This is a genomic window from Micromonospora sp. WMMA1949, assembly GCF_027460145.1.
In the GTDB taxonomy this organism is placed as follows: domain Bacteria; phylum Actinomycetota; class Actinomycetes; order Mycobacteriales; family Micromonosporaceae; genus Micromonospora.
In genome coordinates, this window is record NZ_JAPZBG010000001.1 from 1,483,940 (window position 1) to 1,942,388 (window position 458,449).

Annotated in this window: 424 protein-coding genes, 2 tRNA genes, 1 other RNA gene and 4 pseudogenes (2 of these 431 cut by a window edge); 171 read left to right on the forward strand and 260 right to left on the reverse strand. The window is 72.7% G+C overall.

Annotated features, from left to right (window positions below; genetic code table 11):
• The 5 genes in view from O7607_RS06700 to O7607_RS06720 are tightly spaced (at most 54 nt apart) and all read left to right on the forward strand, a layout consistent with a single transcriptional unit that may run on beyond the window.
• A protein-coding gene (locus O7607_RS06700; RefSeq protein ID WP_269701775.1) for a glycosyltransferase family 4 protein crosses the window boundary here: on the forward strand, window positions 1-490 show its 3' end. It extends 605 nt beyond the left edge of the window; 490 of the gene's 1,095 nt are visible here — the last part of the coding sequence; the start codon falls outside the window, past its left edge; its stop codon occupies window positions 488-490.
• Window positions 477-1,811: a hypothetical protein gene (locus tag O7607_RS06705; protein WP_269701776.1), complete on the forward strand. Its 1,335-nt coding sequence runs from the start codon at window positions 477-479 to the stop codon at window positions 1,809-1,811. The genes O7607_RS06700 and O7607_RS06705 overlap by 14 nt, the downstream gene beginning before the upstream one ends.
• Entirely contained in the window at window positions 1,808-2,725 is a 918-nt protein-coding gene (locus tag O7607_RS06710) for a glycosyltransferase family 2 protein (protein ID WP_269701777.1), read from the forward strand. The genes O7607_RS06705 and O7607_RS06710 overlap by 4 nt, the downstream gene beginning before the upstream one ends.
• Entirely contained in the window at window positions 2,725-3,564 is an 840-nt protein-coding gene (locus tag O7607_RS06715; RefSeq protein WP_269701778.1) for a glycosyltransferase, read from the forward strand. The genes O7607_RS06710 and O7607_RS06715 overlap by 1 nt, the downstream gene beginning before the upstream one ends.
• A 54-nt stretch (window positions 3,565-3,618) precedes the next feature.
• Entirely contained in the window at window positions 3,619-5,304 is a 1,686-nt protein-coding gene (locus tag O7607_RS06720; protein WP_269701780.1) for a glycosyltransferase family 39 protein, read from the forward strand.
• On the opposite strand, the gene O7607_RS06725 is transcribed toward O7607_RS06720, so the two are convergent.
• The gene (locus tag O7607_RS06725) at window positions 5,301-6,521 is read right to left on the reverse strand and encodes a hypothetical protein (protein WP_269701782.1); all 1,221 of its coding nucleotides are present in this window, start codon (window positions 6,519-6,521) and stop codon (window positions 5,301-5,303) included. The two genes, O7607_RS06720 and O7607_RS06725, sit on opposite strands and share 4 nt — an antisense overlap.
• A 114-nt stretch (window positions 6,522-6,635) precedes the next feature.
• Here O7607_RS06725 and O7607_RS06730 point away from each other — a divergent pair, with 114 nt between their 5' ends.
• The 6 genes from O7607_RS06730 to hutH are packed head-to-tail and all read left to right on the forward strand — an operon-like array spanning window position 6,636 to window position 14,470.
• Window positions 6,636-7,481: a MurR/RpiR family transcriptional regulator gene (locus tag O7607_RS06730; protein ID WP_269701783.1), complete on the forward strand. Its 846-nt coding sequence runs from the start codon at window positions 6,636-6,638 to the stop codon at window positions 7,479-7,481.
• A gap of 12 nt (window positions 7,482-7,493) precedes the next feature.
• Window positions 7,494-9,140 (forward strand): urocanate hydratase, encoded by a 1,647-nt coding sequence (hutU, locus tag O7607_RS06735; RefSeq protein ID WP_269701784.1) that lies wholly within the window; start codon window positions 7,494-7,496, stop codon window positions 9,138-9,140.
• Between the two features lie 11 nt (window positions 9,141-9,151).
• A complete protein-coding gene (locus O7607_RS06740) occupies window positions 9,152-10,372 on the forward strand; it encodes an allantoate amidohydrolase (RefSeq protein WP_269701786.1) in 1,221 nt (406 codons plus the stop codon).
• Window positions 10,369-11,733 carry a formimidoylglutamate deiminase gene (locus O7607_RS06745; RefSeq protein ID WP_269706905.1) on the forward strand — a complete coding sequence of 455 codons (1,365 nt, stop codon included), beginning with the start codon at window positions 10,369-10,371 and terminating at the stop codon, window positions 11,731-11,733. The genes O7607_RS06740 and O7607_RS06745 overlap by 4 nt, the downstream gene beginning before the upstream one ends.
• Complete coding sequence (gene hutI / locus O7607_RS06750) at window positions 11,730-12,935, forward strand: imidazolonepropionase (protein ID WP_269701788.1); 1,206 nt, start codon at window positions 11,730-11,732, stop codon at window positions 12,933-12,935. Before O7607_RS06745 ends, hutI begins: the two co-directional genes overlap by 4 nt.
• Complete coding sequence (gene hutH / locus O7607_RS06755) at window positions 12,932-14,470, forward strand: histidine ammonia-lyase (RefSeq protein ID WP_269701790.1); 1,539 nt, start codon at window positions 12,932-12,934, stop codon at window positions 14,468-14,470. Before hutI ends, hutH begins: the two co-directional genes overlap by 4 nt.
• A 71-nt stretch (window positions 14,471-14,541) precedes the next feature.
• Here hutH and rdgB read toward each other — a convergent pair whose 3' ends face one another.
• The 9 genes from rdgB to O7607_RS06800 all read right to left on the reverse strand — a co-directional run bounded on the left by rdgB (window position 14,542) and on the right by O7607_RS06800 (window position 21,299).
• Complete coding sequence (gene rdgB / locus O7607_RS06760; protein WP_269701792.1) at window positions 14,542-15,156, reverse strand: RdgB/HAM1 family non-canonical purine NTP pyrophosphatase; 615 nt, start codon at window positions 15,154-15,156, stop codon at window positions 14,542-14,544.
• Window positions 15,153-15,881, reverse strand: a complete 729-nt coding sequence (gene rph, locus O7607_RS06765; RefSeq protein WP_269701793.1) for a ribonuclease PH — start codon at window positions 15,879-15,881, stop codon at window positions 15,153-15,155. Before rph ends, rdgB begins: the two co-directional genes overlap by 4 nt.
• Window positions 15,882-15,954: 73 nt before the next feature.
• Window positions 15,955-16,701: an MBL fold metallo-hydrolase gene (locus O7607_RS06770; RefSeq protein WP_269701795.1), complete on the reverse strand. Its 747-nt coding sequence runs from the start codon at window positions 16,699-16,701 to the stop codon at window positions 15,955-15,957.
• A 225-nt stretch (window positions 16,702-16,926) separates the two neighbouring features.
• A complete protein-coding gene (locus tag O7607_RS06775; RefSeq protein WP_269701797.1) occupies window positions 16,927-17,892 on the reverse strand; it encodes a PLP-dependent cysteine synthase family protein in 966 nt (321 codons plus the stop codon).
• Between the two features lie 12 nt (window positions 17,893-17,904).
• On the reverse strand, window positions 17,905-18,243 hold the full coding sequence (locus O7607_RS06780) for a MoaD family protein (RefSeq protein WP_091329859.1): 339 nt from the start codon (window positions 18,241-18,243) through the stop codon (window positions 17,905-17,907).
• A gap of 67 nt (window positions 18,244-18,310) precedes the next feature.
• The gene (locus O7607_RS06785) at window positions 18,311-18,799 is read right to left on the reverse strand and encodes a M67 family metallopeptidase (RefSeq protein ID WP_269701798.1); all 489 of its coding nucleotides are present in this window, start codon (window positions 18,797-18,799) and stop codon (window positions 18,311-18,313) included.
• Window positions 18,800-18,854: 55 nt separating this feature from the next.
• Complete coding sequence (locus O7607_RS06790; protein ID WP_269701800.1) at window positions 18,855-19,358, reverse strand: DUF2017 domain-containing protein; 504 nt, start codon at window positions 19,356-19,358, stop codon at window positions 18,855-18,857.
• On the reverse strand, window positions 19,355-19,645 hold the full coding sequence (gene clpS / locus O7607_RS06795) for an ATP-dependent Clp protease adapter ClpS (RefSeq protein ID WP_018786685.1): 291 nt from the start codon (window positions 19,643-19,645) through the stop codon (window positions 19,355-19,357). The genes O7607_RS06790 and clpS overlap by 4 nt, the downstream gene beginning before the upstream one ends.
• A gap of 115 nt (window positions 19,646-19,760) precedes the next feature.
• Window positions 19,761-21,299, reverse strand: coding sequence for a hypothetical protein (locus O7607_RS06800; protein WP_269701802.1), 1,539 nt, complete (start codon window positions 21,297-21,299; stop codon window positions 19,761-19,763).
• Window positions 21,300-21,492: 193 nt separating this feature from the next.
• Between O7607_RS06800 and O7607_RS06805 the strand changes: the two genes are divergently transcribed.
• The 4 genes from O7607_RS06805 to O7607_RS06820 are packed head-to-tail and all read left to right on the forward strand — an operon-like array spanning window position 21,493 to window position 27,352.
• Entirely contained in the window at window positions 21,493-24,165 is a 2,673-nt protein-coding gene (locus O7607_RS06805; RefSeq protein WP_269701804.1) for a helix-turn-helix transcriptional regulator, read from the forward strand.
• Between the two features lie 16 nt (window positions 24,166-24,181).
• The gene (locus O7607_RS06810; RefSeq protein ID WP_269701805.1) at window positions 24,182-25,468 is read left to right on the forward strand and encodes a nicotinate phosphoribosyltransferase; all 1,287 of its coding nucleotides are present in this window, start codon (window positions 24,182-24,184) and stop codon (window positions 25,466-25,468) included.
• A gap of 15 nt (window positions 25,469-25,483) precedes the next feature.
• Window positions 25,484-26,065, forward strand: coding sequence for an isochorismatase family protein (locus tag O7607_RS06815; protein WP_269701806.1), 582 nt, complete (start codon window positions 25,484-25,486; stop codon window positions 26,063-26,065).
• A gap of 39 nt (window positions 26,066-26,104) precedes the next feature.
• On the forward strand, window positions 26,105-27,352 hold the full coding sequence (locus tag O7607_RS06820; protein ID WP_269706906.1) for an MFS transporter: 1,248 nt from the start codon (window positions 26,105-26,107) through the stop codon (window positions 27,350-27,352).
• Window positions 27,353-27,938: 586 nt separating this feature from the next.
• Here the strand turns inward: O7607_RS06820 and ctaD are convergent.
• A complete protein-coding gene (ctaD, locus tag O7607_RS06825) occupies window positions 27,939-29,696 on the reverse strand; it encodes an aa3-type cytochrome oxidase subunit I (protein ID WP_269706907.1) in 1,758 nt (585 codons plus the stop codon).
• A 128-nt stretch (window positions 29,697-29,824) separates the two neighbouring features.
• Window positions 29,825-30,931 (reverse strand): FAD-dependent monooxygenase, encoded by a 1,107-nt coding sequence (locus O7607_RS06830; protein WP_269701807.1) that lies wholly within the window; start codon window positions 30,929-30,931, stop codon window positions 29,825-29,827.
• Between the two features lie 330 nt (window positions 30,932-31,261).
• Between O7607_RS06830 and O7607_RS06835 the strand changes: the two genes are divergently transcribed.
• Window positions 31,262-32,395: a GH12 family glycosyl hydrolase domain-containing protein gene (locus O7607_RS06835; RefSeq protein ID WP_269701808.1), complete on the forward strand. Its 1,134-nt coding sequence runs from the start codon at window positions 31,262-31,264 to the stop codon at window positions 32,393-32,395.
• A gap of 62 nt (window positions 32,396-32,457) precedes the next feature.
• Here O7607_RS06835 and O7607_RS06840 read toward each other — a convergent pair whose 3' ends face one another.
• On the reverse strand, window positions 32,458-33,240 hold the full coding sequence (locus O7607_RS06840; RefSeq protein ID WP_269701809.1) for an aldo/keto reductase: 783 nt from the start codon (window positions 33,238-33,240) through the stop codon (window positions 32,458-32,460).
• Between the two features lie 78 nt (window positions 33,241-33,318).
• On the opposite strand from O7607_RS06840, the gene O7607_RS06845 reads away from it, so the two are divergent.
• Window positions 33,319-34,353, forward strand: a complete 1,035-nt coding sequence (locus O7607_RS06845) for a DNA polymerase ligase N-terminal domain-containing protein (protein WP_269701810.1) — start codon at window positions 33,319-33,321, stop codon at window positions 34,351-34,353.
• Between the two features lie 8 nt (window positions 34,354-34,361).
• Window positions 34,362-35,543, forward strand: a complete 1,182-nt coding sequence (locus tag O7607_RS06850; RefSeq protein ID WP_269701811.1) for a threonine synthase — start codon at window positions 34,362-34,364, stop codon at window positions 35,541-35,543.
• A 48-nt stretch (window positions 35,544-35,591) separates the two neighbouring features.
• On the opposite strand, the gene O7607_RS06855 is transcribed toward O7607_RS06850, so the two are convergent.
• Window positions 35,592-35,984: a cupin domain-containing protein gene (locus tag O7607_RS06855; RefSeq protein ID WP_013284343.1), complete on the reverse strand. Its 393-nt coding sequence runs from the start codon at window positions 35,982-35,984 to the stop codon at window positions 35,592-35,594.
• Between the two features lie 248 nt (window positions 35,985-36,232).
• Complete coding sequence (locus O7607_RS06860; protein WP_269701812.1) at window positions 36,233-36,637, reverse strand: hypothetical protein; 405 nt, start codon at window positions 36,635-36,637, stop codon at window positions 36,233-36,235.
• Window positions 36,638-36,916: 279 nt separating this feature from the next.
• Here O7607_RS06860 and O7607_RS06865 point away from each other — a divergent pair, with 279 nt between their 5' ends.
• Window positions 36,917-37,933 (forward strand): beta family protein, encoded by a 1,017-nt coding sequence (locus O7607_RS06865; RefSeq protein ID WP_269701813.1) that lies wholly within the window; start codon window positions 36,917-36,919, stop codon window positions 37,931-37,933.
• Window positions 37,934-37,935: 2 nt separating this feature from the next.
• On the opposite strand, the gene O7607_RS06870 is transcribed toward O7607_RS06865, so the two are convergent.
• Window positions 37,936-38,217, reverse strand: coding sequence for an iron-sulfur cluster biosynthesis family protein (locus O7607_RS06870; RefSeq protein WP_269701814.1), 282 nt, complete (start codon window positions 38,215-38,217; stop codon window positions 37,936-37,938).
• A gap of 316 nt (window positions 38,218-38,533) precedes the next feature.
• Here O7607_RS06870 and dacB point away from each other — a divergent pair, with 316 nt between their 5' ends.
• The gene (dacB, locus tag O7607_RS06875) at window positions 38,534-40,117 is read left to right on the forward strand and encodes a D-alanyl-D-alanine carboxypeptidase/D-alanyl-D-alanine endopeptidase (protein WP_269701815.1); all 1,584 of its coding nucleotides are present in this window, start codon (window positions 38,534-38,536) and stop codon (window positions 40,115-40,117) included.
• A gap of 21 nt (window positions 40,118-40,138) precedes the next feature.
• Here dacB and O7607_RS06880 read toward each other — a convergent pair whose 3' ends face one another.
• From O7607_RS06880 to O7607_RS06900, 5 genes are all read right to left on the reverse strand, one after another.
• Window positions 40,139-40,450 (reverse strand): hypothetical protein, encoded by a 312-nt coding sequence (locus tag O7607_RS06880; RefSeq protein WP_269701816.1) that lies wholly within the window; start codon window positions 40,448-40,450, stop codon window positions 40,139-40,141.
• 87 nt (window positions 40,451-40,537) lie between these two features.
• Entirely contained in the window at window positions 40,538-41,443 is a 906-nt protein-coding gene (locus O7607_RS06885; protein WP_269701817.1) for a hypothetical protein, read from the reverse strand.
• A 126-nt stretch (window positions 41,444-41,569) separates the two neighbouring features.
• The gene (locus tag O7607_RS06890) at window positions 41,570-43,321 is read right to left on the reverse strand and encodes a hypothetical protein (RefSeq protein WP_269701818.1); all 1,752 of its coding nucleotides are present in this window, start codon (window positions 43,319-43,321) and stop codon (window positions 41,570-41,572) included.
• Window positions 43,322-43,720: 399 nt separating this feature from the next.
• Window positions 43,721-44,173 carry a pyridoxamine 5'-phosphate oxidase family protein gene (locus O7607_RS06895; RefSeq protein WP_269701819.1) on the reverse strand — a complete coding sequence of 151 codons (453 nt, stop codon included), beginning with the start codon at window positions 44,171-44,173 and terminating at the stop codon, window positions 43,721-43,723.
• 54 nt (window positions 44,174-44,227) lie between these two features.
• Window positions 44,228-44,821: a pentapeptide repeat-containing protein gene (locus tag O7607_RS06900; RefSeq protein ID WP_269701820.1), complete on the reverse strand. Its 594-nt coding sequence runs from the start codon at window positions 44,819-44,821 to the stop codon at window positions 44,228-44,230.
• Window positions 44,822-44,876: 55 nt separating this feature from the next.
• Here O7607_RS06900 and O7607_RS06905 point away from each other — a divergent pair, with 55 nt between their 5' ends.
• Together O7607_RS06905 and O7607_RS06910 are read left to right on the forward strand one after the other, a co-directional pair.
• On the forward strand, window positions 44,877-46,109 hold the full coding sequence (locus tag O7607_RS06905; protein WP_269701822.1) for a serine hydrolase domain-containing protein: 1,233 nt from the start codon (window positions 44,877-44,879) through the stop codon (window positions 46,107-46,109).
• A 54-nt stretch (window positions 46,110-46,163) separates the two neighbouring features.
• Window positions 46,164-46,805: an NAD(P)-dependent oxidoreductase gene (locus O7607_RS06910; RefSeq protein WP_269701824.1), complete on the forward strand. Its 642-nt coding sequence runs from the start codon at window positions 46,164-46,166 to the stop codon at window positions 46,803-46,805.
• Between the two features lie 6 nt (window positions 46,806-46,811).
• Here the strand turns inward: O7607_RS06910 and O7607_RS06915 are convergent, their stop codons facing one another.
• Window positions 46,812-47,276 (reverse strand): PPOX class F420-dependent oxidoreductase, encoded by a 465-nt coding sequence (locus O7607_RS06915; protein WP_269701826.1) that lies wholly within the window; start codon window positions 47,274-47,276, stop codon window positions 46,812-46,814.
• Window positions 47,277-47,308: 32 nt separating this feature from the next.
• Window positions 47,309-47,950 (reverse strand): DUF6642 family protein, encoded by a 642-nt coding sequence (locus O7607_RS06920; RefSeq protein ID WP_269701828.1) that lies wholly within the window; start codon window positions 47,948-47,950, stop codon window positions 47,309-47,311.
• A gap of 257 nt (window positions 47,951-48,207) precedes the next feature.
• Between O7607_RS06920 and O7607_RS06925 the strand changes: the two genes are divergently transcribed.
• Window positions 48,208-48,987, forward strand: a complete 780-nt coding sequence (locus O7607_RS06925; protein WP_269701830.1) for a D-Ala-D-Ala carboxypeptidase family metallohydrolase — start codon at window positions 48,208-48,210, stop codon at window positions 48,985-48,987.
• A 249-nt stretch (window positions 48,988-49,236) separates the two neighbouring features.
• Here the strand turns inward: O7607_RS06925 and O7607_RS06930 are convergent, their stop codons facing one another.
• From O7607_RS06930 to O7607_RS06940, 3 genes are all read right to left on the reverse strand, one after another.
• Window positions 49,237-49,827: a hypothetical protein gene (locus tag O7607_RS06930; protein WP_269701831.1), complete on the reverse strand. Its 591-nt coding sequence runs from the start codon at window positions 49,825-49,827 to the stop codon at window positions 49,237-49,239.
• A gap of 108 nt (window positions 49,828-49,935) precedes the next feature.
• Window positions 49,936-50,607, reverse strand: a complete 672-nt coding sequence (locus O7607_RS06935; RefSeq protein ID WP_442929470.1) for a response regulator — start codon at window positions 50,605-50,607, stop codon at window positions 49,936-49,938.
• Entirely contained in the window at window positions 50,604-51,842 is a 1,239-nt protein-coding gene (locus tag O7607_RS06940; RefSeq protein WP_269701835.1) for a sensor histidine kinase, read from the reverse strand. Before O7607_RS06940 ends, O7607_RS06935 begins: the two co-directional genes overlap by 4 nt.
• Window positions 51,843-51,974: 132 nt before the next feature.
• Here O7607_RS06940 and O7607_RS06945 point away from each other — a divergent pair, with 132 nt between their 5' ends.
• The 4 genes from O7607_RS06945 (at window position 51,975) to O7607_RS06960 (ending at window position 55,906) form a co-directional block, all read left to right on the forward strand.
• The gene (locus tag O7607_RS06945; protein WP_269701837.1) at window positions 51,975-52,874 is read left to right on the forward strand and encodes an ABC transporter ATP-binding protein; all 900 of its coding nucleotides are present in this window, start codon (window positions 51,975-51,977) and stop codon (window positions 52,872-52,874) included.
• Complete coding sequence (locus tag O7607_RS06950) at window positions 52,871-53,656, forward strand: ABC transporter permease (protein ID WP_269701838.1); 786 nt, start codon at window positions 52,871-52,873, stop codon at window positions 53,654-53,656. Before O7607_RS06945 ends, O7607_RS06950 begins: the two co-directional genes overlap by 4 nt.
• On the forward strand, window positions 53,653-54,363 hold the full coding sequence (locus tag O7607_RS06955) for a YqeB family protein (protein WP_269701839.1): 711 nt from the start codon (window positions 53,653-53,655) through the stop codon (window positions 54,361-54,363). The genes O7607_RS06950 and O7607_RS06955 overlap by 4 nt, the downstream gene beginning before the upstream one ends.
• A gap of 121 nt (window positions 54,364-54,484) precedes the next feature.
• Entirely contained in the window at window positions 54,485-55,906 is a 1,422-nt protein-coding gene (locus O7607_RS06960) for an amino acid permease (RefSeq protein WP_269701840.1), read from the forward strand.
• Window positions 55,907-55,931: 25 nt separating this feature from the next.
• On the opposite strand, the gene O7607_RS06965 is transcribed toward O7607_RS06960, so the two are convergent.
• Together O7607_RS06965 and O7607_RS06970 are read right to left on the reverse strand one after the other, a co-directional pair.
• Window positions 55,932-57,392 (reverse strand): serine hydrolase domain-containing protein, encoded by a 1,461-nt coding sequence (locus tag O7607_RS06965; protein WP_269701841.1) that lies wholly within the window; start codon window positions 57,390-57,392, stop codon window positions 55,932-55,934.
• Between the two features lie 32 nt (window positions 57,393-57,424).
• Window positions 57,425-57,919, reverse strand: a complete 495-nt coding sequence (locus tag O7607_RS06970; RefSeq protein ID WP_269701842.1) for an ArsR/SmtB family transcription factor — start codon at window positions 57,917-57,919, stop codon at window positions 57,425-57,427.
• Between the two features lie 158 nt (window positions 57,920-58,077).
• Here O7607_RS06970 and O7607_RS06975 point away from each other — a divergent pair, with 158 nt between their 5' ends.
• The 6 genes from O7607_RS06975 to O7607_RS07000 all read left to right on the forward strand — a co-directional run bounded on the left by O7607_RS06975 (window position 58,078) and on the right by O7607_RS07000 (window position 64,698).
• On the forward strand, window positions 58,078-58,893 hold the full coding sequence (locus O7607_RS06975) for a CDP-alcohol phosphatidyltransferase family protein (protein WP_269701844.1): 816 nt from the start codon (window positions 58,078-58,080) through the stop codon (window positions 58,891-58,893).
• Window positions 58,890-60,632, forward strand: a complete 1,743-nt coding sequence (locus O7607_RS06980) for a sulfatase (RefSeq protein WP_269701846.1) — start codon at window positions 58,890-58,892, stop codon at window positions 60,630-60,632. Before O7607_RS06975 ends, O7607_RS06980 begins: the two co-directional genes overlap by 4 nt.
• A gap of 13 nt (window positions 60,633-60,645) precedes the next feature.
• Entirely contained in the window at window positions 60,646-61,401 is a 756-nt protein-coding gene (locus O7607_RS06985; protein WP_269706908.1) for an FkbM family methyltransferase, read from the forward strand.
• 58 nt (window positions 61,402-61,459) lie between these two features.
• A complete protein-coding gene (locus O7607_RS06990) occupies window positions 61,460-62,635 on the forward strand; it encodes an endonuclease (RefSeq protein WP_269701848.1) in 1,176 nt (391 codons plus the stop codon).
• Window positions 62,636-62,752: 117 nt separating this feature from the next.
• The gene (locus O7607_RS06995) at window positions 62,753-63,607 is read left to right on the forward strand and encodes an aldo/keto reductase (protein WP_269701849.1); all 855 of its coding nucleotides are present in this window, start codon (window positions 62,753-62,755) and stop codon (window positions 63,605-63,607) included.
• Window positions 63,608-63,714: 107 nt separating this feature from the next.
• Window positions 63,715-64,698, forward strand: a complete 984-nt coding sequence (locus O7607_RS07000) for an aldo/keto reductase (protein WP_269701850.1) — start codon at window positions 63,715-63,717, stop codon at window positions 64,696-64,698.
• A 63-nt stretch (window positions 64,699-64,761) separates the two neighbouring features.
• On the opposite strand, the gene O7607_RS07005 is transcribed toward O7607_RS07000, so the two are convergent.
• Complete coding sequence (locus tag O7607_RS07005) at window positions 64,762-66,345, reverse strand: hypothetical protein (RefSeq protein ID WP_269701852.1); 1,584 nt, start codon at window positions 66,343-66,345, stop codon at window positions 64,762-64,764.
• 373 nt (window positions 66,346-66,718) lie between these two features.
• On the opposite strand from O7607_RS07005, the gene O7607_RS07010 reads away from it, so the two are divergent.
• On the forward strand, window positions 66,719-67,732 hold the full coding sequence (locus O7607_RS07010; protein WP_269701854.1) for an ATP-binding cassette domain-containing protein: 1,014 nt from the start codon (window positions 66,719-66,721) through the stop codon (window positions 67,730-67,732).
• Complete coding sequence (locus O7607_RS07015) at window positions 67,729-68,583, forward strand: ABC transporter permease (protein ID WP_269701856.1); 855 nt, start codon at window positions 67,729-67,731, stop codon at window positions 68,581-68,583. The genes O7607_RS07010 and O7607_RS07015 overlap by 4 nt, the downstream gene beginning before the upstream one ends.
• A gap of 44 nt (window positions 68,584-68,627) precedes the next feature.
• Here the strand turns inward: O7607_RS07015 and O7607_RS07020 are convergent, their stop codons facing one another.
• The 4 genes from O7607_RS07020 to O7607_RS07035 are packed head-to-tail and all read right to left on the reverse strand — an operon-like array spanning window position 68,628 to window position 73,480.
• Window positions 68,628-72,044, reverse strand: a complete 3,417-nt coding sequence (locus tag O7607_RS07020; protein WP_269701858.1) for an AAA family ATPase — start codon at window positions 72,042-72,044, stop codon at window positions 68,628-68,630.
• Between the two features lie 44 nt (window positions 72,045-72,088).
• The gene (locus tag O7607_RS07025) at window positions 72,089-72,496 is read right to left on the reverse strand and encodes a hypothetical protein (protein ID WP_269701859.1); all 408 of its coding nucleotides are present in this window, start codon (window positions 72,494-72,496) and stop codon (window positions 72,089-72,091) included.
• Entirely contained in the window at window positions 72,493-72,753 is a 261-nt protein-coding gene (locus O7607_RS07030; protein WP_269701860.1) for a hypothetical protein, read from the reverse strand. Before O7607_RS07030 ends, O7607_RS07025 begins: the two co-directional genes overlap by 4 nt.
• A gap of 13 nt (window positions 72,754-72,766) precedes the next feature.
• A complete protein-coding gene (locus O7607_RS07035) occupies window positions 72,767-73,480 on the reverse strand; it encodes a hypothetical protein (protein ID WP_269701862.1) in 714 nt (237 codons plus the stop codon).
• 343 nt (window positions 73,481-73,823) lie between these two features.
• Here O7607_RS07035 and O7607_RS07040 point away from each other — a divergent pair, with 343 nt between their 5' ends.
• Window positions 73,824-74,390: a snapalysin family zinc-dependent metalloprotease gene (locus O7607_RS07040; protein ID WP_269701864.1), complete on the forward strand. Its 567-nt coding sequence runs from the start codon at window positions 73,824-73,826 to the stop codon at window positions 74,388-74,390.
• Between the two features lie 27 nt (window positions 74,391-74,417).
• Here the strand turns inward: O7607_RS07040 and O7607_RS07045 are convergent, their stop codons facing one another.
• From O7607_RS07045 to O7607_RS07065, 5 genes are all read right to left on the reverse strand, one after another.
• The gene (locus tag O7607_RS07045) at window positions 74,418-75,398 is read right to left on the reverse strand and encodes a hypothetical protein (RefSeq protein WP_269701866.1); all 981 of its coding nucleotides are present in this window, start codon (window positions 75,396-75,398) and stop codon (window positions 74,418-74,420) included.
• On the reverse strand, window positions 75,395-76,744 hold the full coding sequence (locus O7607_RS07050) for a hypothetical protein (RefSeq protein WP_269701868.1): 1,350 nt from the start codon (window positions 76,742-76,744) through the stop codon (window positions 75,395-75,397). Before O7607_RS07050 ends, O7607_RS07045 begins: the two co-directional genes overlap by 4 nt.
• Window positions 76,741-77,046, reverse strand: coding sequence for a DUF6403 family protein (locus O7607_RS07055; protein WP_269701870.1), 306 nt, complete (start codon window positions 77,044-77,046; stop codon window positions 76,741-76,743). The genes O7607_RS07050 and O7607_RS07055 overlap by 4 nt, the downstream gene beginning before the upstream one ends.
• 56 nt (window positions 77,047-77,102) lie before the next feature.
• Complete coding sequence (locus O7607_RS07060) at window positions 77,103-77,339, reverse strand: hypothetical protein (protein ID WP_269701872.1); 237 nt, start codon at window positions 77,337-77,339, stop codon at window positions 77,103-77,105.
• Between the two features lie 75 nt (window positions 77,340-77,414).
• Window positions 77,415-78,707, reverse strand: a complete 1,293-nt coding sequence (locus O7607_RS07065; RefSeq protein WP_269701874.1) for an AAA family ATPase — start codon at window positions 78,705-78,707, stop codon at window positions 77,415-77,417.
• A 165-nt stretch (window positions 78,708-78,872) separates the two neighbouring features.
• Between O7607_RS07065 and O7607_RS07070 the strand changes: the two genes are divergently transcribed.
• Window positions 78,873-80,894: a DEAD/DEAH box helicase gene (locus tag O7607_RS07070; protein ID WP_269701876.1), complete on the forward strand. Its 2,022-nt coding sequence runs from the start codon at window positions 78,873-78,875 to the stop codon at window positions 80,892-80,894.
• 175 nt (window positions 80,895-81,069) lie between these two features.
• Entirely contained in the window at window positions 81,070-81,765 is a 696-nt protein-coding gene (locus tag O7607_RS07075; protein WP_269701878.1) for a hypothetical protein, read from the forward strand.
• Window positions 81,766-81,782: 17 nt separating this feature from the next.
• Here O7607_RS07075 and O7607_RS07080 read toward each other — a convergent pair whose 3' ends face one another.
• Complete coding sequence (locus tag O7607_RS07080; RefSeq protein ID WP_269701880.1) at window positions 81,783-82,610, reverse strand: SAM-dependent methyltransferase; 828 nt, start codon at window positions 82,608-82,610, stop codon at window positions 81,783-81,785.
• A gap of 243 nt (window positions 82,611-82,853) precedes the next feature.
• On the opposite strand from O7607_RS07080, the gene O7607_RS07085 reads away from it, so the two are divergent.
• The gene (locus tag O7607_RS07085; protein ID WP_269701882.1) at window positions 82,854-83,381 is read left to right on the forward strand and encodes a flavoprotein; all 528 of its coding nucleotides are present in this window, start codon (window positions 82,854-82,856) and stop codon (window positions 83,379-83,381) included.
• Window positions 83,382-83,579: 198 nt separating this feature from the next.
• Here O7607_RS07085 and O7607_RS07090 read toward each other — a convergent pair whose 3' ends face one another.
• Genes O7607_RS07090 through O7607_RS07100 form a run of 3 tightly spaced genes read right to left on the reverse strand, consistent with a single transcriptional unit; the run spans window position 83,580 to window position 84,281 of the window.
• Complete coding sequence (locus O7607_RS07090) at window positions 83,580-83,819, reverse strand: hypothetical protein (RefSeq protein WP_269701884.1); 240 nt, start codon at window positions 83,817-83,819, stop codon at window positions 83,580-83,582.
• A complete protein-coding gene (locus O7607_RS07095) occupies window positions 83,812-84,054 on the reverse strand; it encodes a DivIVA domain-containing protein (RefSeq protein ID WP_269701885.1) in 243 nt (80 codons plus the stop codon). Before O7607_RS07095 ends, O7607_RS07090 begins: the two co-directional genes overlap by 8 nt.
• A complete protein-coding gene (locus O7607_RS07100; RefSeq protein WP_269701887.1) occupies window positions 84,051-84,281 on the reverse strand; it encodes a hypothetical protein in 231 nt (76 codons plus the stop codon). Before O7607_RS07100 ends, O7607_RS07095 begins: the two co-directional genes overlap by 4 nt.
• 251 nt (window positions 84,282-84,532) lie before the next feature.
• Between O7607_RS07100 and O7607_RS07105 the strand changes: the two genes are divergently transcribed.
• Together O7607_RS07105 and O7607_RS07110 are read left to right on the forward strand one after the other, a co-directional pair.
• Entirely contained in the window at window positions 84,533-85,789 is a 1,257-nt protein-coding gene (locus O7607_RS07105) for a helix-turn-helix transcriptional regulator (protein WP_269701890.1), read from the forward strand.
• Window positions 85,790-86,118: 329 nt separating this feature from the next.
• Complete coding sequence (locus O7607_RS07110) at window positions 86,119-87,213, forward strand: DNA cytosine methyltransferase (RefSeq protein ID WP_269701891.1); 1,095 nt, start codon at window positions 86,119-86,121, stop codon at window positions 87,211-87,213.
• Here O7607_RS07110 and O7607_RS07115 read toward each other — a convergent pair.
• From O7607_RS07115 to O7607_RS07135, 5 genes are read right to left on the reverse strand one after another with little or no spacing between them, the layout of a single operon-like run.
• Complete coding sequence (locus O7607_RS07115; protein ID WP_269701893.1) at window positions 87,183-87,941, reverse strand: hypothetical protein; 759 nt, start codon at window positions 87,939-87,941, stop codon at window positions 87,183-87,185. The genes O7607_RS07110 and O7607_RS07115 overlap by 31 nt on opposite strands.
• Entirely contained in the window at window positions 87,938-88,825 is an 888-nt protein-coding gene (locus tag O7607_RS07120) for a hypothetical protein (protein ID WP_269701895.1), read from the reverse strand. The genes O7607_RS07115 and O7607_RS07120 overlap by 4 nt, the downstream gene beginning before the upstream one ends.
• On the reverse strand, window positions 88,815-90,683 hold the full coding sequence (locus tag O7607_RS07125) for a hypothetical protein (protein ID WP_269701896.1): 1,869 nt from the start codon (window positions 90,681-90,683) through the stop codon (window positions 88,815-88,817). The genes O7607_RS07120 and O7607_RS07125 overlap by 11 nt, the downstream gene beginning before the upstream one ends.
• The gene (locus tag O7607_RS07130) at window positions 90,680-91,666 is read right to left on the reverse strand and encodes a PD-(D/E)XK motif protein (RefSeq protein WP_269701898.1); all 987 of its coding nucleotides are present in this window, start codon (window positions 91,664-91,666) and stop codon (window positions 90,680-90,682) included. The genes O7607_RS07125 and O7607_RS07130 overlap by 4 nt, the downstream gene beginning before the upstream one ends.
• Window positions 91,663-94,224 (reverse strand): Z1 domain-containing protein, encoded by a 2,562-nt coding sequence (locus tag O7607_RS07135; protein WP_269701900.1) that lies wholly within the window; start codon window positions 94,222-94,224, stop codon window positions 91,663-91,665. Before O7607_RS07135 ends, O7607_RS07130 begins: the two co-directional genes overlap by 4 nt.
• An 89-nt stretch (window positions 94,225-94,313) precedes the next feature.
• Between O7607_RS07135 and O7607_RS07140 the strand changes: the two genes are divergently transcribed.
• Complete coding sequence (locus O7607_RS07140) at window positions 94,314-94,805, forward strand: very short patch repair endonuclease (RefSeq protein ID WP_269701902.1); 492 nt, start codon at window positions 94,314-94,316, stop codon at window positions 94,803-94,805.
• Window positions 94,806-95,073: 268 nt separating this feature from the next.
• On the opposite strand, the gene O7607_RS07145 is transcribed toward O7607_RS07140, so the two are convergent.
• Window positions 95,074-95,541, reverse strand: coding sequence for a hypothetical protein (locus O7607_RS07145; RefSeq protein WP_269701904.1), 468 nt, complete (start codon window positions 95,539-95,541; stop codon window positions 95,074-95,076).
• Window positions 95,538-96,092 (reverse strand): DUF1772 domain-containing protein, encoded by a 555-nt coding sequence (locus tag O7607_RS07150; RefSeq protein WP_269701906.1) that lies wholly within the window; start codon window positions 96,090-96,092, stop codon window positions 95,538-95,540. Before O7607_RS07150 ends, O7607_RS07145 begins: the two co-directional genes overlap by 4 nt.
• Before the next feature lie 171 nt (window positions 96,093-96,263).
• On the opposite strand from O7607_RS07150, the gene O7607_RS07155 reads away from it, so the two are divergent.
• The gene (locus O7607_RS07155) at window positions 96,264-97,403 is read left to right on the forward strand and encodes a sensor histidine kinase (protein ID WP_269701908.1); all 1,140 of its coding nucleotides are present in this window, start codon (window positions 96,264-96,266) and stop codon (window positions 97,401-97,403) included.
• Complete coding sequence (locus O7607_RS07160; RefSeq protein WP_269701910.1) at window positions 97,400-98,062, forward strand: response regulator; 663 nt, start codon at window positions 97,400-97,402, stop codon at window positions 98,060-98,062. The genes O7607_RS07155 and O7607_RS07160 overlap by 4 nt, the downstream gene beginning before the upstream one ends.
• Window positions 98,063-98,084: 22 nt before the next feature.
• Here O7607_RS07160 and O7607_RS07165 read toward each other — a convergent pair whose 3' ends face one another.
• A complete protein-coding gene (locus O7607_RS07165) occupies window positions 98,085-100,250 on the reverse strand; it encodes an MMPL family transporter (RefSeq protein ID WP_269701911.1) in 2,166 nt (721 codons plus the stop codon).
• Between the two features lie 111 nt (window positions 100,251-100,361).
• Between O7607_RS07165 and O7607_RS07170 the strand changes: the two genes are divergently transcribed.
• Window positions 100,362-101,294: a hypothetical protein gene (locus tag O7607_RS07170; RefSeq protein WP_269701913.1), complete on the forward strand. Its 933-nt coding sequence runs from the start codon at window positions 100,362-100,364 to the stop codon at window positions 101,292-101,294.
• On the opposite strand, the gene O7607_RS07175 is transcribed toward O7607_RS07170, so the two are convergent.
• Together O7607_RS07175 and O7607_RS07180 are read right to left on the reverse strand one after the other, a co-directional pair.
• The gene (locus tag O7607_RS07175; protein WP_194799485.1) at window positions 101,272-101,523 is read right to left on the reverse strand and encodes a hypothetical protein; all 252 of its coding nucleotides are present in this window, start codon (window positions 101,521-101,523) and stop codon (window positions 101,272-101,274) included. The two genes, O7607_RS07170 and O7607_RS07175, sit on opposite strands and share 23 nt — an antisense overlap.
• Before the next feature lie 12 nt (window positions 101,524-101,535).
• Window positions 101,536-103,389, reverse strand: coding sequence for a hypothetical protein (locus O7607_RS07180; protein WP_269701914.1), 1,854 nt, complete (start codon window positions 103,387-103,389; stop codon window positions 101,536-101,538).
• A gap of 384 nt (window positions 103,390-103,773) precedes the next feature.
• Between O7607_RS07180 and O7607_RS07185 the strand changes: the two genes are divergently transcribed.
• Both O7607_RS07185 and O7607_RS07190 read left to right on the forward strand, forming a co-directional pair.
• Window positions 103,774-104,139: a VOC family protein gene (locus O7607_RS07185; protein ID WP_269701916.1), complete on the forward strand. Its 366-nt coding sequence runs from the start codon at window positions 103,774-103,776 to the stop codon at window positions 104,137-104,139.
• Window positions 104,140-104,171: 32 nt separating this feature from the next.
• Window positions 104,172-104,906: a YqjF family protein gene (locus tag O7607_RS07190; RefSeq protein ID WP_269701918.1), complete on the forward strand. Its 735-nt coding sequence runs from the start codon at window positions 104,172-104,174 to the stop codon at window positions 104,904-104,906.
• Between the two features lie 111 nt (window positions 104,907-105,017).
• Here O7607_RS07190 and yidD read toward each other — a convergent pair whose 3' ends face one another.
• The gene (gene yidD / locus O7607_RS07195) at window positions 105,018-105,389 is read right to left on the reverse strand and encodes a membrane protein insertion efficiency factor YidD (RefSeq protein ID WP_269701919.1); all 372 of its coding nucleotides are present in this window, start codon (window positions 105,387-105,389) and stop codon (window positions 105,018-105,020) included.
• Between the two features lie 122 nt (window positions 105,390-105,511).
• On the opposite strand from yidD, the gene O7607_RS07200 reads away from it, so the two are divergent.
• The gene (locus O7607_RS07200; protein WP_269701920.1) at window positions 105,512-106,372 is read left to right on the forward strand and encodes an AraC family transcriptional regulator; all 861 of its coding nucleotides are present in this window, start codon (window positions 105,512-105,514) and stop codon (window positions 106,370-106,372) included.
• Here the strand turns inward: O7607_RS07200 and O7607_RS07205 are convergent.
• A complete protein-coding gene (locus tag O7607_RS07205; protein WP_269701921.1) occupies window positions 106,369-107,592 on the reverse strand; it encodes an aminoglycoside phosphotransferase family protein in 1,224 nt (407 codons plus the stop codon). The two genes, O7607_RS07200 and O7607_RS07205, sit on opposite strands and share 4 nt — an antisense overlap.
• A gap of 108 nt (window positions 107,593-107,700) precedes the next feature.
• Here O7607_RS07205 and O7607_RS07210 point away from each other — a divergent pair, with 108 nt between their 5' ends.
• On the forward strand, window positions 107,701-108,273 hold the full coding sequence (locus O7607_RS07210) for a hypothetical protein (protein WP_269701923.1): 573 nt from the start codon (window positions 107,701-107,703) through the stop codon (window positions 108,271-108,273).
• A 6-nt stretch (window positions 108,274-108,279) separates the two neighbouring features.
• Here the strand turns inward: O7607_RS07210 and O7607_RS07215 are convergent, their stop codons facing one another.
• Window positions 108,280-109,434 (reverse strand): hypothetical protein, encoded by a 1,155-nt coding sequence (locus O7607_RS07215; protein WP_269701925.1) that lies wholly within the window; start codon window positions 109,432-109,434, stop codon window positions 108,280-108,282.
• Window positions 109,435-109,700: 266 nt separating this feature from the next.
• Between O7607_RS07215 and O7607_RS07220 the strand changes: the two genes are divergently transcribed.
• Both O7607_RS07220 and O7607_RS07225 read left to right on the forward strand, forming a co-directional pair.
• Entirely contained in the window at window positions 109,701-111,242 is a 1,542-nt protein-coding gene (locus O7607_RS07220; RefSeq protein ID WP_269701927.1) for a gluconokinase, read from the forward strand.
• A gap of 22 nt (window positions 111,243-111,264) precedes the next feature.
• Complete coding sequence (locus O7607_RS07225) at window positions 111,265-112,773, forward strand: GntT/GntP/DsdX family permease (protein ID WP_269701929.1); 1,509 nt, start codon at window positions 111,265-111,267, stop codon at window positions 112,771-112,773.
• Between the two features lie 4 nt (window positions 112,774-112,777).
• Here O7607_RS07225 and O7607_RS07230 read toward each other — a convergent pair whose 3' ends face one another.
• The 6 genes from O7607_RS07230 to O7607_RS07255 form a co-directional block, all read right to left on the reverse strand.
• Entirely contained in the window at window positions 112,778-113,062 is a 285-nt protein-coding gene (locus O7607_RS07230; RefSeq protein WP_091418876.1) for a putative quinol monooxygenase, read from the reverse strand.
• A gap of 26 nt (window positions 113,063-113,088) precedes the next feature.
• Window positions 113,089-113,847, reverse strand: coding sequence for a MerR family transcriptional regulator (locus O7607_RS07235; RefSeq protein ID WP_269701930.1), 759 nt, complete (start codon window positions 113,845-113,847; stop codon window positions 113,089-113,091).
• A 49-nt stretch (window positions 113,848-113,896) separates the two neighbouring features.
• On the reverse strand, window positions 113,897-114,532 hold the full coding sequence (locus O7607_RS07240; protein ID WP_269701932.1) for a hypothetical protein: 636 nt from the start codon (window positions 114,530-114,532) through the stop codon (window positions 113,897-113,899).
• A 76-nt stretch (window positions 114,533-114,608) separates the two neighbouring features.
• Complete coding sequence (locus tag O7607_RS07245; protein ID WP_269701933.1) at window positions 114,609-115,241, reverse strand: hypothetical protein; 633 nt, start codon at window positions 115,239-115,241, stop codon at window positions 114,609-114,611.
• 131 nt (window positions 115,242-115,372) lie between these two features.
• The gene (locus O7607_RS07250) at window positions 115,373-117,652 is read right to left on the reverse strand and encodes a putative bifunctional diguanylate cyclase/phosphodiesterase (protein WP_269701934.1); all 2,280 of its coding nucleotides are present in this window, start codon (window positions 117,650-117,652) and stop codon (window positions 115,373-115,375) included.
• Window positions 117,653-117,781: 129 nt separating this feature from the next.
• On the reverse strand, window positions 117,782-118,279 hold the full coding sequence (locus O7607_RS07255; RefSeq protein WP_269701936.1) for an ArsR/SmtB family transcription factor: 498 nt from the start codon (window positions 118,277-118,279) through the stop codon (window positions 117,782-117,784).
• A 77-nt stretch (window positions 118,280-118,356) separates the two neighbouring features.
• Between O7607_RS07255 and O7607_RS07260 the strand changes: the two genes are divergently transcribed.
• Window positions 118,357-119,310, forward strand: a complete 954-nt coding sequence (locus O7607_RS07260) for a S41 family peptidase (protein WP_269701937.1) — start codon at window positions 118,357-118,359, stop codon at window positions 119,308-119,310.
• A gap of 10 nt (window positions 119,311-119,320) precedes the next feature.
• On the opposite strand, the gene O7607_RS07265 is transcribed toward O7607_RS07260, so the two are convergent.
• The 8 genes from O7607_RS07265 to O7607_RS07300 form a co-directional block, all read right to left on the reverse strand.
• Window positions 119,321-120,826 (reverse strand): hypothetical protein, encoded by a 1,506-nt coding sequence (locus O7607_RS07265; protein ID WP_269701939.1) that lies wholly within the window; start codon window positions 120,824-120,826, stop codon window positions 119,321-119,323.
• A 37-nt stretch (window positions 120,827-120,863) separates the two neighbouring features.
• Window positions 120,864-121,934 carry a hypothetical protein gene (locus O7607_RS07270; RefSeq protein ID WP_269701941.1) on the reverse strand — a complete coding sequence of 357 codons (1,071 nt, stop codon included), beginning with the start codon at window positions 121,932-121,934 and terminating at the stop codon, window positions 120,864-120,866.
• Between the two features lie 72 nt (window positions 121,935-122,006).
• A complete protein-coding gene (locus tag O7607_RS07275) occupies window positions 122,007-122,183 on the reverse strand; it encodes a hypothetical protein (RefSeq protein WP_269701943.1) in 177 nt (58 codons plus the stop codon).
• 2 nt (window positions 122,184-122,185) lie between these two features.
• The gene (locus O7607_RS07280; RefSeq protein WP_269701945.1) at window positions 122,186-122,419 is read right to left on the reverse strand and encodes a zinc-ribbon domain-containing protein; all 234 of its coding nucleotides are present in this window, start codon (window positions 122,417-122,419) and stop codon (window positions 122,186-122,188) included.
• A gap of 78 nt (window positions 122,420-122,497) precedes the next feature.
• Window positions 122,498-123,325, reverse strand: a complete 828-nt coding sequence (locus tag O7607_RS07285; protein ID WP_269701947.1) for an SRPBCC family protein — start codon at window positions 123,323-123,325, stop codon at window positions 122,498-122,500.
• Complete coding sequence (locus O7607_RS07290) at window positions 123,318-123,878, reverse strand: winged helix-turn-helix domain-containing protein (protein WP_269701949.1); 561 nt, start codon at window positions 123,876-123,878, stop codon at window positions 123,318-123,320. The genes O7607_RS07285 and O7607_RS07290 overlap by 8 nt, the downstream gene beginning before the upstream one ends.
• 91 nt (window positions 123,879-123,969) lie before the next feature.
• Complete coding sequence (locus tag O7607_RS07295; RefSeq protein ID WP_269701950.1) at window positions 123,970-125,313, reverse strand: class I SAM-dependent methyltransferase; 1,344 nt, start codon at window positions 125,311-125,313, stop codon at window positions 123,970-123,972.
• Entirely contained in the window at window positions 125,310-126,695 is a 1,386-nt protein-coding gene (locus O7607_RS07300) for an FAD-binding oxidoreductase (protein ID WP_269701951.1), read from the reverse strand. Before O7607_RS07300 ends, O7607_RS07295 begins: the two co-directional genes overlap by 4 nt.
• Window positions 126,696-126,786: 91 nt before the next feature.
• Between O7607_RS07300 and O7607_RS07305 the strand changes: the two genes are divergently transcribed.
• From O7607_RS07305 to O7607_RS07315, 3 genes are read left to right on the forward strand one after another with little or no spacing between them, the layout of a single operon-like run.
• Window positions 126,787-127,257 carry an aminoacyl-tRNA deacylase gene (locus O7607_RS07305; protein WP_269701953.1) on the forward strand — a complete coding sequence of 157 codons (471 nt, stop codon included), beginning with the start codon at window positions 126,787-126,789 and terminating at the stop codon, window positions 127,255-127,257.
• Window positions 127,258-127,297: 40 nt separating this feature from the next.
• On the forward strand, window positions 127,298-127,582 hold the full coding sequence (locus tag O7607_RS07310) for a DUF427 domain-containing protein (RefSeq protein ID WP_269701955.1): 285 nt from the start codon (window positions 127,298-127,300) through the stop codon (window positions 127,580-127,582).
• A 58-nt stretch (window positions 127,583-127,640) separates the two neighbouring features.
• Window positions 127,641-128,366: an RICIN domain-containing protein gene (locus O7607_RS07315; protein WP_269701957.1), complete on the forward strand. Its 726-nt coding sequence runs from the start codon at window positions 127,641-127,643 to the stop codon at window positions 128,364-128,366.
• 50 nt (window positions 128,367-128,416) lie between these two features.
• Here O7607_RS07315 and O7607_RS07320 read toward each other — a convergent pair whose 3' ends face one another.
• Window positions 128,417-129,715, reverse strand: a complete 1,299-nt coding sequence (locus tag O7607_RS07320; protein ID WP_269701958.1) for an MFS transporter — start codon at window positions 129,713-129,715, stop codon at window positions 128,417-128,419.
• Window positions 129,716-129,785: 70 nt separating this feature from the next.
• On the opposite strand from O7607_RS07320, the gene O7607_RS07325 reads away from it, so the two are divergent.
• Complete coding sequence (locus O7607_RS07325) at window positions 129,786-130,856, forward strand: GlxA family transcriptional regulator (protein ID WP_269701959.1); 1,071 nt, start codon at window positions 129,786-129,788, stop codon at window positions 130,854-130,856.
• A gap of 39 nt (window positions 130,857-130,895) precedes the next feature.
• Here O7607_RS07325 and O7607_RS07330 read toward each other — a convergent pair whose 3' ends face one another.
• The 5 genes from O7607_RS07330 to O7607_RS07350 form a co-directional block, all read right to left on the reverse strand.
• On the reverse strand, window positions 130,896-131,390 hold the full coding sequence (locus tag O7607_RS07330) for a hypothetical protein (protein ID WP_442929471.1): 495 nt from the start codon (window positions 131,388-131,390) through the stop codon (window positions 130,896-130,898).
• A 122-nt stretch (window positions 131,391-131,512) separates the two neighbouring features.
• Window positions 131,513-132,088, reverse strand: coding sequence for a hypothetical protein (locus O7607_RS07335; RefSeq protein WP_269701961.1), 576 nt, complete (start codon window positions 132,086-132,088; stop codon window positions 131,513-131,515).
• A gap of 927 nt (window positions 132,089-133,015) precedes the next feature.
• Window positions 133,016-134,974: a vWA domain-containing protein gene (locus tag O7607_RS07340; RefSeq protein ID WP_269701962.1), complete on the reverse strand. Its 1,959-nt coding sequence runs from the start codon at window positions 134,972-134,974 to the stop codon at window positions 133,016-133,018.
• Between the two features lie 2 nt (window positions 134,975-134,976).
• Window positions 134,977-136,497 carry a magnesium chelatase gene (locus O7607_RS07345; protein WP_269701963.1) on the reverse strand — a complete coding sequence of 507 codons (1,521 nt, stop codon included), beginning with the start codon at window positions 136,495-136,497 and terminating at the stop codon, window positions 134,977-134,979.
• Window positions 136,498-136,567: 70 nt separating this feature from the next.
• Entirely contained in the window at window positions 136,568-137,536 is a 969-nt protein-coding gene (locus O7607_RS07350) for an aldo/keto reductase (protein WP_269701965.1), read from the reverse strand.
• Window positions 137,537-137,593: 57 nt separating this feature from the next.
• On the opposite strand from O7607_RS07350, the gene mgrA reads away from it, so the two are divergent.
• A complete protein-coding gene (gene mgrA / locus O7607_RS07355; protein ID WP_269701967.1) occupies window positions 137,594-138,583 on the forward strand; it encodes an L-glyceraldehyde 3-phosphate reductase in 990 nt (329 codons plus the stop codon).
• A 1-nt stretch (window position 138,584) separates the two neighbouring features.
• Here mgrA and O7607_RS07360 read toward each other — a convergent pair whose 3' ends face one another.
• Window positions 138,585-139,490, reverse strand: coding sequence for a lytic polysaccharide monooxygenase auxiliary activity family 9 protein (locus O7607_RS07360; RefSeq protein WP_269701969.1), 906 nt, complete (start codon window positions 139,488-139,490; stop codon window positions 138,585-138,587).
• Window positions 139,491-139,644: 154 nt separating this feature from the next.
• Between O7607_RS07360 and O7607_RS07365 the strand changes: the two genes are divergently transcribed.
• Window positions 139,645-141,999 carry a DUF4153 domain-containing protein gene (locus O7607_RS07365; protein WP_269701970.1) on the forward strand — a complete coding sequence of 785 codons (2,355 nt, stop codon included), beginning with the start codon at window positions 139,645-139,647 and terminating at the stop codon, window positions 141,997-141,999.
• A gap of 44 nt (window positions 142,000-142,043) precedes the next feature.
• On the opposite strand, the gene O7607_RS07370 is transcribed toward O7607_RS07365, so the two are convergent.
• Window positions 142,044-142,385, reverse strand: a complete 342-nt coding sequence (locus tag O7607_RS07370; RefSeq protein ID WP_269701971.1) for a VOC family protein — start codon at window positions 142,383-142,385, stop codon at window positions 142,044-142,046.
• Window positions 142,382-143,326 (reverse strand): AraC family transcriptional regulator, encoded by a 945-nt coding sequence (locus O7607_RS07375; RefSeq protein ID WP_269701972.1) that lies wholly within the window; start codon window positions 143,324-143,326, stop codon window positions 142,382-142,384. Before O7607_RS07375 ends, O7607_RS07370 begins: the two co-directional genes overlap by 4 nt.
• Before the next feature lie 70 nt (window positions 143,327-143,396).
• Here O7607_RS07375 and O7607_RS07380 point away from each other — a divergent pair, with 70 nt between their 5' ends.
• Entirely contained in the window at window positions 143,397-143,885 is a 489-nt protein-coding gene (locus tag O7607_RS07380) for an anthrone oxygenase family protein (RefSeq protein WP_269701973.1), read from the forward strand.
• Window positions 143,886-143,922: 37 nt separating this feature from the next.
• On the opposite strand, the gene O7607_RS07385 is transcribed toward O7607_RS07380, so the two are convergent.
• From O7607_RS07385 to O7607_RS07410, 6 genes are all read right to left on the reverse strand, one after another.
• Window positions 143,923-144,402 (reverse strand): GNAT family N-acetyltransferase, encoded by a 480-nt coding sequence (locus O7607_RS07385; protein ID WP_269701975.1) that lies wholly within the window; start codon window positions 144,400-144,402, stop codon window positions 143,923-143,925.
• 358 nt (window positions 144,403-144,760) lie between these two features.
• Window positions 144,761-145,240: a hypothetical protein gene (locus O7607_RS07390; protein ID WP_269701977.1), complete on the reverse strand. Its 480-nt coding sequence runs from the start codon at window positions 145,238-145,240 to the stop codon at window positions 144,761-144,763.
• Between the two features lie 162 nt (window positions 145,241-145,402).
• The gene (locus O7607_RS07395; protein ID WP_269701979.1) at window positions 145,403-146,257 is read right to left on the reverse strand and encodes a hypothetical protein; all 855 of its coding nucleotides are present in this window, start codon (window positions 146,255-146,257) and stop codon (window positions 145,403-145,405) included.
• 23 nt (window positions 146,258-146,280) lie between these two features.
• Entirely contained in the window at window positions 146,281-146,595 is a 315-nt protein-coding gene (locus O7607_RS07400) for a PadR family transcriptional regulator (RefSeq protein ID WP_269701981.1), read from the reverse strand.
• Between the two features lie 182 nt (window positions 146,596-146,777).
• Window positions 146,778-146,850: transfer RNA gene (locus tag O7607_RS07405), tRNA-Ala, on the reverse strand.
• Between the two features lie 89 nt (window positions 146,851-146,939).
• Window positions 146,940-147,530, reverse strand: coding sequence for a YqgE/AlgH family protein (locus O7607_RS07410; RefSeq protein ID WP_018787607.1), 591 nt, complete (start codon window positions 147,528-147,530; stop codon window positions 146,940-146,942).
• Window positions 147,531-147,678: 148 nt separating this feature from the next.
• On the opposite strand from O7607_RS07410, the gene O7607_RS07415 reads away from it, so the two are divergent.
• The 3 genes from O7607_RS07415 to O7607_RS07425 all read left to right on the forward strand — a co-directional run bounded on the left by O7607_RS07415 (window position 147,679) and on the right by O7607_RS07425 (window position 151,675).
• Complete coding sequence (locus O7607_RS07415; RefSeq protein ID WP_269701983.1) at window positions 147,679-148,479, forward strand: S-methyl-5'-thioadenosine phosphorylase; 801 nt, start codon at window positions 147,679-147,681, stop codon at window positions 148,477-148,479.
• Between the two features lie 109 nt (window positions 148,480-148,588).
• Window positions 148,589-150,181: a benzoylformate decarboxylase gene (gene mdlC / locus O7607_RS07420; protein WP_269701984.1), complete on the forward strand. Its 1,593-nt coding sequence runs from the start codon at window positions 148,589-148,591 to the stop codon at window positions 150,179-150,181.
• Between the two features lie 126 nt (window positions 150,182-150,307).
• Entirely contained in the window at window positions 150,308-151,675 is a 1,368-nt protein-coding gene (locus tag O7607_RS07425) for an IS1380 family transposase (RefSeq protein ID WP_269706888.1), read from the forward strand.
• Window positions 151,676-151,822: 147 nt separating this feature from the next.
• Here the strand turns inward: O7607_RS07425 and O7607_RS07430 are convergent, their stop codons facing one another.
• The 9 genes from O7607_RS07430 to pruA form a co-directional block, all read right to left on the reverse strand.
• Window positions 151,823-152,767, reverse strand: a complete 945-nt coding sequence (locus O7607_RS07430) for a hypothetical protein (RefSeq protein ID WP_269701986.1) — start codon at window positions 152,765-152,767, stop codon at window positions 151,823-151,825.
• 38 nt (window positions 152,768-152,805) lie between these two features.
• Window positions 152,806-153,234 carry a hypothetical protein gene (locus O7607_RS07435; RefSeq protein ID WP_269701988.1) on the reverse strand — a complete coding sequence of 143 codons (429 nt, stop codon included), beginning with the start codon at window positions 153,232-153,234 and terminating at the stop codon, window positions 152,806-152,808.
• 176 nt (window positions 153,235-153,410) lie between these two features.
• Window positions 153,411-153,786, reverse strand: a transfer-messenger RNA (tmRNA) gene (gene ssrA, locus O7607_RS07440).
• Between the two features lie 103 nt (window positions 153,787-153,889).
• Window positions 153,890-154,369, reverse strand: a complete 480-nt coding sequence (gene smpB / locus O7607_RS07445) for an SsrA-binding protein SmpB (protein WP_030501421.1) — start codon at window positions 154,367-154,369, stop codon at window positions 153,890-153,892.
• Between the two features lie 133 nt (window positions 154,370-154,502).
• Window positions 154,503-155,378 (reverse strand): permease-like cell division protein FtsX, encoded by an 876-nt coding sequence (gene ftsX, locus O7607_RS07450; protein WP_091418746.1) that lies wholly within the window; start codon window positions 155,376-155,378, stop codon window positions 154,503-154,505.
• 64 nt (window positions 155,379-155,442) lie between these two features.
• Window positions 155,443-156,123 carry a cell division ATP-binding protein FtsE gene (ftsE, locus tag O7607_RS07455; protein ID WP_013284225.1) on the reverse strand — a complete coding sequence of 227 codons (681 nt, stop codon included), beginning with the start codon at window positions 156,121-156,123 and terminating at the stop codon, window positions 155,443-155,445.
• Between the two features lie 118 nt (window positions 156,124-156,241).
• Window positions 156,242-157,363 (reverse strand): peptide chain release factor 2, encoded by a 1,122-nt coding sequence (gene prfB, locus O7607_RS07460; protein WP_128137586.1) that lies wholly within the window; start codon window positions 157,361-157,363, stop codon window positions 156,242-156,244.
• Window positions 157,364-157,408: 45 nt separating this feature from the next.
• Window positions 157,409-157,924: a PadR family transcriptional regulator gene (locus O7607_RS07465; RefSeq protein ID WP_216932198.1), complete on the reverse strand. Its 516-nt coding sequence runs from the start codon at window positions 157,922-157,924 to the stop codon at window positions 157,409-157,411.
• 135 nt (window positions 157,925-158,059) lie between these two features.
• Window positions 158,060-159,688, reverse strand: coding sequence for an L-glutamate gamma-semialdehyde dehydrogenase (pruA, locus tag O7607_RS07470; RefSeq protein ID WP_269701995.1), 1,629 nt, complete (start codon window positions 159,686-159,688; stop codon window positions 158,060-158,062).
• Between the two features lie 375 nt (window positions 159,689-160,063).
• On the opposite strand from pruA, the gene O7607_RS07475 reads away from it, so the two are divergent.
• A complete protein-coding gene (locus O7607_RS07475) occupies window positions 160,064-161,071 on the forward strand; it encodes a hypothetical protein (protein ID WP_269706910.1) in 1,008 nt (335 codons plus the stop codon).
• Between the two features lie 2 nt (window positions 161,072-161,073).
• On the opposite strand, the gene O7607_RS07480 is transcribed toward O7607_RS07475, so the two are convergent.
• Window positions 161,074-161,583, reverse strand: a complete 510-nt coding sequence (locus O7607_RS07480; RefSeq protein WP_269701996.1) for a DUF6912 family protein — start codon at window positions 161,581-161,583, stop codon at window positions 161,074-161,076.
• Between the two features lie 195 nt (window positions 161,584-161,778).
• On the opposite strand from O7607_RS07480, the gene O7607_RS07485 reads away from it, so the two are divergent.
• Both O7607_RS07485 and O7607_RS07490 read left to right on the forward strand, forming a co-directional pair.
• Window positions 161,779-162,006: a helix-turn-helix domain-containing protein gene (locus O7607_RS07485; RefSeq protein ID WP_269701998.1), complete on the forward strand. Its 228-nt coding sequence runs from the start codon at window positions 161,779-161,781 to the stop codon at window positions 162,004-162,006.
• Between the two features lie 94 nt (window positions 162,007-162,100).
• Window positions 162,101-162,679, forward strand: coding sequence for an Rv3235 family protein (locus tag O7607_RS07490; protein WP_269702000.1), 579 nt, complete (start codon window positions 162,101-162,103; stop codon window positions 162,677-162,679).
• A 382-nt stretch (window positions 162,680-163,061) separates the two neighbouring features.
• Here O7607_RS07490 and O7607_RS07495 read toward each other — a convergent pair whose 3' ends face one another.
• From O7607_RS07495 to secA, 3 genes and pseudogenes are all read right to left on the reverse strand, one after another.
• Entirely contained in the window at window positions 163,062-164,141 is a 1,080-nt protein-coding gene (locus O7607_RS07495; RefSeq protein WP_269702002.1) for an IS110 family transposase, read from the reverse strand.
• Between the two features lie 448 nt (window positions 164,142-164,589).
• Window positions 164,590-164,739: pseudogene (locus O7607_RS30560) on the reverse strand (SEC-C metal-binding domain-containing protein); the annotation flags it as partial.
• A 107-nt stretch (window positions 164,740-164,846) separates the two neighbouring features.
• Window positions 164,847-167,499: pseudogene (gene secA, locus O7607_RS07500) on the reverse strand (preprotein translocase subunit SecA); the annotation flags it as partial.
• A 169-nt stretch (window positions 167,500-167,668) separates the two neighbouring features.
• Between secA and O7607_RS07505 the strand changes: the two are divergent.
• Window positions 167,669-168,826: a GNAT family N-acetyltransferase gene (locus O7607_RS07505; RefSeq protein WP_269702005.1), complete on the forward strand. Its 1,158-nt coding sequence runs from the start codon at window positions 167,669-167,671 to the stop codon at window positions 168,824-168,826.
• Window positions 168,823-169,929 (forward strand): GNAT family N-acetyltransferase, encoded by a 1,107-nt coding sequence (locus tag O7607_RS07510; protein ID WP_269702007.1) that lies wholly within the window; start codon window positions 168,823-168,825, stop codon window positions 169,927-169,929. Before O7607_RS07505 ends, O7607_RS07510 begins: the two co-directional genes overlap by 4 nt.
• A 41-nt stretch (window positions 169,930-169,970) precedes the next feature.
• On the opposite strand, the gene hpf is transcribed toward O7607_RS07510, so the two are convergent.
• From hpf to mtrA, 5 genes are all read right to left on the reverse strand, one after another.
• Window positions 169,971-170,615 (reverse strand): ribosome hibernation-promoting factor, HPF/YfiA family, encoded by a 645-nt coding sequence (hpf, locus tag O7607_RS07515; RefSeq protein WP_269702009.1) that lies wholly within the window; start codon window positions 170,613-170,615, stop codon window positions 169,971-169,973.
• A gap of 251 nt (window positions 170,616-170,866) precedes the next feature.
• Window positions 170,867-171,571 (reverse strand): ComF family protein, encoded by a 705-nt coding sequence (locus O7607_RS07520; RefSeq protein WP_269702011.1) that lies wholly within the window; start codon window positions 171,569-171,571, stop codon window positions 170,867-170,869.
• A 6-nt stretch (window positions 171,572-171,577) separates the two neighbouring features.
• Window positions 171,578-173,377 (reverse strand): LpqB family beta-propeller domain-containing protein, encoded by a 1,800-nt coding sequence (locus tag O7607_RS07525; protein WP_269702013.1) that lies wholly within the window; start codon window positions 173,375-173,377, stop codon window positions 171,578-171,580.
• Window positions 173,374-175,125 (reverse strand): MtrAB system histidine kinase MtrB, encoded by a 1,752-nt coding sequence (gene mtrB / locus O7607_RS07530; protein ID WP_269702014.1) that lies wholly within the window; start codon window positions 175,123-175,125, stop codon window positions 173,374-173,376. The genes O7607_RS07525 and mtrB overlap by 4 nt, the downstream gene beginning before the upstream one ends.
• A 13-nt stretch (window positions 175,126-175,138) precedes the next feature.
• Entirely contained in the window at window positions 175,139-175,828 is a 690-nt protein-coding gene (gene mtrA / locus O7607_RS07535; RefSeq protein ID WP_088969953.1) for an MtrAB system response regulator MtrA, read from the reverse strand.
• A gap of 215 nt (window positions 175,829-176,043) precedes the next feature.
• Between mtrA and O7607_RS07540 the strand changes: the two genes are divergently transcribed.
• Genes O7607_RS07540 through O7607_RS07560 form a run of 5 tightly spaced genes read left to right on the forward strand, consistent with a single transcriptional unit; the run spans window position 176,044 to window position 181,079 of the window.
• Complete coding sequence (locus O7607_RS07540; protein ID WP_269702015.1) at window positions 176,044-176,889, forward strand: hypothetical protein; 846 nt, start codon at window positions 176,044-176,046, stop codon at window positions 176,887-176,889.
• On the forward strand, window positions 176,886-177,497 hold the full coding sequence (locus O7607_RS07545) for a DUF4129 domain-containing protein (protein WP_269702016.1): 612 nt from the start codon (window positions 176,886-176,888) through the stop codon (window positions 177,495-177,497). The genes O7607_RS07540 and O7607_RS07545 overlap by 4 nt, the downstream gene beginning before the upstream one ends.
• A complete protein-coding gene (locus O7607_RS07550; protein ID WP_269702018.1) occupies window positions 177,494-178,798 on the forward strand; it encodes a DUF4350 domain-containing protein in 1,305 nt (434 codons plus the stop codon). Before O7607_RS07545 ends, O7607_RS07550 begins: the two co-directional genes overlap by 4 nt.
• The gene (locus tag O7607_RS07555; protein ID WP_269702019.1) at window positions 178,795-179,772 is read left to right on the forward strand and encodes an AAA family ATPase; all 978 of its coding nucleotides are present in this window, start codon (window positions 178,795-178,797) and stop codon (window positions 179,770-179,772) included. The genes O7607_RS07550 and O7607_RS07555 overlap by 4 nt, the downstream gene beginning before the upstream one ends.
• On the forward strand, window positions 179,769-181,079 hold the full coding sequence (locus O7607_RS07560) for a DUF58 domain-containing protein (protein WP_269702021.1): 1,311 nt from the start codon (window positions 179,769-179,771) through the stop codon (window positions 181,077-181,079). The genes O7607_RS07555 and O7607_RS07560 overlap by 4 nt, the downstream gene beginning before the upstream one ends.
• Here the strand turns inward: O7607_RS07560 and O7607_RS07565 are convergent.
• A complete protein-coding gene (locus O7607_RS07565; RefSeq protein ID WP_269702022.1) occupies window positions 181,057-182,010 on the reverse strand; it encodes a stage II sporulation protein M in 954 nt (317 codons plus the stop codon). The genes O7607_RS07560 and O7607_RS07565 overlap by 23 nt on opposite strands.
• 41 nt (window positions 182,011-182,051) lie before the next feature.
• Between O7607_RS07565 and O7607_RS07570 the strand changes: the two genes are divergently transcribed.
• Complete coding sequence (locus O7607_RS07570) at window positions 182,052-183,020, forward strand: RDD family protein (RefSeq protein WP_269702023.1); 969 nt, start codon at window positions 182,052-182,054, stop codon at window positions 183,018-183,020.
• A 7-nt stretch (window positions 183,021-183,027) separates the two neighbouring features.
• Here O7607_RS07570 and efeB read toward each other — a convergent pair whose 3' ends face one another.
• The 14 genes from efeB to O7607_RS07640 form a co-directional block, all read right to left on the reverse strand.
• The gene (gene efeB, locus O7607_RS07575; protein WP_269702025.1) at window positions 183,028-184,350 is read right to left on the reverse strand and encodes an iron uptake transporter deferrochelatase/peroxidase subunit; all 1,323 of its coding nucleotides are present in this window, start codon (window positions 184,348-184,350) and stop codon (window positions 183,028-183,030) included.
• Window positions 184,347-185,477, reverse strand: a complete 1,131-nt coding sequence (gene efeO / locus O7607_RS07580) for an iron uptake system protein EfeO (protein WP_269702026.1) — start codon at window positions 185,475-185,477, stop codon at window positions 184,347-184,349. Before efeO ends, efeB begins: the two co-directional genes overlap by 4 nt.
• Window positions 185,478-185,506: 29 nt before the next feature.
• On the reverse strand, window positions 185,507-186,433 hold the full coding sequence (efeU, locus tag O7607_RS07585) for an iron uptake transporter permease EfeU (protein WP_269702028.1): 927 nt from the start codon (window positions 186,431-186,433) through the stop codon (window positions 185,507-185,509).
• Window positions 186,434-186,608: 175 nt separating this feature from the next.
• A complete protein-coding gene (gene ahcY, locus O7607_RS07590) occupies window positions 186,609-188,108 on the reverse strand; it encodes an adenosylhomocysteinase (protein WP_269702030.1) in 1,500 nt (499 codons plus the stop codon).
• 288 nt (window positions 188,109-188,396) lie between these two features.
• Entirely contained in the window at window positions 188,397-189,557 is a 1,161-nt protein-coding gene (gene manA, locus O7607_RS07595) for a mannose-6-phosphate isomerase, class I (protein ID WP_269702031.1), read from the reverse strand.
• 3 nt (window positions 189,558-189,560) lie between these two features.
• Window positions 189,561-190,583, reverse strand: a complete 1,023-nt coding sequence (locus O7607_RS07600) for a cation diffusion facilitator family transporter (RefSeq protein ID WP_269702033.1) — start codon at window positions 190,581-190,583, stop codon at window positions 189,561-189,563.
• Window positions 190,584-190,611: 28 nt separating this feature from the next.
• The gene (locus O7607_RS07605; RefSeq protein WP_030271147.1) at window positions 190,612-191,808 is read right to left on the reverse strand and encodes an SIS domain-containing protein; all 1,197 of its coding nucleotides are present in this window, start codon (window positions 191,806-191,808) and stop codon (window positions 190,612-190,614) included.
• A complete protein-coding gene (locus O7607_RS07610; protein ID WP_091418686.1) occupies window positions 191,805-192,011 on the reverse strand; it encodes a Trm112 family protein in 207 nt (68 codons plus the stop codon). The genes O7607_RS07605 and O7607_RS07610 overlap by 4 nt, the downstream gene beginning before the upstream one ends.
• Before the next feature lie 199 nt (window positions 192,012-192,210).
• The gene (locus O7607_RS07615; protein WP_269702035.1) at window positions 192,211-193,236 is read right to left on the reverse strand and encodes a hypothetical protein; all 1,026 of its coding nucleotides are present in this window, start codon (window positions 193,234-193,236) and stop codon (window positions 192,211-192,213) included.
• A 105-nt stretch (window positions 193,237-193,341) separates the two neighbouring features.
• Window positions 193,342-194,061 (reverse strand): deoxyribonuclease V, encoded by a 720-nt coding sequence (gene nfi / locus O7607_RS07620; protein ID WP_269702037.1) that lies wholly within the window; start codon window positions 194,059-194,061, stop codon window positions 193,342-193,344.
• Window positions 194,062-194,078: 17 nt separating this feature from the next.
• Entirely contained in the window at window positions 194,079-194,522 is a 444-nt protein-coding gene (locus O7607_RS07625) for a hypothetical protein (RefSeq protein ID WP_269702039.1), read from the reverse strand.
• Window positions 194,522-198,742, reverse strand: coding sequence for a toxin glutamine deamidase domain-containing protein (locus tag O7607_RS07630; RefSeq protein ID WP_269706911.1), 4,221 nt, complete (start codon window positions 198,740-198,742; stop codon window positions 194,522-194,524). The genes O7607_RS07625 and O7607_RS07630 overlap by 1 nt, the downstream gene beginning before the upstream one ends.
• A 24-nt stretch (window positions 198,743-198,766) precedes the next feature.
• Complete coding sequence (locus O7607_RS07635) at window positions 198,767-199,123, reverse strand: hypothetical protein (RefSeq protein WP_269702040.1); 357 nt, start codon at window positions 199,121-199,123, stop codon at window positions 198,767-198,769.
• Window positions 199,124-199,126: 3 nt separating this feature from the next.
• Window positions 199,127-199,540, reverse strand: coding sequence for a YbaB/EbfC family nucleoid-associated protein (locus tag O7607_RS07640; RefSeq protein ID WP_269702042.1), 414 nt, complete (start codon window positions 199,538-199,540; stop codon window positions 199,127-199,129).
• 78 nt (window positions 199,541-199,618) lie between these two features.
• Here O7607_RS07640 and O7607_RS07645 point away from each other — a divergent pair, with 78 nt between their 5' ends.
• Entirely contained in the window at window positions 199,619-200,854 is a 1,236-nt protein-coding gene (locus O7607_RS07645) for an SUKH-3 domain-containing protein (protein ID WP_442929472.1), read from the forward strand.
• Window positions 200,855-200,866: 12 nt separating this feature from the next.
• Here the strand turns inward: O7607_RS07645 and O7607_RS07650 are convergent, their stop codons facing one another.
• Window positions 200,867-202,306: an aldehyde dehydrogenase family protein gene (locus tag O7607_RS07650; RefSeq protein WP_269702045.1), complete on the reverse strand. Its 1,440-nt coding sequence runs from the start codon at window positions 202,304-202,306 to the stop codon at window positions 200,867-200,869.
• A gap of 142 nt (window positions 202,307-202,448) precedes the next feature.
• Here O7607_RS07650 and O7607_RS07655 point away from each other — a divergent pair, with 142 nt between their 5' ends.
• Both O7607_RS07655 and gabT read left to right on the forward strand, forming a co-directional pair.
• Complete coding sequence (locus tag O7607_RS07655) at window positions 202,449-203,885, forward strand: gamma-aminobutyraldehyde dehydrogenase (protein ID WP_269702046.1); 1,437 nt, start codon at window positions 202,449-202,451, stop codon at window positions 203,883-203,885.
• Window positions 203,886-203,891: 6 nt separating this feature from the next.
• Window positions 203,892-205,163, forward strand: coding sequence for a 4-aminobutyrate--2-oxoglutarate transaminase (gene gabT / locus O7607_RS07660; RefSeq protein WP_269702047.1), 1,272 nt, complete (start codon window positions 203,892-203,894; stop codon window positions 205,161-205,163).
• Between the two features lie 67 nt (window positions 205,164-205,230).
• Here gabT and O7607_RS07665 read toward each other — a convergent pair whose 3' ends face one another.
• The 6 genes from O7607_RS07665 to O7607_RS07690 all read right to left on the reverse strand — a co-directional run bounded on the left by O7607_RS07665 (window position 205,231) and on the right by O7607_RS07690 (window position 211,657).
• On the reverse strand, window positions 205,231-205,890 hold the full coding sequence (locus tag O7607_RS07665; protein ID WP_269702048.1) for a hypothetical protein: 660 nt from the start codon (window positions 205,888-205,890) through the stop codon (window positions 205,231-205,233).
• Window positions 205,891-205,965: 75 nt separating this feature from the next.
• A complete protein-coding gene (locus tag O7607_RS07670) occupies window positions 205,966-206,601 on the reverse strand; it encodes a M15 family metallopeptidase (protein ID WP_269702050.1) in 636 nt (211 codons plus the stop codon).
• Complete coding sequence (locus O7607_RS07675) at window positions 206,598-207,731, reverse strand: D-alanine--D-alanine ligase family protein (protein ID WP_269702052.1); 1,134 nt, start codon at window positions 207,729-207,731, stop codon at window positions 206,598-206,600. Before O7607_RS07675 ends, O7607_RS07670 begins: the two co-directional genes overlap by 4 nt.
• Window positions 207,728-209,827, reverse strand: a complete 2,100-nt coding sequence (locus O7607_RS07680; RefSeq protein WP_269702053.1) for a pyridoxal-phosphate dependent enzyme — start codon at window positions 209,825-209,827, stop codon at window positions 207,728-207,730. The genes O7607_RS07675 and O7607_RS07680 overlap by 4 nt, the downstream gene beginning before the upstream one ends.
• A gap of 115 nt (window positions 209,828-209,942) precedes the next feature.
• Window positions 209,943-210,995: a sensor histidine kinase gene (locus tag O7607_RS07685; RefSeq protein WP_269702056.1), complete on the reverse strand. Its 1,053-nt coding sequence runs from the start codon at window positions 210,993-210,995 to the stop codon at window positions 209,943-209,945.
• On the reverse strand, window positions 210,992-211,657 hold the full coding sequence (locus O7607_RS07690) for a response regulator transcription factor (protein WP_091418650.1): 666 nt from the start codon (window positions 211,655-211,657) through the stop codon (window positions 210,992-210,994). Before O7607_RS07690 ends, O7607_RS07685 begins: the two co-directional genes overlap by 4 nt.
• A 236-nt stretch (window positions 211,658-211,893) precedes the next feature.
• On the opposite strand from O7607_RS07690, the gene O7607_RS07695 reads away from it, so the two are divergent.
• The 4 genes from O7607_RS07695 to O7607_RS07710 all read left to right on the forward strand — a co-directional run bounded on the left by O7607_RS07695 (window position 211,894) and on the right by O7607_RS07710 (window position 215,651).
• Entirely contained in the window at window positions 211,894-213,174 is a 1,281-nt protein-coding gene (locus O7607_RS07695) for a transcriptional regulator (RefSeq protein ID WP_269702057.1), read from the forward strand.
• Window positions 213,175-213,214: 40 nt separating this feature from the next.
• Window positions 213,215-214,720 (forward strand): aldehyde dehydrogenase, encoded by a 1,506-nt coding sequence (adh, locus tag O7607_RS07700; RefSeq protein WP_269702058.1) that lies wholly within the window; start codon window positions 213,215-213,217, stop codon window positions 214,718-214,720.
• Window positions 214,720-215,067, forward strand: coding sequence for a DUF779 domain-containing protein (locus O7607_RS07705; RefSeq protein WP_262012457.1), 348 nt, complete (start codon window positions 214,720-214,722; stop codon window positions 215,065-215,067). The genes adh and O7607_RS07705 overlap by 1 nt, the downstream gene beginning before the upstream one ends.
• Window positions 215,068-215,201: 134 nt before the next feature.
• The gene (locus O7607_RS07710; protein ID WP_269702059.1) at window positions 215,202-215,651 is read left to right on the forward strand and encodes a hypothetical protein; all 450 of its coding nucleotides are present in this window, start codon (window positions 215,202-215,204) and stop codon (window positions 215,649-215,651) included.
• A gap of 146 nt (window positions 215,652-215,797) precedes the next feature.
• On the opposite strand, the gene O7607_RS07715 is transcribed toward O7607_RS07710, so the two are convergent.
• The 8 genes from O7607_RS07715 to O7607_RS07750 all read right to left on the reverse strand — a co-directional run bounded on the left by O7607_RS07715 (window position 215,798) and on the right by O7607_RS07750 (window position 224,601).
• Window positions 215,798-216,646, reverse strand: coding sequence for an endonuclease domain-containing protein (locus O7607_RS07715; RefSeq protein WP_269702060.1), 849 nt, complete (start codon window positions 216,644-216,646; stop codon window positions 215,798-215,800).
• 225 nt (window positions 216,647-216,871) lie between these two features.
• Window positions 216,872-217,885, reverse strand: a complete 1,014-nt coding sequence (speB, locus tag O7607_RS07720; protein WP_269702061.1) for an agmatinase — start codon at window positions 217,883-217,885, stop codon at window positions 216,872-216,874.
• Window positions 217,882-219,084: a saccharopine dehydrogenase family protein gene (locus O7607_RS07725; protein ID WP_269702062.1), complete on the reverse strand. Its 1,203-nt coding sequence runs from the start codon at window positions 219,082-219,084 to the stop codon at window positions 217,882-217,884. The genes speB and O7607_RS07725 overlap by 4 nt, the downstream gene beginning before the upstream one ends.
• Window positions 219,084-220,505: an NAD(P)/FAD-dependent oxidoreductase gene (locus O7607_RS07730; RefSeq protein WP_269702063.1), complete on the reverse strand. Its 1,422-nt coding sequence runs from the start codon at window positions 220,503-220,505 to the stop codon at window positions 219,084-219,086. The genes O7607_RS07725 and O7607_RS07730 overlap by 1 nt, the downstream gene beginning before the upstream one ends.
• Window positions 220,502-221,332, reverse strand: coding sequence for an ABC transporter permease (locus O7607_RS07735; RefSeq protein ID WP_269702064.1), 831 nt, complete (start codon window positions 221,330-221,332; stop codon window positions 220,502-220,504). The genes O7607_RS07730 and O7607_RS07735 overlap by 4 nt, the downstream gene beginning before the upstream one ends.
• Window positions 221,329-222,237 (reverse strand): ABC transporter permease, encoded by a 909-nt coding sequence (locus O7607_RS07740; RefSeq protein ID WP_269702065.1) that lies wholly within the window; start codon window positions 222,235-222,237, stop codon window positions 221,329-221,331. Before O7607_RS07740 ends, O7607_RS07735 begins: the two co-directional genes overlap by 4 nt.
• A 25-nt stretch (window positions 222,238-222,262) precedes the next feature.
• A complete protein-coding gene (locus O7607_RS07745; RefSeq protein WP_269702066.1) occupies window positions 222,263-223,420 on the reverse strand; it encodes an ABC transporter ATP-binding protein in 1,158 nt (385 codons plus the stop codon).
• Window positions 223,417-224,601: a polyamine ABC transporter substrate-binding protein gene (locus O7607_RS07750; RefSeq protein ID WP_269702067.1), complete on the reverse strand. Its 1,185-nt coding sequence runs from the start codon at window positions 224,599-224,601 to the stop codon at window positions 223,417-223,419. The genes O7607_RS07745 and O7607_RS07750 overlap by 4 nt, the downstream gene beginning before the upstream one ends.
• Window positions 224,602-224,808: 207 nt before the next feature.
• Here O7607_RS07750 and O7607_RS07755 point away from each other — a divergent pair, with 207 nt between their 5' ends.
• The 3 genes from O7607_RS07755 (at window position 224,809) to O7607_RS07765 (ending at window position 228,200) form a co-directional block, all read left to right on the forward strand.
• Window positions 224,809-225,321, forward strand: a complete 513-nt coding sequence (locus O7607_RS07755) for an Lrp/AsnC family transcriptional regulator (RefSeq protein ID WP_269702069.1) — start codon at window positions 224,809-224,811, stop codon at window positions 225,319-225,321.
• 148 nt (window positions 225,322-225,469) lie between these two features.
• On the forward strand, window positions 225,470-226,816 hold the full coding sequence (locus tag O7607_RS07760) for an aspartate aminotransferase family protein (protein ID WP_269702070.1): 1,347 nt from the start codon (window positions 225,470-225,472) through the stop codon (window positions 226,814-226,816).
• Between the two features lie 4 nt (window positions 226,817-226,820).
• Complete coding sequence (locus tag O7607_RS07765; RefSeq protein ID WP_269702072.1) at window positions 226,821-228,200, forward strand: NAD(P)/FAD-dependent oxidoreductase; 1,380 nt, start codon at window positions 226,821-226,823, stop codon at window positions 228,198-228,200.
• A gap of 113 nt (window positions 228,201-228,313) precedes the next feature.
• Here O7607_RS07765 and O7607_RS07770 read toward each other — a convergent pair whose 3' ends face one another.
• Complete coding sequence (locus O7607_RS07770) at window positions 228,314-228,688, reverse strand: DUF3499 domain-containing protein (RefSeq protein WP_269702073.1); 375 nt, start codon at window positions 228,686-228,688, stop codon at window positions 228,314-228,316.
• Window positions 228,689-228,841: 153 nt separating this feature from the next.
• Here O7607_RS07770 and O7607_RS07775 point away from each other — a divergent pair, with 153 nt between their 5' ends.
• Entirely contained in the window at window positions 228,842-229,291 is a 450-nt protein-coding gene (locus O7607_RS07775; protein ID WP_018787548.1) for a metallopeptidase family protein, read from the forward strand.
• A 108-nt stretch (window positions 229,292-229,399) separates the two neighbouring features.
• Here O7607_RS07775 and O7607_RS07780 read toward each other — a convergent pair whose 3' ends face one another.
• The 6 genes from O7607_RS07780 to O7607_RS07805 form a co-directional block, all read right to left on the reverse strand.
• Complete coding sequence (locus O7607_RS07780) at window positions 229,400-229,660, reverse strand: WhiB family transcriptional regulator (RefSeq protein WP_013284161.1); 261 nt, start codon at window positions 229,658-229,660, stop codon at window positions 229,400-229,402.
• 460 nt (window positions 229,661-230,120) lie between these two features.
• Complete coding sequence (locus tag O7607_RS07785; RefSeq protein WP_269702074.1) at window positions 230,121-230,459, reverse strand: phospholipase; 339 nt, start codon at window positions 230,457-230,459, stop codon at window positions 230,121-230,123.
• 13 nt (window positions 230,460-230,472) lie between these two features.
• Window positions 230,473-231,870 carry a DUF4331 domain-containing protein gene (locus tag O7607_RS07790; RefSeq protein WP_269702075.1) on the reverse strand — a complete coding sequence of 466 codons (1,398 nt, stop codon included), beginning with the start codon at window positions 231,868-231,870 and terminating at the stop codon, window positions 230,473-230,475.
• A 72-nt stretch (window positions 231,871-231,942) separates the two neighbouring features.
• The gene (locus O7607_RS07795) at window positions 231,943-232,239 is read right to left on the reverse strand and encodes a hypothetical protein (RefSeq protein ID WP_269702077.1); all 297 of its coding nucleotides are present in this window, start codon (window positions 232,237-232,239) and stop codon (window positions 231,943-231,945) included.
• A 151-nt stretch (window positions 232,240-232,390) separates the two neighbouring features.
• On the reverse strand, window positions 232,391-234,916 hold the full coding sequence (locus tag O7607_RS07800; protein ID WP_269702079.1) for a bifunctional FO biosynthesis protein CofGH: 2,526 nt from the start codon (window positions 234,914-234,916) through the stop codon (window positions 232,391-232,393).
• Between the two features lie 143 nt (window positions 234,917-235,059).
• Window positions 235,060-235,989, reverse strand: coding sequence for a hypothetical protein (locus O7607_RS07805; protein WP_269702081.1), 930 nt, complete (start codon window positions 235,987-235,989; stop codon window positions 235,060-235,062).
• 99 nt (window positions 235,990-236,088) lie between these two features.
• On the opposite strand from O7607_RS07805, the gene cofD reads away from it, so the two are divergent.
• Together cofD and O7607_RS07815 are read left to right on the forward strand one after the other, a co-directional pair.
• Window positions 236,089-237,036, forward strand: coding sequence for a 2-phospho-L-lactate transferase (gene cofD / locus O7607_RS07810; protein WP_269702082.1), 948 nt, complete (start codon window positions 236,089-236,091; stop codon window positions 237,034-237,036).
• Window positions 237,033-238,118 (forward strand): coenzyme F420-0:L-glutamate ligase, encoded by a 1,086-nt coding sequence (locus O7607_RS07815; protein ID WP_269702083.1) that lies wholly within the window; start codon window positions 237,033-237,035, stop codon window positions 238,116-238,118. Before cofD ends, O7607_RS07815 begins: the two co-directional genes overlap by 4 nt.
• Window positions 238,119-238,123: 5 nt before the next feature.
• Here O7607_RS07815 and O7607_RS07820 read toward each other — a convergent pair whose 3' ends face one another.
• Both O7607_RS07820 and O7607_RS07825 read right to left on the reverse strand, forming a co-directional pair.
• Complete coding sequence (locus O7607_RS07820) at window positions 238,124-239,113, reverse strand: ArsR/SmtB family transcription factor (RefSeq protein ID WP_269702084.1); 990 nt, start codon at window positions 239,111-239,113, stop codon at window positions 238,124-238,126.
• Between the two features lie 242 nt (window positions 239,114-239,355).
• Window positions 239,356-240,399, reverse strand: coding sequence for a hypothetical protein (locus tag O7607_RS07825; RefSeq protein ID WP_269702085.1), 1,044 nt, complete (start codon window positions 240,397-240,399; stop codon window positions 239,356-239,358).
• Window positions 240,400-240,438: 39 nt separating this feature from the next.
• On the opposite strand from O7607_RS07825, the gene O7607_RS07830 reads away from it, so the two are divergent.
• Entirely contained in the window at window positions 240,439-241,008 is a 570-nt protein-coding gene (locus tag O7607_RS07830) for an NUDIX hydrolase (protein WP_269702087.1), read from the forward strand.
• Between the two features lie 61 nt (window positions 241,009-241,069).
• On the opposite strand, the gene O7607_RS07835 is transcribed toward O7607_RS07830, so the two are convergent.
• Both O7607_RS07835 and O7607_RS07840 read right to left on the reverse strand, forming a co-directional pair.
• The gene (locus O7607_RS07835; protein WP_269702089.1) at window positions 241,070-242,161 is read right to left on the reverse strand and encodes a mannose-1-phosphate guanylyltransferase; all 1,092 of its coding nucleotides are present in this window, start codon (window positions 242,159-242,161) and stop codon (window positions 241,070-241,072) included.
• Window positions 242,162-242,225: 64 nt separating this feature from the next.
• Window positions 242,226-243,371: a glycosyltransferase family 4 protein gene (locus O7607_RS07840; RefSeq protein WP_269702091.1), complete on the reverse strand. Its 1,146-nt coding sequence runs from the start codon at window positions 243,369-243,371 to the stop codon at window positions 242,226-242,228.
• A 150-nt stretch (window positions 243,372-243,521) separates the two neighbouring features.
• Here O7607_RS07840 and O7607_RS07845 point away from each other — a divergent pair, with 150 nt between their 5' ends.
• On the forward strand, window positions 243,522-244,211 hold the full coding sequence (locus O7607_RS07845; protein ID WP_269702093.1) for a TIGR03089 family protein: 690 nt from the start codon (window positions 243,522-243,524) through the stop codon (window positions 244,209-244,211).
• An 89-nt stretch (window positions 244,212-244,300) separates the two neighbouring features.
• Here the strand turns inward: O7607_RS07845 and O7607_RS07850 are convergent, their stop codons facing one another.
• Together O7607_RS07850 and O7607_RS07855 are read right to left on the reverse strand one after the other, a co-directional pair.
• The gene (locus tag O7607_RS07850) at window positions 244,301-246,292 is read right to left on the reverse strand and encodes an acetoacetate--CoA ligase (RefSeq protein ID WP_269702095.1); all 1,992 of its coding nucleotides are present in this window, start codon (window positions 246,290-246,292) and stop codon (window positions 244,301-244,303) included.
• A 188-nt stretch (window positions 246,293-246,480) separates the two neighbouring features.
• Window positions 246,481-246,996, reverse strand: a complete 516-nt coding sequence (locus tag O7607_RS07855; RefSeq protein WP_269702096.1) for an acyl-CoA thioesterase — start codon at window positions 246,994-246,996, stop codon at window positions 246,481-246,483.
• A gap of 23 nt (window positions 246,997-247,019) precedes the next feature.
• On the opposite strand from O7607_RS07855, the gene O7607_RS07860 reads away from it, so the two are divergent.
• Window positions 247,020-247,673 (forward strand): hypothetical protein, encoded by a 654-nt coding sequence (locus O7607_RS07860; RefSeq protein ID WP_269702097.1) that lies wholly within the window; start codon window positions 247,020-247,022, stop codon window positions 247,671-247,673.
• Window positions 247,674-247,726: 53 nt separating this feature from the next.
• Here O7607_RS07860 and O7607_RS07865 read toward each other — a convergent pair whose 3' ends face one another.
• On the reverse strand, window positions 247,727-248,890 hold the full coding sequence (locus O7607_RS07865; RefSeq protein ID WP_269702099.1) for an acyl-CoA dehydrogenase family protein: 1,164 nt from the start codon (window positions 248,888-248,890) through the stop codon (window positions 247,727-247,729).
• Between the two features lie 247 nt (window positions 248,891-249,137).
• Here O7607_RS07865 and O7607_RS07870 point away from each other — a divergent pair, with 247 nt between their 5' ends.
• The gene (locus O7607_RS07870; protein ID WP_269702101.1) at window positions 249,138-250,565 is read left to right on the forward strand and encodes a UDP-glucose dehydrogenase family protein; all 1,428 of its coding nucleotides are present in this window, start codon (window positions 249,138-249,140) and stop codon (window positions 250,563-250,565) included.
• Window positions 250,566-250,726: 161 nt separating this feature from the next.
• Window positions 250,727-255,631, forward strand: coding sequence for an SCO7613 C-terminal domain-containing membrane protein (locus tag O7607_RS07875; protein WP_269702102.1), 4,905 nt, complete (start codon window positions 250,727-250,729; stop codon window positions 255,629-255,631).
• A 353-nt stretch (window positions 255,632-255,984) separates the two neighbouring features.
• On the opposite strand, the gene purE is transcribed toward O7607_RS07875, so the two are convergent.
• The 7 genes from purE to mca all read right to left on the reverse strand — a co-directional run bounded on the left by purE (window position 255,985) and on the right by mca (window position 264,755).
• Window positions 255,985-256,476, reverse strand: a complete 492-nt coding sequence (gene purE / locus O7607_RS07880) for a 5-(carboxyamino)imidazole ribonucleotide mutase (RefSeq protein WP_269702104.1) — start codon at window positions 256,474-256,476, stop codon at window positions 255,985-255,987.
• A complete protein-coding gene (locus tag O7607_RS07885; RefSeq protein ID WP_269702106.1) occupies window positions 256,473-257,633 on the reverse strand; it encodes a 5-(carboxyamino)imidazole ribonucleotide synthase in 1,161 nt (386 codons plus the stop codon). Before O7607_RS07885 ends, purE begins: the two co-directional genes overlap by 4 nt.
• Window positions 257,634-257,697: 64 nt before the next feature.
• Window positions 257,698-259,734 (reverse strand): thioredoxin domain-containing protein, encoded by a 2,037-nt coding sequence (locus tag O7607_RS07890; RefSeq protein WP_269702117.1) that lies wholly within the window; start codon window positions 259,732-259,734, stop codon window positions 257,698-257,700.
• Between the two features lie 86 nt (window positions 259,735-259,820).
• Complete coding sequence (locus O7607_RS07895; protein WP_269702118.1) at window positions 259,821-260,717, reverse strand: hypothetical protein; 897 nt, start codon at window positions 260,715-260,717, stop codon at window positions 259,821-259,823.
• 111 nt (window positions 260,718-260,828) lie between these two features.
• Entirely contained in the window at window positions 260,829-263,324 is a 2,496-nt protein-coding gene (locus O7607_RS07900; RefSeq protein ID WP_269706912.1) for a putative bifunctional diguanylate cyclase/phosphodiesterase, read from the reverse strand.
• Between the two features lie 216 nt (window positions 263,325-263,540).
• Window positions 263,541-263,825: a hypothetical protein gene (locus tag O7607_RS07905; protein ID WP_269702119.1), complete on the reverse strand. Its 285-nt coding sequence runs from the start codon at window positions 263,823-263,825 to the stop codon at window positions 263,541-263,543.
• A 48-nt stretch (window positions 263,826-263,873) separates the two neighbouring features.
• Window positions 263,874-264,755: a mycothiol conjugate amidase Mca gene (gene mca / locus O7607_RS07910; RefSeq protein ID WP_269702120.1), complete on the reverse strand. Its 882-nt coding sequence runs from the start codon at window positions 264,753-264,755 to the stop codon at window positions 263,874-263,876.
• A gap of 245 nt (window positions 264,756-265,000) precedes the next feature.
• Here mca and O7607_RS07915 point away from each other — a divergent pair, with 245 nt between their 5' ends.
• Together O7607_RS07915 and greA are read left to right on the forward strand one after the other, a co-directional pair.
• On the forward strand, window positions 265,001-265,435 hold the full coding sequence (locus O7607_RS07915) for a DUF4307 domain-containing protein (protein ID WP_269702121.1): 435 nt from the start codon (window positions 265,001-265,003) through the stop codon (window positions 265,433-265,435).
• A gap of 145 nt (window positions 265,436-265,580) precedes the next feature.
• Window positions 265,581-266,081: a transcription elongation factor GreA gene (gene greA / locus O7607_RS07920; RefSeq protein WP_013284133.1), complete on the forward strand. Its 501-nt coding sequence runs from the start codon at window positions 265,581-265,583 to the stop codon at window positions 266,079-266,081.
• Between the two features lie 154 nt (window positions 266,082-266,235).
• Here the strand turns inward: greA and ilvA are convergent, their stop codons facing one another.
• The 4 genes from ilvA to O7607_RS07940 are packed head-to-tail and all read right to left on the reverse strand — an operon-like array spanning window position 266,236 to window position 270,979.
• Window positions 266,236-267,456, reverse strand: a complete 1,221-nt coding sequence (gene ilvA / locus O7607_RS07925) for a threonine ammonia-lyase (protein ID WP_269702122.1) — start codon at window positions 267,454-267,456, stop codon at window positions 266,236-266,238.
• The gene (locus tag O7607_RS07930) at window positions 267,453-268,355 is read right to left on the reverse strand and encodes a DUF4328 domain-containing protein (RefSeq protein ID WP_269702123.1); all 903 of its coding nucleotides are present in this window, start codon (window positions 268,353-268,355) and stop codon (window positions 267,453-267,455) included. The genes ilvA and O7607_RS07930 overlap by 4 nt, the downstream gene beginning before the upstream one ends.
• Window positions 268,356-268,407: 52 nt before the next feature.
• A complete protein-coding gene (locus O7607_RS07935; RefSeq protein WP_269702124.1) occupies window positions 268,408-269,820 on the reverse strand; it encodes an amidase in 1,413 nt (470 codons plus the stop codon).
• A gap of 16 nt (window positions 269,821-269,836) precedes the next feature.
• Complete coding sequence (locus tag O7607_RS07940; protein WP_269702125.1) at window positions 269,837-270,979, reverse strand: cystathionine gamma-synthase; 1,143 nt, start codon at window positions 270,977-270,979, stop codon at window positions 269,837-269,839.
• A 95-nt stretch (window positions 270,980-271,074) separates the two neighbouring features.
• Between O7607_RS07940 and O7607_RS07945 the strand changes: the two genes are divergently transcribed.
• From O7607_RS07945 to msrA, 4 genes are all read left to right on the forward strand, one after another.
• On the forward strand, window positions 271,075-271,404 hold the full coding sequence (locus tag O7607_RS07945) for a hypothetical protein (RefSeq protein ID WP_269702126.1): 330 nt from the start codon (window positions 271,075-271,077) through the stop codon (window positions 271,402-271,404).
• Window positions 271,404-272,096 (forward strand): nucleotidyl transferase AbiEii/AbiGii toxin family protein, encoded by a 693-nt coding sequence (locus O7607_RS07950; protein WP_269706913.1) that lies wholly within the window; start codon window positions 271,404-271,406, stop codon window positions 272,094-272,096. Before O7607_RS07945 ends, O7607_RS07950 begins: the two co-directional genes overlap by 1 nt.
• Before the next feature lie 124 nt (window positions 272,097-272,220).
• On the forward strand, window positions 272,221-272,634 hold the full coding sequence (locus O7607_RS07955) for an HIT family protein (RefSeq protein ID WP_269702127.1): 414 nt from the start codon (window positions 272,221-272,223) through the stop codon (window positions 272,632-272,634).
• A 76-nt stretch (window positions 272,635-272,710) separates the two neighbouring features.
• On the forward strand, window positions 272,711-273,370 hold the full coding sequence (gene msrA, locus O7607_RS07960) for a peptide-methionine (S)-S-oxide reductase MsrA (RefSeq protein WP_269702128.1): 660 nt from the start codon (window positions 272,711-272,713) through the stop codon (window positions 273,368-273,370).
• Between the two features lie 65 nt (window positions 273,371-273,435).
• On the opposite strand, the gene O7607_RS07965 is transcribed toward msrA, so the two are convergent.
• On the reverse strand, window positions 273,436-273,789 hold the full coding sequence (locus O7607_RS07965; RefSeq protein WP_269702129.1) for a hypothetical protein: 354 nt from the start codon (window positions 273,787-273,789) through the stop codon (window positions 273,436-273,438).
• Window positions 273,786-274,253 (reverse strand): hypothetical protein, encoded by a 468-nt coding sequence (locus O7607_RS07970; RefSeq protein WP_269702130.1) that lies wholly within the window; start codon window positions 274,251-274,253, stop codon window positions 273,786-273,788. The genes O7607_RS07965 and O7607_RS07970 overlap by 4 nt, the downstream gene beginning before the upstream one ends.
• Window positions 274,254-274,458: 205 nt before the next feature.
• Here O7607_RS07970 and O7607_RS07975 point away from each other — a divergent pair, with 205 nt between their 5' ends.
• The 5 genes from O7607_RS07975 to O7607_RS07995 all read left to right on the forward strand — a co-directional run bounded on the left by O7607_RS07975 (window position 274,459) and on the right by O7607_RS07995 (window position 281,016).
• Entirely contained in the window at window positions 274,459-276,249 is a 1,791-nt protein-coding gene (locus O7607_RS07975) for an N-acetylglutaminylglutamine amidotransferase (RefSeq protein WP_269702131.1), read from the forward strand.
• Window positions 276,250-276,251: 2 nt separating this feature from the next.
• A complete protein-coding gene (gene ngg, locus O7607_RS07980) occupies window positions 276,252-278,090 on the forward strand; it encodes an N-acetylglutaminylglutamine synthetase (protein ID WP_269702132.1) in 1,839 nt (612 codons plus the stop codon).
• On the forward strand, window positions 278,087-279,271 hold the full coding sequence (locus O7607_RS07985) for an osmoprotectant NAGGN system M42 family peptidase (protein ID WP_269702134.1): 1,185 nt from the start codon (window positions 278,087-278,089) through the stop codon (window positions 279,269-279,271). Before ngg ends, O7607_RS07985 begins: the two co-directional genes overlap by 4 nt.
• A gap of 309 nt (window positions 279,272-279,580) precedes the next feature.
• The gene (locus O7607_RS07990; RefSeq protein ID WP_269702135.1) at window positions 279,581-280,510 is read left to right on the forward strand and encodes a ribonuclease Z; all 930 of its coding nucleotides are present in this window, start codon (window positions 279,581-279,583) and stop codon (window positions 280,508-280,510) included.
• Window positions 280,507-281,016 carry a GNAT family N-acetyltransferase gene (locus O7607_RS07995; protein ID WP_269702136.1) on the forward strand — a complete coding sequence of 170 codons (510 nt, stop codon included), beginning with the start codon at window positions 280,507-280,509 and terminating at the stop codon, window positions 281,014-281,016. Before O7607_RS07990 ends, O7607_RS07995 begins: the two co-directional genes overlap by 4 nt.
• Window positions 281,017-281,104: 88 nt before the next feature.
• Here the strand turns inward: O7607_RS07995 and O7607_RS08000 are convergent, their stop codons facing one another.
• Window positions 281,105-282,475, reverse strand: a complete 1,371-nt coding sequence (locus tag O7607_RS08000; RefSeq protein WP_269702137.1) for a cystathionine beta-synthase — start codon at window positions 282,473-282,475, stop codon at window positions 281,105-281,107.
• Between the two features lie 76 nt (window positions 282,476-282,551).
• Window positions 282,552-282,908 carry a YkvA family protein gene (locus O7607_RS08005; protein ID WP_013474058.1) on the reverse strand — a complete coding sequence of 119 codons (357 nt, stop codon included), beginning with the start codon at window positions 282,906-282,908 and terminating at the stop codon, window positions 282,552-282,554.
• A 141-nt stretch (window positions 282,909-283,049) separates the two neighbouring features.
• Here O7607_RS08005 and O7607_RS08010 point away from each other — a divergent pair, with 141 nt between their 5' ends.
• From O7607_RS08010 to O7607_RS08025, 4 genes are all read left to right on the forward strand, one after another.
• Window positions 283,050-284,096 (forward strand): SGNH/GDSL hydrolase family protein, encoded by a 1,047-nt coding sequence (locus O7607_RS08010; RefSeq protein ID WP_269702138.1) that lies wholly within the window; start codon window positions 283,050-283,052, stop codon window positions 284,094-284,096.
• Between the two features lie 76 nt (window positions 284,097-284,172).
• Window positions 284,173-284,985: an SGNH/GDSL hydrolase family protein gene (locus O7607_RS08015; RefSeq protein ID WP_269702139.1), complete on the forward strand. Its 813-nt coding sequence runs from the start codon at window positions 284,173-284,175 to the stop codon at window positions 284,983-284,985.
• A 58-nt stretch (window positions 284,986-285,043) separates the two neighbouring features.
• Window positions 285,044-286,306: an acetyl-CoA C-acetyltransferase gene (locus O7607_RS08020; protein ID WP_269702140.1), complete on the forward strand. Its 1,263-nt coding sequence runs from the start codon at window positions 285,044-285,046 to the stop codon at window positions 286,304-286,306.
• Window positions 286,307-286,346: 40 nt separating this feature from the next.
• Window positions 286,347-287,828, forward strand: coding sequence for a CYTH and CHAD domain-containing protein (locus O7607_RS08025; RefSeq protein WP_269702142.1), 1,482 nt, complete (start codon window positions 286,347-286,349; stop codon window positions 287,826-287,828).
• Window positions 287,829-287,929: 101 nt separating this feature from the next.
• On the opposite strand, the gene O7607_RS08030 is transcribed toward O7607_RS08025, so the two are convergent.
• From O7607_RS08030 to O7607_RS08045, 4 genes are all read right to left on the reverse strand, one after another.
• Window positions 287,930-288,250: a hypothetical protein gene (locus O7607_RS08030; RefSeq protein ID WP_269702143.1), complete on the reverse strand. Its 321-nt coding sequence runs from the start codon at window positions 288,248-288,250 to the stop codon at window positions 287,930-287,932.
• Between the two features lie 115 nt (window positions 288,251-288,365).
• Window positions 288,366-289,121 (reverse strand): Bax inhibitor-1/YccA family protein, encoded by a 756-nt coding sequence (locus tag O7607_RS08035; protein WP_269702144.1) that lies wholly within the window; start codon window positions 289,119-289,121, stop codon window positions 288,366-288,368.
• 126 nt (window positions 289,122-289,247) lie between these two features.
• Window positions 289,248-290,093, reverse strand: a complete 846-nt coding sequence (locus O7607_RS08040; protein WP_269702145.1) for a Bax inhibitor-1/YccA family protein — start codon at window positions 290,091-290,093, stop codon at window positions 289,248-289,250.
• Window positions 290,094-290,203: 110 nt separating this feature from the next.
• Window positions 290,204-290,284: transfer RNA gene (locus O7607_RS08045), tRNA-Leu, on the reverse strand.
• 90 nt (window positions 290,285-290,374) lie between these two features.
• Between O7607_RS08045 and O7607_RS08050 the strand changes: the two genes are divergently transcribed.
• On the forward strand, window positions 290,375-292,207 hold the full coding sequence (locus O7607_RS08050; protein WP_332367299.1) for a hypothetical protein: 1,833 nt from the start codon (window positions 290,375-290,377) through the stop codon (window positions 292,205-292,207).
• 67 nt (window positions 292,208-292,274) lie between these two features.
• On the opposite strand, the gene O7607_RS08055 is transcribed toward O7607_RS08050, so the two are convergent.
• From O7607_RS08055 to O7607_RS08090, 8 genes are all read right to left on the reverse strand, one after another.
• On the reverse strand, window positions 292,275-293,606 hold the full coding sequence (locus O7607_RS08055) for an NAD(P)/FAD-dependent oxidoreductase (protein WP_047891391.1): 1,332 nt from the start codon (window positions 293,604-293,606) through the stop codon (window positions 292,275-292,277).
• Between the two features lie 103 nt (window positions 293,607-293,709).
• Window positions 293,710-294,273 (reverse strand): hypothetical protein, encoded by a 564-nt coding sequence (locus O7607_RS08060; RefSeq protein WP_269702147.1) that lies wholly within the window; start codon window positions 294,271-294,273, stop codon window positions 293,710-293,712.
• Window positions 294,274-294,328: 55 nt separating this feature from the next.
• The gene (locus tag O7607_RS08065) at window positions 294,329-295,690 is read right to left on the reverse strand and encodes a DUF58 domain-containing protein (protein WP_269702149.1); all 1,362 of its coding nucleotides are present in this window, start codon (window positions 295,688-295,690) and stop codon (window positions 294,329-294,331) included.
• Entirely contained in the window at window positions 295,690-296,688 is a 999-nt protein-coding gene (locus O7607_RS08070; RefSeq protein WP_194798551.1) for an AAA family ATPase, read from the reverse strand. Before O7607_RS08070 ends, O7607_RS08065 begins: the two co-directional genes overlap by 1 nt.
• On the reverse strand, window positions 296,688-297,248 hold the full coding sequence (locus O7607_RS08075) for a hypothetical protein (protein ID WP_269706914.1): 561 nt from the start codon (window positions 297,246-297,248) through the stop codon (window positions 296,688-296,690). The genes O7607_RS08070 and O7607_RS08075 overlap by 1 nt, the downstream gene beginning before the upstream one ends.
• A 20-nt stretch (window positions 297,249-297,268) precedes the next feature.
• On the reverse strand, window positions 297,269-298,000 hold the full coding sequence (locus O7607_RS08080) for a DUF4129 domain-containing protein (protein WP_269702150.1): 732 nt from the start codon (window positions 297,998-298,000) through the stop codon (window positions 297,269-297,271).
• A 19-nt stretch (window positions 298,001-298,019) separates the two neighbouring features.
• A complete protein-coding gene (locus O7607_RS08085) occupies window positions 298,020-298,733 on the reverse strand; it encodes a uracil-DNA glycosylase (protein ID WP_269696142.1) in 714 nt (237 codons plus the stop codon).
• 19 nt (window positions 298,734-298,752) lie between these two features.
• On the reverse strand, window positions 298,753-299,439 hold the full coding sequence (locus O7607_RS08090; RefSeq protein ID WP_269696141.1) for a dienelactone hydrolase family protein: 687 nt from the start codon (window positions 299,437-299,439) through the stop codon (window positions 298,753-298,755).
• Between the two features lie 194 nt (window positions 299,440-299,633).
• On the opposite strand from O7607_RS08090, the gene O7607_RS08095 reads away from it, so the two are divergent.
• Complete coding sequence (locus O7607_RS08095; RefSeq protein WP_073824954.1) at window positions 299,634-299,951, forward strand: helix-turn-helix domain-containing protein; 318 nt, start codon at window positions 299,634-299,636, stop codon at window positions 299,949-299,951.
• Between the two features lie 82 nt (window positions 299,952-300,033).
• On the opposite strand, the gene O7607_RS08100 is transcribed toward O7607_RS08095, so the two are convergent.
• The 9 genes from O7607_RS08100 to eno form a co-directional block, all read right to left on the reverse strand.
• Window positions 300,034-300,981, reverse strand: a complete 948-nt coding sequence (locus O7607_RS08100) for an HAAS signaling domain-containing protein (protein WP_269702152.1) — start codon at window positions 300,979-300,981, stop codon at window positions 300,034-300,036.
• Window positions 300,978-301,310 carry a PadR family transcriptional regulator gene (locus O7607_RS08105; protein WP_030271259.1) on the reverse strand — a complete coding sequence of 111 codons (333 nt, stop codon included), beginning with the start codon at window positions 301,308-301,310 and terminating at the stop codon, window positions 300,978-300,980. Before O7607_RS08105 ends, O7607_RS08100 begins: the two co-directional genes overlap by 4 nt.
• A gap of 156 nt (window positions 301,311-301,466) precedes the next feature.
• Window positions 301,467-301,844 carry a type II toxin-antitoxin system death-on-curing family toxin gene (locus O7607_RS08110; RefSeq protein ID WP_116504050.1) on the reverse strand — a complete coding sequence of 126 codons (378 nt, stop codon included), beginning with the start codon at window positions 301,842-301,844 and terminating at the stop codon, window positions 301,467-301,469.
• Complete coding sequence (locus O7607_RS08115) at window positions 301,841-302,044, reverse strand: ribbon-helix-helix domain-containing protein (protein WP_073824963.1); 204 nt, start codon at window positions 302,042-302,044, stop codon at window positions 301,841-301,843. The genes O7607_RS08110 and O7607_RS08115 overlap by 4 nt, the downstream gene beginning before the upstream one ends.
• Window positions 302,045-302,079: 35 nt before the next feature.
• Entirely contained in the window at window positions 302,080-303,021 is a 942-nt protein-coding gene (locus O7607_RS08120; RefSeq protein WP_269706915.1) for a Ppx/GppA phosphatase family protein, read from the reverse strand.
• A 53-nt stretch (window positions 303,022-303,074) separates the two neighbouring features.
• On the reverse strand, window positions 303,075-303,584 hold the full coding sequence (locus tag O7607_RS08125; RefSeq protein WP_194798555.1) for an amino-acid N-acetyltransferase: 510 nt from the start codon (window positions 303,582-303,584) through the stop codon (window positions 303,075-303,077).
• A 1-nt stretch (window position 303,585) separates the two neighbouring features.
• Complete coding sequence (locus O7607_RS08130; protein WP_269702153.1) at window positions 303,586-304,143, reverse strand: DUF501 domain-containing protein; 558 nt, start codon at window positions 304,141-304,143, stop codon at window positions 303,586-303,588.
• An 83-nt stretch (window positions 304,144-304,226) separates the two neighbouring features.
• The gene (locus O7607_RS08135) at window positions 304,227-304,862 is read right to left on the reverse strand and encodes an FtsB family cell division protein (RefSeq protein WP_269702154.1); all 636 of its coding nucleotides are present in this window, start codon (window positions 304,860-304,862) and stop codon (window positions 304,227-304,229) included.
• A gap of 28 nt (window positions 304,863-304,890) precedes the next feature.
• Window positions 304,891-306,174: a phosphopyruvate hydratase gene (eno, locus tag O7607_RS08140; RefSeq protein ID WP_013284093.1), complete on the reverse strand. Its 1,284-nt coding sequence runs from the start codon at window positions 306,172-306,174 to the stop codon at window positions 304,891-304,893.
• A 212-nt stretch (window positions 306,175-306,386) separates the two neighbouring features.
• Between eno and O7607_RS08145 the strand changes: the two genes are divergently transcribed.
• Together O7607_RS08145 and O7607_RS08150 are read left to right on the forward strand one after the other, a co-directional pair.
• Window positions 306,387-307,079 (forward strand): hypothetical protein, encoded by a 693-nt coding sequence (locus O7607_RS08145; RefSeq protein WP_269702155.1) that lies wholly within the window; start codon window positions 306,387-306,389, stop codon window positions 307,077-307,079.
• Window positions 307,076-307,900, forward strand: a complete 825-nt coding sequence (locus O7607_RS08150; protein ID WP_269702157.1) for an NAD(+) diphosphatase — start codon at window positions 307,076-307,078, stop codon at window positions 307,898-307,900. Before O7607_RS08145 ends, O7607_RS08150 begins: the two co-directional genes overlap by 4 nt.
• A 33-nt stretch (window positions 307,901-307,933) precedes the next feature.
• On the opposite strand, the gene O7607_RS08155 is transcribed toward O7607_RS08150, so the two are convergent.
• From O7607_RS08155 to mfd, 4 genes are all read right to left on the reverse strand, one after another.
• Window positions 307,934-309,553 (reverse strand): DUF885 domain-containing protein, encoded by a 1,620-nt coding sequence (locus tag O7607_RS08155; RefSeq protein WP_269702158.1) that lies wholly within the window; start codon window positions 309,551-309,553, stop codon window positions 307,934-307,936.
• 262 nt (window positions 309,554-309,815) lie between these two features.
• Window positions 309,816-310,796, reverse strand: coding sequence for a nucleoside triphosphate pyrophosphohydrolase (locus tag O7607_RS08160; RefSeq protein ID WP_269702159.1), 981 nt, complete (start codon window positions 310,794-310,796; stop codon window positions 309,816-309,818).
• Window positions 310,793-311,563, reverse strand: a complete 771-nt coding sequence (locus tag O7607_RS08165; RefSeq protein ID WP_269702160.1) for a SurA N-terminal domain-containing protein — start codon at window positions 311,561-311,563, stop codon at window positions 310,793-310,795. The genes O7607_RS08160 and O7607_RS08165 overlap by 4 nt, the downstream gene beginning before the upstream one ends.
• 158 nt (window positions 311,564-311,721) lie before the next feature.
• Window positions 311,722-315,378, reverse strand: a complete 3,657-nt coding sequence (gene mfd, locus O7607_RS08170; RefSeq protein WP_269702161.1) for a transcription-repair coupling factor — start codon at window positions 315,376-315,378, stop codon at window positions 311,722-311,724.
• Window positions 315,379-315,533: 155 nt separating this feature from the next.
• On the opposite strand from mfd, the gene O7607_RS08175 reads away from it, so the two are divergent.
• A complete protein-coding gene (locus tag O7607_RS08175) occupies window positions 315,534-316,439 on the forward strand; it encodes a cyclase family protein (protein ID WP_269702162.1) in 906 nt (301 codons plus the stop codon).
• Window positions 316,440-316,636: 197 nt separating this feature from the next.
• Here the strand turns inward: O7607_RS08175 and O7607_RS08180 are convergent, their stop codons facing one another.
• Window positions 316,637-317,677, reverse strand: coding sequence for a S66 family peptidase (locus O7607_RS08180; RefSeq protein ID WP_269702163.1), 1,041 nt, complete (start codon window positions 317,675-317,677; stop codon window positions 316,637-316,639).
• 84 nt (window positions 317,678-317,761) lie between these two features.
• On the opposite strand from O7607_RS08180, the gene O7607_RS08185 reads away from it, so the two are divergent.
• Together O7607_RS08185 and ppc are read left to right on the forward strand one after the other, a co-directional pair.
• Complete coding sequence (locus O7607_RS08185; RefSeq protein ID WP_269702164.1) at window positions 317,762-318,790, forward strand: hypothetical protein; 1,029 nt, start codon at window positions 317,762-317,764, stop codon at window positions 318,788-318,790.
• Window positions 318,791-318,913: 123 nt separating this feature from the next.
• Window positions 318,914-321,700 (forward strand): phosphoenolpyruvate carboxylase, encoded by a 2,787-nt coding sequence (gene ppc / locus O7607_RS08190; RefSeq protein ID WP_269702165.1) that lies wholly within the window; start codon window positions 318,914-318,916, stop codon window positions 321,698-321,700.
• A gap of 118 nt (window positions 321,701-321,818) precedes the next feature.
• On the opposite strand, the gene O7607_RS08195 is transcribed toward ppc, so the two are convergent.
• The gene (locus tag O7607_RS08195) at window positions 321,819-322,610 is read right to left on the reverse strand and encodes a hypothetical protein (protein WP_269702166.1); all 792 of its coding nucleotides are present in this window, start codon (window positions 322,608-322,610) and stop codon (window positions 321,819-321,821) included.
• Between the two features lie 54 nt (window positions 322,611-322,664).
• Here O7607_RS08195 and O7607_RS08200 point away from each other — a divergent pair, with 54 nt between their 5' ends.
• Window positions 322,665-323,843 (forward strand): DNA recombination protein RmuC, encoded by a 1,179-nt coding sequence (locus tag O7607_RS08200; protein WP_269702167.1) that lies wholly within the window; start codon window positions 322,665-322,667, stop codon window positions 323,841-323,843.
• A 148-nt stretch (window positions 323,844-323,991) separates the two neighbouring features.
• A complete protein-coding gene (locus tag O7607_RS08205; RefSeq protein ID WP_269702168.1) occupies window positions 323,992-327,285 on the forward strand; it encodes a S8 family serine peptidase in 3,294 nt (1,097 codons plus the stop codon).
• A 61-nt stretch (window positions 327,286-327,346) separates the two neighbouring features.
• Here the strand turns inward: O7607_RS08205 and O7607_RS08210 are convergent, their stop codons facing one another.
• Window positions 327,347-327,757, reverse strand: a complete 411-nt coding sequence (locus O7607_RS08210) for a hypothetical protein (RefSeq protein ID WP_269702169.1) — start codon at window positions 327,755-327,757, stop codon at window positions 327,347-327,349.
• 38 nt (window positions 327,758-327,795) lie between these two features.
• Window positions 327,796-328,785: a 4-hydroxy-3-methylbut-2-enyl diphosphate reductase gene (locus O7607_RS08215; RefSeq protein WP_269702170.1), complete on the reverse strand. Its 990-nt coding sequence runs from the start codon at window positions 328,783-328,785 to the stop codon at window positions 327,796-327,798.
• Between the two features lie 87 nt (window positions 328,786-328,872).
• Between O7607_RS08215 and xseA the strand changes: the two genes are divergently transcribed.
• Both xseA and O7607_RS08225 read left to right on the forward strand, forming a co-directional pair.
• On the forward strand, window positions 328,873-330,129 hold the full coding sequence (xseA, locus tag O7607_RS08220; protein ID WP_269702171.1) for an exodeoxyribonuclease VII large subunit: 1,257 nt from the start codon (window positions 328,873-328,875) through the stop codon (window positions 330,127-330,129).
• Window positions 330,130-330,141: 12 nt separating this feature from the next.
• Window positions 330,142-330,354, forward strand: coding sequence for an exodeoxyribonuclease VII small subunit (locus O7607_RS08225; protein WP_135243344.1), 213 nt, complete (start codon window positions 330,142-330,144; stop codon window positions 330,352-330,354).
• A 40-nt stretch (window positions 330,355-330,394) separates the two neighbouring features.
• Here the strand turns inward: O7607_RS08225 and O7607_RS08230 are convergent, their stop codons facing one another.
• Together O7607_RS08230 and O7607_RS08235 are read right to left on the reverse strand one after the other, a co-directional pair.
• Complete coding sequence (locus O7607_RS08230) at window positions 330,395-331,234, reverse strand: hypothetical protein (RefSeq protein ID WP_269702172.1); 840 nt, start codon at window positions 331,232-331,234, stop codon at window positions 330,395-330,397.
• A 92-nt stretch (window positions 331,235-331,326) separates the two neighbouring features.
• Entirely contained in the window at window positions 331,327-332,016 is a 690-nt protein-coding gene (locus tag O7607_RS08235; RefSeq protein WP_269702173.1) for a DUF4245 domain-containing protein, read from the reverse strand.
• A 147-nt stretch (window positions 332,017-332,163) separates the two neighbouring features.
• Here O7607_RS08235 and glpX point away from each other — a divergent pair, with 147 nt between their 5' ends.
• Together glpX and O7607_RS08245 are read left to right on the forward strand one after the other, a co-directional pair.
• Entirely contained in the window at window positions 332,164-333,195 is a 1,032-nt protein-coding gene (glpX, locus tag O7607_RS08240; protein WP_120573972.1) for a class II fructose-bisphosphatase, read from the forward strand.
• Window positions 333,192-334,172 (forward strand): DMT family transporter, encoded by a 981-nt coding sequence (locus O7607_RS08245; RefSeq protein WP_442929473.1) that lies wholly within the window; start codon window positions 333,192-333,194, stop codon window positions 334,170-334,172. Before glpX ends, O7607_RS08245 begins: the two co-directional genes overlap by 4 nt.
• Here O7607_RS08245 and O7607_RS08250 read toward each other — a convergent pair.
• A complete protein-coding gene (locus O7607_RS08250) occupies window positions 334,169-335,107 on the reverse strand; it encodes an NAD-dependent epimerase/dehydratase family protein (RefSeq protein WP_269702174.1) in 939 nt (312 codons plus the stop codon). The genes O7607_RS08245 and O7607_RS08250 overlap by 4 nt on opposite strands.
• Before the next feature lie 140 nt (window positions 335,108-335,247).
• Between O7607_RS08250 and O7607_RS08255 the strand changes: the two genes are divergently transcribed.
• A complete protein-coding gene (locus tag O7607_RS08255; protein WP_269702175.1) occupies window positions 335,248-335,934 on the forward strand; it encodes a TetR/AcrR family transcriptional regulator in 687 nt (228 codons plus the stop codon).
• Window positions 335,935-335,946: 12 nt separating this feature from the next.
• Here O7607_RS08255 and O7607_RS08260 read toward each other — a convergent pair whose 3' ends face one another.
• The 6 genes from O7607_RS08260 to O7607_RS08285 form a co-directional block, all read right to left on the reverse strand.
• Window positions 335,947-336,915, reverse strand: coding sequence for an NAD(P)/FAD-dependent oxidoreductase (locus O7607_RS08260; protein ID WP_269702176.1), 969 nt, complete (start codon window positions 336,913-336,915; stop codon window positions 335,947-335,949).
• A 106-nt stretch (window positions 336,916-337,021) separates the two neighbouring features.
• The gene (locus O7607_RS08265; RefSeq protein ID WP_269702177.1) at window positions 337,022-337,681 is read right to left on the reverse strand and encodes a rhomboid family intramembrane serine protease; all 660 of its coding nucleotides are present in this window, start codon (window positions 337,679-337,681) and stop codon (window positions 337,022-337,024) included.
• 102 nt (window positions 337,682-337,783) lie between these two features.
• Window positions 337,784-338,473 carry a transglycosylase SLT domain-containing protein gene (locus O7607_RS08270; protein WP_269702178.1) on the reverse strand — a complete coding sequence of 230 codons (690 nt, stop codon included), beginning with the start codon at window positions 338,471-338,473 and terminating at the stop codon, window positions 337,784-337,786.
• Between the two features lie 234 nt (window positions 338,474-338,707).
• Complete coding sequence (locus tag O7607_RS08275) at window positions 338,708-340,114, reverse strand: PhoH family protein (RefSeq protein ID WP_269702179.1); 1,407 nt, start codon at window positions 340,112-340,114, stop codon at window positions 338,708-338,710.
• 316 nt (window positions 340,115-340,430) lie between these two features.
• Window positions 340,431-340,856: a hypothetical protein gene (locus O7607_RS08280; RefSeq protein WP_269702180.1), complete on the reverse strand. Its 426-nt coding sequence runs from the start codon at window positions 340,854-340,856 to the stop codon at window positions 340,431-340,433.
• Window positions 340,853-341,194, reverse strand: a complete 342-nt coding sequence (locus O7607_RS08285) for a hypothetical protein (protein ID WP_269702181.1) — start codon at window positions 341,192-341,194, stop codon at window positions 340,853-340,855. Before O7607_RS08285 ends, O7607_RS08280 begins: the two co-directional genes overlap by 4 nt.
• 264 nt (window positions 341,195-341,458) lie before the next feature.
• On the opposite strand from O7607_RS08285, the gene O7607_RS08290 reads away from it, so the two are divergent.
• From O7607_RS08290 to otsB, 3 genes are all read left to right on the forward strand, one after another.
• The gene (locus tag O7607_RS08290) at window positions 341,459-341,899 is read left to right on the forward strand and encodes an XRE family transcriptional regulator (RefSeq protein WP_269702182.1); all 441 of its coding nucleotides are present in this window, start codon (window positions 341,459-341,461) and stop codon (window positions 341,897-341,899) included.
• A gap of 163 nt (window positions 341,900-342,062) precedes the next feature.
• Complete coding sequence (locus tag O7607_RS08295) at window positions 342,063-342,416, forward strand: hypothetical protein (RefSeq protein WP_013284062.1); 354 nt, start codon at window positions 342,063-342,065, stop codon at window positions 342,414-342,416.
• Between the two features lie 67 nt (window positions 342,417-342,483).
• Window positions 342,484-343,308 (forward strand): trehalose-phosphatase, encoded by an 825-nt coding sequence (gene otsB / locus O7607_RS08300; RefSeq protein ID WP_269702183.1) that lies wholly within the window; start codon window positions 342,484-342,486, stop codon window positions 343,306-343,308.
• 148 nt (window positions 343,309-343,456) lie between these two features.
• On the opposite strand, the gene O7607_RS08305 is transcribed toward otsB, so the two are convergent.
• From O7607_RS08305 to O7607_RS08320, 4 genes are all read right to left on the reverse strand, one after another.
• Entirely contained in the window at window positions 343,457-344,227 is a 771-nt protein-coding gene (locus O7607_RS08305) for an isoprenyl transferase (protein WP_269702184.1), read from the reverse strand.
• Between the two features lie 31 nt (window positions 344,228-344,258).
• Entirely contained in the window at window positions 344,259-345,419 is a 1,161-nt protein-coding gene (locus tag O7607_RS08310) for a geranylgeranyl reductase family protein (protein ID WP_269702185.1), read from the reverse strand.
• 91 nt (window positions 345,420-345,510) lie between these two features.
• The gene (locus O7607_RS08315; RefSeq protein ID WP_269702186.1) at window positions 345,511-346,374 is read right to left on the reverse strand and encodes a hypothetical protein; all 864 of its coding nucleotides are present in this window, start codon (window positions 346,372-346,374) and stop codon (window positions 345,511-345,513) included.
• A 40-nt stretch (window positions 346,375-346,414) separates the two neighbouring features.
• A complete protein-coding gene (locus O7607_RS08320) occupies window positions 346,415-348,256 on the reverse strand; it encodes a phosphoenolpyruvate carboxykinase (GTP) (protein WP_269702188.1) in 1,842 nt (613 codons plus the stop codon).
• 135 nt (window positions 348,257-348,391) lie between these two features.
• Here O7607_RS08320 and O7607_RS30460 point away from each other — a divergent pair.
• The 3 genes and pseudogenes from O7607_RS30460 to O7607_RS08330 all read left to right on the forward strand — a co-directional run.
• Window positions 348,392-348,488 (forward strand): annotated as a pseudogene (locus O7607_RS30460) (GtrA family protein); the annotation flags it as partial.
• A gap of 258 nt (window positions 348,489-348,746) precedes the next feature.
• Entirely contained in the window at window positions 348,747-349,283 is a 537-nt protein-coding gene (locus O7607_RS08325; protein ID WP_332367328.1) for a GtrA family protein, read from the forward strand.
• Between the two features lie 62 nt (window positions 349,284-349,345).
• Entirely contained in the window at window positions 349,346-350,038 is a 693-nt protein-coding gene (locus O7607_RS08330) for a GtrA family protein (protein ID WP_269702190.1), read from the forward strand.
• A gap of 55 nt (window positions 350,039-350,093) precedes the next feature.
• On the opposite strand, the gene O7607_RS08335 is transcribed toward O7607_RS08330, so the two are convergent.
• Window positions 350,094-350,663: a PH domain-containing protein gene (locus O7607_RS08335; RefSeq protein ID WP_269702191.1), complete on the reverse strand. Its 570-nt coding sequence runs from the start codon at window positions 350,661-350,663 to the stop codon at window positions 350,094-350,096.
• A gap of 143 nt (window positions 350,664-350,806) precedes the next feature.
• Complete coding sequence (locus O7607_RS08340) at window positions 350,807-351,679, reverse strand: biotin--[acetyl-CoA-carboxylase] ligase (protein ID WP_269702193.1); 873 nt, start codon at window positions 351,677-351,679, stop codon at window positions 350,807-350,809.
• Between the two features lie 72 nt (window positions 351,680-351,751).
• Here O7607_RS08340 and O7607_RS08345 point away from each other — a divergent pair, with 72 nt between their 5' ends.
• Window positions 351,752-353,335: an acyl-CoA carboxylase subunit beta gene (locus O7607_RS08345; protein WP_269702195.1), complete on the forward strand. Its 1,584-nt coding sequence runs from the start codon at window positions 351,752-351,754 to the stop codon at window positions 353,333-353,335.
• Between the two features lie 43 nt (window positions 353,336-353,378).
• Here the strand turns inward: O7607_RS08345 and O7607_RS08350 are convergent, their stop codons facing one another.
• The 7 genes from O7607_RS08350 to O7607_RS08380 are packed head-to-tail and all read right to left on the reverse strand — an operon-like array spanning window position 353,379 to window position 359,459.
• A complete protein-coding gene (locus tag O7607_RS08350) occupies window positions 353,379-354,263 on the reverse strand; it encodes a hypothetical protein (protein ID WP_269702198.1) in 885 nt (294 codons plus the stop codon).
• Window positions 354,256-354,759, reverse strand: coding sequence for a SigE family RNA polymerase sigma factor (locus tag O7607_RS08355; protein WP_269702199.1), 504 nt, complete (start codon window positions 354,757-354,759; stop codon window positions 354,256-354,258). The genes O7607_RS08350 and O7607_RS08355 overlap by 8 nt, the downstream gene beginning before the upstream one ends.
• 59 nt (window positions 354,760-354,818) lie before the next feature.
• Complete coding sequence (locus O7607_RS08360) at window positions 354,819-355,802, reverse strand: ketopantoate reductase family protein (protein ID WP_269702201.1); 984 nt, start codon at window positions 355,800-355,802, stop codon at window positions 354,819-354,821.
• Window positions 355,803-355,859: 57 nt separating this feature from the next.
• The gene (locus O7607_RS08365; RefSeq protein ID WP_269702203.1) at window positions 355,860-357,053 is read right to left on the reverse strand and encodes an ABC transporter permease; all 1,194 of its coding nucleotides are present in this window, start codon (window positions 357,051-357,053) and stop codon (window positions 355,860-355,862) included.
• Window positions 357,050-357,727 (reverse strand): ABC transporter ATP-binding protein, encoded by a 678-nt coding sequence (locus O7607_RS08370; RefSeq protein ID WP_269706917.1) that lies wholly within the window; start codon window positions 357,725-357,727, stop codon window positions 357,050-357,052. The genes O7607_RS08365 and O7607_RS08370 overlap by 4 nt, the downstream gene beginning before the upstream one ends.
• Before the next feature lie 5 nt (window positions 357,728-357,732).
• Window positions 357,733-358,854, reverse strand: a complete 1,122-nt coding sequence (locus tag O7607_RS08375) for a peptidoglycan-binding protein (protein WP_269702205.1) — start codon at window positions 358,852-358,854, stop codon at window positions 357,733-357,735.
• A 38-nt stretch (window positions 358,855-358,892) separates the two neighbouring features.
• A complete protein-coding gene (locus O7607_RS08380) occupies window positions 358,893-359,459 on the reverse strand; it encodes a hypothetical protein (RefSeq protein ID WP_269702206.1) in 567 nt (188 codons plus the stop codon).
• Window positions 359,460-359,634: 175 nt separating this feature from the next.
• Between O7607_RS08380 and O7607_RS08385 the strand changes: the two genes are divergently transcribed.
• The gene (locus tag O7607_RS08385; protein WP_269702207.1) at window positions 359,635-360,324 is read left to right on the forward strand and encodes a response regulator transcription factor; all 690 of its coding nucleotides are present in this window, start codon (window positions 359,635-359,637) and stop codon (window positions 360,322-360,324) included.
• Complete coding sequence (locus O7607_RS08390) at window positions 360,321-361,961, forward strand: sensor histidine kinase (protein WP_269702208.1); 1,641 nt, start codon at window positions 360,321-360,323, stop codon at window positions 361,959-361,961. The genes O7607_RS08385 and O7607_RS08390 overlap by 4 nt, the downstream gene beginning before the upstream one ends.
• A 232-nt stretch (window positions 361,962-362,193) precedes the next feature.
• Here the strand turns inward: O7607_RS08390 and O7607_RS08395 are convergent, their stop codons facing one another.
• Window positions 362,194-362,556, reverse strand: coding sequence for a hypothetical protein (locus O7607_RS08395; RefSeq protein ID WP_269702209.1), 363 nt, complete (start codon window positions 362,554-362,556; stop codon window positions 362,194-362,196).
• Between the two features lie 219 nt (window positions 362,557-362,775).
• A complete protein-coding gene (locus O7607_RS08400; RefSeq protein WP_269702211.1) occupies window positions 362,776-363,519 on the reverse strand; it encodes a M50 family metallopeptidase in 744 nt (247 codons plus the stop codon).
• A gap of 99 nt (window positions 363,520-363,618) precedes the next feature.
• Between O7607_RS08400 and O7607_RS08405 the strand changes: the two genes are divergently transcribed.
• The gene (locus O7607_RS08405; RefSeq protein WP_269702213.1) at window positions 363,619-364,179 is read left to right on the forward strand and encodes a Uma2 family endonuclease; all 561 of its coding nucleotides are present in this window, start codon (window positions 363,619-363,621) and stop codon (window positions 364,177-364,179) included.
• Between the two features lie 128 nt (window positions 364,180-364,307).
• Window positions 364,308-365,060, forward strand: a complete 753-nt coding sequence (locus O7607_RS08410) for a GH25 family lysozyme (RefSeq protein WP_269702215.1) — start codon at window positions 364,308-364,310, stop codon at window positions 365,058-365,060.
• A 63-nt stretch (window positions 365,061-365,123) separates the two neighbouring features.
• Here the strand turns inward: O7607_RS08410 and O7607_RS08415 are convergent, their stop codons facing one another.
• Complete coding sequence (locus tag O7607_RS08415; RefSeq protein WP_194798598.1) at window positions 365,124-365,336, reverse strand: hypothetical protein; 213 nt, start codon at window positions 365,334-365,336, stop codon at window positions 365,124-365,126.
• A gap of 88 nt (window positions 365,337-365,424) precedes the next feature.
• Window positions 365,425-367,413, reverse strand: a complete 1,989-nt coding sequence (locus O7607_RS08420; RefSeq protein WP_269702217.1) for a serine/threonine-protein kinase — start codon at window positions 367,411-367,413, stop codon at window positions 365,425-365,427.
• 92 nt (window positions 367,414-367,505) lie between these two features.
• Here O7607_RS08420 and O7607_RS08425 point away from each other — a divergent pair, with 92 nt between their 5' ends.
• Complete coding sequence (locus tag O7607_RS08425) at window positions 367,506-367,718, forward strand: acyl-CoA carboxylase subunit epsilon (protein ID WP_013474005.1); 213 nt, start codon at window positions 367,506-367,508, stop codon at window positions 367,716-367,718.
• Window positions 367,719-367,819: 101 nt separating this feature from the next.
• On the forward strand, window positions 367,820-368,272 hold the full coding sequence (locus tag O7607_RS08430; RefSeq protein WP_269702219.1) for a hypothetical protein: 453 nt from the start codon (window positions 367,820-367,822) through the stop codon (window positions 368,270-368,272).
• Window positions 368,273-368,564: 292 nt separating this feature from the next.
• Here the strand turns inward: O7607_RS08430 and O7607_RS30465 are convergent, their stop codons facing one another.
• A complete protein-coding gene (locus O7607_RS30465) occupies window positions 368,565-368,819 on the reverse strand; it encodes a hypothetical protein (protein ID WP_332367300.1) in 255 nt (84 codons plus the stop codon).
• An 810-nt stretch (window positions 368,820-369,629) separates the two neighbouring features.
• On the opposite strand from O7607_RS30465, the gene O7607_RS08440 reads away from it, so the two are divergent.
• The 3 genes from O7607_RS08440 to O7607_RS08450 are packed head-to-tail and all read left to right on the forward strand — an operon-like array spanning window position 369,630 to window position 372,087.
• On the forward strand, window positions 369,630-370,757 hold the full coding sequence (locus tag O7607_RS08440) for a S8 family serine peptidase (RefSeq protein ID WP_442929520.1): 1,128 nt from the start codon (window positions 369,630-369,632) through the stop codon (window positions 370,755-370,757).
• Between the two features lie 10 nt (window positions 370,758-370,767).
• Window positions 370,768-371,424 carry a Maf family protein gene (locus O7607_RS08445; RefSeq protein WP_269702225.1) on the forward strand — a complete coding sequence of 219 codons (657 nt, stop codon included), beginning with the start codon at window positions 370,768-370,770 and terminating at the stop codon, window positions 371,422-371,424.
• A 9-nt stretch (window positions 371,425-371,433) separates the two neighbouring features.
• Window positions 371,434-372,087 carry an O-methyltransferase gene (locus O7607_RS08450; protein ID WP_269702226.1) on the forward strand — a complete coding sequence of 218 codons (654 nt, stop codon included), beginning with the start codon at window positions 371,434-371,436 and terminating at the stop codon, window positions 372,085-372,087.
• Window positions 372,088-372,153: 66 nt separating this feature from the next.
• Here the strand turns inward: O7607_RS08450 and O7607_RS08455 are convergent, their stop codons facing one another.
• The 4 genes from O7607_RS08455 to O7607_RS08470 form a co-directional block, all read right to left on the reverse strand.
• A complete protein-coding gene (locus O7607_RS08455) occupies window positions 372,154-373,437 on the reverse strand; it encodes an MFS transporter (protein WP_269702228.1) in 1,284 nt (427 codons plus the stop codon).
• A gap of 64 nt (window positions 373,438-373,501) precedes the next feature.
• Complete coding sequence (locus tag O7607_RS08460; protein WP_269702229.1) at window positions 373,502-374,257, reverse strand: ABC transporter permease; 756 nt, start codon at window positions 374,255-374,257, stop codon at window positions 373,502-373,504.
• A 17-nt stretch (window positions 374,258-374,274) separates the two neighbouring features.
• The gene (locus tag O7607_RS08465) at window positions 374,275-375,234 is read right to left on the reverse strand and encodes an ATP-binding cassette domain-containing protein (protein ID WP_071096823.1); all 960 of its coding nucleotides are present in this window, start codon (window positions 375,232-375,234) and stop codon (window positions 374,275-374,277) included.
• A gap of 117 nt (window positions 375,235-375,351) precedes the next feature.
• Window positions 375,352-375,951 (reverse strand): PadR family transcriptional regulator, encoded by a 600-nt coding sequence (locus tag O7607_RS08470; RefSeq protein WP_269706918.1) that lies wholly within the window; start codon window positions 375,949-375,951, stop codon window positions 375,352-375,354.
• Between the two features lie 132 nt (window positions 375,952-376,083).
• On the opposite strand from O7607_RS08470, the gene O7607_RS08475 reads away from it, so the two are divergent.
• Together O7607_RS08475 and O7607_RS08480 are read left to right on the forward strand one after the other, a co-directional pair.
• The gene (locus tag O7607_RS08475; RefSeq protein ID WP_269702231.1) at window positions 376,084-377,835 is read left to right on the forward strand and encodes an acetyl/propionyl/methylcrotonyl-CoA carboxylase subunit alpha; all 1,752 of its coding nucleotides are present in this window, start codon (window positions 376,084-376,086) and stop codon (window positions 377,833-377,835) included.
• A gap of 125 nt (window positions 377,836-377,960) precedes the next feature.
• Window positions 377,961-379,400, forward strand: coding sequence for a GuaB1 family IMP dehydrogenase-related protein (locus O7607_RS08480; protein WP_269702232.1), 1,440 nt, complete (start codon window positions 377,961-377,963; stop codon window positions 379,398-379,400).
• A 13-nt stretch (window positions 379,401-379,413) separates the two neighbouring features.
• Here O7607_RS08480 and O7607_RS08485 read toward each other — a convergent pair whose 3' ends face one another.
• Window positions 379,414-379,953, reverse strand: a complete 540-nt coding sequence (locus tag O7607_RS08485; protein WP_269702233.1) for a TetR/AcrR family transcriptional regulator — start codon at window positions 379,951-379,953, stop codon at window positions 379,414-379,416.
• Window positions 379,954-380,041: 88 nt separating this feature from the next.
• On the opposite strand from O7607_RS08485, the gene O7607_RS08490 reads away from it, so the two are divergent.
• Complete coding sequence (locus tag O7607_RS08490) at window positions 380,042-380,485, forward strand: DoxX family protein (RefSeq protein ID WP_269702235.1); 444 nt, start codon at window positions 380,042-380,044, stop codon at window positions 380,483-380,485.
• A 34-nt stretch (window positions 380,486-380,519) separates the two neighbouring features.
• On the opposite strand, the gene O7607_RS08495 is transcribed toward O7607_RS08490, so the two are convergent.
• A complete protein-coding gene (locus O7607_RS08495) occupies window positions 380,520-382,142 on the reverse strand; it encodes a DHA2 family efflux MFS transporter permease subunit (RefSeq protein ID WP_269702237.1) in 1,623 nt (540 codons plus the stop codon).
• Between the two features lie 53 nt (window positions 382,143-382,195).
• Here O7607_RS08495 and O7607_RS08500 point away from each other — a divergent pair, with 53 nt between their 5' ends.
• The 4 genes from O7607_RS08500 (at window position 382,196) to O7607_RS08515 (ending at window position 387,078) form a co-directional block, all read left to right on the forward strand.
• Window positions 382,196-382,711, forward strand: coding sequence for a MarR family winged helix-turn-helix transcriptional regulator (locus O7607_RS08500; RefSeq protein WP_269702238.1), 516 nt, complete (start codon window positions 382,196-382,198; stop codon window positions 382,709-382,711).
• A 61-nt stretch (window positions 382,712-382,772) separates the two neighbouring features.
• Window positions 382,773-383,294: a MarR family winged helix-turn-helix transcriptional regulator gene (locus O7607_RS08505; RefSeq protein WP_269702240.1), complete on the forward strand. Its 522-nt coding sequence runs from the start codon at window positions 382,773-382,775 to the stop codon at window positions 383,292-383,294.
• Window positions 383,288-385,021 (forward strand): ABC transporter ATP-binding protein, encoded by a 1,734-nt coding sequence (locus tag O7607_RS08510; RefSeq protein ID WP_269702242.1) that lies wholly within the window; start codon window positions 383,288-383,290, stop codon window positions 385,019-385,021. The genes O7607_RS08505 and O7607_RS08510 overlap by 7 nt, the downstream gene beginning before the upstream one ends.
• A gap of 101 nt (window positions 385,022-385,122) precedes the next feature.
• Window positions 385,123-387,078 (forward strand): ABC transporter ATP-binding protein, encoded by a 1,956-nt coding sequence (locus tag O7607_RS08515; RefSeq protein ID WP_442929521.1) that lies wholly within the window; start codon window positions 385,123-385,125, stop codon window positions 387,076-387,078.
• A 70-nt stretch (window positions 387,079-387,148) separates the two neighbouring features.
• Here the strand turns inward: O7607_RS08515 and thrS are convergent, their stop codons facing one another.
• A complete protein-coding gene (gene thrS / locus O7607_RS08520) occupies window positions 387,149-388,363 on the reverse strand; it encodes a threonine--tRNA ligase (RefSeq protein WP_269702244.1) in 1,215 nt (404 codons plus the stop codon).
• Window positions 388,364-388,859: 496 nt separating this feature from the next.
• Here thrS and O7607_RS08525 point away from each other — a divergent pair, with 496 nt between their 5' ends.
• The 3 genes from O7607_RS08525 (at window position 388,860) to O7607_RS08535 (ending at window position 390,584) form a co-directional block, all read left to right on the forward strand.
• Window positions 388,860-389,483: a DedA family protein gene (locus O7607_RS08525; RefSeq protein ID WP_269702246.1), complete on the forward strand. Its 624-nt coding sequence runs from the start codon at window positions 388,860-388,862 to the stop codon at window positions 389,481-389,483.
• 19 nt (window positions 389,484-389,502) lie between these two features.
• A complete protein-coding gene (locus O7607_RS08530; RefSeq protein ID WP_269702248.1) occupies window positions 389,503-389,835 on the forward strand; it encodes a helix-turn-helix domain-containing protein in 333 nt (110 codons plus the stop codon).
• Window positions 389,836-389,957: 122 nt separating this feature from the next.
• The gene (locus O7607_RS08535; RefSeq protein WP_269702250.1) at window positions 389,958-390,584 is read left to right on the forward strand and encodes a DUF998 domain-containing protein; all 627 of its coding nucleotides are present in this window, start codon (window positions 389,958-389,960) and stop codon (window positions 390,582-390,584) included.
• 22 nt (window positions 390,585-390,606) lie between these two features.
• Here O7607_RS08535 and O7607_RS08540 read toward each other — a convergent pair whose 3' ends face one another.
• Entirely contained in the window at window positions 390,607-392,010 is a 1,404-nt protein-coding gene (locus O7607_RS08540; RefSeq protein ID WP_269702251.1) for an NAD(P)H-quinone dehydrogenase, read from the reverse strand.
• 174 nt (window positions 392,011-392,184) lie between these two features.
• Here O7607_RS08540 and O7607_RS08545 point away from each other — a divergent pair, with 174 nt between their 5' ends.
• The gene (locus O7607_RS08545; RefSeq protein ID WP_194798618.1) at window positions 392,185-392,640 is read left to right on the forward strand and encodes a gamma-glutamylcyclotransferase; all 456 of its coding nucleotides are present in this window, start codon (window positions 392,185-392,187) and stop codon (window positions 392,638-392,640) included.
• A 75-nt stretch (window positions 392,641-392,715) separates the two neighbouring features.
• Here O7607_RS08545 and O7607_RS08550 read toward each other — a convergent pair whose 3' ends face one another.
• Genes O7607_RS08550 through O7607_RS08565 form a run of 4 tightly spaced genes read right to left on the reverse strand, consistent with a single transcriptional unit; the run spans window position 392,716 to window position 396,063 of the window.
• Window positions 392,716-393,678 (reverse strand): GNAT family N-acetyltransferase, encoded by a 963-nt coding sequence (locus O7607_RS08550; RefSeq protein ID WP_269702252.1) that lies wholly within the window; start codon window positions 393,676-393,678, stop codon window positions 392,716-392,718.
• 42 nt (window positions 393,679-393,720) lie between these two features.
• A complete protein-coding gene (locus O7607_RS08555) occupies window positions 393,721-394,461 on the reverse strand; it encodes an SCO6745 family protein (protein WP_194798620.1) in 741 nt (246 codons plus the stop codon).
• A gap of 43 nt (window positions 394,462-394,504) precedes the next feature.
• Entirely contained in the window at window positions 394,505-395,431 is a 927-nt protein-coding gene (locus tag O7607_RS08560) for a hypothetical protein (RefSeq protein WP_269702254.1), read from the reverse strand.
• Between the two features lie 2 nt (window positions 395,432-395,433).
• A complete protein-coding gene (locus O7607_RS08565) occupies window positions 395,434-396,063 on the reverse strand; it encodes an MBL fold metallo-hydrolase (RefSeq protein WP_269702256.1) in 630 nt (209 codons plus the stop codon).
• A 124-nt stretch (window positions 396,064-396,187) separates the two neighbouring features.
• On the opposite strand from O7607_RS08565, the gene O7607_RS08570 reads away from it, so the two are divergent.
• A complete protein-coding gene (locus O7607_RS08570; RefSeq protein ID WP_269702257.1) occupies window positions 396,188-397,168 on the forward strand; it encodes a DUF4349 domain-containing protein in 981 nt (326 codons plus the stop codon).
• Here O7607_RS08570 and O7607_RS08575 read toward each other — a convergent pair.
• A complete protein-coding gene (locus tag O7607_RS08575) occupies window positions 397,125-398,384 on the reverse strand; it encodes an amidohydrolase (protein WP_269702258.1) in 1,260 nt (419 codons plus the stop codon). The two genes, O7607_RS08570 and O7607_RS08575, sit on opposite strands and share 44 nt — an antisense overlap.
• Window positions 398,385-398,855: 471 nt before the next feature.
• Window positions 398,856-400,439, reverse strand: coding sequence for an acyl-CoA mutase large subunit family protein (locus O7607_RS08580; protein WP_269702259.1), 1,584 nt, complete (start codon window positions 400,437-400,439; stop codon window positions 398,856-398,858).
• Between the two features lie 203 nt (window positions 400,440-400,642).
• On the opposite strand from O7607_RS08580, the gene O7607_RS08585 reads away from it, so the two are divergent.
• Together O7607_RS08585 and O7607_RS08590 are read left to right on the forward strand one after the other, a co-directional pair.
• Window positions 400,643-402,658 carry a serine/threonine-protein kinase gene (locus O7607_RS08585; RefSeq protein WP_269702260.1) on the forward strand — a complete coding sequence of 672 codons (2,016 nt, stop codon included), beginning with the start codon at window positions 400,643-400,645 and terminating at the stop codon, window positions 402,656-402,658.
• Between the two features lie 49 nt (window positions 402,659-402,707).
• Entirely contained in the window at window positions 402,708-404,372 is a 1,665-nt protein-coding gene (locus O7607_RS08590; RefSeq protein WP_269702261.1) for a phospho-sugar mutase, read from the forward strand.
• A gap of 88 nt (window positions 404,373-404,460) precedes the next feature.
• Here O7607_RS08590 and O7607_RS08595 read toward each other — a convergent pair whose 3' ends face one another.
• Window positions 404,461-405,135 carry a GOLPH3/VPS74 family protein gene (locus O7607_RS08595; protein WP_269702262.1) on the reverse strand — a complete coding sequence of 225 codons (675 nt, stop codon included), beginning with the start codon at window positions 405,133-405,135 and terminating at the stop codon, window positions 404,461-404,463.
• A 98-nt stretch (window positions 405,136-405,233) separates the two neighbouring features.
• Window positions 405,234-405,866, reverse strand: coding sequence for a uracil phosphoribosyltransferase (gene upp, locus O7607_RS08600; RefSeq protein ID WP_120571672.1), 633 nt, complete (start codon window positions 405,864-405,866; stop codon window positions 405,234-405,236).
• Window positions 405,867-406,002: 136 nt separating this feature from the next.
• Here upp and deoC point away from each other — a divergent pair, with 136 nt between their 5' ends.
• The 10 genes and pseudogenes from deoC to O7607_RS08650 all read left to right on the forward strand — a co-directional run bounded on the left by deoC (window position 406,003) and on the right by O7607_RS08650 (window position 417,160).
• Window positions 406,003-406,962 (forward strand): deoxyribose-phosphate aldolase, encoded by a 960-nt coding sequence (gene deoC, locus O7607_RS08605; RefSeq protein WP_269702263.1) that lies wholly within the window; start codon window positions 406,003-406,005, stop codon window positions 406,960-406,962.
• A 5-nt stretch (window positions 406,963-406,967) separates the two neighbouring features.
• Window positions 406,968-408,398 (forward strand): aldehyde dehydrogenase family protein, encoded by a 1,431-nt coding sequence (locus O7607_RS08610; protein ID WP_269702264.1) that lies wholly within the window; start codon window positions 406,968-406,970, stop codon window positions 408,396-408,398.
• The gene (locus O7607_RS08615; protein ID WP_269702266.1) at window positions 408,391-409,215 is read left to right on the forward strand and encodes an aldehyde dehydrogenase family protein; all 825 of its coding nucleotides are present in this window, start codon (window positions 408,391-408,393) and stop codon (window positions 409,213-409,215) included. Before O7607_RS08610 ends, O7607_RS08615 begins: the two co-directional genes overlap by 8 nt.
• A gap of 55 nt (window positions 409,216-409,270) precedes the next feature.
• Window positions 409,271-409,717 (forward strand): BlaI/MecI/CopY family transcriptional regulator, encoded by a 447-nt coding sequence (locus O7607_RS08620; protein WP_269702267.1) that lies wholly within the window; start codon window positions 409,271-409,273, stop codon window positions 409,715-409,717.
• A gap of 10 nt (window positions 409,718-409,727) precedes the next feature.
• Entirely contained in the window at window positions 409,728-410,633 is a 906-nt protein-coding gene (locus tag O7607_RS08625; RefSeq protein ID WP_269702269.1) for a M56 family metallopeptidase, read from the forward strand.
• 103 nt (window positions 410,634-410,736) lie between these two features.
• On the forward strand, window positions 410,737-411,984 hold the full coding sequence (locus O7607_RS08630; protein ID WP_332367329.1) for a cytochrome ubiquinol oxidase subunit I: 1,248 nt from the start codon (window positions 410,737-410,739) through the stop codon (window positions 411,982-411,984).
• An 11-nt stretch (window positions 411,985-411,995) separates the two neighbouring features.
• Entirely contained in the window at window positions 411,996-413,003 is a 1,008-nt protein-coding gene (locus O7607_RS08635) for a cytochrome d ubiquinol oxidase subunit II (RefSeq protein ID WP_269702273.1), read from the forward strand.
• Window positions 413,000-414,679: a thiol reductant ABC exporter subunit CydD gene (gene cydD, locus O7607_RS08640; protein WP_269702274.1), complete on the forward strand. Its 1,680-nt coding sequence runs from the start codon at window positions 413,000-413,002 to the stop codon at window positions 414,677-414,679. Before O7607_RS08635 ends, cydD begins: the two co-directional genes overlap by 4 nt.
• Window positions 414,601-416,415, forward strand: a pseudogene (gene cydC, locus O7607_RS08645) (thiol reductant ABC exporter subunit CydC); the annotation flags it as partial. The gene cydD and the pseudogene cydC, both read left to right, overlap by 79 nt.
• A gap of 61 nt (window positions 416,416-416,476) precedes the next feature.
• Complete coding sequence (locus O7607_RS08650) at window positions 416,477-417,160, forward strand: permease prefix domain 1-containing protein (protein ID WP_269702276.1); 684 nt, start codon at window positions 416,477-416,479, stop codon at window positions 417,158-417,160.
• A gap of 14 nt (window positions 417,161-417,174) precedes the next feature.
• Here O7607_RS08650 and O7607_RS08655 read toward each other — a convergent pair whose 3' ends face one another.
• Complete coding sequence (locus O7607_RS08655) at window positions 417,175-417,516, reverse strand: PadR family transcriptional regulator (protein WP_013473973.1); 342 nt, start codon at window positions 417,514-417,516, stop codon at window positions 417,175-417,177.
• 145 nt (window positions 417,517-417,661) lie between these two features.
• Between O7607_RS08655 and O7607_RS08660 the strand changes: the two genes are divergently transcribed.
• The 3 genes from O7607_RS08660 to O7607_RS08670 all read left to right on the forward strand — a co-directional run bounded on the left by O7607_RS08660 (window position 417,662) and on the right by O7607_RS08670 (window position 422,407).
• Complete coding sequence (locus O7607_RS08660) at window positions 417,662-418,606, forward strand: DNA primase (protein ID WP_269702278.1); 945 nt, start codon at window positions 417,662-417,664, stop codon at window positions 418,604-418,606.
• Between the two features lie 40 nt (window positions 418,607-418,646).
• On the forward strand, window positions 418,647-421,064 hold the full coding sequence (locus O7607_RS08665) for a transposase (RefSeq protein WP_269702280.1): 2,418 nt from the start codon (window positions 418,647-418,649) through the stop codon (window positions 421,062-421,064).
• A 122-nt stretch (window positions 421,065-421,186) separates the two neighbouring features.
• Window positions 421,187-422,407 (forward strand): ABC transporter substrate-binding protein, encoded by a 1,221-nt coding sequence (locus O7607_RS08670; protein WP_269702282.1) that lies wholly within the window; start codon window positions 421,187-421,189, stop codon window positions 422,405-422,407.
• Between the two features lie 124 nt (window positions 422,408-422,531).
• Here O7607_RS08670 and O7607_RS08675 read toward each other — a convergent pair whose 3' ends face one another.
• The 4 genes from O7607_RS08675 to O7607_RS08690 all read right to left on the reverse strand — a co-directional run bounded on the left by O7607_RS08675 (window position 422,532) and on the right by O7607_RS08690 (window position 427,659).
• On the reverse strand, window positions 422,532-423,125 hold the full coding sequence (locus O7607_RS08675) for a GTP-binding protein (protein WP_269702284.1): 594 nt from the start codon (window positions 423,123-423,125) through the stop codon (window positions 422,532-422,534).
• Window position 423,126: 1 nt separating this feature from the next.
• Complete coding sequence (locus O7607_RS08680) at window positions 423,127-423,504, reverse strand: DUF742 domain-containing protein (protein ID WP_091416218.1); 378 nt, start codon at window positions 423,502-423,504, stop codon at window positions 423,127-423,129.
• A 100-nt stretch (window positions 423,505-423,604) separates the two neighbouring features.
• Window positions 423,605-424,009 (reverse strand): roadblock/LC7 domain-containing protein, encoded by a 405-nt coding sequence (locus tag O7607_RS08685; protein ID WP_013283992.1) that lies wholly within the window; start codon window positions 424,007-424,009, stop codon window positions 423,605-423,607.
• Window positions 424,006-427,659: a sensor histidine kinase gene (locus O7607_RS08690; RefSeq protein WP_269702286.1), complete on the reverse strand. Its 3,654-nt coding sequence runs from the start codon at window positions 427,657-427,659 to the stop codon at window positions 424,006-424,008. The genes O7607_RS08685 and O7607_RS08690 overlap by 4 nt, the downstream gene beginning before the upstream one ends.
• 502 nt (window positions 427,660-428,161) lie before the next feature.
• On the opposite strand from O7607_RS08690, the gene O7607_RS08695 reads away from it, so the two are divergent.
• Entirely contained in the window at window positions 428,162-428,458 is a 297-nt protein-coding gene (locus O7607_RS08695) for a hypothetical protein (protein ID WP_269702288.1), read from the forward strand.
• Here O7607_RS08695 and O7607_RS08700 read toward each other — a convergent pair whose 3' ends face one another.
• Genes O7607_RS08700 through yczE form a run of 4 tightly spaced genes read right to left on the reverse strand, consistent with a single transcriptional unit; the run spans window position 428,459 to window position 431,189 of the window.
• Complete coding sequence (locus O7607_RS08700; RefSeq protein ID WP_252453230.1) at window positions 428,459-429,535, reverse strand: adenosine deaminase; 1,077 nt, start codon at window positions 429,533-429,535, stop codon at window positions 428,459-428,461.
• A 51-nt stretch (window positions 429,536-429,586) separates the two neighbouring features.
• The gene (locus O7607_RS08705) at window positions 429,587-430,009 is read right to left on the reverse strand and encodes a PPOX class F420-dependent oxidoreductase (RefSeq protein ID WP_269702292.1); all 423 of its coding nucleotides are present in this window, start codon (window positions 430,007-430,009) and stop codon (window positions 429,587-429,589) included.
• Complete coding sequence (locus O7607_RS08710; protein ID WP_269702294.1) at window positions 430,006-430,581, reverse strand: NADPH-dependent FMN reductase; 576 nt, start codon at window positions 430,579-430,581, stop codon at window positions 430,006-430,008. The genes O7607_RS08705 and O7607_RS08710 overlap by 4 nt, the downstream gene beginning before the upstream one ends.
• On the reverse strand, window positions 430,569-431,189 hold the full coding sequence (gene yczE / locus O7607_RS08715) for a membrane protein YczE (protein WP_269702296.1): 621 nt from the start codon (window positions 431,187-431,189) through the stop codon (window positions 430,569-430,571). Before yczE ends, O7607_RS08710 begins: the two co-directional genes overlap by 13 nt.
• A gap of 57 nt (window positions 431,190-431,246) precedes the next feature.
• Between yczE and O7607_RS08720 the strand changes: the two genes are divergently transcribed.
• Together O7607_RS08720 and O7607_RS08725 are read left to right on the forward strand one after the other, a co-directional pair.
• Window positions 431,247-431,720: a MarR family winged helix-turn-helix transcriptional regulator gene (locus O7607_RS08720; RefSeq protein WP_269702299.1), complete on the forward strand. Its 474-nt coding sequence runs from the start codon at window positions 431,247-431,249 to the stop codon at window positions 431,718-431,720.
• Between the two features lie 3 nt (window positions 431,721-431,723).
• Entirely contained in the window at window positions 431,724-432,575 is an 852-nt protein-coding gene (locus tag O7607_RS08725; RefSeq protein ID WP_269702300.1) for a putative RNA methyltransferase, read from the forward strand.
• Window positions 432,576-432,581: 6 nt separating this feature from the next.
• Here the strand turns inward: O7607_RS08725 and O7607_RS08730 are convergent, their stop codons facing one another.
• The 12 genes from O7607_RS08730 to O7607_RS08785 all read right to left on the reverse strand — a co-directional run bounded on the left by O7607_RS08730 (window position 432,582) and on the right by O7607_RS08785 (window position 447,630).
• A complete protein-coding gene (locus O7607_RS08730; protein WP_269706920.1) occupies window positions 432,582-433,262 on the reverse strand; it encodes a DUF4272 domain-containing protein in 681 nt (226 codons plus the stop codon).
• Window positions 433,263-433,363: 101 nt separating this feature from the next.
• Window positions 433,364-434,644, reverse strand: a complete 1,281-nt coding sequence (locus tag O7607_RS08735) for a thymidine phosphorylase (protein ID WP_269702301.1) — start codon at window positions 434,642-434,644, stop codon at window positions 433,364-433,366.
• A gap of 153 nt (window positions 434,645-434,797) precedes the next feature.
• Window positions 434,798-435,499, reverse strand: coding sequence for a cytidine deaminase (locus O7607_RS08740; protein ID WP_013283981.1), 702 nt, complete (start codon window positions 435,497-435,499; stop codon window positions 434,798-434,800).
• Window positions 435,500-435,603: 104 nt separating this feature from the next.
• Entirely contained in the window at window positions 435,604-436,884 is a 1,281-nt protein-coding gene (locus O7607_RS08745; RefSeq protein ID WP_269702302.1) for an ABC transporter permease, read from the reverse strand.
• A 2-nt stretch (window positions 436,885-436,886) separates the two neighbouring features.
• Window positions 436,887-438,074, reverse strand: coding sequence for an ABC transporter permease (locus O7607_RS08750; RefSeq protein WP_433496081.1), 1,188 nt, complete (start codon window positions 438,072-438,074; stop codon window positions 436,887-436,889).
• A 173-nt stretch (window positions 438,075-438,247) separates the two neighbouring features.
• Window positions 438,248-439,816, reverse strand: a complete 1,569-nt coding sequence (locus O7607_RS08755) for an ABC transporter ATP-binding protein (protein WP_269706921.1) — start codon at window positions 439,814-439,816, stop codon at window positions 438,248-438,250.
• 207 nt (window positions 439,817-440,023) lie between these two features.
• Window positions 440,024-441,094, reverse strand: coding sequence for a BMP family lipoprotein (locus O7607_RS08760; RefSeq protein ID WP_269706923.1), 1,071 nt, complete (start codon window positions 441,092-441,094; stop codon window positions 440,024-440,026).
• Window positions 441,095-441,371: 277 nt separating this feature from the next.
• Window positions 441,372-441,713 carry a hypothetical protein gene (locus O7607_RS08765; RefSeq protein ID WP_269702305.1) on the reverse strand — a complete coding sequence of 114 codons (342 nt, stop codon included), beginning with the start codon at window positions 441,711-441,713 and terminating at the stop codon, window positions 441,372-441,374.
• A 167-nt stretch (window positions 441,714-441,880) separates the two neighbouring features.
• Entirely contained in the window at window positions 441,881-443,692 is a 1,812-nt protein-coding gene (locus O7607_RS08770) for a glycoside hydrolase family 13 protein (RefSeq protein ID WP_269702306.1), read from the reverse strand.
• Window positions 443,693-443,834: 142 nt separating this feature from the next.
• Window positions 443,835-444,740 carry a sugar ABC transporter permease gene (locus O7607_RS08775; protein WP_269702308.1) on the reverse strand — a complete coding sequence of 302 codons (906 nt, stop codon included), beginning with the start codon at window positions 444,738-444,740 and terminating at the stop codon, window positions 443,835-443,837.
• A complete protein-coding gene (locus tag O7607_RS08780) occupies window positions 444,737-446,380 on the reverse strand; it encodes an ABC transporter permease subunit (protein WP_269702310.1) in 1,644 nt (547 codons plus the stop codon). The genes O7607_RS08775 and O7607_RS08780 overlap by 4 nt, the downstream gene beginning before the upstream one ends.
• The gene (locus tag O7607_RS08785; protein WP_269702311.1) at window positions 446,380-447,630 is read right to left on the reverse strand and encodes a sugar ABC transporter substrate-binding protein; all 1,251 of its coding nucleotides are present in this window, start codon (window positions 447,628-447,630) and stop codon (window positions 446,380-446,382) included. The genes O7607_RS08780 and O7607_RS08785 overlap by 1 nt, the downstream gene beginning before the upstream one ends.
• Window positions 447,631-447,829: 199 nt before the next feature.
• Between O7607_RS08785 and O7607_RS08790 the strand changes: the two genes are divergently transcribed.
• The 3 genes from O7607_RS08790 to O7607_RS08800 all read left to right on the forward strand — a co-directional run bounded on the left by O7607_RS08790 (window position 447,830) and on the right by O7607_RS08800 (window position 451,661).
• A complete protein-coding gene (locus O7607_RS08790; protein ID WP_269702313.1) occupies window positions 447,830-448,906 on the forward strand; it encodes a LacI family DNA-binding transcriptional regulator in 1,077 nt (358 codons plus the stop codon).
• A gap of 597 nt (window positions 448,907-449,503) precedes the next feature.
• A complete protein-coding gene (locus tag O7607_RS08795) occupies window positions 449,504-451,138 on the forward strand; it encodes a glycoside hydrolase family 13 protein (protein ID WP_269702314.1) in 1,635 nt (544 codons plus the stop codon).
• Between the two features lie 160 nt (window positions 451,139-451,298).
• Window positions 451,299-451,661, forward strand: coding sequence for a VOC family protein (locus tag O7607_RS08800; RefSeq protein ID WP_269702315.1), 363 nt, complete (start codon window positions 451,299-451,301; stop codon window positions 451,659-451,661).
• Window positions 451,662-451,667: 6 nt separating this feature from the next.
• On the opposite strand, the gene O7607_RS08805 is transcribed toward O7607_RS08800, so the two are convergent.
• The 6 genes from O7607_RS08805 to O7607_RS08830 all read right to left on the reverse strand — a co-directional run bounded on the left by O7607_RS08805 (window position 451,668) and on the right by O7607_RS08830 (window position 456,239).
• A complete protein-coding gene (locus tag O7607_RS08805) occupies window positions 451,668-452,111 on the reverse strand; it encodes a hypothetical protein (RefSeq protein ID WP_269702317.1) in 444 nt (147 codons plus the stop codon).
• 73 nt (window positions 452,112-452,184) lie between these two features.
• Window positions 452,185-452,559, reverse strand: coding sequence for a GntR family transcriptional regulator (locus O7607_RS08810; RefSeq protein WP_269702319.1), 375 nt, complete (start codon window positions 452,557-452,559; stop codon window positions 452,185-452,187).
• Complete coding sequence (locus O7607_RS08815; protein WP_269702321.1) at window positions 452,556-453,497, reverse strand: YhjD/YihY/BrkB family envelope integrity protein; 942 nt, start codon at window positions 453,495-453,497, stop codon at window positions 452,556-452,558. Before O7607_RS08815 ends, O7607_RS08810 begins: the two co-directional genes overlap by 4 nt.
• Window positions 453,498-453,553: 56 nt before the next feature.
• Complete coding sequence (locus O7607_RS08820) at window positions 453,554-454,141, reverse strand: 2'-5' RNA ligase family protein (RefSeq protein ID WP_433494975.1); 588 nt, start codon at window positions 454,139-454,141, stop codon at window positions 453,554-453,556.
• 22 nt (window positions 454,142-454,163) lie between these two features.
• Window positions 454,164-455,189, reverse strand: coding sequence for a tryptophan--tRNA ligase (gene trpS, locus O7607_RS08825; protein ID WP_269702323.1), 1,026 nt, complete (start codon window positions 455,187-455,189; stop codon window positions 454,164-454,166).
• Between the two features lie 33 nt (window positions 455,190-455,222).
• On the reverse strand, window positions 455,223-456,239 hold the full coding sequence (locus O7607_RS08830; protein ID WP_269702325.1) for a hemolysin family protein: 1,017 nt from the start codon (window positions 456,237-456,239) through the stop codon (window positions 455,223-455,225).
• Between the two features lie 178 nt (window positions 456,240-456,417).
• Between O7607_RS08830 and galE the strand changes: the two genes are divergently transcribed.
• Together galE and galK are read left to right on the forward strand one after the other, a co-directional pair.
• A complete protein-coding gene (gene galE / locus O7607_RS08835) occupies window positions 456,418-457,404 on the forward strand; it encodes a UDP-glucose 4-epimerase GalE (RefSeq protein WP_269702326.1) in 987 nt (328 codons plus the stop codon).
• Window positions 457,401-458,449: the 5' portion of a galactokinase gene (galK, locus tag O7607_RS08840; protein WP_269702328.1), read on the forward strand. The gene runs 103 nt beyond the window's last position; the window shows 1,049 of its 1,152 coding nt (coding positions 1-1,049); the start codon lies at window positions 457,401-457,403; the stop codon falls past the right edge of the window. The genes galE and galK overlap by 4 nt, the downstream gene beginning before the upstream one ends.

Sequence of the window (458,449 nt, forward strand, 5' to 3'; positions counted from 1 at the left end):
CTTCCTCGGCCGGCTGGAACGGGAGAAGGGCGCCGACCTGCTCGCCGACGTCGCCGCGGCGCTGCCGGACGTGGAGTTCCTGGTCGCCGGCGCGGGCACCGTCGACATCGGGGAGCGGCCGAACCTGCACCTGGTCGGCCGGGTCGACGCCGCGCCGTTCCTGCAACGGCTGCACTGCCTGCTGGTGCCGTCCCGGGTGGAGGCGTTCGGGCGCAGCGCGCTGGAGGCGATGTCGCTGGGTGTGCCGGTGGTGCACTCGGGCGCGGGCGGGCTGACCGAGGTGACAGCCGCCGGTGACGGCGTGCTCGCGTACCGGGCGGAGCTGACGCCGCAGGCGCTCGCCGCCGCCGTGCGGACGGCCACCGACCCGGGCGCGTGGGACGAGCGGCGGCGCGAACTGGCCCGGCAGTACGCGGCCCGGCACTCGTTCGACGGATGCGTGGACAACTGGCACGACCTGTACCGGACGGTCGCCCGTGACAGCCGCTGAGCGACGCCTCTGGTCGGTCGGGATCCCGTTCGCGCTGGGCGCGGCGGCGCTGCTGGCCACGCTCGACACCGGGATCGCCGTCGCGCTCGCGCTGGCGGTCGGCACGCTGCTCGCCGCGCGGCTGCGGATGTGGGCGCTCGCCGCCTGCGCCGCCGTCTGGACCGCCGCGCTGCTCGCCGTGCGGGTGCTGCCCGGCCCGTACGACTCCTGGGCCGGTCGCGGCGTGCTGCCGGTGCTCGCCGGCTACGTGACCGTCTTCCTGCTGGCCTGGGCGGCGGGACGGCGGCTGATCGACAGGCGGGACGAGGACGGCGACCGGTCCCGTCCGGCGCTGTCCTGGCCGTCCGAGCGCCGCCTGCTGACGTACCTGTTCGTCCTGCTCGGCGTCGCCGTGGTGACAGCGGCGATCCGGTTCCGGGGGACGGTGCCGCCGCTGCTCGCCGACAACCCGGACGCCGCCCGGCAGGTGCTGCGCGAACAGTCCAACCTGATCATCGGGCTGCTGTCCGAGGCGTGGACGCTCGGCATGGCCGTCTCGCTGCTGCGCGCGCTGTCCGCGCGGGGCCGGGCGCTGCCCGTCTACTACGCGCTGACGGCGGTGTTCACCGTCGGGGCGGCGCTCGGCGCGAGCAAGAACTCGGTGCTGGTGGGCATCGCGCCGGCGCTGATCGCGGCGCTGTCGGTCCGCCGTACCCGGGGACGGGCCGCGTCGTTCCTGGCCGCGCGTACCCCTGTGGTCCTGCTGATCGGCGCGCTGACGCTCGGGGCGGCGGTGTTCCTCGGCGGGCAGCGCACCATGGCCGGCACCGGCGCGTTCGAGACCGAGTTCCGGGCCCGCTACGGCAGCAACGCGCTGACCAGCAGCGCCGGGTCGCTGGACCTGTCGCTGAGTTCGTCCACCGAGACGTTCGGGCGGGTGTGGTCGCAGCGCGAGCACCTGGAACCCCGGTACGGCACCTACTCGCTGACGTTCCTCGGCTCCCGGGTCGAGCCGATCGTCGGCAAGGCGGACCTGTACGGGCTGACGTCCCAGCTCAGCCAGCCGTACCTGATGAACACGGCGACGTTCGTGGCCATCCCGCTGCTCGACTACGGCCCGCTGGGGGCGGTGTTCTTCCTGGCCGCGCTGGGGCTGGCGGTGGGCGCGACCGAGCGGTGGTTCGAGTTCTCCCGCGCGCCGGCCGGGCAGCTGGCGCGCGCGTTCGTCGTCTACTTCGCGCTGTTCGGCGTCTACGAGCTGTATCCGCTGATCTATCCGACCTGGCTGAGCCTGGTGCCCGGCCTCTGGGTGCTGCACCGGCTGGGCAGGAGCACGGCATGACCTTCGACGGGCTCACCGTGGCCACCGTCCTCTACCGGTCCGCCGGCATGCTCGCCGAGACGTTGCCGACCTGGGTCCGCAGCGCCGGTGACCTGCCGGTCCGGTTCGTCTTCGCGGACAACTGGCCCACCGACGCCTGCGCCGAGGTGATCGCCGGGCACCTGCCCGCCGACCGGTACGCGTACCTGCCCGACGCCACCAACCCGGGTTTCGCGGCCGGGTGCAACCGGGCCGCCGCGACGGTCACCACGAGCCATCTGCTGCTGCTGAACCCGGACGTGTGGCTGCCGGACGACGCGCTCGCCCGGATCTGCGCCGCCGTCGCCGCCGACCCGGACGCCCCGCTCGCGGTCGGCCTGGCCATGCGCGGCGGCGAGTACGTGGGCATCGACCTGAACCCGGTGTCGCTGTTCATCGACAGGCGGGCCACCGCCGGCCGTGCACCGCTCGGCCCGTCCGGTGGCGCGGCGGTCTTCCCGACCGCGCTGTACCAGCGGTTCGGCGGCTTCGACGAGCACCTGTTCGCCTGGGGCGAGGACGCCGACCTGGCGTTCCGGCTCTACGCCTCCGGGCTGCGCACGCGCGGTCTGGACGTGGTGCTGCCGCACGCCGGCGGGCACAGCGTGGACGGCGACGACCGGTTGCAGGGATTCCGGGCGTTCCTGCTGGCCCGCAACCGGCTGCTGGTCGCGTCCCGCACGTTCACCTGGCCGCTGCTGCTCGTCGCGGTGCCGGTGCTGGCGCTCGCGCACCTCGCGCTGGCCGCCCGGCGGATCCGGCAGGGGCTGCTGCGGCCGTTCCTGCGCGGCATCGGACGCGGGCTGGCCGAGGGACCGGCAGCCCGCCGTCGCTGGACCGGGCCTCGCTTCGGGTTCGCGTCCCTGCTCGGCTACCTGACCGCTCGGAGGGCGTGATGACGGCGCAGCCGTGGACCGTGGTGACAGTCACCTACCACTCGGCGGAGACGCTGCGCCGCTGCTGGCGCGGCCCGAAGCCGTACGAGTGGCTGGTGGTCGACAACGCCTCCGCCGACGACTCCGCGGCGGTCGCCGAGGAGCTGGGCGCGCGGGTGATCCGGCTGCCGGAGAACGTCGGCTTCGCCCGCGCCAACAACGTCGCGTTGCGCCAGGCGACGGGCCGGTACGTGCTGTTCGCCAACCCGGATCTGGAGGTGCGCCCGGACGACCTGGACGCGCTGGCCCGGCACCTGGACACGCACGGCGGACTGGTCGCGCCGCAACTGCTGGGCACCGACGGCACGCCGCAGGCGAACGGGCGCGGCTTCCCGTACGCGACGGCGAAGGTCGGCAACCGGAGGGTGTGGCCGCTGTCCCGGCTGCACGCCTCGTACCGGCTGGTGGCCGCGCCCGGCGAGACGCGCCACGTCGCCTGGGTGATGGGCGCGGCGGTGGCCGGCCGGACCGCCGACGTCACCACGCTGGGCGGGTGGAACGAGCGGTTCTTCCTCTACTACGAGGACCACGAGCTGGGACTGCGCGCCTGGCGGCACGGGATGCCGGTGGCGGTGCTCGGTGACGTGCGGTGGACCCACCACTGGGCCCGTGCGACGAACTCGGTGCGCTGGTCCCGGGCGCACACGCTGGAACTGCGCAGTGCCCGCACGTTCTTCGGCATGTTCCCGGAGTTCCTGGTCGGCCTGCCGCGACCGGCGCGCCGGCACCGCCGGGCCGCCGGGCTGGTCGGCACGACGGTTCCGCCCGGGGCGTCCACTCCGGACCTGCACGGGCAGTGATCGGAGCCGGTCGCGGGGCCGCTGACGTGAATGACGCTTTGGTACCGTCTCGCCGTGTCCGTGACACGCCCGGCCTTCTCCCCCTCGATGGCACCCGCGTCGACGACGCCGGTGCCGGCACGGCCGGGCACCCCCGCGGCGGTCGTCGCGGTCGCGTGGGAGCGGCTGAGCCGGTCCCCGTACTGGTCCGTCGCGGGCCTGCTGGTCGCGATCGGCGCCGTGCTGCGGATCCGGCAGTGGGCGTACGCCCGCAGCTTCTGGAACGACGAACTCTCCATCGCGCACAACATCCGGGAGCGCGGCTACCTGGATCTGTTGCAGCCGCTGGCGTTCAGCCAGTCGGCACCGCCCGGCTGGCTGTGGCTGGAACGGTTCGCGCTGGAGCAGTTCGGCGACGGTGAGCGGGCGCTGCGGCTGGTGCCGCTGCTGTTCGGGCTGGCGCTGCTGCCGCTCGTCGCCTGGCTCGGCCGGCAACTCCTGCCGCCGCTCGCCGCGCTGGCGGCGCTGCTGCTGGTCACCGTCGCACCGTTCCTGATCGGCTACTCCAACGAACTGAAGCAGTACAGCGCCGAGGCGTTCGGCGTCACGCTCGTGGTCGGCCTGGCGCTGCTGCTCGTCCGGCGCGGCCTGACCTGGGCCGGGTCGGCGGTGTTCTGGTCGGCCGCCGCGGTCGTGGCGTTCGTCAGCACCCTGTCCATTCCGGTCACCGGCGTGCTGGGTGTGCTGCTGGCCGGGTACGCGCTGGCTCGCCCGGACCGTCCACGGGCGACCAGGTGGCGCGATCTGGGCCGGTTCCTCGCCCCGGCACCGGCCTGGGCCGTGGTGGCGCTCGTGGTGTACGTGCTGTTCCTGGCGCCGGGACTCGCCGATCCGCAGCTCGCCGCGTACTGGCGGGCGAAGTCGATCTATCCGGCGCACTCGCTGACCGACCTGGCCGCCACCGTGGAGTGGCTCGCGGCGACGTACCGGAGCCTCGCCACGGTGCCGTTCGTGGCCTGGTCGGCCTGGGTCGTCGTACCGCTGCTGGTGCTGGGTGCGGCCGCCGGGCTGCGCCGGCTGTCCACGGTGGGGGTGCTGGTCCTGCTCACCCCGCTGGCGGCGGGGCTGACCGGCGCGGCGGTGTCGGTCTACCCGTTCAACGGCCGGCTGGCGCTCTACGCGGTGCCGGCGTGCCTGCTGCTCGCCGCGCTCGCCGTCGCACCGCCACCGGTGCGGGCCGGGCTGCCCGCCCGGATCCGGTGGGCGGTCGCGGTGGTGCTCCTGCTCGCGCTCGCCGTTCCGCAACTGGCCACCGCCGTGGTGGCGACGGTGCATCCGGCGCGGGCCTTCGCCCAGGGCGGCGGCGCGAACGCTGTCGACTACCGGGGCGCGCTGCGCCACCTGGACGACAAGCGCCGCCCGGGTGACCTGGTGCTGGCCACCACCGTCTCGTGGAACGCCCAGGCGTGGTACGGCCCGGCCGCGGACGCCTACGTGGTCGCCGCCGGACCGGGCGGCTGCCCGGGGCGGAACGTCTCGACGCTGCTGCCCGGACGGTCCCGGGTCTGGCTGTTCCAGGCCACCGACTGGGCCGACGCGGCGAACCGGGACGTCATCGTCCGGCTCGGCGGCAGTGGTGTGGCGGTGAGCGAGCGGCAGTTCGGCGGGGCGCGCGTGGTCCGCTTCGACCTGGCCGCGGGCGTCACCAAGGGCACCGACGTCTGTCTGGTGCCACCGCCCAACGGAGCGGCTGTCCGTTAGCTGTGGCGCTGCCAGAGGTCGCGCAGGGCGTCCCAGTTGCCGCCGAGCCCGGCCCCGCAGGGCGTCTCCATGTAGATCGCGCTGGTGTTGTCGTCGCGGCCCCACCAGATGCCGCACACCGGGCGGCCGTCCTGGCCGTTGCCGGCGTACTCGACGTAGCTGCCCTGCGCCCCGCTGACACCGCCGGTGGCCGGGCCGGCCTCCCGCATGCCCGGCGCGAGCGCCCGGCCGATGATGCCCATCTGCTGGCGGAAGGCGCGCGCCGCCTCCTTCTTCTCGGCCGACTCGTACTCGGCGAAGTGCAGCGACACACCCAGGTAGCGGCAGAAGACGTGCTGCTTCTCCCCGGCGGCGAGCCCGGGGCCGCTCTTCTCGGTGTTGATCGCGCAGCCACCCACGCCGTCGAGCCACGGCTCGGCGATCGGCATGAGCGCGGCGTCGAACTTCGCCTTGTTCAGCGACTGCTGGGTGGCCTCGTACAGTGCCGGGGACGCGCTCGCGGTCGGAGTGGACGGTTCGCCGCCGTCGGCGAGCGACCGCCCGGCCAGCAGGCCCGCGCCACCGGCGAGCACCGCCGCCATGACCACGCCGCCGATCCACAGGCCGGTACGGCTCTTGGGCGGGCGGGCGACCGGAGCGATCCGGGGACCGCCGGTCGGCACGAGCGGGTCCGGGGCGGTGGCCTGGGCCGGGATCGCCGGCACCGGCATGCCCGGCGACACCGGCATGCCGGGTGACACGGGCGCGCCGGACGAGACCGGCGCACCGGCGGACACGGGTGCCCCGGAGACCGGCTGCTGCGGCGTCATCGCCCACGGCTGCGGGCTCCACGGCAACTGCGGCGGCGACGAGACCTGCTGCGGCGGCGCGGACACCGGCGGGGGCGGCGGGAGGATCTCGGCGGTGGCGATGCGCTGGTAGTCCATGCCCAGGCTGCGGAACAGCCGCTCGGCCGCGCCGTCCTCATCGGACGGGTACGCCACCCAGGGCTGGCCGGCGGCGAAGTCGGAGTTCACGTACCGGTGGCCGCCGGGCGTCTGGGCCAGCACGTTCGCCGCGTTGGTGAACGCCTCGCGCCAGCGCTGGTCACCGGCGGCGGCACCGTCCAGGACCGCCACGGTCAGCGCGCGGTCCTGCCCGTCGAGCGCGGCCCAGGCCCTGCCGACCTGGCACTCGCCCAGCACCTCGGTGAACCTGTACGGACCCTCCGGCTGCATGCCCCACTCCTCTGCTCACCCGCCGTGCGGATAGTACAGAGAGCACGCTCATCGGATCTCCCTGCGGTCGGGCCACCCTTGCGCGCTGAAAGTTTTCATGCATAGAGTCCTGGCGTGAATGAAAGCGGTGCGGCCTCCCCCGACCGCCTGCTCGACCTGTTCCACGGCGTACGGCTCACCCCGACCCAGCGCCGCATCGCCCACTGCCTGGTACGGCACGCGGGCGCGGCGGCGTACCTGTCCGCCGCCGAGGTGGCCGAGCTGGCCGGCGTCAGCCAGCCGTCGGTGACCCGGTTCGCCATGGCGCTCGGGCACGACGGCTACCCCGCGCTGCGCCGCCGCCTGCGGGAACTGACCGTCACCGGGTCGGCCGGACCGGCTGCCGGCAACGCCCTGCAACGGGCGGTGCACGCCGAGCGGGACAATCTCGACCGGCTCGCCGCGCAGCTCGCCGACGTCGGCCGGGTCGCTGAGGTCGGGAAGCTGCTGGCGGCCAGTCGTCCGCTGCCGGTGCTCGGGCTGCGCGCCGCCGCGCCGCTGGCCGCGTACTTCGCGTACTTCGCCGCCAAGGTGCACCCGGACGTGCGGGTCCTCGACGACGGCGGCAGCATGCTGGTCGACCGCCTGGACCAGGCGGCGGCGGCCGGCGCGACGGCGCTGCTGGCGTTCGTGCTGCCCCGCTACCCCCGGGAGACCCTGGACGCGCTGCGCGAGGCCCGGGACGCCGGACTGACCGTCGTGGCGATCACCGACTCGCCGGTGAGCCCGGCCACCGAGCACGCCCAGGTGGTGCTGCCCGCCGCCGTCGGCGCCGACCTGGTCTTCGACCTGCACACCGCCCCGATGACGCTGGCCATGGTGGTGCTCCAGGCGATCTGCGACGCCGCACCGGCCGAGACCCAGAACCGGCTCGAGGCGTTCGAGTCGTCCGCCGCCCGCCGCCAGTTGTTCCTCGGCTGAGAGGAGTACGAGATGTACCAGCCCGTCCGCGCCGCTCGCGGCACCGCACGCACCGCGAAGGGGTGGCCGCAGGAGGCCGCCCTGCGGATGCTGATGAACAATCTCGACCCGGAGGTGGCCGAGCGCCCCGAGGACCTGGTGGTCTACGGCGGCACCGGGAAGGCGGCCCGGGACTGGCCGTCGTACCACGCGCTGGTGCGCACGCTGACCGAGCTGCGCGACGACGAGACGATGCTCGTGCAGTCCGGCCGCCCGGTCGGCGTGATGCGCACCCACGAGTGGGCGCCCCGCGTGCTGCTGGCCAACTCCAACCTGGTCGGCGACTGGGCCACCTGGCCGGAGTTCCGCCGGCTGGAGTCGCTCGGCCTGACCATGTACGGGCAGATGACCGCCGGTTCCTGGATCTACATCGGCACCCAGGGCATCCTCCAGGGCACGTACGAGACGTTCGCCGCTGTCGCGGCCAAGCGCTTCGAGGGCACGCTCGCCGGCACGCTGACGCTCACCGCCGGCTGCGGCGGGATGGGCGGGGCGCAGCCGCTCGCGGTCACCATGAACGGCGGCGTCTGCCTGATCGTGGACGTGGACCGGTCCCGGCTGGAGCGGCGGGCACACGACCGCTACCTCGACGAGATCGCCGACTCGCTCGACGACGCGGTCGAGCGGGCGCTCGCGGCGAAGCGGGACCGGCGGGCGCTCAGCGTCGGCGTGGTCGGCAACGCCGCCACCGTCTTCCCGGAGCTGCTGCGCCGGGGCGTCGCCATCGACGTCGTGACCGACCAGACCAGCGCGCACGACCCGCTGTCGTACCTGCCGGAGGGCGTGGACCTGGGCGACGCGCGGGACTACGCGGCGGCCAAGCCGGCCGAGTTCACCGACCGGGCCCGGGCGTCGATGGCCAAGCACGTGGAGGCGATGGTCGGCTTCCTGGACGCGGGCGCCGAGGTCTTCGACTACGGCAACTCGATCCGGGGCGAGGCCAAGCTCGGCGGCTACGAGCGGGCGTTCGACTTCCCCGGTTTCGTGCCCGCGTACATCAGGCCGCTGTTCTGCGAGGGCAAGGGCCCGTTCCGCTGGGCCGCGCTCTCCGGCGACCCGAAGGACATCGCCGCCACCGACCGGGCCATCCTCGACCTGTTCCCGGAGAACGAGTCCCTCGCCCGGTGGATCCGGATGGCCGGCGAGCGGATCGCGTTCCAGGGCCTGCCGGCGCGGATCTGCTGGCTCGGCTACGGCGAGCGCGACCGGGCCGGGGTGCGGTTCAACGAGATGGTCGCCTCCGGCGAGCTGAGCGCCCCGGTGGTGATCGGCCGGGACCACCTGGACTGCGGCAGCGTGGCGAGCCCGTACCGGGAGACCGAGGCGATGGCCGACGGCTCCGACGCGATCGCCGACTGGCCGCTGCTGAACGCGCTCGTCAACACCGCCAGTGGCGCGTCCTGGGTGTCCATCCACCACGGCGGCGGCGTGGGGATCGGCCGGTCCATCCACGCCGGCCAGGTCTGCGTGGCCGACGGCAGTGAGCTGGCCGGGCAGAAGATCGAGCGGGTGCTCACGAACGATCCCGCGATGGGCGTCATCCGGCACGTCGACGCCGGCTACGACGACGCGCGCGAGGTCGCCGAGCGCACCGGCGTCCGCGTCCCGATGGCCGAGTAAGGAAGGGCCCCTTGTTAACGCATTCTGCATGTGAAGGGTCCCTTCCTAACGGGTTCCGGAAGCTGTGGGACGAGATCGCGCCGATCGGGCGCGACGAGGGCAGCAGCGGCTACCTGCGCTACGCGCTCACCGAACCGGAGCTGCGGCTGCGGGAGTGGTTCCACAACCAGGCCGACGCCCGCGGGATGCCGGTTCAGCAGGACGGCAACGGCAACCTGTTCGCCTGGTGGGGCGACCCGGGGGCCGGGGACGCGGTGCTCACCGGCAGCCACTTCGACTCGGTGCCGCACGGCGGCGGGTACGACGGGCCGCTCGGCATCGTCAGCGCGTTCCTCGCCGTGGACGAGCTGCGGGCCGCGGGCGTCACCCCGGACCGGCCGGTGGTGGTCGCCGCGTTCGTCGAGGAGGAGGGCGCGCGGTTCGGCGTACCCTGCCTGGGGTCTCGGCTGCTCACCGGCGAGATCGACGTCGACCGCGCGGCCGGGCTGCGCGACCAGGCCGGGACGACCTTCGCGCAGGCGCTGGGCGAGCGGCCGGCGGGCGCCGACCCGGCGCTGCTCGGCCGCTTCGCGGCCTTCGTGGAACTGCACGTCGAGCAGGGCCGCGCGCTGGTCGACCTGGACGCGCCGGTCGCTGTGGCGTCCGCGATCTGGCCGCACGGCCGGTGGCGGTTCGACTTCACCGGCGAGGGAAACCACGCGGGTACGACAAGGATGGCCGACCGCCGCGACCCGATGCTCACCTACGCGTTCACCGTGCTGGCGGCGAACAAGGAGGCCCGGCTGCGCGACGCGCACGCCACAGTGGGCCGGGTGTCGGTCGAGCCGAACGCCACGAACGCGATCCCGTCCCGGGTCACCGGCTGGCTGGACGCGCGGGCGGCCGAGGCGGAGACGCTGTACGGTCTGGTCGAGGCGGTACGCACCAAGGCCGCCGACCGGGCCGGCCGCGACGGCACCGCGCTGACCTGCACACAGGAGTCGGCGACCCCGCTCGTCGCGTTCGACCGCGGGCTGGCCGACCGGCTGGCCGCGCTGCTCGACGCGCCGGTGCTGCCCACCGGCGCCGGGCACGACGCGGGCGTGCTGGCGGCGCACCTGCCCACCGCGATGCTGTTCGTGCGCAACCCGACCGGGGTGTCGCACTCCCCCGCCGAGGCGGCCACCGACGCCGACTGCGCCGCCGGGGTGGCCGCCCTGGCCCGGGTGCTGGAGGAGCTGGCATGCCGCTGACCCGCTGGCTGGCCGAGTACGCCTGGCTGCCCGACCGCGCCGAGCCCACCCGGGACGTGCTGATCGAGGCGACCGACGGGCGGCTCACCGCTGTCACCCCGCTGACCGTGGACGGTCCGCCGACCGCCGGGGTGGAGGTGCTCGGCGACGCGGTCCGGCTGCCCGGCCTGACGCTGCCCGGCCTGGCGAACGCGCACTCACACGCGTTCCACCGGGCGCTGCGCGGGCGCACCCACGACGGGCGCGGCGACTTCTGGTCCTGGCGCAGCCTGATGTACGCCGTCGCGATCCGGCTCGACCCGGACACCTACCTGGCGCTGGCCCGCGCCGTGTACGCCGAGATGGCGCTGTCCGGAATCACCTGCGTGGGCGAGTTCCACTACCTGCACCACGGTCCCGGCGGCACCCCGTACGACGACCCGAACGCCATGTCGGCCGCGCTCGTGGAGGCCGCCGCGCACGCCGGGATCCGGCTCACGCTGCTGGACACCGCGTACCTGGCCGGGGGCGTGGACGGCGCGCCGCTGGCCGGGCCGCAACGCCGGTTCGGCGACGGTGACGCGCTGCGCTGGGCGGCGCGGGTGGACGCGTTCCGCCCGGCCGACGACCACGTCCGGCTCGGCGCGGCCATCCACTCGGTACGCGCGGTCCCGGCCGAGCAGCTCGCCACGGTGGCGGGCTGGGCCGACCGCAACGGGCTGCCGCTGCACGTGCACCTGTCCGAGCAGCCGGCCGAGAACGACGCCTGCCGCGCGGTGCACGGCTGCACCCCGACGCGGCTGCTGGCCGACCACGGCGTCCTCGGCCCGCACACCACAGCCGTGCACGCCACCCACCCGACCGCCGCCGACGTGGCGCTGCTCGGCGACAGCCGTACCCGGGTCTGCGTCTGCCCCACCACGGAACGCGACCTGGCCGACGGGGTCGGCCCGGTGCGGCGGATGGCCGACGCGGGCAGCCCGCTGAGCCTGGGCAGCGACAGTCACGCCGTGGTGGACCTGTTCGAGGAGGCCCGCGCGCTGGAGTTGGACGAGCGGCTGCGTACCCGGCGGCGGGGGCACTTCACGCCGGCCGAGCTGCTCGGCGCCGCCACCGTCGGCGGGCACGCCGCGCTGGGCTGGGGCGACGCCGGCCGGCTCGCCGTCGGGCAGCGCGCGGACCTGGTCACGGTACGGCTGGACGGCGCCCGCACCGCCGGGGTGCCGCCGGTCGGCGCGTTCTTCGCCGCCACCGCCGCCGACGTGACAAGCGTGGTGGTCGACGGCCGGCCCGTGGTGGACGGCGGCCGGCACCTCACCGTGGACGTGCCCACCGAGCTGCGGGACGCAATCGCAGCGGTGACCGCGAAGGAGGACTCGTGACGCGCGGGAGCCTGCTCGTCGACCACATCGGTGAGCTGGTCACGAACGACGGCCGCGACGGCGACCCGCTGGGTGTCCGCCGCGACGCCGCCCTGTTGATCGAGGACGGCGAGGTGGCCTGGACCGGCCCGGCGCGGCACGCGCCCGCCGCCGACCGGCGCATCGACGCCGGTGGTGCGGCGGTGCTGCCCGGCTTCGTGGACAGCCACGCCCACCTGGTCTTCGCCGGGGACCGGGCCGCCGAGTTCGCCGCCCGGATGGCCGGCGAGCGCTACACCGGCGGCGGCATCCGCACCACAGTCGGCGCCACCCGCGCCGCCTCCGACGACGACCTGCGCGCCACAGTGGGCCGGCTGCGCGCGGAGATGCTGCGGCAGGGCACCACCACGGTCGAGATCAAGAGCGGGTACGGCCTGAACGTCGCCGACGAGGCCCGCTCGCTGCGGATCGCCGCCGAGTTCACAGACGACACCACGTTCCTCGGCGCGCACGTCGTCCCCGCCGAGTACGCCGACCGCCCGGACGACTACGTGGGCCTGGTGTGCGGGCCGATGCTCGCCGCCGCCGCGCCGTACGCCCGCTGGATCGACGTGTTCTGCGAGCGGGGCGCGTTCGACGCCGACCACGCGCGGGCGATCCTCGCCTGCGGGCAGGCCGCCGGTCTGGGCGTCCGGCTGCACGCCAACCAGCTCGGTCCCGGGCCGGGCGTGCGGCTCGGCGTGGAGATGGGCGCGGCCAGCGTCGACCACTGCACCCACCTGACCGACGCCGACATCGACGCGCTGGCCTCACGACGGATCGACTGCATGTGCGCCGAGGGCAACCACACGGCCACCGTCGCCACGCTGCTGCCCGGGGCGGAGTTCTCCACCCGGTCGCCCTATCCGGACGCCCGGCGACTGCTCGACGCGGGCGTGACGGTGGCGCTGGCGACCGACTGCAACCCCGGCTCGTCGTACACGTCCTCGATGCCGTTCTGCGTCGCGCTCGCCGTACGCGAGATGGGGATGACCCCGGCGGAGGCGGTGTGGGCCGCGACCGCCGGCGGGGCGGCGGCGCTGCGCCGCACCGACGTGGGACGGCTGACCCCCGGGGCGCGGGCCGACCTGATCATCCTCGACGCCCCGTCCCACCTGCACCTGGCCTACCGGCCGGGGGTGCCACTGATCCGCCAGGTCCTGCACAACGGAGTACCGCGATGACCACAGTGACCATCCTGTCCACCGGCGTCACAGCCGCCGACGTGCTCGCGGTGGCCCGCGGCACCGCCAAGGTCGTGCTCGACCCGGCCGCCACCGAGGCGATGGCGACCAGCCGCTCCATCGTGGACCGCATCGAGGCGGCCGGGCGGCCGGTGTACGGCGTCTCCACCGGCTTCGGCGCGCTCGCCAACACGTTCGTGGCCCCGGAGCGGCGGGCCGAGCTCCAGCACGCGCTGATCCGCTCGCACGCCGCCGGGGTGGGCGCGCCGATGCCGCGCGAGGTGGTACGCGCCATGATGCTGCTGCGGATCCGCTCGCTGGCGCTCGGCCGCTCCGGGGTACGCCCGCTGGTCGCCGAGGCGCTCGTGGACCTGCTCAACCACGAGGTGACCCCGTGGGTGCCCGAGCACGGCTCGCTCGGCGCATCAGGCGATCTGGCGCCGCTGGCGCACTGCGCGCTGGTGCTGCTCGGCGAGGGCTGGGTGCTCGGCCCGGCCGGTGACCGCATTCCGGCCGCCGACGCGCTGCGCCGGGTCGGGCTCGAGCCGGTGTCGCTGGCCGCCAAGGAGGGGCTGGCGCTGATCAACGGCACCGACGGCATGCTCGGCATGCTGCTGCTCGCCGTCGCAGACGCCCGGCACCTGTTCGCCATGGCGGACGTGACCGCGGCGCTCGCCATCGAGGCGATGCTCGGCTCGGAGCGGCCGTTCCTGCCCGAGCTGCACGCGATCCGCCCGCACCCCGGCCAGGCCGCGTCGGCGGCGAACATCCACCGGCTGTTGCAGGGCTCGGCGGTGATGGACTCGCACCGCGACGACCTGGCGCACGCGGTGCAGGACGCGTACTCGATGCGGTGTGCGCCGCAGGTGGCCGGCGCGGCCCGGGACACGCTCGACTTCGTCGAGGTGATCGCGGGCCGGGAACTGCTGTCGGTGGTGGACAACCCGGTGGTGCTGCCGGACGGGCGGGTCGAGTCGACAGGCAACTTCCACGGCGCGCCGCTCGGCTTCGCCGCCGACTACCTGGCCATCGCCGCCGCCGAGGTGGGCGCGATCGCGGAACGCCGGGTGGACCGGCTGCTGGACGTCACCCGCTCCCGGGAGTTGCCCGCGTTCCTGTCCCCCGACGCCGGGGTGAACTCCGGGCTGATGATCGCCCAGTACACCGCCGCCGGGATCGTGGCGGAGAACCGCCGGCTGGCCGCGCCCGCCTCGGTCGACTCGCTGCCCACCAGCGGCATGCAGGAGGACCACGTCTCGATGGGCTGGGCGGCCACCAAGAAGCTGCGCACGGTGCTGGACAACCTGACCAGCCTGCTCGCGGTGGAGCTGCTGGCGGCCGTACGCGGGCTCCAGCTCCGCGCGCCGCTCACGCCGTCACCGGCCGGGCGGGCCGCGCTCGACGTGCTCGGCGGCACCATCGGCGAGCCGGGACCGGACGTGTTCCTCGCGCCGCTGATGGAGGCGGCGCGGGACGTGGTACGCGGTCCGGAGCTGCGCGCGGCGATCGAACGGGAGATCGGCCCGCTCGGCTGAGCGGGCCGGTCCGGGCGCTCCGGCCGCGCGCGCGTGCGGCGCTGCGGCCAGGCGGCCGGGCGGCCGGCGGATCAGGCGGGTGGGAGCACCTTCGCGACCAGCTTGGCCAGCTCCCGCAGCGCCTTGCCACGGTGACTGACCGCGTCCTTCTCCTCGGGCGTCAGCTCCGCGTTGGTCCGCTCCTGCCCGTCACCGAGAAAGATCGGGTCGTAGCCGAAGCCGCCGTCGCCGCGCGGCGCGCGCAGCAGCCGACCGGACTGGCGGCCGTCGACCAGGTGCTCCTTGCCGCCCGGCAGCACCAGCGCGACGGTGCAGACGAACGCGGCGCCCCGGTGCTCGTCCGGCACGTCGCCGATCTGGTCCAGCACGAGCTGGAGGTTGGCGTGGTCGTCGCCGTGCCGGCCGGACCAGCGGGCGCTGAACACACCCGGCATGCCGTTGAGCGCGTCCACCGCCAGCCCGGAGTCGTCGGCGATGGTCGGCAGGCCGGTGCGCCGGCAGCCCTCCCGCGCCTTGATCAGCGCGTTCTCACCGAAGGTGAGGCCGGTCTCCGGCAGCTCCGGGTACTCCTCGACGTCGTCGAGCCCGAGCAGGGCGATCCGGTGCGCGCCGAGCGCGCCGTCCAGGATCCGCTGGAGCTCGACCAGCTTCTTCCGGTTCCGGGTGGCGAGCAGGACCTTGTTCATGACGAGAGCGCCTTCCGCTGCGCGTCGGTCAGTTCCAGGCAGCCCGCCACGCCCAGGTCGAGCAGCGCGTCGAGCTGGTCGCGGGCGAAGACGCCCGCCTCGCCCGTACCCTGCACCTCGACGAAGTCGCCGGTGCCGGTGCAGACCACGTTCATGTCGACCTCGGCGGTGACGTCCTCGGCGTAGCAGAGGTCGAGCATCGCCTCGCCGCCGATCACCCCGACGCTCACCGCGGCCACCGAGCGGTGCATCACCTTCTCCACCTTGCCCGCCAGCGCCTTGCGCTCGGCCAGCCAGGTCACCGCGTCGTGCAGCGCGACGTACGCGCCGGTGATCGCGGCGGTACGGGTACCGCCGTCGGCCTGGAGCACGTCGCAGTCCAACACGATCGAGTTCTCGCCGAGCGCCTTGAGGTCGACGCAGGCGCGCAGGCTGCGGCCGATCAGCCGGGAGATCTCGTGGGTTCGCCCGCCGACCTTGCCGCGGACGCTCTCCCGGTCCGAGCGGGTGTTCGTGGCCCGGGGCAGCATCGCGTACTCGGCAGTCACCCAGCCCAGCCCGGAACCCTTGCGCCAGCGGGGCACGCCCTCGGTGACGCTCGCCGTGCAGAGGACCCGGGTCGCGCCGAACTCGACGAGCACCGAGCCCTCCGGGTGGGTGCTCCAGCCCCGGGTCAGGGTCACCGGTCGGAGTTGGTCGGGCCGCCGCCCGTCAGGTCGCGCCATGCCTGCACCCTATGCGGTGCGGTGATCGCACCGCCCGCGGGTGCCCGCCGAGGAGAACCGGCCGCCGCCGGGCTCAGATCTCGTAGCAGGCGCCGGGCCGCACCACGTCCAGCGGCCCGGCGTACGCCCCGGCCGCCGCCTCCACCGTCTGCGACTCGCTGCCCCAGGCCGGTACGAGATGGGTGAGCAGGAGCCGGCCCACGCCCGCCTTGGTGGCCGCCTCGCCGGCCTCCCGGCCGGTCAGGTGCAGGTCCGGCGGGTTCTCCACGCCGTCCATGTAGCTCGCCTCGCAGAGGAACACGTCGGCGTCCTGGGCCAGGCGCAGCAGCGCCTCACAGGGCGCGGTGTCGGCGGAGTAGCAGAACACCCGGCCGCCGTGCTCCAGCCGCACCCCGTACGTCTCGACCGGGTGGTTCATCCGGTCGACGGTGACGCTGAACGGGCCGATCGGAAACGTGCCCGGCTGGAGACCGTAGAACTGGTAGACGTCCTCCACCGAGCCTTCCTCCTGCCCGTACGCCATGGCGAGCCGGTCGGGCGCGCCGGAGGGGGCGTACATCGGCAGGGGCGGGTACGGACCGTCCGGCGCGTACCGGCGCACCACCACGTAGGACACGGCGTCGAACATGTGGTCGCAGTGCAGGTGGGTGAGGAGGACGGCGTCGGGGGCGTGCAGCCCGACGTAGCGCTGGAGCGTGGAGAGCGACCCCACCCCGAAGTCGATCAGAAGCCGGAAGCCCTCGGCTTCCATGAGATAGGCCGAGCAGGGGGATTCGGGCCCCGGGAAGCTGCCCGCGCAGCCGAGGACGGTCAGTCTCATCCGGTGGCCTCGATCTCACGATGAGTAGTCGATGCGCCGGCGGCGGCGCCGCCGATGATCTCTACCGACGCGCTCGCCACGCTGCGCAGCCTACGCGTCGCCCCGGTCGAGCAAGAATCATCTGCCGGAAGTTGTCATCAACGTGACACCCATACACGTCCGCTCCGGACGAGACCGGCGGTCCGGCCGGCGGGCACGCCACCGACCGGACCGGCCATCGGTCCGTCAGGCCCAGAGCTGACCGTCCAGGGCCTCCTCCGCGTCGGCGAGGGTGCCGCCGTACGCGCCGGTCGAAAGGTATTTCCAGCCGCCGTCACAGACCACGAACGCCACGTCCGCGCGGCGGCCGTCGCGGACCGCCTCGTGCGCCACCGCGAGTGCGGCGTGCAGGATGGCGCCGGTGGAGAACCCGGCGAAGATGCCCTCCACCTCGACGAGCTGACGGGTACGCAGCACCGCGTCCCGGGTGCCCACGGAGAAGCGGCGGGACAGCACCCCGGCGTCGTACAGCTCGGGCACGTAGCCCTCGTCGATGTTGCGCAGGCCGTAGACCAGCTCGCCGTAGCGCGGCTCGGCCGCCACGATCTGGATGCCTTCGACCTTCTCCCGCAGGAAGCGCCCGGTGCCCATGAGCGTGCCGGTGGTGCCCAGCCCGGCCACGAAGTGGGTGATGCCCGGCAGGTCCTGGAGCAGCTCCGGCCCGGTCGTCTCGTAGTGCGCCCGGGCGTTCGCCTCGTTGCCGTACTGGTAGAGCATCACCCAGTCCGGGTGCTCGGCGGAGATCTGCTTCGCGGTCGCGACCGCCTGGTTCGAGCCGCCGGCCGCCGGCGAGAAGATGATCTCCGCGCCGTACATCCGGAGCAGCTGCACCCGTTCGGTGGAGACGTTCTCCGGCATCACGCAGACCAGGCGATAGCCGCGCAGCTTCGCCACCATGGCCAGCGAGATGCCGGTGTTGCCGCTCGTCGGCTCCAGGATCGTGTCACCGGGACGCAGCCGGCCGGACTCCTCGGCCGCGCGGACCATGAACAGCGCCGCGCGGTCCTTGATGCTGCCGGTCGGGTTCCGGTCCTCCAGCTTGGCCCAGAGCCGCACCGGCGGCGCCCCGGCGGGAACCGTCGGCGAGAGCCGGGGCAGCCCGACCAGCGGGGTGCCGCCACACGCGTCGAGCAGGCTGTCGTACCGCGCCATCGCGGGCCCCCCTCAGCGGGCGGCGCGCGTGGAGACCGCGTGCGAGGCGATCGCCGCGGCGGCCGCGAAGCCGAACGCGCCACCGGCCACGGCCGGCAGGACGGTCACGCTGTCGCCGTCGTTGAGCTTGGCGTCGAGCGCGCCGAGGAAGCGGACGTCCTCGTCGTTGACGTAGACGTTGACGAACCGGTGCAGCGCGCCCGCGTCGGTGACCAGGCGCGCCTTCAGGCCGCCGTGCCGGGAGTCCAGGTCGGCGATCAGATCGGCGAGCGTGTCGCCGCTGCCCTCGACGACCTTCGCGCCGCCGGTGTAGCTGCGCAGGATGGTGGGAATGCGAACCTCGATAGCCATGATGTCTCGTGCTCCTCGTTCGAGATCGTGCCAGGTGACGGGAAAAGGAAGGTGCCGGCGCTGATGGTCAGCGGTCGGAACACTCGTAGTCGACCGTCGCCGGGCTCTGCCCGAACATGTAGGACTGGACGGCGTTCGGGTCCACGGCGGCATCCACGATCTGCACCGGTTCCTCGGTGATCACGCCGTCGATGATCCGGAAGGAGCGGATCTCCTCGGTGTCGGGCTCGCGGGTCGAGACGAGCAGGTAGTGCGCGCCCGGCTCGCCGGCGAAGGAGACGTCCGTACGCGACGGGTAGGCCTCCGTCGCGGTGTGCGAGTGGTAGATGACGACCGGTTCCTCGTCGCGGTCGTCCATCTCGCGCCACACCCGCAACTGCTCCATCGAGTCGAACTCGTAGAACGTCATGGAGCGGGCGGCGTTGTCCATCGGGATGTGCCGGGTCGGGGTGTCACTGCCGACGGGGCCGGCGACCACGCCGCACGCCTCGTCCGGGTGGTCCCGACGCGCGTGGGCGACGATCGCGTCGATGATCGACCGGTCGATGCTCAGCACGCCGCCAAGCCTAGCGCCTGGTCGTCCCGGACTGCGAGGTGGCAACCGTCACCACTCAGTCGATGAGCGCGTTGAGCAGGGATTCCTGGAGATATCCGAGATAGGCGTAGACCGACAGTTGGAACACCCGGGACGAACCCGGGTCCGCGGCCACCGCGTCGTCGAGTTCCTCACCCAGGTCGGTGCCGTCCTTGATCTCCAGGCGTACGCCCATCGCGAGCCGGGCGTCGTTGAGCGCGCGCAGCCACGCCTCGGCCGCCTCCGCGTCCAGCCGCACCTCGCCGCCGGCGTCCCCGTCGGGCAGCGCGGCGAGGACGGCGCCCGCCTGGTCGATCTTGCCGGTCTTGAGATCGCCCTCGGTGTAGCGGCGGAACTCGGCCGTGCCGGCGTCGTCGTCCGGATAGACGTCGGGGAAGAGCCGCCCGACCACCGGGTCGCTGTGGTCGAAGCCGTCGGTCAGCAGGCCGACCACCTCGTTGGCGACCTTGCGCAGCACCCGGACCTCGTCCACGGCGAACGTGGCCACGTAGTGGTCGCCGCGGCGGCGGAACATGCTCATGAGCGGTCCACCGTCGCCCACAGCCCGTACGCGTGCAGCTGCGCCGCGTCGTGCTCCATCCGCTCCCGGGCGCCGCTGGAGACCACGGCCTTGCCCTTGTGGTGCACGTCCAGCATGAGCCGCTCCGCCTTCTCCCGGCTGTACCCGAAGAGCTTCTGGAACACCCAGGTCACATACGTCATCAGGTTGACCGGATCGTCCCAGACGATGGTCACCCATGGCCGGTCGGAGACCGGCACCTCTTCGGTGTCCGGCGTCTCGACCGGCGCAACCTGTGGAGCCGCCATGCCCCCCATCGTGCCACCGGATCCGGGGAACCGATGAACCGGAACCGCGCGGCGGTCGTCGTCACCCGCCCGGGCCGCGTACGCGAGCCCGGGTCGCCGCGTGCCGGCGGCGTCGTCAGGCAAGCAGGATGCCGTGGTCGACAGCATCGGCGAGCACCGAGCCGAGCGAGAGACGGATCACCTCGAAGCGGCGGGCCACCTCGCGGGACAGTTCGAGTTCGACCTCGCGCAGCGCGCGCTGGGCCCAGGAGCGAGCGGCGTTCGGGTCGTTGTTGCCGGGTGCCCGCCAGTGCTGCCAGCAGCCGCCGTTGAGGGCGACGCCGACCGGCGGGAGCACCTCGTCGCGCTGCGCGCCGGGCAGCCCGGCCAGCGCGTCCAGGGCGCCGGCGCCGGTGAGCCCGGCGACCCCGGCCGTGCTGGTCACCAGGAGCACCCGGTCCAGTTCGGGGGCGTCCGGGTGGTCGGCCAGGCCCCAGCGCACCGCGTGGGTGATGCGCCGGCGTACGCCCTCGGCCAGCGGCGCGCCGAAGACCCGGGCGGCGGCCTCGTCGACCAGCCCTCGCACCGCCTCGTCGCACTGGGCCGTGGCGAGCAGCGACAGCGCCTCCAGCTCCCGGTCGAGCATCTGCGGCAGGCCGGCGCAGCCGACCCCGAAGACGATCTCCTGCACCACCCGCAGGTGGATGTTCGCCAGTTCCAGGGCGAGGTGCTGGCGGATCCGGCGGGCGCAGGCACGGGCCTGACGGTCGATCCGGTCGGCCAGTTCGCCCGGCTCGACGCCGGCGAGCACCGGCACCCGGCCGTGCGCGCCGGACGGCACCGGTGGGTGGGCGCTGCCGCGGCGCAGCACCTCGTCGGCGGCCCAGTTCACCAGCGCGCGGCGCAGGTGCGGCAGCTCGGCGCGGCGGGCCGGGAACCACCGGGCCGGGGTGAGCGCCGGCACCGCGGCCAGCAGGGCCGCGCGGTGCGCCTCGATGGAGACCGACACCGGGTCGAGCCGCCGGGTGGGCCCGGTCCGGCCGGACGGCGGCACGTCCGGCATCCGGGCGGCGTCGCCGGGCGCCGGGCCGGTCGCGCCCGGCGTGACGGCGAAGAACACCTCGACCCGGGTACGCGCCACCTCGGCGAGCAGATGCAGCTCGGCCGCGCTGAACGCCTGGTCGGCGGAGATCACGAAGAGCAGCGCGCCGGCCCGGCCGACGGCGTCGCGCAGCACCCGGCCGCCGGCCACACCGAGCGTGCCGGTGTCCGGCGTGTCGACCACCGCGAAGTGCCGCAGCAGCGGATCGGGCAGGCTCAGTTCGACCCGGCGCGGCGGCCGGGCCAGCGCCGGGCCGGCCGCGAGCGGGTCGGCGCCGTAGGCGTGCGGCTGGCGGTAGCCCGGGACGTACGCGGCGCGGGTGGCGGTGGCGGCGTGCTGGACCAGCAGGTTGCTGCCCGGCGGCACGGCGAGCGTCGCGGCCTCGATCCCGAGCAGGCCGACGATCAGCTCACGCCGGTTCGCGCCGGCCGGACCGGCGACGACCACCGCCATCGGCTCGTCCGGCCGGGGTTCGGTCACCCCGAGCCGGGTCGGCAGCGGGGCGCATCCGGAGGGCTCGGCCTGACTGTGCGGGTCGGGCACGTCGACCGAAGGGAGCGAACCTGGTGTCATCAGGTGGGCCTCCCGGTCGGGCGACCGGGGTATCGGTCGCGGGTCTCCCCTGGTTGCAGGGGCTGCCGGAAGAGTACGGGTGTCGGCCATCCGACAGCCAACATGTCCGGTACTCACGGGTAATGGACAGATTACTCAACTTCGCTGCGTGACGGTACGCACGCGGACGGAACATGGTCGATATGCTGCGTCGATGAGTAGGTGGGAGTTCGTCGGCCGTACGGATGAACTCAACCGTCTGTTGTCGGCGGTCGGCGGCCCGGAGGGGCGCGGGTTGCTCCTCAGCGGCGACGCCGGGGTCGGCAAGAGCCGGCTGCTGCGCGAGGGGGTGGCCGCGCTCTCCCCCGAGCGGTACGCGATCTGGTCCGTCGCGGCCAGTGCCACCACCGCCGCGCTGCCGTTCGGCGGGCTGGTCCAGGTGCTCCCCGCCTCGCAGCCGCAGGGCCTGTCCCCCGCCGGCATCCTGCGCTGGGCCATGGACGTGCTCCAGGAACAGGCCGCCGGCCGGCCCGTCGTGCTCGCCATCGACGACGCGCACCTGCTGGATCCGCCGTCGGCGGCGCTCGTGCACCTGGTCGCCCGGTCGGAGAACGCCTACGTGATCGGGACGCTGCGCAACGGCGAACAGGTCCCGCTGCCGATCCGCGCACTCTGGACGGACGACCTCGTCGACCTGGTCGAGCTGGGCCCGCTGTGCCGCAGCGAGACCACCGGGCTGCTCGCCGCCATCCTCGGTGGGCCGGTCGACGCCTGTTCCTCGGACCGGCTGTTCCAGCTCTCCGCCGGCAACCCGCTGCTGCTGCGGGAGCTGGTGCTGGCTGCCGACGACGCGCTGAACCGCAGGTACGGGATCTGGACCTGGACCGGCCGGCTGGGGCTGGCACCCAACCTCACCGAACTCATCGACACGCGGATCGGCCAGCTCACCCCCGGCGTCCGGGGAGTCGTCGAGCTGGTCGCCTTCGGCGAGCCGCTGGGCCTGCAACTGCTGGAACGGGCGGTCGACCCGGCGGACGTGGAGACGGCCGAGGAACGCGGGCTCATCACGCTGGTGCACGACGACCGGCGGCTCAACGTCCGCCTGGCGCACCCGCTCTACGGCGAGGTGATGCGGCGGCGCTGCCCGGTCAGCCGCACCCGCCGCCTCCAGGCCACCCTGGCCGGCCTGCTGGAGCAGGTGGGCAAGCGCCGCCGGGAGGACCTGCTGCGCGTCGCGGTGTGGCGGCTCGACTCGGGTACGGCGCAGGACGTGGGCCTGCTGCTCGAAGCGGCGGTGCAGGCGTTCGGCCGGTACGACGTGCCGCTGGCCACCCGGCTGGCCCGGGCCGCGCTGGAGGCGGGCGGCGGCACGGACGCGGCGGAACTGCTCGCCACCATCCTGATGTTCGGCGACCGGCCGGACGAGGCGATCGGCGTGCTCGACCAGGTCGCCGGCGAGATCCACGACGACCGGCGGCGCAGCCGGTGGCTGACCGTCCGGGGCATGGTCAGCTACTGGGGGCTCAACCGCGAGTCCACGGTGGAGGAGATCGCCGCGCGTGCCGAGGAGCTGGACGACCCGGCCGACCGGGCCCGGGTACGCGCGTTCGAGGCCATCATGCGGCTGCACCGGCTCGACGTCGACGTCGCGGTACGGCTGGCCCAGGAGGTGCTGGACCGGCCGGCCGCCCCGATGGCCGCCCGGGAGCTGGCCCGCTGCACGCTCGCCCACCTCCAGGCCGCCCAGGGGCAGTACCAGCTCAGCACCACCGCGATCGCCCGGGTGCAGGCCGAGGCGGCATGCTGGCGGGCCGACATGCCCTACCTCCAGCTCGCCATGGAACTGGCCCGGGGCACCCGGCTGACGCTCTCCGGCGACCTGCCCGGCATCGACGCGATCGTCGCCGACGAGTTCGCCGACCTGGCGGGCGCCGGCGACTTCCGGCTCGGCACCGGCTACCTGGCCATCCTGCAGGCGTACGCGGCGCGGCTGCGCGGGCGCGGCGACGACGCGCTGCGGACCAGCCTGGAGGCGTGCGCGGTGCTCGCCACCAGCCGGGTGTACGCGGGCCTCGCGCACGCCGAGCGAGCCCAGGCCGCCGCGCTGCGCGGAGACGCGACGCACGCGGCCGAGGCGATGGCCGAGGCGGACCGGACGCACGCGCCGGGCATGGCGGTGCTCTACCCGTGGCTGGAACAGGCCCGGGGCGCGGTCCAGGCCGCCACGGGCGACCTGCCGGGGGCCACCAAGCACCTGTGCGCGCTCGCCGACCGGCTGCGTGAGGACGGCCTGGCCGGGCACGAGCTGCTCGTCCTGCTCGACCTGGTCCGGCTGGACCAGGCCGCCGCGCCGGTCGGCCCGACCTGCACCGACGGTGGCCGGCGCACCGTGGCGCAACGCCTGGCCGAACTCTCCGAGCAGGTCGACGGCGTGCTGCCGCCGCTCGTCGCCCGGTTCGGCCGGGCCGCCGTCGACGGCTCCCCGGAGGCGCTGCTCGCCGTCGCCGACGGCTTCGCCGACCGGGAGCTGACCGTGTACGCGGCCGAGGCGACCGCGCTGGCGCTGCACCGGACGCGACACGTCCGCGCCGGCGCCACCGGGCCGATCCGGGACCGCCTGGCCGATCTGCTGCGCCGCTGCGACGAGATCTCCACCCCGGCGCTGCGGCTGCTGCGCCCCACGCTGAGCGAACGGGAGTGGGAGATCGCCCGGCTGGCCGCCGACGGTGTGACCAGCCGCGCCATCGCCGAACGGCTGTTCCTGTCCACGCGCACGGTGGAGAACCACCTCCAGCGCGTCTACAGCAAACTCGGCGTCGCCGGGCGCGGCGAGTTGCGGGCCGCACTGCGGTCCATGCCGGGGCACGACGGCGCGGACCCGGGCTGAACTCTAGGCTGGGGCGGTGAGCTCCCTTCGCCCCGCGCTGCTGACCGACCACTACGAGCTGACCATGGTCAGCGCGGCCCTGCGTGACGGCACGGCCGACCGACGCTGCGTCTTCGAGGTGTTCAGCCGGCGGCTGCCGGCCGGGCGTCGGTACGGCGTGGTCGCCGGAACCGGCCGGCTGATCGAGATGATCCGCGACTTCCGGTTCGACCCGGCGGAGATCGACTTCCTGCGCCGTACCGGTGTGGTGGACGAGCCGGCCGCGCAGTGGCTGGCCGACTACCGGTTCACCGGCGACATCGACGGCTACGCCGAGGGCGAGCTGTTCTTCCCCGGCTCCCCGATCCTCACCGTGTCCGGCACGTTCGCCGAGTGCGTGGTGCTGGAGACGCTCGTGCTGTCGGTGCTCAACCACGACTGCGCGGTCGCCGCCGCGGCGGCCCGGATGGTCACCGCGGCCCGGGGCCGGGCGCTGATCGAGATGGGCTCCCGCCGGGCACACGAGGAGGCCGCCGTCGCCGCCGCGCGGGCCGCCTACCTGGCCGGGTTCCGGTTCACCTCCAACCTGGCCGCCGGGCAGCGCTACGGCATCCCCACCGCGGGCACCGCCGCACACGCCTTCACGCTCCTGCACGACGACGAGCGGGCCGCGTTCGCCTCCCAGGTCGCCACGCTGGGCAAGGACACCACGCTGCTCGTCGACACGTACGACATCGCCCAGGGCATCCGCAACGCGATCGCGGTGGCCGGGCCGGAGCTGCGGGCGGTCCGGATCGACTCCGGCGACCTCGCCGTGATCGCCCAGCAGTCCCGGGAACTGCTCGACTCGCTCGGCGCCACCGAGACGAAGATCATCGTCTCGGGCGACCTCGACGAGTACGCCATCGCCGCGCTCGCCGCCGAACCGGTCGACATGTACGGCGCCGGCACCGCTGTGGTGACCGGCTCCGGAGCGCCCACCGCCGGCCTGGTCTACAAGCTGGTCGAGGTGGAGGGGCGACCGGTGGTCAAGCGCTCCGAGCACAAGGCCACCATCGGCGGCCGGAAGGTCGCGGTCCGCCGGCACAAGCCGACCGGCACCGCCACCGAGGAGGTCATCGTGCCGCAGGGCGTACCGGACCGGCAGCCGAACGACCGGCTGCTCCAGCACTCGTACGTGGTGTCGGGCGAGCCGGAGACGCTGCCCTCGCTGGAGGAGTCCCGGGACCACCTGCGCCAGTGCCTGATCTCGATCCCGTGGGAGGGGCTCAAGCTCTCCGCCGGGGATCCCGCCGTACCCGTGACCGTCGTACCCGCGAGCTGAGGAGGAACCCGTCAGATGGCGAACGCCCTGATCATCGTGGACGTGCAGAACGACTTCTGCGAGGGCGGCTCCCTCGCGGTCGGCGGCGGAGCCGGAGTGGCAGCGGGCATCTCCCGGCTGCTCGCCGCCGAGCCCGACCGGTGGGACCACGTGGTCGCGACGAAGGACTACCACATCGACCCGGGCGCGCACTTCGGCGACCCGCCGGACTACGTCGACTCCTGGCCCCGGCACTGCGTGGTCGGCACCGCCGGTTCCGAGTTCCACAGCGAGCTGGCGACCGACCGGGTGGAGGCGATCTTCCACAAGGGCGAGCACGCGGCCGCGTACTCCGGTTTCGAAGGCCACGCCACCGACGGCGAGTGCCTGGCCGACTGGCTGCGGCGGCACGACGTGGACCAGGTCGACGTGGTGGGCATCGCCACCGACCACTGCGTGCGCGCGACCGCCCTGGACGCCGCCCGGGAGGGCTTCCGGACCACTGTGCTGCTCGACCTGACCGCCGCTGTCGCGCCGGACACGCTCGACGTGGCGCTGCGGGCGCTCGACGGCGCCGGGGTGACCATGGTGGGCGAGCCTGTGATCACCGCCGCTTGACCGGATAATCGCTTGCGGGTGTCCTACCCCGGCCCCAGGATGGCGCCGGAGGTACGGACCGTCGTGAACCTGAAGCCTTACCGGGAGGCGCTCGCCCTACCCGGTCTCCGATCGTTGCTGCTGGTGTCGGTCCTGGCCCGCGTGCCGCTGACCGCCACCGGGGTGACGCTCACCTTCTACGTGGTGCTCGACCTGGGCCGCGGCTACGGCGCCGCCGGCCTGGTCGGCGCCGCGTCGACGATCGGCGCGGCGGTCGGCGCCCCACTGCTCGGGCGGCTCATCGACCGCCGAGGGCTCCGGCCGGTGCTGGTGCTCACCACAGTCGCCGAGGCGCTGTTCTGGTCCGCCGCGCCCACGCTGCCGTACCCGGTGCTGCTGCCCGCCGCGTTCCTCGCCGGGCTGCTCGCCCTGCCGATCTTCTCGATGATCCGCCAGTCGATCGCCGCGCTCGTGCCGGTGGAGAAGCGCCGACCCGCGTACGCGCTGGACTCGATCGCGATGGAGCTGTCGTTCATGGTCGGCCCGGCGCTCGCCGTCGCCCTGGCCACCGCCGTCACGCCGCGCCTGACGCTCTGGGCGGTCGGCGCCGGGATCGTCGGCTCCGGCATCTGTTTCTGGCTGCTCAACCCGCCGGTCCGCGCCGCCGACGAGCAGGCCGGGCCGCAGCGCCCGGTGCACCGCCGCGAGTGGCTCACCCCGCGTCTGCTCGCCGTGCTGGCCGTCAGCCTCGCCGGCACGCTGGTGCTCGGCGGCACCGACGTCGCAGTGGTCGCCGTGCTCCGCTCCGGCGGCGAGATCGGCTGGACCGGCGCCGTGCTGGCCGCCTGGGCGGTCGCCTCGCTGGCCGGCGGCTTCGCCTACGGCGCGGTACGCCGCTCGTTCTCCCCGCTGGCGCTGATGGCCGCGCTGAGCCTCGCCACCATCCCGGTCGGGCTGGGCGGGTCGCACTGGTGGCTGCTCTGTCTCGCGCTGATCCCGGCCGGAGCGCTCTGCGCCCCCACCCTCGCATCCACCTCCGACGCGGTCAGCCGGCTGGCCCCGCCCTCCGTACGGGGCCTGGCCATGGGCCTGCACGGCTCGGCCGTGACAGTGGGCATCGCGCTCGGCGCACCGCTGGCCGGTGCGGTCATCGACGCGACGGCACCCGTGTGGGGCTTCGTGGTCACCGGTGCGATCGGCGCGCTGGTGGCGCTGGCGGTGCTCCCGATCGAGCTGCGCCACCGCCGTACCGCAGCCGTCACCCCCACCCCTACCCTCGAGCCCGACTTGACCCCCGCGCCCTTGTAGCCCCCGGCCTCCGCGCCCGCCCTCGGCCTCCGCCCTCGCCCCGCCCTCCCGAAGTTGACCAAGGAGTTCACGTCCTCCCCAGCGGCGTAGACCGCCCCAAACCCCTTGATCACCGGACGCGGCAGGGGCGCCATCGGGCCTCCCCGGGCGTGATCAAGGAGTTTGTGTCCGCGCCGGCCCGCTGAATTGCCACAAACTCCTTGATCACGGGGCGCAGCGCGCGGCGCTGGCCCCACCCCAGCCTGACCCGCACGACTGCTCCAAGGCGGCCCGGGCTAGCCCAACCCGGGCTGGGCTGACCTGGTCGCTGGTCCGACCCGAACCCGGTCCGCCCCGGCACCTGGTCCGACCCGGTACCTGATCCGGTGATCATGAAGTTAGCGGGGACAAAACGGACGCCGATCGCCGCCAACTTCATGATCGACGCGAGGGGACGCACGCGGAGGGGGCGCGGGCGGAGGGAGCGCGGGCGGAGGGAGCGCGGGCGGAGGGGGCGCGGGCGGAGGGAGCGCGGGTGGGAAAAGGGCGGGCGCCGCGCCCCGGCAAAGGGGTGCGGCGCCCGTCTCGACGTGGCGGTGCGGTGGTGCTAGCGCTGGTCGAGGTTGCCTGCGGTGTCCTCCTGGTAGCTGGCGCCACCGTTGACCTCGCTGGTCAGCGGCTTGGCACCACCCTCGGGCGGACCGGCGAGGCTCTGCCCGGCGGCCAGCTCGGGGAACTTCGCGTCGAACGCCGGCCGCTCGGAGCGGATGCGCGGCATCCGGTCGAAGTTGCGCAGCGGCGGCGGGGAGCTGGTGGCCCACTCGAGCGAGTTGCCGTGACCCCACGGGTCGTCGACCTCGACCACCGGGCCGGTCTTGTACGACCTCCAGCAGTTCCAGATGAACGGCAGCGTCGAGATACCGGTGATGAACGCGCCGATCGTGGAGATCGTGTTCAGCGTGGTGAAGCCGTCGGCGGCCTGGTAGTCGGCGTACCGGCGCGGCATGCCCTCGTTGCCCAGCCAGTGCTGCACCAGGAACGTGGTGTGGAAGCCGATCATGGTCAGCCAGAAGTGGATCTTGCCGAGCCGCTCGTCGAGCATCCGGCCGAACATCTTCGGGAACCAGAAGTAGATGCCGGCGAACACGGCGAACACGATGGTGCCGAAGAGCACGTAGTGGAAGTGCGCCACCACGAAGTACGAGTCGTGCAGGTGGAAGTCGAGCGGCGGGCTGGCCAGCAGCACGCCGGTGAGGCCACCGAAGAGGAAGGTCACCAGGAAGCCGATCGAGAACAGCATCGGCGTCTCGAACGTGATCTGGCCCCGCCACATGGTGCCGATCCAGTTGAAGAACTTCATACCGGTGGGCACGGCGATCAGGTAGCTCAGGAAGCTGAAGAACGGCAGCAGCACCTGGCCGGTGGCGAACATGTGGTGCGCCCAGACGCTCATCGACAGGGCGGCGATGGCGATGGTGGCGGCCACGAGGCCCTTGTAGCCGAAGATCGGCTTCCGGGAGAACACCGGGATGATCTCGCTGATGATGCCGAAGAACGGCAGCGCGATGATGTACACCTCGGGGTGACCGAAGAACCAGAACAGGTGCTGCCAGAGCATCGGCCCGCCGGTCGCCGGGTCGTACACGTGGGCGCCCATCAGGCGGTCCGCGGCGAGCGCGAACAGCGCGGCGGCCAGCAGCGGGAAGACCAGGATCGCCAGCAGGCTGGTGACCAGCATGTTCCAGGTGAAGATCGGCATCCGGAACATGGTCATGCCGGGTGCGCGCAGCGTCAGGATCGTGGTGATCAGGTTGACCGCGCCGAGGATCGTGCCCAGACCGGAGATGGCCAGGCCGACGACCCACATGTTGGCGCCGACGCCCGGGGCGTGGTCGGCGGTGCTCAGCGGCGTGTACGCGGTCCAGCCGAAGTCGGCCGCGCCACCCGGGGCGATGAAGCCCGCGGTGGCGAGCGTGCCGCCGAACAGGTACAGCCAGTAGGCGAACGCGTTGAGCCGGGGGAACGACACGTCCGGCGCGCCGATCTGCAGCGGCACCACGTAGTTCGCGAAGGCGAACACGATCGGCGTCGCGAAGAACAGCAGCATGATCGTGCCGTGCATGGTGAAGAGCTGGTTGTACTGCTCGGGCGACAGGAACTGAAGGCCCGGTTGCGCGAGTTCGGCGCGCATGATCAGGGCCATCAGGCCACCGATCATGAAGAACACGAACGCGGTGACCATGTACATGATCCCGATCTGCTTCGCGTCCGTGGTGCGCAGCAGCCGCGCGATGGCCGACCCCTTGACCGGCTCGCGGACCGGCCAGGGCCGGGTCACGACCGGCTTGGGTGCGACGGTGGTCACGAGTGGCCTCCGGTTCTGGTTGTCCCGCATCGGCGCGCTGGTCATCGGCGCAGCCGTCATCCGCAAGGAGGATAGTCCCCGGTAGGTGGCCTCGCCGCGTGGGGTGGGCGGCTACGATCTCCCGCCCTTCAGAGCGGGCCGGTCAGGAGCCGGTAGTGCTCCCGGAAGATCCTTCCGCCGCGTCCGCGCAGCAACGGGTCGCGCAGCGCCGGCGGCACGTCGCGGGTGCGGTTGCGGTCCCGGGTCCGGTCCCGCACCCAGCGGGTACGCGGGCGGCGACGACTCTCGTACGCGAGCAGTGCGGCGTCGACGCTGCCGGCGGCCCGCAGCGACTCGGCGAGCACGACGGCGTCCTCCAGTGCCATGGCGGCACCCTGGGAGAGCGTCGGCGCGGTGGCGTGAGCGGCATCACCGACGAGCAGCACCCGGCCGTGGAACCAGCGTCCCAGCTCGACCTCCTCGGTGCGCTCGACGCACACGGTCTCCAGCGCGGCCAGCACCTCGGGCACCGGGCCGCCGTAGGAGCCGAACAGCTCGTGCAGGCGGGCCAGCGGATCGGCGGGCAGGTCGGTGCCGGCCTCGTCGGCGTAGCAGTAGAGCCGCCCGGCGCCGAGCGGCACCACCAGGAACCCGGCCCGCTGGCCGAGCAGGGCGGTCCAGTCCGCGATGCGGGGGCCGCCGCGCACCAGGGCGCGGTAGACCACCTGCCCGGCGGGGCGTGGCGGTCCGCCGAGCGCGGCGAGCGTGCGTACCGCCGAGCGGGGTCCGTCGGCGCCGACGACCAGGTCGTACTCCGCTGTGGTGCCGTCGGTGAAGCCGACGGCGACCCCGCCGGGCAGCGGGTCGACGGTGCTCACCTCGGCGCCGTGGCGCACCGCGCCGCCGGCGCCGGTGAGCAGCACCCGGTGCAGTTCGGCCCGGGGCAGCGCCCGGCACTCCCCCACGCCGGCCCAGAGCGCGTCGAGGTCGACCTCGCACAGCGGCGCTCCGGCGGCGTCGAGGAAGCGCTGCCGGTGGATCACCTGGCCGAGCGGGCGCAGCGGCCCGTCGAGGTCGAGCCGGCGCATCGCCCGGGCGGCGTTGCCGGGCAGGTAGAGGCCGCTCTCGGTCGACTCGGTGGGTGGCAGCCGCTCGGTGACGTCGGGCCGGAACCCCGCCAGGCGCAGCGCCCGGGCCACGGCAAGGCCGGCGATGCCCGCGCCGACGACGAGGATGCGCAGGGGGGAACCACCCATCACGGGGTACGCCTCCGGAGGGGGATCGGAACGCGTTGGAGGCAAGACATTACTCGCCGCAACCAGGCGGCGGAAGTGCCCGTGCGCCCTGGCGCGGGCCGCCGGTCGGCGGCGCACCCCGTCCCACCGGCAGGAATCCCGCATCCATCTGGGGGAAGGGGGCGGCTGCGGCACCCTCGCGCGCCACCGGCCGGACGCGGAGCGTTAACGAGCTCGGCGCATTTGCGCAATGATTCGAGACATGTAAATGTGTTCCTTGCATCGTGGGAGCGCTCCCGCCCGTACCACCGACCGAACCGGCGCCGTCCCCGCGCCGAGCCAAGGAGCATCATGAAGCGTCCACTCAGGGCCCTCGCGGCGGCCGGACTGCTCGCCGCCGGCACCATCGTCGCCGTCGCGCTCGGCGGCACCGCCTCCGCCGACACCCAGATCTGCGAGCAGTACGGCTCGACCACGATCGGCGGCAAGTACGTGGTGCAGAACAACCGCTGGGGCACCAGTGCCCAGCAGTGCATCAACGTCACCTCGACCGGCTTCTCCATCACCCGGGCGGACGGCTCCGCGCCGACCAACGGGGCGCCGGTCGCGTACCCGTCGATCTTCGTGGGCTGCCACTACACCAACTGCTCGCCCGGCACGAACCTGCCGGTGCAGGTGAAGAACATCAGCAGCGCGCCGTCCAGCATCAGCTACAACTACGTCAGCGGCGCGATCTTCAACGCGTCGTACGACATCTGGCTCGACCCGTCACCCAAGCGCGACGGCGTGAACCAGATGGAGATCATGATCTGGCTCAACCGGCAGGGCTCGATCCAGCCCATCGGCTCGCCGGTCGGCACCGCCACCATCGCCGGCCGCACCTGGGAGGTCTGGCGCGGCAGCAACGGCTCCAACAACGTCATCTCGTACCTGTCGCCGTCGGCCATCCCCAGCTTCAGCTTCGACGCGCTGGCGTTCATCAACGACACCCGTAACCGGGGCGCGATCACGAACGACTGGTACCTGACCAGCATCCAGGCCGGCTTCGAGCCGTGGCAGGGCGGCGTCGGGCTGGCGGTCAACTCGTTCTCGCAGAACGTCAACACCGGCTCCAACCCGCCGCCGACCTCGCCCGGACCGACCACGCCCCCGCCGTCGGGCGGCGCGTCCTGCACCGTCACCTACAAGGCGGCGAACGTCTGGAACAACGGCTTCACCGCCGACGTGACGGTCAAGAACACCGGCTCCGGCACGATCAACGGCTGGACGCTCAACTACAACCTGCCCTCCGGGCAGACCGTCACCAACGCGTGGAACGCCACTGTCAGCCAGAGCGGCTCCGCGGTGACCGCCCGCAACGCCGGCTACAACGGCACGCTGGCGCCCGGGGCGTCCACCAGCTTCGGCTACCAGGCGACGCTGAACGGCAGCTACTCCGCACCGAGCAGCTTCACGCTCAACGGCTCCACCTGCGCCCGCGGCTGATCACCGCACACGCGAAAGGGGCGCGGTCCGCTGCGGACCGCGCCCCTTTCCGTGCGTACGCCTCAGCCGGCGAGGGCGTCGATGTCGCGCATCTCCTCGGCGGTGAGCGAGAACCCGAACACGTCGGCGTTGGCGCGGATGCGTTCCGGCGTGACCGACTTCGGGATGACCACGATCTCGTGGTCGATGTGCCAGCGCAGCACCACCTGGGCCGGGGACACGTCGTGCGCCTGGGCGATGCGGACCAGCACCGGGTCGGACAGGTCACTTGTCTTGAACGGGCTGTACCCCTCCAGCGCCACCCCCCGGTCCCGGTGCGCGACGTGCGTCTGCCTGTCGTACAGCGACGGGCTCCAGCGGATCTGGTTGACCGCGGGCGTCTCCTCGGTGGCCTGGATCAGCTCGTCGATCTGCCCGATCGAATAGTTGCTCACCCCGACCGTGCGCGCCATGTTCTCGTCCCGCGCGGCGAGCATCTCCCGCCACACCGGGATGCTGTCGCCGGGCGCGGACGGCGGCCAGTGCACCAGCCACAGGTCGACGTAGTCGGTGTCCAGGGCGGCCAGGCTGGCCTCGATGGTCTCCCGCTCCCGGCCCACCCGGTCCGGCGGCAGCTTCGTGGTGATGAAGACGTCCTCCCGGCGCAGCCCGCTCTCCTTGACCGCCCGCCCGACCTCCTTCTCGTTGCCGTACATGGTGGCGGTGTCGATGTGGCGGTAGCCGGCGTCGAGCGCGGCGAGCACGGCCTGGTAGCCGGCCTCACCGGTGGCCTGCCACGTGCCGAAGCCGAGCAGCGGGATCCGGACGTCGCCGGTGAGCGGAAGGGTGGGCTGGTCGCTGTCCATGCCCCCCGTTCTACCCCGGTTCGTCGCACACACACCGGCATCCCGGCGCGCGCGGCGCGTCTGGGGGAGGATGCGGGGATGGCGGACCGGCTGGACGAGTACCGGCGCAAACGGGACGCCGCGCGTACCCCGGAACCGGTGCCCGAGCGGGCTTCCGGGCGGAAGCGGTCCGCGCGGCGCGCACCCCGCTTCGTCATCCAGCAGCACCACGCCCGGAGCCTGCACTGGGACCTGCGCCTGGAGCACGACGGCGTGCTCGCCTCCTGGGCGGTGCCGCGCGGCCTGCCCCGCGACCCGGGTCGCAACCACCTCGCCGTGCCCACCGAGGACCACCCGATGGAATACCTCACGTTCCACGGGGAGATCCCGGCCGGCGAGTACGGCGGCGGACGGATGATCGTGCACGACACCGGCACCTACCGCGCGGAGAAGTGGCGCGACGACGAGGTGATCGTGGTGCTCGACGGCGAGCGCACGAAGGGCCGGTACGTGCTGTTCGCCACCGGTGGCCGGGGCCGGGACTGGATGGTCAGGCGCACCGACCCGGCGCCGGAGGGCTGGACGCCGATGCCCGACCTGGTCCGCCCGATGCTGGCCACCGAGGGCGGACGGCTGCCGCGCGACACCGACGCCTGGGGGTACGAGCTGCGCTGGGCGGGCGTACGGGCGATGGCGTACGTCTCGGGCGGCCGGCTGCGGCTGCTCGACGGCGACGACACGGAGGTCACCGGGGACTACCCGTGGGCGCGGGCGATGGCCGAGACGCTGGCCCCGGCCGAGGCGGTGATCGACGGTGTGCTCGTGCGGATCGACCCGGCCGGGCGGGTCCGGCCGCCGACCCGGCGCGACGGGCAGTTCCTCGCCGTCGACCTGCTCTGGCTGGAGGGCGTGTCCAGCCTCGACGTGCCGTACGCGCAACGCCGTGACCTGCTCGACGGTCTGGCGCTCGCCGGTCCGCACTGGCAGACTCCGCCGTGGTTCCCGGGAGTCGGCGCGGACGCCCTACGGGCCGCCCGTGAGCAGGGGCTCCCGGGAGTGGTGGCGAAACGCCTCGACTCCCCGTACGAGCCGGGCCGGCGCAGCCGGCACTGGCTGAGCATCGACGCGAGCTGAGGACCACCGTGCACCTGACGCACCTGGAGTGCCCGCGCTGCGGCAGTGAACACCCGGCCGACGTGGTGCAGAACCTGTGCGCCTGCGGCTCGCCGCTGCTGGCCCGCTACGACCTCGCCGCAGTGGCCGCCACCGTCGCCCCGGAGCAGTTCGGGCTGCGCCCGGCGGACCTGTGGCGCTACCGGGAACTGCTGCCGGTGGCCGATCCCCGGTTCGTCACCACGCTCGGCGAGGGCTGGACGCCGATGTGGCGGGCGCCGGCGTACGGCCACGAGATCGGCATCGCGGACCTGATCGTCAAGGACGAAGGGCTGACCCCGACCGGATCGTTCAAGGCGCGCGGCGCGTCGGTGGGCGTGAGCCGGGCCCGGGAGCTGGGCGTGGAGCGGATCGCCATGCCGACGAACGGCAACGCCGGTGCGGCCTGGGCCACGTACGCGGCGCGGGCCGGGATGGGCGCGACGATCGCCATGCCGCTGGCCGCGCCGACGATCTGCCGCGAGGAGTGCCTCGCCGCCGGGGCCGACCTGCGGCTGATCGACGGCCTGATCAACGACGCGGGCCGCGAGATCGCCGCGCTGATCGCCGGGGCGGACGGACGGATCTTCGACGCCGGCACGCTGCGCGAGCCGTACCGCCTCGAGGGCAAGAAGACCATGGGGTACGAGATCGTCGAGCAGCTCGGCTGGCAGGTGCCCGACGTGATCGTCTATCCCACCGGCGGGGGCGTCGGGCTGATCGGCATCCACAAGGCGCTGCACGAGCTGCGCGAGCTGGGCTGGGTGGAGGACCGGCTGCCCCGGCTGGTCGCGGTGCAGTCCACCGGGTGCGCGCCGATCGTGCGGGCGTTCGCCGCGGGCGAGGAGCGCGCCACCCCGTGGCAGGACGCGCGTACCGTCGCGTTCGGCATCACCGTGCCCGCGCCGCTCGGCGACGAGCTGGTCCTGTCCGCGCTGCGGGACAGCGCCGGCACCGCGGTCGCCGTTGACGACGCGGAGATCCTCGCCGACCTGCGGGACTTCGCCGCCCGGGAAGGGCTGCTGCTCTGCCCGGAGGGCGCGGCCTGCCTGACCGCCGCGCGGCACCTGCGGGCGGGCGGCTGGATCAGGCCCGGTGAGCGCGTGGTGGTGCTCAACACGGGCGCCGGCGTCAAGTATCCGGGCCTGGTGCAAGGAGGGGCCCCTTATTAACGTCTCCGGTAGAGCAGGGGCCCCCGCTTAACACGTGCGCACCGGGCGTCAGGACGTCGGCGGCTCGTCCTCGCCCGCCTCCTCGGCGGCGTCCGCCTCCTCCTTCGTCTTGTGCACCGCGCCGTCGGCGTGCTCCGGCGGGCCGTAGACGGTGTAGAGCACCAGCGGGTTCGGTCCGGTGTTGACGAAGTTGTGCTTCGTGCCGGCCGGCACGACCACCAGGTCGCCGGAGACGACCTCCTTCTTCTCCCCGGCCACCCGCGCCTCGCCGGTGCCGCTGACGAACGTGAGGATCTGGTCGATGCCCTCGTGGACCTCCTCGCCGATCTCGCCGCCCGGCGGAATGGTCATGATGACCAGCTGGGTGTGCTCCCCGGTCCAGAGCACGCGGCGGAAGTCGGGACTCTTCTCGGCGACGGTCGCGATCGTGAAATGCTCCATGGCCCGCTCATACCCCGATCACGCGCCCGCCACGCCGGGAGTCGCAGATGGTGGAATTCCCCACGCCGATCCGGTTTGGATCCCCGGAGAAGGGGCATGTGCTGCCGACAAGACCGGTGCGAGCTGGCCGGTCGAGCCAGGTCCCCGCCGGCGTACCGCCGTACGGCTGCGGTGGTGGGAGACGGCCGGAGCGCGGCGACGTTACGACCGGAGGTCGTGCGGCGCCGTGCGCTCGTCTGCGGGTCCGGTCAGGCCAGCACGGCCAGGTGGAACGGCCGGTCCGCGTGCCCGCTCGCGCCGTGCGTCTCGACGAACACCGCGTTGGCGATGCCGGATCGCGGCGCCACCGTGATGACGCCCTGCGGGACCAGCCCGTTCGCCGTCGCGGGGCCGACCGTCCCGACGTACGCCGCTCCGGCGACGTCCTGGTCGAACGCGACCTGGTACATCCCGGCGGCGAGCCGGGTGGCCGAGGTGGCGCCGAGGCCGCGGACGAGCCGTCCGTTGGCGTCGACCACGGCGAACAACATGCGCGCGGTGGCCGGCAGCCCGACCGGCGAACACGAGTTGATCTCGGTGTCGACGCGCGCGGCCTCCCGCATGCTCGGGATCGGCTGGCCGGTGGTGTCCCTCCTTGCTCTGCGGCTGGGCATGGTGATCCTCTCTCCCGCCGGTACGCCGGCAGAAGGCGTTCGTACGCGTCCGGGCGATCGTCGGCGGTCCCCCTCGATGATTCCGACGCTATGTCGGGGCACCGCCCGGCAACCAGCCGGGGAACTGTCCGATCACTGACAATGGACGCCTCTGACCTGCGAAAACATCCATCCGATCGGCGATGCGCGGCCGGTTCCGCCGGCCGTTTCCGTCCCGGTTGTCGCATCGGAGCCGACCGGAAGCCATGACGCAGCGCAATCGTCTGGCTACATTGAAGTATGGTGCAGCCGCTCCGGGGTCGACCGACGGTCTACCGGCCGGTGCTGGCCGCGCGTCGCGGCGAACTGGAGGCACTGGCCCGCCTCGACGACGCCTCCGCCGCGTTGCTCGCACCGGTCCTCGACGTTCCGGCGCACGCCCCGTCCATCGTGGACGCTCTGACCCGGCTGCCCGCCGGGCTGCTGCCCGCCGTCGACGTGTCGGCGCTGCCCGACGCCACGGACCACGATCCGGTCCGCTGGGGCGTACCGCTGGTGCCGGTGATCGGCCTCGCGGACAGCGAACGGCGGCTCGCCGCGCACGGCGCGGCGGCGCGGGCCTGGGCGCATCGCGCGGTCGTGCGGTTGCGCGTCGGCCCGGACCGGGCCGGGCCGGACGCCGCGACGGCGGCCGCGGAACGGGCGTGGCGGGGGACGGGCCTGCTGCCCGAGCAGTGCGACCTGCTGCTGGACGCCGGGGACGTGTGCTGCCAGGCCGACATCCGGCTGGCCGAGCCGCGGATCCGGCGTGCGGAGCAGTGGGCCCGGCGGCACGCCTGGCGCTCCGTGACGGTGGCGGCGGGCGGGATGCCGCCGTCGCTGTCCCGGCTGCCGGTGGACGAGCCGGTCCGGGTGGACCGCTACGACTGGTCGCTCTGGCGGCGGCTGGCCGACCTGGGCCTCGGGTACGGCGACTACGGCGTCGGCTGCGCGGTACGCGACGCGGACGAACCGGGCGACCGGACCCCGACGCTGCGCTGGACCGCCGACGACGCGTGGTGGGTGTACCGCTGGTCGCGGCGGGGCGGGCGGGGCGACGAGCGCTTCGCCGACCTGTGCCGCACGCTCACCACCGCGCCGCACTGGTCGCCGGCCGGGGCCGGCTTCTCCTGGGGCGACCACGAGGTCGTCCGGCGGGCCCGGCGGGGCGCCGGGGCGGGCTCACCCGCCAACTGGATCGCGTGGAGCACGTCGCATCATCTGGCGCATGTGCTGGACGCGCTGGTCCGGCCGGAACCGGACCAGCGCGCCGGCTGAGCTCACTCCTTCTCGGTGAACCCGAACTGGACCACGCCCTCGTCGTCGACGACTGCGTCCACCGACGTGTCGTTCAGCAGTTCGGCCGCGTCCGAGTCGAGGAAGATGCGCGCCCCCTCGGTGTCCACCACCTGGTCGCCCTGCACCGGCTGCGGCACCAGCTCGATCGAGAGCGAACCGGCGTCGGTGTCGGCGGCGATGCGCAGCCCGCCGGCATCGGCGACGTCCTGCTGGGCGGCGAGGTCACGGATCACCAGGACGGCGTTGTCGGTCATGGTCAGCATGGCAGAACTCCTCATGGCTGGATGTCGGGTTTCGCGGGCGACACGGCCCACGCGGTCGGCTCGCGACCCGGAAGCGGGCGAGACACGGTCTCGCCGCGCTGGAGACAGAGCGGTTCCACCGCCCTCACCCCCACCGTGCCCGCTGCCGGGCCATCCGTCAAACGGAACGGGATCATCGGCCGCTCGCCGGTGAACTGGGGTTTTCCCCGATCCGGAGCGGGAACTCCCCTTCTTTGCGGCGCCTGCGCCGGGGCCCGCAAATAACCTTTCATGCCGGGGCCTTTCCCGCAGGAAATCTCCGTGGCAGCATCTGTCCATGCATCGACGCCTATTTCCCCGGGCGCTCGCGGCGCTGGTGCTGGTCGCCACCGCGGCCGCCGCCGGCACCACCACCGCCACCGCCGAAGCGCCCACCCCCGCGCAGACCCGGCTGAACGCCACCATCGACGCGGTCCTCGCCGACAGCCGCCTGAACGGGGCGCAGGCAGGCGTGGTCGTCGTCGACACCGCCACCGGTCGCACGCTCTACGACCGCAACGGCACCCGGCGGCTCATCCCCGCCTCCAACACCAAGCTGCTCACCTCGGCGGCGGCGATGGAGCTGCTCGGCCCCGGTCACCGCTTCACCACCGAGGTCGGCGCCGACGGCCCCCGGCGCGCCGGGATGCTCCGCGGCGACCTCTACCTGCGCGGCGGGGGCGACCCCACCATCCTCGCCGCCGACTACGACCGGCTCGCGCAGCAGGTCGCCGCGGCGGGCGTACGCGTCGTCGCGGGCGACCTGGTCGCCGACGACACCCGGTACGACAAGGGCCGGCTCGGTCCGGACTGGACCTGGGACGACGAGCCCTACTACTACGCCGCACAGGTCTCCGCGCTGACGGTGGCTCCGGACACCGACTACGACGCCGGAACGGTGATCGTCCACGCCGCACCGGCAACGCGGGCCGGCGCCCGGCCAAAGATCACCATGACGCCGGACAACGGCTGGCTGCGCATCGACAACCGGGCCGAGACGGTGACCGAGGGCGAGACCACCATCTCGTTCAAACGCGAACACGGCGGCAACACCGTGGTGGTCACCGGCCAGATCGCCGTCGGCCAGGCCGCCGAGAGCGACTGGGTCACCGTGTGGGAACCGACCGGGTACGCCGCTGACGTGTTCCGCTCCGCGCTGCGGCGGCACGGCGTACGGGTGCTCGGCCGCACCGTACTCGGCACCGCCACCCCGGACACGGCCGAGCCGCTCGCCCGGCACGACTCGATGCCGCTGGCCGACCTGATGGTCCCGTTCCTCAAGCTCTCCAACAACGGGCACGCCGAGGTGCTGACCAAGGAACTGGGCCGGCAGCTGTCCGGGTCCGGCACCTGGGCCGCCGGGCTGTCCGCGATCAGCGGGTACGTGGGCGACGCCGGAGTGGACACCGGAACGCTGCGCCAGCGCGACGGGTCCGGCCTGTCCCGGCGCAACCTCGTCCCGCCGGCCCAGTTCGTCACGCTGCTCTCGGCGGTCCGCGCCGAACCGTGGTTCGACACCTGGTACGCCGCCCTGCCGGTGGCCGGCAACCCGGACCGGTTCGTGGGCGGGACGCTACGCAGCCGGATGGCCGGCACCGCCGCCGCGAACAACGTGCACGCCAAGACCGGCAGCCTGACCGGCGCGTCGGCGCTCTCCGGCTACGTCACCGACGCCGACGGCCGGCTGCTCGCCTTCTCGATCGTGCTGAACAACTACCTCACCTCGTCGGTGAAGGGACTGGAGGACCAGATCGCGATCGCGCTCGCGTCGTACACCGAGAAGGAGACGGCGACCGCCCGGCGCACCGTGCCGGCCGCGCCGGAGTCGCCGCGCGTACCGGAGGGGCGGGAGTGCTCCTGGGTGAAGCCCGCGCTCTGCTGACCGGCCGTGCCGCCCCGGTGCTCAGGCGCCGGGGCGGTACGGACGCGGATCGGCAGCGGGGTCGCCGCGCTCGACGAGCGCGTCGATCTCGGCCGACGGCAGCCCGCGCAGGGTGAGCACCCGGCGGCCCCACACGTGCAGGCGGCACGGGTGCGGGCTGGCGTCGTTGCGGCAGATGGTCCCGCCCGACCAGACCCGCGGCGCGTGCACCACCACCGCCCGCACCGCGAACTGGACGTCCTCGACCGTCACGTACGGCGGCATCGGGATCTCGCGCAGCACGTCACCGTCGGTGCGCGGGCGGACGGGGGCGACGGGGGCAGGGCCGGTCATCGGTCGAGCCTCCACAGAGGATGGTCGGACGGGACAACCGAAACGTACGACGCCCGGCCCGGTACGCGACGGACAAACTGTCCCCGCTCAGCGCAGCGCCATCGCCTGGAGGCTGACGTTGCCGCAGTCGCCCAGCGACTCCTCGACCGTCCAGGTCAGGAGCAGCTTCGCGCCGCGCGGCGCGCGGAACTTCACGGTGAACTCGGCGGTCAGCGCGGTGTGCGGATCCTCCATCCGCAGCGTGGTCACCGGGCCGCCGCCGGAGACGCGCACGTCGAGGCGGCCACGGGCCATCCAGAGCCCGGCGTACAGACGGACGGTGCGCTGCTGCCCGTCGGCGGCCACCGCCAGGTTGAACCCGCTGCCCCGGTGGCAGGTGTAGACGCCGGACATGGTGCCGCTCGCCGACGCGACCGGGTTGCCGTCCCGCCAGGCGTACGCCTCGGGGTTGTTGCTGAAGCTCTCCCGCCGCCCGCGGCCGCCCTCGTCGCGGATCTCGCCGGAGCCACCCCGCTTGCGGACCGTCCGGTCGGCGCCGGTGAGCCCCCAGTGGACCCAGTCGGTGGGGCCTGCGGCGGTGAGGTCGACGGTGGCGGGCACCTCGGCGCGGGTCACGGTGACGGTCGGCGGCAGCGCGGTCGTCGGAGACGGCGACGGCGTGGACGGCGACGGGCTCGGCGACGGTGGCCGCTGGCGGGGACGCAGCCCCGGGTTGACGACGGCGTCGTCGGTCTCGTTCGGCAGCCCGACCCGGCCGGGCGGCGCCACCGGCAGGCCGGCGTGCTCCTCGCGCGGCGCGTCGTGCCGCTCGACGCCGAGGTAGACCGCCAGCGCCGCCAGGCAGAGCAACGCGGCCAGCCCTTCCAGCATCAGCCGTCGCCGGCGTCGCAGCCGGCGCAGCGCGGACCGGGTACGCGGAAGGCCGTGCCGATGCGAGCCGGGGCCGGTACGCGGACGGTCCTCCTGGCCCACCACACCCTCCACTTCGGTCACGACACCGCCGGATACGACTGGTGTGCGACGGGCTTCACGGTGTCACCCTTTGCGCCATATGTCGAGTGACGGGTTCTTCCAGTCCGTTACCTGGGGGCCGTGATCGGGGCCGGCGGCTCGGGCCGCTCAGCTTACCGTGATCGCCTGCAACGCCACCCCGTCGTTCTGCCCGCCGATGACGGTCAGGGCCCGCCACCTGATCAGCAGCTGCTCCCCCGGGGCGGCCCGGAAGCGGATGACGTACTGGTAGAAGCGGTCGCCCGCGGCGAGGGCCACCTCGCGGACGACGGGATCGCCGCCGCTGGACAGCGACAGGTCGAGCCGCGCGCCGGCCGAGAACGTGCCGACGAACAGCCGGACCGTCCGCAGATCCCCGCTCCCGGCCACGCCGAGCGTGAAGCTCTTCTCGGCGCCGCGCTGGAAGACACCCGCCCGGGTGCCCTCCTGGCGCGCGGTCGGCGTGCCGTCGGTCCAGTGGAGATCGCACGCACCCGCGTTGTGCTCCAGCCGCTCGCCGCCCCGGTCCTGGATCTCGCCGCTGCCGCTCGCCTTGCGATGGAAACTGTCGGCGCCGTTGCCACCCCAGTGCCGCCAGTCCCGCGTACCGAGCTCGGTCAGCGACAACGTCCCCGGCAGCGGCACCAGGTCCACGTCGAGCAGCGGTTCGCCGGGCGAGACCGGGTCGCCGGTGACCGGTACGACCGGCGCCTGATCGCCGGGTGCCTGCTCAGTCGGTGCCGCCACCGGCGCGGTCTCCCGCGGGGGTGACGCGGGCGACCGGACCGCGTACGCCAGCGCCGCCACCAGCCCGGTCACGGCCACCGCCGCCAGCACCGCGCGCCGGCGTCGACGCCGGGCCCGGGCCGCCGCGACCCGGGTGACCGGGGCATCGACCGGGGGCCGGGCCGGGTCGGGCGTCCGGCTCAGCCCGGTCCGCGCCGTCCGCGCCGCGTCGCGCAGCCGGACGCCGATCCCGCCGGTCAGGTCGGCGAGGCGCGCCGCCAGACTCTCCGGGGCGGAGTGCCGGCCCGGCCGCGCCTCCACCTGGGCCGGTGGGTCCGGCTCGGCCGGGCCGTGGGCGGCACCTGCCGGATCGTGGGTGATGCCTGCCGGATCGTGGTTGATGCCTGCCGGGTCGTCGGTGATGCCTGCCGGGCTCGCCGGGCCAGGGACGGCCGGTGCCGGGCTCGCCGGGCCGTGGGCGGCTCCTGCCGGGCCGGCCGGACCGTGGGTGGTGGTGCCCGGCCGGATCGGCGACGGAGCGGACAGGTGCAGTCCGATCGGTGCCGGCCCGACCAGCGGAACCCGGCCGCCGGCCGGATTCGGACGTGACTCGGGGCCGGCCGGCGCAGCCGCTCCGGAGACGAGTGGTCCCGGGCCGATCGAACCCGGGCCGATCGGTCCCGGAGCTTGCACACCCGGCGCGATCGGACCCGAAGCGAGCGTGCCCGAAGCGAGCGTGCCCGGGGCGAGCGTGCCCGGGGCGAGCGTGCCCGGGCTGGGCGGACTCGAAGCGAGCGGGCCCGGGGCGAGCGGGCCCGGGGCGAGCGGAGGCGGCGCGGGCAGGCTGGGTGCGGGCAAGTCGGTCGGGAGCGGGCCGGCGGCCGGAAGGTCGAGAGCCGACGGGCCGGCGGCGCGCGGAGGCGGCCAGACAGCGGTACCGGGCGGATCCAGGTCGAGCGGCGGCGCCGGCCCGTCCGCGTCGGAGGGTGAGCGTTCGGCGTCCGGGGACATCACCGGCCGGGATGCGCCGGGGTCAGGGTCCCCGGGCAGGCGGCGTGGACCGGTGGGGCGCTCCGGCGCGTCCGTCGATTCGTCCGGCGTGGGCAGCCAACCCCCGACCCGGATTCCGGTCCGCGCGATGTCGTCCTCAGCCACCGACCCTCCTCGGCCACCGGCGGCGAGCGGCCCGACCCCGTGGCTCGCCGTAGGGAGGATGACACAGAACGCGATCTTGGAGAAGGCCATCGGCCCCCGCAATTCCCACGCACCACGCCCCGCCAGCCCTTCCCGCGGACAAGATCTTGGAAGAATCAGGCCCCCATAGGGGCCATTTCCTACCAAGATCTCCCCCGGGCCCGGCTTGGCAGACGCGCCCGGCCTCGCCAACCCCGTTGATCATGAGGTTGGCGGGGACATTTCGGGCGCGGAGTGCCGTCAACTTCATGATCGACGGGAGCAGGCGCGGGCGGGCGCGGGCGCGGGCGGGCGGGCGCGGGCGCGGGCGGGCGACGGGAGCGGGCGCGGGCGGGCGGCGGGCGGCGGGCCCCGGGGGGGTCAGTGGCGGGTTCGGCGCTGGAGGCCCCGCGTAGGGTGCCAGCTCTCGATCAGCAGGTGGTCGGGTGGGTCGCCCACCCGGGTGAGGACCACCTCGGTCAGCTCGATCCGGAAGCGGTGCGAGCCGTCCTCGGCGGGCGGCTCCTCGTGCGCCCGGCCGGCGATCTTCGCGTCCCCGTCCCAGGCGGACGGGTCGTCCGGCGGGGTGTCCTCGGTCGGGCTGTGCAGCGCCACCCGGGGGTCACGCAGCAGGTCACGCGCCTTGAGCGCGCCGGCCATACTGCCCAGCCGCAGCTGCCCGTCGTCGCCGAAGTCGAACTCGGTGCCGCTGATCCGCGGCGAGCCGTCCCGCCGCAGCGTCGCCATCGTGCCGTGTTTGCGGACCGCGAAGCGGGCGCGTACGCGCGCCGCGAACTCGGGCTCGGCCGCCACCAGATCGGACCACCATGTCATGCGCCCGAGTGTGTCCGGAAAACCTGACAACCCGCGGCACATTTCCCGGCGGACTCAGCCGACCTGGAAACCGAGCGCCTGAGCCAGCATCACGGCCTGCTCGGCGTCGATCCGCGCGCCGGAACGCTGCACCGCCGTCGGGTCGAGCGCGGACAGGTCACTGCCGCGCAGGTCCGCCCGGATCAGCTTGGCGGCGTGCAGCTGGGCGCCGGAAAGGTCCACGCCGGTGAGCGTCGCGCCGGTGAGGTCGGCGCCGGTCAGGTCGACCTCCCGCATCCGTACGTCGGTGATCCGCGCCCCGCGCAGGTCGGCACCGGCGAGCGTGACGAAGGACCAGTCGCCCCGGTCGACCCGCAGGGGGCGCAGGTCGCAGCGGTCGAACGTGCTGCCGACCAGCTTGCAGCCGGTGAACTCGGCCTCGAAGAGGTTGCACTTGCTGAACGAGCACCTGGTGAACGCCGAGTCGGTGTGCCGGGAGGCGTTGAACGCCACGTTGCCGAACACGCAGTCGGTGAAGACCGCGCCCCGGCTGACCGCCTCGGTCAGGTCGACGTGGAAGAACTCGCACCGCACGAAGTGCCGGTCGCCCAGCTCCTCGGCGTACCAGTCCTCCTGGCGGTAGGTGACGTCCTCGACCGTCTCGGGCATGCCACCGACCCTAGTGACACTTCCCGGTCGCGATACCTGCGGGTAGGTTCGCGTCGTGAGTGTCGCAGTGAGCACCGACCCCGGCCGTGTCGGCTTCGATCCCGCCCGGCTGGCGCGGATCGACGAGCACTTCGCCCGGTACGTCGACGACGGCCGGCTCGCCGGCTGGCAGATCGTCGTCAGCCGCCGGGGCGAGATCGCCCACTCCTCGACGTACGGGCTGCGGGACCGGGAGGCCGGTACGCCGGTCGAGCCGGACACGCTCTGGCGCATCTACTCGATGACCAAGCCGATCACCTCGGTCGCCGCGATGATGCTCTGGGAGGAGGGCCGGTTCGAACTGAACGACCCGGTCAGCCGCTGGCTGCCGGAGTTCGCCGACGTCCGCGTCTACGACCGGGGTTCGGTGCTCAAGCCGTACACCGTGCCGGCGGTCGAGCCGATCCGGATCTGGCACCTGCTCACCCACACCGCCGGCCTCACGTACGGCTTCGCCCAGGTCTCGGTGGTCGACGGCCTGTACCGGGCGGCCGGCTTCGACCTGGGCGTGCCACCGGGCGCGGACCTGGCGGCGGCCTCGGCCGGGCTGGCCCGGCTGCCGCTGCTGTTCCAGCCCGGCACGAGCTGGAACTACGGCGTCTCCACCGACGTGCTGGGCCGCCTGGTCGAGGTGGTGTCCGGGCAGTCGCTCGACGCGTTCTTCGCCGAGCGGATCCTGCGTCCGCTGGGGATGACGGACACCCGCTGGTGGGTGGACGCGGCGGGCGCGAAGCGCCTGGCCGCGCTCTACGCCCCGCACCCGGCCACCGGGCAGGCGGTACGCGCCGACGGGGTGGGCCGGGCCGCGCTGGCGGAGCCGACGTGGCACTCCGGCGGCGGCGGGCTGGTCTCCACGGCGGCCGACTACCACCGGTTCACCCAGTTCCTGCTGCGCGGCGGCGAGCTGGACGGGGTGCGCCTGCTCGGCCCCCGCACGGTGCGCTTCATGACCCGCAACCACCTGCCCGGCAACCGGGATCTGGCCTCGTTCTCGCCGGAGGGCTTCGCCGAGACGATCCTCGACGGGATCGGCTTCGGGCTGGGCTTCGCCGTCGTGCTCGACCCGGTGCCGTCGCGGGTGCCCAGCAGCGTCGGCGAGTTCTACTGGGGCGGCCTGGCCAGCACCGCGTTCTGGGTCGACCCGGTCGAGGAGGTCACCGCCCTGCTGTTCACCCAGTTGATGCCGTCGAGCACGTACCCGCTGCGCGGCCAGTTGCGCCAGCTCGTCTACTCGTCGCTCGTCGACTGAGCCGGTTCGGCGGAACTCCCGCCGCCCGCCGGTGGGCTGCCTAGCCTGTGAGGCATGAGCGACATCGTCGTGTTCGGCGCCGGCGGCACGGCGGGCTCGCGGATCGCCGCCGAGGCGGTCGAGCGGGGCCACCGGGTGACAGCGGCGGTGCGGCGTCCGGAGGCAGTCGGCTACCTACCCCCCGGCGTACGCACGGTGACCGGCGACGCCACCTCGGCGCGGAGCGTACGCGAACTGGCCGAGGATGCGGACGTGCTGGTGGTGGCCATCGGCGGCGGCGAGCGGGACCTGTGGCGCGACGCCGCGCGGACACTGGTCGACACGCTGCGTGAGTTGCCGGACCCGCCCCGGGTGATCCACGTCGGCGGCGGCTCGACGCTGCTCACCCCGAAGGGCACCCGCTACCTGGACGAGCCGGACTTCCCGGAGGAGTACCGGGACTCGGCGCACGGCCAAGCCGACGCGCTGGAGTTCTACCGCACCAGCGCCGACGGGGTGACCTGGACGTACGTGTCCCCGCCGCCGCTGGAGTTCCACCCGGGTGAGCGGACCGGGCACTACCGCACCGGCACCGACCACCCGGTCACCGACGCGCAGGGCCGTTCGGTGCTCACCTACGAAGACCTGGCCGTGGCGATCGTCGACGAGATCGAGAATCAGCGGTTCGGCAACACCCGGTTCACGGTGGCGTACTGATCCGGCTCAGCCGGCCAGCCGGGCCGGGAAGCCGCCGGTGGCGATCGGGCCCCATGACTCGATCGTGACGCGGATCAGCGACTTGCCCTGCGCGACCATCGCCGACCGGTACTCGTCCCAGTCGGGGTGCTCGCCGGAGATGCTGCGGAAGTACTCGACGAGCGGCTCCAGCGCCTCGGGCAGGTCGAGCACCTCGGCCACGCCGTCGACCTGCACCCACGGGCCGTCCCAGTCGTCGGAGAGCACGCACGCGGAGACGCGCGGGTCGCGGCGGACGTTGGCGACCTTGGCACGCTCGGGATAGGTGGAGATCACCAGGCGGCCCTCGGCGTCCACGCCGCAGGCCACCGGGGAGGACTGCGGGCGGCCGTCGGAGCGGGTGGTCATGAGCACGACGTGGTGGCGGGGGCGGAGGAACTCGATCAGGGCGTCCCGGTCGACCCGGGTGTTCTTCGCGATGCTGCGTGCCATGCCCTCGGTTCTACCAGGCATGCCCGTCGTTCTCAGCGCGGACGCCCGGCCGCCCGCTGCGCGGTGACCTGCTCGGGCACGCGCGGGCGGGCCGAGGGCCGCCACGCGCGGCCGTTGGCGTAGATCACCCGGAAACCGAGGTACGCGGCGAGCGGTGCCCAGTGCGCCGAGCGCATCCGCACCTCGGCGGCGTTGTGGCGCTGACCGTTGGCGAGCACGTCGAGCAGCACGGTCTCGAAGGCGGCCGACTCGACCCAGTCGACCTCGCGCGTGAAGCCGCAGATCAGCGCCGCGCCGGTGACGTCGAGGAACTCGCGCAGCGTGGCGTCGGAGGCGCGCAGCACCGAGCAGCTGCCGAAGTAGAGGCGGCGGCCCTCGCACCGGCCGGCCATCCGCTCGGCCACGTCCGTCAGCTCGACCGAGTCCCAGTCGGTGAGGCAGAGCCGGCTCGGCTCGCCGTGCATGGCGAAGAAGCCGACCCGGTGGTCCGCGTACTGCTTGAGCAGCCACCTGTCGACGAAGTAGAACAGCTCGTCGCGGGTGGCCGCGTCCTTGTGGATGTAGCGGATGCGGCCGAGCCGTTCGAGCAGGTCGAGCGTGGGCAGGACGGATCCTCGCTCGTTGAGGTCGCGGTGCCACTGCCCCTCGACGCAGAACACGCCCCCACGCGCCAACGCCCACCTCCCCGCCCGTCGAGGTCGCCGCCCGGATCCGGGAGCAGACGTTACCGGTCCCCTCCGACAGGCGACACCCGGCGGCGCGTACGCAAACAGGCACTATTCACAGGCAATATCCAGCAAACGCCCGATGTGAGAACAATTTCGGCTAATCACCACGAAGAATCCTCGTACCTGTCACGGTGAGAGAGACGGGACGTACCGGTCGATGTGCCCGTCCAACCCCAGTTCCGCTCTGACATCGGGAGGACTCTGTGCGCGTCAACACCCTGAAGCGGGCGGCGGTCGCGTTCGCGCTGGCCCTGCCCGGGGCCGCCGTGGCGACAGTCGTGGCCGCGCCACCGGCGCACGCCGACGGCTGCTACACCTGGAACCGGACGCTGTCCCAGGGAAGCTCCGGCGCCGAGGTCCGGCAGCTCCAGATCCGGGTGGCCGGCTGGGCCGCGTACGGCGGCATCGTCCGGGTCGACGGCGTGTACGGCCCGGAGACGGCCGCCGCGGTCAAGCGCTTCCAGGCCGCGTACGGGCTGCGCGCCGACGGCGTGGCCGGACCGAAGACGTTCGCCAAGATCTACGAACTGCAGAAGGACAGCGACTGCACGCCGAAGCACTTCAGCTACGCCGAGCTGGACAACGGCTGCGGCAAGGGCGGCTGGGCCGGGGGGCCGCTCTCCTCGGCGGCCACCCGGGAGAACGCGCTGCGCACCATGTGGAAGCTGGAGGCGCTGCGGCGCAGCCTCGGCGACAAGCCGCTCTACGTGACCAGCGGGTTCCGCAGCATCGCCTGCAACCGGCAGGTCGGCGGCGCCTCGGACAGCCAGCACCTGTACGGCAACGCGGCCGACCTGATCGCCAAGCACCGCAGCCTCTGCGACATCGCCCGGTCCGCCCGGGACCAGGGCTTCAGCGGCATCTACGGCCCCGGCTACCCGGACCACGACGACCACACGCACGTGGACTCGCGGCGGGAGAACAACCGGGACAAGGTGCCGAACACCAGGGACTGGTCCGCCCCGGACTGCGGGGTCAAGTAACGCGGTGACGGCGGCCCGGCGCGGGGGTGGGGGCTCCCCGGCCGGGCCGCCGTCGGCATGCTCCGGCACGGCCGACGCCGCTCCGCGACGGGGCGTCGGCACGACCGGAACCAGGGCGCCGGGCGTCCGCCGACCCGGGCCGGGCGGGCCCGAGGGTCGGCTCGCCCCGGGCCGGGCGGGCCCGGGGTCGACGTGCCCGGAACCGGGCGAGGGCTCTGCGCCGGCTCGCCCGGGGACTGGTGGCGGGAGTCAGCTCGCCCGCGGCCAGCGGGGCCGGGCGGCGGGAGCCGACCGCCCGGCGACGGGCCGCAGGCCGGGCCGCACCGGCGGCGCGGTGACCCGCGGGACCGGGCCACGCGCCGCCTGCGCCGCGGCGGCGGGACGGGCGACCTGACCCGGAACCGCCCGCGCCGGCTGCCCCGGGACGGGACGTCCGGCCTGACCGGGTACGCCGGGCCGCGCGACCTGTCCGGGTACGCCCGGTCGCGCCGCCTGGCCGGCGGTACGGGCGACCTGACCGGCCGGACGGGCGCCGGACGGCCCGGTCAGCACGAACGGGAAGGGCACGTGCACGAACGGGTTGCCGTGCCGGATCAGCGCGTCGATCTGGCGGTCGTTGAGACCGTGTGTCTCCAGCACGCGCCGGCCCCAGCGATGCAACCGGCAGGGGAACGACGACCCGTCGTTGCGGCACTTCGGCCCCGCGGGCCACTCCTCGGCGGCGTGCACCACCACCGCCCGGACCGCGAGGCGGACGTCCTCGGGGGTCAACGGTGCCGGTACCGGCACCTCGCCCAGGATCTGGTCGATGGGATCCGTCGACTGCTCACCAACTCGCACGGCAGGCCTCCCGCAGCTCGGCAGCGGTGCGGCGGAACGGCCGCACCACATCCTCGATCACTGGTACGGCCGGATGACGGCAGCAGTTCAATCTCGCCACGCGGAGCGTCAGACGAGGCCGGCGTCCTGGACCAGCAGGGCCACCTGCACCCGGTTGTTCAGGTCGAGCTTCGTCAGCAGCCGCGACACGTACGCCTTCACCGTCGCCACGCTCATGAACAGCTCGGCGGAGATCTCGGCGTTGGTCCGGCCCCGCCCGAGCAGCAACGCGACCTCCCGCTCCCGCTCGGAAAGGTCGTCGAGCAGTCGTACCGCCCGCTCCCGCTTCGGGTCCGGGCCGGGCGCCGGCGCGGTGCCGGTCACGTGCGCGATGAGCTTGCGGGTCACCGCCGGGGACAGCGTCGCCTCCCCCGCCGCGACCCGGCGCACCGCGGCCACGATCTCGGCCGGCGGGGTGTCCTTGAGCAGGAATCCGCTCGCTCCGGCGCGCAGCGCCCGCAGCACCTGCTCGTCGGCGTCGAAGGTGGTGAGCACCAGCACCTCGGGCGGCTCGGCCGTGGCACGCAGCGTCTCGGTGGCGGCCAGCCCGTCGACCCGGGGCATGCGGATGTCCATCAGCACCACGTCCGGGGCGTGTGCGGCGACCGCCGCCGGCACCTCGGCGCCGTCGGTGGCCTCGCCGACCACGGTCAGATCGGGTACGCCGCCGAGGATCATCGACAGCGCGCCGCGGACCAGCGGGTCGTCGTCGACGATGAGCACCCGCACCGGGGCGCTCACCGGTCCGCCGCCCACGGCAGCCGGGCGGTCAGCCGGAACGTGCCGTCGGCGTCCCGCCCGTGTTCCAGGCTGCCACCGGCGAGCGTGACCCGTTCGGCGATGCCGACCAGGCCGGTACCGGTGCCGGGGATCGCGGTGGCCGGGCCGCCCACCGGCCAGGGGTTGCTGATCTCCACCACCAGCCCGTGCCCCGGGCCGCCGGCCAGCCGGACCGTCACCACCGCCCCGGGCGCGTGCTTGCGGGCGTTGGTCAGCCCTTCCTGCACGATCCGGTACGCGCTGCGCCCTATCGCCGCGGGCACCGCCTCCGGCTGGCTCACCTCGTCGACCACGCCGACCCGTACCCCGGCGTCGCGGCTCTCGGCGACGAGGGCGGGCACGTCGGCCAGCGTGGGCTGCGGCCGTTCCGGCGTCGCCTCGGAGCCGACCTCGGCCCGCAGCACGCCGATCACCTCGCGCAGGTCCTGCAGCGCGGCGTGCGCGCTGGCCCGGATCACCCCGGCGGCCCGCGCCACCTCCTCCGGCGGCGCGTCCGGCCGGAACTCCAGCGCGCCCGCGTGCAGGCTGAGCAGGGAGATCCGGTGCGCGAGTACGTCGTGCATCTCCCGGGCGATCCGGCCGCGTTCGAGCTGCCGGGCCTGATCGAGCCGGAGCTGCTGCTCGGCCTCGGCCCGCTCGGCGCGGTCGCGCAGGGACAGCACCAGCTGGCGGCGGGCCCGGACGAACAGCGCCCACGCCACCACCACGCAGATGAACAACGCGGTCCAGATCACCGAGCCCCAGAACGGCATCGTCGGGTCGGGCCGGACGGCGAGGTAGACCGGCAGGCTCAGCACGTTCCACGCCGCCAGGGCCAGGCCCACCGGCAGCGGCCGGTGCACGAGCACGGTGAACGTGATGACGAGCAGCGCGAGGCCGGAGGTGACCGAGAAGAACACCAGCGGCGCGGTGGCCAGCGCCAGCCCGACCGGCCAGCGGCGGCGCAGCCAGAGCGCGCCGCTGACGAGCAGGCCGACGAGCAGGTCGGCCTCCTCCAGCCAGGCCGGACCGGCGTTGAGGCCGAACTGCGGGGTGGCGCTGGTGACGTCGCCGTGCGTGATCAACACCCAGAGCAGCGAGGCCACGAACAGCACGCCGTCCACGAACCAGTCGCGCGGCGTCCGCCGGGCGGCCCGGGTGGGCACCAGGGACCCCGGCAGGAGCCAGGGATGATCGGGTACGGCGGCGCTGGTCACCCGTCCATGCTAGGAAGCCGCCCGGACCGGCTACCAGCTACCAAAGTCGACGCCTGCGGTGAACCGAGGTCGACATCGGCGCCGACCGTCGGCCGCAGCGCGCGACCGGGTGGCCCCGGCAGGCTCGACGGCATGATCGAAGTCGACCAGCTCACCAAGCGGTACGGCGCGCACACCGCCGTCGAGGACGTCACGTTCCGGTGCGAACCGGGCTCGGTGACCGGTTTCCTCGGGCCGAACGGCGCCGGGAAGTCCACCACCATGCGGATGATCTGCGGGATGACGCCGCCCACCTCGGGCGGCGCGACTGTCGGTGGCCGCCCGTACCGGCACCTGCCCAACCCGGGGCGGGAGATCGGCGTGCTGCTCGACGCGTCGGCGCAGCACGCCGGGCGCACCGGACGGGAGGCGCTCACGCTCGCCGCCCGCACCATGGGCGTGGACCGGGGACGGGTGGCGGCGGTGCTCGACCGGGTCGGGCTGAACGACACCGCGGCCCGGCGCCGCGTCGGCGCGTACTCCCTGGGCATGCGGCAGCGGCTCGGCCTGGCGCTGGCGCTGCTGGGCGACCCCCGGGTCCTGATCCTGGACGAGCCGGCCAACGGCCTCGACCCGGAGGGGATCTTCTGGATGCGCGGCCTGCTGCGCGACTTCGCCGACCGGGGCGGCACGGTGCTGCTCTCCTCGCACCTGCTGCGCGAGGTGGAGGCGGTGGCCGACCGGCTGGTGGTGATCGGCGGCGGCCGGGTGGTCGCCCAGGGCGGCAAGGACGAGCTGCTCGCCGGCGCCGGCACGCTGGTGCGCGCCCGCGACGCGCACGCGCTGCGCCTGACGTTGGAGCGGGCCGCGCTGCCCGCGTCCGCCGGCACCGACGGCGGCTTCGTCGTCCGGGCCGAGCCCGGCGAGGTCGGTCAGGCCGCGGCGGACGCCGGGCTGGTCCTCACCGAGCTGCGCCCGGCCGGCAGCGGCGGCCTGGAACAACTCTTCCTCACCCTCACCGCCGGCGCGTCGACCAAGGAGGCCGTCCGATGACCACCGCCACCCGCACCCCCGCACCGCCACGACCCGAGGCCACCGTCGCCGGCCCCTCGCTGGCCCGGCTCACCCCCGTGGAGCTGCGCAAGCTCGCCGACACCCGGGCCGGGCGGTGGTTGCTGATCACGATCGGGTTGATCGCCGCGGCGATCGTGGTGGTGCAACTGTTCGTCGTGGACGCGCCGGACCAGACGTTCACCGCCTTCTTCACCCCGTCGCTGCTGCCGGTCGGCCTGCTGCTGCCGGTGCTCGGCATCCTCTCCATCACCGGCGAGTGGTCGCAGCGCACCGCGCTCACCACGTTCGCACTGGTGCCCCGCCGGGAGCGGGTGATCGTCGCCAAGCTCGCCGCTGTGGTGCTCGCCGCCCTCGCCTCGGTGCTGGTCAGCCTGGGCGTCGCCGCCGCCGGCACGCTCGCCGCACGGGCCACCGGGGGCGCGGGCACCTGGACGTTCGACTGGCAACTGCTGCCGCACGCTGCCGTGTTCCAGGTGGCGAGCGTGCTGATGGGCGCCGCCTTCGGCCTGCTGCTGCTGAACACGCCGCTGGCGATCGTCACCTACCTGCTGCTGCCCACCGTGTGGAGCCTGCTCGCCGCGATGATCGAGGGCCTGCGCGCGCCGGCCCGCTGGCTGGACACGTCCTACACGATGGAGCCGCTGCTCGGTGCCGAGGTGACCGGCGGGCAGTGGGCCCGGCTCGGCGTCTCGCTGGCGGTCTGGGTGCTCCTGCCGCTGGCCGCCGGGCTGTTCCGGACCATGCGCCGGGAGGTGTCGTGACCGTGGCGGCCCGCGGACTCGGCGAGGATGTCGTGGTCGACGGCGGACGCGCCGAACTGGTGGTCATGTGGGCCGGTTTCCCGCTGCTCGGGGCCGGGCTCGGTGCCGGGCTGACCGCGCTGTCCGGCTGGATCGCCGGGCTGCCATGGTTTCCGTTCCAAGGCCTGTTCGAGCTGCTCGACGGGTGGCCGGACGAGCGGTCGTACCCGATCGGGGCCGGGGTGGGCGTGCTCGGCGGCCTGTTCCTGGCGTTGGTGGCCGTGCGGGACCGGTTGACCGTCACGGTCGGGCACCGCACGGTACGGCTGCACCGCGACGGGCACGGCCGGGACGTGGCCCGCGCCGACGTGGCCGGGGTGTTCGTCGACGGCGAGGCGCTGGTGCTGCTGGACACCGCCGGCGGCGAGCTGGCCCGGGAGAAGTCCGACCTGGACGCCGAGCGGCTGCGCGCGGCGTTCACCCGGCAGGGCTGGCCGTGGATCGGCGCGGATCCGCACCGGGACGCGTACCGGCGGTGGGTGGAGGGCCTGCCCGGCCTGCCGCCCGGCGCGGACGCCCTGCTGCGCGCCCGGCAGCGGGCGCTCGACGGCGGCCACGACGCCGAGACCCGGGAGCTGCACGGGGAGCTGGCCCGGCTCGGCGTCGTGGTCCGCGACGAGGGCAAACGGCAGTACTGGCGGCTGGTCGCCGGCCCGCCCCGGGGGTGAGAGCGGCCGTCGCGCTGCGATCTTCGCGCCGAGGATTTACGTTCGTCCATTGCGGGGTCACTGCTCGTCGGACGCGGTGGCCCCGGGGCGGTACGACGCGGGCGACGGGGAGGGGCCGGCAATGGCCGTGGCACAGGGCATCTTCCGGCGCAAGCCGGTCGAGCAGATCGCCGACGAGACCGACGAGGGCCTCTCCCGCGAACTGGGGTTGTGGCAGCTCACCGCGATCGGCGTCGGCGGCATCATCGGCGCGGGCATCTTCGCGCTGGCCGGGGCGGTGGCGAACGAGACCGCCGGCCCGGCCGTGCTGGTGTCGTTCCTGATCGCCGGCCTGGCCAGCGCCGCCGCCGCGCTGTCGTACGCGGAGTTCGCCGGCATGATCCCGAAGGCCGGGTCGGCCTACACCTACGGGTACGCGGTGCTCGGTGAGGCGGTCGGCTGGTTCATCGGCTGGGACCTGCTGCTGGAGTACACGGCCATCGTCGCGGTGGTGGCGATCGGCATCTCCGGCTACTTCGGCTTCCTGGTCAACGAGCTGGGCGCGGACCTGCCGGCCTGGATGCTCGGCGCGCCCGGCACCGGCGACGGGCACCGCGTCGACCTGTTCGCGGTGGTGCTCTGCCTGCTCATCGCGTTCCTGCTGACCCGGGGCATCAAGGCCGCCGCGCGGTTCGAGACGTTCGTGGTGGGCCTCAAGGTCGCTGTCGTCCTGCTGGTGATCGTGGTCGGCTTCTTCCACGTGAAGACCGCCAACTACTCGCCGTTCTTCCCGTTCGGCGTCGGCGGCGCGATCACCGGCGCGGCCACCGTCTTCTTCGCCGTCTTCGGGTACGACGCGATGAGCACCGCCGCCGAGGAGTCGCGCGACGCCCGCCGGCACATGCCCAAGGCGATCATCTGGTCACTTGTCATCTCGATGGTGCTGTACGTGCTGGCCACGCTGGTGCTCACCGGCATGCAGAACTACCGGGACATCGACCCGGAGAGCGGCTTCTCCTCCGCGTTCGCCTCGGTCGGGCTGTCCGGGCTCGCCAGCGTGATCGCGGTCGGGGCGATCATCGGCATCCTCACCGTGATGTTCACGTTCATGCTCGGCGTGACCCGGGTGTGGTTCTCGATGAGCCGGGACGGACTGCTGCCCGGCTGGTTCGCCAAGGTCCACCCGGTACGTCGGGTGCCGACCCGGGTCACCTGGATCGTCGGGGTCGGCTCGGCGCTGATCGCCGGTTTCCTGCCGATCCGGCAGGCCGCCGAGCTGACGAACATCGGCATCCTGCTCGCGTTCGTGGTGGTGTGCGTGGCAGTGATCGTGCTGCGCTACCGCCGCCCGGACGCGCCGCGGACGTTCCGGCTCCCCGGCATGCCCGTGGTGCCGGCGCTCGGCGTGATCTTCTCGATCTGGCTGATCACGTTCCTCGACCCGGTGACGTGGCTGCGGTTCGGCGCCTGGTTCCTGCTCGGCGCGGTCGTCTACGCCCTGTACGGCTACCGCCGTTCGGCGCTGGCCCGGCGCGACGGGGACACCGCCGGCACGCCCCGCTGACCGCGCGCCGCCCCCGGCACCCGGCTCAGGCGGCGATCACCACCACTGCCAGCGCGGCGAAGGCGGCGGACAGCGCCGCGCCCGTCCAGCGCCGCCACCGTGGCGTCCCGGCCACGAGCGGCAACCCGCGCCAGCGCTGCGCGGCGGGCACCACGGCGGCCCCGGCGAGCGCCACGCCGAGCGGCCAGACCCAGCCCGGCACCACCGACCAGTCGCCGAGCCGGTGGCCGAGGCCGAGCGAGACCACCGCCCAGACAGCGTCGGAGAGCACCGTCACCCGGTCCGTTCCGCGTCGCGCGGTGCTCCAGAGGGAGAGCCCGCCGAGGAACGTGAACGCCAGCGCGAGCGCGGCGCCGATCCACCCGTCCAGGCCCGTCGACTCCTCCGCCGCGTCACCGCGGACGCCCAGCAGCCGCAGGCCGATCGGATCCACGTCGCGGGTGGTGTTGCCGAGCACCACCACGCCCCGGTCGGCCGCCCGGTCGAAGCCCAGGTAGGCCCGGAATCCGCCGGTGCCCCCGTTGTGCCAGACGATCTCCCGGTCGCCGTGACGGCTGGTGAACCAGCCGTACCCGATCCGGCGATCGTCCCCGGCGTCGAAGCGGGGCGTGGCGGCGTCGGCGCCGGGGGCCGTGCCGGCGAGCATCGCGGCGGTGAGCCGGGCCAGGTCCTCGGCGGTGGACCAGATCCCGACACCGGCCGGGGCGTACCCCGCGCCCAGCCACGGGTCGGCGGGCCGGTCGGCGGCGGTGGCGCCCTCGGCCCGCCCGGCCGGGAGGTCGTCGGCGCCGGTGGCGGCGACGGTGGCGGTCATGCCCAGGGGATCCAGCACCTCGCGCCGGATCAGTTCCGGATAGTCGACTGCGGCCCGGGCCGCAAGCGCCTGGCCGAGCAGCGCCGCGCCGAAGTTCGAGTAGGACACGGTGCCACGGTCGTCGGGCTCGGTACCCCTGGCGGCGGTGACGATCCGCTGCACGTCGTAGCCGGCGTACGCGTTCCCGGCGGTGGACGTCGCCCACCACGTGCGGACCATGGCGCCCGCGGAGTCGAGTGCCAGCCGGGGTAGCCCGGCCCGGTGACTGGCCAGTTCGGCGAGGGTGACCGCACCGGCCGGGCCGGTCACGTCCGGCAGCACGTCGGCCAGCCGGTCGTCGGGACCGACCGCGCCGGACGCGACCTGCCGGGCTAGGAGCATGCCGGTGAGCGGCTTGGCGATCGAACCGATCTCGAACGGGGTGCCCGGTTCGACGGCCGGCCCGCCGGGAGCCCGGTTGCCGAGGCCCGCGACGCGGACCCGGTCGCCCTCGATCACCGCCACCGCGAGGCCGCGCAGGTTCTCGGGGTCGTCGACGGCGGCGCGGACGGTCGCGGCCAGTTCCGCGTCGCCTGTCCGCTCCGGGCCGAGGTGCGGGGGCCCGGGCATGAGGACCGCCGCCGCGGCCGCCGCGACGAGTCCGGCGGCGGCGAGAACGATCGGGGTACGCATGGTGCTGCCTTCCGTCGGGGTGGATGGCCGGGTCAGCGGCGGGCGGCGGTGAGGATGGCCAGGAGCGGCACCACCCGCTCGGGCGGGATGTCGTAGCGCCCGCGGGCACCGCTGCGCAGCCAGCCCGCGGCGGCGAGTTGCCGCAGGTGGTGGTGGAGCTGGCCGGTGGTGCCGATCCCGTCGAGCTCGGCCAGCTCGGCGGTGCCGTGCCGGCCGCCGAGAACCTCCCGCAGCAGCCGCAGTCGCACCGGGTGTGCCAGCGCCGTGAGCGTGCCGGCCAGCACCGCCCAGTCGTCGTCGAGCAGGTCGTCGACTGTGGCGCTGTACTGCCAGTCGTAGTTCCGGTCCCCGGTGCGGACGGCGCCGGTGTAGAGCACCGCGCCCGCACCGTCGGCGGGAATCCGCTGCTTCAGGCCGCCGAGTGCCCAGAAGACGTCCTCCGGTGTGACGTCGGTTTCCGGGTGGGCGCCGGCCATCCGGGCCACCTGCGCTTCCAGGGCCGCGAGCCGTTCCTCCACGCTTGCCACGGCACCCAGGGTACGGAAGTACGCACCTACGTACAAACGAACAAGATCGTGGAGCTGCCGGTGCCGCCACATCCGCTGGCGCGTTTCCGGCATCAGAACGAACTGTTCGGGCATGTTCTCCGTACACACGTGTGGTTCGTGACGTCTACCTCGGAGGCATGGTGTCCGCACTTCGAACTGATCCATTCGCGGGGGCGATTCTCCAGGTCGGCGTACTCGCGGCCCTGGCCGGCACGGTCGGCCTGAGCGCGTACGGCTGGCTGGCCGGTCTGCTCTTCGGGGTGGTGACGGTCGCGGCGCTCGGATACGGGCTGCGCCGCTCGGGCGCGGAGCGGCTCGGGCCGGCCGACTGGGTGACGCTCACCCGGGCGACGCTCGCCGGAGGCGTGGCCGCGCTGACCGTCGACTCGTTCCGCGAGCCGATCGTGGTACCGGTGCTGGTCGCTCTGAGCGCGGTGGCGCTCTCCCTCGACTGGGTCGACGGGCAGGTGGCCCGGCGTACCGGCACGACCAGCGCGCTGGGCGCCCGGTTCGACATGGAGGTCGACTCCTTCCTCGTCCTGGTCCTCTGCGGATACGTCGCCGACCAGGTGGGCGCCTGGGTGCTGGTGATCGGCGCGATGCGGTACGTCTTCGTCGCCGCCGGCTGGGTCCTGCCGTGGATGCGCGGCTCGCTGCCGCCGCGCTACTGGCGCAAGGTGGTGGCCGCCACGCAGGGCATCGCGCTGGCGGTGGTGGCGGCGGGCGTCCTGCCCCGGCTGCTCGCCGTCGCGGTGCTTCTCGGCGCGCTCGCGATGCTCGTCGAGTCGTTCGGCCGTGACGTCGCCTGGTTGTGGCGGCACCGCGTACGGCCGGTGCCGCGCGCACTCCCGGCCGCGCCGGTCTCCCCCGCACCGGCGGGCCACCGGCCCGAGTGGACGCCGGGCGTGCGGATCGCCCGCGAGCCCGCCGAGGTCGGCGGTCGGCACCGGTGACCGACCTGTCCCGCCGGGCGGACGGCGACGACGCCCCGGACGCCACCACGACCGACGACAGCGAGACCGCCACCACGACCGACCACAACGAGACCGGCACCACGACCGACGACGCGCCGGCGCCGGGGCGGCGGCGCTCCCGGCGGGTGCTCGCCGCCACGGTCACCGCGCTGGCCGCCGCACTCGTGCTTGTGGCACTCGTCGCGCCGAGCGACATCAACGAGTTCACCCCCCGCGCGTTCCTGCGCATCCCGGTGGAAGGGCTGATCGCCGTCGCCCTGCTGCTGGTCCTGCCGCCGCGTCCGCGCCGGGTGGCGGCCACGCTGCTCGGCGCGCTGCTCGGCCTGGTCCTCGTCCTCAAGGTCACCGACCTGGGGTTCTCGCTGGTCCTGGACCGCCCCTTCGACCTGATCGCCGACTGGACGTTCCTCGGCGCGGGCGCGGAGTTCCTGTCCGAGTCGTACGGCCGGGCCGCCGAGGTGGGCGCGGTGGCGCTGGCGGTGGTCGCCGTGCTCGCCGTACCGCTGCTGGTGACGCTGTCGGTGCGGCGGCTGACCCGGGTCGTGGCCGGTCACCGGCGGGTGACCGCGCGCGCGACCACCGCGTTCGCCGCCGCCTGGGTGGTCTGCGTCGTGCTCGGCGCGCAGATCGTGCCGGGCGTCCCGGTTGCCGCCGGCACGGTGGCGTCCGGTCTCTACGACCGGGCCCGGCAGGTACGGGCGGGCCTCAACGACCAGGAGACGCTGAACACCCAGCTCGCCGGCGACCCGTTCCAGACCATGCCGGGCGAGGAGATGCTCACCGCGCTGCGCGGCAAGGACGTGCTGTTCACGTTCGTGGAGAGCTACGGCCGGGTCGCGGTGGAGGATCCGGACCTCGCGCCGGAGGTGGACGCCGTCCTGGACGAGGGGACCCGGCAGCTACGCGCGGCCGGGTACGGCAGCCGCAGCGCGTTCCTCACCTCGTCCACCACCGGCGGTGGGAGCTGGCTCGCGCACGCCACCCTGATGAGCGGCATCCGGGCGGACAACCAGTTGCGCTACACCAACCTGGTCCGCAGCGACCGGATGACCCTCAACGGGGCGTTCAAGCGCGCAGGCTGGCGGACCACGCTCGTCATGCCGGCGCTCACCCGGGCCTGGCCGGAGGCCGAGTTCTTCTCCCCGGACAAGGTGTACGGCGTGAAGGAGCTCGGCTACCGGGGGCCGCTGTTCAGCTTCTCCTCACCGCCGGACCAGTACACGCTGGCGGCGTTACAGCGCAGCGAGCGCGGACCGGGACACGCCCCGGTGATGGCCGAGATCCCCCTGCTGTCCAGTCACATCCCGTGGACGCCGGTACCGCCGCTGGTCGACTGGGACGACGTCGGGGACGGCTCGGTCTACAAGGGGACGGCGCGCGCCGACCGCTCGGCGGAGGGCACCCGGGAGGCGTACCGGCAGGCGGTGGTCTACACGCTGCGCACGCTGATCTCCTACGTGCAGCGGTACGGTGACGAGAACCTGGTGCTCGTGTTCCTCGGCGACCACCAGCCGGCCCGGGCGGTCACCGGCGAGGGCGCCGGCAAGGACGTGCCGATCACCGTCGTCGCCAAGGACCCGGCCGTGCTCGACCGCATCGCCGGGTGGGGCTGGCAGGACGGCCTCAACCCCGGCCCGCAGGCCCCGGTCTGGCCGATGGAGTCGTTCCGCGACCGGTTCCTGCACGCGTTCGGACCGAAGTCCACCACTCACAGTTAGGGAAGTCGTGACGATGCTCGCACGGGCCTGGGGGATCACCCGTTCCCTGGCCGTCTACCACGGTCAGCCGGCCAAGCACCGGCGTGCCCGGCAGCTCTACGGGCAGTTCCTCTCCCCCGGTGACCTCGGCTTCGACATCGGCGCCCACGTCGGCGGCCGGGTCCGCACCTGGCGACGGCTGGGCGCACGCGTCGTCGCGGTGGAGCCGCAGCCGGACTGTCTGCGGGTGCTTCGCCTGGGCTTCGGCCGGGACGCCGACGTGACGATCGAACCGACGGCGGTCGGGGCGCGGTCCGGGAGCGCACGGCTGGAGCTGTCGTCGGCGACGCCGACGGTGTCCACCATGTCGTCGTCGTGGATCGAGTCGGTCACCGCCGATCCGAGCTTCGCCGGGGTCCGCTGGGACCGGTCGGTCGAGGTGCCGGTGGTGACGCTCGACGACCTGGTCGCGCGGCACGGCGTACCGGCGTTCTGCAAGGTCGACGTCGAGGGTTTCGAGGTCGACGTGCTGGCCGGGCTGAGTCACCCGGTGCGCGGACTGTCGTTCGAGTACCTGCCGCCCGCGCACGACTCCGCGCTGGCCGCGTTGGAGCTGGTGGAACGGCTGGGCGCGTCGGCGGGTGGCTACCGCTACAACTACTCGCCGGTGGAGACCATGCGGTTCGCGAGCGACAGGTGGCTGGACGCGGCCGAGCTGGTGCGCCTGCTGGAGACGTACCGCCCGGCCGGTCGTTCCGGCGACGTCTACGCGCGGCTGGCGGCCTCGTGACGTAGCGGCGCCACGTCCCTCTCCTCAAACCGGCCGACGGCGACTAGCATCGCTGATCATGGATATGAAGCGCGTCACCCGCTCGCGACCCGGGCGGCTGATCGCGACGGTCGTGCTCGCCGTCGCGGTCGCGGTCCCGCTCGGCGTGACCGGCGCCGCGTCGGCCGCGACGCCCCTGACCGTGGCGCAGGCGCTCGCCGTCCAGGACGGCCGGACGGCCACCGTGACCGGCTACGTCATCGGCCAGCCCACCGCCACCACCACGGTGCTCACCTCCGGCTTCACCGCGGACACCGCGATCGCCCTCGCCGACCAGGCCGGCGAGACCGGCACGAGCCGGATGCTGTACGTGCAGGTGACGGCCGCCTGGCGGGGCACCTTCGGGCTGCTCACCAACCCGTCGCTGCGCGGGCGGCAGGTGACCGCGACCGGCGCGCTCACCGCGTACTTCAGCCACGGCGGGCTGAAGAACCCGACCGCGATGAGTCTCGGCGGCGGCGCCACGCCGAGTCCCACGCCGACCCCGAGCCCGACCGGCACCGCCGTGCCGGACGCCTACTACGCGGCTGCGTCCGGCAAGACCGGGCCGGCGCTGCGCACCGCGCTGCACGGCATCATCAAGGTGCAGACGAAACTCAGCTACGACCAGGTGTGGGACGCGCTGAAGGACACCGATCAGGATCCGGCCAACCCGGCCAACGTGATCCTGCTCTACAGCGGACGGTCGCAGAGCAAGACGAGCAACGGCGGCGGCGCGAACGACTGGAACCGGGAGCACGTCTGGGCCAAGTCGCACGGCGACTTCGGCACCGCCACCGGTCCCGGCACCGACGTGCACCACCTTCGCCCGGAGGACGTGTCGGTCAACTCGTTGCGCGGTAACAAGGACTTCGACGCGGGCGGCGGCACGGTCGCCGAGGCGCCCGGCTGCTACACCGACGCCGACTCGTTCGAGCCGCGCGACGCGGTGAAGGGCGACGTGGCCCGCATGATCCTCTACATGGCGATCCGGTACGAGGGCGGCGACGGCTGGCCGGACCTGGAACCGAACGACTCGGTCTCCAACGGCTCCGCGCCCCGGCTCGGGCGGCTGTCGAAGCTGCTGGCCTGGAACGACCAGGATCCGCCGGACGCCTTCGAGAAGCGCCGCAACCAGCGCATCTACGAGCGCTGGCAGGGCAACCGCAACCCGTTCGTCGACCACCCCGAGTGGGCGCGGTCGATCTGGAGTTGACGCTCGTCCCCGATGTTCCGAAGCGTGGCGAGCGGGTAGAGACATCCGGTTGGCACGGCCGGGAGGCGGTCGGCACGGACGCGCCCCGGGCACCGCACGATCGGAGATGAGGCTCTCATGGCCCAGAACGGCATTCCGGACATCGCACTCAACGACGGCAACACCATCCCGCAGCTCGGCTTCGGCGTCTTCCAGATCGAGCCGAAGGACACCGTGCGGGCGGTCGGCACCGCGCTCGAGGTCGGCTACCGGCACATCGACACCGCCCAGATGTACGGCAATGAGGCCGAGGTGGGTCAGGCGCTGCGCGCCTCCGGCCTGGACCGCGGCGAGGTCTTCGTCACCAGCAAGCTGAACAACGGCTTCCACCGCCCGGACGACGCCCGCAAGGCGTTCGAGCAGTCGCTGCGGGAGCTGAAGTTCGACTACCTCGACCTGTTCCTGATCCACTGGCCGCTGCCCACCCGCTACGACGGCGACTTCGTCTCCACCTGGAAGGTGCTGGAGGAGCTGCGTGACGCGGGCACGGTCCGGTCGATCGGCGTGTCCAACTTCCAGGTCGCGCACCTGGAGCGGCTGGCCGCCGAGGCGGACGTGGTGCCGGCGGTCAACCAGATCGAGGCGCACCCCTACCTCGGCAACGAGGAGGTACGGGCGTACGACAAGGCGCACGGCATCGCCACCGAGGCGTGGTCGCCGATCGCGCAGGGCAAGGTGCTCGACGACCCGACGGTCGTGGACGTGGCCGAGCAGGTCGGCCGGACCCCGGCCCAGGTGGTACTGCGCTGGCACGTGCAGCGCGGCGACATCGTCTTCCCGAAGTCGACCACGCCGAAGCGGATCGAGGAGAACTTCGCGATCTTCGACTTCACGCTCGACGACACCGCGATGGAGCGGCTCACATCGCTGGACCGGGGCGAGGCCGGCCGGACCGGACCGAACCCGGACGAGTTCGACTACATCCCGAGCTGAACCGCCGCACACCGAAGGGCCCCGGGGAACCGGGGCCCTTCGACGTTTGACTTCGCGCGCACTCGAAGGGGCATGGTGACCGGCAACGCTTCGACGGGGAGGAAGACATGCGCTACCGCACCATCGGCACGGACCCGGCCACCCGCCGCGAGGTCAGTGTGCTCAGCCTCGGCGCGATGCTGTTCGGCACCGCCACCGACGAGGCCACCTCGTTCGCCATCCTCGACCGGTACGTCGAGGCGGGCGGCACCTTCATCGACACCTCGGACAACTATGCCTTCTGGCAGAACGGGGGCCAGGGTGGCGAGAGCGAGGAACTGCTCGGCCGCTGGCGGCGCAGCCGCGGGATCGGCGACGAGGTGGTCATCGCGACGAAGCTGGGCGCTCGTCCGCTCGCGCCGGGCACCAGCTACGTCGACAACCCGGAAGGGTTGTCGGCGAAGGTGATCCGCGAGTCCGCCGAGCGCAGCCGGGAGCGGCTCGGGCTCGACCGGATCGACCTGCTCTACGCCCACATCGAGGACCACACGGTGCCCCTGCAGGAGACCGTGGAGGGCTTCGCCGAGTTGGTCGCCGAGGGCACCGTCGGGCTGCTGGGCGCCAGCAACCACCGCGCCTGGCGGGTGGAGCGGGCGCGGGCGCTCGCCGCCGCGGCCGGGTTGCCCGGGTACGAGGTGCTGCAGTACCACCGCAGCTACCTGCCCCGGCGTCTCGACGTGCCGAGCGAGCTGGACCGGGACGGGGACGTCGGCTGGGTCGGCCCGGACCTGCTCAGCTACCTGCGCACCGAGCCGCAGCTCACGCTGGTGGCGTACTCGCCGCTGCTGAAGGGCGCGTACGTCCGGCCGGAGCGGCTCGGCGAGGAGTACGCGGTGCCCGCCACTCCGGCCCGGCTGGAGGCGTTGCGGGCGGTGGCCACCGAGACCGGTGCCACCGTCAACCAGGTGGTGCTGGCCTGGCTGATGGGCGGCGACATCCCGGCCGTCCCGCTCGTCGGTTTCTCCTCGGTGGCGCAGCTGGAGGAGAGCCTGGCCGCGGTCGACCTGGAGCTGACCGCCGAGCAGCGGACCCGGCTGGACTCGGCACGCTGACCGGCGCCGGGCCGGGTGGCTCACACGCCACCCGGCCCGCGCCGATCAACCGGCTCGTGTCACTCAACCGGCCCGCGCCGCTGAGCCGGCCGGTGCCGCTGAGCGCGCCCGCGCCGCTGAACCGGCCGGGAACCGGTCGACCTCGACGTCGAGCCGCAGGGTGCCGGTGCCCGGCAGGGCCACCTCGGTGGCGTCGGCCGGGCGGGCCGCGCCGTCGTACCAGCCGGCGTAGTTGACGTACGGCGGCGTCCACAGCCACGCCACGGTGACCGGCTGGGGGCCGAGCACGCGCAGCGCGTACTCGCCGTCGCGATTCAGATCCAATGTGTAGCCGATGACCTCACGGGTACGCGCGTTGCGCACCGTCAACTCGGCGACCACCGGGCGGCCCTCCGGGTCGACGAGCCGGCCGGTGACCAGGACGCCACGCCGTACCGCGAGGTTGTAGACGGTGGTGGCGCCGGCCCGGACCGTGACCGGCGCGGCCTTGCCCCGCAGGGCGAACCCGCCGGACCACTGGGTGGCGTTGTCGGTGGTGGTGAACAGCAACGGCCAGGCGTACGGGCCGAGCCAGTCGATCCGGTAGCGGCCCTGCGCGTCCAGTTCCACTCCCCAATGCAGGAAGGAACCCGACTCGGGCGCGAGCGTCACGGTGCCGGAGGTCGCCGGCCGGCCGGTGGCCGCGCTGGTCACGGTGCCGGTGACGACACCGGCGCGGTCGAGCCGGATCGGGGGCACGGTGACCGTCTGCCCGGCCCGGAGGGTGACCACCCGGGCCTGCTTCGCGTCACCGGTGCCGCCGGTCGCGCCGGCCCACTGCGCGCCGTACCCCGATCCCCCGGCGGGGCGGGCGAACAGGTTCCAGGAGCCGGCCGTGATCAGGCCGACGCGGACGTTCCCGGAGGCGTCGGAGCAGTACCGTCCCGGGTTGTGGGGGAGTTCGCCGGTGCCGGCGGGCGCCGGCGTCACACAGGCCCCGGCGACTGGTGCGCCGGTCGCCGCGTCGACCACCCGGGAGACCACGTTCGCGGCCGGGGTCAGGACGACCACGGCGGTGCCGCTGCCGTCGGCGAGGACGTTCACCGTGGCGTAGCGGGGCAGGTGGGTGTCGTCCCGGGTGTAGACCCACACCTCCTGCGGGCCGGGGATCAGCGGCGGGACGGTCACCTCGGTGTCGCCGCACGGATTGCGCCGGGGATCGAGGAACACGCACAGCCCGTCGACCGCGGCGCCGGTGACCGCGTCGCGCGCCCGCAGGGTCGACCGGCTGGGCGTGAGCAGGCGCTCGGAGACCTCCGTCGTGTCCCCCGCGGACACCCGGACCGTTCCGGCCTGCGCCCAGCTGGTCCGGCCCGGCACCCACTGACGCAGCACCTCGTCGTCCTGGCCGTCGCCGTACACCGGGGTGATGGCGATCTTGTAGTCGCCGGCCGGCACCTCCACGCTGAGCTGCCCGGACTCGTCGAGCGGCAGGAGGTCCTTGTCGTAGCTGCTGTCGGCGGCCGTCACGGCGACGTTGGCGCCGGCCGGGCTGCCGTCGGGCGTGGTGACGGTCAGGTGGAGCACGCCTGCCGGATCCGCCGCCGCACCGGCGGCGGTGGGTGCGGCGGTGACGGCCAGGGCCGCCACGGCGAGTGCGCCGAGCACTCTTCGAACGATGGACACGGTGGACCCCTCTCGGTTTCAATGCACTCAAGAGGCGTCCGCGTAGCCACAACCTGGACACGCCCCCCGTGCGTCGGATGCCGGCGCAGCATATGGCAGAGGATCGATCACGCACTGTCCTTGATCGGCCATCCGACGGACTGCTGCGGGAACGGTCATAACCTCCTTGACTCGCGTACCGGGCCACCGTCGGCCGGGAATCCCCACCGCCAGATCGGATCTGGCGGGCCGTCTGGCGCCATCGGGGTGAGGCCGGCACCACACCACAAGCTCTGCGGCCTCGTTGAAACAGGCGATCGGTCCGGCGGCACGCCCGTACGCCTGTCGAGAACACCGACGAGAGAGGTAGTGATTCATGAGCAACCGGAACTCCGGCCCGGCCGTGGAGGCCGAGGGCCTGGTCCGGTCCTTCGGTTCGACCCGGGCACTCGACGGGTTCGACCTGCGCGTTCCCGCCGGCACCGTCTACGGCGTGCTGGGCCCGAACGGCGCCGGGAAGACCACCGCCGTACGGGTGCTGGCGACGCTGTTGCGCCCGGACGGCGGCACGGCCCGGGTCTTCGGGCACGACGTGGTGCGCGAGGCCGACGCGGTGCGCTCCCGGGTGAGCCTGACCGGCCAGTACGCCTCGCTGGACGAGGACCTGACCGGGGCGGAGAACCTGGTCCTGCTGGGGCGGCTGCTCGGGCTCGGCCGGGCGGGCGCCCGTGACCGGGCCGACCAGTTGCTGGCCGCGTTCGGGCTGACCGAGGCGGCGGGACGGCAGGTCAAGAAGTACTCCGGCGGGATGCGGCGGCGCATCGACATCGCCGCGAGCATCCTCAACACGCCGGACCTGCTGTTCCTGGACGAACCGACCACCGGGCTGGACCCGCGCAGCCGCAACCAGGTGTGGGCGATCGTGCGGGCGGTGGTGGCGTACGGCACGACAGTGCTGCTGACCACGCAGTACCTGGACGAGGCGGACCAGCTCGCCGGCCGGATCGCCGTCGTCGACCACGGCCGGGTGATCGCGGAGGGCACCCCGGGCGAGTTGAAGGCGTCGATCGGCGCGGGCAGCGTCCACATCCGGCTGCGTGATCCGGAGCAGCGGCCACAGGCCGAGCAGCTGCTGCGGGCGTCGCTCGGCGTACCGGTGCAGCTCGCCGCGGACCCGGTCGCCCTGACCGCCCGCGTCGGCGAGCACGGCACCGACCTGGAGGCCGGTACGCAGGCGGCGCGGGCGCTCGGCGAGCTGGCCGCCGCCGGCATCGTGGTGGACGACTTCTCCCTCGGCCAGCCCAGCCTGGACGAGGTCTTCCTGGCCCTGACCGACCACCCGGCCGTCCCGGCGGACGAGCGGGACGACGAACTGGAGGCGGCGCGATGAGCGACACCGCGATCACCAGCGGGCGGGCGCCGTCCGTCTACATGCCGTCCGCCGATGCGCTGGCCACTGTGCTCGCCCCGGCCGAACGGCCGGCCCGGCCGAGCGCGCTGTCGGCGTCGCTGACGTTCGGCTGGCGCGCGCTGCTGAAGATCAAGCACGTGCCGGAGCAGCTGTTCGACGTGACCGCGTTCCCGATCATCATGGTGCTGATGTTCACGTACCTGTTCGGTGGCGCGCTCGCCGACAGCCCGCGTGCGTACCTCCAGTTCTTCCTGCCCGGCATCATGGTCACGAGCGTCGTCATGATCACCATGTACACCGGGGTCGGGCTGAACACCGACATCGAGAAGGGCGTCTTCGACCGGATCCGTACGCTGCCGGTCTGGCGACCGGCGGCGCTCGTCGGGATGATCTTCGGCGACGTGCTGCGCTACGTGCTGGCCGCCGTGGTCATCCTCACCGTGGGTGTGGTGCTCGGCTTCCGTCCCGACGGCGGGCTGCTCGGGGTGCTGGCCGGAATCGGGCTGCTGGTGGTCTTCTCGTTCGCGTTCTCCTGGGTGTGGACGTTCTTCGGTCTGGTGCTGCGCAGCGAGAAGTCGGTGATGGGGACCAGCATGATGGTGCTGTTCCCGCTGACGTTCCTGAGCAACGTGTTCGTCGACCCGTCGACCATGCCCGGTTGGCTGCAGGCGTTCGTCAAGGTCAACCCGATTACCCAACTCGTCACTTCGGTCCGCGCGGCGATGGCCGGCTCGATGGACGGCCCGAGCACCATGTGGATGCTGCTCTGGAGCGCCCTCTTCGTGGTCGTCTTCGGCACGCTGACGATGTACCGCTACAACCGCCGCTGACCTGACGAGGTGGCGGGGTCCACGCGGCCCCGCCACCTCGTCGCTCAGAGCCGCCAGCGCACCGGCTCGGCCGGCCGGTATCGGCACGCGCCGCCGGTGGTGACGGACTCGCGCAGGTGGGCGGCGAGCGCCGGATGCCGCTCGTCGATGCGGCGCAGGGTGTCCCGGATCCGCCCGGTCACCGCCTTGCGCGCTCGTTCCGCCTGGTCACCGAGACGCCGGCTGCGCCCGGCCAGCCCGGCGGCGGCACGCAACTCGTCCAGCAGCGCCGCCCGCTCGGCGTTCAACTCGGCCAACTGCCGCCCGTCGTCGCGGGCCGCCGCCCGGTCGATCTCGTCGTCGAGCCGCCGCAGGTGCCGGCGATAGCGGGCCTTCGCCTCGTCGTCGAGCACCGGATCGGCCCCGAGGCGGCGCGCGGCGACGAGTTCCGGCCCGGCGGCCGGATCGAGCAGTTCGACGGCGGGCACGTCCGCGCCGGGCCGGCTCAGCAGCAGGCGCAGGTCGTGCAGCCCTTTGGCGTCGGGCAGGTGCACCACGACGCCGTCGTACGCGAGACGCCACACCGGCCCGTCCGGACGGAACTCCGGCCGGATCACGTCCACCTCTCCCCCGCCGGGGTCGGGCGACCGCCCGTGGACCACACCCGCCCGGGACAGACCCGACACGGCGCGGCGACCGGGCTGCGGCGACGCGGCGACCAGGGCGGGAGCGACCGCGCCGAGCCGGGCCGCCACGGGCGCGGCCACCGCGGACGCCGCCGCCGGGGCGGGATCCGCCGCGCCCAGCCGGGCCATCACCTGGATCATGCCCAGCGCCCGCGCCTCGGCCATCGTCTCGGCCCGCAGCCGCCGCGCCTCGGCCGCGTCGCCGGGCCCGTCGCGCCCGGCGAGCGCGCCCACCAGCCCGGCCCGGGCCAGCACCGACCAGGGTCGGGCAGCCAGCCGGTCGGCGGCATCCCGGGCCGCCGCGTAACAGTCGATCGCCTCGTTCCACCGGCCCTGGGCCGCGTCCACACCGGCCAGCCACAGGTCGACGGGGCCGCCGATGTCGCACCCGAACAGCGCCGCCGCCCACTGCCCGCGGTGCGGGGCCAGGTCGGCCCGCACCGCCGCGCACCGCGCCGGGTCGCCGTCGACTGCCGCCGCCTGCGCCCGCAGGCGCAGCCACAGCGGCGACACCGACCGGGGGTACGTGGTGCCCGCGACCTCGATCGCAGCGGTGAGCCGCAGCACCGTGGCCCCGTCGCCGCGCTCGGCGGCGGTGATCCCCCGGAGCAGCTCGGCCTGCGGGTGCCCGGCACCCACCCGGTCGAGCACCGCCTCGGCCTCGGCGACGCGGCCGTACAGCAGCAGCACCGACCAGCGCATGTGGCCGGTCATGAACGCGTGCTCGGAGTGCGTCGCCTCGCGGTAGCTCTCCGCCTCGGCGAAGCCCGCCTCGGCGGCGGCGAGGTCACCCCGGAAGGCGGCGATGATGGCGGTGTCCGCGATCGCCGCCACCCGCTGCCGGGCGACGTCGTCGCGTCGCGCGCCGGTCACGAACGCGGTCAGCTCCTGTCGGTAGCCCGGGTCGCCCAGCTCCAGCAACGCGACCCAGCGCAGCGCGGTGGCCCACAGCTCGGTCTCCCGGTCGCCACTGCGCCGGGCCACCTCCCGGATCTCGGCGGTGACCACAGCCCTCTCCTGCGCGGTGCCGAGCCCCCAGGTGGTGTCGTGCCGGGCCCACAGGCTGAAGGTGAGCGCCTCGTCGTCGCGGCCGTGCCGGGCGAGCGTCTCGGTGGCCGTGATCAGGTCGGTGACCAGCGCGCGTACCGGCCGCTGCGGCTCCGGTTCCGCGATCAACCGCCGGTACGCCTCCCGGACCAGCTCGGCGGCGTCGAGCCGGCGACGGGCGGCGAAGTGCTGCCGGTTCGCGACCAGCGCCACCCGGGTCAGCTCAGCGGGATCAGGCAGTTCCCGGGCCAGCGCGGCGGCCTCGGCCAGCAGCCGCTCGCCCTCGGCCGGCGGGCCGGTGTGGTCCAGCAGCCCGGCCAGTTCCAGCAGCACCCGGACCCGCCGGCCGGGCTCGCCGGTCAGTTCGAGCGCACGCCGGTAGTGCCGTACCGACTCGTCCACGGCGAGCCGGCCCCCGGCGTCACGCGCGGCGGCCAGCAGCAGATCGCCGGCGCGTACCGGGTCCAGGTCGGCGCCGGCCAGCCAGGCGTGCCGGGCCAGGTGGGCCGGGCTGAGCGTGCCGGCGAGCGCGTCCGACCGGTCGACGGCCCGGACCACTGCCGCGTGCCGGGCCCGCCGGTCGTCGTCGGCCAGTCCGTCGTAGAGCGTCTCGCGGACCAGGTCGTGCACGAAGACGAACCGGCCGCCCTCGCGGGGCAGCACCAGCCGGGCCGCGGCGGCGCGGCCGAGCAGCCGGTCGACCTGCGCGACCGGAGCGGGTACGCAGGCGGCGAGCGTCCGTCTGTCGAACTCGCGGCCGAGCACGGCGGCCACCGTGAGGGCCTCGACCACTGCGGCGGGCAGTTGGTCGAGCCGGCGGCGCACCACCTCCCGTACGCCGGGGGCGATGGTGTCGGTGAGACCGTGGGTGTGCCAGAGCCGGGCGGTCTGCTCCACGAAGAACGGGTTGCCGCCGGTGCGCCGGTGCACCTCCGCGACCAGATCCGCGGCGGGCTCCCGGCCGGCGGTGCGGGCCATCAGCGCGGCCACCTCGGCGCGGTCCAGCCCGGCGAGCGTGACGGTGGTGGCCTTGGCGGTGAGCGGCAGCAGCCACGGGCGCAGCGGGTGCTCGCCGGACTCGACCTCGGCGTCCCGGTAGGTGCCGATCAGCAGCAGCCGTTCGAACCAGGCGTGCTGGGTGACGAACTGGAGCAGCCGCAGCGACGCCGGGTCGGCCCAGTGCAGGTCGTCGAAGACCAGCACGATCGGCCGGTGCTGGGCGACGGCGACCAGCGCGGCGGTCACCGCGTCGTGCCTGTTGAACTCGGCCCGGCCGGCCTCGCCCGGCGCGGACGTGTCGCCCTGGTCCGTCGCGTCGCCCTGGTCCGTCGCGCCGCCCTGGTCCGTCGCGCCGCCCGGCTCGGTGACGTCGCCGGGCTCGGTGGCGTCGCCCGGCTCGGTGGCGTCGCCTGCCGCGCGCTCGCCCAGCAGTGCCGCCAGGCCCGCGGCGGCGGCCTCCCGCACCCCGCTCGGGTCGCCGGCGGATCGGGCCAGCCGGCGCAGCACCTGCACCCAGGGCCAGTAGTCGGGGGCGGTGTCGGAGTCCCAGCAGGCGGCGCCGAGCACCAGCGCCCCGCTGCGGCGGGCCTCGTCGGCGGCGGCCGAGACCAGCGTGGTCTTGCCGATGCCCGGCTCGCCGGTGACCAGGACGAGACCGCCGTGGCTGTCGACCAGCCGGGCCACCTCGGCGCGCAGCAGGGCAGCGGGATGCTCCCGCCCGATCAGCTCCGGCCCGAACCGCGGCTCCATGACCTCACGACGCTAGTCGAAGGGTCCGACAAAAGCGGGAGCCTTCAGAGCCGCGCGTCGGTGACCACGTGGGCGCACGCCGGGCACGCCGCCGGTCCCTGCTCGGCGAACCACCGGCAGGTACGCCTGATGGCACACTTCGGCAACGCCTCCTCGGCGGGCGGGGCGACCTCGGCGTACGAGGCGGCCATTCGGGCGCCCAGTCCGCAGTGCGAGCCGGTCCAGAAGCCACAGGACGAGGTGACGCACGGGCCGGCGAGCCGGGCACGCGACTCGATCGGCTCGTCGGAGTCACCGAGCCCGGCGAGTGCCACCTCGGCCGGCACGGCCGGGGTCACGTAGGCCACCCGGCCCGCCGGAGTGATCATGCCGAGGAACACCGTGGCGTTCGACGCCGGGGTGCTCGGGCACATCCGCTCCGGCGTGCCGGCCGGCCGGGCGACATCAGTCACCGCTGGATCCAGAATCCGAAGTCGTTGATCCTCTGGCCGAGCTCCTGGGCGAGCGGGCCGTCGATGACCCAGAGCCCGTGCCACTCGGGACGCAGCTTGATGTTGCCGTGGCCGAGGGTCAGCGGGGTGGTCAGCTTGGCGTCGGCGGTACGCAGGGCGGCCAGGCCGGCCTTCTGGATCTCCGCGCCGATCAGGGACTGCTGCTCGGGGCTCAGGTCGACGCCGTCGACCACGAAGCGGAACTCGTTGCGGGCCATGTGTTTCCTCCGGTCACTCGTACGATTCGGTGCCCAGCCCGCGGCGCAGGCTGGTGCGGGTGAAGGCCGCCCAGCCGGCGTGCGAGGCGGCGTCGGTGCGGTGCCCGGCTCGGGCGAGCACCCGGGCGGCGTGCTCCGCCCAGCGGTCGGCGGTCGTCGCCACGTCGCCCCACAGCTCGCGGCAGGCGGCGACCGCGAAGGCGACCTGTTCCGGTGCGCCGCTGAACCCGGCGGGTCCGTCGGCGACCCGGATCGTGCCGTCCGGCCGGACCCGCACGCTCGGGAAGTGGTGGTGCAGGCTGGCCAGCGTGGCCAGGTGCGTGGCGTCCCGCCGGTCGGCGGCGAAGCCGGCCCGCAACTCGTCGTCGTGGCGGTGCCGGATCGCGTGCAGGACCAGCGCGTCGCCGGCCGCCTCGATCCGGGCGACCACGTGCACCGGCATGCTCCAGGCCGACGGCGAGTTCGCCGACCAGAACGCCAGCCAGGCGGTGAGCCGGGCGTGGAAGTCGGCCTGGACGGCGATCGGGAGCGCGGCCCCGCCGGGCGCGCGCAGTGCGGCGGTGGCGATGTGGTCCCGGATGACGAGCGGAGTCGCGGGGCGGCGCGGTGCGGCGGCCGCAACGCCGGTGGTGGAGGCGACGGCCAGGCCGGTCACGGTGACCGCCGAGGCCGCCGCCACGCCGGCGAGCAGTCGCCGACGGTCGAGCGGGTGTCCGTTGTGGTTCATCGTCGGCCCTTCGTCGACGGCATTGGCCCGACGTTATCGACCGGAAGCGATCAGGAAAACACCCTGCGTGACGGGAGGTCGACAGGAAAGCCGGGGATACCCGGCGGCGTGAACGACGGTTCCTGTGCCCGATTCACGCGCCACCCACCGGCGGACGGTCAGGCCCGGAGCAACCCGGCCACAGCCCGCTGCGCGTGCACGACGGCCGCCGCCGGCAGGTCGAGCGCCCGCCGACGTCCGCGGGCGCGCCGTCCGGTCAGTTCACCGCAACCCTTGATATCGATAGATGCCTATCTATAGGCTGGCGGCGTTCCGCTCACCCCCCATCCAAGGAGTGTGAACCATGCGTAAGCCCAAGCTGTCCCGGATCCTCGCCACCCTCGCGGCCGCGACGCTGGCAGCGCTCGGCGCGGTAGCCGTCAACCCGGCTCCGGCCTCCGCCGCCGTCCGCAACGTCTGCTACAACATCAGCCAGGCCGGCCCGTTCGCCAACACGGCGGTGCAGGCGGCGGCGATCTGGAACAACTACACGAACAACATCAACATGGCCCAGTGCGGGTCCAACCTGCGGATCACCTACACCTACGGCGGCGGCTCGTACGCCCAGCGCACCAGCCTCGGCAACGGCCGCGTGGTGATCGACTACTACCAGGCCCAGCAGTACTCGCCGCTGCGCATCATGACGCACGAGATCGGCCACATCCTCGGCCTGCCGGACAACTACAACGGCAACTGCGCCATCCTGATGTCCGGCGGCAGCGCCGGTACGAGCTGCACCAACCCGTACCCCAGCTCCGCCGAGGCCTCCCGGGTCGACTCGCTGTTCGGCTTCGCCGCCCGCAGCGCGACGCCCGCCCAGGTCTTCACCGGCAGCTGGCCGGCCGCCTCGACCGTGGGCGCCCAGCGCTGACGACGCCCTGACGACGGGGTCGGCGGGTCACCGCCGGCCCCGTCCGCGCGTCCCGCGCCGGCCGGGCGCGGCGTCGTCGGCGAGATCGGCCGCGCGGCGGCTCATCTCCTCGACCCGCTCCCGGAGCCGGCGCAGCGCCGCGGCGTCGTCGTCCACCCCGGACACCTCGTCGAGCAGGCCGACGTAGTCGGCGGCCAGCCGCCGGTACGCCGGGGCGACCGGCCCGGCGTGCCCGTCCAGGTCGATGATCTGCTGGGCGAGAACAGCGGTGGCGGCACCGAGCGCCGCCCGCTCGTCGGCCCGCGCATCCCGCCCGGCCCGCCGCGCGTCGGCCAGCCGCCCGGCCCGCCGGCCGCCGAACCAGAGCACCACCGCACCGGCGACCACCCCGGCCACCGCGCCACCGGCCAGCAGATACCGGGGCAACGAGGGGCTGATGGTACGGGCGCCGTCCGGCACCAGACCGGCCCGGACCAGCCGGTCGTAGTTGAGCACGATCACCTTCAGCGCCTCGACCGGCCGGTCCACGAACGCATCAGCGCCCCGGCCGATGGTGGTCTCGGCGACCATCGCCCGGCCGAGGTCCTTGGCGCCGTCGCCGCCGAGCCGGGAGCAGCCGTAGGTGTCCCAGTCCTCGCCGTCGCGGCTCATCGCCAGCACCAGCGTGCCCTGGGCGGCGCGCTCGGTGTCGGCGCACGCCTCCCGCAGGTCGGCACCGGGCTCCATGATCAGCACCACCAGCCGCCGGTTGCCGATCACCCGTTCGGCGGCCGCCCGGTCCAGGTCCACTCCCGGCGCCGCGTAGACCGACGAGACGCGCACCTGCCGCGCGATCGGCCCGTCCAGGATCCCGCCGGTCCACAGCGCCCAGCCGGCCAGCGCCAGGCAGGCGAGCACCGCGCGGCCGAACGCGGTGCCGACCAGGCGGCCGAGCAGCCGGCGCGGGCCGGTCGCCGTCCCGCCACGACGATCCGCCGCCCGTTCGGGCCGGTTCGCGACGCGGCTCACGACAGCCTCGCCCGCAGGTAGACGTCCGGCCGGTAGCCGGGCATCCGCACGTCCCGGGCCACGTCGTCCAGCTCGGCCGCCGCGTCGGCCAGCAGTTCGCGTACGTGCCGGTCGGGCAGCCCCTCGTCGAACGCGTCCCGGGCCGCCCGCAACCGGCCCACGCCCCGGACCAGTGCCGGGTCCGTGCGCGCGTCGGTGAGCAGCGACAACTCCACCGCCAGCGCGGAGAGCCCGGCCAGCCGGGCCGGCGTGCCACCGGGACCGATGTCGGCCGGACGGCGGCCGGATCCCCGCACGGTACGGATGGACAGCACCACGAAACCCGCCACGCAGGCGGCGAAGATCCAGGGCAGCGCCGGCAACGCCACCCGCAGCGGGTCGAACGGCCGGTACGGCAGCGGACGGTCGAACAGCCCCGCGTACCGCACGTCGGTGACCTGGGCCAGGTACGTGCCGAGCACGTTCTGCTGGGGGTAGGCGTATCGGCCGATCCGCGCGCCGAACTGGGCGTAGAAGCTCGCGGTGGCCACCTCGGCGAAGTCCGCCGCGCCCGGACCGTGGTACTCGATCCAGTCGCCGTACATCACCACCAGCGGCTGGTCCGGGGCGAGCCGGTGCAGCGCCGGCCCGTACGCGGGCAGCGGCTCCCCGTACGGCTGCGCGGGCAGCACCACGAACCAGGCGCCGTCCGGGAACGCGGTGCCCGCGGCCTTCTCTGGCAGCCGGGTCAGCGTGGCGCCGGAGCCCACGTACCGGCCGGTGGTGCGCAGCGCGGCGATCACCGGGGCCAGCTCCGGGCCGGCCGGTTCCCGCCAGCGCAGGTCGTCGCGGTCCGGCGGGAGGGGCTGCTCGTGCAGCGTGGCCAGCAGCGTGAGCAGCGGGCCGGTCACGTCGCGGGTGGCGAACCGGGCCCGCCAGCCCGGCACGTCGTCCGGCGACGCCACGTAGAACCCGCCGCTGACCTCGGTGCCGACGATCCGGATCTCGGCGTTCTCCACGTCCTTCACCCGCCGGCGTTCGGCCTCGTCCAGACCGGACGGGGCGACCAGGATCCGGGTGCCCCGGTCACCGATGGCGGCCCGGACCCGCTGCTCGTCCCAGCGCGCGACAGCCCCCGGCAGCCGGACCACCGGTTCGGCCGCGACGAGCGCCGTCATCTCCTCGACCGACGGCACGCTCGCGTCGCTCAACTCCCCCGCCGAGCCCTCGGGCAGCGCGGCGGTCGACGGGGAACGCCCGTAGCTGACCTCGACGCTCTGCCGCTGCGCCACCAGGAACACCACGAGCACGGCCGCCGCGGCGGCCAGCAGCGACCAGCGCAGCAGCTCCCGGCGTGCCCTCGTCATCGCCCGGCCCGCCACAGCTCGTCGGCGCGGCGGGCGTGCTCGGCCGCCGCGCGGGCCGCGTCCGCGCCGCCGCTCCCGGCGGCGAGCGACTCGGCCCGGGCCAGCAGACGCTCGGCCTCCGGCAGCGTCACCGGGGACGCGTCCCGGCTGACGGTGGCGTCGTGGATCGCCGCCCGCGCCGACGACCAGGCGACCCGCCGGCCCTCGGCCCGGGCGCGGCGCCGGGGCAGCAACGCGGCGAGGAAACCGGCGGCCACCGCCACCAGGCCCCCGCCCAGCCAGGGCAGCACGCTCACCGTCATGATCTCTGTCTAACGCACCGCCGCCAGCGCCGCGCGCCGAGGGCCGCCGGTGCGACCTACGACGACTCGTAGCCCTCGTTGAAACCCTCCATGAACCCGCCTGCGAACCCGGAGATGACACATCCGGCACAGCACAGGATCACCAGCAGCGCCGGCACCGTTACCCACAGCACGATCGCCCATCTGCTCATCCCCTCGCTCGGCTGCTCCACGTACGCCGGCGGGTGGTACGGCTGCTGGTGGTACGGCTGCTGCTGATACGGATCCTGCTGGTAGGGGTCGTGAGGATGCATCCGGACATCGTGCCCACCGGCAGTGGCCGCCGGAAGATCCGAACGGTCCGCCGATCCTGCCGCGACGGCCCCTCGTCACGCCCGATGCGCATCGAGATGGGTCAGCACCGTCTGGTTGGCCTCCCAGCCGTCCGGGAACTTCACCGGTACGTCCAGGTGCACCCGCTCGGTCGACGGGTACGCGTCGAGCAGCTCACCGATCCCCGCCCGCGCCACCACCACGCAGGCGTGCCGGTGCCGCGACGCCAGCACGCACAGCCGCCCCGACTCCAGGTGGAACGCGGTCGCGTCGCGCCGGCCGGAGAGCGGATGCAGCACGATCGTCACGTCGTACTCCCGGCCCTGGAGCCGGTTGGCGGTGTCCACGGTGATGCCCGCCCCGGCCGCGCCCAGCCGGGAGCGGATGGCCGCGACCTGGTCGCGGTGCGCGGCCCCGACGGCGATCCGCTCCGCGGTGACCGGCGCGCCGCCCGGGGCGGCCTCGCTGACCGCGACCGCGCCGCGCGCCAGCACCCGCAGCGCCAGTTCCGCGCAGGCCGCGGCGGCGTCGGCATCGGTACGCACGGTGTGCCGGGCCGGCAGCTCGTGCAACGCCCAGCCGGTGGCGGCGGCCAGCTCGACCGCGGCGTCGTAGGCGTCACCCGCGCCGGGCTCGGTGAACGTCAGCGCCCGATCGGCCGGGCCGGTCCCGGCGCGGAACCCGGTGAACGGGTAGAACGCGGCGGACACCACGGGCGCGGCCGAGTCCGGCAGCCGCCACGACACCGGAAGCCGGTGCACCGGCAGCTCCGGGTTGTGCCGCAGCAGCGTGGCCACCGCCGACTGCATCGGATCCCAGGTCAGACCGGTCCAGCGGAACGTCTCCACGGTGCTGAACGGATCGAGCTGACCGGGGTCGCCGACGAACAGGGCCCGCTCGAACCGCCCCGCCACGCGCAGCAGCGCGTCGGCGCGCATCTGGTACGCCTCGTCCACGATCGCCCACGGCCAGTTCCCCTCGGTGACGGTGGCCCACTTGGCCGCCGTACCCATGGTGACCGCCGGGCCGCCCAGATCGGCCACCTTTGCCGCGACCCGGACCGCCGGGTGGGCGGTGACCCGCTCGGTGGGCCGGTAGTCGGTCGCGGAGAGCCGCCCGACGCGCAGCTCCGGGGCCTTGCGGCCGAGCCGGTCGATGAGGTCGTCCACCTGCTCGTTCGTCTGCGCCACGATCATCAGCGGGTCGCCGGTGGCAGCGGTTTCGATCGCGGCGCGGACCACGAGGGTGGACTTCCCGGCGCCGGGAGGCGAGTCCACGACGACGCCGCGGTGCGTGCCGTCGCGCAGATCCCGCAGCACACGCTGGATCACCTGCTCCGCTTCGTGCAAGGAAGGGCCCCCTTTTAACGTCTCCGGTAGAGGCGGGGCCCCTTCTTAACACGCGCCGGGCGTGAGGGCCGAGAGCGGTAGCCGCCAGGAAGGCTCAGTGACGATCGTCGCCCTCGTTGTAGCGTCAGCGGCACCCGATCGACTCGCCAACGCAGGGGGACCCCGGTGATCAGGACTCGCGGCTTCGAACTCGCGGCATGGCAAGCCGATGCCGTCGAAGCCTGGGTCGGCGACGTCGGCGGCAGGTATCGGGGAACGCTGGAGATCGTCACGGGCGGCGGCAAGACCCTGATCGCGCTCGCCTGCGCCGCGCGCGCCGCCGAACGCGATCCTCGCCTACGACTGGTTGTGGTGGTTCCCACCGAGGCATTGGCCCGCCAGTGGCGGGCCATGCTCGAACGGTTCACGAGTTTGGAGGAGTCCGATATCGGGCTGCTCGGCGCCGGACACTCCGCTGAGCTCTCCCGCTGCAGAGCACTGGTGGCGGTGCTGAACACCGCCGCCAAGCAGCTACCGGCCGCGGCGCGCGTCGCACAGCCACTGATGCTGGTCATTGACGAATGTCACCGCGCGGGAGCGCCGACCTTTTCCCAGGTACTGCAAACCGAAGCCGCATATCGGCTCGGCCTCTCCGCCACCCCGGACCGCGAGGAACTGGACGACGCAGGCCAGCCGCTGCGCTACGACGAGCAGCTCGTCGGTCAGCGCCTCGGGCCCGTGGTGTACCGCTACACACTGCGCAATGCGCGCGTCGACGGCTGGCTGCCGGATTACGAGATTCATCACCACGGCATCCAGCTCACCGATGGGGAGCGACACGAGTACGAGAAAATTAGTCGCCAGGTGGACGACCTCGCTGACGAACTACGCTCGCTCGGCTTCGAGCCCGGACGGGTACAGCAGTTGCAGCGACGCGGGGGTGAGGTTGCATCGGTTGCCCGCACGTACATAGCCGTGACGTCGCGCCGGAAGGACCTGCTGTACCGGGCCGCTGAGCGCAGCCGGGTAGCTCACCGGATCATCGAGGACAGCCTCGCAGCGGGTAAGACCCGACGGGTACTGCTGTTTCACGAGCGGGTCGATGAGGCGAAGCATCTGTATGAGCGCCTGCAAAAAGATCTGAGAGATTCGTCGATCGCATTGGAGCATTCCCGGCTGGGAACGCGGACGCGGACCGCAGCACTCGACGCCTTCCGGGACGGTCGTGCTCAGATCCTGGTGTCCGTGAAGTCATTGGTAGAAGGCATCGACGTACCGGAAGCAGACCTCGGAATCTCGGTGGCCGCCACATCCAGCGTTCGTCAACGGATCCAGGCACTCGGCAGAGTGTTGCGGCGTCGCTTCGACAGCCCCGCTGAAACGAAGCACGCCGAGATGCACCTCATCTACGTGGCGGGCACGGTGGACGAGCAAATCTACGCCAAGGAGGATTGGGCCGACCTCACCGGCGATGGCTCGAATCACTACTGGCGTTGGCCACGCGAGCCCGCTCAGGCGAAGGAGCGTATGCCCGGGCCGCCGGCTACCCCTCGCCCGACCGAACAGCAGGAATGGGAGCGGCTGGGTCGGCGTGCACCGGGCACGCCGGTCGAGTGGCACGGCGTGTTCAGCGGCCAGGAGTACTCAGTCGACACCCTCGGTACCGTCACGAACGTCTCGGGTGCTCTGATCCGTAACCCACAGCACGTCGCCTCGCTTGTCGAACTGGTCCGGGGACGCCCCGGTGGGCGTTTCCGAATCACCTCCACCCACCGCCTCGTTCTCGTCTGGGGGGATGGACCGGCCGGAGCCGTCCCCTATGTCGCTGGGCAACTCGCCGACGGCTTCGAGGCCGAACCTCGGGATGCAGCCCCGACGGAGGCTGTCGCTGACCCGAGCAAGATGGTCCCGGGGATGCCGCTTCACGGACCCGTGGACAAGGAGGGCGGCGCTTTTCACTTCCGGCAAAAAAGAGGCGGCGTAATCGAGCGACGTCTGCCGGGCGGGGTAACGGAGTTCGCACGCACGGACGCCGCGGCGCCGGCCGATCTGGTGGAGAACGCCCAGCGAGCGCTGGACGGGTGGCGTCGGCTATTTGACAGAGGAATCAGCTTCTTCGTCAGTAGCGAGGGTCAGGCATGGTACGTCGCCGACAGCCGGCGGTACTTCCTGGCCTACGTTCCGGGTGGGTTTTCGTGGCCGTCTTGACGAAGACCGATCCGACCTACGGTTACCCGTAGCAGGAGGACGGCCAATATCGAGAGGGATTGAGCTCCGATGTGGACGCGGCCGGATCGTGAGTCATAGGCTCGCCCAGCGCTTGGCAGCACGGCAGCGATCCGTGCATCCCGCGCTGATCTGACCCGCCGTCCCAGGAGCGAACGTGTTCCAGCTGTACCCCGTCCTATCGCCGCCCAACAGCAACAAGGACGCCAAATACTCGATCGTTCGTGGATACAGCGGCGACTGGGAGGTTCGGCTGATCTACCGTGACAGCAACGGTGAGCACCTACGAACCAACAATCGGCACAAGAAGCTCATCGCCAAGGTCAACGAAATCAAGGAACGGCTGAATCCAGGTCAGCTCGGCGGCGTCTTCTACATCAATGAGTTCCGCCACGTCCTGGTGCCCAGCACGGGCGAGGGCTACATCTACGCCGGAACCCACCGGAAGATGCTCGATTTCGACTTCTACGGTCGGACGCTAAGCCCTGTCGCGCCTTCGAGCCTGGCTCCTGGGGACAAATGGCCGGGCCCGCACGTGGGGATTCGGCACGTACTCGCCTCCGGCGGAGACGACATCTACCGCGTTGTCGGAACCATGAAGCACGGCTCTCGCAAGGAGTTCCTCTCGGACGCGGTAGGGCCGGAGGCAGCCCGGAGACTCGCTCACCGGTTGAGAAGGGTGAAGGGGTACCAAGGCGGCCGGTTCTACATCAACGAGGCCAGGGAGTTCTTCACCCCGGTTGGTGAGGGCGCTCGAGGCGTCTCGTACATCTATCTCGGTGCACTCGACGATGAGCCGTGGTTCGCCGCGCCACTCAAGGGCGACCGCAGGTCGCGCGGCGTCACGCGCTGAGGCGTGACGCCGCGAGCCTACGGCTTGCGGGCGAGTAGCCCGACGAAGGTGTGGTAGGTGTCGGTCTGCTGCTGGGCGGGCGCGTCCGGGTCGGGACGCCACTCGGCCAGCGGCACCAGGCCCGGCTCCAGCACCGTCAGCCCGTCGGCGAAGGCGAGGATCTCCTCGTCGGTACGCCAGCGGCCGGTGCCCAGCGACTCGTTGAACACCCGCTCGACCTCACGGGCCTTGCGGGAGCCCTCCGGATCCCGCTCACCCGGGTCGCGGAAGTGCGAGATCGCGACGTAGCTGCCCGACGGCAGCGCGTCGATCAGTGCCGCCGCCACCGATCGCGGGTCCTCGTCGTCGCCGATGTGGTGCAGGATCGCGAACAGCAGGAGCCCGATCGGGCGATCGAAGTCGAGGAACCGGCGGACGTCCGGGTCGTTGAGGATCTCCTCCGGCTCCCGGATGTCGGCCTGGATCACCGTCGCGGTGCCCTCCGCGGCGAGCAGCGCCCGCCCGTGCGCCAGGACGATCGGGTCGTTGTCCACGTACACGACGCGGGCGGCCGGGTTGTGCTCGATGGCGACCTCGTGCACGTTGCCCTGGGTCGGCAGCCCCGACCCGATGTCGAGGAACTGGTCGATGCCCGCCTCGGTCACGAGGTAGCGGATCACCCGGCGCAGGAACGCCCGGTTCGCCTGACCGGCGGCCGGCCCGTCCGGCGTGATCCGCAGGGCGTGCTCGGCGACCTTCCGGTCGACCTCGAAGTTGTCCTTGCCGCCCAGGAAGTAGTCGTAGACCCGGGCCACGCTGGGAACGGTGACGTCAATTCCGGGCGGTGCGGCCTTGTCGCGGGTCACTGGCGTCTCCAGACTCCGTGGGCGGTTCGGGCGTTTCGGGGAGTGTAGCGACCGTACAGGGTGGACCGTCACCCCGTTTGGGACCGCTCCCAGCGGACGAGCCCGTCACCAGGGCGTTCATCTGCCGACACGCCGAAGCGCGCTGACCGCCGCCCGGACCAGGTTCAAGGCACGGACCCCCTTTGACCAATTCGCCAGTAGCGCAGGCCCTTCTCGACAACGCGCCGGGTAAGACTGTGGGGCATGAGTGAAGCGCCGGTGCTCTACCTTGTCGTCTGCGCCGCGCCACCGGTCCAGCGGATCGGCGAACTCGCCGACCTGCTGATGGCCGACGGCTGGAGGATCTGCGTGATCGCCACCCCAATCGCCGCGAGCTGGCTCGACTGCGACGCGCTCGCCGAACAAACCGGATATCCGGTACGCGCACAGTGGCGTCGACCCGGCGATCCCGAGCCGCACCCGCCGGCCGATGGTGCCGCAGTCGTGCCCGCCACGTTCAATACGCTGAACAAGTGGGCGACCGGGGCGAGCGACACGCTGGCACTGGGAGTCCTCAACGAGCTGCTGGGCACCGGCATGCCGATCCATGTCTTCCCCCGGGTGAAGGCAACGCTCGCCGCACACCCCGCCTACGGGCCGAACCTGCGGCGGTTGCGCGATGCGGGAGTAGTGGTACACGACGCCGATGTGCTGAGGACACCGGACGAGATGACGCCGAGCCACTGGGCGGCGGTGGTCGACGTGTTGCGCGCGGCCCGAACCGGCGCCTGACAGGAGCGGGGGCACCTGGCGATTGAAGCGGAACGCAGCGCCAGAGGAGCGCTTCTTTCGTCTCGGGTCGTTGCCTTCGCCCGGAGTGTCGAGGAGCCGGCAGACCTGGTGGTGCCGCACCGACGAGTATCGATTGGCGGTGAGGTCCCCAGGTGTCCAGCACTCCGCCCGACGTACACGGGCCTCAGCGCAGCTCCGTTACCCACACGCCCCGCCGTGACCATCTCGTAGTCCGCAGCGCCCACCGCCGGGCAGCCGCACGTCACACCAGACCCGGTACCGCAGGTGCTGCGCGTCCTCCTCGCTGAGCGTCGTCTCACCGAAGTCGACGACATCCAGGTGCCCGAGCGACCGGGCGAGCGCGGCGGCCAACTCGACGGCGGCGTCCCGGCCGGCCAGCGTGGTCGGCAGGTGGACGATCCAGCGCGGCTCAGTCATCGTGGCCGCGCCGCCGGCAGCCGTTGTGGCGGGACTGCCACTGCCGCAAGGCCTGGCGGATCCGCTCCGACTCGGTCCGCGCCGTGGTCAGCTCCCGGTGCAGGCGGTCCATCTCGTCGGCGACCCGGCACAGGTAGTCGTGCACCTGCGCCGGGTCCAGGCCACGCCAGCGGGTGTCGAAGACGGCGCTGCGCACCTGATACGCCTGCACCCGCTCGCCGGTCACGTAGATCACGACGCCACCGTCCCGGCCGCCACGGCCTCGTCGGGCAACCCGGCCGCGGCGAGCGTCGCCCTCCCCCACCGGGCCAGCCGGCAGGGGTACGGGACGCGCTCGCTGCGGCACAGCGGTCCCTGCGGCCAGTGCTCGGGCACGTGTACGCGCACGGCCAGCGCGGCGACGAGCAGTTCCTCGTCGGTGACCGGGGTGAGGACGGGAAAGTCGGCGAGTACGGCGGACATCGGCAGGCGCCTCCGGGTCGGGTCTCGTGGAGTGGCGCCGGGGCGGGCGGGGACGGCGGCAGCCGCGATCGGGGGACGCGGTGCCGCCGGAGCCCAGCACCCGCCCCGGGCCATGCGTAAAAGCCTCGAGCCGGGCAGGACGAGAGGCCACAGCACCGAAGAGGCCCGTATGGCGCAGAAATGAGGCATCGAGCAACCCCGGGATCGACGGATTGTGACTACATTGACGACGGAACGGAGGGAGGTCGGGCTTGGCCCTCAAGCGGCAGCGGCTATGTCAGCGACGAAAGGCTCTCGGGTACAGCCAGGAGCGCCTGGCCGACATCCTGGGTGTGGAGCGGTCCACCGTGGTGAGGTGGGAGAACGCGGAGACCGATCCGCACCCGTGGCATCGGACCCGCATCGCCTTCGCGTTGAGCGTTACGCTCGACCAGGTCGATGACATGCTCGCCGATGTGTCAGTGGTCAGGCGCCGAGGACAGGCTATGGGAGACGCGACACAGGACTACGACGCCAGCGGTACAGGTGCCACGCGATCAGACCTTCTGAGCGGCCTGCGGGGCTTTCTGACCGATTACCTCGCTCTGCCGGTACGACCGGCTCAGTCCGTCGTCCAGCTCCAGCGCTCCGTGAGCCGTGTCCACACCCTTTATCAACAAGCGAGCTACTCGACCGCCGCCCGCCTGCTGCCAGATGTGCTGCGTCAGGCGGTCGAGTTGTCTGGTCGACCGGCCGGCGCTCGTCAAAGGGACGTTTTCCGGCTTCTTGCCGTTGCGTACATCGCAGCCGCCAAGCTCGCGGCCAAGGTCGGCGACGGCGAGACAGCCCTCTTGAGTGCGGACCGAGCCGCCAACGCAGCGCGAATCGGCGACGACCAGGCTCTCATCGCGATTTCCGCGTATCAGGCAGCCTGCGGCCTGATACGAATGCCGGCCCGCGCCGCCGAGGCCGAGAGCATCACACAGGCCGGCATAGATCGTCTGGCTACATACGGCCACAGAGGCGTTCCCGACCTGATTTCCGCCCATGGTGCGCTGTTGCTCCTGGCCGCCCTGCTGGCCGCAGGGCGGGGAAACACCAAAGACTCTGCGCAGCACCTCTCGCAGGCGGAAGAGTTGGCCACAGCGCTGGGCGCAGAACAGAATCGGCTGTGGACCGCCTTCGGCCGAACCAACGTCGCCATCCACTCCGTCTCGGCCGCCGTCCGCGCCGGGAAAGCGGCTCATGCGCTGGAGATCGGAGAGCGCATCGACACGTCGCGCCTGCCCACCGCCGTTGTCGGACGACGCGCTCAGGTGCACGTCGATCTCGCGACGGCCGTCATCAGGGCCTCGGCGGACAGGTCCACAGCGGTGCTGCATCTCCTCGAAGCCGAGCGGGTTGCCGCAGAGGCGGTGCATGCGAATGTGCAAGCTCGAACACTCCTGCTCGACCTCATGGCCGAGGACAAGCGAGCGGCCACGCCGGGTCTGCGCCCGCTGGCGTCGCGGGCAGGACTCCTTCCCTGAGACAACCTGCCGGCCGAGGTACCCCCGAGCGAAGCTTTGCTTGCCGCCTCCCTCGGCCCGGCGCGTCGCCTTCGGTTACTCTGCTTGGCCACACGTGCTCCCTGCCTGAGGGACCGCAGCAGCCTGAGAGCCTCATGTCGGCGGCGGTCTGTACGGTGGGCGCGACGCGCAGGTCCTGTTCGACGAAGGAGGAGTGGATTGGAAGAGATCATCGCTCCCTCCACCAGGCAGCCCGCGCGCCCTCGAGACAGCGACATATCAGCTCAATATCATTGCTCCGCAGCCCTTGGCCACCTCTGCAGGGCAGATTCTTCCGGCAGGAGGAGCGAATGACGAACCATCTGCAGGGCGGGTCGGACAAGCTTCGAGTCGTTGACCTCTTTGCCGGCTGCGGCGGCCTGACGTCCGGCTTCCACAGCACCGACCGATACCGCACGGTAGGCGCAGTTGAGTTCGATCTCGCCGCGGCAGCAACTTACGCTGCGAATTTCGGCGAGAAGAACGTATATCGCGGAGACATTGCCGACTGGGTTAAGAAGGATTTACCAGATGCCGACGTCGTGATCGGCGGACCGCCCTGCCAGGGCTTCTCGAACCTGGGCAAACGCGACATCGGCGATCCGCGCAACTCGATGTGGCGTCACTACGTAGAAGCCCTGACCAAGATCCAACCCAAGGCGTTCCTGCTCGAGAACGTGCCGCAGTTCGGCAAGTCGGGCCAATTCCACAGCCTGCAAGAGATGACCGAACCTGGAGCTACACTCAGTAACTACTCGTTGAGATACAAGTCAGTTGTTGCCACCAATTTCGGCGCCGCGCAGCTCCGCAAGCGTTTTATTGTCATCGGCACATTGAAGGATTACCCTGTCATCGAAGTGCCGACGGGGGACGTTCCCCGGGAGAACTGGCGGACGGTGCGAGACGCGATCTGGGGTCTGCGCAATTCGGTAAACCCGGAGAACACGGAGCTCCCTGGCGACACGGACCGGTTCTTCGACGCCACGGTGCCAGGCATCTTCAAGGCGTCAGACCTGGACTTCGCACGCAAGTACACCGCGATCTCGCTCAAGCGGATGACACACATCCCGCCCGAGGGCGATCGGCGAAGCATCCCCCGGCATCTTCTTCCTCCTTGTTGGGTGGACCGGACAGCAGGCATGGATGTCTTCGGACGGCTGCGATGGGACAGCCCGTCGGTGACCATCAGGACCGAGTTCTTCAAGCCGGAGAAAGGACGCTACCTACACCCCGAAGAGCACCGCGCTCTGAGCCACCACGAAGCAGCCCTCCTGCAAGGCTTCAAGGACGACTTCAAGTGGTGTGGCTCCAAGGTCCAGATCGCACGGCAGATCGGCAACGCTGTGCCTGTCGAACTGGCAACGGCACTGGCGGATCACATTGCCGACACGTTGTCCCCTCGCTGATGAGGAAGCCCGTCATGCGGTAGCCGCTTGAGGGTTTCGGTCATCAACACGGAGCACAGGTCGCGGATCTGCTGGTCGGTCAATGCCCTGACATCGACAAATGCCAGGTATCGCATCAGCCTCAGCGTGACATCCCGAATTACTGCCCGGCGAGGGGCTTTTCCGGAGAACCCGGTCACGGCGCGAGCGATCTCGAGCACAAGGCGGGGATCGCCACCGATGCTGCGACGCTCGAGCAGCTGATTGAGATCGCTCTCGGTGAGGGCGGCAAGAACTTCCTCGTGGCCTGCGAAGACGACGGCCTGCCACCACAGCCTCGCCCAGGTGTGCCTGGTCAGGTCCGTGGCTACCCACCGCTCTCGGTTCTCCGTGCCGAACCGCCATCTGGTCAGATGCGGCAGAGCGACCAGCGAGGTGAACGACCAGAGATCCCGGTTGCCGGCTTCGGCCCATGACAAGTCCATGTGATCGCGCACGACCGGGGCCGCATCCCGGTCGAAGGCGATTCGCGCCTCAGGTGCCGCCTGCCCGGGGAAGCCGTACCTCGCCCCGAGGGAAGAAAGCACATCGGCAAGCTTGCGAATGCGGCGGGGGGATACGCGACCGCCCACAGGCGCCCAGATCTGATCCGGGTGGCTTGACTGAGGGGCAAGATCGATTCCCTCTTTGACCTGAACGTACATCGCCGCGCTGACGACCGCCGGCAAGTGTGGCCAGAGTTCGCTCAACGGAACACACGCCCCTTCCCGATGCGCCTGACCGCCCCGGAGATCTGCGTCCTGAACTCCGCCAGATCTACCGGCGAGGGTGGAGCTGCGATTGACAGTGGCGCGTCTGCGAGGATTCTGGAGAGTACGTCTCCGACGCTGTCGGGTGGCCATTCGTCACGATCAGCGAGATCGTCGCGTAGATGTAGGGCGAGTTCGACAAGCAGGCCAGCCACCCCCGCCTGGAGCTCGTCGAGCAACGCCTGTTGCCGCTTGTCCCTGGCGCCGCGGGCGACAGCGGCGCTCAGTTCCCCGTCGCGTCTGTTGATGAGCACACGGAACGTTCCGTAGAACGAGGCGGACAGATCGGTGCTGGTCTCGAGGTGCCAACTCGCGGTCGGCGAGAGGCGAGTCTGCGAAAAGTCGATCTCGCTGACCGGGAACATGGAGGAGACGTTCTCCAGGACGACCCGTTGGACGTGTTCGGCCAGTACGGATCCGGGAACGGCGGCAACCCCTACCGCTCGAGCGGCCGGTGGATGAACAACGCTGACTGTGGTCCGCATCGTGAGCACCCCCGACACGCGCTCCCCGACCAGGATCGCGTCCACGACCGCACGGCCAGCCGGGTCGAACTGTGCCGGAGGAGCGGCCTCCGTCATGTTCGTCGTCGAACTGGTCCAGGAGACGGTCAAGGCGACATTCCGGAGTTCGACTCCCGTCTCCTGGAAGAACCGTGCCGCATCGACCTGGACCCGCCGCGCCACCCGAAGGTCCGTGCCCGGATCCCAGCCTTCCAACTCGTCCGGCAGTGGACCCCACTCATGACCGTCGAGCAACATCCATGGTTGCCAGACCACGGTGCCGGACTCAGGGACGAGATAAGGGCGGACCTCAGCCGGCACTGGAGGCCACCTGACTCACACGGAAACGTACGACGGCGTCCGGCAGGTATGTGGAGTACACGTACCAGTCCGAATCCTCACCCGGTGGCACTTCAATACTCCTTCCCTGGATGACGACTCCGTTGGCGGACTGCCATTGCATGACCTGTGGGAGGGCGGCACCCAGTGGTGGCTCACTCTCCCGGCCGCCCCCCTCGACGACCACCTCGACGTCAGCCGTCACGATCCTCGTCTGTGAGTCCGCAGGAACCTTTACCTGTGCGACGAGGTACGGGTAGCCCTGATGGATGCGCAGAGACGGCGCGCCGGTCAACCGTGCCTTCCCACCGCGTTGCGCCCGGCCGGCCCCGGGAGAGCCGCCTTCCGATGCCGACCGCGGCCCCACGACTGGGCCGGAGCCTCCGCCTCCAGGTCCGCCGGCCCCGTGAGTGGCGTCGAGGCGGGCCGGCACGATGCCGGCGAGCATGGCCGAGAGTTCGCCGAGACCTTGACCGCCCGAGCCGCCTGCCTGCGGTACGAGCCCGAGCTTCTCGTCCAGTTGCTTGTTGACGAATGTGCGCGCCCCGAGCACGACACCTCGAGCCGAGCCACTGAGTCCTTTGGGTATCCAGTCGTCGTGTGTGGGCGGTTCGGACTGCGCGAACAGCTCATCGGCGTCCTCGGAAGCCTTGAACACCGCGCCGTACGAGAGGCGCGAGTCAGGGTGCGACGGACCTGGCATGTAGTCCACCACCAGTTCGGCGACCCGCATCCGGGCAACGTGGTGGGACGGCCCTTCGAACGGTCGCGCTGCTGTCACCGACAGTCGGCGACTTTCGCCGTCGGCGGCCCCTAATGCCATTGCAAAGGAGCCCGCATTCCTTGGCGGAACGGTGCGCGAGTAGCTCACTCCACAGCCCGCGCGGACGTCCCGCAGTGCCTCGACGAAGGGCGCCAGGTCGTCGACGGTGTCAGGGGCCGGAACCGGAACTGACGAGCCGTTGACGCCCACGGTGAAGCGCATCCGACTGTCGCGCTCACCCGGCACCATCTTCGGCCACAAGTTCCACAGGATCGACGAGGTGATGAACGTCGCGGCCTCGGCCGGCGTCCTCTCACGGGAGTCCGGCTCCGGCTCGGCAGGCCCCAGATTGGCGACGAGGATCACGATGTCGGTCCCGGTGCGCCCGTCGGCGAAGCCCGGCAGTCCCAGAGCATCCGCGACTGCCTCGGCATCCCCGTTCAGCAGGGGATCCGGCACGTCGTCGGCCGCCACCTGCCCCCACCAGTGGCGGCCTGTGAAACGCCGATCTCCGAGGTACCAGCTGTGGCCGAGGGCAGCGCCCATCAATCGGCGCCCGGTAGGGCCGCCTGCCGCCGTGTTGGTGTCCACGAGAATGGCTCCGACTCGGCTGAGTCGGTAGAAGATTCCCTTGCCGAAGCCGTACGTGCCACCACCGAACTGATGGTCGCTCGGTTCCCCGACGTTACGAAGAAACTGCACGAAGTCCGGCACCGTACCGTCGCTCGCCCGCTTCCCCGCACGAAGGGGGCCACCGAGGCCTCGCGTGTTTCGGTCCGAGACGACCAGCACCGCTGTGTCGGCCTTCAGAGCTGCGCCGACGTCGAGGGCCGACTCCGCGACTGGCCCCGGCCGCAGCAGGCTTCGCCATGCTCCTACGTCGTCTCCCAGCACACGGACATCGATACCGAATTCCACAGGGCCGTCCGACAGGCGGGCATCCCAGCTGTTCTGCGCGGCCTCTCTCACCAGCACGGTGAGCGGATCGAGTGCCGGCCTCCCCAACTGCTTGACAATCCCCTCCGCTGCCGCCGAACCCTCCGGGGCAAATGGCTGTGACCACCAACGGCCGCTCAACGAACCGCCTCCTCGGCGATCTCGGCCAGGGACGCCCCCGCGCTGAGCGGAAGCAACGTGGCGAGGTCGACCTGATAACTCAACTCTCCGACGCCGTACGGAAGGGCGCCGCCGACGAGCGATGACGGGACGATTCGAGGAATCCCGGGGCCTACCACGAGCCTGAGTACCTCCTCGACCGCGAACGTGTCGAGGTCGGGCCTGTCGGGCTGTTCGGACCAGCCTGCCGCCGACAGGCGCGCCCCGAGATCAGCCCGGGATGCCACGGCATCCCGGAGTTCCTCGACGAGGTCGCTCACACTCCGACCATCCGGATCTTCCACCACTCGGAGCAGGACGAGTTCCAGTGGCCGGTCTTCGTGGGTGTTCAGCTGCTCCAGCCCGTGGACGACAATGCCTTCGCTCGCGCTGCTCAGACCTTTCACCTCGATGCATCGGGAAGCCGCCTCGAAGTCGTGCGGCTCGTGGAGCGGTCCCCGCCACGCCTCCACAGGAAATCCGGGGTCCGCATGGACGAGCGAGGAGAGCATGCTCAGCTCCGCGAACAGCCCCAACTTGGCCTGGCGGGACAGGCCACGGAGGAGACGACTCCGGAAAAGCCGTCGCCATCGCGTCACGGTCCTCATCGCCGCCGATGCGGGCCGCTGGGCCACGGAGACAGCTTCCAGCACGTCCATGACAACCTCGTCGAACTCCGAGAAGAGGTCTGGTTCCCCGCACGAGATGTCGAGGTAAGTCACGGCAGGCCCGTCGAAGGTGAGCTTGCGGATCGCCGTCCCGAGCACCGCCGGCCGGGGATCAGCTGCGACCGCCTCACCGTCGGCCGGAACGAGAAGGTGACGGTGGCCCACGGTGTCCGTCGCCACCCGGCACGGTTGCACCCCGGCCAGGACGTCGAGCGGAAAGGATGCGAGTTCCTTCACGCGCGGCGGCACCAGTACCGCCCACGCTCTTTCGAGCACGGTCGGTTCGATCTCCGTCATGCCATCTCCTCGGTGTCGACGTCGAGCGCCTCGTCGACGTTTTCACTCTCGACGTCGGTGAGATCGACGGCGACATGGCTGGCCCGGATGCTTTTCGTCCGGACGTCTCCCGGGAAGGTGATGCCCATACCGACCACTGGTCCCACCGCGCCGAGCGCGGTACGCAGCGGCATCGTCTTCTGGGTGCCCTGGTGCGGGTTCACGGGCTCGCTCTGCGGCTCGATCAGATAGAGAACGATCAGCCCTCGGTCGCGACAGACAGGATCGCTGTTGCGCAGCTTGACCAGATCGCTCTCGCTCAGTGCTCGTGCCTCGGCGAGCGTCAGGCCGAGGTCGAGCGCTCGGTCCTGCTTGCTCATCAGCGTCTTGATGTCAGCTCGTTCGCCCTGGCCGTCGTTGAGTCGAGACCGGACCGAGTACCTGACGTCCAAGCCTCCCAGCTTCGCCGCCGACCCTTCACCTATGACCACGGCGACGGACCAAGTAGCCAGGCTAGGGCGTTCGCTCGTCAACTGCCGGTCGATGTACTTGATCATGAGAGCGGGATCGAGATCCGGTGAGTCCTCGTGCACCTGATACCGCGACAGGAAGGTCTTCACGAACGACACGGGTACGTCTCGGATCAGCCGGGCTCCGCGGACGTCCTCATCCAGCCGACCGTGCAGCATGGCCTCTTGGACGAAGCTCTCAGCGGCCTGGAGATTGCTGTCGAGCCAGTCGGCGTTCCGGTGCCGGAAGTACCGCGTCTGCAGGCGACGACCTGCGTACGAGATGAACGCCGCCTGGGCGGCACCCATCTTGGCCGTTATCCGGAGGGCCGGGTGCGTGCGAATCCTGACTGCCACCTGGGTCGGCGTCAGGTTTTCCCGCTGGTATCGGTCGATGTCGTCACGCATCTCGTGCTCGACGGTCGCCAGGTGTCGGAACGCGGCTGCCAGGCTCGGCGTCATCCAGATGCGCGGCAGATCCTCGAACCCGGTGCGGTATCCGAACCAGCGACCCATCTGAAGCAGCGTGTCGTACGCCGTCGCCCCCCGCACGAAGAAGCTGACGACCAGACCTTCCAGGGTCAGCCCTCGGGAGAGGGTGTTCCCTCCGACGGCGATCGCCACCACCGAGGGCTCGGAGTAGTCGAGCCGATCCTGGCTCCGATAGTTGTCCAGAACGACCCGGGTCGAGGCGATGACGTCGGCCAGATACGGCAGAACTTCGTCGAACGAGTTCTGCTTGCGGCCGAAGTCTTCTGCGGGCACACGCTGAGACTCCGCCTCCCACATGTCCCGCCAATGGTCGATCACCTCAGGCCGGCCGGAGACCAGTCCCGCCCTGGCTCTTCTCCGAAGCGCATCGAGGGGTGCTTGATAGCTCTCGTGAACGGCAATCTTGACGGACGTGTGGATGAGCATCGTGCTGTGGCCGTCGTCACCTCGGGCCCGGCGCGCGGCCGTGCTCAGCCAGAACCAGTGAACGGCCTTCACCAGTTCGTCGATCATCGTCGGGGTAAATCCGTCCGCAGGCTCCTTGCTGCCCGGGCGCAACAGGGGGACGTCGTCCTCGTCGACGAGACGCACCATGTCGTAACCGTCAGGTGGCCCTTGCTCGTCGCCCGCCTCCCATTCGACCGCATCCCGACCGAAGATCTTTTCCGGTCCGAAATAGCCGTCAGGACGCGGCAGGTTGAGAATGAACGACTTCGGATACAGGTCGTCCTGGGCAGGATCGACGAAGACGTTGGCGAAGGGTGTCGCGGTGTACCCGACGTACGTGCACCTCGGCATGAGGCTCAGCAGTCTCCGGATGAGCGGATTGATGCGGCCGGTGGCCACTGACGCCTGGTCGGCCTCGTCATCGACGATCAACACCGGCGCGGACTCGAGTGCCTTCCGCCCGTTGGGTGTGTCGAACCACCTGATGAGCTTGGTCAGGACAGCCGCGTTCTTCTTGACGACGGCCAGAACGGTCTTTTCCGGGCTGAGAGCCGCCGAGGCGTCGTGCGAAGGCTTCACGAAGTCCCGCGACGCCTCCGTCAGCGTCACCCAACGGTCCGGGTTGAGGTCCTTCAGATACTGATCCAGGCGCACCTGCGTCTGACGACGAAGCCCGTTGTGAATACCCGAGAGAACGATGACCAGGCGATACTGCACGTCGGCCATCTTGGCGACGACGGCCGTGAAGTTCGTCGTCTTCCCGCTCTGCACGTATCCGACCACGAGCCCTTTCGAGTCCCACTTCGCGCGGTCCGGACGCGGCGTGTGGGCCACGACCGTGCTGGACGAGTGATCCACGGAGGAGATGCGTCCAGCCGGCCATCCTTCGGCCTCGAAACGGTCCCTCAACGCGAGCCAGTAGCGGTCGGACTCTCCGGGACCGCTGTACCAGTCCTCCGACCCGGCCGTAATGATCGGCGGGCCACCGGCCTGCACCTTGGCCTTGTCGGCCTCGAACTGAACTCGAAACTCCTCGACAGAATTCTCGGACAGCGACTCCGAAAAGCTCAGGACCGCCGCCTCGATGCCGTGACGCCTGGCCCAGTCTGCGAAGACGGTGTAAAGGCCCAAGATGCACCACCCTTTCAGTGATCTGCGCGGGAATCAGCAGAGGTAGAGCTGGTAGCTGACGGAGTCGGTCACCCCTCTAGGGTGGGGTTGTGCCCGAGCGACCCGTGCCCAGTTCAACCGGCGTCAGTGGTCGGATGCAACGCCAACGCCGGAAGGACACCGAGCCCGAGCTGGCCCTCCGGGGCGAACTGCATCGCGCAGGGCTGCGATACCGGATCGGTCTCCCGGTTGTCGGTTCGCCTCGACGGACGATCGACATCGCCTTCACCCGTATCAAACTGGCCGTGTTCGTCGACGGCTGCTTCTGGCACGGTTGTCCCCAGCACGCGACATGGCCCAAGGCCAACGCCGCATGGTGGGAAGCGAAAATTCTGAAGAATCGTGAACGGGATCGTGAAACCACCCGACAACTCGAGCAGGCGGGTTGGACCGTGATACGGATCTGGGAGCACGAGCCGGCGGAGAGCGCCGCCGGCCGGCTCGTCGACGTCATCAAAGACATGAGGGCCCGCATCGCTCTGCCTCGCGGCCCGAGGCCGTCAGCCGCGCGCCGGAGCTCGCCACACCCGGACGCACAATGACTTTGCGCAGCAGGCATTCGAGCCCTTGAACGACGGTCTCCCGGGCCGATACGAACGATCGACGACGAATCCGCAACCGAGAAGTGAATCAGGACCTACTCCGCTTCGACACAGCCGACGCTGCAAGCTCAGCAGGCGTCGGCCTCACCTCCCCACAAGGTGTTTCCTGGACACTACCGGCATGCGTCCGGAGGACGGGACCCCTCGTGCTCGGCTGATCGTCCTACCTGAATGGGCCTTCTTGCGCTGTCAATGACCTCCCCGGGCATTACATCTGGCGAGAGTCGTGCCTGCGTGAGCGTCTGGTCGGCGCCGCCGGCACCCGGGCCAGCAGCACCGCCACCCCACCCGCGAGCACCCCGACCATCGTCCCGGTGACCAGGCTCGACATCACCGCCGCACCCCGCACCAACGCTTCCCGCGCCCCCGGCTCCAACCCGGCCAGCCCCGGCGCGTCCATCCCCAGCGACGAATCCCAGAACACCTGGTGACCGGCCGCCAGGAACACCCCGTACAGCGCCCCGATCACCACTGTCGTCAGGAACGGGCGCGGCGGCCGTCGCCACAGCACGGCGGCCACCCAGCACACCGGCGGTCCGACCGCCAGCAGAGCGGCCACGACAGTGCCCTCCGGCACCACGTCCAGGTCGTGCAGCGCCACGCGCGGGGCGGCCAGCGCGGCCAGCGCGACGAGCGCCGGCCAGGAGAACCCGAGGGTACGGCGACCCGCGCTCATCGGGTCACCTCCGCCGGCCCGGAGTCCGGTGCCGAAGCGGGTGCCGACTGCGGAACAGACGCGGTCGAACGCACGAACCTCAGCAACGCGACGAACGCCAGTACGGCCGTCACCGCGCCTCCGGCGAAACGTACCCAGTGGCCGGCGACGAACTCGGCCGCGACCTGACGCAGGTACTCCGGCGAGTGCGTCCCCACCGGGTCCACGAACATGATCTCGTTGCGCGGCCAGAAGAAGACAGCGGAGAACAGGAACTCGCAGACGACGAAGACGGCTGTGGCGCCGGCGACCCACCAGCGCAGCCGCCGGTCGCGCCAGGTGAGCAGCGTCGCGGCGACGCTGCTCAGGATCACCGACGCGCCGAGCGGCGGGAAGTAGTCGTGCGGGCCGCCGTGGACGAGGAACTCGCGGGCCCGGTCGAGCGAGGCGGGCGCGTCGTTGAAGACGTTCGGGTAGAGCATCACGGTTTCGGCGGCGACCCCGCCGAACGACATCATCGACGCCCATACCATCACAATAAGGGCGAACCAGGTCAGTCCTGTGCGTACCACGAGGGGTTCTCCTCACGTTTCGGGGACGCCATCGACGCTAGGTCGGCCGTCCTTGGCCGTCGTCCGCGTGGCCGCGCGACCGGATGTCGCTTCTCGGCGTACGCCTCGGGGTCGTCCCTGACGCCTGCGGACGACAGCGGTGAGGGTCCGCGCGGACCTAGGCTCGAAGGCGTGCCCGACACCTCACCCACCCGCGCCGACGCGCTGCTCGCGGCGGCCACGCTCGGCCTGGTCGTGGTGGCCGTGGCGGCCGACCGGCCCTCGCCCGGCAGCGCGGCGCTCGCGGTCGTGGTCGGCGCGGTGCTCGGCGGGCTGGTGCTGTGCGCCGGACGGTGGCCGCTGCCGGCTCTGCTGGCCACGGCGGTCGTGATCCTCGGGTACTACGCGCTGGACCTGCCGCCCGTAGGGGTGGCCGCCCCGGCCGCGGCCGTCCTATACCGGGCGTCCGAGCGCGGCCGTGTCGTCCCGGCCGCCGTCGTGGCCGGGAGCCTGCTGGCCGTCTCGGTGGCCGCCCGGCTGGCCGAGGGGGACGACATCGCGGTCGTGGTGGGTACGGAACTCGGCTCCGAGGCGGCGCTGCTGCTCGCCGTCCTCGCCCTCGGTGACGCGGTACGCAACCGCAGGTCGCTGCGGGCGGCGCTGGTACGGCAGGCGGTCGCGGCGGACGAGGAGCGGCACCGGGAGGCGGCCCGTCAGGTCGAGGCGGAACGGCTGCGCATCGCCCGGGAGGTGCACGACACGCTCGGGCACACCATGTCGGTGATCACGTTGCAGTCCGCAGTCGCCGGGGAGGCGCTCGCCGACAGCGATCCGGCGCAGGCGGAGAGCGCGCTCGCAGCGATCCGGTCGGTGAGCGGCAGCGCGATGGCGGAGTTGCGGGCGACGCTCGGCACGCTGCGCCGCGAGCCCGGGCCCCGGGAACCGGTCCCCGGCTTCGCCCAGCTCCCGGCGCTGGTGGACGGCGTTCGCCGGGGTGGGCTGGCGGTCGACCTGCGGGTCGAGGGTCCGGTGGACACGCTGCCCGCGGTGGTGGGCAGCACCGTCTACCGGGTCGTGCAGGAGGCGTTGACGAACGTCCTGCGCCACGCCGACGCCACCCGGGTCTCCGTGACGGTTCGCGCCACGCCCGGCCGGCTCGCGCTGGAGGTGGTGGACGACGGCCGCGGCGGCCCGCCCGCCGGGGACGGGACGGGCCAAGGCTTGCGCGGCATGGCCGAGCGGGTAGCCCTGCTCGGGGGCACCGTCGAAACCGGCACGAGCGGCGGCTTCCGCGTATCGGTCCGCCTGCCGCTGACGGGAGCCGCCGCGTGAACCCGATCCGTGTCGTCCTCGTCGACGACCAGCACCTGGTGCGCACCGGCCTGCGCGCGCTGCTCGACCGGGCGGCGGACATCGAGGTGGTGGGCGAGGCCGGTGACGGCGGCAGCGGCCTCTCGGTGGTACGGGAGCAGCGGCCCGACATCGTGCTGATGGACGTCCGGATGCCCGGCGGGGACGGGCTGGCGGCGACCCGGCGGATCCTCACCGACCCGACGCTGGACGGCGTCCAGGTCGTCATGCTCACCACGTTCGACGACGACGAGTACCTGTTCGAGGCGATCCGCGCCGGGGCGGCGGGTTTCCTGCTCAAGGACACCCCGCCGGACGCGCTGCGGGACGCGGTCCGGACCGTGGCCGGTGGCGACGCGCTGCTCTCCCCCGCGGTCACCCGGCGGGTGCTCGCCGCGGCGGCCCGCTCACCGGTGGCCGATCCGGCGCGGCTGGCCGGGCTGACCGCACGGGAACGGGACGTGCTCGCGCAGGTGGGCGCCGGCCGGTCCAACACCGAGATCGGGCAGGCGTTGTTCCTGAGCCCGGACACCGCTCGCACCTACGTGAGCCGCCTGTTGCAGAAGCTGAACGCCCGCGACCGGGCGCAACTCGTCGTCATCGCGTACGAGAGCGGGCTGATCCGCCCCGGCGAGGGCTGAGCCGCGCCGGGGCGGGCCGCAGTCAGACCGGCGTCGCGTCCGCCGACTCGGGCGCCGCGTGCCGGCCGCCACCACCGCCGTTGCGCCGCTCGTCGCCGTGCCCCGGCCACCACGCCTTGTGGCCGATCAGCCCGGTCAGCGCCGGTACGAAGAACATCGACATGACGAACGCGGACAGCACGATCCCGATCGCCACCGCGAAGCCCATCTGCTGGAGGAACGAGATCGGCGCGAGCATCAGCACGCCGAACGTGCCGGCCAGGATGAGCCCGGCGGCGGCGACCGTCGGGCCGGCGTGTTCCACGCCGATCGCGGCGGCTTCGTGCGGTTCGTGGCCCTCGCGGGCCTCCTCGCGTAGTCGGGCGATCATCAGAATGTTGTAGTCGGTGCCGATCGCCACCACGAACAGGTACAGGATGATCGGCAGCTGGAACGTCACGCCCGGGTTGCCCTGGAGCCCCTGGAACACGTAGACGGTGGCACCGAGCGTGGCGGCGAAGTTGAGCAGCACCGCGATCACCAGGTAGACCGGCGCGACGAGGCTGCGCAGCAGCAGCGCCAGGATGATCGCGATCAGGAGCGCGGCGGCCGGGAGGATCACCGACAGGTCCCTGTTGTTCGCCGAGTTGATGTCCGCGAAGATCGCGGTGGCGCCGCCGACGAGCGCCTTGGTGCCGGGCGGAGCCGCCTCGTGCACCGCGTCCCGCAGGTCGTCGCGGACCAGCGTGATCGCCTCGTTGGACATCGGGTTCTCGTCGAGCAGCAGGTTGATCCGGGCGACGCTCGGGTCGGTGGGGCTGCGCTCCGGCGGCTGCGCCTGCCCGACGCCGGGCGCGCGCGCCGCTGCGGCGGCGAAGTCGTTCACCTGCTGGTCGGTGAGCGCGCTGCCGTTGCCGGTGGTCAGGTAGACCTCGGTGGGCGCGAGCGCCCCGGCGGCGAACCCGCGCTGGAGGTCCTGGGCGGCCCGCGCCGACTCGGTGTCCTGCGGGAATCCGGCGCTGAAGTCGTAGTCGGCCTTGTAGCCGAGCACCCCGGCGGCGAGCGCCACGAGCAGCACACCGGAGGCGGCGGCCACGACGGCCGGACGGCGGCCGACGACGGCGCCGAGCCGCCGGGACAGCGTCGCCTTGGGCGGACGCTGCCACGCCTTCGACGGCCAGAACACCCACCGGCCGAGCAGCGACACGAGCGCCGGGATCAGCGTCAGCGAGGTGACGAGCATGACGCCGACGGCGATGGCGAGCGCCGGGCCGAGCGAGCCGAAGAAGCCGAGCGAGGCGAGCAGCAGCACCAGGAACGCCACGATCACCGCACCGGCTGCGGAGGTGATGACCTCGCCGACCCGCTGCACCGAGACGATCATCGCGGTGCGCTTGTCGTCGCCGGCACGCAGCCGTTCCCGGTAGCGGAACAGCAGAAACAGGATGTAGTCGGTGCCGATGCCGAACAGCACGATCAGCAGGATGGTCTGCAGGTCCTGGCTGACGTTGAGGTCGAACGCCTTGCCGGCGGCGGCGACCAGCCCGGTGGTGACGGACATGACGACGCTGATCACCACCACCGGCAGCAGCGCGGCGATCGGGCTGCGGAAGATGATCAGGATCAGTCCGATGATGAGGACGATGGTGGCGACACCGACGACCGCGAACGCCTCGTTGAACGTGTCCTCGTTGTCGACGAAGCTCGCCTCGTCGCCTGCCACCCCGGCGGTCAGGCCGCTGCCGGCCAGGTCCGGGCCGAGGGCGGCGCGCAGGTCGCGTACCGCGTCGAGCAGGCGTGGGTCGTCGGGGCTGTCGGCGTCGAGACCGACGGTGACCACCTGCACCGACTTGTCCGGCGCGACGGCCTGCGGGCCGGTCAGGTAGCCGGAGGTCTGCGGGATGTTCCGGGCCTTGAGCGCGGTGGCGAGCTGACCCACGCGCGCCTCGTCGGCCGCTGTGAGCGGCTTGCCGTCGCTGCGTTTGACCACGACGGTGGCGGTGGCGGTGGCCGCCTGCGGGAACGACTTCGCGGCCAGCTCGGTGGCCTGCACCGACTCGTAGGTGCGCGGCAGGAAGCTCTCCTGGTCCGCGGAGGTGATGTCGCTCAGCGAAGGACTGGCGGCGATGATCGCGATCGCGGCGACGACCCAGCCGCCGATCACCCACCAGGCCTTGCCCACGACGAATCTGCCCAGGCGCTCGAACATCGTTTCCCCCGTGTGTTCGGCTGTGTCGCACGCGATCCTACGCTGTGTGAGCAATCCCTTTCGGACGGCTCGCGGACTTCGTCGATGATCCGGGTGGTCAAGGATCGACAGATGAGCGTGCGGCTGCCCGGTCCCGGAGTGCTGACGGCCTGGTTGGCGGCGACCGTCCCGGCCCCACTCGTGGTCTACGACTGGACCCACAGGTGGGAGGAGGACCAGCCGGTCTCCACCGCGCTGTGGTGGCCCGTGCTCGCGGCGCCGGTGCTCGCCGCCGTGCTGGCGGCCCGGCAGCCTCGGCGGCCGGTGGCAGCCGTCGGCGTGTCCACGCTGGTCACGACGGCACTGTTCGCGGCGTCGCTGGCGTTCTTCCGGTGGGTCGTGCCGCTGACCGGCGAGGCCCGCTGGGGGCGGGCAATGCTCGGCGGCGCGGCGCTCGCGGTGGCCGGGGCGCTGATCGGGTACGCCGTCGGCGGGCGCCTGCCCCGCCGGGCCGGCCCGGCGTCGCGGCGCGGCTATCTGATCGGCGGGCTCGCCGTCGTGTTCGGCGCGCTGCTGGCGCAGTCCGCGGTACGGCTCGGCGCCGAGGACAGCACGATCGGAGAACCCCCTCGGGAGTACGGCGGCGTCGGCCCGTACGCGACGTCGGCGAGCCGGTTCACGGCGCCTGCGGCCGGGGCGTACGCGATCTTCGCGCTGGGTTTCTCCCCGGCGGACCCCGAATGCCGCGTCACCGGCGACGGCTCGGAGGTGCGGACGGCCGAGCCGGTCTCCGTCCCGCCGGGCGGCTACGGCAGCGACGCCGCCGTCTATTCCTGGGTGGCGACAGTGCGGGTGCCGACTCCCGGTGCGTGGACGCTCGACTGCCGCACGGACGACCCGGAGGCGTCCTACGTGGTGGGTGACGTGCCGCAGATCAGGGGCGCGGTAGGCGAGATGATCCACTGGCCGGCGGGCGTGATCTGGCTGCTCGGCACGGTGCCCGGCCTGCTGGTCGTCGCGGACACCGCCCGGCGGAGACGAGCTACTTGCCGCCTTCCGAGGTGAGGCCCTGCCAACCGTCGGCGCCGGTCACCGTCGGATTCGGCAGCGAATAATGGCTGATACTGGCCGCGTCCGCCTCTCTGATCCGGTCCACCAGTGCGTAGACGATCGCATTGAGCGCAAGGTGCTGCGCTCGGGTGGTCACCACGGTCATGTCCACGATGTCACTGTCTGGCACTTCTGCCCGTCGCACGACAAGACGCCCGTCGCCCCACTCCTCGTTCTGCTCCAAGCCGCACCTCCGTCAATCCGTGCCGTTAGTTGAATGGCCAGGCTCAACGTGCTTGTTGGCCACCGCTCGCTCCTGTGCCTTCAGGTAATACCTCGTGGCTTGCTGGCGCTGCCGAATCAGGAAGGTCGCGAGGACCAACGCCAGGAAGGACAGCCCCAACCAGAGGACGTCGCTATGGATCTTGTGTGGAAGCCCGGCCAGGCTCAGGGCAACCTCGGTCGGCAGGCGTTTCGCGGCGTCGAGCACGTACAGCAGCACGCCTGCGAACGAAAGTAACATCACCGACTGAAGGCCGAAGTACGCAATGAGCGAAGCGCGGCCGACCCGCTCCTGGTCGAGTCCTCGGCCCAAGGCGCCTGCAACAAACGCCGGCAGCGCCAGCACGAGCGCGGGCAGACCGACGGCAGCCGCTGCGTTGTCCAGACCAGCGCGGGACAGCGTGAAGAAGAGAAGAACGATAGCGGTCAGCGTGGCGAGAGTCGCTGCGTTGCCTAGTGCGCCCGGCGGAATCTCTCGCAGGTAGACGATCGATTTGAAGTCCCAGGACACGCGCTCGCCAGGGGCGATGGACCTCAGGTCACCCCAGCGCCCGTGTCGGCGGACGTACAGATGCGCCACGGGGCGAGCCTGCTCGTGGTGGAGCCGGACATACTGTTGAAACCCATTGATCTTGAAATGGCGTTGACGAAGTATGTCTCGCCCACCCAACACCTCGAGATGATGACTGAAGACATAGCAACCCGCCGGGGCAAGCAGTTCAAAATGGTAGCTGTCTGCTTGTAGCGCTCGCGTCATCGGTACGTCGAGCGTAAATGGCGCCAAGCCGAAACGAGCCCTCAGCTTCTCATACGGGCTGACATGCATCCTTTCGGGCGAATAGAGGGAGCTGTAGGTGACCAGGACGTTCATCGTCTCCGGAACCGGCACCTCGCCGACCACAACGTAACTCTTGGCGAGCACCTTACAGATGTCGAGAATTTTGTCTCGCCAGACCGGGGAGATCTCCTCGCTGAGGCCAGTGATCTGCTTCAGCGCATCCTGAACCTCTTCCCATGCTGATTTGGGGGCATCCGTCGGTCTCGTCCCGCCGACTCCGACCGGAGCCGCAGCAGGCCGGCAGATCGCCACGATGACCCGGGCCATGATGTCCCGGTCAGATTTCCTGAGTGCGGGGGAGCTGAGATGTTGACCCGTCTCCTGCCAAGCCAGCAGAAAGAGGGACTCGATCGCGAGCGCGGTGAGGCCGCGAACTTCCCGTTGGGAAAGAACAGGGATGGTCTCCCCTTTCGCGTCCGTGGCGCTCACTAGGTCGAATAGCAACCCCTTCCGCGCAGTCACCAGGGGGATCAGTACACCGGTCGAACCTCGTCCACTTCGTTCGCCGCCCTCCGCTGCCGTCGAACGGGGATCGGCGCCGACGTGCTCGGGCGAACCGGTTTCGTCGCTGTAGTTGGGTCGACGGGCCGGCTGCGGCAAGTCGATCCGATATTGCAGCGTCGTCCTGACACGGAGCATCCGCCCGCTCGGCTCGACCTCGTCGTGGACCCTCGCCAGCGAGCGTGGCGGATCGAGCAAGAGATTGATGAAGCAGGCGATCGCATATGGGTCGTAGTTGCGGGCGACATAACTCGCGGCCTCCTGTATCTCCTCCCGGCTCGGGGATTCAGCGACGGGCGCGCCGGGTGCCATTGCTTTGAGATTGGGATTTTCCCGCAGCAGCGCCAGCGCCAGGCCGGCGCCCGCCGCCAGGGCTCCGAAAATGATATGCACAGCCAGGTTCGCCCACGGAAACTCCACCAGCGCCATGAAGAGAAACAGCAGGAGGAGCGCTGTCACCGCCAAGAAGGCAAGTCGCTTAGGCAGCATGCCGAATCCCTCGGATCGGCTGACCTCCGGAAGATCTGATGCCATAGGCCACGCTCCCCGGTTTTCGGCACCTGGAGGCCCTGACCGGCCACCGAGTGCAGTTCACCTCTGCGGTCTTATGCACTTCCGTACGTCCATAGTGCCAACCACTACATAAATGTCAACGGACGCTTCGGTCCGTCCTGCAGGCACAGCGGGGAGGCGCGCCCGTTTCAACCCGCCTGGTCGGGATTGACAAGGGACATTGGCTCCTTCACGCCCGCCCGCGCGCTGTCGCGTATGCGACAGCACCGGAGCGGATGGATCTGCGGTTCCGGTGCCCGGGGGAAGTGTCGTAGAGAGCCCGTAGCCTGGGGCGGTCAACGACGATCGCAGGGAGGCGACGTGCTCGACCACTTCTCCGTAGCGGTGCGCGATCTGGCGGCCAGCGGCGCCTTCTACGACGCCGTGCTGGCTCCGCTGGGCGGGCGCCGGCTCATGGAGCCCGGCCCGATCGGCTACGGCGTCGACAAGCCCGACTTCTGGGTGGAGCCCGCCCCGGCCGGCGCCACGCCGGTGCCCGTGCACATCGCGTTCACCGCCGCCGACCGCCCCACGGTGCGGGCGTTCCACGACGCGGCGGTGGCGGCCGGCGCGGAGGTGCTGCACGCGCCGAAGGAGTGGCCGGAATACCACGCCGGCTACTACGGTGCGTTCGTCCGCGACCCGGACGGCAACAACGTCGAGGCGGTCTGCCACCGTCCGGAGTGAGTCCGGTTGCGTCGGCGATGCAGGATGGGCCGGTGGAGATCGAACCGGTCGAGCACGCTCCGGAACGCGCCATCCGCCTCGCCTGGCTGGGCCAGCGCTGGCACGACCTCACGTTCCTGCACTGGGCGGTCCCGCCGGAACGGGTGGCGCCGCTGCTGCCCGCGGGCACCCGGCCGGACACGTTCGACGGGCTCACCTACGTCGGGCTGATCGGGTTCCAGATGGTCGGGCTGGGGCTCGGGCGTGGTCCGGGCGTGCCCTACTTCGGCACCTTCTGGGAGACGAACGTCCGGCTCTACTCGGTCGACGGCTCGGGGCGGCGCGCTGTCGTGTTCCGCTCGCTCGACGCGTCCCGGCTGGTGCCGGTGCTGGTGGCGCAGCTGAGCCTGCGCCTGCCGTACAAGTGGTCGTCGATGCGGCTGGACCGCTCCGGTGACACGCTCACCTACCGGTGCCGCCGCCGCTGGCCCGGTCCGCCGGGCGCGACGAGCCGGATGACGGTCCGCGTCGGGGCGCCCGTTCCCGAGCCGACGCCGCTGGAGCACTTCCTCACCGCACGCTGGGGCCTGCACACCCGCGCGTACGGCCGCACCCTGCACGTGCCGAACTGGCATCCGCAGTGGCCGTTGCACCGTGCCGAACTGCTGCACCTGGACGACGAACTGGTCACCGCCGGGGGCCTGCCGGCACCGGAGGGGCCGCCGATGAGCGTGCTCTACTCCCCCGGCGTCCCTGTCGTCTTCGGCAACCCCACGTCGGCCCGATGACGCCACCCTGATCGACGCCAGATCGGCGGAGTGGCGGCATCCGGCGCACCGGACACCGCCACCTCCCCGATGTGGCGGCGGCACGTCCGCGCGGCGCCGAGGCGGGCGCGGTCAGCGCAACGGGTCGTGGGTGCCGTGCGGCACGTCGGGGCGGCATCGGCGTACCCGGTCGGCGGCCATCCGACCGCCCACCGCCAGCCCGTACCGCTCGACGGCGGCGAGTCCGTACGCGCTGCACGTCGGCGTGTAGCGGCAGGTCGCCGGCCAGCGGTGCGACAGCCAGCGCCGGTAGCCGAGGATGGCGGCCCGGCCGGCCCGGTCCACGGCGGGCCGGCGCACGAGGCCGGCGGTCACCGAGCCGAGGGTGAGCAGCATCGAGAAGAGGCCCAGGTCGCAGCAGCCCGGCCCGTCACAGGTGGGCACGTCGCAGTTGCACCAGTCCCGGCTCTTCTTCTTGTTGTGGTGCCGCTTCCGAAAGATCACCACGTCATGATGCGACACGCCTGCCAGTGTCGAATGAGGCGACCGGACCTGGTCCGGTGTGATCGGGTCGTCGTCGGGCCGGGAACCTAGCGTCGAAGGCGTCACCAAGGAGGGAACAACGGGTGCTGGATCGGCTCAACGCCGCGCTGGACCACCTCGAACAGCGGCTCGACCAGCCGCTCGACGTGGCCGCGCTGGCCCGGGTAGCGGGCGTGTCGGAACACCACTTCGGCCGGCTGTTCTCGGCGCTGGCCGGGCTGCCGCTGTCGGAGTACGTGCGCCGTCGCCGGATGACGCTGGCGGGCGCCGACGTGCTCGCCGGCCGGGAGTCGCTGCTCGACGTGGCGGTCCGCTGGGGGTACGGCTCGAACGAGGCGTTCGCCCGCGCGTTCCGGGCCGTACACGGTGTCGGGCCGACGCAGGCCCGGCAGGCCGGTGTGGTGCTGCGGTCCCAGCCCCGGATGTCCTTCCGGCTCGTCGTCGAAGGGAACACCAGCATGGACTACCGGATCGTGACCAAGGACGCCTTCCGGCTCGCCGGGTTGACGGCGCGGGTGCCGCTCGTGCACGAGGGGATGAACCCGCACATCGTGGCGTTCGTCAGGGGCATCGACCCGGCCACCGTACGCCGCATCGAGGCACTGTCCGACCAGGAGCCGCACGGCATCGTCAACGTCAGCGCCGAGCTGACCGGTTCCCGCGACGAGGGCACCGAGCTGGACTACTGGTACGCGGCGGTCACCGGCGCGGACGTGCCGGACGACCTGCGCAGCCTGCCGGTCGAGGCCGGTGACTGGGCGGTGTTCTCCAGTTCCGGCGCGTTCCCGGTGGCGGTGCAGCACCTGTGGCGGGCCGTGTTCACGTCCTGGTTCCCGTCCAACCCGTACGAGACCCGGCCGGGGCCGGAGATCTCGCGGGTGCGGGTCGCCGAGGACGGCGGCACCGCCGACGCGGAGCTGTGGATCCCGGTGCGCCGGGTCTAGGGTCCCGCCGCCGCTCGCACCACCGCCGCCGCTCGCGCCAGCGCGGCCGGCACGTCGTGTACGTGGTACGGATGCTCGCCCGGCTCGATGGCGGCGAGGAACATCGCGTACACGGCGGCCAGCCGCAGCGGCGCGACCGGTCGGAGCAGGTCGACCGCCCGGCGCGGGTCGCTGCCCGGCACGTCGACGCGCCAGCGCCGCGCCCACGCGTCGACCAGCCGGGCGGCGGCGTCCGCGTCGAGATCCTCGGTGAGGCGCAGGATGTCGAAGGCGGGGTGGCCGACGAACGAGTCCGCCCAGTCGATCACCACGCGCCGCCGCCCGTCGCCGCGGACGTTGCCGGGGTGCAGGTCGCCGTGCACGAGCGTGTCGGGCAGACCGCAGTCGCCGACCTGCCGCAACCGCCGGTCGAGCCCGTCGAGCAGATCCGCGGCGGCCGACACGTCGTGCCCGGCGAGCCGCTCGTGGATCCAGTCCGCCAGCCGCGCCCCGCGCAGGTCGGGCACCCCGGCCGCGACCAGCTCACCGACCACCCCGCACGCCCGCCACTGCACCGAATGATGCTCGGCCGCGATTGCGGCCCGTTCCCCTTCCCCGGCCCCGTACCGGTCCTCCCCCGGCACGTCCGCCAACAGCATCCGCCCCTCCCCGTCGGCGGCGAGCACGACCGGCCCGTTGATCAAGGAGTTCGTGCCAACAGAGAAGGCCAGGACCGTGGGCTCGTGGCGGGCGAACGGGGGGAGCTGCTTCAGCCACGCCGGGCCCCGGTCGGTGTCCAGGCGCCAGATGGCGGAGAGGTTCCAGGTGCGCTGCTGCGCCACCGCCGTCACCCGGCGGCCGAGCCGGCGCAGCTCGCCGGTCGCCCAGGCGACGCTGCGGGCCGGGCCGCCGGCCTCCGCCCACCGCTGGCGCAGCGGATGCGGCGCGAGGTCGACAGCCACCGGCTCCAGGGGTACGCCAAGCGCGTCGACGGTCGATTCCAGACAGGCGGCACAAGCGTCGACGACCTGCGCCAGGTAGCGGACGTGGCCGCCCGGCGGCGCGGGACGGTCGGCGCCGAGCAGCCGCAGCACGGCGACCTCCAGACCGTGGCGCCGCCGGACGGTGCCGACGATCGAGTGCACCTCCTGCCACCACGGCTCCGGCACGTCGAACGGCGGCAGCGCGCCGAGCGGGCGGCCGGCGGAGTCGAGCAGGACCAGCGACACGGTGCGGGACACGGCCGGACGGTATCCGGGCACCCCTACGGGAGGCGAGCGGATTGATCGGGGTCCGGTTCGGGACCGCTCCCCGATGTCAGGGGCGCGGGTGCCCGGAACGCTGAGGCGATGAGCCTTCTCGATTCCCGCACCCGTCCCGCGTACCAGTGGTTACGTCCGGTCGCCGCGACGTCGGCGGCGCTGCTGCTCGGCTACGGCCTGCTGCGCCTGCTCGACCGCCTAGACGGGCACAGCGACAAGGGCGCCTGGGCGTGGAACACCGGCCACACCCTGTTCCTGCTCGGCGTCCTCGGCTTCGCCGCGCTGATCGTCGGGCTGCACGGTCTGCTGCGTACCCGGTCGTCGCGGTTGCGGACGCTCGACGACGTGGCCGCGCCGGCCGGCCTGGTCGGCGCCGCCGCGTTCGTCTGGGTGATCCTCGGTGACCTGTTCCCGAGCTTCGCCGACGCGGTGCGCACCCCCGGCCTGGTGTTGTTCGGCGGGCCGCTGCTGTTCGAGGTGGGCCTGCTGGTGCTGCTGTACCGGGCGGCGGCGGCCCGGCTGCTGCCGGTGTGGGCGCCGGTGCTGGTGCTGGCCGGGTTCCTGGCGATCGCGGTGAACCTCGACCTGCTGCCGGTGGGCGCCGCGCTGGTGCTGGCCGGGCTGCTGCCGCTGCGCGTCACCCCGCGCCCGGTGGCCTGACCGGCGTCACCGCCAGACGGTACGGCGGAACCCCTTGTGACCGGCGCACACGTCGCGCTGGCCGCCGGTGCGGCTGACCGAGCCGTCGCGGCACTGCACCAGCCAGCCGCGGTCGGACCAGAACCCGGGTACGCACTCGAACCAGTCGCAGACCTTCGCGGCCGGCCTGCGGATCCGCTGGCCGCCGCAGAAGTCGTACCCGAAGGGGTTCGCCGGGGCGCCGCAGCGGCGCTCGACCGGCGGCTGCGGCGTGCCGCGCGGCGGCGCGGGACGGGCGCGGGACGGCTCGGGACTGGTCGTGGGCCGGACCTGGACGGCGGGCGCGACATGCGGCGGCGCGGGGGTGCCGGTGGCCGCCGGGGTCGCGGCGGCGGCGCGCTCGGAGCCGGCCCGGGTGGGGGGATTGGACTCGACGAGCATCGCCGGCACGATCAGTGCGAGCGCCGCGCCGACAGCCACCGTCCGCCGCCCGCCGGGCACCAGCGCGGTGATGCGGGCCTGGGCCGGGGTGAGCACGGCCGGACGTTCGGGCCGGGCCGCGGTGTGCTCCGCGATCAGCTCGTCCAGCTCGGCCACGACCGCGGCGCGCTGCTCGATCGCGTCGGCGAACGCCAGCGTGAGCGTGAACCGGAAGTCGGCCGCCGCGCCGGTGGGCAGCAGCAACCCGGAGGTACGCCGCCGGTCCAGCACCTGGATCAGGGTGACCGGCGCGCCGGGGTCGTGGGACAGGCCGGTCATCCGGCCGTACGCCCAGTCGCGCCGGCCGCGTCCGCCGAGCAGCACCAGACGCCGGTTGGTGAGCACGGCGAGCCCGGCGTCGACCACCTTGACGCCCTCGGGGCGACGGGGGCGCAGCACGGGTGGGTCGGGGTCGACCGTCAGTTCGGGGGCCGGCAGCACGGCGGTGTGCCGCACCTCCACCAGTTGCGCGGCCGGGAGTGCCCAGAAGACCACCTCGCCGGGGGCCAGCTCCATCGGCAGGCCGACGCCCGCCTGGGCCGAGCCGTGGAAGGACACCGCGAGCGTACGCAGGCGGCGCAGCTCGTCGTCGCGGCGTCGCCACGCCTCGTCGGCCGCACGGAAGACCCGCTGCCGCCGCTCGTTCTGCCGGTGCGCCCACCGGTACCGCCATGTGGAACCCGTCGAATCAGTCTTCGCCACGCCGACTCCTCCGCCGCGCGAGCCCACCAATCGGGGTGTCATTCATGTCAACGGTGCGGCAGGGGTACCAAGACACGCGAAAGTCGCCAATTAGACCGATCGGCTGATTGACCGACACAATTGGCGGAAACTCCCGCGTCGATTCACGTTCCGTGCCACCGGCTCCCGGCGGTCCCGCTTCGTCATGCGGGCGGGTGGCCACATCGGTAACGTCAGCCGCAACGGTGGGCCGGACCGCGACCCCCGGGCGGCGAGGAGGTGCACCGGTGGGCGACCCGGCCGTGGTGGTGGGAGTGGACATCGGCACCACCAGCTCCAAGGCCGTCGCGTTCGACACCACCGGCCGGCAACTGGCCAGCCACTCGATCGGCTACCCGTTGGAGGAGCCGAACCCGGGCTGGGCCGAGCAGGACCCGGACCTGATCTACCAGGCCGTCCTCGGCGTGATCCGTGCGGTGGTCGACGAGCTGGGCCGGCCGATCGCCGGCCTGTCGTTCAGCACCGCGATGCACAGCCTGATCGGGCTGGACGCCGACGGCACCCCGCTGACCCCGTCGATCACCTGGGCCGACTCCCGGGCCAGCGCGCAGGCCGAGCGCCTGCGGGCCGCGCCGTCCGGGCTCGCCCTGCACCGGCGTACCGGTACCCCGGTGCACCCGATGGCGCCGCTGCCGAAGCTGGTGTGGTTCGCCGAGCAGGAACCGAAACTGCACGAGCGGGTCGCGCACTGGGTCGGCATCAAGGACCTCGTGCTGCGGCGGCTCGCGGACGCGCTCGTCACCGACCACTCGGTCGCGTCCGCCACCGGCCTGATGGACATCCACCGGCTGGCCTGGGACGCCGAGGCGCTCCGCGTCGCCAGCATCACCGAGGAGCAGCTCGCCCAGCTCGTACCCACCACCCACGTGCTGCCGGGGCTCACCGCCGAGGCGGCGCGCGCGACCGGGCTGCCGGCGGACACCCCGCTGGTGGTGGGCGCCGGCGACGGTCCGCTGGCGAACCTGGGCCTCGGCGCGGTGCGCCCCGGCGTGGTGGCCTGCTCGATCGGCACCAGCGGCGCGATGCGGGTGATGGTGGAACGCCCCGGCGTGGACCCGCTCGGCGGCGTGTTCTGCTACGCGCTCACCGAGGACCGCTGGGTGGTCGGCGGCGCCATCAACAACGGCGGGATCGTCCTCCAGTGGGCGAACGACGCGCTCGCCCCCGAACTGGGCGAGCACGCCGAGGAGGAACTGCTCGACCTGGCCGCCACGGCGCCGGTCGGCTCCGGCGGGCTGATCATGCTGCCGTACCTGCTGAGCGAGCGGGCGCCGCACTGGAGCGCGCTGCCCCGCGGCGCGTACGTCGGGCTGACCCACGGACACGGCCGGCCGCACCTCGTCCGGGCCGCGCTGGAGGGCGTCTGTCAGCAGCTCGCGCTGGTCCTCGCCTCGGTCCGGGCGGCCGGCAACGAGGTACGCGAGGTCCGCGCCAGCGGCGGCTTCGCCCGCAGCGCGCTGTGGCGGCAGATCCTCGCCGACGCGCTCGGCATGCCGGTGCGGTTCCCCGCCGGGCACGAGGGTTCCGGCTTCGGCGCGGCGCTGCTCGGCATGCAGGCGCTCGGCCTCATCGAATCGATCGAGGTCGCTGCCGACCTGGTCCGGCTCGAGGAGACGGTCCGCCCGGATCCCGCCTCCGCCGCCACGTACGCGGCACTGCTCCCCCTCTTCTCCGAGCTGTACGACGCGCTCGTACCCACGTTCGCGTCCCTGCGGCGGATGGCGCCGAGCCTGCCGCCGGAACCACCACCCACCGCACCACCCCGCTGATCGACCGAAGGGCGTGATAGCCGTGGTCACACTGCTCGCCGCACCCGCGGAACCGCTCACGAACGCCGGTGACACCCAGCTCGTCCTCGCGGCCCTGCTGGGCATCGCCGCGGTGGTGCTGCTCATCGCGTGGGGGGAGGTGCACCCGTTCCTGTCGCTGATCCTCGGCGCCGCGGTGCTCGGCGTGGTCGCCGCCGTACCCGTCGACAAGATCGTCACGTCGTTCAGCGGCGGGGTCGGCTCCACAGTGGGTGGCGTGGGCCTGCTGATCGCGCTCGGCGCGATGATCGGCGGTCTGCTGGCCGAGTCCGGCGGCGCGGACGGCATCGTCGAACGGGTGGTCGGCCGGGTCTCCGGCACCGCGCTGCCCTGGGCGATGGCCGGCGTGGCCGCGCTCATCGGCCTGCCGCTGTTCTTCGAGGTCGGCGTGGTGCTGCTGGTGCCGATCGTGCTGCTCGTCTCGCTGCGGGTGAACGTCCCACTGATGAAGATCGGCATTCCCGCGCTCGCCGGCCTGTCGGTGCTGCACGGCCTGGTGCCGCCGCACCCCGGGCCGCTGGTGGCGATCGACGCGCTCGGCGCCAACCTGGGTCAGACGCTCGCGCTGGGCCTGCTGGTGGCGATCCCCACGGTGATCATCGCCGGTCCGGTCTTCGGCAACTTCATCGCCCGGTACGTGCCGGCCGCCGCCCCGGCGGAGCTGCTGCCGACCCGGCGCGACGCCGACGACCGCAGCCCGACCCGGCCCGGCGACGGCCGGCTCGACGCCGACGGCGACCTGGTCACCGAGGACGACCTGGTCAACCCGGGCACCGGACGGCCCGGCGGCGCGATCGACGAGCCGCTCGGACGGCGCTCGCGCCGCGCGCCGGCGCTGTGGGCGGCGGTGGTCACGGTGCTGCTGCCGGTGGTGCTGATGCTGCTGCGGGCGATCGGTGAGCTGACACTCGCCGAGGACACCGCCGGCCGCAAGGCGCTGGACATCGTCGGCACCCCGATCATCGCCCTGCTCGCCGGCGTCATCTTCGCCATGATCTTCCTGGGCTACCGGTCCGGCTTCAGCCGTAGCCAGGTCTCCGGTTTCCTCGGCGGCTCGCTGCCGCCGATCGCCGGCATCCTGCTGATCGTCGCCGCCGGCGGCGGCTTCAAGCAGGTACTCGTCGACGCCGGCGTGGGCGACCTGGTCGCGAACGCCGCCGACGGCGCGAATCTCTCGCCGCTGCTGCTCGGCTGGCTGGTGGCGGTCGGCATCCGGGTCGCCACCGGCTCGGCCACCGTCGCCACCATCACCGCCGCCGGCATCGTGGCGCCGCTGGCCGGCACGCTCGCCGGCCCCGAGGTGGCGTTGCTGGCACTGGCCATCGGCTGCGGGTCGCTGTTCTTCTCCCACGTCAACGACGCCGGCTTCTGGCTGGTGAAGGAGTACTTCGGGCTGACCGTCGGGCAGACCATCAAGAGCTGGTCGGTGATGGAGACCATCATCTCGGTGGTCGGTTTCCTCGGCGTCCTGCTGCTCGACGTCTTCATCTAGCGGGTCAGGGAGCCTCGACGCCGGAGATGCGGAACTTGTGCACCTCGGCGCCGAGGATCTCCGTCACCTGCTCGGCCTCCGGGCCGGAGCCCCGGAACGCCAGCAACTGCTCGTCGGACTCCCACCGTTCGTAGACGTTGATCCGGCCCGGCTCGACCAGGTCGGCGCTGACCGCGAAGTCCACGCAGCCGGGCGCGGCGCGGGCCGCGCGGACGGCGGCCTCGCAGGACGCCAGATAGGCGTCCCGCCGGGCCGGATCAACGTAGAGGGTGCCGGCGACGATGAGCATGCCGGCCATCCTGCCACGGACCCCCGTCAGGACCGGGTGATCGCGTTGGCGTGGATCGCCTCGTTCAGGTACGCGGCCATCCCGGGCCGCAGCGTCTCGAAGTACGCGGTGAACCGCGGGTCCGCCACGTACATGTCCGCCAGGCCGGTGTGGATCTCGTACGAGCAGTCGTACCACCACTTCGTGATGAGCTGCCGGTGCTCCTCGGCCAGCGCCATCGCCTCCGGGCCGTCAGCGGGCGCGCCCGAGTCCATGAGCGCGGCGAACCGCCGCCCCCAGTCCTCGTTCTCCGCCTTGTTGCGCAGCCAGTCCTCCTTCGAGTAGCGGCCCGCGCGCTCCTGCGACTGCCGGTACGCCTCGGTGTCGCCCCAGCGCTGCTCCGCCTCCTCGGCGTGCTCGTCCGGGTCGAAGTCACCGAACACCTCGAACCGCTCCTCCGGCGTCAACTGGATCCCCAACGTCCTCGCCTCCATCGCGTGTTCGATCGCCGCGACCATCTCCTGGAGCTTCCCGATCCGCCCGGACAGCAGCTCGTGCTGCCGGCGCAGGTGCGCCACCGGGTCGGCGTCCGGATCGTCCAGGATCTCGGCGATCTCCTCCAGCGGGAACCCCAGCTCGCGGTAGTACCGGATGAGCTGCAGCCGGTCCAGGTCCGCCTCGTCGTAGCGGCGGTAGCCCGCCGGCGTGCGCCCGCTGGGCCGCAGCAGCCCGATCTCGTCGTAGTGGTGCAGCGTCCGGACCGTCACCCGGGCCGCCCGCGCCACCTGACCCACCGTGTACGCCATGGTTCCCTCCCTTCCGCGACAAAGACTCCCGCCTCCCGCTGCGTGAGGGTCAAGCCGGAGATGCGTACTCCGTCAAGTACTCGGCGTCGCCGACGACGAACTCGCCGTACCCGAACCGGTCGCCGAGCGCGACGAGCCGCTCGTACTGGCTGCGTCGCATCGGCCAGGTGCAGTTCCGAGCGATGCGCAGGCACCAGCGGAGGGCCAGATCTGGCGAACAGGACCGGTTGCACCGGAGGAGAGCGTCCCGCAGCGCCCCGCCGGGATCCCGCGCGTCCGGCAGACCGTCCGTCAGCGCCTCGATCTCGCCAGCGACGGCATCGGCCAGGCTCTGGTCCTGCGCCGATTCCGGCTCCGCACCGCCCGGACCGTGCCGGGAGAGCCAGTCGTCGCACTCCCGGACGATCGTGGCGAACCAGTCCGGCCCGGACGGCCATGTGCCGTCCGGGCCGAACGAGAAGGTGTGGTCCGATCCGATGTACCACAGCAGTTCGACCTCGGCGGGCCTGAGCCCTGTACGCATCAGGAAGGCGTCGCTGCGAAGCGCCCGCACCTCACGCGGGTCCGTCTCCGGGCCGAGGAGCCGGCCCAGGAGGTCCAAGGGCGTGCCCTCATATCGCCAGTCCTGGTGGAAACGACCGACGAAGCCGGTCAGACCGAAGTCGAAGCTCGAAACGGAGGTCATCGGTTCCCTTTCTCAGGGGACACGCCGGAGGGGCCTCCCGCGATAGCGGAAGGCCCCTCCGAAATCAGCTCCCGGGTCAGGCGCTGACCTTATCCTTCTCCGGGGCGGCGAAGGTCGCGTTCGGCGGGGTGCGGACGGCGTGCACCAGGCCGGCGGCGGAGAGCAGCAGGAGCAGGCCCGCGCCGAGGTACATGGCCAGGGCGCCCTGCTCGGCCTTGCGGCCGAACTCGCTGAAGCCGTACGAGGTGAGCAGCAGGCCGCGCAGCGTCTCGCCCTTGAACACGGTCTCCCGCTGTGCGGTCACCTCGGCGAGCTGCTTCTGCAGGTCGGCCAGGTTGGCGGCGTTGCTCTGCTCGGCCTGGGCCACCTGCTCGCGCAGCGCGGTCTGCGGCTCGCCCAGGTCGGCGTAGGTCTTGCCACCGGCCATGTTCTTCAGGTGCAGGCCGATGTACTCGTTGGCGTAGCACTCGGCCTGCTTGCCGGTGGTCATCTTCTGGCCGGCGTACTCGCGCAGGCAGTCCGACTTCTTCTCCTCGTCGGAGAGCTTGTCCGCCGGGGTGAAGGTGATGTTCTGCTCGCCGAGCTGGCTGCGTACGTAGTCGTTGGCGAAGTTGGCGTTCGTCGTGAGGACGACGCCGACGACGAGCAGCAGGACCGCCAGGCCAAATCCACCGATGCTGAACAGCAGGTCGAGCGTCCGTCGCTTCATATCAAGCTCCCGTGTGGAGGGGTGTGTTCGTCTTGTTGACGAGAACCATCATGGCGGCGGCGCATCGCGCCTGAGCAGGGTCGAACCCCCTGTCCCGTCCGGGACCTTCGGCCCCCGTGTACCCGGGCCGGTCAGCGCTGCGCGCCCGCTCCGGACAGCGCGGGAAGCAGGTCCGGCAGGGCGGCCGGGCGGCCGTACCGCCAGCCCTGACCCTGCCGGCAGCCGATCGCGGTGACCGCCGCGTGCTGCGCGACCGTCTCCACCCCCTCGGCCACCACAGCCAGGTCGAACGCGCCGGCCAGCCGGTTCACCATCTCCACCGTGGCGTACGCACGGGCGTCATCGGCGTCCAGCCGGGACACGAACGACCTGTCGATCTTCAACTCGGTGGCCGGGATGCGGTGCAGGTAGCTCAGCGAGGAGTACCCGGTGCCGAAGTCGTCGATGGCGATGCGGACACCGAGGTCGCGCAGCTGGGACAGCCGGTCGAGCACCGAGTCGCTGCCCTCGATCAGCGCCGACTCGGTGAGTTCCAGGGTGAGCGCGCGAGGCGGCAGACCGGCCGCGCCGACCGCGCCGGTGACGGTGGCGATCAGGTCCGGCCGGCACAGGTGGGCGGCGGCGATGTTCACCGCGACTGTCACGTCGGGCGCGTGCTCCCGCCAGGTGGCCGCGGCCCGGCACGCCTCGTGGATGACCCACCTGTCGATGGCCACGATCAGCCCGGTCTCCTCGGCCAGCGGCAGGAACCGCGCCGGGGTGAGCACACCCAGCCGGGGATGCCGCCAGCGCACCAGCGCCTCGGCGCTGCGTACCGTGCCCGTGTCGAGGTCGACGATGGGCTGGAACTCCATCAGCAACTGGCCCTCGTCCACCGCGCGCCGCAGGTCGGCGATCAGCTCGGCCCGGCTGACCGCCGACTCCCGCAGTTCCGGCGTGCACGTGCGGTACACGGCCTTGCCGGCCGCCTTCGCCGCGTACATGGCGATGTCGGCGTCGCGGAGCAGGTCGGTGTGCGAGGTGTGCTGCGGCCCGTACTCGGCGATGCCGATGCTCGCCGACGGGTGGACGCCGAGATCCTCCTCGCCGGGCAGCGGTTCCAGAGCGGCCAGCAGCCGGACCGCGAGCCGCTCCGGTGACACCTGGCGCTCCCCGGCCACCAGCACCGCGAACTCGTCGCCGCCGAGCCGGGCGATCATCCCGTCCGGGCCGACCGCGTCCCGCATGCGCTCGGCGGTGACGGTCAGCAGGCGGTCCCCGGCGGCGTGCCCGAACCTGTCGTTCACCTGTTTGAAGCCGTCCAGGTCGAGCAGCACCACGGCGACGGGGCCGCCGGCGCGCAACGCCCGCCGCAGCCGCCGGACGAACGTCAGCCGGTTGGGCAGGCCGGTGAGCTGGTCGGAGTACGCGAGCCGGCGCAGCCGGCCGACCAGTCGCAGGTTCTCGTTCGCGGCCAGCCCCTGGCGCAGCGCCAGCACGCCGAGCAGGCCCATCATGCCGACGAAGACCACCTGCGGGGTCTGCCCGCTGGGCTGCCGGGACAGCAGGACCGCGACGATCGCGCCGCCCACCGGCAGGTACGGCAACGCGACCCGCCACCAGGGCGGCAGCGGCGAGTCGACCACGTCGTCCTCGCCGTCCTCCTCGGACCGGGGCGGATAGCGGGTGGCCAGGCCGACCAGCAGGTAGCTCAGCGGCCAGCAGACGTCGACCGGATGACCGGGCGTGTAGTCACCGCGTGCCACCAGGGAGACGTAGACGGCGTCCGCGCCGGACCGGATCGCCAGCCCCGCCCCGATCACGGTGAGCGCCCGCCACATCGGCCGGGCCGGGCCGGCGACCGCTACCAGGATGGTGAGCTGCATCAGGTCGAACATCGGGTAGAGCAGCCCGAACGTCCGCATCGGGTCGGCCAGCCCGGCGTCGGTGATCCGGTGGAACACCACCACCCAGCCGATCGGGATGAGAGCCAGCCCGACGATCACCCCGTCGAGCACCGTGCGGGCCCGGCCGATCACGCTGCGCGGGCCGGTACGGGAGCAGAGCAGCGCGCCGGTGCCGGTGACGATGCCGGCGGCGAACAGGCCCGCCACCAGCGGAGTGTGGGGCAGGCCGAGCCCGCCGAGCCGTTCCACCGTCCACACCGCACGGCCGAGCGCGGCGAGCATCATGGTGGCGGCCAGCAGTTCCCAGAACCGGCGCAACGTGGCCGGCTGCCGTCGCGCCGCGCCGACGCAGAGAACCGCCGCCCAACTCGACACCGCCATCGCGCCGACGTCGCTCACGAGCGCCGCGCCCGGCAGCCGGGCGGCCAGCCAGACCATCTCCCCGAGTACGACGACAGCGGCCGCGACAAGTCCGACACGGCCGACGAGCGGATGACGGGCCGGCGCCGCGGCGGCGAGGCTCACGTCGTGCTGGGATACAACGATGCGCTCCGGCTCTCTTCCAGACGTGCACCCTCGACGACGAGGACCGGACGACGGACGGCGCAAGCCTAGCCAGCGCCGGGGACTGCCGCCAGACTCGACGACTGTCGGTCAGCGGACCGCAGGCGGGTGCCGGTAGAGGGAGACCAGGACGCCGTAGCGCGCCTGTCCCGGCGGCGCCTCCTCCGCCGCGCCCACGAGTTCGTCCAGCGTGGACCGCAGGCGCCGGGCCTGGGCCGGGGTGAGCCGCAGGTGCCGCAGGTGTACGAGCGGGTCGGGGTCGCCGGCGAGTTCCTCGGCGTACGCGCCCAGCAGGGCCGCGGTGGCGCCCGCGTCGGTGTCGGCGCCGACGAGGCGGCGGAACGTGCGCTCGTGGTAGCGCTCGGTGCCGCCCCGGACCTGGCGGCTGTGCGCCGGGCGGACCATGCCGGCCTCGGTCAGCACCCCGAGGTGGTGGGCCACCGTGCCCTTCGCCGCGCCGAGGCGGGTGGCGAGCTGGCTGAGCGTGGCGGGTCCGCCTCCGAGCGCGAACAGCAGCCGGTGCCGGAACGGGTGGGCCAGCGCCTTGAACTGGGCCGGTTCGCGGATCTCCAGCGGATCGTCGGTCACCATGAAAGCGTCTAGTTCTCTTGACGCTTTGTCAACCACCTGCTCTACTGCCCATCATCGCGAGAACGGGGGAGCCGATGCGTCCGGACGAGATCACGAGCATCGTCGAGCGGGCCGCCGGCCTGGTCGCCGACGAGTACGTCCTTCCCGACGTCGCCGACCGGGTCGCCGGCCACCTGCGCGAGCGCCTGCGCGCCGGGGCGTACGCCGAGGCGGGCGATCCCGCCACGCTCGGCGCGCTCGTCACGACCGACCTCCAGTCGGCCAACGGCGACCTGCACCTGCGGCTCAAGCACCACGAACAGCCCCTGTCCGACAAGGCCGACGACCCGACCGGGGAGCACTTCGCGCGCCTCGCCGCGCTCGGCATGGGCGGCGTGACCCGGGTGCAACGGCTACCGGGCAACATCGGGCTGCTGGAGATCCAGCCGTACGTGTTCCCGCCCGACCTGGCCGGCGACGCGCTGACCGCCGCGCTGCGGCTGCTCGCCGGCACCGACGCGCTCCTGCTCGACCTGCGCGGCACCGAGGGCGGCAGCCCGGACGGGGTGGCGCTGATCTGCGGCTGGTTCTTCGCCGAGCCGACGCACCTGCACACCATGCACGAGCGCTCCGGCGCCACCCGCCAGTTCTTCAGCGCCGCCTGGCTGCCGGTCCCCCGGTACGCCCCGGACAAGCCGGTGCACGTGCTCACCGGTCCGGCCACGTTCTCCGGTGGCGAGGAACTGGCGTACGACCTTCAGCAGTTCGGCCGGGCCACAGTGGTCGGTGAGCCCACCCGGGGTGGCGCGCATCCCCGGATCGGGCACCGGCTGCACCCGCATCTGGAACTGACGGTGCCGGTGGCCCGGCCCGTGCACGCGGCGAGCGGCACCAACTGGGAGGGCTGCGGCGTCGCCCCGGACGTCGCGACCCCTGTCGACCGGGCGCGCGACGTCGCGTACCGCCGGAGCCTGGAGGCCCTGCTGGCGGCGGACCCGGACCGGCCGACGGCGGCCGAGGCGCGGACGGCCCTCGCCGCCCTGGGCTGAGCCACGCGGGTCAGGACCAGTCCTCCGCCGGGGCCGGGTCCGGCGGCGCGGCGGCCGTGCCGGGCGGTCCGCCGTGCGTCCACGGCGTCTCCTCCGGCGCCGGGAACGCGCCACCCGGCAGGAACCCGTCGGACAGGCTGGTCAGGCAGATCCGCTCGCCCACCTCGGGGACGCTGCCCGGCGGCGCGGTCAGCCCCCGGCCCATCCCGCCGGACAGCTCCAGCACCACCTCGGTCTTGCCGTCGCCGCCGGGCGTCACGAACACGACAGTCGCCTTCTGCGCCGGGCGGGCCGGGGAGTACAGCGTCGCGCCCACCGGCATCGGCACCGGCTCGGTGGTGACCACCTGGATGCGCGGGCGCAGCACCGGGCGCCTGCCGGAGTCGTCCACCCGCGCCGGATCGGCCAGCGTCACCTCACCCACGAACGCCTCCCCGGACAGCCGGTGCTCGGCCATCACCAGCGGATCGTCGTAGGCGCGCTGCACCGCCCACGCGGTCGACGCCCGTTCCAGCCGTTGCAACCGCAGCGCCGCCGCCACCGCGCCGTCGCGCCTCGGCTGCGGACCGCCCCCGGCGTCGACGTGCTCGGCGTGCGCGGTGAACGCGTCCCGGTCACCGGCCCACCGGCCGGTCACCCGCGCGCCGGCCGGCAGCGTCCGCAACAGGCCGACGCCGCGCCACATCAGCTCCCAGGTGGGCGCGAGCTGGTCCCGCAACAGACCGGCGAGCTCGTCGTACGCGGCCGCGCGCCCGACCGGGTCGTCCTCGGCCCGGGTGTACGCCTCGATCGCCGGGGCGAGCCGCCGGTTGTCGAAGTCCGGGTCGGTCGCCGGACCGGCAGGTGGGCAGTGTTCCGGGTCCTCGGCGCGGGCCGCCGCCTCGGCACCGGTCATCCCCGGAGGCGGGTCGAGCCAGCCCAGCACCGCCGGCAGATGCAGATCCTCCACCACGCTCTGCCCGGTCGCCCAGTGCAGCGTCAGCGCGTCGGTCAGCGCCAGCAACGCCGACGAGCCGGGCTGCTCGGCGCGCTCGGCGAAGAACGTCAGCCAGCGGCCCAGCAGCGGCACCGACGGGTGCACCGGATAGTCCCCGTCGGTGCGGCGGAACCGGGTCGAGCGGCCGAACAGCCGCAGGAACGTGATCCCGGCCGGGTTCGGCACCAGCAGTTGCGGCGCGTCCACGTACCGGTGGCGGACGTCGCGACCGCGGTCCACCGGCACCGCCTCGGTCAGGTCGCGGAACTCGTCCAGGTACGGCAGCACGATCCCGGCCAGCTCGGCGGCGAACGCGAACCGCTCGTCCCGGTTGCGCGGCTGCGGCACCACGAGCAACCGGGCCTCGTCGGGAGCGGCACCCACCATCGCCGCCAGCGGGGCGTTCGCCTCACCTGCGAGCGCGAGCGGCACCACCACCAGCGGCCGATCCGACAGGTGCAGGTGGCGAACAGTGGCCACCGGCTGGGCCCGCCCGGCGGCGACCGCCTGCGCCCGGGCGAGCGCGCGAAGCGTACTCATGCGGGGTGTCCGGCGAGGGCGTCGGCGCGCAGCGTACTCATGCGGTCTGCCCGGCGAGGGCGTCGGCGCGCAGGCGCGCGGCGGCCCGCAGCAGCGCGGCGGCCTCCGCCTGCCCCGGCTCGGGCGCGGCCACGCCCTCGGCGAGCGCCAGCACGTCGGCGACCTCCTCGACGCCGCCCAGCGCCTCGCGGACCGGCCGGCCCAGCGCGCCGGTCTGCCCGCGCGCCTCGTGCCGGCAGAAGTACGCCAGCTCGCAGGCGGCCAGGCAGTCCGGCGCGTAGCGCGCGGGTACCTGGTGCAGCGCGGCGGCGAGCGTGGCCGGATCGGCCGCCGGGTCGACGGTGAACCCGGCCGGTACGGCGGCGAGCAGCTCCTCGACCCGGGCCATCCGGGCCAGCTGGCGGCGCAGCACCAGCAGTTGCCGGCGCACGTCCAGCAGGCTGGCCACCGGCCGGTTGGCGAAGTCACGCGGGCAGACCAGCACCACCTCGTGCGACACCAGCTCCGGGTCGCGTCCCTCGGCGGCGAGCAGCTCGCGCAGCGCCAGCACGTAGACGGCGGACTGGATCGCGGCGGCGGCCACCTTGCCCGGGTCGGCCTGCCCGTCGATCACCGGGAACGACTTGATCTCCACGACGTGGAACCGGCCGGCCAGCCGCGCCGCGACCAGGTCCGGTTCCAGGTGCACCCGGGTACCCGCCACGTCCAGGCCGAGCAGCGGATGGTCGAACAACGCCGGGCCGTCGCCGCTCGCGGTCAGCGCCGCCCGGGACCGCTCCGGCCGGTCCGCGTCCGCACCGAGATCGGTCCAGGTGGCATCCGCCGGGACCGGTACGCCGAGCCGCTCCGCGACCAGGCGCAGCAGTTCCTTCCCGCCGTCGGCCTTGACCTGGGCCTCGAAGGCGTTGCCCCGGGTGATCGCGAAACGGGACTGGCCGAACCGGGCCGGGAAGCCGAGCCGCTCGGCGAGCGCCGGCTTGTCCGCGCCGGCGCCGTCCAGCACCGCGCGGCGGGTGCAGCCGGGGTTGCCGGTCAGCGCGGCGATGGTACGCGCGTTGTGCCGCCGGGGCGGCTCACCACCCCTGATCCGTGCCAGCCGATCTTCCACCCGATGAAGTGTAAGGAAGGGCCCCTTGTTAACGCCTCCGGTAGAGGAAGGGCCCCTTGTTAACACGGCGCGTCAGCGGTCGGCGGAGCGGTTCCAGGGCGAGCGCGGGGACTGCGCGCCCGCGACGCGACGACGCCGGCGGCGGTGCCGAAGGCCGGGCGTGCAGGGCGGGCGGGCCGCGGTGTGCACCGGTACGGCGACCGGGGTGTCCGGCTGGCGGCCGATCAGCCAGAAGAGGAAACGGGTCACTGTCAGCCGACCGGGAGGCGCTGGGCCTCGGCGCGGGAGATGTCGTACTCGGCGCCGCAGAACGTGCACTGCTGCGCGTACCGGGTGCGCAGCGGGATCAGCGGGATGAAGAAGAGGCTGAACTTGGTGACCCGGCGGGTGATCACCTGGGCGGCCTGGTTGCCGCAGTTGCGGCAGACCTCGGTGACGACGCCGGACCGGACGACCTTGGTCCGCAGCCCGAAGATGAAGAACATCGCCCGGCATTACCCACCCGGGGCCTGTGTTAAAAGGGGCCCCCTCCTCTACCGGAGGCGTTAAGAGGGGGCCCTTCCTTACAGCCAGATGGGCTTCCAGTCGGGCACCTCGTGGAAGCGCCGCAGCTCGGCCCATCCGGCCACGTTGCCGCTCCAGGCCGCGTACGGCGGGTTGCCCTCGTCGAAGCCGGACTGCACGAACGTCAGCTTCGTCCTGCCGTCGGACTCCGCCAGTTCCCAGGACGTCACGCCGACCGGTCCCCAGTCGATGGACATCGCCCGCCCCGGCGTCACGTCGAACACCTTCGCGGCCTCACCGGCGTCGAGGCCGCCCATCGCGTACCGGCCGCCCTCCCAGGGCTCGACTCCGACCGGGTAGCCGAACCAGGCGGTGACCTGCTCGGAGTCGGTGAGCGACGCCCACACCTTGTCCATCGGCGCGTCGATGACCACCTCACCGCGCAGGTCGGCGGAGGTGAAGTCGGTACGCGGCAGCAGCGGCCGGCCGTCCAGGTGGTCGTTGAGATGGGCGATCGCCAGGTACCAGTACGTCTGGAGCACGCCCCGGATGCTGCTGCCGCTCATCGCCTCCTCGTAGTCGAAGTGGCTCTGCCGCAGCGTGAGTATCGTGCCGTCGCCATCGGGCTCCAGTTCGAACTCGGTGGTGGTCTCCACGCCGTCGAGCGTCCACGCGAAGCGCAGTGTCCGGTCGTCGACGTGCAGCAGCCGCTGGTGTGGCGCGTCGCCTTCGGGCGTGTAGCGGCCCCAGAACTCGTACCGCCGGGGCAGCTCGACCTCGGCGTGCTCGGCCAGCCAGACGCGCAGTTCGGCGGGGTCGGTCAGGGCCCGGCGGACTGTGGCCACGGGTGCGGCGAGGCGGGCGCGGATGGTCATCGGCTCACTCATGGGTGTCGCCTTTCGGGTAGCAGGCCACGGCGAGCTTGAAGGCGTCCCCCTCGGCGCCGCCGTAGCGCGTGAACAGGTCCTGCAGCGTCGTCTGCAGGTCGTGCAGGAACTCCTGCCGCCGCTCGGCGGGCACCCGAATCTCGCCGGAGACACCGATGGACGGCAGTTCGGGTGCGGCGCGGTCCAGCGCGGCGATGTCGGCCTGGACCTCCTCCATGAGGTCGAGCAGGTAGCCCAGGCTCAGTTCGTCGCGGGCCCGGCGGGCGCCGCCGATGCGGCCGACGAGGCGGGGCGAGAGCCAGTACGACCGGGCGGCGGCCTGGTAGATGCCCTCGGTGATGCCGCGCACCTGCCGCTGCGCCACCTGCTCGGCCAGCCCGGCCGCGACGAGCTGCTTGACGTGGTAGTAGACGCGCTGCGGCGTCTGCTCCAGCCGGGCCGCGACCTCGGTGCAGGTGCGGGGCTCGGCGAGTTGCCGCAGCACCTCGATGCGCTGCGGCTTGAGCAGGATCTCGGCCTGCTCTCGCTGTTCCAGGTACAGGACGTCTCTCATGGCAAAATCAGTTTGTACGTACAAAACTTCCTTGTCAATGCCTTCGACGAAAGGCCGCGCGGTCCGCGCGGCCTTTCGTGGGTACGTCGCGTCAGGGCGTCCAGTCCGGACGCAGCGGGTACCCGTTCACCCCCTCGGGGCCGTTGTGCGTGGCGAGCACATGGTGCAACTGGATGCCGTTGCGCTCGAACGCCAGCCGGGAGCCCGCCATGTAGAGGCCCCACACCTTCGCGGTGCCCGGCCCGACCTCGCCGACGCAGAAGTCCCAGTGCTCGACCAGGTTGCGGCACCAGCCGGCGAGCGTCAGCGCGTAGTGCTGGCGCAGGTTCTCCTCGTGGTGCACCTCGAACCCGGCATCGTGGATCTCGCTGATCAGCCGGCCCGGACCGGCCAGCTCGCCGTCCGGGAAGACGTACCTGTCGATGAACGCGCCGGAGCGGTGCGGCGCGCGGTTGTCGGCCCGGGTGATGCAGTGGTTGAGCAGCCGACCGCCGGGCTTGAGCCGCTCGCGCAGGGCACCGAAGTAGGCCGGATAGTTGCGCACCCCGATGTGCTCGGTCAGCCCGATCGAGGAGATCGCGTCGAACTGCTCGCGCGGCGCGTCCCGGTAGTCGAGGTGGCGCACCTCCGCCAGTTCGCTGAGCCCTTCCCGCTCGATCGCGGCGCGCGCCCACTCGGCCTGCGCCTTCGACAGGGTGACGCCGAGCGCCTTGACGCCGTACTCCCGGGCCGCGTGCCGGACCATGCCGCCCCAGCCGCAGCCGACGTCCAGCAGCCGCATCCCCGGCTTGAGCGCCAGCTTGCCGGCGACCAGGTCGTACTTGTTCCGCTGCGCCTCCTCCAGGGTGTCGCCGGGGCTGCGGAAGACCGCGCAGGTGTACGTCATGGACGGCCCGAGCACCTTCTCGTAGAAGGCGTTCGACACGTCGTAGTGGTGGGAGATCGCGCTGCTGTCCCGGGTACGCGAGTGACGCAGGCCGGTCATCAGCCGCCGCCAGCGCGGCGCCGCCTCCTGCGGCGGGGGCGGCGGCGGGCGCAGCCGTTCCCAGCCCAGCCCCCGGACCAGCGCGAGCGCGTCGCTCACCGGCGGGATGCGCAGCGGCACCTCGTCCTTGATCACCCGCAGCGCCTCGTACGGGTCGCCCGGGTGCACCCCCTGCAGCTCCAGGTCGCCGCTGACGTAGGCCCGGGCCATGCCCAGGTCACCCGGCGCGGTGAGCAGGTAGGACAGACCCCGTTCGGTGTGGATCGCCAGGGTGATGCCGGCGTCGGCCGGGCCCACCGCGCTGCCGTCGTAGCCGGTGACCCGGACGGGCAGGTCGCCGGTGGTGACCGCGCGGACCACGTCCGCGACTGTGGGTCCGGTACGCCGCCCGCCCGCCGGCGGGCCGGCCGGGGCGCTCGCCGCCCCCGGTGTTCGGTCGGTCAGACTCATGCTCGGGATACCGCCTTCTCGTACAGTCCGGTGAGTCGGTGGTCCGGGTCGTAGCGGTCCTTCACGGCACGCCAGGTGTCGCCGCCGTAGAGGCGGTCGAACTCGCCCCGGTCGTAGTACGCGTCGGAGTAGAGCGACTTGTGGCCGCCCACCTCCGACACCATGCGCTCGATCTGGCGGTTGACGTCGCCGTCCGCGGCGCCCGCCGCGATGGGCACGCTGCCCCAGAAGCCGATGTTCACATACGTTTCGCCCGGTCGGAGCGGATATAGCGGCCACGCCTTCGCCGACCCGGGACCGGAGGGATCGCGCAGCCGCAGCGGGCACAACCAGACCGGCGTCATGCCCACGTTCGCCGCGAACCAGCGCAGGAACTCGGGCGTGCGGTCCAGCGGGACCTCCACGTCCTGCACCACCCGCTCGCGGGCCGGGCGGCCCCGCCACCTGTCGACCCGGGCGGCCACCTGGTGCCGGTGCTCCAGCCGCACGATCCGGTGGTAGACGTCGCTGCGCCGGTAGCGCCGCGGCCACAGCCGCCGCACCACCGGGTGCTGCACCCCGAACGCCGCCGAGCACCAGAACCAGTCGGTGTCCCAGCGCCAGAGATAGTCGTACGCGGTGAGCGTGTCCCGGGTGCGCCGGCGCAGCGAGCGGTAGTAGATGTCCTGGCCGGTGTAGTCGGACGGGCCGTCGTCGGCCTCGTCGGTGAACGCGCCGAGCACGAGGTACGCCTCGCCGGGGCTGAACACCACCCCGTCCATGGCGTCGACCGGCTCACCGCCCCAGGCGCCCTTGGCGACCACCTCGCCGATCGCGTCGACCAGTTCCTCCAGCCGGGTGAACCGGATGTTGCGCAGCGACACGTACCGGCGGACCGGTTGCAGCTCGATGCGCAGCCGGGTGGCGTAGCCGAGGCTGCCCAGCGAGTTGGGGAAGGCCCGGTGCAGGTCAGCGTGCTCGCCCTGCGGCCGGGTCGTGACGATCTCCCCCGAACCGGTGAGCACGTCCATCTCCCGCACCGACTCGTGCGGCAGGCCGTTGCGGAAGGAGGTGGACTCGATGCCCAGGCCGGTCACCGCCCCGCCCAGGGTGATGGTGCGCAACTGCGGCACGACAAGCGGCATCAGGCCGTGCGGCAGCGTCGCGTCGACCAGATCCTCGTAGGTGCACATGCCCTGCACGTCGGCGGTACGGGCCGCCGGGTCCACAGCGAGCACACCGGTCAGGCCGCTGACGTCCAGGCCGGGCGTACGCGGCGCGGAGCGGGGCCGGAACAGGTTCGAGGTCTGCTTGGCCAGCCGTACGGGTTCCCCGGCGGGCACCGCGGCGTAGGAGCGCCGCAGCGTGTCCACCGCCCGTTCATGATCACGGACAGCGTGCATGAGATCACCTTACGCGCGGGTACGACAATTCGTGGGACGTCCACGGTGGCCTCGCCGACTCGCGGTCGGCTCGCGCGTTACCGTGACCGCCATGGCGAATCCCGCGCTGACCGCTCTCGACCACGCCGGCCTGCCGTACCGGGTGATCCGCCACGGTCCGGTCGCGAGCCTCGCCGAGGCGGCCGCGGCGCGCGTCGTCGAGGTGCCCGACGTGGTCAAGACGATCGTGGTCCGCCGCGGCGAGGGCGACCTGCTGTTCGTGCTCACTCCCGGCGGCCGGGTGATCTCCTGGCCGAAGCTGCGCTCCCTGCTCGGGGTGAGCCGCCTGTCGATGCCCGACGCCGAGGCGGCGAAGGCCGCCACCGGGTACGCGCGCGGCACCATCACGCCGTTCGGCTCCACCACCGCCTGGCCGGTGGTCGCCGACGAGCGGCTGCGCGGCCGGGAGATCACGCTCGGCGCGGGCGAGCACGGCCTCGCCGTCGCTGTCGACGCGGACACCGCGCTGGCGGCGCTCGCCGCGACGGTGGCCGACGTGACCGATGAGGAGCCGACGCGTTGAACGGTGGCCGGTACGCGGCCACCGGCATAGCGTGGAGGGCATGCCGAAAGCCGTCTGGAACGACCTCGTCGTCGCCGAGAGCGACGACACCGTGCTGGTCGAGGGCAACCACTACTTCCCCCGTACCGCGCTGCGCGACGACCTGATCCGCCCCTCCGACACCCACACGGTCTGCCCGTGGAAGGGCACGGCCTCGTACTACACGCTCGAACACGGCGGCGCCACCAGCCCGGACGCCGTCTGGTACTACCCCGACCCGAAGCCGGAGGCGGAGATGGTCCGCGACCGGGTGGCGTTCTGGAAGGACGTCCGGGTCGTCGACTGAGTCACCGTGCCGCCGGCTCGACTGGCACCCGGCGGCCCCGGTGGGTCACCATGCTCCCATGGCCGACCCGCACTCCGACCCGTCCGGCACCGTCTACGGCGGCGCCCGCCGCACCCGGCGCGTCCGGGGCGTCCGGCTGCCGCAGGACCCGCTGATGCGGATCGCGCTGGGCGTCGGCGCGACCGGCGTACTCCTCGGGGCCTTCTTCGCCACCGGCGTGCTCGGCGGTGGCGGCGAGCGGCCGGTGGTGCCGGCGGCGGCGGTGCCCACAGCGGCGGCGAGCGAGCCGAGCGCGGAACCGACGGCGGAGCCCACGCCTTCGTCGTCGCCGTCGCCGAGCGCGGCGCCGACCACCCCGGCCGCGCCGGTGGCCACGCCGAAGGTGCTGCGCGGCGTGCCGTCCGGGCGCTGCCTCGGCGTGACCGGCGACGAGGCCGAGGGCGCGCAGGCCGCGCTCGCCGACTGCACCGGCGGGCCGGAGCAGCAGTGGGTGGTCACGCCGGTCACGAACGACACCTATCTGCTCGTGAACGCGGCGAGCAGCAAGTGCCTGGACGTCAACGAGGCCAAGACCGACGACGGCGCCGACGTGCAGCAGTGGTCCTGCAACGGGCAGGCCAACCAGCAGTGGCGGTTCCAGCAGGCCGGTGACGGAGCGGCGCTGCTGGTCGCCGTGCACAGCGGCAAGTGCGCGCAGGTCGACGACGCCGGCACCGAGCCCGGCCGCCAGCTGGAGCAGGCACCGTGCAGCGGCGCACCCGAGCAGCAGTGGGCGGCCGGCTGACCGGTCACCCCGGGTAGCGCCGGCCGGTCACCCCTGGCAGCGCCGGCCGGTCACCCCCGGTAGCTCCAGGCCCGCCGGCCCGCGACCACCGGCAGCGTGAACGCGGGCTCGTCGGCGGGACGGCGGCGCAGCAGCAGCGACAGCCCGGCCGCGCCGATCGACAGCGCACCGGCCACGTACCAGGCCATCGCGTAGTCGCCGAGCCGATCCCGGACCAGGCCCGCGCCGGTGGCCGCGAGCGCGGCCCCGAACTGGTGCGCGGCGAACACCCAGCCGAACACCACCGCCCCGGACGCGCCGAACCACTCCCGGCACAGCGCCACCGTCGGCGGGACCGTCGCCACCCAGTCCAGCCCGTAGAAGACGATGAAGACCAGCATGCTCGGCTCGGCCGTACCGGTGAACAGGCTCGGCAGCACCAGCAGCGACGCCCCGCGCAACGCGTAGTAGGCGCCGAGCAGCAGCCGCGGGTCGACCCGGTCGGTGAGCCAGCCGGAGGCGATCGAGCCGGCGATGTCGAAGATCCCGACCACGGCGAGCAACCCCGCGGCGGTGGTCTCCGGCATGCCGTGGTCGTGGGCGGCCGGCACGAAGTGCGTACCGACCAGGCCGTTCGTGGTCGCGCCGCAGATCGCGAAACCACCGGCGAGCAGCCAGAACGGCCGCGTCCGCGCGGCGGCGGCGAGCGCGCCGACCGCCCGCGCCGCCGCGCCGCCCTCCGGCCGCGCCGGCGGCACGACCTCGGCCGCGCCGTAGGCGGGCCGCCCCAGGTCCGCCGGATGCTCCCGCAACAACCACACCACAAGGGGTACGACCGCTAGAGCGGCCCCGGCGACGACGAGTGCCGCCGTGCGCCAGCCGTGGTCGCGCACCAGCACCGCCAGCAGCGGGAGGAAGACGAGCTGCCCGGCCGCGCCGCCGGCGGTGAGCACTCCGGTCACCAGGCCCCGGCGCTTGACGAACCAGCGCCCGGTCACCGTCGCCACGAACGCCAGGGCCATCGAGCCGGTGCCCAGCCCGACGAGGACGCCCCAGCACAGCAGGAGCTGCCAGCTCTCGGTCATCCCCACGGTCAGGCCACTGCCGGCGGCCACCAGCACCAGCGCGCCGGCCACCACCCGGCGGATGCCGAACCGGTCCATCAGCGCGGCGGCGAACGGCGCGGTGAGGCCGTACAGCAGCAGGTTGACCGAGACGGCGGCGGAGATGGTCGCCAGCGGCCAGCCGAACTCGGCGTGCAGCGGGTGCAGCAGCACGCCGGGGGTGGCGCGGAAGCCGGCCGCGCCGACGAGCGCCACGAAGGCGACGGCGGCGACGAGCCAGGCCGGATGCAGGCGGGATCGCTTCACCAGCCGAGTCTCGGGCCGGGCGGTCCGTTGGACGAGTGGCCGGAAAGCCAACGTGCGCAATAATCGGGCCATGTCCGTACCGCACCGGATCGCCGTCCTCGCCCTCGACGGGGTGGTGGCGCTCGACCTCGGCACCCCGGCCCAGGTCTTCGGCGCCGCCCGCGCCGACGACCGCACCCCGCTGTACGCGGTGGCGACCTGCACCCCCGGCGGGCAGCCGGTACGCAGCAGCGCCGGATTCCAGGTCCTCCCCGAGCACGGCCTGGAACTGCTGGACAGCGCCGACACCGTGATCGTCCCCGGCATCCACGCCGGTTCGCCGCTGCTCGACGGCACGCTGGCCGCCGGGGTGACCGACGCGCTGCACGCCGCGTACGCCCGGGGTGCGCGCGTCATGTCCATCTGCACCGGCGCGTTCGTGCTCGCCGCCGCCGGCCTGCTCGACGGCCGCCCGGCCACCACGCACTGGGCGTACGCGCCGCGCTTCCGCCGCCTTCACCCCGGCGTACGACTCGACCCCGACGTGCTGTTCGTCGACGACGGTCGCGTGCTCACCTCGGCGGGCGTGGCCGCCGGTATCGACCTGTGCCTGCACGTCGTCCGCACCGACCACGGCAGCGCGGTGGCCAACCGGGCGGCCCGGCGCTGCGTGGTCCCGCCGTGGCGCGAGGGTGGGCAGGCCCAGTACATCGAGCGGCCGGTCCCCCGCGGCACCGACAACGGCACCGCCGCGACCCGCGAGTGGGCGCGGCAACGGTTGCACGAACCGGTGGCGCTGCGCGAGATGGCGGCGCACGCGCGGATGAGCGTCCGCACGTTCACCCGGCACTTCCGCTCCGAGACCGGCCTCAGTCCGGCGCAGTGGCTCCTCCAGCAGCGCACCGAGTACGCGCGCGTGCTGCTGGAGACGACTGATCTGAGCGTCGACCGGATCGCCCGGGACGCGGGTTTCGGCACCACCGCCGCGCTGCGCCAGCACTTCCACACCCGGGTCGGCGTGGCGCCCACCGCCTACCGCCGCACGTTCCGTCACCCTTCCCCCGCGCCGTCTCCCGCCCCGCGCTCCACCTCCGCCGATCTTGGAGTTGTGGCGCCCGGAAGGCCGGACGTGTCGGAGTTGTCCACCACCACAACTCCTTGATCGACGGTCGGGCTGGTTGGCGGCTCGGCGGTCCGGGCGTCAGGCGAGGTGGGGCTGGCGACGCAGGGCGCGGAGCTGCGCGAGGTGCAGCGGCAGGTGCACGCGGATGTGCAGGTCCAGCGCCCTCCCCCAGGGCAGCGATTCGTCCACGTCCAGGTCGAAGCCCTCGCGCAGCACCGTGTCCACGGGCGTCTCCGCGGCCGGGCCGAGCCGCTCGGCCAGCGCGCACAACTTCTGGCTGGTGGCCCGGAACAGCGCGGCCAGTCCGTCCAGCCCGCCGCATTCGGAGACCAGCGCGTCGAGCTGGGGACGGTGGATGGTGTCCAGGTCGTAGTAGGCGAACGGCGACCCGGCCAGCACCGCCTCCGTCGCCTCGCTCATCAGCTCGTCGTTGGCGGCGAGGTGCGCGACGATCTGCTCGGCGCTCAGCTGCCCTTCGGGCGGCGGCCCGAACCCGCCCGCGTCGATCTCCTCGAACAACTCCTCGTACGCCTGCCGCAGTGCCGGGGCGTCCACCTCGTCCATGCCCCGCATCCAACCCTCGCGGCCGCTGCGATCACCCCGACTACCGGGCCCGGTTCACCCGGACGCGTGAAAAGGCCGGCACCCCGTTGGTTCGGGGTGCCGGCCTTTCGCTGCGTTCTTCGTTGTTCGTCTTACTTGTTCCAGTGCTCGGCGACCAGGTCGGCGGCCTGCTGCTCCCACTGGGCGTAGTGGTCCGGGTAGGCCGAGACCTGGACCGTCTGGGCGGCCTTGGTCAGCGGCATGTCCTGCCAGCCGTCAACCTGCTTCAGACCCTTCAGGAACGCGGTGGTGGAGTACTCGGGGTCGGTGATCTGCTCCACCGTGCCCCAACCGCTGGACGGGCGCTGCTGGAACAGGCCCTGCGAGTCGTGGTCGTTACGGTCACCCAGGTGACCGAGGTTCTCCAGCTTCGACTCCTGCAACGCCGTCGCGATCGACACCACCGCGGCACGCTCGTCCATGCCGGCCTTCTTCGTCGCCGCGATGATCGCCTTCACGTTGGCGGTCTGCTCGTCGTTCAGGTCGATGCGCGACTGGGCGCCCTGCACACCGTGCGGGATCAGCTTGTCACCCTGCACCGTCGCCGTGACCGGCTTCGCGTGCGCCGTGGTGTCCGCCGCGTGGGCGGCGACCGGGCCGGCGAACACACCACCGGTGAAAGCCAGACCAGCAATACCCAGAACGCTCTTACGCAGAATCGTGTTCATGATGGGGGCTCCATTCGGGGGATCGACGCCCACACCGACAGGGGTTCGGCGCGGGTGCGAGCACCACGTCAGGCGCTCAAAAAGTCTTGGGGGTTTCGGCTGCTCGCGGGGCGGGGGCCTCTGCGCGGTGCCGGAAGCATGTCCAACGACCCGCGGCCCGGCATCATTCCCGGGCGCCTCACGCCACCACCGGGGGTGCGGCGCGGAGGGTTGACGTCGTCGGAACCGTGTTCAACGACCAGCCGGCCGGGATGATTCCCCGCGTGACTCAGGCCGTCGGACCCTGGGGCCTGGTCCCACAGCCGGCACCGCCTCACTCGACGGCGCGGCCGGTGCCCGGTCGTTCACCCGGTTACAACGCCTGGCCCCCGGCCACGATTCCACCACCAGAGTGCCGCCCACCACCCCGGAACCGGACACCCTGCCCACAAGCTACCCGCACCGGCCCCCACCCGAGCCCAGCCGAACACCGGGCTCCGCACCCAGCCGGACACCCCGCCCGGCGCCCGGTGATCAAGGAGTTCGCGGCACGTTCCGGCGCTCGCGAGGACACAAACTCCTTGATCACCCCGAACGGCCCTCCCCCGGCAACCCCGGGAGCGTTGATCATGAGGTTGGCGGCGACAAAACGGACACCAAGCGCCGCCAAGTTCATGATCGACGCGACCGGGCAGGGCCGACCCGCGGGAACCCGCAGGCGACATGCGCGATCTTGCAGTTCAGGCCCTCCTGGCATCCCGTTTGCGAGGTTTGCCTGGGCAGGAAGTGCAAGATCGCGGGTGAGCTGGAGACGGGCGCGGCGATCTTGGAGTTGTGGTAGCTCGCTAAAGCCGTGAGTCGGGCATATCGGGTGCCACAACTCCAAGATCGGCGTTGGGAGGAGGGAGGGGACGGAGGGACGGAGGGAGGGAGGGACGGAGGGCGGGGTCAGCGGCGGGGGCCGTGGCGGGCTCGTAGGTAGTCGGAGACGACGTACTCGCCCAGGTCGTCCAGGTCGGGGGTAAACATCCGGCCACCCGAGCGCCGGGCCACCGCGTCCACGAACCGGCGCAGCCCCGGGTCGTCGCCGAGCATGAACAGGTTGAGCGTCGCGCCGTACCGGGTCAGCCGGTCCACCTCCCGGATCGTCGCCGAGATGGTCTCCGGCAGCGGCGGCCAGTGGAAGTACGCCTCGCCGTCCTCCGGGTCCAGGTGTGCCGTCGGCTCGCCGTCGGTGACCACCAGCACCACCGGCTCGGCGCCCGGGTGGCGGCGCAGGTGCCGGCCGGCGATCCGCAGCGCGTGCTGCAGGTTGGTGCCCTGCTGCATGTCGGGCTCCACCGCCGCCAGTTCCTGCTGGGTGAGCGGCATCGCCTCCCGGCCGAAGCCGACGATCTGCAACGCGTCCTGCGGGAACCGGGTCGCCATCAGGTGTGACAGGGCCAGCGCGGTCTGCTTCATCGGACCCCAGCGGCCCTGCGAGATCATCGAGTACGACAGGTCGACGCAGAGGACCACAGCCGCCGACGCCCGCCGCTCGGTCTCCACCACCTCGAAGTCCTCGACCGCGAGCGGCACCGGCACTCCGGGGCCGGCCCGGCGTACCGCCCGGGTGAGCGTGCGCACCACGTCCAGCGGCTGCTCGTCGCCGTACTCCCAGGGGCGTGACGCTCCGCTCACCTCGCCGGCGGCGCCCGCGGTGCGGAGGTCGTGCTGGCCGCGCGGCCCGGCGGTCAGGTCGGCGAAGACGCGCCGCAGCGCGGTGCCGGCGAGCCGGCGTAGCGCCTTCGGGCTGAGCGTCAGCCCTTCCGCGTCGCGGGTGACCCAGCCCTGGCGGCGCAGCTCGCGTTCCAGCTCCCGCAACCGGCGTACGTCGTCGGCGGCGTCGCGGCCCAGCGTCCGGGCGGCCGCCTCCACGTCGACGTCGTCGAGTGTGGCGCCGGGCTGGTCCTGGTCAAGAGAGTCCAGCAGCTCATCGAGTTCGGCGATCTCGTCGAGCGCGCCGGTGGCCTCGCCGTAGCCGAGCGGCTGGTCGCCGCGGACCCGCTCGCCGCGCTGCCAGTTCAGGTCCGGCCGCAGCGACCGCAGGTGCGTGTCGAGCTGGGACAGTTCGCCGGCCAGCCGGTCGCCGAGCGACTGGCGCATCAGCCCGGCCAGTTCCTCGCGCTGCCGGTCCGACAGCGACCGCATGAGCCGCTCACCGGCGGCGGCCCGCCGGGCCAGCACGTCGATCAGCTCGTCGACGTCCTTGGGGCGCTCCGGGAAGAACTCCCCGTGGCGGCGCATGAACTCGGCGAACGCGTCGGTGGTGTCCTCGGAGCGGGCGTGCCGGGCGAGCAGGTCGTTGAGGTCGCGCATCATCTCGGCGAGCTGCCGCTGAACGGCCGGGTCGGCGGTGGCCCGGGCCGCGTCGCGCAGCCCGGCGAACCGCTGCTCCAGCACGTCGCCGCGCAGCCCGTCGAGGATCCGCTGGTACGTCTGCCGCGCCTCGGCGCTGGCCCAGTCGTACCCGGAAAGCTCCGACACCGCACGGGCGGTGGAGCGGGGCAGGTTGTCGAGCACGGCCTCGGCGAACCGGGCGTCGTCGCCGTCGCGGCCGCGCAGCTCGTCGCGTTCGGCGGCGAGCGCCTGGTCGAGCAGCGCCCGGGCCCGGGTGACGGCGCCGTCCAGGTCGCCCCGGCGCAGCGCCTCCCGGCGCAGGCGGCGGGCGCGGGCGGCCAGGTCGTCGAGCCCGCCACGCCCCTGTGGGCCGCGCCGCAGCAGTTCGCGCAGGGATTCGCGCAGGCTGCCGCCGGCGAGCACGTCGGAGCCGACCGCGTCCACCGCGGCGCGCACGTCGTACGGCGGGGCGAGCGGGTCGGGGCCGCCGCGCCACTGCCCGTACCGGAAGCGGTTGCCGCCGGCCACTGTCAGTCCCGGTCCCCGTAGACGGTGCGCCCGGTGTCGGTGACGTCCTTGCCGAGCCGGCGGGTCAGGTGCAGCCCTTCCAGCACGAACTCGATGCCGGCCGCCGCCTCCTCGGGGCTGGGCGCGTCGCCGAGGCCGAGCCGGTCGAGCACCTTGGCCAGCCCCGGTACGGTGCCGACCTGGCGCAACAGCTCGGCCGAGGAGACCAGTTCGCCGGTCTCGACGGCGCCGCCCTCGGCGACGAGCGCGGTGAAGCCGGACAGGTCGAGCCCGGCCAGGCGGGCGCGGAACGTCTCGGCGGTGGCGGTACGCAGCAGGTGCGCGAGCACCTCGATCTCGCGTCCTTCCTCGCCGCTCTCGAACTCGACCTTGCCGCGCAGCGTGGAGGTCACCGACACGGTGTCCCCGATCCGGGCCACCGGCGCCTCCGGCCGGGACGCCGCCCCGACGCCACCAGCCGCCCCGACGCCACCAGCCGCCCCGGCACCGCCACCCGAGGCAGCGGCAGCAGCACCGGCGAGCAGACCCGAACGGCGCAACGCGGCGGCGGCCACCGTCTCCGCTGCGGCGATGGCGAACCGGGCGGACACACCGGAACGCGGGTCCACCGACGGGGACTCCCGCACGTCGCGGGCGAACCGGGCCAGCACCTCCAGCACGTGCTCCGGTACGACGGCGACCAGGTCGGCCTCCTGCCGGATCAGCTCCAGCTCCAGGTCGAGGTCGAGCGGATAGTGGGTACGGATCTCCGCGCCGAACCGGTCCTTCAGCGGCGTGATGATCCGGCCCCGGTTGGTGTAGTCCTCCGGGTTGGCGCTGGCCACCAGCAGCAGGTCCAGCGGCAGCCGCAACTGGTAGCCGCGGACCTGGATGTCGCGTTCCTCGAGCACGTTGAGCAGCGCCACCTGGATGCGTTCGGCCAGGTCGGGCAGCTCGTTGACGGCGAAGACGCCCCGGTTGGTACGCGGCACGAGCCCGAAGTGGATGGTCTCCGGGTCGCCGAGCGTGCGTCCCTGGGCGAGGCGGATCGGGTCGACGTCGCCGATCAGGTCACCGACGCTGGTGTCCGGCGTGGCGAGCTTCTCGCCGTACCGCATCGAGCGGTGCAGCCAGCCGATCGTCAGGTCGTCGCCGGCCGAGTCGACAAGCGCCCGGGAGGCCGGGGTGAGCGGGTGCATCGGGTGTTCGTTGAGCACCGAGCCGGGGATCACCGGGGTCCACTCGTCCAGCAGCGCGCCGAGCGAGCGGATCAGCCGGGTCTTGCCCTGCCCGCGCTCGCCGAGCAGCACCATGTCGTGCCCGGCGAGCAGCGCGCGCTCGACCTCGGGCAGCACCGTGTCCTCGTAGCCCACGATGCCGGGGAAGCGGTCCTCGCCGGAGCCCATCCGGGCGAGGAGGTTGTCTCGGAGTTCCTGTTTGACCGTGCGGTACTGGTGGCCGGTCGCGCGCAGCTCGCCGAGCGTGCTCGGCAGGTCGGCGGGCGGGACCGGGGAAACCTGGTTGGGAGCGGTCACCCGATCCACGCTAGCGCGCTCCGACGGCCGGCGGCCTCCGTCGTCGATGTCGCGACAAGGGAAGCCGCCGGAACGCCGCTCACTTCCCGAGGCGGGCGCGGACCATCCGGGGTACGGCGGCCAGCCCGGTGACCGGGCGGAACGCGTGCGCGGCGGCGACCAGTGCGGCGTACTCGTCGTCGGCGAGGTCGATTTCGGCGGCGGCCGCGTTGCGTTCCATCTGCTCGACCCCGGACGCGCCCGGGATGGCCACCACGTTGGGGTGCCGCAGCACGTACGCGAGCGCGATCTGGCTGGGCGTGGCGTCGTGCGCGTCGGCGACCTCGCGCAGCGTGGCGATCAGCGCGGTGCCGCGTTCCAGGTTCTCCGGCAGGAAGTACGGGTTGGCCCGGCGTACCGCACCGGCCGGCGGGTTCGTGGCGTCGTAGCGGCCGGACAGGAAACCCTGCGCCAGCGGCGAGTACGCGATGACGATCCGGCCGGCCTGCTCCGCGTACGGGATGAGGTCTTCCTCGGGGCCGCGGTCGATCATGCTGTAGCGGACCTGGTTGCTCAGCACCCGGCGGCCCAGCGCGGCCTCGGCGAACCGCCACCGGCGCAGGCCGTAGTTGCTGACGCCGACCTCGCCGACCAGTCCGACGTCCTGGAGCGAGCGCATGCCGCGCATGGTGGTGGTGTCGGCGACCACCGGGTTGGCCTGGTGCACCTGGTAGAGGTCGATGCCGTCGACGCCGAGCCGGGCGGCTGAGGCGACAGCGCGCTGCTGCACCACGGGGGCGACCGGCAGCAGCGGGAAGATCTTGCTGGCGACCACGACCTTGGCCCGGTCGTCGCCAAGCGCCGCGCCGAGGATGCGCTCGCTGCGGCCGAAGCCGTACAGCTCGGCGGTGTCGAACAGGGTGACGCCCAGGTCGAGCGCACGCCGGACGATCTCGGCGGCCCGGCGCTCGTACTCGGGGCCGTAACCCCACTCCTTGGAGCCGAACTGCCAGGTGCCGAGGCCGATCTTGGAAATGGGCTTGGGGGTGTCGAGCCGCACGTAACGCATGTGGCCGAACGTACCCGCGCCGCTGCGCGCGCACTCCGGTGCGGACAGAATGGCCTGGTGACATACCTCGCCAGCGACGACCGTTACCACGAGATGATCTACCGGCGCAGCGGCCGGAGCGGGCTGAAGCTCCCCGTCATCTCCCTCGGCCTGTGGCACAACTTCGGACCGGACCGGCCCTTCGAGCGGCAGCGCGACATCGTCCGCCGCGCCTTCGACCTCGGCATCACCCACTTCGACCTGGCGAACAACTACGGTCCGCCGCCCGGTTCGGCGGAGGAGAACTTCGGCCGGCTGCTCACAGGCGACCTGAAGCCGTACCGGGACGAGCTGGTGATCTCCAGCAAGGCCGGGTACCTGATGTGGCCCGGCCCGTACGGCGAGTGGGGCTCGCGCAAGTACCTGATCTCGTCGCTGGACCAGTCGCTGCGCCGACTCGGGCTGGACTACGTCGACATCTTCTACTCGCACCGGTTCGACCCGGAAACCCCGCTGGAGGAGACGATGGGCGCGCTCGACGCGATCGTCCGCTCCGGCAAGGCGCTCTACGTGGGCATCTCCAACTACGACTCGGAGCAGACCGAGCGGGCCGCGGCGATCCTGCGCGACCTGGGCACGCCGCTGCTGATCAACCAGCCGTCGTACTCGATGATGAACCGCTGGACGGAGAGCGACGGGCTGCTGGACACGCTGGAGGGCGTCGGCGCCGGCTGCATCGCGTACAGCCCGCTCGCCCAGGGCCTGCTCACCGATCGTTACCTCACCGGCATCCCGGCCGACTCCCGGGTGCGCACGAGCGTCTTCCTGAACGAGAGCGACCTCGACGACCAGACCATGGCGACGGTGCGCGGGCTCGCCGCGGTGGCCGAGCGGCGCGGTCAGACGCTCGCGCAGCTCGCCCTGGCCTGGGCGCTGCGCGACCCGCGCATGACCAGCCTCATCATCGGCGCGAGCAGCGTGGCGCAGCTGGAGGGCAACGTGGCCGCGCTGGGCAACCTCGACCTCGCCGGTGACGACCTGGCCGAGATCGAGCGCCTGCTCGGCTGAGTCACCAGATGCGGCGCCGCCCGGCGCGGTGGTTGCGGACACCGCACGGCCGCCCGGGCGGCGGACCGCCGGACCGCCGCATCCCGACCACCGCCGCCGCGAGCAGCGCGACGACGAACGCCGCCGCGCCGAGGACGAGCGGCCGGGACAGCGGTCCGCCGTCGGTCACCGTCGCCACCGGCACCGCCGGCTCCTCGTCGGTCGCCGCCCCGGCGAGGGTACGCGGAGGCGACGCGCTCGCCTTCGGCGCTGCCGGTGACGCGTCCGGCTCGCCGCGCGCCGCCCGGAAGATCACGTCCGAGCAGGAGTAGTACGTGTCCTGGGTGTCCGAGTTCTGCCAGATGACGTAGACGATGTGCCGGCCACTACGGTCGGCCGGCAGCTTCCCCCGCATCTCGTAGGCGCCCGCGCGGATCGGCGGGTCGGTGACCTCGAGGAACGGCTTCTCCTCCAGATCCGCCCAGGTCAGCACGCGCTTCGGCGAGTACGAGCCGGTGGTGACGTAGTACCGGAACGTGCCCCGGTGCGGGATGGTGGTGCGGTAGCGGAACGTGTGCCGGGCCCCGGCGGTGAGCGTGGTGGCCGGCCAGTCGGCGCGCGGCAGGTCCAGTCCCCGGTACGCGGACAGCCCGCCGCTGCACAGCTCGCCGTCCGGGATGCGTTCCCGGTCCCGCCCGTCGATCCGGGCCACCCGGATGTTGTCCCACTCGCGTACCGCCGCTCCGGCGGCGATCGCGGCCCGGCAGGCGGGCGTCCGCGCCCGGCCACCCTCCGGCCCGCAGGCGGCGGACCGGCTCAGTGGGCTGGTCGGCGCACCGTGTGCCGCGGCGGGCGCGGCGGTCAGCGGCACCGTCGCGGCGACGGCGGCGAGCGCGGCGGACGCGGCGAACGCGCGACGTGCGGCCATGTGATCGACCTCCCGCGCACTGGTACGGCCACGAGCCGCGAAAGGTTCGATCCGCGCCGATCGGCCGGGGCGACATGACCGAACGGACAACCGGGGCGGCGACGGACGCCCGGTGGGCCCTAGAGTGACGAAACCTGTGATCGAGGAGCGTCCCTTGACCGAACCGGCCCCGTCCCCCGAGCCGTCCCGTACCGCCCCGGCGGCCGGGCCCGCGCCGGGTGACGTCCCCGCCCCCGCGCAGCCGTACCTGCTGGTGCTGCCCACCATGGAGGGCGCGCCCGCGCCGGTGCCCTGGCCCGGCGTCGAGGGACAACCCGGCTGGGCGATTCCGGTCAGCGTGCCGCCCGGCACCCAGGGGTACGCGTTGTTCCTCCCGCTGGTCCCCGCGCCCGGCCAGCCGGCGGCGACGGGCCAGCCGACGGCGGCGGACCAGCCGGCGGCGGCGGTGCCCGCCCAGGCGACGGCGCCCGCCGCCGAGCGCTCCCCGGGGGAGGGCGCCGCCCCGGCGGAGGGCGCGAGCGGCACCACCGCCGCCGCCCCGCCGGACGCCGTTCCGGCGGCGCGCCGGGAGCAGGCTGACGGAACGTCCTCGGCCACCGGCGACGCCGCATCGTCCACCCCGGATGCCGGCCCCCCGGCAGACGCGGCCACGGCTGCCTCCGGTGGAGCCGGGACCGGCGCGCGCCCCGGCGATGGTGCTCCGCGGACGGCCGCTTCCGCGACTTCCGGCCCGTCGGGAGCCTCGCAGACATCTGCCGCTCCCCCGGGAACGCCAGCGGCTACCGGCCCGTCCGGCGCCACGCAGGCGCCTGTCTCCGGAGCATGGACCGCGCCGGGCGCGCAGCCGGCCTCCGGGCCGCAGCCCGCACCGGGTACTCAGCGCGCTCCGGGCACCCCGCCTCCGCACGGCGGTGGGCTGGCGCCCGCGCCGCCGTACCCGGGAATGGGGTGGAGCGGTCACCCGCAGGCGCCGGTCTGGGCGCCGCGACCGCCGGTGCCGCGGACGTCGTTCCTCGGCACGAAGTGGCCCGGTCCGAAGGCGGCGACCGGGCGGGCCGTACCCCTCGCGGTGCTGGCCGCCGCGGTCGGCAGCGCGGTCTTCGTGCCGCTCGGCCGCGTCGGCGTCGGCTGGTTCCTGGGGTGGCTCACGCTCACGCTCGCGGTGGTGCTGGCAGTCCGGTCGAAGACCGCGGACCTGCCGCGCGCCGACAAGCTCATCCGGGCCGGGTGGGCGACTGCGGCGCTGGCCCTGATCGCCGTTCCGGCGTTCCGCAACGCCTGGTGGCTCGTGACGTTCTGCGTGCTCGGCGCGCTCGGCTGCGCCACCCTCGCGATCATCGGCGGGCGGCTCGTGCGCTCGATCCTGTTCGGCCTGGTGGCCACTCCGTTCGCGGCGTTGCGCGGCCTGCCCTGGGTACGCCGGCACGTCACCGCCTCGCCACAGGAGGCGACGGTCCGCAAGGTGACCGTCTCGGTGGTCGCCACGGTCGTGGTGCTCGTGGTCTTCGGCAGCCTGCTCGCGTCGGCCGACGCGGCGTTCTCCGAGGCGCTCGGTTCGCTCGTCCCCGAGATCAACATCGGTACGGTGTTCGGCTGGCTGTTCCTCGCCGTGGTGGGCGGTCTGATCGCTGTCGCCGCGCTCTACACCCTCGCCGCGCCGCCCGATCTGTCCACCGTGGACCGTGCCGGTGAGCGCCGTCTCGGCCTGCTGGAGTGGGCCCCGGCCATCGGCGCGCTCACGCTGCTGTTCGCCGGTTTCGTGGTGGTGCAGTTCACCACGCTCTTCGGCGGGCAGCGGCACGTGCAGCGGGTCGCCGGGCTCAGCTACGCCGAGTACGCGCGCAGCGGCTTCTGGCAGCTGCTCTTCGTCACGCTGCTGACGGTGGCGGTGCTCGGCGGGGTGAGCCGCTGGGCGCGCCGGGAGCAGCCGGTCGAGCGGATCCTGCTGCGCGTGCTGCTCGGGCTGATCAGCGCGCTGAGCGTGGTGATCGTGGCGTCGGCGCTGTCCCGGATGTGGACGTACCAGAAGGTCTACAGCTTCACCGGCGAACGGATCTTCGTGATGGCGTTCGAGATGCTGCTCGGCACGGTCTTCCTGATGATCCTCGCGGCCGGCATCAAATGGCGGGGCCGGTGGATTCCCGGCACCACGCTCGCGCTGGCTGTCGCGATGCTGCTCGGTCTGGCCGTACTCAACCCGGAGAACTACGTCGCCCGCCGCAACACCCTGCGGTACGAGCAGACCGGCAAGATCGACGCCTGGTACCTGCGGGCGCTGTCCGCCGACGCCACCCCGGCGCTCGCCAAGCTCCCCGACCCGGTACGCCGGTGCACGCTGAGCTGGATCGCCGACGACCTCGCCGAACCCGACCCCTGGTACGCCTGGAACCTGGGCCGCCAGCGTGCCCGCAAGGCACTGGAGGAGGTCGGCCCGCAAGCGATCGGCGGCCCGAAGGACTGCCGCCGGGCCGACCAGTTCGACCTGCCGAAGACCCGGCGCCCCCGCTGACGTCACCGGCCGGGCCGCGAATCTCCGCTGCCCGGCCGGCCCGGTCAGGCCGGGCCGCCGCCGAAGCCGATCTCGTTGCCGTCCGGGTCGTGGAAGATCACCTTGCGGACGCCGTTGTCGTAGGTCTCCCGCGAGGACGGCGTCAGACCACGGTCGGCGATCGCCGCGACGCGGGAGTCGAGATCGTCGACGAAGACCGTCTGCATGGCGTGCCCGGCGTGCCCGGGCCGCACCTCGATGTAGAGGTACCGGTGCTCGGCCAGCTCCCACACCGCCTCGTGGTCGTTCGGCAGGAACTGCGGCGGCGCGCCGAGCAACCGCTCGTACCAGGCCGTCGACACGGCGAGATCGCGGATCGGCATGCCGGCGAACAGGTCGACAGTCATCCGGTCAATCTATCCGGGTCGACGTGGCCGCGCGGGCTCACGCCGTACCGGCGTTTGAACGCCGCACTCAGGGCGAACGAAGAGCCGTAGCCGACCCGGCGGGCGACCGCGCCGACGGTTGCGCCGGGCTCGCGGAGCAGGTCGGCCGCGAGCGCCAGCCGCCAGCCCGTCAGGTACGCCATGGGCGGCTCACCGACCAGCGCGGTGAAGCGCCGGGCCAGCGCCGCCCGGGACAGCCCCACCTCCACGGCGAGCGACGCCACCGTCCACGGCCGGGCCGGGTCTTGGTGCAGCATCCGCAGCGCGCGGCCGACCACCGGATCGGCGTACGCCCGGTACCAGGCGGGCGCGGCGGCGCCCGGCCGGGCGAACCACTCCCGCAGCGCGGCGATGAGCAGCAGGTCGAGCAGGCGGTCCAGCACCGCCTCCTGGCCGGGGTCGTCCTTGACGATCTCCGCGGCCAGCAGCGGCACCAGCGGTGTGTCCCAGGACTCGCGCCGCACCACCGCGAGCGGCGGCAGCGCGTCCAGCAGCCTCCGCCCGACAGTCCCCCGCACCGGGTACGTGCCGGTGAGCAGCACGGTCCGGCCGTCCGGCCCGTTGCCCCAGGTGCGTACGCCCCACCGCGTCATCGCGAACAGCTCACGCCCGTCCGGCGTGGTGCAGCGCTGACCTGGGTGCACCACTACCTGCGGCGCCGTGGCCGGATCGTCCGCCACGGTGTACGGGGCCGGCCCGCGCACGATCGCCACGTCACCGGCGGTCAGCCGCGCGGCGTCACCCTCCTCCGGCACGATCCAGCCGTCGCCCCGCACCACGGCGACAAGCGTGAGCGGCGCCTCGTCCCGGATCAGCATCGACCAGGGCGGGGTGAGGATCGAGCGCAGCAGGAAGGCGCCCCGCGCCCGGGGACCGTCGAGCAGGCCGGAGACGGCGTCCACGAGACGATTGAACACAGGATCGCGCGTCCTGACCATGGGCCGTCTCACCGCGCGGCGGTTCGATGAGGACATGCGACTCGTACAACAACTGACGCTGGTCGGCGCCACAGTCGGGGCCGGGCTGATGGCGGGCCTGTTCGCCGCGTTCGCGTACGCCGTGATGCCGGCGCTGCGCGGCGCGGACGACCGCACGTTCGTGGACGCGATGCAGCGCATCAACGTCACCATCGTCAACGGCTGGTTCCTGCTGGCGTTCCTGGGTACGCCGGTGCTCGCAGCGCTCGCGGCGGTGCTGGCGTGGCGCGGGGCGACCAGGCCGGCGCTGCCGTGGATCATCGCCGGGCTGGCCCTGTACCTGGTGATGTTCGTCGTCACCGTGGCGTTGAACGTGCCGTTGAACGACGCGCTCGCGGCGGCCGGCACGGCGGATCTCGGTGCGGCGCGGGAGCGCTTCGAGTCCGCCTGGGTCACCTGGAACGTGGTCCGGACGCTGGCGAGCACTGCCGGGTTCGGCGCGTTGTGCTGGGCGCTGGTGCTCGCGGGCCGGGCGACCGGTTGAGCCGCTCGGGCCGGCGGAAACGGCTCCGGCCAGTCTGCTACGACCGGTCTTCGGTCAGCGGCAGGTAGCTCTCCGGCAGCCAGCGGACGACCACCTTCGGGAAGAGCGTCCCGCCGAGCCGGCGGTAGAAGCGCTGCGCGGCCTCGTTCTCCGGCTTCACCTCCCAGCGGATGACGAGCCGGTCGGCGGCGGCCCGCTCGGCCAGCGCGACCATGAGGTGCCGCCCCACGCCGCCGTCCCGCGCCTCGGCGCGGACGAACAGGTCGTCGAGCGCGAGGATGTCCTCACCGCTCCACATGTGCAGGCGCCGCTGCGCGGAGACGTAGCCGAGCACCTCGCCGTCCCGCTCGGCCAGCAGGACCGTCACGTCGGCACGGCCGAGCACCTCACGCCACCGGTCAGGGCTGGTGCCGACGTGCTCGCTCTCGCCCTCGTGGGCAGCGATCTCCCGGACCAGGGCGTCCACCACGGCCGCGTCGTCCGGGCCGGCCTGTCGGATGCGGATGGCGTCGTTCACGGTACTCTCCCTCGCGTAGGACCTCATGATCATCCTCTGCAGGGCATGCCCGCTGATCCGACATTCGGCCGACGCTGGCCAGCATCTCCGCCGCAACGTCGCCCCCGCTCCCCTCCGGCAGGATTGCGACATGCTCGGCGCAGCCAGTAGGGATCATCGGCCAACTCCGGCCCGCGCCGTTCAGCGACCGGCCCTTCGTCAGGCCATGGACGCAATCGACAGGACAAGTGCTGAATTTCCGCAACCGTCAAGCCCATTTCCGACAGGTCGCCGGGAGCGTATCAGCGATAAGCAAATGCGCCGGGTGAGCGTCGCAGCTGGTCGACGATTTTGCCGGCCAGCTGCGACGACCCTCAGATCAGCCGAGCGAGACGTAGCAATTTACGCCGTCTGATTCGCGGTAGCAGTGAGCATTCTCGTTGTCCTGAATCCGGGTGTAGACGTTAGCGCCCACTCGACGCCAGGAGCCGTCGCGGGATTGCACCCAGTACGCCTCGCTCTGCATCGTGAAGACATCGGTGTCGTTCCAGACGGTCCAACTGTAAGTACGGCCGTTCATGCTGGCAGTTGTGCAGTTGTTGTTGCTGTCCAGGTAGTTGTAGGTCGAGCCAGCGTTCTTGTTCCAGACATCGCAGTTGCCGCCCTGCCCATTCGGGCTGAAGCTGAGGCCCTTGGCGATGACCAGGCCCTGGATGCTGTCATGCCGGATAACGTCTCCGCCCACGACCATCGGCTGAACGTCGTCCGAGGACGCCGGAAGCGGCGCAGAGGGGGCGGCCGAGGCAGGGCCACCGAGGACCGCCGTCCCCAGCGAGGCGACAGCGGCCAGCGCCACCAACGATGGAGCGGATCGGAACTTGATAACAGACATGTGCATCCTCCCGTGACGGCGATCTGGATCTCAGAGCGCCACGAGAGATTTTCGCATGCGCATGCTTCGCTGCGCTGCCCCGCCCGTACGATCAGTAGTCATTTTTTTCGATGGTCCGAAAAATCCGAATCATCTCACCGCAGGGACAGGCGTGGTACGCGGAACACGACGAGCAATGGCACCCGCGAGAGACAAGGTGAATGCGGTACAGGTGGTAAGCAAAGCGGGAAGGCCCTTGAGTTGCTCAGCCAGGTCCGCGGCGGCGCCGGGCGAACCGAAGTCGTATGCCGCCAGGGTCATCGGATACCACCAGTAGGACGCCGGTGCGCCATCCGTCGAGTCGAAGGCAGCGTAGGCGACAAAAGTCAAATCCAATACGGCGATTCCTGCGATGACCATCGCAAGAAGGACGAAGGACCACGGAAGTCGTGGCGTGAGTCGCGCCACGACCATCACCAGTGCGGTCAGCAGCAGTCCCCACGAGACGGTAGCGGCGGCGACGGCCAGCCTGGCTTCTCCGAGAGCCTCCCCCACAATGGGAACCGACGACAGGGCGAGGATGCCGGAGGCAAGTAGAGCCGGAACGATCCACAGCCAGCGCGACATTGATGGCTCCCGGCTCACCCGCCACCCCAGCCAGGCGGCGGCGGCGATCACCGGCACGACGCCGAGCGCAGTCACCGAGGCAACGACCGCCTGACTGGCACCCCCGTCGATGGTGGCCACGACAAGGATGCTGACGGACGCAGCAATCAGCAGCGCCACGCCGAGCACCAGTGGAACAACCAGCACACCGGCCGCCCTGGGTACGCGCGAGCGCGACTGTGGCACGGACATAAGGCTCCCCTGCTCGATGAGGGCACACCACGCGACGTCGGCAAGGTCGCGCGCCGGCCTGGACGATTCGGTCAACAACTCGGCGATCTCCTCGCCGTAACGCTCACGAACAGCCTTCGGATACATCGCCAACGCCAGGCGCACCATAGAAGCTCGTCGAACGGCCAGCATCACGCCAACCCCAGACGAGTCAGGCCTCGTGCTGCCACTGACCGCATGCGCCGCAGCTCGACGCCGAGCGCCTCCCGACCCGCGGTCGTCAGCTGATAGGGCTTACGTCGCTCAAGCGCGGGCAGGGCCTCGATATAGCCATGTTCCTCGAGACGGCGGATTGCACCGTACAGGGTCCCAGGTCCTGGGCGCTCACTGGTCAGCTCGGCGATATCTCGCTGAATGGCGTAGCCGTGCGCCGGGCCGGCGGCAAGGCTGATCAAGATAAGAAGAGCCGGTTCGGAGAATCGTCCAAGGTCAGAGAGGCCTACCATCGCGCCCTCCTATTACGTTGAACGTAGCATCCATCGACGGACAGGCAGTGTCAAGCCCTCGGCGCGAGGGAGGAGGGGAGGAAGACGTGCAACGGAACGAGGCGAACCGGCTTTCCTGCACCCGGTTCCAGAGACGACGAAGGGCGCCCGCCGCTTCCGACAGACGCCCTGATCGCTAAGGGTGGAGCCGAGGGGACTCGAACCCCTGACCCCCACACTGCCAGTGTGGTGCGCTACCAGCTGCGCCACGGCCCCTTGCGGTCGTCCCCGGTCGCCCGGGCACGGAGAGAACTATACACACGCCGCCCGGCATGGTCATCTCGCGGGGGTGCCCCGCACCCGACTCAGTTCAGTGCCACGTCCGGCGGGAAGTGGGCCACCGCCGCCATCATGCCGCCCTGCCGGCGCAGCACCATCGGCCAGAGATCATCCGGCCGGTCGACGAAGGCGTCACCGGGCAGGGCGTCGAACACGAACCAGGAGCCCTCCTCGATCTCACGCTCCACCTGCCCGGCACCCCAGCCGGAGTAGCCGGCGAACACCCGGATCCCGCCGACGGCCTCGCGCAGCTTCTCCGGGTCGACCGAGAGGTCGATGGTGCCGACCGCGCCGGAGACGCGGTGGAAGCCCTTGACCGGGCGGACGGGGTGTCGCATGCGGGCCAGGCAGATGGCCGAGTCGGGCTGCACCGGGCCGCCCTCGAACAGCACCGCCGGGTCGCCGGCCAGGTCGCTCCAGTCGCCGAGCACGTCGGCCACCGAGACCTCGGTGGCCCGGTTCAGCACCACCCCGAGGGCGCCGCCGGGTTCGTGGGCGACGAGCAGCACGACCGTACGGTCGAAGTTCGGATCCTTGAGCCCGGGTGTCGCGACCAGCAGTCGTCCGGTCATCGACTCCATGGCTCGGCCACCGATCGCCTGCCCCTCACCCTGCATCTCCGACACCCGTCAGCCGTGTGCCCGTACGGGCCCGAGGCTGTCGACCGTCCACCCTGTCAACGCCATGTCACGCACCATAGCCTGCGTCCGGCCCGCTGGTTAAGGTCTGACGGCGGGTGATCGCGACGGATCGAGGGAGGGCCGGATGGCGGCGCAGGCCGAACTGGCGGTGATCGGCGGGTCGGGTCTCTACGCCCTGCTCGACGGGGTGGAGCACGTGGTGGACACCCCGTACGGCGAGCCGTCGGGTCCGATCACCGTCGCCGAGGTGGGCGGTCGGCGGGTGGCGTTCCTGCCCCGCCACGGGCGCGATCACCGCTACCCGCCGCACCTGATCCCGTACCGGGCGAACCTGTGGGCGCTGCGGTCGCTGGGCGTACGCCAGGTGCTGGCACCCTGCGCGGTGGGCGGCCTGCGGCCGGAGCTGGGTCCGGGGACGTTCGTGGTGCCCGACCAGTTGATCGACCGCACCAGCGGGCGCACGCAGACGTACTACGACAGGGGTGCGGTGCACGTCTCGTTCGCCGATCCGTACTGCCCGGCCGGGCGGCGCACGCTGCTGGACACGGCGGCCGGGCGGGGCGTACCGGCGGTGGACGGCGGGACGGTGGTCGTGGTCGAGGGTCCGCGCTTCTCGACCCGAGCGGAGTCACGCTGGTTCGCCTCGATGGGCGGCACGATCGTCAACATGACCGGCCACCCGGAGGCGGTGCTCGCCCGCGAGCTGGCCCTCTGCTACACGTCCATTGCGCTGGTGACGGACCTGGACGCGGGCGTCGAGGCGGGCGAGTCGGTCACCCACGAGGAGGTGTTCCGGGTCTTCGCGGAGAACACCGACCGGCTGCGCGGGCTGCTGCTGGACGCCGTCGCGGCGCTGCCGGCCGAGCGGGAGTGCGAGTGCGGGAACGCGCTGGACGGGATCAAGCTGCCGTTCCCGCTGCCCTGAGCGCGGGAAGCGCCCGAAAAGCCGGCTTCGGCCCGATAGATTCGGCTGGTCGGGGGACAGGGCACCGGGCCGTCTCCGGCATCCGCGCGTGGAACGGAGGCAGCCGGCGATGGCGACGGTGCGGGAGGCGACCTACGACCTGCTGCGCGCACTCGGCCTGACCACTGTCTTCGGCAACCCCGGCTCGACCGAGGAGCCGTTCCTGCAGGAGTTCCCGGCCGACTTCCACTACGTGCACGCGCTCCAGGAGGCGTCGGCGGTCGCGATGGCCGACGGCTACGCCCAGGGCACCGGCCGGCCCGCGCACGTCAACCTGCACACCGCTCCGGGCACCGGCAACGGCATGGGCAACCTGGTCACCGCCTGGCACAACCGGACCCCGCTGATCGTCAGCGCCGGCCAGCAGATCCGCGAGATGCTGCTGATCGAGCCGCGCCTGGCCAGCCCGCGGGCGGTCGAGCTGGCCCAGCCGTACGTCAAGTGGGCCCACGAACCGGCCCGCGCGCAGGACATCCCGGCGGCCTTCATGCGGGCGTACGCCTCGGCGGTGCAACCCCCGGCCGGGCCGGTGTTCCTCTCCCTGCCGATGGACGACTGGGACCGCCCGGCCGATCCGCCGCCGCAGGTGCGTACCGTCGCCACCCGGATCGCGCCGGACCCGGACCGGCTGCGCGGCTTCGCCGAGGCGCTGGCCGCTGCCCGCGCTCCGGCGCTGGTGCTCGGCGCGGCGGTGGACCGGTCGGACGCCTGGCCGGAGGCGGTCGCGCTGGCCGAGCGCCTGGCCGCGCCGGTCTGGGCCGCCCCGGCGCCGGAGCGGGCCGTGTTCCCCGAACGGCATCCGCACTTCCGGGGCGTGCTGCCGTACGCGATCGGGCCCTTGTCGGAGGCGTTGCGCGGCCACGACGTGGTGCTGGTGGTGGGCGCGCCGGTGTTCCGGTACTACCCGCATGTGCCGGGCGACTACCTGCCCGGCGACGCGCGGCTGCTGCACGTCACCGACGACCCGGACGAGGCGGCCCGCGCCCCGGTCGGGGAGAGCCTGCTCGGCGACGCCGGGCTGACCATGGCAGCGCTGTGCGAGCTGCTGCCGCCGACCGACCGCGCCGCGCCGTCACCGCGCCCGCAACCGGCCCCGCCGGAGCCGACCGACCCGCCGAGCGCCGACGCGCTGTTCGCCGCGCTGGCGGACGCGTGGCCGGCGGACGGGGTGCTGGTGCAGGAGTCGCCGTCCAACCTCGCCGCGCTGCGCCGCCGGCTGCCGATCGAGCGGCCGCGCTCGTACCTGACGATGGCCAGCGGCGGCCTCGGCTTCGGGCTGCCGGCGGCGGTCGGCATGGCGCTCGCCGAACGCGACACCGGGCGTGGCCGCCCGGTGGTCGCGGTGGTCGGCGACGGCTCGTTCCACTACTCGGTGCAGGCGTTGTGGACGGCGGCGCGGCTGCGACTGCCGCTCGCCGTCGTGGTCCCGGTGAACCAGCAGTACGCGATCCTGAAGGCGTTCGCCGAGCTGAAGCACACCCCCGGTGTGCCGGCGCTGGACCTGCCGGGACTGGACGTCACGGCGGTGGGGCACGGCTACGGCTGCGCCGGTGAGGTGACCACGCTCGACGGGCTCGGCGCGGCACTGGAGGCGGCGCTCACCGCGGACCGGCCGACGGTGCTGCCGGTGCCGATCAGCACCGACGTGCCACGGATCCTGTGAGCCTCAGCCTGAATCCACCGGGGTGTGGTCGGGGTAGGGCGTGTTGAACGAGTGAGGGTGCTTCCTGAGCAGGGAAAATCGTGGTTACCACACCAATGATTCACCTACGCAAGGAGCACCCTCGTGGTGTCAGCATCGCACAGCTTGGATCGGCTCGTTGTCAGCGCGGATGACGGTAATGCCGTGTCGGATGCGGGTCTGCTGGTGGCGGCGTCGTTGGGGCAGCGGCTGGGTCTGCCGGGGCTGTTGCGGGAGCATGTGACGGTGCCGGGCAGTCTGGGCGCACATCCGGACGACAAGTGCCTGACGGTGATCCACTCGCTGCTGGCCGGTGGGGACTGCATCGATGATGTGGCCGCGTTGCGGGCGGGGTCGACCCAGGCGGTTCTAGGTCACCGGGTGGCGGCGCCCTCGACGGTCGGGTCGTTTCTGCGGGCGTTCGGGTTCAATCACGCCCGGCAACTCGATGTGGTCGCCCGTCGGTTGCTGGCCCGGGCGGTGACCGTGGGGGCGTCACCTGGCCTGACCGAGTCGGTGACGGTGGACATCGACTCCACGCTGTGTGAGACGTTCGGGTTGGGCAAGGCCGGCGCGCGGGAGGTGATGCGCACTGGCCGGCGGGGCTATCACCCTCTGCTCGCGGTGATCGCCGGCACCGGCGACGTCGCGCACGCCCGGCTGCGAAGGGGCCGGTCCAACGACGCCACCGCCGCGCCGGTGTTCATCAAGGAGACCATCGGCCGTATGCGGGCCGCCGGCGCAGCCGGGGAACTGGTTCTGCGGATGGACTCCGGGTTCTACCTGCACGACGTGGTCGCCGCCTGCCGGGCCGCCGGGGTGCGGTTCTCCATCGGCGCCCGCATGATCGGCAACCTGAAGCACGTCATCCCCGCCATCGACGAGGACGCGTGGACCCCGATCGACTACTTCCTACCCGGCGCCGCCGTCACCGAGATCGCCTGGACCCCGTTCACCCAGGACACCCGCGGCCACGACCGACCCGACCCGGCCCCGGTCCGGCTGATCGTGCGCCGCACCCCCTGCACCGACGCGTTGGCCCGCAACACCGGCCGCGCCACCCAGCAGGCACTGTTCCCCGTCTACGACTACCACCCGTTCATCACCGACCGCGACGGACCGATGCTCGACCTGGAAGCCGACCACCGCCGCCACGCCGAAGTCGAACTGGCCATCCGCGACCTCAAACACGGCATGGGCCTGGCCCACCTGCCCACCAAAAGCTTCGGCGGCAACGCCGCCTGGCTGGTCCTGAACACCATCGCCCACAACCTGACCCGCTGGACCGCCCGCCTCGGCCTCGGCCTGCCCCGCGTCACGGCGAAGACCATCCGCCGCAAGATCTACACCGTCGGCGCACGCCTCACCCGCACCGCCCGCCGCCTCCACCTGCACCTACCCCGCGCCTGGCCCTGGGCCGACACGCTCCTCAACGCCCTGCACCGCATCCGCAGCCTGCCCCCACCCGCCGGCTGACCACACCAACACCGACCACCACGACCAGGACCACGGAGCAAGCCGGGCAGACCGGCAGACCTACCCTGCCCAGCACTCCCACCCATCAGCAACAGTCAATCCCACGCACCGACACGCCCATCTCACCAACCACCGGTGGATTCAGGCTCAGCCGGGCTGGACGATCAGCGGGGCGCCGCTGCCGGCGTCGAGCACCACGCGCCCGCCCACCGGCGCGGCGAGCGTGACGCTCACCGGCTTCATCACCAGCTGCATGGTGCACGGGCCGGTGGGCGAGACCACGGCGCCGCCGATCACCACCACGTCCGGCCGTTCCAGCACGAGCGGGGTGGGCGGACTGTCGCAGGCGCCGACGCCGAGCACGTAGTCGATGCGGTTGCCCTCGACCGCCCGCAGCTGCTGCGCGGACACCAGGCCCGCCGGGAGCGGCGTGCCGGGCACCGCGCCGCCGGGAACCCGGCCGGTCACGCGCGGCGCGACAGCGACCCGCGCCACGGGTACGGCCAGCTCGTCCACTGTGAACAGCCAGGCGGGCACCTCGGCACGCCCTCGGCTGGTCCACATCGGCGCGCTGCCCAGCCGTACCCCGGTCACGGTGAGCGCGACGCACGGCGTCGGCGCCGACGTCGACACCGGGTCGTTCGGGCCGGGCCGCCCGGTCGGTGCCGGGTCCGGCGCCGCCGGCCGCCCGTCGCACGGCGGTGGGTCGCCCTGACGGAGCTGGGCGTACGCGTCGGCGGCGCTCACCAGCGGCACCCGCAGTGTGCCGTCGGGGAACCGGATCGTGCCGTCCTTCGGTACGGCGGCCGGGATCGGGATCTGGTCCCGGTACCAGCCGGCGCTGAACGCCGTCTTCGCCTCGTCGCTGGCGCCCGGGTCGCCGGTGAGCACCGTCGGCTCCTGAAGCGGCACGTACCCGTCGCGCCAGCCCGGCACGGGTCGCCAGCCGGCGGCCACCTCCTGCGCCCGCTCGGTGAACGCGGGGCGCTGGTCCGGGCCGGTGGGCGGCGTCCGGACGGGAGCGGCGCCGGGCGTGGCGCAGGCGGAGAGGGCCAGCAACGGGATCCCGAGCAGGGCGAGCACACGACGCATACCTCTTGGACGCGAGCCGGTCCCGGACGGTTCCGCGCTCAGTCCTCGCCGCCGAGATCGGCCTGGTACGCCTCCCAGAGCAGGTCCGCGCCGTGCCGCCGGTGCCGGTCGAGCGCACGCAGCAGGTCGCGGGTGCGCGCCCGCACCTCCGCGGCGGACACCCCGGGCAGGCGTACGGCGTGCTGGAGCGCGGCGAGCGCCGCGCCGATCGCGGCGTGCTCGCCGACGAGCAGGCGTACGCCCCGGTCCAGGCGTGGCGCGGCGCGCACCAGGTCGGCGTAGTGGCCGCCGGCTCCCTCGGTGACGCGGACGTGCTCGGTGAACCCCCGCCGGACGGGGTCCAGATCGGTGAGAAGTCGCTCCCGCCAACGCGGCCCGGCTATGGCCAGCGCCCGCCCGAGGGCGCGCAGGTCACCGGAGGCGCTCGGGAGCACGGCGGTCGGCTGCTGGATCGGACTGGTGACCATGGGACACCTCCCGCTGCTGGGTGCGAACCCGTATGGCGATGGTGGACCCGGTTTCCGGCGCTGTCCAGCGGTCGGCGCCGCCTCATCTGTCCCTCTGGCCCCAGCGGCCACAGAGGGCCCAGGAGCCTCAGACGACTGTGCGCCCCGGTCCGGGTGGACGGGGCGCACAGTCTGTGTGGTGGAGGTGCCGGGAATCGAACCCGGGTCCTTCGCCGGTTTGTCAGGGCTTCTCCGAGCGCAGCTCGCTGTGCCTCTACTCGGCCCCACCGCTCACGCGAGCAAGTTGGTGTGACGGGCCCAGTCGCTGATTGATCTCGCCGCACGGACCCCGCGACCGGGTCCGATTGGCCAGCCTTCTAGCTGATGCCGGCTAACTGGGTCGAAGGCGCTCCCAGGCCGACAGACTTGCTACTCGCCTCAGGCGGCGAGAGCGAAGTCAGCGCGATTGTTCTTGGCGCTTATTGGTTTCCGACGACCGATTCTCGAGACGACGTCGGCTTCCTCGGCTCGCTTCCCCTGTCGCTGCGTACGAAGTCGAAACCAGTCACCCCCTCGTAGCGCTGCCCCTGTCGGCAGCACACCAAGCCTAACGCCTGGCGCAACCGGTTTCATCCCGAGGCCCACCCGACGCGGACTACCGGACGAACCGGACGAATCACTCAGCCATGCCCTTGCCGCGCCGGCCCACCGCCCGGGCGATCTCCTTGGCGGCGTCCCGCTTCGCCAGGTCCTGGCGCTTGTCGTACGACTTCTTACCCCGGGCCAGGCCGATCTCCACCTTCGCCCAGCCGTCGGAGAAGTAGACCTGCAACGGCACCAGCGTCAGGCCGCTCTCCTTGAGCTTGCCCAGCAGCCGGTCGATCTCGATCCGGTTGAGCAGCAGCTTGCGGGTGCGCCGGGGCTCGTGGTTGGTCCAGGTGCCCTGCGCGTACTCCGGGATGTGCATGGCGTGCAGGTAGATCTCGCCGTCGCGCTCCTGGGCGAACGCGTCCACGAGCGACGCCCGCCCGGCCCGCAGCGACTTGACCTCGGTGCCGGTGAGCGCCATGCCCGCCTCGTACGTGTCGAGGATGGCGTAGTCGTGGCGTGCCTTCTTGTTGGAGGCGACCACCTTGCGACCCTTTTCCCGTGGCATCGGCGCCACCCCCTTCCTGATCGACTCGCCGGCCACCGGCCGGCGAGCGGAGATCATGCTACCGGAACCACAAGGGCCCTTCCGCGCCGTTTATTCCGGCGCGGAAGGGCCCTCGGTGAGCCGTACGAGGTGACTAGACCCGCAGGTAGAAGCGGAGCGTGACCCAGGCGGTGACCGCGCTGACCACGCCACCGACGGCGGCCATCAGCGGGAAGGTCAGGAAGATCTCGGACCAGGAGATCGGGGTGATCAGGCCCTCCAGGGCGGCCATCGAGCTGCCGGCCGCCACCACCTTCACCCCGATCAACGCGAGCAGGCCGAGGATGGAGCCGAACAGACCGGCCACCACCGCCTCCAGCACGAACGGCGCCTGGATGAACCAGTTCGACGCGCCGACGAGCTTCATGACCGCCACCTCACGCCGCTTGCTGTAGGCGGCGACCTGGATGGTGTTCGCGACGAGCAGCAGGGCGGCGATGGCCATCACGGTGGCGATCGCCAGCGCTCCGTTCTGGAAGCCGCTCAGCACGCCGAAGACCTTGTCGAGCAGCTTGCTCTGGTCGACGATCGTGTCGATGCCCTCGGTGGCCTTGTACTTGTCGTAGATCGCCTTGTACTGCTCCGGGTCGTTCAGCTTCACCCGGTACGACTCGGGAAGCTGGTCCGGCTTGACGGCGCTGACCAGGTCCGGGGCGTCGGCGTACATCTGCTGGAAGCGCTCGTACGCCTGCTCCTTGTTGACGTACGTCGAGTCCTTGACCAGCGGGTCCTGGCCGAGCTGCTGACCCAGCGCGTCGACCTGTTCCTTGGTGGCATCGGTCTTCAGGAAGATCGAGACCTCGACGTTCTCGTAGTAGAGGTCCTTCATGTCGCCGACCTTCTGGTAGAGAAGGCCGCTGCCGCCCAGCATGAACAGCGACACCGCCATTGTGATGATCATGGCGATGGTCATGGTGACGTTGCGCCACAGCCCGACCAGTACTTCGGACAGGACGTACTTCATCCGCATCGGGATATCCTCCGGCTCTCCGGCGTGAGGTTTCGTCGTCAGGGTCTACGGAACGTCGTCCGGCTCAGCCGTAGACGCCCCGGGCCTGGTCGCGCACGATGCGGCCGCTCTCGATCTCGATGACCCGGCGCCGCATCTGGTTCACGATGTTGGAGTCGTGCGTGACCATCACGACGGTCGTGCCGGTGCGGTTGATCCGGTCCAGCAGGCGCATGATCTCGATCGAGGTGTCCGGGTCCAGGTTTCCGGTCGGCTCGTCGGCCAGCAGGATCAGCGGCCGGTTGACGAACGCCCGGGCCACCGCGACACGCTGCTGCTCACCACCGGACAGCTCGTGCGGGTAGCGGTGCTCCTTGCCGCCGAGACCGACCAGCTCCAGCACCTCCGGCACGACCCGGCGGGCGACCGCCTTCGTCTTACCGATCACCTCCAGCGCGAACGCCACGTTCTCGTACGCGGTGCGGTTCGGCAGCAACCGGAAGTCCTGGAAGACGCAGCCGATGGAACGCCGGAAGTGGGGTCGCTTCCAGGAACGCATCGACGTGACGTCCTTGCCGTTGACGACGACCCGGCCCTTGTTGGGCGTGACCTCGTGCAGCAGCAACTTGATGATGGTGGACTTGCCGGAGCCGGATGGACCGATGAAGAAGACGAACTCGCCCTTCTCGATCGAGACGGACACGTTGTCGAGCGAAGGCCGGGACGCCTTCGGGTACGTCTTCGTCACTTGCTCAAGCTGAATCACGGGTCGGTAGTCTACGCGGTGTAACCGCAGAGCCAAGCCCCACGCCCCGCAGAAGCGGTGCGCGTCATCGATTTACCCGGTCAGACCGAGATCGATGACGCGCTGCGTCCAATCGTGATCACGCACTGTCAGCGCTGAGCTGCTGCTGCTTCCGCCAGCGGATTCCCGCCTCGATGAAGCTGTCCAGGTCACCGTCGAAGACCGAGGACGGATTGCCCGTCTCCTGTTCGGTACGCAGATCCTTCACCATCTGATACGGGTGCAGGACGTACGAGCGCATCTGGTCGCCCCAGGAGCTGGTGCTGCCGGTCTTCAGGCCGGCCAGCTTCTCCTCCTCCTCCTGCCGCTTGCGCTCCAGCAGCCGGGCCTGGAGCACCCGCATCGCGGAGGCCTTGTTCTGCAGCTGGGACTTCTCGTTCTGGCAGGTCACCACGATGCCGGTGGGGATGTGGGTCAGCCGCACCGCCGAGTCGGTGGTGTTGACGCTCTGCCCACCCGGCCCGGAGGACCGGTAGACGTCCACCCGGACCTCGTTCTCCGGGATGTCGATGTGGTCGGTCTGCTCGGTGACCGGCAGCACCTCGACCCCGGCGAAGCTGGTCTGCCGGCGGCCCTGGTTGTCGAACGGGCTGATCCGCACCAGCCGGTGCGTGCCGGACTCCACGCTCAGCGTGCCGTAGGCGTAGGGCACCTTCACCGTGAAGGTGGCCGACTTCAGGCCCGCCTCCTCGGCGTACGAGGTCTCGTAGACCTCGGTCGGGTAGCCGTGCCGCTCGGCCCAGCGCAGGTACATCCGCAGCAGCATCTCGGCGAAGTCGGCGGCGTCCACGCCACCGGCGCCGGCCCGGATCGCGACGAGCGCCTCCCGCGAGTCGTACTCGCCGGAGAGCAGCGTGCGGACCTCCATCTCCTGGATGGCCTTGGTCAGCCCGGCGATCTCCGACTCGACCTCGGTCAGCACGCCCGGGTCGTCCTCGGCCTGGGCCAGCTCCAGCAACACCCCGGCGTCGTCGAGCCGGGAGCGCAGGTCACCGAGCTTGGTGATCTCGCCGTTGACGTACGACAGCTGCGACGTCACCTGCTGCGCCTTGGCCTGGTCGTCCCAGAGGTCGGGCGCGGAGGCCTCCTGCTCCAGCCGGGCCTTCTGCTCGCGCAGCTTGTCGAGGTCGAGCACAGCCTCGATGTTGCGCAGCGTGGCGTCGAGTTCCTTGAGCTGTTCGGCGTAATCGGCAGCGGTCACGACAGACAAGACTACTGCGTCGTTCCGTCAACCTGTTGCAGGTGGTCAGCCGACCGGCGCGGTCTTCAGCCAGGACAGCGCCGCCTTGTGGTAGGCGACGGCGAACTCCAGCGCGCTGGCGTCGTAGCTGTCGCCTTCCTTCTTGGCGTTCTTGACCTGCTCCCGCACCGCCGCCAGGGCCTCGGTGTGGTACTCGTTCGCCGAGGCGTACAGGTTCTTGAGCTGGCTCGACGAGTGCAGGTTGCCGAACGCGATCCGTAGCGCTATCGGGTTACGGATGGTGTCCTTGCCGGGATTCTCCGCCAGCCAGCGGGAGAATGTCCGTTTCCCGGCCGCCGTCAGCGCGTACGGCTGGCTCATCCGCGGCCCGGGCTTACCGAGACGCACCAGACCCTTCTCGGCCAGGACCGGCAGCTCCCGGTAGACCTGACTGCGGGTCATCGACCAGTACGGCGCCAGCCGGCGCTCAGCGGCGGCCATCAACTGGCCGCCAGTCATCGGGCCGTCGTGCAGCAGACCGAGCAGAGCTGCTGCCGTCGGGTTGACTCCGGATTCCGCCATGCCCTCTAAGCTGCCACTTTGTCGGCTCTGGCGTCCAGGATTTGCTCATTTCGGCACCCGATGACGGGTCCGATGTGCACTGTCGGATGAGGAAGAGGGCCCGCCCCGGCCGGGACGGGCCCTCCGGCGAGTGCCTCAGCCCATGTGCGGGTAGCCGTGATCGGTCGGCGGAACGAACGTCTCCTTGATCGTCCGCGGCGACATCCAGCGGACCAGGTTGTGCCAGGAACCCGCCTTGTCGTTGGTGCCGCTGGCCCGGGCGCCGCCGAACGGCTGCTGCCCGACCACCGCGCCGGTCGGCTTGTCGTTGATGTAGAAGTTGCCCGCCGCGTACCGCATCTTCTCCGCCACCTGGTCGACCACCCGGCGATCGGTCGCGAAGATCGACCCGGTCAGCGCGTACGGCGCGATCGACTCGGCCTGGGCGACCACCTCGTCGAAGCGGGCGTCGTCGAAGACGTGCACGCCGAGGATCGGCCCGAAGTACTCGGTGGTGAACGTCTCGTGCGCGGCGTCGGAGCACTCGAACAGCGTCGGCCGGACGAACCAGCCGACCGAGTCGTCGGCGGTGCCCCCGGCCAGGATGCGGCAGGAGTCGTCACCCTTGATCAGCTCCAGCGCGGCGGTGTGCCGGCCGAACGCCTTGTCGTCGATCACCGCGCCGCCGAAGTTGCTGAAGTCGGTCACGTCGCCGTAGGTCAGCGAGTCGGCGGTGGCGGCGAGCCGGTCGCGCAGCCCACCCTCCCAGATCGACCGCGGGACGTACGCCCGCGAGGCGGCCGAGCACTTCTGCCCCTGGTACTCGTAGGCGCCCCGGATCAGCGCGGTGTGCAGCGCGTCCACGTCGGCGCTGGTGTGCGCCACCACGAAGTCCTTGCCGCCGGTCTCGCCGACCAGCCGGGGGTAGCCCCGGTAGCGGGCGATGTTGTCGCCGACGGTCTTCCACAGGTGCTGGAACACCTTCGTCGAGCCGGTGAAGTGGATGCCGGCGAGATCCGGGTCGGCGAGGACCACCTCGGAGACCTCCTCGCCGCGCCCGGTGACCATGTTGATCACGCCGGGCGGCAGGCCGGCGGCCTCGAACAGGCGCATGGTGAAGTGCGCCGCGAACTGCTGCGTCGGGGACGGCTTCCAGACCACCGTGTTGCCGAGCATGGCCGGCGCGGACGGCAGGTTGCCGGCGATCGCGGTGAAGTTGAACGGGGTGATCGCGTAGACGAAGCCCTCCAGCGGCCGGTGGTCGAGGCGGTTCCAGACCCCGGACGAGGACAGCGGCTGCTCGGCCAGGAGCCGCCGGGCGAAGTGCACGTTGAAGCGGAGGAAGTCGATCAGCTCGCACGCCGAGTCGATCTCGGCCTGGACGGCGGTCTTGGACTGACCGAGCATGGTGGCCGCGTTGAGCGTGTCCCGCCAGGGGCCGGCCAGCAGGTCGGCCGCGCGCAGGAAGATCGCGGCCCGCTCCTCGAACGGCAGCGCGCGCCACATCGGGGCGGCGTCCTTGGCGGCCTGCACGGCGGCGCGGGCATCGTCGTGGGTGGCGTGCCCGGTGACGCCGAGGACGTGCGCGTGCTTGTGCGGCTGCACCACGTCGATCGACGCGCCGCCGGCCATTCGCCGCTCGCCGGCGATCGTCATCGGCAGCTCGATCCGCTCGGCGGCCAGTTCAGCCAGCCGCCGCTGGAGCCGTTCCCGGTCGGCGCTGCCGGGCTCGTAGTTATGCACCGGCTCGTTGAGCGGCTCGGGTACGGAGAACACGGCGTCCATCTCAGGCTCCTGGCGATCTCGACGGCGACGGCGAAACCGGACCCGCGGGCGCCGGCCGGGTGGCCGGACGCCGGACACCGCGGGGTGGGGCGGCGGCGGGACCTGGCCCGATTCTGTCACGAGGCGGCCCCGCGGGACGCGCCTGCCCGATACACCGGACAGCCCGGCCGTCTCCGGACCTTCGGCCGCAGCCCACCCACAACCGACGAAACATCGGAGTACGCGACAACACGTCGTTGATCCTTCGGCGCGCGTCGTCCGAGGGCGACCCGAGCCCCGCCCGCCCGAGCAGCGGCGGCACGCCGCGTACGCTGGATGACCGGTGACCTGCCCGGCCCGGCGCGGGGCGATCCGGCGACCGTCGAAGGGGAGACGATGAGCAACCAGCCCGGCAGCTCCGCGGCCGCGGAGACGGACGAGCCCGAGGCCGTCGAGCCGTCAGCCGGCGAGGCGACCACGGACGAGGCCGCCTCGACCGGGCGCCCGGAGTTCGCCCCCGGTGCCGTCGCGCTCGCCCTGGTCTCGATCGGCTGGCTCGCCGCCATGCTCTGGTCCACCCGCGAGGCGATCCACTCCACGGCTGCCGGCGTCACCGCGATCAGTCTCTCCGCGTACGCGCTGCCCGGCGTCATCACCGCGGCGCTCGTCACCGGCGCCACCGTCGCCCTGCTCGCGACCAACCGGCTGGGCCGCGCCACGCTCCGCTTCCTGGCCGCCGTCGGCACCGGCCTCCTGGTCGGGCTCGTCACCGCGGTGGCGATCAACCTGACGTACGCGGACAACGCCACCACGAACACCATCGCCGGCACCGCTGCGGCAGCCGCGATCATCGGCGGGGCGATGGCCGGCGCGCGCCAGGCCCGGGTGGTCGGCGCGATCACCCTCGCGACCCTCACCGCGCAGATCTTCGTGGTGCTGTTCAGCCGCGCCCGCGACCCGCTCTCCGACCTGTTCGGCGCCGGGGAGACCCAGCAGTCCGTGCTCGACGCGGCGAAGTGGGTCTCGCGTACCGAATCGTTGCTCGCCGGACTCCTCGCCGGCCTGGCCGCGTACCTCTATCTCACCTGGTCCCGGCGCCGGGCGGAGCGCCGCGACGGCGTGGCGTCGCCGCTGCGCTGGCCGGCGTACCTGGTGGCCGGAGCGGGCGCAGGCCTGCTCCTGCTGCTCACCGAGGTGATCATCCGGATCGGCGGGCGCGGGCTGCTCGACCTGGCCGCAGCGCTCAGCGAGGCCGACGAGGTGGCGCAGACCGCGCTCGGCACCTCGCGGGTGGACAACGGGATCTGGGTGCTCTTCGTCGGCGCGCTGACCACGCTCATCGTCTTCGGACGCACGCTCGACCCGCGCCCGCAGGACGACGACGAGGGCGAGCCCACGGCCTGACGTCAGCCGGCCCCGCGCAGCAGCAGGTCCAGCTCGGTCACGTCGTACCACTCCAGTTCGTGGTCCTCGGCGCCGTCGACGGTGAACTGGGCGTCCGGGTCGCCGGCCTGGGCCTCCACCACCACGTCGACGGCGGCGGCCACGTCCTCGACCGCGTCCGTGCCGTCCACGTGCAGCGCGGCGACCGACTTCACCGGCACCGGCCCGGCCGGCCGGACCACGCTCGACCCCAGCTCGCCGCCGACCCGCCCGACCGCACGGGCCGGCAGGTCGGCCGAGACCACCACCCGTCGTCGGGGCGCGGCGGGGTCGTGCCGGAGCAGGAGCAGCGCGTCCTGGGCGGCCCGGGTGAAGGCCACGTACTCCAGTTCCTCCTCGTCGCCCTCGGCGTACCACTCGCGCAGCTCCGGGGTCACGGCGTGCGCCGCCTCGGCGCTCAGCCCCTCCTCGCGCAGCCGGGCGAGCATGGGAACGGTCGCCGGCAGGTACACCCGGACAAGCTCGTCGGTCACCGGTCACTCCCACATTCAGGCCGATCGTCGGCGGACGCCGACTCCGGGCGCCGATCATGCCGTACGCCGAGACCGTCATACACCCGGCACCGGCGCGGGTGAAGTCTCCCGCCGGTGTGTCTCCCGAACGGGCACGCGGCGACGTCACCCGGTGATGGCAAACTTAAGCAAACGCAATCAACCCCGGGAGTCACCGTGGAGTCGAGGTTCCTGCTGCTGTCCGACGTCGCCGCCGAGCTGAACGTCTCGGACTCGCAGGTCTACCACATGGTCCGCAGCGGCGAACTGCCCGCGATCAAGATCGGCGGCCGGGGCCAGTGGCGGGTCGAGCGCGCCCGGCTGGAGGAATACATCGAGCGCAAGTACGCCGAGACCGCCGAGTGGGTACGCGGAAACCCGCTCGGCGACCGGGACGACGAGTGACTCCCCGCTGACCGTGGGCCATTGACGACCGTCACACACGTCCGGGAAGATGAGAGCTGTCGGAGGCAAACGAAGGCAAACGCAAGGATTTGAGATGGTCGACACCCGCCGTCCCCGCGCACCCCGCCCGCCGGTCCGTCTCCGGCCCGCCCCGCCGCTCGACCCGCCCTGCGTCGACGAGGAGCCGCTGTGGAGTCCCATCGGGCAGCTCACCCTCGACCTGACCGATCCGCGCCGAGGTGCCCCCGCACGCCCCGCCGGCCGCGCCCCGGACCCGGCGGCCGCCTGGCCACGCTGGACCGGCACCCCCGCGTCAGCCCTCGCGTCCGCCACGCCCGAGGGAGCCCGGGCCGCGCACCGGTTCGTCCGCACCTTCCTGGAGATCGTCAACGGCTTCCGGCCACCCGGCCAGCTCCGGCCGCTCTGCGTGCCCGAGTCGGCCGGCCCGGTCGCGGCCGAGCTGACCCGGGCGGCCCGCCGGGTGACCCCGGTCCGCCGCCGTACCGCCCGGCCAGCCCTGCTGCTGCGGCGCCTGCGGGTCTGCGAACCCCGAGCGGGTGCGGTCGAGGCCACCGCCGTGTTCGCCGGCGCCGGTGGCGCGAGCTGGGCCGTCGCGATACGCCTGGAACGCCGCCGAGGCGCCTGGCTGTGCCTCGTCCTCGACGTCCTCTGAGCCCTCGTCGTCGCCCGCGGACCTGGCTGGACGTGACGCGGCCACCCGAGCCGATCCGTGAGCGGACGCAGGCTCCCGGCTCCCGGCTCCCGGCTCCCGGCTCCCGGCTCCCGGCTCCCGGCTCCCGGCTCCCGGCTCCCGGCTCCCGGCTCCCGGCTCCCGGCTCCCGGCTCCCGGCTCCCGGCTCCCGGCTCCCGGCTCCCGGCGAGATCTTGGTACCAAACGGCCCCCAGAGGGGCCATTTGGTACCAAGATCTTCGCCAATCCCACCACGCGGAACGTGAGTCTCGCCTGACGGAAGGCTCGTCGCGGCAACCAGCCGCACGAGGATCTCCGGCCCACACCCGCGCCTCCACCGGCGGCGATCTGTGAGTGGGGGTTGTCAAGTGGTGCGGTGGTGGTTGGTGATGGTGCGGTAGATCTGTCGGGCGATGTAGCGCTTGAGGCAGCGGGTGATTTCTTTGGTGGTGCGGCCTTCGGTGCGGCGTCGGGTGATGTAGTCGCGGGTTTCGGGGTGGATGCGGCGGCGGGTGAGGGCGATGGTGTGTAGGGCGCTGTTGAGGGTTCTGTCGCCGCCGCGGTTGAGGCGGTGGCGGTTGGTGCGGCCGCTGGCTGCGGGGATGGGGGCGGTGCCGGCGAGGGTGGCGTAGGCGGCTTCTGATCGGACGCGGCCGGGGTGGGACCAGGCGGTGAGGGCGATCGCGGCGGTGACGGGTCCGATGCCGGGTTGGTCGAGCAGGGGTGGGCACAGGTGTGTGACGAGGGTTCGGAGGCGCCGGTGGTTGTCGGCGAGGGTGGCGTCGAGGGTTTGGATGTGCCGGGCGAGGGTGGTCAGTTCGCGGCGGCGGGTGTGTTCCTCGCAGGGCAGGTCGGTGGTTTCGGGTAGGTCGAGGGCGGCCAGGCGGGCGATCTGGGTGGTGGTGGACAGCCCGCGTAGCGCCTCGCGCAGGGTGTCGTCGGCGGTCAGGATCAACGCTTTGACCAGGTTGATCGTGGCGGTGCGGGTGTCGCTGTGGTGTCGGCGGCAGATCAGCAGCAGACGCAGTGCCTCGCGTGGTCCGTCGCTTCGGGGCACGGCGATGCGCTCAGCGGGCAGGGCAAGCACCGTATGGGCGGCGGCGACCGCATCCAGGTGGTCGGACTTGCCGCCCCGCCGGCGTGACGCGGCGGCGGGTTTGGGTGCCTCGCTGACCGCTTCACCGGCAGCGGTCAGCACCCGGCACAGCCCTTGACCGTGCGCCCGGGTTCCTTCCACCGCCCACAACCGGCGCCCCTGCGGTGGGGTGTGCGCGACGGCGAAGGCCAGCAGCCGGGCCAACCCGTCCGGGTCGGTGGGCACGGTGACCTGCGCCAGCACGGCGCCGAGACGGTCGACCACGGCGGCGGTGTGCGTGTCGGTGTGAGTATCGACCCCTACCACCACGTCGTAGCGATCCGCGACTCGCTCTACGATCCTTGTCATCTCGGATTGTTGCTCCTTAGCCAGCGACGACCGGGACAGTCGGCGTCGGCTCGGGAAGCAGTCACCACGGCGGCAGATCTGTGATGGGCCACGTGTGCTCGCACGGGCAGGCTTCTGATCAGGCCAGCAGGGTGGGCCGGGCCGGCGCCGACGATCACCCGGGGACAGGTCTTGCACAAGACACACCCGCAAACCGAGCGGCCGGATCGACGAAGAGTCACCCAAGTGATCATCGATGCCGAACCCTAACGGCAACCAGCCGAACCGATCACCACACACATAGAAGCGTCTTGCACTTTCGGTCCCCCGATAACGGCACGAAACGGGCACGATGAGGGCCGAAACTGCAAGATCGCGGGGCAGGTCGGGCGGGCGGGGACGGGCGAGGGCGGGGACGGGGACGGGCCCCGGCCGGGAGGCCGGGGCCCGTCGGGGCGCTCGTTCGGGGTCAGTTGCCGCCGTTGGGCGAACCGTGGCAGCGCTTGTACTTGCGGCCCGAGCCACACGGGCAGGGCGCGTTACGGGACGGGCCCTCGCCGCCGTCGACCTGGCCCGGGGCGGCCCGCCGGGCGGTGCTCGCCGCGACCGCCTGGCCGCTCGCCCCGGCCGCCGCACCCGGCGTGCGGCGCGACGTGGAGGCGGCCGGGCGCTCCGAGGACTGCTGGCCGATGCCGAGCGCCGGCGCCTGCTGCTCGGGCCGCTCGATCACCGGGGCTCCCCGGCCGGCCTCGCCGTCCACCGACGGCGCGGAGTACTGCAGGCCCTGCTGCTGCGGCGCGCGGTTGAGACCCTTGGCCCGGATCTCCACCGGCTTCTCCAGCAGTGCGACCTCCTCGGCCTCCGGCTCCGCCTCCTCGACCTGCACCTCCAGGTTGTAGAGGAAGCCGACCGTCTCCTCCTTGATGCCGTCCATCATGGAGGCGAACATGTCGAAGCCCTCGCGCTGGTACTCGATGACCGGGTCGCGCTGGGCGTACGCCCGCAGGCTGATGCCTTCCTGGAGGTAGTCCATCTCGTAGAGGTGCTCGCGCCACTTACGGTCGATCACCTGGAGCAGGACCATGCGCTCGAGCTGGCGTACCGCCTCCTCGCCGAGGTTCTCCTCACGCTTGTCGTACGCGGCGTGCGCGTCCTCCTTGAGGCGGGCGAGCAGGAAGTCCTGGTCGATGCCGGAGCGGGAACCGACCTCCTCCTCCAGCTCGTCGATGGTGATCCCGACCGGGTAGAGCTGCTTCAGGCTCGACCAGAGCTGCTCGAGGTCCCAGTCCTCGGCGTAGCCGTCGCTCGTCGCGCCGACCACGTACGCGGTCACCACGTCGTCGATCATGTTGCGGACCTGGTCGGACAGGTCCTCGCCGTTGAGCACCCGGAGGCGCTCGGCGTAGATCACCTGGCGCTGCTTGTTCAGCACCTCGTCGTACTTGAGGACGTTCTTGCGGATCTCGGCGTTCTGGCCCTCGATCTGGGCCTGGGCGCTCCTGATCTGGCGGGTGACCATCTTCGACTCGATGGGCACGTCCTCGGGGATGTTGAAGCGGTCCATCACCGCCTCGACCGCGCCGGCCCGGAAACGCTTCATCAGCTCGTCCTGCAGCGACAGGTAGAAGCGGGACTCGCCCGGGTCACCCTGCCGGCCGGCGCGACCGCGCAGCTGGTTGTCGATCCGGCGGGACTCGTGGCGCTCGGTGCCCAGCACGTAGAGCCCACCGGCGGCGGCCACCTCCTCCGCCTCGACGTCGCACGCCTGCTTCCAGGTCGGAAGGATCTCCTCCAGGGCCTTGGCGTACTCCTCCGGCTGCTCGACCGGGTCGAGCCCGCGCTGGCGCAGCTCGTTCGCGGCGAGGAACTCGGGGTTGCCGCCGAGCAGGATGTCCGTACCACGGCCGGCCATGTTGGTCGCGACGGTGACCGCGCCCTTGCGGCCGGCCTGCGCGACGATCTCCGCCTCCTTGGCGTGGAACTTCGCGTTCAGCACCGAGTGCGGGATGCCGCGGCGGCGCAGCATGTGCGACAGGATCTCGGAGTTCTCCACCGAGACGGTGCCGACCAGCACCGGCTGGCCCTGCTCGTGCCGCTCGGCGATGTCCTCGACGACGGCGTTGAACTTGGCCTTCTCGGTCTTGTAGATGACGTCGGGCCGGTCGAGCCGGACCATCGGCCGGTGCGTCGGGATGGTCACGACGCCGACCTTGTAGACCTTGTTGAACTCGCCCGCCTCGGTCTGGGCGGTACCGGTCATGCCGGAGAGCTTCTCGTAGAGGCGGAAGTAGTTCTGGAGGGTGATGGTGGCCAGGGTCTGGTTCTCCTGCTTGATCTCCACCCCCTCCTTGGCCTCGATCGCCTGGTGCATGCCCTCGTTGTAGCGGCGGCCGTGCAGGATGCGGCCGGTGAACTCGTCGACGATCAGGACCTCACCGTCGTTGACGATGTAGTCCTTGTCGCGCTTGTAAAGCTCCTTGGCCTTGATCGCGTTGTTCAGGTAGCCGACCAGCGGGGTGTTCACCGACTCGTAGAGGTTGTCGATGCCCAGGCGGTCCTCCACCTTGGCCACGCCGCGCTCGGTGATCGCGATGGTGCGCTTGGCGTAGTCGACCTCGTAGTCGCCCTCGCCGTCGGTGCCGGGCTGGAGCCGGGCCACCACCGTGGCGAACTCCTGGTACCACCGGGCGGAGTGCTCGGCCGGACCGGAGATGATCAGCGGGGTACGCGCCTCGTCGATCAGGATCGAGTCGACCTCGTCGACCACGGCGAAGAAGTGGCCGCGCTGGACCAGTTCGTCCTTCGACCAGGCCATGTTGTCGCGCAGGTAGTCGAAGCCGAACTCGTTGTTCGTGCCGTAGGTGATGTCGCACTCGTAGGCCGCGCGGTGCTCGCTGGCGGGCCGGTTGGGCAGCACCACGCCGACGCGCAGGCCGAGGAACTCGTGGACGCGGCCCATCCAGGCGGCGTCGCGCTCGGCCAGGTAGTCGTTCACCGTGATCACGTGCACGCCCTTGCCGGCGAGCGCGTTCAGGTAGACCGGCATGACCGAGGTGAGCGTCTTGCCCTCACCGGTCTTCATCTCGGCGATGTTGCCGAAGTGCAGCGCCGCGCCACCCATCACCTGGACGTCGTAGGGGCGCTGGCCGAGCACCCGCGAGGCGGCCTCGCGGCACACCGCGAACGCCTCGGGCAGCAGGTCGTCGAGGGTCTCGCCATCCTCGAGCCGCTCCTTGAACTGCTCGGTCATGGCGCTCAGCTCGTCGTCGCTGAGGTTGACGTAGTCGTCCTCGATCGAGTTGACGGCGGCAGCGATGGCCTTCAGCCGACGCACCATGCGGCCCTCGCCGGCGCGAAGGAACTTTTCCAGAATCGACACGGATCAACGCTCCCCTAGACGGTCTCGAACCATCGTAGGCGCTCCGACGCGACGATGGTCACTGGTGGCGGCGGTCCGGGCTCCGGAACCCGACATAACGCCGCGACCGTGCGCCACCGGCCGCTAATCGGGTTACGCCGTGCGCGAACGATCCGGCACGATGGCTCGGATGGAGCCTGTGGAGATCATCGAGGACGGCCTGCTGCTGCGCCCGTGGCGTGCGGAGGACGCCGACGCGGTGTACCGCGCCTGCCAGGATCCGGACATCCAGCGCTGGACCACCGTACCTCGCCCGTACCTGCCGGAGCACGCGACCGAGTACGTCACCACGATCAGCGCCACCGCCTGGGCCGAGGGCACCGGGGCGCTGTTCGCGGTCTGCGACGCCGGCACCGGTGAGCTGCTCGCCTCGTTCGGCCTGGTCTCCGTCGACCGCGCGCGGGACTCGGCCGAGGTGGGCTACTGGACCGCGCCGTGGGCCCGGGGCCGGGGCGTCGCGGTCCGCGCCACCCGCGCGCTCGCCCGCTGGGCGTTCGACGCGCTCAAGCTGCGCCGGCTCACCTGGCAGGCCGAGATCGGCAACCACGCCTCCCGGCTGGTCGCGCTGCGCGCCGGCTTCCGGATCGAGGGTGAGCTGCGTCTGGCCCACCCCTCCGAGGGTGGCCGGCCCGAGGGCTGGATCGGCTCGCTGCTCCCCGGCGAGGTCGCCGCTGCGGGCGACCCGGTCCCCTACGGCCCGGACACGCTCCAGGCCCGCCGCGCGGCGGTCTTCGGCCGGCCGCAGCCGGTCCTGTTCGCCACCGCCGGGGCCACCGAGCTGCGGCTGCGGGCGATGGAGGAACGCGACCTGGCCGCGGTGACCCGTACCTGCCAGGACGAGCAGACGATCCGCTGGACCACGGTGCCGCACCCGTACCGGCCGGAGCACGCGGAGGGCTTCCTGCACGACCTGGTGCGCCCGGCCTGGGCGCGGGGCGCCGCCGCGACGTTCGCCGTGGCCGACCCGGACGACACCTACGTCGCCTCGATCGACCTGCGCGTCCTCCCCAACGACCCGCTGGTGGCCGACGTGGGCTACATGACCGCGCCGCACGCCCGCGGCCGGGGCTACCTGCCGGCCGCGCTCACCGCTGTCTGCGCCTGGGGCTTCACCACGCTCGGCCTGGCCCGGATCGAGTGGCGCGCGAACGTGGGCAACACCGCCTCCCGGCGGGCCGCCGAGAAGGCCGGTTTCACCGTCGAGGGCACGCTGCGCGGCGGCGTCCAGCACCGCGGCGAGCGCCAGGACGCGTGGGTCGGTGCCCTGCTGCCGGGTGACCTGACGTGACGCCGGAGACGATCGAGGGGTACGGCGTACGGCTGCGGCCGTGCCACCTCGCGGACGTACCGGACATGGTGGCCGGATGCGCCGACCCGGAGATCCGCCGGTTCATGCCCCTGCTGCCCGACCCCTACGACGAAGACGCCGCCCGCTGGTGGATCACCGAGGGCGCGCCGGCCGCGTGGGCGGCGGGTGGGTCCGCGTACACGATTGCCGACCCGGACAGCGACCGGCTGCTCGGCAGCATCGGTCTGACCCGGCTCAGCGCGGAGCGGGCGACGTACGAGATCGGCTACTGGGTGGGACCGGCGGCGCGCGGCCGGGGCGTGGCAACGGCCGCCACCCGGCTGCTGACCGAGCGGGCGTTCGCCGCCGGGGCGGCCCGGCTGGAACTGCTCACCCGGACCGAGAACGTGGCAAGCCAGCGCATTGCCCTGGCCTGCGGTTACCGGCACGAGGGCGTACGCCGGGCGGCGGGCACGGACGGCGACGGCGTACGCCAGGATCTGATCGCCTGGGTGCGGGTGGCCGACGACCCGAGCGGGCCGGTCGCCCGCCTGCTGCCGGACCTGCCGGACGGCCGGCTCACCGACGGCGTGGTGACGCTGCGCCCGGTGGAGCCGGCGGACACGGACGCGCTGTACCGGCTGCACTCGCTGCCGGAGGTGGTGGCGAACCGGGTTCCGCCGGTGCCGCCGCAGCGGGCGGCGCTCGCGCGCCGCTGCCGGCTGGCGGCGAGCCGCTGGCTGGCCGGCGAGGCCGCTGACCTGGCGATCCTCGACGCGGCCACCGGTGCTGTCGTCGGCGGCTGCGCGTTGTTCTACGACGAGCCGGCCACCGGCCAGGCGATGATCGGCTACAGCCTGCTGCCCGAGGCGCGCGGGCGCGGGCTGGCGGCCCGGACGGTACGGCTGGTCGCCGGGTGGGCGTTCGGCATCGGGGTGGCCCGGCTCTGGGCCGGCACACGGCCGGACAACATCGCCTCGCAGCGGGTGCTGGAACGGGCCGGCTTCCGGCGGGAAGGGCTGTTGCGCGGTCGGCTGCCCGGCCCGGACGGCGTCCGTGTCGACTCGGTGGTCTACGGCCGGCTGGCCGCCGACGAGAACTGAGGACGGGCCCCACGCGGGGCCCGTCCTCACCGGTCAAGGGGTCACGCGTCGAGCTGGATGATCCCGTAGTCGTACGCGTGCCGCCGGTAGACCACGCTCGGGCGGCCGGACTCCTTGTCCTGGAACAGGTAGAAGTCGTGACCGACCAGTTCCATCTGGAACAGCGCGTCGTCGACGGTCATCGGTTCGGCGGGGTGGACCTTCGCCCGGGCGATGTGCCACGGCTGGTCGTCGGGTTCGCTGTAGCTGCCCTCGTCGGGCCGTTCGGCGACCGCTGTGGCGGTGCCGGTGCCGTCGAGCGTCGCCAGGCCGGGGCCGTCGAGGTCGGCCACGGGCAGGCCGGCGGTCGCGGCGGCCACGGAGATCGGCGCGTGCCGCCCGCGGTGTACCCGGCGACGGTCCGCCGCGCGGCGGAATCGCGTGTCCAGCTTGGCGATGGCGGCGTCGAGCGCGCTGTAGAAGTCGTTCGTGCAGGCCTCGGCCCGGATCACCGGGCCGCGCGTCACGCACGTGATCTCCACCCGCTGGCAGGTGTCCGCCTGGCGTGGATTGCGCTCGTGGAACAACTCGACGTCCACGCGAATGAGCTTCTGGTCGTAGCGTTCGATTTTCGCGAGTTTCTCGGCTACGTGCACCCGGTAATGGTCCGGCACTTCGACGTTACGGCCCTTGACCACGATGTCCACGTGACCTCCCTTGTTCGGACGGTCGTTCGGTCCGGATCAGATCCGGTCGACGCACCCGGGAGGGCCCCGCTCGGCGTCGACCGGTGTTGTTCGGCTACGCCTCCTTCCAGTGCCGGGGGAAGGTTGGATCCTCACTACCCCCGACACCGAAACGCTAACTCCTGTACGGCCACCCGTCACCCCTGGTTGCCGAAGGCGGTCGCGAAATTTAACAGCTCATACACCATGGGGTGAAACGGATACACGAAGCGTCACCGAACGCGCCGCTTTTGCGTTGCGGCGAGCACCGCCGCGGCCTTTGGCGTCATTCCCGCGCGGTGCAACATCCGGCTCACCGCCGCCAGCGTGGCGCCGGTGGTGACGATGTCGTCGAGCAGCACGACGGTCTCCCCCGGGCGGTCCGCGGCGGGCGGGCGGCGCAACCGGAACGCCGCCTCGGCCGCGGCGGCCCGCCCCGCGCTGTCCAGCCCCACCGAGTCGGTGCGGGGCAGGGCCCGGAGCGGGCGCAGCACACGTACCGGCCAGCCGGCCGCGCGCAACCGGGCCGCCGCCGGGCGCACCAGCCGGTCCAGGTGGTCGCCGTAGCGGGCCCGGGCGGCGCGGGCGGTGTCCGGCACCGCCACCAGCGTCACCGGGCCGGGCGGCCCGGCCGCCGTCGCCACCACCTCGGCCAGCAGCGCGCCCAACGGCCGGGCCAGCCCGTGCCGGCCCCGTTCCTTGTACGCCAGCAGCCCTTCGCGCAGCGCACCGCCGTACGGGCCGAGCGCGACGCAGGGCGGCAGGCCGGGTGGAGCCGGATCGGGCCGGGTGGGGGCGGGACGCAGCGACTCCAGTTCCCGCACGCAGCCGCCGCAGAAGCCGTGCCGCAGCCGTACCGATCCCGCGCCGCAGCCCGCGCACCCGGCGGGCAGCACGAGGTCGGTCAGATCCGACCAGAGCCCGCCCAGGTCACGCACGGCCGGTCAGTAGAGGAAGAACGGCGCGGTCGGGTTCGTCGCGCGGCTGCCCGCCGGCACGTCGAGCACCTGCTCCCGCTTGACGTAGTCGAACGGGTTGTTCCGCCAGGCCGCGCCGTCCGTCTCGAACATGAACGAGAACGCGGCCAGGCCGCGGTCGCCGCCGCCCGGATACCCGGCGAGCTGGGTCACCGGGGCGCCGATCTCCACCGTCAGCGGGGTCTCCCAGGCGCCGTCGACGGTGACCTGGTGGATCGCCGAGCGCCGGTCCGCCTCGTTGCCGGCCAGCGCCAGCTCGTTCTCCGCCACCCAGTCCACCACGGTCACGCCGGTGAGCAGCGTGGTGACCCGGCGGGGCTGCCCGAGGCTGACCACGCCACCGTCGACGCTCACCGCGGCGACGAAGACCGAGCCGCCGGAGACCAGCGCGATCCGGTGCCCGTCGAGAGAACCGGCCACCGCCGTCACCGGCCCGGGCACCGACAACGGGATCTCGCTCATCCGGGCCGTACCGTCGAAGCGGTAGAGCCGACCGTCGGCCGCCACCAGACCGGCCGGGCGGGCCTTGTTCAGCGACCTCAGCCAGGTGGGCCGGCTCACCGCCCGGAACGTGCGGTCGCCGGCGCTGAACGACGCGACCGGTTCCGGGCCGGTGCCGACCTTGAGCCGCCTGCGGTTGTCCGGCCCGGTCACCACGAGCGCGGCGAGCACCTGGTCGTCGGCGCGGGCGAGCGACGCGGAGACCACGTTGCGGTTCTCCGCGGGCGGCAGCGGCGCGGAGGCGCGCGACTCGGTGCCGAAGGCCAGGGGACGGACGGCGCCGTCGTAGACGGCGTACCGCATGGGGTCGCCGCCGCGGGGATAGGCGGCTGTCGAGACCCGCTCCCGCCGCAGGTCGACGGTGAGCCGTTTCTGGTTCTGGATCTTCAGGTCGACCTGGCCGTCCAGGTCCGACAGCGACCACGCCAGCTGGGTGCCGAGCCGGGTCAGCCGCTGCTCGTTGGCGCCCGGCATGTTGAGGTTGATCTCCCAGTGGCCGTCCGCGCCGGTCGCGTTGTTGATCAGCTGGGTGCCGTCGGGCAGCCCGGTCACGGCGGGGGCCAGCCAGTCCGACGGGCGGTCGGCCAGCCACTTCATCACCTCGGTGATCCGGCGCTCGGTCGGCGCCGACGAGGGCAGGTAGCGCTGGTCCGGCACCAGCCGGGTCAGGTCGGGGTTCCAGAAGTAGACGGTACGGGGACGGTAGTACTCGCGTACCGCCGCGTCGCTGGCCAGCAGCAGGTTCGGCAGTTCGGTGATCAGCAGGCCGGTGCCGGCCGGCTCGGCCCGGCGCAGCTCGAAGACGTACTGCGTCTCGCTCGCCACCGGCGGACCGAGCGTGCCGTCGGCGCGCAGCACGCCCACCTGCTGCACCTTGAGCGTCACGGTGCTGGTGCCCTGGTTGTTCGGCGGCGTGCTCTCCGGCTTCTCCCGCAGCCGCACCACAGTCAGCTCGATCTCGCTGGCCTGCGGCTTGCCCGTCAGCAGGTCGCGGGCCTCCGCGGCGAGGAACTTCCGGGCCCGCGCGTACGCCTGGTCGCGTTCCCCGGCGGCGGCGGCCCGCAGGTAGTTCTCGACGAACGGCACCGGCTCGCTGCTGTCGGCCGGTTCCGGCGGCCGGGCCGGGCTGCCGTTGAACACCCCGGACTCGGGGGCCGGCGCCGACCCGTCCACCTGCACGTCGGTCTGGTCCGGGATGCCGCAGCCGGCGAGCGCGGCCGGCAGCAGCGCGCCGGTCAGCAGCAGGGCCAGGACGCGGCGCCTCACGGCCGGGCCTCCGCGTGGTCGCCGCCGGTGGCCGGACCGGCGGTCAGCGCCGCGACGCCGCCGCCCGCCGCGATGGCGGGCAGCTCGCCGTCGCGCGGGCCGCCGAACGGCACCGTGGCGTCGGCCGGCACCAGCCGCAGCGGGCTGGTGGTGAGCCGGTCCCCGGCCCGGGCCGGCAGGGTGAGGCGGAACTGCGCGCCCTGCCCGGGCGCGCCCCACGCCTCCAGCCAGCCGCCGTGCAGGCGGGCGTCCTCCAGGCTGATCGACAGGCCCAGCCCGGTGCCGCCGGTCTGCCGGGCGCGCGACGGGTCGGCCCGCCAGAAGCGGTTGAACACCAGCTTCTCCTCCCCCGGCTTGAGGCCGACACCGTGGTCCCGAACGGTGATCGCCACCGCGCTCTGGTCCTGGCCCAGGGTGATCCGTACCGGCTTGGCCTCGCCGTGCTCGACCGCGTTGCCGACCAGGTTGCGCAGCACCCGCTCGACGCGGCGCGGGTCGACCTCGGCGATCACCGGAGTGTCCGGCAGGTCCAGCTCGATGGTCACCCCGACCCGCTCGGCCAGCCCGGCCAGCCGCTCGGCGACCCGGTGCACCACCGGCACCAGGTCGGTCGGCTCGCTGTCCAGCACCGCGAACCCGGCGTCGAACCGGCTGATCTCCAGCAGGTCGGTGAGCAGTTCCTCGAACCGGTCCAGCTCGGCCTGGAGCAGCTCGGCGCTGCGGGCCACCGCCGGGTCGAACTCGTCGCGCTCGGCGAAGATCAGGTCGGCGGCCATCCGGACCGTGGTCAGCGGCGTCCGCAGCTCGTGCGAGACGTCCGAGGTGAACCGGCGTTGCAGCCGGGACATCTCCTCCAGCCGGAGGATCTGCCGTTGCAGGTTCGTCGCCATCTGGTTGAACGAGGCGGCCAGCAGGGCGAGGTCGTCCTCGCCGGAGACCACCATGCGCTGGTCGAGCAGGCCGGCGGAGAGCCGCTGCGCGGTGCGCGCGGCGACCCGTACCGGCGTCACCACCAGCCGGGTGACCAGGGCGGCCAGCAGGCCGAGCAGGAGCACCAGCGCGACGCCGGTAGCCACCACCGTGGCCCGGGCGTCGGCCGCCGTCGCGTCCTGCCGGGCCAGGGGTACGAGGTAGTAGAGCTCGACCTGCCCGAACTTGGTGGGCACCGGGGAGCCGTAGACGAGGTATTTCGTGCGCTCGCCGCCGAGCGAGCCGGTACGGATCTGGTGCGCGACCTTGCCGGAGGCGACGGTGGCCCGCAGCTCGTCCCCGATCACCGTGCCCACCGGCACGTCGGGCGTGGTCCGCGGCTCGATGAACTCGGCGAAGTTGTCGGCGGTGATCGCCACCACCACGCCGCTGGTCTGGGTGGGGTCGCCACCGGCCAGGTAGTTGACGGTGCCGTCGATGGTGTTCTGGAGCTGCGCCTCCTGCGGCTGGCTGTAGAGGTTGAACTGCTTGGCCGCGTACTCGCTGCCGTTGCTCAGCCGCAGCCGCACGTCCGTCTCGGCGTTCTCCAGCAGGATGCTCGTGATCTTGTCAGCGATCAGATAGGCGAAACCGCCCACCAGCAGACTCGACGCCACCAGCGTGATGGTGACCACACGGACCTGGAGCGACCGCCGCCACGCCTGGTGCACCGCGGCCACCAGCCGGGCGACCCGGCCGACCAGGGCGAGCCAGAGCGCCCGCACGGCGTGGAGGCGGCGGGGTGCGGGGGTCGGCGACTCGGGCAGCGAGGTCAGCACAATGCTGACCAGGCTATCCGGTACCCGCCTTGTAGCCCACGCCCCGCACGGTGAGGATGATTTCGGGTCGCTCCGGATCCGGCTCGATCTTGGCGCGCAGCCGCTGCACGTGCACGTTGACCAGGCGGGTGTCCGCCGCGTGGCGATAGCCCCAGACCTGCTCGAGCAGCACCTCGCGGGTGAAGACCTGACGCGGCTTGCGGGCGAGCGCGACCAGCAGGTCGAACTCCAGCGGCGTCAGCTTCACCTCCTCGCCGTCGCGGCTGACCGTGTGGGCCGGCACGTCGATGGTGATCTGGTTGCCGGGCGGGCCGATGGTCAGCATCTCCGGCGCCACGTCCTCGCCCCGGCGCAGCCGGGCCCGCATCCGGGCCACCAGCTCCTTGGGCTTGAACGGCTTCACCACGTAGTCGTCGGCGCCGGACTCCAGCCCGAGCACCACGTCGACGGTGTCGCTCTTGGCGGTCAGCATCACGATCGGCACGCCGGACTCGCCCCGGATGGCGCGGGCCACGTCGATTCCGCTCATCCCCGGCAGCATCAGGTCGAGCAGGACGATGTCGGGTCGGCTGTCACGGAAGGCGGCCAGCGCCCGTTCGCCGTCCGCGACGAAGGACGGCACGAAGCCCTCGCTGCGCAGCACGATGCCGAGCATCTCGGCGAGGGCGGGGTCGTCGTCGACCACGAGTACCCGGGCTCTCATGGGGTTTATCGTTCCATCCCCGTTCGTCTGGAGTGTTCGGCGTCTCCACGGCACGGTAGCGCCGAGCGGCCCCGCGCACCACCGCAAGTCGGCGTGGCCGCCCAGCGTGGCGCGCCGGGCCGGACGGGTCCACCGGATGCGGACCCGCCGTGCAACCATGATCCCCCGGGCGTCGCCCCGCCCGCCACCTCCGCTCGCCCCTGCCAGGAGTACGCGTGCCCGACGCCGGCCCGACCGCGGTGCTCCCGCGCCGTCCGCTGACCGTCGGCGAGCTGCTCGACGCGGCCGTGCTGCTGTTGCGCGACCAGGCCCGGGTGCTCGTACCGCTCGCCCTCCTGCTGGCCCTCGCCGAACAGGCGGTGCTCCACCCGCTGCGGATGCTGGCCGGGACCGACCCGCCGTACTGGTGGCCGGCGGCGTTCGGCGAGACCCTCCCGGAGTACTGGCTGCTGCTGGCCGCCGGCGCGGGCACCGAGGCCGCGATCGTCGCGCTGCTCGGCGCCCCGGCGGCACGCGGCGCCGGGGCGGCGCTGCTGGGGCGCCGTCCGGGGCCGGCCGAGCTGCTGCGCGGCGCCCGGCTCGGCGCGACACTGCCGGCCGCCGCCCTGGTCGGGCTGGTCGTCGCCGTGGCCGGCGTGACCGGGCCGGGCTGGTTCCTGGCGTACGCGCTGCTCGGCCTGGTCGTGCCGGTGCTGGTGCTGGACGGTGTGCCCGCGCATCTGGCGCCCTGGCGGGCGGTACGCCTGGCCGGCCGGGTCAGCGCGCGGGCCGCCGCGATCCGGCTGCTGGGCTACCTGGGCTGGTGGCTGATCCGGCTGGGCATCGGGCTGGGCGTCTACAACGGCCTCGCCATGCTGGGTCTGTTCGACGTCTCGGCCTGGGCGCTGCCGATCACGATCGCCGCGTTCGCCGCGGTGAACGCGCTGGCGTACCCGGCGCTCGCCTGCCTGGACGCGGTCCTGCACCTGGAGACCCGGATCCGCACCGAAGGGCTGGACATCCGGCTCTCCCGCGCCCCGGCCGGCGTCCCCGAGCCCGTGCTGCTGGCAGCGCACCGGTGAGCCGGTGGTGGACCGAGACGGTCGCGGCCCTCGGTGACGTGGTGCCGCTGCCGCTGGCCGCGCTGATCCTGCTGGCGGTCGCGTTGCTGGCGGCGCTGGCCTGGTATTTCTTCCCGGCCTGGGTGCCCCGTCGGCTGCCCCGGTTCACGATCCCCCGGCTGCGGCGCCCGCGTCTGCGCCGGATACGGCTGCCCCGGCTGCGGCTGCTCCGGTTCCGGCGGCGTGCCCGCCGGCCGCGCATCGATCCGCCGTCCGTGCGGCTGCCGTCACCCCGGCTGCCGGAACCGGCGGCGGACGGACCGGGACTGGCCGACCGGCTCGCGGCCGAGGGCCGGTACGCCGAAGCGGTCCGGGAGCGGCTGCGCGAGATGGTCCGGCTTCTCGTCGTCCGGCGGGTGGTGGAACCCCGACCCGGGCTCACCGTCGTGGAGCTGACCGAGGCGGCGGCCCGCACCCGGCCGCAGGTCGGGCCGGCGCTGCACGCGGCCGGGGCGATCTTCTCCGACCTCTGGTACGCCCAGCGTCCCGCCACCGCCGCGCACGACCGGCGGATGCGGGAACTCGCCGCCGACCTGCGTCGCGAGCTGACCGGGGAGGAGCCGCGGTGACCGCCACCGTCGTACCGGAGACCACGACGACGGCGGCGGCCCTGTCGGCGCCGCGCCGGCGCACGTACCGGTTGCTCGTCCCGCTCGGCCTCGCCGTGCTGCTGATCGTCACCACGCTCGTGCTGCGCGCGATCGACCGGCCCGACGCCGACGAGCCCGGCTTCCTGTCCCCGGTCGCCACCGACGACGACGGCGCCAGCAGGCTCGCGGAGGCGCTGCGCGCCCAGGGCGTACCGGTGCGCCGGGAGACGGACCTGGCGGCGGCGCTGCGTACCGCCGGGGCCGAGCCGAGCACGCTGTTCGTGCCCGCCCCCGCGCTGGTGCACCCGGACCGGCTCGGCGGCCTGACCACCCTGCCGCCCGGCAGCCGGCTGGTGCTGGTCGAGCCGTCCCGGCGGGTGCTCACCGAGCTGGACACGCCGATCGAGCCGGCCGACCGGCGCTGGGCCGCCCGGGCGGTGCCGCCGGACGCCGGCGGCACCCCGTGCCGGCTGCCCGAGGCGGTCCGGGCCGGTGCCGCCGCGATCGACCTGCAGCGCTACGCCGGGCCGGCCGAGGTCGACAGCTGCTACGGCGGCGCGCTGCTGCGCGCCCCCGGCCGGATCGAGGTGGTGCTGGCCGGCGCCAGCGACCCGTTCCGCAACGACCGGATCGACGAGTGGGGCAACGAGGCTCTCGCCACCGGCCTGCTCGGCGCCGGCCGCCCGCTGGTCTGGCTCGACCTGCTCGAGCCGGTGCCGGCGCCGACGCGCCCGAGCTGGTCGGCGGAGCCGTTCACCGAGGAGCCCACCCAGGGCGGCAGCGGCCGGTCCGAGCGGCCCGACCCGCCCGACCGCGCCGACCCGCCCCGGGAGAACCCGCTCTGGGGCGCCTTCCCGCCCTGGTTCTGGGCCCTGCTGGTGCAGCTCGCCCTGGCCGGGCTGCTCGTGGTGCTGTGGCGCGCCCGCCAGCTCGGGCCGCCGGTGTCGGAGCCGCTGCCGGTCACCGTCCGGGCCGCCGAGACGGTACGCGGCCGGGCCCGGCTCTACCGCCGGGCCGGCGCCCGGGACACCGTCGCCGAGACGCTGCGCGCCGCCGCGCTGGACCGGCTCGTGACCTGGCTCAACCTGCCCCCGGACACGCCCGACGACGAGGTGGCCGCCCGGGTCGCCGAGCGCGCCGGCGCCGACCCGGAACGGGTGGCCGGCCTGCTCTACGGTCCCGCCCCGGAGAAGGACCGCGAGCTGCTGGAGCTGGCCCGTGACCTGGACGCCCTGACCCGTACCCTGGCCCCGTATCCGAGCGAAGGAGACACCCGGTGACCGGACCCGTCACGACCACCGCCCCGTCCGGCGCCCGCGCCGCCCTGCACCGGCTGCGCGCCGAGGTCGCCAAGGCCGTCGTCGGGCAGGACGCCGTGGTCACCGGCCTGGTGATCGCGTTGCTCTGCCGGGGGCACGTGCTGCTGGAGGGCGTACCGGGAGTGGCCAAGACGCTGCTGGTGCGGACGCTGGCCGCCGCGCTCGACCTGGACGCCAAGCGGGTGCAGTTCACCCCGGACCTGATGCCCGGCGACGTCACCGGCTCGCTGATCTTCGACCAGCGCACCGCCGCGTTCACGTTCCGGGAGGGGCCGGTCTTCACCAACCTGCTGCTCGCCGACGAGATCAACCGGACCCCGCCGAAGACGCAGTCCGCGCTGCTGGAGGTGATGGAGGAGCGGCAGGTCTCCGTCGACGGCGAGCGCCGTCCGCTGCCCGACCCGTTCATCGTCGTGGCCACCCAGAACCCGGTCGAGTACGAGGGCACCTACCCGCTGCCCGAGGCGCAGCTCGACCGCTTCCTGCTCAAGCTGACGGTGCCGCTGCCGGAGCGCGAGGAGGAGCTGGGCGTGCTGCGCGCGCACCACGCCGGCTTCGACCCGCGTGACCTTCGTGCCGCCGGCGTACGCCCGGTTGCCGGCGCCGCGGACCTGGCCGCCGCCCGGGCGGAGGTGCAGAGGGTGCACGTGGCCGAGCCGGTGCTCGGCTACATCGTGGACCTGTGCCGGGGCACCCGGGCCGCCCCGGCGCTGGAGCTGGGCGCCTCCCCCCGGGGTGCCACCGCGCTGCTGAACGCCGCCAAGGCGTGGTCCTGGCTGGCCGGTCGCGACCACGTCACCCCGGACGACGTCAAGGCGGTCGCCCGTCCGACGCTGCGGCACCGGCTGCGTCCGCGTCCGGAGGTGGAGCTGGAGGGCATCACCGTGGACGCCGTGCTGGACTCGGTGCTGGCCACCGTGCCGACGCCGCGATGACCTGGCGGGCGGGTCTGCTGCTCGGCGCGGGCGCGCTGACCCTGCCGGCCTGGCCGGCGCCGTTCCTCGGCGTCGCCGTGCTGACCGCGGCGGTGCTGCTGCTGGTGCTGCTCGACCGGGCGCTGGCGGTGCCGCCGCACGCGCTCACCGTGACCCGTTCCGGGGAGCGGACGGTCCGCCTCGGTGGCACCGCGACCGTCACGCTGCACCTGGCCAACCCGACCGACCGCACGCTGTACGCCCAGGTACGCGACGCCTGGGTGCCCTCGGCCGGGGCGCGTCCGGACGTGCCGCCGGACCGCCTGCTCACCGTGCCGCCCGGTGGCACCGCCACGCTGCCGGTCCGGCTCACCCCGACCCGGCGCGGCGACCGGCCGGCGGTGGCGCTGACCGTACGGTCGCTCGGGCCGATGCGCCTGGGCGCCCGGCAGCACGCCGGCCGGCCCGCTACGCCTCGGTGGACGCTGCGGGTGCTGCCCCGCTTCGACTCCCGCCGGCACCTGCCGGAGAAGCTGGCCCGGTTGCGGGTCATCGACGGCGTGCAGGTGACCCGGGGGCGCGGTCACGGCACCGAGTTCGACACGTTGCGCGAGTACGCGGTGGGCGACGACGTCCGCTCGATCGACTGGCGGGGCAGCGCCCGCCGCGCCGACGTGCTGGTGCGCACCTGGCGGCCGGAGCGGGACCGGCGCCTGGTGTGCGTCCTGGACACCGGCCGCACGTCGGCGGTACGTCTCGGCGACGAGCCGCGGCTGGACACCGCCATCGACGCGGCGCTGCTGCTCACCGCGCTCGCCGCCCGTGCCGGTGACCGGGTGGACCTGCTGGCGGCGGACACCGAGATCCGGGCCCGGGTGACCGGCAGCGGCCGTCCGGCGTTGCTCGCCCGGCTGGTCGACGCGGTGGCGCCGTTGCAGCCCGCGCTGGCCGAGACCGACTTCGAGCTGATCGCCGCCGAGGTGCTGCGCCGGGAGCGGCAGCGCAGCCTGGTGGTGCTGTTCACCGCGCTGGAGGCGGGCGCGATCGGCGACGGGCTGTTGCCGGTGCTGCCCCGGCTGGCGACCCGGCACCGGGTGGTGCTCGCCGCGGCCGGCGACCCGGTGCTGACCGGGCTCGCCACCGCCACCCCGACCGGCCCGGACGACCCGTACGCGGCCGCGTCGGCGTGGCGGGCGCTGGCCGAGCGGGAGCGGGTACGCGCCGTCCTGTCGCGCTACGGCGTGACGGTGGTGGACGTACCGGGGCACCGGCTGGCCCCGGCTGTCGCCGACACCTATCTGCGGCTCAAGTCCCTCGGCCAGCTCTGACCGCGCGCCGGCCGAGCACCAGCGCGTACGCCAGGAAGGCCAGCCACACCGCGGCGCCCGTCGCCACCCGCAGCGGGATCGGCACCGGTGCCGGGGTGACGAACGCCTCGATCAGCGCGGAGACCGCGAAGACGCCGACCAGGCCGGCGGCGACCACGGCGGCGAGCCGTCCCGCCTCGGCGAGAGCCCGGCCGCGTCCGAGGTGCGCGGGCGGGGCGATCCAGGCCCAGGCGGTCCGCAGGCCGACCCCGGCGGCGACGAAGATGCCGGTCAGCTCCAGCAGCCCGTGCGGGGTGATCATGCCGAAGAAGACGTCGGCCCGGTCGTAGGAGATCATCACGCCGCCGACCACGCCGATGTTGAGCGCGTTCTGCCACAGCAGCCAGAACACCGGCACCACCAGCACGCCGGCGGCCAGGCACTGGGCGGCCAGCCAGGCGTTGTGCGTCCAGAGGCGGAACGCGAACGTGGGCGCGGAGAACTCGGAGTAGTAGCCGGCGAAACCGGAGTCCACCAGTTGCTTGGCCTCCTCGGCGCCGACGAACGCGGCGGCCGTGTCGGGGTTGGAGGCGACGAACCAGATGAGGAAGGCGCTCAACGCGCTGAACGCCGTGGCCACGCCGCACCACCACGGCCAGGCCCGGTAGAGGGCGGCGGGCAGGTCGGCCGTCAGGAACCGGCCCACCGCGGCCCAGGACGGCCGGGGGCGGCCGGTGACCCGGGCCCGCGCCGCGAGGACGAGGTGGGAGAGGCGGTTCACCAGCGCCGGCTCGGGTGCCCGGGCGCGCAACGCGGACAGGTGCGTGGCGGTGCGCTGGTAGAGCGCCACCAGCTCGTCGACCTCGGCCGCGTCGAGGCGACGCCGCCCGGTCAGGTGTTCCAGCCGCCGCCATTCGGCGCCGTGCTCGGCCACGTACGCGTCGAGATCCACTCACCCTCCCCCGTTCGGCGTCCATGGTGTTCACTGTCGGGGTGCGCGCGCAACCTCCCTCACCGCCTCGTTGGGCCGACGCCGGTCTGGTCAGCGGCGAGGCGGTCGAGCTGGACGTCCGGGTGGCCCGGCTGGGTTCCCGGGTGCTCGCCCTGCTGATCGACGCCGTGATCCAGCTCGTGCTGTTCCTGGTGCTCGGCGCGGTGCTGGCGATGGTCGCGCTCGCGCTGCTGGGCGACGTCCTCGACGCGGCGCTGGCCGGCGCGCTCCAGATCGTGCTGCTGGTGCTTGTCCTGCTGGGCTATCCGGTGACGATGGAGCGCTTCGCCGGTGGCCGGACGGTGGGCAAGCTGGCCGTGGGGTTGCGGGTGGTGCGGGCCGACGGCGGCCCGGTGGGCGTGGGCCAGTCGCTGACCCGGGCGCTCGTGGGCGTGGCGGTGGAGTGGCCCGGTCTGGTGCTGCCGCTGCTGAGCTGGGTCGCCGGCGTCACGGTGATGCTCACCGACCCGCGCGGTCGCCGGCTGGGCGACCTGGTCGCCGGCACGCTCGTGGTGCACAGCCGCGGCGCCGCGCACTGGCGTCCGCTGCCGCCGGCACCGCCGCCGCTGCTGGCCTGGGCGACCACGCTCGACCTGACCCGGTTCGACGACGGGCTGGCGCTGGCCGCCCGGCAGTACCTGGACCGGCTGCCCCAGCTCGCCGAGCCGGACCGTCTCCTACTGGGCCGGGCGCTGTGGGCGGAGGTCGCGGCGGTCACCTCGCCGCCTCCGCCGTGGGCCGCGCCGGACTCGGTCTACCTGTCCGCCGTGCTGGCCGAGCGGGGGCGCCGGGCCGCGCTGCGGATGGGCCGGACCCGGGCGGTCACCGCCGCGCTCTGGCCGGAGCTGGTCCCGGCGTCGGCCGCCGTGCCGCACGCTGTCGCGCCTGCCGCCCTGCGTCCGGCCGCGCCGGTCGACGGCCGGTTGCGGTCCGCCGTGCCGGACGCCGGCCCCGATCCGGTACGCCGCTGAGCCGGGCTCAGGCGAACAGCGCCCGCCCCCACCAGTCGGCCGCGTCGTGTACGCCGGGCGGGCAGGCGAACAGGCCGCTGGAGACGTGCCGCAGGTACTCGTTCATGGCGTCGTTGCGGGCCAGCCGGGTCTGGATCGGCACGAACTGCCGGCGCGGATCCCGCTGGTAGGCGATGAAGAACAGACCGGCGTCGAGCCGGCCCAGCCCGTCCGAGCCGTCCACGAAGTTGTAGCCGCGACGCAGCAGGCGGGCGCCGTCGTTCGCGTCCGGGTGGGCCAGCCGTACGTGCGCGGTGTCGGCGATGAGCGGCTCCCCGTCGTCGCCCTTGGCGGCGAAGTCCGGCTCGTCGAACTCGTCGCGGCGGCCCAGCGGCGCGCCGCTGCCCTTGGTCCGGCCGACGATCATCTCCTGTTCGGCCAGCGGGCTGCGGTCCCACGTCTCGATCAGCATCCGGATCTTCCGGGTGACCAGGTAGGAGCCGCCGGTCATCCAGTCCGGACCGTCGCCGGGCTGCGCCCAGAGCTGGTCGCGGAGCAGGGCGGCGTCCTCGGCCTTGAGGTTGGCGGTGCCGTCCTTGAAGCCGAACAGGTTGCGGGGTGTGGCCTGGTCCCGCGACGTCGACGAGGTACGCCCGAAGCCGAGCTGCGACCAGCGGACGCTCACCACGCCCATGCCGATCCGGGCGAGGTTGCGGATGGCGTGCACCGCGACCTGCGGGTCGTTGGCGCACGCCTGGACGCAGAGGTCACCGCCGGACAGTTCCGGCCGCAGCGCGTCCCCGGCGAAGTGCGGCAGGTCGGCCAGGGCGGCCGGACGCCGGGCGGCGATGCCGAAGCGGTCCCGGCCCTGCGCGTCACGGAAGAGCGTCGGCCCGAAGCCCACGGTGAGGGTGAGCTGCGACGGGGGCAGTCCGAGCGCCTCACCGGTGTCGTCCGGCGGGGCCTCGGGCATGCCGCCGACCGCGCCGATCACCCCGGCGTCCTCGCCGGCGGTCATCCGGGCCGCGGCGGCGGTCCACTCCTGGAGCATCGCGACCAGCCGGTCCCGGTCCTTCGTGACCACGTCGAACGCGACGAAGTGCAGCCGGTCCTGCGCCGGGGTGGTGATGCCGGCCTGGTGCTCGCCGAGGAACGGCACCGACCCGGCGGCGGATCCGGTGGCGGACGCCTCGTTCCCGCCGGCGAGCAGCGCGCCCGCGCCGCCCGCCACCCCGGCGACGCCCGCCACGCCGACGCCTGCGAGTGTCATCGCCCGGCGCCGGGACAGGCCACGGCCGGTCCGCTCGCGGTTCGGCTCGCTCGTCGCGTCGCCGTCGGCGGGGCCGGTCATCGCGCGACGGCCGCCGCGACCTTGCTGACCGGCTCGGCCAGCGCGTTCACCGTGTCCGACAGCTCCTTCAGCTCGTCCTTGCCGAGCTGGGTGTGCAGCTTCCAGCCGTCGCCGGCGCGGTGCTTGCCGAGCGTGGCCTCCACGTTCGCGAACTCGCTGTCGAGCTGCTTGACCAGGTCGGGCGCGCGCTGCTCCAGCGCCGGCCGCAGCGCGGCGATGGCCGCCTTGGAGCCCTCCAGGTTGGCGTTGAAGTCCCACAGGTCGGTGTGCGAGTAGCGCTCCTCCTCGCCGGTGATCTTGCCGCTGGCGACCTCGTCGAGCAGCGCCTTGGCGCCGTTGGCGAGCTGGAGCGGGGTGAGCTTCTCGGCGTCCGCCTTGGCGACGATCGCCTTGACGTCGACAAGGAGCCGGTCCGCGATCGGGCCGTCGGAACTGACGTCGCCGGTGGTCCAGAGGTCCTTCTCGATCCGGTGGAAGCCGGTGAACTCCATGCCCTCCTCGACCACCTCCTCACGGCCGTCGATCTTCGGGTCGAGGTCGCCGAAGCTCTCCGCCACCGGCTCGATCCGCTCCCAGTAGGTGCGGGCCACCGGGTACAGCGCCTTGGCCTTCGCCACGTCGTTCGCCTTGACCGCCGCCACGAACTCCTCGGTCTTCGTCAGCAGCGCGGCGGTCTGGCTGCGCACGTACCGCTGGTAGCTCTCGGCGGCCTGGGTCAGCGCCGCATCAGGGGCGACAGTCGCGGCGGTGCCGGAGACCTTCAGCGCGCCCCGGATGCCCCGGCCGCTCATCCCCGGCTTGCAGGCCGTCTCGTACGTGCCGGCGGTCAGCTCGACGCGCAGCTCCCGGCTGAGCCCGGGGGCGATGTTCTCCACCTCGCCCATCACCCGGTCACCCGCGGCGTAGACGTAGAACTCGTTGACCTTGGAACCGGTGTTCGTCACCTTGAAGGTCACCTGGCCGGCGTCGATCTCGGTGTCGCCGACCTCGCAGACGGTGTCGGTGGCCTTGACGGCGATCGGACCGCCGTTCGTGGCGTCGGCGTCGTCACCGCCTCCGCAGCCGGCCAGTCCGGCGACGGCGAGCAGCCCGGCAGCGGCGGGCGCGACGAGTCGAGTGGTACGCATCGTGCGGGGTCTCCTCGGGAACGGGCGGGTCAGGCGCGGGGGGACGGAACGGCGGCGACGTCGGCCGGCGCGTCGGACGTGTCGGCTGCGGGCGCGGCGGCCGGGACCGGCTCGGCGGGCCGGGCCGGCTTCGCGGGTTGAGCGGGCTGGGCCGGCTTGCGCAGGAAGAGCACGAGCACCGGCACCGCGTACGCGACCCAGGCGACCAGTTCCAGCACCGTCGGCGCGGCGGTGATGTTGAACATGCCGGCGAGCAGCGCGCCGTACCAGGAACTCGGGTCGAACGTGGCCGAGATGTCGAACGCCAGGTCGTTCAGGCCGGGCAGCACGCCCGCCTCCTGGAAGTCGTGCACGCCGTACTTGAGGATGCCGGCGGCGACCAGGATGAGCAGCGCGCCGGTCCAGGTGAAGAACCGGCTCAGGTTGATCCGTACCGCGCTGCGGTAGAGCAGGAAGCCGATGACGACGGCGGTGGCGATGCCGCCGGCCAGTGCGAGCAGCGAGCCGGGCCCGGTGCCGCCGGCTGCGCTCTCGGCGGCGGCGTAGAAGATCAGCGCGGTTTCCAGGCCCTCACGGATGACCGCGAGGAACGCCATGCCGGCGACGGCCAGGGAGCCGACCGCGAGCGCGTCGGTGAGCTTGCCGCGCAGCTCCCCGGCGATGGTGCGGGCGGCCCGGCGCATCCAGAAGATCATCCAGGTCACGAAGACCACGGCGGCGACCGAGGTGACCGCCTCGAACAGCTCGCGCGACTCGGAGGTGCGCAGCAGTGAGGTCGACGTGTACTGGATCAGGGAGCCGAAGCCGACGGAGAGCGCCACGGCCAGGCCGACACCGGCCCACACCTGCGGCAGCCGGTCCCGGCGCTGCGACTTGACCAGGAAGGCGACGAGGATGCTGACCACGAGCGTCGCTTCCAGACCTTCACGCAGGCCGATCAAGTACGTGGCGAACATCAGGCACTCCGTCGTCGCTGAGTTAGGGCAGGCATACCTTGCTCCTGTTCACAGCAAACGTCAAGCTGATCCGGGTAACGTCACCCGGTTGGCCACCTGACGGCCTTCCCCCGTACGCGAAAAGGGACCGGGGTCGGCCGCGCGGCCGACCCCGGTCCCTTCGGGAGCGTGGAACTCAGTAGCGGTAGTGGTCGGGCTTGAACGGGCCTTCCGGGGAGACGCCCAGGTAGGAGGCTTGCTCCTTGGTCAGGGTGGTGAGTTTGGCGCCGAGGGCGTCCAGGTGCAGGCGGGCGACCTTCTCGTCCAGGTGCTTGGGCAGCACGTAGACGCCGATCGGGTACTCGTCGGTCTTGGTGAACAGCTCGATCTGGGCGATCGTCTGGTTGGCGAACGAGTTCGACATCACGAAGCTCGGGTGACCGGTGGCGTTGCCCAGGTTCAGCAGACGACCCTCGGACAACACGATGATCGCGTGGCCGTCGTCGAAACGCCACACGTCGACCTGCGGCTTGATGTTCTCCCGCGTCACGTCGCTGCGCTTGGCCAGACCGGCCATGTCGATCTCGTTGTCGAAGTGCCCGATGTTGCCCACGATGGCCTGGTGCTTCATCCGCGCCATGTGCTCGTTGGTGATCACATCGAAGCAGCCCGTCGCGGTGATGAAGATGTCCGCCTGCTCCACCACGTCATCGAGGGTGGCGACCTGGTAGCCGTCCATCGCCGCCTGCAACGCGCAGATCGGGTCGACCTCCGTCACCACCACCCGGGCGCCCTGCCCGCGCAGCGACTCCGCGCAGCCCTTACCCACATCGCCGTAGCCCATCACCACGGCCATCTTCCCGCCGATCAGCACATCGGTGGCCCGGTTGATGCCGTCGATCAGCGAGTGCCGGCAGCCGTACTTGTTGTCGAACTTGCTCTTCGTCACCGAGTCGTTGACGTTGATCGCCGGGAACAACAACGCCCCGGCGCGGTGCATCTCGTAGAGCCGGTGCACACCCGTGGTCGTCTCCTCGGTCACACCCTTGATCCCGGCGGCGATCCGGGTCCACCGCTGACCGTCCTCGGCCAGCGAACGGTGCAGCAGCTCGAGGATGACCGCGTACTCCTCCGAATCAGCCGACTCCACCGGCGGCACGACACCCGCCTTCTCGAACTCGGCGCCCTTGTGCACGAGCAGGGTGGCGTCACCGCCGTCGTCGAGGATCATGTTCGGGCCCTGCCCGTCGGGCCAGGCGAGCACCTGTTCGGTGCACCACCAGTACTCGGGCAGCGTTTCGCCCTTCCAGGCGTACACCGGCACACCCGCCGGCGCCTCCGGGGTGCCCTCCGGGCCGACCACGATCGCCGCGGCCGCGTGGTCCTGGGTGGAGAAAATGTTGCACGACGCCCACCGGACCTGCGCGCCCAACGCGACCAGAGTCTCGATCAGAACAGCGGTCTGCACGGTCATGTGCAACGAACCAGTGATACGGGCACCGGCCAACGGCTGAACCTCGGCGAACTCACGCCGAATCGCCATCAGACCGGGCATCTCATGCTCGGCGAGCCGGATCTCCTTACGCCCGAACTCGGCAAGCGACAGATCCGCCACCTTGTAGTCGCCCTCGGCGAGGGTGCTCGGCCGGGCCTGCGACGACGCGCCGCTGGAGGCCGCCGGGAGGGTGCTGGTCATGGAAGCTCCTGTCGAACGATGGTGGTGCGCAGCCTTCCACCTTACGCTCGCGGGCCGTTCGACCCGTGCCCGGTTGGCCGACCGCGCAATCGGCCGGTCGGCGGACAGCGCACGGGGCGGTCGGTCGTGAGCGGACTTTCCACTCACGGCCCGGCCGCCCCGCGCATCCCCCCGGTTTGGTTCCCCCGCACGTCACCGGACCTTCGTCGCGACAACGCTGCGTACCCATAGAGTCACACCAGACAGGGTGGCCGTCAAGCTATTTCGGAAAAGTCGGACTTGCGCGGATCAGTGCATGCCGCACGTGGCGACGAACCCCTCTCCCGCCCCGCTCACCGCCAGCGGGCCACCGGCCGCCGTACCCACAGCGGCCTGACCCGCGCCCAGCGTCACCACGCCCACACCGTCGTCCACGGTCAGCTTCCCGGCCCGGCAGAGCACCACCCGCGGCCCGGGCAGCGTCAACCGCACCCCGGACGACCCGGCGGTCACCTCGACCCGGTGCAGCGCGAAGTCCTCCACCGGCACCGGCCAGGTCAGCACGCCCGGCTCCACCTGCTCCGGCCGCAGCACCGGCTCGGTCAGCACCTCGAACCGGAGCACCCGCAGCAACTCGTCCACGTCGACCCGCTTCGGGGTCAGCCCGCCGCGCAACACGTTGTCACTGGCCGCCATGATCTCGACGCCGGTACCGCGCAGGTAGGCGTGCAGGTTCCCGGCCGGCATCCAGATGCCCTCGCCGGGCGCCAGCCGGACGTGGTGCAGCAGCAACGCCACCACCACACCCGGGTCGGCCGGATAGCCGGACGCCAGCGCGTGGACCAGCTCGGCGTCCGCCGAGGCCGGACCCGCGTCCGCCGCCGCCAGCACGGCCGCCACCAGCCCGGCGCGCTCCGCCTGCGGCCAGCTCAGCAGCAGACGTACCGCCTCCCGCAGCCCCGCCGGCCCGTCACGCAACGCCGCCACCACAGGTTCCAGCGCGGGTACGCCGAACGCGGCGATCGCCGCCGCCGACTCCCCCGGGTCGCGGAAGCCGCACAGGGCGTCGAACTCCGAGAGCGCCACCAGCAGCTCCGGCTTGTGGTACGGGTCCACGTAGTTGACCCGCCCGACGTCGGCGGCGTGCCCCGCGCGGGCCTGCTCGGCGTCCGGATGCGCCTGGAGGCTCAGCGGCGCGTCGGCGGCCAGCACCTTCAGCAGGAACGGCAGCCGGGTGCCGAACCGGCCGACCAGCCGCTCACCCAGCCAGTGGCCCGGCTCGGCCACCAGCAGCTCGGTGAGGCTGACCGGCCGGCCGTCGCGCTGCACGGTGGCCGGTGCGCCCGGGTGGGCGCCCAGCCACAGCTCCGCCTCCGGCCCGTTGCTCGGCACCGGACGCCCCTGCAACTCGGCGATCGCGGTGCGCGAGCCCCAGGCGTAGTCACGGATCCGGCCCTGCAACAACTCCATCGGTCAGCTCCCGGGCCGCCCGGCCACCTCGTCGGCCGTGGGCGTCCCACCAGTGGTCAGGGTCTCCGGGACGGCGGTGTCCGCCGCCTGCCCGGTGCCGGCCCGCTCGGCGGCGGCCGAGTAGATGTCCGGCTCCAGGTAGATCACCCGCGCGGTGGGCACCTCGCGGCGGATCCGCGCCTCGACCGCGTTGATGTCGCGGGCCAGGTCCTGGGCGGTCTCCCAGGCCGGCACCGCGATCTTCGCGGCCACCATGAGCTCCTCCGGGCCGAGGTAGAGCGTCTTCATGTGGATGATCCGCTCGACCTCGGGACCGTTCGTCACGGCCTGCTCGATCTTGGCCAGCTCGCTCTGCTCGGCGCCCTCACCGAGCAGCAGGCTCTTGGTCTCGATCGCCAGCGTGATCGCGATGACCACCAGCAGCACGCCGATCATCGCGGTGCCCGCCGCGTCCCACATGCCGTTGCCGGTGATCAGCGTCATACCGACGCCGAACAGCGCGAAGACCAGACCCACGAGCGCGCCGAAGTCCTCCAGCAGCACCACCGGAAGCTCCGGCGCCTTGGCCCGGCGGATGAACCGGACCCAGCTCTGGTTGCCCCGGATCAGGTTCGACTCCTTGATCGCGGTACGGAAGGAGAAGCTCTCCATCACGATCGCCGCGACCAGCACCGCCACCGGCACCCACTGCCAGCTCTCGATCGGGTGCGGGTCGGACGCCTTGTGGTACGCCTCGTAGAGCGCGAAAAGGCCACCGATGCTGAACAGCACGATCGCCACGATGAACGCGTAGATGTAGCGCTCCCGGCCGTACCCGAACGGGTGCTGGGGCGTGGCCCGCCGCTTGGCACGACGGCCGCCGAGCAACAGCAGGCCCTGGTTGCCGGAGTCGGCCACCGAGTGGATCGACTCGGCCAGCATCGACGACGAGCCGGTCAGGGCGAACGCGACGAACTTGGTGACGGCGATGCCGAGGTTCGCCGCCAGGGCGGCGACGATCGCCTTCGTGCCCCCGTTTGCGCTCATTTCCCGCCTCGCTCGATGCCCCGTGTGCTCACTGGTTCGCCAGCTCCTTCATCTCCGTGATGGCCGGTACCGCCATCGGGTCCAGCCCGTGGGCCAGGGCGAGGTAGATCGAGGCGAAGTCGGGGACCGCCACCAGCGACGCGAGCCGCTCCAGCGCGGAGCCACCCTCGGCGGTCACCACGTCGCAGCGCACCCCGCGCCGCTCGGCGAGCGTCTGCACCGCGTCCGCGCGACGCTCCTCCACCGCCAGCGGCTCGTCGGTGTCGTCGTCGGCGTTGAGCCCGCCGTCGCGCAGCAGCACCAGCCGCAGCCGGGTGCCGTCGGGCTCGTCGTCGCCCGGGTCGGCGAAGATGTCCCGCTCGCCCTCGGCCAGGCCCCCGAACACGCCGTCGAGCAGGCCGACGCGACCCCGGCCCGCCTCGCCCAGCGCACCGGCGACCACCGGGTAGCGGGCGTTCGCGGACAACGTGTCACCGAACCGCCGGGCGGCCACGGTGGCCAGCGGGGACGAACCCCACACGATCGGGATCGACCCGGACAGGCCCAGGGCCAGCGACTTCGCCGGGTTGACGAAGGACTCGGCGGTCGGCCGGCATCGATCGGCGTCGGCGTCCAGCCGGGCCGCCGTCTCGGCCAGATCCGCCTCGTTGACCTTCACGAGCCCGAGGGTACGGGCGGCCAGCAGAACCGGCACGGTGAGCGCCCAGAGGCTGGCCCGGGCCGGCGCGCGCCGGGGAACCGGGATGAACGGCGCGCGGGCCCGCTCGGCCACCGACTGGAGCTGCGAGTCGGGCGCGCCGACCGCCACCAGCCGGGCGCCGCGCCGGTGCGCCGCCTCGGCCGCGCCCAGCGCCTCCGGGCTACGGCCGGACGCGCTCACCGCGATGACCACGTCCGCCGCGCCCACCCAGCCCGGCACACCGGCGCTGCGGTGCGGGATGACCGGCACCGGGCAGCGCGGCCCGGCGACGGTGGCCAGCACGTCACCGGTACGCCCGGCGGTGCCGATGCCGGCGATGACCACCGCGCGCGGTCGTCCGTCGTCGGCGAGCACGGACAGGTTCGCCTCCGCGGCCAGCGCCGCGGACTCGCGTACCTGGGCGCCGGCGGACGCGGTGAACCGGAGCATGCCACCCGGATCGCGCTCGGAGAGCTGCGCCGCGTCGTCGAGCAGGGCCTCGTCGGCGTGCCGGTGGCCGCTGACCCCGGCCGTCCCCTCCATCACCGCGACGACCCGCCCCGCGCCTCGTCGGCGGCGGGCCCACCGCGCGCCTCGTCCAGCAGGAGCACCGGGACGTCGTCCCGGACCTCGAAGATGCGACCGCACTCGGTGCAGGTGAGCGTCTGCGCCTGCGCGTCGTAGTCGAGCGGGGCGTGGTGCGTGTCCGGGCAGGCGAGAATGTCGAGCAACTGCGGGTCCAGGGCCACGGCGCGGCTCCTTCCACGTATGCGGTCTCACCGGTCGGCGGTGCCGGTCGGCGCAGGCGATCTTATCGGCCGAGCGGCCCCGGCACGGGGCCCCGTTCGGCCCCGGTTGTCCGTCCTCCGGTCGGGCAGGTGGCGGCTACCGGGTCACGGCGTGACCACCCACCGTCACGGTAACCCCGGGAGCCGGTCGGGTTCCGGCTCAGTCCGGCAAGCGGGGCAGGACGCTCGTCGCGTCCCCGCCCGCAGCGGCCGAGGGCGGGATGCCCGGCCCGCCCGCACCTGCCGTGTGCGGGGGCGGGGGCAGGACACTCGTCGCCTCCGCGCCCGCCGGGGGCGTCGGCCCGGGCGCGGGCGCGCCGTACACGTTGCCGGCCGGGCGAGGCGGCGTCGCGCCCCCGTACACCGTGGGAGCCGGACCGGGCGTGCCGGAGCGGTAGGTGGTGGTGCTGCGCGGCAGCGGGACCGGCGGAAGGTCGGCGGCGTTCCCGCCGCCGGCCCGGTCGGCGCGGTTGCGGCGCAGCAGCAGGACGATGAGGGCGGCGCCGACGAGCACCAGCCCGATGCCGAACCACATGATCAGGGAACCTCCGAACGACGAGTCGTCGGCCGCGGCGGTGGCCGGGGCGACGGCGGCGGCCACCGGCGACGTGTCGGTCACCTCGGCCGCCGGGGTCTCGCTCGCGCTGGGCGTCGGCGAGGGCTTGCGGGACGGGCTGGGGCTCGGCGTCCGGGGGGCGCCCACCAGCCGGGCCGACCCGCCGGCCCGCCCGAGCACGTCACCGTTCGCGGCGGTCGCCTCGCCGGCCAGCTCCAGCCGACCGCCGACGGCGCCGGGCAGGAAGGACACCCGGTAGCGCACGCTGACGCCCTTGCCCTTGCACAGCGGCCGGTCGACCGGCGCGACTGCGGCGGTGGCGACGGCGCCGTCCCCGGAGACCGGCACCGGCACCCATCGGCCACCGGACGCCACCTGCACCCGGACCTGGTCCGCCCGCAGACCCTCCAGGCGGAGCCCGATCGCGGTACGCAGCTGCACGCAGCCATCGGTCCGCTTGCGCACCTCGACCGCCACCGTGCCCGGCGGGCCACCGGCGGTGAAGCTGTTCGCCGAACGCAGTCCCACCCGGTCGTCCCGGGCGGACGCCGGCGACGCCGGGACGGCGATCAGGCCACCCAGCAGCGCGCCGACCATGGCCCACCGCGCCGCGTGCCGCCTCACCGACATCTCCACCTCACCGTTGCGTCCGGACCGGATCCGCCGGTCAGGTTACTACCGGCACCTCCAGGCACCCGGGCATCGAGCACGCCACATGTGTGCCGCGCCACCCGATCACCGCCCGCCCAGGTCACCGCCCGACGCGCCTGCCTCGGCGAGCGCCCGCCGGCACAGCCGGTCGGCCGTACGGGTCGTCTCCGGCAGCCGGTACCGGGGCGTCAGTGCCAGTACCCGCCGCACCGCGTTGTCCAACCCCATCCGGTGCCCGACACTCACGAAGACCGGCCGGACACCGTCCTGAGTCCGCAGTACCCGCCCGACCACCTCGCCGCCGTCGCACAGGTCGGCGCTGTCACCCCGCTCCGGGCCGGGCCCGGTCCACGAGCCGACGAGCGGCGTCTTGCCCACCCCGATGGTGGGCAGCCCGGTCACCAGGCCCAGGTGGCAGGCCAGCCCGAACCGTCGCGGGTGTGCCAGCCCGTGCCCGTCGCAGACCAGCAGCTCGGGACGGGTGGTGAGCCGGTCCAGCGCGGCCAGCAACGCCGGCATCTCGCGGAACGCGAACAGCCCCGGCACGTACGGGAAGGCGGGCCGCCCCACGCACACCGACTCGTCGACCACGTCGAGGGTGGTCGCGTCCAGGACCGTGACGGCCGCGGCGAGCAGGTCACCGCCGGGCGCGTACGCCACGTCCAGCCCGGCCACCGTCGCGGGCGCGGCGGGACCGGGCCCGGTCAGGTCCACCCGGGACCGCAACTCCTCCTGTACGCGTCTCGCCTCCGCCACGTCGGCGGGCGGCACATAGGGCACGGGTGAACCGTCGGTGGAGGGCATGAGGTTCCCGGCCGCTGTCAGGAGGGGGTGGAGGCGATGGTGGGGTCGGCGGCCGGGTCACCGGCCTGTTGGAGCTGCTCCTCGAACATCACGAAGGTCCGCCGCCGGATCCCCTTGATGAGAGCCGCTTCCTCCGTGGTGAACGGTCGCCTCTCCGCGATGGCGGGCGCCTCGAGCGCCCGGACCGTCTCGTAGAGCGCGAAGATCGGTCCCTCGCCCCTCAGATAGCGCCCGCGCAACCGCTCGACGTGCTGCACGAAGGCGTCAGCCGAGCGCACATAGATCTCACCGCCCACGCCACCGATCACGTCGTCGACCAGCTCGTCCGCCGGCCGCCAGCCCCCCGTCGAGCGGTCCAGCTTCCAAGCGGCGTGGTCGCCGTCCGGAGTGGCGACCAGCTTCACAGGCGTGTCGTAGTGCTCGAAATAAGCGGGAAGTTCGACGCCGTCGACTGTAGCCATCAATCACTCTCCTGGTGCAGCGCCGTCTGAAGAGCCGCCCAGAACAGCTCACGCTGCCGCCGGAGCACTGCCCGACGAATGGCGGACTCCGTCACTGTCACGCTACGTCCCTCCTCACGAGCGACAGCTTCGAGGTCGCGCCGCACTTCGAAGAGGGAGTGTTCCCAGGTCGCCACTTTGTCGAGTGGCGCCAGTTGCAGCCGGAACTCAGCGATGTGCCCGTTGGAGGCACGGAGGAACATCTGTACGTCTCGGTATCCACTCTTCTGTGGGCTCTGGAAACGGTCTTCGAACTTCACCAGATCCAATCGCCCGTCGTTCCTCAGACGCGCGAGGCCGCCGTAGAGGTCGTCCAGGTTGCCGAACGAGACGTAGCCGCCCGCGAGATCCTTCAGCTGCGACGCATCGCCGCCGTAGCGCTTGATCTTGTCCTCGGCCCGTGCACGGTCCTTGGGCTCACGACGCGGGTGATATTCGGCACCACCACCGCATGACTCCGCCAGATCCCGGCCAAGGGAGTCGAGCTCCGACTGCGCGACAGCGGCTTCCTCGTACAACTGGTCCAGGTAATGCTTTCGATATACGGCGTCATCGAGTCGCGAAAGGTCGAAACCCGGCTGGGCCGCCTCTGCGCCATCAGTCGCAAAGGATTCACTCACCGCCAGGTGAGCGTCTGTCAATGGGGTCGGCAATGGGGCCGGCTGTTCCGTCGATGCAACGACGTCAGCTCCCCGTTCCCGGATCTCGCCTACCACGTCTTGCAACACGTCGATGGCCTGCTGGTGGCTGGCCAGGTGATGCAGGGTCAGCGGCCGGGCGGTCAGTGAGTTCGCGAGTTCCGGGGTCGCCAGGATCATCCGGACGAGGTCGGGTCGCTCCGCGAGCTGCCGCACCACCGTCTCGGCCAGCAACTCCTCCGGTCGCGGTGGCGCCTCCCAGCTCTGGTCGAGCATCCGCTGGACGCGCGGGTCGGCGAGCAGCCGGCTCAGGTCGGTCGCGGCGCTCTGATCGAGCCCGGGTACGAGCCGCCGTAGCGTCGGCACGTCGGCGTGCTGCGCCAGTTCGACGGGTGTCACCCCGGCGGCGAAGGCGGCGTCGAGATTCCCGGTCTCCGCGAGCGCGTCGCGCACGTAGAGCCCGGCGGCGATCCGGTCGGCGTGCGCCTGCCGGTGGTCCTCGCGTACCCGGGCCGGTTCCGGCTCGACGGGCGGCGCGCTGCCCGGCATCGGTCCGTCGGCGTGGCGGTGGAAGGTGGTGGACTCGCCGAGCAGGTGGACGTGGTTGAAGTCCGGTACGTGGCCGTCGGTGATCGGTGGCGGGGCCGGCGGTCGTGGCGGCTCCGGGCGGGGAAGCGGCTCGGGCAGGACGTTGTAGGTGCCGGGCGGGCGGCCGGTGAGTGGCATCGGCCGGCCGTCGGGGCCGAGCACCAGAGCGTCGACGCCGACCACGTTGCTGCGGGCCGGTCGGCCGCTGTGGTGGTAGATCGGCCGGTTCGCCACCTCGCCCGTCTGCGGATCGAGGAAAAGGATCGTGCCATTCTGGTTCAGCGCCACCCACGCGTGCGAGCCGCCGCCCTCGAAGCTGGTGATGAGGAACGCGTAGCTGCCGTGGCCGCCCGACGCGAGCTGTGCGTACAGGTCCCGGTACCCGCCGTCCACCAGCAACTGCCGGTCGCGGCCGGTGATTCCGGGCCGATCCGGCGGGCAGAGGTTCTGGAATCGGCCGCCGGTCGTCTGCTCGACCCGCAGCGGTCCGTCCGCCTCGCCGCCCACCGGCCGGTTCACGTCGCCGTACAGGTAACCGTCGAACGTCCGGGGCGCCGCGACGCGCGGCCGTCCGTGAACCCACGTCTCGAACAGCGACAGCGTGCAGTCGAGGCAGTTGATCCCCCGGGTGGCGTCGGCCGCCGGTCCGCCGTCGTTCGCGAGGCGGAACCAGCCACCGCGCCGGGGATCGGCGGTACGCGTCACGCTGCCGTCCGGATTGCGGGGCATCTGCCGTTCGAGGTCGGTCTGGTGCAGCGCGAGCGGAGGCCGGAGCCCTCCCCGGCGGCCGTAGGGCCGGGACCTGTCGATCGGCTCGGGATGGCCGTGACCGGTGAGCGCGGAGTGGTCGGCCGTCTCCACCGCGCCGACGGCGAGGTCCGCCACGTCGTCGTTGATGCGGTAGAAGTCGAGGTCATCCTCGACCATCACCTCACGCGGCAGACGCTGGCCGGCACGGACCGCCTCCACCTCGTCGACGGCTCGGTAATGCAGGCGTTCTCGCCGCCGGCCCTCCCACACGTGCCGGTCGGCGAGCTCGTGCCGCCCGGTTTGGCGCAGTTCGTGGGCCTGCATGAGGAGCCAACGCGCCGCCTCGTAATGCTGTTCGGCGAGATCACGCAGCTCCTTGATCTGCGCCTCCCGCCTGTTCTCCTCGTGCAAGGCACGCTGAGACTGCAGATAGCCCTGGTAGCGCCGCCGGTCCAAACCCTCCCGATCGGCTTTCAGCCGCGCGGCACGCTGCTCGGCGGTCTCACGGGGCCGCGACTGGACATGGGGCGGACCCGGGTGGGGCCCTGGCGAGTCGATGGGAGGGCGGTGCGGAGCCAACGAGTCCAGCAGCGGAAAGCGGGGATTCGGCCCCGGTCGGGGCTCGGGCCCGACGGCCGGCGCTCCCGGATTCGGGTGAGGGCTGACCGGTGAGACGGGAGCCGGTCCCGCCTGACCTCCGTTGCTGATAGGGGCGGGGCGGTCCGCCGTTGGTGGCACCGTGGTCTGCGGGGGATCAGCAGGCGGTGCAGGAAGTGTCGCCGATGTGGCTGCCGCCTGAATCGGGCTGGTCGAGGACGGCGCGGCACTGTCGATCGGCGCCACGACCGGACCCGCACCGGCATGGACTCCGGGCCCGGGCAGGGACGGACCGGCGACGGGCGCGTCCGTGACCACCGAGGACAACGTGGGACTCGTGGCGGCTGTCAGAGGCGTCGTGCTGTGCGGAATGGCATCGATCTGCGGCGTCGCTGCGGAATCCGGCGCCGGGCGGGGCAGGTCCACGGCGAGCGGATGCGGGCCGGCGGCTTGGGGCGTGACGTGTGTGGGTGTCACGGGAACGGCGCCCGCCATCGCGTCGCCGCTCTGGACGATCGGCTCGGCGACCCGCTGGGCCGGGATCAGTCCGACGGGGTCGGCGACGATCGGCACGTCCAGGCCGACCGGCGACACCGTCAACCCGCTCAGCTGCCCGTCGAGGCGGCGTTGCAGTGCCGAGTCGGCCTGGTTGGTGGCGGACCCGGCCGCGCCGGAGGCCGCCGCACGCGCCAGATCCTCGAGCGACGGGCCCTGGCCGGTCGCCAGACCGGCCGCGGTCTCGGCGAGCGTCTCGCCGGCCATCTCCCGCCCGAACCGCTCGCCGATCTCCGCGAACCGCCCGTTGGCGTGCCGACCCAGCCCGGCCAGCGGCGCGACCGCGCCGCCGGCGAATCCGCCGAGCGCCGACGTGCTCACGTCGGTCAGGTCGAGGCCGTCCCGCCGACCGGTGGAGTTCTGGTACGCCTGCGTGCCGAGGCTGGTGCCCGCCTCCTGACCGGCCTCCAGCAGCCCGCCGATCGCGGCCCGACGGGCGAGCGTGCGGGCACCGGACTTGGCCACCTCCTTCGCGGCGCGTTCGCCCGCTTCCTTCAGCCCCTGCTTGACCGCCTTGCGGGCGAGCTGGGCCACCAGCCGCTTGAAGATCTGCTGCACCACGACCCGCGTGGCGGTGATCGCGGCGGCGGCCGCCGGGGAGGCGGCGCCCAGGGTGAGCACTGTGGCGACCGCCAGGGAGAGCAATTCGACGACCAGGATGCCCAGCTCGATCCAGGTCTCCAGCTTCGCGCCCTCGATGTCGCATCCACAGGAGTCGACCAGCCGCGCCAGCTCGTCGGTGGCCGCGACCAGGACATGCAGCGGCGCGTCCTGGCCCTCGGCGAGCTTGTGCCAGGCCGTGTCGAAGGCACCGGCGACCAGGCCGACTCCCCCGTAGCCGCTCTTCACCTCACCGGCGGCGGTGACCGCGTCGTCACGCGGACGGGACAGGACGCCCGCCACGCCGTACCACTGGTCGGCCAGGTCCCAGACGGCGCGCTCGTTGCCCTCCGGCCATTCGACGCCGACCACCCAGTCGAGCGCCTCGTAGATCCAGCCGGGCAGGTCCCACGGGCAGAAGTCGAGCGGGTGCGGGATCGGGCTGGGCAGCATGCTCACGCGCGGATCCTCCGGTGGTCAGCGCCGGGGCCGATGGGGGTTGTGCCCTTGCTGCGGGATCTTCCCGAGGTCACGGGCGTTGCTCAGGTCCGTCTCCACGGTGGCCGTGACCGAGCGGACGACGTCCGACCCGAGCACCTCCAGCGAGCGGCCGAGAAGCTCCCACGCGCGCAGCAGCGTGTCGGCGTAGCCCTGGTAGTGCTTGTCGAACGCGGCGCCGATGTCGTCCCGGCCCCAGGGGCGCTGGGCGCTCGCGGCGGCGATCGGCTCGCCCGTCTCCCGCCGGGCCGCGCTCACCGCCCGCCCCGACAGCGCCAGGTCGGCACCGCCGCGCCGGGCCCGGTCCGAGTCCAGCCAGATCTCTCCCCCGGCCACCTGTCACTCGCCGCGGGCCAGCACGGAGTCGGCCCGGCCGAGCAACGCGCCGAAGTCATGGGTACGCAGGAACTCGACCGACGGGGAGCCCGGCGGCAGGTAGCCGGAGACCAGTTCGCGGGTGGCGGTGGTCGCCGCGGTGGAGGCGCGCAGCACGGTCTCGGTGATCTTCCGGCTCAACGCCCGGGCGTCCCGGTCGTGGAACGCCGCCGGGCTCACCTCGACGCTGATCAGCTCGCCTCGTGCACCGACCACGGCGGTCACCTGACCGTCGTCGGAGCGTTCGGTGACCCGCAGCTCGGCCAGCTTGGTCTGGAGTTCGTCCAGACCGGACCGCAAGCGCTGGTATTGGCCGTACACCTCGTCGAAGCGCGCGCGTAGTGCACGGTTCGCATCCCGGTCCGCACTCTCGGCCACCGTCGCTCCCCTTCCGTCACCGTGGGTAGGGCCGACCATACCGGGTGCCACGAAATCCGTGGGGTCCGGTAATTTCAGGTGGTGATCGAGCGACAGCAGGCCGAGCAGATCGCCTCGGTGTGGGCCCGGCGGGACTCCGACCGCCTCGGTTTTCCCTGCACACCCGAGGTCGAGGAGTTCGACCTGGGCTACGTGGTGACGTCCACCGTGTCCACCGACGCCCGCACGCTGCCCGGCGACCTGCCGACCACCGTGATCGACAAGGCGACCGGCGAGGTGTCCACCTGGCCTCGGGTGCCGACCGAGGCGGTCGAGCGGATGTACCGGCAACGGCGACCGGCCGAGCCGCGTGCGCCGCGTACCGTCGATCCGGCCGCCCAGCTGCTGCGTGAGCTGACCCGCCTGCCCACGCCCGGCGCGGCGGCGCACCTCACGCTCGACGGCCGGCAGCACGTCGCGCAGGGCGCGAAGGGCGACGTCGAGGTGCACCACCATCCGCTCGTCCAGTCCTACCTGGACGAGCTACCCGCGGGGCATCTGGTGCGCGGTGGGGAGCGGCACGCCGAGATGATCGTCGTCTCCGACGCGCTTTACGAGCACGACCACCGCCGCGCCACCGAGGGCCTGCCCCCGTTGTCCCTTGAGGACGCACGGGACCTGCTCGGCACCGGCCGGATCGAGAGCTTCCGCATCCGCGAAGCGGGAGACCCGTTGGGCGGACAGGCGGATCTTCCCTGCGACTCGTGCGTCCGGTTCCTGGTGCGGTTCGCGGTACTGCCGTGGTCCGACCTCGCCTTCGTGGCGGAATGGCGGCCGGAGCCGCGCGAGGTCATCGAGCCCGGGCGGTTCCCCGACGAGGTCGCCCACGCCCTCATCGACGGCGGCTGGCAGATCAGCATGTTCAACGAGGCGCTCGCGATGGGCGCGATGACGGAGACGAGAGAGATCGCGGGGCAGCATCACCGGCATGAGGCCTTTCCCGCCGCCGAAGCGGCACTCACCGCGTTCCCGGCCGTCCTGAGCCGGCAACGCGGCCCCGGCGAGCAGGTCTGGATCAGTCGTTTCACCACGAATCCGCTCCGGGCCGCACACAGCGCCGACTCTCTCGCCGACTTCGCCGCGGTCATCGGCGCCCGCCTCTTCCCGCTCGGCAGCGAGCGTCAGGAGAGCATCCTCGCCGTTGACGAGCACGGCCGGGTCTTCGCCCTCGACCAGGCCGGCGAGTGGTTCCTCGGCGCCGATATCGACGCCGCCCTCACCACCCTGCTGCTCGGCCGCGCCCCCGCCCGGGTTCGCGAGGACGGCACCTGGTGAGGCCGCGAGTGATCAGAGGGCCACGCCGGTCAGCACCGTGACGCGCGGCTCGGTGTAGTCGTCCATGGCGCTGCGCAGCCCTTCGCGTCCGACGCCGGAGCCCTTCATTCCGCCGTACGGCATCTGGTCGGCCCGGTACGAGGGCACGTCCCCGACGATCACGCCGCCGACCTCGAGCGTGCGGGCGGCGTCGAACGCCACGTCGAGCCGGCGGGTGAAGACACCGGCCTGCAGGCCGTACACGGAGTCGTTGACGGCGGCGAACGCGGCCCGGTCGTCGGCGACCGGGGCGACCACCAGCACCGGCCCGAACACCTCCTCGGCGCACACCTTCGCGTCGGCCGGCACGCCGCTGAGCACGGTGGGCGGGTAGGTGGCGCCGTCGCGCCGCCCGCCGGTCTCGATGACGGCGCCGGCGGCGACCGCCTCGTCCACCCAGGTCTCGACGCGCTGCGCCGCCTCGACCGACACCAACGGGCCGACGTCGGTCAGCTCGGAGCGCGGGTCGCCGGTGCGCAGCGCCTGCACCGCCGCGACGAGCCGGGGCAGGAAACCGTCGTAGAGCCATTCGTGCACGTAGACCCGCTGCACCGCGATGCACGACTGCCCGGCCTGGTAGTTGGAGAACGTGGCGATGCGGTGCGCGGCGAAGGTCAGGTCCTCGTCCGCGGCCCAGTCCTCGCAGATCACCACTGCGGCGTTGCCGCCGAGTTCCAGCGTGACGTGCTTGTCCGGCACGGCCCGGCGGATGGCCGCGCCGACCGGTCCGGAGCCGGTGAACGACACCACCGGCAGCCGCGGGTCGGCGACCAGTTCGGCGGCGCGCTCGTTCGGCAACGGCAGCACCGAGAACATGCCCTCGGGCAGGTCGGTCTCGGCCAGGATCTCGCCGAGCAGCAGCGCGCTGAGCGGGGTGGCCGGGGCCGGCTTGACCACGATCGGGGTGCCGACGGCGAGCGCCGGGGCGACCTTGTGGGCGACCAGGTTGAGCGGGAAGTTGAACGGGGTGATGCCGAGCACCGGCCCGCGCGGCACCCGCCGGACCAGGGCGATCCGCCCGGTGGCGGCCGGGTCGGTGTCGAGCCGTTGCAGTTCGCCGGAGAATCGGCGGGCCTCCTCGGCGGCCCAGCGGAACGTGGAGATCGCGCGTCCCACCTCGGCCTTGGCCCACTTGACCGGCTTGCCGTTCTCGGCGGTGATGAGCGCGGCCACCTCGTCGGCCCGCTCGGCGAGCCGCCGGGAGACGTGGTCCAGGGCGGCCGCGCGGGCGTGCGCGGGCAGGGCCGCGGCCTCCGCCGCCACCCGGGCGGCGCCCGCGACGGCGGTTTCGACCTGGTCAGCCGTGGCGAGCGTGGTACGCCCCACCGGCTGCCCGTCGTACGGATGGGTGACGGTCAGCTCGTCCTCGCCGTGGGCGGGGCGACCGGCGACGTAGAAGGCTCTCGGCTCCACGACCGGCAGCCTAGACCACAGGCGCTCACGCGGAAACAGTTGCCCAAACCCTTGTCTGCCTCGGATTTAGTAGCCAAGATGGCAGTCAGATTGCGATAACCTCCGCTGACCCTCCCCCCGGCCACCTTCTCGGAGACTTCTGATGAGCGACCAGCAGCAGCTGCGCAACTTCGTCAACGGCGAGTACGTCGACCCGGTGGACGGCGGCTACGCCGACCTGATCGACCCGTGCACCGGCGAGGTCTTCGCCCAGGCCCCGGTCTCCGGCGCGGCGGACGTGGACGCGGCCATGAGGGCCGCCGCCGCCGCGTTCGAGACCTGGCGGGACACCACGCCGGCCGAGCGGCAGCGGGCGCTGCTGAAGTTCGCCGACGCGGTCGAGGCACGGGCCGCCGAACTGGTCGACGCGGAGGTGCGCAACACCGGCAAGCCCCGGCAGCTCACCACCGAGGAGGAGCTGCCGCCCGCGGTGGACGAGCTGCGCTTCTTCGCCGGCGCCGCGCGCCTGCTGGAGGGCCGCTCGGCCGGTGAGTACATGGCCGGGCACACCTCGTACGTGCGGCGCGAGCCGATCGGCGTCTGTGCCCAGGTGACGCCGTGGAACTACCCGCTGATGATGGCGGTCTGGAAGATCGCCCCGGCGCTGGCGGCGGGTAACGCGGTAGTACTGAAGCCGTCGGACACCACGCCGGTGTCGACGCTGCTGCTGGCCGAGATCGCCGCCGAACACCTGCCCCCGGGCGTGTTCAACGTGGTCTGCGGCGACCGCGACACCGGCCGTACGCTGGTCTCCCACCCGACCCCGCAGCTCGTGTCGATCACCGGGTCGACCCGCGCGGGCATGGAGGTCGCCGCCGCGGCGGCGCCGGACCTCAAGCGGACGCACCTGGAGCTGGGCGGCAAGGCCCCGGTGGTGATCTTCGACGACGCGGACGTGGCGGCGGCGGCCGAGGCGATCGCGATGGGCGGCTACTTCAACGCCGGGCAGGACTGCACGGCGGCGACCCGCGTGCTCACCGGGCCGGGCATCCACGAGGACTTCGTGGCCGCGCTCACCGAGCAGGCCCGCAACACCCGCACCGGCGCGCCGGACGACGCCGACGTGCTCTACGGCCCGCTGAACAACGCCAACCAGCTCGCCCGGGTGAGCGGGTTCGTGGACCGGCTGCCGGACCACGCGAACGTCACCACCGGCGGTGCCCGGGTCGGCGAGCGCGGCTTCTTCTACGCCCCGACCGTGGTCTCCGGCGTACGCCAGGCCGACGAGATCATCCAGGACGAGGTGTTCGGGCCGGTCATCACCGTGCAGCGGTTCTCCGACGAGGACGAGGCGGTGCGCTGGGCGAACGGCGTCGACTACGGCCTGTCCGCCTCGGTGTGGACGCGCGACCACGGCCGGGCCATGCGGATGACCCGCCGGCTGGACTTCGGCTGCGTCTGGGTGAACACGCACATCCCGTTCGTCTCGGAGATGCCGCACGGCGGCTTCAAGCACTCCGGCCACGGCAAGGACCTGTCGGTCTACAGCCTGGAGGACTACACCCGGGTCAAGCACGTCATGCACAACATCGAGGGCTGATCGGCGATGGCCACCAGCGAGGAGCTGCACAAGCGCCGGGTCGAGGCCGTGGCGCGGGGCGTGGGCAGCACGATTCCCGCGTACGTGGACCGGGCGGGCGGCGGCACGATCACCGACGTGGACGGGCGGGAGTGGATCGACTTCGCCGCCGGCATCGCCGTCACCAACGTGGGCAACTCCGCGCCGCGCGTGGTCGAGGCGGTACGCGCGCAGGTCGAACGGTTCACCCACACCTGCTTCATGGTCGCGCCGTACGAGTCGTACGTGGCGGTCTGCGAGCAGCTCAACGCGCTGACCCCGGGTGGTTTCGAGAAGCGCTCGGCACTGTTCAACTCCGGCGCGGAGGCGGTGGAGAACGCGGTGAAGATCGCCCGGCACGCGACCGGGCGGCCGGCGGTGGTGGTGTTCGACCACGCGTACCACGGCCGGACCAACCTGACCATGGCGCTGACCGCGAAGAACATGCCGTACAAGCACCGGTTCGGTCCGTTCGCCGGCGAGGTCTACCGGGTGCCGATGTCGTACCCGCTGCGCGACGGCGGGCTGGACGGCGCCACCGCGGCGGCCCGGTCGATCGAGATGATCGAGAAGCAGGTGGGCGCGGAGAACGTGGCCGCGCTGCTCATCGAGCCGATCCAGGGCGAGGGCGGTTTCGTCGTACCCGCGCTGGGTTTCCTGCCGGCGTTGCGCGAATGGGCGACGGCGGCCGGGGTGGTGTTCGTCGCCGACGAGATCCAGACCGGTTTCTGCCGCACCGGCGACTGGTTCGCCTGCGCCCACGAGGGCGTCGAGCCGGACCTGATCACGCTGGCCAAGGGCATCGCGGGCGGGCTGCCGCTGGCGGCGGTGACCGGCCGGGCGGAGCTGATGGACGCGGTGCACGTCGGCGGCCTGGGCGGCACGTACGGCGGCAACCCGATCGCCTGCGCCGCCGCGCTCGCGTCGATCGAGACGATGCGGGAGCTGGACCTGGCCGCCGCCGCGCGCCGGATCGGCGCGGTGATGGGTGAGCGGCTGCGCGCGATCGCCGCCGGTGACCCGCGCGTCGCCGAGGTACGCGGCCGGGGCGCGATGCTCGCCGTGGAGATCGTGCAGCCCGGCACCCTGACCCCGGACCCGGCCGCCACGGCGGCGATCTCGGCCGCCTGCCACGCCGCCGGGCTGCTCACGCTGACCTGCGGCACCTACGGCAACGTGCTGCGGTTCCTGCCCCCACTGGTCATCTCCGACGACGAGCTGGGCCGGGGACTGGACATCCTGGCGGCCGCCTTCGGCTGACCCCGGACGTGGAACACCATGGGCCCGATCTCCCCCAGGGCCGGCCCATGGTGTTCCACCCGGAGGATCAGCGGAGCAGCTCGACGGTGTTGCGCCGGACCAGGTTCTTGCCCGGTTCCCGGATGGCGTCCATGGCGGCGGTGTTGAGCAGCACGCAGCTGCCCGACGGCCCGGTGACGGTCACCGTCACCACCTTGTTGTTGTCCAGGTTCGTCACCCGCAGCCGGGTGCCCTGCGGGAACTGGCCGCTGGTGGCGGCCGGCGCTCCGCCCTCGGCGAAGAACGTGAGCGCGCCGGAGCAGACGCTGCCGCCGATCGGCTGCGCGGCGCCCGGACGGGTCTCACCCGGTTGGGCGCCGGGTGCCGGGGCGGCGGCGCCGTCGAGGCGTTCCACCACGTTGCGGCGGATGACGTTCTTGCCCGGCTCGCGTACCAGGTCCATGGCGGCGGCGTTCAGCAGCACGCAGCTCCCGGACGGCCCGGTCACGGTCACCGTGGCCACCTTGCGGTTGTCCAGGTTCGTCACCCGCAGCCGGGTGCCCACCGGGAATCTGTCGCTCGTCGCGGCCGGTGGTCCGCCCTCGGCCGAGAAGGTCACCGACCCGGCGCAGACCGACCGCCCGACCGGCGCGGTGTCCGCGAAACCCAGTCCGGTGCCCACCGAGACCGCCACCGTGGCGGTCACCGCCACGGTTGCCGCCATCACGTGCTTGCGCTGCACCCTCACGTTCTCTCCCGTCGTCGCTGTCGTTCGCCGCGTGGTACGGACGGGAGGGCCGGAACGTTCACCTGGCCTGATGGACTACAACGGACCGTAACGGGTGTGCGGCGCTCCGGTCATCAGCGCCCAGTACCTGTCGCCGTAGGACCAGTGCCACCACTCCGTCGGGTAGTTCACCATCCCCGCGCCGCTCAACGCCGCCACCAGCACGTTCCGGTTGCGCCACGCGCTCACCGGGATGTGCCGTGCGGCGGTGAAGCAGGCGTCGGCGCTCTCCTCCGGGGTGGCGTCGAGCGCGGTGCCCATGTCCAGCTCCACACCGTCGGCGTCGCACAGGGTGAGGTCGACTGCTCCGCCGGTGCTGTGCGGGGCCACCTCGACCGGCGAGACGAACTTGGTGGTCTCCCGGTGCAGCCGGTCCGCCGGCCAGTCCGGGTGACGCCGGCGCAGTTCGTCCCGGTAGCCGGTGAAGATGTCCAGCTGCGCCCGGTACGGCCGGTAGCCCTCGACCACGAGCAGGCGCAGCCCGGCCGGCAGCGCGCGCTGCGCGGCCAGCAACCGGTCCGCGACACCGCGCCGCACCCGGGCGTACGCCCCGGCGGGATCGGCGGCCCGCCCGTCCACCCGCAGCCCCGGCACGTCGCGCAGGTCCACCAGCGGTTCGCCGTCGTCCCGGCTGGACACCGCGGCGACCCGGGGGTCGGAGAGCAGGATCACGGCGTACCCCCGGGGTGTTCGCGCGACGGCCGGGCCGCGTGCCGGGCGAAGGCGAGCGCGACGAGCCGGTCCACCACCTCGGGATACGCGACACCCGACTCGGCCCACACCTTCGGGTACATCGAGTGCGCGGTGAAGCCGGGCAGCGTGTTCAGCTCGTTGACGAACAGGTCGCCGGTGGTCTCGTCGTAGAGGAAGTCGACACGGGCCAGCCCCCAACCGCCGATCGCGGTGAACGCCCGTACCGACAGGTCGCGGATCCGCTCGGTGACCTCGTCCGGCAGCGGCGCCGGGACGATCATCGGGTCGGCGTCGCCGAAGTACTTCTGCCGGTAGTCGAACCAGCCGCCCGCGACCCGGACCTCGCCGACCGCCGACGCCTCCGGCTGCCAGCCGCCGAGCACGCCACATTCCAGCTCCCGGCCGGTCACGCCCTGCTCGACGAGCACCACGTGGTCGTGCCGGAACGCCTCCTCCACGGCCGCCACCAGGTCGTCGCCGTCTGCCACCCGGGAGATGCCGATCGAGGAGCCCATCCGGGCCGGCTTGACGAACAGCGGTCCGCGCAGCCCCACCACCAGCTTCTCCGGGTCCGCCGCGGCCCGCCAGGTCGGTTCGTCGAACCAGACGTACGGCGTGGTCGGCACGGCCTCGGCCCGCAGGGCCCGCTTCATCGCCACCTTGTCCATGCCGACGGCGGAGGCGAGGATGCCGCACCCGACGTACGGCACGCCGAGCGATTCCAGCAGCCCCTGCACCACGCCGTCCTCGCCGTACGGGCCGTGCAGCACCGGGAACACCACGTCCAGCTCGGCGTGCACGGTGGCCGGGTCGTCGGCCGCGCTGACCGCCACGGTGCCGGCGGCTGCCCCGCGCCGCAGTTCCACCGCCTCCCCGGTGACCGGTAGCCGGTCGTCGATCGCCCGGCCGGCCGCCACGGTGCCGAGGTGCCGCGCGAGCACCGGCTCCGGCAGCAGCCGGATCCCGCCGGTACGCGTGATGCCGAGCGCCACCACGCGGTGCCCCCGCTCCGCCAGGGCCCGGGCCACGCCGAGCGCCGAGGCGCAGGAGACCTCGTGTTCCGCCGACGGGCCTCCGAACAGGACACCGATCCGCACTGTCGACCTCATGCCGCCACTCCCACAGTCATCGGGTCGCCCGCCAGCCGGGCCACCACTTCCGCTTCCACGTTTCCGCCGGTCAGCACCACGCCGACGGTCAGTTGCCGCCCGCCGTCCGGCGGCCGGGGCGTCATGTCGCCCAGGCGCAGGGCGCCGGCCAGCCCGGCCGCGCCGGACGGCTCGACGAGCACCTTCAGGTCCAGCAGGAGCAGCCGGAACGCCTCGGCGATCGCGTCGTCGTCGACAAGGACCACCCCCCGCACGGCGGTCCGGGCCACCGCGAACGGCAGGTCGCCGACGCAGCCGGGACGCAACCCGTCGGCCAGGCTCGGCGCCGGGGCGACAGGTGTGGGTCGTCCGGCGGCCAGGCTGCGGGCGAGCGAGTCGCATCCGACCGGCTCGACGCCGTACACCCGGATCGGCGTTCCGGCCGCGGCCAGGCAGGCACCGGCGATGCCGCCGCCCCCGCCCACCGGCACCACAAGCGCGTCCAGGGGCGTGCCGCGCCGCGCCGCCTCCTCGATCAGTTCCAGGCTGGCGCTGCCCTGTCCGGCCACCACGTCCGGGTGGTCGTACGCGTCGACGAGCGGGTGGTCCTCCACCTCGGCGATCCGCCGGGCGACGGCGAGACGCTCCTCGACAGTGGTGCCGGCCCGGACCACCCGGGCCCCGGCGGCCCGCGCCCGGTCCACCTTGACCGGCGCGGCGTCCACCGGCAGCACGACCGTCGCGGCCAGCCCGTGCCGGCGCGCGGCCAGCGCCACCGCGACGGCGTGGTTGCCGGTGCTCTGGGCGACCACGCCGGTGTGCCCGGCGGCGGCGAGCCGGCCCACCGCCAGCATCGCGCCGCGCATCTTGTACGAGCCGCCGTCCTGGAGGTTCTCCGCCTTGAGCAGGACGCGGGCGCCGGCCAGGCGGTCGATCGCCGGGCTGTGCAGCACCGGGGTACGCACCACCCGGCCGGACAGCGCGCGGACGGCCTCCTCGACATGTGTGCGGTCCGGCAGCACCGGCGCGTCGGTTCGGGGCATGGTCTCTCCTTCGGGATTCGAGTGGACGCAGCGGCGCGGCAGGTCGAACAGCCAGTGCGCGCCGAGCGCGGTGAGGCAGCGGTGCACGGCGAGACTCAGTGCGAGCACGAGCGCGGTGAGCACGACCGGGTAGACGGTCACCAGCAGCGCCCGCGCGGGCCCGTCCAGCCCGGCCACCGGTGCGGCGAGGAGCCGGTCCAGCAGCGCCAGCACCGGCATGTGGATCACGTAGACACCAAGCGTGCGGCGGCCGAGCCGGGTCAGTACCGGACCGGCCAGGCGGTGCCGGGCCAGCCGGGCGGCGGCGGTCAGCCCGAACGCCACCGCGAGCACGGAGACGAGCAGGTACACGCCGGGCCAGCTCTGCGCGCCGGCCAGCGCCATGGCGGCCAGCGCGACCGCGTACGCGGCACCGGTGCCGGCGAGCCGCCGGGTGCTCGCGGCGTCGGCCCACCGCGTGAGGTACGGCTTCAGGTGCACACCGGCCAGGAAGAACACCAGGTTCTGGTAGACCTGCCCCCGGTTGCCGGGACTGTCCAGCAGCCCGGTGGCGGCCACCGCTGACAGCGCGCCCGCGACGCTCAGCAGCACCGCCGGGTGGACCCGGCGCAGTGCCCTCGCGATCACGAAGTAGAGCGCCAGCGCGTACAGGTACCACAGGTTCGAGGGCGTCACGGTGAGCTGGGCCAGCAGCTCACCCGGGTCGGTGGCCCGGTCGGTCGGGAAGCCGGGCGCCAGCGTCAGCAGCGCGGTGTGGACGAGGAGCCAGATCGCGTACAGGTAGAGGTTCCGCGCGATCCGGGGCCGCCCGGACGCCCGCCACGGGCGGGCCACCGCGTTCGCCGCGAAGATGCCGGAGATCGCGAAGAACAACGGCATCCGCAGCGGCAGCAACTGCTCGCCGAGCAGACCCCACGCGCCCGGCACCGGCAGGCCGACGCGCCAGTCGATACGCAGGTAGTCCTTGACGACGACGTGCCAGAGCACCACGAGCACGATGCAGGCGCCCTTGGCCACGTCGGCCCAGACCACCCGGTCACCGGGTGGTGCGTTCCCCTCGGTACGCGTCGGCACTGCGGTCTCCTCTCCGGCCGTCTGCGAAAGGGAGGCGGCGGCGCCGGTCCCGTCCTCGGGCAGGTGTCATCGCGGGACGCCGCGACGGCGGCTCCCGGAGTCGTGTGTGGGGTGGTCAGCCCACGGGGGGCAGGTGGACGTCGACCCGCAGGCCGCCGTCCGCACCCGGGCGGGCGGCGATGACGCCGCCGTGCGCCTGGGTGATGGAGCGGGCGATGGCCAGGCCGAGCCCGGCACCGCCGCCCTGGTTGGTCCGGTCCCGGGCGAGGCGCCGGAACGGCTCGAACAGCCCGTCGACCGCTTCGGCGGGGACGTTCTGCCCGCTGTTGGTGACCGTCAGCGCGGGGTCCCCGCCGACCGTGACGGTGAGCCGGCCGCCCTCGCGGTTGTACTTGATGCCGTTCTCCACCAGGTTCGTGACCAGGCGTTCCAGCAGCACCCGTTCACCGGTCACGATCCGGGGCGAGAGCCGGGACTCCACCGTCACACCCGCCTCGGCGGCCCGGTCGGCGTACGCGGCCAGCACGCCGGTGACGATCTGTTCCAGGCGCTGCGGGGTGGAGGACCGCAGGCCCTGGTCGCTCTCGCTGAGCGCGAGCAGCCCTTCGATCAGCCGCTCGTTGCGTTCGTTGGTGGCGAGCAGTTGGGCGGTCAGCAGTTCCAGTTGCTCGCCGGTGAGCGACTGGGCCATGCCGACCTCGATCAGGGTGCGCTGCACCGCCAGCGGCGTACGCAGCTCGTGCGAGGCGTTCGCGGCGAACCGCCGCTGTCCCTCGTACCCGGCGGTGACCCGGTCCAGCATGTCGTCGATCGCGCGGCTGAGCCCGGCCAGCTCGTCCCGGCCACCGCGCCGGATGCGGTAGCCGAGGTTCTGCGGTCCCAGGTTCGCGATCGGAGCGGCCAGGTCGTGCACCGGGCGCAGGCACCAGCGGGCAGCGCCCCACACCGCGAGCCCGGCGGCCGCCAGCACCAGCAACTCGGTCAGCAGCGGCAGCAGCGGCACGAACGGACGGCCCGGCTCGCACACCGCGCCGATCGTGGCCAGGCCGCAGAACCACTGGGCCTGCCCCCACACCAGTTCGAGCAGTGACTTGACCATGCGGGGCACGAAGAACCCGGCGAGCAGGGCGAGCACCCCGACCAGCAGGATGCGGCGGCGGGGGCTCACTCCGGCTCGCCGATCCGGTAGCCGGCCTTCGGCACGGTGTGGATGACCGACGGCTGGCCGAGCTTCTTGCGCAGCGTCATCACCGTCACCCGGACCGCGTTGGTGAACGGGTCGGCGAACTCGTCCCACGCCTGTTCCAGCAGCTCCTCGGCGCTCACCACCCGGCCGCCGGCCCGCATCAGCACGTGCAGGACGGCGAACTCCTTCGGGCTCAGCCCGAGCGGGCTGCCGTCCCGGGTCGCGGTGTGCCGGGCCACGTCGAGCACCACGCCGTGCCGCTCCAGCACCGGCGGCAGGGCCGGGGTGGAGCGGCGGCCCAGCGCCTGGACCCGCGCCACCAGCTCGGCGAACGCGAACGGCTTGGTCAGGTAGTCGTCGGCGCCCAGCCCGAGGCCGGCGACCCGGTCCCGGATGCCGGCGGCGGCGGTGAGCAGCAGCACGCGGGTGCCGGCGTCGGACCCGGCCAGGCTGCGGCACACCTCGTCGCCGGTGGCGCCGGGCATGTCCCGGTCCAGCACCGCCACGTCGTACCGGTTGACCCCGATCCGTTCCAGCGCGCCGTCGCCGTCGTAGCAGACGTCGACCGCCATGGAGAACCGCCGCAGCCCCTCGGCGACCGTGTCCGCCAAGAGCCGCTCGTCGTCCGCCACCAGCACCCGCACCTTGCGCTCCCCCGTGTCTTTCCTCGTCGTCCGGCACACCTTCGCAGGCCGCAGTTAAGGGTTCTGTAAGCGTCCGCAGCAGCCATCCTCCACGCGGGCCACGCTGCGACAACCGGCGTGGAGCCGTCTGGGCCGTTCGTCCGGTCCGCGGGCGGCGCGCGCACTGCTGAAGTGACCCGGATCACGCATTGGCGCTCAGGCGTGAGGTGGGTCACGATGGGTGGAAGGAGGCGCTGGTGGCTGACCCGTGGCTCGCCCTGGAGTTCGGCGCGGATCCGGCGGAGCGGATCGCGCAGGTCGGTGCCGCCCACGAGGCGTTCCTCACCGCGGGAACCACAGGCGGCGTCCGGGAGGTGGTCGCCCGCTCCTGGGAGCGGTCAGCGCTGCTCGACCCGGAGGCCACCGCGCCGGTCGACCTCACCGACGACGCGCTGGAGACCTACCGCGCCGCGCATCCGCTGGCCCGGGTGATGCCGCTGTTCCGCGACCTGCTCGGCGGCATCGCGCAGGACGGCGCGCACCTGATGGCGGTCTGCGACGCCGCCGGTCGGCTGCTCTGGGTGGAGGGCCACCCGGGGGTGCTGCGGCACGCCGAGCGGATGAACTTCGTACCGGGCGCCCGCTGGGACGAGGCGCACGCCGGCACGAACGCCCCCGGCACCGCCCTCGCCGTCGACCACGGCGTGCAGATCTTCGCCACCGAGCACTTCGTCCGGCCGGTGCAGCGCTGGACGTGCGCCGCCGCGCCGGTCCACGACCCGGTCAGCGGCGCGCTTCTGGGGGCCGTCGACATCACCGGCGGGGACCACCTGGCCAACCCGCAGAGCCTCGCGCTGGTGCGGGCGACCGCCCGGGCCGCCGAGGCGTTCCTGGCCGGGGCCGCGCCCACCGCGCCGGACGTGGCGTACGTGTCGGCGCTCGGGCGGGACGAGGCGGAGCTGCGCGTCGGCGGCCGGCGCATCCGGCTCGGCCGGCGGCACAGCGAGCTGCTGGTGCTGCTCGTCGACCATCCCGAGGGCCGCACCGGGGAACAGCTCGGCCTCGACCTCTACGGCGACGACAGGCGGCACCCGGTCACGCTGCGCGCCGAACTGTCCCGGCTGCGCCGCGTACTCGGCGAGGAACTGCTCGACTCCCGCCCGTACCGGCTGCGGCCGGCCGTGCGCGCGGACTTCCGTACCGTCACCGAACTGCTGGAGCGTGGCGATCCGGCGGCGGCGCTGCGCGCGTACCCCGGGCCCCTGCTGCCCGGGTCGGACGCGCCGGGAGTGGCGCGACTGCGCCGCCTGGTCGACGGTCAGGTGCGCGCCGCCGTGCTGGCCGGCGCCGATCCGGGGCTGCTCGCGGCCTGGACCGCGACGGCGGCCGGTGGCGACGACCTGGCCGCCTGGCAGGCCCTGGCCCGGGCGCTGCCGCCGGGCGCGCCCCGCCGGCCGCTCGCGCTCGCGCGGGCCCGCCAGCTCGCCGAGGAGTACGCGCTGCCCCGCGCAACGTTCCTGCAACGTCCCGGAAACTAGCCTGCCCGCCATCCACCCCAGACGGACGGCGGAGGTACCCATGACGCGCTACGACGCCCCCACCCACTGGCAGTCCCGCTACGACCACTACATCGGCGGCGAGTACGTGAAGCCGCACGGTGGCAAGTACTTCGAGAACCCGACCCCGGTGACCGGCCAGACCTTCTGCGAGGTGGCCCGGGGCACCGCCGAGGACGTGGAGAAGGCGCTCGACGCGGCGCACGGCGCGGCCGACGCGTGGGGCCGCACCTCGGTCGCCGAACGCTCGCTGATCCTCAACCGGATCGCCGACCGCATGCAGGACAACCTGGAGTCCCTCGCGATCGCCGAGACGTGGGAGAACGGCAAGCCGGTACGCGAGACGCTCGCCGCCGACATCCCGCTCGCGATCGACCACTTCCGCTACTTCGCCGGGGCGATCCGGGCGCAGGAGGGCTCGCTCGGCGAACTCGACGACGACACGGTCGCCTACCACTTCCACGAGCCGCTGGGCGTGGTCGGGCAGATCATCCCGTGGAACTTCCCGATCCTCATGGCGGTGTGGAAGCTCGCCCCGGCGCTCGCCGCCGGCAACGCGGTGGTGCTCAAGCCGGCCGAGCAGACGCCCGCCTCGATCCACTACCTGCTCTCGCTGATCGGCGACCTGCTGCCGCCCGGCGTGCTGAACGTGGTCAACGGCTTCGGCGTCGAGGCGGGCAAGCCGCTGGCCTCCTCGTCGCGGGTGGCGAAGGTGGCGTTCACCGGGGAGACCACCACCGGGCGGCTGATCATGCAGTACGCCAGCGAGAACATCAAGCCGGTCACGCTGGAGCTGGGCGGCAAGAGCCCGAACATCTTCTTCGACGACGTCAGCGCCGCGTCCGACGACTTCCGGGACAAGGCCCTCGAAGGCTTCACCATGTTCGCGCTCAACCAGGGCGAGGTGTGCACCTGCCCGTCCCGGGCGCTCATCCAGCAGGGCCACTACTCCGACTTCCTGGCCGCCGCCGTGGACCGGACGAAGGCGGTCAAGCAGGGGCATCCGCTGGACACTGACACGATGGTCGGCGCGCAGGCGTCGAACGACCAGCTGGAGAAGATTCTGTCCTACCTGGACATCGGGCGGCAGGAGGGCGCAAAGGTGCTGACCGGCGGCGAGCGGGCCGACCTGGGCGGCGAACTGGCCGGCGGCTACTACGTCCAGCCGACCATCTTCGAGGGCGACAACTCGATGCGGATCTTCCAGGAGGAGATCTTCGGCCCGGTCGTGTCGGTCACCTCCTTCGCCGACCTGGACGACGCCGTGAAGATCGCCAACGACACGCTGTACGGGCTCGGCGCGGGCGTGTGGACCCGGGACCTGAACACCGCGTACCGGGCCGGACGCGCGATCCAGGCCGGCCGGGTGTGGACGAACTGCTACCACGCCTACCCGGCGCACGCCGCGTTCGGCGGCTACAAGCAGTCCGGCATCGGCCGGGAGAACCACAAGATGATGCTGGAGCACTACCAGCAGACCAAGAACCTGCTGGTCAGCTACTCGCCGAAGAAGCTGGGCTTCTTCTGATGGGTGACACCGTGACAGTGACCCCCGCGGCGGCCGACCTGATCCGGTCGCTGCGGGGGCAGCACGGCCCGCTGATGTTCCACCAGTCCGGCGGCTGCTGCGACGGCAGTGCCCCGATGTGCTACCCGGCCGGTGAGTTCCGCACCGGCGGCTCGGACGTGCTGCTCGCCTCGCTGGCCGTCGACGGCGTGCCCGAGCCGGTGGAGTTCTGGATGTCGAAGGCCCAGTGGGAGCTGTGGCAGCACACCCGGCTCACCGTCGACGTGGTGCCCGGCCGGGGCAGCGGCTTCTCCCTGGAGGCACCGGAGGGTGTCCGCTTCCTCATCCGGTCCCACCTGAACCGCTGATCTGTCCGAGATCTTGCAGCTCGCGGGTATCGCGGCGGTGGGATGCTGACGCCGTCCACTTCGGAGTCCGCGTCCCACCACCGCTCGAGTCGCTACCGGGTCGCGTTCCGCCACCGCCCGACAGGAGACCGCTCATGAACCCGGTCCGACAGCCAGTGCTCGCCGCCGGCCTCACCGCCCTGGCCACCGCCGCCACGCTCGGGCTCGCGCCGGGCGCCGCCGTCGCCGCCCCGGCGACCTCACCCCGCGTCTCCGTCAACTGGTTCGGCGCCGCCGACGTACGGGCGCACACCGCCACCGTCGGCGGCCGGTTCGACTGCGGCGCCGAGCGCGGCCTCGCGTACATCGAGGTGCACCTGGAGCAGCGGGCACGGCGCGGCACGGTCACCGGCTTCGGGTTCGGCGTGATCGGCGCGTGCACCGACGAGCGCACCGCCGGCACCTGGACCGCGACGATCCCCGCAGACGAGGGCAGGTTCCGCCCCGGCCCGGCGACGACGATCGCCCGCCTGGTGGTCGAGCCCAATTCGATCACCGAAACCACCGAACGCGTGCGCCTGCGCCCCCACTGCGCTCGCCCCTGACCCCACCCCCTCTCCCCCTCTCCCCCGCGATCTTGCACTTGGCGCCCCTTGGTTGCCAGATCTGTCCCTTTTGCGGGGTAGGCAAGTGCAAGATCGGCGGGGGTTGGCGCGGTCGGCGGGGTTGGCGGGGGCGGAGGCAGCGCGGGTTAGGGGGTCAGGGCGGCTCGGAGAGTGGCGAGGATGTGGGACGGGCGTCGGTAGAGGTCGCGGTCGGTGAAGTAGCGCATCCGCCAACCGTTGGCGTCCAGCCAGTTGATCCGGTCGCGGTCGTACCGCATGCGCTCCGGGTCCAGGTGGGACAGACCGTCGTACTCCACACCCACCCGCCGTTCCCGGTAACCCAGGTCGACGCGGAAGCGGGGCATGCCGTACCGGTCGTGAATCCACATCTGTGGCTCGGGCGCCGGGAGCCCGCCGTCGAGCAGCAACAGCCGCAGCTGGCTCTCCTGCCGGCACTCGGAGCGGCCGTCGGCTCGCGGCACGAGATCGCGCGCCTGCCGGACGCCGCGCAGGGCCCGGTGCAGGGGCAACTCCGCCGCGAGGTCGTCGACCGTCACGGCACCCGAGCGGAGTGCGGCGTCGAGCACGGGGAGGGCATCCATACGGCGTACGCCTCGGGCAAGGTCGATCGCGCACTGCGTGGCGGGCACGCACGGCAGGCCACCGACGACCACTGGCCGGACCGGCAGGACGGAGTGATGGACGACGAGACCCGGTAGGCGGGGCTTGGCGACGTCCGGCGGCAACTGCACGTGCACCGCGGATTCCCGAAGGACGCCAAATCCGTGGCGGCGCGCCGCGCTCTGCATCGCCAGCATCGCGTCGCCGGGCAGACACAGCAGCAGGGCTCGCAGCTCGTCCTCGTCATCGCACGGTGTCGGCGCGTAGACACCGCGCCGCACGCGGACCAGCTCCTCGCGCCTGACTTGGGTGCGTACTCGCTTCACGGTGAGCACCCGCATCAGTTCCCGGGTCCTCCACAGCTGCGTCGACATCCCCGAACCATGCCGCCCCGCCCGCGCCCGAACCTCTCGCCACTTCCCTCACCTGTGGACAACCCCAGGCATGTGCACACCCCCCACCGTCCCTTCCCCTTGTGCTAGGCCCTCCCCTCGCCTAGCGCGATCTTGCAGTTAGCGCCCTCTCACCGGGGGATATGACCGGAATGCCGGGGCCGAAAGTGCAAGATCAACGGGGAGGAAGAGGGCGGAGGTGGCGGGTCAGCGGTTGTCCAGGAGCGGCTGGGTGGGGTTCCACGGGGTTCCGGTTTCGGCGTCGTGGCGGCGGCGGGCTATCGCGGACAGCGCCTCCAGCACCACCCGATTGCCCAGGTACGCGGTGATGTCGGCGTGGTCGTACGGCGGCGCGACCTCGACCACGTCCAGCCCGACCACCGGCAGCTCGTAACAGACCCGGCGCACCGCGTCGAGCAGTTGCCGGGAGGTGAACCCGCCCGGCTCGGGTGTGCCGGTGCCGGGCGCCATGCCGGGGTCGACCACGTCCACGTCGACGGAGAGGAACACGCCCTCGCACTCGTCGGTCGCGATGCCGAACGCCTCGGTGAGGCAGGTGTCCAGGCCGCGCGCCACGATCTCGGTCATCTCGTACGAGCGCATCCGCTGCTCGGCCATCCAGGCCAGCGTGTCCGGGCCGGGCCAGTAGCCGCGCAGCCCGATCTGGAGGAAGCGGTCGCCGCGTACCGCGCCGGACTCGATGAGCCGGCGCATCGGCTGGCCGTGGCCGTGCAGCGAGCCGAACTCGACGTCGCCGGTGTCGGCGTGCGCGTCGAAGTGCACGAGCGACACCCGGCCGAGCCCGTGGTGCCGGGCCACGCCGGTGGCGTCGGGCAACGCGATGGAGTGGTCGCCGCCGAGCACCACCGGGATCGCCCCGGCGGCGGCCACCGCGTGCACGGCGGTCTCCAACGCGGCGAGCGAGCGTTCGATGTCGCCGCCGAACATCTCCACGTCGCCGGCGTCGTAGACACACAGGTCCTGCAGCGCGTCCACGCGCAGTGCCAGCGACGGGCGGGAGCCGTCGTGCGGCAGGTAGCAGGCCTGCCGGATGGCGGACGGCCCGAACCGGGTGCCCGGCCGGTGCGACGTGCCGCCGTCGAAGGGCGCCCCGATGATCACCACGTCCGCGTCGGCGTACGTGACCGGCTCCTCGACGGTGCACGGCGGCACGCCGAGGAATGTGATGTCGGGGCCGTACATCGGGCCGTACCGGGTCATCGTTCCTCCATCCCCCACGGCGAACCGTAGCCGGTGAGCAGGTCCAGGAAGGGGGTCGGCGGGAACGCCTCCGGGCCCAGCACGCCCGTGCCCGTCCACGCGCCGGTGGCGAGCAGTTCCAGCGCGACGACCGGGTTGACAGCGGTCTGCCAGACCACCGCCTGGTGGCCGTACTCGGCCATCGACCACTCGTTGTCGACCACGTGGTAGAGGTAGACGCGGCGGGGCCGGCCGTCCGGGCCGGTGCCGGTGACGTACGTGCCGGCGCACGTCTTGCCGCTCATCCGGTCGCCGAGCGTGGCCGGGTCGGGCAGCGCGGCGGCCACCAGGTCGCGCGGCGACACCTCGACCCCGCGTACGCGCACCGGCTGGGTCGAGTCCAGTCCGAGCTTGTGCAGCGTGCGCAGCACCTCGATGAACTCGGCGCCGAGGCCGTACTTGAAGGTGACCCGCTTCGCCGGCACCCAGCGCGGGATGAGCAGCACCTCCTCGTGCTCGACGTTGACGCATTCGACCGGGCCGATCCCGGCCGGGAAGTCGAAGACCTCCGGCTCGCTGAACGGCTCGGTGGTGAACCAGCCGCGCCCGGCCTCCCAGATCACCGGCGGGTTGAGGCACTCCTCGATGGTGGTCCAGATGGAGAACGAGGGCGCGAAGTCGTACCCGGCGACTGTCAGGTTCGCGCCGTCGCGTACCCCGATCTCGTCGATCTCGGCGAAGAGTTCGTCGGCGGCGTAGCGGGCGAAGACGTCGGACAGGCCCGGTTCGACGCCGATGCCGCACAGCGCGAGCCGCCCGGCGGCGGCCCACCGCTCCGCGACGGCGAACTGCTCGTCGCCGAGCTTGACCCCGGTCTGGGCGTAGGGGTGCTCGGGGTGCGGCCGGGACAGCGACATGGCCATGTCGAGGTAGTCGGCCCCGGCGGCGAACGCGCCGTCGAAGATCGGCATGACGAAGCGCGGGTCGACCGCGTTGAGCACGTGCGTGATCCGGTGTTCCCGGCACAGCGCGGCCACCGCGTCGGCGGAGGAGGCGTCGACTGTGGCGGCGACGAACCGGTCGCCGTGACCGGCGACGGCCCGCGCCGCGCGCGCCGGGTCGTGGTCGGCGACCACCACGCGGTCGAAGAAGGAACGGCGGGCGGCGATGGATACGGCGGCGGAGCCGACGCCACCGGCGCCGACGAGGAGGATACGCATCAGGAGTCGAACCCCAGTCCAAGACGGTCGAGAGTACGGAGCCAGAGGTTGCGCCGTCCGTCACGCGCGTCGGCGCGGGCGAGCGACCAGCGGGTGAGGTTGATGCCCACGGACCGGGCCGGTTCCGGCGGGAACGGCAGCGGCTTGCGGCGCACCAGGTCGAGCCGGGTCAGCGGGGTGTCGGTGCCGGACAGCAGGTCGAGCGTGACGCGGGCGCCGAACCGGGTCGCGCCGACGCCGAGCCCGGTGAACCCGGCCGCGTACGCCAGGCGTCCTTCGTACGCGGTGCCGAAGAACGCGCAGAACCGGGTGCAGGTGTCGATGACGCCACCCCAGCGGTGGCTGAACCGCACATCGGCGAGTTGCGGGAAGGTCGTGAAGAAGTGCGACGCCAGCGTGGTGAAGGTGGCCTCGCGCTGCTCCAACGCGGGCGCCACCCGGTTGCCGTAGTGGTAGATCGCGTCGTAGCCGCCGAACAGGATCCGGTTGTCGGCGGTGAGCCGGTAGTAGTGGAACTGGTTACCGGTGTCGGCGAGCCCCTGCCGGTGCCGCCAGCCGATCGCGTCGCGCTGCGCGGCCGTCAGCGGCTCGGTCATCAGCGCGTAGTCGTAGACCGGGACGACCCAGGAGCGCAGCCGGCGCAGCAGCGGCGGAAACGCGTTGGTGGCGAGGACGACCTGCCGCGCCCGGACCGAGCCGGGCGCCGCGTCCGCGCCGCCCGACGTCCGGGCGAGCAGCGCGGCGCCGTCGCGGGCCAGGCCGGTGACGCGGGTGTGCTCGTGCACGCGTACGCCCAGGTCGAGCGCGGCCCGGCGCAGTCCCCAGGCGAGCTTCGCCGGGTCGAGCAGGGCCACCCGGTCGGCGTCCCACATCCCGCCCAGGTACGTCGGCGACGTCACCTCGGCGCGTACCTCGTCGCGGTCGAGCAGCCGCACGTCGTGGCCGTACCGGCGGGCCAGCTCGGCGTCGGCGGCGAGCCCGTCGAGCTGGTACGGCTCGACCGCCACCGCCAGTTCCCCGGTGCGTTCGAAGTCGCAGTCGATGTCGTACTTCGCGACGGTGGCGGCGATGGCGTCCAGGTTCTCCCGGCCCAGCCGTTCCAGCTCGCCGATCTCGCCGGGGAACCGCTCGACGCCGTTGGCGAGCCCGTGGGTCAGCGACGCGGCGCAGAACCCGCCGTTGCGCCCGGACGCCGCCCAGCCGCAGGTGCCCGCGTCGACGAGCAGCACGTCACGGTCCGGGTCGGCCTCCTTTGCGAGCAGCGCGGTCCACAGCCCGGCGTACCCGCCGCCGACCACGAGCAGGTCGGCGGCGTGCGCACCGGACAGCGACGGCAGCGCGTCGGGGCGCTCCGGGCGGTCCAGCCAGTACGACACGGGCGCGGCGTCGGCCAGCGCCCGGCCGGTATGCGGGAGTGTCATGGCTTGCCCGCCGGTGTGGCGACCACCGCGAGGGCGGCCCGTCGTGCCCGCCGCCCGCGCAGCGAGGTGGCCCCCACCAGCAGCAACGCGATCACGAACATGGCCGTGCCGATCACGTTGACCTGCGGCGGGATGCCCCGCTGGGAGGCGCCCCAGACGTACATGGGGAACGTGACAGTGGTGCCGGCGTTGAAGTTCGTGATGATGAAGTCGTCGAAGCTGAGCGAGAACGCCAGCAGCGCGGCGGCCACGATGCCGGGCAGCACGAGCGGCAGCGTGATCCGCCGGAACGTCTGCCACTCGCTGGCGTACAGGTCCATCGCGGCTTCCTCCAGCCGCCGGTCCATGCCGGAGAGCCGGGCCTTCACGGTGACCACGACGAACGACATGCAGAACATGACGTGCGCGATGACGATGGTCCAGAAGCCCTGCGGCACCCCGGCCGCGACGAAGAGGGCGAGCAGCGAGGTGCCCATCACCAGTTCCGGGGTGGCCATCGGCAGGAAGATCAGGCCGTTGAGCCCGGACCGGCCGCGGAAGCTGTGCCGGACCAGGGCGAACGCCATCAGCGTGCCGAGGAGCGTGGAGACGACGGTGGCGATGAGCCCGATCTGCATGCTGCGCACCACGGCGTCGCACATGTCCGAGGTGGCGCAGGGCTGCTTCCAGTTGTCGAGCGTGAACTCGTTGAAGTCGTAGGAGAGCCGGCTGGAGGGCCGGTTGAAGGAGAGCCCGGCGACCACCATGATCGGCAGCGTCAGGTAGCCGAGGACGAGCAGTGCCACGCCCATCACCCACCGGTCGGCGAGCCAGCGCCTGAGTTTCACAGCACCTCCTCCGTACCGGCCCGGCGCAGGTAGACGAAGACGATCGCCAGGATCGCGGCCATCAGCAGGAACGACAGCGCCGCGCCCTGCGGGTAGTCCAGCCGGACCAGGAACGCCGAGTCGATGACGTTGCCGATCATGTACTCGTTCGGCGTACCGAGCAGCTCGGCGTTGATGTAGTCACCGGTGGCCGGGATGAAGAACAGCAGCGTGCCGGCGATCAGGCCGGGCATCGACAGCGGCAGCGTCACCTTGGCGAACGCGCGCAGCGGGCTCGCGTACAGGTCGCTCGCCGCTTCCAGCAGCCGGGGATCGAGCCGCTCCAGGCTCGCGTACAGCGGCAGCACCAGGAACGGCAGGAAGTTGTACGTCAGGCCGAGCACCACGGCGATCGGGGTGGCCAGCAGCCGGCCGTCCGGTCCGAGCAGGTGCACGTCACGCAGCAGCCCGACCAGCGCGCCGTTGTCCGACAGGATGGTCTTCCAGGCCAGCGTGCGCACCAGGAAGCTGGTGAACATCGGCGCGACCACGGCGACCAGCAGCAGGTTCTTCCACCGGCCGGCCTTCTGCGCGATCGCGTACGCCAGCGGGTAGCCCATCAGCAGCGCGAGCACCAGCGCGATGGCCGAGTAGAGGAACGACCGGGAGAACTGCGGCCAGTACGCCTGCAACGCGTCCGGGTAGTTGCTGAACGCCCAGGTCATGGCGTACCCGGTGGAGAGCGACCCGGCCGGGTCGTAGAGGCTGGCCGAGGCGAGCTGCACGAGCGGGAGCGCGAAGAAGACGAGCAGCCAGGCCGCGCCGGGCAGCAGCAACAGGTACGGCAGGAGCCGGTTGCGCCCGCGCCGCACCGGCGGCGTCGCCGGTTTCCCGGCGGAGGTCGGTACGTGGGCCAGCGCGCTCATGCCGCCACTCCGACAATTCGCTCGCTCATGCCGACGCACCCACCGGCGGCTCGTCGAGCAGCGGCGCGGTCTGGTCGTCCTCACCGGCGGCCCGGGGCAGCAGGAACGCGTGCCGCGGGTCCCAGTGCGCGGTCACCGCCGTGCCGACCGCCAGCTGACCGCCCAGCCCGCTGTTCGCGGCGAACGCGGTCAGCTCGCTGCCCCACGCGGTGCGCACCAGGTACTGGGTGCTCACCCCGACGTAGGAGGCGTCGCTGACCACGCCGCCGACGTGCTGGTGCCCGGCCGGTACCCGGTCCGGGCTCTCGACCAGGTGCAGCTTTTCGGGACGTACGCCGAGGAAGGCCGGCCCGTCGGTGAGCCGGGCCCGGCCGGCGGGCACCGAGAAGCGCGAGCCGTGCGCCGTGACCAGCACGTCGTCGGCGGCGCGGCCGCCGGCTTCGGCGGCGAGCAGATTGGACTGGCCGAGGAAGTTCGCGACGAACGCGGTGGCCGGGTACTCGTAGATGTCGGCGGGCGCGCCGAGCTGTTCGATCCGGCCGGCGTTCATCACCGCGACCGTGTCGGCCATCGTCATGGCCTCCTCCTGGTCGTGGGTGACGTGCACGAAGGTGATGCCGACCTCGGTCTGGATCCGCTTCAGCTCGATCTGCATCTGCCGGCGCAGCTTCAGGTCGAGCGCGCCGAGCGGCTCGTCGAGCAGCAGCACCTGCGGGTGGTTGATGAGTGCGCGGGCCAGCGCGACGCGCTGCTGCTGGCCGCCGGAGAGCTGGGCCGGGCGGCGCCGGCCGTACCCCTCGAGCTGGACCAGCGCGAGCATCCGTTCGACCTGGTCGCCCACCTTGCGGATGCCGCGGCGGCGCAGCCCGAACGCCACGTTCTCGTGGATGTCCAGGTGCGGGAAGAGGGCGTAGCTCTGGAAGACGGTGTTGACCGGCCGCTTGTACGGCCGCAGCCCGGCGATGTCCTGCTCGCCGAGCAGCACCTTTCCGCTCGTCGGCTGCTCCAGCCCGGCGATCATCCGCAGCGTGGTGGTCTTGCCGCAGCCGGATGCGCCGAGCAGGGCGAAGAACGAACCCTGCGGGATGGTCAGGGTGAGGTCGTCGACGGCGGTGAAGACGCCGAACCGCTTGGTCAGGTCGACCAGCCGCAGGTCGCCGGCCGGAGTCTGCTGCCCCTTCACGCGCCGATCACCTGCTGGAACTTGGTCTCGTACTCCTTCTCCTGCGCCTCGTCGAGCGCCATGAAGACCTTGGCCTTGGACAGCATCGTGTCGTCCGGGAAGATCAGCGGGTTGCTCGCCAGGTCCGGGTCGATCTTCTCCATCTCGGCCTGCGCGCCCTGCACCGGGCAGATGTAGTTGACGTACGCGGCCAGCTTCGCCGCCACCGCCGGGTCGTAGTAGTGGTTCATCAACGCCTCGGCGTTGGCCTTGTGGGTGGCCTTGTTCGGCACCAGCATGTTGTCCGACCAGAGCATCACGCCGGACTCGGGCACCACGAACTTGATCTTCTCGTCGTCGAAGCCGAGCTGGACCACGTCGCCGGACCAGCCGATGCACGCGGCGATGTCGCCCTTGGCCAGGTCGGGCGCGTAGTCGTTGCCGGTGAAGCGCCGGATCTGCTTGCTGTCCACGGCCTTCTTGAGCTTGTTCAGCGCGTCGTCGAACTGGGCCGAGGTGAACTTGGCCGGGTCGTGGCCGAGCGACTGCAGCAGCAGGCCGATGGTGTCGCGCATCTCCGACAGCACGGTCACCTTGCCCTTGAGGTCCGGGCGGGTGAGCAGCTCGTCGACGGTGCGGATCTCCTTGGTGACGTTCGCGTTGTACGCGAGCCCGGCCAGGCCGGACTGCCACGGGACGGCGAGCTGGGTCTCGGCGTCGAAGGAGCGACCGCGCAGCGACTGCAGCAGGTTCGCCTCGACGTTGGGCATCTTCGACTTGTCGAGCTTCTGCACCCAGCCGAGGCGGATCACCCGGGCGGCCATCCAGTCGGTGAGGACCATGATGTCCCGGCCGGTGCTCTGACAGCCGGCGAGCTGGTTGCGTACCTTGCCGAAGAACTCGTTGTTGTCGTTGACGTCCTCGGTGTACGTCACCTGGATGCCCGAGGCGGCGACGAAGGCGTCGAGCGTGGGGCGCTTGGACTCGTCCTTCTCGTCGGTGTCCATGTACTGCGGCCAGTTCGAGAAGGCGACCTTCTTCTCGGTGGCGGAGAGATCCTCGCTCTTGCACCCGGCTTCGGTCTGCTGGGCGCCCTTGGTCCCGCAGCCGGCCAGGGTGCCCGCGGTGGCGAGCAGTGCGGCCGAGCCGACGGTCCCGGTGAGCAGACCACGCCGGGTGAGGGTCCGAAGGGGACTACGCATGTGACGACTCCTTGAGGGGGCATCGTCGGCGGCGGGACGGGGGGCGGCGCGCCGGCGGGAGGGTCAGTGGCGATGGACGACTGATCCTGACATGAGAAAACCTCTCTCACAAGGGATTCCGTTGCGGGAATAGCCACTCGCCACGAAATACGCCAGACTGCGCGGGGCACTACGATCGATCCGGAGATTCGGACACAAGGAGCGTCGATGGTCAACCGGCACCAGGAGAACTCCAACGGCGGCCGTCGGGTCACCGTGCGTGAAGGATCCAATCACGCTCTGCTCGACGACGTGGCCAAGCAGATCATCGAGCAGCTCCAGGAGGACGGGCGCCGCCCGTACGCGAGCATCGGCAAGGCGGTCGGCCTCTCCGAGGCGGCGGTACGGCAGCGGGTGCAGCGGCTGCTCGACGCGGGCGTCATGCAGATCGTCGCGGTCACCGATCCGCTCCAGCTCGGCTTCCCCCGCCAGGCCATGATCGGGCTGCGCACCGACGGCGACCTGGAGTCCGTCGCCGACCGGCTGGCCGAGTTCGAGGAGATCGACTACGTGGTGATCACCGCCGGCTCGTTCGACCTGCTGGCCGAGGTGGTCTGCCGCAACGACGAGCACCTGCTGGAGATCCTGCAGAAGCTGCGCGGCGTCCCCGGGGTGCTCTCCACCGAGGCGTTCGTCTACCTGAAGCTGCGCAAGCAGACCTACAGCTGGGGCACCGCCTGATGCGGATTCCGTTGACAGAGCAGTAATGCGGCGCTGAATCCGTCGCGCTGAGGCTTTTTCACTTGCCTTATCGGCATCGCCTGTGGGATAACCGTGGGCAGAGCGGCCGGTGTCACCCCTGACCGGCCCGAGACCCGATGGGGCTGACATGGCCAACGCCACCGACCACCTGTGGATGCACTTCACCCGCATGGCGAGCTACCCGACCGGCGAGGTTCCGACAATCGTCCGGGGCGAGGGCGCGTACGTCTGGGACGCGCAGGGCCGCCGCTACCTGGACGGACTGGCCGGGCTGTTCGTCGTCAACGCCGGCCACGGCCGCACCGAGCTGGCCGAGGCCGCCGCCAAGCAGGCCGGCGAGCTGGCCTACTTCCCGCTCTGGTCGTACGCCCACCCGAAGGCCGTCGAGCTGGCCGAGAAGATCGCCACGCTCACGCCCGGCGACCTGAACCGGGTCTTCTTCACCACCGGCGGCTCGGAGGCCGTCGAGGCGGCGTGGAAGCTGGCCCGGGCCTACTTCAAGCGCACCGGCAAGCCCACCAAGCACAAGGTGGTCAGCCGCTACATCGCCTACCACGGCACCTCGATGGGCGCTCTGTCGATCACCGGCCTGCCCGGCATCAAGACCGACTTCGAGCCGCTGGTGCCGGGTGGCATCAAGGTGCCGAACACCAACTTCTACCGGGCCCCCGAGCACGGCGACGACGCCGAGGCGTTCGGCCGCTGGGCCGCCGAGGAGATCGGCCGGGCGATCGAGCGGGAGGGACCGGAGACGGTCGCCGCCGTCTTCCTGGAGCCGGTGCAGAACTCCGGCGGCTGCTTCCCGCCGCCGCCCGGCTACTTCGAGCGGGTACGCGAGATCTGCGACGCGTACGACGTGCTGCTGGTCAGCGACGAGGTGATCTGCTCCTGGGGCCGGCTCGGCGAGTACTTCGGCGCCGTCCGGTACGGCTACCAGCCGGACATCATCACCACCGCCAAGGGCATCACCTCCGGCTACGCCCCACTCGGCGCCATGATCGCCAGCGAGCGGCTGATGGAACCGTTCCTCACCGAGACCGGCATGTTCGCGCACGGCGTCACGTTCGGCGGCCACCCGGTCTCCTGCGCCGTCGCGCTGGCCAACCTGGAGGTGTTCGCCCGGGAGGACCTGATCGGGCACGTCCGGGCCAACGAGGGCGCGTTCCGGTCCACCCTGGAGAAGCTGCACGACCTGCCGATCGTCGGCGACGTCCGCGGTGACGGCTACTTCTACGGCATCGAGCTGGTCAAGGACAAGACGACCCGGGAGACGTTCGACGAGGCCGAGTCCGAGCGGCTGCTGCGCGGCTTCCTGTCCACCGCGCTGTTCGACGCCGGGCTCTACTGCCGGGCCGACGACCGCGGCGATCCGGTGGTGCAGCTCGCCCCGCCGCTGATCGCCGACCAGCAGCACTTCGACGAGATCGAGCAGATCCTGCGCGCGGTGCTGACCGAGGCATGGTCGCGGCTCTGACCCGATGACCGGCTACCAACAGCTGTCGTACTGGCTGTCCGGCCTGGACGAACCGCTGACACCACGACCCGGGTTGCCCGGCGACACGGACGCCGACGTGGCGATCGTGGGCGCCGGGTACACCGGGCTGTGGACGGCGTACTACCTGGCCCGGGCCGAACCCACGTTGCGCGTCGTCGTGCTCGAACGGGAGATCGCCGGGTTCGGCGCCTCCGGCCGCAACGGCGGCTGGTGCTCGGCGCTGTTCCCCACCTCGCTGCCGGCGCTGGCCCGGCGGCACGGCCGGGACCGGGCACTGGCCATGCAGCGGGCCATGCACGACACCGTCGCCGAGGTGGGGCGGGTCGCCGCCGCCGAGGGCATCGACTGCGACTGGCAGGCCGGCGGCACGGTGACGCTGGCCCGCAGCGAGGCCCAGCTCGGCCGGGCCCGCGCCGAGGTCGCCCAGGCCCACACGCACGGGCTCACCGACGACGACCTGACGCTGCTCGACGCCGCCGAGGCCGCCGCGCGCTGCAACGCCGAGGGGGTACGCGGCGGCACGTACACCCCGCACTGCGCGGCGGTGCACCCGGCGAAGCTGGTCCGGGGCCTCGCCCGGGCGGTGGAGCGCCGGGGCGTACGCATCCACGAGCGCACACCGGTCACCGCGGTGCGGCCCGGCGCGGCGGTCACACCGGCGGGCGTGGTCCGGGCACCGGTGGTGGTCCGCGCGACGGAGGGCTACACGCCGGGGCTGTCCGGCCAGCGGCGCACCGTGGCGCCCGTCTACTCGCTGATGGTCGCCACCCCGCCGCTGCCCGAGGAGACCTGGGCACGGATCGGGCTGGCGCAGCGGGAGACGTTCTCCGACTACCGGCACGTCATCGTGTACGGCCAGCGCACCGCCGACGGCCGCCTGGCGTTCGGCGGGCGGGGCGCGCCCTACCACTACGCCTCCCGGGTCCGGCCCGGATTCGACAGGGAGCCCCGGGTGTTCACGGCGCTGCGCCGCGCGCTCGCGGACCTGTTCCCGGTCCTCGGGCCGGAGGTGCCGGTGACGCACGCCTGGGGCGGGCCGCTCGGCGTGGCCCGGGACTGGGCCGCGTCGGTGGGGCTGGACCGCAGCACCGGGCTCGCCTGGGCCGGCGGCTACGTCGGCGACGGCGTCGGCACCAGCAACCTCGCCGGCCGTACGCTGGCCGACCTGATCCGGGGCGTGGAGAGCGACCTGACGGCGCTGCCCTGGGTGGGCCACCGCTCCCCACGCTGGGAACCGGAGCCGCTGCGCTGGCTCGCCATGAACGCCGGCCTGCGGGTGATGTCCTCAGCCGACCGGAGAGAGCACCGCACGTCCCGCCCGTCCCGCCGAGCCGAGGCCTTCAACCGCTTCCTGGGCCACTGACCGCACCCGGCCTCCCGCCCGGCACCCCGCCCCGTTGATCATGAGGTTGGCGGCACTCAGGGAGATCGAAAACGCCGTCAACCTCATGATCGACCGAAAAGCCTGACGGTGGGTCAGTGGTGGGGCGGGATGACCCGGAGGTGGCCTCGGCGGCCCTGCTGGTGGGGGGCCTGGGGCTTGCTGGCGGGCTCGTCCTCGGGAGGACGGGGCGGGGCCGGGCGTGCCGCTTCGCGTACCGCCTCGGCCAGCGCCACCAGGTCGTCGGTGGTGGGCGGCGGCGGCTCGAACTCGCCCTCGTGCCGCACCACGTCCCAGCCGCGCGGGGCGGTCAGGTTGCGGGCGTGCGGCTCACACAGGTCGTACGTGTGCGGTTCGGCGAACGCGGCGAGCGGGCCCACCACCGCCGTCGACTCGTTGTAGACATAGGTCAATGTGGCGACCGCTTGCCGGGGGCAGCCGTTACGGGAGCAGCGCCGTGGTGACCTCACGGCGGCAGGGTATCCCCATTACCGGGTCCGGCGCACCGCTTCGCGTTACGACACGCCCGTCATGGTGATCACAATTCCTCCGATCGGCGCACCGGCACGCCGGACGGCCGCGCGACAGCGGGTGGACCGTCGCCCCGGGCTACCCTGTCCGTCATGACGAGCCCGCAGAACCGCCGCCCCGGTTCCGGCCGGCGCACCCACCGCGACCGGCACGGTCGCGGGCTGCGCGGGCGGCTGGTGCCGGCCACCGTGCCGCTGGCCCGGACGAAGGCCGAGGTCTTCGACGATCTGGTGCTCGACACGGTGGAGACGCTCGAACGCCGGTTCGCCAAGGAGCTGGCCGGTGTGGAGTTCGCGGTCGAGGACGTCCCGCCGGACCTGAACGTCTACGACTCGGACGTGCTGGAGGACGGCGAGGTGCCGCTCGCCCGGCTGCTGCCCGGGCGGCCCGGCCGCCAGGAGGTGCCGCCGCGCATCGTGCTCTACCGGCGGCCGCTGGAGTTCCGCGCGATGGACCGCGAGGATCTCGCCGACCTGGTGCACGACGTGATCATCGAGCAGGTGGCGAATCTGCTCGGGGTCGATCCGGACGAGCTGGCCTGACCGGTCGCCGGGGCCGGCCGGTGGGCGCCGCCACCCGGCCGGATGCTCCGGCCGGACGGCGACCCGGGTCCGGAGCGGCCCCCACCGCCCCGTGGACCCGTACGTCGATCAGGCGGCGACCCGCCGCTTGAGCTTGCGCCGCTCCCGCTCGGAGAGGCCACCCCAGATTCCGAACCGCTCGTCGTGACCGAGCGCGTACTCCAGGCATTCCGTCTTCACTTCGCACCGCGAGCAGATGCGCTTCGCCTCGCGGGTCGAGCCGCCCTTCTCGGGAAAGAACGCCTCCGGGTCGGTCTGCGAGCAGAGCGCTCGCTCCTGCCACTCCGGCGCGTTCCCGAGCAGGTCGGCCACCTCGAGCTGGCCGTCCATCGATTGCCTCCTTGTCGCGCACCGGCGTCATTCGCCGCTGCAACCCCCCACGCGAAAGGCGTGCCTGTCCGTACGGTCACCATTTGTTGCGTTCCGTGCGAACAACCCCATTCAAATTACACGCGTGTAATGCGTGCGCCGTCAAGCCAAACTTGATAATGGAGTCGCCCTCCCGACACGTCCGGGACGACCGCCGCGGTCGCCCGTAGCCTCGCAACCTGCCCTATCGATTCAGACCCCGGACGAGTAACGCCCTCCCCGGCGAGTTGCCGGAAGTTTTCTGCCGTGGCGCATCGCCGGCAGGCCGGCCGGACGCCCCCGCCGGCCGCTCGTACCAAGATCAGAATTGGTGGGGCAAAGGGTAACCCGCTTCCCGCGACACCGCCCGTCGAGCCGTCCAACGCCGAGAGCGCCCCGTCCACATGGTGGACGGGGCGCGGGTTCCGACGTGACTGACGGATCAGTCCAAGCGGGCTGGTGAGCTGGTGGGCCAGACGAATTCGGCGACCGACCCGCCGGTGACCGAGATCGCCCCGGCGGACGTGTGGTCGTCCCACCAAACGGTATACACACCCGCCTCCAGGTCCGGGTAGACGGCACTGTGGAACACCCCGTCCCGGACGTGCCGCTCACGTACGGCGGAGTGGGTCCGCGGACCGTCGAGGTCCACCCGACTGATCTCGATCTCCCGGCCGTGCAGGTCCCGCCCGGTGTGGATGATCAGCGCGCCCCGGTCGCCGCCGAGATCGAGCACGACGCTCCCCACCTCCGACGGGCCGAGATCGTGATGGTGTGACATCAGCCGCCTCCCGTCAGGACTTCTTCGCCTGCGGGTTGCCGAACCCGTCGTACGGCGTGCCGAGGAACGGGAAGTCGGCCAGGAACGGCGCGGTGACGTCGGCCGCGCTCAGGCCGGGCGTCACCGCCGCGGCGGCGGCGTCCGGGCGGAACGTCTTGTCGACGAGCGGCACGGTCAGCCCGGCGATGGCGCGCAGCGCGATGGTCACCACGTCGTCGGCGGGACGGCGGCCGTTGGGGAAACCGGCCAGGTCGCCGCCGAGCACGCCGAACCGGTCCGGCGTGCGGCTGGGCCGGATCGCCGTGTTCAGCCGCAGCATGTCCGCCTGCACGTCGCCCGTGGTGTTGGCGAAGCCGTCGATCAGTCCGGCCGGGACACCGGTGAGCAGGATCGCCACCAGGTCGGCGCGCGGCTTCTTGGACTTGTTGAGCGCGTCCAGATTGGGGAACACACCCGGGTAGAGCGCCGGCAGCAGCGCGGCCAGCTCGGGCCGCTCGACGAACCCGGCGAACCGCTTGTCCTCCGACGGCGGGAGAGTGTTCCAGACATCCTTCTTGGACATCGGCACGATGACCTCGTTGAACAACGGGTTACCGAGCCGCGACACCTGCGTGAACGGGCCGGCTGCGGTGTCCGCGGAGACCCGGTCGCCGAGCACCCGGACCTGCTGGCGGGACGCGCTCGTCCACACGCCGATGGTCGAGGAGCGGTCGGCGGGGCTGTAGCGGGCGGCCTTGCGGCGTACCTGGGCGAGCGGCACCTGCACGGCGAGGCTGTGCACGTTGAGCCGGTCCAGCGCGTTCACCGGCTCGCCCTCGGCCCGGAACAGCTTCTTGCCGGCGACGTGCAGCTGCTGGAACGGCCGCAGCGTACCCAGCTCGAACACCGCGCCCAGGTCGACGAAGAACCCGTCGGCCCGCTGCCCGGCGAATACCTTCTCGCCGGTGGACAGCTTGAACGTCGCCTGCCGGACCAGGTTCTGGTATTTCGGCGTCGACAGCGGGCCGACGTTGCACGGCGGGCAGGGCAGCTTGTGCGCCAGCACCCGCGCGCGGCCGTCCGCGATGCGGGTCAGCCGGTAGAACTGGCGCCGGTTCCAGTTCTTGCTCTCCAGCGACTCGATCGGCCCGGTGTTGTAGAGAAAACTGTTCTCGTTCGTGATCTCGGTAGTGAATTCGAAACGATAGGTGACGTCCGGATAACCGTCACCGTCGTTGTCGATGTGAATCTCGTACCGGACGTCGTCACCGAACTCGAAGAAGTTCGGGCCGCCGGAGGGAAGCTGCAGCGGCACGTAGTTGGCGATCAACGTGACCGTGTCGGGCTGGTTCGGCGTGACGAACGCGTACAGGTCGGAACTGTCGGCGACCGGATCCTTGGCGATCTCCGGGGCCTCGCGGTGAGAGGACATGGCGGACGCACCTTCGTCGGGGGAACGGAAGTCGGAACCGGCGCCGGGAGCCCACGCCGGTGAAGGGTGGGATCAGCGCCGGCCGGCGGCGCGCACCAGGCGGTCGGCCAGGCCGCGGTCGCGTACCTCGACCCGGTTCGTGCCGACGAAGACGTCCATGACGCCGGCGGCGGCGTCGCGGAGGTGGACCACGATCGGCTCGTCGCGCCGGTTCGCCGTGGGGTTGTTCTGCGCGGCGGACAGGCCCGGAACGGTGAGGGCGGCGGCGCCCAGCGTCGCGCTCGCCGCGGCGGTGAGCGTCTGCCTGCGGGTCAACCGCGGCCAGGTCCGCCGCTTCTTCGGCGCCTCGGTGGTCTCGTCAGTGCTCATCGGCAACCTTTCCGGACCGGCGCCGCAGCGCCGCAACGGGCCCCGGCGCCCGGACACCGCCGGGCCCCGGTTCGGGGTCACCGGCGGCGGTCCTCGCCGAAACCGCCGCCGGCATCGACAGGTACGGCGCGCGGCGGGGAAAGGTTCGACCTCAGGCGCGGGCGTGACCGTACGCGGTCGTCCGCTTGCGGAACGGGCGCCCGGCGGCGGTGGCGATGGCCCGCAACTGCTCCTCGGTACGGGCCGAGCCGTTGCCCGAACCGGCCATCCGGGAGATCGTCTCCTCCATCAGCGTGCCGCCCAGGTCGTTGCAGCCGCCGCGCAGCATCTCCACAGTGCCTTCGTCGCCGAGCTTCACCCAGGAGCACTGGATGTTGTCGATCCGGCCGTGCAGCAGCAGCCGGGCCATCGCGTGCACCGCCCGGTTCTCCCGCCAGGTCGGGCCCGGGCGGGCGATGCCGGCCAGGTAGATCGGGGCGTTCGTATGCACGAACGGCAGCGCCACGAACTCGGTGAACCCGCCGGTACGGTCCTGCACACCGGCCAGCACCCGGAAGTGGGCCAGCCACTGGCCCGGGTGGTCCACGTGGCCGTACATCATCGTGGAGCTGGACCGGATGCCCAGCTCGTGGGCCGTGCTGACCACCTCGACCCAGGCGGCGGCCGGCAGCTTGCCCTTGGTGAGCACCCAGCGCACGTCGTCGTCGAGGATCTCGGCGGCGGTGCCCGGGATGGTGTCCAGCCCGGCCTCGCGGAGCTGGAGCAGCCACTCCCGGACCGGTACGCCGGCCTTCGCGGCCGCGGTGGCGATCTCCATCGGGGAGAACGCGTGCACGTGCATGCCGGGCACCCGCGCCTTGATCGCGCGGACGATGTCGGCGTAGCCGGTGACCGGCAGCTTCGGGTCGATGCCGCCCTGGAGGCAGACCTCGGTCGCGCCGGCCGTCCACGCCTCCTCGGCCCGGTCGGCCACCTGCTCGAGGGAGAGCCGGAACGCGTCGGCGTCGCTCTCCCGCTGGGCGAACGCACAGAACCGGCAGCCCACGTAGCAGACGTTCGTGAAATTGATGTTGCGGTTGACCACGTAGGTCACGTCGTCGCCGACCGCGTCCCGGCGCGCGTCGTCGGCCAGCCGGCACAGCTCGTCCAGCGCCGGGCCGTCCGCGCCGAACAGCGCCAGCGCCTTGGCCTCGTGCGCCGGCGTCAGCAGCGCGGCCGGGTCGTCAGCGGCCAGCCGCAGGCCCGCGCGCAGGTCGGCGTCCGCGCCGGCGCCCAGGGGTACGCCCGCGCGCGCCTCCGGCGCCACCTTGCCGGCCACCTCGGCCCAGTCGCCGTACACGCTGTCGAAGTCGCCCCGCCGGTCGTCGGTACGGCCGGTGACGTCGATCGTGACGTGCAGGTCGGTCCGGCCGCCGTAGCCCGACTCCGGCTCCTGCCACGGCCGTCCCACCGGGCGGGCCGCCTCGACTGCGAGCCCGGTGGCCGGGTCGGCGAGCGCCGTGACGTGCGGCAGCAGGCGCGGGTCCAGCCACGGCTCGCCCGCCCGGACGTACTCCGGGTAGACGGTCAGCCGCTCGCGCAGCGTGAACCCGGCACTCGCGGTACGCGCCGCCAGCTCGTCGAGGTGCGGCCAGGGCCGCTCCGGGTTGACGTGGTCGGGCGTGACCGGGGAGACGCCGCCCCAGTCGTCGATGCCGGCGCGCAGCAGCAGGTCGTACTCGCCCGCGATGAGGTTCGGCGGGGCCTGGATGCGGGCCTTCGGGCCGAGCAGCACCCGGGCCACCGCCACGGTGGCGGCCAGGTCGTGCAGCTCCGCGTCCGGCATGCCGCGCATCGCGGTGTCCGGCTTGGCGCGGAAGTTCTGCACGATCACCTCCTGGAGGTGGCCGTACTCCCGCATCGCGCGGCGGATCGCGAAGATCGCGTCGACCCGCTCGGCCCGGTTCTCGCCGATGCCGATCAGGATGCCGGTGGTGAACGGCACCCCGACCCGGCCGGCGTCGTCGAGCACCCGCAGGCGTACCGCGGGTTCCTTGTCCGGCGAGCCGTAGTGCGGGCCGCCGGGCTCGGACCAGAGCCGGGTGGCGGTGGTCTCCAGCATCATGCCCATGCTCGGCGCGACCGGCTTGAGCCGCTGCAGCTCCGACCAGGTGAGCACGCCCGGGTTCAGGTGGGGCAGCAGGCCGGTCTCCTCCAGCACCGCCACCGCGCAGGCGCGCAGGTAGTCCAGCGTCGAGTCGTACCCCCGCTCGTCCAGCCACCGGCGGGCCGCCGGCCACCGCTCCTCGGGCCGGTCGCCGAGCGTGAACAGCGCCTCCTTGCAGCCCTGCGCGGCGCCCTCGCGGGCGATCGCCAGCACCTCGTCGCGTTCCAGGTAGGCGGCGGGCAGCCGGTGCGGCACGGTGGCGAACGTGCAGTAGTGGCAGCGGTCCCGGCAGAGCCGGGTCAGCGGGATGAAGACCTTCTTCGAGTACGTCACCACGCCCGGCCGCCCGGCGTCACGCAGCCCGGCGTCGCGGATGTCGGAGGCGATCCGGAGCAGGTCGTCGAGCATCGGCCCGCGAGCGGCGAGCAGCGCACTCGCCTCGCCGGCGTCGAGTGCCCGGCCGGTGGCGGCCCGCCCCAGCGCCCGCCGGATGCTCGCCTCGGTCGGTTCGGGGTCGCTGCGATCAACCATCCGCCCAGCCTAAGCGCTGCCGGACGGCCGGACGCCCGCCCCCGGTCGCGGTCCGGGCATCGGGACGAACCGGGTGATCCCCCGCACAGCGGCGGGCTCCGGTGGCGGCGGGCGACGATGCTCCGTCGCCCGCCGCCCGGACCTCAGCGGGGCTGGTTCGGGTCCTCGCGGTCGAACCGCTGGGTGCGCTCGTCGTCGGCGGCGGGCGACGGCGCGCCCGGCTCGGCGGACTGGCGCGGGATCGCCTGCGTCGGGTCGGCCGACGGCGGCTGGCCGAACGGCGCGGACTGCGGCGATCCGTACTGCGGCGCCTGCTGCGGGCCGGCGTACGGCGAGCCGGCCTGCGGGTCGGCGGACGGCGGGCCGGACTGCGGGCCGTGTGGCGGCGCGGTGTTGAACGGCGGCGCCGACTGCGGCTGGCCGTACGGACCGGGCTGCTGCTGCGGCCAGCCGGGCGGGGGCGAGCCGGCCTGCGGGTAACCCTGGCCGGGCTGCTGCGGGTAGCCGCCCGCGCCGGGGTAGCCCTGACCCGGCTGCTGCGGCCAGCCGGGCTGGGGCTGGCCGTACACGCCCGGCTGCGCCTTGGGCTTCGGCACGTAGTAGAGCGTGCGCCAGATCTTGAACACCACGAACGCGGCGATCCCGAAGATCGCCAACCACGCCACGCGGGTGAGCAGACCGAGGAACGCGTCCAGCACCTCACCGTCGGCGAGCCGGCCGACCAGCCAGATCAGGAACGTCAGCGCGCCGAACACGACGGAGACGGCGTACTCGACGAGCGCCACCTGCGTGATCAGCTTGGCCTTCGGCACGACCGGGAGGATCACGGTGGCGATCAGGACGGCGAGCAGCGGCAGGACCGTCGCCTCCAGGCCGATGAAGGCGAAATACGTGCTCCCGGCGCGGCTGCTGAACGTGCTGTAGTCGACCGGCACCAGCAGGCGCAGCAGGCCGACGAAGAGAAGCACGGCGTTGGCGCCGAGAAGGACGAGCGCGGCCAGTTCGCGCAACGGCTTGATCAACTGGCTGGCCTGCGCGGCGTCGCCGGACGCGGGCTCGGCGGGGCTGGTCACGGACTCCCCCAGGGGACGAAAGCGGACAGTTGCCGAAGTGAGCGTAGTCTCTCCGGCCACCGGACGATCGACGGCGGCGCGTGCGGAAGGATGGACGTCATGCGCATCGTGGTACTGACCGGCGGCATCGGGGGCGCCCGTTTCCTGCTCGGCGTGCGGGCGTACGCCCGTGAGGTGGGCGCCGAGGTGACCGCCGTGGTCAACGTCGGCGACGATCTGCTGCTGCACGGGCTGAAGGTCTGCCCCGATCTGGACAGCGTGCTCTACACGCTCGGCGGCGGCGCCGACCCGGAGCGGGGCTGGGGCCGGGCGGGCGAGACCTGGACGGTGAAGAACGAGCTGGCCGCGTACGGCGCGGAGCCGAGCTGGTTCGGCCTCGGCGACAAGGACGTCGCCACCCACCTGGTGCGCACCCAGATGATCAACGCCGGCTACCCGTTGTCCCAGGTCACCGAGGCGCTGGCGGCGCGCTGGCAGCCGGGCGTACGGCTGCTGCCCGCCACCGACGACCGCCTGGAGACGCACGCCGTCGTCACCGACGACCAGGGCCGCCGGGCGATCCACTTCCAGGAGTGGTGGGTGCGCCATCGGGCCGCCGTACCCACCGACCGGTTCGTCTTCGTCGGCGCCGACACGGCGAAGCCCGCGCCGGGCGTGGTCGAGGCGATCGCCGCCGCGGACGTGGTGCTGATCGCGCCGAGCAACCCGGTGGTGAGCATCGCGCCGGTGCTGGCGGTGCCCGGTCTGCGCGACGCGGTGACCGGCGGGCCGGCCCCGGTGATCGGGGTGTCGCCGATCATCGGCGGCGCGCCGGTACGCGGCATGGCCGACCGCTGCCTCGCCGTGCTCGGCGTGGAGTGCAGCGCGGCCGGCGTGGGCGGCCTCTACGGCGCCCGGTCGGCGGGCGGGCTGCTCGACGGCTGGCTGGTCGCACCGGAGGACGAGGACGCCGTGGTGCCGGACGTGACAGTCCGCGCGGCGCCGCTGCGGATGACCGACGAGGCGGCGACCGCCGCGATGGTGCGCGCCGCGCTGGAGTTGATGTGAGGCTGGAGATCCTGCCGGTGCCGGGCATCGGCGACGTGACCGAGGGCGACGACCTGGCGGCGCTGATCACCGGTGCGGCGCCCTGGCTGCGCGACCACGACGTCCTGGTGGTAACCAGCAAGATCGTGTCGAAGGCGGAGGGCCGGCTCGTCGACGTGCCGGCCGACGGCCCGGAACGGCTCGCCGAGCGGGACCGCATCCTGGCCGGCGAGACCGCCCGGGTGGTGGCGACGCGGGGCGCGACCCGGATCGTGCAGACCCACCACGGGTTCGTGATGGCCACCGCCGGCATCGACGCCTCGAACGTGGACAAGACCCGCCTGGTGCTGCTGCCCGTCGACCCGGACGCGTCCGCCCGGGCGCTGCGCGACGCGCTGCGCGACAGGTACGGCCTCGACGTGGCGGTGATCGTCAGCGACACCATGGGCCGCCCGTGGCGCAACGGGCTGACCGACGTGGCGCTCGGGGTGGCCGGCATGCCGGCGATCCGGGACCACCGGGGCGAGGTCGACCCGTACGGCAACGAACTGTTCGTCACCCAGATGGCGGTGGTCGACGAACTCGCCGCCGCCGGTGAGCTGATCAAGGGCAAGTGCGACCAGGTACCGGTCGCGGTGATCCGGGGTTACCTCGCCGCGACCCGGGACGACGACGAGGGCGCCCGCGCGCTCGTCCGCGACGCCTCGATGGACCTGTTCTCGCTCGGCACGGCCGAGGCGCGCGCCGCCGGTCTGCGGGCGGCGGCGACGCTCGCGGACCGGATCGGCCCCGAGCCCGCCGACCCGGACGCGGTGCGGCGGGCGATCGACGCGGTGGCCGACGTGGTCGCCCCCGGCACGGTCTTCACCCACGTGACCGACGACGAGGTACGCGCCGGACTCGCCGCCACGGTGCCCGGCTGGCCCAACTCGGCCACCGGCCTGCTGCTCGGCGCGGCGCCCGCCCCTGTCGACCCGGCGGATCTGGTCCGGTTCGGCGCGGACCTGCAACGTCTGCGCGCCGCGCTGGCCGCCGAAGGCGTCGACTCGATGTTGCTCCCGCCCCCGTCCGGCAGCACCGCGAGCGCCACGCTGGCGCTCTGAGACGGTCAGGCGTCGAGGACGGCCCGGCCCAGCGGGGTGAGCGTGTGCAGGACGGTGTTGCGGTCGCGCCGGCTGACCAGCAGCCCCGCGTTGCGCAGCACAGTGGTGTGCTGGCTGGCCGCGGCGGCGGAGATGCGCAGCCGGCGTGCCATCTCGCCGGTGGTGCAGCCCTCGTCGGCGGCCTGGAGCACCCGGGAGCGGGTCCGGCCGAGCAGGGCGGCGAGCGCCTCGCCCTGCGGTGACGCGGCGGCGCCGGACGCGGGCGTCAGACCGGCCAGCCGGTCGACCGGGTAGACCAGCACCGGGGGCAGCGTCGGGTCGACCAGCGCCACCGGGGTACGCGAGCAGAAGAACGACGGCACGAGCAGCAGCCCGCGGCCGTCCAGGTGCAGCTCCCGGGTGTCCGGGTAGTCGAGCACCTCCAGCACGCCCGAGACCCAGCGCATGTTCGGCCGCAGGCTCGCCAGCAGCCCCTCGGCGCCGCCGTCGAGCATGGCGCGCGCACGCCGGGCCCGGTCCGCCTCGACCGCCGCCTGCACCCGGGACCAGTACGGCGTGACCGCCAGTGACTGGTAGCGCGCCATGGCGTCGGTGAGGTGGTGCAGCGTCTCCGGTTCGCCACGGGCGAGCGCGGTGGCCGACGACGGCAGCGTGGTCTCCCCGGCGAGGAGCGTCAGGTCGCGCTGCAACATGTCCACAGGGGTGCCCCGGACCGCGTCCAGCCCGGCCTCGAAGCCCTCCCGGCTGGCGGACGGGGTGAGGAAGTCGGGGAAGTAGCCACGCGGCGGGTTGAGCGCGAGCAGCAGGCGGTACTGCTCGGCGTCCGTGTCGGTCCGCAGGCCGTGCGCCACCGTGCGTCGCCATGTGGTCATCATCGGGTCACGGCTGCGCCCCTGGAGCAGGTGCAGGCTGAGGACCAGTTCCCAGAGCGGGTCCGCGGCCGGGGCGACCCGGGTCCGCAGGACGTCCTCGCCCGAGAAAATGATCTTCAACATGGATTGCTCCCGTGCGGACGGCGGGGGTGCCCGCCACACTTCGCACTGTACCCGCCGGTACTAATCTCCATCTTTAAGCGTCAGGTGAAAAACCTCGACGCCGGGCACGCCCGTTCGGCAAACTCTCTGTTGCCTGCCGACGCCGGGGCGCAACGATGACCCGGACGCCGGCTGACGGGCGTGGCCGGGTGGCACCACGAGGGTCTGCGACATCAGTCGCAGGGGTGCCGCCCGGCCCTCGCTCATCCGATCCAGAGCGCCACCCGGTGGTCCTCGTCGGTGACGTAGTAGCAGCGTCCCGCCAGCTCGGCCAGCCCCTCCACGTGGTGGAACGGCGCCAGCTCCGCGACCACCTCCCCGGTCACCAGGGCGTCCCCGCCCGCGTCGTGCCGGAACCGCACGTGCCGGGAGGTCACCTCGCCGCCGTGCGGGTGGTCGTCCAGCAGCACCGAACCCTTGCCCAGCGCGTCGATCGACCCGGTCACCGCCGCGTAGCCGCCGTCGCCGGTCGGGGTGATCGCGCGGAAACCGGTGAGCGCACCGGGCGGCGTCACCCCGGTCAGCGCGTACGCCCCGAGCGCACGCAGGTCACCCGGCCGCTCCGGGTCGCCGAACATCTCCGGTACGCCGGCCAGCTCGACGTAGACCGGCTCCCCCTCGGCGGTCACCGGGAAACGCAGCCCGAGCAGCGCCGTACCGTCCGGGGTGAACGCCGCCGCCTCGACGTTGATCGGCAGGTCGTCGGCGGCGAGCCGGGTCACCCAGCTCTTGGCGCGGGCGGTGCCCCGGGCCAGCGTCTCCACGATGAACCGCTCCCGGACCCGGTCACCCGGTGGCAGCAGCGTCAGCGGCGCGGAGGCGAGCGCGTCGTTCACCGCCCGGTGCAGCCGGAAACGGTTGCGCACCACCCGCACCGGCAGCGGCCCGGCCACGGCGTCGTCCTCCCGGAACCGGGCCACGAACGCGCGCCGGGGCCGCAGCGGGCCGCCCTTGGACCCGAAGTGCGAGCCGAAGACGTACACCCAGCCGTCGTGGTGGGCGAGCGCCTCGCCGTCCTCCGTGCGGCCGTTCTCCGGGCCGGCGTCGGCGGCCACGTGGTGCGCCTCCCAGTGGCCGTCGTCGCGCTCCAGCAGCAGCGCCAGGCACTCCTCGACCGGCCCCTCGTCCAGCACCGTCCAGAAGCCGCGGCGCGCACCGTGCGCCCGCAGCAGCGCGGCCGACCGCACCGGCAGGAGGTCGCTCGCCTCGTTGCCGGCCACCAGGAACTCGACGAGTCGCAGGGTCACCGCGCCAGGGTACGGAGGCGGCGCTCGTAGAGTGTCCGGGTGCCCGATCTCATCTCGTACAGCGAGCTGCACGCCGACGCCGTCGCGACGCTGAGCCGCTGGGCGGCGACCAGCCCCGCCGCCGACGCCGCCCGGGACCGGACCCTGGCGCTGCTGGCCGACGGGCCGGTGGCGATGAGCCGGACGCACCGGGCCGGGCACGTCACCGCGAGCGCGCTGGTGCTCGACCCGGACGGCCGGGTGCTGCTCTGCCTGCACGGCAAGATCCGCAGGTGGATGCAGCTCGGCGGGCACTGCGAGCCCGGCGACCGGACGCTCATGGGCACCGCGCTGCGCGAGGCCACCGAGGAGTCCGGCATCAGCGGCCTGACCATCGAGCCGGAGCCGATCGACGTGGACATCCATCAGGTCGCCTGTCAGGGCGGCTCGTTCCACTACGACGTCCGGTACACCGTGCTGGCCCCGGCCGGTGCGGTCGAGCAGGTCAGCGCGGAGTCCGAGGCGCTCGGCTGGTTCCCGCCGGGCCGGCTGCCCGAGCCGCTCGCCCACGCCACGGCGCAGCTCGTGCCCCCGGCGCTCGCGGCGCTGGCCCGCCGTACGCGCGGCTGAGCGAGGCCACCGCGCCGCGCCGCCGGGCGTGTCCCGCTCCGGCGGCCCGGCGCGCGGCCGATCAGACCAGGCCCTCCTCGCCGCGTTCCTTCAGCTCGTCCACGATCTTCTTCACGTCCTGCGCGCGGTCGCGCGGGCAGACCAGCAGCGCGTCCGGGGTGTCCACGACGATCAGGTCGTGCACCCCGACGGTGGCGACGAGCCGGCCCGAGTGCGGCACCACCACGGTGCCCGTGGTGTCGTGCAGCAGCACGCCCGGTTTCGCGTCCCCGCCCAGCACCACGTTGCCGGCGCCGTCGGCGGGCAGCACCTCGCCGAGCGTGTGGAAGTCGCCGACGTCGTTCCAGCCGAAGTCGCCGGGCACGGTGCCCACCCGGCCCGCCGTCGCCGCGCCCTCCATCACCGCGTAGTCGACCGAGATCCGGGGCAGCGTCGGCCAGATCCGGCCGAGCACGTCGTCCTGCTCCGGCGTCCCCCAGGCCGCCGCGATGGCGGTGATCCCGGCGTGCAGCTCCGGCTGCTGGCGGGCCAGCTCGGCCAGGAAGACGTCCACCCGCCAGACGAACATGCTGGCGTTCCAGAGGTGCCGGCCGGAACGGACGTACACCTCGGCCACCTCGGCGGCCGGCTTCTCCTTGAACTCGTGTACCGGGCGCAGCGGACCGTCCCCCACCGGGTCGCCGGTCTCCAGGTAGCCGTAGCCGGTCTCCGGACGCGTCGGGGTGATGCCCACCGTCATCAGCAGCCCCTGCTCCGCGCCCCGGATCGCCTGGCGTACCACCTCGGCCAGCCGGGCCGGGTCGCCGATCAGGTGGTCGGCGGCGAACGAGCCCATCACCGCGTCCGGGGTCCGAGCGGCGATCACCGCCGCGGCCAGCGCGATCGCGGCACAGGAGTCCCGCGGCGACGGCTCGACCAGGATGTTCTCCTCCGGCAGGCCGGCCAGTTGCCGAGCCACCGCCGCGGCGTGCGCGGCCCCGGTGACCACGAGCGTGCGCTCCGGAGTGGTCAACGGCGACAACCGGTCGACAGTGGCCTGCAACAGCGAGGCCGGGGTACCGGTCAGCGGGTGGAGGAACTTGGGGTGGCCGGCACGGGACAACGGCCACAACCTCGTGCCGCTGCCGCCCGCCGGGATGACGGCGTAGAACATCAGCACATCATGCCCGAAGCGGGCGAGCCGTCACGGTCGGTCGCCCGGGACCGGTAACCGGCGCTCAGGAGCGCGCCCGTCGCCACGCCGCGATGTGGACCTCCGCGCTGGACTCCCAGGTGAACTCCTTGGCCCTGTCGAACCCGGCCTTGGCCAGGGACAGCCGCCGCTGCTCGTCGTCCAGCAGGGCGGCCAGGTCGGTGGCGATCTGGTCCGGGTCCTCGCTGGTGTACGCGACCGCGTCGCCGCCCACCTCGGGCAGGGACAGGCGCGGCGTGGTGAGCACCGGGGCGGCGCACGCCATCGCCTCCAGGATCGGCAGACCGAAGCCCTCGCCGTAGGAGGGGTAGGCGGCCACCAGCGCGCCGCCGAGGAAGCCGGGCAGGTCGGCGTAGCGCAGGTAACCCGGGCGCAGCAGCCGCAGGTGCGACGGGACCTCGGCCACCGCGCGGTCGATGTCGTCGTCGTGCCCCTGGCCACCGGCCACCACCAGCGCGGGCGGGTTCGGCCGGTCGGCCACCGCCCGGGCCCAGCCGCGGATCAGGTTGGGTACGTTCTTGCGCGGCTCCTTGGCCCCGAGGAACGCGATGTAGCTGCCGTCGCCGAGCCCCAGGCGGGCCCGGACGCGGGCCTTCTCCTCGTCGCCCGGCGCGTGGAACGCGTCCTGGTCGACACCGTGGTAGGCGACGTCGATCCGGGTCGGGTCGGCGTCCAGCAGCCGGATCAGCTCGTCGCGGGTCGCCTTGCTCGGCACGATCACCCGGCCGGCCCGGCGCAGCGACGTCTTGATCGCGCTGCGGAAGAAGGTCCGGCGCGACTTGTCGTAGTGCTCCGGCTCGGTGAAGAAGGTCGCGTCGTGCACGGTGACCGTCACCGGGCACCCGGCGCGCAGCGGGCACGTGTAGAACGGCGAGTGCAGCACCTCGGCGCCCACCTGCTGGGCGAGCAGCGGCAGGCCGGTCTGCTCCCAGGCCAGCCGCGCCGGCCGGTGCGCCACCGCCGCCGGGGCGGGGATCACCTCGGCACCGGGCAGCATCCGGTTGTAGCGCTCCAGGTCGGTGCGGAGACTCACCACGGCCAGGTCGACGCCGGTGCCGCAGACCCGGCCCAGCGCGCCGAGCAGTCCGTCGACGTATCTACCGACGCCGCCACGGTCGGCGGGGACACTCGTGGCGTCGATGAGAACGCGGGGCGGGCGACCGGCGGTCACAGGGCGACTCCTCAGGTGGCGCAGTTGTGGGGAAGAACACTCTCGCCAAGCCTACGCCGGGCCGGGCGCAAGGTGCTGACCGCGACCCGACGGTACGCCGACTTGTCGTTGTCATCGAGTACGCACGGGGGGCGCGTATCGTTCGCGCCGATGGCCGACAACATTGCCCGGGTGTTCGCCGACGCGATCGCGCCCGACCTCACCCGACCGCTGCTGACCTGGTACGACGACGCCACCGGCGAGCGCACCGAACTGTCCGGGGCGACGCTCGCGAACTGGGTGGCGAAGACCGCCAACCTGCTCACCGACGAGGTGGGCGCCGCGCCCGGCGACGCGGCCGGGGTGCTGCTGCCGCCGCACTGGCAGACCGCCGCCGTGCTGCTCGGCTGCTGGTCGGCGAAACTGACTGTGGTCGACTCGCCGGGCCCGGTGGAGGCGCTGTTCGTCGCAGTCGACCGGGTCGACGAGGCGGCCGGGTGGCCGGCCGGCGAGCGGTACGCGCTGGCGCTCGACCCGTTCGCGCTGCCGATGCGGCAGGTGCCGGCGGGCTGCACCGACTTCGTCACCGCGGTACGCGGACACGGCGACCACTTCACGCCGGACCCGGCCGCCGGCGAGGCCGACGCGACACTGCTGGCCCGGGCCCAGGCTCGCGCCACCGAGCTGGGCCTGGCTCAGGGCGATCGCCTCCTGGTCGACGTGAGCGTCCACCCCGACCCGGTCGAGTGGCTGCTCACCCCGCTGATCGCGGGCGCCAGCGTGGTGGCCTGCGCCCACCCCGACCCGACCCGCCTGGCCGCCCGCGCCGAAACCGAGAAGACCACCCACACCCTGCCCTGAGCCGCCGCCCTCCCCCTCCCCGTCGATCTTGCAGTTTCAGCCCTCGGCGTGGGTGATTCGCCCCTTTCGCCGGGGCGGAAAGTGCAAGATCAGCGAGGTGAGGCGGGGCTGGCGGTGGTGGCCCGGCGCTGGGCCAGGGCGGCGAACGCCGTCAGGGACTCGGGGTTGGCCAGGGCACCCTTGGCCGCCGCGCTGTCCACAGGGGTGCCCGTCAGGATCTTCTTGACCGGCACCTCCAGCTTCTTCGCGCTCAGCGTGCGGGGCACCGCCCGGACCTGGTGGATCTCGTCCGGCACGTGCCGGGGCGACAGGGCCGTACGCAGCTCCCGGCAGATCTTCCGGCGCATCTCGTCGTCGAGTTCCAGGCCCTCGGCGAGCACCACGAACAGCAGCAGCTCACCCGCGCCGCCCTCGTCGTCCTCCAGGTGCACGACCACCGAGTCGACCACCTCGTCCAGCCCTTCGACCACCGAGTAGAACTCGGCGGTGCCGAGCCGCACCCCGCCCCGGTTGAGCGTGGCGTCGGACCGGCCGGTGATCACACACCCGCCGCGCTCGTTCACGGTGATCCAGTCACCGTGCCGCCACACCCCGGGATAGACCTCGAAGTACGCCTCCCGGTAGCGGGCGCCGTCCCTGTCGTTCCAGAACCCGACCGGCATGCTCGGCATCGGCTCGGTGATCACCAGTTCGCCGAGCTGCCCGATCACCGCGCTGCCGTCGGCGGAGCGGGCCTCCACCTTCGCGCCCAGCGCCCGGCAGGCGATCTCCCCCGCGTACACCGGCAGCAGCGGCACGCCGCCGACGAACCCGGTGCACACGTCCGTGCCGCCGGACAGCGACTGGAGCTGGAGGCGGTCGCTCACGTTCTCGTACACCCAGGTGAAGCCCTCGGCCGGCAGCGGCGCGCCGGTCGAGCCCAGGCCGCGCACCGCGGACAGGTCGGCGACCTCGCGCGGCACCAGCCCGGCCTTGCGGCAGGCCAGCAGGAACGGCGCGGACGTGCCGAAGTACGTGGTGCCGGTGTCGGCGGCCAGCCGCCACAGCGCGCCCAGGTCGGGGTGGCCCGGGTTGCCGTCGAACAGCACGATCGCCGCGCCCACCGCCGGGCCGGAGACCAGGAAGTTCCACATCATCCAGCCGGTCGTGGTGAACCACAGGAACCGGTCGGACGGGCCCAGGTCGTGGTGCAGCGCCAGCATCTTCAGGTGTTCGAGCAGGATGCCGCCGTGCCCGTGCACGATCGGCTTGGGCAGGCCGGTGGTGCCGGAGGAGTAGAGCACGTAGAGCGGGTGGTCGAACGCCACCGGCGTGAACGTCAACGGCTCGTCCGTCGGCGCCGCCAGCTCCGCCCACGGCAGCGCGCCGTCGGGGGCCGGGCCGTCCGGATCGAGGTACGCGACGGCGACCGTGTGCCGCAGCGACGGCAGCGCGGCCCGGATCGCGGCCACCTCGGCGCGCCTGTCGACCGGCTTGTCGCCGTACCGGTAGCCGTCCACGGCGACCAGCACCGTCGGTTCGATCTGCTGCCAGCGGTCGGTGACGCTCCGGGTGCCGAACTCGGGTGCGCAGGAGGAGAAGATCGCGCCGAGGCTGGCGGTGGCGAGCAGCAGGACGTACGTCTCGGGGATGTTCGGCGCGTACGCGGCCACCCGGTCGCCCGGACCCACGCCGAGGCGGCGCAGCCCGGCGGCCACCCGGCGGACCTGCTCGCGCAGTTCGGCAGCGGTGAGCGTCTCCGGCGCGCGGGTCTGACCGTGTGCGATCACCGCCGGGTCGTCGTCGCCCAGCCCCGGCATGCGCAGCACGTTCTCGGCGTAGTTGAGCGTCGCGCCGGGGAACCAGCGGGTGCCCGGCATGGCCCGGTCGGTGAGGGTGGCCATCGGCGGGGTGTGCGCGACGACGTCGAAGTAGTCCCAGATCGAACGCCAGAACGTGTCCAGGTCGGTCACCGACCACTGCCACAGCGCGTCGTAGTCGGCGAACTCCAGCCCGCGGTGCTCGGCCAGCCAGCGCAGGTAGTCACCGATCCGGGACCGCTCCCGCACGTCCGCCGGCGGCGTCCACAGCACGTCAGCCACTGATCCACCCTCCCCTGGGCCCGCCACGACGGTGTGCCGGAGCCGTGGCGCCATCTTGCCCTACCTCGTGCCGCCATTGTCCGCGCCGGGTACGCCGTACGGGGCGTGCCCCACCCACACCCCGCACCCCCACCCCATGTGGGCCGGGTGCAAGGAAGGGCCCCCGGTTACGGGCCCTTCCTTACACCTCAGCCGGCGCGGTGAGCCTGGATCGCGCGGCGCCGGGCCAGCCGGTGCGCGCGCCGGATCTCGGCCTCCCGGAAGCGGCGCTCGTCCTCCGGCGACTCGGGCAGCACCGGCCGGACCGGGCGGGGCGAGCCACCCACGTCGACGCCGACGAAGACCAGGTACGCAGTGGCAACCCGCACCGGCTCCTCCTCGGCCGAGTCCCAGCGCTCGGCGACCACCTTCACCCCGACCTCCATCGAGGTCTGGCCGGTCCAGTTGATCTGGGCGTGCGCGTGCACGAGGTCGCCCACCCGGACCGGCTCGGAGAAGACGATCTCGTCGATGGACGCGGTCACCGCGGTGCCGCCGCTGTGCCGTGCCGCCGCCGCTCCGGCAACGTCGTCCACGAATTTCATCAGTACCCCACCGTGCACGGTCCCGTACAGATTGACATCGACCGCGGTCATGATGCGACTGAGCGTGACGCGGGAGTACGAGGTCGGCTTACCCGGCGGGACCGCGGGATGATCTGTCATGCCGAAAACGGTACGGTGCGCGGATGCGACATCTCTGGAGCTTCCTCGCCGGGTTGGCGGTGGCGCCCGTCACCTGGGTGCTCGTCACGCTCGGTCAGGACGGATCTGAGCGGACCGTCGACCGCTGGGTGGAGATCGGGACGTACAGCACACCGAACCTGATCGAGCCGGCCGTCTATCTGGGCGTCGCCGGCATCCTGCTCGGCCTGCTCGGCACGTTGCGCTTCTCGCCGTTCGGCCCGCTGGTGGCCGGCCTATTGCTCGCGGTCCCGTACCTCGGGCTGTTCGTCGCGCCGTTCAGCGTGCGGGACCGGGTGCCGGACGACCTGAAGCTGCTCGGTGACCCGCTGCCGCTGCGCGACCCGCTGGACAACGGCACGCTGTTCCTCATCGGCGTACTGCTGCTGATGGCGGTGTTCAGCACGAGCCGCTGGCGGCGTCCCGCCACACCCCCGACGACCGAGGCGGAGCTGACCCCGGCCGTCGCGCCGGTGGAGCACAAGCCGGCGCTCACCGACTGGCCCCCGGCGCCGGCGAAGGACCCGGACACGCCTCCGCTCACGTTGGCGTACCCCGAAGCCCCCACCGAACCCCTGCCCCGCCGCACCGGCGGCGAGTCGCCGTGGTCGGCGCCGCCGCGCGGCGCGGGCCGGCCGGAGGGCACCGAGAGCCGTTGACGAGCGCGGGCGGGCCGGTACGCAACCGGCCCGCCCGCCCGAACGTCCTCCGGTCAGCCCTTGAGTAGCTGGCGCGCCATGACGATGCGCTGCACCTGGTTGGTGCCCTCGTAGATCTGGGTGATCTTGGCGTCCCGCATCATCCGCTCGACCGGGTAGTCGCGGGTGTAGCCGTAGCCGCCGAGCAACTGGACCGCGTCGGTGGTGATCTCCATGGCGGCGTCCGAGGCGAAGCACTTCGCGGCCGCGCCGAAGTAGGTCAGGTCGGCGTCGCCACGCTCGGACTTGCCGGCGGCCGCGTACGTGAGCTGCCGCGCCGCCTCCAGCTTCATGCCCATGTCGGCGAGCATGAACTGGATGCCTTGGAAGTCGGCGACCGGCTTGCCGAACTGCTTGCGCTCCTGGACGTAGCCCTTGGCGTAGTCCAGCGCGCCCTGCGCGATGCCGACCGCCTGGGCGGCGATGGTGACGCGGGTGTGGTCCAACGTCTTCATCGCGGTGGCGAACCCGGTGCCCTCGGCGCCGATCATGCGGTCGGCCGGGATCCGGACGTTGTCGAAGTAGACCTCGCGGGTGGGTGAGCCCTTGATGCCGAGCTTCTTCTCCGGTGCGCCGAAGCTGACGCCCTGGTCGGACTTCTCCACCACGAACGCGGAGATGCCCTTCGACCGGGCTGTGGGATCGGTCACGGCGAAGACGGTGTAGTACTCGGACACGCCCGCGTTGGTGATCCACCGCTTCACGCCGTTGAGCACCCAGTGGTCTCCGTCACGTACGGCCTTGGTGGTCATCGAGGCGGCGTCGCTGCCCGCCTCCGGCTCGGAGAGGCAGTAGGAGAACATGCCCTCCCCGGCCGCGACCGGCGTGAGGTACTTGCGCTTCAGCTCCTCGGAGCCGGCCAGCAGCAGCGGCATGGTGCCCAGCTTGTTCACCGCCGGGATCAGCGAGGAGGACGCGCAGGCCCGGGCCACCTCCTCGATCACGATGGCCGTGGCCAGCGCATCCGCGCCGGCGCCGCCGTACTCGACCGGGATGTGCGGGGCGTGGAAGTCGGCCGCCCGCAGGGCCTCGTACGACGCCTTGGGGAACTCACCTGTCTCGTCCGCCTCGGCCGCGTGCGGAGCCACTTTGGCCGCACAGACCTCACGGACCGCCTCCCGGATCGCCTCGTGCTCCTCCGGCAACCGGTAGACGTCGAACGACTGCTCTGCGGCCATGTCGGCCCTCCCCTTTCACCGCTATCATGCGCAGTCTGTGCCGCCCGGGGGCCGACGACTGCCGCAAACTGAAGGATAGCCACCGGCCCCGGCCGAACCTTACCGGCGGGTAGGCTCGCGCCCGAGCCTCGCCCGCCCGAGCCCACTACCCTCACAGCAGACATCCAGTTCCCTCGGTGCCCGGCCTCGGCGCCCCAGCAGAATGCGACGCGTGGAAGCGCCGCCAGTGCGAGCGGAGAAGACAGGCGTGACGATTCCGTACCCGAACACCCAGCCGATGCCCGCCATCGCCGCGGTGACCCCGCCGTCCGGCGCCGCCCGCCCGAGGGTGACCTTCCTCGGCACCGGCTACCTCGGTGCGACCTACGCCATCTGCTACGCGGAGCTGGGCTACGAGGTGCTCGGCTTCGACGTGGACGCGGACAAGATCGCGAAGCTGAACGCCGGCGAGGTGCCGATCCACGAGCCCGGCCTCGACGAGCTGCTGCGACGCAACCTGGCCGCCGGCCGGCTGCGGTTCAGCACCGACATCCAGGAGACCGCCGACTTCGGCGACGTCCACTTCATCTGCGTCGGCACGCCGCAGCGGGCCGACGGCATGGGCGCCGACCTGTCGTACGTCGAGGCGTCGGTGACCAGCCTCGCCCAGCACCTGACCCGCAAGGCGCTGATCGTCGGCAAGTCCACCGTGCCGGTGGGCACCGCCGAGTGGGTGGAGCAGCTCGTCGGCAAGCACACCCCGGCCGACCTCGGCGTCGAGGTGGCGTGGAGCCCCGAGTTCCTCCAGGAGGGCTTCGCCGTCGACGACGTGCTGCGTCCGAACCGGATCGTGGTCGGCGTCAAGAGCGAGTGGGCCAACGGCATGCTGTTCGCCGCCCACAAGGGCGTCTTCGACCTGGCCGCCACCGAGGACCGCGAGGTGCCGCTGGTGGTCACCGACTTCGCGACCGCCGAGCTGGTCAAGGTGGCCGCGAACGCGTTCCTCGCCACCAAGATCTCCTTCATCAACGCGATGGCCGAGGTCTGCGAGGCGGCCGGGGGCGACGTCACCCAGCTCGCCCGCTCGATCGGCTACGACCCGCGTATCGGCAACCGCTTCCTCCAGGCCGGGCTCGGATTCGGCGGCGCCTGCCTGCCCAAGGACATCCGCGCCTTCCAGGCCCGCGCACAGGAGCTGGGCGCCGGTGAGGCGCTGCGCTTCCTGCACGAGGTCGACCTGATCAACCAGCGCCGCCGCAGCCGCGTCGTGCAGCTCGCCGCCGAGCTGCTCGGCCGCCGATCCGGCCCGGCCGGTCCGGACCTGTCCGGCACCCGGGTCGCGGTGCTCGGCGCCACGTTCAAACCCAACACCGATGACGTACGCGACGCGCCGGCGCTCGCGGTCGCCTCGCTGCTCGGCAAGGCCGGCGCCGACGTGCACGTGTTCGACCCGCAGGGCATCGAGAACGCGCGCCGGGCGGTGCCCGAGTTGACGTACGAGGAGAGCATGAACGACGCCGTCCGCGGCGCCGACCTGGTCTGCGTGCTCACCGAGTGGGCCGAGTTCCGCAACGCCGACCCGGTCGCCCTGGGCGAGCTGGCGAACGGTCGCAAGGTGGTCGACGGGCGCAACTGCCTCGACTCCACATTGTGGACGCAGGCCGGCTGGGAGTACCGCGGGATGGGCCGCCCCTGATCCGCTGACCGTGCGGACCGGCCGCTGGGGAACGTCTCCCGGCGGCCGGTCCGTTTTTGTTGTCCGGAACGCGGCGGCAACTGTCGAAATCCCGGCCCACTCAAGGCATGCTGCCTCTGGGAGGTCCACAGTGCGGGGGCACGGGCGGACGGGAGACTGTCGTGGAGAGCTTCAGGTGCGCCTCGTGCGGGCAGGACATCAAGCCCGCCGTCGTCTGCCCGCACTGCGGCGCGCACCAGCCCCAGTGGGCCGAGCACCTGGCCGACATCGAGCGTTCCATCGCCGAGATGAAGGCCCGCGACGCCGAGATCGCCCGGGAGCAGCGGCAGATCGCGGCCAAGATGCAGGCCGCCCTCTTCCAGCGGGACATCCTCGCGCACGCCGGTGAGGAACGGATCCGGCAGGCCACCCGGCCGCGCCGGGTCCTGCGCCGCCGGGCCGGCCGCCGCCCGCCCACCGCCACCACCGGCGCCCCACCCCGCGTGCCCCGCCAGGGCACCCCGCCGCCCGGCCCGGAGGACCTGCCCCCGTCGCCGCCGCGCGGCCGCCCGCGCTGGCTCGACGCGGACGACCCGGAACACCCGCCCGAGGCGTCCTCGCGCGAGGTGCAGAACATCCCGCTCGGGCTCGGCGCGCTCCTGCTCGGCGTCGCCGCCGTGGTCTTCGCCGCGGTGGCCACCAGTTCGATGGACGCACTGGCCCGCCTCGGCGTGCTGCTGGTGGCGACGGCGCTGATGCTGCTCGCCCCGCCGGTGCTGGCCCGGCGCGGCCTCACCTCCACCGCCGAGACCATCGCCGCGGTCGGGTTGCTGCTGGTGCCGTTGGCCGGGTACGCGCTCTGGGCCGTCGACCGGATCGGCGGCAGCGGCTCGGGTGCCGCCTTCGCCGGGACGATCTTCCTGGTCACCACGCTCGTCGCGCTCGGGTACGCGTACGGGACGGGTCTGCGGGCACCCCGCTTCGCCACGGTGCTGGCCGCGCAGCCGGTGCTGCCCCTGCTGGCGTACGAGCGGATCACCGGGCCGGTCGGCTGGGCGCTGGTGCTCACAGTGGTGGCGGTGCTCGACCTGATGCTCGCCCGATCGGCTGTGGTACGCGAGCGGCCGGTCCGGCGTGACCTGCCCGCCACCGAGCCGGCTACGCCCGTTCCGCCCCGGCAGCGCGCCGACGAGGACCGGCCCGAGTCGGCGCCGGAGGAATCCGCCGAGGTGCTGGGCGGCGAGACGCCACCGGGTCCGGCCGCCACCGCCCGGCCGGTGCCCTGGCTGCCCGAGCTGACCTGGCTGCTGCACGCCGTGGCGGTCGCTGTCGCGCTGGCGTACGCGGTCACCGGCCTGCTGCGTGCCACCACGGTGCCGCCGGCCGCCGCCGCGGGCACGGCGCTGCTGCTCGCCGCCCTCGTCGCGCTGGCCGGGACGCTCGTGCTGCGCCGGCCGCCGCTGCCGGACGTCGGCGCCGGCATCCTCACGCTCGCCGTCATCGGCGCGCTCGGCCGGGTCGCCTCGGTGGCCCTGCCCGGCCGGTCCCTGCTGCTCATCTCCGCCGTCATCGCGCTGACCGGGCTCGCCGTCCGGGCCGTACCGGAGACGGCCCGGCGTGGTCCGCAGATCGCCTCCGCGGTGGCGCTCACGGTCTGCGGCCTCGTGGTCGCCGGTGGCGCGCTGCGCGCCGGGCTGGCCCCGGTCCGGGCCTCGCTGCCCGCCTGGTCGGCGGACCTGACCGGATGGCACGCCGAACTGGCCCAGGCCGTCGGACCGACCGGCTGGCAGCTCGCGGCCAGCGCGCTGCTGCTGACCGTCGCCGCCGTGATCGCGCTGCCCGCCGAGATCCGGCGCGAGTTCGCTGTGGTCGGCGCGGCGCTCACCGCGCTCGCCGTACCCGCGTCGCTCGGTCTGGGCTGGGCGGCGGCCTGCTGGCCGATGCTGCTCACCGCGGTCGCGATCGGCGTGCTCGGGCTGACCGCACGCACCGAACGGGCGGCGGTGGCGCACGCCGTGACAGCGACCGGGCTCGGCCTGGTCGGCGCCGGCGCGGCGCTCGCCCGCCCGGCCCTCACCGCCGCCGCGCTGACGGTGCTGTTCCTGGCCGGGGCGCTGGTGTCCCTCGCGCCGCGGGTCCGGCTCGCCCCCGCCGCGACGGACACGGTCTGCGCCTGGGCCGCGGGCGGTGCGGCGTTCGCCCTGCCCGGCGCCGTCGCCGCGTTCGTCGCCGCGACGGTGCCGACGCCGCCTGTCGCCACACCGGCGAACCTGCGCGAGATCACCGTGCCGATCCTCGCGGCGAGCTTCCTCGCCGTCTGCGTCACGCTCGGCTACGCCGCGCTGGTGCAGGTGGCGCAGCGGCATCTGAGCATGCCGCACGCGCTGGGTACGGTGCTCGGCGCGGTGGGCGTCGCCGCCGCCGCGTTCGGCGCGCCGGGCGCGACCTCGGCCGACGCTTGGGTGGGCAGTCTGCTCCTGGTCGCCGCCGCGCTGCTGGCGCTCGCCCCGCGCATCGACGCCGGGCGGCGTGCCGACATGTCGCTGGACGGGTCCGACCTGGCGCTCGCCGCCACCACCGTGGCGCTCGTCGCGACGCTGGCCCGGATCGCCGCGGTGCTCGCTCCCGGCGGCCAACTCGTGGTGGCCTCCGCGCTGGTGCTGCTGGTGGCGGTGGCCGCCCGGGCGCTCCCGGAGGAGTGGCGGCGCGGGCCGATTCTCGGCATCGCCGCCGGTGGCACGCTGATCGGCCTGATCGCCGCCTGGAGTGCCTTGCGTGGCGGGCTGGGCGTGCTCGCCACCCCCGGGCCGATCTGGGCCGGTGACCTGACCGGCTGGCCGGCCGCGCCGACCGGCGGGTCGACCTGGCAGGCTCCGGTGGCGCTGGCGCTGCTGGGGGTGACAGCGGCCATCCTGCTGCCGCCGCCGTGGAAGTACGACGTCTCCGGCCTGGCCGCCGTGCTCGCCACGGTGGGCGCCCCGGCCGCGTTCGACCTGCCCTGGTGGTCACCGGTGCTGGTCGGTTGCATGGTTGCCACCGTCTACGGCATGGCGGCCGCGGCCGCTGTCGATCCCCGGGCCGCGCTGTCCCGGGCCACTGTGGCCGGGGTCGTGGCGTTGCACGCGGCCGGGGCTGGCCTGGTGCGGCCGTGGACCACAGCGCTGGCGCTGGGCAGCATCGCACTGATCGGCGCGACGGTGGCCGCCGTGGCACGTACGGTCGCGCCGTCGCTCGTCGACGATGTCCGCACCGAGGGCATGCCGCCGCACCTGGTGCAGGTGGGCGGCGCGGGTGCCGGAGCCGCGGTGCTCGCGCTGCCCGGCGCCGTGGCCGCGCTGGCAGTCGAGTACGGCCGTCCGCCGCAGGTGGTGCTGACCGCCGCGCTCGCCGCCGCCAGCATCGGCCTGGCCGCGATCGCCGCGGTACGCCGGCAGGTGCCGCAGTATCTTCCGTACGTCAGCGTGGCGGTGGTCGGCGCGGCCACCGTCACCGCCGCCGCCGCGCTCGCGGTCGGCCTGCCGGCGGGCGTGTTCGCCGCGGCCGCCGCGCTGCTCGGTGTGCTCGCCGAGCTGATCCGGGCCGCTACCGTCCCGCCCGCTGGTTCGGGCCGGCCGGTACGCCGCTGGACGGTGCTGCTCAACGGTGCGCTGCGCCGCGCCCCGGACGATCCCGAGTTGCGCTGGCGGGTCAGCCCGGCCGCCGGTGCGCTCGCCGCCGCCGCGCTGCCCACCGCGCTGGCGCTGGCCACCCTGGCGCCGACGCTCGTGGTGGCGCTGTTCTCGCCGTTCGCGGTGCTGCGCCGGGTGTGGCAGGGTCCGCCGCCGGAGTTGCTGACCCCGCCGCCGGAGGCGGTGAACCCCACGCACGTGCTCACCGCGCTGCTGCTGACAGTGACAGCGGCGCTCGCCGCCACCGGGTTCAGCGGCGGCCGGCGGTCCCGCGCGGTGCCGGTGATCCTGCCCGGAGCGGCGATCACGCTGCTGATCACGCCGGTGGCGCTCGGCAGGGGCTGGCCGGTGACCGCGCTGGCTGCGCTGGCGGTGTTCACCATCTCGATGCTCGGGCTGGCGCTGACCCCGCCACCGGCCATCGCCGAGCCGGGCCGGTCGATCCGGGTGGCCCGGGTGCTGGTCTTCGCGCTGGGGCTGGCCGCCGGTGGTGCGGGGCTGGCCGGCAGCCTCGCCACGAGCGACCTGACCGTGTTCACGCTCGGCGGGGCGGTCGGCGTGGGCATTGTCGCCGCGCTGTTCGGCACCACCCAGCGGGCGCGCATCCTGGGCTGGTTGTTCGGCTCGGTGATGGCGCAGCTGTTCGTGCTCACGATCGGCCTGAAGTCCGGGCTGGCGGCGGTCTGGTCCGCGTTCGGGGTGCTCGCGGTGGGTGCGGCGTTGCAGGTGTTCGCCGCCACGCTGCCCCGGCTGCGCCGCCCGGAGGCGTACCGGGAGGCGGCCACCGTCGAGTGGAGCGGCTACGGCGCGGCGCTCATCGCGCTGGCGCTGGCGTACGACTCGCCCCGGCACATCGCCGCGCTGCTGGCCGCCTGGGGCGCGGTCCTCGGGGTGGCGGCGAGCCGCCCGGGACGGCGGCCGATGGAGCGCAACCTGCTGTTCTGGGCCGTGGTGGCCTGCGAGATCAGCGCCTGGTGGATCCTGATGCGGGTGGCCGACGTGGCGCTGCCGGAGGCGTACACGCTGCCGTTCGCCGCGCTGGCCCTGCTGGTCGGTGTCCTGCAACTGCGGCACCGGCCCGACCTGTCGAGCTGGGTGGCGTACGGGCCGGCGCTGGTCACCGCGTTCCTGCCCACGCTGGCGATCGTGATCGCGACCGAATCGAGCATGCTGCGGCAGGTGCTGCTGCTGCTCGGCGCCGTCGCGGTGCTGATCTTCGGCTCGACCAGCCGGCAGCAGGCGCCGGTGATCGTCGGGGCGACGGTGACCGCGATCGCGGCCGTGCACGCGTTGTTCAGCCTGGGCCCGTGGCTGGTGCTCATCCCGGTCGGCATCGTCCTGTTGGCGCTGGGCGCGAGCAACGAGCGGCGTCGCCGCGCCCAGGAGCGCCTGCAGACCGCGCTACGCGGCATGCGGTGAGCCGTCCGGCCGGGGCCGCGACCCGCCGGCTGTGACTGGTTGATCCAGCCGACTCGCATTCAGGTCCGCGGCACCCGGCGCGGCCGCCCTCAATTGGGGTCACGCTCCGTGCCGGCAGGTCCTGGCGAGGGTGGTTCCCCCTGCCGCCTTTGCTCTGCACCCACCGACGCGACAGTTACCCATCGTCACGAGCGCCGTTGCCGAGTCGTCGGCGTCGAAATGCCGCGCCGCAGGTCGGAGCCGTGCTGCGTCGATGGCTGCAGAGCAAAGGCGGCTGAGGGCATCAACACGCGCTCACCAATTCGATCACGCAGCGCAACCAGCCAGGCTCCAACACGAAGAGTGACGGGTGGTCAGATCAGGGAGGCGCGCAGCGCGGCATCCTTCTCGGCGACCAGGTCCTCCAGGCTCGCCTGGTAGGCCGCCATGCGGTCGCGCAGCACCGGGTCGGAAGCGCCCATGATGCGTACCGCGAGCAGGCCGGCGTTGCGGGCGTTGCCGATCGAGACGGTGGCGACCGGGACGCCGGCCGGCATCTGCACGATGGACAGCAGCGAATCCATGCCGTCCAGGTACTTCAGCGGCACCGGAACGCCGATCACCGGTAGCGGGGTGACCGAGGCGACCATGCCGGGCAGGTGGGCCGCTCCGCCCGCGCCCGCGATGATCACCTGGATGCCGCGGTCCGCGGCGGCCCGGCCGTACTCGATCATCTTGACCGGGGTGCGGTGCGCCGAGACGACGCCCACCTCGTACGGCACGCCGAACTCGTCCAACGCCTCGGCGGCGGCCCGCATGACCGGCCAGTCCGAGTCACTACCCATGATCAGCCCGACGGTGCTCATGCCTGCCCCTCCTGGAGCCAGCGGGCGGCACGCGCGGCCCGGGCCCGTACGTCGTCAAGGTCGTTGCCGAGCACCGTGACGTGCCCGATCTTGCGGCCCGGACGGACCTGCTTGCCGTACAGGTGGACCTTGGCACCGGGCTCGGCGGCGAACAGGTGGTGCAGCCGCTCGTCGATGGAGATGCCGCCCGGCTCGCCGCCGAGCACGTTCGCCATCACCACGACCGGCGCGGTCAGCGAGGTGTCCCCCATCGGGTAGTCGAGCACCGCCCGCAGGTGCTGCTCGAACTGCGAGGTCCGGGCCCCCTCGATGGTCCAGTGCCCGGAGTTGTGCGGCCGCATCGCCAGCTCGTTCACGACCAGCCCGGACGGCGTGTCGAACAGCTCCACCGCGAGCAGGCCGACCACGCCGAGCGCGGTCGCCAGGTCGATGGCGAGCTGCTGCGCGGCGACGGCCTGCTCCTCCGGCAGGTCGGGCGCGGGCGCCAGCACCTCGACGCAGATGCCGTCGCGCTGCACCGTCTCCACCACCGGGTACGCGGCGACCTGCCCGAACGGCGACCGGGCCACCTGCACGGCCAGCTCCCGGCGCAGCGCCACCCGCTCCTCGACCAGCAGCGGGGTGCCACCGGCGAGCAGCGTGGCGGCCAGCTCACCGGCCTGGCCGGCGTCGTCGACCATCCAGACGCCGCGCCCGTCGTAGCCGCCCCGAGCGGCCTTGAGCACCACCGGCCAGCCGGTCTCCTCGCCGAAGGCGATCAGGTCGGCCGGGGACTCCACCGGACGCCAGGCCGGGTTCGGCGCGCCCAGCTCGCCGAGCCGTTCCCGCATCACCCGCTTGTCCTGCGCGTGCACCAGCGCCTCGGCCGGCGGGAACAGCTTCACGCCCTCGTCGGTCAGGGCACGGATGTGCTCGTTCGGCACGTGCTCGTGGTCGAAGGTGACCACGTCGCACCCCTTGGCGAACGTCCGCAGCGCGGCCAGGTCGGTGTGGTCGCCGTACTGGACGTCGGCGGCGACCAGCGCGGCACCGTCGTCCGGGGCTTGCGCCAGCACGCGCAGCGACTGGCCGAGAGCGATTGCGGCCTGGTGGGTCATCCGGGCGAGCTGGCCGCCACCCACCATGCCCACGACGGGGAGACCGGTACGGGAGTCCATAGCGCCGCCAGCCTATAAGGGCCGGTGGCGGGCCGGACCGCGAGGGCGGCCCGGCCCGTTCCGCTCAGCCGAGCTGCGCGATCAGCTCCTCGACGCCGGTCACCGGCCGCTGGCAGACGAAGCCCCGGCAGACGTACGCGGCGGGCTTACCGTCGACGAACGGCCGCCCGGCCAGCAGTGGCACACCGGGCTGGTCCGGGGCGCCGGCCACCACCACCGCGCCGGGCGGGGCGTGCCGCCGGGCGGCGGCCACCAGCGGGTCGCCCTCCGGGTCGCCGGTCGCCACCGCGATCTCGTACGGCCCGGACAGCAACGCCTCGCCGACGGTGGCCGCGTAGCCGGTGAACCGGGCGTGCCGGTCGACGATCGGCGCGACCGTCGTCAGCGTCTTCTCGGCCGCCTCCCGGTACCGGGTCTCGCCGGTCAGCGCCGCGTACGCCACCAGCGCCGCGACGATCGCCGAGCGGCCCGACGGGGTCGCGTTGTCGGTCGGGTCGGCGGGCCGGGTGACCAGGCGCTCCGCGTCGTCGGCGGTGTCGTAGAAGGCGCCGTCCGGGCCGGCGAACCGGGCCAGCGCCACGTCGAGCAGCTCACCGGCCAGTACCAGCCACCGCCCCTCGCCGGTGAGCTGGTGCATCGCGCAGAACGCCTCGGCGACGCAGCCGTAGTCCTCCAGCACCCCGGCCGGCTCGCCCACGACCTTGTCCCGGGAGACCCGCCGCAGCCGGCCGTCCACGAGATGCACGGTGGCCAGATGCTCGGCGGCCTCCCGCATCGCGCCGTCGGAGACGATCAGTACGCCGTCCATCAGGTTCGCGTCCTCGTCGTCGGGCGACACGAGGAGCGTGGCGACCTGCTGGAACTCCGCGACGGCGGTGATCGCGAGCCCGTTCCAGGCGGCCACCACCTTGTCGTCGCGGGCCGGCTGGGGCCGGGTGTCGCGGGCGGCCAGCAGCCGGCCCACCACGTCCTGCCAGCGGGCCCGCACCGCCGGGTCGGCGTCGTCGACGTCCCGCGCCAGCCGCAGCACGCTGGCGCCGTGCTCGAACGTGCCGTCGGCGGTGACGCCGAACAGGTCCGCGGCGAACCGGCCGTCGTCGGGCCCCAGCACCTCGACGAGCTGGTCGGGCGTCCAGACGTAGGTGAGCCCCTCGACGCCCTCGGTGTCCGCGTCGAGCGCGGAGGCGAAGCCCTCCCCGGCGCGGTGCAGCTCGTCGGCGAGGAACCGCGCGGTGTCCCGGGCCACCCGGCGGGCCAGCCGGTCGCCGGTCAGCCGCCAGAGCTGGGTGTAGACGCGCAGCAGCAGCGCGTTGTCGTAGAGCATCTTCTCGAAGTGCGGCACGGTCCAGTGGCCGTCCACCGAGTAGCGGGCGAACCCACCGGCGAGCTGGTCGTTGAGACCGCCGCGGGCCATCGCCTCGCAGGTGTGCCGGACGATCTCCAGGCTGCGCGCCGAGCCGGTGCGCTGGTGGTGCCGGAGCAGGAAGAGCAGGTTCATGTGCGGCGGGAACTTCGGCGCGCCGCCGAAACCGCCGTTCGTCTCGTCGTACTCCCGGGCGAGCTGACTCGCGGCGGCGTCGAGCAGGTCGGCGGTGAGCGGCGCGGTGACGCCGCCGACGGCCTGCGCGCCGCCGATCGCCTCGACCACGGCGGTGCCCTGCCGCAGCACCGCCTCGCGCTGGTCGCGCCAGGCGGTGGCGACCGAGCCGAGCAGGCGGATGAAGTTGGCCCGCGGGAAGTACGTGCCGCAGAAAAACGGGGTGCCGTCCGGCGTGGCGAACACGGTCATCGGCCAGCCGCCCTGCCCGGTCATGGCCTGGGTGGCGGTCATGTAGACCGCGTCGACGTCGGGTCGCTCCTCGCGGTCGACCTTCACGCAGACGAAGTCGTCGTTCATCAGCCGGGCCACTGCCTCGTTCTCGAACGACTCGTGTGCCATGACGTGACACCAGTGACACGCCGAGTAACCCACCGAGATCAGCACCGGCACGTCGCGCCGCTTCGCCTCGGCGAACGCCTCGTCGCACCAGGGCCACCAGTCGACCGGGTTGTCGGCGTGCTGGAGCAGATAGGGCGACGTGGCATTGGCGAGTCGGTTCACCACCCGACCTTAGCGAGCACGCGCGGCAGGTGCGGCGCGAGTGCGGCGGCCGGGCCGGGGACCGCCGCCCCGGCCCGGCCGGCGCCTCAACGGGTCAGGGTGAGCGTCGAGGTGTCCCGAACGGTGAACTCGTTCCAGTACTCGAAGTCGCGGACCAGGATCTCGCTGACCGACTGGGCGGTGCCGCGCTGGAACTTGACGTCGGCCGGGTAGGTGGTGGCCGACCACGGCACCACCTGGCCCGGCACGCACGGGATGTGGGGTGAGAAGGAGCCACGCACCATGCCCGCCTTCTTCTGCTCCTGGACCAACTCGCCCGCGATGGAGAAGGAGTCCGCCCGGGTGCAGGTGATCGACCCGCGGACGGTGGCGACGCCCTTGTTGTCCACCGTCGCCACCGGGTCGACGGTCAGCGTGACGTCGAGTGCCGGCAGCGGCGGCGGGTTCCCGATGTGGATCTCGCCGCGCAGGCCGCCGGCCGCGCCCTCACACCGGATCTCGAAGGTGGCGTCGAAGCGCTCGACGTAGTCGAACGGCCCCCAGTCGGCGTGCAGGACCGTGAACGAGCCGGTGCTCTGCGCGCAGGAGCGTCCCCAACCGCCGTTGTAGAGCTGCAGGCTGGCCGCGTCGCTCCCGTAGACCGGCTGGCTGACGTTCTGGTAGGTGTCACCCGCCTTCAGCGTCTGACCGGCCGGGGCGGAGATGCCCAGGCGCCAGATGTTGTCGGTGTCGCTCCAGAACTCCATCCCGAACCGCCGCTGCTCGCCGCCCCACGCGCTCATCTCGTCGCCGGGCGTCGGTGCGGCGGAGCTGTACGAGTAGGAGTTGCCGGCGGTGATCGGATCACCCGGCTCGCCGGTGACGGCGAACGACCAGGACTGCGCCGGCCGGGCCTGCGCCGGCGCGGACACGACCAGGCCGGCGGCGCCGGTGGTCAGCGCCATGGCCGAGGCGAGCAGGACCCGTCTCCAGGAACGTCTCATCATCGTCCTCCCCGTGTGGACGTCAGCGGGGACGCCTGTCGCGCCCGCCGTACCAGCAGCGTAGGACCGGCCGGGCTCCCTCCGCTGTCCCGTCCACGACGGACGGACCGGTCAGGAGGCGCCGTCGGCACGCAACGGGAAAACGTTGCCCCGGGCGCCGTCGCGCAGCGACCCGAGCACCGCGGCGATCTTGTCGGCGGGCATCGGCTTGAAGAAGTGGTAACCCTGGGCGGCGGTGCAGCCCAGCTCGGCCAGCGCGGTCCGCTGCTCGGCGGTCTCCACGCCCTCCGCCACCACCCGCAGCCCCAGCTCGTGGGCCAGCCCGACGGTGGTCCGGACGATCGCCGCCGCCTCCGGCGAGTCGGCCATCCGGAGCACGAACGAGCGGTCCACCTTCAGCTCGTCGACAGCGATCCGGGTGAGGAACGTCAGCGACGAGAACCCGGTGCCGAAGTCGTCCACGGCGAGCTGCACGCCCATGGCACGCAGCGTGGCCAGCACCTCGTCGATGACCTCCAGCTCGCTCATCACCACCGTCTCGGTGATCTCCAGAACCAGCCGGTGCGGCGGCACCTGATGACGGCGCAGCGCCTCGTCGATCTCGGCGGGCAGCCGCGGGTCGAGCAGGCTGCGCGCGGACAGGTTCACCGAGATCGGCACGTCCAGCCCGTCCCGCGCCCAGCCGGCGGCCACCGCCAGCGCCTTGTCCAGCACGTACCGGGTGAAGCTGCCGAGCTGCTCGCTGTTCTCCACCGGCCGGATGAAGTCGGCCGGCCCGAGCCAGCCCCGGCGCGGATGCCGCCACCGGATCAGCGCCTCCACCCCGGTCGGCGCGCCGGTGGCCAGATCGACAGCCGGCTGCAACGCCAGCACCAGCTGGTCGTCGGCGGCCAGCGCCTCCCGCATCTCCGCGAGCAGCGCCAGGTGGTCGGTGCTCGCCGCGTCACGAGAGCTGTCGTACGCGGCGACGCTGCCGCCGCCCTCTTTCGCCTGGTACATGGCGATGTCGGCGCGCCGCAGCAGCTCGGTCAGATCGGCCGCGCCCGCGTCGGCGACCACCACCCCCACCGCCACCTCGACGGACATCCGCACCCCGGCCACCTCGGTCGGAGCGGCGAGGCGCTCGGCGACCTCCCGGGCCTGGCGCAGCGCGTACGCCATCGGGGCCACCCGGTCCTCGATCAGCGGCACCGAGGTCAGCAGCAGGGCGAACTCGTCGCCCCCGAGGCGCCCGAGCAGGTCGCCCGGCCGGGTCAGCGCGGCGAGCCGGTTGGAGGTGAGCCGCAGCAGCTGGTCGCCCGCCGAGTGCCCGAGCGTGTCGTTCACCTCTTTGAACTGGTTCACGTCGAGCAGCAGCAGCGCCACCGGGTGGTCGTGCGCGCGCTGCCGCAGCGCCTGGTCCCCCTTCGCCAGCAGCGCCGACCGGTTGAGCAGGCCGGTGAGCTGGTCGTGCACCGCGTCGTACGACGAGCGGGCGGTGACCAGGCGCAGCTCCCGGTGCGTTGCCGCGTCGTGCAGGGCGGCGGCCAGGGCGTCCCCGAAGGCCGCCACGCCGTCGCGTTCCCGCGCGCTCGGCGGCGCGGACCGGGCGAACCGCACCCGCAGCCGGCCGACCTCGGCCGATCCCACCGCGAGGCGTCGCACCAGTTCGTGCTCCCCCGCGCCGGCACCGGCCGACGGTTCCACCTCCCGGTCGCGTACCTGTCCGCCGCGATCGGCCCGGTAGCGGCGCCAGCGCCCCTCGCCCCGGGCCACGTCGACCTCGACCAGTTCCGCGCCGAACAGGGTGAGCGCGCCGGTCACCGCGGCGGTCGCCACGCCGCGCTCGTCGAGCTGGTTGAGCGCGGCGGTGGCCTCGGCGAACGCCCGCCAGGTGCGCCGCTCCTGGTCGGCGCGGAGCCGGTGGCGGTAGGTCTGCTGGAGCAACCACAGCGGTGGCGGCAGGAGCAGCAGCCAGCGCGGGTCGAGTTCGAGCAGCGCGACGACCACCAGACCGACCGCCACGTTGCCGACGAACATCAGCAGCTTGCCGCGCAACGCGGCGAGCAGCGGCGGCCCGATGGCGATGCCGTGCCGCAGGGCGAGCGTGACGGCGCCCAGGAAGGCGGTCGTCAGCAGGTACGCCACCGCGGCGGCGGTGAGCGTGAGCGCCAGCTCCGGGGTGGGCGCGGCGAGCAGCGGTGGGCCCAGCGCGGTGGCCACCGCCGCGGCGAGCGCGGTGGCGGCGGTGAGCGAACCGGCGATCCCCACCAGTTCCAGCGCCGGACGGCGGTCGGAGACCACTGACATCACGGTCCAGGCGGTGCCCACACCGAGCAGGGCGGCGGCCGGGAGCCAGCCGGCCGGCACCAGCCAGAGGCAGACCACCAGCGCCGCCTCGCCCCAGGTGATGCTCACCATGCCCGAGGCCGAACGGAAGCGCAGTCGGGCGAGCTGGGCCACCGCGAACGCGGCGACGGCGATGCCGAACCGCGCCGGACCGGGCAGCGGGTGGTCGGCCGGCAGGTGCGACGGGACGGTGAGGCCGAGCGCGGCGGCCAGCAGACCGGTCAGCGCGACCGCGACGGTGAGAACGACGACGCCCACCGGTGTCCCGCGCAGGCCGATCCGGTCGGGGGAACGGTCGGCCGGCTCGGTGGTCACGGGGCCGCCCCGTCGACGGGTCGGGCCGGGGCATGGTCGGGGGCCGGTGCTGTCGTCGACATCGGCGTCCCCCTTCCGCGCAGGGTCCGGGGCCTGACGGTCCCCCCGGCGGAAGGCTAAGCCAAAGCCGGTGGTCGCAACAGGGGGCGACGACCGACTTCGGCGTGATTCACGCGGTGTTCAGCTGTTCCGGTGCTGCTGGGACCCGTTGGGGGCGTTCGTCGGTGAATCCTGCTCGACGAGCCCGTCTGTCGGATCGACGACTGCGGAATCGGCCCGGCCCGGGGTGCCCTGCTGCGGGAAGCGGTCGGGCAGCCGGCGCAGCCGGGCGTTCATGTTGCGGATCAGCAGGACGGTGACGGTGGCCAGCGCGAGGATGAGGAAGAGGCCCATCGGACCGGCCAGACCACCCGTACGGGTGTCACCGAAGTTGTTCTGCGCGAGCACCTCGACGGTGGTCAGCATGGTGTTCCTCCGATGTGCGACTGAGCACCAGGGTAGACCCCGGCCGGGTCAGTGGGCACGGCACGCCTCACGTACGCCCGCGAACAGGTCCGACTCGGGCAGCGGGCTGTCGACCAGCGACCGGGCGAGTTGGAAGTCCTCCGTCGGCCAGGCGCGCTTCTGCAGCTCCATCGGCACCTGGAACCAGAAGCCGTCCGGGTCGATCTGGGTGGCGTGCGCGCGCAGCGCGTCGTCGCGGACCGGGAAGTAGTCGGCGCACTCGACCCGGGTGGTGATCCGGGCGCCCTTGTCGGGGCGCTCGTCCCAGCGCTTCATCCACTCGCCGTACGGCGACTCGAGCCCGGCGGCGAGCACCGCCTCGTGCAGGCTCATGATCTTGGCGCGGGAGAAGCCCACGTCGTAGTAGAGCTTCAGCGGCTGCCACGGCTCGCCCAGCTCGGGGTGGCGCTCCGGGTCACCGGCCGCGTCGAACGCCGCGACGGTGACCTTGTGGGTCATGATGTGGTCGGGGTGCGGGTAGCCGCCCTCCTCGTCGTACGTGGTGACGACGTGCGGGCGGAACTGCCGCATCAGGCGCACCAGCGGCGCGGCGGCGGCGTCCACGTCCTGGAGGGCGAAACAGCCCTCCGGCAGCGGCGGGAGCGGGTCACCCTCGGGCAGCCCGGAGTCGACGAAACCGAGCCACGCCTGCTCGACGCCGAGGATGGCCCGGGCGGCGTCCATCTCGGCCCGCCGGATGTCACCGATGTTCGCCCAGACGTCGGGGCGGTCCATCTTGGGGTTGAGCACACTGCCCCGCTCACCACCGGTGGCGGTGACGACCAGGACGTCCACCCCCTCGGCGACGTATTTCGCCATGGTGGCGGCGCCCTTGCTCGACTCGTCGTCGGGATGGGCGTGCACCGCCATGAGACGTAGCTGTTCTGCCACCTTCGGCGCTCCTCGTCTGTGCCCGCCGACCGACCCCCGGGCCGGGCGGCTGACCTGCCGGAATCTCCCCCCGCGCCCGCGAAAGCCCCCGTGACGGCCGGCCGGGGAGCCCGCCACCGGAGTGGCCAGGGCCACGCCCGCCGGTCGAGGCCGACCTGCCATCCTTGACTCAGCGCCGGGCTGGGAAGATGGACCTAGCCATTCTTGCCGATGCCGCCGACAACGACGCCAGGAGATGCCCGCCGGTGAGCGAGACGCACGCCACAGTCGCCGCGGAGGCGCCGGTCTTCCCGCCGGGCCGCTACGGCCGCCGCCGGGAGCCGGGTCGCCGCCGGCCTGTCCTGCTCGCCCTGACGGTGACCGTCCTGCTCGCCGTCCTCGGGCTGGGCGCGGCGAAGCTCTACTACCAGTACGGCGACCCGGAGTACCAGGGCGAGATGATCAGCTACTCCGACATCACCGACTCCCGCGTGACAGTCGACTTCCGGGTCACCGTGCCGCCGGGCGGTTCCGCCACCTGTCTGCTGCGGGCCCGCTCGCACGACGGCGCCCAGGTGGGCACCGCCGAGACCACGGTGACCGCGGAGCCGGGCCAGCGCCACATCCGGACCCGCCAGGAGGTGCCCACGAGCGCCCGGCCGTTCATCGGTGAGGTGGTGCGCTGCCGGCCGGCCGGCTGAGCCGGAGCGCCGGCGAGCCGCCGGCAACCGCACCCCGGTCCCGTCGCCGGCACCCGGGGTGATTGATCACACCTCGACGCGTACGGCACTGGTAGCCTTGCAAGTTCACCTGTCAGCCAGTCCGCACCAACCGAGGAGACCGCCTGTGTCCACAAATGGAAACGAGGCGCCCGCCACCTGGCTGTCCCAGGACGCCTACGACCGTCTGCAGGCCGAGCTCGACGAGCTGATCGCCAACCGGCCGGTCATCGCCGCCGAGATCAACGCCCGGCGCGAGGAGGGCGACCTGCGGGAGAACGGCGGCTACCACGCCGCCCGCGAGGAGCAGGGCAAGGCCGAGGGCCGCATTCTCTACCTCAAGGAGCTGCTGCGCACCGCCAAGGTCGGTGAGGCTCCGGACACCGACGCGGTCTCGCCGGGCATGGTCGTGAAGATCTACTTCGACGACGACGCCGACGACAGCGAGACGTTCCTGCTCGGCTCCCGGGAGATCGCCTCCACCACCGACCTCACGGTCTACAGCCCCGAGTCCGCGCTCGGCAAGGCCATCCTCGGCGGCAAGGCGGGGCAGACCTGCACCTACACCGCTCCGAGCGGCGCCGATATCAAGGTGACCATCGTCTCCTTCGAGCCGTACAGCGGCTGACCCCTCCGGACCCGCGCCGGATGGCTCGGGTCCCGAACCCGACCGAGGCTGACAGGCCCTCCTCGGACCCGAGCCGCACACCCGAACGCCCCGACCGGATCATCCGGCCGGGGCGTTCGTGTTCCGCTGTGACGGTCGCGTGCCGCCGGGGGGCTCAGCCCTCGCCGGTGAAGACCACCTGGTAGCCGCTGGCCCGCAGCGCGCTGATCAGGGTGTCCGAGTGCTCCACCCCGCGGGTCTCGACGGACAGGGCCACCTCCACCTCGCCGAGGCGCAGGTGCGGGTTGGCGCGCTGGTGCACCACGTCCACCACGTTGGCCCGGTGCTCGGCGATTTCGCCGAGCATCGAGGCGAGCTGGCCGGGCCGGTCCGTGCAGCGCACGGTGATCCGCAGGAACCGGCCGGCCGCCGCCAGGCCGTGCTCGATCACCCGGAGCATGAGGAGCGGGTCGATGTTGCCCCCGGAGAGCACCGCGACCACCGGCGTGTCCACCTCGACCGCGCCGGCCAGCAGCGCCGCGACGCCCACCGCGCCGGCCGGCTCGACGACCTGCTTACCGCGCTCGAGCAGCGTCAGCAGCGCCCGCGAGATGTCCTCCTCGGAGACCGTGACGACGTCGTCGACGAGCTTGCGGACGTGGGTGAAGGTCAGCTCGCCCGGACGGCCGACGGCGATCCCGTCCGCGATCGTCGCGAACGAGGGCAGCCGCAGCGGCTCGCCGGCCCGCAGCGAGGGCGGGAAGGCGGCGGCGCTCGCCGCCTGGACCCCGATCACGCGTACGTCGGGACGCAGCGCCTTGGCCGCCACCGCCATGCCCGAGACCAGCCCGCCGCCGCCCACCCCGGTCACGATGGTGCGCACGTCCGGGCACTGCTCGAGGATCTCCAGCGCCACGGTGCCCTGCCCGGCGATGACGTCCGCGTGGTCGAACGGGTGGATGAACACCGCTCCGGTCCGCTCGGCGAAGGTCTGCGCCGCGACCAGCGACTCGTCCACCGTGTTGCCGACCAGCTCGACCTGCGCGCCGTACCCCTTCGTGGCGGCGACCTTCGGCAGCGGCGCGTTCACCGGCATGAAGACGGTGGCGTGCGCGCCGACCAGCCCGGCGGCCAGCGCCACGCCCTGGGCGTGGTTGCCGGCGCTCGCCGCGACCACGCCGCGGGACCGCTCCTCGGCCGAGAGCCGGGAGATCCGCACGTACGCGCCGCGCACCTTGTACGACCCGGCGCGCTGAAGGTTCTCGCACTTGAGCCAGACCGGCCCGCCGAGCGCGGCGCTGAGCGGCCGGGACGGCTCCAGCGGGGTGGTACGGGTGACACCGGCGAGCAGTTCCCGCGCGGCCTGTACGTCGGCGAGACCGACCAGTTCCGTCATGCCCCGATCGTGCCACCCGGGGCGGGCGGAACCTGCGGCGACGTCGGCGCAACCGGCATCGGCGCGGCGTGCGCGGGCCGGCCCGGTTGACCGGGCCAGGCGGACTGACCGGGCCAGGCGGACTGGCCGGGCCACACCGGCACGGCGCGGGCGAGCCGGTCCTGCTGGGCGGCGGAGATCCGGCGAACCAGCACGACGAACGCGATCCCGGCGACCAGGCAGGCCACCGCCGGCACCAGCCGGGGCGCGAGCGCCTCCTCGTAGTAACGCACGTACGTGCCGAACTCCGCGTCGTTGCGGGGCAGCTCGGTCAGCCGGTCGTACCGCTGCTGCTCGGCCCGCGCGACGAACCGGTCGCCGATCAGGAACACCAGCCAGCTCGCCCACCACACACCGACCAGCCACGACTGGCGGCGCTGCCACACGCTGTTGCGGAGCAGGTCGCCGAGCACCCGGGCCGGTACGACGAGGTTGGCGAACGGCACCAGCCACCCGGCGATCGCCCACGCCGGGCCGAGGTTCGGCACCGCGCCCGGGAAGGCGTCCAGGTTCTTGCGCGCCCGCCACGTCCAGATCACCACGAGCGTCCCGGCGGTCAGGATGGCGAGCAGGTACGGCAGCGAGAACAGCACCTCGGCCAGCACCGCGCCCAGCAGCACGTCCCGGTCGAGCTGCTCGGCGGCCGAGCGGGCCAGCCGGGCGCCGAGCAGCGGGAACAGCGCCGTCAGCAGGTAGCACAGCACTGTCGCGCCGACCGCGACGCAACCGGCGGTGCCCAGCCCGCGTACGCCGTACGTGGGCGTGCCGGGGCTCACGGCGGGCTGACCGACGCGGGTGCCGCAGCGCAGGCACTCCTCATGGGCCGGGGACGTGGGGTCCCCGCAGGTCTGGCAGTTCATCGGGGACCGTCCGAGATGGTGTGCGCGACAGGAGTGCGCACACGCTAGACGATCACGCGGTGGCCGGCGACCCCGTTCCGACGCGGGGATAGCCGGGGGCGTGCCGTGCCCAGGGCGCCTGCATCTCGAACTGGCCGGCCACACCGAGCAGCAGCAGTTCCGAGCCGGGCGGCCCGACGAACTGCACGCTGACCGGCAGCCCGTCCGGGCGGCGGCCGACCGGCACCACGATCGACGGCAACCCGGCGATGTTCCACGGCGCCGCGTACGGGGCGTACCTGATGTTGGTCGACATGTTCGCCAGCCAGGAGCGGCCGGACCACCCGGCGGCCTCCGGCGGCGGCCCGGCCAGCGCCGGGGTGAGCAGCAGGTCGATCGAGTTGTCCGCGAAGAAGTGCACCGACCGTTCGCGCCAGGCGGCCCGGTCGGCCTCCCGCACGTACCCCCGGCGTTGTGCCCACTCGCCGAGCGTGACGTGCCGGCGGCTGCGTCGCTGGAGCCGGCGCGGGGCCACCCCGGCGGCGCGCACGTCGGCGGCGGCGGCCGCGAACCACGTGGCGATGCCCTGGAGGCCGAGCCGGCTCGGGTAGACCGGGTCGGCGGGCACGGTGTCGTGCCCGGCGGCGGCGAGCAGCCGGCCGGCGGCGGCGACCGCGTCCCGGTTCGGCGCGTCCGGCGAGACGCCGCGCACCGGCGAGCGCAGCGAGACACCCACCCGCAGCCGCTCCGGCGGGACCAGCTTGTCCGGCCGGCGCCCGGCCAGCACCGAGAAGCCGACCGCCGCGTCGGCGACGGTGCTGGTGAGCATGCCGTGCTCGGTGAGGCCGAACCAGTCGTCCGCGCCGAGCTGGCAGGGCACCACGCCCCGGCCGGGCTTGAGCCCGACCAGGCCGCAACAGGCCGCCGGGATGCGGATCGACCCGAGACCGTCGTTGCCGTGGGCCATCGGCACCAGCCCGGCGGCCACCGCGGCGGCCGCGCCGCCGGAGGAGCCACCCGGGGTACGCGCCTTGTCCCACGGGTTGCGGGTCACCCCGGTGTCGTCGTCGGTGAGGGCCCACAGGCCCAGCTCCGGCATCCGGGTCACGCCGAGGATGACAGCGCCCGCGCCGCGCAGCCGCCGGACCACCTCGTGGTCGGCCTCCGCCACCTCGGTACGCATCGCGGCCGACCCGTTCCAGGTGGGCAGGCCGGCCACCGGCGTGTTCTCCTTGACCGCCACCGGCACCCCGGCGAGCGGCAGGTTCGCCAGTTCCTCCTGCTCGTCGACCTTCTCCGCCTCGGTGATCGCCTCGCCGCCGCGTACCGTGCGGAACGCGGCCAGCTCGGCGTCGACCCGGGCGACGTGGTCCAGGTGGTCGGCCACCACCTGGGTGGCGGAGACGTCGCCACGGCGTACCGCCCGGGCGATCTGTTTCGCGGTCGTCCCGACCCAGGTCGTCGGCAAGATGTCCGGCACTGCCACCCTCCCCAACCAGCGGTCAGCCCAGGGCCTGCTCCAGATCGGCGAGCAGGTCGTCGACCGTCTCGATGCCGACAGACAGTCGCACGAGATCGCCGGGAACTTCAAGCGGCGAGCCCGCAGCGCTCGCGTGTGTCATCCGGCCCGGGTGCTCGATCAGGGACTCCACGCCGCCCAGCGACTCGGCGAGCACGAACAACCGCGCCCGGTTGCAGATCTGGACGGCGTGCTCCTCGCCGCCCGCCGCGCGGAACGAGATCATGCCGCCGAACCGGCGCATCTGCTTGGCCGCCACCTCGTGGCCGGGGTGCGACGGCAGGCCCGGATAGATGACCTGGGCGACCTTGGCGTGTCCGTCCAGGTAGGCCGCGATCCGCTCGGCGTTGTCGCAGTGCCGGTCCATCCGTACCCCGAGGGTCTTGATGCCGCGCAGGGTGAGCCAGGCGTCGAACGGGCCGTTGACCGCGCCCATCGCGTTCTGGTGGTAGCGCAGCTCCTCGCCGAGCGCCCGGTCCGCCGCGACCAGCGCGCCGCCGACCACGTCGGAGTGCCCGCCGACGTACTTGGTGGTGGAGTGGACCACGACGTCCGCCCCGAACGCGATCGGCTGCTGGAGGTACGGCGAGGCGAACGTGTTGTCGACCACCAGCAGCGCGCCGGCGTCGTGCGCCACGGCGGCGAGCGCCGCGATGTCGGCGATGCCGAGCAGCGGGTTGGTCGGCGTCTCCACCCACACGATCTTGGTGGTGCCCGGGCGGATCGCCGCCCGCACGGCGTCCGGGTCGGAGACCTTCGCCGGGGTGTACGCCAGGCCCCAGCGCTCGGCCACCTTGGCGAACAGCCGGTACGTCCCGCCGTACGCGTCGTCCGGGATCACCACGTGGTCGCCCGGCTTGCAGACGGTCCGCAGCAGCGTGTCCTCGGCGGCCAGGCCGCTGGCGAAGGCGAGCGCCACCGGGCCGCCCTCCAGCGCGGCCAGGCACTCCTGCAGCGCGTCGCGCGTCGGGTTGCCCGAGCGGCTGTACTCGTAGCCCTCGCGGGGCGCGCCGACGGCGTCCTGGGCGTAGGTGCTGGTCTGGTAGATCGGAGGGATCACCGCACCGGTGCGGGCCTCCGGGTCCTGACCGGCGTGGATGGCGAGTGTCTCGAAGCCGTGCCTCATGCCGCAGACGTTAGTCCCCCGCCCGGTCCCGCTCCCGGCAACCCGGCGCGAGTCACAGGCGCGAAGGTGTCGGGGCGGTCGGCCATACTGGTCCGGTGAGTACGACCGGGGCGCTCCCCTCTCGCCTGCACGGCGTCGCCGACCGGATCCCGGCCTCGCTGGGTCTCCTGAGCGGCCCGCGGTCGGGGCGGGTCAGCTTGCCCGTGCGCCTCGCCTGGTCGGGCCCCGCCGACTATGACGTGGGTGACCCCGGTGAGCGGCTGACCCTCTACTGCCTCCTGCTGGACTGCGGCCAGCGGGACGACATCATCAGGTACGTCGACGCCGGGCTGCTCCGCCAGGACTGGCCACGTATCCGGCGCTTGACCGCACGCCGGGTGATCCGGCTCTGGGAGCGGCAACTGCCCGATCTCGTCGCCGGGTGATGGACGCGCTGCACCGTCGCCTGCTGGAGATCGGTTTCGCTGCTGGTGACGACCTGGGGTTGATGCTCGCCGGCGGCTATGCCATGTGCGCCCACGACCTGGTCGACCGCCCCTCCCAGGACATCGACTTCGCCACGGCCGCCGCGCTGCCGCTCGACGCAGTGACGGATCGCCTCGCCGCCGCCTACGTCGCGGCCGGGTTCTCCGCTCGGATCATCGAGTCGACGCCGCGCATGGCTCGCCTGCTGATCTCGGACGACACCTCCTCGTGCGAGGTCGACCTGCTCAAAGAGGCGCTCGCGCCGCCCGCCCGCATGGCGCTGGGCCCGGTGCTGGCCTTCGAGGATGCGGTCGGGCTGAAGGTCCGGGCGCTGCACGACCGTGCCGCGCACCGGGACTACATCGACGTCCGCGCGGCCTCAGAGCGGCTCACCTGGTCGGAGCTGGAGCACCTCGGCGCCCGGCACACCGCCGGCTTCTCGTTGGACGAAATGGCCGACCGGCTGGGTGGTGTGACGGAGCGGGACAGCCGGACATTCCGTTCGTACGGACTCACCGAGCAGCAGGTCGACGAGTTGCGCGGATGGGCGCTGCGATGGGAGGCGGACATCCGGGCTCGCCTCGCCAACGGCGAGACCGGTCCGACCGGCATCCCCGAAGACGACTGGGACGCCTACCTCGACCGCGCCTGACCAACGGCCGGCCCTCTCGTCGATCATGAGATTGACGGTGGTTGGGGTCCGATTTGTCGCAGCCAACCTCATGATCAACGCTCGCCCGGAGGTGGGGTGGGCGGGCCGGGCCTAGGGTGGGCGGATGAGCGGGTGCGTGTTCTGCGGGATCGTGGCGGGCGAGGTGCCGGCCTTCCGGGTGACCGACGAGCCGGACGGGGTCGCGTTCCTCGACACCCGGCCGGTGTTCAAGGGACACGTGCTGGTGGTGCCCCGCACCCATCTGGTCACCCTGTCCGACCTGCCGGCCGACGTGCTGCCCGGCTACTTCCGGCTGGTGCAGCGCATCGCCGTGGCCGTGGAGTCCGGTCTGGGCTCCGGCGGGACGTTCGTGGCGATGAACAACCGGGTGTCCCAGTCGGTTGCGCACCTGCACACCCACGTGGTGCCCCGGACCAAGGGCGACGGCCTGCGCGGCTTCTTCTGGCCGCGTACCCGGTACGCCGACGACGCCGAGGCGACGGAGTTCGCCGGGCGGATCTCGGCGGCGCTGGCCTGACACCGGCGTGGGCGGGTAAGGAACCGGGGGGCGCCGCTGTTGCACACGCTGGGAAAGCCAAGAGAGGAGTCCCACCGTGTTCCTCCGCCGCATGAAGGCCGAAATGATCTCTCCTGACCAGGCCCTGCCGGGCCGTCCGATCGCGATGCCGATCGCCGACCGGCACGAGGTGCTGCCGTCGACGTTGAAGGGCCCGTTCCCCGAGGGCGCGCAGGTCGCCGTCTTCGGCATGGGCTGCTTCTGGGGTGCCGAGCGGCTGTTCTGGACCCTCCCCGGCGTGATCACCACGTCGGCCGGTTACGCGGGCGGGTACACCACCAACCCGACGTACGAGGAGGTCTGCTCGGGCATGACCGGGCACGCCGAGGTGGTCCAGGTGGTCTACGACCCGTCGAAGATCGCCTACGAGGACCTGCTGAAGGTCTTCTGGGAGAACCACGACCCGACCCAGGGCATGCGCCAGGGCAACGACGTGGGCACCCAGTACCGCTCGGCGATCTACACCACCACCGACGAGCAGGCCGCCGTCGCGAAGGCGTCGCGGGACGCGTTCGCGCCGATCGTGGCCCGGGCCGGCAAGGGTGAGATCACCACCGAGATCGCCCCGCTCGGCGACTACTACTTCGCCGAGGACTACCACCAGCAGTACCTGGCTCCGACGAAGAACCCGAACGGCTACTGCAACCACGGACCGAACGGGCTGAGCTGCCCGGTCGGCGTGGCCCGCACCGCGTAGTCAGACGGAGCACTGCCCCACTCGGGCCCTCGTCCCTCAGGGACGGGGGCCCGAACGCGCCACTGTCAATCGGTGGCTCGGGGATGGCCGGTTCCGGCGTGCTTGATCCAGCAGGTTCGGGTCTGGTCGTCAACCAGGTACCAGATGCGGCCGCCGGCGGTGACCTCGTACTGCCACTGCGGCAGAGCCCTACCGTTGTGCACCGCGGTGGCGAGGGAGCCCTTGAGGGGGTGCTGGCGGCTGGTCGGCGGAGACGGGCACGGGTGCGCCTCGATCGCGTCGAACGCGCCGCGGGTGTTCGACGCAGCCTGCCGGCACAGCTCCTCCCAGCCCTTGGCCGCGTCATTGGTGGCGAAACGCAGGGTGTACCCACCGGGTCGGGGTGGCGGGGCAGCGCGGTCGCCGCGCTTCGCGCTCACTCGCCGGTCGGGCGCGTGACCGGCCCGAAGTCGTCGGCGCTGGGCGCGGACAGGATCCGATGCAGGTCGGGATCGGCGTGCACCTCGGCGGTGTGCCGCCATTCCGCGAGCAGCTGGGACACCGCCGCGGTGCTGCCGACAGCGGCTGCGGCCTCGGCCGTGGCGATGAACTCATCGGTCATCTGCTCGGCGTCCCCCTGCGGGAGAAACCGCATCCAGGGCAGCACGGTCGGGAGCGTCTCCCGGACCAGGGCCGGCTCTCGCCGCGCCAGGCCGGCCAGCAGCCGCGCGGTCAGATCGACCACCGCCCCTTCGGCCTCAGCCCGTTCGGCGGACATCAGCACCAGGTCGGCGGCGTCCCTGCGACGCAGCCGCAGTGCCCGGGTACGGGCCAGTCGTTCCGCGGTTTCCGTGGGCTGGCGCAGCAACTCGGAGAACGGCACCGATTCCAGGGGCATCGACATGACATCAATACTACTTCAGAAGTAAGACGCTGCGGCATTCCTCACACCCACGCGGGTGCCGAATCCGGACATCTGGTGGAGTGCGGCAGGAACAGCAGGCGTGACAGGCATCCACCCTGCGTGACGGCGCATCGTAGCAAGCTGTCACACGTTCGTCATCGTCTCAACAGGCGAACTGCAACATGCTCTGGCAGCATTGGCTCGTATGTGCGGACTTGCGGGAGAGTTCCGCCGTGACGGTTCACGCGCCGATGTCTCGGCCGTGGAGCGGATGGCGGCCACGATGAGTGACCGAGGGCCCGACGACAGCGGCGTCTGGTCGCAGGGCCCGACAGCGCTGGGACACCGGCGCCTGAAGATCATCGACTTGTCCGCGGCGAGCGGCCAACCCATCGTTGACGCCGCCGCCGGACTGACCGGTGTCTTCAACGGCTGCATCTACAACTACCGGGAACTGCGCGCCGAGCTGCAGGCCAAGGGCCACCGCTTCTTCTCGTCCGGCGACAGCGAGGTCGTGGTCAAGGCGTACGCCGAGTGGGGGCTCGACTTCGTCGACCACCTGATCGGCATGTTCGCGGTCGCGATCAGCGAGCGCGACACCGGCCGCCTGGTGCTGGCCCGGGACCGCCTCGGCATCAAGCCGCTCTACCTGGCCGAGAGCCCCGGCGTGGTGCGTTTCGCCTCCACCCTGCCGGCGCTGCTCGCCGGTGGCGGCATCGACACCACCATCGACCGGGTGGCGCTCGCCCACTACCTGAGCTTCCACAGCATCGTGCCGCCGCCGCGCACCATCCTCGCCGGCGTCACCAAGCTGCCGCCGGCCACGGTCCGGGTGTACGAGGCGGACGGCTCCACCCACGAGCGGGTGTACTGGGACCCGACCTTCGGCCGTGCCGCCGAGCGGGCCGGCTGGTCCGAGCGGGACTGGCAGGACGCGCTGCTCGACTCGCTGACCACCGCCGTACGCCGCCGCATGGTGGCCGACGTCCCGGTGGGCGTGCTGCTCTCCGGCGGCCTCGACTCCAGCCTGGTCGTCGCGCTGCTGGCCGGCGAGGGGCAGGCCCGGTCCGGCCTGGCCACGTTCTCCATCGGCTTCGACGCGGTCGGCGGCCGGGAGGGCGACGAGTTCGTCTACTCCGACCTGGTGGCGAAGACGTTCGGCACCGACCACCACCAGATCCGGGTGCCCACCGGTGACCTGCTGCCGCCGCTGGAGGCCGCCGTCGCGGCCATGAGCGAGCCCATGGTCAGCCACGACTGCGTCGCGTTCTGGCTGCTCAGCCAGGAGGTCGCGAAGCACGTCAAGGTGGTCCAGTCGGGCCAGGGCGCGGACGAGATCCTGGGCGGCTACCACTGGTACCCGCCGCTCGCGGGGGTGGACCGGGAGCAGGCGCTCGAGACGTACGCAAAGGCGTTCTTCGACCGCGACGCGGCCGGACTGGCCCGGGTGCTCAACCCGGCGTGGCTGGCCGACGGCGATCCGGCGCGGGAGTTCGTGGCCGCGCACCTGGGCCGCGCGGGCGCGCAGACCGCCGTCGACGCCGGCCTGCGGATCGACACCCAGGTCATGCTGACCGACGACCCGGTGAAGCGGGTCGACAACATGACCATGGCGCACGGGCTGGAGGCCCGGGTGCCGTTCCTCGACCACGAGTTCGTCGAGCTGGCCGCGAGCTGCCCGCCGGAGCTGAAGCTGGCCCAGGGCGGCAAGGGCGTGCTCAAGGAGATCGGTCGCCGGGTCCTGCCGCACGAGGTCATCGACCGCCCCAAGGGCTACTTCCCGGTGCCCGGCCTCACCCACCTGGAGGGCAAGCTCCTCGACCGGGTACGCGACGCGCTCACCGCCCCGGAGGCGCGCCGACGTGACCTGTTCCGCGCCGACTACGTCGACGCGCTGCTCGCCGACCCGAATGCCGAACTGACCCCGTTGAACGGAAACAAGCTGTGGCAACTGGGACTCCTGGAAATGTGGCTCCAGAGCCACGGAATCGACTGACCGTGACCGACACCCTCGCCACCGGAACGGCGCGTACCGACCGGGAACGGGTGCTGGGCCGGCGCCGGGAACGCACCGGCCCGGGCGGTGACCCGATCGCACCGGGTACGCCGGAGCCGCGGCAGCCGGAGACCGCGTCCACCGACGCCTCGGGCGTGGTGCTGGACTGCGGCTGGGGCCGGCTCGTGTTCGGGCAGACGTTCGACGACCAGGTGCACGTCGCAGACGTGCTGCGCTCCGAGGCGGTCGGCGCCCGGGACATCTGCATCTACCTGCGCGATCCGCACGTGCTGGTGTCCCGGCTGCCGGACGAGCTGTTCATCGACCCGTCGCTGACGTACCGGCTGCCGCTGGGCGCGAAGCGGCCCGCCGCCACCGAGGGCGGTGACGTGCCCGGGCTGACCGTCCGGCCGCTGCGCGACGCCGCCGACGCCGAGGCGGTGAACCGGATCTACGCGCGCAACGGCATGGTCACCGCCCCGGTCGAGGTGCTGGTGGACAACGCCGGCACGGACCGGTTCCTGCACCTGGTGGCCGAGGACGCCACCGGTGAGGTGGTCGGCACCATCACCGGCGTGGACCACGTCGCGGTGTTCGGCGACCCGGAGAACGGCGCCAGCCTGTGGTGCCTGACGGTGGACTTCAACACCGCCCCGCCCGGCACCGGGCAGGCGCTGCTCACCGCGCTCGCCGACCGGCTCGACGGGCGTGGACGGGCGTTCGTGGACCTGTCCGTGCTGGCCGAGAACGCGGGCGCGATCCGGCTGTACGAGCGCCTCGGCTTCCACCGCACCGGCACGCTCTGCGTGAAGCGGAAGAACCCGATCAACGAGCGCCTGTTCCTGCCCGCCATGCCCGAGGGGTACGACGAGCTGAACCCGTACGCGAAGATCGTCGCGGACGAGGCGATGCGCCGCGGCATCCGGGTCGAGGTGACCGACCCGCACTGGGGTGAGCTGAAGCTGACCACCGGCGGCCGGACCATCCACACCCGCGAGTCGCTGTCGGAGCTGACCTCGGCGGTGGCGATGAGCCGCTGCGACGACAAGCGGGTGACCCGGCGCATCCTCACCGAGGCGGGGCTGTCGGTGCCGCGCGGCCGCACCGCCACCGGCGAGCCCGACGACGTCGCGTTCCTGAACGACGTGGGCCCGGTGGTGGTCAAGCCGGCGCGGGGCGAGCAGGGCAACGGCATCACCGTCGGCGTGCGTACGCCGGAGGCCCTGACCGCGGCCGTCGAGCTGGCCCGCCGGTTCTGCCCGGACGTGCTGATCGAGGAACTGCGCGCGGGCGAGGACCTGCGGGTGGTGGTGATCGACCACGAGGTGGTCGCCGCCGCGGTCCGCCGCCCGGCGCAGATCACCGGCGACGGGGTGCACGACATCACCGAGCTGATCGAGCGGCAGAGCCGCCGCCGGGCCGCCGCCACCGGCGGTGAGTCCCGCATCCCGGTCGACGACATGACCCGCGAGGTGGTGGCGGAGGCCGGGTACCGGATGCACGACGTGCTCCCGGAGGGCGAGGTGCTCGCGGTGCGCCGGACGGCCAACCTGCACACCGGCGGCACGATCCACGACGTGACCGCCGAGCTGCACCCGGTGATCGCCGAGGCGTGTGTCACCGCGAGCCGGGCGCTGGACATCCCGGTCACCGGGCTGGACCTGCTGGTTCCCGCCCCGGACCAGCCGGAACACGTGTTCATCGAGGCGAACGAGCGGCCCGGACTGGCCAACCACGAGCCGCAGCCCACCGCCGAGCGTTTCGTCGACCTGCTCTTCCCGGGTACCCGGGCACCGCAGCGACTCTGGTCGCCGGCCGGTGCGGCAAGCTCTGGGGCATGACCGCACGCAAGCCCCAACCGCTCAAGCTCGACCTCGACTACCTCCGCCAGGTGCTGGTGGAGCTGCTGGAGATCCCCAGCCCGTCGGGGCGCACCGACCACATCCAGCAGTACGTGGGCGAGCGGCTCTCCGCGATCGGGATCAGCTCCACGCTGACCCGTCGCGGGGCGCTGAGCGCCTGCCTGCCCGGTCCCCGGGAGACCGGCGCCGACCGGGCCGTGGTGGTGCACACCGACACCATCGGCGGCATGGTGAAGCGGCTCAAGGAGAACGGGCGGCTGGAGGTCAACCCGATCGGCACGCACAGCGCCCGCTTCGCCGAGGGCGCCCACGTGCGGATCTTCACCGACGACCTGGAGCGGGTCGTCACCGGCCAGGTGCTGCCGCTGAAGGCGAGCGGCCACCGCTACAACGAGGCGGTCGACCTTCAGGGCGTCGGCTGGGAGCTGGTCGAGGTGCGGGTGGACGAGCCCGTCCACGACGAGGCCGGGCTGCGGGCGCTCGGCATCGACGCCGGGGACTTCGTCGCGTTCCTGCCCAACCCCACGATCACCCCGAACGGGTACGTCAAGTCCCGGCACCTGGACGACAAGGCGGGCGTGGCGGCGGTGCTGACCGCGTTCAAGGCGATGGTCGACGCCGGGATCACCCCGGCGGTCACCGCGCACCTGCTGGTCACCGTCACCGAGGAGATCGGCCACGGCGCCAGCCACGGGCTGGACCCGGACGTCGCGGAGATCGTCTCGGTGGACGCGGCGGTGGTCGCGCCGGGCCAGCAGTCCCGGGAGACCGCTGCGACACTCGCGATGGGCGACGGGGTCGGCCCGTTCGACTACCACCTGACCCGCAACCTCGCCTCGATCGCCAAGGAGCACGGCGTCGACCTGGTCCGGGACGTGTTCGACTACTACCGCTCGGACGTGGCCGCCGCGGTCGAGGCCGGCGCGCACGCCCGGGTCGCGCTGCTCGGGTTCGGCGTGGACGCCACCCACGGCCACGAGCGCACCCACCTCGACGGCCTGCACCAGCTCACCCAGCTGCTCTGCCTCTACCTGCAGAGCCCGCTGGTCTTCCCGGAGTGGGACGCCGAGCCGGAGGGCGACCTGGCCGACTTCCCGTCGCTCGCCGTGCAGCCGGCGAACGAGGAGGGCCCGCGCGAGGGCCCGATCGGCCTGGACTGACCGGGCCTGTGATCGAAATCCGTTGCCGCGGCCGCCGCGTAGTGGATAGCGTGGCGGTACACGGGAAAGGAGGTGGTCCAGACTTGTATAGCAATCGGACTCGTGAGGTGGCTGTCCGCTAGCCGCTGTCCTCGACAGTGAAAACTCGCCCGCCGCGAGGCGGGCACCTGCAGGATCGTCGAGACCGTGTGGCAGCGGTGCGGCGAAACCACGACAGCCACCCGACCCCCGGGGTGCCGGCCCAGTCCAGCCGGCCCGCGCGCGAGCGCGGAAGCCCCGGGGGTCGCTTTTTGCGCTCGGGAGGGTGCGGTGTCCATGCGTGAGCTGGTGGTGCTCGGTACGGCCAGCCAGGCCCCGACCCGGCAGCGCAACCACAACGGCTACCTGCTGCGCTGGGACGACGAGGTGATCCTCTTCGACCCGGGCGAGGGCAGTCAGCGGCAGATGCTGCACACCGGGATCACCGCCACCGACCTGACCCGGATCTGCGTCACCCACTTCCACGGCGATCACTGCCTCGGCCTGCCCGGCACGATCCAGCGCCTCTCGCTGGACCGCGTACCGCGCCCGGTGGCGGTGCACTTCCCGGCCGGCGGCGCCGAGTACTTCGCCCGGCTGCGCCACGCCTCCAGCTTCTACGAGACCGCCGAACTCGCCGTCGAACCGATCGACACCGACGGGCAGCGGATCACGCTGGGCATCGGCACGCTTGAGGCCCGCCGGCTGCGGCACCCGATCGAGACGTACGGGTACCGCCTGGTCGAGCCGGACGGCTGCCGGATGCTGCCGGAGCGGCTGGCCGCGTACGGCATCGCCGGTCCGGACGTGGGGCAGCTGCTGCGCGACGGCCACCTGGACCGCGACGGACGCCGCGTCACCCGCGACGAGGTGAGCGTGACCCGGCCGGGGCAGCGGTTCGCGTTCGTGATGGACACCGGGCTCTGCGACGGCGTGTACGCGCTGGCCGAGCACGCCGACCTGCTGGTGATCGAGTCGACGTTCCTGGAGTCGGAGGCGGCGCTCGCCGCCGAGGTCGGGCACCTCACCGCCGGCCAGGCCGCGCGGGTGGCGGCCGAGTCGGGGGTACGCACGCTCGTGCTCACCCACTTCTCCCAGCGGTACGCCGACCCGCGCCGCTTCCACGACGAGGCCAGGGAACACTTCACCGGTGATCTGGTGATCGCCGAGGATCTCCAGACGGTTCCGGTGCCGCCCCGGCGGGTACCGTCGCCCGGGTGACGATCTCCCTACGTTCCGCGACCGAGGCCGACCTGATGGCGGTCGGCGCCCTGCACCAGCGTTCCCGGGTGGCGGCGTACTCGTCGTTCCTGCCGCCCGAGTCGCTGGCCGACCCGACGCCGGAGGCGATGGGCCGCTACTGGGTGGAGCGGCTGACCTGGGAGGGCGCCGACCACCGGATGACAGTGGCCGAGCGGGACGGGCGGCTGGTGGGGTTCAGCTACCTCGGGCCGGACGACGAGGGCGACCCGGCGACCGGGCTGCTGAACGCGATCCACCTGGAGCCGTCCGAGCGGGGCCGGGGCACCGGACGGGCGCTGATGGTGGACGCGCTGGACGCGATGCGGGCCCGGGGATGGACGCGCGCGGTGCTATGGGTGCTGCGGGACAACGCCCACGCGCGCCGGTTCTACGAGCGCGGCGGCTGGACCGCGACCGGTGAGCAGCGGGACGAGCACATCGGTGCGGCGCTCGTCCCCCAGCTCCGCTACGCCCGCCGGGTGTAAGGAAGGGCCCCTTATTAACGCCTCCGGTAGAGGAAGGGCCCCTTGTTAACACCCGGTGTTAACAAGGGGCCCTTCCTTACAAGCAGGGTCAGCGGGCGCCCAGGTGGGCGAGCAGGTCCTGCCGGGTCAGCACGCCCTTGGGCTTGCCGTCGACCAGCACCAGCGCGGCGTCGGCCTTCTCCAGCAGACCGACCGCCTCGCTCACCGGCTGGCCGCCGCCGATCATCGGCAGCGGCTCGCCCATGTGCCGCTCGATCGTGTCGTGCAGGTGGGCCTGGCCGGTGAACAGGGCGTCGAGCAGGTCCTTCTCCGCGATCGAACCGGCCACCTCACCGGTCACCACCGGCGGCTCGGCCTTCAGCACCGGGAGCTGCGAGACGCCGTACTCGCGCATGTAGTCGATCGCGTCGCGGACCGTCTCGGTCGGGTGCACGTGCACCAGCTCGGGCAGGCCACCGGGCTTGCCGGCGAGCGCGTCGGCGACGGTCGGCTCGGTGCCCGAGTCGTCCAGGAAGCCGTACCGGGCCATCCACTTGTCGTTGAAGATCTTCGACAGGTAGCCCCGGCCGCCGTCCGGCAGCAGCACCACGATCACGTCGTCCGGGCCGGCCTTGCGGGCCACCTCCAGCGCACCCACCACGGCCATGCCGCAGGAGCCGCCGACCAGCAGACCCTCCTCGCGGGCCAGCCGGCGGGTCATCTCGAAGGACTCCTTGTCCGACACCTCGACGATCTCGTCGGCGATCTTCTGGTCGTACGTCTCCGGCCAGAAGTCCTCACCGACGCCCTCGACCAGGTACGGCCGGCCGGTGCCGCCGGAGTAGACCGAGCCCTCCGGGTCCGCGCCGATCACCTTGACCCGGCCCTCGGACGCCTCCTTGAGGTAGCGGCCGATGCCGGAGATGGTGCCGCCGGTGCCGACGCCCGCCACGAAGTGGGTGATCTTGCCCTCGGTCTGCTTCCACAGCTCCGGGCCGGTGGTCTCGTAGTGCGAGCGCGGGTTGGCCGGGTTGCTGTACTGGTTGGGCTTCCACGCGCCGGGGATTTCCCGGGCCAGCCGGTCGGAGACGTTGTAGTAGGAGCGCGGGTCCTCCGGCGCGACGGCGGTCGGGCAGACCACCACCTCGGCCCCGTACGCGCGCAGCACGTCCTGCTTGTCCTGGCTGACCTTGTCCGGGCAGACGAAGACGCATCGGTAGCCCTTGAGCTGGGCCACCAGGGCCAGGCCGACGCCCGTGTTGCCGCTGGTCGGCTCCACGATCGTGCCGCCCGGCCGCAGGATGCCCGCCTTCTCGGCGTCCTCCACCATGCGCATCGCGATCCGGTCCTTGACCGAGCCGCCCGGGTTCACGTACTCCACCTTCGCCAGCACGGTGGCCTGGATGCCCTCGGTGACGTTGCGCAGGCGTACCAGCGGGGTGTTGCCGATCAGCTCGACGACGTTGTCGTAGTACTGCACCTCGTTGTGCCCTTCGTCGCGCCGCCGTCGTGGGGCGGTCGGTCAGCCGTCAGTTCGCCGACCAGCGTACGTGGCGTCAGGGCACCACATGCCCGGGGATGACGGAGCTGCGACGTGCCTCCCACTCCAGGAAACGCTCGGTCTCGGCGAGCACGCTGCCCGCCAGCCAGGTCACCATGACCGCGTCGTCGGCCAAGCCGAAGATCGCCAGCGGGATCTCCGGCAGCAGGTCGATCGGGGAGACGATGTACGCCGTCGCCCCGGCCATCAGCGCCAGGCGCAGACCGCCGTCGTACTCGCCCCGGGTGGTCGCCCGGATCATCCTCGGCAGCGCCGCCAGCCGGGCACCGAGCGACGGCCCGCCCCGGGTGCCCGCCGCCAGCGCCCGGGCCAGCGCGGCGAACGCGGCGCTGCGCTTCAACGTCTTCCCCATGATGTCGCCCCTCTCCGCTCGACCATGGTGAGGCCCGGTGGCAAGCCCGCGCCCGCTGCCCCCATCGGTACCCAATCCGGGCACCGCCCAGCCATCCGATCACGGACAGCAGTGGTCGTACCGGCGCGATACTGTCGGTTCATGGGGGACGCTGGTTCCGTCGCGCCGGTCCGCCGGCAGCGCGCCCGGCAGATCGCCCGCCTCGCGGCGATCGGCACGGGCGCCACGGTGGCGGCCACCGCCGCCACCGGCGGGGTGCTGCTCGGCCAGGCCCGGCAGGCCCGCCGCACCATCCCGATGGCGCAGGCCCCGCCACCCCGCTGCGACGGCGTCTACGGCGCGAAACTTCCCGGCCCGCCGGTCACCATGGTCATCCTGGGCGACTCCTCAGCGGCCGGCTACGGCGTGCACAGGCGCCGCGAGACACCGGGCTCGCTGCTGGCCACCGGGCTGTCCCGCCGCCTGCACCGGCCGGTCCGGCTGCACCGGTTCGCCGTGGTCGGCGCGCTGTCGTCCGGGCTGAAGCCGCAGGTCGAGTCCGCCCTGGAGGTCGAGCCGGACGTGGCGGTGATCCTGGTCGGCGGCAACGACGTCACCAATCGCACGCCGTTCTCGGTGGCGGTGCGCTACCTGACCGACGCGGTCCGCACGCTGCGGGCGGCCGGCTGTGAGGTGGTCGTGGGCACCTGTCCCGACCTGGGCACCATCCGGCCGATCCAGCCGCCGCTGCGCTGGCTGGCCCGGCGCTGGAGCCGCCAGCTCGCCGCCGCGCAGACGGTGGGCGTGGTCGAGGCCGGCGGCCGTGCCGTCTCGCTCGGCGACATGCTCGGGCCGCGGTTCGCCGCCGAGCCCGCCCGGATGTTCGCCTGGGACCGGTTCCACCCCTCCGCCGAGGGGTACGCGATAGCCGCGGCGGCGTTGCTGCCCACCGTGCTGTCCGCGCTGGGCGCGGTCCCGGAACGCAGGCCTGTCCTGCCCGGCGTCGAAGGCGTACGGTCGCTCCCGGAGGCCGCCCACCAGGCGGCCCGGCACGCCGGCACGGAGGTCAGCGGCGCCCAGCTCCGGGGTCGCGACCGCGGGCCGGGCGGGCGGTGGGCGCAGCTTCGCCGGCGGGCCTTCTTCGGCGTCGGCGCGGTGCCACCGACCGGCAGCGCCGCCGACTCGGCAACGCTGGAGGGAACGGCATGAGCGAGCGCAGCGAGCGAATCGGCCAGCTCAGCGCGGAGGTGCCTCGTGGCGGCACGGAGCGAAGCGGAGTGACGGCATGAGCGAGCGGAACGAGGTGGCCCGGTGGGGCCGGGCCGCGGCCCTGTCGCTGCTGGCCGGCACGGTGGGTGGCGCGGCTGTCCTCGCCGGCCAGGCCATCGCCGCCCGCACCCGCGAGTACGCCCAGCCCGAGCTGGGTCTGGTGCTGCGCGCGACGGTCGGCCGTGCGGACGCGCCGCCGCTGCGGCTGGTGCTCCTGGGTGACTCGTCGGCGCTCGGCGTGGGCGTGGACCGGTTCGAGGACACCATCGGCGGCCAGCTCGCCAACCTGCTCGCCGAGGGGCCGACCGGCCGCCGGGTGCAGCTGTCCAGCGTCGGGGTCTCCGGCTCGCGTGCCACCGACCTGGCGACCCAGGTGGCCCGGGCGCTGCTGGGCGAGCGGCCGGACGTGGCGGTGGTGCTGATCGGGGCGAACGACGCCACGGCGATGGCCCGGCCCGGTGACGCGGCGGCCTACCTCGGCTCGGCGGTACGCCGGCTGCGGGAGGCACACGTCGAGGTCGTGGTGGGGACGTGTCCCGATCTCGGGGCGGTACGCGCGGTCGCCGCACCGCTGCGTCAGGTGCTCGGCTGGTCCGGGCGGCGGATGGCGCGGGCCCAGACGGCGGCCGTGCTGGACGCCGGGGGCACCGTGGTCGACCTGGGCACCGAGACCGGTCCGGTGTTCCGCGCGGACGCGGGCACGCTCTGCCACGACGGCTTCCACCCGTCCGCAGACGGCTATCGGGTCTGGGCACACGCCCTGCTGCCGGCGGTCGAGGCCGCGGCGGCCGTGGCGTTCCGGCACCACCGCCGACCGCCCACGGGGTGACATTTCCCGCCCGCCGCACATCTTCCCGCGCATGTTACTGGCGCGTTAACGTTGGCTCATGCCGATTGAGTCGCCCCGCGACGCCGTCATCGTCGCCACCGCCCGGTCCCCCGTCGGCCGCGCGTTCAAGGGTTCCCTCCGCGAGGTCCGCCCGGACGACCTCGCTGCCACCATCGTCCAGGCCGCCCTCGACAAGGTTCCGGCGCTCGATCCCACCACCATCGACGACCTCTACCTCGGGTGTGGCCTGCCCGGCGGCGAGCAGGGCTTCAACATGGCGCGGGTGGTCGCCACCCTGATGGGCCTCGACGGCCTGCCCGGCGCCACGCTGACCCGCTACTGCGCGTCCTCGCTCCAGACCACCCGGATGGCGATGCACGCGATCCGGGCCGGTGAGGGCGACGTGTTCATCTCCGCGGGTGTGGAGATGGTCTCCCGGTACGCCCGGGGCAACTCGGACGCGCTGCCGCCGGAGGCGCAGGCCCTCGTCGGTGGCGGCTGGGAGAACCCCCGCTTCGCCGAGGCCCGGGAGCGTTCCGCGGCCCGCGCCCAGGGCGGCGCCGAGGTGTGGACCGACCCGCGCGAGTCCGGGCAGCTGCCCGACATCTACCTCGCCATGGGGCAGACCGCGGAGAACCTGGCCCAGGTGTACGACGTGACCCGCGAGGACATGGACGCGTTCGGCGTCCGCAGCCAGAACCTCGCCGAGAAGGCGATCGCCGACGGCTTCTGGGCCCGCGAGATCACCCCGGTCACCACGCCGGACGGCACGGTGGTCAGCACCGACGACGGCCCGCGTGCCGGGGTGACGCTGGAGGCGGTGGCCGGCCTGAAGCCGGTGTTCCGCCCGGACGGCCGGATCACCGCGGGCAACTGCTGCCCGCTCAACGACGGCGCCGCCGCCGTGGTGATCATGAGCGCCGAGCGGGCGTCCGAGCTGGGGCTCACCCCGCTGGCCCGGATCGTGTCCACCGGTGTCACCGGGCTCTCCCCCGAGATCATGGGCCTGGGTCCGGTCGAGGCGTCGAAGCAGGCGTTGAAGCGGGCCGGCATGACCATCGACGACGTCGACCTGGTCGAGATCAACGAGGCGTTCGCCGCCCAGGTGATCCCCTCGTACCGGCAGCTCGGCATTCCGGAGGAGAAGCTGAACGTCGCCGGTGGCGCGATCGCTGTCGGCCATCCGTTCGGCATGACCGGCGCCCGGATCACCGGCACGCTGCTCAACGCGCTGGAGTGGCACGACAAGACCATCGGTCTGGAGACCATGTGCGTCGGCGGCGGCCAGGGCATGGCGATGGTGCTCGAACGACTGAGTTGAGACCGGTTCGCCGGGGCACGGGCCGGGTACGGGAGGCCGCATGGCCACCGTCGTGGAACGTGAGCGCAAGTACTCCGGCGACGAGGGTTTCCGGCTGCCCGACCTGACCGGGTGCGGTGGCGTCGTGACCATGTCCGACGCCACCGTCTCGGATCTGGACGCCGTCTACTGGGACACCGACGACCTGCTCCTGCTGCGTAGCGGGCACGCGCTGCGCCGGCGTACCGGTGGGCACGACGCGGGCTGGCACCTCAAGGTGGGCGCGGGTGGCGCCCGGGTCGAGCACCAGTTCCCGGCCGGAGCGTCCGACGACGGCCCGCCGCCCGAGCTGGTCGCGCTGATCCGGGGCGCGTCGCGCGGTCGTCCGGTCGCCCCGGCGGCCCGGGTCGTGAACCGTCGCCGGGAACACCGGCTGCGGGACGCGGACGGCCGGGTACTGGCCGAGGTGGCCGAGGACGACGTCCGGTCCGAGGATCTGGTGGACGACACCGCGCGGACCTGGCACGAGATCGAGATCGAGCTGGTCGACGGCGACGAGGCGCTGCTCGACGCCCTCGGTGAGCGGCTGCGCGCGGCAGGCGCCCGGGAGGTGGCGGTCAGCAAGTCGCACCGGGCCGTCGCCGGCCGGATCGGGCGCTTCGACGACCGGGAACCGGACGGTCCGGCGGGCCCGGTCCTCGCGTACGTCAGGGCGCAGCGCGACGCGATCGTCGGCAACCACGCGGCCGCCTACCAGGGGGACGAGGACGCGGTCCACGACATGCGCGTGGCGACCCGCCGGTTGCGGGCGACGCTGCGTACCTTCCGGGGCCTGTGGGACCGCCGGGAGGGCGAGGCGCTCCGGGCCGAGCTGCGCCGCCTCGGCGGGGAGCTGGGCCGGGTCCGCGACACCCAGGTGATGGCCGCCCGGCTCACCGACGCGGTGCACGACCTGCCGGACGAGCTGGTGCTCGGTCCGGTGGCGGCACGGATCGGCGAACGGTTCGCTGCCGACCGGGCCGAGGCGACCACCGCGCTGCGGTCCGCGCTGGACGCCGACCGCTACCCCGAACTGCTGGCCCGCCTGGACCGGCTGGCCGACGGCCCGCCTGCCGACGTCGGCCGGCGGTGGGTGGACCGCAGGGTCCGCAAGGCGGCACGCCGCGCCGACACCCGGCTGGACCGGGCGCTCGCCACGACCGGGCCGGACGGGGACGCCGCGCTGCACGAGGCGCGCAAGAAGCTGAAGGTGGCCCGCTACGCGGTGGAGGTGCGCCAACCGGCTGCCGGCAGGCACGCCGCTCGCCTGGTGAAGCGGTTCAAGGCGCTCCAGGACCTGCTCGGCACCCACCAGGACTCGGTGGTCACCCGGGAGGTGCTGCGGCGGCAGGCGCTCCAGGCGTACGCCGAGGGCGAGAACACGTTCACCTACGGTCTGCTGCACGCGAGGCAGGCCGAGGCCGCCGGCCACGACCGCCCGGCCGTCCTGCGGGCGCGCGACCGGTCACGGCACCGCAAGGTACGCCGCTGGCTCAAGCCCTGACGGCTCCCCCACTCGGTCGATCATGAACTTGGCCGGGATCCGCGTCCGTTTTGTCGCCGCCAACTTCATGATCAACGCGGCCGAGGCCCAGGGGGCGGGGGTCAGAGTGCGGCGCGGGTTCGGGTCACGGCGGCGGCAGCCTCGGCCAGCACGGGCTCGGGGGGCGCGGCGAGCGTCAGGTCGGCGGCCACCACGCGGAGCTGGTCGGGCAGGGCCAGATCGGAGGGGAGGCGGGGCACGTCGCGGCGCGGCTCGCCGGCCGCGTCGGCGGCCAGGTTGGCGATCTCCTGGACCAGCTTGTGCACCAGATCGGCCCGGGACACGTTGCCGCCGTCGGCCTTGGCCGACCAGCGCGGCTGCTGCCAGTGCCCGACCTGTCGGACCAGCAGGGTCACCGCCCGGTCCAGTTCCGCTGCGCTCATCGCCGCCGAGTCTACGGCCGCCCCAGGCCACGACGCGGCGACAGGCGCCGGAACCGGCATCAGCGGGCGACAGGCGCGCCGGACCGGCGATAGCGACAGGCGCGCCGAGCCGACGTCAGCGGCGGACGTAGCTGAGCAGGCGGAGGATCTGCCAGTACAGGAAGATCAGCCCGACCAGCAGACCGAACGCGCAGTACCAGGCGTAGCGGCGGGGCAGCCGGCCGGCGGACCGCTCGACCAGGTCGAAGTCGAGGATGAAGCTGAGCGCGCCCGCGATGATCGCCACCACCGAGAACAGGTAAGGCAGCCAGCCCACCCGGTCACTGAGGCTGTAGACGACCACCCCCTGCCGCCCGGTGAACAGGTACGCGAACAGGTTGACCAGGCCGATCGCCACGATCCCGACGAGCGTGCCGATGACCAGCCGGGCCAGGCGCGGGGTGGCGCGTACCAGCCGGGCCCGGTAGAGCACCGCCATGCCGAGGAAGACGCCGAACGTGCCGACCACCGCCTGCACCACGATGCCCGGATAGACCATCTCGAAGGCGCGGCTGGCCACCCCGAGCAGCAGGCCCTGGAGCACCGCGTACCCGACGACGACCGGCGGGCTGGTGATCTGCTTGAGCGAGATGACGAGCACCAGCGCGAGGCTGGCCAGTGCGCTCCCGGCGAGCGCGGCGGAGATCCACGCGGCCTGCGGCACCACCACCCAGGACACGGCCGCCGTGACGCCGGTGACCAGCAGCAGCCCCACGGTCCGGCTGACCACGTCGGCGACAGTCATCGTGTCGGCGGTCCCGACCCCGAGCACCTGCCGCTCGGCGCGGCCGACGTCGTCCAGCCGGTCCAGCACCGGGTTGGCACTGCGCACCGTGACCACCTCCCGCCCCCGTACCCGGATCCCACTCTGCCCCGGGCGGACCGGCCGGGTCGGGGAAACGGCGACGCCCGCCGCCGCGGATGCGGCAGGCGGGCGTCGTCGGGGAGGGCTGTGCGGTCAGTCGTCGCCCTGGAAGTAGCTGAGCAGCCGCAGGATCTCGATGTAGAGCCAGACCAGGCCGACCACGATGCCGAAGGCGGCGGTCCAGGAGTAGCGCTGCGGGAGGCCCATCCGGACCCCCTGCTCGATCTCGGCGAAGTTGAGCACGAAGCTCAGCGACGCCACCACGATGCAGACCAGGCTGAAGCCGATCGCGAGCGGGCTGCCGTCCCGCAGACCGGTGTTCACGCCGAACAGCGCCAGCACCAGGTTGACCATCATCACGCCGAACAGGCCGGCGATGACCGCCACCATGATCCGGGTGAACTTCGGCGTGGCCCGGATGATCCGCGCCTTGTAGATCATCGCCATCAGGAAGAAGACGCCGAACGTGGCCACGACCGCCTGGAGCACGATGCCGTCGTAGAGCGACTCGAACGCCTTGCTGACCATGCCGACGAAGACGCCCTCGATGATCGAGTACGCCACCACGAGCGCCGGGTTGGCCATCCGGGAGAACGAGATGATCAAGCCGAGCACCAGGCCGACCACCGCGGCCCCGATCCACGCGACGCCGACCAGCGAATCCGGCACGAGCACCCAGGCCGCCGCGGCCGAGGCGCCGAGGATGGCGAGCATGAGGACCGTCTTGACGACCACGTCGTCGAGGGTCATCGGGGTCACGGTGGGCGGAGCCACCGGCTGGCCGTAGCCGCCCGGGTAGGGCTGGGCGTAGGGCTGCTGGGGGTACTGCTGCTGGGGGTATCCGGGCTGACCGTACGGCCCGGGCTGGGCGTACCCGGCCGCCCGCTCACGCTCTGCCGCCTGGCCGAGCCGGGCGAGCACCGGGTTCGAGGACTTCACTTCTCAGGCCTCCCTCAGGGGGTCGATCGCACGTAGACGTGCTACTCCAGGGTAGACGTGGGCGCAAACGCGCGCGTGACCGCTAGCTGTGGGAAAGCTGAGAGTTCTCGTGCCCGGGGCGGGGGTCGAACCCGCACGCCTTGCGGCAGCCGCTTTTAAGGCGGCCGTGTCTGCCGTTCCACCACCCGGGCGGGTGACACCGGCGCGTCGACACGCGGCGGTGCAGATCTCACCGTAGCGGCTCGGCCGTGACGCGGCGTACCCCGACGGGTGCGGCCGTTATGGTCGAGGCCGTGACCAGCGCCGCCCGCACGGCCCTCGGGCCCGACCGTGACCGGGCGGCCCGCCCGGCGGCGATCACGCGGCGGGTGACCGCCGCCCTCCGGCAGTACCGCGCGGACCTGCTCGCGGGGTTGGCGTTCGTCGCGCTCGCCGGCTGGCTCACCCACGGTCTGTGGCCGGCGCCGGGCACGCGGGTGCTCGCGCTCAACCCGGCCGACCAGACGCTGTACGAGTGGTTCCTGGCGCTCGACGCGCGCGCCCTGCGCGGCGAGCTAAGCCTGGTCACCGGCCGGCTGAACGCGCCGGACGGGGTCAACCTGATGGCCAACACCTCGGTCGTGGCGCTCGGCGTGCTGCTCGCCCCGATCACGCTGGCGTTCGGGGCGCCCGTCACGTTCGCCCTGCTCGTCGCCGCGAACATGGCCGGTACGGCGCTGGCCTGGTACCTGCTGTTCACCCGCCTCCTGTGCGCCCGCCCGGTCGCTGCCGCACTCGGGGCTGCGCTCTGCGGCTTCGGACCGGGCATGGTCTCGCAGAGCAACGGCCACCTGCACATGACCGCGCAGTGGCTGGTCCCGGTGCTGGTCTGGCTCGTGGTCCGGCTGCTGCGCGCCGCCGACCCGGCCGGTCGACCGGACGGCCCGGACCGCCGCCGGATGGCGTCCTCGGCGGTCGGGCTCGCCGCGGTCGTCACCGTGCAGGTCTTCGTCGGCGAGGAGGTGCTGTTCCTCGCCGCGCTCACCCTGGCGGTGACCGCCGTCGCGTACGGGTCGGCCGACCGGCACCTGCTGCGCCGGGCCGGTTCCGGCTTCGCCGGAGGGCTGCTCGCCGCCGCCGGGCTGTCGCTGCTGGTGCTGGCGTACCCGCTGTGGGTGCAGTTCGCCGGCCCGCAGGGCGTCGCGGACGGCCTGTTCCCGCCCGCCTACTTCTCCGCCGACCTGGTCGGCTGGACCCGCCTGTCCGCGCTGACGGTGTTCGGCAGCCCGGAGGCGGTCCGGCTCACCACCGGGCCGGCCGAGTTCACCACGTTCCTGGGCTGGCCGCTGCTGCTGGTCGCCGTGGGCTGCGCGGTCTGGCTGGCCCGGCGCGCACCGGTGGTGGTGGCGCTGGTGGCAGCCGCGCTGGTGACGGCCGCGCTCGCGCTCGGCCCGCAGGTGGTGGCCGGTGGCGAGCGGACCGGGATCCCCGGCCCGTACGCGCTGCTGGCCGGCCTGCCGGTGGTCGACGGCGCGCTGCCGATGCGTTTCGCGCTGGCGGTGCTGCCACTCGTCGGCACCGTGCTCACCCTCGCCGTGCACCGGGCGCTCGGCGAGTCCGGCCGGGCCCGGCGGCTCGTCCCGGTCGCGGTCGGCGCGGCGCTGCTCAGCGTCTTCCCCACGCCGCTGCCCACGATGGGCCGGCCGCCGCTGCCCGAGTTCGTCACCGGCGGCCACTGGCGGCAGTGCGTACGCCCCGGCGGCGTGCTGGTGCCGGTGCCCACCGCCACGCCGCAGGACCCCTGGCCGATGCGCTGGGCCACCGCCACCGGGGTCGCCTTCGCCATGCCGGAGGGCTTCTTCATCGGCCCGTACGGCCCGGACGGCGAGGCCACCATGGGCACCTGGGCGCGTCCCACCTCGGCGTTGCTCGCCGACGTGGCCCGTCGCGGCGTGGCACCGGTGGTGGGTGACAGGCAGCGCCGCCAGGCCGCCCGGGACATCGAGTTCTGGCGTGCCTCGTGTGTCGCGGTGACCGACGGCACGCCGCACGCGGAGATGCTGCGCCGGACCCTGGAGCAGCTGTTCGGCCGGCCGGGTACGCGGCTCGCCGACGCCTGGACCTGGCGGTTCTGAGGGCGGTTTGGGCCCGGACATGACGAAGGGCCCCTCCCGTGCGGGAGGGGCCCTTTCGCGGAACGCGTCAGACGCGCGCGGCGACCGGCGGGGCGGACGCCTCGGCGAACTCCTCGCGCGGGTCGTGCAGCTGGCCCAGCGCGACCACCTCACGCTTGAGGAAGAACGCCAGCGTCCAGTCGACCACCACGCGCACCTTGCGGTTGAACGAGGGGATCCGCGACATGTGGTACGTCCGGTGCATGAACCAGGCCGGCCAGCCGGTCATCTTGATGCCGTAGACCTGCGCCACGCCCTTGTGCAGGCCGAGACTCGCCACGCTGCCGGCGTGCTTGTGCTTGTAGTCGACCGGCTCACGCCCGCGGATCACGTTGGCGATGTTGTCGGCCATCCGGGCCGCCTGCCGCACCGCGTGCTGGGCGCTCGGGGAGCAGAAGTTGCCCGGCTCCTTGGTCAGGTCCGGTACGGCGGCGCAGTCGCCGGCGCTCCACGCGCCCTCGACCACCCGGTCGCCGTCCACGATCTGCAGCGTCGGCCGGCAGGTGACCCGGCGACGCTCGTCACGCGGGAAGTCCGTCGCGTCCAGCATCGGCGACGGCTTCACACCGGCGGTCCAGACGATGGTGTCGGACGGGAAGCTGTCGCCGTCGGAGAGCTTCACCACACCGTCGACGCAGGACTCCAGCCGGGTGTCCAGGCGGATGTCCATGTCCCGCTTCATCAGCTGCTGCACCGTGTAGGCGCCCATGTCCCGGTCGACCTCGGGCAGCACCCGCTGGGTCGCCTCCACGAGCACCCAGCGCATGTCCTCCGGCTTCAGCTCCGGGTAGTAACGCAGCGCGTCGCGGGCCATGTCCTCCATCTCGGCGAGCGCCTCGATGCCGGCGTAGCCACCGCCCACGAAGACGAACGTCAGCGCGCGGCTGCGGACCGCCGGGTCGGTGGTGGAGGCCGCCACGTCGAGCCGGTCCAGCACGTGGTTGCGCAGGAAGATGGCCTCGCCGATGGTCTTGAACCCGATGCCGTTCTCGTGCAGGCCGGGGATCGGCAGGGTGCGGGAGACCGAACCGGGAGCGACGACCACGTGGTCGTACCGGATCTCCCGGGCCGGGCCGCTGATCGGCTGCACCACGGCGGTCATGCGGTCGTGGTCGATCCGGGTGACGGTGCCCGCCACCACGGTGCACTTGCGCAACTCCCGCCGCAGCGGCACGACGGCGTGCCGAGGGGAGATGTTGCCCGCCGATGCCTCGGGGAGGAACGGCTGGTACGTCATGTGCGGCTGCGGGTCGACGACGATGACCTCGGCCTCACGCCTGCTCAGCTTCTTGGACAGGCGCAGAGCGGCGTACAGGCCCACGTGACCGGCACCCACGACAAGGATCCGCTTCGGGTTCACGTCATCTATCTTTCCCCGGGTGCTTCGGGTAATCCCGCGCGAGACCCCCTTCTGTGACGGAGCACAACCGGTGTGACCTGCGCAACGTCGCCGGAACGCTGGGTCACCTGCGCCGGAGCAACCAGCCCAGCAACCCGCTCAGCCCCACCGCCACCAGCAGTCCCGCCACCGTCGCCGCCTGGGTGCCGTCGGTCCCGCCCAGTCCCCCGAGCCACGCCAGCACCACGCCGAGCACGGCACTGGCGAGCACCACGCCGCCCGCCCGGCCCAGCCACCGCAGCACCACGTCCGGGTCGATCAGGCCGTCGTAGGGCAGCAGCGCCGCCAGCGCGCAGAGCGAGTGCGCCAGGTAGAGCAGCGTCGCCACGGCGAGCAGCCGCCACAGCGCCGGCGGCCGGTCGAAGCCGAGCGTGGCCAGCAGCCAGCCGCCGACGGTCACCAGCGCGGTGAACGTCGGCCAGATCCGGCGCGGCCCGGCCGCCGGCAGCACCGCGGCCACCGTCAGGGCCAGCAGCGAGCGCGCGGTGAGGGCCTGCACCGGGTACGCGAGCAGGAAACCGGCCAGCACGGTGAGGAAGATGCCGCCGCGGACGAGCAGCGGCAGCGGGCTGACCCGGGCGGCGGCGTACCGCAGCGCCCGCACCCGCTCGACCAGGGCATCCGTCACTGAGCCGGCCTTTCGTTCGCGACTGCGGGACTCCGCTTCGCTGCGTTCCTCGCGCTCACCGCAACCCTGCCTTCGGGGCGGTCGCCAACCGGGCCACGTCGCGCAGCACCTCGTCCAGGCTGCCGGCGCCGGCCCAGCGCACCACCGGCACGCCGTGCTCGCGGAGCTGGCCGATCATCGTGTCCCGGTCCAGCCGCCACAGCCGGTACGCCACCTCGGCCCAGCCGCGTTCCTTCGGCACCGGCAGCTCGGCCGGCAGCGTGTCCACCGCCACCACGAACCGTCCGCCCCGGGCCAGCCGGGCCAGCATCTGCGCGGAGCGCTCGTCGAGCAGCGGGGTGAGCACCACCACGAGCGCGTCCGAGGAGAGCACCTGCGGGCCGAAGACCTGGTCGTACGGCTCGTGCGGCGACGACTCGGCGTGCACGTCGAGCAGCCACTCCAGCACTGTCAGGTACTGCCGCCGCCCGGTGGCCGGACGCAGCCGGCGGGCGGCCGGGCCGTACTCCAGCATCGACACCCGGTCGCCGCGGTGCAGGTAGTGCTCGGCGATCGCGGCGGCCGCCCGCACCGTGGTGTCCAGCACGGAAGCGGGCCCGTTCACGCCACCGGAGCGGCCCGCCTCGGCCAGCACGTCCAGCAGCACCACCACCTCGGCGTCCCGGTCCGAGAGCGTCGACGCGACGTGCAGCTGGCGGGCCCGCAGCGACACCCGCCAGTCGATCCGGCGCAGCCGGTCGCCGGGTGCGAACACGCGTACCCCGGCCAGCTCGCCGCCCTCGCCCGGCCGCCGCGAGCGGTGCGCGCCGACCAGGCCGGCGGCCCGAGGCATCGCCTCGACCGCGTCGAACGGCTCGGTACGCGGATAGACCCGGGCCCGGATCGGCTCGGTGATCACCGCACGGGAGACCAGCAGGCCGTCGGCGGCGGCGACCCGGACACCGGCCGGGCCGATCGGGTGCCGCCCCCATCGCAGGGCGGTGCCGGTCAGCTCCAGGTCGACGGCGCTGCCCCGGGGTACGGAGGTGACGAACGGGCGGTCCGCGCCGCCGGAGCGGCTCACGTCCAGCCCGGCGCCGCCGAAGCCGACCTGCTCGACCCGCAGCCAGCGCGACATCCGGGTCCGTACCACCGCCAGGTCGTACCCGATCAGGTCGGGGTTGGCCACCGCGACGGTGGCGGCCAGCGGCGAGCCCTCGACCAGGTGGGTGTCCCCGACGCCGAGTTCCAGCTCGGGCAGCGCGGCGGGGCGGCGGCGCAGCGCATACGCGGTCCCGAGCGCGAACGGTGTGGCGAGCACCACCAGGTCGATGCGGCCGAGCAGGACGGCGACGACGACCAGCACGCCGGTGAGCAGCACGGCCCGGCCGAGCGCCCAGGTGGGCGCCCAGCCGCTCGCCGCGTCGGCCCGGTCCATCAGCGTCCGGCGGCGTAGCTGGGCAGCGCGCCGCTGGCCGGGGCGGGGGTCGACTCCAGGACCTCGCCGACGACGAACGACGGGTCGACCCGGCGCAGCCACATCTCCGGACGCAGCGTGATCCGGTGCGCCAGCGCGGGCGCCGCCACGGCCTTGACGTCCTCCGGCACCACGTAGTCGCGGTTGGCGAGCACCGCCCGTACCCGGGACAGCAGCAGCAGCGCCAGCGAGCCGCGCGGGGACGCGCCGACCAGCACCGACGGGTGCTCCCGGGTGGCAGCGGTGAGCGCCACGATGTACCGCCCGACCGAGTCCTCGACCACCACGTCCTCCAGCGCGGCCTGCATGGCGCGCAGCGTGGCGGCGTCCACCACCGGCTTGATCTCCGCCTCCTCGCGGCGGCGGGCGATCCGGCGGCGCAGTACGTCCCACTCCTCGTCGTGGCTCGGGTAGCCGAACGACACCCGCAGCAGGAACCGGTCGAGCTGCGCCTCCGGCAGCGGGTACGTGCCCTCGTACTCGATGGGGTTGGCGGTGGCGAGCACGTGGAACGGCTCGTCGAGGCGGTAGGTCACGCCCTCCACCGACACCTGCTTCTCCTGCATCGCCTCCAGCAACGCCGACTGCGTCTTCGGCGGCGTCCGGTTGATCTCGTCGGCGAGCAGCAGGTTGGTGAACACCGGCCCGGCCCGGAAGGCGAAGTCGCCACTGCTCTGGTCGTAGAGGAACGAGCCGGTCACGTCGGCGGGCAGCAGGTCAGGGGTGAACTGGAGCCGCCGGAAGTCCAGCCCGAGGGCCTGCGCGAAGCAGCGCGCGGTGAGCGTCTTGCCCAGGCCGGGCAGATCCTCCAGCAGCACGTGACCACCGGCGAGGATGCCGGCCAGCACCAGCTCCAGCGCGTCCCGCTTGCCGACCACGACGGTGCCGACCGCCTCCAGGACGGCCCGGGCGAGCCGGCCCACCTCGGCGGGGGCCATGCTCCGGTCCACGTCGTTCATCAGATCTTCTCCAGTTCGGCGACGATCGCCGCGAGGTCGCGCGGCGACGGAGGGCGGCGGACGGGGGTGGCGAGGAACGTCCACAGTGGCTCGCCCAGCAGGGCTCGGGCACGGGCCGGGTCGGACTCACGGGTGACGCCGTGCCGCTGACGCAGCCGTTCGTCGGCCAGTTCGCCGAGCCGCGGCAGGATGCGTTCGGTGAACCGCTCCCGGTTGTCGGAGGACCAGTCCAGCGGGCGCTCCCAGCCGTTGATCGCGGTACGCAGCGCGTCCCGGGCGGACCAGTTCCAGGTGCCGGGCTCCTCACCGGCGGGCGCCCGGGTGCCCGCCCGGGGCGGCGGCGGAGGTGAGAGCGCGGTGGTGACCCGGCGTACGGCGAGCACGGCGAGCACGCCGGCCACGATGATCCAGATCGGCACCTTCAGGCCGACCGCGCGCAGCCCGACCACGATCACCACGACGACGGCGGCGGTGACCGCCACGGTCCGCAGCAGCGCGCGCGCCCGCCCGCCACCGGACGGACGCTCGGCCTCCCCGGCCGGCTCCTCGCCGAACGACATCAGGTCGTCGATGCTGGTGCTCACGACGCCTCCCCCGCCAGGCTGGTCAACTCGCCGCGCAACCGGCGCAGCGCGGCGCGGGCCTGGTCCCGGGTGCGCTCGTCGACCGGGTGCGTGGCGTAGCGGGCCTCCCGGTAGACGTGCGCGAAACCGTCGAGCACGTCGGCGCTGGCGACCGCCGGGATGCCGGCCGCCGGGTCGCCGCGCAGCAGCCGCCCCACCAGGTCGGTCGGGGTGTCGCCGGTGTGCCGGGGCACGCCCGCGTCCTCGGCGGCCTCCTCCAGGCGTACCCAGCAGGCGATCACAGCGGTTCGCGGGTCTGTGGAGCGGTCGTCGAGTTCGACGAGTCCGGCGTCGAGCGCGGCCACCACCTCGCGGGCGGTCCCCTCGGCGGTACGCCGGGAGCGCCGCACCGGCACCGCCCGGGTCGTCCGCCGCAGCGCGCCCCGGAGCACGTTCCACAGGACGTACCCGATGGCGCCCAGCACCGCCGCGAACAGCAACGCCACGGCGGTGGTGGCCAGCCAGTCGGGCACACCGCCCGACGTGGACTCACCCACGTCGCGGGGTTCCACCGGGTACGACGGCACCGCCTCGGGCGACGGGTACTCCGGCACGTACGGGATGGTGTCGGCGGCCGGCGGGATCCGGCTGGCCCCGATGGCGGAGTGACCGGCGGCGAACGCGGCGAGCGCGAGCAGCACCGTCACCGCGGCGACCGGCCACCACCTGCGCAGTACGCCGAAATCCATCCCACCGCCTCAGGTGTTCTCAGTCCACCCCGGCCAGGTCCTTCGCCCGGGTGAACACGTCGTCCAGCATCGCCGGTGTGAGCCGGCCGGTGAACGTGTTCTGCTGGCTGACGTGATAGCAGCCCAGCAACGCCGGCACCGACTCGCCGGACCAGTGTGCCCCATGACCGAACACCGGTCGCGGAGTGGGCGGTCGCTGCCCGTACACCTGGCGTAGCACCGGCCACCACGCGGCCCACGCGAACGCACCCAGCGCGACCACGACGCGCAGCGTGGGCCGGATCAGTTCGACTTCGCGGTGCAGCCACGGCGCGCAGGTGTCCCGCTCGGCCGGGGTGGGCTTGTTGTCCGGCGGCGCGCACCGCACGGCCGCGAAGATGCGGGTGTCGCGCAACGTCAGGCCGTCGTCGGCGGCCACACTCGTCGGCTGGTTGGCCAGCCCGGCCCGGTGCAGCGCGGCGAACAACACGTCGCCGGACCGGTCCCCGGTGAAGATCCGGCCGGTGCGGTTGCCGCCGTGCGCCGCCGGCGCCAGACCGAGAATCGCGATGCGCGCGTCCTGCGGACCGAGGCCCGGCACCGGCCGTCCCCAGTAGTCCTGGTCGCGGAACGCGGCCCGCTTGACCCGGGCGACCTCCTCCCGCCACGCCACCAGACGCGGGCAGGCGAAGCAGTCGCTGACCGCGCCGTCGAGGTCGGCCAGGTCGGCCGCCCGCGCGGCGCGGGCGACCACGTCCTGCGGGGTACGCGACTCAGCCAAGCTTCGCCCGGAACAGTTCCAGCGTGCGGGCCCAGGCGGTGGCGGCGGCCCGCTGGTCGTAGTGCTCGGGCCGGTCCTCGTTGAAGAACGCGTGCGCGGTGCCCGGGTAGTCGAACGTCTGGCAGGTGCCACCGGCGGACTCGATGGACCGGCGTACGCTCTGCACCCCGTCGGCGGCGGACAGGCCGTCCGCCTCGGAGCAGTGGATGAGCGCCGCCTTCCCGGCGTAGTCGGCCCAGTCGGTGGCCATGCCCTCCCACGGCAGACGCGGGTAGAACCCGGCGGTGGCCACGATGCGCTCGGAGAACGTGCCGGACCACAGGGCCAGGCTCGCGCCCGCGCAGAACCCGGCACAGCCCACCTTGCCGGCGACCTCCGGCCGGCTCGCCAGGTATTCGGCGGCGGCGGCGATGTCACTCGCCGCCTCGTCCATCTGGGAGCTGTTCAGCATCAGCCGCGGCTCGGTCGGCTTCACGGCCGGTCCGCCGTGCCGGAAGTCGGGCGCGAGCGCGACGAAGCCGGCCTCCGCGAAGCGGTCGACCACGGCCCGGACGTGGGGCACCAGTCCCCACCAGTCCTGGATGACGATGACCGCCGGGCTGGCCGCACCGCCGGAGGGTATCGCGAGATACCCCTCGCTCGTCCCTCCGTTGCCGGTGAAGCTCACCATCTCGCCCATGGGCCCGTCCTCCTAGCGGTCAGTCATCATTGGCTGGTCGCCCAGTTGGCTGATACGTGCCGGTAGCGTGCCACGCGGTCACCGGCGCGGGGAAGACGGAACAACAGTGGCATTCACCTCCTGTTGAACCGCCCCACAGGTATAGCGATCGCTAAACTGGTCGCATGGTGCCGGACGCGAGAGGAGGGGAAGGCATGAGCGACTACTCCCGATGGCAGGACATCCGCGTCGACCACGTCGCCCGGGCCGGAGGCGAAGAGGCGGTCGACGCGGGCAAGCAGCAACTCCTCGCCGAGGTCATCGGTCACCGACTCGCGGAAGTGCGCCGAGCGCGGGGGTTGACCCAACAGCAGGTGGCTGACCGCATGGGCGTCACCAAGGGACGGATCTCCCAGATCGAGCAGGGAAAGATCTCCGGTCAGGACGTGGTGGCCCGGTTCGCCGCCGCCCTGGGTGGCCGACTCCATCAGGCGATCTACTTCGACGACGGCGACATCGCCGCCATCGCCTAACAGCGGCTCCGCGCGAGATCTTGGAAGATTGCGGCCCCTATGAGGGCCGTTTCCTTCCAAGATCTCGCGCGGTCGAGCGCGCTCAGGGGGTTGACGTGGGTTCCGGGGAAGCGCTGGTGGTGGGCGCGGTCGGGGTGGCGCTGTCCGTGGGCGCGAATGCGGGCGGGGCGATCGACGGTGAGACCGGCGGGCCGAACGGGGCCCGCTCCGGACAGTACGGGTAGGTGTTACGCATCTCCGGCACCGCGCCCGTGTCGGCCATGCAGCTCGGCCAGCCGAGCGTGATCGGCACGCCGTTCTGGTCGAAGAGCCGCGCGTCGCGGATCAGCCGTCCCTGCTGGTCGTAGACGAAGACGTCCTCGATCCGCTCGTACCGGTGGTCCACCGACGTCTGCTCGTAACTGCCGTAGACGTCGGTGTCGGCGCGCTCGTCCACCTGTGCCAGCACGGCGATGGAGAACAACAGCAGCGCGGCGGTGGCGATCTGGTGCAGTTGTCGCCGCCACCCGGTGATCCCGGCCGAGCGGCGACCCCACCACATGGACGCCACGATCGCGCCGATGAGCAGCAGCAGCCCCATCGAGCTGTTGCCGTCCAGCCGGGGCACCAGGCCGGACCGGCCGTCCACCATCCACGCCACGATCAGCGCGGCCAGCCAGCCGCGGAGCAGCCACCAGGCCGGGCGAAGCGGACGCAGGAAGGCGCTCACCGTCTCGTGCCCGAGCACCGGGCCGAGTTGGCGGTCCAGCAGGCGGAGCTGCGTGGCCGCCTGCTCCCGCGCCTCGGCCAGCCGGTGGAAGCGCGCCGGTCGCCGCCCCTCCCCGGCGCCGGCGGCGGCGCGCAGCTCGGCCGCGTACGCCTCGGGGGTGCCCAACCGGTCCACGAGCGCGCCCTCGCCCTCGGCGGCCACCTCGGCGAGGTGTTCCGGCAGGTCCTCGGTCAGCTCGTCGCGGACCCCGGGCGGCAGGTCGGCGAGCGCCGCGCGTACCCGGTCGACGTAGTCCGTGATCTCCTGCCCAGTGACGGTCATGCCGCCATCCCCCGATCGTCGAGCAGTGCGTCCATGGTGGTGGCGAACGAGCGCCAGGTCTTGCCGGAGCGGGTGAGCTGGTCACGCCCGGCGGCGTTGAGCGAGTAGTACTTGCGGTGCGGCCCGGACTCGCTCGGCACCACGTACGTGGTGAGCAGACCGGCGGCGAACAGCCGGCGCAGGGTGCCGTAGACCGAGGCGTCGCCGACCTCGGTGAGGCCAGCCTCGCGCAGGCGCCGCAGGATGTCGTAGCCGTACCCGTCCTCGTCCTTGAGCACGGCGAGCACCGCCAGGTCGAGCACGCCCTTGAGGAGCTGCGTGGTATCCACGCTCCGCACACTAGTGCGCAATCCGCACTACCGTCAACGACACAGCATCAGGTCGCCCACCGGGGCCGGTGATCAAGGAGTTGGCGTCCTCAAAGACGCCCGGATCGGACACAAACTCCTTGATCACCGCCGGAAGGGCAACCTTCCGTCGACGGCTCAGACGTAGAGCTTGCGGAGTTCGCGGGCGATGTCCGAGACCTCGGTCAGGGTGCCGCTTGCCACCGACATCACGAGAGCCTCGGCCTGATCAACGTCGACATCCTGGATCGGCACCTCGTTGAGGGCCAGAAACACCCGCCCCGCCGCCCAGGCGAGACGCTTGTTCCCATCAATCAGCGCGTGGTTCATGCAGACCGAGTGCAGCAGCGCGGCGGCCTTGGTCCAGAGATCGGGATAAGCCTCCTGGCCGAACGCCACGGTGGCCGGGCGGACCACCGCCGAAGAGAGCAGACCGAAATCACGGACCTGCGGCGTCCCACCCAACACGATCGAGGCGATCTCCACGAGGTCGTCGACCTCGAGATAGTGGATCACTCCGCCAACCGCCGCAGCAGCTCGGCGTCACGCTCGGCAACCTCCCGCGCGAGATCCCGCACGCGGGCACGATGACTGCGCGCCGAGACGTACTCCTCGACTGCGACAACGATGGTGGCGTTCATCGACCGGTGCTCCTGCTCGGCAAGCTGCTTGAGCCGTTCGTGCAGTCCGTCGGGAAGATTGACAGTGGTGACCATATGGAAATCATACCGGCCACACGCAGGGGAACCACCTATCCCGAGGTCGCCGCCAGGCTCCAGGCGATGCCGTCGAGGATGTCGTGCTCGGAGGCGACCACGGAGGGCATCCCGGCCCGTTCCATGATCACTCGCAGCACCAGCGCGCCCGCGCCGATCACGTCGGCCCGCCCCGGGTGCATCACCGGGTACGCCAGCCGCTGCTCACTGCTCTTGCCGAGCAGGTCGGCGGTCACCTCGGCCACCTGCTCGTACGAGATGCGGGCGTGGTGGATGCGGCTCGGGTCGTACTCCTGGAGCCCTCGCGCCAGGGCTACCACAGTGGTGACCGAACCGGCGAGCCCGACCAGCGTGGCGGCCTCGCGGCCGGGCACGGCGGCGAGCGCGCGGTCGACGGCGGCGGCGATGTCCGCTTCGGCGGCGGTGATCTGCGCCGCGGTCGGCGGGTCGCCGTGCAGGTGGCGTTCGGTCATCCGGACGCAGCCGATGTCCACCGAGATCGCGCCGCGCACACCGTCGGCGCGGGTGCCGACGACGAACTCGGTCGAGCCGCCGCCGATGTCGACCACCAGGTACGGCGGCTCGGCGTCGGCGGGCAGGCCGCGCACCGCGCCGGTGAACGACAGGCGCGCTTCCTCGTCACCGGTCACCACCTCGGGCGGTACGCCGAGCGTGCGCTCGACCATCGCGCGGAAGTCGGCGGCGTTGGAGGCGTCGCGGGAGGCCGAGGTGGCGCACATGCGTACCCGGTCGGCGCCGGACTTCTCGATCTCGGCCGCGTAGTCGGCGAGCGCCACCCGGGTCCGCTCGATGGCCTCCGGGGCGAGCTTGCCGGTCTGGTCGACGCCCTGCCCCAGCCGCACGATCTCCATCCGCCGGGTGACGTCGCGCAGCGGCGCCGCCTCCCCGGCCGACGCCTCGGGCAGGTCGGCGATCAGCAGTCGGATCGAGTTGGTCCCGCAGTCGATGGCGGCCACACGCGCACTCACGGCGCCCACCCTACGGCAGCCCGCCCCCACCCCCCGCGCGGTCAGAGGCGTAGCAGCATTCGAGTGTTGCCCAGCGTGTTGGGCTTGACCCGTTCCAGGTCCAGGAACTCCGCGACGCCCTCGTCGTACGAGCGCAGGAGCTGCTCGTACACCGGCTGCGGAACGGGCGCGCCGTCGATCTCGCGGAAGCCGAACGAGCCGAAGAAGCCGGTCTCGAACGTGAGCACGAAGATCCGGCGGATGCCCAGGTCGCGCGCCGAGTCGATCAGCTCACCGACGATCCGGTGCCCGATCCGGTGGCCCCGGCAGGACGGGTCGACCGCCACCGTCCGGATCTCCGCCAAGTCCTCCCACATGACGTGCAGCGCGCCACAGCCGACCACCGTGCCGTCCGAGGTCACCGCGACCCGGAACTCCTGCACGTCCTCGTACAGCGTCACCGTCGCCTTGCTGAGCAGCCGCCGGTCGTCGGTGTAGGTGTCCACCAGCCGCCGGATGCCGCGCACGTCGGTGGTGCGGGCCCGGCGGACCGTGATCTCGTCTGCGCTCATCTCACTGGGCCGGCGGCACGTCCACGCAGGGGCCGGCCGCCCACCACTTCTCCACCAGCGCCAGCGTCTCGTCGCCGAACGGGTTGACCCCCGGCCCGGCGGCGAGCGCGTGCCCGAGGTGCACGTGCAGGCACTTGACCCGCCCCGGCATGCCACCGGCCGAGATGCCGGCGATCTCCGGCACCTCGCCGATCGCCTCCCGGCGGGTCAGGTAGTCCTCGTGCGCCGCCCGGTACCGCGCCGCCAGCTCCGGATCCTCCGCGAGCCGCTCGGCCATCTCCTTCATCAGCCCGGCCGACTCCAGCCGGCTGCACGCCGCCGTGGCACGCGGGCAGGTCAGGTAGAACAGCGTCGGGAACGGCGTGCCGTCGGCCAGCCGGGGCGTCGTCTCCACCACGTCGGGCAGGCCGCAGGGACACCTGTGTGCCACCGCGCGGGTGCCGCGCGGCGGGCGTCCGAGCTGCGCGGCCACCGCGGCCAGGTCGGCCTCGGTCGCCGGTTGGCGTTCCGGCGGGGGTACGGAGTCCGCCGCCGGCTCCTGCGGTGGTACGACGCTCACCGCGCCGCCTTCGTTCGCGACTGCGGGGCTCGCAAACCCGGCTCACTCCTCGCGCTCACAGGAAGTGCCTCTCGAATCAAAGCTCACTTGTCCCCGCGATCGGCGTTGGCCGCCCGAACGCTCGACCACAGGGTGTCGTACCAGGGCTCGGGCTGCTTCGGCGCCCCCGGCTTCGCGTCCTTGCCGGCGTCCTTCGCGGCGCCCTCCGGGTCGGAGAGCACCACGAGCAGCGTCTCGCCCGGCTTGCCCATGAAGAACCGCTCCCGGGCCTGCGTCTTGACATACTCCGGGTCCTTCCACTTGGCCGCCTCGGCGGTGAGCCGCTCGATCTCGGCCCGCTGGGCGGCCTGCGCGGCTTCCATCCGCTCGATGTCGGCCTGCTGGTCCAGGTAGACCCGGACCGGATAGGTGTACGCCAGGGCGAGCGCGATCAGCACCGCGAACAGCACTGTGGCGCGCCCGGTGAAGCGCCGGGGTTGGGGTGCGGTGAGCCGCTTGACCGGGCCACCGGCGGCGGTACGCCGGGCCGCGGCGGGGCGGCTCGCGGAGCGTACGCCGTCGGTGGCACGCGACGCGCCGGGTGACCGGCCGGCGGCGCGCGCCTCCGCGCGGACGCCGTTGTCGCGGGCCGTGGACCGGACCCGGGCGCCGCCCGTCCGGCCGGGCTGACCCGGCCGACGGGCGGGCCGCTGGCCACCCGGTGTGCGGCGCTGCTGCATCGTCACACCCCTCCCCCGGAGCGCTCGCTCAGGCCGAACGGTAGCGCGGGAACGCGCCGGCACCGGCGTACCGCGCCGCGTCGGCCAGCTCCTCCTCGATCCGCAGGAGCTGGTTGTACTTGGCCACCCGGTCCGAGCGGGCCGGTGCGCCGGTCTTGATCTGCCCGCAGCCGGTGGCGACGGCCAGGTCGGCGATGGTGGTGTCCTCGGTCTCGCCGGAGCGGTGGCTCATCATGCACTTGAAACCGGCCCGGTGGGCCAGGTCGACGGCGTCGAGCGTCTCGGTGAGCGAGCCGATCTGGTTGACCTTCACCAGCACCGCGTTGGCGGCCTGCTCGGCGATGCCCCGGGCGATGCGCTGCGGGTTCGTCACGAACAGGTCGTCGCCGACGATCTGGATGCGGTCGCCGAGCGCGGCGGTGAGGGTGGCCCAGCCGCTCCAGTCGTCCTCGGCCAGCGGGTCCTCGATCGACACGATCGGGTAGTCGCCGGCGAGCTTGGTGTAGTAGTTGCTCATCTCCTCGGCGCTCTTGGCGCTGCCCTCGAACGTGTAGGTGCCGTTGTCGAAGAACTCGGTGGCGGCCACGTCGAGCGCGAAGACGATGTCGGTGCCGAGCCGGTAGCCAGCCTTCTCCACCGCCTCGGCGATGAGGTCCAGCGCGGCGGCGTTGGTGGGCAGGTTCGGGGCGAAGCCGCCCTCGTCGCCCAGGCCGGTCGACAGGTCCTTCTTCTTCAGCACCGACTTCAGCGCGTGGTAGACCTCGGCGCCCGAGCGCAGCGCGTCCCGGAACGTCGGCGCGCCGATCGGCGCGATCATGAACTCCTGGATGTCGACGTTCGAGTCGGCGTGCGCGCCACCGTTGAGGATGTTCATCATCGGGACCGGGAGCAGGTGCGCGTTCGGGCCGCCCAGGTAGCGGAACAGGCTCAGCTCGGCGCTGCCGGCGGCGGCCTTCGCCACGGCCAGGGAGACGCCGAGGATGGCGTTCGCGCCCAGCTCGCCCTTGTTGTCCGAGCCGTCGATGTCGATCATCTTCTGGTCGATCAGCCGCTGCTCGCTGGCCTCGTAGCCGATGAGCTGGTCGACGATCCGGTCCTCGATGTTGGCGACGGCCTTCTCGACACCCTTGCCCAGGTAGCGGTCCTTGTCACCGTCGCGCAGCTCGACCGCCTCGAAGGCGCCGGTGGAGGCGCCGGACGGCACCGCGGCGCGGGCGATCGTGCCGTCGTCGAGCCCGACCTCGACCTCGACCGTCGGGTTGCCCCGCGAGTCCAGGATCTCCCGGGCGACGATTCCCTCGATGGTTGCCACTGAGTCGCTCCTCGTTTGTGTGGTTCCGGTCCGTATGGGCCGCGACGGTGCGGCTGAGGCAGGTGTTGAACGCAGCGTATCGGTCCCCGCCCTGCCGTACCCCGCTCGGGGCGGCCCCCGAGGCGCTTGCTGAGACGGACATTCCCGGATTACCGGTCGTCAACCGGCAACCGGTTTGCGAGACGTTGCGTCAATCGACAAGGCTGGGCATCATGCCTGCCGCCTCGACGACTCTCCGCGTGCTCGCCGCCTCGGTCATCGCGTCGCTCTCGGTCACCGGCTGTCAGGCCCTGGACGACGCGAACGTCGCACTCGGTCGCGCCGACCTGGTCAACGACCTCGCCGCGCGGATGGACCGGGCGCTGGAGCAGACCTGGGCCGCCGACTACCAGCTCGACGGCGGCCGGACCGCCTCGATCGCGCAGACCAGGAAGCCGCTGCGGTCCACGTACACCTGGCCCGGCGGCAAGATCACCGTGACCCAGGAGTCGGTGACCCGGTGCGCCAGCACCGCCGCCCGTACCTCCTGCACCGTCTCGCCGCCCGTGCTCACCGCCGGGAAGCCGTCGGTGATCGTCTACGACGAGGCGCGCAAGCAGGGCCTGGTCACGCCGCCCGCGGTGATCCGGCTGCTCACCGACGCGGCGCTGGCGCCGGAGGCGGTCATCGAGCAGAGCGACACCACGCTCGCCGGCCGTCACGCCACCTGCGTCGACGTCACCCACCACGGGGAGCGCTTCAACGCCTGCGTGACGAACGAGGGCGTGCTGGCCAGCTTCTCCGGCACGCTCGACGGCAAGCCCGCCGAGGTGACGCTGAGCCGCTACACCGAGAGCGTCGAGGCCGCCGCGTTCGCGGTTCCGGCCGGCGCCGGTGTGGTGGACCGCCGCCCGTCCACGTCGTGACCACGCCCGGGTTCCGGCCCGCGGCGGATCACGGGCGGCCGCCGCGACCGGACGACCTGGCGCTGCCGGTGGCCGGCCGGAAGCTGCTGACCGGCCCGGACGAGCAGCCGCTGCGCATCGGAGCGCTGTCCGGTGACCTCGCCTGGACCCCGGTCGGCACGCTCGACGGCGTCCCGGCGTGGGCGGCCGAGGTGACCGATCCGGAGTCGCTGCCGGGCCGGTGGCGCAGCTGGCGCGGCCTCGCCGCCGAGCTGCCCGCACCCCGCGCCGACCTGGCCGGGCGGGCCCTGGCCGTGGTCACCTGGCGGCGTACCCACAGGTGGTGCGGGTCCTGCCGGGCCGAACTGGCCGACGTACCGGGCGAGACCGCCCGGCGCTGCCCGGACTGCGGGCTCACCGTGTTCGTCCCGCTGTCCGTCGCGGTGCTGACCGCGATCACCCGCCCCGGCCCGGCCGGCGGCACCGAACTGCTGCTGGTCCGGCACACGCAGGGGCCGACGCAGCTCTGGGCGCTCGTCGCCGGGTTCGTCGAGGCGGGCGAGTCGCTGGAGGCGGCGGTACACCGCGAGGTCACCGAGGAGGTCGGCCTGACCCTGCGGCGACCGGAGTACGTGGACAGCCAGCCGTGGGCGCTGTCCGGGCCGGGCACGCTGCTCGCCGGATTCACCGCCGAGGTCACCGACCCGGCCGCCGAACCGGTCGTCGACGGCACCGAGCTGACCGAGGCGCGCTGGTTCCCGGCCGACGCGCTGCCCGCCGAGCTGCCGCCCGCGTACTCCCTGTCCCGCTGGCTGATCGACGCGGTCGCCGCCCGGCGGTGACCGCAGGCCCGGGCCGCCGCCCGGCGTTGAGCCTCACACCCCCAGCAGCGTCCGCAGGTGGCGCGGCGGCGGGCAGTCGTACGCCAGCATCGCGTCGTGCCAGTCCCGCAGCGGCACGCCGTCCGGCCGGGCGGCCGCGATGTCGGCCATCTCGCTGTAGCCGACGAAGTACGTGGACAGCTGCGTCGAGGTGAGCAGCGCCCGCCGCCACTTTCCGGCCGCCTCGCCCTCCTCCTGGAAACCGCGCCCCGTCATCAACGCCATCGCCTCGGCCTCGGGCAGGTCGTCGCAGTGCACGAGCTGGTCCAGCAGCGCGTTGATGGTCATCCGGAGCTGCATCTTGAGCTGCTGCAACCGCACCGGCAGCCCACCGAAGCCGAGCCCGGCCATCAGCTCCTCCGCGTAGACCGCCCAGCCCTCGACGAACACACCCGACTCGGTGAGCGCGCGTACCCGGGTCGGGCCGTCGTACCGCCGGGCGTGCGCGAGCTGGAGGAAGTGACCGGGCATCGCCTCGTGCACCGTCAGGTTGCGGATCATGTGGTCGTTGTACTCGCGGTAGAACGACTCGACCCGCTGCGCCGGCCAGTCCGCCGGGGTGGGCGAGATGCAGTAGAACGTGGGCACGTCGGCCGTCTCCAGCGGGCCCGGCGAGTCGCAGTACGCCACCGCCACGCCCCGCGCGAACTCCGGCATCTCCTGAATGACGCACGGGTCGCCGACCATGCTGACCAGGTCGTGGTGGCGGACGAAGTCACTCGCCTCGTCCAGCGTCACCGAGGCGAGGTCGACAATCGTGGCGTCGTCCGGGTGCTCGGCGGCGAGCAGGTCCAACGCCCGGCGTACCGTCTCGTCGTCGGCCGGACCACCGACCAGCTCGACCGACGCCGCGCGGATCTCCTCGGTGACCCGGTCGAGGTTCGCCCAGGCGCGGCGCTGCACCTCGGCAGCGCTCAGCTCGGTGTCGAGCGTGTGCCACAGCCGCGCCTCCCACCGCCGCCGGCCCAGCCGCGGGTCACGCCCCGGGCCGGCGTCGGCGGCCAAGCCCTGCCGCAGCCAGGCCACGAACTCCTCGAGCGCCGCGATCGCGTCGGTGGCCACCGGGCCGACCCGGTCCCGCAGCGCCGGCGCTTCGGCCAGCAGGCCGGGCACCTCGTCGCGGATCAGCGCCGCCGTACCGGTGAACTGCCCGACCGCCGTCTCCGCGTGGACCCGCGGCATGTCCCGCAGCGTCGCGCGCGCCGTCGACAGCGCATCGGGTACGGCCGACAGGCGCCCCGCGAGACTGGTCAGGCGCTCCTCCGCCGGGGCGAACGGACGGGCCAGTAGGGCGTGCAGCAGCGGTCCCGGATTGTGGCGCAGCGGATCCCACTCGTGGCCGCGGATCTCGGTGGCCTCGAACAGTCCCCGGTCGACGAGGCTGGTGAGCAGCGCGTGGTCGACGCTCTCCGCGGGGTCGAGCGCGTCCGGGTCGATCTCCGCGAGCGCGTCGGCCGCGTCCTTGAGCATCGCCTGGTCGGCGGCGAGGGCGTCGGCGGAGAGGTCGGGCAGCCGATCGTCGTAGCGGTGGTCTCCGACGGAGGTGGCCAGCCCGGGCCGGCTCTCCAGCCACGCCTCCACGATCCGCTCCGCCAGCGGCACGAACGACTCCATCCCCCGACCCTACCGATCACCCCGCCCACTCCCCCGCCCTCACCACCCGCCCGCTCTCGCGTTGATCAAGGAGTTTGTGTCCCCCTCACCCCTCCATCGCCACACAAACTCCTTGATCAACGCTCTCAGGCAGGCGAGAGCGGGTCGGGCAGGTGCACCCGGCGATCTTGCGGTTGCTGCCCGGGCGAGTGGGGCATTTGCGACACCACACGGGCCGGAAGTGCAAGATCGCGGGGGAAGGGGGGCGGGGACGCGCGGGGGGTCAGGCGGGAGGGGTGCGTTCGGCGGCTCGGACTGCCTCGGCGTACGCCAAGGTGGCTCGCCGGAGCGCGGCCTCCGGGTCGATGCCGGCCTGTCGGGCGGCGGCCACTGTGGCCAGCAGGCTCGCGCCGAGCCGGGCCTCCGGGTCCACCTGCGACTCGGCCAGCGGGGGCGGTACGGCGAGGCCGACCCGCCCGGCCCGGTCCAGGATCTTCGCGGCCAGCGACAGCGCGGGCTGGCTCAGCGCGATGCCGTCCAGCACCGACTCGCGGGTCTTCTCGGCCCGCTTGATCCGTTCCCAGTTCGCCTCGATCTCCTCGATCGAGCCGGCCGGCTCACCCGAGAACACATGTGGGTTGCGCCGCACCATCTTGTCGACCAGGGTGCCCGCGACGTCGTCGACGGTCCAGCTCTTGCCCTCCGGCAGGTTCTCCGCCAGCCGGGCGTGCAGCAGCACCTGGAGCAGCACGTCGCCCAGTTCCTCGCGGAGCGCGTCGGTGTCGTCGGCGCTGATCGCGTCGTACGCCTCGTAGCACTCCTCGAGCAGGAAACCGGCCAGGGTGCGGTGGGTCTGCGCCCGTTTCCACGGGTCGCCGCCCGGGGAGGCCAGCCGGTCCATCACCTCGACCGCGTCGAGCAGCCGGGCGCCGGGCGGATCCCACGAGCCGTACATCAGCTCCAGTTCGGCCAGGCCGGGCTCGCGGGCCAGCCGCAGCCCCAGCTCGCGGGCCAGCGACTCGTCGCCGGCCGGGCCGGCCAGCCACACCGCGCCGCCGTGCGCGGCCGCGGCGTCGAGCAGCGCCTGGGTCGCGCCCTCGGTCGCCACGCTCACCTCGGCGCCGGCCGTCCGGACCGCCCGGGTCAGCTCGCTCTCCGCACCGGCGAGCACAGGCGCGGAGCGTACGGCGTCCCAGGCGGCCGAGGTCAGCAGGCCGGCGGGCAGCCGGGGCGAGGTGACGAGCAGGACGATGCGGGCGGTCATGCGGCTCCGGGAGCTGGCGAACCGGAGGCCGGCGCCTCCGGCGTGGAGATGTCGGTGACCGGGCCGTCCTGGTCGACGTACGGCAGGGAGTAGAAGACGAACGACTGGCCGGTGTTGACGAGCGACGGCACGCCCGTCACGCCGAACCGGGGGTTGACGCGGACGTCCGACTTCTCGGCCTGCTCCTGCAGCGCGCTGCTGAGCGCGGTGGCGGTGCGGACGAACCCGGCCTCGCCGAACGCCTGCCGGACCTGGTCGACGCTCAGCCCCGGTTGGATCGCCCCGGTCTTCTCGAGAGCGCGGTAGACGGCCATCAGGGACTCGTCGCTGAGGTCGGCCGGGGGCAGGCTCTGCTGGAGCGTGCCGTAGAGGTCGACCCACTCGCCCCACAGCTTCGTGTACTCGGTGGTCGCCGGCATCCGGAGCGCCTGCTGGATCTGCTCCGGGGAGATCTGATCGGTGACCTGGAGACCCTTGTCGGCCGCCACGCGCTTGCCCAGGTCGATCGCGACCAGCAGGTTCAGCACGTCCTGCCGGGTCACCGAGGACCGCAGCTCCGCCGGCGACGGCGTCTGCGGGGATTGGCTACGGACGGCGTCCGCGTACTGCCGCTGCGCGTCCTCGTAGATCGCGTCGACCCGGTCGACGGAGTAGCGGGTGTCGCCGACGTACGCGGCGACGTCCGGGGCGGAGCGGCCGCAGGCGGCGAGAGAGAGCGCGGCGAGGGCCGCGACGCTGACGGCGACGAGGGAACGGCGAGCACGCATGTGGGCCACTCTCTCACGGCGAGTACGAACCTGTGACTCCGCCCACCTCATCGCGCACCCGCCGGGACCGCACCGGCCAGCTCCTCGGGCTTGCTGTGTCATCGTCCGCTCGCCACTGCGGGGCTGGCAACACCGGCCAGCTCCTCGGGCTTGCCGTGTCATCGTCCGCTCGCCACTGCGGGGCTGGCAACACCGGCCAGCTCCTCGGGCTTGCCCAGGACGTCGGCCAGGAGCTGCCCGCACCACTCCAGCAACGCCTGGTCGCGCAACGGCTCGCCGCCGATCCGCCGGGTGCTCGGCCGGGGCACGCTGACCTGGTCGAGCGCCTGCTTGTAGACCGAGTCCGGGTGGTACCGCTTGAGTCGCATCTGCTTCGAGTCGGGCAACGGCAGCGGGCCGAACCGGATGTGTTTGCCCTGCATCGACACGTCGGTCAGCCCGTAGCGGCGGGCCAGCAGCCGGAACCGCGCCACCGCGACCAGGTTCTGCACCGGCGCGGGCGGCTCGCCGTACCGGTCGGTCATCTCGGCGACCACCTCGCGCAGGCGTTCCTCGTCGCGGGCCTCGGCGAGCTTGCGGTACATCTCCAGGCGCAGCCGCTCCACCGCGACGTAGTCGTGCGGCAGGTGCGCGTCGATCGGCAGGTCGACCTTGACCTCGGCCTCCTCCTCCGTGCTCTCGCCCTTGAAGGCGGAGACCGCCTCGCCGACCATCCGGACGTACAGGTCGAAGCCGACGCCCTCGATGTGGCCGGACTGCTCGCCGCCGAGCAGGTTTCCGGCGCCGCGGATCTCCAGGTCCTTCATCGCCACGTACATGCCCGCGCCGAGTTCGGTGTGCTGGGCGATGGTGGCCAGCCGCTCGTGCGCGTTCTCGGTGAGCGGCTTCTCCGGCGGGTAGAGAAAGTACGCGTACGCCCGCTCCCGGCCCCGGCCGACCCGGCCGCGGATCTGGTGCAGCTGGGCCAGGCCGAGCAGGTCGGCCCGCTCGACGATGAGCGTGTTGGCGTTCGGGATGTCGATGCCGGACTCGACGATGGTGGTGCAGACCAGGACGTCGAACTCCTTCTCCCAGAAGCCGACCATCACCTTCTCCAGCGCCTCCTCGCCCATCTGGCCGTGCGCCACCGCGACCCGGGCCTCCGGCACCAGCTCCCGCAGCTTGCGGGCGGTCTTCTCGATCGACTCGACCCGGTTGTGCAGGTAGAAGACCTGACCGTCGCGCAGCAGCTCACGGTGGATGGACGCGGCCACCTGCCGGTCGTCGTACGCCCCGACGAACGTGAGGACCGGGTGCCGCTCCTCCGGCGGGGTGGCGATGGTGGACATCTCCCGGATGCCGGTGATCGCCATCTCCAGCGTCCGCGGGATCGGGGTGGCCGACATGGCGAGCACGTCGACCGAGGCGCGCAGCGTCTTCAGGTGCTCCTTGTGCTCGACGCCGAACCGCTGCTCCTCGTCGATGATCACGAGGCCGAGCTGCTTGAACCGGGTGGATGCCTGGAGCAGCCGGTGGGTGCCGATGACGATGTCGACGGTGCCGGCGGCGACCATCTCCAGCGTCTGCTCGGTCTCCTTCGGCGTCTGGAACCGGGACAGCTGCCGGATCGACACCGGGAACTGGCTCATCCGCTCGGCGAACGTGTTGTAGTGCTGCTGCACCAGCAGCGTGGTCGGTACCAGCACCGCCACCTGCTTGCCGTCCTGCACCGCCTTGAACGCCGCCCGTACCGCGATCTCGGTCTTGCCGTAGCCGACGTCGCCGCAGATCAGCCGGTCCATCGGGACGGTCTGCTCCATGTCCCGCTTGACCTCCTCGATGGCGGCCAGCTGGTCGGGCGTCTCCTGCCAGGGAAACGCGTCCTCCAGTTCCCGCTGCCACGGGGTGTCGGGGCCGAAGTTGTGCCCCTTGGACGCCTTGCGCGCGGCGTACAGCTGGATGAGCTGCGCGGCGATCTCCCGGACCGCCTTACGCGCCCGCGCCTTGGACTTCTGCCAGTCCGAGCCGCCCATCTTGTGCAGCGTGGGCTGCTCACCGCCGACGTAGCGGGACAGCTGGTCGAGCTGGTCGGTGGGGACGAACAGGCGGTCGCCGGGCTGGCCGCGCTTGCTCGGCGCGTACTCGATGACCAGGTATTCGCGGCTGGCGCCGTTGACGGTGCGCTGCACCAGCTCGACGTACCGGCCGATGCCGTGCTGCTCGTGCACGACGAAGTCGCCGGCCTTCAGCTCCAGCGGGTCGATGGTGTTGCGCCGCCGGCTGGGCATCTTGCGCATGTCGCGGGTGGAGGTGCCCCGGCCGCCGGTCACGTCGTTGCCGGTGAGCAGCACGAACTTCGACGCCTCGTCGACGAACCCGGCGGTCAGGCAGCCGCAGGACACGAGCAGCTCGCCCGGTGCGGGCGCGGCGGGCACCTCCTCGGTCAGCCGGGCGCCGAGACCGGCGTCGCGGAGCACCTCGACGGCCCGCTGGGCGGGACCGTGCCCCTCGAAGACGAGCGCGATCGACCAGCCCTCGCCGGCCCAGCGCTTGAGGTCGTCGACCACCCGAGCGGTCTCGCCGTGGTAGAGCGGCGCCGGCTGGGCGGCCAGGCTCACCGCGATGGCGTCGTCGGGGGTGACGTCGACCTCGGCGGGCTCGTCCTCCCAGGGCTGCCGGGCCGGTGCCGCGTCCGCCTCGACCAGGCCGAACGGCGCGAGCGTCCACCAGGTCTGGCGCAGGGCGCGGGCTGCCGTGCGTACCTCGGCCAGGGTCTTGAAGGCGGCGGCGCCGAGGTCGACCGGGGCCTGGCCGCCGACGGCGGCCGCGGCCCAGCTGGCCTGGAGGAACTCCTCCGAGGTACGGACCAGGTCGTGCGCGCGGGTGCGGATGCGCTCGGGGTCGCAGAGGAGTACGTGGGTGCCGGTCGGCATGCAGTCGACGAGCAGTTCCAGCGCGTCGGCGCCGATCAGCGCGGGGGCGAGGGACTCCATGCCCTCGACCGGGATGCCCTCGGCCAGCTTGTCCAGGATCTCGGCCAGCTCCGGGTGCTCGGCGGCCAGCGCGGCGGCCCGCTCCCGCACCGCCGGGGTCAGCAGCAGTTCCCGGCAGGGCGGCGCCCAGAGCTGCGCGACGCCCTCGATGGTGCGCTGGTCGGCGACCGCGAAGGTGCGGATCTCCTCCACCTCGTCGCCCCAGAACTCGACCCGCGACGGGTGCTCGTCGGTGGGCGGGAAGACGTCCAGGATGCCGCCGCGTACGGCGAACTCGCCGCGCTTGGTGACCAGGTCGACCCGGGCGTACGCCATGTCGGTGAGCCGGCGGGCGACCTCCTCCAGGTCGGCCTCGTCCCCGGCGGCGAGCTGCACCGGCTCCAGGTCGCCGAGGCCTTTGAGCTGCGGCTGGAGCAGCGACCGGACCGGCGCCACGACGACCCGCAGCGGGCCGGTGCGGCCGTGCGCGTCGGCGGCGTCCGGGTGGGCCAGGCGGCGCAGCACGGCGAGGCGTCGCCCGACCGTGTCGGAGCGGGGCGACAGGCGCTCGTGCGGCAGCGTCTCCCAGGACGGGAAGACCGCCACCTGCTCCGGCGGCAGCAGACTGCCCAGCGCGGAGGCCAGGTCGTCGGCCTCGCGGGTGGTGGCGGTGACCGCGAGCACCGGGCGGCCCGCGCCACCGGCCGGCTCGTCGGCGGCGACAGCTGCCACCGCGAACGGGCGCAGCGCGGCCGGGGCGGTGAGGTCGAGCCCGTCGACCTGCGCGGCACCGGAGCGCGCCAGGTCACGCGCCCGGGCCAGCCCCGGGTCGGCCAGGGCGGCGGAGAAGAGTCCGGTGAGCATCAGTGATCACTTCCAGCGGATCGACACACGACGACGACCCCGCGTCCAGCCGGACGGGGGGTGCACCGTTCGAGCCTATCCCCCTCCACCGACGATCCGGGGCCGCCCGATGTTGGATCTTGACCAGCCGCGACCGGGCGTGGTGCGGTGGGTGGATGGTCGAGTATCGGACGGTCTTCGACGCCGAGGTGGATTTCTCCAACGGCGGTGGTCTGCGCACCGACGGGTTCCGGCTGGACGTGCCGCACCCGGACGTCACCGACGACGAGGTGGCCGCGCTGCTGGTCCGGCACCTCGGGCTGCTCATGGTCGGCGAGGTACGGATCACCAAGCGGACCGTCGTCGAGGAGCCGCACAAGGGCGGGCGGGGGGTGGCCGCCCCGGCCGCCGGCGGCGGGCGGAAGCTCGTCGAGCTGAGTCACGTGATCACCGAGGGCATGGTCACGCTGCCCGGCTGGCCCGGACCGTCGATCACCGACTGGCTGACCCGGGAGGAGTCCCGGAAGCGGTACGCATCGGGTGTCGAGTTCCATGTCGCGCGGATCAACATGATCGCCAACACCGGCACGTACGTGGACACGCCGTCGCACCGCTTCGCCGACGGCCCGGACCTGACCGGGATGCCGCTGGACCGCCTCGCCGACCTGCCCGGCCTGGTGGTACGCGTGCCGGCCGGTACGCGCGCGGTGGACCGGCTGCTGCTCGCCCCGTACGACGTGGCCGGGTGCGCGGTGCTGCTGCACACCGGCTGGGACGCGCACTTCGGCACCGACGGGTACGCCGCACCGGAAGCGCCCTACCTGACCGGTGACGGCGCGCAGTTCCTGGCCGAGTCGGGCGCGGCGCTGGTCGGCATCGACTCGATCAACATCGACGACATGACGGCGGCGGCAGCGGGTCAGCGCCCGGCGCACACCGGTCTGCTGGCCGCCGGCATCCCGATCGTGGAGCACCTGACCGGCCTGGACGCGCTGCCCCCGACCGGCTTCCGGTTCACCGCCGCCCCGCCGCGGGTGGCCGGGATGGGCACGTTCCCGGTCCGCGCCTTCGCCGTCGCCTGACCCGCGCCGCCGCCCGCCGCCCGCCGGCTGGAACGCCATGGGTGTCAAAAGGGCGCTGAGACACCCATAGCGTTCCACTGACCGGCACTTCGACGCGTGAGTGGAACGGCATGGGTGTCAAACGGGGACGTAGACACCCATGGCGTTCCACCGAACGGGCGGCGGGTGAGGGGTGGGGGGTGAGGGGTGGGGGCGGGTCAGTAGCGGACTGCGATGCGGCGCTCCACCGCGTCCACCCGGATCTCGCCGCCGTACGGGATGATCACCTGCGGGTCGGTGTGGCCCAGGTCGACGTCGAAGACCACCACCGGGTCGTCGGCGTAGGGGGCGAGCGCCGACAGGATCGCCTCCCGCTGGTCGGCGGCCCAGGCCAGCCGCTCCGCGACCGAGTGCGGCCGGTCGAAGTCCCACGCCTTGGGGCGGCCCACCACGATCGCCGGGAAGCCGGCGAGCAGCCCTCGCTCGCCCATGTTCCGCACGATCCGGAAGACCTCCTGCGCGGGCGGCAGCTCGTTCGACGTCTCCAGCACCAGCACCGACCCGGCCAGTTCGGCGGCAGAGGGAACGCGGTCGGTCGCCATCAGCCAGTGCACGATCTCCAGGCAGCCGCCCCACGTCCGGCCCCGCACCACCCGGGCCGGGCCGTGCCAGCGCCAGCCCTCGGACGGGTACATCGGCGGCTCCTCGGCCAGCGCGGCGGGATCACGCCAGTCGCACGGCTCGTCACCCCACTCGGGCGCGGCGGTCAGCTCGTACCAGCCGGTGGTGAACAGCGCGGCGCGCAGCGAGTCGAGCGTGAGCGGGTGCGGCTTGCCGGAGCGCCCGAGGTGCACCAGCACCGAGCCGCCGTGATAGCCGACGACGCCCAGCCGGTACAGGTGGTTGAGCACGTTGGTGTTGTCCGAGTAGCCGAAGTACGGCTTCGGGTTGGCCCGCAGCACGTCGTCGTCCAGGTACGGGGTGACGGTGATCAGGTCGTCCCCGCCGACCGTCGCCAGCACGGCGGTGATCGTCGGGTCGGCGAACGCGGCGGTCAGGTCCCGCGCCCGGTCGCGCGGGTCGGCGTCCATGACCCGGGTGGTCGGATACTCCACCGGTTCCAGCCACAGTTCGTCGCGGAGCCGGCGCAGCCCCAGCTCGTACACGTGAGGGAAGAGACCCGGCAGGCCGGCGGAGGGTGAGACGACCGCGACGCGGTCGCCCGGCTGCGGTTTGGCGGGGTAGGCGGGCACCTGCATGATCCGACGTTAACGGCGCGGACCAGCGGTTTTCGGCCGACGAAACCCCATGAGCCGGGCATATGCCCGCAATAGGCTGAGGCCGTGAACGACGAGCCGGAGCTGCGTACCCGGGACTGGCTGCCCCGCACGGCGGCGCTGATCCTCGGCACCCTGGCGCTGGCGAGCGCGTTCATCGCCGCCTACGTCGGCGCGCTGCACAAGCCGGACCCACGCGACGTGCCGGTCGCCGTCGTCACGAGCGACCAGCAGGCCCAGGCCGTGATGTCCGCCGTCCGCGCCCGCACCGACACGATCAAACCGATCGGGTACGACAGCCGCGGCGCCGCCTCCGACGGCCTCACCGACCGGTCGGTGTACGCGGTCCTCAGCTCCGCCCCGGACGGCGGCCTGACGCTCGCCACCGCCAGCGCCGGCGCGCCCGCCGCCACCGAACTCGTCACCGACGTGTTCACCGAGGCGGCCCGGCAGGCCGGGGTGCCGCTCCAGGTCACCGACGACGTGCCGGTCTCCGCCGACGACCCGCGCGGCCTGGTCCCGTTCTACCTGGCCGTCGGCGTGGTGCTCGGCGGCTACCTGGCGTCCACGGCGCTCGGCATCTCGCTCGGCACCAGCCCGCGCGACCTGCGCCGCGCCGGGCTGCGGATCGCCACGCTCGCGGTGCACGCGGTCCTGCTCGGCGTCATCGGCGCGATCCTCGTCGGGCCGGTGCTCGGCGTGTTCGCCGGTCACGTGGCGACGGTGGCGGTGGTCGGCGCGCTCGCCGCGTTCGCGGCCGGGATGGTCGCCGCCGCCGTGCAGGGCTGGCTCGGGCTGCTCGGCACCGGCATCGTGATCCTGCTGCTCGTGGTGCTCGGCAACCCCGGCTCCGGCGGCATCTACGCGCCGGAGTTCCTGCCGCCGTTCCTGCGCGGGATGCACCGCTGGAACGTGCCCGGCCTGGCCACCGACCTGTTCAAGTCGGCGATCTACTTCGACTGGCGCGGCGGCGGCTGGGCGCTGACCGGGCTGCTGGTCTGGGTGGTCGTCGGCCTGGTCGGTCTGCTCACCGCGACCATGTTCCGCGCCCGCCGGCGACCCGCGCCGGGGCGGCACGCCGCCGATCAGGGCTGACCGGCGAACCGTCCCAGAGTGCAGATCATCACGGTGTCCCCCTCCTGTCCCCCGGGCCCACGCGGATACCATCCAGAGGAGTCGGACAGCGCTGTCCTTCGTCCTCGCGTAAGGAGCGCAACCGTGACCGACCAGCATGACCACGACGGCCCCGACGCCGCTCTCCGGGCCGACATCCGCCGCCTCGGCACGCTGCTCGGGCAGACGCTCGCCCGTCAGGAGGGCCGGCCGCTGCTCGACCTGGTCGAGGAGATCCGCGCCCAGGTCCGCTCCGACGCGCCGGCCGCCGCCCAGCGCCTCGCCGGGCTCGACGTCACCACCGGCACGAAGCTGGCCCGCGCCTTCTCCACCTACTTCCACCTGGCGAACATCACCGAGCAGGTGCACCGCGCCCGGGACCTGCGCCGTCGCCGCGCGACCCACGGCGGCTGGCTGGACCAGGCGGCCAAGATGATCGCCGAGCGGGGCGTACCGGCCGAGGAGATCGCCGCGGCGGCCCGCCGGCTGGCCGTACGCCCGGTCTTCACCGCGCACCCGACCGAGGCGGCCCGCCGGTCCATCCTGTCCAAGCTGCGCGCGGTCGCCGACGAGCTGGACACCGAGACCGCGAACGCGATCCTCTACGGCGCCAGCGACGAGGGCCCGGCCAACCGCCGCCTCGCCGAACTGCTCGACCTGATGTGGCAGACCGACGAGCTGCGGCTGGACCGGCCGGACCCGACCGACGAGGCGCGCAACGCGATCTACTACCTGCGCGACCTGTACGCCGAGGCCGCGCCGCAGGTCCTCGACGACCTCGCCGACACGCTGCGCACGCTCGGCGTGGAGACGTCGCCGACGTCCCGCCCGCTGAGCTTCGGCACCTGGATCGGCGGCGACCGCGACGGCAACCCGTTCGTCACGCCCGTGGTCACCCGCGAGGTGCTGCGCATCCAGCACGAACACGGCATCGCCGCCACCGAGAAGGCGATGGACGACCTGATCACCGAGGTCAGCGTCTCCCGGCGCCTGCGCGCGGTGTCGCTCGACCTGTCCGCCAGCCTGGCCAAGGACCTGGACGCGCTGCCCGAGGTGGCGCCCCGGTTCCGCCGGGTCAACGCGGAGGAGCCGTACCGGCTCAAGGCGCGGTGCGTGAAGGCGAAGCTCGCCAACACCCGGGAGCGGCTGCGCGCCGACACCCCGCACGTGCCGGGGCGCGACTACCGGGGCTCGGCCGAGCTGATCGCCGACCTGGAACTGCTGCGCGCGTCGCTGGCCCGCAACTCCGGCCAGCTCACCGCCGTCGGGCGGCTGGCCTCGGCCATCCGTACGGTGTCCGCGTTCGGCCTGCACCTGGCCACCATGGACATCCGGGAGCACGCGGAGAAGCACCACGAGGTGCTGGCCCAGCTCTACGAGGCGGTCGGCGAGGTGTCCGACTACCCGGCGCTGTCCCGGCTGGAGCGCACCAAGCTGCTCGCCGACGAGCTGACCGGCCGCCGGCCGCTCTCCACCCAGGACAGCCCGCTCACCGAGTCGGCCCGCAAGACGTTCGACGTGTTCGCGGCCATCCGTGAGGCGCAGGACCGGTTCGGCCCCGAGGTCATCGAGTCGTACATCATCTCGATGACGCTTGGCGTGGACGACGTGCTCGCCGCCGTGGTGCTGGCCCGCGAGGCCGGCCTGGTGGACGTGCACTCCGGCCGTGCCCGCATCGGCATCGTGCCGCTGCTGGAGACCCCGGCCGAGCTGAACGCCGGTGGTGAGCTGCTGGACGAGCTGCTGTCGCTGCCCGCGTACCGGGCGCTCGTGGCGGCCCGGGGCGACGTGCAGGAGGTGATGCTCGGCTACTCCGACTCCAACAAGGAGGCGGGCATCACCACCAGCCAGTGGTCCATCCACCGGGCGCAGCGTGCGCTGCGGGACGTGGCCGCGCGGCACGGCGTACACCTGCGGTTGTTCCACGGCCGGGGCGGCACCGTCGGCCGCGGTGGTGGCCCCACGCACGACGCGATCCTGGCCCAGCCGTACGGCACGCTGGACGGCGCGATCAAGGTGACCGAGCAGGGTGAGGTCATCTCCGACAAGTACACGCTGCCGGCGCTCGCCCGGGAGAACCTGGAACTGACAGTGGCGGCGGTGCTCCAGGCCACGCTGCTGCACACCGCGCCCCGGCAGCCGGCCGAGATGCTGGAGCGCTGGGACGCGGCGATGGACGTGGTGTCGGAGTCGGCGTTCCGGTCGTACCGGTCGCTGGTCGAGGACCCGGACCTGCCCGCGTACTTTTGGGCCTCCACCCCGACCGAACTGCTCGGCGCGCTGAACATCGGCTCCCGGCCGGCGAAGCGCCCGAACACCGGTGCCGGCCTGTCCGGCCTGCGGGCCATTCCGTGGGTGTTCGGCTGGACGCAGACCCGGCAGATCGTGCCGGGCTGGTTCGGCGTGGGCTCCGGGCTGGCCGCCGCGCGCGCCGCCGGGCTGGCCGACGTGCTCGCCGAGATGAACCGGAACTGGCACTTCTTCCGCACGTTCCTGTCGAACGTCGAGATGATGCTGACCAAGACCGACCTGGACATCGCCCGGCGCTACGTCGAGACGCTGGTGCCGAAGAAGCTGCACCCGATCTTCGACAAGATCCAGCAGGAGTACGAGCTGACCAAGCAGGAGGTGCTGGCGGTCACCGCGTCACCGGCGCTGCTGGAGAACTCGCCGGTGCTCCAGCGCACGCTCGCCGTGCGGGACACCTACCTGGAGCCGCTGCACCACCTGCAGGTGGCGCTGCTGCGGCAGTACCGCGAATCGGGCGCCGCCGGGCGGGCGGTGGTGACCGCGCCGGGCGGGCGGCGTGCCCCGAACGACGGTACGGCGCTGGAGCGGGCGCTGCTGACCACCGTCAACGGCATCGCCGCCGGCATGCGCAACACCGGCTGAGGTGTAAGGAAGGGCCCCCTCTTAACGCCTCGTGCATAAGAGGGGGCCCTTTTTGACGCCCGCGTGCGGCGAGCGGCGAGCGGCGTTCGACGCAACGGCGCCCGCGCGGCGGTGTCGGCTAGAAGTCGCCGCCGCCGAAGTCCCCGCCGCCGAAGCCACCGAAGTCGCCGCCGCCGTAGTCCCCGCCGCCGAAGTCGCCACCGGCGTAGTCACCGCCACCCTGGTCGCCGCCCATGTCGCCGCCCTGGTCGCCGAAGTCCTGGCCGTCGCCGAAGCCCTCCTGGTAACCGGCGTCGTACCCCGGGTCGGCGAACGCGGGTGAGAACAGCGCGTCCGCGATCAGGAGACCGCCGACCACACCGACGCCCGCGCCGAGCGCGGTCTTCCACCAGGGCGTGGAGTACCAGCCGGCCGGCACCGGCCGCCCCTGGAACCGGCCGCCCGGGTAGTAGTAGGGCGTCGCGTTCCCCGGCTGCGGGCCGGCGCGGAACGTCTGACCCTGTACGTCGACCTGGCGCTCCTTGGTGAGCGCGCCGGCACCCTGGGCGGCGGCGAGCGGTGGCAGCTCCGGGCCCGGGTCGATGCCCATCGCGGTCCGCGCCGCCCGGATGTACGCCAGCCCTTCCAGCGCGGTCTCCCGGGCCAGCCCGAACTGACGCGGCGTGGTCGCCTGCTCCAGCTGCGAACCGGCGGCGTTGTAGCGCTCACCGGCGTCGGCGAGCGCCTGCCGGACCGCCGGGGCATCGCCGTGCAGGTTCATCAGCTGGCCGCCGAGCCGCTCGTACCACCGCTGCGCCTCGGCGCGGGCGTCGGCCAGTTCGTTCGACCGGCGCGATCTGCTCCCCCTCCGCCAGAACACGAACGCACCTCCGAGCAGCAGGATCAGGACCAGCCACAACGCGAACTCCATGACTCGAACGTACCCACCGGGCGCTCGTCGTACCCGTTTGGCAAGCTCTTGGCCATGAGCTTTGCGACGCTGGCCGTGGTGGTGCTCTGCCTCGCCGCGGGCGGCGCGGTGGGCTGGCTGGCCGCGCGGGCGCGCGCGGCGGCCGACATCGCCCGCCTGGAGGCGACGCTCGCCGCCACCCGGGCCGGCGAGGGGCGGCTGGAGCAGTCCATGCGGGCGCTGAGCTACGAGGCGACAGCGCAGTCCCAGGAGGCGGTCGCCCGCGCGGTGGCGCCGCTGCACGACACGCTGCGCCGCTACGAGCAGCGGGTGGCGGAGCTGGAGCGGGACCGGGTGGACGCGTACGCCGAGCTGCGCGAGCAGGTGCGGTCCATGAGCGCCGTCTCGGGCGAGCTGCGCACCGAGACCAAGCAGCTGGTCGCCGCGCTGCGCGCGCCGCAGGTGCGGGGCCGCTGGGGTGAGCACCAGCTCCGCCGGATCGTCGAGGCCGCCGGCATGCTGGAGCACTGCGACTTCAGCGAGCAGGTCACCGCCGCGACCGACCACCAGGGGGTACGCCCCGACCTCGTGGTGCGGCTGCACGGCGGCCGGACGGTGGTGGTGGACGCGAAGGCGCCGTTCGACGCGTACCTGACCGCGATGGAGGCGCGCGACGAGCGCGGGCGCGACACCCACCTGGACGCCCACGCCCGGCACCTGCGTGCGCACGTGGACGGCCTCGCCGCCAAGTCCTACTGGTCGGCGTTCGACCAGACGCCCGAGTTCGTGGTGCTGTTCGTGCCGGCGGATCCGTTCCTCGACGTGGCGCTGCAACGCGACCCGTCCCTGTTGGAGCACGCGTTCGCCCGCAACGTGGTGCTCGCCACACCGGCCACGCTGGTGGCGCTGCTGCGCACGGTGGCCTACTCGTGGCGGCAGGAGGCGCTGGCCCGCAACGCCGCGACGGTCCACTCGCTGGCTCGCGAGCTGTACGGGCGGCTGTCCACTCTGGGTGACCACGTGGGCAAGCTCGGCAGTTCGTTGAGCGGGGCGGTGACGGCGTACAACCGCGCGGTGGGGTCGCTGGAGGCGCGGGTGCTGGTCAGCGCCCGCAAGCTGGCCGAGCTGGGCGTCTCCGACGACGAGCTGGCCGCGCCGGCGCAGGTGGAGCTGGCGCCGAGACAGCCGCAGGCGCCGGAGCTGTTGGGCGCGCCGTCCACATCGGCCGAGAGGTCGACAGACGTCGACGCCTAACACGTCGCACGTGATGACGTAGACCGATTCGTGTCACGGACTGATCACAAACCCAGGCCGGGTAGTGACACGTGTCGTCCTGACACGCAGGATCACCGTCACACGTGCCCTGCCCCTCGAGGGCCCTGTTCTCTGGAGGAAGAGAACGTTGAGTAAACCCCGCACGCGCAGCCGGCGTCCGTCCGCCGCGCTCCTGGCCTCGGTCCTCGCGGCCGGTGCCCTGACCGTCGGAGGTGGCGCCGGCACCGCGAGCGCCGCCCCCGCCGCCCCGCAACCCTCGCAGCCGACCGCCGCGAAGGCACTGGGCGCACACGACGCCAAGTTGCTCGACGAGGCCGAGGCGAAGAACGCGCCGACCGTCACGATGATCATCGCGGCGAAGAAGGGCTCGGCCAAGAAGGTCGTCGACGGCCTGACCGGCCTCGGTGCCACCGTCAGCCAGCGGTACGACCAGATCGGCTACGTGCTGGCGAAGGTCCCGACCGCGAAGGCGCTCAAGGCCGCCACGCTGCCCGGTGTCGCCGCCGTCGACCTGGACGAGACCATCAAGCTCCCCGACCCGGCGCCCGAGGCTGCTCCGAAGGGCGCGAAGACCGCCACCGGCGCCCAGACGCTCGCCGGGCCCGGCGGTGACACCGGCGCGGTGAACCCGTACATGCCGACGAACGAGACCGGCGCGGAGGCCTTCAAGGCCGCGAACCCGCAGTGGGACGGCCGCGGCGTCACCATCGGCATCATGGACTCCGGTGTGGACCTCGACCAGCCGGCGCTCCAGACGACCACCACCGGCGAACGCAAGATCGTCGACTGGGTCACCGCCACCGACCCGCTGGAGGACGCCTCCTGGCGCCCCATGCTGACCGAGGTCAGCGGCCCGTCGTTCACCACCTCGCTGGGCACCTGGACCGCGCCGGCCGGCAACTACCGGTTCAACGTCTTCCGCGAGAACATCACCGCGAACAGCGACGCGCGGGGTGACCTCAACCGCGACGGCGACACCACCGACTTCTGGGGCGTGCTCTACAACCCCACCACCGGTGACGTCCGCGTCGACGCGAACCAGAACAACGACTTCACCGACGACGAGGTGATGCGGCCGTACAAGGAGAAGTTCCAGGTCGGCCACTTCGGCACGGACAACCCGGCCACCGCGGTCCGCGAGCAGATCCCGTTCGTGGTCGAGTACCGGCGCGACGTGAACACCGCCCCGGTCGGCGGCCCCGGCCTGGTCGACTACGTCAACATCGGCATCATCGAGAGCACCCACGGCACCCACGTCGCCGGGATCACCGCCGCCAACGACATGCTTGGCAACAGCGCCTTCGACGGCGCCGCGCCGGGTGCCAAGCTGGTCTCCGCCCGCGCCTGCTCCTGGGGTGGCGGCTGCACCGCCGCGGCGCTCACCACCGGCATGGCCGACCTGGTGATCAACCGCAAGGTCGACGTGGTGAACATGTCGATCGGCGGTCTGCCGGCGCTCAACGACGGTTCGAACGCCCGCGCGGTCCTCTACAACGACCTGATCAACACCTACGGCGTGCAGCTGTTCATCTCGGCCGGCAACTCCGGTCCGGGCGTGAACACCGTCGGTGACCCGTCGGTCGCCACCGACGTGGTCAGCGTGGCGGCGAGCGTCAGCAAGGACACCTGGCTGGCCAACTACGGCTCGGTGGTCCGCAAGGACAACGCCCTGTTCAACTTCTCGTCGCGCGGCCCGCGTGAGGACGGCGGCTTCAAGCCGAACATCGCCGCCCCCGGCTCGGCCATCTCCACCGCGCCGACCTGGCAGCCGGGCAACCCGGTGCCGGAGGCGGGCTACCCGCTGCCCCCGGGCTACCAGATGCTCAACGGCACCTCGATGGCCGCACCGCAGGCCACCGGCGCCGCCGCGCTGCTGCTGTCGGCCGCCAAGGCGACCGGCAAGGGCGTCACCCCGGCCGCGCTGCGCCGGGCCGTCTACACGTCGGCCCAGCCGATCACCGGCGTCCCGACGTACGCGCAGGGCTACGGCATGTTCAACGTGCCGGGCGCGTGGAGCCTGCTCGCCAAGGGCGTGCAGACCCGCACCTACACCTCCGAGGCGCCGGTCTGCACCGAGCTGTCGCCGAACCTGACCCGCTACGACCGGGCCTCCGGCACGTTCGTGCCGAACCCGAACGTCGGCACCGGCCTCTACAACCGCTGCGCCGCCGACCGTGGTGGCCAGAAGGTCAAGGAGAGCCGCCACTACGAGGTGAAGCTGACCCGCACCAGCGGCCCGAACAAGGGCATCAAGCACGAAGTCGCCTTCCGGGGCAACGACGGCACCTACAGCGCCCCCAAGGTGGTCTGGCTGCCGCTGAACAAGACCGTCACGGTCAAGGTGAAGGCCAAGCCGATGACCGCCGGCGCGCACGGCGCCATCATGACCGTCGACGACCCGGCCACCAACGTGGTCGACTTCGAGGTCGCCACCGTCGTGATCGCCTCGAACCCGGTGTCCGCGCCGGCGTACTCCTTCTCGGCCGAGGGCTCGGTCGAGCGGAACAACTTCCGGTCGTACTTCGTGACCGTCCCGCCGGGTGCGGGCGCGCTCCAGGTCAACCTGTCCGGCATCGCGACCGGCTCGCAGACCCGGTTCATCGCCATCAACCCGTACGGCGTGCCGGTCGAGAGCACCGCCAGCACCGCCTGCTACACCAACTTCTCCGACGCGGCGGTCTGCAAGCCGCAGGAGCGGGACTACCAGAACCCGCTGCCGGGCGTGTGGGAGATCGAGGTGGAGGCGCGTCGCACCTCGCCGGCGCTGGACAACCCGTTCCGGCTCCAGGCCCGCGTGCAGGGCGTCACTGTGGAGCCGGCCGTGGTCCAGCTCCCGTCGGTCACCGCCGGCACCCCGGCGCCGGTGAGCTGGAAGCTGACCAACACCTTCGGCCCGGTCCAGGTGACCGGCGTCGGCGGCCCGCTGGCGAGCGTCCGGGCCGAGCGGCCCAGCATCACCGAGGGCGCGACCCAGGAGTACGTGGTGGAGGTGCCCGCGGGCGCCACCTCGTTCACCGCCCGGATCGGCAACCCGTCCGACCTGAGTGCCGACCTGGACCTGACGGTCTTCCGCGGCACCACCCAGGTGGGGCAGTCGGCCGACGGTGACTCGGAGGAGGCGGTCACGCTGACCAACCCGACTCCCGGCACCTACCGGGTCGTGGTGGACGGTTACTCGATGAGCGACCCGAGCACCGCGTACGACTACCGGGACTCGTTCGCGTCCCCGGCGCTGGGCACGCTCTCCGCGCCGTCCACGCCGCTGTCCCTGGCCAACGGCGCCACCGCCACCCTCACCGGCGCGGTGACCGCCCTGTCCACCCCGGCCGAGGGCCGGGAGCTGTACGGCGACATGGCCGTAACCACCACCGAGGGCGCTGTCGTCGGCCGCGGTTCGGTGGAGATCCTCGCGGTCAACTGAGCCGCTGACACGACGGAGCCCCGTCCCCTCTCGCAGGGGGCGGGGCTCCTTCGCGTCGTCGTCAGGCGGGGCGGGCGGACTCGACCACGAACGGGGTGCCCTGCTGGCAGGTGGTCATCATGCCCGGTTCGGGACGGCCGGTGACCTCGACCTTGGCGCCGGCCTTGAGCACGTCACGCGGCCCGCCGACGAGCAGGTGGCCGTCGAGCAGCAGGCAGTTCGGCTCGACGCCGGCCTGCACGGTGCCGCTGATGACGGTGCCGCCGACACCCGGCGGGGTCGACGGGCCGCCCTTCCAGGAGGGGCCGGGACGCTTCGGGCTCGTGCCGGGGTCGGGCTGGCTGGTCACGGGGGCGGCTCCCGTCGTACTCGGGCTCGGGCTGGGATCGGCGGACCCGTCGCCGGGTGCGGCGCAGGCGGTCAGCGCGAGGCCGGCGAGCAGTGCGACGAGCACCGTACGAGGAGTCTTCATGGTCGGTTGGACGCGGCGGCCGGCCGATCCGTTCCCGGTCAGCCGCGGGCCGCGGCGGCGGCCTTCATGTCGCGCTTGAGTTCCTGCGGCAGCGAGAACGTCAGCCGCTCGTCGGCGGTGGTGATCTCCTCGACCTCGCCGAAGCCGCGCTCGGCCAGGTGCGCGAGCACCTGCTGGACCAGCTCGTCGGGCACGCTCGCGCCGGAGGTCACACCCACGGTCCGGGCGCCGGTGAGCCAGGCGTCCTCGATCTCGTGCGCGAAGTCGACCAGGTGCCCGGCGCGGGCCCCGGCGTCCAGCGCCACCTCGACCAGTCGGACCGAGTTCGAGGAGTTGCGCGAGCCGACCACGATCACCACGTCGCACTCGGGGGCGATCTCCTTGACCACGTGCTGGCGGTTGGAGGTCGCGTAGCAGATGTCGTCGCTGGGCGGCGACTGGAGCAGCGGCAGCCGCTTCTTGAGCCGGGCCACCGTCTCCAGCGTCTCGTCCACCGACAGCGTGGTCTGGGAGAGCCAGACCACCTTCTCCGGGTCGCGCACGGTGACCTTGTCGACCCCGTCCGGGCCGTCCACGAGCTGGATGTGGGCGGGCGCCTCACCGGCGGTGCCGATGACCTCCTCGTGCCCCTCGTGGCCGATGAGAAGAATGTCGTAGTCCTGCGCGGCGAACCGGCGGGCCTCGTGGTGCACCTTCGTGACGAGCGGGCAGGTGGCGTCGATCGCCCGCAGCGAGCGCTGCTTGGCCTGCTCGTAGACCTCGGGGGCGACGCCGTGGGCGGAGAAGATGACGGTGGCGCCCTCGGGCACCTCCTCGTTCTCCTCCACGAAGATCGCGCCCTGGGCCTCCAGCGTGCGCACCACGTGCTTGTTGTGCACGATCTGCTTGCGCACGTAGATCGGCGCGCCGTAGAGCTTCAGCGCCTCCTCGACGGTCTGCACCGCCCGGTCCACGCCCGCGCAGTAGCCGCGGGGGTTGGCCAGGAGCACGCGCTTGCCGGTCCGGGGAGTCGTCTCAGCGTCAGTCACCCGCCCATCGTACGTGCCGCTCTCCCGCGCGGCAGCGGCCGCGAGGCGCACGCGGGCGCTGTCGGTCCCGGGCCGTAGGGTGGGCGGGTGAGCGCGGGAGAGGACGGCCGGGGGGCACCGGACGGGCGGAGCAACCCGGACGGACGGAGCACGGCCGAGGAGCCGTGGCCGGTCCGGGTGGTCAGCCAGAAGGTCGGCGCCTGGATCGCCCGCCTCGGCTGGGTGTGGGTCGACGGCCAGGTCGCGCAGATCAGCCGGCGGCCTGGCGCGAGCACCGTCTTCCTCACGCTGCGTGACCCGTCGGCCGATCTCAGCCTGACCGTCACCACCAACCGGGACGTGCTCGACGCGGGCGCTCCGGAGCTGCGCGAGGGCGCCCGGGTGGTGCTGCACGCCAAGCCGGAGTTCTACGCCGCGCGGGGCACGCTCAGCCTGCGCGCCGACGAGATCCGCCAGGTCGGTCTCGGTGAGCTGCTGGCCCGGCTGGAGAAGCTCAAGAAGCTGCTCGCCGCCGAGGGCCTGTTCGACCGGTCCCGCAAGCGGCGGCTGCCGTTCCTGCCGGGCCGGGTCGGCCTGATCACCGGCCGCGCCTCGGCGGCCGAGCGCGACGTGCTGACGAACGCCCGCCGCCGCTGGCCCGCCGTCGACTTCCGCACGATCAACGTGGCGGTTCAGGGGGCGAGCGCGGTGCCCGACATCGTGGGCGCGCTGAAGGTGCTCGACGCCGACCCGGCCGTCGACGTGATCGTCATCGCCCGGGGCGGCGGCGGCATCGAGGATCTGCTGCCCTTCTCCGACGAGGCGCTGTGCCGGGCGGTCTTCGCCTGCCGCACCCCGGTGGTCAGCGCGATCGGCCACGAGACGGACGCGCCGCTGCTCGACTACGTGGCCGACGTGCGCGCCTCCACCCCGACCGACGCGGCGAAGCGCATCGTGCCGGACCTGACCGAGGAGGTCCGCCTGATCGGCCAGGCCCGGTCCCGGCTGGAACGGGCCGTTCGTCACCTGGTCGACCGGGAGCAGCACCGGATCGACCTGCTGCGCTCCCGCCCGGTGCTGGCCCGGCCGCAGGTGATGGTCGAGCAGCGGGCGGTGGACGTGTCCGCGCTCCGCGACCGCGCCGGCCGGTCGCTGGAGCACCGGCTGCGGGGCGCCACCGACGACCTGCGGCACACGCTGGCCCGGCTGCGCGCGCTGTCGCCGGCGGCCACGCTGGAGCGCGGCTACGCGATCGTGCAGCGCGCCGACGGCCACGTCGTCCGCGCGGCCGCCGAGGTCGCCAAGGGCGATCCACTGCGGGTACGCCTCGCCGAGGGCGAGCTGACCGCCACCGTCGACGGCTGAGGGATGAGGGACATGACCGGGACGAAGCAGGACGAACAGCTCAGCTACGAGCAGGCCCGCGCCGAGCTGGCCTCGGTGGTGGAGAAGCTGGAGGCGGGCGGCACCTCGCTGGAGGAGTCGCTGGCCCTCTGGGAGCGCGGCGAGCAGCTCGCCGGGGTGTGCCAGCGCTGGCTGGACGGCGCCCGCGCCCGCATCGACGCCGCGCGGCAGCGTACCGAGGACTGACGGTGGGGTTCGGCGATCGCGCCGAACCCCACCGCAGAGGTCAGTTGAACAGGTTGTACAGCTCGGCGGGGGCCTCCACGACCTGGTCCGCCGAGGGCTTCTGGGCCGGGGCCGCGTTGCCGTAGTCGGTGTAGGTGATCTTCAGATCCTGCGCGGCGTTCTGGCCGGCGGCCGGGATCTTGAGCACCATCTCGCTGAGCCGGCCCTGCGTGTCGACCTTGGCGGTGAACGGCACCGACTGGGCCTGCGCCCCGAGCGCGGTGATCACGGCCGGGTCGAGCGAACCCGCCTCGGCGGCCTTCGACACGTCGACGGTGCCCTCGTACGCGCCCTCGCCGGTCTGCCGTACCTCGGTGATGCCCTGGGTGAGGACGGCGCTGCCGGCCGGGTCGAGCTTCTCGAAGTCGAAGCCCAGCGACCGGTTGCCCTTGATCCGGTTCTGGTCGAGGTGGTGGTACTTGCCGGTGTTCAGGTTCTTCACGCCGGGGATCTGCGCGGCCGCCGAGCCGCCGAGTTCCAGCTTGACCCAGCTGTCCGGCTTGGCGTGGATGAGGTCCAGCTTCATCATCAGGTCCGACGCCGGGTCGCCGATGGTCATCCGCATGTCGGCGCTCTGGCTCGGCTCGTGCACCTGCCCTTCGGCGGTGGAGCCCGCGCCGGTCATGGTGAACTTGAAGTTGCCCTCGCGGATCGCGTTCGTGGAGTCGAGCAGAGCCTGCTTGGCCGCGCTGCTGGACGCCGTGGCGCTCGGTGCGACGCTGCCGGAGGCACTCGGGGTCGCGGAGGCGCCGGAGGTCGTCGCGTCGCCGTTGCAGGCCGCCAGGCCGGGAATGAGCAGCGCCGCGGCGAACGCGGTGGCGCTGAAGCGTCGAATCTTCACGTCAACCTCTCCAGGTGGGTCGTCCGGGCTCGATGTCCCTTCTGTTCCCGGAAGCGGGGTTCCGCAATCCCGCCTCACCCGGAGGGAGGACGTCAGCGCAGCGACGCGGCGAGCTTGCGCAGCTCCGTCTCGCCCGCGTCACCGACCACGATCACGGTGCGGTCCGGCTCCAGCAGGACGAGTGCCTGCTCGTTGCCACGCGCCGTGTAGCGCTGCCAGCTCAGCCCGTCGGGCAGGTCGGCCGCGCCCTGCGGCTGTCCCTCGGTCAGCTCCGCGGGCAGCAGCTTCTCCGCCGGGACGTTGCTCTCCACGAGCTGCGCGCCCCGGCCCTCCGGGGTCACGTACCCGATCCGCAGCGTCGAACCGTCCGCCTCGGTGCGGAAGCGGGCGTTCACCGTACGCCAGTCGTCACCCAGCCCGGTCGGTTCGCTGACCGGGAACACGTTCGCGGAGCGGGCCTGCTCCAGCGCGGGCGCCGGGTCGACGGTCACCGGCGAGTCGCCGCCGAGGAAGCCGCGGTAGAAGGCGAGCAGCAGCGCGATCGGGACCAGCAGGATCAGCAGGGACAGCGCCATGTCCTTCGGCGACCGCTCGGACCGGGCCTTCTCCTTGCCGGCGGGCGGCGCGGGGGTGTCCGCCACGAAGGCCGGCTCGCCCCGGTCCGCGACGAGCGCGGGCTGCCCCTCGGGCGGGGTCGGGCCGCCGTCCGGTCGGACCGGCGGCTGTCCCTCCGGCGGGGTGGCGTCGGTGGGTGTGCGGTCGGCAGGCTGTGCGGCTTCCACCCGGCCATTGTCGCAGCCCACCGGGGGACGTGATCCTGGCCTCCTCCGCCCCGCCGGGACGGCGAACCTGAGATCGTGTGAGGATCAGCGACAAAACCGGCGGCGGTGGCCGCCGGTCCCACCCCGCAACGTCGCGAGGAGGCCGCCATGACAACCACCAGTACGCGGACGCCCCAGGATCTCGACCGCAACCTCGCCCTCGATCTGGTCCGGGTGACCGAGGCCGCGGCGATGGCCGCCGGCCGCTGGGTCGGCCGGGGCGACAAGGAGGGCGGCGACGGCGCAGCGGTCGACGCCATGCGCAAGCTGATCAACTCGATTCCGATGCGCGGCGTCGTGGTGATCGGCGAGGGCGAGAAGGACAACGCCCCGATGCTGTTCAACGGCGAGGAGGTCGGCGACGGGACCGGCCCCGAGGTGGACGTGGCGGTCGACCCGATCGACGGCACCACGCTGATGAGCAAGGGCATGCCGAACGCGCTGGCGGTGCTCGCGGTGGCCGAGCGCGGCGCGATGTTCGACCCGAGCGCGGTCTTCTACATGGAGAAGCTGGCGGTCGGCCCGATGTACGCCGACGTGGTGGACATCAACGCCGGCGTGGCCGAGAACATCAACCGGATCGCCAAGGTCAAGGGCACCGACGCCGCCGAGGTGACCGTGTGCGTGCTGGACCGGTCACGTCACGACGACCTGGTCAAGCAGATCCGGCGTACCGGCGCGGGGATCCGGTTCATCTCCGACGGCGACATCGCCGGTGCCATCGCGGCGGCCCGCGGCGAGTCGGACGTGGACGTGCTGATGGGCATCGGCGGGACCCCGGAGGGCATCACCGCCGCCTGCGCGCTCAAGTGCATGGGCGGCATGATGCAGGCCAAGCTCTGGCCGAAGGACGACGACGAGCGCCGCAAGGCGCTGGACGCCGGGCACGACCTGGACCGGGTGCTGTTCACCGACGACCTGGTCACCGGCGACAACTGCTTCTTCGTGGCCACCGGCGTCACCTCCGGCGACCTGCTGCGCGGCGTGCGCTACCGCTCGGGCGGGGCGTACACGCAGTCGATCGTGATGCGTTCCAAGAGCGGCACGATCCGGGTGATCGACTCGTACCACCGTCTGGAGAAGCTCGCCCTCTACTCGGCCGTCGACTTCGACGGCCGCCCGCTGGCCGAGCAGGAGTGAGCCGAGCCGGGACGGCGGCACCACCGGCACCGCCGACGCTGTCGACCGGGCGACGTGTCGCCGGTGTCGGGTTGGCCACCGCCTCGGGCGTGATGGTCGCCGTCCAGTCCCGGATCAACGGCGAGCTGGGCGTACGCCTGGCCGACGGGATCGCCGCCGCGGTGGTCTCGTTCGGTGTGGGTCTGCTGATCCTGCTGGTGCTGGTCCCCGCCACCCCCGGTGGACGGCGGGGACTGGCCGCCCTGCGGGGTGCGTTGCGCGCCGGCTCGCTGCGCCCGTGGCAGTGCCTGGGCGGCGTGTGCGGCGCGTTCCTGGTGGCGACGCAGGGGCTGACCATCGGCGCGCTCGGCGTGGCGGTCTTCACCGTCGCGGTGGTGGCCGGGCAGTCCGGCAGCAGCCTGCTCGTCGACCGGGCCGGCATCGGCCCGGCCGGCCGTCAGCCGGTCACCCCGAACCGGCTGATCGGTGCGGTGCTCACCGTGCTCGCCGTCCTGCTGGCGGTGGGCGACCGCCTCGGTGACCCGCAGGCGCTGGCGCTGGCCCTGCTGCCGCTGGCGGCCGGGGTGGGCATCGCCTGGCAGCAGGCGGTGAACGGGCGGGTCCGGGCGGCCGCGGGCAGCGCCATGACCGCCACGCTCGTGAACTTCACAGTCGGCACGGCGGCACTGCTCGTGACCTTCGCGGTGGACCTGGCGGTACGCGGCCGACCGGCCGGCGCGTTCCCGGACGAGCCGTGGCTCTACCTCGGCGGCCCGCTCGGCATCGTGTTCATCGCGCTGGCCGCCGCCCTCGTCCGGTTCACCGGGGTGCTGCTGCTCGGCCTGGCCACGATCGCCGGGCAGATCGTCGGCGCCGTGCTGCTGGACCTGGTGCTGCCGACCGCCGCCTCGCACCCCGGGCTGGACACGCTGCTCGGCGCGGCGCTGACCATGGTCGCCGTGCTCGTCGCCGCCTTCGGCCCGGCCCGCCGCCCCTAACGGGCGGCGGCGGGCGCGGCGGCGCGCAGGCCGGTGACCATCTCGTCGACGACCCGGTCCAGCGGCGTTCCCTCGATCCCGAACGTCTCGCTGGCGGCGGTGGAGTCCATCACGAACGGCCGGGCGAACTGGTGCGCGGTCTCCCGCATCTCCCGGGCGAACGGGTCGGCCAGGCCACCGAGCCAGAGCACCGGGTGGGGCATCCGGGTCAGCCGGGGTGCCGGCGCCCCGGCCCGCTCCGCCGCCCGGTCGGCGAGCGCCCGCATGGACATCGGGGGCGCGCTCGGCACGTGCCAGGCCCGTCCCCAGGCCCGCGGGTCGGTGGCGGCGGCCACGAGGGTACGGGCGACGTCTCCCACGTACGTCCAGGTGTGCGGCGCGTCCCAGGCGACCGGCAGGAACACCCGCCGCCCGGCGAGCACCTTGGGCAGCACCATCATGGGCAGCGACTTGCCGCCGAGGCCGATGTAGTCGGATCCGCGTACCTCGGTGATCCGGGCCCGGCCGGCGCGGTGGGCGTCCAGGGCGTCGGCCCACATCCGGTTGCGGACCCGGCCCTTGACGCCGGTGGCGGCGAGCGGGGTGGCCTCGGTCATCGGTGCGTCGACCGGGCCGTACCCGTAGAGGTTGCCGACTGTGGCGAGCACGGCGCCGCTGCGCTCGGCGGCGGTGAGCAGGGCGGCTGCGAGCGGCGGCCAGTCCGTCTGCCACGTGTGGTACTCCGGGTTGGCGCAGTTGTAGAGCGCGTCTGCGCCCTCGGCGAGCGCGGCGAGCCGGTCCGCGTCGGCGGCGTCGGCGGCCACCCGCTCGATCGCCGGGTGCTCGGGGCCGGTGCCGCGCCGGGTCACCACGCGCACGCGCTCGCCGCGCTCGGCGAGGAGGCGGGCGGTGGCGGTGCCGACGGGACCGGCGCCGACGATCACATGCAGTGCCATGACAGGTTCCACCTTTGCTGAAGCAGTTGTCCGAAGCGAGAGCACCGCTCTCGAAACAGAGCATGACTCATGCGGGCGACACCGTCAAGAGCAGTGCTCTCTCTTTTGATTGCTGCTCTCATCCGTGGCAGAGTGAGGGCATGGTCGCTCCCTCGCTCCGCGCCCGGGTCCGCGCCGGGATGATCGAAGAGATCAAGACGGTGGCCCGCCGACACCTGGACACCGACGGCGCGAACCTCTCCCTGCGCGCGGTGGCCCGCGACCTCGGCATGGTCTCCTCGGCGATCTACCGCTACTTCCCCAGCCGCGACGACCTGCTCACCGCGCTGATCCTCGAGGCGTACGACGCGCTCGGCGACGCGGTGGAGGCGGCCGACGCCGGCGCCGACCCGGCCGACCTGCGCGGACGCTGGCTCGCCGTCTGCCGGGCCGCCCGCGCCTGGGCGCTGGCTCACCCCGCCGAGTACGCGCTGCTCTACGGCAGCCCGGTGCCCGGGTACGCCGCCCCCGACGAGACGGTCGCGCCGGCCCAGCGTCCACCGGTGACCCTGATCGGCATCCTGCGCGACGGACTGGCCGCCGGCCGACTCGCCCCGCCCGGCGAGGAACTGCCCGAGCCGCTACGCGGCGACGTGACCGAACTGGTCGAGCAGATCGGCATGGACGTGCCACCCGCGCTGCTGGCCCGCGGCATGGCCGGCTGGACCCAGCTGTTCGGGCTGATCAGCTTCGAGCTGTTCGGCCGGATCAACCGGGCGCTGCCGCACCGCGACGAGTACTTCGACCACCAGATCGGCCTGATGGCGGACCTCATCGGCCTGCCCTGAGGCCGGTCGGCGTCAGGTGCCGTCGGAGGAGTGACCGGGGAACAGGTGCGCGGTCGGGTCGATGACGACAGCCGCGTTGTTCACAGCCGTGGCGGCCTCGCCGAAGCCGGTGGCGATCAGGCGGACCTTGCCCGGATATTCGGTGATGTCGCCGGCGGCGAACACCCGGGGCAGGTTGGTGGCCATCGCGCTGTCCACCACGATGTGCCGCCGGTCGATGTTCAGCCCCCACTCGGCGAGCGGGCCGAGGTCGGCGGTGAAGCCGAGCGCGGCCACCACCGTGTCCACCGGCAGCGTCTCCACCTCGCCGCCGCGTACGGTCAGCTCGGCGCCGGTGACGGTCTCCTCGCCGTACAGCCGGCTCACCTCGGCGTTGACGACGATCCGCACCGGCAGCGCGCGGACGCGCTCGATGGTGGCGGCGTGTGCCCGGAAGCGGTCGCGCCGGTGCACGAGCGTCACCGACCGGGCCAGCGGGGCGAGCGTGGCGGCCCAGTCGAACGCCGAGTCGCCGCCGCCGACGATGAGCACGTGCCGGTCGGTCAGCTCGGCCGGCTGCGGCACGAAGTAGACGATCCCGCCGCCGGTGAAGCTCTCCGCGACCGGTAGCGGCCGGGGCGTGAAGCTGCCGAGCCCGCCGGTGACCACCACCGCGCCGCAGCTGAACTGCTCGCCGCCCGCAAGGCCCAGCACCGGCCGGCCGTCGAGGTAGGACAGCTTCTCCGCGCGTACGCCGAGCACGTAGTCGGGGTGGAACGGCGCCGCCTGGGCGACCAGGTTCGCGACCAGCTCGCGGCCCTTGATCGCGGGGAAGCCGGCGACGTCGAGGATCAGCTTCTCCGGGTACATCGCGGTGACCTGGCCGCCCGGCTCGGGCAGCGCGTCGATCACGGCCACGGAGAGTCCGCGGAAACCGGCGTAGTAGGCGGCGAAGAGCCCGGCAGGACCGGCCCCGATCACGGCGACATCGACCTCGCGCATGGCTCACCGTCACTTTCCGCTTCGGGATCAACCCACGCTGATGCGGAAACGGTAGGCGGGCGGGTGGCCGCGGGCAAGCATGTCCCGGGGTCTGATCAACGCGCCGTCAGGGCAGCGTCATCCTCGGTGAGCCGAGGCGGTCGGCGTCGTCGGTGTCCCTGCGGCGGCGGAACAGGATCGCCGCCACGACGCCGCCGAGCAGCCCGAACAGGTGGCCCTGCCAGGAGACGCGCTCGTCGGTGGGGAGGATGCCGAGCAGTTGCCAGCCGTAGAGCAATCCGACGAGCAGGCCGACGGCGAAGTTCCACCAGCTCCGCTCGACGACGCCCCGGGTGAGCAGGATGCCGAGGTATCCGAAGATCACGCCGCTGGCGCCCACCACCACCGAGTTCGGCGACCCGGTGAACCAGACGCCCAGACCGCTGACCAGGATGATGACCCCGGTCGACCAGAGGAACCGGCGGGTGCCCGCGGCGAGCACGAACGTGCCCAGCAGGATCAGCGGGATGCTGTTGCTGTAGAGGTGGTTCCAGCCGGCGTGCAGGAATGGTGAGAAGAAGACGCCGTCGAGGCCCTGGATCCGCTGCGGGATGATGCCGGCGGTGTAGTCCAGGCCGAGCCGCAGGCCGACGTCGAGCGCCTCGATGAGGAACAGCACCGGCACGACCGCGCACATGGCGACGAAGGCGCGGCCGAGCGCCGCGTAGAACGCATCGGTGCCGAACCGGTGGGGGTCGCCGCCGCGGAGGCTGTCGGGCCAGGTCACCTACCAAGAGCTATCAGCAAAAGTGGCAGGCCGCCAGTCGAGGGCCGATACGACGACGGCGGGACACCGGGTCTCCCCGTGCGTCCCGCCGTCGTCGTGATGTCAGTACCAGCCCGAACTCTGCGACTTCTGCCAGGCGCCGCAGGGGGTGTCGTACCGGCCCTTGATGTAGCCGAGCCCCCACGTGATCTGGGTCGCCGGGTTGGTCTTCCAGTCGTCGGCCACCGAGGCCATCTTGCTGCCCGGCACGGCCTGCGGGATGCCGTACGCCCCGGAGGAGCTGTTGGAAGCCTTCGGGTTCCAGCCGCTCTCCTTGGTCCAGAGCTTGTCCAGACAGGGGAACTGGTCGATGCCGAAGCCCTTGTCGAGCATGATGGCGCAACCGACCTTCCGGTTGCCGCTGTACTCCGCGCACGAGGACGGGATCGGGCCGTTGTACGGCTTGACCTTGGCCTCCGCCTCCTCCTCGGCCGCGGCCCGCTCCTTCTTGCGGGTGGCGGCGGCCGCCTCGGCCTTCTTGGCCCGCTCGGCGGCCTCCTTCGCCGCCGCGGCGGCACGCAGCTTCGCCTGGTACTCGGCGGCACGCTGCCGGGACGAGTCCACGCGGTGGTCGGACAGCCGGTCACGCTGGTACGCGTACTCCGCCTGGTCGACCTCCAGGCCGACCTGCGCGGTCAGGCCCTGCTGCTGGGTCTGTCGATCCTCACCCAGATAGAAGCCGCCGGCGACGCCCACGGAGAGCAGCGCGACAGCGGCCGTACGGGCGCCGAACCGGCTCCAGAGCCGACTCACGAAGTTTCCCTTCGTCGGGGGCAGGGACACGGCACGCGCATGGCCGGGTTCGGGTCACGCCGGGTGCCGTGAGCGCACCGGTACCGGTGTGACTCCGGGCCGTGTCCGGCTCCCGAGTGGTAGGTGACGCTCGATGGACACCATTGCGCACAGTGAGGCCGGTGGGAAATGGTCGGGCGTAAAAGTGATCTGCGTCACCCTAAAAATGCGGACAAAGTATGGCAAAAGCGGCAGTCAGCCGGGGATGTCCTCCAGCAGATCGGTGACCATAGCGGCGATCGGAGAACGCTCCGATCGGCTGAGCGTGACGTGCGCGAAGAGGGGATGCCCCTTCAACGCCTCGATCACCGCCGTCACCCCGTCGTGCCGGCCGACCCGCAGATTGTCCCGCTGGGCCACGTCGTGGGTGAGTACCACCCGCGACCCCTGACCGATCCGGGACAGCACGGTCAGCAGGACGCCCCGCTCCAGCGACTGCGCCTCGTCCACGATGACGAACGCGTCGTGCAGGCTCCGGCCGCGGATGTGGGTCAGCGGCAGCACCTCCAGCAGCCCGCGCGAGGTGACCTCCTCCAGCACGTTCTCGTGCACCACCGCGCCGAGCGTGTCGAAGACGGCCTGCGCCCAGGGCGACATCTTCTCCGACTCCGACCCGGGCAGGTAGCCGAGTTCCTGGCCACCGACCGCGTACAGGGGACGGAACACGATCACCTTCTTGTGCCGGCGCCGCTCCATCACCGCCTCCAGGCCGGCGCAGAGCGCCAGCGCGGACTTGCCGGTGCCGGCCCGTCCACCCAGCGACACGATGCCGATCGACTCGTCCAGCAGCAGGTCGAGCGCGACCCGCTGCTCCGCCGAGCGTCCGTGCACACCGAACGCCTCCCGGTCGCCCCGGACCAGGCGGATCGTCTTGTCCGGCAGCACCCGGCCCAGCGCCGAGCCGCGTCCCGAGTGCAGCACCAGGCCGGTGTGGCAGGGCAGGCCCGCCGCCGCGTCGACGTCGAGCGCCTCCCCCGCGTACAGCCGGCCGATCTCCTCCTCGGCCAGGTCCAGTTCGGCCATTCCGGTCCAGGTCGGGTCGCTGGCCTGGCCGTGCCGGTACTCGTCGGCGCGCAGGCCCACCGAGGCCGCCTTCACCCGCAGCGGCATGTCCTTGCTGACGAGCGTCACCTCGCGCCCCTCGGCGGCCAGGTTGAGCGCCACCGACAGGATGCGCGCGTCGTTGGACTCGTTGCGGAACCCGGGCGGCAGCACCCCGTCGTCGGTGTGGTTCAGCTCCACCCGCAGCGTGCCGCCCTGGTCGTTGGCCGGCACCGGACGGTCCAGCCGGCCGTGGCGCACGCGTAGCTCGTCCAGCATGCGCAGCGACTGACGGGCGAACCAGCCCAGCTCGGGATGGTGCCGCTTGCCCTCCAGCTCGGAGATGACCACCAGCGGCAACACCACCTCGTGCTCGGCGAAGCGGTGGAACGCCGCCGGGTCGGACAGCAGAACCGAGGTGTCCAGGACGAAGGCCGGTCCGGCTGGTCGGGGCTCCTCGGCCTCCGCGGCGGCGCCACGGCGGCTGCGGGTGGTCCGGCGGGTCGGGGCGGTCGAGGCCGGGGTCTGCTCGGCTCCGGCGGGGGTACGGCGAGTGGTCACAGGCCTGCTCCGCGGATGGGCACCCGGCCACCCGAGTTCCGCCTCTTCCGGTGCCCGGAGGACACGGGGTCGGATGCGGGCCCCGTGCGCGAGGACGCAGGTCCGGGCTGTCCGGATGGCCCGGGAAAACCCCGTGCCATGCCTAGACGCTAATCGCCGCGGGGCCGCGCGGCTAGAGGCGCGCGTGGATCATCGTGCGGTCGTCGCCGGACGTACACCCGTTCGAGTGACCGGCGCACCGGAACCGGCCGGGATGCATGCCCCCTGCGCGCACCCCGGCCGGTCGTCCACTGCGCGCCGCGTCGCGGCGCGGGCCTCAGCCCTGCCGGCGCACCAGCGTGCCGGCCCGGGGGCCGGCGCCGGCCGCGCCGAAGGACGATCCGGTGTACGTGGTGCCCACCCGGCCCACGGCGCCGAGCTGGGCGGTGGCGGTGACCCGCACGGCCGGGGCGGAGCCGGGCCGGGCCGCGACCGCCGCGGGTACGGAGGTGCCGGCGAACGGCACGGCCGAGCGCCCGGCCGAGGTCACCACCGTGGGGCTGGGACCGGACAGCGCGGAGGCGATCGCCGCCTGGGCGTCCCGGCGGCGGCGGTTCCAGGCGCCCCGGTCGCCGTCGAAGTAGCCCTGGCGGTAGCCGAACCGGTAGCCGATGCGGTAGCTGAGCTGGCCGTGCAGGCGACCGGCCGCGTAGCAGGTCGACCCGAGCACCAGGACGAGCACCACGGCGAGAAAGGGGGTCATCGCTCGTCCGTCCCGGTGAGTGGGTCGGCCACGAGCAGCCGCTCCAGGTCGTCGGTGCTGACCTCCTCGACCAGCTCGACGCTGATCCGGCAACCGTCGAGGATCACCTCGGCCACCGACGACCGGCGGATCTCCCCGCCGGAGTCGTAGACGCGCACGCTCAGCTCGGGGCAGCCGAGGTGGGTCCGCCAGGCGTCCCACTCCCCCCGGTCGCCGACGCTGAGCGAGAGGTACCGGCACCCGCGGGCGAGGTAGAGACGCCAGGGGGCGCTCAGCCCGGCGGAGACTCCGTCCGCGATCAGCCCGAAGGCCTGGGCGCGGGTCGCGAGCTCGGTCACGAAACCCCCTCGGCACCCGCGGAGTGACGCATGTGAGCACTCGTCGTCTCAAGCACGTGACACACCGTAAGTTGTCTCATGAGCGTGACAGTATCAGCTTTTCAGGCCGTTGCCGCCGTACTGGCGTCCATCTATTCTGCCCGGGTGACACCCCTCAGGAGCAGCACTCAATCGTTTACCGGAAACTCCGGACCATCGTCACGTCGGCGTGACAGCAGCGTGCCGAGCCAGCCTCTCGGGACCGACTGGCCGTACCGTCACGGGGTGACCGAGACGACCAACGCACGGAAGATCGCGTTCGCCACCTTCGTCCGGCGCGCGCTCGACGACGCCCGCGCGCTGCGGGCCTGGAGCGGCACCGAGGTCTCCCGGCGCACCGGCGTCTCCCGCCAGACCATCAACCGATGGGTACGCGGCGACTGGGCCAGCGACCCCGAGGCGGAACGGGTGGTCGCCTTCTGCGAAGGGCTGGGCCTCGACCCGGCAGCCGCGTTCACCGCACTCGGCTGGGACCGGGCCGCCGGGCCGCGTACCGCGCCGACACCGCCCCCGATGGACCCGGACGTGGAGGCGCTGCTGCGCCGGCTGGTCGACCCGAGCGTGTCCGACGCGGAGAAGTTCCACATTCGAGAAACCATTCGTTACCTCGCATACCGCCCAACCTTGCCGGGCGGTGTCCGAAATAGGGGTAAACAGGCCGGGTAGTTCCTCAGATGGCGAAAGAACGGAAGGTCAGACCCGATCGTTTCGCCTCGGGGACGGATCGGACCCGCTAGCGTCCACGTTTGTACTGCTGAGGGCTCGTCATCGGCGGGGGGACGGGATACAGCCGAACCCAGCCCTGCGGGACAGAAGGAGGGGTCTGTCCATGACCCTGAAATGGTTGGCAGTCGTGGTCGCGGTGGTGTCGCTGACATCGTGCGTGACCGGCAACGTGGTGGTCGGCGTACTGGACGGCGGGCAGCTTCCCCTGGTCGTCAACCTTTTCGCGCTCACCACGGCCGGCACCGCGGTCATCCTCGCCGTCGTCGCCGAGCTGCACGATCGGCTCAACGACCGGGTCAGCGCGCTCACCGAGTTCCTGGTGGCGCGGCTCAACGAGATCGAGGCGCACACCGGCGACCGCAACACCGGCTTCGTGGAGGGCTACCTGCTCAGCCACGGGCAGGAGGCGGCCGTGGTGCCGTTCGGTCGCCGGGGACGAGGAGCCGCCGAACGCTGATCCCCGACGTTCCGACGTCACATCTCGGCCACGAATACGCCGCCCGGCGCGGGGTACGCTGACGCGCGTGCCGCCGTTGAATCTGGGCAACCAGCAGCCGAAGACCCCGCTGAACGCGGAGCACGCCTGGCGTGCGACCGCCGCCCGCGCGGGTGACGTCGTCCTCTTCTTCGACTTCGACGGCACCTTGGCGCCAGTCGACGACGACCCCACGGCCGTACGGCCCGCGCCCAACGTGCTCACCGCGCTGGAGGCGCTCGCCCCGCACGTCCGCCGGATCGCCATCGTCTCCGCCCGCCCGGTGGACTTCCTCCGCGACCACCTCGGCGGCCTCGCCGGCATCGACCTGTACGGGCTCTACGGCCTGGAGCACAGCCACTCCGGCGGCGAGACGGTCACCGAGCCGGCCGCCCTGCCGTGGGTGCCGACCATGTCCGAGCTGGCCGAGCAGGCCCGTGCCGAGCTGCCGCCCGGCGCACTGGTCGAATACAAGCGGCTCTCCGTCGCGCTGCACTGGCGTACCGCCCCGCAGCTCGGCGACCTGGTGCAGGAGTGGGGCCGGGCCCAGGCCGAGCGGCTGGGCCTGCGCGCCCAGCCGGGCCGGATGGTGCTGGAACTGAAGCCCCCAGTCGACCGGGACAAGGGCATGGTGATCGGCGAGACGGTCCGGGACGCCGGTGGCGCCTGGTACTTCGGTGACGACGTCTCCGACATCAAGGCGTTCGCCGCGCTGCGCGCCCGCGCCGCCGACGATCCCGACTTCATCGGTGTCTGCGTCGCGGTCGCCAACCCGGAGACGGGTCACGAGGTGGCCGACGCCGCCGACCTGACGCTGGACTCCCCCGCGGCCCTGGCCGACTTCCTCACCGCCGCCCTCCCCCACCTCCGCTGACGCCCCCGGCCCCGCCCCCGAGGCCCGACCTCTCCGCGATCTTGCACTTGCCGCCCCGGCAAAAGGGGGCATAAGCCGCGCCCTCGGGGCCGAAAGTGCAAGATCGCCGGGGCGGGGCGGGGCGGGGCGGGGGGGCGTGGCGAGGGGGTCAGGTGCCGAAGCGGCGCTGGCGGGTGGCGTAGGAGCGCAGGGCACGCAGGAAGTCGACCTTGCGGAAGTCGGGCCAGTTCAGCTCGCAGAAGTAGAACTCCGAGTGCGCGCTCTGCCAGAGCATGAAACCGGAGAGCCGCTGCTCGCCGCTGGTCCGGATGATCAGATCCGGGTCCGGCAGCCCCTTCGTGTACAGGTGCTCGGAGATGTGGTCGACGTCGAGCGAGGTGGCCAGCTCCTCGATCGTGCCGCCGCTCGCCGCGTGCTCCACCAGCAGCGAGCGGACCGCGTCGGCGATCTCGCGCCGGCCGCCGTACCCGACCGCGATGTTGACCTGAGCCCCGCCGTCGCGGTCGCGGGTGCGTTCCTCGGCGGCCTTGAGCGCGGCGGCGTGCTGCGCCGGCAGTACGTCGAGCGCACCGACCATCCGCAGCCGCCAGGGGTTGCCCTCCTCGGCCAGCTCGGTGGTGAGGTCCTCGATGATCTGGAGCAGCGGGTCCAGCTCGGCGGCCGGGCGGGAGAGGTTGTCGGTGGAGAGCAGCCAGAGCGTGACGTGCCCGACGCCGGCCGCGTCGCACCAGCGGAGCAGCTCCTTGATCCGTTCGGCGCCCATCCGGTGGCCGTCGTTCGGGTCGACGAAGCCCATCTCCCGGGCCCATCTGCGGTTGCCGTCGCACATCACGCCGACGTGTGCGGGTACGGGCTTGCCCGCGAGCTTCGCCGTCAGCCGGCGCTCGTACACGGAGTAGAGGAGTTTCCGCAGAGTCATCACCTTGCAGGGTAGCGACCCGCGGGAGAGATCAGTGTCTCGGTGGCATATCACCTGAGGGTGTGCCGGTCCGGCGCGGTCGTGGCAGGTCCGCGCCGATCGCCATCAGGGTGCGCGCGTCCAGCCGGCCGTCGCCGAGTCCCAGCTCCACCACCGTGCGGTAGACGCGCTCGTCCCGCCCGGCCGCGCCGACCGCCGCGTCGACCACCCGGCGCCGACGGGCCAGCCACGCCGCCACCGAGCTGTGCCGCAGGTGGGTGCCGAGCCGGGCGCGCAGCGCGGCGGCGTACGCCCGGGCGGCCCCGGCCGGGTGGCCGGCCGCCGCCGCGCCGGCGAGCGCACCCGAGCGCAGCGCGTAGAAGATGCCCTCGCCGGTGAACGGGTTGATCAGCGACAGCGCGTCCCCGGCCAGCAGCACCCGTCCCCGGCCGGGCGCCGGGCGGTGGGTGGACAGCGGCAGGTGGTGCGCCCGCAGGTCGGTCACCGTGGCCGGGTCGACGTCGGGGAGCAGCACGGCCATCCGGGCCAGCAGGTGCGCGCGGGTCAGCGGCTCGCCGCGCAGCACCTCCCCGTACCCGACGTTCGCGCGACCGTCGCCGATCGGAAAGGCCCAGGCGTACGCGGGCCAGCGCGCCGCCGACGTGACGATGAGCTGTTCGGGCGGCCCGGCCGGGGCGGGCGCGTAGCCCCGGATGGCGAGGGCCAGGTGCCGGTCCGGGTTGACCGGGTGGCCGAGCGCGCGGCGTACCACCGATCCGGCGCCGTCCGCGCCGACCACCGCCCGCGCGGACAGCTTTCCGTCGAGCAGCACCCGGTCGGCGGCGATCTCCACCCGGCGTACCGTGTGCCGCCGCAACTCCGCACCGGCCGCGACCGCCGCCGCCACCAGGCGTGCGTCGAACACCTGGCGGGGCACCGTGTACGCGGGCCGCGGCAGCGTCCGGGCGACGGTGCCGCCGCCGGGGCCGACCAGGCGCAGCGCGGGCAGCGGTGCGTAGCCGTCGACCGCCCCGGTCACGCCCAGCTCGGCGAGGACGTCCAGCGCGTGCGCGGCGATGCCGTCCCCGCACGCCTTGTCGCGGGGGAAGTCGGACCGGTCGAGCAGCAGCACCCGCGCGGCCCCGGCCCGCCGCGCACCGAGCGCCGCGGCGGCCCCAGCGGGCCCCGCCCCCACCACCACCACGTCCCACACCCCCTCATCCTGCCCCGCCGCGCCCCGCCCCGGGCGACGATCATGAGGTTGACGGCATCAACGGAGATCGAAATCGCCGCCAACTTCATGGTCAACGGGGTGGGGTGGGGGTGCGGGTGCGGGTGGCTCGGTGCAGGGACCAGAGGGTGAGGGCGGCGGCCGTGACCAGGGGGGCGCCGTCGCGGATCAGGCCGTCGGTGCCGAGCAGCCACCAGCACAGCGGCAGGTCGATCGCGAGGACGCCGAGGGTCACGACCACCAGGGCCTTCCGCGCCCACGCCTTGTCGCGCAGCAGGAAGGCGGTGCAGAACAGCACGGCGTAGCTGACCGCGATGCCCGCGCCGAACCAGAAGATCACTGCCGGTACGGCGGCCAGCCGTCCGTCCAGCACGGCACCGGTCGCCACCAGCGCCGGCACCAGCATCAGCGGGCTGTAGGTGAACGCCGCGACCCGGGCGGTGAGCAGCCAGCCGTTCGCCTGCGGGCGCTTCGGCGCCATCTCCCGCCAGGCGATCGTCCCGCCCTCGACGACCAGGCCCTTGCGGTGCCGGACCAGGTGGGCGCGGATCGCCTCGGAGCGGTACAGCAGCACCACCACGGCGACGCAGAGCGCGGTGAGCACGGCGAACCCGACCAGCCCGGGCAGTGCGGGCACCCCCTGCCGGGGCACGATCAGCCGTCCGACCGCGAAGACCGTGGTCACCGCCAGGATCAGCCCGAACGGCCGGGCGCCCACCCGGCCCTTGTTCACGTGGCCGATCAGCAGCAGGAAGCCGAGCGACCGGAGCATCGCCCAGCCGGTGCGTACGGCCAGACCGAACTCCTGCTCCGGGGCGTACCAGTAGTTGAGCAGCTCGACCACGACGGTGGCCGCCGCGGTCACGGCGAGCAGCGTGGTGAGCGCCCGGACGGCGGACGGCCGCCGGACCTCGACAGGTTCAGCGGCCGTCCTCATGGCATCCGATGGTGCCCGGCTCGGGCAACCGGCACACCTGTTACTTCTGCGGCTCCGCGTCGAGGCGGGCGCGCAGCGCGTCCAGCTCGGCCCAGAGCACGCCGGGGAGCTTGTCCCCGAACTTCTCGAACCACTCGTTGACCAGCGGCAGCTCGTTGCGCCACTCGTCCGCGTCGACCTTCAGCGCGATCCGGACGTCCTCCGGGGTCATGTCCAGGCCCTCGACGTCGAGCGCGTCCTGCGCCGGGACCATGCCGATCGGCGTCTCCACGGCCTCGGCCCGGCCCTCCAGCCGCTCGATGACCCACTTGAGCACGCGGGAGTTCTCGCCGAAGCCCGGCCAGAGGAAGTTGCCCTCGGCGTCCTTGCGGAACCAGTTCACGTAGTAGATCTTGGGCAGCTTGGACTCGTCGCCGTCCGTGCCCTTGCCCATCTCGATCCAGTGCCGGAAGTAGTCGCCGGCGTTGTAGCCGATGAACGGCAGCATGGCCATCGGGTCGCGGCGGACCACGCCGACCGCGCCAGAGGCGGCGGCGGTCGTCTCCGAGGAGAGCGTGGCGCCCATGTAGACGCCGTGCACCCAGTCGCGCGCCTCGGTGACCAGCGGGATGGTGTCCCGGCGACGGCCACCGAACAGGATCGCGTCGATCGGCACGCCGTTGGGGTCGTAGTAGTCGTCGGCCAGGATCGGGCACTGCGTGATCGGGGTGCAGAAACGGCTGTTCGCGTGCGAGGAGAGGTTCTCGCTCTCCGGCGTCCAGTCGTTGCCCTTCCAGTCGATCAGGTGCGCCGGCGGCTCACCCATGCCCTCCCACCAGATGTCGCCGTCGTCGGTCAGCGCCACGTTGGTGAAGATGGAGTTGCCCCGGTCCAGCGTCCGCATGGCGTTCGCGTTGGTCTTCCAGTCGGTGCCGGGCGCGACGCCGAACAGGCCGTACTCGGGGTTGATCGCGTAGAGGCGGCCGTCCTGGCCGAACCGCATCCAGGCGATGTCGTCGCCGATGGTCTCGACCTTCCAGCCCGGGATGGTCGGCTCCAGCATGGCGAGGTTGGTCTTGCCGCAGGCCGACGGGAAGGCACCGGCGATGTGGTAGACCTTGCCCTCCGGCGAGGTGATCTTGAGGATCAGCATGTGCTCGGCCAGCCAGCCCTCGTCGCGCCCCATCACGCTGGCGATACGCAGCGAGTAGCACTTCTTGCCGAGCAGCGAGTTGCCGCCGTAGCCGGAGCCGTAGGACCAGATCTCCCGGGTCTCCGGGAAGTGCGAGATGTACTTGGTCTCGTTGCACGGCCACGCCACGTCCTGCTCACCCGGCGCGAGCGGCGCGCCGATGGAGTGCAGCGCGTGCACGAAGTCGGCGTCGTCGCCCATCGCCTCCAGGATCGACGACCCCATCCGGGTCATGATCCGCATCGAGGCGACGACGTACGGGCTGTCGGTGATCTCCACGCCGAACATGGGGTTCTCGGCCTCGATGGGCCCCATGCAGAACGGGATGACGTACATGGTGCGCCCGCGCATGCTGCCGCGGTACAGCTCCGTCATCGTCCGCTTCATCTCGGCCGGCGCCATCCAGTTGTTGGTGGGGCCGGCGTCCGCCTCGTCGACGGAGCAGATGAAGGTGCGCTCCTCCACCCGGGCGACGTCCGTGGGGTCGGTACGCGCGTAGAACGAGTTGGGCTTCTTCTCGGGATTCAGTCGGATCAGGGTGCCGTTCTCGACGAGTTCGTCGGTGAGGCGGCGCCACTCCTCATCAGACCCGTCCACCCAGACCACGCGGTCGGGGGTGGTCAGTTCCGCGACCTCACGTACCCAGGCCAGCAGCTTGGGGTGGGACGTCGGGGCCTGATCGATACCCCGAACAGCAGCCGGAGCAACCATGTCACTTCTCCTTGTGGTCGACGCTGACCGATCTATGGGGTGCACGAGTTCCGGCGGGCTGGTACGCCGCCTCGTGGAAACCTGGGATTGGGCTCAGCGTAAACCGGACTGCCTCGTCAGTCAGTGGGACTGGTTGTGAAGAACTGCACAAGGTACGGCCACGCTGCGGCATCACGATCTGATACCCGCTTTCGCGCGCAGTTTCACGCAAATCCTGCGGTGAACCTTCGACGGCCGGGTCCGGCCCCGGAGTGACCGTGACGTCCGATCCGGGGAAGCGTACGAACATGTCGTGAAAGACGATTCCGTGATGCGCTCCACAGATTCGCACAGCGCGTTACGCTCTGCTCACGGATATCGAGAACGGGCGAGGCCTCCCCGAGGCGGGTGGCCCGACGGCGACGGCCGCGGCGACCGCGTCGTGGCCGACTCGCCGTTGGAGTCCGCCCGGATACCGGACAACCGGTACTCTCGGCGGGTGGCCGCGACGATGACCGGAGACCAACCGGGCGCTCCGCAGACCCGTCGGGGTCCGATCGGAGCACTGCGCGACCGTTTCGGTCACCTCATCCACGAGTTGAGCAAGTTCGCCACCGTCGGCGGCTTCGCCTTCGTCGTGGACTTCGTCCTCTTCAACTACCTGTCCAGCGGCCGGGACATGCCGCCCCTGGCCGCGAAGACCATCTCCACGGTGATCGCCGCGACCGTCGCCTTCCTCGGCAACCGGTTCTGGACCTGGCGGCACCGGCAGCGGTCGAACCCGGCACGCGAGTACGCACTGTTCTTCTTCTTCAACGCGGTCGGCCTCGGCATCGCGGTGGCCTGCCTGGCGATCAGCCACTACGGGCTGGGCGCGATCTGGCCCGCGGTGTTCCAGACCCCCCTGGCCGACAACATCGCCAGCTTCATCGTCGGCACCGGCCTGGGAACGCTCTTCCGGTTCTGGTCGTACCGACGGTTCGTCTTCGTCGAGGCGGGAACACCTCCCGTTCCGGCAACGAGCCACGACCGAGAGTCCGGGGCGTGACGAACCGCCCATCCCGACCCGCCGGGCCCCGCCGGCCCAGCCAACTGCCTAAGGTGTTCCGCATGCCTGGAGTCCGTCTGCTGCCCGAGCGCTGGCAGAAGTTCATCCACGAGGCGCTCAAATTCGGCATCGTCGGTGGCATCAACACCGTCATCAATTACGCGGTGTTCAATGCTCTGGCACTCACGGTTTTCCGCGACGGCCAGCTGAAGGCGACAGTGATCGCGACGATTGTCGCCACGATCACGTCGTATCTGATGAATCGTCACTGGACGTACCGCGATCGACCGAAATCTGCACTTCGCCGCGAATACGTCCTGTTCTTCGTTTTCAACGGTGCTGGTCTGCTGATCGAACTCGGTGTCCTGGCCCTGGCCAAGTACGGCCTCGGCGTACACGGCCTGCTCGCGCTGAACGTCGCCAAGACCATCGGTGTCCTGCTGGCCACGCTGTTCCGCTTCTGGTCCTACCGGACGTTCGTCTTCCAGCCGGTGCCCAAGCACGCCGAGGAGACCTGGCACTCGGTGCCGCGTGACGAGTGGGACAACGTCGCCGAGATGGACCCGGTCGCCGAGCTGGCCGAGTCGGTGAGCGAGCTGGAGGAGGAGGAACCGCCGCCGAGCGCCGGACGGGCGGCCGACTTCCCGCCACCGCGGGGCCGTCCCGCACCCGCCGACGCCGGGCTCGGCGCGCTCGGTGCCGACCTGGACGCCGAACTCGCCGCGGAACTCCAGCCCCGCCGCGCCCGCCGCTGAACGACGAAAGGCCGGCACCCCTTCTCCGGGGTGCCGGCCTTCTCTGTCGGACGGGTCAGGGCTGGTCGCGCAGGGACTTGCCCTCGGACATGTCGGCCAGGATCTCGCGCATCTCGCCGTCACCCAGGCTGTGCTTGTCGTGGTGCGCCTCGACCAGCTCGTAGAGCTTCGTCTGCACCCGGTCCACGCCCGGCACGTCGTGCAGCACCGACTGGCCGCGCTCACCCGCCGACTCGATGGTCAGCGTGCCGCAGCCGAGCAGCCGCTCCACGAAGCGCTGGTTCATCGCGTGGTCGTTGATCCGGGTCAGCGGCAGGTCCCGCCGGTTGCGCGACAGCACCCCCTGCTGGAGCAGGACGCGCTCATTCGTGAACAGGTAGTGCGTGGTGCGCCAGACCAGAAACGGCCACAGGCCCAGCCACAGCACCAGCGCCAGGGCGACCACGGCGATCGCGTAGAGCGCGATCGTGCCGCCGCTGCCGTCGGGCAGCAGAAGCCAGCCGGCGACGACCGCCGCGACGGCGAGCACGAGCACCAGGACCGGCCGGATCAGGGCCTTCCAGTGCGGGTGCAGGTGCAACACGACGTGCTCGTCCTCGGTGAGCACGTCTTCGGGGAACGCCACGGGGGAACCTCCTCGCAGAACAGGACGCGCTGACCGTAACCGGTCGCCGCGTCCGCCCGGCATCGGCCGCGCGGACGGCTGCCCGTGGTCTGTTAACAGGGGCCCCTTCCTCTACCGGAGGCGTTAACAAGGGGCCCTTCCTTTCACCGCAGGTGCAGCACGTCTCCTGCCGCCAGCCGCAGCGTCTCGGCGCCCGTCTCGACCAGGAGCTGCCCGTCGCCGTCCACGCCGGTGGCGGTCCCGCGCGCCTCGCTGCCGTCGGGCAGCAGCACCCGCACCTGGCGGCCGACGGTGGCGCACCCGGCCAGGTACGCCTCACGCAGCCCACTGGCCTCCGCGTCCCCTCCGGCGTCACGCCAGCGCTCGTACCAGTCGGCGAGCGAGCGCAGCAGCGCCCGCAGCAGCGGATCCCGGTCGGTGGCGGTGGCGCCCGCGAGCTGGAGCGAGGTGGCCGGCAGCCCGGTCGGGTTCTCCGGCAGCTCGTCGGCGCGCAGCGTCACGTTCAGCCCGACACCGACGACGATCGCGGGCGGCCTGTCGTTCTCCCCGGGCACCGCCTCGGCCAGCACCCCGGCGCACTTCGCGCCGTCCACCAGCAGGTCGTTCGGCCATTTCAGCCGCGCGTCCAGCTCGGCCAGCAGGCGTACCGCCTCGACCAGCGCGACACCGGCGAGCAGCGGCAGCCAGCCGTACCCGGTGACCGGCACCGGCGACCAGCCACGCTCGGCGTCCGCCTCGCCGGGCCGCAGCAGCACGCTCGTGGCGAGACCGGCGCGCGGCGGCGACTGCCAGACGCGGCCCCGCCGCCCCCGCCCGGAGGTCTGCCGCTCGGCGACCACCACCAGGCCCTCCGGCTCGCCGGCCCGCGCCGCGGCCACCGCGTCCGCGTTCGTCGAGCCGGTCTCGGCCAGCAGCTCCAAGCGTCGCCAGGGCCCGTTCGGCGCGACCAGCGCGCGCCGCAGCCGGGCCGCCGACAGCGGCGGTCGGTCCAGATCGGTGTACGGCGAACCGGGCATCCCGCCAGCCTACGGCCCGGGTGAGGCGCACTGCACAGCCTCAGACACCTGAACCATCGTTATATTCCACGGGTGACTACCGACACCGGGTTCAACATCCACACCACCGCCGGCAAGCTGGCGGACCTGGAGCGACGGCTCGACGAGGCGGTGCACGCCGGGTCGGCACGGGCGGTCGAGAAGCAGCACGCGCGGGGCAAGAAGACCGCCCGCGAGCGGATCGAGATGCTCCTCGACGAGGGCTCGTTCGTCGAGCTGGACGAGTTCGCCCGGCACCGCTCGACGAACTTCGGGCTGGAGAAGACCCGCCCGTACGGGGACGGCGTGGTGACCGGCTACGGCACCGTGGACGGCCGGCAGATCTGCGTCTTCTCGCAGGACTTCACCGTCTTCGGCGGCTCCCTCGGCGAGGTCTTCGGCGAGAAGATCGTCAAGCTGATGGACCTCGCCATGAAGATCGGCTGCCCGGTCGTCGGCATCAACGACTCCGGCGGCGCGCGGATCCAGGAGGGCGTCACGTCCCTCGGGCTCTACGGCGAGATCTTCTTCCGCAACGTCCGGGCCAGCGGCGTGATCCCGCAGATCTCGCTCATCATGGGCCCGTGCGCGGGCGGCGCGGTCTACTCCCCGGCGGTCACCGACTTCACCGTCATGGTCGACCAGACCTCGCACATGTTCATCACCGGTCCCGACGTGATCAAGACGGTCACCGGCGAGGACGTGGGCATGGAGGAGCTGGGCGGCGCCCGCACCCACAACACCCGCAGCGGCAACGCGCACTACCTCGGCACCGACGAGGAGGACGCGATCGAGTACGTCAAGGCGCTGCTGTCGTACCTGCCGTCGAACAACCTGGACGAGCCGCCGGTCTTCGACGCCCCCGCGATCCTCGACGTCACCGAGTCCGACCGGGAGCTGGACACGCTGATCCCGGACTCGGCGAACCAGCCGTACGACATGCACCGGGTCATCGAGCACGTGCTCGACGACGGCGAGTTCCTCGAGGTGCAGCCGCTGTACGCGCAGAACATGGTGGTCGGCTTCGGCCGCGTCGAGGGACGCCCGGTGGGCGTGGTGGCGAACCAGCCGATGCAGTTCGCCGGCACGCTGGACATCGCCGCGTCGGAGAAGGCGGCCCGGTTCGTGCGCACCTGCGACGCGTTCAACATCCCGGTGCTCACCTTCGTGGACGTGCCCGGCTTCCTGCCCGGCACCGGCCAGGAGTGGGACGGCATCATCCGCCGCGGCGCGAAGCTCATCTACGCGTACGCCGAGGCCACCGTTCCGAAGGTCACCGTCATCACCCGCAAGGCGTACGGCGGCGCGTACGACGTGATGGGCTCCAAGCACCTGGGCGCGGACCTGAACTTCGCGTGGCCGACCGCGCAGATCGCGGTGATGGGCGCGCAGGGTGCGGTGAACATCCTCTACCGCGCGGATCTGGCGAACGCCGAGGACCCGGCCGCGGTCCGCGCCGAGAAGATCGCCGAGTACGAGGACACGCTGGCCAACCCGTACATCGCCGCCGAGCGCGGCTACGTGGACGGGGTGATCCCGCCGCACGAGACGCGTACCCAGATCGTGCGGGCGCTGCGGGTGCTGCGCACCAAGCGCGAGACGCTGCCGCCGAAGAAGCACGGCAACATCCCGCTGTAGTGCGCCGGGTGCCCCCGCCGGTTCAGCGGCGGGGGCACCGGCGTCAGCAGCCCGGGTTCGCGGCCACGCACATCCGCTCGGCCGCGACCCGGGCCATCTGCCGTACCTGTTCCTCGGTCACCCTGCCCTCGGGCGCCTGGCCCATGGGCAGGTCGGTCCGCAGCCGGCCGGCCGGGATCAGTACCGTCACCAGGTCACCCACCCGTACGACGAAGCGGTCCTCGAACAGCGGCGCGTAGCCGGGCGGCCGGCCGTTCGCCTCGTCCGCCGCCACGCTCGCCTCGTGCCGCAGCAGCAGCGCCTCGTCTCCGGCGAAGCCGCTAGCCACGACGTACCAGCGGTGCACGACCTCGGCGCCGGTCATCCCCCGCTCGGTGTAGACCTGGCCCGTCGTCCGCCACGCGCCGCAGGCCGCGACGGTGCCCTCCAGGTCGGCGACGAACCGGCCCGCCGCGCCGGGCGCCATCCGGTAGACGTCCTGGGTGAGGACCGTTCCGATGGTGGTCGCGGGCTCGGTCGGCGGCTCCAGCAGGGTCTGCGACCGCGAGTAGCGCGAGCGCGGTTCCTCGGCCGGCCGCCCCTGTTCCCGGGCGCAGACCTGGAGGAGGTCGTCCACCCGGACCGGCTCGTCGAGGCCGGTCTCGCTGAGTCGCTCGCCGGTCGAAACGGGGATGTCGGCCGGTTCCAGCATCGCCTCGGCCGCGATCTCCCCCCGTCCGTCAACGGCACCGGCGGCGGGCGGCGGCGCACCGGCCCGGTCCACGAGGGTCGCGGTGAGCGCCGCGACGACCACCACCGAGGCCGCGGCGAGCGCGGCGGAGCGTCGGCTGCGCCGCCGGGCGGTGGCCCGGATCACCTCCGGCTCCGGCCAGGTGACGTTGCGCAGATCCTGGTGCAGCAACTCCACGAGTGCGACGTCGTCAGGCATCTGCCGCCTCCTCCTCCAGATCCACCACGGCGAGCAGCCCGGCGAGTGCGGTCCGCCCCCGGGAAAGCCGGGCCTTGACGGTGCCGATCGGTGCCTCGGTCTCCCGCGCCACCTCGGCGACCGGCATGCCGAGCAGGTAGTGCATGGCGATCGCGGTGCGCTGGGCCTCGGGCAGCCGGCGCAGCGCCTCGACCACCTCCAGCGTCTCGGTGCTCGGCGCCGGCACGTCCGCCACCGCGCCGTGCCGCAGGTAGGCGCGGGCCCGGCTGCGCAGGCTGCGCCAGCGGCTCACCGCGATCCGGCTCGCCACCACCCGTACCCAGGACTCCGGGTCGTCGTACCCGCGCACCGTGGACCACCGCTGCCAGGCCTTGATGTACGCCTCCTGCACGGCGTCCTGCGCCTCGGCGAGGTCACCGGTGAGCACGTAGACGAAGCCGAGCATCCGCTGCCGGCTGCCCCGGTAGAACTCGTCGAAGCCCTCGCTGTCGGGCACCTGCCACCTCCCCGTCTTCGTGAGGGGACACGCCTGGCGGCGCGGCGCCGGTTGCCCGCTCAGCCGAGCAATTTCTCCAACTCGCCGAGCGGGAAGCCGCCGGCCGGAATCCGGTCGCGGACCGCCCGGCGTACCGCGACCTGCACCGCCGCGTTCGCCGGGGTGGGCACGCCGTGCAGGCGCCCGAGCAGCACGATCTCGCCGTTGAGGTGGTCGGTCTCGGCCGAGCCCGCGCCACGGGCCAGACTCTGCCAGGTGGAGCCGCCGGAGCGTTCCTCCCCGCCCACCGGCCGGTGCGACACCCGGTCGCCGCGCTCGGCGGCCTCCTCGTCGACAGTGGTGTGGGCGATGCCCGCGGCGGCGAGCGCCGCCTCGCCCTCGGCGCGTACCCGCTTCGACAGGGTTTCCGGCACGTCCCGGCCGAGCAGGGCCTGGAGGCCGTTGCCGAGGTTGGCGAGCAGCTTGCCGTACTTCCAGCGCATCACGTCGTCCCGGACCGGCGCGACGAACCCGGCTGCGGTCAGGTCGGCGGCGACCGCCCGGGAGGTGTCGTCGGCGCCGCTCGGGTAGCGGCCGATGTGCAGCATGCCCGGGTGCGGATGGCCGTTGGCGACCACCACGCCCGGCTCCAGGTGCGTGGCGGGCAGCCACACGCACACCGGGTGTACGCGGGCGAAGCGACGCAGCGCGGCAGGCTCGTTCGCCACGCCGTTCTGGGCCAGCACCACCGGCAGTCGCTCGCCCGCCGTCCCGCCGCCCTCGACCGGGGCGTCCGCCCAGGCGTCGAGCGCCGCCACGGTGTCCTGCGACTTCACGGTGAGGACCAGCACGGCGTCGGCCGGCAGCGGCGGCCCGTCCGGCCCCGCCACCGCGGGGAGCCGGCCGGTCACCTCGCGGTCCGGCGTGCGCAGCGTCAGACCCCGCTCCCGCAGTGCGTCCAGGTGCGCGCCGCGGGCCACGAGCGTCACGTCGCGGCCGGCGTCGGCCAGGAGTACGCCGATGGTGCCGCCGACCGCGCCCGCTCCGATGATCACGTATCGCACGGGTCCGATTCTGCCCCGCCGTGGCGGGCGCGCCCGGGCACGGCGTGCCGTGGCGGGTCAGGAACCGGCCAACGCGTGCGCGGGAGCCATCCGGCTCGCCCGAAGCGCCGGGTAGAGCCCGGCGAGCGCACCGATCAGCACTGTCGCGCCGAGACCACCTGCGGTCGCCCAGGCGGGCACGACGGTGGGCCAGCCCTGGGTGAAGGCGTACCCGCCGGTGGCCAGCACACCGAGCACGATGCCCCCGCCGCCCCCGATCCCGGCGAGGATCAGCGACTCGGCCAGGAACTGGACCCGGATGTGCCCCCGGGTCGCGCCGAGGGAGCGGCGCAACCCGATCTCGGTCCGCCGCTCCAGCACCGAGATCACCATGGTGTTCGCCACGCCGACGCCGCCCACGAGCAGGGCGACCGCGCCTAGCCCGAGCAGCAACGCAGTCAACGCGTCGTCGGTGGCCTGCTTCGCGGCGAGCGCGTCGGAGGGCCGGGAGACGGCCACCTCGTTGGGCGCCCGTGGGTTCGCGGTCGCACCGAGCACCGCCCGTACGGCGGCGACCTGGCTCTCCGTGGCCCGCGCGTAGACCGTGGTGGGATGCCCGTCGAAGCCGGCGTACGTCTGAGCGGACTCCCACCCGATCAGCGCCGCGCTGTCCACTTCCGGCGCGAGCGGCACCGGGTCGAGCACACCCACGACGGAGAACCACCGCCCGGCGAGCCAGACCCGGACGCCGGGCGTGACGATGTCCAGCCGGGTCGCGGCCCGGGAGCCCAGCACCACCGCCGGGTAGGCGCGGGTGGCCGTTGTCAGCCACGAGCCGGTGTACATGGTGGCGCCGACGGTCTCCGGCAGGTCCTGGTGGGCGGCGAGGACGGAGATGCTGCCGGTCTGCCCGATCGGGACGTGGTCGTTGCGGTAGACGTACCCCTTGACCTGGCCGGTGGCGGCGACCGACTCGACCGGGCCGATCCGGCCGACCATGGCGGTGGCTTCCACAGGCAGCTTGGCGTCCTCCCCGGAGACGGTACGACCGGGCATGACGGTCAGCAGGTTGGTGCCGAGCCGGTCCAGGGTCCGGTCGAGCTCGGCCCGGCTAGAGGTGGAGATGCCGACCACCGCGACCATCGCGCCGATACCGATGGCGATGCCGAGCGCGGAGAGGAACACCCGCAGCGGGCGGGACCGCAGGCCGACCGCGCCGAGCCGGGCGATGTCGGCGAGCGCCAGCCGCCCCGGCCGGGGCGCTCGGCTCACCGCTGCACCACCGGCACGTCGTCGCGCACGATCCGGCCGTCGAGCAGTTCCACCCGGCGGGGCAGTCTTCCGGCGACTGCCTCGTCGTGGGTGATCACCACGACCGTGGTGCCCGCCTGGTGCAGCTCGGTGAGCAGCTTCAACACGCTGTCGCTGGAGACCGAGTCGAGATTGCCGGTGGGCTCGTCGGCGAGCAGCAGCGCGGGTTCCCCGACGACCGCCCGGGCGATGGCCACCCGCTGGCGTTCCCCGCCTGACAGTTCGTGCGGCAGGTGGTCCAGACGGTGCGACAGGCCCACCCGCGCCAGCGCCTCCCCGGCCCGGCGCCGGCGCTGCCGGATCGGCACGCCGGCGTAGAGCAGGCCGTCGGCGACGTTGTCCAGCACCGGGGTGCCGGGCGCGAGATGGAACTGCTGGAAGACGAAGCCGATGGTGGTGGCCCGCAGCGCGGACAGCGCCCGGTCGGAGAGCCGCGCAATGTCGTGCCCGTCGATCCGGATCACCCCGGTGGACGGCCGGTCGAGCGTGCCCAGGAGGTGCAGCATGGTCGACTTGCCGGACCCGGAGGGGCCGACGACGCCGACCAGTTCCCCGACGTCGATCCGCAGGTCCAGCCCGGCGAGCGCGGTCACGCCGCCCGGATACGTGCGGGACACCCCGTGCAACTCCACCAGTGCGCTCACTGCGGGATCCGTACGTTCATGCCGGCGTCCAGCCCCACTCCGGTCACCTCGACCCGGCCATCGGCGAACATGCCGACCTCGACGGCCACCACCCGGGTGGACGTCACATCGACGACCTCCAGCCCGTACCCGCCCTCGGCGAGAGCGAGCAGCGCGCTGACCGGCACGGTGAGCACCCCCCGCCGTTGCTTGGAGACACGGCGCACCTCGACCGCGCCCGCGTCGCCGTCCTGCAACGCCTTCTGGTCGTTGACCTCGACCGTCACCGGCACCCGTGCACCGGTCTCACCGTCGCCGGCAGCGGGCGCAGGCTGTTCCGCGGCGGGTGCCGCCGGTGCGGCGTCGTCCCCCACCGTGTGCACCACGCCGGGCACCGACCGCCCGTCCGGCAGCGTGACGCTCACCTTCGCCCCGGGGGTGGCCCACGCGGCGTCGGCCTGTGCGACGGCCGCGGTGACCAACCGGTCCGTGCCGGTCCAGGTGAACACCTCGGCGGGTACGGTCGCGCCGACGCGCACCGAGTGCCGCGCGATGCGTACCGCGCCCGGCGCGAAGAGAACCTGCCCCGGTTCGACCCGTCCGGTCTCCTCCCGGCCCAGGTCCCGCTGCCAACGCTTGACCGCGTTGGTGGTCGCCGACGAGAACGTCTGGTCCACGCTGAAGCCGGAGTAGCCGAGCGCGCGCAGGTTGCGCTCGAACTGCTCGACGTCACGGCCCTCCAGCGGGGCCGCGAGCGTCCGGTACATCGGCAGCGGACCGTACATCAGCACGACCGGTTTCTCGTCGACCCGCAGCAGGCTCCGACCGCGCTTGACCACTGTCCCTCCCGCCGCCAGCCAGGTGACCGTGCCGGTGGCCTCGGACCGCACCGGGGTGGCCGCGCCGTAGCCGACCGTGCCGTCGAGAACCGTGTACTCCACCAGGTCACCCCGGGTCACCTGCACGGTACGGCCGGCCCGGGGATCCCGCGGGGGCGGGTCGTCCCCGCGGGTACCCAGTCCGAGGGTGGCGGCTGCAGCCACGGCGAGAAGCGCCATGCCGGCCCCCGCCACCAGCCAGGTACGCATCCGTCGGCGTCGCCGTCGGCCGCCGACGGTCACCTCGCTCTCCCCGCTCACCCTGTTCCCTTCGTCCACACCCGCCGGGTCTCGCCCGCTCAGCCCACGCCCGGGCCGGGGGTGGCGGGCGCCCCCACGATCGAGCCGCAGGCCGCCGCAGCCCGCTTGGCGCCGGCGCTGCCGGAGTCCCAGAGCGGCTTGCCGTCCTCCGACTCGGGCTGGTAGCCGTCGGGGCCCGGGTCGGGGAAATCGGGCGCACCCTTGGTCTGCATGCACCGCGCGTACTCGCGGGCCTTCGCGATCTCCTCAGGCGCGAGGGCCGGCTTGTCCTCCAACCCTTGTGGGACCGGCGGGTTGAGGTCGTTGCACTTGACCTGCGCGGCGCGGAACTTGGGGTCGGCCTTGACCGCCCGGGCGTCACCGCCGAACTCGATCCGGCCCTTGGCGTCCGGGTCGGAGACCTTGACGCCCTCCTCTCGCAGGCAGGCCACGTACTTGCGGACACCCTCGACATAGGCGGTGACGGCCTCTCCGCTGGCCACGGCCGACGGGGTACCTCCCGCGGTGGCGACGGACGGCTCCTTCGCGTCGCCGCCGCACCCCGCGGTGACGAGCATCAGCGCCGCCGCGCCGAGCGCCGCACCTACTGCTGTGGGAACCCGCACGGTGCCATCTCCTTCTGGTCGGTCGGGTGAGCTGTCGACAGGCTAGGACGGGGCCTGTGAAGAACTCGTCAAGAAGTTGTGGGATCACCGTGCGGGTCGGCCCGGCGGGGTTCCTGCGGGCATCGCGTACGGGTGATGATGGCGGGGTTCTGCTGCTGCCGGACGGGGGGAACCGTTGGTCGCGCGCATACTGGTCGCCGAGGACGACCGGAAACAGTCGGAGCTGCTCCGGGCCTATCTCGAGCACGAGGGCCACCACGTGTACGTGGTGGCCGACGGCAAGTCAGCCCTGGACCGGTGCCGGAGCAATCCGCCCGACCTTGTCGTCCTGGACGTGATGATGCCGTTGGTGGACGGCTTGGACGTCTGCCGGATCCTGCGCGCGGAGTCGGACGTGCCGATCATGCTGCTCACCGCGCGCAGCACCGAGGACGACATGCTGCTCGGCCTCGACCTGGGCGCCGACGACTACGTCACCAAGCCCTACAGTCCACGGGAGTTGGCCGCGCGGGTCCGGGTGCTGCTGCGCCGGTCGGGCCGGGGCGGCAGCGAGGCGGAGGTGCTGCGGGTCGGTGACTTGGTCGTCGACGTGGACCGGTTCGAGGCGCGGGTCGCGGATCGGGTCGTGCCGCTGACCGCCAAGGAGTTCGGCATCCTGCGGACGCTTGCCGCCGAGCCGGGCCGCGTGTTCACCAGGGCGCAGATCATTGACAGGGCCTTCGGCTTCGACAGCTACGTCGTGGAGCGGACGGTGGACGCGCACGTGATGAACCTGCGTCGCAAGATCGAGCGCGACCCGGCGGAGCCGGTCTACGTGCAGACCGTCTACGGACGGGGTTACCGCATCCCGGAGCAACCGCGGTGAGTTTCCGGTTCCGGGTGCTGCTGATGACCATGCTCATCGCGGTCACCGCCACGTCGGCAACCGCGTGGCTCACGCTGCGACAGGCGTCGCGCGAGTTCAGCGCCTCGGTCACCGCCGGTCAGGACGACATCGCGCTGATCACCTCCACGCTGGCCGGGCACGGCGGGCTCGGCACCTGGGACGGAGTGCAGGATCGCGTACGCGAGCTGGCCGGCCGCACCGGCGAGCGGATCCGGGTGGTCACCGAGACCGGCGCGGTGCTGGCCGACTCGGACCTGCTGGCCGGCCGGGCGGCCCGGGACACCACGGGGCCGCCGACGCTGGTGGACCCGCGGCCGGTGGTCCGGTTGCCGGAGGGCGACTCCGTGCCGCGCCTGGCCGAGGACATGATGACCGCGATCGTGCAGTACCAGCGCGCGCTGCGCGACGCGTCGTGCCTGGCCGCCGCCGGCGGGCAGATCCGAGCGGAACGCCCGCTGTTCGGCGTGCCCGTGCTCGTCGCTGCCGACCCGGAGCAGCCCGCATCGGTGTCCTGCCGCAAGCAGGCCACCAAGCTCCGCCCCGCCATGACGAGCGGACAGATGGAGGGCCTGCTGCGGCCGTGCGTCAGCGGCGCCGGACGCTCGGCCGAGTGCCTTCAGCGGGTATTCATCGCGCAGACCACGGCCTTCGCCCCGCAGCCGGTGCAGGTCTACATCGGCGCGCGGGACGAGGAGCCACCGAAGCTGGCCGGGGACTCGATCACGCTGACCGCGGTGGTGGTCGCGGCCGCAGCGGTGGTGGTCGCGTTGCTGCTCAGTCGCCGGGTGCTGCGTCCCATCGCGGCGTTGACGCGGGCGTCCCGCCGGCTGGCCTCTGGTGACCTCGGCGACCGGGTCCGGGTTCGCGGTTCCGATGAACTCGCCGAGCTGGGCCGCACCTTCAACCAGATGGCTGACTCGCTGCAACAGAGCGAAGAGCGCCAACGGCGGATGGTCGCCGACGTGGCCCACGAGTTGCGCACCCCGCTGGCCAACCTACGCGGTTACCTGGAGGCGCTGAAGGACGGTGTGCTGCCCGCCACGCCGGAGGTACTCGCCTCGTTGCACGAGGAGGCGTTGCTCCAGCAGCGGATCGTCGACGACCTCCAGGATCTGGCCACGGCGGAGGCCGGGGCAATGACGCTGCACGTGGTCCGGCTCGACCTCGCGGAACTGGCGGAGACCTGCCGGGTCAGTCACGCCGCCCTCACCGAGGGGGCCGGTGTCACGCTGCGTGTGGACGCCCCGCGCCCGGCATACGTGCAGGGCGATCCCGACCGGCTGCGCCAGGTGCTCGGCAACCTCATTCGCAACGCGACGGCGGCGAGCCGGCCGGGCGGGACGATCACCCTGGCCGTCCGCTCCACCGACGACGCCGCCTCGATCAGTGTCGCCGACACTGGCACCGGCATCCGCCCGGAGGATCTGTCGCACCTCTTCGACCGTTTCTGGCGGGCGGACCACGCCCGAGGGCGGGAGTCCGGAGGCAGTGGTCTCGGGCTCGCCATCGCTCGGCAGATCGTCACCAACCACTCTGGCACCATCACGGCCGCGAGCCGGCCCGAAGTCGGCACCACAATGACCATCACCCTCCCGGCCGCCCGGCAGAACGGGTAGTGATGCCGGCCCCGACGACAGGACGGCCCGCCGGCGAACCGGCGGGCCGTCTTCACGCTGTCAGATCTCCGTGGTGAGCACCACGCTCCTGCGGGTCGGCCATGGCCATTGACGAACGAGCCGATCCCTGTGCGGCATCGGTGCGGGTGCGCACCGTCCGTCGAGCCCGTCGCGCCGCGGACGTCAGCCGGGCTCAGCGGTCCGGATCAGGATCCTTCCGCCGTCGACGGCGTCAGAAGCCGCAGTAGACGTAGCTTCCGCCGTCGCTCAGCAGGTCGTCACGGACCCAGCCCTGCACACCGGTGGAGTTGTTCCGCAGGTAGGTCCAGGTGTAGCCGTCGTTGCCCACTGTGTAGCAGTGGTAGTCCATCTGCTGCGAGATGTAGGCGATGCCGTTGATGCCACACCCGGTGCTGGAACCGCTCCGCTGCCGGGCCGCGTCCGCCGACTTCGGCCAGTTGCTGCTGTCCTTGTCGCCGACCGTCTTCCCGCAGGCGGCGTGCGCCGAGGCCGAGGTCGCAGTGACGATCGGCGCGACCAGTACGGTCGCTGTCAGCGCAACCGCCCCGAGCGCCCCCCGTGTCGATGCTCGCATATCCATCCTCCTTCAGGATGTTGGTTACGGAGCGAATGGCTCGCTCCCCTGAAGCGAACCTATCGACGCATTCCTTCATTCAGCAACGTCAGGTAGTTGACAAATCACGCTGAGTCACCACTCAGGAAGTAGCAAATCGCCAGGTGAAGCTGCCTGTACGGATCGCTTGGCCGGAACGGAATTCGTCCTCGCCCCAGGTAAACAGGGCTGCGCGTCGGATCAGAAAGTGATACCGGCGTCGGCCAGGGCCGGGCCGGCGAGCAACAACCCGCCGGTCGCCAGCGCGCCGAGGGCGACCACAAGGAACAGGCCAACCCAGAACAGTGCCGGGAACGGGGTGATCCGGGCGAGCTGGTCGGCGTCGGACTGCGGCATCCGGCCCCGAGCACGCTGGCGGTGCAGCTCGAACACCGGCCGTACGCCGCCGATCAGCAGGAACCAGACCGACGTCCAGGCGAACGCGGCCTGCACCTCGGGCGAGGTGTACCAGGAGACGGCGAGCACCACGCCGCCCGTGACCAGCAGTGACAGCACGCCGAACAGGTTGCGGATCATCACCAGCATGGCCAGCAGCAGTGCCACCGCGAGCCAGAGCAGCAGCGTGATCCGGTTGCCGGCCAGCAGCCAGGCGCCGCCGAGGCCGAGCAGCGACGGCGCGACGTACCCGGCGAGCAGCGTGAGGATCATGCCGGGCCCGGTGGGACGACCGGCGGAGAGCGTCAGCCCGGAGGTGTCCGAGTGCAGCCGGATGCCGTGCAGCCGCCGGCCGGTGAGCAGCGCGACGAGCGCGTGGCCGCCCTCGTGCGCGATGGTCACCGCGTTGCGGGCGATCCGCCAGGGCAGCCGGGCCACGACCACCGCGAGCGCGACCACGGCGGTGACCACCACGAGCAGCGGCGGCGGGTCCGGCTGGGCGCTCATCAGCGTGTCCCAGAGCGTGGTGAGACCGTCGATCAGGGGCATGGGCGGGGAGCCTACCGCCCCGAGCCGTGTCGCTCGACCGACCGAGTCTCATAGAGTGTGAGACTGATCGGACGAGGCGCCGGAGCGGAGGTGAGGTCGGTGAGCGCAGCTCCCTTGGAGCCCTACAGCTCGCACGTCGGTCCGTGGACCGAGGCCGACTACCTCGCGTTGGGCGACAGCCACGACCGCATCGAACTGCTCGACGGGAGCCTGATCGTGAGCCCTGCCCCGAGCCGACGGCACCAGCGGGTGGCGCGACGCCTGGCGAACTCCGTCGAGCTGGCGGCCGAGCCGTCCGGCCTGTTCGTCTACGAAGCCATCAACGTGCGGCTGGGCGTGGACCGGATCGTGATCCCGGACCTCGTCGTCACGGACGCCGACGACGACGGCGTGGTCCTCGACGCCGAGCGCGTGGCGCTTGTCGGCGAGATCGTCTCGCCGGGCAATGCCGCCGCTGATCGGCTGGTCAAAATGCAGCTCTACGCGATCGCCCGAATCCCGTGGTACCTGCTCGTCGAGCAGGACGGCGACAGCCACTCGCTGCGGCTGCACCGGCTCGACGGCGCGCACTACGTCGAGGATGCAGTCGCCAAGGCGGGCGAGACGCTGAGTGTCACCGAGCCGTTCCGCTGGGCGATGGACCCGAGCGACCTGCGCTGACCCGCACCTGTCGCGCCATCAGGGCGAACGACGGCCGTCGATGAAAATTTCCTTTCCCCCTATTGCGATCTAGGGCACTAAGCTCCAAAGATGGGCGTCAATAGACGGACGTCCCTCTGGAGGCAACCATGCCCAGCACCAGACTCTCCGTACGCCGGCTTCTCGCCGCCGGCCTGGCCGCCGCCGCCACCGCGGCCGCGGCCCTCGTGGCGACCGCCGGACCGGCCGCCGCCGCGACCACGCCCGGGATCGACGTCTCCCGCTACCAGGGCAGCATCAACTGGACCAGCGTGCGCAACTCGGGCATCCAGTTCGCCTTCATCAAGGCCACCGAGGGCACGAGCTACAAGGACCCGAACTTCAACGCGAACTACGTCAACGCGTACAACGCCGGGGTGATCCGCGGGGCGTACCACTTCGCCCGCCCGAACATCTCCGCCGGCTCCACCCAGGCCAACTACCTGGCCAGCAACGGCGGCGCCTGGTCGGCCGACAGCCGTACGCTGCCCGCCGCGCTGGACCTGGAGGGCAACCCCTACAGCGGCGGCTACTGCTACGGCCTGAGCACCACCGGCATGCGCAACTGGGTCCAGGACTTCCTCAACACCTACCGCTCCCGCACCGGCCGGTACGCGGTCATCTACACCACGACGAGCTGGTGGAACCAGTGCACCGGCAGCTGGAGCGGCCCGTGGGCCAACCACCCGCTGTGGATCGCCCGCTGGGCCAGCTCGCCCGGCACCCTGCCGGCCGGCGCTCCGTTCTACAGCTTCTGGCAGTACACGAGCACCGGCGCCGTCTCCGGGATCAGCGGCAACGTCGACCGCAACTACTGGAACGGCGACCGCAGCCGGCTGATCGCGCTGGCGAACAACACCTGACAGGCACGCGACACCGGCGGGACCGCCTCGTCTCGGGGCGGTCCCGCTGTCGTCGTACCGGAATCAGGCTCTGCGGCGCGCGGTGGCCGGGACGGGCACCGGCGTGCGGCGCGTCAGGCGCCACGCCGCCACACCCACGACCGTGAGCGTCAGCACGCCGAGGACCGCGACCGGCGCGGACAGGCCGGCGCTGATCAGGAGCAGTACGACGTCGCCGAGCGCAACGAGCATCCACAGTGCCAGCCGCGGGCCGGTGTACCTCCGTCGGTAACCCATGTCGCGCCTCCTTCCGTCGTCGGAGGGATTCATACCCCCGAGGACGGAAAGCCATGCGAGCGAGTTTCGTGACCGGCGGGATTCCCGGTCAGTTCTTGCGGTCCGGCACGAAGCCCTTGGTGATGATCTCCCAGTTGGCCAGGTTGGCGTCCCAGTCCTTCGCGGGCACCTCCCAGCGCAGCGCGAAGCCCCGGTTGCTGGCCGTCGCCACACCCCGGTTGCGCACGTGGAAGCGGGTGTCGCCGTTGCGCGTCTCCAGCCAGTCCCAGTCGGCGCAGGTGCGGAAGTAGGGGTCACACTTGGTGATGCCGACCAGCTTGTAATCCCGAACGCGAGAAGCGCGGTACGGCTCCTGGCCCTTCCAGTCGGCGAAAGCGTCGGGCTTCGGCGACGGCGTCCACTGGATGAACAGCACCCGCCGGCTGCCGCCGACCTCGTAGAGTACGACGTTGTCCCGGCCGACCCGCGCCTCGAAACCGTTCGGGATCGGCACCTTGAAACCGTTCGGGCCGGTGTAGAGACGCCACCCGGCCGGCAGCGTGAACCCCGAGGCCGACGGGCTGGCCGACGGCGTGGGGCTGGCCGACGCGCTCGCCGCCGGGGCGCTCGGCGACGCGCTCTCGCTCGGCGCGGGCGGCGCCGCCGCCGACGCCGAGGTGCCTGCAGTCGGCTCACCGCCGTCGCCGTCGTCACCGTTGTTCAGCAGCGGCACGGCCACCACCAGGCCGACGAGCAGCAGCAGAACCAGTGCGCCGATCAGCAGGTTGCGCCGGTTGGGCGCGGACTTCTCGACCGGCAGCACCGTCGCGCGGCCGGTCGACGACGCCTCCTGCACGGGAGCCGGGCTGACCGGCGCGGAGCCGGTCACGGCCGGACTCACCGGCGCCGGGGTGTCGATGACCGGCTCTCCGTCGAGCCGCGTCTCGTCCAGCGCCGGGTCGACGCCGTCCACCCGCGCCTCGTCGTCCACACGCGTCTCGTCGGCCGAGGGCGCCGGGTCGAGCTTCGCCGTCGGGTCGGCGGGCGGCGGGGTCACCTTAGCGGTGGGCCGGGCGTCCGAGGTGGGTGCCGGCACCTTCGCCGTCGGGTCGGCGGCTGCCGCCGTACCCCCGGTTGCGGAGACCCCGGACGCGGCGCCCGCCGATCGCTCGGCCTGGTCGGCCGGGCGCGGCGCGGGCACCAGCGGCGGGCGCGGCACGCGTGGACCGTTCGGCCCCGGCCGGCGTACGCCGTCCAGCAGCGAGATGCTCTTGGCCCGACGGCCGGCGGCCTTGCGCAGCATGCGCTCCGCCACCTCGGCGGTGATCCGCTCGTCCGGGTCCTTGCGCAGCAGGCCCTGGAGCACCGGCTTGAGCGGCCCGGCGTTGCGCGGCGGCGGCATCGGCTCGGTGGCGAGCGCGGCCAGCGTGGCGATCGCCGACGGGCGGGCGTACGGCGACTTGCCCTCGACGGCCGCGTAGAGCGTGGCGCCGAGCGACCAGAGATCCGCCTCCGGGCCCGCGGTGCCGTCGCGGGCGCGCTCCGGCGAGATGTACGCGGGTGAGCCGAGCACCATGCCGGTACGCGTCACGTTCGGGTCGCCGGGGATGGTGGCCAGGCCGAAGTCGGTGAGCACCACGCGGCCGTCCTCGCCGAGCAGCACGTTGCCCGGCTTGACGTCGCGGTGCATGATGCCGGCCTTGTGCGCGGCCTTCAGTGCGTTCAGCACGCCCAGGCCGATCTCGACCGCCTTCGCCGCCGACACCGGGCCGTCCTCGGCGATGGTGTCCTGCAACGACTTCGACGCCACGTACTCCATGACGATCCACGGGTCGCCGTCGGTGCGCAGCACGTCGAAGATGCGGACCACGTTGACGTTGTTGAGGCGGGCGATCGCCCGCGCCTCACGCAGCGAGCGCTCGCGCATCTCGCGGCGCTCCTCCGGAGTGAGGCCGGGGGGCGGGACCAGTTCCTTGATGGCCACGTCCCGGTGCAGCACCTCGTCCCGCGCCTTCCAGACGCGGCCCATGCCGCCTTGACCGAGCGGCGTGAGAAGCCGGTACCGGTCGGCGACGAGTTGGGGGAGCGCGTTCGACATCGCAGAGAACCGTACCCGGCCGCTGCGACGCCCACACCGTCGGCACGCCACTGTACGGCGAAGGTCGAATTCGCGACGCGTACCCTGGGGTCATGTCTGCCGAGGAGCCGCTGTTCCGGATCGTCCGTGGCGTGCCCACCGCCGAGGAGCTGGCCGCTCTGGTCGGCGCGATCGTGGTGCGCACCCGCCCGGCCCAGGCCGCCGCGCCGGCCCCCGTGTCGCAGTGGGCGCGCAGCGCGCGGCCCGCCCTGGCCGGGCCGGTCGCCGGCCCCGGCGCGTGGCGGGCCTCCGGCCTGCCCCGCTGACATCCTCCTCCGCTCGCGGCGCCGGGCGGGGCTGCCGGGATCCACGTGGAGCCATTAACCTCACTCAGGGAAACCGTGTGGTGACGGGCAGGAGGCTCCTGATGATCCCGGAGGACAACCAGCCAGCCGGCTGGCTGCGCGGCTACGGCGGCATCGAGGCCGACATCCGACAGATGCGGGAGTTCGCCGACCGCCTCCAGGACGAGGTGACGCGCAACTACTCGCCGCACCTGTCCTACATCGCCGACGACATGAAGGCGCCGGTGCCCAACCCGGCAGACGCCTTCATCGAGTTGGTCCAGTTCCTCCAGGCCCACCACGACACCCAGACCGCGGCGGTGAGCGCGGTGTGGGATCTCGCACCGGCGACCGGGCGGCTCGCCGACGCCGCCGGGCGGATCGCCGCCCGCTACGGCGACGCCGACGCGTTCTCCTCCGCACGCGTGGCCGACGTCGAACGGGCGCTGGCCGGGCCGTCCAGCGCCGTCGCCCGCCCGATGCCGCCACTGGCCGACCCCACAGCCCCCGAGCAGAGCCGGGTGATCCTGCCGTGATCGAACGGGGCAGCGGACGCACCTCCGGGCTGACCGACTGGCGGCTGATGGACGTCCTCAGCATGTGGGCGTGCGTGCAGGACCAGGACACCGCCGGCCAGTGGAAGCAGGTCGCCGGTTGGCGCAAGGTCTGCGACCTCGCCCTGGCCCACCTGAGCCGTCTGCTCGAATACCGGCGCGGCCTGGCCGACGCGTGGCCACCGGAGACGAACGCCGCCGCGCGGGCGTACATCGCCGAACTCGACCAGCTCATCGAGCGCGTGCAGCGCACCCACGACGCCGCCGCCGCGAACTACGACGCGCTGGCCGCCGCCGCACGCGCCATCGGCAGCGCGCGGGCCGAGCTGCAACCGCTGCACGAGGAGTACGAGAAGAAGCTGCGGCAGAAGCAGGCGTACGAGGCGACGATCGCCGACCCGAAGGCGGTGGCGGGCAGCCGGTTGCCGGAGCGGCCCCCGGTGACGGACGACGACCTGGAGCAGTTGAACGTACGGGCGCGCGGGCTGATGAGGGGATTGAGCGGCGAACTCCAGCACGCCCAGGTCATGCTGCAGCGCCCACCAGCACCAGCCAGGCCGGGACCACGGGCCGACCCACATTCGTCCGACCCATATCTTGGCTCAGATCCGGCCCCAATAATCCCTCCTATCGTCGCAGTACCGATTGCGCCGTCCGCGCCAATGACCGGACGTCGACCAAACGTCGCAGCGAACCCGCCTACTCAAGCAGGCATGCCTCATACGAGCGGCGTTATTGGCGGGGGTCCTATCTTAGGAAACGCGGGCTCAGGAGCGCCGACCCAAGCCGTGCCGCCTGGAGTCGTATCCTCGGCCACTCCTGGTACACCGTCTGGCACTCCCGGCATCTCCCTTCCCTCCGCACCCAATCGCGGCGCCAGTGTGAGCCCTCTAGGAAACGATCCAGTTGCTGGAAAGGGCACCAACCGGCCGCTTCCGCCGCGCGCAACCGCGACAAACGGGTTGATCCCTGGGGTTCCCCTCGGTCAACCCCCCACGGGCGGCCCCTATAGGCGCGTCAATCCCCCGGGTGGAGTTATCGGTGGAGGTGCGGCCGGAACTGCGCCGACAGGAGCTGCAGGGTCTCGGCCGAGTGCGGGGAGAGGTCCCAACCTCGGTGCGCATGGATTGACGCCCCTGGGCGGCGCTCCCGGCCTGCCGCCTACCCATGGGAGACAGAACAGCAAGGATGCAGGAAGAGACTCGGAACTTCGCTGGGATCCGGATAATCCCTGGGAAGTCGAACGCGGCGTGGATCCAGTATTGGAGCCACCCGACGAAGGGCCGATCGACCCGGGACCCGCCATAGGCTTCAATCGGTGATTCTCCACGCACTGCTGATGCCGCGATTCTTGGCTGCGTCACTCGCAGTCTTGCTGGGCTCTGGCTTGACGACATCCGCCTTGCTGCCCGGCACGGACGGGCCGGATCGGGTTAGGGGCGACCAGTGGCATCTACGCTTTTTGAAGGCTACGGAAGCCCACGGCGTCAGTCAGGGCGAAGGGGTCGTTGTAGCAGTTCCTGACACCGGAGTAGAGGCTCATCCGGATTTAGTGCGGAATCTGCTTCCGGGAACAGATGTGATTGAGGGTGGAAGCGGGGACGGCCTCCGGGATACGAACAGCCACGGCACCGGTATGGCTGGCCTCATAGCAGCACATGGCCAGGGAGGGACTCGTGGAGCACTCGGAGTGGCACCGAGGTCCAAGATCCTCCCAATCTTCGACACACCAGCAAACGGGCTAGGTCAGCCTGAGGATTTAGCAGGCAGTATTGAGTACGCGGTAGCTCAGCACGTGGATGTAATAAGCATCTCTGCAGCCAGCACCCCCACTCCTCGCCTGCAAACTGCAGTGAAGTCGGCACTTGAAGCGAATATCGTCGTAGTAGCCGCCGTTGGAAATATCCCGAGTGAAACCTCGATTAGCTACCCAGCATCCGAACCGGGCGTGATCGCTGTAGGCGGCGTTGACCGGAAGGGCAACAAGGCAGAATTCTCGGTTGCCGGGACGGATTTGGATATTCTCGCACCTGCAGTCGACATCTACTCCACAAGCCTCGCAGGTCGATACCGCCGGAGCACCGGCACGTCGGATGCGACTGCGATCGTTGCCGGGGCTGCTGCTCTCATCCGCTCCAAGTACCCCAACCTCCCCGCCCAGGAAGTCGCCCACCGGCTGACCGCCACCGCCGTCGACAAGGGACCACCGGGCCGCGACGACCAGTACGGCTACGGCGTCATCGACCTCGTCGCCGCGCTCACCGCCGACGTCCCCCCGCTCGGCTTCGAGTCCTCCCAGGTGACTCCACCGGCATCGGCGGAGGCAGCCCCGAAGCAGGACGGCGACAATGCCGCGACCGTACGCGGGCTCGCCACCCTGGGTGTCCTGGTGGCGGCGGGCGGCGGGTACCTGTTCTGGCGGCGGCGCCGACGTGCCGACGACCCGCCGCCCCGGGTCAGCCGGTAGCGTCGGCGGGGTGTCGACCTCCGTACCGGTGCGCCTCGTGCTCGCCTCGCAGTCTCCCGCCCGCCGCAAGTTGCTTCAGGCCGCCGGGATCGAGCCCGACGTGCTGGTCAGCGGTGTGGACGAGTCGCAGGTGGTCAGCGATCGGGCCGAGGATCTGTGCCTGGAGCTGGCCCGGCTGAAGACGCAGGCGGTACGCGATCGGCTGCGGCCCTCGCCGGGCGAGCGCACCCTGGTGCTCGGCTGCGACTCGGTGCTGGCCTTCGACGGCGAGATCCTCGGCAAGCCTGATGACGCGGCGGACGCCACCCGCCGGTGGCAGCGGATGCGCGGGCGCAGCGGCGTCCTGCACACCGGCCACTGCCTGATCGACGTGACGCACGAGTCCCGCGCCGAGGCGGTCGCCTCGACCACCGTGCACTTCGCCGACATCAGCGACGACGAGATCGCCGCGTACGTGGCGACGGGCGAGCCGCTGGCGGTGGCGGGCGCGTTCACCATCGACGGGCTGGGCGGGGCGTTCCTGACCGGGATCGAGGGCGACCCGGGCACTGTGGTGGGGCTGTCCCTGCCGTTGCTGCGCCGGCTGCTCGCCGAGGTGGAGCTGAGCATCGTCGACCTGTGGACGAAGATCGCGCCCGGGGGCCAGGAGATCGAGCATCTCGGCTAACGTCCGGACATGACCACGAAGCCGTTGCCGCTCACTCCGGAACTGCACGCCTACCTGGTGGCCCACGGGTCCACCCCGGACGAGGTCGTCCGGGACCTGGCCGAGGAGACCCTTGCGGCCCTGCCCGCCGAGGCGGTCATGCAGGTCGCGCCGGAGCAGGCAGCGTTCCTGACGTTCCTGACCCGGCTGCTCGGCGTACGGCAGGCCGTGGAGGTGGGCACGTTCACCGGCCTCTCCTCGCTGGCGATCGCCCGAGGACTGGCCGAGGGCGGCCGGCTGACCTGCTTCGACATCTCGGAGGAGTACACGGGCGTGGCCCGGCGCTACTGGGAGCGCGCCGGCGTGCAGGACCGGATCGAGCTACGTATCGGCCCGGCCGCGGAGACGCTGCGCGAGCTGCCCCGCGAGCGTTACCTGGACTTCGCGTTCATCGACGCGGACAAGGTCGGGTACCCGCTCTACTGGGACGAGCTGGTGCCCCGCATGCGTCCCGGCGCGGTGATCGCCGTCGACAACACGCTGCGCGACGGCCGGGTGCTCGCCCCGCGCAACGCCGACGACCGGGCGATCGCCGCGTTCAACGACGCGGTGATCGCTGATGTCCGGGTCGAGGCGGTCATGCTGCCGATCGCCGACGGCGTCACGCTCGCCCGCGTGCTCTGAGCCGACCGAAGACCACCTCGGCGAGGTGGCGGTGTTCCTGAGCGCGGGATGCCGAAGTGGGGTCGATCAAGCCGCGCGGACCGGGGCGGGCAGGGCGCGCCCCAGCCGCACGGTGAGCAGCACCGCCACCGCGATGAACGCGGGCAGCAGCAGGAACGCCGGGTGCGGGCCGACGCCGTCGGCCACCCACCCGAGCGCCACCGGCGCGATCCCGAAACCCACACCCATCGAGTACGCGGACCAGCCCGCCGCCTTGTCGGCGGCCGGACCGGCCACGGCCAGGGCGATCGAGATCGCCAGCGGGTAGTGCAGCGCGTTGCCGAGCCCGAGCACGACCAGCCCGGTGACCGCGAGCCACCCGACAGTGCTCCCCCAGAACAGCGCGAACCCGGCCAGGGAGACGGTGAGCGCGCCGAGCAGCAGCGGCACCGGCGCCCAGCGCAACGCCGCGCGGCCACCGGCGAGCCGGCCGGCGAACATGCCGCAGACGATCGCGGCGACCGCCGCCGAGGCCCCGCCCGCGCTCAGCCCGGCGTGGGTCCGCAGCACGTCGGCGGTCCAGAGCGACAGGCAGACCTCGATCGACCCGGTGACGGACATCAAGACCCAGGCGATCCAGTACGCGCGCGGCAGCCGCCCCGACGACGACCGCACCCCGGGGACGGGCACCTCCGAAGCGGGGGCGGGCACGGCGGCCTCGGACGCCACCGAAGCGGGGACGGCGGGTACCCGGGTGGAGGCGGCGACGAGGACCGGTGTGCCGGCAGCCGCGACAGCGGGGGCACGTCGCGGCCCGCGTACCCGGAACGTCAGGGCGGCGAGCGCGACAAGCGTGATCAGCCCGACCTCGACGGCCATCAGCGGTCGCCAGCCGAGACCGGCGTCGACGCTCGCGCCGATCGTCAGCGGCGCGAGGATGCCCATGCCGGCGCAGGCCGCGTTGGCCTCGGTGAGCGCGGCCGGGGCGGCGGGTCCGTGGCGGGCGGTGAGCACCACGCTGACGCCGCTGACCACCATCATGCCGAAGGTGGCGATGAGCGCGACCGCGGCGAGCGTGGCCGGTAACGGGCGGAGCAGGCCGAGCGCGGTGACGCCGGCGGCGACACCGGCGAGGCCGAGCCAGATGGCCGCGCCGCGACCGAATCGGCGGGCGACCGGGGCGAACAGCGCACCACCGGCGAGCGCGCCCACCGCGATGCCGGTGCTGTGCAGGCCGGCGACGGCGGCGCTGGTGCCCTGTTCGTCGCGGAGCAGCGGTACGACCGGGCCGAATCCGTAGAGGAAGAAGCCCCACAGACCGAGCTGTGCGTACGTCAGCCAGGTGATCCGGTCACGGGTGAGGCGAGGCACTGGCCTTACGCTACGCGCGTCCGGCCGGTGCCCCGCCCCTGCTGAGAGGTAGCTCTCCCCCTGCTCAGCGCACGCTACGGGCGAACTGACGGGCGGCCCAGACCACACCGGCGGCGGCGAGCACCGCGATGATGCCGAGACCCTGCCAGACCCGGTCGTTGCCGAGGTCGCCGTTGAACAGCGCGCGGGTGCCCTCGACGGCCCAGGAGAACGGGTTCCACTTGGCCACGCCCTGCAGCCAGCCGGGGGCGAAGGTGAGCGGCAGCAGGATGCCGGAGAGCAGCAGCACCGGTTGCGCGACGGTGTTCATCAGCGGGGCGAGCGCGTCCTCGCTCTTGACCTTGAGCGCGATGCCGTAGGAGACGGCCGAGGTCATCAGCGCGATGAGGGCGAGCATCAGGTACGCCAGGAGCAGGTTCCCGATGAACACGCGCAGGTCGAACGCGAGCGCCAGCAGCGTGATGATGACCGCCTGCACGATCAGCGAGACCACGTCACGCAGCGAGCGGCCGAGCAGCAGGGCGAGCCGGCTGACCGGGGTGACCCGGGAGCGTTCGATGACGCCGGCGCGCAGCTCGGCGATCAGGCCGAAGCCCTGGAACAGGCCGCCGAAGATGGCCAGCAGCACGAGCAGGCCGGGCACGAAGATCTTGTACGCGTCGGCCTGGGTGGGCGCGTTCAGCGCGGGCTTGAGCAGCGGGGCGAACAGGAGCAGGTACATCACCGGCTGGAAGACGCCGACGAAGATCCACACCGGGTTGCGCAGCAGTAGTTGCGTCTGGCGCTGGAAGATCAGCCAGGTGTCGCGGGCGAGTTTCATGACAGCTACTCCGGGGGTCAGGACTCGCGCAGCGAGCGGCCGGTCTTGGTGAGGAAGACGTCGTCGAGGCTGGGGCGGTGCAGCTCGATCGAGCGCAGGTCCAGCCCGGCGTGGTCGAGGCGGCGCAGCACCTGCGGGATCGCGGTGGCGCCCTCGTCGACGTAGAGACGCAGGCCGCCCTCGTCGACGGTCTCCAGCTTGCTCACGTACGCCTCGGTGTCGAGCAGCTCGGCCGCGCGCGGGGTGGTCGCGGCGTCCAGGCCGACGATCACCACCTCGCCGGAGATCTCCCGCTTCAGCTCGGCCGGTGTGCCCTCGGCGACCACCTCGCCGTGGTCCATGATCGCGATGCGGTCGCAGAGTGCGTCCGCCTCGTCCAGGTAGTGCGTGGTGATGAAGACGGTCATCCCCTCGGTCCGGAGCCGGCGGATCTCGTCCCACATGTGCGCGCGGCTCTGCGGGTCGAGGCCGGTGGTCGGCTCGTCCAGGAAGACGATCTTCGGCTCGTGGATGATGCCGAGCGCGATCTCGACGCGCCGGCGCTGTCCGCCGGAGTAGGTCTTGCTCTTGCGGTCGGCGTACTCGGTGAGCTGGAAGGCTTCCAGGGCGCGCTCGGCGCGGCGGTGCGCCTCGGCCTTGCTGATGCCGTAGAGGCGGGCCTGGAGCACCAGCTCCTCGCGGGCGCTCGACTCGTCCCAGGTGCTGCCGCCCTGGGCCACGTAACCGATCCGGCGGCGCACCTCGGCCGGGTTCTTGCGCAGGTCGGCCCCGGCCACCGTGGCCTCCCCGCCGTCCGGCTCGATGAGCGTGGCGAGCATCCGCAGCGTGGTGGTCTTGCCGGCGCCGTTGGGCCCGAGGAAGCCGAAGATCTCCCCCGCCGCGACGTCGAGGTTGACGCCGCGGACCGCGTCCACGGTCTTCGTCTCGCGACCCGCGCGGGAGCGGTACGACTTCCGCAACCCCCTGGTCTCGATCATTTCTGCTCCTGGTCGTCCGGGCGGACCTGAGCGGCCGCCGATCGTCCGCGAGGACGCACGAATCCCCCGCGATTCCCGCCGAGGCTAACGCGATATAACTCTTGTAGTCAACGTTGATTATGTCGTGTCACCGGAGCCGTCGGTCCAGCCCGACCAACCCTCGGCCCGTTCCATCCCATCCGGCAGGTACGACACTCCCGACTCGATCCGCTCCGCGATCCGCTCGCACCAGGCCGTCTCCGCCTCGGCGCGGGCCAGCCACAGCTCGAACATCCACCCGACGTGCACCGGCTTGCGGGTGCGCACCCAGTCCGAGTCGAGCGAGGCGCGCATCGACTCGACACCGGCCCGGAGCAGGTTCGCCCGGTTGCGCAGCGCCGCCGCGGCCTCCTCGCGCGGCATCGCCGGCAGGAACGAGAACGCCGCCACGAACGGGTCCGGCGGCTCCTGGACCTGCCACCACTGCGCCCGCAGCAGCGTCTCGAACTCGTCCTCCCCCTTCGGCGTCACCTCGTACGTGGTGCGCGCCGGACGGGCGCCCACCTGCTCCACCGAGACGGTCCGGAGCAGGCCCTCGTCGGTGAGCTTGCGCAACGCGTGGTAGATCGAGCCCGGCTGCACGTTGGCCCACTTGTCCGCGCTCCAGCTGAGCAACTCGCGGCGCACGTCGTAGCCGTGCACCGGCTGCATCCACCGGACCAGGCCCAGAATCATCATCCTCGTTGCCGACACGGGACAAGCGTAATAACCAAGTTTGACTACAGTGCCGCATCCCACACTGAGCGATCGTTAGGCCTCGCAGCTCGGCCGCTAAACTCCCGGCAACGACCTCCCGGGAGGAGCCCCAAGGTGCGCAAGGTTCTCATCGCCAACCGCGGCGAGATCGCCGTCCGCGTCATCCGCGCCTGCCGCGACGCCGGGCTGGCCAGCGTCGCCGTCTACGCGGACTCCGATCGGGACGCCCTGCACGCCACGCTCGCCGACGAGGCGTACGCGCTCGGCGGCGACACCGCCGCCGACAGCTACCTGCGCATCGACAAGCTGATCGACGTGGCGGCCCGCTCCGGCGCGGACGCGGTGCACCCCGGCTACGGCTTCCTCTCCGAGAACGCCGACTTCGCCCAGGCCGTCCTCGACGCCGGGCTGACCTGGATCGGCCCCACCCCGCAGGCGATCCGCGACCTCGGCGACAAGGTGACCGCCCGGCACATCGCGCAGCGGGCCGGCGCGCCGCTGGTGCCCGGCACTCCGGACCCGGTCGCCAACGCCGACGAGGTGATGGCGTTCGCCGTCGACCACGGCCTGCCGGTCGCCATCAAGGCCGCCTTCGGCGGTGGCGGGCGTGGCCTGAAGGTCGCCCGCACGATGGAGGAGATCCCGCACCTGTTCGAGTCGGCCACCCGCGAGGCGGTCGCCGCCTTCGGCCGGGGCGAGTGCTTCGTCGAGCGCTACCTGGACAAGCCGCGCCACGTCGAGGCGCAGGTGCTGGCCGACCAGCACGGCAACGTGATCGTGGTGGGCACCCGGGACTGCTCGCTGCAGCGCCGCCACCAGAAGCTGGTCGAGGAGGCGCCCGCGCCGTTCCTCACCGACGCCCAGCGCGTCCAGATCCACGACAGCGCCAAGGCCATCTGCCGGGAGGCCGGCTACCACGGTGCCGGCACCGTGGAATACCTGGTCGGCGCGGACGGCACGATCTCGTTCCTGGAGGTGAACACCCGGCTCCAGGTCGAGCACCCGGTCACCGAGGAGACCTCCGGCATCGACCTGGTACGCGAGCAGTTCCGCATCGCCGACGGGGAGAAGCTGCGCTTCACCGAGGACCCGGCGCCGCGCGGGCACGCCATCGAGTTCCGGATCAACGGCGAGGACCCGGGCCGCAACTTCCTGCCCGCCCCGGGCACCGTCACCGCGCTGCGCCTGCCGTCGGGGCCGGGCGTCCGGGTCGACACCGGCATCTCGGCCGGCGACGTGATCGGTGGCAACTTCGACTCGCTGCTCGCCAAGGTGATCATCGTCGGTGAGACGCGCGCAGAGGCGCTGGAGCGGGCCCGCCGGGCGCTCGACGAGATGGTGGTCGAGGGCATGGCCACCGCGCTGCCCTTCCACCGCCTGGTGATCCGCGACGAGGCGTTCACCGCCGAGCCGTTCACCGTGCACACCCGGTGGATCGAGACCGAGTGGGACAACACCGTCCCGGCCTTCACCGCCACCGCCGGCACCGCCGACGAACCGGCCGAGCGCGAGACCGTCGTGGTCGAGGTGGGCGGCAAGCGGCTGGAGGTCGTCCTCCCCGCCGGGCTCGGCGCGGGTACGGCGGCAGCCGCGCCCGCCGCGAAGAAGCCGACCCGCCGGGGTGGCGGGGGCAAGGCGGGCGCCGCGGTCAGCGGTGACACGCTCACCTCCCCGATGCAGGGCACGATCGTCAAGATCGCCGTGGCGGACGGTGACGAGGTGGCCGAGGGCGACCTGGTCGTGGTGCTGGAGGCGATGAAGATGGAGCAGCCGCTGCACGCGCACAAGGCCGGCAAGGTGAGCGGGCTCGCCGCGGAGGTGGGCGCGGTGATCACGTCCGGCGCCGCGATCTGCACCATCGCCTGAGGTGTAAGGAAGGGCCCCTTCTTAACGCGTGCGGCAGAGAAGGGGCCCCCTCTTAACAGCGCGGGGCCGGGTGGTCTGAGCCACCACCGAGGGCGGGAGCGCCGCCGGGCGGGAATGATGGCCGGGTGCGGTTCCTTCACGGCGCGGTCCCCGCGCACGACCTGACCTACAACGACGTCTTCATGGCGCCCAACCGTTCCGAGGTGGGCTCCCGGCTCGACGTCGACCTGGCCACCACCGACGGGACCGGCACCACCATCCCGTTGGTGGTGGCGAACATGACAGCCGTCGCCGGGCGGCGGATGGCCGAGACGGTGGCGCGGCGCGGCGCGGTGGCGGTGATCCCGCAGGACATCCCGATCGAGGTCGTCGCCGACGTGGTCGGCTGGGTCAAGCAGCGGCACCTGGTGCACGACACGGCGATCACGCTCGGGCCGACCGACACCGTCGGCGACGCCATCCACCTGTTGCCGAAGCGGTCGCACGGCGCGGTGGTGGTGGTCGACGCGGACGGCCGGCCGATGGGCGTGGTGACCGAGGCGGACACCGTCGGGGTGGACCGCTTCGCCCAGCTCCGGCACGTGATGTCGACCGAGCTGCACACCGTGCCTGCGGACGCGGACCCGCGTACCGGATTCGACCGGCTGTCGGCGGGCCGCCGGCGGCTCGCGCCGGTGGTGGACGGCGACGGCCGCCTGGTCGGGGTGCTGACCCGGCAGGGCGCGCTGCGCGCCACGCTCTACAGCCCGGCCGTGGACGACCGGGGACGGCTGCGGATCGCGGCCGCCGTGGGCATCAACGGCGACGTCACCGGCAAGGCCGCCGCGCTGCTGGAGGCCGGTGTGGACACGCTCGTCGTGGACACCGCGCACGGGCATCAGGAGCGGATGCTCCAGGCGCTGCGGGCGGTCCGCCGGCTGGACCCGCCGGTGCCGGTGGCGGCCGGGAACGTGGTGACGGCAGACGGCGTACGCGACCTGGTCGACGCGGGCGCGGACATCGTGAAGGTGGGCGTCGGACCGGGTGCGATGTGCACCACCCGGATGATGACGGGCGTGGGTCGTCCGCAGTTCTCCGCGGTGCTCGACTGCGCGGCGGCGGCCCGTTCGCTGGGGCGGCACGTCTGGGCCGACGGCGGCGTACGCCACCCGCGCGACGTGGCGCTGGCGCTGGCCGCGGGCGCGTCGAACGTGATGATCGGCTCCTGGTTCGCCGGCACCTACGAGTCGCCCGGCGACCTCTACACCGACGCCGACGGGCGGCGCTACAAGGAGAGCTTCGGCATGGCGTCGTCGCGCGCGGTGAGCGCCCGTACGGCCGAGGACAGCGCGTTCGACAGGGCCCGGAAGGCGATCTTCGAGGAGGGCATCTCCTCGGCCCGGATGTATCTGGACCCGAACCGGCCCGGCGTCGAGGACCTGATCGACGAGATCATCTCGGGCGTGCGCAGCGCGTTCACGTACGCGGGGGCGCGCAGCCTGGAGGAGTTCCACGAGCGGGCGCTCGTCGGCGTGCAGAGCGCCGCCGGCTACACCGAGGGGATGCCGCTGCCGACGAGCTGGTGACGCCCTGCCGGGCTCAGCCGAACAACCGCCTGATCACGGTGCGGGCGGCGGCCTCCGGGTCGTCGCCCACCCGTGGCGGCAGCGCGCCGGAGAGCCAGAGCGTGGCGAAGCCGTGCACGATCGACCAGGCGGCCAGCGCGTCGGCGTCCGGCTCCCGCCCGGTGTGCCGGGCCACGCCGCCGCGCAGCAGCTCCCCGGACCGGGCGCGGGCGGCGATCAGCTCCGGGTCGTCGGCCCGGTAGAGCTCGGGCCGGAACATGACGTCGAAGTGCGCCCGGTGCCGCACCGCGAACCCGACGTAGGCCACGCCGGTGTCGAGCAGGTCGTCCCCGGCCTCCCGCAACGCGTCGGTCAGCAGGTCGAAGCCCTGGACGGCGAGCGCGGTGAGCAGCCCGGCCTTGTCGCCGAAGTGGTGCGCGGGCGCGGCGTGCGAGACCCCGGCCCGGCGCGCCAGTTCACGCAGGCTCAGCGCGGCCGGCCCGGACTCGGCGATCGCCTCGGCCGCGGTGCTCAGCAGGACGCGACGAAGGTCGCCGTGGTGGTACGAGGCCATGCCGTCACCCTAACTTGTCATTGACAAGATGGCATCCGCCGACGCAATCTTGTCATCGACAAGATGGCTGGAACCGGAGGGATCGACCATGGCACCCCTGATCGCACTTCTCGCCGGCACCGCGCTGGCCCGGATCGCCGGCCTGCTCGGCGTGGACGCCCTGGACGGGTGGCACCCCGCCCTGCGGGTCGGGCTGGCGCTGATGTTCGTGCTGACCGGCGTGGCCCACTTCGCGTCCCGGCGGGCCGACCTGATCGCCATGGTCCCGCCGTCGCTGCCCCGGCCCGGCCTGCTGGTCACCGTCACCGGCGTGCTGGAACTCGCCGGCGCGCTCGCCCTGCTGGTCCCGGCCACCGCGCGCTGGGCGGCAGCCGGGCTGGCCCTGCTGATGCTCGCCATGTTCCCGGCGAACGTGTCGGCCGCGCGGCGACGCCTCACGCTCGCCGGGCGCCCGGTGACGCCGCTCGGTGTCCGTACCGTGCTGCAGGTCGTCTTCGTGGGCGCGGCGCTGGCGGTGGCCCTCGGCGGATGAGCCCGGCGGGCCGGGCGGGGTGGCCCGGCGCGGCTCAGGCCCGGGCCGGCTCCGTCTCGGCGGGCGGGGAGTCGCCGGTCTCCTCGTGACGAACGGTCGGCAGGCGCAGGCAGGCGACCAGGCCGACCAGCAGGAATCCGGCTCCGGCGAAGGCCGCGTACCGGGTGGCCTCGGAGAACGCCGCCTTCGCCTCCTCGGCGATCGGCGCGGTACGCGGGTCCGCCTCCAGCCCGCCGATCGCCGCGCCGGCGCTCTCCTTGACCGCGCTCACCACCTGGTCCCGCTGATCGGGGGTGAGTCCGGGCTGGTCGGCCAGCCGGTCGCCGAGGATCCCGCCGAGGCCGGCGAAGAGCACGGTGCCGAGCACCGCGATGCCGAGCGCGGAGCCGACCTGCCGGGCGGTGCTCTGCAGGCCCGAGCCCTGGCCGCTGCGGCGTACCGGCACCTGCGACAGGGAGACGCCGGTGAGCTGGGCGGTGGCCAGGCCGACGCCGACGCCGTACACGAACAGGAAGCCCAGTGGCGCCCACCAGCTGGTGTCCGGTGCGACCACGAGCCCGAGCCCGGCCACGCCGACCAGTTCGGCGGCGACGCCGAGCTGGACCACCCGGGCCGCGCCCCAGCGCTGGGTCAGCGGCGCGCCGATGCCGCTGGCCAGGAAGCTGCCGACGGCCAGCGGCAGCAGCGCCAGGCCGGTCCGGAAGGCGCTGTAGCCGAGCACGTTCTGGAACCACAGGGGCAGCGCGAACAGCAGGCCGAACTCGCCCAGGCTGACGATCGCGGCGGCCAGGATGCCGTTGCGGAACGAGCCGATGCCGAACAGCGACAGGTCGAGCAGGGCCGGACGGCCGGCCCGGTTGCGGCGTACCTGCTGGGCCAGGAAGATCCCGAGCGCGACGAGGCCGACCAGCGCGGCCACCGGCACCGGCGAGATCGACGCGGTCCAGTCCAGCCCGAACAGGCTGAACGGCCGTTCCCGCTCCCACCAGCCGTAGGTGCGGCCCTCGATCAGCGCGAAGACCACGCCGGTCATGCCGATCACCGAGAGCAGCGCGCCGAGCAGGTCGAGGCCGCGCTCGGCGTGCTCGTCGCGGGACTCCGCCACGAGTACGAGCGTCCCCACGATCACGGCCAGGCTGACCGGGACGTTGATGCCGAAGGCCCACCGCCAGGAGTACGTGGTGGTGAGCCAGCCGCCGAGCAGCGGGCCGAGTGCCGCCGCGCCACCGATGGTGGAGCCCCAGACGGCGAACGCGATGCCCTTCTCCCGGCCGGTGAAGTTGGCGTTGAGCAGGGACAGCGAGGTGGGCAGCATCATCGCCCCGCCGACGCCCTGGAGCACCCGGGAGGCGATCAGCGTCTCGCCGGAGCCGGCGAGCGCCGCGAGCACGCTGGCGACCACGAACACGGTGACGCCGACGAGGAACATCCGCCGCCGCCCGGACCGGTCGGCGAAGCGGCCGGCGACCAGCAGCAACGCGGCGAAGACCAGGGTGTACGCCTCCTGCACCCACTGCGCGTCGGTGGAGGTGATGTCGAGATCCCGGATGATCTGCGGCACCGCGACGTTCACGATCGTCGCGTCCACGATGATCATCGCTACGCCGAGGCTGAGGGCCAGCAGCCCGAACCAGCGTCCGCGTCCGTCGCCGCGCATCTCGCCTCCCTTTAGCTAGATTTTCTAGCTACCCGAGATGCTAGCTTTATCCCATGGAGGGGGTGCCGTCAACCGCAGAGCCCACGCCGGGTCCACCACCGAGCAGCGAGGCTTCCCGCGCGCTGCGCGACGTACTGCGGATCGCCGGTGACACCCGGGCCGCGCTGGCCCGCCGCCTGGGCCTCAACGCGACCGACGCCGCGGCCATCGACCATCTGGTCTCCAGCCCCGAGCCGCTGGGCCCGGTGGAGCTGGGCAACCGGCTCGGCATCCGGTCCGCCTCGGCGACCACTCTCGTGGACCGGCTCGTGCAGGCCGGTCACGTCGCCCGGACCCCGCACCCGCACGACCGGCGGCGACTCTGCCTCCAGGTGACCGAGAGCGCCGTCGGCGAGGTGCTGGAGGCGCTGCGCCCGATGCTCGTCGGCGTCGACCGGGCGGTCGCCCGGCTCACGCCCGAGCAGACCGAGGCCACCACCGCGTTCCTGCGCGAGGTCACCGAGGTGATGCGGGAGTACGTCGCCACCGCCCCGGACGAGCCGTCCCGGGCGCGCGCCGACCGCGGCTGAGGAGATTCTCAGAATTAGTTTGGGCCCTGATGATTCGGGAGCTAATCTGACGCTCGTGAACATGGGCCCGCTCGTCCGCTTCCCCGATGCCTTGCACCACGCGCCACTCGGCCGGCTGATCTCGATCGCCGGGCACGTCGTCGAGCAGCACTGGGGGCGTTACCTCGCCGAACACCACGGGCTCACGTCCGCCGGCATGCGGGTCCTGATGATCCTCCTCCGAGCCGGCGACGTGAGCCACCGGGAAATGGCGGAGCTGTGCTTCGTCCGGCCCGCCACACTCACCGGCATCGTCGACACCCTCGAACGCGACGGCTTCGTCAGCCGCCGTCGCGCGCCGGAGGACCGGCGCACGGTCCGGCTCACCCTGACCGACAAGGGCGGCGAGCACGCCCGCGCCATCATCGACATGATCCACAGCGACCGGCCGTTGACGTCGGTCGACGCCGACCCGGCCAACCGGGCGGTGATCCGCGAGTTCCTGATCGAAATCATCACCGGCATGTCCGACGGGGACCTCCGTCGGTTGAACCGGGACAGCGAGTCCGACACCGAGCCGCCAACGGGGAGCCATCCGTGTTGATCCGCCTGCTCCGCTCACATCTGCGCCCGTACCGACGATGGCTGGCCGCCGTGGTGGCCTTCCAGTTCGTCGGCACCATCGCCTCGCTCTACCTGCCGAGCCTGAACGCCGACATCATCGACCGGGGCGTCGCCGTCGGCGACACCGACCAGATCCTGCGTACGGGCGGGTGGATGCTGGTGGTCAGCCTGCTCCAGATCGCCTGTTCGATCGCCGCCGTCTACTTCGGCGCGAAGACCGCGATGGCGTTCGGCCGCGACGTGCGCGGCTCGATCTTCCGGCGGGTCAACAGCTTCTCCGCCCGCGAGGTCGCCCGGTTCGGAGCGCCGTCCCTGATCACCCGTAACACCAACGACGTCCAGCAGGTGCAGATGCTGGTGCTGCTGAGCTGCACCATGCTGGTGGCCGCACCGATCATGAGCGTCGGTGGCGTGGTGATGGCGCTGCGCGAGGACGTCGGCCTGTCCTGGCTGATGCTGGTCTGCGTACCGGTGCTCGCCGTCGCGCTGGGCCTGATCATCCGCCGGATGGTGCCGGGCTTCCGGCTCATGCAGACCCGTATCGACACCGTCAACCGGGTGCTGCGCGAGCAGATCACCGGCATCCGGGTGGTCCGGGCGTTCGTCCGCGAGCCGTACGAGACCGACCGGTTCCGGGCCGCGAACACCGACCTGACCACCACCGCGCTGCGGATCGGGCGGCTCCAGGCGCTGATCTTCCCGATCGTGATGCTGGTCCTGAACGTCTCCAGCGTCGCGGTGCTCTGGTTCGGCGCGGCACGGGTCGACTCCGGTCAGATCCAGGTCGGCGCGCTCACCGCGTTCCTGCAGTACCTGATGCAGATCCTGATGGCCGTCATGATGGCCACCTTCATGCTGATGATGGTGCCCCGGGCCGCGGTCTGCGCCGAGCGCATCGAGGAGGTGCTGGACACCGACTCGTCGGTGGTGCCGTCGCCCGACCCGGTCACCGAGGTCACCGGCCGGGGCGAACTGGAACTGCGCGGCGCCGGATTCCAGTACCCGGGCGCGAGCGCACCGGTCCTGCACGACATCTCGTTCCGGGCCGAGCCGGGCCGGACCACGGCGATCATCGGTTCCACCGGTGCCGGCAAGACCACGCTGCTGACGCTCATCCCCCGGCTGGTCGACCCGACCGCCGGCGCCGTCCTGGTGGACGGCGTGGACGTGCGGGACCTGGCCCCGGACGAGCTGTGGCGGCGGATCGGACTGGTGCCCCAGCGGCCCTACCTGTTCACCGGCACGGTCGCGAGCAACCTGCGTTACGGCAACCCGGACGCCACCGACGCCGACCTGTGGGCCGCGCTGGAGATCGCCCAGGCGCGCGACTTCGTCGCGGAGATGCCGGGCGGACTGGAGGCGCCGATCGCGCAGGGCGGCACGAACGTCTCCGGCGGCCAGCGGCAACGCCTCGCCATCGCCCGCGCGCTCGTCCGCAAACCGGAGATCTATCTCTTCGACGACTCCTTCTCCGCGCTCGACCTCGGCACGGACGCCCGGCTGCGGGCCGCCCTCAAGCCGGTCACCGCGGACGCGGCGGTGGTGATCGTGGCCCAGCGGGTCTCCACGATCGTCGACGCCGACCAGATCATCGTGCTCGAGGACGGGGGTGTCGTCGGGATGGGACGACATGAGGAACTGCTGGAGAGCTGCCCCACGTACGCCGAGATCGTCGCGTCGCAGCAGACGGCGGAGGTGGCCGCGTGAGCGCGAGGAGCGGGTCGGTACCGCAGCAGAAGAACGAACCGTCGCGACTACCCCCGGCCGGACGCCGGCCCGGCGGTGGCCCGCCGCACATGAGCATGGGCATGCCGGCCGAGAAGGCGATGAACTTCGGGCCGTCGGCACGGCGGCTGCTGGCGCGGCTGCGGCCGTACCGACTCCAGCTCACCGGCGTGCTCGCGCTGGCCCTGGCCAGCGTCGGGCTCAGCGTCATCGGGCCGAAGGTGCTCGGCCACGCCACCGACATCATCTTCAGCGGGGTGATCGGGCGGCAGCTGCCGCCCGGCACCACCACCGAGGCGGCGGCGGAGGCGGCCCGCGCCGAGGGCAACGGCAACTTCGCCGACATGCTGGCCCGGATGGACGTGATCCCGGGCACCGGCATCGACTTCGACGCGCTGGGCCGGGTGCTGGCGTTCGCCGTCGTGCTCTACGTCGGCGCGAGCATGCTCCAGTGGGCGCAGGGCTGGGTGCTCAACGGCGTGGTGCAGCGCACCGTGCTGACGCTGCGCGCCGACGTGGAGGACAAGCTCAACCGGCTGCCGCTGCCCTACTTCGACAAGCAGCCCCGCGGTGAGCTGCTGAGCCGGGTCACGAACGACATCGACAACGTGTCGCAGACGCTCCAGCAGACGCTGAGCCAGTTACTCACGTCGCTGCTCACCGTCGTCGGCGTACTCGGAATGATGTTCTGGATCTCGCCGTTGCTGGCGGTCGTCGCGCTCGTCGCGGTGCCGATGTCGGTGGTGGTCACCAGCCTGATCGCCAAGCGGTCGCAGGGCAAGTTCATCGCCCAGTGGAAGCACACCGGCGAGCTGAACGGCCAGATCGAGGAGGCGTACACCGGGCACGAGCTGGTCAAGGTCTTCGGCCGGCAGAAGGAGGTCGAGGCCGCCTTCCACGCCAAGAACGAGGAGCTGTTCCGGGCCGGCTTCGGCGCGCAGTTCGTCTCCGGGCTGATCATGCCGGCGATGTTCTTCATCGGGAACCTCAGCTACGTCGCGATCGCCGTGGTCGGCGGCCTGCGGGTGGCGTCGGGCTCGATGAGCCTCGGTGACGTGCAGGCGTTCATCCAGTACTCGAGGCAGTTCACCCAGCCGCTCACCCAGGTCGCGTCGATGGCCAACCTGTTGCAGTCCGGGGTGGCCTCGGCCGAGCGGGTCTTCGCGGTGCTCGACGCCGACGAGCAGAGCCCGGACCCGGCCCAGCCGGCCCGGGTCGCCGACCCGCACGGGCGCGTCGAGTTCGAGCACGTCTCCTTCCGGTACGACCCGGAGAAGCCGCTCATCGACGACCTGTCGCTGGTCGCCGAGCCGGGTCACACGGTCGCCATCGTCGGTCCCACCGGCGCCGGCAAGACCACGCTGGTCAACCTGGTCATGCGGTTCTACGAGCTGGACGGCGGGCGGATCACGCTGGACGGGGTGGACATCTCCACGATGCGCCGCGACGACCTGCGCGGCCGGATCGGCATGGTGCTCCAGGACACCTGGCTGTTCGGCGGCACCATCCGGGACAACATCGCCTACGGCCGGCCGGACGCCACCGAGGAGGAGATCCTCGCCGCCGCCCGGGCGACGTTCGTGGACCGGTTCGTCCGCAGCCTGCCGGACGGCTACGACACGGTGATCGACGAGGAGGGCAGCAACGTCAGCGCCGGCGAGAAGCAGCTCATCACCATCGCCCGGGCGTTCCTGGCCGAGCCGTCGCTGCTGATCCTGGACGAGGCGACCAGCTCGGTGGACACCCGCACCGAGGTGCTGCTCCAACGCGCCATGGCGGCGCTGCGGTCGGACCGGACGAGCTTCGTCATCGCGCACCGGCTCTCCACGATCCGCGACGCCGACCTGATCCTGATGATGGAGCAGGGCCGGATCGTCGAGCAGGGCACCCATGACCAGCTCGTCGCCGCCGGTGGCGCGTACGCCCGCCTCTACCGGGCGCAGTTCAGCGGCGCGGTCATCTCCGACGAGGTGCCGGCACCCGCCCCGGCCGGCCCGCCGGGAATGCGGGCCGGCGCCGGCACGCCGGTCGGGAACTGACGTGGACCCGGCCACAGGTCCGGCACCGGTCCCCGTCCGGGCGCCTCACCGGCACCCGGACGGGCCGGGGTCAGGCCGGGAGCAGCTCCGCCGACCGGCTCGCGACCACCGCGCCGATCAGGCCCAGCGCCTGCGCGGCGGGCATCGGGTCGAGCACCCGGCCGTCGCGCAGGCGCAGCGAGACCGAACCGTCGGCCGCCTCCCGGGGGCCCAGAACCCCGGTGTACGGGACGCGGCTGCGGGACGCGTCCCGGATCCGGGCACCCAGCGAACCGGCGTGGTCGACCTCGGCCCGCAGCCCGGCCGCCTCGGCCCGGCGGGCCAGCACGACGGTCGCCTCGGCCTGCGCCGCGTCGACCGGGAGCAGCAGCAACTGCACCGGGGCGTACCAGGCGGGGAACGCGCCCTCGTGCACCTCGATCAGGTACGCGAACAGCCGCTCCATGCTGCCGACGAGGCTGCGGTGCACCATCACCGGCCGTTTCCGGCGGCCGTCCGAGTCGGTGTACGACAGGTCGAACCGCTCCGGCTTGTCGAAGTCGAGCTGGACGGTGGAGATGGTCGACTCCCGGCCGGCCGCGTCCACGATCTGAATGTCGATCTTCGGGCCGTAGAACGCGGCCTCGCCGGGCGCCTCGACGACGTCCACCCCGTCGAGCGCGGCGCGGAGCAGTTCCTCGGCGCGTGCCCAGCCGGCGTCGTCGCCCACGTACCGCTGGTCCTGCCCGCGCAGCGACAAGCGGAACCCGGCGGGACGGACGCCGAGCGCGGCGTGCGCCTCGCCGATCAGCCGCAGGATCTCGCGGACCTCGTCGCCGACCTGCCCCAGCGCGCAGAAGTTGTGCGCGTCGTTGAGCGAGATGGCGCGCACCCGGGACAGCCCGCCCAGCACCCCGGAACGCTCCGCCCGGTACATGCCGCCCAACTCGGCGACCCGCAGCGGCAGCTCCCGGTAGGAGCGGCCGCGGGCGCGGAACACCAGCGCGTGGTGCGGGCAGAGCGCCGGGCGCAGCACGAACTCGTCGTCGGCACTCAGCCGCATCGGCGGGAACATGTCGTCGGCGAAGTAGCCCAGGTGCCCGGACAGCTCGAACAGTTCCCGCTTGCCCAGCGGCGGCGAGTAGACGTGCTGGTAACCGGCCCGGCGCTCCAGCTCCCGGACGTACTCCTCGACGGCGTGCCGGGCGGCGGCGCCGGCCGGCAGCCAGATCGGCAGCCCGGCGCCCGCGAGCGGGTCGGAGACGAACAGCTCCAGGTCCCGGCCGAGCCTACGGTGGTCGATCATGTCGCTCTCCTTGATCGGGTACGACCCGGAGGCGAGCAGGCCCGGTACGCCGCGAGGCCCCGGAGCGGATCGCCCCGGGGCCTCGTCGACGGAAACGTCAGTGCGGCACGCCGGGAACACCCGGCGTCGTGGTCACTACCGCGCTGCGCATGCCACGACGGTAGGCGCGCGGATATCGACGGCGCATCCGAGTTTCGGAGAGAGGGTGCGGGTCGCCGACACGGGACCTGTCGGCGACCCGCCGCGGCCAGGGCATCGGGAACGGGGGACCCGACGGCTCCGGTGCCGCGTCCCGTCAACGGTACGCCGCGATCCGTCGATCCGCCGCCCCGCCCCGGGGCCCCGCCCACCCGTCACCTCCGGCCGGGTCGGCTCGTTGCACACCTGCGGCCCGTCGGTGTCGCCTGTCACCGCCAGGCGGGGCCGGTGGTGGTGACGCCCGACACGGCGTCAGGCTCGATCCGGTCGAACGGAGAACTCCGGCGAGGTGGCGGTCGTGGCCGAACTCATCTCTGACGTCGCGTCGCCCATGTGGGCGTACGCGCTGCTGCTGATCCTGCTGATCGCCGACGCCTTCGTCCCGGTGGTGCCGACCCAGCTCGTCATGATCACCAGCGGGGCGCTGACCGTGTACGGCGGACTCAGCCTGCCGCTCACCATCGCGGTCGGCGCCGCCGGCGTGTTCATCGGGGATCTGGCCTGCTATCTGATCGGCCGCACCACGCCGACCCGCCGCCCGGCCCGCGCGACGACACCCGGACGGGCACGCCGGGCCGTCACCCGGGTCACTCGCGGGCTGCGCGAACCGGGGCCGCTAGTGATCCTGCTCTGCCGCTTCGTGCCCGGCGGCCGGATGGCGGCCTGCTTCTCGGCCGGGCGCAGCCGCTACCCGTACCGCCTCTTCCTGCCCTACGAGGCGGCGGCGGCTCTCGCCTGGTCCAGCTACGGGGCGCTGGTCGGTCATCTGGGCGGTACGGCGCTGACCCACTCGGCGTGGCGGCTGCTGCTGATCGGCGGGGTGGCCGCGGCCGGGTTCGCGCTGGCCGGGTGGGCGATGACCTGGATCAGCAGCACCCGGCAGACCCGCGCCGAGGCCACCGCCGACTCGACCGGCAGCTGAACTTGAAGGAAGAACAGCCATGAGTGGTGGGGCGAACTGGCGCGACGTCAAGGCGAAAGCCCGAAGTATCGATCCCTCGTGGGACGACAGCGAGCGTGTGGCCAGGCGGGGACAGTTGCGAGAGCAGATGCTGGCTTCGGTCAGCGGCGCGCAGCTGGCGGAGATCCGCAAGCAGCTGGGCATGACCCAGGCCCAGCTGGCGGAAGCGGCCGGCTTGTCTCAGGCACGGATCAGCCAGATCGAGAACGGCGAGAGTGTCAACCTGGACATCCTGCGCGCCTACGTCACCGGGCTGGGCGGACACCTCGATGTGGTCGCTCGAATCGGGAACATCCGCCTCGACGTGGCCTGACGCGTTCTCGGGGGTCCGGTAGGGGACGACCCGGGTAGCGAAGTGGGTGGTGGTCCCGGATCCGTCTGGGGCGGTTCCGGCGACAGGCTGGCCGTATGCCTGGAACGCGGAGAAGTGGCCTGTTGGCACTCGGCGGGATCGTCCTGGCGGCGGTGCTCGCGACGGTCGGTCATCTTGAGGTGAACGACGATCTGGATCCCTGGTCGCTGACCGTCAGCGACTTCGCCGTCTCCGATCGGGGCGGCGTCATCGACACGGCGATGGCGGTGCTCGCGGCGGCCAGTCTCGTGTTGCTGCCGGCGCTACGCCGGGCCGGTGCGGGCCGGGTGCCGATCGCTTTGCTGACCGCCTGGTCGGCCGGGTTGCTGGCCGCCGCAGTGGTGCCCACGAACGAGCCGGGTACGCCGATGGACACCGCCGCGTACGTGCACCGGTACGCCTCGGTGCTGTCGTTCCTGGCGCTGCCGGTGGCCGGCTGGCTGCTCGCCCGGCACCCGGTCGCCGGGGCGGCCGCCTGGCTGCGCGGCCTGACCGCAGCCAGCGTGGTGCTCGCGGCCACGATGATCTGGTCCGCCTACCCGGGTGACCGAGCCCTGCTGGGCCTGATCGAGCGCGCGCTCATCCTGACCGAGACGGCCCTCCTGGCCACCCTGGCCCTGCACCTCACCCTGACCAAAGTCGTCGATCATGCAGTTGTGACCCCGCACAGACCGGGCATTCCGGTCGGATCGGGGGCCGCAACTCCATGATCGACGAGCAGAAGGTGGCGCGCTACTCCAGCTCGTGGAGCATGAGCTGGCGGGCGGCCTCGGTGATGGAGCCGGACAGGCTCGGGTAGATGGTGATGGTGTGGGCCAGCTCGTTGACGGTGAGGTTGTTCTCCACCGCCATCGTGATCGGCAGGATCAGCTCGCTGGCCTTCGGCGCCACCACCACGCCGCCGATCACCTGGCCGCTCGCCGGCCGGCAGAACAGCTTGACGAATCCGTCGGCCAGGTCGTCCATCTTCGCCCGGGCGTTGCCGGACAGCGGCAGCATCACCTGGCGGGCCGGGGTCTTGCCGGCGTCCACCTCGTCCTGGGAGACGCCGACGGTGGCCAGCTCCGGGTCGGTGAAGACGTTCGCCGCGACCGTACGCAGCCGTAGCGGCCGGACCGCCTCGCCCAGCGCGTGCCACATCGCGATGCGGCCCTGCATGGCCGCGACGCTCGCCAGCGGGAGCACGCCGGTGCAGTCACCCGCCGCGTAGATGCCCGGCACGTTGGTACGGGAGACCCGGTCGACAGTCACGTAACCGCCCCGGGCCAGCTCCACGCCGTACTCGGCCAGGCCCAGGTCGGCGGTGTTCGGGATCGAGCCGACAGCGATCAGCGCGTGCGAGCCGGTGACCTGGCGCCCGTCGGAGAGCACCACCTCGACCCCGTCGCCGACGCGGCGGACCGCCTCGGCGCGGGAGTTGTTCAGGATGCTCATGCCCCGGTTGCGGAACACCCGCTCGATCGCCGACGCGGCGTCGGCGTCCTCGTGCGGCATGACCCGGTCGCGGCTGGACACCAGCGTGACCTTGACGCCCATGGCGAGGTACGCGCTGGCGAACTCGGCGCCGGTCACGCCGGAGCCGACCACGATCAGGTGCTCGGGCAGCTCGGGCAGGTCGTACACCTGGCGCCAGGTCAGGATGCGCTCGCCGTCCGGTACGGCGGTGGGCAACTGGCGGGGGGTCGCGCCGGTCGCGACGAGCACCGTCGACGCGGCGATGGAGTATTCGGCGCCGCCGCCGGCCGGGGTGACGATCACCCGGTGGGTGTGGCCGAGCGTGTCCTCACCGAGCCGGGCGGTGCCGGCGACGAACTCGACACCGGCCTTTACGAGCTTGGTGTGGATGTCGGCGGACTGCGCCAGCGCGAGCCGCTTGACCCGCTCGTGCACCGCGCGGGCGTCGACAGTGACCGCCTCCAGGCCGTCGGAGTGCACGCCGAACTCCTCGGTGTCCCGGTAACCGGTGACCACCTCGGAGCTGGCGATGAACGTCTTGGAGGGCACACAGTCGGAGAGCACGCAGGCGCCACCGGCCCCTTCCGCCTCGACGACGGTGACCTCGGCGTCCAACTGCGCGGCGACCAGAGCCGCCTCGTACCCGGCCGGTCCGCCGCCGATGATCACGATCTGGCTCACCGAGCCATCCCTTCGTTCGCGACTGCGGGGCTCCGCTCCGCTGCACTCCTCGCGCTCACGGAGCCATCCCTTCGTCGAAGCTCACAGTGCTCACAGTGACTTTCTTCTCCCCGTCCCGTCCGACACGCACTGTCGTATTCTCCCCCACCCGCCAGCCGGGCTATCGTCGTCGCCGTGGGTCTCTACGCTGCTTACGGCTCGAACCTGGATCCCGCCCGCATGCGCGCCTACTGCCCGCATTCGCCGATGGTGGGCACCGGCTGGCTCGAGGGCTGGCGGCTCACCTTCGCCGGCGAGGACGTCATCGGCTGGGAGGGCTCGGTCAGCACCGTGGTCGAGTCCCCGGGTGACCGGGTGTTCGTGGCGCTCTACGACATCCACCCGTACGACGCGGCGCAGCTCGACGAGATCGAGGGCGTGACCGCCGGGACGTACCGCAAGCTGACCGTCCGCGTCTCGACGCTCGACGGTGACGTGACCGCGTGGGTCTACGTGTTCGACGGGTACGAGGGCGGGCTGCCCACCGCGTGGTACCTCTCGGAGCTCGCGAACGCCGCGGAGAAGGCGGGCGCGCCGGACGACTACGTCACCGAGCTGCGGTCCCGCCCCACCGGCACCGCGTCCGCGTAGCGCGTCTCCCACACCGAACAGTGTGCTCCGGACAGCGTTCCGGCCGCTCGGCGACCCCGGTAGGCGGGTGCCGGGTCACACCCGCGAGGCGGGCACGCTCCGCTCGTACATGTCGGTCCAGCGCTCCTCCACCAGCCCGACGGAGCGGTAGAGCGTGACCGGCGCGGTCGGGTTGGCCAGGTCGACGCCGAGCCCGGCGCCGGTCCGGCCCTTCGCCGCGTAGATCGCGAAGGCCCGGCGCAGCAGCGCCGCACCCACCCCGCGGCGCCGGTACGCGGGCAGCACCGACAGCGTCCGCACCCACCCCAGGTCCTGGTCGAGCGCCTGGTCGGAGGACTGGAGCGCACCGGCCGGCTCGCCGTCGACCTCGGCCAGCAGCCACTCGTCCCAGACCTTGCCGTACGACGGCAGCAGGTCCCGCCACCGCTCGAAGTCGAGCGGGTCGTGATCGGGGGTGTCCCGGAACGCGGTGTCGTAGATCCGGTGGAACAGCCGCAGGTCGTTCTCGTCGTCGGCGCGCAGCGGCCGCACCGTCACGCCGGGCGGGGGCGTCGGCTCGGCGGGCAGGTCGGCGAACGTGCGGCTCATCCGGATGTAGCGCTTGATCCGGGTGAACCCGGCCTCGGCCAGCTCACCGGCCCAGCGGGTCTCCGGCGCGTACACCCCGGTGCGCGCGGTCAGCGCGGGCAGGCCGCGCTCGGCGGCCCGCTCGGCGACCCGTTCCAGCAGCCGCGCCAGCAGCGGCGCGCGCAGGTCGGCGCCGCGGTCGGGGTCGACGAGGACATCCACCCACTCCCGGCCCACGCCGCTCGGGTTGGCCAGGATCGACCACGCCACCGCCGTCCCGTCCGGGTCGGTGACCAGCCAGGAGTCCCGGGCCGGGTCGACGAACGGCGCGGTCAGCGCGGACCGCACGTCCTCGTCGTCGAAGTCGGGGTAGCCCACGGCGAACGTGTCGGAGGCGTGCACCACCGCCAGGATCGCGGGTACGTCGTCGAGGGTCGGGCGGCGGGCCGACCAGCCGGCGGGGAGCGTCACGGGCCAGATCGTGGCAGCCGGACCGGCCGGATCGCCTCCCATTTATCCGCCGCGGGCGCGCTGCCGCGCGGCGCCGAGCAGACCCAGCAGCTCGGCGCCCTCGGCCGCGCTCAACGCGCGGAACGCCGCCGACGCCAGCCGGTCGGTCACCGCCTCGGCCCACAGCCGGCGCCGCACCAGCGGCCCGACCGGCGGGTACGGGGGCACCCAGCCGCACGCCGCGGCGCCCGCCTCGCCCTCCGGACCGGCCAGCACCGCCTCCAGCGGCGTCAGCCCGGCGGCGCGCACCGCCAGCAGGTACGCCCCGGCGAAGTGCTCGCGCAGCAGCAGCATGCCGACAGCCGCCCGCGCACCGGGCGAGGGATCGGGTACCGGCATGGCCCGCCAGGCGGCGAACAGCGGCATGCCGCTGCCGTCCGCCGCGTCGACAGCGCGGCCCAGCAGCGCGGCGAGCCGGGACGACTCGGCGCCGTCGCCCAGCCGGGCGGTGCCCCACCGGCAGCACTCGGCCAGGTTGGCGGCGGCCACCTCCAGCGGCGGGACGGTCCGAGCGGCGGCGTCCCAGCCGTCCGTGACCGCCTCGGGTGCGATGAAGCCGAGCGCGGCGGCGACCGTCTCGGCGCGGACGTCACCGAGCGCACCGGCCCGCCCGGTGATGTAGAAGGCCCAGCCGGAGATGCCCAGCAGCCGCGCCCGGCGCAGCGTCGACGGGCAGCGGGCGAACGCCTCCCCGAGTTCCAGCACCAGCGGTTTGCAGGCGGCGGCGAGTTGTTCCGGGGTCATCGGCCGCCCGTCGCCGTGACTCCACCGTAGCCATTCATCACGCTCAGTCTGCCGGGTGGTCACCGGTGTCGGCATCCCCCTCTTCGGCGTCGAGCGCCTCCAACACGGCCTCGACCTCACCGGCCCGGCGCCGGGCGGCGGTGACCGCCCGTTCCGCGCCTCGGCGGGCCAGCCGGGCCCGGCTCAGTTCCTGCTCCGCCACGGCCCGGCGGCGCTCCAACTCGGCCAGTTCGGTCTCGATCCGGTCCAGCGTCGCGGCGCCGTCCCGCTCGGCCGCGTCGGCCGTCGCCAGCTCCTTCTCCGCCCGGTCCAGGTCCGCGCGGGCCCGGGTCAGCTCCCGGGTCGCGGTCCGCCGCCGCCCGGCCCGTTCGGCCCGCGCCGCCCGCTCGTCGCGGGCCCGGCGCGCGTCGGCCCGCTCGGCCGCCCGATCCGGTACGACGGGCGGCTCCTCGCCCCCTGTCACGAGCCGCAGCTGGGGGCGGGGCACCTCGCCGAACCCGGCGTAGTGACTGGCCCGCAGCAGGCGTCCGGCGCGCACCTGTTCGGCCACCTCGGTGTCCGACAGTGCGGCGTTGAGTGTCGCCTCCACCTCGCCCAGCGGCAGCTTCCCGGCCGGGGGCGCGGCGGGTTCGGCGGCGGCGAGCCGACGTACCTCAGCCACCAGCGCGCCCACGACGGCGCGCCGCTGCGCGGAGAGTTCCCGCAGCGTGCCGCCGCGCAGGTCGCGTTGCGCGGCACGCAGCGACTCGGCGAGCTGAGTGAGGTCGGCGACCAGCTCGGGCCGGCGGATCGCCAGCAGGTTGACCAGCCAGGCCGCCACCGTGGGCCGGCGCAGCCTGCCGATCTCCCGGGCGGTACGCGGGTCGCCGGACTGCCGCGCCTGCGCGACGGCGGCGTCCCGGGCCGCGACGAACCGGTCCGGCGGCGTGGCGTAGAGCTGCCGGATCACCTCCGCGGGCACCTCGGCCATGCTCAGGCGTCGATCCGGGTGCCCGGCTCCAGACGGCGGTAGTCGGTGTTGGACATCGCCGTGTACTGCCGGTCCAGCACGCCGAAGCCGTTGTCGTTGAGCAGCCCGTCGTGCAGCGCGTACGCCCGGCGCGGCGCGACCGCCCGGATGAAGTCGAGCACCTCGGAGAACTTCGACCAGGGCGCGTGAATCGGGGCGAACAGCGTGTCCACCTGCACGTCGTCGGGCACGAGCAACGCGTCGCCCGGGTGGTAGACCACGTCGGCGAACAGGTAGCCGATGTTCTGGATCACCGGGATGTCCGGGTGGATGACCGCGTGCTGCCCGCCGTACGCCCGCACCGGCACCCCGGCGACGGTGAACGACTGTCCGGGCTCGACCGTCACCAGCGCCTCGGCGGCGTCGCCGAGCACGCCGGCCAGCGAGGCGGGGCCGTGCACGGGCACCGGCCGCCGTTCCAGCGCCCGGGTCAGCGTGGCGACGTCCACATGGTCCGGATGTTCGTGGGTGATCAGCACCGCGTCCGCCCCGTCCAGCGCCGCCGGATCGCTGAAGACACCGGGGTCGACGACGAGCACCGCACCGTCGTGCTCCAGCCGGAGGCAGGAGTGCGTGTACTTGGTCACCTGCATCGTGACTCCTCGAATACCGAATCGTGATGTCCTGAGCGCAGTCTGCCGGAACCGGCGCGACCACGCGTCACGTCCGAGGTATCGGTCCCGGCTGGCGGGGCCGCCGACGATCGGAGTACGGGGCATGGGTGGACGACGACTCCGGGGCGTGGCCCTGGTGGCTGTGGGTCTGATAGTTGCGCTGGGTGTGGGCGCGTGCAGCGCGGGCGGTGACAGTGGCAGCGACTCGGCCGCGCCGGCCGCCGACGGAGGCGCGGGGCGCGAGCAGGCCGCCGAGGGCGGCGCGGACAGCGATCAGGCGGCCCCGGGCGGCACCGGCGGCGCGGACCTGCGGGTCGACCAGCGGTCCATCATCTACACCGGCACCATGCAGGTCCGGGTGGACGATGTGGAGGCCGCCGCGCGGGAGGCGATCACCGCGGTGACGGCGGCCGGCGGATTCGTCGGCGCCGACCGGCGGTCGAGCCGGGCCGCCGAGGCGCGGGCGGCGCTGACGCTGCGCGTGCCGGCGGACCGGTTCTCCGCGGTGATCGACCGGCTCGCCGGTCTCGGCCGGCAGGAGCGCCGGGAGATCCGCACCGAGGACGTCACCGAGCAGGTGGTCGACCTGGACGCCCGGATCGCCACCCAGCGGGCGCGGGTGGAGAGTTCCCGCAAGCTGCTCGCCCGGGCCACGTCGGTGGACGAGCTGGTGCGGCTGGAGAACGAGGTGGGCACCCGCCAGGCCGACCTGGCCGCGCTGGAGGCCCGCAAGCGCCGGCTCGCGGACCTGACCGCGCTCTCCACCATCACCGTGACGTTCCTCGGTCAGGACGCCAGCACCGCCGAGGAGGAGGCCGACCTCGGCTTCCTGGCCGGGCTGGGCGGCGGCTGGACGGCATTCCTGGCCTCGGCCCGGGTCCTGCTCACCGTGCTCGGCGCGGTGCTGCCCTTCGCGGTCGTGATCGGCGTACCGCTGTGGTTGCTGCTCCTGTGGCGGCGCCGGGTGCGGGCCCGGCGGACGCCGCCGCCCGGCCCGGGCGCGATGCCGCCGGGCCCGGCCGGGCCCGCCGACGGTCCGGTCAGCGCGCCGCCGCCAGTGCCCGCAGCGCGGTCTGGACCATGAGGCGTACGCCGACCTCGATGGCGCGCTCGTCCACGTCGAACGACGCCCGGTGCAGGTCCACGTTGGGCCCGCTGCGGCCGACGCCGAGACGGGCGAGCGCGCCCGGCACGTGCTCCAGGTACCAGGAGAAGTCCTCGCCGCCCATGCTCTGCGGCGTCTCGGCGATGCCGTCGGGGCCGAGCGCCGCGGCGGTGGCCGCGGTGAGCACGCCGATCGCGCCGGCGTCGTTCGTCACCGGGGGCCGGCCGCGCAGGTATTCCAGGTCGACTGTGGCGCCGGTGGGGGCGAGCACGTCCCGCACCACCTGAGCCACGATCTCGGGGGCCTGGTCCCAGGTGTCGCGGTCCATCACCCGCAGCGTGCCGGCCGCGCACGCCTCGGACGGGATGACGTTGTAACGGGTGCCGGCCGAGGCGTGGCCGAACACCAGCAGCAGCCCGCTGTTGGCCGGCACCCGGCGGCTGATCAGCGTGGGCACCTCGGTCACCAGCCGGCCGAGCGCGTCCACCAGGTCGACGGTCAGGTGGGGGCGGGCGGTGTGCCCGCCCGGCCCGGTGAGCCGGACCGTGACGTTGTCGGCGGCGGCGGTGATCGGGCCGACCCGCAGGCCGACCTTGCCCACCGGCAGGTTCGGGTCGCAGTGCAGCGCGAAGATCTGCACCACGTCCTCCAGGCCGCCGGCCTCGATGACCTCGAGCGAGCCGCAGGGCAGGATCTCCTCGGCCGGCTGGAAGATCAGCCGGACCCGGCCGTCGAGCCGGCCGGTGTCGGCGAGCTGGGCCAGCAGCATGCCGACGCCGAGCATCACCGACGTGTGCACGTCGTGGCCGCAGGCGTGGCAGACGCCCTCGACTGTCGAGCGGTACGACACGTCCTTCGGGTCGCTCAGCGGCAGCGCGTCGATGTCGGCGCGGAGCGCGATCACCGGCCCGTCCGGGCGCCCGTTGATGTCGCAGATGACGCCGTTGCCCTTCGGCAGCAGACGCGGCTTCAGCCCGGCCAGGGACAGCTCGCGGTGCACCAGGGCGGCCGTCTCGAACTCCTCGCCGGACAACTCCGGGTGGGAGTGGATGTGACGGCGCGTTTCGATGAGGCCGGGTACGCGCAGCGCGAGCAGATGGTCGAGCTCGAAGGGCAGGGGCTGGTAATCGGTCGGCGTCTCGGACCGGGACGACGCCAGCAGGCCGCCGGAAGGCAGCGTCAACGCACTCGTCACGTCGAATTCTCGATCACTAGAAGTGGATGGATCTTCGGGTCGGACAGCAGACAGCCTAGACCTCCGGCGGTGACGCTGCGCAACATCTTTCGCGTAGCGGTCGGACCGCGCAGCGTCACGAATGCCCTGGTGGGAGGGCTCGAATATCTGCGGGACAGCAGGTAGATCGCGGTCGAACGCCGTCATCCGCCTCCCACCTCCTACAACGCGTAACCGTTTCATCGGTCACAAATAACGACCCGTCGTTCCGAATTGTCGCATTAGTCGCGGCAATTAACTGCCGCTCCGACAATTGCACGACAACTGTCGGCTGCCGGAAGACTCCCGACGGTGACACGAGCGTCCGACCGCCGACCGCACAGGCTGTCCGTCCCGTTCACCCGATCCGGTTACCCGGAACGGCGAATCGCACACGCGAAAGCGGCCCGCGCCGCGCACTCAGGGTGCGCGGCGGGGCCGCCTCCGGACGACTCAGAACCGGTCGCTGGGCCGGTAGATCCCCCACACCTCGCGCAGCGTCCCGCAGACCTCGCCGACGGTGGCGCGGGCGCGCAGCGCCTCCTTCATCGGGTAGAGCACGTTGGCGTCCCCCTCGGCGGCGGCACGCAGCTCGGCCAGGGCCCGCTCGACCGCGCCCGAGTCCCGCTCGGCGCGCAGCCGGGCCAGCCGCTCCCCCTGCGCCGCCTCGATCGCCGGGTCGACCCGCAGCGGCTCGTACGGCTCCTCCTCGTCGATCCGGAACCGGTTGAGCCCGACCACCACCCGCTCGCCCGAGTCGATCTCCTGAGCGATCCGGTACGCGGACTGCTCGATCTCCCGCTTCTGGAAACCGGCCTCGATCGCGTCCACCGCCGAGCCGTGGTCGAAGACCCGGTCCATCAGCTCGGTGGCCGCCGCCTCCACCTCGGCGGTCATCGCCTCCACCACGTACGACCCGGCGAACGGGTCGACGGTGGCGGTCAGGTCCGTCTCGTACGCCAGCACCTGCTGGGTGCGCAGCGCCAGCCGGGCCGCCTTCTCGGTGGGCAGCGCGATGGCCTCGTCGAAGCTGTTCGTGTGCAGCGACTGGGTGCCGCCGAGCACGGCGCCGAGGCCCTGCACCGCCACCCGGACCAGGTTCACCTCCGGCTGCTGCGCGGTGAGCTGCACGCCGGCGGTCTGGGTGTGGAACCGCAGCATCATCGACTTCGGGTTCTTCGCGCCGAACTCGTCGCGCATCAGCCGGGCCCAGATGCGCCGGGCCGCGCGGAACTTCGCGACCTCCTCGAGCAGCGTGGTGCGGGCCACGAAGAAGAACGACAGGCGGGGCGCGAAGTCGTCGACGGCCAGCCCGGCGGCGAGCGCCGCGCGGACGTACTCCACGCCGTTGGCGAGGGTGAACGCGACCTCCTGCGCGGGCGACGCGCCGGCCTCGGCCATGTGGTAGCCGGAGATGGAGATGGTGTTCCACTTCGGCACCTCGGCCCGGCAGTAGGCGAAGGTGTCGGCGACCAGCCGCAGCGAGGGCTTCGGCGGGAAGATGTACGTCCCCCGGGCGATGTACTCCTTGAGGATGTCGTTCTGGATCGTGCCGTTGAGCGCCGCCCCCGGCACGCCGTTCTCCTCGGCCACGAGCTGGTAGAGCAGCAACAGCACCGAGCCGGGCGCGTTGATGGTCATCGACGTGGAGACCTTGTCCAGCGGGATGCCGCCGAACAGCGTGCGCATGTCCTCGATGGAGTCGATGGCCACGCCGACCTTGCCCACCTCGCCGTGCGCGATCGGGTCGTCCGAGTCGTACCCCATCTGGGTGGGCAGGTCGAAGGCGACCGACAGGCCCATGGTGCCGGCGCGCAGCAGCTGGTGGTAGCGCGCGTTGCTCTCGGTCGCGGTGCCGAACCCGGCGTACTGTCGCATGGTCCAGGGCCGGGACGTGTACATCGTCGGGTACACCCCGCGGGTGTACGGGAACTCGCCCGGCTCACCCAGCCGGGCGTCCAGGTCCGCCGGAAGGTCTGCCGCCGTGTAGACGCCCTGGATCGGGAAACCCGACTCGCTTGACCGCGCATCGCTCATTACCGGATGGTAGGACGCGCAGACCGCCTGGTGGGTGAGGGATACCGCACACCTCCCGGTGGCGGCGCACCGGAGGTGAACAACCGACCACATACCGTCGAGTAGGTAAACGCCCGCCGCGTCGGGTTTCGCATCGGGCGTCGGAACCAGCAAGATAGAGGGGTTGTGTCCCAGCCCCCTCGATATCCCCCGGTGGCTTTTCTGTGACTCAGATTCCGACGTGGAGCGGCGGACCGGCCAGTCCCCCCACTGGACGCGCGGCGCCCGGCACCACCATCGGTGGTCGCTACTCGCTGCGCTCCCCGGTGGGCAACGGAGGCATGGGCACGGTCTGGCGGGCCACAGACACGTTGCTGCGCCGTGATGTGGCGGTCAAGGAGGTCGTCCTCCCGCCGGGGCTCGCCCCGAGCGACCGCGACGCGCTCTACGAACGGACGCTGCGGGAGGCCCGCGCCGCCGCCGCGATCCAGCACCCGGCAGTGGTGCAGGTCTACGACGTGGTCACCGAGGGTGGCCGTCCGTGGATCGTGATGGAGCTGCTGGACGCCCGCAGCCTGGCCGACATGGTGATCGAGGACGGGCCGGTCGCGCCGCGCGCCGTCGCCAAGATCGGCATCGCGCTGCTCGGCGCGCTGGAGGTGGCGCACGCGATCGGCGTGCTGCACCGCGACGTCAAGCCGGCGAACGTGCTGATCTGCACCGACGGCCGCTGCGTGCTCACCGACTTCGGCGTGGCCCGGATGCCCACCGACGTGCAGCTCACCACGCCCGGGATGGTGCTCGGCTCGCCGCACTTCATCTCCCCCGAGCGGGCCATGGGCCAGGAGTTCGGGCCGCCGAGCGACCTGTTCTCGCTCGGCGTGACGCTCTACACGGCGGTCGAGGGCCGGCCCCCGTTCGACAAGGGCGACCCGATCGAGACCATGCACGCAGTGGTCGAGGACCCGCCCGCCACGCCGCAGCGCAGCGGCCCGCTCACCGGCGTGCTGATGGGGCTGCTGGAGAAGGACCCGGCCCGCCGGATGGACGTGCACCGTGCCCGGGCCAACCTGCGTGAGCTGCTCGCCGGGCCGCTGACCAGCACCGCCACCGCCGTCAACTCGGTCACCGACCCGTACGCGGTGGTGCCGGTGCCGCGCCCGACCACGCCGCCGGCGATCGCCGCGGAGCCGAAGCCGAGCGGGCAGATCGGCGGCCGGGCGATGATCGGCCCGGACGAGTCGCTCACCGACCGCCTCGCGGCCCTGCGCCGCGGCGAGCGGCCCCAGGCCGAGAAGGCCGCGGCGGGTGCCGCCGCGCTCGACGAGACCAGCGCCGACGCGCTGGCCGGCCCGCTGCACACCCCGACCGGCGCGATGTCCGGGCCGGGCACGCCGGAGGCCACCCAGCGCATCTCGCCGGACGCCACGGTCCGGCTCGGGGCGGGCGCCGGTGCGGACGCGACCCAGGCGGTACCCGCCACCTACGGCCGCACCGTCGACGCCACCCAGCCGGTGTACGGCGGCGGCAACCAGTGGTCGGTGCCCGGCACCGGCCAGGCGTGGACCACCCCGGCGACCGCGCCGGCCGCCGGTGGTGCCGGCACGCTCGGCACCGCCAAGGGCCTGCTCGGCCGGGTGAAGGCGTGGCCGCGCAAGGTCCAGCTCGCCGCCGCCGGTGGCCTCGCCGTGGTGCTGCTGGTGAGCGTGATCGCGCTGACCAGCGGCGGCGACGACGCGCCGCCGCCGATCGTGGGCACGCTGCCCACCACCTCGGCGGCGGCCGCGCCGGAGATGCAGGAGCGGACCGTCAAGGGCGTCACCATCCAGGTCCCGAAGGGCTGGCAGCAGCAGACCGGCGGCCTCTACGTCGACTACGTCGACCCGGAGGACGAGGGCCGCAAGGTGCGGGTCATCGCCGAGAAGTGGGGCGGCACCTCGATCAGCTGGGCCGAGTTCGCCTCGCGGAACCTGAAGAGCAAGACCGCGAACAGCAAGACCTGCCCGGCCCCCTACACCGAGTTGTCCGTCTCCGAGCAGCCACTCGCCGGCCAGACCGCGGGCCAGCTCGAATACACCTGCGGCGAGGGCGAGACCATGCGGCACGGCATCTGGCGGGGCCTGGTCAAGGACGGCAAGGTCTACTCGTTCTACCTCTCCACGACCGACGCGCGATTCGCCGAGAGCAAGCCGATCTTCGACGCGATGGTCGACTCGTTCCAGCTCACGGCGGCCAACTGAGTCGAGGCCGACGGTCGGTGGTGATCCGCCGCCGTGCTTTCATGAGGCAATGGCGGCGGAAACCACTGACCTTGACGACCTTCGCGTACGAGCCGAGCGCTGGCTCGCCGACGACCCCGACCCGGCCGGCCGCGCCGAGCTGCGCGCCGTCCTCGACGGGCTGCCCGGCACGGCGGCCGACCTGGCCGACCGGTTCGCCGGTCCGCTGACCTTCGGCACCGCCGGGCTGCGCGGCCCGCTGCGCGCCGGGCCCAACGGCATGAACCTCGCCGTGGTCACCCAGGCCGCCGCCGGGCTCGTCGGCTGGCTCGCCGCCCAGGGCGGCGAGGGCCCCCTGGTGATCGGGTACGACGCCCGGCACGGCTCGCTGGCCTTCGCCGAGCGCACCGCACAGGTGGCCACCGGTGCGGGCCGGCCGGCGCTGCTGCTGCCCCGGCCGCTGCCCACGCCCGTGCTGGCGTTCGCGGTCCGGCAGCTCGGCGCGGTCGCCGGAGTGATGGTCACCGCCAGCCACAACCCGCCGCAGGACAACGGCTACAAGGTCTACCTGGGCGCGCAACTCGGCGGTGACCTGGGCGCCGGAGCGCAGATCGTGCCGCCCGCCGACGCCGGTATCGAGGCGGCCATCCGGGCGGTCGGCCCGCTCGCGGCGGTCCCGCTCGGCCCGGCCGGGCAGGTGCTCGGCGACGACCTGGTGGCCGCGTACGTCGAGCGGGCCGCCGCCGTGGTGGACCCGGCCGGACCCCGCGACCTGAAGGTGGCGTACACGCCGCTGCACGGGGTGGGCGCCGCCGTGCTGACCGCCGCGTTCGCGCGCGCCGGATTCGGCGTGCCCGGCGTGGTGCCCGAGCAGGCCGAACCGGACCCGGCGTTCCCGACCGTCAGCTTCCCCAACCCGGAGGAGCCGGGCGCGGTGGACCTGCTCGTCGCGCTCGCCGACCGCACCGCAGCGGACCTCGCCATCGCCAACGACCCGGATGCGGACCGCTGCGCGGTGGCCGTCCGCGACGCCGGGTCCTGGCGGATGCTGCGTGGCGACGAGGTGGGCGCCCTGCTCGCGGACCACCTGATGCGGCGCGGTGTGACCGGCCTGTACGCCACCACGATCGTGTCGTCGGCGCTGCTGCGGGCCATGGCGGCGGCCCGGGGTCTGCCCTACGACGAGACGCTCACCGGGTTCAAGTGGATCGTCCGGGCCGGCGGCGGCCGGGAGCCGCTCGTGTACGGCTACGAGGAGGCGCTCGGCTACTGCGTCGCGCCGGGTCACGTACGCGACAAGGACGGCATCACCGCCGCGCTGACGGTCGCCGAGCTGGCCGCCGGTCTCAAGGCCGAGGGCCGTACCCTCCTCGACCGGCTGGACGAACTCGCCGCCGAGTTCGGCGTGCACCACACCGAGCAGCTCTCGGTCCGGGTCGAGGACCTGCGGGTGATCGCGGACTCGATGGCCCGGATCCGGGCGGCCACCCCGACCACGCTGCTCGGACAGCCGGTGACCGAGGCGTCCGACCTGCTCCCCGACGCGGACGTGGTGATCCTGCGTACCGACGCCGCCCGGGTGGTGATCCGGCCGTCCGGCACCGAGCCGAAGCTCAAGGCGTACCTGGAGGTGGTGGAGCCGGTGGCCGGCGGCGACGTGCCGGCGGCCCGGCAGCGCGCGCGGGCCGCGGTGACGGAGCTGCGCAACGAGATCGCCGCCGCCCTCGGCCTCTGACCCCGGATCTAAGGAAGGGCCCCTTGTTAACGCCTGGCGTTAACAAGGGGCCCTTCCTCTACCGGAGGCGCTAAAAGGGGGCCCTTCCTTACCGCTTGCCCAGGGCGGCGTCGACGGCCTGGCCCAGCGCGGCGATGACCAGGCTGATCGACGGGCGCACCACGCTGTCGTCCAGGCTCACCGTGCCGGAGAACCCGGCGCCCGCCGCGATCTCCTCCAGGCGCCGGCCGGCGTCCTCGGCAGCCGGGCCGGTCAGCCCGAGCGCCGGTTCCATCCGCAGCACCGCGACGAGCGTGGCGAGCGCGGCGGTCCGCTCGTCCGGGAGCTGCCCGCTGGTCAGCGCCTCGGCCAGCCGCTGCCGGATGTCCGCCTCGACAGTCGGGTCCGCCATGGGGTAGCGGTGCACGTGGATGAAGCCCAGCTCGGTCTCCTCCACGTCCCGGACCACGCCCCGGCCGCAGAGGTCGGTGAGGATCCGGTCGCGCAGCCCGTGCCGCAGCCGCTGCACCCACGACGACGGCGTGTGCGGTGTCTCTGCGGCGATCTTGGCGAGTACGGCGTCCGCGATCGGCTCGCCGGTCGGGGCCGGGTCGACCACCGCCAGGTTCCCGTCCGCGTACGCGATCCGTCCGGCCAGGGCCAGCTCGACCAGCACCGCGGCGGCCATGCCCAGGTCGAGGCTGATCCGCGGCATGGTGGCCTTGCCGGTTTCGTCGTCATACGCGAGGAGCAGCAACTCCTCGGCGAGCGCAACACCAGTCATGGCCCGGAACGCTAGCGCCTCCCCGCACCCCCGCGCATCGACTCGCCGGGTGGGTCCGGTTCACGGTGCGGAGGGCGGCCCTCCGCACCGGACCGGTCTCAGAAGCGGGGCATGCCGCCGAACTGGCGGTCACCGGCGTCACCCAGGCCGGGCACGATGAACTTCGAGTCGTTCAGTCCCTCGTCGATCGAGGCGGTGACCAGGCGCAGCGGCAGGCCGGAGCGCTCCAGCCGCTCGATGCCGACCGGCGCGGCCAGCACGCAGAGCACAGTGATGTCGGTGCAGCCGCGGTCGGCGAGCAGCCGGCAGCAGTGCTCCAGCGAGCCGCCGGTGGCGAGCATCGGGTCGAGCACCAGCACCGGCAGGCCGGCGAGGTCGCGCGGCAGCGACTCCATGTACGCGCGGGGCTCGTACGTCTCCTCGTCGCGGGCCAGGCCGACGAAGCCCATCGACGACTCGGGCAGCAGGCCGAGCGCGGCGTCGGCCATGCCGAGACCGGCCCGCAGCACCGGCACCAGCAGCGGCGGGTTCGCCAGCCGGCTGCCTTCGGTGGCGGTGACCGGGGTCTGGATCGAGTACTTCTCGACCGGGAAGGAGCGCGCGGCCTCGTACACCAGCATGGTGGTGAGTTCGCGCAGCGCCGCCCGGAACGACGAGGAGTCGGTCCGGGCGTCCCGCATGGCGGTCAGCCGCGTCTGGGCGAGCGGATGGTCAATGACTGTTACGTCCACGATCGCTCAACCTACCGTTTGCCGGCCCGGCACAGGGCGGGTGCGGTACGACCAGCGACACCGCTCACGTATGACGCTCACGACCGCTCGTTCGTGAGCAAGATCACTCGACTCGCGGGTGCGTACTATTCGGGGCATGACGGCGACAACGACGTCGGCCCGGTCGGACCTCACCGAGCTGGGACGATCCGAGACCGCTCTGCGGACCTTCCTGCACGGCCTGCCCGGCGTGGACCAGGTCGGCGCGGAGCAGCGGGCGGCACAACTCGGCACCCGCTCCATCAAGACCACCGCGAAGGCCGAGGCGATCGACCTGGCGATCCGGATGGTCGACCTGACCACCCTCGAAGGGGCGGACACCCCGGGCAAGGTGCGGGCGCTGGCCGCCAAGGCGCTGCGTCCCGACCCGGCCGACCCGAGCTGCCCGCACGTCGGCGCCGTCTGCGTCTACCCGTCGATGGTTCCGTACGTGGCCGAGGTGCTGCGCGGCAGCGGCGTGCACCTGGCCAGCGTGGCCACAGCGTTCCCGTCCGGTCAGGCCCCGCTGGAGATCAAGCTCGCCGACGTGCGGGCGGCGGTCGAGGCGGGCGCGGACGAGATCGACATGGTGATCAACCGGGGCGCGTTCCTGGCCGGGCGCTACCAGGAGGTCTACGACGAGATCGTGGCCACCAAGGACGCCTGCGGGGACGCCCACCTCAAGGTCATCCTGGAGACCGGTGAGCTGGCCACGTACGACAACGTGCGCCGGGCGTCATGGCTCGCCATGCTCGCGGGCGGCGACTTCATCAAGACCTCCACCGGCAAGGTCCCGGTCGCGGCGACCCTGCCGGTGACGCTGGTGATGCTGGAGGCGGTCCGCGACTTCCGCGCCGCCACCGGGCGTCAGGTCGGCGTCAAGCCGGCCGGTGGCATCAAGACCACCAAGGACGCGATCAAGTACCTGGTCATGGTCAACGAGACCGTCGGCGCCGACTGGCTGAGCCCGGACTGGTTCCGGTTCGGCGCGTCGAGCCTGCTCAACGACCTGCTCATGCAGCGCACCAAGCTGACGACCGGTGTCTACGCCGGCCCCGACTACTTCACCCTGGACTGAACGCGATGTTCGAATACGCACCCGCCCCCGAGTCCCGCTCGGTGGTGGACATCAAGCCCTCGTACGGGCTCTTCGTCGACGGCGCGTTCGTCGACCCGGCCTCCGGCGGCAGCTTCAAGTCGGTGAACCCGGCCTCCGAGGAGGTGCTCGCCGAGATCGCCGAGGCCGGCGCCGAGGACGTGGACCGCGCGGTCCGAGCCGCCCGCAGCGCGTACGAGAAGGTCTGGGGTCCGATGCCGGGCCGGGACCGGGCCAAGTACCTGTTCCGGATCGCCCGGATCATCCAGGAGCGCTCGCGTGAGCTGGCGGTGCTGGAGTCGCTGGACAACGGCAAGCCGATCAAGGAGTCCCGCGACGTCGACCTGCCGCTGGTCGCCGCGCACTTCTTCTACTACGCGGGCTGGGCGGACAAGCTCCCCCACGCGGGTTTCGGGCCGGACCCGAAGCCGCTCGGCGTGGCGGCGCAGGTCATCCCGTGGAACTTCCCGCTGCTCATGCTGGCGTGGAAGATCGCCCCGGCGCTGGCCGCCGGCAACACGGTGGTGCTCAAGCCGGCCGAGACCACCCCGCTGACCGCGCTGCTGTTCGCCGAGATCTGCCAGCAGGCCGACCTGCCCGCCGGTGTGGTGAACATCGTCACCGGCGCCGGCGACACCGGCCGGGCGCTGGTCGAGCACCCGGGCGTGGACAAGGTCGCGTTCACCGGCTCCACCGAGGTGGGCCGGGCCATCGCCCGCTCGGTCGCGGGCACCCGCAAGAAGCTCACGCTGGAGCTGGGCGGCAAGGCCGCGAACATCGTCTTCGACGACGCCCCGATCGACCAGGCCGTCGAGGGCATCGTCAACGGCATCTTCTTCAACCAGGGGCACGTCTGCTGCGCCGGTTCCCGGCTGCTGGTCCAGGAGTCGGTGGCCGACCGGGTGCTGGAGTCGCTGAAGCGCCGGATGGCCCAGCTGCGGGTCGGCGACCCGCTGGACAAGAACACCGACATCGGCGCGATCAACTCGGCCGAGCAGCTGGCCCGCATCCGGGAGCTGTCCGACGCCGGGTCCGCCGAGGGCGCGGAGCGCTGGTCGCCGCCGTGCGAGCTGCCCGAGCGCGGCTTCTGGTTCGCGCCGACCATATTCACCGGCGTCACCCAGGCCCACCGGATCGCCCGCGAGGAGATCTTCGGCCCGGTGCTGTCCGTGCTGACGTTCCGCACCCCGGCGGAGGCCGTCGAGAAGGCCAACAACACGCCGTACGGGCTGTCGGCCGGGATCTGGACCGACAAGGGTTCCCGGATCCTGTGGCTGGCCGACCGGCTGCGCGCGGGCGTGGTGTGGGCCAACACGTTCAACAAGTTCGACCCGACGTCGCCGTTCGGCGGCTACAAGGAGTCGGGCTACGGTCGCGAGGGCGGCCGGCACGGGCTGGAGGGGTACCTCAATGTCTGAGCGGGTCGCGGTACGCAAGACGTACAAGCTCTTCATCGGCGGGAAGTTTCCGCGCAGCGAGTCGGGACGGTCGTATCTCGTGCAATCGGCGAACGTGTCTCTTGCCTCCCGGAAGGACGCGCGGGACGCGGTCGTGGCCGCCCGCGCCGCGGTGAAGGGCTGGGCCGGGGCGACCGCGTACAACAGGGGTCAGATCCTCTACCGGGTCGCCGAGATGCTGGAGGGCCGGCGCGACCAGTTCGTCGCCCTGGGCGTCCCGGCCGACGAGGTGGACGCGGCGATCGACCGCTGGGTCTGGTACGCGGGCTGGTCCGACAAGGTCGCCCAGGTGTACGGCGGCGCGAACCCGGTGGCCGGCCCGTACTTCAACCTGTCCGCGCCGGAGCCCACGGGCGTGGTCGCGGTCGTGGCCCCCGAGGAGCCCGCGCTGCTCGGCCTGGTGAGCGTGATCGCCCCGGCGATCGTCACCGGCAACACGGTGGTGGTGGCCGCGTCCCCGGCGGCGCCGCTGGCGGCGGTGACGCTGGCCGAGGTGCTCGCCACCTCCGACCTGCCCGGCGGGGTGGTGAACATCCTCACCGGCCGGCTGACCGAGACCGTGCCGACGCTCGCCGCGCACATGGACGTCAACGCGATCGACCTGACCGGCGTCGCCGACGCCGAGCTGGCGGCCGACCTGGAGGTCAAGGCGGCGGAGAACCTCAAGCGGGTGCTGCGGCCGGCCCCGGCCGACCACGACTGGTACGCCGATCCCGGCATCACCCGGATGACCACGCTGCTGGAGACCAAAACGGTCTGGCACCCGAAGGGCGTCTGACCCGGGCGGTCCCCGGGGGTCGAAGGGGATCTACTACCGGGGGTAGGATTGACGGGTGACTCGGCTGGGGGACCTTGAGCGTGCGGTGATGGACGTGCTGTGGGACGCGGCGCCCGCCTCGTCGGGCGGCGTGACGGTGCGCGAGGTCGCCGACGCCCTGGACGGCCGGGAACTCGCGTACACGACGGTGATGACCGTGCTCGACCGGCTCGCCGGCAAGGGCATGGTGCAGCGCGAGCGGGAGGGCCGCGCCTGGCGTTACCGCCCGGCCGCCACCCGCGAGGCGCACATCGCCCAGCTCATGCTCGAAGCCCTCGATCTCGGCGGCAGCCGGGACGCCGCGCTCGTGCGCTTCGCCCGCTCGGTGACCGGCACGGAGGCGGACGTGCTCCGCGCCGCGCTCGGCGCCGAGGCGGGGGCGACAGTCGAGGACGGGCCGACCGGCCGGGTCGAGGACCCGCGGGCCGGGCGGCCGGCGCTCGACGAGGCGACGGACCGGTAGGGCGGCTGCCGTGGCGTACGCCCTGCACTTCGCCGCGATCATCCTGGCCTGCTGGCTGACCGCGCAGGTCCTCGCCGCCGCGCGCTGGACCTGGCGGGCGCCCCGCGTGGCGATCATCTGCTGGCAGGCGGTCGGGCTGGCGCTCGGCCTGTCCGCCATGGGGCTGCCGATGGCGCTGGGGCTCGACGCGTACGACCGGGCGACCGGGTACGCGCTGCTGGCCCTGGCCGACGACCTGGCCCACGGCGCGCTGCCCGCCGGGGTGGGCGCGGTGCACCTCAGCCTGGTCGGCGTCGGTCTCGGCATCGGCGCGGTGCTGCTCACCACGACGGTACGCAGCCTGCACGGCGCGGTCCGCGCCCAGCGCCGGCACCGGGAGCTGCTGCACCTGGTGGCCCGGCGGGACCCGACGGTGCCCGGCGCGCTGGTGCTCGACCACCCGAGCGCCGCGGCGTACTGCCTGCCCGGGGTGCGTCCCCGGGTGGTGGTGAGCGCGGGCACGCTCGACCTGCTCGACCCGGCCGAACTGGCGGCGGTGCTCACCCACGAGCGGGCGCACGCCCAGGAGCGGCACGATCTGGTGCTGCTGCCGTTCACCGCGCTGTGCCGGGCGCTGCCCTGGTTCCGGTGGGTGCGGGACGCGCACGCGCGGGTGGCGCTGCTGGTCGAGATGCGCGCCGACGACAAGGCCCGCGAGTTGCACGCGGACGCGCCGCTGGCCGGTGCGCTGCGCCGGTTCGCCGCCGCCGAGCACCGGGTGCAGCCGGCCGGCACGCTCGGACTCGGCGACCGCGATCTCGACGTACGCGTGCAGCGGCTGCTCGTCGCGGGCCGCCCGCCGCGGGTGCGGAGCGCGATGGCGCTGGCGGTCGCCGGCACGCTCGTCTCGCTGCCGTTCGCCCTGTTCCTGAGCTGATCCGCCGCCCCCTAAGGGACTTCTCCGGGTTCGCGCACCAGTATAGGTAGCGAGGCTACGTGTAGGTTGGCTACGACAAGCGAGCCAACCCATGGGGGACACAGTGGACCCGCTGCTCCTCGCCCGCCTCCAGTTCGCCACCACCACCTCGATCCACTTCTTGTTCGTGGCGGTCACGCTCGGCCTGGTCACGCTCCTGGTCGGCCTGCAGACGGCCGGCTACCTGACCGGCAAGCCGGTGTACGAGCGGCTGACCCGGTTCTGGGGCCAGCTCTACGTGATCAATTACGTGCTCGGCATCGCCACCGGCATCGTGATGGAGTTCCAGTTCGGCCTGAACTGGAGCGGGCTGTCGCGCTACGTCGGGAACGTGTTCGGCGCGCCGCTGGCCATCGAGACGCTGGTGGCGTTCTTCCTGGAGTCCACGTTCCTCGGCATGTGGATCTTCGGATGGCACCGGCTGCGGCGCGGCGTGCACCTGGCGCTGCTCTGGGGCGTGGCGATCACCGCGTACGCCTCGGCGTTCTGGATCATGGTGGCGAACGCCTGGCTGCAGAACCCGGTCGGGTACGAGGTCCGCGACGGCGTCGCCCACCTCACCGACTTCGGCGCGCTGCTCACCAATCCCACGTTCGGCATGGCGTTCGGCCACGTGATCTCGGCGAGCCTGGTCACCGGCGGCCTGCTGATGGCCGCGGTGAGCGCCTGGCACCTGCTGCGGCGTACGCCCGACTACGCGCTGTTCCGCACCTCGCTGCGGCTCGGCCTGGTCACCGCGGCGCTCTCGGTCACCCTGCTCCAGGGCTTCGGCTTCGCCCAGTTCGGGCCGGTCGCGCAGGTCCAGCCGACCAAGTTCGGCGGCGGGCCGGACCGGGACGCGCTCGTCGCCGACTGGACCGCACGGTTCGGCCCCGGCGACTGGGATCCGCCGGTGCTCTCCAACGTCGGTCTCGGCTTCATGATCCTGATCGGCTTCGCGCTGGGCACCCTCTGGCTCCTGCTGCCGCTGCTCTGGCGCGACTGGATCATTCGGCTGAAGGTCCCCCTCTGGCTGATCCTGCTCGGCCTGCCGCTGCCCTTCGTGGCGATGCTGCTCGGCTGGATCGCCCGCGAGGTCGGCCGCCAGCCCTGGGCCGCGTACGGGCTGCTGCCCACCGCGCAGGCCGTCTCGCCGGTCTCGCCCGGGCTGATGCTCGCCTCGCTGATCGGGTTCAGCCTCCTGCTCGGCGCGCTCGCGGTGACCAACTGGACGCTCATGGCCCGGCACGCCGCACGCGGCGCGCACGACCCCGCCCTCGGCCGCCCGCCCGCGCCCGACACCGACGCCCCCCACCAGCCCGTGCTCGTCTGAGGGAGCCCGCCGTGGAACTCGCCTGGTACGCCCTGCTCGGCCTCTTCTTCGCCACCTACCTCGTGCTCGGTGGCTACGACTACGGCGTCGGCCTGCTGCTGGCCCGGCGCGGCCCGAGACCGGGAAGCCGCGCCACGCTCACCGCGCTCGGGCCGTTCTTCCTCGGCAACGAGGTCTGGCTGGTCGCCGCCGTCGGCATCCTGTTCGGCGCGTTCCCCCGGCTGGAGGGCGAACTGCTCTCCGGCTTCTACCCGGCGGTGCTCGCCGCGCTGGCCGGTGTGGTCCTGGTGACCGCCGGGGTGCAGTTGCGCAGCCGCCCGGCCTCCGCCACCGCTCGCGCCGGTTGGGACCGGGTGGTGGTGGCCGGCGGCATGCTCGCCGCGCTGGGCTGGGGCGCGGTGCTCGGCGGGCTGCTCCAGGGCGTGCCCTTGAGCGCGGACGGGCACGTGGTCGGTGTCGGCCATCTCGCCACCCCGTTCGTCGCCGCCGCCGCGCTGGCCCTGCTCGCGCTGGTCGCGGTGCACGGTGCGACGTTCCTCACGCTCCGGCTGCCGGCCGCCGACGCCCCGGCACTCGCCCGGCTGGCGAGCGGCCTGGTGCCCGCCGCACTGGTCGCGGTCGGCTCGGCCACCGTCCTGGGCCTGCTCTCCGATCGGGTACGCGCCGCCGTGGCGCGACCGGCTGTGGCCGTACTCCTGCCGTTGGCGCTCGTGGCGGCGCTGCTGGCGGCCCGCGCGGCGCTGCGGCGGGGCCGGGCCGGGGTGGCCTTCGTGGCGACCGCGACCGCGCTGGCGCTGCCCGCGCCGCTGATCGGGGCCGCGCTCTGGCCCCGGATCCTGGTCTCCACCGCCGACCCGGCGGCGTCGCTGACGGTGGCCGAGGCGGCCGCGAGCCGTCCGACGCTGGCCCTGTTGGGATGGCTCGCGCTACCGCTCCTGCCGGCCCTACTAGGCTTTCAGGCAATGTGCTGGTGGGTGTTCCGGGGACGGATCGACGGCAGGGCACCGGTGTACTGGTGAACCGCCGCCCGTTCGACCCGCGTCTGCTGCGTCGGGTCCCCGCGGCCCGGCGCGACCTCGCCGTGCTCGCGGTGCTGGGCGGGCTCACCGCGCTGCTGGTGATCGCGCAGGCCACCGCGCTGGCGACGCTGCTCGCCACGGCGTTCGACGGCCGGCTGCACCGGCCGGCACTGGCCGGGTTCGTGGCGGCGGTGGCCGGGCGGGCGCTGGTGAGCTGGGCGCAGGGCACCGTGGCGGCGCGGGCCGCCGCGACGGTCAAGGCGGCGTTGCGCGCCGACCTGCTCGGCGCGGTCGGCCGGCACGGCCCCACCTGGGTCGCCGGGCAGCGGGCCGGGCAGCTCGCCACGCTGGCCGGGCGCGGCCTGGACGCGCTCGACCCCTACTTCACCGGCTACCTGCCGCAGCTCGTGCTCAGCGTCACGGTGCCGGTGGCGGTGCTCGCCCGGATCGTGTTCGCCGACTGGAGCTCGGCGCTGATCATCGCGCTGACCATCCCGCTCATCCCGATCTTCGGCGCGCTGCTCGGCTGGCAGGCGCAGGCCGCCACCGAGCGGCAGTGGCGACGGCTGTCGCTGCTCGGCGGGCACTTCCTCGACATGGTGGCCGGGCTGCCCACGCTGCGCGCGTTCGGTCGGTCCCGGGGGCAGGTCGACGTGGTACGCCGGATGGCCGACGGCCACCGCCAGGCCACCATGAAGACGCTGCGGATCGCGTTCCTGTCCGCGCTGGTGCTGGAACTGGTCGCCACGCTCTCCGTCGCGCTGGTCGCGGTGCCGATCGGCATCCGGCTGCTCGGCGGCGGCATCACGCTCTCCACCGCGCTGCTGGTGCTGCTGCTCACCCCGGAGGCGTACCTGCCGCTGCGGGCCGCGGGCAGCCGGTTCCACGCCAGCATGGAAGGCCTAACCGCGCTGGACGAGGCGCTCACGCTGTCGGCGGCCGACGCGCCCGCCACCACCGAGCCGCGCCATCCGGCGCCGGGCGGCCGCAGCGAGATCCGCTTCGAGGGCGTCACAGTCGCGTACGACCGGACCACGGCGCTGCGCGACGTCACGCTGACCGTCCGGCCCGGCGACCGGGTGGCGATCATCGGGCCCAGCGGCGCGGGCAAGAGCACACTGCTCAACCTGCTGCTCGGCTTCGTCGCCCCGACATCCGGCCGGATCACCGTCGACGGGGTGGACCTGGCCGGGGTCGACCCCGACGCCTGGCGGCGCGAACTGGCCTGGGTTCCGCAGCGGGCGCACCTGTTCGCCGGGTCGCTCGCCGACAACATCCGCCTCGGCGCACCGGACACCCCGGATGCCACGCTCGCCGCCGCGGTCACCGGCGCCGCGCTGGACGAGGTGGTGGGCGCCCTGCCCGACGGGCTGGACACCCGCCTCGGCGAGCGCGGCCACGGCCTGTCCAGCGGGCAGCGGCAACGCGTCGCGCTGGCTCGCGCGTTCCTGCGGGACGCGCCGATCGTGCTGCTCGACGAGCCGACCGCGCGGCTGGACAGCGCCAGCGAGGCAGTGGTGCTGGATGCGACGCGGCGGCTGGTCGCCGGGCGTACCGCGCTGCTCGTCGCGCACCGGCCCGCGCTGCTCGCCGACGCCGACCGGATCCTGCGCGTCGAGGACGGCCGCGTCACCGAACTGCACCCGACCGCCGCCGGCCCGGCGGTGCCCCGATGATCCCCGGCGCGGAACGCGCGGTACTGCGCCTGGCCCGGCCCTACCTGAACCGGCTGCTCGGCGCCGGGCTGCTCGCCGCCGCTACCGAGTTCGCCGGCCTGGCGCTGATGGCCACCGCCACCTGGCTGCTGATGAGCGCCGCCGGCCGGCCGCCGCTGGACCGGCTGACGGTGGCCATCGTCGCCGTCCGGGCGCTGGCCGTCAGCCGGGGCGTGTTCCGGTACACCGAACGGCTCGCCGGGCACGACGCCGTCCTGCGCATGATCACCGACGTACGGGCCCGCGTCTTCGCCACGCTCGCCGCCCGGCGCGAGACCGGCCGCCGTACCGGGGACGCGCTGAGCCGGCTGGTCTCCGACGTGGAGGCGGCCCAGGACCTGCTCCTGCGCGTCCTGGTGCCGGGAGCGGCGTCGGCACTGGTCAGCGTGCTCGCCGTCGGCGTCGCCGCGCTGATCTCGCCGCCGGCCGCCGGCGTGCTCGCGATCGGCCTGCTCGTGGCAGGCGTGGCGCTGCCCACGCTCGCCTCCCGGATCACCCGCCGCGCCGCCGACGAGGTGGCCCCGCTGCGCGGCGCGCTCGCCGTGGACGCTGTCGACCTCACCCACGGCGCCGCCGACCTGGCCGCGTTCGGGGCCACCGGCGCCGCGCTCGCCGCCGCCGACGAGCGGGCCGGACGGCTGGCCCGGCTGGAACGCCGGCTCGCCGCGACCGGCTTCGCGGTGGACGCGCTCGGCGTCCTCGTGGCCGGCCTCACCGCCGCCGCCGTCGTGGCCGTCGCGCTGCGCGCCGACGTCGGCGGCGTGCTCGTCGGCGTCCTCGCGGTCGGCTCGCTCGCCGCCGTGGAGGTGGCCCTCGCGCTGGTCGCGGCGGCCCGTCAGCGCACCCAGTTGCGGGCCGGGCTGGCCCGGGTCGCGGACCTGCTCACCGAGCCCGCCACGGCGACGCCGCGGACCGCGCCGGAGCCCGCGCTCGACGGCCACGACGTGCGGTTCACCGACGTGACGGTCCGCTACCGGGCCGGCGCCGCCCCCGCCCTGACCGGGTTCGACCTCGACCTGCCGGCCGGCCGCCGGGTGGCGGTGGTCGGGCCGAGCGGCGCCGGCAAGAGCACCCTCGCCGCCGTGCTCACCGGCGCGGTACGCCCCGACACCGGCCAGGTCACCGTCGGCGGCGTGCCGGTGTCCGAGATCCCGGCCGAGCATCTGCCCCGGGTGGTCGGCGGCCTGCTCGCCGAGGCATACGTCTTCCACGCCACAGTCAAGGAGAACCTGCTCCTCGGCCGGCCGGACGCCACCGAGGCGGATCTGGTCGCCGCGACCCGGGCGGCCGGCCTGCTCGACTGGGTACGCGAGCAGCCCGACGGCTGGGACACGGTGGTCGGCGAGCAGGGCGGGCAGCTCTCCGGCGGGCAACGGCAGCGGCTCGCGCTGGCCCGGGCGCTGCTGGCCGCCCCGCCGGTGCTGGTGCTCGACGAGCCGACCGAAGGGCTCGACCCGGCGGCCGCCGACGCGGTGCTGGACTCCACGCTCGCCGCCACCCCGGCCGGGCACTCGGTGCTGCTGATCAGCCACCGGCTCAGCGGCCTGGCCGGACTGGACGAGATCGTGGTGCTCGAGGACGGCCGGATCGCGCAGCGCGGCCGGCACGACGAGCTGGTGGCACGACCCGGCTGGTACCGGGAGCAGTGGCTGCGCCAGGAGGCGGCCGAGCGCGGCTACCTGGCGATCACGCCCTGACACCCGGCCGATCGGGGTTTTCCCTGACGCGGCCGTCGCCCTCCGGTGGCAGGCTGGGCGCATGCGGGTGCATGAGGAGGCAGTGGTCGACCAGCGGCTGCACGAGTTGTCCACGCGGCTGCACGGGCCGAACCGGCTCAAGACCGACCTGCTGACCGAGGCGCGGCACGCGCTGGAGGACGCCGTCGAGGCGTACCGGGAAGGGGGCCTGCCGCGCGCGGAGGCGGAGCGGCGGGCGGTCGCCGAGTTCGGCAGTGACCGGCAGCTCGTGCCGGAATTCCAGGCCGAGCTGGCCACCGGGGCGCTGCGCGGGCTGGCGCTGCGCACGCTCCTGATCTCGGTGCCGCTGATCGCCGCCGGTGACCTGACCTGGCAGGGGTCGAGCTGGAGCGGCGGTCCCCCGCCGCCGCAGAGCTACCTGCTGCTCTCCGCCGGGCTGGACGTCATCTGGGCCGTGATCGCCACGCTGGCGCTGGCCGCGCTGCTGGTCGGCCCGCTCGCCGCCCGGTGGGGGTCGCCCCGGCTCGCCCGCTCGGCCCGGCTGATCGGTTTCGGTCTGACCGGCAGCCTGCTGCTCGGCGCGGTCGCCGGCGGCGCGCTGTTCGGCTGGTCGATCGGGCTGTGGGACGCCGCGCTCACCTGGCCTCCGATGATCATCGGCATGGTGGTGGTCTCCGCGGCCTGGTTCGCGCTGGCCCGGGCGGCCCGCTGCTGGGTGCTCGCCGAGCGGCGGCTGGCCGCCTGAGCGGCCGGGCACCGTCAGGCCGGGGCGGTGGGCGGTTCGTCCGCCCCGAGGAACCGGCCGACCGTGGCGCTGAACTCGCGCCAGCCGGCCCGCTCCCCCGCCAGCGCCCGGCCACCGGCGTCGGTCAGCTCGTAGGTCCGGCGCTCCCGGCCGTTCACCGTGCTCCACGTGCTCGCCACCAGCCCGGCCCGCTCCAGCCGGCGCAAGGCCGGATAGATGGTGCCGGTGGGCAGATCCAGCGTGCCGCCGCTGCGGGCACGCAACGCCTCGATGATCGCGTAGCCGTGCAGCGCGCCCCGTTCCAGCACGGCGAGCAGGAGCGCGTCCAGGTGTCCGTGCAGCGCCTGCGCCTTCATAGGTAGCAACGCTACTTGTCGTGCCGCCGCGACGCCATGGGGTGCGACTCCCGGTCGGAACGGTCGCCCACTAGGGTATGTGCGCAGAGTCACTCGGCAGCGCGACGCCGCCGGGTGGGCAACCCGAACGCACACGGAGGTCAGCGTGGCCCGCCAGTCGCCCCAACGGCCCGACGCCGACGAGCCCGAGCTCGACGACACCGACGCCGCCGCCGCGGCCGACGAGGTCGAGGAGGACCGCCCGCCGGCCGACCGCGCGCTCTGGGAAGAGGTGCGGATCGACCCGGTGGAGATCGCCCTGCCCGCCGGCACCGGCTTCACGCTGCGGGCCTACCGGTCGGCGCGCGAGCTGACCCCGACCGACGTCGCCGAGCGCGACCAGGACGACCCGTTCCTGGCCCGCCGCCAGGTCGTCGAGACCGAGGAGGACGAGGAGGTGGTGATCCTCGACGAGGAGTTCGCCGCCCTCTCCGCCGAGGAGGACGACGAGGACGAGGAGAAGGACGCCAAGTCCCGCCGCAAGGGCAAGGCCGACGCCTCGGACGACGACAAGGCCGAGGACGACGAGGACGAGGACGACGAGGACGAGGACGAGGCGGGCGACGAGGAGGTACCTGTCTTCCTCACCCACAAGGGCCGGCTCCTGCTGTTCAAGACCCCTGAGTCATTGGTCACTTTCATCCGTTCCGGTGCGCCCAACGACCTGTCCCAGCTGGACAGTTGGAACGAACTGTCCGAACGGCTGGAACCGGCCGACATCGCCCCGCTGGACGAGGACACGTACGAGCTCGACCTGGTGGTGGAGAACCTGCGTGGCGGCCACGACGCGTGGGATCACCAGCTGCTCATCGAAGCCGGTGAGATCGCCCGTGACCTGGCGTACGCCCTGCGGCTACCCGCCGTGCTGGACATGCTCTCGGCCGGCTCCAGCCTGGACGACCTGGACGAGGCGCTGCGGGCTTCCGTCAACGGGGGTGTCGGTGGTTTCCTGGGCCGTCGCCGCCTGAAGAAAATCGGGGCACAAACCGCAAGTCTCGGTTGGCGCACCATTGTCGGCAAGATCTCTGCGGTTGTGGACTGGCGCGACTGACCCGGAGCGGGGAGCATCAGTCTCTGGCAGTGCAAGACCTGTGTCCCGGGAGGAGGACGACGCCGTGGCGCTCGTGCGCGTGTACTGCGGTCTGGCCTCGGCAGATCCGGCCGACCGAACGGCTTCGGCCGGAACGACGCTGACGTCCGCTGTGGTCGACGACGCAGGCCGTCTGCTGCACGTCTGCGAGATCGGTGACGATCCCGCCGGTTACGCCCGGCTGGTCGCGCTGCTGGTGGAACGGTCCGGCGGTCCGAGCGGCGCGGCCATCGCCGCCGACAGCGACGACCACATCGTCACCTCTCTGCTGAGCGCCGCCGGCCGGCCGCTGGCGATCGCTGACGACGACTCGGTCGACGACTTCGCCGAGCGCTTCGCCGACGACGACTCCCTGGAGGAGATGCAGTCCCCGCCCGCCGAGCGCCGGGCGGTCGGGCTGGCCCGTGCGCTCCAGGCCGGCGCGCTCTCCGCGGTGACCCTCCCGGCGCCGCGTGAACTCGCCGGATACACGCAGGTCCTGGCCGCGCACGCGGCGCTGGCGAGCGGCCGGCACTCCGCCGCGGTGACGCTGCGCGAGGTGCTCCGCGAGCTCTACCCGGCCGCGCTGCGCGCGTACCCGGACCCCGCCGACCGGGTCGCCCTGGCGGTGCTCGACGCGCTGCCCGAGCCGGGCATGCTCACCGGTCCCGCGGGCCGTGGCGGCCGGGACGGCGCACTGGCCGCCGACGCCGTGGTCGCGCAGCTGTCCGGCGAGGGGGTGGCCGACGCCGACGCCGTCTCCGACGCGGTGACCGCGCTCCGGGTCGCCATCTCCGAGACGCCCCGGCGGGCCACCGTCAACCGCACGCTCACCGCAGCCGTCGCCGAGACCGTCCGGCAGGCCGTCGCCTCGGTGCGGACCTGTGACGCCGGCTGTGACGCGCTCGTCGGCGCGCTCGCCGAGCGCACCTCTCCCGCCCCCGCGACCGGCCGCCGGGCCGCCGCGCGGCGGGGCGAGCAGGTCGACGAGCTGGCCTCGACGCCCGCGGCCGACCTGCGTCCGGTGCGGTCGATCCCGCCGGAGCCGTACCGCGGCCGTCCCGAACCGGCCGGCGCACCCGAACCAGCCGGCGCACCCGAGCCGGCCGGCCGTCGCGGCCTTCCCGAGCCGGTCCCCGGTGGACGACGCAGCCGTCCGGAGCCGGTGTCCGGTCCGGCCGCCACGACGACGCCCCGGCCGCTCGGCCCGCCTCCTGTCGCGCCCGCGCCCGTCACGCCGCCGCCGGTCGCCCCGGCCCCGGTCACGCCCGCCGCTCCGGCGGCAGCACTGGGCCGCCCGGGATCGGTTCCCCCGGCCCGGCCCGAACCGACCGGCGCACCGCTGCCGTCGCGGGTGGACGGCCCCACCAACCGGCCGATCTCCGCGCCGCCACCGCCGCCACCCGGGATCACGCCGATCGCCCCGTCCCCGCGCGGCGCCGTGCCGCCGGCCGAGGCCGGCGAGCCGTTCCGCCCGACGCTCACCACCGCGGCGATCAACAAGGCGCGGGCCGAGCGGCAGCGCACCGTCATCCCGCCCCGCCCGAAGACCAACCAGAACCCGCACCAGGAAGCGCCCACCGGTGGATTCAGCGCCACCGACCTGAGCATCCCGGTGCCGGCCCCGCGCCCGCCCGCGCCGGAGGCGCCGCCGGGCTCCCGCGCGAACTGGCCGCTGGTGAACAACGAGGACGACAGCGCGCGGGAGCGGGAGGGCACCACCTACTCGTACGGGCGGGGCGTGGACGCGCCGAGCGACCCCGGCCGCGTCACCCCGCCGTGGCTCGCCGACGACCTGCCGCAGGAGCCGCCGATGCTGCGGCTCGTGGAGCCGCCGCCGCTCGCCGACCGGGCACTGCGCGACGAGATGAGCCGACCGGCCGACCCCGGCCTGGAGACGCCCCCGCTGCGCCTGGTCGACCAGGGCGACCCGGGTCGCGTCCCGCTTCCCGCCGCACCCGAGCGGCGGCCCGCCCCGAAGGAGCACCGTCCGCCGCCCGTCTCCGACGAGGGTGACGGCGACCTGCTGATCTTCGCGCAGGCGAAGTCCGCCTGGTTCGTCGGGCACGGCGACGAGGCCGACCTGGAGTGGTCGAGCACCGCCGACACCGGCTGGCAGGCGGCCGAGCAGGCGGCCCGCCCGTCCGTGGGCGCGGAGACCAAGGCCGGCCTGCCGAAGCGCGTGCCGCAGGCCAACCTGGTGCCGGGCTCCCCGCTGCGCGAGGAGCGGCCACTGCGGATCGTCCGGAACGCGGCGAGCCTCGCCGAGAACACCACCGGCTACTTCCGCGGCTGGCGGCGCGGCCAGGAGATCGGCGGCTTCGCCGTGGGTGGCCGCCCGGGCCGCGAGGCGGCCGGCGGCTGGGACTTCACCCGCGACACCGGCGACCGCGACGACGACCGGGAGTACGAGTACCGCTCGGCGGGCTACCGCTCCTGACCGGGGCTCGACGGGGTGTTTCATCCCACACCGGGGCGATTTGACGCTGGGCTGGACCGGCCGGGAACATACCCGGCGGACCAGCGGCGGCGCCTGTTCGCCGGGGTGGGAAGGCGATTCCATTGGCGACACCGGCGTTCGACTCCACTGTGCTCACCCGGCGGGGCGTCCTCGCTGCCGCTGCCGGTAGCCTGCTGCTCGCCGGGTGCGCGCCGCAGGGCCAGCGGCCCGACGACGGCCCGTCCAGCAGCGCGCCGAGCGACCAGGACCTGACCGTCGGCGCGAGCCTCGAGCTGACCGGTGCCGGGGCGCTGCTCGGCGTCGCCCAGCGACGTGCCCTGGAACTCACCGCCGACTCGCTCAACCGCACCGGCGTACCGGTCGGGAACCTGGTCCGGTCCGTCCGGCTCCAGATCCTGGACAACGGCAGCAATCCCGAGGTCGCCGCCCGCCATGCCGCCGATCTCACCCGGGCCGGCGCGCAGGCCCTCATCGGCGGTGTGCTCAGCGAGACCTCGGTGGCCCTCGCCGCTGCCGCCCAGCGGGTCAAGACGCCCTTCCTGTCCCTCGGCTACGGTGACCGCATCGTGGCGCCGCTGGACGAGCGCACGTTCACCTACAAGCTCACCCCCGACGCCGTGGACATGGCGCGTCGCCTCGTGGAGCTGTTCGAGTCGAAGCGGATCCGCCGGGTGTCCGTGCTGGCGGCCACCGGGCTGCACGGCGACTCGGGCGTACGGGCGATGCGGGAGGCGCTCACCGAGAGCAGCGTCGACCTGGCCCGCACGGTACGCCTGCCGGCGACCGGCCGGCGCTTCCGTGCCGCCGCCGAGCGGGTCGCGGGCGGCGAGCGGGACGGCGTGGTGGTCTGGGGTACCGCACCCGACTCCGGTGCCGCGGCGCGGGAGTTGCGCGCGGCGGGCCACCGCGGCCCGATCTTCTTCGACGCGGGCGCGGTCGCCGACGACACCGTGCAGGGGGCGAACGCCGACGCCGTGGAAGGCGCGTACGCGGTTCATCCGGCCTGTCTGGACGTCTCCGGGGCCACCGCCACCACGACGGCGCAGCTGGCCCGCCGTGACTTCGTCAACCGCTACACGCAGCGGCACGGCGTCAGCCCGGACTTCGCCCCGTACGCCTCGGACGCGCTCCAGCACCTCGCCACGTCGGCGCGGATGGCGACGAGCCTGGACCGGGGCCGGCTGCGGGCCCTCCTGCAGGCGCAGACAGTCGAGGGCATCGCCGGCGGGTACGCGTTCCGCGCCGACCGGCACGGCGGCATGGAGCCCGACTCGCTCGCCGTCTACCAGGTGTTCCGGGGCACCTGGACCCGGTACGCCTGACCTCGAGCGCCGTCCGGTGACCGTCCCACGTGGAGGGTCACCGGACGATCGCGCAACGTGTCCGACCCCGGACGGCAGGAAGCGCCCGGTGGCCCTGAGGCCGCCGGGCGCTTCCGCGCGTCGGTCAGGCGGGCGCGACGGCCCGCGAGCGCCGCATGGTGAGCACGTACTCGACAAGCGAGATCAGCACGTGCTTCGTGGACTCCCGGTTACGGGCGTCGCACGGCACCACCGGCACGTCGCGGGAGATCGCCAGCGCGTCCCGGACGTCCTGCGGATCGTGGTACTGCATGCCGTCGAAGCAGTTGATGGCCACCAGGTACGGCAGCCGCCGGTGCTCGAAGAAGTCGATGGCGGCGAAGCAGTCGGCGAGCCGCCGCGTGTCGACCAGCACCACAGCGCCGATCGCACCCCGGACCAACTCGTCCCACATGAACCAGAACCGCGTCTGACCCGGCGTACCGAACAGGTACAGGATCAGATCCCGGTCGATCGAGATACGACCGAAGTCCATCGCCACCGTGGTCGTCGTCTTGCCCGGCACCTGCCGGGTGTCGTCGACGCCGACACCGGCGGAGGTCATGATCGCCTCGGTGGTCAGCGGCGTGATCTCCGAGACCGAACCGACCAGCGTCGTCTTGCCGACGCCGAACCCACCGGCGATAACGATCTTCGCCGACGTCACGCGGCCGCTCTGGGCCGGCGGCCGGTGCGACATGTCAGAGCCTGCGAAGTCCACTCAGCACCCTCTCCAGCAGTTCAGTGCCCACCGCGTCGTCGGAGTCGTCCAAAATGGTCGGCTCGTGGACCGCGACCAGGCCGTCCGTCGCCATGTCGGCGATGAGCACCCGGGCCACGCCGAGCGGAAGCTGCATCCGCGCCGCGATTTCGGCGAGCGACTGCACACGTCCGTCACACAACGCGGCGATGTACTGGTGTTCACGACCTTGGCCACCATTGCCAGTGGCAACCGCTCGGCCGCGCACCGTCGTCTCGACGAGTGCCTCCAGGGCGATGTCGAGCCGGGGACGGGTACGACCGCGGGTAACGGCGTACGGCCGGACCAACGCTCCGGTCGGCTCGTCACGATCCGCCATTTCGCCGCTCACCTCCCTCGCACCCGGCACCGGCTCGCCCCGGTGACATTCGTCGCTGTCGTTGTTGTTCCCGCACCTGACCCACCGGCCAGCGCGTCATTCAGCCCATCATCCCCACAGCCGTGCGCGGCTGCGGCGTCAGGGCATCGCCCACCCGGTCCACGAGCAGGGCCATCTCGTACCCGACCTGGCCCACGTCGCAGCTCCGCGCCGCCAGCACGGCGAACGACGAACCGTCGGAGATGGACATCAGGAACAGGAAGCCGTTGTCCATCTCGACGACTGTCTGCAACACCGCCCCGCCCTCGAAGCAGCGGGCCGCGCCCTGGGTGAGGCTGACCAGACCGGACGCGATCGCGGCGAGCTGGTCGGCGCGGTCCCGCGGAAGGTCACGGGACGAGGCGAGAAGCAGGCCGTCGGCCGAGACCGCGACCGCGTGCGCCACACCGGGCACCCGGTCGGCGAAGTTGGCGAGCAGCCATCCGAGATCCTGCGTAGTAGTCATCCTTGTTGCTCCTTCTGCCCGCTCCCGGCCACCGGGCCTGAGCCAGACTGCGAGGACTGCTGCCCGCCCGGAGTGCCCTCCGGGCCGGTCGTGTTGCTGTCGGTGTTACGCCCGCGCTGCACGCCCCGATGGTAGGCCGAGAGCAGGCCCCGGACCCCCTCCGGCGTCCGGCGCTGCACCGAGGCAGAAGGCTTGTCGATGCTGCCCGGCACGAGCTGCGCCATCGGCTTCCGCTTCGGCAGGCCCTTCTGGGTGGTCTCCGCAACCGGGACCTCGGTGGCCGCCGAGGCGGCACGCCAGCCGTCGTCGGCCGCCGTCTGCCACGGGGAGGAGGGCTGCGGCGGCGCGGCCGGCTGCCGGGTGGGCAGCCCGCCGGTGTACGCGGGACGCGTGTTCCCGTTCGCCGCGCCGTTGTCACGCGGTGCTCCGCCGGCCGTCGGAGTGTGTGCCATCGGCGTGTTACCTGTCGTTGCGGGTGTCGGCTGCGGCACGGGCCGGCCGGCGGTGTCCACCTTGGCGAACTGCTGGGTGGCGTCGCCACCGTTCGCCGTCGGGGCCGGGGCCGCCGACTCCTCGTTGGGCCCGGGCCGGCGGGTGCGGAACCACGCCGACTCCAGCTCCCGGAAGATCGGCAGCTCCATCGTCTCGTCCGCGTACCGCTGGCGGTTGCCCGGCTGCTGCGGCACGGCCGGTCGTGACGCCGGAGCCGCCGGGGTGGCGGGCCGGGCCTCGGACGGCCGGTCCGCGGGCGGGGCGGCGGCGGGACGTCCGGTCGCCTGCTGCGGGGTGGCCGGCATCTCCGTGCGCGGCACCCGGGGCAGCTCGGTGGTCATGTCCATGCCGCTGGCGGGCCGTTCCGGCGCCACCGGTGCCGGGGTCGGCGCCACCGGGGGCCAGACCGGCGGGGCGCTGACACCCGGTGCGGGCACCGGACGCGCGGGCAGCTGGTTCGCCGGCGGCGCGGAGGCCGGGTGACCGGCGGTGGGCTGACCGGAGACCGGCGCGGCCGACGCGGGGTGCCCGGAGACCGGAGCGGCCGAGACCGGACGGTACGGCAGCGGGTCGCCGGAGACCGGCGCCGCGGAGACCGGGCGGCCCGAGAACGGGTCGCCGGAGACCGGGGCGGCCGAGACCGGGCGGTACGGCAGCGGGTTGCCGGAGACCGGCGCGCCGGAGACCGGGGGCAGCGGCGGCGCCGACACCGGCGGGACCGGCGGCGCGGAGACCGGCGGCGGGCTGTAGGGCCGCGCCTCCGGGCTGCTCGGCAGCTGGCGCGGGATGGCCGGCTGCTGACCGCTGGTGCCCGGGTCGCCCTCGCCCGGGTTGCGCCGCTGCGGCAGCGAGTCCATCGACTGGCCGTTGGAGGGCCGGCCGCCGAAACCGCCGTCCCCACCGGACGGGTTGGCACCGGTCAGGTCGGACCAGGCCGGCATGGCACGGCCGCCACCGGCGTTCGCCGGGGTGCCCGAGCCGTTGCGCGGCGCCGGGTCGAAGGCGCGTCCGCCGAGCGTGACCTGGTTGCCCGAGGAGCCGGGGTGCGGCGCCGGCGGCAGGCTCGGCGGGTTGTTGTTGCCGAAGGCGGCGAGGGCGCCGAACGCGGGCGCCGGACCACCCTGCTGCGGGCCGGCGGCCGGCAGTGCCGGTGCGCCCGGACCACGACCGGCCAGGGCACGCGGCACCAGGACCGAGGTCGGCAGCGTCACGTCGGCGACGGTGCCCCGGTCGGCTCCGGGTCGCAGCTCGACCCGGACGCCGTGCCGGGCGGCCAGCCGCGCGACCACGACCAGGCCCATCATCCGGGAGACCGCGACATCCACCTGCGGCGGCGTGGCCAGCCGCTCGTTGAGGTCACGGAGCTGCTCCGGGCTGATGCCGATGCCCCGGTCCTCCACGTACAGGGAGGCGCGGTCACCGACCCGCCGGGCCTCCACCATGACCTGCGAGTCCGGCGGGGAGAAGGCGGTGGCGTTGTCGAACAGCTCGGCGACGAGGTGCACCAGGTCGTTGACCGCGTGGGCGGCGACCTCGATGTCCCTGTCGATCACGCCGAACTCGATCCGGGTGTAGTGCTCGACCTCGGACTGGGCGGCGCGGAGCACGTCGATCAGGGCGGCGGGCTCGCGCTGCACACGGGTGGAGTCCGCGCCGGCGAGGACCAGCAGGTTCTCGTCGTTGCGGCGCATCCGGGTGGCCAGGTGGTCGAGCTGGAACAGCTCGGCCAGGCGGTCCGGGTCCTCCTCGCCGCGCTCCAGCCGGTCGAGGTGGCCGATCAGCCGGTCGACCAGGATCTGCGAGCGGCGGGCCAGGTTGACGAACATGGTCGCGACCGACGCCCGCAGGGCAGCCTGCTCGGCGGCAGTGCGGACGGCCTCCAGGTGGACCGCGTTGAACGCCTCGGTCACCTGGCCGAACTCGTCCTTGCTGCGCACCGGCAGCGGTTCGGCGATCTGGTTCGCCAGCTGGACCGGGGAGAGCTGGCCGGTCACCTGCGGGTCACGCAGCCGGGCGACCGCCTGCGGCAGCCCGTACTGGGCCACCGCCAGGGCGCCCTGGCGCAGGTCGCGCAGCGAGCGGGCCATCGAGCGGGCCACCAGGTACGCGAACAGGATGGCCAGCAGCAGCATGGTGAGCAGCAGGCCGGTCTCCAGGAACACCTGGCGCTGGGTGTCCGACCGCAGCGCGTCGGCCTGCCGGACCACGTTGCCGTCGAGCCGGGACTCCACGGTACGGATCAGCTTGGCGTTGGCGACCATGGTCTGGTCCCACTGGTCCGCCCCGAACGGGGCGTTCTCCATGGAGCCGTTGTTGTTGCCCGAGACGAAACTGGTGAAGCGGTCGGCCTTGCGCAGGTCGGGCCCGGAGACGGTCTGCTCGTAGAACAGCTTGTCGGGCTCGGTGGCGACCGCCTGGAACGTCGCCAGCGACTGCGACTGGCCGGTGCCGCTGGCGATGAACTGCTCGCGCAGCGCGGCGGTGTACTGGTTCTGGGTGAGCGCCTGGTGGACGACCACGCGGCGCTGGGTCAGGTATTCCTTCTGCCGGGCCACGGCGGCCGACGCGCGCATCCGGTCGCTCAGGTCGTTGTTGCCGGCGAGCTGGGTGGCCGAGTCGCGGATCGCGAGCAGGTCCTCGATCAGCTGCCGGTACGCCTGGTCGGCGTCATTGATCTTGAGCTTGCCGTTCAGCACCTGGCTCCGGGTCGCCGGAAGGTCCTTCAGCTGGGTGTCGATCGTGTCCAGCAGCCCGACGAAGTTGCGGGGCAGGTCGTCGATCTCGCCACGCTGCCGCAGGTAGGGCGACTTCGCCTGGTCCACCCGCTGGTTGGCCCGGTTGTAGCCCTCCTGGTACTGCGCCCGGGTCTGGAACTCCTTTGCGCCGAGGAAGAGCACGGCGCCGACCCGCTCGTCCTGCACGGTGTCGACCAGGTCACCCGAGTAGCCGATCAGGTTGGCCAGATCCCCCGCCCGGTTGGCATTGTTGAGCGTCTCCAGGTGGTCGACCAGACCACTGGTGCCCACCACGACCGTGGCGATGGTCGGCACGATCATGATCAGACCGAGCTTGGACCAGATCGGCATGTCGCGCAGCCGACTCATCGGCCGGCGCAGCCGCGACAGGAAGGAGCCCGCCGTCGTTGGCCGTTTGCTCACGTCACCGCCCTCGCATTACCGCGCCCCGCGCCACCCTGAGGGCAACGCCGAGCGACCGACCCGGCGGGTCGGACCTCCGAGATTCCATCACGCCGCTCCGCAAAGAGAAAGACCAGGTTGTCCCTCACCAGAGGTGTGATGAGATGTTGATGCAATTTGATAGCAATCCGTCTGGCCGGAGTCACTGAAGGTAATGGAACACCCGCACCGCGTCGTCCTGCTCGCCGGCCCCTCCGGGTCGGGAAAGTCATACATAGCCAAGCGAACCGGACTTCCGGTGCTCTGCCTGGACGACTTCTACAAGGACGGCGATGACCCTACGTGTCCGCGTCGAAACGGACAGGTGGATTGGGAGTCCCCCTTGTCCTGGGATGCGGACATGGCGGTGCAAACAATCGCCCGACTGGCCCGGGAGGGCAAGGCCGAAGTGCCGGTTTATGCGATCGGCGCGGACCGTCGGGTAGCCACCCGGCCATTCGATGTCGACGGATCGCCAATCTTCGTGGCCGAGGGGATCTTCGCGGCCGAGATCGTGGCCGAGTGCCGGCGACTCGGGCTGCTCGCCGGGGCGTACGCGCTGCGCCGCCCGCGCGGCGCGACGTTCCTGCGCCGCCTCGCCCGGGATCTCACCGAGCAGCGCAAGGCGCCCCGGGTGCTGCTCCGGCGCGGAGTCGCGCTGCTACGCGCCGAGCCGGCCGTGCTGCGCCGGCAGACCGGGCTGGGCGCCGAGGCGGCCCGGGCCGGGCAGGTGCTGCGCGGGGTGGCCGCACTGCTCTCCGGCCACCCCCGCCGTTCGTGATCAGCCGATCATCTCGGCGTACGCCGGCTTGATCACCTCGTCGATGATCCGCAGCCGCTCGTCGAACGGGATGAAGGCGCTCTTCATCGCGTTGATGGTGAACCACTGGAGTTCCTTCCAGCCGTAGCCGAAGGCCTCCACCAGCAGCGCCATCTCCCGCGACATCGAGGTGCCGCTCATCAGCCGGTTGTCGGTGTTCACAGTCACCCGGAACCGCAGGTCGCGCAGCAGACCGATCGGGTGGTCGGCGATCGAGGCCGCCGCTCCGGTCTGCACGTTCGACGACGGGCACAGCTCCAGCGGGATGCGCTTGTCCCGCACGTACGCGGCCAGCCGGCCCAGCACCGGCGGGTTGCCCGGGGTGATGTCGTCGACGATGCGGACGCCGTGGCCGAGCCGGTCGGCGCCGCACCACTGGATCGCCTGCCAGATGGACGGCAGGCCGAACGCCTCACCGGCGTGGATGGTGAAGTGGAAGTTCTCCCGCTGGAGGTACTCGAACGCGTCCAGGTGCCGGGTGGGCGGGAAACCCGCCTCGGCGCCGGCGATGTCGAAGCCGACCACCCCGGTGTCGCGGTGCCGCACGGCAAGCTCGGCGATCTCCTGCGAGCGGGCCGCGTGCCGCATCGCGGTGAGCAGCGTGCCGATCCGGATCGGGGTGCCGGCCTCGGCGGCCAGCGCGCTGCCCTCCCGGAACCCGGTGACCACCGCGTCGACCACCTCGTCCAGGGTCAGGTTCTGCTCCAGGTGCTGCTCCGGGGCGAACCGCACCTCGGCGTAGACCACGCCGTCGGCGGCCAGGTCCAGCGCGCACTCGCGGGCGACCCGGCGCAACGCGGCAGGGGTCTGCATGACCGCCACCGTGTGCGCGAACGTCTCCAGGTAGCGCTCCAGCGAGCCGGAGTTCGCCGCCTCGGTGAACCAGACACCGAGCGCCGCCGGGTCGGTGGTGGGCAGTTCGTGACCGACCTCGGCGGCCAGCTCGACGATCGTCGCGGGCCGCAGGCCGCCGTCGAGGTGATCGTGCAGCAGCGCCTTCGGGACCTTGACGATGTCCTCGTACGAGATTGCGACCATGCTCAGACCCTAGTCACCCCCGGTGCGGGCGTGGCGGTGGACCGGGCCGGTTCAGGGACGCCAGCCGTACACCCGCTCCACCGCGAGCCGGAGCACCACCCGCCCGTCGGCCACCATCGCGGCCCGGTACTCGGCCCAGTCCGGGTGCTCGCCCCGGATCCGGCGGTAGACCTCGACCAGTTCCTCGACCGTGGCGTCGTCGGTTGCGGCGGCCGGCGGGGTGAGCGTCACGGTGCCCTCGGCGACCGCGTACGCGCCGCCGTCGGCGGTGGTCACGTGGAAGCTGGCCCGGGGGTCGCGGCGCAGGTTGCGCACCTTCGCCCGGTCACCTGTGGTGGAGCAGCGGATCAGGCCCGGCTCGGCCAGGTAGTCGAGGTTGGACAGCTGGGGGCGGCCGTCCCGGCGCAGCGTGGCGAGCACCCCGCGCCCGCGCTCGCCGAACAGCTCCCACAGCCGTGCGCTCACCGCGCTCACCGCGCCACTCCGGTCCGCAGCGGCGCGAGCGCGGTGGCCAGCCGGGCGAGCCGGTCGAGCATCAGCGCGGCGGCCTCCTCGCGGCCCGGGTCGGGTCGCAGCTCGCCCTCCTCGTCCAGCGCCTGCCGCAGGAAGACGACCACCTGGTCGTTGACCGGGGTCATGTTCAGCGTGGTCACCACCTGCTTGATCATCTGCACCGCGCGCAGGCCCCCGGAGGTCATGCCGTAGCTGACGAAGCCCACCGGTTTGTGCTGCCACTCGTGGTAGAGGTAGTCGATCGCGTTCTTCAGGGGCGCGCTGAAGCCGTAGTTGTACTCCGGCATCACCAGGACGAAGGCGTCCGCGGCGTCGATCTCGGCGCTCCAGGCGCGGGTGTGCTCGTGCAGGTAGACCCGCTCGGACGGATGGTGCGGCTCGTCGTGAAAGGGCAGTCCGACGTCGGCCAGGTCGAGGAGGCGTACCTCGTCGAAGCCGGCATGGCGGACGGCGGCGGCGGTGAACCAGTCACCGATGCGGCGGCCGACCCGGCCGGGGCGGGTGCTGGCGACGATGACGGTCAGGCGGGGCATGGTGAGGTCACTCCTGTCGGGACGGGGGCCGGGGCGGTGAGCCGGGGAACGAACCAGGCGACGATCGGCCCGATGCCGATCGCGTAGAGCAGGGTGCCGGGGCCGACGGCGCCGCCGAGCAGCCAGCCGACCGCCAGCACCGTCACCTCGATCCCGGTGCGGGCCGGGCCGAGCGGCAGGCCGCGGGCGGCCAGACCGGTCATCAGCCCGTCCCGCGGGCCGGGGCCGAGGCGGGCGCCGAGGTAGAGCGCGGTGGCGAGGCCGTTGAGCAGGACGCCCGCGACCAGCAGGCCGATCCGGCCGGCGAGCGGGTCCACCGGCGGCAGCACTGCCAGCGTCGCGTCGAGGGCCAGGCCGACGAGTGCGACGTTCGCGACGGTGCCGATGCCCGGGCGCTGCCGCAGCGGGATCCACAGCAGCAGCACCAGCAGCGCCACGCCGTTGACCAGCAGACCCATCGGCAGGCCGGTGCGGTCGGCGAGGCCCTGGTGCAGCACGTCCCAGGACGCAAGCCCGAGGTCGGCGCGGACCATGAGCGCGACGCTGACGCCGAACAGGGCCAGGCCGGCGACCAGCCGCACCAGCCGCGACGGCATTTTGGTTGACATGTCATCAACCTAGAGCGCAACTTGGTGACATGTCAACAACACCGGTACGATCGCCGCATGGACGAACCGCGCTGGCTGGACGAGCAGGAGGACCGCGCCTGGCGCGGCTACCGCCGCATGCGCCGCCTGCTCGACCTGGAACTGGCCCGGGAGCTGATGCAGGACGCCGGTCTCTCCGAGCCGGACTACGACGTCCTGAGCGACCTGTCCGAGACCCCGGAACAGCGGCTACGCCTCAGCGAACTGGCCGACCGGATGCTCTGGTCCCGCAGCCGCCTGTCCCACCACATCTCCCGGATGCAGCAACGCGGCCTGGTCACCCGGGAGGAGTGCGCCACCGACGGCCGCGGCTCGGTCGTCGTCCTCACCCCGGCCGGGCGCCGGGCCGTCGAGGCCGCCGCGCCCGGGCACGTCGCGGCCGTCCGCCGGCACCTGATCGACCGGCTCACCCCGGCCGAGGTGGCCGCGCTCGGCACGCTCAGCCAGCGGGTGATCGACCACCTCACCGGCCGACCGGCAGCGGAGGGCTGAGCCGTGGACGATCGCATCCTCGCCCGGCTGCGCTGCCCGGTCTGCGCCGAGCCGCTCACCGGGACCACCGCCGGCACCGCACGGGCACTGCGCTGCCCGCGCGGGCACAGCTTCGACATCGCCCGGCAGGGGTACGTCAACCTGCTCACCGGCCGCGCCCCGCACACCGGGGACAGTGCCGAGATGGTCGCCGCCCGCGCCGGCTTCCTCGCCGCCGGCCACTACGACACCGTCGCCGCCGCGCTCGCCACCACCGCGGTACGCGTCGCGGGCGTCGACCCGTACCCCCTGGTGGTCGAGCCCGGCGCCGGGACCGGGCACTACCTCGCGGCGGTGCTGGCGGCGCTGCCGGACGCCGCCGGCCTGGCCCTGGACGTCTCCAAGCCGGCGCTGCGCCGCGCGGCCCGGGCGCACCCGCGCGCCGCCGCCGCGCTGGCCGACACCTGGCAGCGGCTGCCGCTGGCCGACCGGTCCACCGCCGTGCTGCTGAACGTGTTCGCGCCGCGCAACGGCCCGGAGTTCCACCGGGTGCTCGACCCCGGCGGCGCGCTGCTGGTGGTCACCCCGGCCGCCGACCACCTGACCGAACTCGTCGACGCGCTGGACCTGCTGCGGGTGGACCCGGACAAGGCCGACCGGGTCGCCGGCAGCCTCGGCGCCCACTTCGCCGAGGAGTCCGCGACAGCGCACCGGGCCCGGCTCGCGCTGACCCGCGCCGAGGTCAGCACGCTCGTCGGGATGGGACCGAGCGCCTGGCACGCCGACCCGCAACGGCTCGCCGCGCGCATCGCCGCGCTGCCCGAGCCGGTGCCGGTCACGCTCTCGGTCCGGCTCGGCGTGCACCGCCCGCGCTGACTCCGCTCAGGTGGAGAGGTCGACCTCTTCCCAGCCCGGCGGCTCGTCGTGGTACGGCCCGCGCAGCACCACCGCCCACTCCAGCGCCCACCGGCGCTGCCCGATCGCGTTGGCGTCCACCAGGCCCGGCAGCGCGCGCCCGGCCTTCTCGGTCTCCAGGTACGCCCAGTCCAGGCAGTAGTGCAGGTCGAGCAGCGCCGCAGCATCACCGGGGTGCTGCGGCGCGGCCAGGATCCGGGCCCGCCACTGACCGAACGTCTCCCCCGCGACCAGGTTCGGCATCCGCTCGACCAGCCGCTCGTCCACCGGCACCGTCGGGTCCAGTTCCTTCGCCAGCCCGAGCACCCAGGCCAGCGAGAACAGCGCGTCGTGGTGCAGCACGAACGACCTGTGGTCGCCCCGGCCGCCCATCACGAACTGCCACTCCGGCGGCGTCACCGAGTCGACCAGGTGCGACTCCAGCAGCCAGCTCATCGCCGCCTGCGCGGGCATCCCGAAGCAGCGGGCCAGGATCACGTGCAGCACCGCGATCCGCGACTCGATCTCCGGGGTCGGACGCAGCTCGATCTCGTCGCCCGGCTCCCACACCAGGGGGAACTGCGGCGGTGGCAGCGGAAGACCCAGCCGGGACAACTCGTCCAGGCTCGCCTCCCGGACGGCCCGGGGATCGGGAGCGGGTACGCGCACGGTCAAGCCCCTGTCTGCTCACCTCGGCTCGTCGCCGGCCGATCCCCCCTGGCCTGGGAGGATAGCGGCTCCGGCCGGGCCGGCACCATGGCCGGTCCCGGTCAGCCGATCCGCTCGACGACCAGTGGCGTCGCGTCCGGCGCGTCCGGCGCGATCCGCACCGCCTGGCGCGCCTCGGCCAGCGCGGCGGGCATCCGCTCGGCGTGCTCGGCCCGCAGCTCGAACAGCGGGTCGCCGACACGTACCCGGTCACCGCGGCGCTTGTGCAGCACCACGCCGGCCGGGATGCTCACCGGGTCCTCCTTGCGGGCCCGGCCCGCGCCGAGCCGCCAGGCGGCCACCCCGATCGCGTACGCGTCGACCTCGGCGACCCAGCCGTCCTCGGTCGCGGTGACCAGCTCGACCTCGTTCGCCGTGGGCATCGGGGCGTCCGGGTCACCGCCCTGCGCCCGGATCATCGTGCGCCAGGCGTCCATCGCCCGCCCGTCGCGCAGCGCCGCCTCCGGGTCGGCGTCCGGCAGGCCGGCCGCGTCGAGCATCTCCCGGGCCAGCGCCAGCGTCAGCTCCACCACGTCGGCCGGGCCGCCACCGGCGAGCACCTCCACCGACTCGGTCACCTCGACCGCGTTGCCCACTGCGAGGCCGAGCGGGGTGGACATGTCGGTGAGCAGGGCGACGGTCCGTACGCCGTGCGCGCCGCCCAGCTCGACCATGGTGCGGGCCAGCTCGCGGGCGTCGTCGACGTTCTTCATGAACGCGCCGGAGCCGACCTTCACGTCCAGCACCAGCGCGCCGGTCCCCTCGGCGATCTTCTTGCTCATGATCGAGCTGGCGATCAGCGGGATCGCCTCGACCGTACCGGTGACGTCGCGCAGCGCGTACAGCTTGCGGTCGGCCGGGGCGAGCGCGTCGCCGGCCGCGCAGATCACCGCGCCCACGTCGCGGAGCTGGGCGATGAACTCGTCGTTGGTGAGCGCCGCCCGCCAGCCCGGGATCGACTCCAGCTTGTCCAGCGTGCCGCCGGTGTGGCCGAGGCCCCGGCCGGACAGCTGCGGCACCGCCGCGCCGCACGCGGCCACGAGCGGGGTCAGCGGCAGGGTGATCTTGTCACCGACGCCGCCGGTGGAGTGCTTGTCCACCGTCGGCCGGGACACCGGCGACAGGTCGAGCCGCTCGCCGCTGGCGATCATGGCGGCGGTCCACCGGGCGATCTCCGGCGCGGTCATGCCGCGCAGCAGGATCGCCATGGCCAGCGCCGACATCTGCTCGTCGGCGACCAGACCCTTGGTGTACGCGTCGACCACCCAGTCGATCTGCCCGTCGCTCAGCACACCCCCGTCCCGCTTCGCCCGGATGACGTCAACCGCCGTAAAAGCACTCACTTCTCAAGATCCAATCAATTTGATCGCGCGTGGCCGCACCGACCCGCGAACGGTGACCAGGTCCGGCCGGGGCCGACCGTGCCCGGCGGAGGGATCAAGCCTGACCGCCCGGAGCCGGGCACGGTCGGCCCCGGCCCCAACCGCAACCCCAGCTCAACCCCAGCGAACCGGAATCTCCGTAGGCGGCTCACCCTCACCAGCCCAGAAGATCGTCCCCGAGGCGTCCACCACAACCACGCGCGGCGTCCGCGCCAGCCCCCACGCGATCGCCTCGGCCGGGTCGTCCCAGGTCGAGCCCTCCTCCAGCACGCCGGTCTCGGCGTCCTCGGTCTCACCGGACGACCGCTCCCAGTACGTCGTCCAGACCTGCTGCCCGGCCGACAGGTCGGGGTGCACGAACACGGTGCCCCGGCCCCGCCAGGCGGCCAGCCGGTCCGGCACCACAGGCACCGGATGCTCGCCGGTCACCGCCTCGATGTCGGCCACGTCGAACGCGTGCGGCAGCAGCTCGGCCATCCGCAGCGGCCCGCCCTTCGCCTCGACCAGGCACTCCGGCCCGCCCTGTTCCCAGAGCAGCTGCCGGCACCTGCCGCACGGCATCAGCGGCTCACCGGTGGCGTCGACGCAGGACAGCGCCACGATCCGGCCACCGCCGGTCGCGTGCAGCTGCGAGACCACGCCGCACTCGGCGCAGAGCGTGACGCCGTAGCCGGCGTTCTCCACGTTGCAGCCGACCACGACGCGACCGTCGTCGACGAGCGCGGCGGCACCCACCGGGAACTTCGAGTACGGCACGTAGGCGTGCCGCATGACCTCGGTGGCGGCGGTACGCAGCCGCTCCCAGTCGATCTCCATCACGACTCCCATTCTGCCCAATTCAACGCCGATCGGTCGCGGACGCGGCCGGAGACGACGGTGCCCGGCGGGTCGCCCCGCCGGGCACCGTGTCGCGCGGGCGGTCAGCCCTTGATGTACGGCTTGCCGTCGGCGGCCGGCGCCCGGACCTTGCCGACCAGCCCGGCCACGGCCAGGATCGTCGCCAGGTACGGCAGCATCGCCAGGAACTGGCTCGGGATGCTGCTGCCGATCGCACCCAGGTAGGTGGCGAGCTGGTCGGCGAAGCCGAAGAACAGCGCCGCGAGCAGCGCACCGGTCGGGCTCCACCGGCCGAAGATCAGCGCGGCCAGGGCGATGAAGCCCTTACCGCCGATCATGTTCTTGGTGAACGAGTAGAGCGCCAGCGTGTACGAGGCGCCGCCGACGCCGGCCACCAGACCGGCCAGGATCACGTTGCGGTAGCGCAGCCGCAGCACCTTCACGCCCAGCGTGTCCGCCGCGGTCGGGTGCTCGCCGACCGAGCGGGTCCGCAGGCCCCACCGGGTACGGAACAGCGCCAGGTGGATGACCAGCACCAGCAGCAGACCGAGGTAGAGGAAGATGTTGCCCCGGAACAGCGCCGGACCGAGCAGCGGGATGTCGGACAGCAGCGGGATCTCCCAGTTGCTGAACCGGGGCGCGCTGTTGTACTTCGCCGCGTCGGTCTGCATCAGCCGCTCGTAGAGGAAGCCGGTGATGCCGACCGCGAGCAGGTTGAGCACGATACCCATGACCACCTGGTCGACCAGGTAGCGGATGGAGAACACGGCCAGCAGGAACGAGATGAACGCGCCGCCGATGGCGGCGGCCACCAGGCCCACCCAGACGCTGCCGGACATGCTGCCGAACAGCGCGCCGGAGAACGCGCCCATCAGGAGCTGGCCCTCGATCGCCACGTTCACCACGCCGGAACGCTCGCAGAGCACACCGGCGAGCGCACCGAAGATCAGCGGAAGAGCCAGGATGAACGTGCCGCGGACGACGTTCACCAGCGGCATGAAGTTGCGCCCCTCGGGCGCGGCGGAGACCTGCCAGCACAGGAAGCTCAGCACGAAGGCGACCAGTCCGGCGCCGAGCAGCAGCATGAACCAGCGCTTGGGCACACCGGCCAGCAGCGCGCCTCCGGCCGCGGCGGTGATCAGCCCGAACAGGATCGCGCCGACCGTACCGTTGATCTCCAGGGCGGCCCCGCCCTCGGTCTCGCTGAGCGTGAACCGCGCGTGCTGGTCGGTCGCGAGCGCGCCGAACAGCACCGCCGCGAGCACACCGAGCGCCAGCAGGACCGCGCCGATCTTCCGGTTACGGGTCCAGAAACCCTCGTCGACCGCGGTAACGGCGACCTCGGGGACAGCGGTGGTGGACATGCTCACCAGCCCTTCGCGAGGCTCGTCTGCAACCGGGCGGCGCGGGCCGCCCGGAGCTGGAAGATCGTCTTCACCAGGGCAGGCGCGGCGATGAAGATGACGATGAGCGCCTGGAGCACGGTGACCAGTTCCAGCGAGATGCCGGAGTAGGACTGCATCCGGTTGCCGCCGGCCTGGAGCGCGCCGAACAGCAGTGCGGCCAGGAGGACGCCCCACGGCTTCACGCGGCCGAGCAGCGCGACCAGGATGCCGTCGAAGCCGATCTGGGCGATCACCAGCGGGGTCAGCGCGGTGGCGGTGGTGCCGAGCACCATGGTCGAGCCGCCGAGACCGGCAAGCATGCCGGCGAACACCATCACCAGGACGTACGTCTTGGTGACGCTGATGCCGGCGGTCCGGGCCGCGTCCGGGTTCGCGCCCACGGCCCGCAGCTCGAAGCCGAGCGTGGAGCGGTTGAGCAGCCAGGCGATGAACCAGGTGGCCGCCACCGCGAGCAGGATGCCGGCGTGCACCCGCAGGTCGTCGCCGAGCAGGCGGGGCAGCTGCGCGGTGGACTCGACCGGCTTGCTGATCGCGTCCGACCGGTTGGGGTTCTGCACCCCGTTCTGGACGATGATCCAGGACAGGAAGTAGACCGCCACGTAGTTGAGCATGATCGTGTTGATCACCTCGTGCGCGCCCGCCCGTGCCTTCAGGATGCCGGGGATGAAGCCCCAGAGCGCGCCGCCGAGCGCACCGGCGATCAGCGCCACCAGCAGGTGCACGACGGGCGGCAGCGGCAGCGCGAAGCCGGCCACGGCGGCCAGGATGACGGCGATCGTCGCCTGGCCCTGGGCGCCGATGTTGAACAGGCCGCCGCGGAAGGCCAGCGCCACCGACAGACCGGTGAAGACGAGCGGCGCGGCGTAGGTGAGCGTCTCCGAGATCGGGCTCAGGGCGGCGGTGAAGCCGACCGCTTCCGGGTCGAAGATCGCGCCCTTGAACAGGTTCGCGTACGCCTCGCTGACCACCGTCCAGCTGGCGTTCAGCGCGTCCGAGGGGCGAGCCGTGATGTAGCTGTAGGTGGCGAGCACCTCCGGGTCGGACACGATGATCAGCACCGCGCCGACCACCATGGCCAGCAGCACCGCGAGCACCGTCACGGTGAACGTGTTGGCCGCCCAGAGGTTGTCCAGGAACATCCGGCCCATGCCGGGACGGGACTCCCCGGCCGGCTCCGGCCTCTTCGCGGTCGCGGTGGCGGGCACCGTCTGCTCGGTGTCACCGGCCGGCTGCGTCGGCGTCGCCCGGGCCTCGCTCAGCGACTCCTGCGCCTCGGTCGCCGGCTCCTTGTCCGGCGAGCCCGAGACGGGGTTCGGGTTGGTCATGCCTCGTCCTCGTTGCCAGGGCCGTCCTCGGTCGCGGTGGGGGCGTCCGGGGTGGCGGCGTCCGGGGTGATACCGGCCATCAGCAGGCCGATCTCCTCGCGCGGGGTGTCCGGGCCGACGACGCCGATGATCCGGCCGCGATACATGACCGCGATCCGGTCGGCCAGGCCGATCACCTCGTCCAGTTCGCTGGAGACCACCATGACCGCGGTGCCGATGTCCCGCTCGCGGATGACCCGGCTGTGGATGAACTCGATCGAGCCGACGTCCACGCCCCGGGTGGGCTGGGCGGCGATGAAGAGCTTCAGCGGCCGGGACAGCTCCCGGGCCACGATCACCTTCTGCTGGTTGCCGCCGGAGAGTGTGCCGACCGCCGCGTCGGCCGAGGAGGTACGGACGTCGAACTGCTCGATCCGCTCCCGCGCCGACTTGGCGATGGCGTCGGGCTTCAGCGACAGGCCCTTGCCGAACGGCGGCCGGTCGTAGATGTCCAGCACCAGGTTCTCCGCCACGGAGAACTCCTTGACCAGGCCGTCCACGCTGCGGTCCTCCGGCACGTAGCCGACGCCGGCGCGGAGCACCTTTTTGGTCGACCAGCCGTGCGTCGGCTCGCCGTCGAGGCTGATCGTGCCGGCGAGCACCGGGCGCAGGCCCATGATCGCCTCGATCAGCTCGGTCTGGCCGTTGCCCTGCACGCCCGCCACGCCGAGCACCTCGCCGGCGTGCACGGTGAGGTCGACGCCGTCGACCGCGCGTACCTGCCGGTCGTCGTCCACGACCAGGCCGGAGACCTCCAGGACCGGCTTGCCGGGGGTGGCCGGTTTCTTGTCCACTGTCAGCCGGACGCTGCGGCCCACCATCAGCGCGGCCAGTTCGTCCCGGCTGGCGCTCGGCTCGGCGGTGCCGACGGTCTTCCCGCGCCGGATCACCGTGATCCGGTCGGCGATCGCCTTCACCTCGCCCAGCTTGTGGGTGATGAACACGATCGACTTGCCGGCGGCCTTGAGCGACCGCATGACGGTGAGCAGTTCCTCGGTCTCCTGCGGCGTGAGCACGGCCGTGGGCTCGTCGAGGATCAGCAGGTCGACGTCGCGGGTGAGGGCCTTGACGATCTCCACCCGCTGCTGGATGCCGACCGGCAGGTCCTCGATCACCGCGTCCGGGTCGACCCGCAGGTTGTACCGCTCGGACACCTCGGCGACCTCACGCCGGGCCCGCCGCCGGTCGAGGATGCCGGCGAACGGCCCCCTGACCTGCTCGGCGCCGAGCATCACGTTCTCGGCCACGGTGAAGACCGGCACCAGCATGAAGTGCTGGTGCACCATCCCGATCCCGGCGGCGATCGCGTCCGACGGACCCTTCAGCTTCAGCGGCTTGCCGTCGACCAGGATCTCGCCCTCGTCCGGCTGGTAGAGGCCGTAGAGCACGTTCATCAGGGTCGACTTGCCGGCGCCGTTCTCGCCGAGCAGGGCGTGGATCTCTCCAGGCTCCACCGTCAGGTCGATGTGGTCGTTGGCGACCAGATCACCGAACCGTTTGGTGATGCCGCGCAGTTCGAGTCTCAGCGCAACCTCCTGGAGTGCGAGCGATGGTGCAGCGTAGCGATCTGCCGCGCCGCCACCGCGCCGGGTGGGGGTGTGAGGGGATTCAAGGTGATCGGCCGCCCCGGCGCTGGGGTGCGGACCCCGTTGCGCCGGGACGGCCGGATCGTCATGCCTGGTGCCCGCCGGCCCCCGCTGCCGATGATCGCACTGTGGGGACCGGCCGGACGGTCACTTGGTCGGCTGGGCCTTCGAGGTGACGGTGATGGTGCCGGCGGCGATGTCCGCCTTGATCTTGTCGACCTCGGCCTTCAGGTCCGCCGGGACCTTGCTGTCGAAGTCGTGGTACGGCGCGATCGAGACGCCGTTGTTGGCGAGCGTGCCCACGAAGCCCGGGGTGGACGCCAGCTTCTCGCCACCGGCGGCCTTCAGCGTGGCCTCCTTGACGGCGTCCGGGATGTTCTTGACCACGGTGGTCAGGATCGCCGCGCAGTCCGGGGTGCTCTCGCAGCCGTCGATGTCGACCCAGACGACCGAGTACTTGCCGCCCGAGGCCTTGGCCGCGGAGGTGGTGCCCAGACCGGCGCCACCGGCGACCGGCATCACGATGTCGGCGCCCTGCGCGACGAGCGCGTCGGAGACCTTCTTGCCCTCGTCCTGCTTCTCGAACGAGTTGGCGAAGGAGCCCTTCTGGGCGGCCTTGTCCCAGCCCAGCACCTGGACGTTCTTGCTCTTGGCCTTGTTGTAGTACGCCACGCCGTCGGCGAAGCCGTCCATGAAGATGGTGACCGGCGGGATCGGCAGGCCGCCGTAGGTGCCGACCTTGCCGGACTTACTCATCCCGGCGGCCAGGTAGCCGGCCTGGAACCCGGCCTGCGCGGTGTCGAACTGCATCGGGTAGACGTTCGACACACCCGGGTTGGCGTCGACGATCGCGAACTGCTGGTTCGGGTTCTTCTCAGCCGCGGCCTTGGTGGCGTCCGACATCAGGCCACCGACGGCCAGGATGAAGTCGCACTTCTGGTTGACGAACCCGGTCAGGTTGACCTCGTAGTCCGCCTCGGCCTTCGACTGGACGTACTTGATGTCGATCTTGTCGTTCTCCTTCTGCGCCTCCTGCAGGCCCTTCCAGGCCGAGGCGTTGAAGGACTTGTCGTCGACGCCGCCGACGTCGGTCACCATGCAGGCGCTGAACTTCTTGCCGCCGTCGCCGCCGGCGTTGTTGTCGTCGTCCGGAGCCTCACCACAAGCGGCAGCGCCCAGCACGAGTCCACCCGCCGCAATGACGGAGGCAATCCGCATCCCACGCACAGAGCGCAAGACGTCTCCTTCCCCTTGCACCCCGCGTCGTGCGCGGTGTGCAGCCCTTTCGCCGGCCTGCGGTGTGCCGCCGGCGTCCCACGTTACGGACGGGAGCGTACGCCCGCGCCCACCCACCGGCCGACAATCGTGCACGACTGTTGAGCGTCCGTTACCCCGGCGTAACCCTTGGGTGGGGCACGTCACTTCTCCGGCCGGTAGGCGTGCGCGGTGGTGTCGCGAACGTCCGTTTTCCCGAGCTTCCCCGACTCGCGGCGAACTAACGCCAGAACACCGCGACGGCCGCGTTGACCAGCGTCAACCCGACGATCGCGAGGAAGTGGCCACGGTTGACGGTCTCCCGCTTACGGGAGAAGAAGACCATGACGAAGATGAGCAGCGCGAGCACCAACTTGGTAACAAGTTTCGCCGGGGCGGGCTCGTCCCCGTCGCGCAGCGGAGCGGACAGCCCGATGCCGGTGAGCACCTGGATGATCGCGCCCCAGAGCATGGCCGCGTTGATGCGCAGCTTGCCGGTGACGTACTGGGCGATCCCGCCGCCGAGCAGCAGCGCGAAACCGATCAGATGGACGTAGAGAAGAATCAGTCGAAGAGCTTCCACGCGCCCCATCCTCTCCCATCAACGACGCAACGTAGTAGTCACCCCGCCGACCTGCCGTCATACCGTGACCACCCTCCCCCGCGATCTTGCAGTTTCCGCCCCGGCATCCGGGACGAAAGCCGCGCGACACGGGCCGGAACCGCAAGATCGCGGGGTGGGGACAGGGGTCAGCGGAGGCGCCAGACCTGGAACGTGGGGCCCTCGGCCGGGAGGGTCACCGTGCCCTCGGCGTCGGGGTGGAGGGCGGGGGCGTTGCCGTAGACGTTGTCTGCGGCGCCCACGCCGGTCAGGCGGACCGGGGTGCCTGCGGCGCGTCTCGCCAGCACCAGCACCGTCGACGTGGCCGACTCGCGCAGGAAGACGAGCGTGTCCGCGTCGGCGTGCACCCACCGCAGGCCGCCGTGCCGCAGCGCCGGCTCGTCGCGGCGCAGCGTCAGCAACGACCGGTACGCCTCGAACGTGCGCCGGTCCCAGCTCTGGGGCCGGTGCCACGGCATCGGGGTACGCGAGCCCTCCCCGTTCGTACCGGTCAGGCCCAGCTCGTCCCCGGCGAACACCACGGGCGTACCGGGCATGGTGGCGAGCAGTCCGGCCGCGACCTCCTGCCGGGCCGCGTCGCCGACCACGGTGCGGATCCGGGCCGAGTCGTGCGAGCCGAGCAGCTGCCACGAGTGCGTGTACGACCGCCAGGACACCAGCGACCGGTACGTGTTCATGGTGGCGAGCACCGCGCCCGCGTCGCGCCGCCGTACCCCGCCCGGGGTGCCGAGGAAGTTCGGCACCGGGTCGTCGCCGTGGCGCAGCCAGGACCAGACCGGGTCGGTGAAGCCGACGTAGTTCATCGTCCCGTGCCAGCCGTCGCGGTCCAGGTCACCGGTGTGGTCGTGGCCGTGCTCAGCGAGCAGCAGCCCGTCCGGCCGGGTATCGGCGACCACCTCGCGCAGCAGCCGCGCCACCTCGTGGGTGTACGCGTCCGCACCCCGCCGCCCGGTCATGTTCGCCACGTCGACCCGCCAGCCGTCCAGCCCGTACGGCGGGCGCAGCCAGCGGCGCAGCAGCGAGTCCTCGGCGGTGGCGAACCGGCGGCGCAGTTCCTTGCTGCCCCAGTTCAGCTTCGGCAGCGACTTCACCCCGTTCCACGACTCGTAGTCCGAGCCGGGCAGGTCGAAGTAGTACAGGTCGCGCTCCGGCGCGTGCACGTCGGAGACGGCGGCGGTGAACCAGTCGTGGGCGTCGCCGGTGTGGTTGCTGGTGATGTCGCCCAGCAGCCGCCAGCCCCGGGCGTGCACCGCGTCGGCGAGCCGGGCCAGCGCCGCGTCGCCGCCGAGCAGCGGGTCGACGGTGTCGAAGCTCGACGCGTCGTACCTGTGGTTGGAGCGGGCCGGGAAGACCGGCGTGAGGTAGACGGTGTTGACGCCGAGCCGGTCCAGGTGGTCCAGGTGTTCGGTGACGCCGTCGAGGTCGCCGCCGTAGAACTGGCGGGGCGTCTCCGGGCCGCGACCGATGACCGGGGTGTCCCAGTCGCATCCGATGGCCCAGTCCGGCACGGTCCGGCCGTCGGCGGCGGCCGAGCGGGCGAACCGGTCCGGGAAGATCTGATAGATCACCGCGTCGCGGGCCCAGGCCGGCGGCGGGGCGTAGCTGACCAGCTTGAAGTCGCCGTTGTCCGGCACGTCGTGCCCGGCCAGGCCGGCGGCGTTGAGCCAGCGGGTGCCGCGTTCGCCGTCGAGCAGGAAGCGGTAGTTGCTGACCGGGTTGCGGACCTCGACGTCGGCCCGCCACCACACGTCGCCGTTCTCGGTGCGGTCGACCCGCGCCTCGGCGAAGCGCGGCTCGCCGTCGCCGGTGGTGCGGACGTGCACCTGGGAGACGCCGGAGCCGGCCGGCACCCGCACGAAGACGGGGACGGTCTGGCCGAGCGCGGGCTCCTGCTCCGGGACGTAGGTGGCGGAGCCGTCGTGGTGCGGCTGAAGGGACATGGCGCTGCCTTTCGCGTCGTACCGACAGGGAGAGGGGGCGGGCACCCGCCGCGGCCGGTTCACCCGACCGCGGCGGTCCGCCCGAGAACCGCTCCGGTGTACGCCGACACGACGCCCTTGCCGCAGCGTGAGCCGAGGAGGCTCAGCCCTTTACCGCTCCGGAGGTGAGTCCGGAGACGATGTAGCGCTGGAGCAGTTGGAACACCAGCACCGTCGGGATCGCGGTGAGCAGCGTGCCCGCCGCGAACATCCCGAAGTTGTTGTTGCGCTCGCCGGCCACCAGGCCGTACATGCCGACCGCGAGCGTCTTCGCCTCGGGTTCGGTGAGGAACACGTTGGCGATGATGAACTCGTTGATCGACCCGATGAACGCGAGCAGGCCGGTCACCGCCAGGATCGGCGCCACCAGCGGCAGCATGATCCGGAAGAAGACCTGCACGTGCGACGCGCCGTCCATGGTCGCCGACTCGTCCAGCTCCTTCGGCAGCGTGTCGAAGAAGCCCTTCATCAGCCAGGTGTTCGCGCCCAGCGCGCCACCCATGTAGAGCAGGAACAGGCCCCACGGGGTGTTGAACCCGATCGACGGGTAGAGGTCGGTGAGCGTGGTGAAGATCAGGAAGATCGCCACGATCGCCAGGAACTGCGGGAACATCTGGATCAGCAGCAGCGCGAGCAGGCCGACCCGCCGCCCGGCGAAACGCATCCGCGAGAACGCGTACGCCGCGAGCGACGACAGGAAGATCGACGCGAAGCTGGCCACGCCCGCCAGCAGCAGCGAGTTGAGGAACCAGTGGGCGAACGGGGTCTGATCGAACAGGTTCGTGAAGTTCTCCAGCGACGCCCCGGTCGGCAGCAGCTCGGTGGAGGAGAGCGTGCCGAGCGGGTTGAACGCCGCCGAGATCACGAACAGGATCGGGAAGAGGCTGAACGCCACCGCCAGCACTCCGACCACGTGCCGCCAGCCGACCTGCGCGAACCAGCGTCCACGCGACCGGCGGGCCGGCCCGCGGGTGGCAGTGGGTGCGGGCGTCTCCGCGATGGTGGTCACGAGTACACCTCCTCCTGCTTGCGGGTCCGCCGGAAGCTGATCGCCGAGACCGTCGCCACGATCGCGAAGATGAAGATCGAGACGGTGGCGGCCAGGCCGAACTCGGCGCCCTGTGCGCCGAACGCGAGCCGGTACGTGTAGGTGATCAGCAGGTCGGTGGCACCGTTACGCGGGTTGTCCGGCGCGAACGGTCCGCCCTCTGTGGTGAACAGGATCGCGTTGACGTTGTTGAAGTTGAACGCGAACGACGCGATCAGCAGCGGCGAGAGCGCGACCAGCAGCAGCGGCAGGGTGACCGCCCGGAACGACTGCCAGGGCGACGCGCCGTCGACCGAGGTCGCCTCGGTCAGCTCCCGTGGGATGGCCTGCAACGCGCCGGTGGCCACCAGGAACATGTACGGGTAGCCGAGCCACAACTGCACCAGCAGCACCGCGATCCGGGCCGACCAGTTGCCGCCGAACCAGTCGACGTTCAGCCCGAACAGGTTGTTGAGCAGGCCGAAGTCGGTGTTGAACATGTCCCGCCAGATCAGCAGCATCGCGAACGACGGCATGGCGTACGGCAGGATCAGCAGCACCCGGTAGAAGTTCGTCCCGCGCATCCGGGGTGAGTGCAGCGCGAGCGCGATGGCCATGCCGAGCAGGAACGTCAGGCCGGTGGAGCCGATCGCGAACGCGAAGTTCCAGGCGAGCGTGCCGAAGAACGGGCCGGAGATGTTCGGGTTGGTGAGCACGGTGCTGAAGTTCTTCAGCCCGACGTTGACCTTCCAGCCCTGGGCGAGGCGCTCGCCGTCGGCGGCGACGAAGGAGCCGGACTTCTCGTCGGCGGTCCACGTCTTGCCGGTCTCGCTGTCCTTGACGCAGTCGCACCCGGCGTCGTACGCCCGGACGGCCTTGCCCTCGTACGCCCGGGTCAGGCCGTTGGAGCGGATGGCGCCGTCGTCGGTGGGCACGATCAGCGCGGTGATCGCGTCGCTGCGACCGCTGGCCTGCCCGATGTTCAGCAGGGTGTAGCCGTCCGCGGCGGTGATCTTCCCGCTGAGGCTGCTCACCTCCACGTCGGCGGCGTCGAGCTTGCGCAGCCCGTCCGCGTCGCCGGCGAAGACCTCCTTGGTCTTCGGATCGCTGAGCAGGAAGATCAGCGACCCGGTCGCCGGGTCGCCCTTCGTGGCGATGGTGAGGTTGTACTCGGTCGAGCCGGGGACCTGCTTCACCGACGAGGTCTGCACGGCGACGATCGCCTCGTCCTTGCTGCCGCGGTGGCCGTCGCCGAAGTTCGTGAACGCGGTGCTCGCGGTGTAGAGCACCGGGAAGACCTGGAACGCGATCAGGAACAGCGTGCCGGGGACGAGGTACTTGGCCGGGATGTGCCGGCGGCTCAGGTAGAGGTAGAACAGGGCGGCGGTGGTGACCGCCAGGACGCCCAGCGCGAGCCAGTGCTCGGCCTCGATGAGCGGGAAGGCCGCCCAGATCGCGATCCCGGCCACCAGGCCGAGCAGGACCACCTTGACGACGAGGCCGGTCGCGGTGATCGGCGCGTGTTGCCGCGCGGTACGGGACGTGCGCGGGAGCCCACGGCGTACGGGCTCCCGGCCCGGGGCCTGCGGTGCAGACCCCGGGCCGGACAGCGGCGTGCTCATTACTTGATCTGACCCTGGATGGTCTTGCCAGCGGCCGTGATCGTCTTGGCCGGGTCGGCGCCGCCGATGATGGCGGCCTCCGCCTTGCCGAACGGGTCCCAGATCGCGGCCATGGCCGGGATGGCCGGGAGCACCTGGCCGTTCTTGCCGGCCTCGGAGAACTTGGCCAGGTCCGGGTCCTCGCCCTTGACCTGGTCGAAGGCGGCGGTCAGCGCCGGCGGGCGCGGCTCGGCCTTGTACAGCGCGACGGCCAGCTCGGGCTTGGTCACGTAATTGGTGACGAACTCCTGGGCCAGGGCCTTGTTCTTGCCCTTGGAGGCCACGTAGAACGCCTGGACGCCCACGAACGGCTGGGCCTCCTTGCCGCCGGCGAAGCCGGGGACCGGGGAGATGTCGTAGGAGATGTTGGCCTTCTTGGCGTCGGCCACGGCCCACGGGCCGGAGACCAGGAACGCGCACTTCTTGCCGGTGAAGGTGGCGATGGAGTTCTCGCCGGTGATGGAGCGCTTCAGCGCACCCTCGCCCTTCTCACCCAGCTTGGCGATCTTCTGGAAGGCAGCGATCGACTCCGGCTTGCCCACGCCCAGGTCCTTCGGGTCGTAGTCGCCGTTCGCCGCGGTGCCGAACAGGTAGCCGCCGCCCGAGGTGTAGAGCGGGTAGATGTGGTAGGCGTCGCCGTTCTGGCCGGACTGCAGGCACAGGATCTCGCTGGCCTTCTTCTCCGCCTTGAGCTTCTTGCCGGTGGCGACGAGGTCCTCGATCGTCTTCGGCGCCTCGGGGGCCAGCTCGGTGTTGCGGATCAGCGCGACGTTCTCGGTGGCGTAGGGCACGCCGTAGAGCTGGCCGTTGAACGTGACGGCCTTGATCGCGGTCTCGTTGAAGCCGGACTTCTGCTCGGCCGCGAGCTGCACCGGGTCGATGGCGCCGTTCTGGACCAGGTTGCCGATCCAGTCGTGCGCGCCGACCACGACGTCCGGGCCGCTGCCCTGCTGCGAGGCGGTGACGAAGTTGGTCTGCAGGTCCTTGGAGACGGCCTGGACCTCGACGGTCACGCCGTTCTCCTTGCCGAACTCCTCGGCGAACGGCTTGAGGGCGGCCGTGCGCTTGTCGTCGGCCCAGATGACCAGCTTGCCGCCGGTCGCCTTGGACTCGCCGGCGGCCGGCTTGTCGTCGCTGCCGCTGTCACCACAGCCGGAGGCGGCGAGCGCCAGGCCGAGGACGGCGACCACACCCGCGGTACGGATGCGCATCGGTACTCCTGTCGTCATGGCGGCCCGCCGGGGGAAGGGCGGCCCGCCAGTGGAAACCTCTGAAAGTTCTTGCTGACCGGCGCCGAGATGCTGCGCCGCTGCTCTCGCATGTTGCGGGGACGTTAGCAAGAGGTTGCAGAGAATGGAAGGGCTTGCAGAAGTGTACGCAAGACTTTGCCGTTGGGCTAAAGTGCCGCACATGCGCGCTCGACTGTCCGACATCGCCCAACAGGCTGAAGTCAGCGAGGCCACGGTGTCGCGGGTGCTCAACGACCGCCCCGGCGTGGCCCCCGAGACCCGGCAGGCGGTTCTCACCGCCCTCGATGTACTCGGCTACGAACGTCCCGCCCGGCTGCGCAAGCGCAGCGCCGGACTGGTCGGCCTGGTCGTGCCGGAGCTGGACAACCCGATCTTCCCGGCGTTCGCCCAGATCATCGAGTCCGCGCTCGCCCCCACCGGCTACACACCGGTGCTCTGCACGCAGACCCCGGGCGGCGTCCGCGAGGACGAGTACGTGGAGATGCTGCTGGACCGGCAGGTCTCCGGCATCGTCTTCGTCTCCGGCCTGCACGCCGACACCGCGGCGGACCACGACCGCTACCGCACGCTGCTGGCCCGGCCGCTGCCGATCGTCATGATCAACGGGTACGCCCCGGGCATCCCCGCGCCGTTCGTCTCCTGCGACGACAGGGAGTCCGCGGAACTCGCGGTCGCCCACCTCGTCGCGCTCGGGCACCGCCGGATCGGCCTGATCACCGGCCCGGACCGGTTCGTGCCGGTGCAGCGCAAGGTCGCCGGCTACAAGGCCGCGATGGGGCGCCTCACCGACATCACCTCCGACGAACTGGCCGAGCTGACCGAGCTGTCGCTGTTCGGCGTCGAGGGCGGCGAGGCCGCCGCCGGCCGGCTGATCGAGCGCGGCGTGACCGGGCTCGTCTGCGGCTCGGACCTGATGGCGCTCGGCGCGATCCGGGCCGCCCGCCAGCGCGGGCTGTCGGTGCCCGGCGACATCTCCGTGGTCGGGTACGACGACTCCCCGCTGATGGCGTTCACCGACCCGCCGCTGACCACAGTGCGCCAGCCGGTCGCCGCCATGGCGGTGGCGGCGGTGCGGGCCCTGGTCGACGAGATCAACGGGCACCCCTCACCGAACTCCGAGTACCTGTTCCGGCCCGAGCTGGTGGTGCGCGGCTCCACCGCGGTGACCCGCCCCGCCGACCCCCCGAAGCGCCAGCGCCCCACCACCCCCACCCCGCCCCTCCCCATCCCCGCCTGACCCCCGCGCGCCCCCCTTCCCCCTCCCCTCCGCACCCTCCCCGCCTCCCGGTTGATCAAGGAGTTCGCGTCCAAGTCGACCTCCCTCCCGGACACAAACCCCTTGATCACCGCCCCGGTCCAGCTCGACCCTCGACGCGTCGATCATGAAGTTGACGGCGACAAATCGGACGCCAATCACCGCCAACCTCATGATCACGCCACCCCGGCCGCGCCTACTGCGCGCGCACCCCTCCCCGTTGATCAAGGGGTTTGTGTCGGGGTTGATCTCCACTTGGGACACAAACTCCTTGATCACCGACCGCGGCGGCGGGTCGGTCCGGCAAGAGGCGGCCGGGTCGGGATGGCGATCATGAGGTTGGCGGGGGTTGGGGTCCGGAATGTCGGGGTTAACTTCATGATCGACTTCGAAGTGCGGAGGCGGCCGGGGGTGGCGGGTGTGGGTGTCTCGGGATTCGGGAGAGGGCCCTGGGGTGACGGCGGGTGATGGCTGTCATTTCTTGCGCAAGGAATGCTTGACTCTTGCAGGGCCGTGGCGGCATCCTTCTCAGACACCCTGCGCCGCACCAGAAGCCGCCACAGAACGGGATCGACAGCGATGACCTCCGCCCCCAGCACCACCCCACGCACCGCCGACGACGACTGGTGGCGGTCCGCTGTCGTCTACCAGGTGTACGTCCGCAGCTTCGCCGACGCGAACGCCGACGGTGTGGGTGACCTCCAGGGCATCCGGCAGCGCCTGCCGTACCTGCGCGACCTCGGCGTGGACGCGCTCTGGCTGACGCCGTTCTACACCTCGCCGCAGGTCGACGCCGGCTACGACGTGGCCGACTACCGGGACGTCGACCCGCTGTTCGGCAACCTGACCGACTTCGACGAGATGATCACCGACGCGCACGCGCTCGGCCTGCGGATCATCGTCGACATGGTGCCGAACCACACCTCCAGCGCGCACCCGTGGTTCACCGCGGCGCTCGCCGCCGGACCCGGTTCGCCGGAGCGTGAGCGCTACCTGTTCGCCGACGGCAAGGGCGAGCAGGGCGAGCTGCCGCCGAACGACTGGGAGAGCATCTTCGGCGGCCCGGCCTGGACGCGCGTGGTCGACGGCCAGTGGTACCTGCACCTGTTCGACCCGGCCCAGCCCGACCTGAACTGGCGCCACCCGGAGGTGCGGGCCGAGTTCGAGGACGTGCTGCGCTTCTGGCTGGACCGGGGCGTGGACGGTTTCCGGATCGACGTGGCGCACGGCATGATCAAGGCCGAGGGCCTGCCGGACGTCGGCTTCAACTCGATGACCACCGGCCAGCGCCAGTCCGAGCTGCTGGGCAAGGGCCGGCTGCCGTACTTCGACCAGGACGAGGTGCACGACATCTACCGCGCCTGGCGGCCGATCCTGGACAGCTACCCGGGCGGCCGGATGGCCGTGGCCGAGGCGTGGGCCGAGACGCCGCAGCGGCTGGCCCGCTACATCGGCCCGGACGAGCTGCACCAGGCGTTCAGCTTCGACTTCCTCGACGCCACCTGGTCGGCCGACTCGTTCCGCAAGGTGATCGACACGGCGCTGGCCGAGTCCACGATCGTGGGCGCGCCGACCACCTGGGTGCTCTCCAACCACGACCGGCAGCGGCACGTCACCCGGTACGGCGACGGCGAGGTCGGCCTGCGCCGCGCCCGCGCCGCCGCGCTGCTGATGTTCGCGCTGCCCGGCTGCGCGTACGTCTACCAGGGCGAGGAACTGGGCCTGCCGGAGGTGCTGGACCTCCCCGACGAGCTGCGTCAGGACCCGGCGTTCCGGCGTACCGGGGAGAGCCGGGACGGCTGCCGTGTGCCAATCCCGTGGGGCGGCGAGCTGCCCCCGTACGGCTTCGGGCCGGACGGCAGCGAGCTGAGCTGGCTGCCGGCGCCGGCGACCTGGCGGTCGCTGTCGGTGGCCGCCCAGACCGGTGCCGCCGGGTCGACGCTGGAGCTGTACCGGGCCGCGCTGCGCATCCGGCACGAGCATCCCGCGCTGGCCGGCCTGGACGGCATCACCTGGCTGGAGACCGAGCCCGGCGTCCTGGCGTTCCGCCGCACCGCCGGGGACGCCGAGGTGACGTGCGTGGTGAACATCAGCGGCGCCGAGGTGACGGTGAGCGGCCACGGCCGCCCGCTCGTCGCCAGCGCCGACCTCACCGAGCGGGGCGACGGGTACGTCCTGCCGGTGGACGCGGCTGCGTGGTTCGAACGGCGCTGAGCCGGGTAACCCGCCAACGACCTGGCCGTCCGTTGTGCCCCGCGCCGACGGGCGGCTGGGCTGCCGACCCCTTGTGGTGGGGGGTGAGGTGGCCCCGGCCCCTCGGGATGCGCTCCCGGGGGGCCGGTGTCCATCGGGGAGCACGGGGTACCACCGGGGGATGACCGCACACGTGGCGCAGTACACCCTCGACGTCACCGACCTGGACCTGATGGCCCGGTTCTGGTCGGCCGCCCTCGGCTACACCGTCTCCCAGGGCGGCGACGGCAACGCGAAGCTGTATCCGCCGCCCGGCCGGGCGGGCCCGACCGTCTGGTTGCAGGGCTGCGGCACGCCGAAACCGGGCAAGAACCGGCTCCACCTGGATCTGGTCGCCGACGGCGGCCAGGCCGCCGAGGTCGACCGGCTGATCGGGCTCGGTGCGCGCCGCGCCGACGTCGGCCAGACCGGCGCGGAGGGCTTCGTGGTGCTCGCCGACCCGGAGGACAACGAGTTCTGCGTGCTCGACGGGCCGCCGCGCTGAGCGTCCTCAGCCGCCCTTGGCGGTGAGCAGCGCGGCGATCCGGGCGAACCCGGCCCGGATCTCCTCCCGGTCGGGCGCCTTCGCCGGCTCGGGCTCCGGCTCACGCTCGGCGGCCAGCTCCAGCTCCTCGTCGATGACGTCCTCGAAGTCGCCGTAGAGGTCCGCCTGGTCGATCTCGGCCGCCTCGTCCTCGGCGGCGATCTGCGCGGCGGCGATCTCGCCGCGGATCTCCTCCGGCGTGAGCGCCGGCAGCAGCGGCTCCACCACCGCCATCAGCTGCTCGTCGGCCACCACCGCCTCGGCGAGCGCCAGCGCGTGCGGTCGCTCGTACGGGCCGCAGACCACCGGCTCCCAGTCGTCCTCGGCGCCGAGCGGGCCGAACGTGATGATCCACGGCAGGCCCCGGATCGGGGAGTCGTCCGGCAGGTCCAGTGTCACGAGTGCGCCCACCGGCCCATCATGGTCGCCGCGCGTCGGCCCGGGGAACGCAAACATCGGACTCTCCCCGCTTCGGGGACCACGCTCAGCCACGCGTACCGGCATCGAGCGCCGCACGGACCAGCGCGACCGCACGGTCCGGTGGGACGCCCAGGCGACGCGCCTCGTCGGCGTACCCGGCCGCGGCCCGCTGCAGCCGGTCGGTGGCGTCGTCCCGGCCGGGAGCCACCACCGTGCCGTGCCGGCCGCGCGTCTGGACCAGCCCGGCGCCCTCCAGTTCCCGGTACGCCCGCGCCACGGTGTTCACCGCCAGCCCCAGGTCGGCGGCGAGCTGCCGCACGGCCGGGAGCCGGGTGCCCACCGGCAGCCGCCCGTCGCCGATGCGCGCGGCGAACTGCGCCCGCACCTGCTCGTACGGCGGCACCGCCGAATCGGCGTCGATCCGGATCCGCGCGCTCATCCCGCCCCTCCCGGCGTCCCCGGTTCGGTTTCCTCGTCGAGCACGTCCGCCTCCACGTCCACCTCCCGGGCCCCGCCCTCGGCCAGGTCCACCACCCGGCCGTACCGGCTGGTGGCGGCGAGCGCGGCGCCGAAGAGCACCAACTGGTTGAGCAGGTAGAGATAGAGCAGCAGGCCCACGGCGGTGGCGACCACGGTGTACGCGGGGTTCCGCTCGGTGCGTACCACGTAGTAGCGCCCCACGGTGTTGAGCAGGGTGATCCCGACGGCGATGGTCAGAATCGCCGGGCGCAGCCGGCGCCGGCTCATCCGCAGCCGTGGCACCGCGAGCAGCAGCGCGGCGGCGAGCACGGCGTTGACGAGCACGCTCAGCACCGCGCTGACCGTGGTCAGGCCCACCGAGCCGGTGCTGCGCAGCAGGAAGCGCAGCAGCGACTCCAGCGCGTCCACTGCGGCGACCGAGACGAACAGCAGCACGAAGACCGCGACCAGCACGCCCAGGTCGACCAGGCGCCGCACCACCAGGTTGCCGGGCTGCTGGTTGAAGCCGTACATCAGCCGCTGCGAGGAGCGGATCGCCTCCACCCAGCCGATGCCGGTGAAGACCAGGATGACCAGGCCGACCACGCCGACGGTGCCGCTGCTCTCGGAGATCTGCGCCGGGTCGAGGAAGGGCAGGTTCTCCTCCAGGAAGTGCGCCGCGCCGCGACTGATCTCCTCGTTGTCCCGCAGCACCGCGCCGAAGATCCAGTACGCGACGAGCGCGAGCGCGAACACGGCGAAGAAGCCGTAGTACGCGATGGCGGCGGCGAGCCGCCCGGCGAGCAGGTCGGCGTAGAGCGTCCCGGCCCGCCAGACGTGGTCGAAGACCGACGAGCGGCTCCGGGCCGCGTCGATGCGGCGCCCCACCGCCGCCTCGATCCGGCCGAAGACGTTCACCCCGTCATCCTCGCCGATCTCCGCCCGTGACGGAGGTGGCCCGGCCGGTCGGATGTTCAGCTCCGGCCGCCGAGCCGGAAGTCGCGGCGGGGCTGCCACCGGGTCGCCCCGCTGTGCGAGAACAGCGTGAACGCGTCCACCTGGAACAACGCGGAGAAGTCCGCCAGATCCTCGTACGCCTTGTCGAGCACCTCGGGTGGCACGTCCTGCGCCACCGTGACGTGCGGGTGGTACGGGAAACGCAGCTCGCGGCGCAGCTCGGGAGCGGAGTTGATCGCGGCGGCCAGCAGTTCGCACTCGCTGATCCCGGCCGCCACGGCCACGAAGACCACCTGGGTGACCGGGCGGAACGTGCCGGTGCCGCGCAGGTGCAGCGTGAACGGCAGGTGCGTGGCGGCGACCCGGGCCAGGTGCTCCTCGACGGCGGGCAGCGCGCGTACCGGGATCTCGGTGGGCCCGAGGAGGGTGACATGCGCGGGGACGGCGAGCGGGTCGCCGGCCTCGACCCGGCGGCGGGTGAGCATCCCGCCCCAGGGCTCGGGGACGTCGACCGCGATCCCGATCTGGATCGTGTCCGCGCCGCCCGGCGCCGTGTCACTGCCCGCCACGTCGCGCGCCACCCCTCCGGCCACCGGCTGCGTCACCCGTCTCCGCCCGTCCGGGCCGTTACTCGAACCGCACCGGAGGGAAGAAGCCGACCCGCTCGTACACGTCCCGCAGCGTCCCGGCGGCCACCGCCCGGGCCTTCTCCGCGCCCCGCACGAGCAGTTTGTCGAGCTGGGCCGGGTCGTTGAGGTAGGCGTTCGTGCGTTCCTGGATCGGCGTGACGAACTCCCGCACCACCTCGGCGAGGTCCTTCTTCAGGTCGCCGTAGCCCTTGCCGTCGTACGCGGCGACCAGGTCGTCGATGGACCGGCCGGACAGCGCGGAGTAGATGGTGAGCAGGTTGCTGATGCCCGGCTTGCCCTCGGCGTCGAAGACGATCTCGCGGCCGGTGTCGGTGACCGCCGAGCGGATCTTCTTGGCCGAGCGGGCCGGGTCTTCCAGCAGGTCGATGATGCCGGCCGGGGAGGACGACGACTTCGACATCTTGGCCGTCGGGTCCTGCAGGTCGGTGATCTTCGCGGTGTCCTTCACGATGTGCGGGGCGGGCACGGTGAAGGTGCGGCCGAACAGCGAGTTGAAGCGCTGCGCCAGGTCGCGGGAGAGCTCCAGGTGCTGCCGCTGGTCCTCGCCGACCGGCACCGCGTTCGCCTGGTAGAGCAGGATGTCCGCGGCCTGGAGGATCGGGTAAGTGAACAGGCCGACGCTGGCCCGCTCGCTGCCCTGCTTCTGCGACTTGTCCTTGAACTGGGTCATCCGGCCGGCCTCGCCGAAACCGGTGATGCAGCCGAGCACCCAGGCCAGCTGCGAGTGCTCGGGCACCTGCGACTGCACGAACAGCGTGCTGCGCTCCGGGTCCAGGCCGAGCGCGAACAGCTGCGCGGCGGCCACCCGGCTGCGGCGCTTGAGCACCTTGGGATCGTGCCCGGCGGTGATCGCGTGCAGGTCGACGACGCAGTAGTAGGCGTCGTGGCTGTCCTGCAACGCCACCCAGTGCCGCAGCGCGCCCAGGTAGTTGCCGAGGTGGAACGAGTCGGCCGTCGGCTGGATGCCGGAGAAGACGCGCGGGCGGGCGGGTACGTCGGACATGGCGGCAATTCTGTCAGCAAGCCCCGGCGTCCGTCATGACGGGCCGGTGGATCGGGCGGGTACGGGCGGAAGCGGACCGTTCACCTCACGTCGGGGCTCGGGCAGCCGCGCGGCGGAGACCGCCAGGCGGGACACGCGGCGGCCGTCGAGCGTGAGCACCCGCAGCAGCCAGCCCGCCGGATCGGCGGGCACCGATCCGGTGGCCGGGTCGAGCGCCACCGGCACCTCGTCGCCCGCGACCGGCAGCCGGCCCAGCGCGGCCATCACGTACCCACCGACCGTCTCGTACGGCCCGGCGGGCAGCGACACCCCGGTGCGCTCGGCGAAGTCGGTCAGGTTGAGCCGGCCGTCGACGACCGCGGGCAGGCCGGCGGGTTCCGGTTCGAGCGGGCCGTGCTCGTCGTCCCGGATCTCCCCGACCAGCTCCTCGACCAGGTCCTCGCAGGTGACGATGCCGGCCGTGCCGCCGTACTCGTCGACGACGACGGCCAGGTGGTGGCCCTCCCGGCGCATCTCGGTGAGCGCCGCCAGCACGCGCTTGCTGTCCGGCAGGCGTTTCACCTCCCGGATCAGCTCGCCGACCAGCAACGGCCGGTCCGCGTCCGGACGCAGCAGCACGTCGCGCAGGTGCACCAGGCCGACCACGTCGTCGTGGGTGCCGTCGACCACCGGGTAGCGGGTGTGCGGGTCGGCCCGGACCAGCCGCTGCGCCTGTGCCAGCGGGAGCGCGGCGCTGAGGAAGACCACCTCGGTGCGGGGCACCATCACCTCGCGGACGAGCCGGGCGCCCGCGACCAGCACCTCGTCGATGATCCGCCGCTCGTCCGGGTCGAGCAGGGTGTTCGCCGCGACCAGGTCCCGCAGCTCGGCCTCGCTGATCCGCTCCCGCCCGGCGGTGGGGCTGGCCCCGAGCAGGTCGGTGACCAGGCGGGTGGCGCCGTCGGCACCGCGCACCACGAGACGGGCCACGGTGCGGGCCAGCGGGCCGGGTTCGCGTCGGGGCCGCCCCGACGGTCGCCGCCGGGGCCCGGGACCACCACCCTCCCGCATGAGAAGGATGGTAGACAGCGACCACCGTGCGCTCGGGGCGAATGTTCGGATCTGTTCAATCGTGAAGGATTATGATGGAATGGAGGACGGCTCGACTCGACAGCCGCGACACAGCCCCCGGCCGTAGGGTGAGCGCGGGACGGCCGCCGCGGGACGCGGCCCAGGCAGGAGGACCGACGTGAAACTGCTCGTCACCGGCGGCGCCGGCTACATCGGCAGCGTGGTGACCCGGATGCTGCTCGACCACGGCCACCAGGTGACCGTGCTGGACGACCTGCGCACCGGTCACCGGGAAGCCCTCGCCCCCGACGCCACCCACGTCGAGCTGCCGGTGCACGAGGCCGCCCAGGTGCTCACCCCCGACGCCGGGTTCGACGGCGTGCTGCACTTCGCCGCCCTGATCGCCGCCGGCGAGTCGATGATCCGCCCCGAGCTGTACTGGCACACCAACACCGTCGGCTCGATCGCGCTCATCGACGCGGTCCGCGCCGCCCGGGTGCCGCGGATGGTCTTCTCCTCCACCGCCGCCGTCTACGGCAACCCCACCGAGCTGCCCATCCCGGAGACCGCCGTCAAGGCCCCCACCAGCACCTACGGCGCCACCAAGCTGGCCGTCGACATGGCGCTCACCTCCGAGGCGATCGCGCACGACCTGGCCGCCGTCTCGCTGCGCTACTTCAACGTCGCCGGGGCGTACCTGCGCGACGGGCAGGCCATCGGCGAGCGGCACGACCCGGAGACGCACCTCATCCCGATCGCGCTCGACGTGGCCGCCGGCCGGCGGGAGAAGCTCCAGCTGTTCGGCGACGACTACCCCACCGTCGACGGCACCTGCGTCCGCGACTACATCCACGTCGAGGACCTGGCCCGCGCCCACCTGCTCGCGCTCGACGCCGCCACCCCGGGCCGGCACCGCATCTACAACCTGGGCAACGGCAACGGCTTCACCAACCGGCAGGTGGTCGACGTGGTCCGCGAGGTCACCGGGCATCCGGTACCGGTCGAGGTGGCCCCGCGCCGCGAGGGCGACCCGGCCGAGCTGGTCGCGTCCTCCGCGCTGGCCCGCGACGAGCTGGGCTGGACGCCGGCCAAGCCGACCCTGCACGACATGGTCGGCGACGCCTGGGCGTTCTACCGCGAGCACGTGGCGGGCCGGCCCTCATGAGCGTCGCCGACCGCGCCACCGCCGGCTTCCGGCAGCGGTACGGCGCCGAGCCGGCGGGCCGCTGGGCGGCTCCCGGCCGGGTCAACCTGATCGGCGAGCACACCGACTACAACGACGGCTTCGTGCTTCCCTTCGCGCTGCCGCTGCGTACCGTGGTCGCCGCCGCGCCCGCCCCCGACGGGCGCTGGACCGTCTGGTCGGAGCTGGACGACGAGCCGGTCGAGTTCGGCGCGGCGGAGGCCGACGAACCCGGCCGGGTCGACGGGTGGGCCGCCTACGTGGCCGGGGTGGTGTGGGCGCTGCGCGCCGACGGCCACGACGTGCCGGGCGCGCGGCTCGCCGTGGCCTCCGACGTGCCGGTCGGCTCCGGGCTCTCCTCGTCGGCGGCGATCGAGTCGGCGGTGCTGGCCGCCCTGGTCGACCTCGGCGGGCTCGACCTGCCCGCCGGTCGGTGGCCCCGGCTCGCGCAGCGGGCCGAGAACGACTACGTCGGCGCGCCCACCGGGATCATGGACCAGTCCGCGGTGATCCGCGGCCGGGCCGGGCACGCCCTGTTCCTCGACTGCCGCACCGAGGAGATCGAGCAGATCCCGTTCGACCTGGACGACGCCGGGCTGGCCGTGCTGGTGATCGACAGCCGGGCGCCGCACCGGCACGCGGACGGCGAGTACGCGGCCCGGCGCCGTAGCTGTGAGCAGGCCGCCGCGACGCTCGGGGTGACCGCGCTGCGCGACGTCGACGTGGCCGACCTCGACACCGCGCTGGCCCGCCTCGACGACGACGAGACCCGCCGCCGGGTGCGGCACGTGGTGACCGAGAACCAGCGGGTGCTCGACACCGTCGCGTTGCTGCGCGCCGGCCGGGTCCGCGAGACCGGTCCGCTGCTGACCGCCTCGCACGCCTCCATGCGCGACGACTTCGAGATCACCGTGCCGGAGATCGACACCGCGGTCGAGGCGGCGCTGGCCGCCGGGGCGTACGGCGCGCGGATGACCGGCGGTGGCTTCGGGGGCTGCGTGCTCGCCCTGGTCGACGCGGGCGCCGC

Bases quoted from the DNA above. Each gene is read 5' to 3' on its own strand.
- O7607_RS07970 (WP_269702130.1), bottom strand. From the start codon at position 274,253: ATGTCGATGCCCCTGGAATCGGTGCCGTTCTCCGAGTTGCTGCGCCAG.
- O7607_RS08500 (WP_269702238.1), top strand. From the start codon at position 382,196: ATGGAGGGGGTGCCGTCAACCGCAGAGCCCACGCCGGGTCCACCACCG.
- O7607_RS07430 (WP_269701986.1), bottom strand. From the start codon at position 152,767: ATGCGTCGTGTGCTCGCCCTGCTCGGGATCCCGTTGCTGGCCCTCTCC.
- hutU (WP_269701784.1), top strand. From the start codon at position 7,494: ATGTACCAGCCCGTCCGCGCCGCTCGCGGCACCGCACGCACCGCGAAG.
- O7607_RS08400 (WP_269702211.1), bottom strand. From the start codon at position 363,519: ATGCCCCTGATCGACGGTCTCACCACGCTCTGGGACACGCTGATGAGC.
- O7607_RS08720 (WP_269702299.1), top strand. From the start codon at position 431,247: ATGGACGAACCGCGCTGGCTGGACGAGCAGGAGGACCGCGCCTGGCGC.
- O7607_RS07165 (WP_269701911.1), bottom strand. From the start codon at position 100,250: ATGTTCGAGCGCCTGGGCAGATTCGTCGTGGGCAAGGCCTGGTGGGTG.
- O7607_RS06865 (WP_269701813.1), top strand. From the start codon at position 36,917: ATGGTGCAGCCGCTCCGGGGTCGACCGACGGTCTACCGGCCGGTGCTG.
- O7607_RS06990 (WP_269701848.1), top strand. From the start codon at position 61,460: ATGGATATGAAGCGCGTCACCCGCTCGCGACCCGGGCGGCTGATCGCG.
- O7607_RS08320 (WP_269702188.1), bottom strand. From the start codon at position 348,256: ATGGTTGCTCCGGCTGCTGTTCGGGGTATCGATCAGGCCCCGACGTCC.
- O7607_RS06900 (WP_269701820.1), bottom strand. From the start codon at position 44,821: ATGCCCGAGACGGTCGAGGACGTCACCTACCGCCAGGAGGACTGGTAC.
- O7607_RS08490 (WP_269702235.1), top strand. From the start codon at position 380,042: ATGGCACCCCTGATCGCACTTCTCGCCGGCACCGCGCTGGCCCGGATC.
- O7607_RS06820 (WP_269706906.1), top strand. From the start codon at position 26,105: ATGGCGCCGGAGGTACGGACCGTCGTGAACCTGAAGCCTTACCGGGAG.
- O7607_RS08740 (WP_013283981.1), bottom strand. From the start codon at position 435,499: ATGGAGATCGACTGGGAGCGGCTGCGTACCGCCGCCACCGAGGTCATG.
- O7607_RS07705 (WP_262012457.1), top strand. From the start codon at position 214,720: ATGGGTGACACCGTGACAGTGACCCCCGCGGCGGCCGACCTGATCCGG.
- O7607_RS07260 (WP_269701937.1), top strand. From the start codon at position 118,357: ATGCGTCCGGACGAGATCACGAGCATCGTCGAGCGGGCCGCCGGCCTG.
- O7607_RS07435 (WP_269701988.1), bottom strand. From the start codon at position 153,234: ATGGTCACCAGTCCGATCCAGCAGCCGACCGCCGTGCTCCCGAGCGCC.
- O7607_RS08780 (WP_269702310.1), bottom strand. From the start codon at position 446,380: ATGAGCACGCCGCTGTCCGGCCCGGGGTCTGCACCGCAGGCCCCGGGC.
- clpS (WP_018786685.1), bottom strand. From the start codon at position 19,645: ATGGCGGCTCCACAGGTTGCGCCGGTCGAGACGCCGGACACCGAAGAG.
- O7607_RS08075 (WP_269706914.1), bottom strand. From the start codon at position 297,248: ATGTCGTTCGGCGAGGAGCCGGCCGGGGAGGCCGAGCGTCCGTCCGGT.
- O7607_RS08155 (WP_269702158.1), bottom strand. From the start codon at position 309,553: ATGGAGTCGTTCGTGCCGCTGGCGGAGCGGATCGTGGAGGCGTGGCTG.
- O7607_RS07370 (WP_269701971.1), bottom strand. From the start codon at position 142,385: ATGACTGTCGACCTGTTCGCCGGCATGCCGATCCGCGATCTCGCCGTG.
- O7607_RS07300 (WP_269701951.1), bottom strand. From the start codon at position 126,695: ATGCACGCTGTCCGTGATCATGAACGGGCGGTGGACACGCTGCGGCGC.
- O7607_RS08175 (WP_269702162.1), top strand. From the start codon at position 315,534: ATGGTCGAGTATCGGACGGTCTTCGACGCCGAGGTGGATTTCTCCAAC.
- O7607_RS08395 (WP_269702209.1), bottom strand. From the start codon at position 362,556: ATGCGAGCATCGACACGGGGGGCGCTCGGGGCGGTTGCGCTGACAGCG.
- O7607_RS07730 (WP_269702063.1), bottom strand. From the start codon at position 220,505: ATGACACTCCCGCATACCGGCCGGGCGCTGGCCGACGCCGCGCCCGTG.
- O7607_RS08030 (WP_269702143.1), bottom strand. From the start codon at position 288,250: ATGAGCGCAGCGGAACTGGACCGGGCGGTGACCCTGCTGGTCCGACAG.
- O7607_RS07085 (WP_269701882.1), top strand. From the start codon at position 82,854: ATGAGTGAAGCGCCGGTGCTCTACCTTGTCGTCTGCGCCGCGCCACCG.
- O7607_RS07715 (WP_269702060.1), bottom strand. From the start codon at position 216,646: ATGTCGACGCAGCTGTGGAGGACCCGGGAACTGATGCGGGTGCTCACC.
- O7607_RS08165 (WP_269702160.1), bottom strand. From the start codon at position 311,563: ATGCGTGCTCGCCGTTCCCTCGTCGCCGTCAGCGTCGCGGCCCTCGCC.
- O7607_RS07675 (WP_269702052.1), bottom strand. From the start codon at position 207,731: ATGAGGTCGACAGTGCGGATCGGTGTCCTGTTCGGAGGCCCGTCGGCG.
- O7607_RS08305 (WP_269702184.1), bottom strand. From the start codon at position 344,227: ATGACTCTGCGGAAACTCCTCTACTCCGTGTACGAGCGCCGGCTGACG.
- O7607_RS07265 (WP_269701939.1), bottom strand. From the start codon at position 120,826: ATGAGTACGCTTCGCGCGCTCGCCCGGGCGCAGGCGGTCGCCGCCGGG.
- O7607_RS07090 (WP_269701884.1), bottom strand. From the start codon at position 83,819: ATGACTGAGCCGCGCTGGATCGTCCACCTGCCGACCACGCTGGCCGGC.
- O7607_RS07230 (WP_091418876.1), bottom strand. From the start codon at position 113,062: ATGCTCATCGTCGCCGGCACCCTCTACGTTGATCCGGCCCGGCGGGAC.
- O7607_RS08005 (WP_013474058.1), bottom strand. From the start codon at position 282,908: ATGGGGAAGACGTTGAAGCGCAGCGCCGCGTTCGCCGCGCTGGCCCGG.
- O7607_RS08615 (WP_269702266.1), top strand. From the start codon at position 408,391: ATGTCTGAGCGGGTCGCGGTACGCAAGACGTACAAGCTCTTCATCGGC.
- thrS (WP_269702244.1), bottom strand. From the start codon at position 388,363: ATGATCGACCACCGTAGGCTCGGCCGGGACCTGGAGCTGTTCGTCTCC.
- O7607_RS06815 (WP_269701806.1), top strand. From the start codon at position 25,484: ATGGCGAACGCCCTGATCATCGTGGACGTGCAGAACGACTTCTGCGAG.
- O7607_RS08160 (WP_269702159.1), bottom strand. From the start codon at position 310,796: ATGACCGCCCGCATCGTCCTGCTCGTCACCTCGCCCCGGCTGCCCGCC.
- O7607_RS07940 (WP_269702125.1), bottom strand. From the start codon at position 270,979: ATGAGGCACGGCTTCGAGACACTCGCCATCCACGCCGGTCAGGACCCG.
- O7607_RS06780 (WP_091329859.1), bottom strand. From the start codon at position 18,243: ATGGCTATCGAGGTTCGCATTCCCACCATCCTGCGCAGCTACACCGGC.
- O7607_RS07100 (WP_269701887.1), bottom strand. From the start codon at position 84,281: ATGTCCGCCGTACTCGCCGACTTTCCCGTCCTCACCCCGGTCACCGAC.
- O7607_RS08800 (WP_269702315.1), top strand. From the start codon at position 451,299: ATGACCGCACACGTGGCGCAGTACACCCTCGACGTCACCGACCTGGAC.
- O7607_RS08785 (WP_269702311.1), bottom strand. From the start codon at position 447,630: ATGCGCATCCGTACCGCGGGTGTGGTCGCCGTCCTCGGCCTGGCGCTC.
- O7607_RS07335 (WP_269701961.1), bottom strand. From the start codon at position 132,088: ATGAACACGATTCTGCGTAAGAGCGTTCTGGGTATTGCTGGTCTGGCT.
- O7607_RS08195 (WP_269702166.1), bottom strand. From the start codon at position 322,610: ATGGAGTTCGCGTTGTGGCTGGTCCTGATCCTGCTGCTCGGAGGTGCG.
- speB (WP_269702061.1), bottom strand. From the start codon at position 217,885: ATGACCCGGTACGGCCCGATGTACGGCCCCGACATCACATTCCTCGGC.
- O7607_RS08430 (WP_269702219.1), top strand. From the start codon at position 367,820: ATGATCCCGGAGGACAACCAGCCAGCCGGCTGGCTGCGCGGCTACGGC.
- O7607_RS06830 (WP_269701807.1), bottom strand. From the start codon at position 30,931: ATGGGTGGTTCCCCCCTGCGCATCCTCGTCGTCGGCGCGGGCATCGCC.
- O7607_RS07000 (WP_269701850.1), top strand. From the start codon at position 63,715: ATGCGCTACCGCACCATCGGCACGGACCCGGCCACCCGCCGCGAGGTC.
- O7607_RS08515 (WP_442929521.1), top strand. From the start codon at position 385,123: ATGCCGGCCGAGAAGGCGATGAACTTCGGGCCGTCGGCACGGCGGCTG.
- O7607_RS08555 (WP_194798620.1), bottom strand. From the start codon at position 394,461: ATGACCCCGGAACAACTCGCCGCCGCCTGCAAACCGCTGGTGCTGGAA.
- O7607_RS07800 (WP_269702079.1), bottom strand. From the start codon at position 234,916: ATGGTTGATCGCAGCGACCCCGAACCGACCGAGGCGAGCATCCGGCGG.
- O7607_RS06710 (WP_269701777.1), top strand. From the start codon at position 1,808: ATGACCTTCGACGGGCTCACCGTGGCCACCGTCCTCTACCGGTCCGCC.
- O7607_RS07775 (WP_018787548.1), top strand. From the start codon at position 228,842: ATGACGAGCCCGCAGAACCGCCGCCCCGGTTCCGGCCGGCGCACCCAC.
- O7607_RS07905 (WP_269702119.1), bottom strand. From the start codon at position 263,825: ATGCTGACCACCGTCGAGGTGCTCGCGCAGAACAACTTCGGTGACACC.
- O7607_RS07885 (WP_269702106.1), bottom strand. From the start codon at position 257,633: ATGGACTCCCGTACCGGTCTCCCCGTCGTGGGCATGGTGGGTGGCGGC.
- O7607_RS07760 (WP_269702070.1), top strand. From the start codon at position 225,470: ATGGCCAACGCCACCGACCACCTGTGGATGCACTTCACCCGCATGGCG.
- O7607_RS07750 (WP_269702067.1), bottom strand. From the start codon at position 224,601: ATGCGTAGTCCCCTTCGGACCCTCACCCGGCGTGGTCTGCTCACCGGG.
- O7607_RS07290 (WP_269701949.1), bottom strand. From the start codon at position 123,878: ATGAGAGACGTCCTGTACCTGGAACAGCGAGAGCAGGCCGAGATCCTG.
- O7607_RS08315 (WP_269702186.1), bottom strand. From the start codon at position 346,374: ATGAGGACGGCCGCTGAACCTGTCGAGGTCCGGCGGCCGTCCGCCGTC.
- O7607_RS06855 (WP_013284343.1), bottom strand. From the start codon at position 35,984: ATGGAGCATTTCACGATCGCGACCGTCGCCGAGAAGAGTCCCGACTTC.
- O7607_RS07060 (WP_269701872.1), bottom strand. From the start codon at position 77,339: ATGCATCCTCACGACCCCTACCAGCAGGATCCGTATCAGCAGCAGCCG.
- mdlC (WP_269701984.1), top strand. From the start codon at position 148,589: ATGGCGACGGTGCGGGAGGCGACCTACGACCTGCTGCGCGCACTCGGC.
- O7607_RS08325 (WP_332367328.1), top strand. From the start codon at position 348,747: ATGACCGGAGACCAACCGGGCGCTCCGCAGACCCGTCGGGGTCCGATC.
- O7607_RS07410 (WP_018787607.1), bottom strand. From the start codon at position 147,530: ATGCAGGGTGAGGGGCAGGCGATCGGTGGCCGAGCCATGGAGTCGATG.
- O7607_RS08795 (WP_269702314.1), top strand. From the start codon at position 449,504: ATGACCTCCGCCCCCAGCACCACCCCACGCACCGCCGACGACGACTGG.
- O7607_RS08410 (WP_269702215.1), top strand. From the start codon at position 364,308: ATGCCCAGCACCAGACTCTCCGTACGCCGGCTTCTCGCCGCCGGCCTG.
- O7607_RS07015 (WP_269701856.1), top strand. From the start codon at position 67,729: ATGAGCGACACCGCGATCACCAGCGGGCGGGCGCCGTCCGTCTACATG.
- O7607_RS07360 (WP_269701969.1), bottom strand. From the start codon at position 139,490: ATGGCCGCACGTCGCGCGTTCGCCGCGTCCGCCGCGCTCGCCGCCGTC.
- ilvA (WP_269702122.1), bottom strand. From the start codon at position 267,456: ATGACGGAACTGGTCGGTCTCGCCGACGTACAGGCCGCGCGGGAACTG.
- O7607_RS08440 (WP_442929520.1), top strand. From the start codon at position 369,630: ATGCCGCGATTCTTGGCTGCGTCACTCGCAGTCTTGCTGGGCTCTGGC.
- manA (WP_269702031.1), bottom strand. From the start codon at position 189,557: ATGGAGTTGTTGCAGGGCCGGATCCGTGACTACGCCTGGGGCTCGCGC.
- O7607_RS08420 (WP_269702217.1), bottom strand. From the start codon at position 367,413: ATGTCGAACGCGCTCCCCCAACTCGTCGCCGACCGGTACCGGCTTCTC.
- O7607_RS06845 (WP_269701810.1), top strand. From the start codon at position 33,319: ATGGCGGACCGGCTGGACGAGTACCGGCGCAAACGGGACGCCGCGCGT.
- O7607_RS08330 (WP_269702190.1), top strand. From the start codon at position 349,346: ATGCCTGGAGTCCGTCTGCTGCCCGAGCGCTGGCAGAAGTTCATCCAC.
- ahcY (WP_269702030.1), bottom strand. From the start codon at position 188,108: ATGACCAGCACCCTCCCGGCGGCCTCCAGCGGCGCGTCGTCGCAGGCC.
- O7607_RS08125 (WP_194798555.1), bottom strand. From the start codon at position 303,584: ATGAGCGCAGACGAGATCACGGTCCGCCGGGCCCGCACCACCGACGTG.
- O7607_RS06945 (WP_269701837.1), top strand. From the start codon at position 51,975: ATGATCGAAGTCGACCAGCTCACCAAGCGGTACGGCGCGCACACCGCC.
- O7607_RS08745 (WP_269702302.1), bottom strand. From the start codon at position 436,884: ATGTCCACCACCGCTGTCCCCGAGGTCGCCGTTACCGCGGTCGACGAG.
- O7607_RS07350 (WP_269701965.1), bottom strand. From the start codon at position 137,536: ATGCGTTACGTGCGGCTCGACACCCCCAAGCCCATTTCCAAGATCGGC.
- O7607_RS07245 (WP_269701933.1), bottom strand. From the start codon at position 115,241: ATGAAGCGACGGACGCTCGACCTGCTGTTCAGCATCGGTGGATTTGGC.
- O7607_RS08570 (WP_269702257.1), top strand. From the start codon at position 396,188: ATGGGTGGACGACGACTCCGGGGCGTGGCCCTGGTGGCTGTGGGTCTG.
- O7607_RS06960 (WP_269701840.1), top strand. From the start codon at position 54,485: ATGGCCGTGGCACAGGGCATCTTCCGGCGCAAGCCGGTCGAGCAGATC.
- O7607_RS08610 (WP_269702264.1), top strand. From the start codon at position 406,968: ATGTTCGAATACGCACCCGCCCCCGAGTCCCGCTCGGTGGTGGACATC.
- O7607_RS06775 (WP_269701797.1), bottom strand. From the start codon at position 17,892: ATGGCGCGGTACGACAGCCTGCTCGACGCGTGTGGCGGCACCCCGCTG.
- O7607_RS07985 (WP_269702134.1), top strand. From the start codon at position 278,087: ATGACCGCACGCAAGCCCCAACCGCTCAAGCTCGACCTCGACTACCTC.
- O7607_RS07765 (WP_269702072.1), top strand. From the start codon at position 226,821: ATGACCGGCTACCAACAGCTGTCGTACTGGCTGTCCGGCCTGGACGAA.
- O7607_RS08090 (WP_269696141.1), bottom strand. From the start codon at position 299,439: ATGGGCGAGATGGTGAGCTTCACCGGCAACGGAGGGACGAGCGAGGGG.
- O7607_RS07280 (WP_269701945.1), bottom strand. From the start codon at position 122,419: ATGTTCTTCATCTTCGGGCTGCGGACCAAGGTCGTCCGGTCCGGCGTC.
- O7607_RS07110 (WP_269701891.1), top strand. From the start codon at position 86,119: ATGACGAACCATCTGCAGGGCGGGTCGGACAAGCTTCGAGTCGTTGAC.
- O7607_RS06805 (WP_269701804.1), top strand. From the start codon at position 21,493: ATGAGTAGGTGGGAGTTCGTCGGCCGTACGGATGAACTCAACCGTCTG.
- O7607_RS06870 (WP_269701814.1), bottom strand. From the start codon at position 38,217: ATGCTGACCATGACCGACAACGCCGTCCTGGTGATCCGTGACCTCGCC.
- O7607_RS07560 (WP_269702021.1), top strand. From the start codon at position 179,769: ATGACCTGGCGGGCGGGTCTGCTGCTCGGCGCGGGCGCGCTGACCCTG.
- O7607_RS07415 (WP_269701983.1), top strand. From the start codon at position 147,679: ATGGCGGCGCAGGCCGAACTGGCGGTGATCGGCGGGTCGGGTCTCTAC.
- O7607_RS07950 (WP_269706913.1), top strand. From the start codon at position 271,404: ATGGACGCGCTGCACCGTCGCCTGCTGGAGATCGGTTTCGCTGCTGGT.
- glpX (WP_120573972.1), top strand. From the start codon at position 332,164: ATGACAACCACCAGTACGCGGACGCCCCAGGATCTCGACCGCAACCTC.
- O7607_RS08710 (WP_269702294.1), bottom strand. From the start codon at position 430,581: ATGCCCCGCCTGACCGTCATCGTCGCCAGCACCCGCCCCGGCCGGGTC.
- O7607_RS08260 (WP_269702176.1), bottom strand. From the start codon at position 336,915: ATGCGCGAGGTCGATGTCGCCGTGATCGGGGCCGGTCCTGCCGGGCTC.
- cofD (WP_269702082.1), top strand. From the start codon at position 236,089: ATGCGCATCGTGGTACTGACCGGCGGCATCGGGGGCGCCCGTTTCCTG.
- O7607_RS06995 (WP_269701849.1), top strand. From the start codon at position 62,753: ATGGCCCAGAACGGCATTCCGGACATCGCACTCAACGACGGCAACACC.
- nfi (WP_269702037.1), bottom strand. From the start codon at position 194,061: ATGCCCTCCACCGACGGTTCACCCGTGCCCTATGTGCCGCCCGCCGAC.
- O7607_RS08145 (WP_269702155.1), top strand. From the start codon at position 306,387: ATGCCTGCCGCCTCGACGACTCTCCGCGTGCTCGCCGCCTCGGTCATC.
- O7607_RS07235 (WP_269701930.1), bottom strand. From the start codon at position 113,847: ATGGCGTACACGGTGGGTCAGGTGGCGCGGGCGGCCCGGGTGACGGTC.
- O7607_RS07020 (WP_269701858.1), bottom strand. From the start codon at position 72,044: ATGGAGCCGCGGTTCGGGCCGGAGCTGATCGGGCGGGAGCATCCCGCT.
- efeU (WP_269702028.1), bottom strand. From the start codon at position 186,433: ATGTTCGCCACGTACTTGATCGGCCTGCGTGAAGGTCTGGAAGCGACG.
- O7607_RS08280 (WP_269702180.1), bottom strand. From the start codon at position 340,856: ATGACCCCCTTTCTCGCCGTGGTGCTCGTCCTGGTGCTCGGGTCGACC.
- O7607_RS06800 (WP_269701802.1), bottom strand. From the start codon at position 21,299: ATGACACCAGGTTCGCTCCCTTCGGTCGACGTGCCCGACCCGCACAGT.
- O7607_RS06770 (WP_269701795.1), bottom strand. From the start codon at position 16,701: ATGAGACTGACCGTCCTCGGCTGCGCGGGCAGCTTCCCGGGGCCCGAA.
- O7607_RS08020 (WP_269702140.1), top strand. From the start codon at position 285,044: ATGCCGATTGAGTCGCCCCGCGACGCCGTCATCGTCGCCACCGCCCGG.
- rdgB (WP_269701792.1), bottom strand. From the start codon at position 15,156: ATGAACAAGGTCCTGCTCGCCACCCGGAACCGGAAGAAGCTGGTCGAG.
- O7607_RS07465 (WP_216932198.1), bottom strand. From the start codon at position 157,924: ATGGCGGAATCCGGAGTCAACCCGACGGCAGCAGCTCTGCTCGGTCTG.
- O7607_RS08700 (WP_252453230.1), bottom strand. From the start codon at position 429,535: ATGGTCGCAATCTCGTACGAGGACATCGTCAAGGTCCCGAAGGCGCTG.
- mtrA (WP_088969953.1), bottom strand. From the start codon at position 175,828: ATGAGAGCCCGGGTACTCGTGGTCGACGACGACCCCGCCCTCGCCGAG.
- gabT (WP_269702047.1), top strand. From the start codon at position 203,892: ATGGCCACCAGCGAGGAGCTGCACAAGCGCCGGGTCGAGGCCGTGGCG.
- O7607_RS08115 (WP_073824963.1), bottom strand. From the start codon at position 302,044: ATGGTCACCACTGTCAATCTTCCCGACGGACTGCACGAACGGCTCAAG.
- adh (WP_269702058.1), top strand. From the start codon at position 213,215: ATGACGCGCTACGACGCCCCCACCCACTGGCAGTCCCGCTACGACCAC.
- O7607_RS08070 (WP_194798551.1), bottom strand. From the start codon at position 296,688: ATGAACGACGTGGACCGGAGCATGGCCCCCGCCGAGGTGGGCCGGCTC.
- purE (WP_269702104.1), bottom strand. From the start codon at position 256,476: ATGAGCACCGTCGGGCTGATCATGGGTAGTGACTCGGACTGGCCGGTC.
- O7607_RS08470 (WP_269706918.1), bottom strand. From the start codon at position 375,951: ATGATGATTCTGGGCCTGGTCCGGTGGATGCAGCCGGTGCACGGCTAC.
- O7607_RS08580 (WP_269702259.1), bottom strand. From the start codon at position 400,439: ATGAGCGATGCGCGGTCAAGCGAGTCGGGTTTCCCGATCCAGGGCGTC.
- O7607_RS08650 (WP_269702276.1), top strand. From the start codon at position 416,477: ATGCGGGTGCATGAGGAGGCAGTGGTCGACCAGCGGCTGCACGAGTTG.
- O7607_RS07050 (WP_269701868.1), bottom strand. From the start codon at position 76,744: ATGACGAGGGCACGCCGGGAGCTGCTGCGCTGGTCGCTGCTGGCCGCC.
- O7607_RS06840 (WP_269701809.1), bottom strand. From the start codon at position 33,240: ATGGACAGCGACCAGCCCACCCTTCCGCTCACCGGCGACGTCCGGATC.
- O7607_RS07315 (WP_269701957.1), top strand. From the start codon at position 127,641: ATGGCCGACCCGCACTCCGACCCGTCCGGCACCGTCTACGGCGGCGCC.
- O7607_RS07490 (WP_269702000.1), top strand. From the start codon at position 162,101: ATGGTCGACACCCGCCGTCCCCGCGCACCCCGCCCGCCGGTCCGTCTC.
- O7607_RS07145 (WP_269701904.1), bottom strand. From the start codon at position 95,541: ATGAGCGCGGGTCGCCGTACCCTCGGGTTCTCCTGGCCGGCGCTCGTC.
- rph (WP_269701793.1), bottom strand. From the start codon at position 15,881: ATGGCGCGACCTGACGGGCGGCGGCCCGACCAACTCCGACCGGTGACC.
- O7607_RS08560 (WP_269702254.1), bottom strand. From the start codon at position 395,431: ATGGCCGAGGTGCCCGCGGAGGTGATCCGGCAGCTCTACGCCACGCCG.
- O7607_RS08100 (WP_269702152.1), bottom strand. From the start codon at position 300,981: ATGACCGTCACTGGGCAGGAGATCACGGACTACGTCGACCGGGTACGC.
- O7607_RS07785 (WP_269702074.1), bottom strand. From the start codon at position 230,459: ATGTCACACCATCACGATCTCGGCCCGTCGGAGGTGGGGAGCGTCGTG.
- O7607_RS07170 (WP_269701913.1), top strand. From the start codon at position 100,362: ATGAGCGTGCGGCTGCCCGGTCCCGGAGTGCTGACGGCCTGGTTGGCG.
- O7607_RS08760 (WP_269706923.1), bottom strand. From the start codon at position 441,094: ATGCGGATTGCCTCCGTCATTGCGGCGGGTGGACTCGTGCTGGGCGCT.
- O7607_RS08460 (WP_269702229.1), bottom strand. From the start codon at position 374,257: ATGAAACTCGCCCGCGACACCTGGCTGATCTTCCAGCGCCAGACGCAA.
- O7607_RS08680 (WP_091416218.1), bottom strand. From the start codon at position 423,504: ATGGCGGATCGTGACGAGCCGACCGGAGCGTTGGTCCGGCCGTACGCC.
- O7607_RS07600 (WP_269702033.1), bottom strand. From the start codon at position 190,583: ATGAGCGCAAACGGGGGCACGAAGGCGATCGTCGCCGCCCTGGCGGCG.
- O7607_RS08250 (WP_269702174.1), bottom strand. From the start codon at position 335,107: ATGGCACTGCATGTGATCGTCGGCGCCGGTCCCGTCGGCACCGCCACC.
- O7607_RS07210 (WP_269701923.1), top strand. From the start codon at position 107,701: ATGAGCCTTCTCGATTCCCGCACCCGTCCCGCGTACCAGTGGTTACGT.
- O7607_RS07625 (WP_269702039.1), bottom strand. From the start codon at position 194,522: ATGGCTACAGTCGACGGCGTCGAACTTCCCGCTTATTTCGAGCACTAC.
- O7607_RS07865 (WP_269702099.1), bottom strand. From the start codon at position 248,890: ATGGCCGCAGAGCAGTCGTTCGACGTCTACCGGTTGCCGGAGGAGCAC.
- O7607_RS08425 (WP_013474005.1), top strand. From the start codon at position 367,506: ATGTCTGCCGAGGAGCCGCTGTTCCGGATCGTCCGTGGCGTGCCCACC.
- O7607_RS07240 (WP_269701932.1), bottom strand. From the start codon at position 114,532: ATGACCTCCGTTTCGAGCTTCGACTTCGGTCTGACCGGCTTCGTCGGT.
- O7607_RS06965 (WP_269701841.1), bottom strand. From the start codon at position 57,392: ATGCGTACCCCGATCGTTCTCGCCGCCGCCGGACTCGTCGCGGCGGCC.
- O7607_RS08530 (WP_269702248.1), top strand. From the start codon at position 389,503: ATGAGTGGTGGGGCGAACTGGCGCGACGTCAAGGCGAAAGCCCGAAGT.
- O7607_RS08200 (WP_269702167.1), top strand. From the start codon at position 322,665: ATGAGCTTTGCGACGCTGGCCGTGGTGGTGCTCTGCCTCGCCGCGGGC.
- O7607_RS06985 (WP_269706908.1), top strand. From the start codon at position 60,646: ATGCTCGCACGGGCCTGGGGGATCACCCGTTCCCTGGCCGTCTACCAC.
- hutH (WP_269701790.1), top strand. From the start codon at position 12,932: ATGACCACAGTGACCATCCTGTCCACCGGCGTCACAGCCGCCGACGTG.
- O7607_RS08135 (WP_269702154.1), bottom strand. From the start codon at position 304,862: ATGCAGCAGCGCCGCACACCGGGTGGCCAGCGGCCCGCCCGTCGGCCG.
- dacB (WP_269701815.1), top strand. From the start codon at position 38,534: ATGCATCGACGCCTATTTCCCCGGGCGCTCGCGGCGCTGGTGCTGGTC.
- O7607_RS08810 (WP_269702319.1), bottom strand. From the start codon at position 452,559: ATGAGCGCGCGGATCCGGATCGACGCCGATTCGGCGGTGCCGCCGTAC.
- deoC (WP_269702263.1), top strand. From the start codon at position 406,003: ATGACGGCGACAACGACGTCGGCCCGGTCGGACCTCACCGAGCTGGGA.
- trpS (WP_269702323.1), bottom strand. From the start codon at position 455,189: ATGTCCGACGTACCCGCCCGCCCGCGCGTCTTCTCCGGCATCCAGCCG.
- O7607_RS06915 (WP_269701826.1), bottom strand. From the start codon at position 47,276: ATGGCACGCAGCATCGCGAAGAACACCCGGGTCGACCGGGACGCCCTG.
- O7607_RS06880 (WP_269701816.1), bottom strand. From the start codon at position 40,450: ATGACCGGCCCTGCCCCCGTCGCCCCCGTCCGCCCGCGCACCGACGGT.
- O7607_RS07180 (WP_269701914.1), bottom strand. From the start codon at position 103,389: ATGCTGCCTAAGCGACTTGCCTTCTTGGCGGTGACAGCGCTCCTCCTG.
- O7607_RS08685 (WP_013283992.1), bottom strand. From the start codon at position 424,009: ATGACTACTACGCAGGATCTCGGATGGCTGCTCGCCAACTTCGCCGAC.
- O7607_RS06725 (WP_269701782.1), bottom strand. From the start codon at position 6,521: ATGCAGCCGGAGGGTCCGTACAGGTTCACCGAGGTGCTGGGCGAGTGC.
- O7607_RS08225 (WP_135243344.1), top strand. From the start codon at position 330,142: ATGACCGGGACGAAGCAGGACGAACAGCTCAGCTACGAGCAGGCCCGC.
- ftsX (WP_091418746.1), bottom strand. From the start codon at position 155,378: ATGCGGATGAAGTACGTCCTGTCCGAAGTACTGGTCGGGCTGTGGCGC.
- O7607_RS07755 (WP_269702069.1), top strand. From the start codon at position 224,809: ATGGTCAACCGGCACCAGGAGAACTCCAACGGCGGCCGTCGGGTCACC.
- yczE (WP_269702296.1), bottom strand. From the start codon at position 431,189: ATGTCAACCAAAATGCCGTCGCGGCTGGTGCGGCTGGTCGCCGGCCTG.
- O7607_RS08180 (WP_269702163.1), bottom strand. From the start codon at position 317,677: ATGCAGGTGCCCGCCTACCCCGCCAAACCGCAGCCGGGCGACCGCGTC.
- O7607_RS08750 (WP_433496081.1), bottom strand. From the start codon at position 438,074: ATGGGCCGGATGTTCCTGGACAACCTCTGGGCGGCCAACACGTTCACC.
- O7607_RS07295 (WP_269701950.1), bottom strand. From the start codon at position 125,313: ATGAGTCTGACCGACCGAACACCGGGGGCGGCGAGCGCCCCGGCCGGC.
- O7607_RS08790 (WP_269702313.1), top strand. From the start codon at position 447,830: ATGCGCGCTCGACTGTCCGACATCGCCCAACAGGCTGAAGTCAGCGAG.
- O7607_RS07030 (WP_269701860.1), bottom strand. From the start codon at position 72,753: ATGGCCCGCAACGAGTTCCGCTTCGTGGTCGACGGCGTCGACCTGAGC.
- O7607_RS07790 (WP_269702075.1), bottom strand. From the start codon at position 231,870: ATGTCCTCTCACCGCGAGGCCCCGGAGATCGCCAAGGATCCGGTCGCC.
- O7607_RS08590 (WP_269702261.1), top strand. From the start codon at position 402,708: ATGGCGGCGGAAACCACTGACCTTGACGACCTTCGCGTACGAGCCGAG.
- O7607_RS07330 (WP_442929471.1), bottom strand. From the start codon at position 131,390: ATGCGGGGCATGGACGAGGTGGACGCCCCGGCACTGCGGCAGGCGTAC.
- O7607_RS07040 (WP_269701864.1), top strand. From the start codon at position 73,824: ATGCGTAAGCCCAAGCTGTCCCGGATCCTCGCCACCCTCGCGGCCGCG.
- O7607_RS08505 (WP_269702240.1), top strand. From the start codon at position 382,773: ATGGGCCCGCTCGTCCGCTTCCCCGATGCCTTGCACCACGCGCCACTC.
- O7607_RS08565 (WP_269702256.1), bottom strand. From the start codon at position 396,063: ATGCAGGTGACCAAGTACACGCACTCCTGCCTCCGGCTGGAGCACGAC.
- mfd (WP_269702161.1), bottom strand. From the start codon at position 315,378: ATGCTCACCGGACTCTTCTCCGCCGCCCTGGCCGACCCGGGGCTGGCC.
- O7607_RS07710 (WP_269702059.1), top strand. From the start codon at position 215,202: ATGAACCCGGTCCGACAGCCAGTGCTCGCCGCCGGCCTCACCGCCCTG.
- O7607_RS07655 (WP_269702046.1), top strand. From the start codon at position 202,449: ATGAGCGACCAGCAGCAGCTGCGCAACTTCGTCAACGGCGAGTACGTC.
- O7607_RS07310 (WP_269701955.1), top strand. From the start codon at position 127,298: ATGCCGAAAGCCGTCTGGAACGACCTCGTCGTCGCCGAGAGCGACGAC.
- O7607_RS07380 (WP_269701973.1), top strand. From the start codon at position 143,397: ATGCGACTCGTACAACAACTGACGCTGGTCGGCGCCACAGTCGGGGCC.
- O7607_RS08495 (WP_269702237.1), bottom strand. From the start codon at position 382,142: ATGCGCGGCGACGGACGCGGACGCTGGTTCGGGCTGCTGGCCCTCAGC.
- O7607_RS07130 (WP_269701898.1), bottom strand. From the start codon at position 91,666: ATGACGGAGATCGAACCGACCGTGCTCGAAAGAGCGTGGGCGGTACTG.
- O7607_RS08050 (WP_332367299.1), top strand. From the start codon at position 290,375: ATGGTCGAGGCCGTGACCAGCGCCGCCCGCACGGCCCTCGGGCCCGAC.
- efeO (WP_269702026.1), bottom strand. From the start codon at position 185,477: ATGCGTACCACTCGACTCGTCGCGCCCGCCGCTGCCGGGCTGCTCGCC.
- O7607_RS06860 (WP_269701812.1), bottom strand. From the start codon at position 36,637: ATGCCCAGCCGCAGAGCAAGGAGGGACACCACCGGCCAGCCGATCCCG.
- O7607_RS08655 (WP_013473973.1), bottom strand. From the start codon at position 417,516: ATGAAGGCGCAGGCGCTGCACGGACACCTGGACGCGCTCCTGCTCGCC.
- O7607_RS07615 (WP_269702035.1), bottom strand. From the start codon at position 193,236: ATGTCGGTGAGGCGGCACGCGGCGCGGTGGGCCATGGTCGGCGCGCTG.
- O7607_RS07505 (WP_269702005.1), top strand. From the start codon at position 167,669: ATGGAGCCTGTGGAGATCATCGAGGACGGCCTGCTGCTGCGCCCGTGG.
- O7607_RS07395 (WP_269701979.1), bottom strand. From the start codon at position 146,257: ATGGTGCGCCTGGCGTTGGCGATGTATCCGAAGGCTGTTCGTGAGCGT.
- O7607_RS06790 (WP_269701800.1), bottom strand. From the start codon at position 19,358: ATGAGCATGTTCCGCCGCCGCGGCGACCACTACGTGGCCACGTTCGCC.
- O7607_RS08485 (WP_269702233.1), bottom strand. From the start codon at position 379,953: ATGGCCTCGTACCACCACGGCGACCTTCGTCGCGTCCTGCTGAGCACC.
- O7607_RS07780 (WP_013284161.1), bottom strand. From the start codon at position 229,660: ATGGACGGCCAGCTCGAGGTGGCCGACCTGCTCGGGAACGCGCCGGAG.
- O7607_RS07475 (WP_269706910.1), top strand. From the start codon at position 160,064: ATGAGCAACCAGCCCGGCAGCTCCGCGGCCGCGGAGACGGACGAGCCC.
- O7607_RS07305 (WP_269701953.1), top strand. From the start codon at position 126,787: ATGGCGAATCCCGCGCTGACCGCTCTCGACCACGCCGGCCTGCCGTAC.
- efeB (WP_269702025.1), bottom strand. From the start codon at position 184,350: ATGACCGGCCCCGCCGACGGCGACGCGACGAGCGAGCCGAACCGCGAG.
- O7607_RS07400 (WP_269701981.1), bottom strand. From the start codon at position 146,595: ATGGTAGGCCTCTCTGACCTTGGACGATTCTCCGAACCGGCTCTTCTT.
- O7607_RS08465 (WP_071096823.1), bottom strand. From the start codon at position 375,234: ATGATCGAGACCAGGGGGTTGCGGAAGTCGTACCGCTCCCGCGCGGGT.
- O7607_RS08255 (WP_269702175.1), top strand. From the start codon at position 335,248: ATGGTCGCTCCCTCGCTCCGCGCCCGGGTCCGCGCCGGGATGATCGAA.
- O7607_RS08340 (WP_269702193.1), bottom strand. From the start codon at position 351,679: ATGCCCGGTTCGCCGTACACCGATCTGGACCGACCGCCGCTGTCGGCG.
- O7607_RS07495 (WP_269702002.1), bottom strand. From the start codon at position 164,141: ATGACAAGGATCGTAGAGCGAGTCGCGGATCGCTACGACGTGGTGGTA.
- O7607_RS08080 (WP_269702150.1), bottom strand. From the start codon at position 298,000: ATGGATTTCGGCGTACTGCGCAGGTGGTGGCCGGTCGCCGCGGTGACG.
- O7607_RS06910 (WP_269701824.1), top strand. From the start codon at position 46,164: ATGAGCGACATCGTCGTGTTCGGCGCCGGCGGCACGGCGGGCTCGCGG.
- O7607_RS08210 (WP_269702169.1), bottom strand. From the start codon at position 327,757: ATGAAGACTCCTCGTACGGTGCTCGTCGCACTGCTCGCCGGCCTCGCG.
- O7607_RS07820 (WP_269702084.1), bottom strand. From the start codon at position 239,113: ATGTTGAAGATCATTTTCTCGGGCGAGGACGTCCTGCGGACCCGGGTC.
- O7607_RS08065 (WP_269702149.1), bottom strand. From the start codon at position 295,690: ATGGACCGGGCCGACGCGGCGAGCGGCTGGGCGCCCACCTGGGCGCTC.
- O7607_RS07975 (WP_269702131.1), top strand. From the start codon at position 274,459: ATGTGCGGACTTGCGGGAGAGTTCCGCCGTGACGGTTCACGCGCCGAT.
- O7607_RS06950 (WP_269701838.1), top strand. From the start codon at position 52,871: ATGACCACCGCCACCCGCACCCCCGCACCGCCACGACCCGAGGCCACC.
- O7607_RS08025 (WP_269702142.1), top strand. From the start codon at position 286,347: ATGGCCACCGTCGTGGAACGTGAGCGCAAGTACTCCGGCGACGAGGGT.
- O7607_RS08595 (WP_269702262.1), bottom strand. From the start codon at position 405,135: ATGACTGGTGTTGCGCTCGCCGAGGAGTTGCTGCTCCTCGCGTATGAC.
- O7607_RS07855 (WP_269702096.1), bottom strand. From the start codon at position 246,996: ATGACAGATCATCCCGCGGTCCCGCCGGGTAAGCCGACCTCGTACTCC.
- O7607_RS07630 (WP_269706911.1), bottom strand. From the start codon at position 198,742: ATGCTGCCCAGCCCGATCCCGCACCCGCTCGACTTCTGCCCGTGGGAC.
- O7607_RS06835 (WP_269701808.1), top strand. From the start codon at position 31,262: ATGAAGCGTCCACTCAGGGCCCTCGCGGCGGCCGGACTGCTCGCCGCC.
- O7607_RS07035 (WP_269701862.1), bottom strand. From the start codon at position 73,480: ATGAACCACAACGGACACCCGCTCGACCGTCGGCGACTGCTCGCCGGC.
- O7607_RS06975 (WP_269701844.1), top strand. From the start codon at position 58,078: ATGGTGTCCGCACTTCGAACTGATCCATTCGCGGGGGCGATTCTCCAG.
- O7607_RS08770 (WP_269702306.1), bottom strand. From the start codon at position 443,692: ATGTCCCTTCAGCCGCACCACGACGGCTCCGCCACCTACGTCCCGGAG.
- O7607_RS08095 (WP_073824954.1), top strand. From the start codon at position 299,634: ATGAGCGACTACTCCCGATGGCAGGACATCCGCGTCGACCACGTCGCC.
- O7607_RS07930 (WP_269702123.1), bottom strand. From the start codon at position 268,355: ATGAACTGCCAGACCTGCGGGGACCCCACGTCCCCGGCCCATGAGGAG.
- O7607_RS08415 (WP_194798598.1), bottom strand. From the start codon at position 365,336: ATGGGTTACCGACGGAGGTACACCGGCCCGCGGCTGGCACTGTGGATG.
- O7607_RS07955 (WP_269702127.1), top strand. From the start codon at position 272,221: ATGAGCGGGTGCGTGTTCTGCGGGATCGTGGCGGGCGAGGTGCCGGCC.
- O7607_RS08010 (WP_269702138.1), top strand. From the start codon at position 283,050: ATGGGGGACGCTGGTTCCGTCGCGCCGGTCCGCCGGCAGCGCGCCCGG.
- O7607_RS07895 (WP_269702118.1), bottom strand. From the start codon at position 260,717: ATGAGACGTTCCTGGAGACGGGTCCTGCTCGCCTCGGCCATGGCGCTG.
- O7607_RS07835 (WP_269702089.1), bottom strand. From the start codon at position 242,161: ATGTTCTACGCCGTCATCCCGGCGGGCGGCAGCGGCACGAGGTTGTGG.
- O7607_RS07725 (WP_269702062.1), bottom strand. From the start codon at position 219,084: ATGCGTATCCTCCTCGTCGGCGCCGGTGGCGTCGGCTCCGCCGCCGTA.
- O7607_RS30465 (WP_332367300.1), bottom strand. From the start codon at position 368,819: ATGACCTGGGCGTGCTGGAGTTCGCCGCTCAATCCCCTCATCAGCCCG.
- O7607_RS07795 (WP_269702077.1), bottom strand. From the start codon at position 232,239: ATGAGCACTGACGAGACCACCGAGGCGCCGAAGAAGCGGCGGACCTGG.
- O7607_RS08295 (WP_013284062.1), top strand. From the start codon at position 342,063: ATGACCCTGAAATGGTTGGCAGTCGTGGTCGCGGTGGTGTCGCTGACA.
- O7607_RS08675 (WP_269702284.1), bottom strand. From the start codon at position 423,125: ATGTCGCACCGGCCGCCGGCCCAGAGCGGCCGCGTGACGTCGGCGAAG.
- O7607_RS07325 (WP_269701959.1), top strand. From the start codon at position 129,786: ATGTCCGTACCGCACCGGATCGCCGTCCTCGCCCTCGACGGGGTGGTG.
- O7607_RS06715 (WP_269701778.1), top strand. From the start codon at position 2,725: ATGACGGCGCAGCCGTGGACCGTGGTGACAGTCACCTACCACTCGGCG.
- pruA (WP_269701995.1), bottom strand. From the start codon at position 159,688: ATGGACGCCGTGTTCTCCGTACCCGAGCCGCTCAACGAGCCGGTGCAT.
- O7607_RS07860 (WP_269702097.1), top strand. From the start codon at position 247,020: ATGCGACATCTCTGGAGCTTCCTCGCCGGGTTGGCGGTGGCGCCCGTC.
- O7607_RS08450 (WP_269702226.1), top strand. From the start codon at position 371,434: ATGACCACGAAGCCGTTGCCGCTCACTCCGGAACTGCACGCCTACCTG.
- O7607_RS07285 (WP_269701947.1), bottom strand. From the start codon at position 123,325: ATGAGTGAGCCGATGACCATCCGCGCCCGCCTCGCCGCACCCGTGGCC.
- smpB (WP_030501421.1), bottom strand. From the start codon at position 154,369: ATGCCACGGGAAAAGGGTCGCAAGGTGGTCGCCTCCAACAAGAAGGCA.
- O7607_RS08350 (WP_269702198.1), bottom strand. From the start codon at position 354,263: ATGCCTGACGACGTCGCACTCGTGGAGTTGCTGCACCAGGATCTGCGC.
- O7607_RS07010 (WP_269701854.1), top strand. From the start codon at position 66,719: ATGAGCAACCGGAACTCCGGCCCGGCCGTGGAGGCCGAGGGCCTGGTC.
- O7607_RS08830 (WP_269702325.1), bottom strand. From the start codon at position 456,239: ATGCGGGAGGGTGGTGGTCCCGGGCCCCGGCGGCGACCGTCGGGGCGG.
- O7607_RS07845 (WP_269702093.1), top strand. From the start codon at position 243,522: ATGGCCGACAACATTGCCCGGGTGTTCGCCGACGCGATCGCGCCCGAC.
- O7607_RS07055 (WP_269701870.1), bottom strand. From the start codon at position 77,046: ATGACGGTGAGCGTGCTGCCCTGGCTGGGCGGGGGCCTGGTGGCGGTG.
- O7607_RS08015 (WP_269702139.1), top strand. From the start codon at position 284,173: ATGAGCGAGCGGAACGAGGTGGCCCGGTGGGGCCGGGCCGCGGCCCTG.
- O7607_RS06895 (WP_269701819.1), bottom strand. From the start codon at position 44,173: ATGACATGGTGGTCCGATCTGGTGGCGGCCGAGCCCGAGTTCGCGGCG.
- O7607_RS07740 (WP_269702065.1), bottom strand. From the start codon at position 222,237: ATGAGCGCGCTGGCCCACGTACCGACCTCCGCCGGGAAACCGGCGACG.